Source organism: Sphingobium sp. 15-1 (assembly GCF_013375535.1).
GTDB classification, from domain to species: Bacteria; Pseudomonadota; Alphaproteobacteria; order Sphingomonadales; family Sphingomonadaceae; genus Sphingobium; species Sphingobium aromaticivastans.
On record NZ_JABXJG010000001.1, the window covers coordinates 1,147,765 to 1,594,690 of the forward strand.

The 446,926-nt window shown below is 64.2% G+C and carries 447 protein-coding genes, 8 tRNA genes and 4 pseudogenes (2 of these 459 running past the window's edge); 240 read left to right on the plus strand and 219 right to left on the minus strand.

Annotated features, from left to right (window positions below):
- On the plus strand, positions 1-187 hold the final stretch of the coding sequence (locus HUK72_RS05255) for an acetyl-CoA C-acetyltransferase (protein WP_176595841.1). Its footprint begins 1,010 nt before the window's first position; the window shows 187 of its 1,197 coding nt (coding positions 1,011-1,197); its start codon lies off the left edge, out of view; the stop codon is at positions 185-187.
- A gap of 196 nt (positions 188-383) precedes the next feature.
- Here HUK72_RS05255 and HUK72_RS05260 read toward each other — a convergent pair whose 3' ends face one another.
- Positions 384-1,277, minus strand: a complete 894-nt coding sequence (locus HUK72_RS05260; protein WP_176597754.1) for a DMT family transporter — start codon at positions 1,275-1,277, stop codon at positions 384-386.
- A gap of 102 nt (positions 1,278-1,379) precedes the next feature.
- Here HUK72_RS05260 and HUK72_RS05265 point away from each other — a divergent pair, with 102 nt between their 5' ends.
- The 5 genes from HUK72_RS05265 to HUK72_RS05285 all read left to right on the plus strand — a co-directional run bounded on the left by HUK72_RS05265 (position 1,380) and on the right by HUK72_RS05285 (position 6,476).
- Entirely contained in the window at positions 1,380-1,754 is a 375-nt protein-coding gene (locus HUK72_RS05265) for a cytochrome c family protein (RefSeq protein ID WP_176595842.1), read from the plus strand.
- 132 nt (positions 1,755-1,886) lie between these two features.
- Positions 1,887-3,140 carry a CaiB/BaiF CoA-transferase family protein gene (locus HUK72_RS05270; protein WP_176595843.1) on the plus strand — a complete coding sequence of 418 codons (1,254 nt, stop codon included), beginning with the start codon at positions 1,887-1,889 and terminating at the stop codon, positions 3,138-3,140.
- Positions 3,137-3,919, plus strand: a complete 783-nt coding sequence (locus HUK72_RS05275) for an SDR family NAD(P)-dependent oxidoreductase (protein WP_176595844.1) — start codon at positions 3,137-3,139, stop codon at positions 3,917-3,919. Before HUK72_RS05270 ends, HUK72_RS05275 begins: the two co-directional genes overlap by 4 nt.
- Before the next feature lie 11 nt (positions 3,920-3,930).
- Positions 3,931-4,797 (plus strand): enoyl-CoA hydratase, encoded by an 867-nt coding sequence (locus tag HUK72_RS05280; protein WP_176595845.1) that lies wholly within the window; start codon positions 3,931-3,933, stop codon positions 4,795-4,797.
- Positions 4,794-6,476, plus strand: a complete 1,683-nt coding sequence (locus tag HUK72_RS05285; protein WP_176595846.1) for an acyl-CoA dehydrogenase family protein — start codon at positions 4,794-4,796, stop codon at positions 6,474-6,476. Before HUK72_RS05280 ends, HUK72_RS05285 begins: the two co-directional genes overlap by 4 nt.
- A 194-nt stretch (positions 6,477-6,670) precedes the next feature.
- On the opposite strand, the gene HUK72_RS05290 is transcribed toward HUK72_RS05285, so the two are convergent.
- On the minus strand, positions 6,671-7,432 hold the full coding sequence (locus tag HUK72_RS05290; protein WP_176595847.1) for a molybdopterin-binding protein: 762 nt from the start codon (positions 7,430-7,432) through the stop codon (positions 6,671-6,673).
- A gap of 80 nt (positions 7,433-7,512) precedes the next feature.
- Here HUK72_RS05290 and map point away from each other — a divergent pair, with 80 nt between their 5' ends.
- The 5 genes from map to HUK72_RS05315 all read left to right on the plus strand — a co-directional run bounded on the left by map (position 7,513) and on the right by HUK72_RS05315 (position 12,685).
- Positions 7,513-8,343, plus strand: coding sequence for a type I methionyl aminopeptidase (map, locus tag HUK72_RS05295; RefSeq protein ID WP_176595848.1), 831 nt, complete (start codon positions 7,513-7,515; stop codon positions 8,341-8,343).
- A 254-nt stretch (positions 8,344-8,597) separates the two neighbouring features.
- A complete protein-coding gene (locus HUK72_RS05300) occupies positions 8,598-8,936 on the plus strand; it encodes a P-II family nitrogen regulator (protein ID WP_007685085.1) in 339 nt (112 codons plus the stop codon).
- 113 nt (positions 8,937-9,049) lie between these two features.
- The gene (gene glnA, locus HUK72_RS05305; RefSeq protein WP_066558090.1) at positions 9,050-10,462 is read left to right on the plus strand and encodes a type I glutamate--ammonia ligase; all 1,413 of its coding nucleotides are present in this window, start codon (positions 9,050-9,052) and stop codon (positions 10,460-10,462) included.
- A 142-nt stretch (positions 10,463-10,604) separates the two neighbouring features.
- Positions 10,605-11,582 (plus strand): acyltransferase, encoded by a 978-nt coding sequence (locus HUK72_RS05310; RefSeq protein WP_176595849.1) that lies wholly within the window; start codon positions 10,605-10,607, stop codon positions 11,580-11,582.
- A 50-nt stretch (positions 11,583-11,632) separates the two neighbouring features.
- Entirely contained in the window at positions 11,633-12,685 is a 1,053-nt protein-coding gene (locus tag HUK72_RS05315; protein ID WP_176597755.1) for a nitronate monooxygenase family protein, read from the plus strand.
- Here HUK72_RS05315 and HUK72_RS05320 read toward each other — a convergent pair.
- Positions 12,682-13,335 (minus strand): histidine phosphotransferase family protein, encoded by a 654-nt coding sequence (locus HUK72_RS05320; RefSeq protein WP_176595850.1) that lies wholly within the window; start codon positions 13,333-13,335, stop codon positions 12,682-12,684. The genes HUK72_RS05315 and HUK72_RS05320 overlap by 4 nt on opposite strands.
- Before the next feature lie 96 nt (positions 13,336-13,431).
- Complete coding sequence (locus HUK72_RS05325; protein WP_176595851.1) at positions 13,432-13,830, minus strand: M67 family metallopeptidase; 399 nt, start codon at positions 13,828-13,830, stop codon at positions 13,432-13,434.
- Positions 13,831-13,847: 17 nt separating this feature from the next.
- On the opposite strand from HUK72_RS05325, the gene HUK72_RS05330 reads away from it, so the two are divergent.
- From HUK72_RS05330 to mtgA, 4 genes are all read left to right on the plus strand, one after another.
- Complete coding sequence (locus HUK72_RS05330; RefSeq protein WP_176595852.1) at positions 13,848-14,798, plus strand: RluA family pseudouridine synthase; 951 nt, start codon at positions 13,848-13,850, stop codon at positions 14,796-14,798.
- 75 nt (positions 14,799-14,873) lie between these two features.
- Positions 14,874-15,788 carry an RNA polymerase sigma factor RpoH gene (rpoH, locus tag HUK72_RS05335; protein ID WP_176595853.1) on the plus strand — a complete coding sequence of 305 codons (915 nt, stop codon included), beginning with the start codon at positions 14,874-14,876 and terminating at the stop codon, positions 15,786-15,788.
- A gap of 141 nt (positions 15,789-15,929) precedes the next feature.
- Entirely contained in the window at positions 15,930-16,340 is a 411-nt protein-coding gene (locus tag HUK72_RS05340) for a GFA family protein (protein ID WP_176595854.1), read from the plus strand.
- Between the two features lie 193 nt (positions 16,341-16,533).
- Complete coding sequence (gene mtgA / locus HUK72_RS05345) at positions 16,534-17,232, plus strand: monofunctional biosynthetic peptidoglycan transglycosylase (protein WP_176595855.1); 699 nt, start codon at positions 16,534-16,536, stop codon at positions 17,230-17,232.
- Positions 17,233-17,285: 53 nt separating this feature from the next.
- Here the strand turns inward: mtgA and HUK72_RS05350 are convergent, their stop codons facing one another.
- The 6 genes from HUK72_RS05350 to HUK72_RS05375 all read right to left on the minus strand — a co-directional run bounded on the left by HUK72_RS05350 (position 17,286) and on the right by HUK72_RS05375 (position 25,394).
- Positions 17,286-19,862, minus strand: coding sequence for a TonB-dependent receptor (locus tag HUK72_RS05350; protein ID WP_176595856.1), 2,577 nt, complete (start codon positions 19,860-19,862; stop codon positions 17,286-17,288).
- 362 nt (positions 19,863-20,224) lie between these two features.
- Positions 20,225-21,493, minus strand: coding sequence for an ATP-dependent Clp protease ATP-binding subunit ClpX (clpX, locus tag HUK72_RS05355; RefSeq protein ID WP_013846967.1), 1,269 nt, complete (start codon positions 21,491-21,493; stop codon positions 20,225-20,227).
- A 133-nt stretch (positions 21,494-21,626) separates the two neighbouring features.
- A complete protein-coding gene (clpP, locus tag HUK72_RS05360; RefSeq protein ID WP_176595857.1) occupies positions 21,627-22,262 on the minus strand; it encodes an ATP-dependent Clp endopeptidase proteolytic subunit ClpP in 636 nt (211 codons plus the stop codon).
- A 149-nt stretch (positions 22,263-22,411) separates the two neighbouring features.
- Positions 22,412-23,389, minus strand: coding sequence for a glycosyltransferase family 2 protein (locus HUK72_RS05365; RefSeq protein ID WP_176595858.1), 978 nt, complete (start codon positions 23,387-23,389; stop codon positions 22,412-22,414).
- 246 nt (positions 23,390-23,635) lie between these two features.
- Complete coding sequence (gene tig, locus HUK72_RS05370; protein WP_176595859.1) at positions 23,636-25,240, minus strand: trigger factor; 1,605 nt, start codon at positions 25,238-25,240, stop codon at positions 23,636-23,638.
- 69 nt (positions 25,241-25,309) lie between these two features.
- A tRNA-Leu gene (locus HUK72_RS05375) sits at positions 25,310-25,394 on the minus strand.
- A 141-nt stretch (positions 25,395-25,535) separates the two neighbouring features.
- Between HUK72_RS05375 and HUK72_RS05380 the strand changes: the two genes are divergently transcribed.
- The 3 genes from HUK72_RS05380 (at position 25,536) to HUK72_RS05390 (ending at position 27,424) form a co-directional block, all read left to right on the plus strand.
- The gene (locus HUK72_RS05380) at positions 25,536-25,727 is read left to right on the plus strand and encodes a hypothetical protein (protein ID WP_176595860.1); all 192 of its coding nucleotides are present in this window, start codon (positions 25,536-25,538) and stop codon (positions 25,725-25,727) included.
- A 148-nt stretch (positions 25,728-25,875) separates the two neighbouring features.
- Complete coding sequence (locus HUK72_RS05385; protein WP_176595861.1) at positions 25,876-26,481, plus strand: sigma-70 family RNA polymerase sigma factor; 606 nt, start codon at positions 25,876-25,878, stop codon at positions 26,479-26,481.
- Entirely contained in the window at positions 26,399-27,424 is a 1,026-nt protein-coding gene (locus HUK72_RS05390; protein ID WP_176595862.1) for a FecR domain-containing protein, read from the plus strand. Before HUK72_RS05385 ends, HUK72_RS05390 begins: the two co-directional genes overlap by 83 nt.
- Before the next feature lie 99 nt (positions 27,425-27,523).
- On the opposite strand, the gene HUK72_RS05395 is transcribed toward HUK72_RS05390, so the two are convergent.
- Positions 27,524-28,222 carry an NAD-dependent deacylase gene (locus HUK72_RS05395; RefSeq protein WP_176595863.1) on the minus strand — a complete coding sequence of 233 codons (699 nt, stop codon included), beginning with the start codon at positions 28,220-28,222 and terminating at the stop codon, positions 27,524-27,526.
- Positions 28,223-28,378: 156 nt separating this feature from the next.
- On the opposite strand from HUK72_RS05395, the gene dapB reads away from it, so the two are divergent.
- The 4 genes from dapB to HUK72_RS05415 all read left to right on the plus strand — a co-directional run bounded on the left by dapB (position 28,379) and on the right by HUK72_RS05415 (position 30,425).
- On the plus strand, positions 28,379-29,143 hold the full coding sequence (dapB, locus tag HUK72_RS05400; RefSeq protein ID WP_176595864.1) for a 4-hydroxy-tetrahydrodipicolinate reductase: 765 nt from the start codon (positions 28,379-28,381) through the stop codon (positions 29,141-29,143).
- A gap of 2 nt (positions 29,144-29,145) precedes the next feature.
- Positions 29,146-29,796: an endonuclease III gene (gene nth / locus HUK72_RS05405; protein WP_176595865.1), complete on the plus strand. Its 651-nt coding sequence runs from the start codon at positions 29,146-29,148 to the stop codon at positions 29,794-29,796.
- 94 nt (positions 29,797-29,890) lie between these two features.
- Complete coding sequence (locus HUK72_RS05410; protein WP_176595866.1) at positions 29,891-30,274, plus strand: hypothetical protein; 384 nt, start codon at positions 29,891-29,893, stop codon at positions 30,272-30,274.
- 74 nt (positions 30,275-30,348) lie between these two features.
- Positions 30,349-30,425: transfer RNA gene (locus HUK72_RS05415), tRNA-Arg, on the plus strand.
- A gap of 4 nt (positions 30,426-30,429) precedes the next feature.
- Here the strand turns inward: HUK72_RS05415 and HUK72_RS05420 are convergent.
- The 4 genes from HUK72_RS05420 to HUK72_RS05435 form a co-directional block, all read right to left on the minus strand.
- Positions 30,430-30,924, minus strand: a complete 495-nt coding sequence (locus HUK72_RS05420) for a methylated-DNA--[protein]-cysteine S-methyltransferase (RefSeq protein WP_176595867.1) — start codon at positions 30,922-30,924, stop codon at positions 30,430-30,432.
- Between the two features lie 80 nt (positions 30,925-31,004).
- Positions 31,005-32,408, minus strand: coding sequence for an efflux transporter outer membrane subunit (locus HUK72_RS05425; protein ID WP_176595868.1), 1,404 nt, complete (start codon positions 32,406-32,408; stop codon positions 31,005-31,007).
- Positions 32,409-32,413: 5 nt separating this feature from the next.
- Complete coding sequence (locus HUK72_RS05430) at positions 32,414-35,590, minus strand: efflux RND transporter permease subunit (protein WP_176595869.1); 3,177 nt, start codon at positions 35,588-35,590, stop codon at positions 32,414-32,416.
- 3 nt (positions 35,591-35,593) lie between these two features.
- Positions 35,594-36,751, minus strand: coding sequence for an efflux RND transporter periplasmic adaptor subunit (locus tag HUK72_RS05435; RefSeq protein WP_176597756.1), 1,158 nt, complete (start codon positions 36,749-36,751; stop codon positions 35,594-35,596).
- 117 nt (positions 36,752-36,868) lie between these two features.
- Here HUK72_RS05435 and HUK72_RS05440 point away from each other — a divergent pair, with 117 nt between their 5' ends.
- The gene (locus HUK72_RS05440; protein WP_176595870.1) at positions 36,869-37,456 is read left to right on the plus strand and encodes a TetR/AcrR family transcriptional regulator; all 588 of its coding nucleotides are present in this window, start codon (positions 36,869-36,871) and stop codon (positions 37,454-37,456) included.
- Between the two features lie 118 nt (positions 37,457-37,574).
- Positions 37,575-37,751, plus strand: coding sequence for a hypothetical protein (locus HUK72_RS05445; protein WP_176595871.1), 177 nt, complete (start codon positions 37,575-37,577; stop codon positions 37,749-37,751).
- Positions 37,752-37,757: 6 nt separating this feature from the next.
- Here HUK72_RS05445 and HUK72_RS05450 read toward each other — a convergent pair whose 3' ends face one another.
- From HUK72_RS05450 to HUK72_RS05460, 3 genes are all read right to left on the minus strand, one after another.
- The gene (locus HUK72_RS05450) at positions 37,758-40,649 is read right to left on the minus strand and encodes a pitrilysin family protein (RefSeq protein WP_176595872.1); all 2,892 of its coding nucleotides are present in this window, start codon (positions 40,647-40,649) and stop codon (positions 37,758-37,760) included.
- 111 nt (positions 40,650-40,760) lie between these two features.
- On the minus strand, positions 40,761-42,146 hold the full coding sequence (locus HUK72_RS05455) for a DEAD/DEAH box helicase (protein WP_176595873.1): 1,386 nt from the start codon (positions 42,144-42,146) through the stop codon (positions 40,761-40,763).
- Between the two features lie 248 nt (positions 42,147-42,394).
- Positions 42,395-42,865, minus strand: coding sequence for a pyridoxamine 5'-phosphate oxidase family protein (locus HUK72_RS05460; RefSeq protein ID WP_176595874.1), 471 nt, complete (start codon positions 42,863-42,865; stop codon positions 42,395-42,397).
- Positions 42,866-42,979: 114 nt separating this feature from the next.
- On the opposite strand from HUK72_RS05460, the gene HUK72_RS05465 reads away from it, so the two are divergent.
- The 10 genes and pseudogenes from HUK72_RS05465 (at position 42,980) to HUK72_RS05510 (ending at position 50,696) form a co-directional block, all read left to right on the plus strand.
- Positions 42,980-43,552 (plus strand): NifU family protein, encoded by a 573-nt coding sequence (locus tag HUK72_RS05465; RefSeq protein ID WP_176595875.1) that lies wholly within the window; start codon positions 42,980-42,982, stop codon positions 43,550-43,552.
- 88 nt (positions 43,553-43,640) lie between these two features.
- A pseudogene (gene tsaB, locus HUK72_RS05470) lies at positions 43,641-44,266 on the plus strand (tRNA (adenosine(37)-N6)-threonylcarbamoyltransferase complex dimerization subunit type 1 TsaB).
- Positions 44,263-44,742, plus strand: coding sequence for a GNAT family N-acetyltransferase (locus HUK72_RS05475; protein ID WP_176595876.1), 480 nt, complete (start codon positions 44,263-44,265; stop codon positions 44,740-44,742). Before tsaB ends, HUK72_RS05475 begins: the two are co-directional and overlap by 4 nt.
- Before the next feature lie 112 nt (positions 44,743-44,854).
- Positions 44,855-45,280 carry a MucR family transcriptional regulator gene (locus HUK72_RS05480; protein ID WP_176595877.1) on the plus strand — a complete coding sequence of 142 codons (426 nt, stop codon included), beginning with the start codon at positions 44,855-44,857 and terminating at the stop codon, positions 45,278-45,280.
- A gap of 120 nt (positions 45,281-45,400) precedes the next feature.
- Complete coding sequence (locus tag HUK72_RS05485; RefSeq protein WP_013847009.1) at positions 45,401-45,823, plus strand: Fur family transcriptional regulator; 423 nt, start codon at positions 45,401-45,403, stop codon at positions 45,821-45,823.
- A 24-nt stretch (positions 45,824-45,847) separates the two neighbouring features.
- Positions 45,848-46,600 (plus strand): 1-acyl-sn-glycerol-3-phosphate acyltransferase, encoded by a 753-nt coding sequence (locus tag HUK72_RS05490; protein ID WP_176595878.1) that lies wholly within the window; start codon positions 45,848-45,850, stop codon positions 46,598-46,600.
- Positions 46,601-46,609: 9 nt separating this feature from the next.
- Positions 46,610-47,959 (plus strand): tRNA (N6-isopentenyl adenosine(37)-C2)-methylthiotransferase MiaB, encoded by a 1,350-nt coding sequence (gene miaB / locus HUK72_RS05495; RefSeq protein WP_176595879.1) that lies wholly within the window; start codon positions 46,610-46,612, stop codon positions 47,957-47,959.
- Between the two features lie 122 nt (positions 47,960-48,081).
- Positions 48,082-49,086 (plus strand): PhoH family protein, encoded by a 1,005-nt coding sequence (locus tag HUK72_RS05500; protein ID WP_176595880.1) that lies wholly within the window; start codon positions 48,082-48,084, stop codon positions 49,084-49,086.
- A gap of 140 nt (positions 49,087-49,226) precedes the next feature.
- Positions 49,227-49,727 carry an rRNA maturation RNase YbeY gene (gene ybeY / locus HUK72_RS05505; protein WP_176595881.1) on the plus strand — a complete coding sequence of 167 codons (501 nt, stop codon included), beginning with the start codon at positions 49,227-49,229 and terminating at the stop codon, positions 49,725-49,727.
- Between the two features lie 21 nt (positions 49,728-49,748).
- The gene (locus tag HUK72_RS05510; RefSeq protein WP_176595882.1) at positions 49,749-50,696 is read left to right on the plus strand and encodes a hemolysin family protein; all 948 of its coding nucleotides are present in this window, start codon (positions 49,749-49,751) and stop codon (positions 50,694-50,696) included.
- Between the two features lie 252 nt (positions 50,697-50,948).
- Here the strand turns inward: HUK72_RS05510 and HUK72_RS05515 are convergent, their stop codons facing one another.
- The gene (locus HUK72_RS05515; protein WP_176595883.1) at positions 50,949-51,320 is read right to left on the minus strand and encodes an STAS/SEC14 domain-containing protein; all 372 of its coding nucleotides are present in this window, start codon (positions 51,318-51,320) and stop codon (positions 50,949-50,951) included.
- A 161-nt stretch (positions 51,321-51,481) separates the two neighbouring features.
- Here HUK72_RS05515 and HUK72_RS05520 point away from each other — a divergent pair, with 161 nt between their 5' ends.
- A complete protein-coding gene (locus tag HUK72_RS05520) occupies positions 51,482-52,969 on the plus strand; it encodes a DUF2142 domain-containing protein (RefSeq protein WP_176595884.1) in 1,488 nt (495 codons plus the stop codon).
- On the opposite strand, the gene HUK72_RS05525 is transcribed toward HUK72_RS05520, so the two are convergent.
- Genes HUK72_RS05525 through HUK72_RS05540 form a run of 4 tightly spaced genes read right to left on the minus strand, consistent with a single transcriptional unit; the run spans position 52,850 to position 56,675 of the window.
- A complete protein-coding gene (locus HUK72_RS05525; protein WP_176595885.1) occupies positions 52,850-53,581 on the minus strand; it encodes a phosphatase PAP2 family protein in 732 nt (243 codons plus the stop codon). The genes HUK72_RS05520 and HUK72_RS05525 overlap by 120 nt on opposite strands.
- Positions 53,559-54,953: a dihydrolipoyl dehydrogenase gene (lpdA, locus tag HUK72_RS05530; RefSeq protein WP_176595886.1), complete on the minus strand. Its 1,395-nt coding sequence runs from the start codon at positions 54,951-54,953 to the stop codon at positions 53,559-53,561. Before lpdA ends, HUK72_RS05525 begins: the two co-directional genes overlap by 23 nt.
- Before the next feature lie 28 nt (positions 54,954-54,981).
- Entirely contained in the window at positions 54,982-55,389 is a 408-nt protein-coding gene (locus HUK72_RS05535; protein WP_176595887.1) for an acyl-CoA thioesterase, read from the minus strand.
- Entirely contained in the window at positions 55,389-56,675 is a 1,287-nt protein-coding gene (locus HUK72_RS05540; protein ID WP_176595888.1) for a pyruvate dehydrogenase complex dihydrolipoamide acetyltransferase, read from the minus strand. The genes HUK72_RS05535 and HUK72_RS05540 overlap by 1 nt, the downstream gene beginning before the upstream one ends.
- A 206-nt stretch (positions 56,676-56,881) precedes the next feature.
- On the opposite strand from HUK72_RS05540, the gene HUK72_RS05545 reads away from it, so the two are divergent.
- Entirely contained in the window at positions 56,882-57,337 is a 456-nt protein-coding gene (locus HUK72_RS05545) for a universal stress protein (RefSeq protein ID WP_176595889.1), read from the plus strand.
- 131 nt (positions 57,338-57,468) lie between these two features.
- On the opposite strand, the gene HUK72_RS05550 is transcribed toward HUK72_RS05545, so the two are convergent.
- From HUK72_RS05550 to HUK72_RS05565, 4 genes are all read right to left on the minus strand, one after another.
- Positions 57,469-58,263 (minus strand): ABC transporter permease, encoded by a 795-nt coding sequence (locus tag HUK72_RS05550; protein WP_176595890.1) that lies wholly within the window; start codon positions 58,261-58,263, stop codon positions 57,469-57,471.
- On the minus strand, positions 58,260-59,198 hold the full coding sequence (locus tag HUK72_RS05555) for an ABC transporter ATP-binding protein (RefSeq protein ID WP_176595891.1): 939 nt from the start codon (positions 59,196-59,198) through the stop codon (positions 58,260-58,262). Before HUK72_RS05555 ends, HUK72_RS05550 begins: the two co-directional genes overlap by 4 nt.
- Positions 59,199-59,264: 66 nt before the next feature.
- Positions 59,265-59,894: a class I SAM-dependent methyltransferase gene (locus HUK72_RS05560; RefSeq protein ID WP_176595892.1), complete on the minus strand. Its 630-nt coding sequence runs from the start codon at positions 59,892-59,894 to the stop codon at positions 59,265-59,267.
- Between the two features lie 105 nt (positions 59,895-59,999).
- Positions 60,000-60,878 carry a LysR family transcriptional regulator gene (locus tag HUK72_RS05565; RefSeq protein WP_176595893.1) on the minus strand — a complete coding sequence of 293 codons (879 nt, stop codon included), beginning with the start codon at positions 60,876-60,878 and terminating at the stop codon, positions 60,000-60,002.
- A 111-nt stretch (positions 60,879-60,989) separates the two neighbouring features.
- Here HUK72_RS05565 and HUK72_RS05570 point away from each other — a divergent pair, with 111 nt between their 5' ends.
- From HUK72_RS05570 to mmsB, 3 genes are all read left to right on the plus strand, one after another.
- Complete coding sequence (locus tag HUK72_RS05570; RefSeq protein WP_176595894.1) at positions 60,990-62,132, plus strand: acyl-CoA dehydrogenase family protein; 1,143 nt, start codon at positions 60,990-60,992, stop codon at positions 62,130-62,132.
- Between the two features lie 14 nt (positions 62,133-62,146).
- Positions 62,147-63,205, plus strand: coding sequence for an enoyl-CoA hydratase/isomerase family protein (locus HUK72_RS05575; RefSeq protein WP_176595895.1), 1,059 nt, complete (start codon positions 62,147-62,149; stop codon positions 63,203-63,205).
- A 77-nt stretch (positions 63,206-63,282) separates the two neighbouring features.
- Complete coding sequence (gene mmsB / locus HUK72_RS05580) at positions 63,283-64,167, plus strand: 3-hydroxyisobutyrate dehydrogenase (RefSeq protein WP_176595896.1); 885 nt, start codon at positions 63,283-63,285, stop codon at positions 64,165-64,167.
- A gap of 214 nt (positions 64,168-64,381) precedes the next feature.
- On the opposite strand, the gene HUK72_RS05585 is transcribed toward mmsB, so the two are convergent.
- From HUK72_RS05585 to folE, 3 genes are all read right to left on the minus strand, one after another.
- Positions 64,382-65,158 (minus strand): enoyl-CoA hydratase-related protein, encoded by a 777-nt coding sequence (locus HUK72_RS05585; protein ID WP_176595897.1) that lies wholly within the window; start codon positions 65,156-65,158, stop codon positions 64,382-64,384.
- Between the two features lie 89 nt (positions 65,159-65,247).
- Positions 65,248-66,090: an SDR family oxidoreductase gene (locus HUK72_RS05590; RefSeq protein ID WP_176595898.1), complete on the minus strand. Its 843-nt coding sequence runs from the start codon at positions 66,088-66,090 to the stop codon at positions 65,248-65,250.
- Positions 66,087-66,695, minus strand: coding sequence for a GTP cyclohydrolase I FolE (folE, locus tag HUK72_RS05595; RefSeq protein ID WP_176595899.1), 609 nt, complete (start codon positions 66,693-66,695; stop codon positions 66,087-66,089). The genes HUK72_RS05590 and folE overlap by 4 nt, the downstream gene beginning before the upstream one ends.
- Before the next feature lie 153 nt (positions 66,696-66,848).
- Here folE and HUK72_RS05600 point away from each other — a divergent pair, with 153 nt between their 5' ends.
- Positions 66,849-67,439 carry a nucleotidyltransferase family protein gene (locus tag HUK72_RS05600; RefSeq protein ID WP_176595900.1) on the plus strand — a complete coding sequence of 197 codons (591 nt, stop codon included), beginning with the start codon at positions 66,849-66,851 and terminating at the stop codon, positions 67,437-67,439.
- Between the two features lie 4 nt (positions 67,440-67,443).
- On the opposite strand, the gene HUK72_RS05605 is transcribed toward HUK72_RS05600, so the two are convergent.
- Complete coding sequence (locus tag HUK72_RS05605) at positions 67,444-69,114, minus strand: MFS transporter (RefSeq protein WP_176597757.1); 1,671 nt, start codon at positions 69,112-69,114, stop codon at positions 67,444-67,446.
- 195 nt (positions 69,115-69,309) lie between these two features.
- Here HUK72_RS05605 and HUK72_RS05610 point away from each other — a divergent pair, with 195 nt between their 5' ends.
- The 5 genes from HUK72_RS05610 (at position 69,310) to pgl (ending at position 75,120) form a co-directional block, all read left to right on the plus strand.
- The gene (locus HUK72_RS05610) at positions 69,310-70,518 is read left to right on the plus strand and encodes an acetyl-CoA C-acetyltransferase (protein ID WP_176595901.1); all 1,209 of its coding nucleotides are present in this window, start codon (positions 69,310-69,312) and stop codon (positions 70,516-70,518) included.
- 52 nt (positions 70,519-70,570) lie between these two features.
- Positions 70,571-72,748: a 3-hydroxyacyl-CoA dehydrogenase NAD-binding domain-containing protein gene (locus HUK72_RS05615; RefSeq protein WP_176595902.1), complete on the plus strand. Its 2,178-nt coding sequence runs from the start codon at positions 70,571-70,573 to the stop codon at positions 72,746-72,748.
- A gap of 202 nt (positions 72,749-72,950) precedes the next feature.
- Positions 72,951-73,955 (plus strand): UDP-glucose 4-epimerase GalE, encoded by a 1,005-nt coding sequence (gene galE, locus HUK72_RS05620; protein ID WP_176595903.1) that lies wholly within the window; start codon positions 72,951-72,953, stop codon positions 73,953-73,955.
- Entirely contained in the window at positions 73,952-74,425 is a 474-nt protein-coding gene (locus HUK72_RS05625; RefSeq protein WP_176595904.1) for a YbaK/EbsC family protein, read from the plus strand. Before galE ends, HUK72_RS05625 begins: the two co-directional genes overlap by 4 nt.
- A 5-nt stretch (positions 74,426-74,430) precedes the next feature.
- Entirely contained in the window at positions 74,431-75,120 is a 690-nt protein-coding gene (gene pgl / locus HUK72_RS05630; RefSeq protein ID WP_176595905.1) for a 6-phosphogluconolactonase, read from the plus strand.
- Between the two features lie 2 nt (positions 75,121-75,122).
- Here the strand turns inward: pgl and HUK72_RS05635 are convergent, their stop codons facing one another.
- On the minus strand, positions 75,123-75,386 hold the full coding sequence (locus tag HUK72_RS05635) for a hypothetical protein (protein WP_176595906.1): 264 nt from the start codon (positions 75,384-75,386) through the stop codon (positions 75,123-75,125).
- A 55-nt stretch (positions 75,387-75,441) separates the two neighbouring features.
- On the opposite strand from HUK72_RS05635, the gene HUK72_RS05640 reads away from it, so the two are divergent.
- Positions 75,442-76,587 (plus strand): aminotransferase class I/II-fold pyridoxal phosphate-dependent enzyme, encoded by a 1,146-nt coding sequence (locus HUK72_RS05640; protein WP_176595907.1) that lies wholly within the window; start codon positions 75,442-75,444, stop codon positions 76,585-76,587.
- Between the two features lie 309 nt (positions 76,588-76,896).
- Here HUK72_RS05640 and HUK72_RS05645 read toward each other — a convergent pair.
- Positions 76,897-76,981: transfer RNA gene (locus HUK72_RS05645), tRNA-Leu, on the minus strand.
- Between HUK72_RS05645 and HUK72_RS26970 the strand changes: the two genes are divergently transcribed.
- The 6 genes from HUK72_RS26970 to HUK72_RS05670 all read left to right on the plus strand — a co-directional run bounded on the left by HUK72_RS26970 (position 76,982) and on the right by HUK72_RS05670 (position 82,759).
- Positions 76,982-77,149 (plus strand): hypothetical protein, encoded by a 168-nt coding sequence (locus HUK72_RS26970; protein WP_218035913.1) that lies wholly within the window; start codon positions 76,982-76,984, stop codon positions 77,147-77,149.
- Positions 77,150-77,217: 68 nt separating this feature from the next.
- Positions 77,218-78,678 (plus strand): glucose-6-phosphate dehydrogenase, encoded by a 1,461-nt coding sequence (zwf, locus tag HUK72_RS05650; protein WP_176595908.1) that lies wholly within the window; start codon positions 77,218-77,220, stop codon positions 78,676-78,678.
- A complete protein-coding gene (edd, locus tag HUK72_RS05655; RefSeq protein WP_176595909.1) occupies positions 78,671-80,512 on the plus strand; it encodes a phosphogluconate dehydratase in 1,842 nt (613 codons plus the stop codon). The genes zwf and edd overlap by 8 nt, the downstream gene beginning before the upstream one ends.
- Positions 80,513-80,626: 114 nt before the next feature.
- Positions 80,627-81,592 carry a glucokinase gene (gene glk / locus HUK72_RS05660; protein WP_176595910.1) on the plus strand — a complete coding sequence of 322 codons (966 nt, stop codon included), beginning with the start codon at positions 80,627-80,629 and terminating at the stop codon, positions 81,590-81,592.
- Positions 81,592-82,209: a bifunctional 4-hydroxy-2-oxoglutarate aldolase/2-dehydro-3-deoxy-phosphogluconate aldolase gene (gene eda / locus HUK72_RS05665; RefSeq protein WP_176595911.1), complete on the plus strand. Its 618-nt coding sequence runs from the start codon at positions 81,592-81,594 to the stop codon at positions 82,207-82,209. The genes glk and eda overlap by 1 nt, the downstream gene beginning before the upstream one ends.
- A gap of 37 nt (positions 82,210-82,246) precedes the next feature.
- Positions 82,247-82,759, plus strand: coding sequence for a hypothetical protein (locus tag HUK72_RS05670; protein ID WP_176595912.1), 513 nt, complete (start codon positions 82,247-82,249; stop codon positions 82,757-82,759).
- A 94-nt stretch (positions 82,760-82,853) separates the two neighbouring features.
- Here HUK72_RS05670 and HUK72_RS05675 read toward each other — a convergent pair whose 3' ends face one another.
- Complete coding sequence (locus tag HUK72_RS05675; protein ID WP_176595913.1) at positions 82,854-83,438, minus strand: gamma carbonic anhydrase family protein; 585 nt, start codon at positions 83,436-83,438, stop codon at positions 82,854-82,856.
- 1 nt (position 83,439) lies between these two features.
- Positions 83,440-84,435, minus strand: coding sequence for a porphobilinogen synthase (gene hemB / locus HUK72_RS05680; RefSeq protein WP_176595914.1), 996 nt, complete (start codon positions 84,433-84,435; stop codon positions 83,440-83,442).
- Positions 84,436-84,507: 72 nt separating this feature from the next.
- Between hemB and HUK72_RS05685 the strand changes: the two genes are divergently transcribed.
- Positions 84,508-84,885: a VOC family protein gene (locus tag HUK72_RS05685; RefSeq protein WP_176595915.1), complete on the plus strand. Its 378-nt coding sequence runs from the start codon at positions 84,508-84,510 to the stop codon at positions 84,883-84,885.
- Between the two features lie 3 nt (positions 84,886-84,888).
- Here the strand turns inward: HUK72_RS05685 and HUK72_RS05690 are convergent, their stop codons facing one another.
- Positions 84,889-86,469, minus strand: coding sequence for a M28 family metallopeptidase (locus HUK72_RS05690; protein ID WP_176595916.1), 1,581 nt, complete (start codon positions 86,467-86,469; stop codon positions 84,889-84,891).
- A 119-nt stretch (positions 86,470-86,588) separates the two neighbouring features.
- On the opposite strand from HUK72_RS05690, the gene HUK72_RS05695 reads away from it, so the two are divergent.
- The 3 genes from HUK72_RS05695 (at position 86,589) to HUK72_RS05705 (ending at position 89,856) form a co-directional block, all read left to right on the plus strand.
- Positions 86,589-87,293 carry a GIN domain-containing protein gene (locus HUK72_RS05695; RefSeq protein WP_176595917.1) on the plus strand — a complete coding sequence of 235 codons (705 nt, stop codon included), beginning with the start codon at positions 86,589-86,591 and terminating at the stop codon, positions 87,291-87,293.
- A gap of 446 nt (positions 87,294-87,739) precedes the next feature.
- Positions 87,740-89,008 (plus strand): ammonium transporter, encoded by a 1,269-nt coding sequence (locus HUK72_RS05700; RefSeq protein ID WP_176595918.1) that lies wholly within the window; start codon positions 87,740-87,742, stop codon positions 89,006-89,008.
- A gap of 2 nt (positions 89,009-89,010) precedes the next feature.
- A complete protein-coding gene (locus HUK72_RS05705; protein ID WP_176595919.1) occupies positions 89,011-89,856 on the plus strand; it encodes a glycosyltransferase in 846 nt (281 codons plus the stop codon).
- Between the two features lie 19 nt (positions 89,857-89,875).
- Here the strand turns inward: HUK72_RS05705 and HUK72_RS05710 are convergent, their stop codons facing one another.
- Positions 89,876-91,207 carry an MFS transporter gene (locus HUK72_RS05710; protein WP_176595920.1) on the minus strand — a complete coding sequence of 444 codons (1,332 nt, stop codon included), beginning with the start codon at positions 91,205-91,207 and terminating at the stop codon, positions 89,876-89,878.
- Positions 91,208-91,395: 188 nt separating this feature from the next.
- Between HUK72_RS05710 and cyoA the strand changes: the two genes are divergently transcribed.
- Genes cyoA through HUK72_RS05745 form a run of 7 tightly spaced genes read left to right on the plus strand, consistent with a single transcriptional unit; the run spans position 91,396 to position 98,153 of the window.
- The gene (gene cyoA / locus HUK72_RS05715; RefSeq protein WP_176595921.1) at positions 91,396-92,511 is read left to right on the plus strand and encodes a ubiquinol oxidase subunit II; all 1,116 of its coding nucleotides are present in this window, start codon (positions 91,396-91,398) and stop codon (positions 92,509-92,511) included.
- 5 nt (positions 92,512-92,516) lie between these two features.
- Positions 92,517-94,523, plus strand: a complete 2,007-nt coding sequence (gene cyoB, locus HUK72_RS05720; protein ID WP_176595922.1) for a cytochrome o ubiquinol oxidase subunit I — start codon at positions 92,517-92,519, stop codon at positions 94,521-94,523.
- 23 nt (positions 94,524-94,546) lie between these two features.
- Positions 94,547-95,158 (plus strand): cytochrome o ubiquinol oxidase subunit III, encoded by a 612-nt coding sequence (gene cyoC, locus HUK72_RS05725; RefSeq protein ID WP_369805982.1) that lies wholly within the window; start codon positions 94,547-94,549, stop codon positions 95,156-95,158.
- Positions 95,155-95,586, plus strand: coding sequence for a cytochrome o ubiquinol oxidase subunit IV (cyoD, locus tag HUK72_RS05730; protein ID WP_176595924.1), 432 nt, complete (start codon positions 95,155-95,157; stop codon positions 95,584-95,586). The genes cyoC and cyoD overlap by 4 nt, the downstream gene beginning before the upstream one ends.
- Positions 95,583-96,308, plus strand: a complete 726-nt coding sequence (locus tag HUK72_RS05735) for an SURF1 family protein (RefSeq protein ID WP_176595925.1) — start codon at positions 95,583-95,585, stop codon at positions 96,306-96,308. The genes cyoD and HUK72_RS05735 overlap by 4 nt, the downstream gene beginning before the upstream one ends.
- Positions 96,305-97,630 (plus strand): ATP-binding protein, encoded by a 1,326-nt coding sequence (locus HUK72_RS05740; RefSeq protein ID WP_176595926.1) that lies wholly within the window; start codon positions 96,305-96,307, stop codon positions 97,628-97,630. The genes HUK72_RS05735 and HUK72_RS05740 overlap by 4 nt, the downstream gene beginning before the upstream one ends.
- Positions 97,623-98,153, plus strand: coding sequence for a response regulator transcription factor (locus HUK72_RS05745; RefSeq protein ID WP_176595927.1), 531 nt, complete (start codon positions 97,623-97,625; stop codon positions 98,151-98,153). The genes HUK72_RS05740 and HUK72_RS05745 overlap by 8 nt, the downstream gene beginning before the upstream one ends.
- A 255-nt stretch (positions 98,154-98,408) precedes the next feature.
- On the opposite strand, the gene HUK72_RS05750 is transcribed toward HUK72_RS05745, so the two are convergent.
- Positions 98,409-98,482, minus strand: a tRNA-Gly gene (locus HUK72_RS05750).
- Between the two features lie 62 nt (positions 98,483-98,544).
- Positions 98,545-99,462 (minus strand): sugar kinase, encoded by a 918-nt coding sequence (locus HUK72_RS05755; RefSeq protein WP_176595928.1) that lies wholly within the window; start codon positions 99,460-99,462, stop codon positions 98,545-98,547.
- A 164-nt stretch (positions 99,463-99,626) separates the two neighbouring features.
- Here HUK72_RS05755 and HUK72_RS05760 point away from each other — a divergent pair, with 164 nt between their 5' ends.
- Both HUK72_RS05760 and HUK72_RS05765 read left to right on the plus strand, forming a co-directional pair.
- A complete protein-coding gene (locus HUK72_RS05760) occupies positions 99,627-101,588 on the plus strand; it encodes a PAS domain-containing sensor histidine kinase (protein ID WP_176595929.1) in 1,962 nt (653 codons plus the stop codon).
- A 136-nt stretch (positions 101,589-101,724) separates the two neighbouring features.
- Positions 101,725-102,597: an alpha/beta fold hydrolase gene (locus tag HUK72_RS05765; RefSeq protein WP_176597758.1), complete on the plus strand. Its 873-nt coding sequence runs from the start codon at positions 101,725-101,727 to the stop codon at positions 102,595-102,597.
- A gap of 27 nt (positions 102,598-102,624) precedes the next feature.
- Here the strand turns inward: HUK72_RS05765 and HUK72_RS05770 are convergent, their stop codons facing one another.
- From HUK72_RS05770 to epsC, 3 genes are all read right to left on the minus strand, one after another.
- A complete protein-coding gene (locus HUK72_RS05770; protein WP_176595930.1) occupies positions 102,625-103,557 on the minus strand; it encodes a nitronate monooxygenase family protein in 933 nt (310 codons plus the stop codon).
- A 371-nt stretch (positions 103,558-103,928) separates the two neighbouring features.
- A complete protein-coding gene (locus tag HUK72_RS05775) occupies positions 103,929-104,288 on the minus strand; it encodes a DUF2794 domain-containing protein (RefSeq protein ID WP_176595931.1) in 360 nt (119 codons plus the stop codon).
- The gene (gene epsC, locus HUK72_RS05780; protein WP_176595932.1) at positions 104,288-104,998 is read right to left on the minus strand and encodes a serine O-acetyltransferase EpsC; all 711 of its coding nucleotides are present in this window, start codon (positions 104,996-104,998) and stop codon (positions 104,288-104,290) included. Before epsC ends, HUK72_RS05775 begins: the two co-directional genes overlap by 1 nt.
- Positions 104,999-105,158: 160 nt before the next feature.
- On the opposite strand from epsC, the gene HUK72_RS05785 reads away from it, so the two are divergent.
- Both HUK72_RS05785 and HUK72_RS05790 read left to right on the plus strand, forming a co-directional pair.
- Entirely contained in the window at positions 105,159-105,932 is a 774-nt protein-coding gene (locus tag HUK72_RS05785) for a sulfite exporter TauE/SafE family protein (protein WP_066558326.1), read from the plus strand.
- A gap of 39 nt (positions 105,933-105,971) precedes the next feature.
- A complete protein-coding gene (locus HUK72_RS05790; protein ID WP_066558331.1) occupies positions 105,972-106,898 on the plus strand; it encodes a hydrogen peroxide-inducible genes activator in 927 nt (308 codons plus the stop codon).
- 391 nt (positions 106,899-107,289) lie between these two features.
- On the opposite strand, the gene HUK72_RS05795 is transcribed toward HUK72_RS05790, so the two are convergent.
- Genes HUK72_RS05795 through pgsA form a run of 3 tightly spaced genes read right to left on the minus strand, consistent with a single transcriptional unit; the run spans position 107,290 to position 108,554 of the window.
- Entirely contained in the window at positions 107,290-107,730 is a 441-nt protein-coding gene (locus tag HUK72_RS05795; protein WP_176595933.1) for a molybdenum cofactor biosynthesis protein MoaE, read from the minus strand.
- Positions 107,727-107,987: a MoaD/ThiS family protein gene (locus HUK72_RS05800; RefSeq protein ID WP_176595934.1), complete on the minus strand. Its 261-nt coding sequence runs from the start codon at positions 107,985-107,987 to the stop codon at positions 107,727-107,729. Before HUK72_RS05800 ends, HUK72_RS05795 begins: the two co-directional genes overlap by 4 nt.
- A 3-nt stretch (positions 107,988-107,990) precedes the next feature.
- The gene (gene pgsA / locus HUK72_RS05805; RefSeq protein WP_066558340.1) at positions 107,991-108,554 is read right to left on the minus strand and encodes a CDP-diacylglycerol--glycerol-3-phosphate 3-phosphatidyltransferase; all 564 of its coding nucleotides are present in this window, start codon (positions 108,552-108,554) and stop codon (positions 107,991-107,993) included.
- A gap of 147 nt (positions 108,555-108,701) precedes the next feature.
- Between pgsA and HUK72_RS05810 the strand changes: the two genes are divergently transcribed.
- Positions 108,702-109,997 (plus strand): MFS transporter, encoded by a 1,296-nt coding sequence (locus HUK72_RS05810; RefSeq protein WP_176595935.1) that lies wholly within the window; start codon positions 108,702-108,704, stop codon positions 109,995-109,997.
- A gap of 162 nt (positions 109,998-110,159) precedes the next feature.
- Here HUK72_RS05810 and HUK72_RS05815 read toward each other — a convergent pair whose 3' ends face one another.
- Positions 110,160-110,357 carry a hypothetical protein gene (locus tag HUK72_RS05815; protein WP_176595936.1) on the minus strand — a complete coding sequence of 66 codons (198 nt, stop codon included), beginning with the start codon at positions 110,355-110,357 and terminating at the stop codon, positions 110,160-110,162.
- A 109-nt stretch (positions 110,358-110,466) separates the two neighbouring features.
- Here HUK72_RS05815 and HUK72_RS05820 point away from each other — a divergent pair, with 109 nt between their 5' ends.
- From HUK72_RS05820 to HUK72_RS05855, 8 genes are all read left to right on the plus strand, one after another.
- Entirely contained in the window at positions 110,467-112,545 is a 2,079-nt protein-coding gene (locus tag HUK72_RS05820) for a transglycosylase domain-containing protein (RefSeq protein WP_176595937.1), read from the plus strand.
- A 78-nt stretch (positions 112,546-112,623) separates the two neighbouring features.
- Complete coding sequence (locus tag HUK72_RS05825; protein WP_176595938.1) at positions 112,624-113,046, plus strand: iron-sulfur cluster assembly scaffold protein; 423 nt, start codon at positions 112,624-112,626, stop codon at positions 113,044-113,046.
- Positions 113,046-114,866 (plus strand): monovalent cation:proton antiporter-2 (CPA2) family protein, encoded by a 1,821-nt coding sequence (locus HUK72_RS05830; RefSeq protein ID WP_176595939.1) that lies wholly within the window; start codon positions 113,046-113,048, stop codon positions 114,864-114,866. The genes HUK72_RS05825 and HUK72_RS05830 overlap by 1 nt, the downstream gene beginning before the upstream one ends.
- Positions 114,863-115,189: a DUF423 domain-containing protein gene (locus tag HUK72_RS05835; protein WP_176595940.1), complete on the plus strand. Its 327-nt coding sequence runs from the start codon at positions 114,863-114,865 to the stop codon at positions 115,187-115,189. The genes HUK72_RS05830 and HUK72_RS05835 overlap by 4 nt, the downstream gene beginning before the upstream one ends.
- 45 nt (positions 115,190-115,234) lie before the next feature.
- Positions 115,235-115,705 carry a Fur family transcriptional regulator gene (locus HUK72_RS05840; RefSeq protein WP_176595941.1) on the plus strand — a complete coding sequence of 157 codons (471 nt, stop codon included), beginning with the start codon at positions 115,235-115,237 and terminating at the stop codon, positions 115,703-115,705.
- A gap of 49 nt (positions 115,706-115,754) precedes the next feature.
- Complete coding sequence (dxs, locus tag HUK72_RS05845; protein ID WP_218035914.1) at positions 115,755-117,689, plus strand: 1-deoxy-D-xylulose-5-phosphate synthase; 1,935 nt, start codon at positions 115,755-115,757, stop codon at positions 117,687-117,689.
- 64 nt (positions 117,690-117,753) lie between these two features.
- Positions 117,754-118,209 carry an SRPBCC family protein gene (locus HUK72_RS05850; RefSeq protein ID WP_176595943.1) on the plus strand — a complete coding sequence of 152 codons (456 nt, stop codon included), beginning with the start codon at positions 117,754-117,756 and terminating at the stop codon, positions 118,207-118,209.
- Complete coding sequence (locus HUK72_RS05855; RefSeq protein WP_176595944.1) at positions 118,196-118,537, plus strand: helix-turn-helix transcriptional regulator; 342 nt, start codon at positions 118,196-118,198, stop codon at positions 118,535-118,537. Before HUK72_RS05850 ends, HUK72_RS05855 begins: the two co-directional genes overlap by 14 nt.
- 9 nt (positions 118,538-118,546) lie before the next feature.
- Here the strand turns inward: HUK72_RS05855 and HUK72_RS05860 are convergent, their stop codons facing one another.
- From HUK72_RS05860 to gpmA, 8 genes are all read right to left on the minus strand, one after another.
- On the minus strand, positions 118,547-118,960 hold the full coding sequence (locus HUK72_RS05860; protein ID WP_176595945.1) for a DUF3035 domain-containing protein: 414 nt from the start codon (positions 118,958-118,960) through the stop codon (positions 118,547-118,549).
- Positions 118,960-119,475 carry a signal peptidase II gene (gene lspA / locus HUK72_RS05865; RefSeq protein WP_176595946.1) on the minus strand — a complete coding sequence of 172 codons (516 nt, stop codon included), beginning with the start codon at positions 119,473-119,475 and terminating at the stop codon, positions 118,960-118,962. Before lspA ends, HUK72_RS05860 begins: the two co-directional genes overlap by 1 nt.
- Before the next feature lie 124 nt (positions 119,476-119,599).
- Complete coding sequence (ileS, locus tag HUK72_RS05870; protein WP_176595947.1) at positions 119,600-122,473, minus strand: isoleucine--tRNA ligase; 2,874 nt, start codon at positions 122,471-122,473, stop codon at positions 119,600-119,602.
- 155 nt (positions 122,474-122,628) lie between these two features.
- On the minus strand, positions 122,629-123,567 hold the full coding sequence (locus HUK72_RS05875; protein WP_176595948.1) for a bifunctional riboflavin kinase/FAD synthetase: 939 nt from the start codon (positions 123,565-123,567) through the stop codon (positions 122,629-122,631).
- An 8-nt stretch (positions 123,568-123,575) separates the two neighbouring features.
- Positions 123,576-124,100 (minus strand): dihydrofolate reductase, encoded by a 525-nt coding sequence (locus HUK72_RS05880; RefSeq protein ID WP_176595949.1) that lies wholly within the window; start codon positions 124,098-124,100, stop codon positions 123,576-123,578.
- Entirely contained in the window at positions 124,097-125,167 is a 1,071-nt protein-coding gene (locus tag HUK72_RS05885; RefSeq protein ID WP_176595950.1) for a 5-(carboxyamino)imidazole ribonucleotide synthase, read from the minus strand. Before HUK72_RS05885 ends, HUK72_RS05880 begins: the two co-directional genes overlap by 4 nt.
- 1 nt (position 125,168) lies before the next feature.
- On the minus strand, positions 125,169-125,663 hold the full coding sequence (gene purE, locus HUK72_RS05890) for a 5-(carboxyamino)imidazole ribonucleotide mutase (protein ID WP_176595951.1): 495 nt from the start codon (positions 125,661-125,663) through the stop codon (positions 125,169-125,171).
- Positions 125,664-125,862: 199 nt separating this feature from the next.
- Positions 125,863-126,549 carry a 2,3-diphosphoglycerate-dependent phosphoglycerate mutase gene (gene gpmA, locus HUK72_RS05895; RefSeq protein ID WP_176595952.1) on the minus strand — a complete coding sequence of 229 codons (687 nt, stop codon included), beginning with the start codon at positions 126,547-126,549 and terminating at the stop codon, positions 125,863-125,865.
- Positions 126,550-126,704: 155 nt separating this feature from the next.
- Here gpmA and sppA point away from each other — a divergent pair, with 155 nt between their 5' ends.
- Both sppA and rnr read left to right on the plus strand, forming a co-directional pair.
- Positions 126,705-128,606, plus strand: a complete 1,902-nt coding sequence (gene sppA, locus HUK72_RS05900; RefSeq protein WP_176595953.1) for a signal peptide peptidase SppA — start codon at positions 126,705-126,707, stop codon at positions 128,604-128,606.
- Positions 128,607-128,890: 284 nt separating this feature from the next.
- On the plus strand, positions 128,891-131,200 hold the full coding sequence (rnr, locus tag HUK72_RS05905; RefSeq protein ID WP_176595954.1) for a ribonuclease R: 2,310 nt from the start codon (positions 128,891-128,893) through the stop codon (positions 131,198-131,200).
- A gap of 195 nt (positions 131,201-131,395) precedes the next feature.
- Here the strand turns inward: rnr and HUK72_RS05910 are convergent, their stop codons facing one another.
- From HUK72_RS05910 to HUK72_RS05930, 5 genes are all read right to left on the minus strand, one after another.
- On the minus strand, positions 131,396-131,716 hold the full coding sequence (locus HUK72_RS05910) for a hypothetical protein (protein WP_176595955.1): 321 nt from the start codon (positions 131,714-131,716) through the stop codon (positions 131,396-131,398).
- A gap of 101 nt (positions 131,717-131,817) precedes the next feature.
- Positions 131,818-133,194, minus strand: a complete 1,377-nt coding sequence (locus HUK72_RS05915) for an MATE family efflux transporter (protein WP_176595956.1) — start codon at positions 133,192-133,194, stop codon at positions 131,818-131,820.
- Positions 133,194-134,123 carry a DUF808 domain-containing protein gene (locus HUK72_RS05920; RefSeq protein ID WP_176595957.1) on the minus strand — a complete coding sequence of 310 codons (930 nt, stop codon included), beginning with the start codon at positions 134,121-134,123 and terminating at the stop codon, positions 133,194-133,196. The genes HUK72_RS05915 and HUK72_RS05920 overlap by 1 nt, the downstream gene beginning before the upstream one ends.
- Before the next feature lie 243 nt (positions 134,124-134,366).
- On the minus strand, positions 134,367-134,615 hold the full coding sequence (locus HUK72_RS05925) for a hypothetical protein (protein ID WP_176595958.1): 249 nt from the start codon (positions 134,613-134,615) through the stop codon (positions 134,367-134,369).
- Positions 134,612-134,944, minus strand: coding sequence for a hypothetical protein (locus HUK72_RS05930; protein ID WP_176595959.1), 333 nt, complete (start codon positions 134,942-134,944; stop codon positions 134,612-134,614). Before HUK72_RS05930 ends, HUK72_RS05925 begins: the two co-directional genes overlap by 4 nt.
- A gap of 103 nt (positions 134,945-135,047) precedes the next feature.
- Here HUK72_RS05930 and HUK72_RS05935 point away from each other — a divergent pair, with 103 nt between their 5' ends.
- Positions 135,048-135,353 (plus strand): plasmid stabilization protein, encoded by a 306-nt coding sequence (locus HUK72_RS05935; RefSeq protein WP_176595960.1) that lies wholly within the window; start codon positions 135,048-135,050, stop codon positions 135,351-135,353.
- Positions 135,354-135,384: 31 nt separating this feature from the next.
- Here the strand turns inward: HUK72_RS05935 and HUK72_RS05940 are convergent, their stop codons facing one another.
- From HUK72_RS05940 to HUK72_RS05955, 4 genes are read right to left on the minus strand one after another with little or no spacing between them, the layout of a single operon-like run.
- Positions 135,385-136,017, minus strand: coding sequence for a trimeric intracellular cation channel family protein (locus tag HUK72_RS05940; RefSeq protein WP_176595961.1), 633 nt, complete (start codon positions 136,015-136,017; stop codon positions 135,385-135,387).
- Positions 136,018-136,032: 15 nt separating this feature from the next.
- Positions 136,033-136,578, minus strand: coding sequence for a glutathione peroxidase (locus tag HUK72_RS05945; RefSeq protein WP_176595962.1), 546 nt, complete (start codon positions 136,576-136,578; stop codon positions 136,033-136,035).
- A 37-nt stretch (positions 136,579-136,615) separates the two neighbouring features.
- A complete protein-coding gene (locus tag HUK72_RS05950; RefSeq protein ID WP_176595963.1) occupies positions 136,616-137,341 on the minus strand; it encodes a VIT family protein in 726 nt (241 codons plus the stop codon).
- Between the two features lie 58 nt (positions 137,342-137,399).
- The gene (locus HUK72_RS05955) at positions 137,400-139,178 is read right to left on the minus strand and encodes an ABC-F family ATP-binding cassette domain-containing protein (protein WP_176595964.1); all 1,779 of its coding nucleotides are present in this window, start codon (positions 139,176-139,178) and stop codon (positions 137,400-137,402) included.
- Between the two features lie 153 nt (positions 139,179-139,331).
- Here HUK72_RS05955 and HUK72_RS05960 point away from each other — a divergent pair, with 153 nt between their 5' ends.
- From HUK72_RS05960 to HUK72_RS05980, 5 genes are all read left to right on the plus strand, one after another.
- On the plus strand, positions 139,332-140,060 hold the full coding sequence (locus HUK72_RS05960) for an SIMPL domain-containing protein (RefSeq protein WP_176595965.1): 729 nt from the start codon (positions 139,332-139,334) through the stop codon (positions 140,058-140,060).
- A 193-nt stretch (positions 140,061-140,253) separates the two neighbouring features.
- Positions 140,254-140,592 carry a hypothetical protein gene (locus tag HUK72_RS05965; protein WP_176597759.1) on the plus strand — a complete coding sequence of 113 codons (339 nt, stop codon included), beginning with the start codon at positions 140,254-140,256 and terminating at the stop codon, positions 140,590-140,592.
- Between the two features lie 36 nt (positions 140,593-140,628).
- A complete protein-coding gene (locus HUK72_RS05970) occupies positions 140,629-141,294 on the plus strand; it encodes a response regulator transcription factor (protein WP_007688191.1) in 666 nt (221 codons plus the stop codon).
- Between the two features lie 165 nt (positions 141,295-141,459).
- Positions 141,460-142,764, plus strand: coding sequence for a HAMP domain-containing sensor histidine kinase (locus tag HUK72_RS05975; RefSeq protein ID WP_176597760.1), 1,305 nt, complete (start codon positions 141,460-141,462; stop codon positions 142,762-142,764).
- Positions 142,764-143,117 carry a YbaN family protein gene (locus tag HUK72_RS05980; RefSeq protein WP_176595966.1) on the plus strand — a complete coding sequence of 118 codons (354 nt, stop codon included), beginning with the start codon at positions 142,764-142,766 and terminating at the stop codon, positions 143,115-143,117. The genes HUK72_RS05975 and HUK72_RS05980 overlap by 1 nt, the downstream gene beginning before the upstream one ends.
- 361 nt (positions 143,118-143,478) lie before the next feature.
- Here the strand turns inward: HUK72_RS05980 and HUK72_RS05985 are convergent, their stop codons facing one another.
- Complete coding sequence (locus HUK72_RS05985) at positions 143,479-144,702, minus strand: polyhydroxyalkanoate depolymerase (RefSeq protein ID WP_176595967.1); 1,224 nt, start codon at positions 144,700-144,702, stop codon at positions 143,479-143,481.
- A 125-nt stretch (positions 144,703-144,827) separates the two neighbouring features.
- Here HUK72_RS05985 and HUK72_RS05990 point away from each other — a divergent pair, with 125 nt between their 5' ends.
- The gene (locus HUK72_RS05990; RefSeq protein ID WP_176595968.1) at positions 144,828-145,484 is read left to right on the plus strand and encodes a glutathione S-transferase; all 657 of its coding nucleotides are present in this window, start codon (positions 144,828-144,830) and stop codon (positions 145,482-145,484) included.
- Here HUK72_RS05990 and HUK72_RS05995 read toward each other — a convergent pair.
- Together HUK72_RS05995 and HUK72_RS06000 are read right to left on the minus strand one after the other, a co-directional pair.
- Entirely contained in the window at positions 145,481-146,182 is a 702-nt protein-coding gene (locus HUK72_RS05995; protein ID WP_176595969.1) for a glutamine amidotransferase, read from the minus strand. The genes HUK72_RS05990 and HUK72_RS05995 overlap by 4 nt on opposite strands.
- A gap of 71 nt (positions 146,183-146,253) precedes the next feature.
- Positions 146,254-146,493, minus strand: a complete 240-nt coding sequence (locus HUK72_RS06000) for a hypothetical protein (RefSeq protein ID WP_176595970.1) — start codon at positions 146,491-146,493, stop codon at positions 146,254-146,256.
- A gap of 101 nt (positions 146,494-146,594) precedes the next feature.
- On the opposite strand from HUK72_RS06000, the gene HUK72_RS06005 reads away from it, so the two are divergent.
- On the plus strand, positions 146,595-147,677 hold the full coding sequence (locus tag HUK72_RS06005; protein ID WP_176595971.1) for an IS630 family transposase: 1,083 nt from the start codon (positions 146,595-146,597) through the stop codon (positions 147,675-147,677).
- A 262-nt stretch (positions 147,678-147,939) separates the two neighbouring features.
- On the opposite strand, the gene acnA is transcribed toward HUK72_RS06005, so the two are convergent.
- Positions 147,940-150,609 carry an aconitate hydratase AcnA gene (gene acnA / locus HUK72_RS06010; protein WP_176595972.1) on the minus strand — a complete coding sequence of 890 codons (2,670 nt, stop codon included), beginning with the start codon at positions 150,607-150,609 and terminating at the stop codon, positions 147,940-147,942.
- Between the two features lie 412 nt (positions 150,610-151,021).
- Here acnA and HUK72_RS06015 point away from each other — a divergent pair, with 412 nt between their 5' ends.
- A complete protein-coding gene (locus HUK72_RS06015) occupies positions 151,022-151,288 on the plus strand; it encodes a hypothetical protein (RefSeq protein ID WP_176595973.1) in 267 nt (88 codons plus the stop codon).
- Positions 151,289-151,309: 21 nt separating this feature from the next.
- On the opposite strand, the gene HUK72_RS06020 is transcribed toward HUK72_RS06015, so the two are convergent.
- Together HUK72_RS06020 and HUK72_RS06025 are read right to left on the minus strand one after the other, a co-directional pair.
- Positions 151,310-151,513, minus strand: coding sequence for a DUF5818 domain-containing protein (locus HUK72_RS06020; protein ID WP_176595974.1), 204 nt, complete (start codon positions 151,511-151,513; stop codon positions 151,310-151,312).
- A 6-nt stretch (positions 151,514-151,519) separates the two neighbouring features.
- Positions 151,520-151,705 carry a DUF1328 domain-containing protein gene (locus HUK72_RS06025; protein ID WP_176595975.1) on the minus strand — a complete coding sequence of 62 codons (186 nt, stop codon included), beginning with the start codon at positions 151,703-151,705 and terminating at the stop codon, positions 151,520-151,522.
- Between the two features lie 368 nt (positions 151,706-152,073).
- Between HUK72_RS06025 and HUK72_RS06030 the strand changes: the two genes are divergently transcribed.
- From HUK72_RS06030 to HUK72_RS06110, 17 genes are all read left to right on the plus strand, one after another.
- Complete coding sequence (locus tag HUK72_RS06030) at positions 152,074-152,817, plus strand: DUF4198 domain-containing protein (RefSeq protein WP_176595976.1); 744 nt, start codon at positions 152,074-152,076, stop codon at positions 152,815-152,817.
- 30 nt (positions 152,818-152,847) lie between these two features.
- Complete coding sequence (locus HUK72_RS06035) at positions 152,848-153,228, plus strand: hypothetical protein (RefSeq protein ID WP_176595977.1); 381 nt, start codon at positions 152,848-152,850, stop codon at positions 153,226-153,228.
- Between the two features lie 8 nt (positions 153,229-153,236).
- Positions 153,237-153,965: a HupE/UreJ family protein gene (locus HUK72_RS06040; RefSeq protein WP_176595978.1), complete on the plus strand. Its 729-nt coding sequence runs from the start codon at positions 153,237-153,239 to the stop codon at positions 153,963-153,965.
- 1 nt (position 153,966) lies between these two features.
- On the plus strand, positions 153,967-154,575 hold the full coding sequence (locus HUK72_RS06045; RefSeq protein WP_176595979.1) for a hypothetical protein: 609 nt from the start codon (positions 153,967-153,969) through the stop codon (positions 154,573-154,575).
- A 139-nt stretch (positions 154,576-154,714) separates the two neighbouring features.
- Entirely contained in the window at positions 154,715-155,869 is a 1,155-nt protein-coding gene (locus HUK72_RS06050; RefSeq protein ID WP_336951380.1) for a heparan-alpha-glucosaminide N-acetyltransferase domain-containing protein, read from the plus strand.
- A gap of 335 nt (positions 155,870-156,204) precedes the next feature.
- Positions 156,205-158,373: a TonB-dependent siderophore receptor gene (locus tag HUK72_RS06055; RefSeq protein WP_176595981.1), complete on the plus strand. Its 2,169-nt coding sequence runs from the start codon at positions 156,205-156,207 to the stop codon at positions 158,371-158,373.
- A gap of 155 nt (positions 158,374-158,528) precedes the next feature.
- Positions 158,529-159,575, plus strand: a complete 1,047-nt coding sequence (locus HUK72_RS06060; protein ID WP_176595982.1) for a PepSY domain-containing protein — start codon at positions 158,529-158,531, stop codon at positions 159,573-159,575.
- A complete protein-coding gene (locus tag HUK72_RS06065; protein WP_176595983.1) occupies positions 159,572-160,498 on the plus strand; it encodes a glyoxylate/hydroxypyruvate reductase A in 927 nt (308 codons plus the stop codon). The genes HUK72_RS06060 and HUK72_RS06065 overlap by 4 nt, the downstream gene beginning before the upstream one ends.
- 373 nt (positions 160,499-160,871) lie before the next feature.
- Entirely contained in the window at positions 160,872-161,540 is a 669-nt protein-coding gene (locus tag HUK72_RS06070; protein WP_176595984.1) for a haloacid dehalogenase type II, read from the plus strand.
- Positions 161,541-161,548: 8 nt separating this feature from the next.
- Positions 161,549-162,856 (plus strand): FAD-binding oxidoreductase, encoded by a 1,308-nt coding sequence (locus HUK72_RS06075; protein WP_176595985.1) that lies wholly within the window; start codon positions 161,549-161,551, stop codon positions 162,854-162,856.
- Positions 162,856-164,385, plus strand: a complete 1,530-nt coding sequence (locus HUK72_RS06080) for an ABC transporter substrate-binding protein (protein WP_176595986.1) — start codon at positions 162,856-162,858, stop codon at positions 164,383-164,385. The genes HUK72_RS06075 and HUK72_RS06080 overlap by 1 nt, the downstream gene beginning before the upstream one ends.
- Positions 164,385-165,365, plus strand: a complete 981-nt coding sequence (locus tag HUK72_RS06085) for an ABC transporter permease (RefSeq protein ID WP_176595987.1) — start codon at positions 164,385-164,387, stop codon at positions 165,363-165,365. The genes HUK72_RS06080 and HUK72_RS06085 overlap by 1 nt, the downstream gene beginning before the upstream one ends.
- Complete coding sequence (locus HUK72_RS06090; protein WP_176595988.1) at positions 165,362-166,183, plus strand: ABC transporter permease; 822 nt, start codon at positions 165,362-165,364, stop codon at positions 166,181-166,183. Before HUK72_RS06085 ends, HUK72_RS06090 begins: the two co-directional genes overlap by 4 nt.
- Positions 166,180-168,012 carry an ABC transporter ATP-binding protein gene (locus tag HUK72_RS06095; RefSeq protein WP_176595989.1) on the plus strand — a complete coding sequence of 611 codons (1,833 nt, stop codon included), beginning with the start codon at positions 166,180-166,182 and terminating at the stop codon, positions 168,010-168,012. The genes HUK72_RS06090 and HUK72_RS06095 overlap by 4 nt, the downstream gene beginning before the upstream one ends.
- Positions 168,009-168,317 carry a (2Fe-2S)-binding protein gene (locus tag HUK72_RS06100; RefSeq protein ID WP_176595990.1) on the plus strand — a complete coding sequence of 103 codons (309 nt, stop codon included), beginning with the start codon at positions 168,009-168,011 and terminating at the stop codon, positions 168,315-168,317. The genes HUK72_RS06095 and HUK72_RS06100 overlap by 4 nt, the downstream gene beginning before the upstream one ends.
- Positions 168,299-169,675, plus strand: a complete 1,377-nt coding sequence (locus tag HUK72_RS06105; protein ID WP_176595991.1) for an NAD(P)/FAD-dependent oxidoreductase — start codon at positions 168,299-168,301, stop codon at positions 169,673-169,675. Before HUK72_RS06100 ends, HUK72_RS06105 begins: the two co-directional genes overlap by 19 nt.
- Positions 169,672-170,802 carry an FAD-binding oxidoreductase gene (locus tag HUK72_RS06110; RefSeq protein ID WP_176595992.1) on the plus strand — a complete coding sequence of 377 codons (1,131 nt, stop codon included), beginning with the start codon at positions 169,672-169,674 and terminating at the stop codon, positions 170,800-170,802. The genes HUK72_RS06105 and HUK72_RS06110 overlap by 4 nt, the downstream gene beginning before the upstream one ends.
- A gap of 84 nt (positions 170,803-170,886) precedes the next feature.
- Here HUK72_RS06110 and HUK72_RS06115 read toward each other — a convergent pair whose 3' ends face one another.
- On the minus strand, positions 170,887-172,359 hold the full coding sequence (locus tag HUK72_RS06115) for an aldehyde dehydrogenase family protein (protein WP_176595993.1): 1,473 nt from the start codon (positions 172,357-172,359) through the stop codon (positions 170,887-170,889).
- A 198-nt stretch (positions 172,360-172,557) separates the two neighbouring features.
- Between HUK72_RS06115 and HUK72_RS06120 the strand changes: the two genes are divergently transcribed.
- From HUK72_RS06120 to HUK72_RS06145, 6 genes are all read left to right on the plus strand, one after another.
- The gene (locus HUK72_RS06120) at positions 172,558-173,430 is read left to right on the plus strand and encodes a GNAT family N-acetyltransferase (RefSeq protein ID WP_176595994.1); all 873 of its coding nucleotides are present in this window, start codon (positions 172,558-172,560) and stop codon (positions 173,428-173,430) included.
- The gene (locus HUK72_RS06125; protein WP_176595995.1) at positions 173,427-174,890 is read left to right on the plus strand and encodes an NAD-dependent succinate-semialdehyde dehydrogenase; all 1,464 of its coding nucleotides are present in this window, start codon (positions 173,427-173,429) and stop codon (positions 174,888-174,890) included. Before HUK72_RS06120 ends, HUK72_RS06125 begins: the two co-directional genes overlap by 4 nt.
- A 137-nt stretch (positions 174,891-175,027) precedes the next feature.
- Complete coding sequence (locus HUK72_RS06130; protein ID WP_176595996.1) at positions 175,028-176,098, plus strand: tartrate dehydrogenase; 1,071 nt, start codon at positions 175,028-175,030, stop codon at positions 176,096-176,098.
- Between the two features lie 285 nt (positions 176,099-176,383).
- Complete coding sequence (locus HUK72_RS06135) at positions 176,384-177,769, plus strand: aspartate aminotransferase family protein (protein ID WP_176595997.1); 1,386 nt, start codon at positions 176,384-176,386, stop codon at positions 177,767-177,769.
- Positions 177,770-177,790: 21 nt separating this feature from the next.
- Positions 177,791-178,285 (plus strand): Lrp/AsnC family transcriptional regulator, encoded by a 495-nt coding sequence (locus tag HUK72_RS06140; RefSeq protein ID WP_066524286.1) that lies wholly within the window; start codon positions 177,791-177,793, stop codon positions 178,283-178,285.
- On the plus strand, positions 178,282-179,424 hold the full coding sequence (locus tag HUK72_RS06145; protein ID WP_176595998.1) for a M20 aminoacylase family protein: 1,143 nt from the start codon (positions 178,282-178,284) through the stop codon (positions 179,422-179,424). Before HUK72_RS06140 ends, HUK72_RS06145 begins: the two co-directional genes overlap by 4 nt.
- Positions 179,425-179,580: 156 nt before the next feature.
- Here HUK72_RS06145 and HUK72_RS06150 read toward each other — a convergent pair whose 3' ends face one another.
- The 6 genes from HUK72_RS06150 to HUK72_RS06175 form a co-directional block, all read right to left on the minus strand.
- Positions 179,581-180,228: a copper resistance protein B gene (locus HUK72_RS06150; protein ID WP_176595999.1), complete on the minus strand. Its 648-nt coding sequence runs from the start codon at positions 180,226-180,228 to the stop codon at positions 179,581-179,583.
- Positions 180,229-180,532: 304 nt separating this feature from the next.
- Complete coding sequence (locus tag HUK72_RS06155) at positions 180,533-181,450, minus strand: copper resistance protein B (RefSeq protein ID WP_176596000.1); 918 nt, start codon at positions 181,448-181,450, stop codon at positions 180,533-180,535.
- On the minus strand, positions 181,447-183,192 hold the full coding sequence (locus HUK72_RS06160; RefSeq protein WP_176596001.1) for a copper resistance system multicopper oxidase: 1,746 nt from the start codon (positions 183,190-183,192) through the stop codon (positions 181,447-181,449). The genes HUK72_RS06155 and HUK72_RS06160 overlap by 4 nt, the downstream gene beginning before the upstream one ends.
- 36 nt (positions 183,193-183,228) lie before the next feature.
- On the minus strand, positions 183,229-183,810 hold the full coding sequence (locus HUK72_RS06165) for an RNA polymerase sigma factor (RefSeq protein WP_336951400.1): 582 nt from the start codon (positions 183,808-183,810) through the stop codon (positions 183,229-183,231).
- Between the two features lie 2 nt (positions 183,811-183,812).
- On the minus strand, positions 183,813-184,262 hold the full coding sequence (locus tag HUK72_RS06170; protein ID WP_176596002.1) for a periplasmic heavy metal sensor: 450 nt from the start codon (positions 184,260-184,262) through the stop codon (positions 183,813-183,815).
- 4 nt (positions 184,263-184,266) lie between these two features.
- Positions 184,267-184,545 (minus strand): hypothetical protein, encoded by a 279-nt coding sequence (locus HUK72_RS06175; protein WP_176596003.1) that lies wholly within the window; start codon positions 184,543-184,545, stop codon positions 184,267-184,269.
- Between the two features lie 139 nt (positions 184,546-184,684).
- Here HUK72_RS06175 and copC point away from each other — a divergent pair, with 139 nt between their 5' ends.
- Together copC and copD are read left to right on the plus strand one after the other, a co-directional pair.
- On the plus strand, positions 184,685-185,062 hold the full coding sequence (copC, locus tag HUK72_RS06180; protein ID WP_176596004.1) for a copper homeostasis periplasmic binding protein CopC: 378 nt from the start codon (positions 184,685-184,687) through the stop codon (positions 185,060-185,062).
- A 5-nt stretch (positions 185,063-185,067) separates the two neighbouring features.
- Positions 185,068-185,916 (plus strand): copper homeostasis membrane protein CopD, encoded by an 849-nt coding sequence (copD, locus tag HUK72_RS06185; RefSeq protein WP_176596005.1) that lies wholly within the window; start codon positions 185,068-185,070, stop codon positions 185,914-185,916.
- Between the two features lie 220 nt (positions 185,917-186,136).
- On the opposite strand, the gene HUK72_RS06190 is transcribed toward copD, so the two are convergent.
- Positions 186,137-187,135 carry a D-glycerate dehydrogenase gene (locus tag HUK72_RS06190; RefSeq protein ID WP_176596006.1) on the minus strand — a complete coding sequence of 333 codons (999 nt, stop codon included), beginning with the start codon at positions 187,133-187,135 and terminating at the stop codon, positions 186,137-186,139.
- A 118-nt stretch (positions 187,136-187,253) separates the two neighbouring features.
- On the opposite strand from HUK72_RS06190, the gene HUK72_RS06195 reads away from it, so the two are divergent.
- Positions 187,254-187,727, plus strand: a complete 474-nt coding sequence (locus tag HUK72_RS06195) for an SH3 domain-containing protein (RefSeq protein ID WP_176596007.1) — start codon at positions 187,254-187,256, stop codon at positions 187,725-187,727.
- Between the two features lie 7 nt (positions 187,728-187,734).
- Here HUK72_RS06195 and HUK72_RS06200 read toward each other — a convergent pair whose 3' ends face one another.
- A complete protein-coding gene (locus HUK72_RS06200; protein ID WP_176596008.1) occupies positions 187,735-189,249 on the minus strand; it encodes a peptide MFS transporter in 1,515 nt (504 codons plus the stop codon).
- 139 nt (positions 189,250-189,388) lie between these two features.
- Between HUK72_RS06200 and HUK72_RS06205 the strand changes: the two genes are divergently transcribed.
- Both HUK72_RS06205 and HUK72_RS06210 read left to right on the plus strand, forming a co-directional pair.
- Positions 189,389-189,967: a nitroreductase gene (locus HUK72_RS06205; RefSeq protein WP_176597762.1), complete on the plus strand. Its 579-nt coding sequence runs from the start codon at positions 189,389-189,391 to the stop codon at positions 189,965-189,967.
- A 72-nt stretch (positions 189,968-190,039) separates the two neighbouring features.
- On the plus strand, positions 190,040-190,384 hold the full coding sequence (locus HUK72_RS06210; RefSeq protein ID WP_176596009.1) for a GntR family transcriptional regulator: 345 nt from the start codon (positions 190,040-190,042) through the stop codon (positions 190,382-190,384).
- 127 nt (positions 190,385-190,511) lie between these two features.
- On the opposite strand, the gene prsR is transcribed toward HUK72_RS06210, so the two are convergent.
- From prsR to HUK72_RS06240, 7 genes are all read right to left on the minus strand, one after another.
- Complete coding sequence (gene prsR / locus HUK72_RS06215) at positions 190,512-191,876, minus strand: PEP-CTERM-box response regulator transcription factor (protein WP_176596010.1); 1,365 nt, start codon at positions 191,874-191,876, stop codon at positions 190,512-190,514.
- On the minus strand, positions 191,876-193,945 hold the full coding sequence (gene prsK, locus HUK72_RS06220; RefSeq protein WP_176596011.1) for an XrtA/PEP-CTERM system histidine kinase PrsK: 2,070 nt from the start codon (positions 193,943-193,945) through the stop codon (positions 191,876-191,878). The genes prsR and prsK overlap by 1 nt, the downstream gene beginning before the upstream one ends.
- Entirely contained in the window at positions 193,942-195,330 is a 1,389-nt protein-coding gene (locus tag HUK72_RS06225; protein WP_176596012.1) for a TIGR03013 family XrtA/PEP-CTERM system glycosyltransferase, read from the minus strand. The genes prsK and HUK72_RS06225 overlap by 4 nt, the downstream gene beginning before the upstream one ends.
- Positions 195,331-195,549: 219 nt before the next feature.
- Positions 195,550-195,801: a hypothetical protein gene (locus HUK72_RS06230; RefSeq protein WP_176596013.1), complete on the minus strand. Its 252-nt coding sequence runs from the start codon at positions 195,799-195,801 to the stop codon at positions 195,550-195,552.
- A 48-nt stretch (positions 195,802-195,849) separates the two neighbouring features.
- Positions 195,850-196,506 (minus strand): sigma-70 family RNA polymerase sigma factor, encoded by a 657-nt coding sequence (locus HUK72_RS06235; RefSeq protein ID WP_176596014.1) that lies wholly within the window; start codon positions 196,504-196,506, stop codon positions 195,850-195,852.
- 116 nt (positions 196,507-196,622) lie between these two features.
- Positions 196,623-196,757, minus strand: a complete 135-nt coding sequence (locus tag HUK72_RS27180) for a hypothetical protein (protein WP_255325627.1) — start codon at positions 196,755-196,757, stop codon at positions 196,623-196,625.
- Between the two features lie 91 nt (positions 196,758-196,848).
- Complete coding sequence (locus tag HUK72_RS06240; protein WP_176596015.1) at positions 196,849-197,643, minus strand: response regulator; 795 nt, start codon at positions 197,641-197,643, stop codon at positions 196,849-196,851.
- 94 nt (positions 197,644-197,737) lie between these two features.
- On the opposite strand from HUK72_RS06240, the gene HUK72_RS06245 reads away from it, so the two are divergent.
- The 3 genes from HUK72_RS06245 to HUK72_RS06255 all read left to right on the plus strand — a co-directional run bounded on the left by HUK72_RS06245 (position 197,738) and on the right by HUK72_RS06255 (position 199,980).
- Positions 197,738-197,926, plus strand: a complete 189-nt coding sequence (locus HUK72_RS06245) for a hypothetical protein (RefSeq protein WP_176596016.1) — start codon at positions 197,738-197,740, stop codon at positions 197,924-197,926.
- Between the two features lie 70 nt (positions 197,927-197,996).
- Complete coding sequence (locus HUK72_RS06250; RefSeq protein ID WP_255325628.1) at positions 197,997-198,242, plus strand: NepR family anti-sigma factor; 246 nt, start codon at positions 197,997-197,999, stop codon at positions 198,240-198,242.
- Positions 198,243-198,471: 229 nt separating this feature from the next.
- Positions 198,472-199,980, plus strand: a complete 1,509-nt coding sequence (locus tag HUK72_RS06255; protein WP_176597764.1) for a sensor histidine kinase — start codon at positions 198,472-198,474, stop codon at positions 199,978-199,980.
- A 238-nt stretch (positions 199,981-200,218) separates the two neighbouring features.
- Here the strand turns inward: HUK72_RS06255 and tgt are convergent, their stop codons facing one another.
- Together tgt and HUK72_RS06265 are read right to left on the minus strand one after the other, a co-directional pair.
- Positions 200,219-201,349 (minus strand): tRNA guanosine(34) transglycosylase Tgt, encoded by a 1,131-nt coding sequence (gene tgt, locus HUK72_RS06260; protein ID WP_176596017.1) that lies wholly within the window; start codon positions 201,347-201,349, stop codon positions 200,219-200,221.
- A gap of 53 nt (positions 201,350-201,402) precedes the next feature.
- Positions 201,403-201,582, minus strand: a complete 180-nt coding sequence (locus HUK72_RS06265) for a hypothetical protein (protein WP_176596018.1) — start codon at positions 201,580-201,582, stop codon at positions 201,403-201,405.
- Between the two features lie 277 nt (positions 201,583-201,859).
- On the opposite strand from HUK72_RS06265, the gene HUK72_RS06270 reads away from it, so the two are divergent.
- Positions 201,860-202,780, plus strand: coding sequence for a crotonase/enoyl-CoA hydratase family protein (locus tag HUK72_RS06270; RefSeq protein WP_255325629.1), 921 nt, complete (start codon positions 201,860-201,862; stop codon positions 202,778-202,780).
- A gap of 2 nt (positions 202,781-202,782) precedes the next feature.
- On the opposite strand, the gene HUK72_RS06275 is transcribed toward HUK72_RS06270, so the two are convergent.
- The gene (locus tag HUK72_RS06275) at positions 202,783-204,750 is read right to left on the minus strand and encodes an EAL domain-containing protein (protein ID WP_218035917.1); all 1,968 of its coding nucleotides are present in this window, start codon (positions 204,748-204,750) and stop codon (positions 202,783-202,785) included.
- 189 nt (positions 204,751-204,939) lie between these two features.
- Between HUK72_RS06275 and HUK72_RS06280 the strand changes: the two genes are divergently transcribed.
- Positions 204,940-205,620, plus strand: a complete 681-nt coding sequence (locus HUK72_RS06280; protein WP_176596021.1) for a GNAT family N-acetyltransferase — start codon at positions 204,940-204,942, stop codon at positions 205,618-205,620.
- A 479-nt stretch (positions 205,621-206,099) separates the two neighbouring features.
- On the opposite strand, the gene HUK72_RS06285 is transcribed toward HUK72_RS06280, so the two are convergent.
- The 23 genes and pseudogenes from HUK72_RS06285 to thiE form a co-directional block, all read right to left on the minus strand.
- Complete coding sequence (locus HUK72_RS06285) at positions 206,100-206,360, minus strand: DUF1467 family protein (RefSeq protein WP_176596022.1); 261 nt, start codon at positions 206,358-206,360, stop codon at positions 206,100-206,102.
- An 11-nt stretch (positions 206,361-206,371) separates the two neighbouring features.
- Positions 206,372-208,009, minus strand: a complete 1,638-nt coding sequence (locus HUK72_RS06290) for a ribonuclease J (RefSeq protein ID WP_176596023.1) — start codon at positions 208,007-208,009, stop codon at positions 206,372-206,374.
- Positions 208,009-208,788 (minus strand): type III pantothenate kinase, encoded by a 780-nt coding sequence (locus tag HUK72_RS06295; protein WP_176596024.1) that lies wholly within the window; start codon positions 208,786-208,788, stop codon positions 208,009-208,011. The genes HUK72_RS06290 and HUK72_RS06295 overlap by 1 nt, the downstream gene beginning before the upstream one ends.
- Before the next feature lie 16 nt (positions 208,789-208,804).
- A complete protein-coding gene (locus tag HUK72_RS06300) occupies positions 208,805-209,512 on the minus strand; it encodes a biotin--[acetyl-CoA-carboxylase] ligase (RefSeq protein ID WP_255325775.1) in 708 nt (235 codons plus the stop codon).
- A complete protein-coding gene (nuoN, locus tag HUK72_RS06305; protein WP_176596026.1) occupies positions 209,509-210,945 on the minus strand; it encodes an NADH-quinone oxidoreductase subunit NuoN in 1,437 nt (478 codons plus the stop codon). Before nuoN ends, HUK72_RS06300 begins: the two co-directional genes overlap by 4 nt.
- A complete protein-coding gene (locus tag HUK72_RS06310) occupies positions 210,945-212,516 on the minus strand; it encodes an NADH-quinone oxidoreductase subunit M (protein WP_176596027.1) in 1,572 nt (523 codons plus the stop codon). Before HUK72_RS06310 ends, nuoN begins: the two co-directional genes overlap by 1 nt.
- Complete coding sequence (gene nuoL, locus HUK72_RS06315) at positions 212,516-214,561, minus strand: NADH-quinone oxidoreductase subunit L (protein ID WP_176596028.1); 2,046 nt, start codon at positions 214,559-214,561, stop codon at positions 212,516-212,518. The genes HUK72_RS06310 and nuoL overlap by 1 nt, the downstream gene beginning before the upstream one ends.
- Before the next feature lie 6 nt (positions 214,562-214,567).
- The gene (gene nuoK, locus HUK72_RS06320) at positions 214,568-214,873 is read right to left on the minus strand and encodes an NADH-quinone oxidoreductase subunit NuoK (protein ID WP_004211745.1); all 306 of its coding nucleotides are present in this window, start codon (positions 214,871-214,873) and stop codon (positions 214,568-214,570) included.
- Entirely contained in the window at positions 214,870-215,481 is a 612-nt protein-coding gene (locus HUK72_RS06325; RefSeq protein ID WP_176596029.1) for an NADH-quinone oxidoreductase subunit J, read from the minus strand. Before HUK72_RS06325 ends, nuoK begins: the two co-directional genes overlap by 4 nt.
- Before the next feature lie 30 nt (positions 215,482-215,511).
- Positions 215,512-215,997: an NADH-quinone oxidoreductase subunit NuoI gene (gene nuoI / locus HUK72_RS06330; protein WP_056689625.1), complete on the minus strand. Its 486-nt coding sequence runs from the start codon at positions 215,995-215,997 to the stop codon at positions 215,512-215,514.
- Entirely contained in the window at positions 215,994-217,043 is a 1,050-nt protein-coding gene (nuoH, locus tag HUK72_RS06335) for an NADH-quinone oxidoreductase subunit NuoH (protein ID WP_176596030.1), read from the minus strand. Before nuoH ends, nuoI begins: the two co-directional genes overlap by 4 nt.
- Positions 217,040-219,070: an NADH-quinone oxidoreductase subunit NuoG gene (gene nuoG / locus HUK72_RS06340; RefSeq protein WP_176596031.1), complete on the minus strand. Its 2,031-nt coding sequence runs from the start codon at positions 219,068-219,070 to the stop codon at positions 217,040-217,042. Before nuoG ends, nuoH begins: the two co-directional genes overlap by 4 nt.
- A 2-nt stretch (positions 219,071-219,072) precedes the next feature.
- Positions 219,073-220,389, minus strand: coding sequence for an NADH-quinone oxidoreductase subunit NuoF (gene nuoF, locus HUK72_RS06345; RefSeq protein ID WP_176596032.1), 1,317 nt, complete (start codon positions 220,387-220,389; stop codon positions 219,073-219,075).
- Positions 220,386-221,054: an NADH-quinone oxidoreductase subunit NuoE gene (gene nuoE, locus HUK72_RS06350; RefSeq protein ID WP_176596033.1), complete on the minus strand. Its 669-nt coding sequence runs from the start codon at positions 221,052-221,054 to the stop codon at positions 220,386-220,388. The genes nuoF and nuoE overlap by 4 nt, the downstream gene beginning before the upstream one ends.
- Entirely contained in the window at positions 221,054-222,289 is a 1,236-nt protein-coding gene (locus tag HUK72_RS06355) for an NADH-quinone oxidoreductase subunit D (RefSeq protein ID WP_176596034.1), read from the minus strand. The genes nuoE and HUK72_RS06355 overlap by 1 nt, the downstream gene beginning before the upstream one ends.
- Positions 222,290-222,318: 29 nt before the next feature.
- Positions 222,319-222,924, minus strand: a pseudogene (locus HUK72_RS06360) (NADH-quinone oxidoreductase subunit C); the annotation flags it as partial.
- A gap of 1 nt (position 222,925) precedes the next feature.
- Positions 222,926-223,480 carry an NADH-quinone oxidoreductase subunit B family protein gene (locus HUK72_RS06365; protein WP_066555741.1) on the minus strand — a complete coding sequence of 185 codons (555 nt, stop codon included), beginning with the start codon at positions 223,478-223,480 and terminating at the stop codon, positions 222,926-222,928.
- Positions 223,471-223,845: an NADH-quinone oxidoreductase subunit A gene (locus HUK72_RS06370; RefSeq protein ID WP_176596035.1), complete on the minus strand. Its 375-nt coding sequence runs from the start codon at positions 223,843-223,845 to the stop codon at positions 223,471-223,473. The genes HUK72_RS06365 and HUK72_RS06370 overlap by 10 nt, the downstream gene beginning before the upstream one ends.
- A gap of 124 nt (positions 223,846-223,969) precedes the next feature.
- Positions 223,970-224,782, minus strand: a complete 813-nt coding sequence (locus tag HUK72_RS06375; RefSeq protein ID WP_176596036.1) for an inositol monophosphatase family protein — start codon at positions 224,780-224,782, stop codon at positions 223,970-223,972.
- Positions 224,783-224,932: 150 nt separating this feature from the next.
- A complete protein-coding gene (gene efp / locus HUK72_RS06380; RefSeq protein WP_176596037.1) occupies positions 224,933-225,496 on the minus strand; it encodes an elongation factor P in 564 nt (187 codons plus the stop codon).
- 100 nt (positions 225,497-225,596) lie between these two features.
- Positions 225,597-226,163, minus strand: a complete 567-nt coding sequence (locus HUK72_RS06385) for a M23 family metallopeptidase (RefSeq protein WP_176596038.1) — start codon at positions 226,161-226,163, stop codon at positions 225,597-225,599.
- Positions 226,160-227,260 (minus strand): L,D-transpeptidase family protein, encoded by a 1,101-nt coding sequence (locus tag HUK72_RS06390; protein WP_176596039.1) that lies wholly within the window; start codon positions 227,258-227,260, stop codon positions 226,160-226,162. The genes HUK72_RS06385 and HUK72_RS06390 overlap by 4 nt, the downstream gene beginning before the upstream one ends.
- Positions 227,261-227,489: 229 nt before the next feature.
- Positions 227,490-228,182: a thiamine phosphate synthase gene (gene thiE / locus HUK72_RS06395; RefSeq protein WP_176596040.1), complete on the minus strand. Its 693-nt coding sequence runs from the start codon at positions 228,180-228,182 to the stop codon at positions 227,490-227,492.
- 74 nt (positions 228,183-228,256) lie between these two features.
- Between thiE and HUK72_RS06400 the strand changes: the two genes are divergently transcribed.
- Positions 228,257-228,979, plus strand: a complete 723-nt coding sequence (locus HUK72_RS06400; protein WP_176596041.1) for a DUF72 domain-containing protein — start codon at positions 228,257-228,259, stop codon at positions 228,977-228,979.
- Between the two features lie 195 nt (positions 228,980-229,174).
- Here HUK72_RS06400 and HUK72_RS06405 read toward each other — a convergent pair whose 3' ends face one another.
- The 4 genes from HUK72_RS06405 to tkt form a co-directional block, all read right to left on the minus strand.
- A complete protein-coding gene (locus HUK72_RS06405) occupies positions 229,175-230,071 on the minus strand; it encodes a fructose bisphosphate aldolase (RefSeq protein WP_046764492.1) in 897 nt (298 codons plus the stop codon).
- 125 nt (positions 230,072-230,196) lie between these two features.
- Positions 230,197-231,399 (minus strand): phosphoglycerate kinase, encoded by a 1,203-nt coding sequence (gene pgk / locus HUK72_RS06410; RefSeq protein ID WP_176596042.1) that lies wholly within the window; start codon positions 231,397-231,399, stop codon positions 230,197-230,199.
- Positions 231,400-231,469: 70 nt separating this feature from the next.
- Positions 231,470-232,480 (minus strand): type I glyceraldehyde-3-phosphate dehydrogenase, encoded by a 1,011-nt coding sequence (gene gap, locus HUK72_RS06415; RefSeq protein WP_176596043.1) that lies wholly within the window; start codon positions 232,478-232,480, stop codon positions 231,470-231,472.
- A 28-nt stretch (positions 232,481-232,508) separates the two neighbouring features.
- On the minus strand, positions 232,509-234,476 hold the full coding sequence (gene tkt, locus HUK72_RS06420; protein ID WP_176596044.1) for a transketolase: 1,968 nt from the start codon (positions 234,474-234,476) through the stop codon (positions 232,509-232,511).
- A 190-nt stretch (positions 234,477-234,666) separates the two neighbouring features.
- On the opposite strand from tkt, the gene HUK72_RS06425 reads away from it, so the two are divergent.
- From HUK72_RS06425 to HUK72_RS06440, 4 genes are all read left to right on the plus strand, one after another.
- Positions 234,667-234,846, plus strand: coding sequence for a hypothetical protein (locus tag HUK72_RS06425; RefSeq protein ID WP_176597765.1), 180 nt, complete (start codon positions 234,667-234,669; stop codon positions 234,844-234,846).
- The gene (locus HUK72_RS06430; RefSeq protein WP_176596045.1) at positions 234,839-235,174 is read left to right on the plus strand and encodes a cell division protein ZapA; all 336 of its coding nucleotides are present in this window, start codon (positions 234,839-234,841) and stop codon (positions 235,172-235,174) included. The genes HUK72_RS06425 and HUK72_RS06430 overlap by 8 nt, the downstream gene beginning before the upstream one ends.
- Before the next feature lie 195 nt (positions 235,175-235,369).
- Positions 235,370-235,948, plus strand: coding sequence for a 5-formyltetrahydrofolate cyclo-ligase (locus HUK72_RS06435; protein ID WP_176596046.1), 579 nt, complete (start codon positions 235,370-235,372; stop codon positions 235,946-235,948).
- Positions 235,945-236,187, plus strand: coding sequence for a DUF2842 domain-containing protein (locus HUK72_RS06440; RefSeq protein WP_176596047.1), 243 nt, complete (start codon positions 235,945-235,947; stop codon positions 236,185-236,187). The genes HUK72_RS06435 and HUK72_RS06440 overlap by 4 nt, the downstream gene beginning before the upstream one ends.
- Positions 236,188-236,424: 237 nt before the next feature.
- Here the strand turns inward: HUK72_RS06440 and HUK72_RS06445 are convergent.
- The 3 genes from HUK72_RS06445 to HUK72_RS06455 all read right to left on the minus strand — a co-directional run bounded on the left by HUK72_RS06445 (position 236,425) and on the right by HUK72_RS06455 (position 237,856).
- Positions 236,425-236,501, minus strand: a tRNA-Asp gene (locus tag HUK72_RS06445).
- Positions 236,502-236,583: 82 nt separating this feature from the next.
- Positions 236,584-236,660 (minus strand) — tRNA-Asp (locus HUK72_RS06450).
- 41 nt (positions 236,661-236,701) lie between these two features.
- Positions 236,702-237,856, minus strand: a complete 1,155-nt coding sequence (locus HUK72_RS06455) for an AI-2E family transporter (RefSeq protein WP_176596048.1) — start codon at positions 237,854-237,856, stop codon at positions 236,702-236,704.
- 173 nt (positions 237,857-238,029) lie between these two features.
- On the opposite strand from HUK72_RS06455, the gene HUK72_RS06460 reads away from it, so the two are divergent.
- Positions 238,030-238,497, plus strand: coding sequence for a hypothetical protein (locus HUK72_RS06460; protein WP_176596049.1), 468 nt, complete (start codon positions 238,030-238,032; stop codon positions 238,495-238,497).
- A 212-nt stretch (positions 238,498-238,709) separates the two neighbouring features.
- On the opposite strand, the gene HUK72_RS06465 is transcribed toward HUK72_RS06460, so the two are convergent.
- The 4 genes from HUK72_RS06465 to thyA all read right to left on the minus strand — a co-directional run bounded on the left by HUK72_RS06465 (position 238,710) and on the right by thyA (position 243,444).
- On the minus strand, positions 238,710-239,987 hold the full coding sequence (locus HUK72_RS06465) for a dihydrolipoamide acetyltransferase family protein (RefSeq protein ID WP_176596050.1): 1,278 nt from the start codon (positions 239,985-239,987) through the stop codon (positions 238,710-238,712).
- A 9-nt stretch (positions 239,988-239,996) separates the two neighbouring features.
- Positions 239,997-241,001, minus strand: coding sequence for an alpha-ketoacid dehydrogenase subunit beta (locus HUK72_RS06470; RefSeq protein WP_176597766.1), 1,005 nt, complete (start codon positions 240,999-241,001; stop codon positions 239,997-239,999).
- Positions 241,002-241,062: 61 nt separating this feature from the next.
- On the minus strand, positions 241,063-242,370 hold the full coding sequence (locus HUK72_RS06475) for a 3-methyl-2-oxobutanoate dehydrogenase (2-methylpropanoyl-transferring) subunit alpha (protein ID WP_176596051.1): 1,308 nt from the start codon (positions 242,368-242,370) through the stop codon (positions 241,063-241,065).
- 111 nt (positions 242,371-242,481) lie between these two features.
- On the minus strand, positions 242,482-243,444 hold the full coding sequence (thyA, locus tag HUK72_RS06480; protein ID WP_176596052.1) for a thymidylate synthase: 963 nt from the start codon (positions 243,442-243,444) through the stop codon (positions 242,482-242,484).
- A gap of 139 nt (positions 243,445-243,583) precedes the next feature.
- Here thyA and HUK72_RS06485 point away from each other — a divergent pair, with 139 nt between their 5' ends.
- From HUK72_RS06485 to HUK72_RS06495, 3 genes are all read left to right on the plus strand, one after another.
- Positions 243,584-243,877, plus strand: a complete 294-nt coding sequence (locus HUK72_RS06485; protein ID WP_176596053.1) for a JAB domain-containing protein — start codon at positions 243,584-243,586, stop codon at positions 243,875-243,877.
- Between the two features lie 104 nt (positions 243,878-243,981).
- Positions 243,982-244,058: transfer RNA gene (locus HUK72_RS06490), tRNA-Pro, on the plus strand.
- Between the two features lie 60 nt (positions 244,059-244,118).
- A complete protein-coding gene (locus HUK72_RS06495; RefSeq protein ID WP_176596054.1) occupies positions 244,119-244,613 on the plus strand; it encodes an Lrp/AsnC family transcriptional regulator in 495 nt (164 codons plus the stop codon).
- A 200-nt stretch (positions 244,614-244,813) separates the two neighbouring features.
- On the opposite strand, the gene purB is transcribed toward HUK72_RS06495, so the two are convergent.
- A complete protein-coding gene (gene purB, locus HUK72_RS06500) occupies positions 244,814-246,127 on the minus strand; it encodes an adenylosuccinate lyase (protein ID WP_176596055.1) in 1,314 nt (437 codons plus the stop codon).
- Between the two features lie 278 nt (positions 246,128-246,405).
- Between purB and HUK72_RS06505 the strand changes: the two genes are divergently transcribed.
- Complete coding sequence (locus HUK72_RS06505) at positions 246,406-246,768, plus strand: EF-hand domain-containing protein (protein ID WP_255325630.1); 363 nt, start codon at positions 246,406-246,408, stop codon at positions 246,766-246,768.
- Between the two features lie 108 nt (positions 246,769-246,876).
- Here the strand turns inward: HUK72_RS06505 and HUK72_RS06510 are convergent, their stop codons facing one another.
- From HUK72_RS06510 to HUK72_RS06520, 3 genes are all read right to left on the minus strand, one after another.
- Positions 246,877-247,065 (minus strand): hypothetical protein, encoded by a 189-nt coding sequence (locus HUK72_RS06510; protein WP_176596057.1) that lies wholly within the window; start codon positions 247,063-247,065, stop codon positions 246,877-246,879.
- A gap of 309 nt (positions 247,066-247,374) precedes the next feature.
- Complete coding sequence (gene ligD, locus HUK72_RS06515; RefSeq protein ID WP_176596058.1) at positions 247,375-249,864, minus strand: DNA ligase D; 2,490 nt, start codon at positions 249,862-249,864, stop codon at positions 247,375-247,377.
- A gap of 3 nt (positions 249,865-249,867) precedes the next feature.
- Positions 249,868-250,746 carry a Ku protein gene (locus tag HUK72_RS06520; protein WP_176596059.1) on the minus strand — a complete coding sequence of 293 codons (879 nt, stop codon included), beginning with the start codon at positions 250,744-250,746 and terminating at the stop codon, positions 249,868-249,870.
- Between the two features lie 189 nt (positions 250,747-250,935).
- Between HUK72_RS06520 and HUK72_RS06525 the strand changes: the two genes are divergently transcribed.
- On the plus strand, positions 250,936-251,262 hold the full coding sequence (locus HUK72_RS06525) for a lipopolysaccharide assembly protein LapA domain-containing protein (protein WP_176596060.1): 327 nt from the start codon (positions 250,936-250,938) through the stop codon (positions 251,260-251,262).
- Positions 251,259-251,933 (plus strand): orotidine-5'-phosphate decarboxylase, encoded by a 675-nt coding sequence (gene pyrF / locus HUK72_RS06530; RefSeq protein ID WP_176596061.1) that lies wholly within the window; start codon positions 251,259-251,261, stop codon positions 251,931-251,933. Before HUK72_RS06525 ends, pyrF begins: the two co-directional genes overlap by 4 nt.
- A gap of 123 nt (positions 251,934-252,056) precedes the next feature.
- On the opposite strand, the pseudogene HUK72_RS06535 reads toward pyrF, so the two are convergent.
- The 7 genes and pseudogenes from HUK72_RS06535 to HUK72_RS06565 all read right to left on the minus strand — a co-directional run bounded on the left by HUK72_RS06535 (position 252,057) and on the right by HUK72_RS06565 (position 262,245).
- A pseudogene (locus HUK72_RS06535) lies at positions 252,057-252,476 on the minus strand (acyl-CoA thioesterase).
- 81 nt (positions 252,477-252,557) lie between these two features.
- Positions 252,558-253,211: an outer membrane protein gene (locus HUK72_RS06540; protein ID WP_176596062.1), complete on the minus strand. Its 654-nt coding sequence runs from the start codon at positions 253,209-253,211 to the stop codon at positions 252,558-252,560.
- 377 nt (positions 253,212-253,588) lie between these two features.
- Positions 253,589-254,983, minus strand: coding sequence for an L-serine ammonia-lyase (locus HUK72_RS06545; protein ID WP_176596063.1), 1,395 nt, complete (start codon positions 254,981-254,983; stop codon positions 253,589-253,591).
- 1 nt (position 254,984) lies between these two features.
- Positions 254,985-259,166, minus strand: coding sequence for a translocation/assembly module TamB domain-containing protein (locus HUK72_RS06550; RefSeq protein WP_176596064.1), 4,182 nt, complete (start codon positions 259,164-259,166; stop codon positions 254,985-254,987).
- Positions 259,166-261,220, minus strand: a complete 2,055-nt coding sequence (locus tag HUK72_RS06555; RefSeq protein ID WP_176596065.1) for an autotransporter assembly complex family protein — start codon at positions 261,218-261,220, stop codon at positions 259,166-259,168. The genes HUK72_RS06550 and HUK72_RS06555 overlap by 1 nt, the downstream gene beginning before the upstream one ends.
- A gap of 258 nt (positions 261,221-261,478) precedes the next feature.
- Positions 261,479-261,949 carry a DUF1465 family protein gene (locus tag HUK72_RS06560; protein WP_176596066.1) on the minus strand — a complete coding sequence of 157 codons (471 nt, stop codon included), beginning with the start codon at positions 261,947-261,949 and terminating at the stop codon, positions 261,479-261,481.
- A gap of 116 nt (positions 261,950-262,065) precedes the next feature.
- A complete protein-coding gene (locus HUK72_RS06565) occupies positions 262,066-262,245 on the minus strand; it encodes a YdcH family protein (RefSeq protein WP_176597767.1) in 180 nt (59 codons plus the stop codon).
- Between the two features lie 191 nt (positions 262,246-262,436).
- Here HUK72_RS06565 and HUK72_RS06570 point away from each other — a divergent pair, with 191 nt between their 5' ends.
- A complete protein-coding gene (locus HUK72_RS06570) occupies positions 262,437-262,595 on the plus strand; it encodes a YdcH family protein (protein WP_007684009.1) in 159 nt (52 codons plus the stop codon).
- A gap of 601 nt (positions 262,596-263,196) precedes the next feature.
- Here HUK72_RS06570 and HUK72_RS06575 read toward each other — a convergent pair.
- Positions 263,197-264,318 carry an IS110 family transposase gene (locus tag HUK72_RS06575; protein WP_176596067.1) on the minus strand — a complete coding sequence of 374 codons (1,122 nt, stop codon included), beginning with the start codon at positions 264,316-264,318 and terminating at the stop codon, positions 263,197-263,199.
- A 108-nt stretch (positions 264,319-264,426) separates the two neighbouring features.
- Here HUK72_RS06575 and HUK72_RS06580 point away from each other — a divergent pair, with 108 nt between their 5' ends.
- Positions 264,427-266,058 carry a transposase gene (locus HUK72_RS06580; RefSeq protein WP_176596369.1) on the plus strand — a complete coding sequence of 544 codons (1,632 nt, stop codon included), beginning with the start codon at positions 264,427-264,429 and terminating at the stop codon, positions 266,056-266,058.
- A 61-nt stretch (positions 266,059-266,119) separates the two neighbouring features.
- Here HUK72_RS06580 and HUK72_RS06585 read toward each other — a convergent pair whose 3' ends face one another.
- A complete protein-coding gene (locus HUK72_RS06585; protein WP_176596068.1) occupies positions 266,120-266,482 on the minus strand; it encodes a PilZ domain-containing protein in 363 nt (120 codons plus the stop codon).
- 65 nt (positions 266,483-266,547) lie between these two features.
- The gene (gene dksA / locus HUK72_RS06590) at positions 266,548-267,012 is read right to left on the minus strand and encodes an RNA polymerase-binding protein DksA (protein ID WP_025160963.1); all 465 of its coding nucleotides are present in this window, start codon (positions 267,010-267,012) and stop codon (positions 266,548-266,550) included.
- A 429-nt stretch (positions 267,013-267,441) separates the two neighbouring features.
- On the opposite strand from dksA, the gene HUK72_RS06595 reads away from it, so the two are divergent.
- On the plus strand, positions 267,442-268,350 hold the full coding sequence (locus HUK72_RS06595; protein WP_176594947.1) for a PEP-CTERM sorting domain-containing protein: 909 nt from the start codon (positions 267,442-267,444) through the stop codon (positions 268,348-268,350).
- Positions 268,351-268,405: 55 nt separating this feature from the next.
- Here the strand turns inward: HUK72_RS06595 and HUK72_RS06600 are convergent, their stop codons facing one another.
- Positions 268,406-268,846, minus strand: coding sequence for a host attachment family protein (locus HUK72_RS06600; protein WP_176596069.1), 441 nt, complete (start codon positions 268,844-268,846; stop codon positions 268,406-268,408).
- A 96-nt stretch (positions 268,847-268,942) separates the two neighbouring features.
- Here HUK72_RS06600 and serS point away from each other — a divergent pair, with 96 nt between their 5' ends.
- The 4 genes from serS to rimO all read left to right on the plus strand — a co-directional run bounded on the left by serS (position 268,943) and on the right by rimO (position 273,852).
- Positions 268,943-270,226 (plus strand): serine--tRNA ligase, encoded by a 1,284-nt coding sequence (gene serS / locus HUK72_RS06605; protein WP_176596070.1) that lies wholly within the window; start codon positions 268,943-268,945, stop codon positions 270,224-270,226.
- An 89-nt stretch (positions 270,227-270,315) separates the two neighbouring features.
- Entirely contained in the window at positions 270,316-271,080 is a 765-nt protein-coding gene (gene surE, locus HUK72_RS06610) for a 5'/3'-nucleotidase SurE (protein ID WP_176596071.1), read from the plus strand.
- Between the two features lie 270 nt (positions 271,081-271,350).
- Complete coding sequence (locus HUK72_RS06615) at positions 271,351-272,409, plus strand: TrkA family potassium uptake protein (protein ID WP_176596072.1); 1,059 nt, start codon at positions 271,351-271,353, stop codon at positions 272,407-272,409.
- Positions 272,410-272,457: 48 nt separating this feature from the next.
- A complete protein-coding gene (gene rimO, locus HUK72_RS06620; protein WP_176596073.1) occupies positions 272,458-273,852 on the plus strand; it encodes a 30S ribosomal protein S12 methylthiotransferase RimO in 1,395 nt (464 codons plus the stop codon).
- 90 nt (positions 273,853-273,942) lie between these two features.
- On the opposite strand, the gene HUK72_RS06625 is transcribed toward rimO, so the two are convergent.
- Together HUK72_RS06625 and HUK72_RS06630 are read right to left on the minus strand one after the other, a co-directional pair.
- Complete coding sequence (locus HUK72_RS06625) at positions 273,943-274,788, minus strand: DUF4163 domain-containing protein (RefSeq protein WP_176596074.1); 846 nt, start codon at positions 274,786-274,788, stop codon at positions 273,943-273,945.
- Positions 274,788-274,991: a hypothetical protein gene (locus HUK72_RS06630; RefSeq protein ID WP_176596075.1), complete on the minus strand. Its 204-nt coding sequence runs from the start codon at positions 274,989-274,991 to the stop codon at positions 274,788-274,790. The genes HUK72_RS06625 and HUK72_RS06630 overlap by 1 nt, the downstream gene beginning before the upstream one ends.
- A 140-nt stretch (positions 274,992-275,131) precedes the next feature.
- Between HUK72_RS06630 and HUK72_RS06635 the strand changes: the two genes are divergently transcribed.
- From HUK72_RS06635 to argC, 4 genes are all read left to right on the plus strand, one after another.
- On the plus strand, positions 275,132-276,529 hold the full coding sequence (locus tag HUK72_RS06635) for a M17 family metallopeptidase (RefSeq protein WP_176596076.1): 1,398 nt from the start codon (positions 275,132-275,134) through the stop codon (positions 276,527-276,529).
- Between the two features lie 62 nt (positions 276,530-276,591).
- Positions 276,592-276,999: a MarR family transcriptional regulator gene (locus HUK72_RS06640; RefSeq protein WP_176596077.1), complete on the plus strand. Its 408-nt coding sequence runs from the start codon at positions 276,592-276,594 to the stop codon at positions 276,997-276,999.
- A complete protein-coding gene (locus HUK72_RS06645) occupies positions 276,959-277,867 on the plus strand; it encodes a C40 family peptidase (protein ID WP_176596078.1) in 909 nt (302 codons plus the stop codon). Before HUK72_RS06640 ends, HUK72_RS06645 begins: the two co-directional genes overlap by 41 nt.
- Positions 277,864-278,805: an N-acetyl-gamma-glutamyl-phosphate reductase gene (gene argC, locus HUK72_RS06650; RefSeq protein WP_176596079.1), complete on the plus strand. Its 942-nt coding sequence runs from the start codon at positions 277,864-277,866 to the stop codon at positions 278,803-278,805. Before HUK72_RS06645 ends, argC begins: the two co-directional genes overlap by 4 nt.
- A gap of 80 nt (positions 278,806-278,885) precedes the next feature.
- Here the strand turns inward: argC and HUK72_RS06655 are convergent, their stop codons facing one another.
- Positions 278,886-279,095 carry a hypothetical protein gene (locus tag HUK72_RS06655; RefSeq protein WP_176596080.1) on the minus strand — a complete coding sequence of 70 codons (210 nt, stop codon included), beginning with the start codon at positions 279,093-279,095 and terminating at the stop codon, positions 278,886-278,888.
- Positions 279,096-279,317: 222 nt separating this feature from the next.
- On the opposite strand from HUK72_RS06655, the gene HUK72_RS06660 reads away from it, so the two are divergent.
- Positions 279,318-279,491, plus strand: coding sequence for a hypothetical protein (locus HUK72_RS06660; RefSeq protein WP_176596081.1), 174 nt, complete (start codon positions 279,318-279,320; stop codon positions 279,489-279,491).
- Between the two features lie 60 nt (positions 279,492-279,551).
- Complete coding sequence (locus HUK72_RS06665; protein ID WP_176596082.1) at positions 279,552-280,880, plus strand: sorbosone dehydrogenase family protein; 1,329 nt, start codon at positions 279,552-279,554, stop codon at positions 280,878-280,880.
- Between the two features lie 198 nt (positions 280,881-281,078).
- On the opposite strand, the gene HUK72_RS06670 is transcribed toward HUK72_RS06665, so the two are convergent.
- Positions 281,079-281,897 carry an ATP-binding protein gene (locus HUK72_RS06670; RefSeq protein ID WP_176596083.1) on the minus strand — a complete coding sequence of 273 codons (819 nt, stop codon included), beginning with the start codon at positions 281,895-281,897 and terminating at the stop codon, positions 281,079-281,081.
- 111 nt (positions 281,898-282,008) lie between these two features.
- On the opposite strand from HUK72_RS06670, the gene HUK72_RS06675 reads away from it, so the two are divergent.
- A complete protein-coding gene (locus HUK72_RS06675; RefSeq protein ID WP_176596084.1) occupies positions 282,009-282,965 on the plus strand; it encodes an L-threonylcarbamoyladenylate synthase in 957 nt (318 codons plus the stop codon).
- Between the two features lie 157 nt (positions 282,966-283,122).
- Here HUK72_RS06675 and HUK72_RS06680 read toward each other — a convergent pair whose 3' ends face one another.
- The 8 genes from HUK72_RS06680 to thrS form a co-directional block, all read right to left on the minus strand.
- Complete coding sequence (locus HUK72_RS06680) at positions 283,123-283,389, minus strand: hypothetical protein (protein WP_176596085.1); 267 nt, start codon at positions 283,387-283,389, stop codon at positions 283,123-283,125.
- Between the two features lie 74 nt (positions 283,390-283,463).
- Positions 283,464-284,000: a peptide-methionine (S)-S-oxide reductase MsrA gene (msrA, locus tag HUK72_RS06685; RefSeq protein WP_176596086.1), complete on the minus strand. Its 537-nt coding sequence runs from the start codon at positions 283,998-284,000 to the stop codon at positions 283,464-283,466.
- Positions 284,001-284,042: 42 nt separating this feature from the next.
- Positions 284,043-285,749, minus strand: a complete 1,707-nt coding sequence (locus tag HUK72_RS06690; protein WP_176596087.1) for a long-chain fatty acid--CoA ligase — start codon at positions 285,747-285,749, stop codon at positions 284,043-284,045.
- 137 nt (positions 285,750-285,886) lie between these two features.
- The gene (locus HUK72_RS06695; RefSeq protein ID WP_176597768.1) at positions 285,887-286,570 is read right to left on the minus strand and encodes a DUF1013 domain-containing protein; all 684 of its coding nucleotides are present in this window, start codon (positions 286,568-286,570) and stop codon (positions 285,887-285,889) included.
- Positions 286,571-286,684: 114 nt separating this feature from the next.
- Positions 286,685-287,713 carry a glycosyltransferase family 1 protein gene (locus HUK72_RS06700; RefSeq protein WP_176597769.1) on the minus strand — a complete coding sequence of 343 codons (1,029 nt, stop codon included), beginning with the start codon at positions 287,711-287,713 and terminating at the stop codon, positions 286,685-286,687.
- 29 nt (positions 287,714-287,742) lie between these two features.
- Positions 287,743-288,606, minus strand: coding sequence for a UDP-2,3-diacylglucosamine diphosphatase (locus tag HUK72_RS06705; protein ID WP_176596088.1), 864 nt, complete (start codon positions 288,604-288,606; stop codon positions 287,743-287,745).
- 187 nt (positions 288,607-288,793) lie between these two features.
- On the minus strand, positions 288,794-289,327 hold the full coding sequence (gene infC / locus HUK72_RS06710) for a translation initiation factor IF-3 (RefSeq protein ID WP_021238112.1): 534 nt from the start codon (positions 289,325-289,327) through the stop codon (positions 288,794-288,796).
- A gap of 127 nt (positions 289,328-289,454) precedes the next feature.
- Positions 289,455-291,437 (minus strand): threonine--tRNA ligase, encoded by a 1,983-nt coding sequence (gene thrS / locus HUK72_RS06715; protein WP_176597770.1) that lies wholly within the window; start codon positions 291,435-291,437, stop codon positions 289,455-289,457.
- A 232-nt stretch (positions 291,438-291,669) separates the two neighbouring features.
- Here thrS and HUK72_RS06720 point away from each other — a divergent pair, with 232 nt between their 5' ends.
- The 3 genes from HUK72_RS06720 (at position 291,670) to HUK72_RS06730 (ending at position 294,368) form a co-directional block, all read left to right on the plus strand.
- Entirely contained in the window at positions 291,670-292,107 is a 438-nt protein-coding gene (locus HUK72_RS06720) for a biopolymer transporter ExbD (RefSeq protein WP_176596089.1), read from the plus strand.
- Positions 292,108-292,200: 93 nt separating this feature from the next.
- Positions 292,201-293,286 (plus strand): YjgN family protein, encoded by a 1,086-nt coding sequence (locus HUK72_RS06725; RefSeq protein WP_176596090.1) that lies wholly within the window; start codon positions 292,201-292,203, stop codon positions 293,284-293,286.
- A gap of 5 nt (positions 293,287-293,291) precedes the next feature.
- Entirely contained in the window at positions 293,292-294,368 is a 1,077-nt protein-coding gene (locus HUK72_RS06730; protein WP_176596091.1) for a M48 family metallopeptidase, read from the plus strand.
- A 192-nt stretch (positions 294,369-294,560) separates the two neighbouring features.
- On the opposite strand, the gene HUK72_RS06735 is transcribed toward HUK72_RS06730, so the two are convergent.
- On the minus strand, positions 294,561-295,580 hold the full coding sequence (locus tag HUK72_RS06735) for an NAD(P)H-quinone oxidoreductase (protein WP_176596092.1): 1,020 nt from the start codon (positions 295,578-295,580) through the stop codon (positions 294,561-294,563).
- A 96-nt stretch (positions 295,581-295,676) separates the two neighbouring features.
- On the opposite strand from HUK72_RS06735, the gene HUK72_RS06740 reads away from it, so the two are divergent.
- The 3 genes from HUK72_RS06740 (at position 295,677) to HUK72_RS06750 (ending at position 299,157) form a co-directional block, all read left to right on the plus strand.
- Positions 295,677-295,874 carry a DUF1192 domain-containing protein gene (locus HUK72_RS06740; protein WP_176596093.1) on the plus strand — a complete coding sequence of 66 codons (198 nt, stop codon included), beginning with the start codon at positions 295,677-295,679 and terminating at the stop codon, positions 295,872-295,874.
- 172 nt (positions 295,875-296,046) lie between these two features.
- Positions 296,047-298,365, plus strand: a complete 2,319-nt coding sequence (clpA, locus tag HUK72_RS06745) for an ATP-dependent Clp protease ATP-binding subunit ClpA (protein ID WP_176596094.1) — start codon at positions 296,047-296,049, stop codon at positions 298,363-298,365.
- Positions 298,366-298,524: 159 nt separating this feature from the next.
- Complete coding sequence (locus tag HUK72_RS06750; RefSeq protein ID WP_176596095.1) at positions 298,525-299,157, plus strand: glutathione S-transferase family protein; 633 nt, start codon at positions 298,525-298,527, stop codon at positions 299,155-299,157.
- A gap of 281 nt (positions 299,158-299,438) precedes the next feature.
- Here HUK72_RS06750 and HUK72_RS06755 read toward each other — a convergent pair whose 3' ends face one another.
- Positions 299,439-300,173 (minus strand): Bax inhibitor-1/YccA family protein, encoded by a 735-nt coding sequence (locus HUK72_RS06755; RefSeq protein ID WP_176596096.1) that lies wholly within the window; start codon positions 300,171-300,173, stop codon positions 299,439-299,441.
- Positions 300,174-300,292: 119 nt separating this feature from the next.
- Between HUK72_RS06755 and thpR the strand changes: the two genes are divergently transcribed.
- Entirely contained in the window at positions 300,293-300,832 is a 540-nt protein-coding gene (thpR, locus tag HUK72_RS06760) for an RNA 2',3'-cyclic phosphodiesterase (RefSeq protein ID WP_176596097.1), read from the plus strand.
- Positions 300,833-300,989: 157 nt separating this feature from the next.
- Here the strand turns inward: thpR and HUK72_RS06765 are convergent, their stop codons facing one another.
- From HUK72_RS06765 to HUK72_RS06815, 11 genes are all read right to left on the minus strand, one after another.
- The gene (locus HUK72_RS06765; RefSeq protein ID WP_176596098.1) at positions 300,990-301,541 is read right to left on the minus strand and encodes a superoxide dismutase family protein; all 552 of its coding nucleotides are present in this window, start codon (positions 301,539-301,541) and stop codon (positions 300,990-300,992) included.
- Positions 301,542-301,872: 331 nt separating this feature from the next.
- Positions 301,873-302,949, minus strand: coding sequence for an OmpA family protein (locus HUK72_RS06770; RefSeq protein WP_176596099.1), 1,077 nt, complete (start codon positions 302,947-302,949; stop codon positions 301,873-301,875).
- A 190-nt stretch (positions 302,950-303,139) separates the two neighbouring features.
- Positions 303,140-303,643 (minus strand): DUF2793 domain-containing protein, encoded by a 504-nt coding sequence (locus tag HUK72_RS06775; protein WP_176596100.1) that lies wholly within the window; start codon positions 303,641-303,643, stop codon positions 303,140-303,142.
- A 38-nt stretch (positions 303,644-303,681) separates the two neighbouring features.
- Positions 303,682-305,883 (minus strand): phage tail protein, encoded by a 2,202-nt coding sequence (locus tag HUK72_RS06780; RefSeq protein ID WP_176596101.1) that lies wholly within the window; start codon positions 305,881-305,883, stop codon positions 303,682-303,684.
- 15 nt (positions 305,884-305,898) lie between these two features.
- Positions 305,899-306,255, minus strand: a complete 357-nt coding sequence (locus tag HUK72_RS06785) for a peptidoglycan endopeptidase (RefSeq protein WP_176597771.1) — start codon at positions 306,253-306,255, stop codon at positions 305,899-305,901.
- A gap of 8 nt (positions 306,256-306,263) precedes the next feature.
- A complete protein-coding gene (locus tag HUK72_RS06790; RefSeq protein ID WP_176596102.1) occupies positions 306,264-307,082 on the minus strand; it encodes a DUF2163 domain-containing protein in 819 nt (272 codons plus the stop codon).
- Positions 307,079-309,409 (minus strand): DUF2460 domain-containing protein, encoded by a 2,331-nt coding sequence (locus HUK72_RS06795; RefSeq protein ID WP_176596103.1) that lies wholly within the window; start codon positions 309,407-309,409, stop codon positions 307,079-307,081. The genes HUK72_RS06790 and HUK72_RS06795 overlap by 4 nt, the downstream gene beginning before the upstream one ends.
- The gene (locus HUK72_RS06800; RefSeq protein WP_176596104.1) at positions 309,406-309,948 is read right to left on the minus strand and encodes a tail tape measure protein; all 543 of its coding nucleotides are present in this window, start codon (positions 309,946-309,948) and stop codon (positions 309,406-309,408) included. Before HUK72_RS06800 ends, HUK72_RS06795 begins: the two co-directional genes overlap by 4 nt.
- Before the next feature lie 81 nt (positions 309,949-310,029).
- A complete protein-coding gene (locus HUK72_RS06805; RefSeq protein ID WP_176596105.1) occupies positions 310,030-310,224 on the minus strand; it encodes a phage tail assembly chaperone in 195 nt (64 codons plus the stop codon).
- Positions 310,221-310,532 (minus strand): gene transfer agent family protein, encoded by a 312-nt coding sequence (locus tag HUK72_RS06810; protein WP_176596106.1) that lies wholly within the window; start codon positions 310,530-310,532, stop codon positions 310,221-310,223. The genes HUK72_RS06805 and HUK72_RS06810 overlap by 4 nt, the downstream gene beginning before the upstream one ends.
- Positions 310,529-310,936, minus strand: a complete 408-nt coding sequence (locus HUK72_RS06815) for a phage tail tube protein (RefSeq protein ID WP_176596107.1) — start codon at positions 310,934-310,936, stop codon at positions 310,529-310,531. The genes HUK72_RS06810 and HUK72_RS06815 overlap by 4 nt, the downstream gene beginning before the upstream one ends.
- Positions 310,937-310,994: 58 nt before the next feature.
- Here HUK72_RS06815 and HUK72_RS06820 point away from each other — a divergent pair, with 58 nt between their 5' ends.
- A complete protein-coding gene (locus HUK72_RS06820) occupies positions 310,995-311,318 on the plus strand; it encodes a hypothetical protein (protein WP_176596108.1) in 324 nt (107 codons plus the stop codon).
- Positions 311,319-311,899: 581 nt separating this feature from the next.
- Here the strand turns inward: HUK72_RS06820 and HUK72_RS06825 are convergent.
- The 9 genes from HUK72_RS06825 to HUK72_RS06865 form a co-directional block, all read right to left on the minus strand.
- Positions 311,900-312,295, minus strand: a complete 396-nt coding sequence (locus HUK72_RS06825; protein ID WP_176596109.1) for a DUF3168 domain-containing protein — start codon at positions 312,293-312,295, stop codon at positions 311,900-311,902.
- On the minus strand, positions 312,292-312,498 hold the full coding sequence (locus tag HUK72_RS06830; protein ID WP_218035920.1) for a hypothetical protein: 207 nt from the start codon (positions 312,496-312,498) through the stop codon (positions 312,292-312,294). Before HUK72_RS06830 ends, HUK72_RS06825 begins: the two co-directional genes overlap by 4 nt.
- Positions 312,495-312,980: a phage head-tail connector protein gene (locus HUK72_RS06835; protein WP_176596111.1), complete on the minus strand. Its 486-nt coding sequence runs from the start codon at positions 312,978-312,980 to the stop codon at positions 312,495-312,497. Before HUK72_RS06835 ends, HUK72_RS06830 begins: the two co-directional genes overlap by 4 nt.
- 122 nt (positions 312,981-313,102) lie before the next feature.
- The gene (locus tag HUK72_RS06840; RefSeq protein ID WP_176596112.1) at positions 313,103-314,215 is read right to left on the minus strand and encodes a phage major capsid protein; all 1,113 of its coding nucleotides are present in this window, start codon (positions 314,213-314,215) and stop codon (positions 313,103-313,105) included.
- Positions 314,216-314,415: 200 nt separating this feature from the next.
- Positions 314,416-314,841, minus strand: a complete 426-nt coding sequence (locus HUK72_RS06845; RefSeq protein WP_176596113.1) for an HK97 family phage prohead protease — start codon at positions 314,839-314,841, stop codon at positions 314,416-314,418.
- Positions 314,834-315,154 carry a DUF6127 family protein gene (locus HUK72_RS06850; protein ID WP_176596114.1) on the minus strand — a complete coding sequence of 107 codons (321 nt, stop codon included), beginning with the start codon at positions 315,152-315,154 and terminating at the stop codon, positions 314,834-314,836. The genes HUK72_RS06845 and HUK72_RS06850 overlap by 8 nt, the downstream gene beginning before the upstream one ends.
- A 96-nt stretch (positions 315,155-315,250) precedes the next feature.
- On the minus strand, positions 315,251-316,381 hold the full coding sequence (locus tag HUK72_RS06855; RefSeq protein ID WP_176596115.1) for a phage portal protein: 1,131 nt from the start codon (positions 316,379-316,381) through the stop codon (positions 315,251-315,253).
- A 189-nt stretch (positions 316,382-316,570) separates the two neighbouring features.
- The gene (locus HUK72_RS06860; protein WP_176596116.1) at positions 316,571-316,909 is read right to left on the minus strand and encodes a hypothetical protein; all 339 of its coding nucleotides are present in this window, start codon (positions 316,907-316,909) and stop codon (positions 316,571-316,573) included.
- A 157-nt stretch (positions 316,910-317,066) separates the two neighbouring features.
- Positions 317,067-318,347: a DNA-packaging protein gene (locus tag HUK72_RS06865; protein ID WP_255325777.1), complete on the minus strand. Its 1,281-nt coding sequence runs from the start codon at positions 318,345-318,347 to the stop codon at positions 317,067-317,069.
- Between the two features lie 100 nt (positions 318,348-318,447).
- Between HUK72_RS06865 and HUK72_RS06870 the strand changes: the two genes are divergently transcribed.
- Positions 318,448-318,894, plus strand: a complete 447-nt coding sequence (locus HUK72_RS06870; RefSeq protein ID WP_218035921.1) for an acetyltransferase — start codon at positions 318,448-318,450, stop codon at positions 318,892-318,894.
- A gap of 445 nt (positions 318,895-319,339) precedes the next feature.
- On the opposite strand, the gene HUK72_RS06875 is transcribed toward HUK72_RS06870, so the two are convergent.
- From HUK72_RS06875 to HUK72_RS06890, 4 genes are all read right to left on the minus strand, one after another.
- Positions 319,340-319,915, minus strand: a complete 576-nt coding sequence (locus HUK72_RS06875) for a hypothetical protein (protein ID WP_176596118.1) — start codon at positions 319,913-319,915, stop codon at positions 319,340-319,342.
- 145 nt (positions 319,916-320,060) lie between these two features.
- Positions 320,061-320,708: a glutathione S-transferase family protein gene (locus HUK72_RS06880; RefSeq protein ID WP_176596119.1), complete on the minus strand. Its 648-nt coding sequence runs from the start codon at positions 320,706-320,708 to the stop codon at positions 320,061-320,063.
- Positions 320,709-320,794: 86 nt separating this feature from the next.
- Positions 320,795-321,505: a hypothetical protein gene (locus HUK72_RS06885; protein WP_218035922.1), complete on the minus strand. Its 711-nt coding sequence runs from the start codon at positions 321,503-321,505 to the stop codon at positions 320,795-320,797.
- A 120-nt stretch (positions 321,506-321,625) separates the two neighbouring features.
- The gene (locus HUK72_RS06890) at positions 321,626-321,868 is read right to left on the minus strand and encodes a hypothetical protein (protein WP_176596121.1); all 243 of its coding nucleotides are present in this window, start codon (positions 321,866-321,868) and stop codon (positions 321,626-321,628) included.
- Between the two features lie 89 nt (positions 321,869-321,957).
- Here HUK72_RS06890 and HUK72_RS06895 point away from each other — a divergent pair, with 89 nt between their 5' ends.
- The 8 genes from HUK72_RS06895 to HUK72_RS06930 all read left to right on the plus strand — a co-directional run bounded on the left by HUK72_RS06895 (position 321,958) and on the right by HUK72_RS06930 (position 329,709).
- Positions 321,958-322,464, plus strand: coding sequence for a GNAT family N-acetyltransferase (locus HUK72_RS06895; protein ID WP_176596122.1), 507 nt, complete (start codon positions 321,958-321,960; stop codon positions 322,462-322,464).
- A 190-nt stretch (positions 322,465-322,654) separates the two neighbouring features.
- Positions 322,655-323,290: a YqaA family protein gene (locus tag HUK72_RS06900; protein WP_176596123.1), complete on the plus strand. Its 636-nt coding sequence runs from the start codon at positions 322,655-322,657 to the stop codon at positions 323,288-323,290.
- A gap of 10 nt (positions 323,291-323,300) precedes the next feature.
- A complete protein-coding gene (lnt, locus tag HUK72_RS06905; RefSeq protein WP_176596124.1) occupies positions 323,301-324,917 on the plus strand; it encodes an apolipoprotein N-acyltransferase in 1,617 nt (538 codons plus the stop codon).
- A 58-nt stretch (positions 324,918-324,975) separates the two neighbouring features.
- On the plus strand, positions 324,976-326,184 hold the full coding sequence (gene metK, locus HUK72_RS06910) for a methionine adenosyltransferase (protein ID WP_176596125.1): 1,209 nt from the start codon (positions 324,976-324,978) through the stop codon (positions 326,182-326,184).
- Between the two features lie 18 nt (positions 326,185-326,202).
- Positions 326,203-326,703, plus strand: a complete 501-nt coding sequence (locus tag HUK72_RS06915) for a hypothetical protein (protein WP_255325633.1) — start codon at positions 326,203-326,205, stop codon at positions 326,701-326,703.
- Positions 326,704-326,832: 129 nt separating this feature from the next.
- Positions 326,833-327,021, plus strand: a complete 189-nt coding sequence (locus HUK72_RS06920; protein ID WP_176596126.1) for a hypothetical protein — start codon at positions 326,833-326,835, stop codon at positions 327,019-327,021.
- A 179-nt stretch (positions 327,022-327,200) separates the two neighbouring features.
- Complete coding sequence (locus HUK72_RS06925; RefSeq protein ID WP_176596127.1) at positions 327,201-327,920, plus strand: tRNA (guanosine(46)-N(7))-methyltransferase TrmB; 720 nt, start codon at positions 327,201-327,203, stop codon at positions 327,918-327,920.
- Between the two features lie 247 nt (positions 327,921-328,167).
- Positions 328,168-329,709, plus strand: coding sequence for a right-handed parallel beta-helix repeat-containing protein (locus tag HUK72_RS06930; RefSeq protein WP_336952297.1), 1,542 nt, complete (start codon positions 328,168-328,170; stop codon positions 329,707-329,709).
- A gap of 541 nt (positions 329,710-330,250) precedes the next feature.
- Here the strand turns inward: HUK72_RS06930 and HUK72_RS06935 are convergent.
- From HUK72_RS06935 to HUK72_RS06955, 5 genes are all read right to left on the minus strand, one after another.
- Positions 330,251-330,799, minus strand: a complete 549-nt coding sequence (locus tag HUK72_RS06935; protein WP_176596128.1) for a hypothetical protein — start codon at positions 330,797-330,799, stop codon at positions 330,251-330,253.
- A 159-nt stretch (positions 330,800-330,958) separates the two neighbouring features.
- Complete coding sequence (locus HUK72_RS06940) at positions 330,959-333,319, minus strand: TonB-dependent receptor (RefSeq protein ID WP_176596129.1); 2,361 nt, start codon at positions 333,317-333,319, stop codon at positions 330,959-330,961.
- 132 nt (positions 333,320-333,451) lie between these two features.
- A complete protein-coding gene (locus HUK72_RS06945) occupies positions 333,452-333,823 on the minus strand; it encodes a winged helix-turn-helix domain-containing protein (RefSeq protein WP_176596130.1) in 372 nt (123 codons plus the stop codon).
- A gap of 196 nt (positions 333,824-334,019) precedes the next feature.
- Positions 334,020-334,271 (minus strand): hypothetical protein, encoded by a 252-nt coding sequence (locus HUK72_RS06950; protein WP_176596131.1) that lies wholly within the window; start codon positions 334,269-334,271, stop codon positions 334,020-334,022.
- An 81-nt stretch (positions 334,272-334,352) separates the two neighbouring features.
- Complete coding sequence (locus HUK72_RS06955; protein ID WP_176596132.1) at positions 334,353-334,580, minus strand: hypothetical protein; 228 nt, start codon at positions 334,578-334,580, stop codon at positions 334,353-334,355.
- Between the two features lie 177 nt (positions 334,581-334,757).
- On the opposite strand from HUK72_RS06955, the gene HUK72_RS06960 reads away from it, so the two are divergent.
- Both HUK72_RS06960 and HUK72_RS06965 read left to right on the plus strand, forming a co-directional pair.
- Entirely contained in the window at positions 334,758-335,867 is a 1,110-nt protein-coding gene (locus tag HUK72_RS06960) for a sensor histidine kinase (protein WP_176596133.1), read from the plus strand.
- 518 nt (positions 335,868-336,385) lie between these two features.
- A complete protein-coding gene (locus HUK72_RS06965; protein WP_176596134.1) occupies positions 336,386-337,129 on the plus strand; it encodes a LytTR family DNA-binding domain-containing protein in 744 nt (247 codons plus the stop codon).
- A gap of 166 nt (positions 337,130-337,295) precedes the next feature.
- Here the strand turns inward: HUK72_RS06965 and HUK72_RS06970 are convergent, their stop codons facing one another.
- Positions 337,296-337,631, minus strand: a complete 336-nt coding sequence (locus tag HUK72_RS06970; RefSeq protein WP_176596135.1) for a UrcA family protein — start codon at positions 337,629-337,631, stop codon at positions 337,296-337,298.
- 533 nt (positions 337,632-338,164) lie between these two features.
- Positions 338,165-338,737, minus strand: coding sequence for a septal ring lytic transglycosylase RlpA family protein (locus tag HUK72_RS06975; RefSeq protein ID WP_176596136.1), 573 nt, complete (start codon positions 338,735-338,737; stop codon positions 338,165-338,167).
- A 126-nt stretch (positions 338,738-338,863) separates the two neighbouring features.
- Here HUK72_RS06975 and uvrA point away from each other — a divergent pair, with 126 nt between their 5' ends.
- From uvrA to HUK72_RS07015, 8 genes and pseudogenes are all read left to right on the plus strand, one after another.
- Complete coding sequence (gene uvrA / locus HUK72_RS06980; protein WP_176596137.1) at positions 338,864-341,812, plus strand: excinuclease ABC subunit UvrA; 2,949 nt, start codon at positions 338,864-338,866, stop codon at positions 341,810-341,812.
- A 30-nt stretch (positions 341,813-341,842) separates the two neighbouring features.
- Complete coding sequence (locus HUK72_RS06985; RefSeq protein ID WP_176596138.1) at positions 341,843-343,084, plus strand: HEPN domain-containing protein; 1,242 nt, start codon at positions 341,843-341,845, stop codon at positions 343,082-343,084.
- Positions 343,085-343,197: 113 nt separating this feature from the next.
- Positions 343,198-343,374 (plus strand): stability determinant, encoded by a 177-nt coding sequence (locus tag HUK72_RS06990; RefSeq protein WP_176596139.1) that lies wholly within the window; start codon positions 343,198-343,200, stop codon positions 343,372-343,374.
- Positions 343,374-343,646 carry a type II toxin-antitoxin system RelE/ParE family toxin gene (locus HUK72_RS06995; RefSeq protein ID WP_176596140.1) on the plus strand — a complete coding sequence of 91 codons (273 nt, stop codon included), beginning with the start codon at positions 343,374-343,376 and terminating at the stop codon, positions 343,644-343,646. Before HUK72_RS06990 ends, HUK72_RS06995 begins: the two co-directional genes overlap by 1 nt.
- Positions 343,647-343,662: 16 nt before the next feature.
- The gene (locus HUK72_RS07000) at positions 343,663-343,845 is read left to right on the plus strand and encodes a hypothetical protein (protein ID WP_176596141.1); all 183 of its coding nucleotides are present in this window, start codon (positions 343,663-343,665) and stop codon (positions 343,843-343,845) included.
- 95 nt (positions 343,846-343,940) lie between these two features.
- Positions 343,941-344,838 (plus strand): annotated as a pseudogene (locus HUK72_RS07005) (hypothetical protein).
- Between the two features lie 157 nt (positions 344,839-344,995).
- The gene (locus tag HUK72_RS07010; RefSeq protein WP_176597775.1) at positions 344,996-345,214 is read left to right on the plus strand and encodes a hypothetical protein; all 219 of its coding nucleotides are present in this window, start codon (positions 344,996-344,998) and stop codon (positions 345,212-345,214) included.
- A gap of 171 nt (positions 345,215-345,385) precedes the next feature.
- Positions 345,386-345,730 carry a glycine zipper 2TM domain-containing protein gene (locus HUK72_RS07015; protein ID WP_176596142.1) on the plus strand — a complete coding sequence of 115 codons (345 nt, stop codon included), beginning with the start codon at positions 345,386-345,388 and terminating at the stop codon, positions 345,728-345,730.
- Between the two features lie 60 nt (positions 345,731-345,790).
- On the opposite strand, the gene HUK72_RS07020 is transcribed toward HUK72_RS07015, so the two are convergent.
- From HUK72_RS07020 to HUK72_RS07035, 4 genes are all read right to left on the minus strand, one after another.
- Positions 345,791-346,723 carry an electron transfer flavoprotein subunit alpha/FixB family protein gene (locus HUK72_RS07020; RefSeq protein ID WP_176596143.1) on the minus strand — a complete coding sequence of 311 codons (933 nt, stop codon included), beginning with the start codon at positions 346,721-346,723 and terminating at the stop codon, positions 345,791-345,793.
- A complete protein-coding gene (locus tag HUK72_RS07025; RefSeq protein ID WP_176596144.1) occupies positions 346,720-347,469 on the minus strand; it encodes an electron transfer flavoprotein subunit beta/FixA family protein in 750 nt (249 codons plus the stop codon). Before HUK72_RS07025 ends, HUK72_RS07020 begins: the two co-directional genes overlap by 4 nt.
- A gap of 98 nt (positions 347,470-347,567) precedes the next feature.
- On the minus strand, positions 347,568-348,767 hold the full coding sequence (sucC, locus tag HUK72_RS07030; RefSeq protein ID WP_176596145.1) for an ADP-forming succinate--CoA ligase subunit beta: 1,200 nt from the start codon (positions 348,765-348,767) through the stop codon (positions 347,568-347,570).
- A gap of 139 nt (positions 348,768-348,906) precedes the next feature.
- Positions 348,907-349,239 (minus strand): hypothetical protein, encoded by a 333-nt coding sequence (locus HUK72_RS07035; protein WP_176596146.1) that lies wholly within the window; start codon positions 349,237-349,239, stop codon positions 348,907-348,909.
- 67 nt (positions 349,240-349,306) lie between these two features.
- Between HUK72_RS07035 and HUK72_RS07040 the strand changes: the two genes are divergently transcribed.
- On the plus strand, positions 349,307-349,705 hold the full coding sequence (locus tag HUK72_RS07040; protein WP_176596147.1) for a low affinity iron permease family protein: 399 nt from the start codon (positions 349,307-349,309) through the stop codon (positions 349,703-349,705).
- Between the two features lie 110 nt (positions 349,706-349,815).
- Here HUK72_RS07040 and HUK72_RS07045 read toward each other — a convergent pair whose 3' ends face one another.
- Together HUK72_RS07045 and nhaA are read right to left on the minus strand one after the other, a co-directional pair.
- Positions 349,816-349,995: a hypothetical protein gene (locus HUK72_RS07045; RefSeq protein ID WP_176596148.1), complete on the minus strand. Its 180-nt coding sequence runs from the start codon at positions 349,993-349,995 to the stop codon at positions 349,816-349,818.
- Between the two features lie 151 nt (positions 349,996-350,146).
- A complete protein-coding gene (gene nhaA / locus HUK72_RS07050; RefSeq protein WP_176596149.1) occupies positions 350,147-351,337 on the minus strand; it encodes a Na+/H+ antiporter NhaA in 1,191 nt (396 codons plus the stop codon).
- A 145-nt stretch (positions 351,338-351,482) separates the two neighbouring features.
- Between nhaA and HUK72_RS07055 the strand changes: the two genes are divergently transcribed.
- The 4 genes from HUK72_RS07055 to HUK72_RS07070 are packed head-to-tail and all read left to right on the plus strand — an operon-like array spanning position 351,483 to position 355,660.
- Entirely contained in the window at positions 351,483-352,880 is a 1,398-nt protein-coding gene (locus tag HUK72_RS07055) for a glycosyl transferase family protein (protein ID WP_176596150.1), read from the plus strand.
- Positions 352,877-353,938, plus strand: coding sequence for a hypothetical protein (locus HUK72_RS07060; protein ID WP_176596151.1), 1,062 nt, complete (start codon positions 352,877-352,879; stop codon positions 353,936-353,938). Before HUK72_RS07055 ends, HUK72_RS07060 begins: the two co-directional genes overlap by 4 nt.
- Positions 353,939-353,987: 49 nt before the next feature.
- Complete coding sequence (locus HUK72_RS07065; protein WP_176596152.1) at positions 353,988-354,902, plus strand: sulfite exporter TauE/SafE family protein; 915 nt, start codon at positions 353,988-353,990, stop codon at positions 354,900-354,902.
- The gene (locus HUK72_RS07070) at positions 354,899-355,660 is read left to right on the plus strand and encodes a TIGR02186 family protein (RefSeq protein WP_176596153.1); all 762 of its coding nucleotides are present in this window, start codon (positions 354,899-354,901) and stop codon (positions 355,658-355,660) included. Before HUK72_RS07065 ends, HUK72_RS07070 begins: the two co-directional genes overlap by 4 nt.
- A gap of 211 nt (positions 355,661-355,871) precedes the next feature.
- Here HUK72_RS07070 and HUK72_RS07075 read toward each other — a convergent pair whose 3' ends face one another.
- Complete coding sequence (locus tag HUK72_RS07075; protein ID WP_176596154.1) at positions 355,872-356,342, minus strand: Lrp/AsnC family transcriptional regulator; 471 nt, start codon at positions 356,340-356,342, stop codon at positions 355,872-355,874.
- A 116-nt stretch (positions 356,343-356,458) separates the two neighbouring features.
- Between HUK72_RS07075 and alr the strand changes: the two genes are divergently transcribed.
- The 4 genes from alr (at position 356,459) to HUK72_RS07095 (ending at position 360,467) form a co-directional block, all read left to right on the plus strand.
- Positions 356,459-357,586 (plus strand): alanine racemase, encoded by a 1,128-nt coding sequence (gene alr, locus HUK72_RS07080; RefSeq protein ID WP_176596155.1) that lies wholly within the window; start codon positions 356,459-356,461, stop codon positions 357,584-357,586.
- Positions 357,583-358,836, plus strand: a complete 1,254-nt coding sequence (locus HUK72_RS07085) for a D-amino acid dehydrogenase (RefSeq protein WP_176596156.1) — start codon at positions 357,583-357,585, stop codon at positions 358,834-358,836. The genes alr and HUK72_RS07085 overlap by 4 nt, the downstream gene beginning before the upstream one ends.
- Positions 358,837-358,853: 17 nt before the next feature.
- Entirely contained in the window at positions 358,854-359,204 is a 351-nt protein-coding gene (locus HUK72_RS07090; RefSeq protein ID WP_176596157.1) for a RidA family protein, read from the plus strand.
- Between the two features lie 258 nt (positions 359,205-359,462).
- Positions 359,463-360,467, plus strand: a complete 1,005-nt coding sequence (locus HUK72_RS07095; RefSeq protein WP_176596158.1) for a class 1 fructose-bisphosphatase — start codon at positions 359,463-359,465, stop codon at positions 360,465-360,467.
- Positions 360,468-360,676: 209 nt separating this feature from the next.
- Here HUK72_RS07095 and HUK72_RS07100 read toward each other — a convergent pair whose 3' ends face one another.
- The 4 genes from HUK72_RS07100 to HUK72_RS07115 form a co-directional block, all read right to left on the minus strand.
- Positions 360,677-361,717, minus strand: a complete 1,041-nt coding sequence (locus HUK72_RS07100; RefSeq protein WP_176596159.1) for a rod shape-determining protein — start codon at positions 361,715-361,717, stop codon at positions 360,677-360,679.
- 114 nt (positions 361,718-361,831) lie between these two features.
- Positions 361,832-362,212 (minus strand): TadE/TadG family type IV pilus assembly protein, encoded by a 381-nt coding sequence (locus tag HUK72_RS07105; protein ID WP_176596160.1) that lies wholly within the window; start codon positions 362,210-362,212, stop codon positions 361,832-361,834.
- Positions 362,209-362,667, minus strand: coding sequence for a TadE/TadG family type IV pilus assembly protein (locus tag HUK72_RS07110; protein ID WP_176596161.1), 459 nt, complete (start codon positions 362,665-362,667; stop codon positions 362,209-362,211). Before HUK72_RS07110 ends, HUK72_RS07105 begins: the two co-directional genes overlap by 4 nt.
- The gene (locus HUK72_RS07115) at positions 362,664-363,920 is read right to left on the minus strand and encodes a pilus assembly protein TadG-related protein (RefSeq protein WP_176596162.1); all 1,257 of its coding nucleotides are present in this window, start codon (positions 363,918-363,920) and stop codon (positions 362,664-362,666) included. Before HUK72_RS07115 ends, HUK72_RS07110 begins: the two co-directional genes overlap by 4 nt.
- A 578-nt stretch (positions 363,921-364,498) precedes the next feature.
- Here HUK72_RS07115 and HUK72_RS07120 point away from each other — a divergent pair.
- The 6 genes from HUK72_RS07120 to HUK72_RS07145 are packed head-to-tail and all read left to right on the plus strand — an operon-like array spanning position 364,499 to position 369,451.
- Positions 364,499-365,425, plus strand: a complete 927-nt coding sequence (locus HUK72_RS07120) for a cytochrome c oxidase subunit II (protein ID WP_176596163.1) — start codon at positions 364,499-364,501, stop codon at positions 365,423-365,425.
- Entirely contained in the window at positions 365,425-367,155 is a 1,731-nt protein-coding gene (locus HUK72_RS07125) for a cbb3-type cytochrome c oxidase subunit I (RefSeq protein ID WP_176596164.1), read from the plus strand. The genes HUK72_RS07120 and HUK72_RS07125 overlap by 1 nt, the downstream gene beginning before the upstream one ends.
- The gene (locus HUK72_RS07130) at positions 367,152-367,727 is read left to right on the plus strand and encodes a cytochrome c oxidase subunit 3 (RefSeq protein ID WP_176596165.1); all 576 of its coding nucleotides are present in this window, start codon (positions 367,152-367,154) and stop codon (positions 367,725-367,727) included. Before HUK72_RS07125 ends, HUK72_RS07130 begins: the two co-directional genes overlap by 4 nt.
- Positions 367,728-367,739: 12 nt before the next feature.
- Positions 367,740-368,426 carry a heme-copper oxidase subunit III family protein gene (locus HUK72_RS07135; RefSeq protein WP_025547800.1) on the plus strand — a complete coding sequence of 229 codons (687 nt, stop codon included), beginning with the start codon at positions 367,740-367,742 and terminating at the stop codon, positions 368,424-368,426.
- A gap of 8 nt (positions 368,427-368,434) precedes the next feature.
- Complete coding sequence (locus HUK72_RS07140; protein WP_176596166.1) at positions 368,435-368,773, plus strand: cytochrome C oxidase subunit IV family protein; 339 nt, start codon at positions 368,435-368,437, stop codon at positions 368,771-368,773.
- 3 nt (positions 368,774-368,776) lie between these two features.
- Positions 368,777-369,451 (plus strand): cytochrome c family protein, encoded by a 675-nt coding sequence (locus tag HUK72_RS07145; RefSeq protein ID WP_176596167.1) that lies wholly within the window; start codon positions 368,777-368,779, stop codon positions 369,449-369,451.
- A 301-nt stretch (positions 369,452-369,752) separates the two neighbouring features.
- Here the strand turns inward: HUK72_RS07145 and HUK72_RS07150 are convergent, their stop codons facing one another.
- The gene (locus tag HUK72_RS07150; protein WP_176596168.1) at positions 369,753-369,995 is read right to left on the minus strand and encodes a hypothetical protein; all 243 of its coding nucleotides are present in this window, start codon (positions 369,993-369,995) and stop codon (positions 369,753-369,755) included.
- Between the two features lie 155 nt (positions 369,996-370,150).
- Between HUK72_RS07150 and HUK72_RS07155 the strand changes: the two genes are divergently transcribed.
- Positions 370,151-372,475: an arylsulfatase gene (locus HUK72_RS07155; protein WP_176596169.1), complete on the plus strand. Its 2,325-nt coding sequence runs from the start codon at positions 370,151-370,153 to the stop codon at positions 372,473-372,475.
- A 144-nt stretch (positions 372,476-372,619) separates the two neighbouring features.
- Here the strand turns inward: HUK72_RS07155 and HUK72_RS07160 are convergent, their stop codons facing one another.
- Positions 372,620-373,318, minus strand: coding sequence for a TetR/AcrR family transcriptional regulator (locus HUK72_RS07160; protein WP_176596170.1), 699 nt, complete (start codon positions 373,316-373,318; stop codon positions 372,620-372,622).
- A gap of 105 nt (positions 373,319-373,423) precedes the next feature.
- On the opposite strand from HUK72_RS07160, the gene HUK72_RS07165 reads away from it, so the two are divergent.
- Positions 373,424-373,561: a hypothetical protein gene (locus HUK72_RS07165; protein ID WP_176596171.1), complete on the plus strand. Its 138-nt coding sequence runs from the start codon at positions 373,424-373,426 to the stop codon at positions 373,559-373,561.
- A 192-nt stretch (positions 373,562-373,753) separates the two neighbouring features.
- Here the strand turns inward: HUK72_RS07165 and HUK72_RS07175 are convergent, their stop codons facing one another.
- The gene (locus tag HUK72_RS07175) at positions 373,754-375,337 is read right to left on the minus strand and encodes a Na+/H+ antiporter (RefSeq protein WP_176596172.1); all 1,584 of its coding nucleotides are present in this window, start codon (positions 375,335-375,337) and stop codon (positions 373,754-373,756) included.
- Between the two features lie 305 nt (positions 375,338-375,642).
- Between HUK72_RS07175 and HUK72_RS07180 the strand changes: the two genes are divergently transcribed.
- Positions 375,643-378,423, plus strand: coding sequence for a TonB-dependent receptor (locus HUK72_RS07180; protein WP_176596173.1), 2,781 nt, complete (start codon positions 375,643-375,645; stop codon positions 378,421-378,423).
- A gap of 216 nt (positions 378,424-378,639) precedes the next feature.
- Here the strand turns inward: HUK72_RS07180 and HUK72_RS07185 are convergent, their stop codons facing one another.
- Positions 378,640-379,662, minus strand: a complete 1,023-nt coding sequence (locus HUK72_RS07185; protein ID WP_176596174.1) for a LacI family DNA-binding transcriptional regulator — start codon at positions 379,660-379,662, stop codon at positions 378,640-378,642.
- A gap of 146 nt (positions 379,663-379,808) precedes the next feature.
- On the opposite strand from HUK72_RS07185, the gene HUK72_RS07190 reads away from it, so the two are divergent.
- From HUK72_RS07190 to HUK72_RS07225, 8 genes are all read left to right on the plus strand, one after another.
- Positions 379,809-381,650 (plus strand): alpha-amylase family glycosyl hydrolase, encoded by a 1,842-nt coding sequence (locus tag HUK72_RS07190; protein WP_255325634.1) that lies wholly within the window; start codon positions 379,809-379,811, stop codon positions 381,648-381,650.
- Positions 381,647-383,242, plus strand: coding sequence for an alpha-glucosidase family protein (locus tag HUK72_RS07195; RefSeq protein WP_176596175.1), 1,596 nt, complete (start codon positions 381,647-381,649; stop codon positions 383,240-383,242). The genes HUK72_RS07190 and HUK72_RS07195 overlap by 4 nt, the downstream gene beginning before the upstream one ends.
- A gap of 143 nt (positions 383,243-383,385) precedes the next feature.
- On the plus strand, positions 383,386-385,440 hold the full coding sequence (locus HUK72_RS07200) for a glycoside hydrolase family 97 protein (RefSeq protein WP_176596176.1): 2,055 nt from the start codon (positions 383,386-383,388) through the stop codon (positions 385,438-385,440).
- Positions 385,441-385,505: 65 nt separating this feature from the next.
- A complete protein-coding gene (locus tag HUK72_RS07205; protein WP_176596177.1) occupies positions 385,506-387,011 on the plus strand; it encodes an MFS transporter in 1,506 nt (501 codons plus the stop codon).
- A gap of 66 nt (positions 387,012-387,077) precedes the next feature.
- Entirely contained in the window at positions 387,078-388,271 is a 1,194-nt protein-coding gene (locus HUK72_RS07210) for a hypothetical protein (protein ID WP_176596178.1), read from the plus strand.
- The gene (locus HUK72_RS07215) at positions 388,271-389,059 is read left to right on the plus strand and encodes a glycosyltransferase family 2 protein (protein ID WP_176596179.1); all 789 of its coding nucleotides are present in this window, start codon (positions 388,271-388,273) and stop codon (positions 389,057-389,059) included. Before HUK72_RS07210 ends, HUK72_RS07215 begins: the two co-directional genes overlap by 1 nt.
- Positions 389,056-390,357 carry a lipopolysaccharide biosynthesis protein gene (locus HUK72_RS07220; RefSeq protein WP_176596180.1) on the plus strand — a complete coding sequence of 434 codons (1,302 nt, stop codon included), beginning with the start codon at positions 389,056-389,058 and terminating at the stop codon, positions 390,355-390,357. The genes HUK72_RS07215 and HUK72_RS07220 overlap by 4 nt, the downstream gene beginning before the upstream one ends.
- Positions 390,354-391,421: a glycosyltransferase family 4 protein gene (locus HUK72_RS07225; RefSeq protein ID WP_255325635.1), complete on the plus strand. Its 1,068-nt coding sequence runs from the start codon at positions 390,354-390,356 to the stop codon at positions 391,419-391,421. The genes HUK72_RS07220 and HUK72_RS07225 overlap by 4 nt, the downstream gene beginning before the upstream one ends.
- Here HUK72_RS07225 and HUK72_RS07230 read toward each other — a convergent pair.
- The 4 genes from HUK72_RS07230 to HUK72_RS07245 all read right to left on the minus strand — a co-directional run bounded on the left by HUK72_RS07230 (position 391,393) and on the right by HUK72_RS07245 (position 393,949).
- A complete protein-coding gene (locus tag HUK72_RS07230; RefSeq protein ID WP_176596182.1) occupies positions 391,393-392,286 on the minus strand; it encodes a formyl transferase in 894 nt (297 codons plus the stop codon). The genes HUK72_RS07225 and HUK72_RS07230 overlap by 29 nt on opposite strands.
- A 95-nt stretch (positions 392,287-392,381) precedes the next feature.
- Positions 392,382-392,660, minus strand: coding sequence for a hypothetical protein (locus HUK72_RS07235; protein ID WP_176596183.1), 279 nt, complete (start codon positions 392,658-392,660; stop codon positions 392,382-392,384).
- 53 nt (positions 392,661-392,713) lie between these two features.
- Positions 392,714-393,325, minus strand: a complete 612-nt coding sequence (locus HUK72_RS07240; RefSeq protein ID WP_176596184.1) for a response regulator transcription factor — start codon at positions 393,323-393,325, stop codon at positions 392,714-392,716.
- A gap of 84 nt (positions 393,326-393,409) precedes the next feature.
- Positions 393,410-393,949, minus strand: a complete 540-nt coding sequence (locus HUK72_RS07245; protein ID WP_255325636.1) for a PilZ domain-containing protein — start codon at positions 393,947-393,949, stop codon at positions 393,410-393,412.
- 267 nt (positions 393,950-394,216) lie between these two features.
- On the opposite strand from HUK72_RS07245, the gene HUK72_RS07250 reads away from it, so the two are divergent.
- The gene (locus HUK72_RS07250) at positions 394,217-394,633 is read left to right on the plus strand and encodes a BLUF domain-containing protein (RefSeq protein ID WP_176596186.1); all 417 of its coding nucleotides are present in this window, start codon (positions 394,217-394,219) and stop codon (positions 394,631-394,633) included.
- Positions 394,634-394,731: 98 nt separating this feature from the next.
- Here the strand turns inward: HUK72_RS07250 and HUK72_RS07255 are convergent, their stop codons facing one another.
- From HUK72_RS07255 to HUK72_RS07270, 5 genes are all read right to left on the minus strand, one after another.
- On the minus strand, positions 394,732-395,118 hold the full coding sequence (locus HUK72_RS07255) for a response regulator (protein WP_176596187.1): 387 nt from the start codon (positions 395,116-395,118) through the stop codon (positions 394,732-394,734).
- A 148-nt stretch (positions 395,119-395,266) separates the two neighbouring features.
- Positions 395,267-395,434: a helix-turn-helix domain-containing protein gene (locus tag HUK72_RS27185; protein ID WP_255325637.1), complete on the minus strand. Its 168-nt coding sequence runs from the start codon at positions 395,432-395,434 to the stop codon at positions 395,267-395,269.
- A complete protein-coding gene (locus HUK72_RS27190; RefSeq protein WP_255325638.1) occupies positions 395,425-395,781 on the minus strand; it encodes a hypothetical protein in 357 nt (118 codons plus the stop codon). Before HUK72_RS27190 ends, HUK72_RS27185 begins: the two co-directional genes overlap by 10 nt.
- 172 nt (positions 395,782-395,953) lie before the next feature.
- Positions 395,954-396,103 (minus strand): lmo0937 family membrane protein, encoded by a 150-nt coding sequence (locus tag HUK72_RS07265; protein ID WP_176596188.1) that lies wholly within the window; start codon positions 396,101-396,103, stop codon positions 395,954-395,956.
- A 110-nt stretch (positions 396,104-396,213) separates the two neighbouring features.
- Complete coding sequence (locus HUK72_RS07270) at positions 396,214-396,825, minus strand: hypothetical protein (RefSeq protein ID WP_176596189.1); 612 nt, start codon at positions 396,823-396,825, stop codon at positions 396,214-396,216.
- A 156-nt stretch (positions 396,826-396,981) separates the two neighbouring features.
- On the opposite strand from HUK72_RS07270, the gene HUK72_RS07275 reads away from it, so the two are divergent.
- Positions 396,982-397,389, plus strand: a complete 408-nt coding sequence (locus HUK72_RS07275; protein WP_255325639.1) for a hypothetical protein — start codon at positions 396,982-396,984, stop codon at positions 397,387-397,389.
- A gap of 6 nt (positions 397,390-397,395) precedes the next feature.
- Here HUK72_RS07275 and HUK72_RS07280 read toward each other — a convergent pair whose 3' ends face one another.
- Both HUK72_RS07280 and HUK72_RS07285 read right to left on the minus strand, forming a co-directional pair.
- Complete coding sequence (locus HUK72_RS07280) at positions 397,396-397,806, minus strand: low affinity iron permease family protein (protein WP_176597777.1); 411 nt, start codon at positions 397,804-397,806, stop codon at positions 397,396-397,398.
- 108 nt (positions 397,807-397,914) lie between these two features.
- Positions 397,915-400,359, minus strand: a complete 2,445-nt coding sequence (locus HUK72_RS07285; RefSeq protein WP_176596190.1) for a hypothetical protein — start codon at positions 400,357-400,359, stop codon at positions 397,915-397,917.
- A 267-nt stretch (positions 400,360-400,626) separates the two neighbouring features.
- On the opposite strand from HUK72_RS07285, the gene HUK72_RS07290 reads away from it, so the two are divergent.
- From HUK72_RS07290 to HUK72_RS07345, 12 genes are all read left to right on the plus strand, one after another.
- Positions 400,627-401,061, plus strand: coding sequence for a MarR family winged helix-turn-helix transcriptional regulator (locus HUK72_RS07290; RefSeq protein WP_176596191.1), 435 nt, complete (start codon positions 400,627-400,629; stop codon positions 401,059-401,061).
- Between the two features lie 75 nt (positions 401,062-401,136).
- A complete protein-coding gene (locus HUK72_RS07295; protein WP_176596192.1) occupies positions 401,137-401,643 on the plus strand; it encodes a 2Fe-2S iron-sulfur cluster-binding protein in 507 nt (168 codons plus the stop codon).
- A complete protein-coding gene (locus tag HUK72_RS07300; protein WP_176596193.1) occupies positions 401,640-402,626 on the plus strand; it encodes a xanthine dehydrogenase family protein subunit M in 987 nt (328 codons plus the stop codon). The genes HUK72_RS07295 and HUK72_RS07300 overlap by 4 nt, the downstream gene beginning before the upstream one ends.
- On the plus strand, positions 402,623-404,938 hold the full coding sequence (locus HUK72_RS07305; protein ID WP_176596194.1) for a xanthine dehydrogenase family protein molybdopterin-binding subunit: 2,316 nt from the start codon (positions 402,623-402,625) through the stop codon (positions 404,936-404,938). The genes HUK72_RS07300 and HUK72_RS07305 overlap by 4 nt, the downstream gene beginning before the upstream one ends.
- A gap of 233 nt (positions 404,939-405,171) precedes the next feature.
- Positions 405,172-405,870, plus strand: coding sequence for a tetratricopeptide repeat protein (locus HUK72_RS07310; RefSeq protein ID WP_176596195.1), 699 nt, complete (start codon positions 405,172-405,174; stop codon positions 405,868-405,870).
- Positions 405,867-408,671 (plus strand): response regulator, encoded by a 2,805-nt coding sequence (locus HUK72_RS07315; RefSeq protein ID WP_176596196.1) that lies wholly within the window; start codon positions 405,867-405,869, stop codon positions 408,669-408,671. Before HUK72_RS07310 ends, HUK72_RS07315 begins: the two co-directional genes overlap by 4 nt.
- A complete protein-coding gene (locus HUK72_RS07320) occupies positions 408,668-409,045 on the plus strand; it encodes an Hpt domain-containing protein (protein ID WP_176596197.1) in 378 nt (125 codons plus the stop codon). Before HUK72_RS07315 ends, HUK72_RS07320 begins: the two co-directional genes overlap by 4 nt.
- Positions 409,046-409,061: 16 nt before the next feature.
- Entirely contained in the window at positions 409,062-410,711 is a 1,650-nt protein-coding gene (locus HUK72_RS07325) for a Glu/Leu/Phe/Val dehydrogenase dimerization domain-containing protein (protein ID WP_176596198.1), read from the plus strand.
- Positions 410,712-410,803: 92 nt separating this feature from the next.
- Positions 410,804-411,973, plus strand: a complete 1,170-nt coding sequence (locus HUK72_RS07330; RefSeq protein WP_336950541.1) for a DNA glycosylase AlkZ-like family protein — start codon at positions 410,804-410,806, stop codon at positions 411,971-411,973.
- A gap of 119 nt (positions 411,974-412,092) precedes the next feature.
- On the plus strand, positions 412,093-412,416 hold the full coding sequence (locus HUK72_RS07335; protein ID WP_176596199.1) for a hypothetical protein: 324 nt from the start codon (positions 412,093-412,095) through the stop codon (positions 412,414-412,416).
- Between the two features lie 119 nt (positions 412,417-412,535).
- Entirely contained in the window at positions 412,536-413,585 is a 1,050-nt protein-coding gene (locus HUK72_RS07340; protein ID WP_176596200.1) for an NADP(H)-dependent aldo-keto reductase, read from the plus strand.
- 155 nt (positions 413,586-413,740) lie between these two features.
- Complete coding sequence (locus HUK72_RS07345) at positions 413,741-415,888, plus strand: TonB-dependent receptor (protein ID WP_176596201.1); 2,148 nt, start codon at positions 413,741-413,743, stop codon at positions 415,886-415,888.
- A 52-nt stretch (positions 415,889-415,940) separates the two neighbouring features.
- Here the strand turns inward: HUK72_RS07345 and HUK72_RS07350 are convergent, their stop codons facing one another.
- Positions 415,941-416,342, minus strand: a complete 402-nt coding sequence (locus tag HUK72_RS07350; RefSeq protein WP_218035923.1) for a ketosteroid isomerase-related protein — start codon at positions 416,340-416,342, stop codon at positions 415,941-415,943.
- A gap of 115 nt (positions 416,343-416,457) precedes the next feature.
- The gene (locus HUK72_RS07355; protein ID WP_176596203.1) at positions 416,458-417,333 is read right to left on the minus strand and encodes a LysR family transcriptional regulator; all 876 of its coding nucleotides are present in this window, start codon (positions 417,331-417,333) and stop codon (positions 416,458-416,460) included.
- A gap of 76 nt (positions 417,334-417,409) precedes the next feature.
- Here HUK72_RS07355 and HUK72_RS07360 point away from each other — a divergent pair, with 76 nt between their 5' ends.
- From HUK72_RS07360 to HUK72_RS07370, 3 genes are all read left to right on the plus strand, one after another.
- Positions 417,410-418,381 carry a bile acid:sodium symporter family protein gene (locus HUK72_RS07360; protein ID WP_176596204.1) on the plus strand — a complete coding sequence of 324 codons (972 nt, stop codon included), beginning with the start codon at positions 417,410-417,412 and terminating at the stop codon, positions 418,379-418,381.
- Between the two features lie 35 nt (positions 418,382-418,416).
- Positions 418,417-418,737 (plus strand): hypothetical protein, encoded by a 321-nt coding sequence (locus HUK72_RS07365; RefSeq protein WP_176596205.1) that lies wholly within the window; start codon positions 418,417-418,419, stop codon positions 418,735-418,737.
- A 291-nt stretch (positions 418,738-419,028) separates the two neighbouring features.
- Positions 419,029-419,445: a hypothetical protein gene (locus tag HUK72_RS07370; protein WP_176596206.1), complete on the plus strand. Its 417-nt coding sequence runs from the start codon at positions 419,029-419,031 to the stop codon at positions 419,443-419,445.
- Positions 419,446-419,588: 143 nt separating this feature from the next.
- Here the strand turns inward: HUK72_RS07370 and HUK72_RS07375 are convergent, their stop codons facing one another.
- Positions 419,589-419,783, minus strand: a complete 195-nt coding sequence (locus HUK72_RS07375) for a hypothetical protein (protein WP_176596207.1) — start codon at positions 419,781-419,783, stop codon at positions 419,589-419,591.
- A 33-nt stretch (positions 419,784-419,816) separates the two neighbouring features.
- Here HUK72_RS07375 and HUK72_RS07380 point away from each other — a divergent pair, with 33 nt between their 5' ends.
- The 16 genes from HUK72_RS07380 (at position 419,817) to arsH (ending at position 435,318) form a co-directional block, all read left to right on the plus strand.
- Positions 419,817-420,233 (plus strand): hypothetical protein, encoded by a 417-nt coding sequence (locus HUK72_RS07380; RefSeq protein WP_176596208.1) that lies wholly within the window; start codon positions 419,817-419,819, stop codon positions 420,231-420,233.
- Positions 420,234-420,856: 623 nt separating this feature from the next.
- Complete coding sequence (locus HUK72_RS07385; RefSeq protein ID WP_176596209.1) at positions 420,857-421,783, plus strand: LysR family transcriptional regulator; 927 nt, start codon at positions 420,857-420,859, stop codon at positions 421,781-421,783.
- 123 nt (positions 421,784-421,906) lie between these two features.
- On the plus strand, positions 421,907-424,051 hold the full coding sequence (locus HUK72_RS07390; protein ID WP_176596210.1) for a TonB-dependent receptor: 2,145 nt from the start codon (positions 421,907-421,909) through the stop codon (positions 424,049-424,051).
- Between the two features lie 15 nt (positions 424,052-424,066).
- Complete coding sequence (locus HUK72_RS07395) at positions 424,067-425,056, plus strand: VOC family protein (RefSeq protein ID WP_176596211.1); 990 nt, start codon at positions 424,067-424,069, stop codon at positions 425,054-425,056.
- 2 nt (positions 425,057-425,058) lie between these two features.
- Positions 425,059-426,198: an FAD-dependent monooxygenase gene (locus HUK72_RS07400; RefSeq protein WP_176596212.1), complete on the plus strand. Its 1,140-nt coding sequence runs from the start codon at positions 425,059-425,061 to the stop codon at positions 426,196-426,198.
- 13 nt (positions 426,199-426,211) lie between these two features.
- Complete coding sequence (locus HUK72_RS07405; protein ID WP_176596213.1) at positions 426,212-427,240, plus strand: aromatic ring-hydroxylating dioxygenase subunit alpha; 1,029 nt, start codon at positions 426,212-426,214, stop codon at positions 427,238-427,240.
- Entirely contained in the window at positions 427,240-428,166 is a 927-nt protein-coding gene (locus tag HUK72_RS07410) for a 3-keto-5-aminohexanoate cleavage protein (protein WP_176596214.1), read from the plus strand. The genes HUK72_RS07405 and HUK72_RS07410 overlap by 1 nt, the downstream gene beginning before the upstream one ends.
- 2 nt (positions 428,167-428,168) lie before the next feature.
- Positions 428,169-428,945: a cyclase family protein gene (locus tag HUK72_RS07415; protein ID WP_176596215.1), complete on the plus strand. Its 777-nt coding sequence runs from the start codon at positions 428,169-428,171 to the stop codon at positions 428,943-428,945.
- Positions 428,946-430,004, plus strand: coding sequence for an SMP-30/gluconolactonase/LRE family protein (locus tag HUK72_RS07420; protein WP_176596216.1), 1,059 nt, complete (start codon positions 428,946-428,948; stop codon positions 430,002-430,004).
- Positions 430,001-431,038, plus strand: a complete 1,038-nt coding sequence (locus HUK72_RS07425; protein ID WP_176596217.1) for an aromatic ring-hydroxylating dioxygenase subunit alpha — start codon at positions 430,001-430,003, stop codon at positions 431,036-431,038. Before HUK72_RS07420 ends, HUK72_RS07425 begins: the two co-directional genes overlap by 4 nt.
- Before the next feature lie 10 nt (positions 431,039-431,048).
- On the plus strand, positions 431,049-432,239 hold the full coding sequence (locus HUK72_RS07430; RefSeq protein WP_176596218.1) for a S9 family peptidase: 1,191 nt from the start codon (positions 431,049-431,051) through the stop codon (positions 432,237-432,239).
- 48 nt (positions 432,240-432,287) lie between these two features.
- The gene (locus tag HUK72_RS07435; protein ID WP_176596219.1) at positions 432,288-432,617 is read left to right on the plus strand and encodes a helix-turn-helix transcriptional regulator; all 330 of its coding nucleotides are present in this window, start codon (positions 432,288-432,290) and stop codon (positions 432,615-432,617) included.
- A gap of 10 nt (positions 432,618-432,627) precedes the next feature.
- Positions 432,628-433,041 carry an arsenate reductase (glutaredoxin) gene (gene arsC / locus HUK72_RS07440; RefSeq protein WP_176596220.1) on the plus strand — a complete coding sequence of 138 codons (414 nt, stop codon included), beginning with the start codon at positions 432,628-432,630 and terminating at the stop codon, positions 433,039-433,041.
- Positions 433,038-433,574 (plus strand): N-acetyltransferase family protein, encoded by a 537-nt coding sequence (locus tag HUK72_RS07445; RefSeq protein WP_336950538.1) that lies wholly within the window; start codon positions 433,038-433,040, stop codon positions 433,572-433,574. Before arsC ends, HUK72_RS07445 begins: the two co-directional genes overlap by 4 nt.
- 5 nt (positions 433,575-433,579) lie before the next feature.
- On the plus strand, positions 433,580-434,608 hold the full coding sequence (arsB, locus tag HUK72_RS07450) for an ACR3 family arsenite efflux transporter (protein WP_176596221.1): 1,029 nt from the start codon (positions 433,580-433,582) through the stop codon (positions 434,606-434,608).
- A complete protein-coding gene (gene arsH, locus HUK72_RS07455) occupies positions 434,605-435,318 on the plus strand; it encodes an arsenical resistance protein ArsH (protein ID WP_176596222.1) in 714 nt (237 codons plus the stop codon). Before arsB ends, arsH begins: the two co-directional genes overlap by 4 nt.
- A gap of 128 nt (positions 435,319-435,446) precedes the next feature.
- On the opposite strand, the gene xth is transcribed toward arsH, so the two are convergent.
- Both xth and HUK72_RS07465 read right to left on the minus strand, forming a co-directional pair.
- Positions 435,447-436,250 (minus strand): exodeoxyribonuclease III, encoded by an 804-nt coding sequence (gene xth, locus HUK72_RS07460; RefSeq protein WP_176596223.1) that lies wholly within the window; start codon positions 436,248-436,250, stop codon positions 435,447-435,449.
- A gap of 22 nt (positions 436,251-436,272) precedes the next feature.
- Positions 436,273-436,491 carry a hypothetical protein gene (locus HUK72_RS07465; RefSeq protein ID WP_176596224.1) on the minus strand — a complete coding sequence of 73 codons (219 nt, stop codon included), beginning with the start codon at positions 436,489-436,491 and terminating at the stop codon, positions 436,273-436,275.
- A gap of 187 nt (positions 436,492-436,678) precedes the next feature.
- Between HUK72_RS07465 and HUK72_RS07470 the strand changes: the two genes are divergently transcribed.
- Positions 436,679-436,825: a hypothetical protein gene (locus HUK72_RS07470; protein ID WP_176596225.1), complete on the plus strand. Its 147-nt coding sequence runs from the start codon at positions 436,679-436,681 to the stop codon at positions 436,823-436,825.
- A 192-nt stretch (positions 436,826-437,017) separates the two neighbouring features.
- On the opposite strand, the gene HUK72_RS07475 is transcribed toward HUK72_RS07470, so the two are convergent.
- The 4 genes from HUK72_RS07475 to HUK72_RS07490 all read right to left on the minus strand — a co-directional run bounded on the left by HUK72_RS07475 (position 437,018) and on the right by HUK72_RS07490 (position 440,792).
- Entirely contained in the window at positions 437,018-438,061 is a 1,044-nt protein-coding gene (locus HUK72_RS07475; protein WP_176596226.1) for an MBL fold metallo-hydrolase, read from the minus strand.
- Between the two features lie 5 nt (positions 438,062-438,066).
- A complete protein-coding gene (locus tag HUK72_RS07480; RefSeq protein WP_176596227.1) occupies positions 438,067-438,729 on the minus strand; it encodes a peroxiredoxin in 663 nt (220 codons plus the stop codon).
- 412 nt (positions 438,730-439,141) lie between these two features.
- Entirely contained in the window at positions 439,142-439,783 is a 642-nt protein-coding gene (locus HUK72_RS07485) for a hydrolase (protein WP_176596228.1), read from the minus strand.
- A 142-nt stretch (positions 439,784-439,925) separates the two neighbouring features.
- Positions 439,926-440,792: a pirin family protein gene (locus HUK72_RS07490; RefSeq protein WP_176596229.1), complete on the minus strand. Its 867-nt coding sequence runs from the start codon at positions 440,790-440,792 to the stop codon at positions 439,926-439,928.
- A 111-nt stretch (positions 440,793-440,903) separates the two neighbouring features.
- Between HUK72_RS07490 and HUK72_RS07495 the strand changes: the two genes are divergently transcribed.
- Complete coding sequence (locus HUK72_RS07495; protein WP_255325641.1) at positions 440,904-441,827, plus strand: LysR substrate-binding domain-containing protein; 924 nt, start codon at positions 440,904-440,906, stop codon at positions 441,825-441,827.
- A 273-nt stretch (positions 441,828-442,100) separates the two neighbouring features.
- Positions 442,101-442,382, plus strand: coding sequence for a hypothetical protein (locus HUK72_RS07500; RefSeq protein ID WP_176596230.1), 282 nt, complete (start codon positions 442,101-442,103; stop codon positions 442,380-442,382).
- A 191-nt stretch (positions 442,383-442,573) separates the two neighbouring features.
- On the opposite strand, the gene HUK72_RS07505 is transcribed toward HUK72_RS07500, so the two are convergent.
- Positions 442,574-442,648, minus strand: a tRNA-Gln gene (locus HUK72_RS07505).
- Between the two features lie 128 nt (positions 442,649-442,776).
- Between HUK72_RS07505 and HUK72_RS07510 the strand changes: the two genes are divergently transcribed.
- From HUK72_RS07510 to HUK72_RS07520, 3 genes are all read left to right on the plus strand, one after another.
- A complete protein-coding gene (locus HUK72_RS07510; RefSeq protein WP_176596231.1) occupies positions 442,777-443,298 on the plus strand; it encodes a MarR family winged helix-turn-helix transcriptional regulator in 522 nt (173 codons plus the stop codon).
- 113 nt (positions 443,299-443,411) lie between these two features.
- Positions 443,412-443,726: a hypothetical protein gene (locus HUK72_RS07515; RefSeq protein ID WP_176596232.1), complete on the plus strand. Its 315-nt coding sequence runs from the start codon at positions 443,412-443,414 to the stop codon at positions 443,724-443,726.
- A 59-nt stretch (positions 443,727-443,785) separates the two neighbouring features.
- Positions 443,786-444,673: a DMT family transporter gene (locus HUK72_RS07520; protein WP_176596233.1), complete on the plus strand. Its 888-nt coding sequence runs from the start codon at positions 443,786-443,788 to the stop codon at positions 444,671-444,673.
- Here the strand turns inward: HUK72_RS07520 and HUK72_RS07525 are convergent.
- Entirely contained in the window at positions 444,670-445,425 is a 756-nt protein-coding gene (locus HUK72_RS07525; protein WP_176596234.1) for an enoyl-CoA hydratase-related protein, read from the minus strand. The two genes, HUK72_RS07520 and HUK72_RS07525, sit on opposite strands and share 4 nt — an antisense overlap.
- Positions 445,426-445,622: 197 nt before the next feature.
- Between HUK72_RS07525 and HUK72_RS07530 the strand changes: the two genes are divergently transcribed.
- Positions 445,623-446,780, plus strand: a complete 1,158-nt coding sequence (locus tag HUK72_RS07530; protein ID WP_176596235.1) for an aromatic ring-hydroxylating dioxygenase subunit alpha — start codon at positions 445,623-445,625, stop codon at positions 446,778-446,780.
- A protein-coding gene (locus tag HUK72_RS07535; RefSeq protein ID WP_176596236.1) for an NAD(P)/FAD-dependent oxidoreductase crosses the window boundary here: on the plus strand, positions 446,777-446,926 show its start. 1,461 nt of this gene lie beyond the right edge of the window; only the first 150 of its 1,611 coding nucleotides appear in the window; the start codon lies at positions 446,777-446,779; its stop codon lies beyond the right edge, outside the window. Before HUK72_RS07530 ends, HUK72_RS07535 begins: the two co-directional genes overlap by 4 nt.

Consider the following 446,926-nt stretch of genomic DNA (forward strand, 5'->3'; position numbering starts at 1 on the left):
GGATGACCGGGATAAGCTGAACGTCAATGGCTCGGGCATTTCGCTGGGCCATCCGATCGGGGCGACGGGCGGCCGAATCCTCGCCAACCTGCTGCGCGAATTGCAGCGCCGCGATGGGCGCTATGGGCTGGAAACCATGTGCATCGGCGGCGGGCAGGGCCTGGCGGCGGTGTTCGAGCGGGCCTGATAGCCGGTCTGTTTGGCCATTCTCTGCCATTGAGCGCACCGTGCTCCTGCGCAGGCAGGAGCCCAGTTCGGACAGTCCGATAGTCCACAAAGGGCGGGACTGGGCTCCTGCCTGCGCAGGAGCACGTGCACTTCAAGGACGGCGTATTTCAAGGAAAGCGGACTGTCGGCCACCCCCCCAAATCCATCACCAAGCCTCACCCCTCCTTCCGATCCGGCGATAACGCGATGATCGTCACCCCGATCAGCGCCAGCGTCCCGCCTCCGATCATCACCGCCGTGATCGGCGTCCCGAAATAGAGCGACGCAAACACCGTCGACATCACCGGCGCTGCCAGCATCAGCGGCATGATGGTCGAGATCGGATAGCGCTGAAGCAGCCAGGCAAGCGTCCCCTGCCCGATGATCGTCGCCCCCAGGCAGGTGAAGACGAACCAGGCCACCGGCACCCACCCCACATGCGCCAGCCCTGCGATCGCCGGCCGCTCGAACATCAGCGCGAAGGGCGCCAGCGTCACGACGCCCATCAGCCCGTTCCATGCCTGCCCGTTCATCACGCTCACGCCCACCAGCTTGCGCTGCACCAGCGTCGCGCCGCCCCAGGTCATCGCCGCGCTCGCCATCACCAGGACTGCGGGCACTTCGGTCAGGATATGCGGGTCGAACACCAGAGCCGCCACCCCCGCAAAGGCAAGGAGAACCCCCGCAATCTTCCGCCCATTCAGCTTCTCCCCCAGCAACAAGGCGCCCAGCAACAGGGAAAAGGGCACGCTCAACTGCCCCGCAATCGCCAGCGCGCCGACATTGGTCGCCATGAACAGCGCCAGATTGAGCAGCAACAGGAACAGCCCGCCATTCAGGAAACCATAAAGCGCCAGCCACCCCATCTTTCCCGGCAGCGGCCGGATCGCAGGCGCGCACAGCAGGAACACGACGCCCATGCGCAACGCCACCGACAGCAGCGGCGCGGTCGCATCCACCACCACCTTCATGGCGATCACGTTGAGCGCGAACATGAGATTCACTAAAAGGGCCAGAATCATGCCCATCGGCCCGAAACGCCGCGCCACCTCCGCTACCCCACCTTCCATCGCGCATCCTTCTTCAATCGCCATTCAGACTCAGGCTGCTATTGGTTTATTTATGCACACTGGTATAGAATCCAGTCGGTAATGAAGGGAAGAGGATAACAGATGATTTCGAAATTCGCCGCGTTCGCCACCGCCATGCTGATCGCGAGTCCCGCTCTCGCCCAGACAGGCGACGCCGCCAAGGGCAAGGCGGTCTTCGCCCGCTGCATGGCCTGCCATTCGGTCGATCCGGGCGCGAACCGGCTCGGGCCGTCGCTGGCCGGGGTGATGGGCCGCACATCGGGCACGGTGGCGGGTTTCACTTACTCCCCCGCGATGAAGAACGCCAAGATTCGCTGGGACGCCAAGTCGCTCGACGCGTTCCTGACCAAGCCGACCGCCAAGGTGCCGGGCACCAGGATGATCTTCGCGGGCCTGTCCAATCCGGCGGATCGCGCCAATCTGATCGCCTATCTGGCCAGCGCGACCAAGAAATGATCTGAAAACTATCCTATAGTGCAAAAATCATTGCACTAGCCGCCCAGTCCCGCTATCTGTTGAATCAAGCGATGCAGCAGAAAGATGGGAGCGGATGCGGTTTTCCGGAGAGATGACGATGGGAGCGTGGGCATGAACGCCCGCGCTCTCGAAGGGGTGAAGGTGCTGGACCTTTCGCGGGTTCTCGCCGGTCCCTGGTCGACGCAGATCCTGGCCGATTTCGGCGCGGACGTGATCAAGATCGAGCTGCCCGGCCATGGCGACGACACCCGCGCCTGGGGGCCGCCCTATCTGACCGGCGCGGATGGGGAGCCGGAGATCGGCACCAGCGCCTATTATCTCTCCTGCAACCGCAACAAGCGATCCGCCGCGATCAACCTCGCCACGCCGCAGGGCGCGGACCTCATCCGCAAGCTGGCGGCGGAAGCCGACATATTGGTGGAGAATTTCAAGGTCGGCGGCCTTAAAAAATATGGCCTCGATTATGAGAGCCTCCGCGCGATCAACCCGCGCCTTGTCTATTGCTCGATCACCGGCTTCGGCCAGACCGGCCCCTATGCCGACCGGGGCGGCTACGACTTCGTGGCGCAGGGCATGGGCGGCTTCATGAGCATCACCGGGGAGGAAAATGGCGGCCCGCTGCGCGCAGGCGTGGCGATGGCGGACCTGTCGACCGGCATGTTCGCCACCGTCTCGATCCTCATGGCGCTGCGCCATGCCGAATGCACTGGCGAAGGGCAGCAGATCGACGTGTCGCTGCTCGACACCCAGATCGCGATGCTCGCCAATCAGGGGATGAACTATCTGGTCGGCAATGTGGTGCCGGGGCGGCTGGGCAACCGCCATCCGACCGTCGTGCCCTACAAGACGTTCGAGGTCGCGGACGGCGTGATGATCATCGCCATCGGCAATGACCGGCAATTCCGCGCCTTCTGCACGGAAATGGGGCATCCGGAACTGGGCACCGATCCCCGCTTCGCCACCAGCGCCCAGCGGCTCATCAACCGCGACGAGATCGAGGCGAAGGTGCAGGACATCGTCCGCCCCTTCCCCCGCGACGAGCTGATGGCGCGCTTCGTGGCGAAGGGCGTGCCCGCCGGGCCGGTCAACACGATCAAGGACGTGTTCGAAGACCCCTTCATCGAGGCGCGGAGCACCGTCCACTGCTATCGCCGCGAGGAGGATGGCGTGGAAATCCCGACCGTCGCCTATCCGGGCAAGCTGTCCGCCACGCCCGCCGACTACCGATATTGCCCGCCCCGCGTGGGCGAACATAGCCGTGAGATTTTGGGCCAGTGGCTCGGCCTCGACGACGCCGCGCTCGACGCGCTGGCCGCCGAGGGAGCGATCGCCCAACGCCCTGCCCAGGAGAGGACAGAAGCATGAAACTCGACAACAGCGTATCCGCCATCGTGACCGGCGGCGCCTCCGGCCTGGGCGAAGCGACTGCCCGCGCCCTCGCCGCCAAGGGGGTGAAGGTCGCCCTGTTCGACTTCAACGAGGAGACGGGGAACAGGGTCGCGGCGGAAATCGGCGGCACCTTCTGCAAGGTCGACGTGACCGACGAAGCCTCCGTCGATGCCGGGTTCGCACAGGCCCGCGCCGCCCATGGGCAGGAACGGATCATCGTCAACTGCGCGGGCACCGGCAATGTCGTCAAGACCGCCGCCCGCGACCGCGAAACCGGCGCGATCAAGGCTTTCCCGACCGACCAGTTCGAGCGGATCGTCCAGATCAACCTGATCGGCACCTTCCGCTGCTGCGCCAAGTCGGCGGCGGGCATGCTGACGCTGGACACTTTGGAAGACGGGGCGCGGGGCGTCATCATCAACACCTCCAGCGCGGCGGCGGTGGACGGCCAGATCGGCCAGGCGGCCTATAGCGCGTCGAAGGGCGGCATCGTCAGCCTGACCCTCCCCATGGCCCGCGACCTGATGGGCGAAGGCATTCGCGTCAACGCAATCCTGCCCGGCATCTTCGACACGCCGCTGATGGCGCGGGCGAGCGACAAGGTGCGCGATGCGCTGTCGGCCACGGTCCCCTTCCCCAAGCGCTTCGGCAAGCCGGAAGAGTTCGCGGCCATGGCGCTGTCGATGATCGAGAATGACTATTGGAACGGCGAATATGTGCGGCTGGACGGCGGCCTGCGCATGCCGCCGCGCTGAGGAGAGACACTATGTCCGAGGAAGTGCAGCCTGAGTTCGTGACCTACAAGGTCGAGGATGGCGTGGCCTGGGTGATGCTCAACCGCCCGCAATATAGCAATGCGCAGAATTACCGGCTGCTGGGGCAGCTCGACGACGCCTTCAAGCGCGCGGTCGAGGATGATGAGGTCAAGGTCATCGTACTCGGCGGCGAGGGCAAGCATTTCTCCGCTGGCCATGACATCGGCACGCCGGAGAAAGACAGCCACATGCCGCGCTTCCGTACGACCATGTGGTGGGACCATCTCAACAAGGGCGGCGCCGAACGGCAATATGTGCTGGAGCAGGACGGCTATCTCGGCCTCTGCCGTCGCTGGCAGGAGATTCCCAAGCCGATGATCGCCATGGTGCAGGGCGCCTGCATCGCGGGCGGGCTGATGCTGGCCTGGGTATGCGACCTGATCGTCGCGTCGGAGGATGCCTTCTTCCAGGACCCGGTGCAGCGCATGGCGCAGCCGGGGGTCGAATATTTCGCCCATGCCTTCGAACTGCCGCCACGCGTGGCGCGGGAACTGCTGCTGCTCGGGCGGAGGATGCCCGCCCAGCGCGCCTATCAGTTCGGCATGGTGAACGAGATTTTCCCTCGCGAAACATTGCGCGAGGAAGTGGCGAAGATCGCCGCCGAGATCGCCCAGCATGACCGCTTCGGGCTGGCATTGACCAAGCAGGCGTTCAACTTCGTGGAGGATCTGCGCGGCAAGCGGCAGGCGATGGACGGCGTGTTCCATATGCATCACCTTGCCCATGCGCATAATCAGCTCATGACCGGCAATCTGGTCGGCGGCCTGGATGCCAAGGCGATGGCGGCCTCCAACAAGAAGCAGGCAGGCGAAGGATGACCGCAACCGTGGAACTGGAGAAAAAGGTGCTGGTCCTCCCCGACCTCCCGGCGCTGCTTTCGGGCGCGGCTGACGCGGCCCAGGCCTTCGTCTCCGCCGCCCAGCCGCAGGTGAAGGCGCGCATCACCAATGACAAGGGCCAGGTCGACCGCGTGCTGGCCGATGTGGAACAGCACATCGTCCACGGCTTCGGCTGGTTCGCCTCCTATGCGGAGATGATGCGGGAAGTCGCCAACTGGGCCGCCAATCTGGCGGCGGACGGCGCGTTCGGAGAAATCGAGGCGCTGCTCGCCCAATTGCTCTTCGCTGAATATGGCGCGCAGATGCTGGGCGGCATCCCGATGAACCAGGGCGAGGTGATCCGCGCCACGGACCTGACCGACGACCTGTCGGCGCTCGACGCCCTCGCTTTCCGGACCCTCGTCCGGCAGGGCGGCGGACAGGCGGTCAAATCCGGCATCGCCCGTCATCTCGTCGCCCAGCGCGGCCATGCGACGCTGGAAAATTGCGGGCTGGACGACATGTTCACCATGATCCGCGAGCAATTCTTCGCCCTCTCGAATGAGAAGGTCGCGCCTTTCGCGCATGAATGGCACCTCAAGGACGAACTGATCCCCCTACCGCTGGTCGAGGAACTGGGCGAGATGGGCGTGTTCGGCATGACCATTCCTGAAGAGTTTGGCGGCCTCGGCATGGGCAAGACCGCCATGTGCGTCGTGTCGGAGGAGCTTTCACGCGGCTGGATCGGCGTCGGCTCGCTCGCCACGCGGTCCGAAATCGCGGCGGAACTGATCCTGACCGGCGGCACGGAGGAGCAGAAGGCCCATTGGCTGCCCCAGATCGCGAATGCCTCGATCCTGCCGACCGCCGTCTTCACCGAGCCGGATACCGGCTCCGACCTCGGTTCGCTGCGCACCCGCGCCACGCTGGCCGATGGCGAATATCAGGTGAACGGCAACAAGACCTGGATCACTCACGCGGCGCGGGCTGACGTAATGACCCTGCTGGTCCGCACCAATCCCGAGACGAAAAATTACAGCGGCCTCTCCATGCTGATCGCGCCCAAGCAGCGCGGCACGGTGGCCGATCCCTTCCCTACCCCCGGCATGAGCGGCGGCGAGATCGAGGTGATCGGCTATCGCGGCATGAAGGAGTATGAGATCGGCTTCGACGATTTCCGCGTGCCCGCGCAGAACCTACTCGGCGGGATCGAAGGACAGGGCTTCAAGCAGCTCATGGCCACCTTCGAATCCGCCCGCATCCAGACGGCGGCCCGCGCCATCGGCGTGGCGCAGGCCTCGCTCGACATTGGGCTTTCCTACGCCCTCGATCGCAAGCAGTTCGGTCGCCCGATCTTCGACTTCCCCCGCGTCGCCAACAAGCTGGCGATGATGGCGGCAGAGATCATGGGCGCCCGCCAGCTCACCTATTTCGCGGCGCGACGGAAGGACGAAGGCAAGCGCTGCGACCTGGAGGCCGGCATGGCCAAGCTGATCGGCGCCCGCATCGCCTGGGCGGCTGCGGACAATGCGCTGCAGATTCACGGCGGCAACGGCTTCGCGACGGAATATCAGGTGAGCCGCCTGCTGGCCGACGCGCGGATTCTCAACATCTTCGAAGGCGCGGGGGAAATTCAGGCCCAGGTGATCGCCCGAAGGCTGCTGGACGGAGGAAATTGAGAGAGCGGCTGATGGCTAATTGCAGTCATTATTAGCCACTAAGCACACGGTGCTCCTGCGCAGGCAGGAGCCCAGTCCTGCCGCCAGTGGATCATCGCACCGTCTGAACTGGGCTCCTGCCTGCGCAGGAGCACGGTTCATCTTGGGGCGAACATCACAATGTCCGCTCTCCACCCAAACCAGCACTCAGCCCATCAAATCCCCCCGGCCACTACCGGCCAACCGCCTTGCTCCAAGGCCGCGCTCAAATCCGCCACGCACCGGTCGAGCACCGCAGGGTCAACCGAGCGGATCACGAAATTCGCCCCGGTCTTTCCCTCGCGGAAAAAGGGATAGCTGCCGATCTGGCACCCCTCATGCGCCCGCTCCGTCGCGCCCAGCAGGTCCGCGATCTCGCTTTCCGCCACCCAGCAGCCAATGGTGGCCGACAGCACGGGCAGGCCGCCCTCCAGCGTCCCGGTCAGGCTGTCCAACATCCCGGCGGTGATATGCGGCACGCCCGCCATGATGAAGATATTGCCATGCCGCAGGCCCGGAGCGCCCGACATGCGGTTCTCTATCAGGCTGGACCCGGCGGGGGCCCGCGCCATGCGCAGCCGCGCTTCGGTCAGCCCGCCCCGCGTCTCATAATAGCCCGACAGCATCGCCCGCGCTTCGGCATGAATCTCCACCTCCACGCCCAGCGCGGCGGCGATGGCATCGACAGTGATGTCGTCATGCGTCGGCCCGATGCCGCCGGTCGTGAACAGATAATCGTTCCGTGCCCGGAGCGCATTCACCGCCTCCACGATCGCGTCGCTTTCATCCGCGACCACCCGGACTTCGCGCAGGCGGATGCCCTGCACATTCAGCCAGGTCGCGATCTGGGACACGTTCTTGTCCTGCGTCCTGCCCGAGAGAATCTCGTCACCGATCACGATCAGCGCTGCGGTCCATATGCGGGTGGGGTCGGCCATGGGCTGGCCATAGCCTCTGCCGCGCGCCCTGCCTAGCCGCCCCCTCGCATTATGCCGCGTCCCTGCCTATAATCACGCCCATGACCGAATATATGACGATGACGGCGGACGCGCCGATTTCCCGCTCGACCGCGATCAAGCTCTATGACGCGGCCGGTTTCGAAGGCATGCGCAAGGCCGGGCGGCTGGCCGCGGAAATACTGGACGCGCTGGTGCCGCATGTCGTGCCGGGCGTCACCACCGGAGAGCTGGACGACATCGTCCGCCGCATGACGCTGGACGGCGGCGGCGTGCCGGCGACTCTGGGCTATCGCGGCTATACCCATAGCTGCTGCATCTCGCTCAACAACGTCATCTGCCACGGCATTCCGGGCGATCAGAAGCTGAAGGACGGCGATATATTGAATATCGACGTGACCCCGCTGGTCGACGGCTGGCATGGCGACACCAGCCGCATGTATATTTGCGGCGAAGCGCCCATCAAGGCGCGCCGTCTGGTCGAGGTCACCTATGAATGCCTGATGCTGGGCATTGAGCAGGCCAGGCCCGGCAACACGCTGGGCGACATCGGCTACGCCATTCAGCGCCACGCCGAAAAGCACCGCTATGGCGTGGTCCGCGATTTCTGCGGCCATGGCCTCGGCCGCGTGTTCCACGACAGTCCGGAGGTCGTCCATGTCGGCCGCCCCGGCACTGGCCCTGAGCTGAAACCCGGCATGTTCTTCACGATCGAGCCGATGATCAACATCGGCAAACCCGGCGTGAAGATGCTGGAGGATGGCTGGACGGCGGTGACTCGCGACCGGACCCTGTCGGCGCAGTTCGAACACAGCATCGGCATCACCGAAACCGGCTGCGAAATCTTCACCAAGAGCCCGGCGGGTCTCGACGCGCCGCCTTATAAGCTCTGATCATCGGAGGCAGGCCTTTTGGCCTGCCCAAAATTTGGGCAACACGTCATGATATTGCCCGGAATCCGGGCAATATGGACAAAAGTTGTTGCATCGCAGAAAGCAGTTTCCGGCGATTCGCTATTTGGCACGGTAATTGATTAGGAAGAGAGGCGGCGCGTGCCTTCGGGGGGCATGATGATCGTCACTCGATCAGGACGAAGGGCGGGACCATACCCGCCATTTGGCGCGCGTTTGAGTTGGGATAATTGAAGATGAAGAAGATCGAAGCGATCATCAAACCGTTCAAGCTCGACGAGGTGAAGGAAGCGCTTCACGAAGTCGGCGTTTCGGGCATCACCGTCACCGAGGCGAAGGGTTTCGGCCGTCAGAAGGGGCATACCGAACTCTATCGCGGCGCCGAATATGTGGTGGATTTCCTGCCCAAGGTGAAGCTGGAGGTCGTGGTCGACGACTCGCTCGCGGAGCGGGTGGTGGAGGCGATTTCAGCCGCCGCGCAGACCGGCCGCATCGGTGACGGCAAGATCTTCATTTCCAACATCGAAGGCGCGGTCCGCATCCGCACCGGCGAGCGCGACAGCGACGCCATCTGATTTTCCACCGACTTCTCGCCGGCTTGCAGGAGATGATTTCCAAGAGTCTTGGCGGCTGACCACATCAACCTACCCCTTCGGGGGGGTATTCATGAAAGAAGGGCACGGTTCACATGGCTAACACGCCTAAAGACATCCTGAAGATGATCGAAGAAAAGGAGATCGAGTGGGTCGATGTCCGTTTCACCGATCCCAAGGGCAAGTGGCAGCACCTGACCATGGTGTCTTCGGTGCTGGGCGAGGATGAACTGACCCAGGGCCTGATGTTCGACGGTTCGTCGATCGAAGGCTGGAAGGCGATCAACGAATCGGACATGATCCTGAAGCCCGACCTGGACGCCGTCTATGTCGATCCGTTCAGCGCTACCCCGATGCTGATCATCTTCTGCGACATCGTCGAGCCCGACACCGGCGAACTGTACAGCCGCGACCCGCGCAGCACCGCAAAGAGGGCCGAAGCCTTCGTCAAGTCGGCCGGTTTCGGTGATACCGTCTATGTCGGCCCGGAAGCCGAATTCTTCATGTTCGACGACGTGCGCTTCGAGAATGACTACTCGCAGAGCTACTTCAAGATCGACGATATCGAACTGCCGACCAACACCGGCAAGGAATATGAAGGCGGCAACCTGGGCCACCGTCCGCGCGCCAAGGGCGGCTATTTCCCCGTCGCGCCGGTCGATCCCTGCACCGACATCCGCGCCGAAATGGTTTCGACCATGCTCGAAATGGGCCTGCCCTGCGACAAGCACCACCATGAAGTGGCCGCTGCCCAGCACGAACTCGGCCTAACCTTCGGCACGCTGGTCCAGACCGCCGACCGCATGCAGATCTATAAATATGTCGTGCAGATGGTCGCCCAGGCCTATGGCAAGACCGCGACCTTCATGCCGAAGCCGATCGCGCAGGACAATGGTTCGGGCATGCACACCCACATGTCGATCTGGGACGCAGGCAAGCCGCTGTTCGCGGGCGAAGGCTATGCCGGCCTGTCCGACATGTGCCTCTACTTCATCGGCGGCGTCATCAAGCATGCCAAGGCTCTGAACGCCTTCACCAACCCGACCACCAACAGCTACAAGCGTCTGGTGCCGGGCTTCGAAGCGCCGGTTCTGCTGGCCTATTCGGCTCGCAACCGTTCGGCCTCCTGCCGTATTCCTTACGGCGCCGGTGCCAAGGCGAAGCGCGTCGAGTTCCGCTTCCCCGACGCGATGGCCAACCCCTATCTGTGCTACGCCGCACTGCTGATGGCCGGCCTCGACGGCATCGAGAACAAGATCCATCCGGGCGCCGCGATGGACAAGAATCTCTATGACCTGCCGCCGGAAGAACTGAGCCAGGTGCCGACCGTTTGCGCCTCGCTCCGCGAAGCGCTGAACAGCCTGGAAGCCGATTACGAGTTCCTGCTGAAGGGCGACGTGTTCACCAAGGACCAGATCGATGCCTATATCGAACTGAAGTGGCCCGAAGTGTACCGTTGGGAAATGGCTCCCTCGCCGGTCGAATTCGACATGTATTACAGCGCCTGATTTTCTCAGGACTGTTCGGAAAAGTGGCCCGGTTGCGCAAGCAACCGGGTCTTTTCTTTGCCGCCAATCGGGCCACCAAAGAAAATCGCCCATTGCTCCAAGAGTTTACCGCGGATTTACCGAGGGCTGCGATGAAAAGCCCATGTCGCCCGGTTCCCGCCGCATTCGATCCATCCATTATCTGCGCATGATCGCGGCGATGATGGTGGTCGCCTATCATGTCTTCTCCTATCATCTGATGACGGTGGACGACCCCTCCACAGCCCTGTGGTTGAGAGAAGGCGTAGGGCTGTTCTTCGGAATTTCCGGCTATGTGATGGTGGTATCTACATCGGCATCGCCACCCGATCCCGCATCCTTTTTCTGGCGGCGCATCAAAAGGATCGGACCGCTTTACTGGATCGCAACCGCCTGCATCGTCGTCGGCACGGGTGAGGATGACGGGTGGAAAATCCTGTCCTCCATCCTGTTCCTGCCATCCCTGGGCATAGCGGACGGCCCTGTTCTTCCCGTCGGCTGGACGCTCAATTTCGAAATGGCCTTCTACGCCCTGTTCGCGCTCTTCCTGCCCTTGCCCCGGCGGATCGCAATTCCTGCTTTGGCGTCGATGCTCATCCTGGCCTCGTCCCTCAGCCAGTTCCCGAATGTTCCACCCCTGGCTGCTTATTATGGCCAGCCCATCCTGCTCGATTTCGTCGCCGGCATGTTGATCGCCCATTTCGATTTCCGGCTTCCCGGATGGCTGACGCCGCTTGGTTTTCTTCTGCTTGCCCTGGCACCGCAGTGGACGGACATGCGTCCGCTCACCGTCACCATGCCGGTCGCCCTGATTCTGGCCTCGGCCCGGTCATTCGACCATCAGTTGAAGGACTGGCCCCTGCCCTCGCTCCTTGGGGAAACCTCCTACGCCATCTATCTGTCGCATCTCTTCGTTCTGCTCCCGACCTTGCTCTTTTTCGGAGAGGGCCATGCAGGCGGCGGCGTCATCGCAATCCTCGCCTCCATCGTCGCAGGCGTCCTTGCCCATAAATATATCGAAATCCCGCTGAAGGAGATGTTCAGCCGGGCGGGACGATGGAGGATCAGCCTGGCGCGCAAAGCCAGTGGGCAAACCCTATAGGGGCTATCCCCCCGGTTGCATGATGCGCCGCCATGTCCAAAAATCGCGGTATGTCGCTGATCGAGTCGCTGGGCTTGGCCCATCCCATCATTCAGGCGCCCATGGCTGGCGTCTCGACACCCGCCATGGCCGCTGCCGTTTCCAACGCCGGAGCGCTCGGCTCGATCGCCGTCGGCGCGACCGACGCGGCAGGCGCCCGCTCCATGATAGAGGCCGTCCGCGCCCAGACCGCCCGCCCGTTCAACGTCAACCTCTTCACCCATGCACCCGCCCGCAGCGATCCGGCCAGGGAAGCGGCATGGCTTACCGCCCTAACGCCGCTCTTCCGCAGCCACGGTGCCGAACCGCCGACCACGCTCCGCGAAATCTACCGCAGCTTCGTGGAGGATGAGGAGATGCTCGCCGTCCTGGTCGACCTCGCGCCGCCCGTGATCAGCTTCCACTTCGGCCTGCCCGACCCAATCCGCATCGCCGCGCTCAAGCAAGCCGGATGCCTCCTGCTCGCCACCGCGACCAATATGACGGAGGCACAGGCCGCAAAGGAAGCGGGCATCGACGCCATCGTCGCCCAAGGTTATGAAGCGGGCGGCCATCGCGGCGCCTTCGATCCCGAAGCGCCCGACGATCAGCTCGGCACCTTCGCGCTCACCCGCCTGCTCGCCATCCAATGCGGCCTGCCCGTCATCGCCGCCGGCGGCATCATGGACGGTCAGGGCATCCGCGCCGCGCTTGATCTGGGCGCCGTCGCCGCCCAGCTCGGCACGGCCTTCATCGCCTGTCCCGAAAGCAGTGCCGACCAGGCCTATCGCGCCGCGCTCGCCAGTCCGGCAGCCCATCACACCATCATGACCCGCGCCGTTTCGGGCCGCCCTGCCCGCTGCCTGGCGAACCGCTTCACCGCATGGGGTAGCGAGACAAGACCGGAAGCCCCCGCCTACCCCATCGCCTATGACGCTGGGAAAGCCCTCAATGCCGCCGCAAAAGCCAAGGGCGAAGGCGGCTTCGGCGCGCAATGGGCCGGGCAAGGCGCGCCCTTGGCCCGCGCCATGCCCGCCGCCGATCTCATCGCCCTGTTGGCAAAGGAATTGCAGGAACCCGCTTAACGCACGTCGGGAATGGACGCTCCGAACAGCAGCACTGGTTCCCCGGCGGGCGACAGGGCGATCTCGCCCCCGGCGCTCGTCACCAGCGCCCGCACCATCCAGGCCGCCGACGTCCGCGAAGCCAGCCCTTCCGGCGGCAAAGTCCCCGCCAGCGCGGCGCGCAGATCGGGATCGAGCACCAGCTTCGGCCCCTCCGCCCGCACCACGATTTCCGTGACGCCCGGCCGCTTCTCCGCGCCGATGTCGAGCTGACCGCCGCGCACCAGCGCATCGCCCGCGATCAACGCCAAATTCAGCAGCACCTTCACCGGCAGCTTGTCGAGTATGTCATCCTCGACCAGCCAGCCGATCTTCACCCGCCCCGTAGCGGCGAACATGCCCTCGATCGCGACCCGCGCCTCATGCGTCGGCACCGCGTCCCCGAAACCGCCCGCCGAACCGAAGGCCAGACGGAAGAATTTCAGCTTGTTGGCCGAAGTCTTGGCGCTGTCCGCCAGCAGATCCAGGCAGCGCTGCCGCATTTCCGGGTCCGTCTCATCCGCCATCAGCTCCAACCCGTTATTGAGCGCGCCCACGGGGCTGAGCAAATCATGGCACAGCCGTGAACAGAGCAGGCTGGCAAATTCGATGCTATCGGTCGGATGGGTCATGAAGTTTCGCTGCCGCCGGAAAGAAAATCAGGAAGGGAATGAATGGCTAATGCGCTGCCCCGCCGCATGATGCAAGCCCGGCCCGCCGCCTTTCGCTCACAAGATAACGAGCGAAGCCTCAACAAAGCGTGCATTTTCATCCTGGCCCGTTGCAAGCCAAAGCCGCGCTATGCCGCCCCCGACGATCAGCCACAGACTGCCGTCGGCCGCCGCGCAAGCCGCATCGGTAGCCGAAGGGACCGGCACGCCCCCCGGATGCGAATGATAATGCCCCACGATCCGCGCCCCGCCCCCCCGCGCCGCCCGATGCGCCGCGATCAGCACCGCCGGGTCCAGCTCGAAATGGCGTGCCGGATCGGGCGCGACATTGGCGGCGGGCAGGATCGCCCCGATCCGGTCTGCCTCGCCCAACAGCAGGCCGCAAACCTCATGCGGGTCCGCCGCCGCTTCGGACATGATTTGTTCCAACAGCCCTCTTGAAATCCCGACCTTCATTCCTACATCCCTACGCAATGGGTCCGGGGGTTTCCATCATAGAAGCGACGATCAGCGAGGCGCAGAACGGCATGCGGCTCGACAAGGCGCTTGCCGAACTGGTGCCCGACCTGTCGCGCGAACGGCTGAAGGCTCTGATCGTCGATGGGCAGGTGACGACGTCGGGCCTCTCATCGACCCCTTCCATGAAGGTCGCGGCCGGGCAGGCCTTCGCGATCACCCTCCCCCCTCCGGTAGAGGCCGGGGCAGTGGCGCAGGACATTCCCCTCACCATCATCCATGAAGATGCCGACCTGATCGTCATCGACAAGTCGGCAGGCCTTGTCGTCCATCCGGCGGCGGGCAATCTGGACGGCACGCTCGTCAACGCGCTGCTCCATCATTGTGAAGGCCAGTTGTCGGGCATTGGCGGCGTGGCGCGGCCCGGCATCGTTCATCGCATTGATAAGGATACTTCCGGCCTGTTGGTCGTTGCCAAGTCAGACCGCGCTCATGAAGGGCTGGCGCAGCAGTTCGCCGCGCATTCGATCGACCGGCTCTATGCTGCGATCGTCTATGGCGTGCCACAGCCAGGCGCGGGCACGATCGATACGTGGATCGGCCGTTCCGACGCCGATCGAAAGAAAATGGCGGTTCATCGGGAAGGACGCGGCAAACATGCCGTGACTCATTATCGAACGTTGCAGAAGCTGCGTGGCGCGGCCTTAGTCGAATGCAGGCTGGAAACCGGGCGCACGCATCAGGTGCGCGTGCATATGGCGCATCTGGGACACCCCTTGATCGGGGATCCGGTTTACGGTAGAGAGAGAAAAGGTTTCAAATCGATACTGGAAACGCTGGGTTTCAAAAGGCAGGCATTGCACGCAAAAAGGCTGGGGTTCATACATCCTGTAACGGGTGAGGCGCTCAGCTTCGACAGCCAGCTCCCTGCCGATATGCAGGAACTGTTAAGCGAGCTTCACGTATAGATTTGGACAAGTTTGCGACGGCGCTTCGAACGCCTCTTCTGGGTTCCGCCGCGCATGAAAGGGAAAGGTGACGACATGGCCGGAAAGACCAATGTCCCCGCGGTTCCTGCGCTGGGCGGTGAAGCCAGCCTCAACCGCTATCTGTCGGAAATCCGCAAATTTCCGATTCTGACGCCCGAGCAGGAATATATGCTCGCGAAGCGCTATGCCGAGCATGCGGACTCAGAGGCCGCGGCCCAGCTCGTGACGTCGCATCTTCGCCTGGTGGCTAAGATCGCCATGGGCTATCGCGGCTATGGTCTGCCGGTTAGCGAGCTGATTTCCGAAGGCAATATCGGTCTGATGCAGGGCGTGAAGAAGTTCGAGCCGGATCGCGGCTTCCGCCTGGCGACCTACGCCATGTGGTGGATTCGCGCGTCGATCCAGGAATTCATCCTGCGGTCCTGGAGCCTCGTGAAAATGGGCACCACCGCGGCGCAGAAGAAGCTGTTCTTCAACCTGCGCCGGATGAAGAACAATATCGAAGCCTTTGAGGATGGCGACCTGCATCCCGACGACGTGGCCAAGATCGCCAAGGATCTGGGCGTGACGGAGGATGATGTCGTCTCCATGAACCGCCGCATGGCGATGGGCGGCGACACGTCGCTCAACGTGCCGATGCGCGAGGATGGCGAGGGCCAGTGGCAGGATTGGCTGGCCGACACCGATCCGTTGCAGGACGAACGCGTCGCTGACCGGCAGGAAAGCGAACTGCGCCACGACATGCTGGTCGAGGCGATGGACGACCTGAATGACCGCGAGAAGCATATCCTGGCCGAACGCCGCCTGGCGGAGGAACCCAAGACGCTGGAGGAACTCTCCCAGGTCTATGGCGTGTCGCGGGAACGCGTCCGCCAGATCGAGGTCCGCGCCTTTGAAAAGCTGCAAAAGGCGATGATGCGGATCGCGGGCGACAAGCTGGGCAAGATCGCCCGGCTGGCCACCGCCTGATCCGATCCATATTGAGAAAAATGGCCCCGGAGCGATCCGGGGCTTTTTTATGACAGGCAGGCGCAAGAATGGAAAAGGGTCAGGGACGGGGTGCGAAAAGGCCGCTGTCGAACGAACGGCTTTGCTGATAGGCGCTTGGAAATGATCAAACTTTCCTGCCTCTGCGGCCAGATACGCGTCGAACTCGCCAAGCGACCGGATTACATCCATGAATGCAACTGCACTTTATGCAGCAAGACCGGCGCCCGCTGGAGCTATTTCCACCCCTCGGAGGTCAGCGTCGATGGCGCGGCAAAGGGATATTGCAGACAGGACAAGGCCGATCCGGCAGCGGAAATCCGCTTCTGCGAGGATTGCGGGTCGACGACCCATTTCAACCTGACCGCCAGCGCGGCGTCGAAGTTCGGAAATACGCTGATGGGGGTCAACATGCTGTTGGCGGACGAGCGCGACCTCGCCGGGCTGGAGCTGCGTTTTCCCGATGGACGCGCCTGGACGGGCGAAGGAGAATTTGCCTATGTCCGCGAGCCTCGCATCATCGGGCAAACATAACCGTTGATCCCCCGCTATTCCCCTCCCCGCAAGCCGGAGGGCCAGGGATGGGCGCGAGTGAAGGAGTAAATGCACTCACCCATTCCACTTCAGGAAGCCGGCGCTTTCACGTCGCTCCATCCCGCCGCCCGTCTCGCCCACATGCCCAAAAGCCAGGGCTTGAACCGCCCGGCGATCCCGTTACGACGACGCTATGACCGCCAAAAAGTCCGCCTCCCCTCACCGCCGTTCGCGCTGGCTGCGTATCGCCCTCAAGCTTCTCGGCGGTTTCGTCGCCCTGTCGCTGCTGATGGTGGTGATCTATCGTTTCGTCCCCCCGCCCGTGACATGGACGATGCTGTTCGACCCCCATGGCATCACCAAGGACTGGATGAGCCTGGACAAGATGGACCCGAACATGGCCCGCGCCGCCATCGCGGCCGAAGACAGCCGCTTTTGCAGCCATCACGGTTTCGACGCCGTCGCCATCGCCCAGGCCATGCGCCACAACGCCAGCGGCGGCCGCATCCGGGGCGGCTCCACCATCAGCCAGCAGACGGCGAAGAACGTCTTTCTGTTCCAGGGCGGCGGCTTTCTGCGCAAGGGGCTGGAAGCCTGGTTCACCCTCCTGATCGAAGCGATCTGGGGCAAGCGCCGGATCATGGAGGTCTATCTCAACGTCGCGGAAACCGGGATCGGCACCTATGGCGCGCAGGCCGGCGCGATCCGCTATTTCCACCACGGCGCCCAGCGCCTGACCCGCGCCGAAGCCGCCCGCCTCGCCGCCGTCCTGCCCCTCCCCAAGAAGCGCGAGGCCATCGATCCGCACGGCTTCACCCGCCGCTATGGCAACAGCATCACCTCCCGCATCGGCATCGTCCAGCGCGACGGCCTGGACAAATGCCTCCAATAAGAAAAGGGCGCGGATCGCTCCGCGCCCTTTCTTTCCGCTACCAGAAAGGCAGGTTAGAAGCCGAACACCACCGAGCCGATGAAGGTCCGTGGCGAACCGATCTGCACGAAGGGCAGGTTGCTGGCCGCGGCAAAGCCGGAATCAAGACGCCCGTCGAAGCCGCCATAATAGAGCTTGTCGAAGACATTGCTGACGTTGAGCTGCAAATAGGTCTTCTCGCCCATCCCCAGCGGCGCAAGGCTGAGGCGCGCATCCAGATCCACCAGCGTGTAGGCAGGCGCCTTGGCGTCCATGACCTGCGTGCCGCCGCTGACGGCCACGCCGCCGATGATCGTCCCGCCCAGGGTGAACGGACGGTTGAGGTCGTTGACGTAGCGCGGACCGGTCCGCTTCACCTGCACGCCCAGTTCGACCGGACCCAGGATCGCCTGCGCGCGACCGCCGATGGTGTAGACCGGCGCGCCCGATTCCCGCTTGCCGCTGGTCTGGGCATAGATCGGATCACCCGCCGCCGCACAACCCGCGACACCCGCCAAGACGTTGGCCGCAGTGCATTCGCCGTACAACACGTCATCCTTGATCTTCGACTTCAGATAGGAACCGAAGGCATAGAAGACCAGCTCCGGGATCGGACGATAGGACAGGCTGCCGTCGATGCCATATTTGTCGACGCGGCCCAGATTCCGGTACAGCGTGCGATCCGTTTCCGGGTCATAGGCCGACGCCAGACGGTTCTGGTAGATGGTGTACCAGAGCGATAGCTGCGCCTGAACCTTGCTGCTGCGGTAGCGCACGCCCAGGTCGAAATTGTCCGTGGTTTCGGGCGACGGCTTGGCCGATGCCGTGTCGGGCGCGAAGAAGAAGCTGTTGTACAGATTGTCCGTGCCCGGAACTTGCAAGCCCTTCGAATAATTGCCGAACACGCCTAGCGCATCGGTCACGTCATAGGTCAGGCCGATATTCGGCAGAACCTTGTTATATTTGAATATGCGGCGCTGCGGCCCCTGGATAGTCGGGTTGAGCGCCGCATATTGCGCCGCGCCCGCACTGTTCGTGCCGAAGCATTCGACAAAGCCGGTGGCGCTCGACGTTGCGCAGTAATTGTTCAGGTCGCGCTTGAAAAAGGGTGCGCGCACGCCCGCCGTGACCGTCAGCGCGTCGAACTTGCCGCGATATTCACCGGCGAGCTGATTGAGGATCGCCTTGGAGAAGCGGTCGCGCTTCTGCAGGATCGAACCCGTCGCATCCTTGAGCGGATTGCCTTCCTCCGGGAAAGCGTGCAGCGGCTGGCCGTCATTACGCAGGAACTCGGTCTCGCCGGTCTGGCGATGCCGCGCATAATCAAGGCTGTATGCGATACGGACCGACTGATCCTCAGAAAAATTATAGCGCAACGAAGCGATCAGGCCGTAGCGGCGGGTGTTGGTTTCGCTGGGCGCGAGCACGCGGATCGAGTCCAGCAGATCGCCGTCGCCATTGACGTCATAGCCGAAATAGGGACTGCCGCCGAGATACCCGACCGCATTGGTGACGCCGCTGCCCGGATTGATGTCGCGGAACCCTTCACGCGCCGTTGCCGTACCGCCGCCATTGGCACGCACATATTGGAAGCTCGGATCGACCGTCAGGATCAGATTGTCCGCCAGCGTGAAGCGGGAATTGATGCGGATGTTGCCGGTCTTCGACGGGTTGACGCGCTCATCGAAGGTCGAGCCGCAACTCGTCGCGGCATCCGCAACGCCCGCAATCGCCGGCATCTGCGTGGTGCAATAGGGGATCACATAGTCGCGCTCGTCGCGATTTTCCGGGAAACGGCTGGGCACGGCGCCCACGCCGTCGTTGCGGAACGTCACCGAACCGAAGCGATTATTATAGGCTTCGTTATAGTGCGCCGCGATGGCGATGAAATCGCCATTATCACCGATCGGCTGATAGATTTTGGCATTATATTGCTGTTTGCTGATCTCGCCGCGATTATTGAAGATAGTGTCGTTGGTCGCCTTGCTGGCCGCGAAGAAGGCCTTGGTTCCCCAGGGCGTGAACACGCCGGTATCGATCGACCCAAACATGCGGAAGAAGGAGAAATCGCCAGCCGATCCAACGACCTTCACGCTGAAATCGTCAGTCGGGTTGCGAGTGCGGTAATTGACCGTCGAACCCGTCGCCGCGGCGGTGGGGCTGTCGACATCGGTCGTGCCGAGATTGACGTTGACCTGCTCGATCAGTTCGGAATCGAGCTGCTGGCTGGAATAGATCGAATAGCCGCCGGAATCGTTCAGCGGAACGCCGTCAAACGTCTGCGAAATGCGGGTATTGTCGAAACCGCGAATATACATGGTGCCGCCAGCCGAGCCGAAGGGGTCGTTGTTCTGAAAGCTGACGCCGGGCAGCAGGTTGATGATGTCGTTGACCGATTGCCCCGGAATCTGGCGCTCGATCAGTTCCTGGTTCAGAACGCCGCGAGCCTTGCTCGTTTCGGGCAGTTCAACGCCGGCCAGTCCCTTCGGGGTGGTCGCGCCGGTCACGGTGATCTCATTTTCAAAGTCGATCGAACCCGTCGACTGCGCGAACGCGGCGATAGGCGCAGCCACGGCGACGAGCGCAGCGCTGCACATAAGAAGCTGTTTCATCTGATTTTTGTCCCTTTAGCAGTTTGGCGCGTCGCGCCGGCTTTATTTTGCTCTTTGGAGCTGGCGCCGCCTGTGGCGGCCGATGGCGACGGCCCTGTGATGCTCTGATTACAGTTTTACGACAATATAACAGCCGTCCATCACCAGCAGCGTCCGCCGGATCGCACCGTTCCTAAGGGACTCATGGAATTCAAAATAACATATTGATATTAATGAATTTAATTAGATTAAAATCTCCCTGTTTAACGGTGGTGCAATTTTGCAACGCAACAAGAATTTTTGTGCACCTGCGATGCAGGCAAGGAAAAAGGGGCCGGCGAAGCACCGCCGACCCCTTTTCAAATTGTTGTTAGAGGATCGATTCAGGCCGCGTCTTCGGCCCGCTTGTCCTTCTCGCTGAACACGCGAATCGGTTCCTTGTTGCCGGCAACGACATCCTTGTCGACCACCACTTCGCCAACACCCTCCATTGAAGGCAGGTCGAACATGGTATCGAGCAGGATCGCCTCCAGGATCGACCGAAGACCGCGAGCGCCGGTCTTCCGCTCGATCGCCTTCTTGGCGATGGCGGTCAGCGCATCGTCCGTGAAGCTCAGTTCCACATTCTCCATGTCGAACAGCTTGGCATATTGCTTCACCAACGCATTCTTCGGCTCGACCAGGATCTTGACCAGAGCGGTCACGTCCAGATCCTCCAGCGTCGCGATCACCGGCAAGCGACCGACGAACTCAGGGATCAGGCCGAATTTCAGCAGATCTTCCGGCTCGCTTTGACGCAGCAATTCGCCGGTCTTGCGCTCTTCGGGAGCCGCCACATGGGCGCCGAAGCCGATCGACTTGGCTTCCAGACGGTCCCCGATGATCTTTTCCAGCCCGGCGAACGCGCCGCCGCAGATGAACAGGATGTTGGTCGTGTCGACCTGGAGGAATTCCTGCTGCGGATGCTTGCGCCCGCCCTGCGGCGGAACCGACGCCGTAGTGCCTTCCATCAGCTTCAACAGCGCCTGCTGCACACCCTCGCCCGACACGTCGCGCGTGATCGACGGATTCTCCGCCTTGCGGCTGATCTTGTCGATCTCGTCGATATAGACGATCCCGCGCTGCGCCTTCTCGACATTATAGTCCGACGCCTGGAGCAGCTTCAGGATGATGTTCTCGACGTCCTCACCGACATAACCCGCTTCGGTGAGCGTGGTCGCGTCGGCCATGGTGAAGGGCACGTCGAACGTTTTGGCCAGCGTCTGGGCGAGCAGCGTCTTGCCGCAGCCAGTCGGCCCGACCAGCAGGATGTTCGATTTGGCCAGTTCCACCTCGCCCGGCTTGGTGCCGTGGTTGAGGCGCTTATAATGGTTGTGGACCGCGACGGAGAGGACGCGCTTCGCCCGGTTCTGGCCGATCACATAATCGTCCAGCACATCGCAGATTTCCTGCGGGGTCGGCACGCCGCCATCCTTCTTGCCGACGAGACCGCCCTTGGTCTCCTCGCGGATGATGTCGTTGCACAGTTCCACGCATTCGTCGCAGATGAACACGGTCGGCCCCGCGATCAGCTTACGCACCTCATGCTGCGACTTGCCGCAGAAGGAGCAGTAAAGCGTGCTTTTAGAATCGGAGCCCGTAAGCTTAGTCATTCGCCAATCTCTCTTCCCTCTTTCAGGCGAACAGCCGCCTGCGCCGAGGGATATGGTGGTCCTAGGATCATCCTAGACCGCGACACGCCCGTTTCACAAGGGGAGAAAAGGGCGCGTCACGGCAAATATCGGGTTAGCCCTCGCTGCTTTCCGCCACAACCGGGCGCCGATCGAACACCTCATCGACCAAGCCGAACGCCTTGGCTTCCTCGGCTTCCAGGAAAGTGTCGCGGTCCATCGCCCGTTCCACTTCCTCCAACGAACGGCCGGTATATTCCACATAGAGATTGTTCAGGCGACTGCGGATTCGCAGGATTTCCTTGGCCTGAATCTCAATGTCCGACGCCATGCCCTGCGCGCCGCCCGACGGCTGATGGACCATGATGCGGGCGTTTGTGAGCGCGATGCGCTTGCCCGGCTCACCGGCGGCGAGCAGGAAGCTGCCCATCGAGGCGGCCTGGCCGATGCAGACGGTGCCCACCTGCGGACGGATATATTTCATCGTGTCGTGGATCGCCATGCCGGACGTCACCACGCCGCCGGGCGAGTTGATGTACATCCAGATGTCCTTCTTCGGGTTTTCCGACTCAAGGAACAGCAACTGGGCCACGATCAGCGAGGCCATATGATCCTCGACCTGACCGGTCACGAAGATGATCCGTTCGCGCAGAAGGCGCGAAAAAATGTCGAAGCTGCGCTCGCCCCGGTTCGATTGTTCGATGACGATGGGGACCAGAGCGGCCATGGGATCAGACATGATATCGGTCATTTTGCTCTTTCAGGGTGATTGCTTTTGCCCGTCCACTACATCGGGACAAAATGCAGATCGTTCAAGGGGTCGCGTGCAACGCGGATGACATGAGTGGTTTCAAAGCGGGCCAACAGGCCCGCTGACTCGGAAATCACGGCAAGCATATCTCAGTCTCGCCGGGCGAAATCCGACGGAGCCTTGAAGGCGAGATAAGCGAGCCGCCGCACCTCCCGCCGCCCGCGCACCACCGTATCCAGGATCAGCCCACACATGCCCGAAAGCGTGGCGAGGATCATCAGGCCCGTCACCAATATGGCGGTGGGAAAGCGCGGCACAAGGCCGGTCTTCATATAGGTGAGGATCAGCGGCGCGGCCAGGATCAGCCCGCTCGCCGCCAGCAACGCGGCGATGATCCCGAAGAAGAGGACCGGCCGCTCGATGCGGTACAGCGTGATGATCGTGCGCAGGATGCGCCATCCGTCGCGATAGGTGGAAAGCTTGCTGGACGAGCCTTCGGGCCGCGCGCCATAGGCGGTGACGACCTCCGCCACCGGCATGGCAAGCTCCAGCGCATGAACGCTGATTTCCGTTTCGATCTCGAAACCGGCCGAAAGCACCGGGAAGCTCTTCACGAACCGCCGGGAAAACACCCGGTAGCCTGAAAGAATGTCGGTGAAGCTCCGCCCGAAAAGCTGCTTCAAAAGGCCCGTCAGCGCCCAGTTTCCGAAACGGTGCCCCTTGCGATAGGCTTCCTCGATCTCGCTTTTGCGCGAGCCGACGACCATGTCGAGATTATCCTCCAGCATCGCGGCGACCATGCGCGGCGCGGCGGCGGCCTCATAGGTCGCATCGCCATCGGCCATGATATAGATGTCCGCATCCACGTCCGCGAACATGCGGCGCACAACATGGCCCTTGCCCTGCTGCGACACGCGGCGGACGATCGCCCCGGCCCCGGCGGCCAGTTCGCGGCTGCCATCCGTGCTGTTATTGTCGAAGACGTAGATTTCGGCCGACGGCAGCGCGCTGCGGAAATCCTCCACCGTCTGCACGATGGCGCCCGCCTCATTATAGCAGGGCAGGATGACCGCGATCCGCGGCGTGGCAATCCCCGCCCCGCTTTCCACTGCTGGAAATTCCTTCATCGACCCACAAACCTTTTTAGCGGCGCCGCATCACCCGAAAAACACCGTGTTCCTGCAAAGGCAGGAACCCAGTTCAGACGGCGGGACTGGACTCCTGCCTTCGCAGGAGCACGACTCCCCCGATCCTGCCGCCTGCCGACATGAACGGACCTGATTAACATTTCGTCTGCCATGCCGGGGCCGAAATGAAAAGCGCCCGGGCTTCCTTGCGAAGCCGGGCGCTTGTCCAGTCAGACCAGAATGGCCTTATTCAGCCTTGGCGGCAGCCTTCTTGGCAGGCGCCTTTTTGGCCTTGGGCTTGTCCTCGGCAGCGGCTTCCTCGGCCACAGCCTCGTCCTGCTTGGCGGCGGCCTTCTTCGCCGGAGCCTTCTTGGCCGGAGCCTCTTCGGCAACCTCGGCAGCCGGAGCGTCTTCAGCCTCAGCAGCCTTCTTCTTCGGAGCAGCCTTCTTCGCCTTGGGCTTCTCGTCATGATCATGGTCATGACCACAGCCCGGACCGTGGACGTGCGGCTTCAGATCGCCATCCTCGGCTTCGATCGCGGCTTCCAGCTCTTCGCGGCTGACAGCGCGATCGCTGATCTCGGCCTTCTCGAACAGGAAGTCGACGACCTTGTCCTCATAAAGCGGCGCGCGGAGCTGCGCGGCGGCCATCGGATCCTGACGAACATACTGAACGAAACGCTCGCGGTCCTGCGGGCTGTACTGCTGCGCGGCCTGCATGATCAGACGGTTCATTTCCTGATCCGACACGACCACGCCATTGGCCTGACCGATTTCCGAAAGCAGCAGGCCCAGGCGGACGCGACGCACGGCGATGCCGCGATAGTCTTCCTTCTCCGCTTCCATTTCCTTGAGGGCCGCTTCGGGGTCTTCCTCATGGGTGGCTTCGTGCTGAAGCTGCGCCCAGATCTGGTTGAATTCGGCTTCCACCATGCTCGGCGGCACGTCGAAATCATGAGCGGCGGCAAGCTGGTCGAGCAGCTTGCGCTTCATATGGGTGCGGGTCAGGCCATTATGTTCCTGCTCGATCTGGCCCTTCAGCAGCTCCTTGAGCTTGTCCAGACCTTCCAGACCCAGCGACTTGGCAAAATCATCGTCCAGCTTGGGCTTGTCGGCGTCCAGGATCGCCTTGACGGTAATGTCGAAGGTCGCTTCCTTGCCGGCCAGATGCGCCGCGCCATAATCTTCCGGGAAAGTGACGGTGATGACTTTCTCGTCACCCTTCTTCACGCCGGTGAGCTGCTCCTCGAAGCCCGGGATGAACTGGCCCGAGCCGATCTTCAGCTTCACGTCTTCGGCCGAACCGCCCTCGAAAGCTTCGCCGTCGATCTTGCCGACGAAATCGATGGTCAGCGTGTCGCCGTCCTTCGCCTTGTGGCTGGCGGCATGCTCTTCCAGCGCGCCCTGCTGAGTCGCGATGCGGCCGGCGGCTTCGTCGACCTGCGCGTCAGCGACTTCGACGGTCAGACGCTCCAGCTTCAGGCCTTCCACGCTGGGCGCGGCGATTTCGGGTAGCACTTCCAGCGCGACCTTGATCTCGGCGTCCTTGCCGAATTCGAAGGCTTCATCCAGCTCGACCGAAGGCTGCATCGCGGGGCGCAGCTTCTGGTCAGCGATCAGCTTCTGGATGCTGTCCTGGATCGAGCTGTTCAGCGCATCGCGCTGCAGCGATTCGCCGTGCATCTTCTTGACGAGGTTGGCGGGCACCTTGCCGGGGCGGAAGCCGGGCATGCGCACTTGCGGCGCGATGGCGGCCACTTCCTTTTCCACGCGGGCGTCGATGTCCTTCGACGTGATGGTCACGGTGTAGGCGCGCTTCAGGCCCTCGTTCAACGTTTCGACAGTCTGCATCTCTTCTCTCAAACGCTTTCTAAAGCTGAATTTCGTTGGCGCCTGCGCATCCTATAGAGTCTGGCGCACTGGTGCGGGCGAAGGGACTCGAACCCCCACATCTTGCGATACCAGAACCTAAATCTGGCGCGTCTACCAATTTCGCCACGCCCGCATCGGTCGCCGGTCGGCGCGGCATAGAGAAAAGAGTCTCGCGAAGCAAGGCCCAGAGGTCGAGCCTGTGGATAACCGGTGGATAAGTCGGCGGGGAACCCATCCGCCCACCTGCGCGTAGCTCCATTGAAGGAGAAACGCCATGGCCACCCAGCCCGATCCCGCGCCCGACGGCATCCCCCCGCCCGACATCATCGAGCCGCAATCGCCACCTGAGACCCCCGCGCCCGACACGCCTGACGAAAGGCCCGCCGGCGAACCGCCGGAAATCGTGCCCCAGGGACCGGATTTCGATCAGCCTGATCGCGCCCCGCCGGAAATCCCGCCGGGCTGATCGACGCTTTTCGGCAACAGAGAGTCGGTTTTCCACAGAAACGGGAAATTATGCGCCTGCAATCGCTGGACAGGCCCCTGCATCCATGATTGAACTATGACAAACAGATGAAAACGGGAGAGGCGCGGCTGACATCAAGGGGGTCAACGTGCACACGGTTCGCGCTAAGCTGGAATGGTTCAAGACAGTGATCCTGCCACAGGAAGCTGCTCTACGCGGGCGGCTGAGGCGGATACTTCCTGCCAATCAGGAACTGGAGGATATGGTCGCGGAGGTTCTCGCCCGCGCCTATGCCACGGAAAATTGGGAAAATGTCACCACGGGCCGGGCCTATCTGTTCACGATCGCCCGCAACCTGGTGATCGACACCGCCCGCCGCAACAAGGTGGTGAGCTTCGAGACCATTGCCGATCTGGAGCTGCTGCAAGGCGAAAACAATGTGGAAGCGCAGCTCCACGCCCGCGAAGCGCTGCGCCAGGTCGAAGCGATCGTCGATTCGCTTCCGACACAATGCCGCCGGGTCTTCATTCTTCGCCGCATTCACGAAAAATCGATGCTGGAAATAGCGGAGGAGATGTCTCTATCCGTTTCTACAGTTGAAAAACATCTGGCCAAAGCGATCGCAATAGTTATGCGGGCCTGGGCGGAACGTGAGGAAACGGATTTCGAACGTGCAGGCGTCGGGACCAGATTCGGGCTACGAAAGCAGGGACAAGATCGAGGCGGAAGCCGCGCGCCTGCTGGCAAGGCTTAATTGCGACCCCAGCGCGCAGGACGAAACCGAATTCTGCCGCTGGATCGAATCGGACCCCCGCCATGCCGTGGCGTTCGCCCGGGCCGAAGCCGCCTGGGAAGCGGCCGAGCGCTTGAAGAGCGCCGCCGCCGAAGTCAACCTGCCCCCGCTGGAAGCCATCGCCAGCGAAGAACAGCAGCGCCGCCTGTCGCGCAACATCATGATCGCCGCCGCCGTCGCGGTGATGCTGTTCATCGTCGCTGCCATCGTCACTGTCCGCACCTTCAGCGGCGTCGACCATTATGAGACCCGGATCGGCCAGATCAGCGACATCGCGCTCAACGACGGGTCGATCCTGCACCTCAATAGCGACAGCGCCGCGGAGGTCCGCTTCACCGACCATGGCCGCAAGGTCCGCATCCTGAAAGGCGAAGCCTCGTTCGACGTCGCGCACGACCGGTCCCGCCCCTTCGATGTGGAGGCCCGGTCCGCCGTCATCCGCGCCGTCGGCACCGCCTTCAACGTGCGGCTGCGGCCCTCCATGGTCGAACTGACGGTCACGCAAGGCACCGTCACCGTCCATTCGGGCAACAAGCTGGCCCAGCAAATCAGCGCGGGCAGCGGCGCCGTCATCCAGCCGCGCAGCGTATCGCTCACCCATCTCGACTCGCGCCTGATCGGCCAGCGCATCGCCTGGCGCGAGCAGATGGTGGAGCTGGACGGCGAAACCATCGAGCAGGCCGCCAGCGAGTTCAACCGCTACCGCTCTGCACCGATCCTGATTGGGGATACCCGCGTTTCCTCGCTTCGTATCGGCGGCCGGTTCCGCATCACCGACAGCAAGGAATTCCTCTCCGCCCTTCAACTCAGCCTGCCGATCCGGGTGGTGGCCGGCCAGGACGGATCGGTCATGCTGCTCTATCAGGACGAACCGGAAGCGGCGGATAATGCAGCCGGCATATAGGACTGTCGAAAATCCTCCCCATCATGGATGGGGAGGGGGACCGTTCGCGAAGCGAATGGTGGAGGGGAAATGCGCAACGTCGTCTGACTCCAGACCGCTCTATCCCAGCAACTCCCGCACCAATTCCGGCACCAACACACTGGCCGCTCCCATGCGGCTCTCCTCGAAATAAAAGCTCCCCGCTGACGGCTCCAGATTTAGCTCCAGCGTCCGCGCGCCCACATGGCGCGCCGTCTGCACGAACCCCGCCGCCGGATAGACCGCCCCTGACGTCCCCACTGACACAAACAGATCGGCCCGCCGCAACGCCTCGTCGATGGCCTCCATGTCATAAGGCATCTCGCCAAAGAACACGATGTCGGGCCGCAAAAGCGCCTTTCCGCAGCCGTCGCAAAGCGACCCCGGCGGCAAGACCCCCATCCAGGGCTTGGCTTTCCCGCATCCAGCGCAAAGCGCCGACCGCAACTCGCCATGCATGTGAACCAGCCGCCTGGCCCCTGCCCGCTCGTGCAGATCGTCCACATTCTGCGTGACGATCAGCAATTCCCCCGGCCATTGCGCATCCAGCGCCGCCAGCGCCTCATGCGCGGCATTGGGCTTCACCTCCGCCAGCTTCGCCCGCCGCTCGTCGTAGAAGCGATGTACTAGCGCGGCGTTGCGCGCCAGGGCTTCGGGCGTGCAGACATCCTCAACGCGATGCCCTTCCCACAGCCCGTCCGGCCCGCGAAAGGTCGCCAGCCCGCTCTCGGCGGAAATCCCAGCCCCGGTCAGGATCACGATGTTGCGAACGTCGTCCATTTCTTTTTCCTGTTCTTTTTCCTGTCCTGGGGGGGACGCCAGCGGCCGATATGTCACCTATGCCAGCCATTTCCCATTGCAAAGGCCAATAGCAAAAGGATGACAAGACGCGCCCATTCTGGCATCCGCCACCCGACTTTTTAAGGAATGACAGTGATGACCAGCATCGGGATTTTCGGAGCCGCCGGCCGCATGGGACGCGCCATCGCGCAGATCGCCCAGGAAGCCGGCCTGAAAATCGCCGGAGGCACGGATCGCGGCGGCGAGGGCGAACTCGCCCCCGGCATCCCCATCACCACCGACCCCCTGGCGCTGGCAGAACAGAGCGACGTGCTGATCGACTTTTCCGTGCCCGGCGCACTATCGGCCCATCTCGACGCCTGCATCGCGGCCAGGAAGCCGATCCTGATCGGCACCACCGGGCTGGAACCCGTGCACCACGCGCTGATCGACGAAGCGGCAAAGCAAATTCCTTTGCTCCAGACCGGCAACACCTCTCTTGGCGTCAATCTGCTGGCGGCGCTGGTCGAACAGGCGGCCGCGCGCCTCAGCGACGATTGGGACATAGAGATCGTCGAAATGCACCATCGTCACAAGGTCGACGCGCCGTCCGGCACCGCCCTGTTGCTGGGCGAAGCCGCCGCGCAGGGACGCGGCATCGCCCTGGCTGACCATAGCGAGCGTGGCCGCGACGGCATTACAGGCGCGCGGGTCAAGGGCGCGATCGGTTTCGCGGCCCTGCGCGGCGGCTCCGTGGCGGGCGACCATCAGGTCATCTTCGCCACCGAGGGCGAGCGGATCGAAATCGGCCATCGCGCCGAAAGCCGCATCATCTTCGCGCGCGGCGCGGTGAAGGGCGCGCAATGGCTGATCGGCCAGCCCATAGGCCGCTACGACATGAAGGGCGTTCTGGGTCTCTGAACGTGAACAAAGCCCAGATCTTCGACTTTTTCAGCCGCCTCGCTGAAGCTAATCCGGCCCCCCGCACGGAGCTGGAATATGGCAACGAGTATCAGCTTCTGGTAGCGGTCGTGCTGTCGGCGCAAGCGACGGACGTCGGCGTCAACAAGGCGACCCGCGCCCTCTTCCGCGACGTCCAGACCCCCCAGCAGATGGTGGACCTGGGCGAAGAGGGCCTTAAAACACACATCAAGACCATCGGCCTGTTCAATGCCAAGGCGAAGAATGTCATCGCCCTGTCGGAAATACTGGTCCGCGATTTTGGCGGGCAGGTGCCGCAGGATCGCGATCTGCTGACCACCCTGCCCGGCGTCGGGCGCAAGACGGCCAATGTCGTCGTCAACACCGCCTTCGGGCAGGAGACGTTCGCGGTCGACACCCATATCTTCCGCGTCGGCAACCGCACCGGCCTGGCGCCCGGAAAGACTCCGCTGTCGGTCGAACTGAAGCTGGAAAAGGGCGTCCCCGGTCCTTTCCGCCGCGATGCGCATCATTGGCTGATCCTGCACGGCCGCTATGTCTGCAAGGCACGCAAGCCCGAATGCTGGCGTTGCATCGTGGCCGACCTCTGCCGTTTCAAGCCCAAGACGCCCGCGCCCGGCACCACGAACTGATTATCGCGCGGTTCAGCCGAAGGGTGCTAGAAGGAGCGGAATAACGGATGAAGCGTTAGCGCGCCGTCATTCCTCTAGTCAAAGGAGAGACATCATGTCCGCCCATCTCACCCGCCGGCTCGCGCTCGTCATGGCACTGGCCTGCACCGCTGCCCCTGCCCTGGCCAAGACCGCGCCCGACAATCTCGTCCCTGCCGGCAAACCGGTCGATTGCGTCCAGATCACGTCGATCCGCTCCACCAATGTCCGCGACGACCGCACCATCGACTTCATCATGAACGGCAACAAGGTCTATCGGAACACGCTGCCCTATAGCTGCCCCAGCCTGGGCTTCGAAAAGCGCTTCCTCTACAAGACCAGCCTATCCCAGCTCTGTTCCGTGGACATCATCACCGTGCTCTATCAGACGAGTGGATTGCAACCGGGCGCCAGTTGCGGCCTCGGCAAATTCCAGCCGATGCAGAAACTCGCGAAATAACTTTAGCCTGAGGCGATTTTGGTGCTGGCGCGAGCGATTGGGCTTTGCTAAGCGGCCCTTCGCAGCAGCGACACGCACCCATAGCTCAGCTGGATAGAGCGTTGCCCTCCGAAGGCAAAGGCCAGAGGTTCGAATCCTCTTGGGTGCGCCATTTTTCAAATGGCTGCGAACAATCTTCCTTCCAGTCCAAGCAGGTAGCGCTTGGCCTTCAGGCCGCCCGCGAAACCGGTGAGCGCGCCGTTCGCTCCCACGACGCGGTGGCAGGGTGCGATGATCGAAATCGGATTACGCCCGTTGGCTGCGCCCACGGCCCGGCAGGCGGAAGGCTTGCCGATCTGGCTTGCAATATCGGCATAGCTGCGCGTTTCGCCAAAGGGGATGGTCAGCAGGGCCGCCCAGACGCTCTTCTGGAAATCCGTGCCTTTGAAGTCTAGCGGCAGGTCGAACGCCTCCCGCTGCCCGGCGAAATATTCGCCAAGTTGCCGCCCCGCCTCTTCCAGCACCGAATGATCGTCGGCCGGGGCACGGGGGTCCAGCTTCACCCGGCCGGGCACGTCATTTTCCCACAGGACCGCAGCCAGCCCTTTTGCGCTCGCCACCAGCGTCAGTTCACCGACGGGGGAGGCCATCGTCCGATATGCGTAGTTCATGCCCATTCCTTTCCATCATTGGATGGCGGAAGCATAGGGCATGACATGCGGAACGCCTTCCCGCCCCTTGCGGTCAAAGATTATTGGAGGCCGCCGCCCATGGCGCGATACAGTTCGACCATGTTCGTCGCCCGCGTCAGCCGCGCCGCCAGCAGGCTCTGCTCCGCACTGTAGAGCGTCCGCTGCGAATCCAGCGTGGTCAGGAAACCGTCGATCCCTGCCCGGAAACGTGCTTCGGACAGCCGATAGCCGACACGCGCGGAATCCCGCAAAGAGGTCTGCGCCTCCATCTGCGCCGTCATCGTGCCGCGCCGGGCAAGGGCATCCGCCACTTCGCGAAAGCCGGTCTGCACGCTCTTTTCATAAGTCGCGACCATCGCATCATAGGTCGCCCGCGCATAACGCAGATTGCCCTGATTGCGCCCGAAATCGAAGATCGGCAGGCTGGCCGAAGGGGCGACCGACCAATAGTCGCTACCTGATTTGAACAGGTTGGAGAGGCCAAGGCTCATCGTCCCGAACGCCGCCGTCAGCGAGATTTTGGGGAAGAAGGCCGCCCGCGCCGCGCCGATATTGGCGTTGGCGCTGAGCAACTGATGCTCAGCCGCCATGATGTCCGGCCGGCGCAGCAATGCCGTAGAAGGCAGGTCGGCGGGCAGGTTGGCCAAAGTCACATCACCCTCCGGCATCGCCGTCGGCAGATCGTCGGCGGGCACGGTCCCGCCCGCCAGCAGGTTCAGCGCATTCTGGTCCTGCGCCACCAATGTCGTCGCCTGCGCGATGTCGGATCGCGCCTGGTCATAGCTGGTCTGCGCCTGACGCACCTCCAGTTCCGAAGCGATCCCCTTGGCGAAACGCGCTTTGGTAAGGTCGAGCGTTTGACCGAAGGCCTTTTCCAGATCGCGCGCGATCTTCAGCCGTTCCTGATCCGCCGCCATGCCGAGCCAGGCGTTGGCGACCTCCGCGATCAAGGCGGTCTGCGCGGCATTGCGGTTCTCGACCGAGGCGAAATATTGCTCCTGCGCCGCCTTGGTCAGATTGCGCACCCGTCCGAACAGGTCGACTTCCCACGCCGACACGCCGACCGAGGCGTTGTAGATGTCCGTCCGCCCCGATACGCCCTGCTGGGCGAAGGGCTGATCCTGATAAGTCGCGCTGCCATTGGCACCCAGGGTCGGGAATATGCCCGCCCGCTGCACCTTATATTGCGCCCGCGCCTGCTCGACATTGGCGAGCGCCACGCGCAGGTCGCGATTATTGGCAAGCGAGGTCTCGATCACCCGAGCCAGGCGCGGATCGACGAAAAACTCCTTCCAGGCGGTATCCGCCGGGACGATCGCCTGCCCCTCGGCTCCGGCATAGGCCGGCCCCTGCGGACTGGTTTCCGGCACCGGCAGCGCAGGCCGCACATATTTGGGCGCCATGTCGCAGGCAGCAAGCGTCAGCGCCAGGGCAGCGGCCGGGAAGAGCTTGATCTTATCCATTATCCTCATGCCTCTTGGGGCGCCAATGGGGCGCTGCCGCCATGCCCCCCTTCATCCTGGCCATGATGTTCGCGGAACAGCCGCTTCACGACCGTGAAGAAGACCGGCACGAAGAAGATGGCGAGGATAGTGGCGGACAGCATGCCGCCGACCACCGCCGTGCCGATGGCGTTCTGACCGCCCGCACCCGCCCCCTTCGCCACCGCCAGCGGCAACACGCCGAAGACGAAGGCGAAGCTGGTCATCAGGATCGGCCGCAGGCGCAGCTTGCCCGCCTCCAGCGCGGCGCGAGCGGGCGGCAACCCTTCGCGCATCTTTTCTTCGGCAAATTCGACGATCAGGATCGCGTTCTTGGCCGACACGCCGATGGTCGTGATCAGGCCGACCTGAAGGTAGATGTCGTTGTTGAGTCCCACCAGCATCGCCGCCAGCACCGCGCCGAACACGCCCAGCGGCACCACCAGCATGACCGCGATCGGCACCGACCAGCTTTCATAGAGCGCGGCCAAACACAGGAAGACGATCAGCATCGACAGCGCATAAAGCGCCGGTGCCTGTCCGCCCGAGGTCTGCTCCTCATAGGAAATGCCGTTCCATTCGTATCCGACGCCCGCCGGCAGCTTGGCGGCCATTTCCTCCATCGCCTTCATCGCCTCGCCAGTCGAAACGCCCGGCGCGGGCGCGCCCATGATCTGCATCGACGGCACGCCGTTGAAGCGTTCCAGCTTGGCCGGACCATGGGTCCATTCGGTCGTCGCGAAGGAAGAGATCGGCGCCATCACGCCCGAACTGCCCCGCACATGCAGCACGCCGATTGAATCCGGCGTGGTGCGGAAGGGCGCGTCGGCCTGCACATAGACGCGCTTCACCCGGTCGCGGTCGATGAAGTCGTTGACGTAGCTGCTGCCCATCGCGGTGCTGATCGTGTCGTTGACGTCCGACTGTGCGATGCCCAGCGCCCCGGCCGCCGCCTGATCGACGTTCAGCTTGAGCTGCGGCGTATCTTCCAGGCCGTTGGGCCGCACCTGCGCCAGCCGCTTGTCGGCCATAGCCATGCCCAGCAACTGGTTGCGCGCCTCCAGCATCTTCTCATGACCCAGATTGCCCCGGTCCACGAGCTGGAAGTCGAAGCCGGTCGCATTGCCCAGCTCCTGCACGGCGGGCGGCACGAAGGCGATCGCCATGCCGGCGGAAATCTTGCGGAAGGCGCCATTGGCGCGCAGCGCGATGGCCGAGACCTTGTTGTCGGCGCCCTTGCGTTCCGACCAGTCCTTCATCCGGGCGAAGACGATGCCGACATTCTGCCCCTGCCCCACGAAGCCGAAGCCGGAGATGGTGAAGACGGCGGCGACATTCTTCTTCTCGTCGATCATATAATGATCGCGCACCTTGGCCAACGTGCGCTCGGTTTCCTCCAGCGTCGATCCGGTCGGCAGCGACACCTGGTTGATGATGATCCCCTGATCCTCGTCCGGCAGAAAACCGCCGGGCAGGCGCAGGAATACCAGCCCCATGCCGACCACGATCAGCGCATAGACCAGCATGGTCCGGCCCCAGCGCCGCTCGACCTTCTCCACCGTCCGTCCATAGCGGACGACATTGCGGTCAAAGGTCCGGTTGAACCAATCGAAGAAGCGACCGAAGCGCGAACCGAAAAAGCCTGTCCAGATATGGCTGTGCCCCTTCGGCCGCAGGATCGTCGCGCAGAGCGCCGGGGTCAGGATCAGGGCCACCAGCACCGACAGCACCATCGCGGAGACGATGGTGATGGAGAATTGGCGGAAGATCACCCCGGTCGAGCCGCCGAAGAACGCCATAGGCAGGAACACCGCCGACAGTACCAGGCCGATGCCGATCAGCGCGCCGCTGATCTCGTCCATCGATTTTTTCGCGGCTTCTTTCGGACTGAGCCCCTCTTCCTGGATGATGCGTTCGACATTTTCGACCACGACGATGGCGTCGTCGACCAGCAGGCCGATCGCCAGAACCATGCCGAACAGCGTCAGCGTGTTGATGGTGAAACCCGCCGCATAGAGGATCGCCAGCGATCCCAGCAGCACCACCGGCACCGCGATGGTCGGGATCAATGTGGCGCGCCAATTCTGCAGGAACAGGAACATCACCACGAAGACGAGCAGGGTCGCCTCGATCAAGGTGTGGATCACCTGCTCCACCGACAGCCGCACGAAGGTCGAATTGTCGACCGGGAAGTCATATTTGACCCAGCTCGGGAAGGTCTTGGAGAGTTCGTTGATGCGGCTCTTGACGCCGTCGACGGTATCGAGCGCGTTGGCGCCGGGCGCAAGCTTGATGCCGAAACCGGCTGCGGGATGGCCGTTGAACTTCGCGCCGAAGCTGTAGCTTTCCGCCCCCAGCTCGACCCTGGCCACGTCCGACAGATGGACGACCGACCCATCGCCGTTGCTGCGCAGCCTGATCTGACGAAACTCTTCCGGTGTCTTCAGCCGGGATTGCGCCGTCACCGTGGCGTTCAGCGCCTGTCCCTTGGGCGAAGGCGTGCCACCGATCTGGCCCGCCGAAACCTGGGCGTTCTGGGCCTGGATGGCCGATTTCACATCCCCGGTGGTGATGCCGAGATTGGCCATCTTATAGGGGTCCAGCCAGACCCGCATCGCATATTGCGCGCCCAATAGCTGGGTGTCGCCCACGCCATTGACGCGGCTGACCGGGTCCTGCAACGCCGAAGCGATGAAATCGCCCGCATCCTGCTGGTCGTGAATGCCGTCATCGGCATAGACCGCCATGATCATCAGGAAGGTCGAAGTGGATTTGGTGACGCGCAGGCCCTGCTGCTGCACTTCTTGCGGCAGAAGCGGCGTCGCCTGGGCCAGCTTGTTCTGCACCTGCACCTGCGCGATGTCGGCGTCGGTGCCCTGCTCGAAGGTCAGGGTGATGGTCAGATTGCCGGCGGAATCGCTGCTTGAGGAGAAATAGCGGAGATTGTCGATCCCCTTGAGCTGCTGCTCGATGATCTGCGTCGTCGTGCTTTCCAGCGTTTGGGCATTGGCGCCGGGATAGGTGGTGGAGATCGTCACCGCGGGCGGCGCAATGGCCGGAAACTGCGCTACGGCCAGCGACCGCAGCGCCAGCGCGCCGGCCAGCATGATGACGATGGCGATGACCCATGCGAAGATGGGCCTGTCGATGAAATAGCGGGCCACGGCTTACTTCGCCCCGCTCGCTTGCTGCTGCGGAGCCGTCACCTGCTGCGGCGCGCCCGGCTTCACCACCGTTCCGGGGCGCAGATTGACCAGCCCCTCGACGATCAGCCTGTCGCCCGCCCTCAGCCCCTTGGTGACGATCCACTTGTCGCCCACCGGGCGGTCGGTTTCGACCTGACGCAATTCGACTTTATTGCCTGCTCCCACCACCATGGCGGTGGCCCGGCCGCGGGCGTCGCGGGTGATACCCTGTTGCGGCGCCAGGATCGCTTGGGCACGCTGCCCCTCGACCAGCTTGGCGCGGACATACATGCCCGGCAGCAGCAGGCCGTCCGGATTGGCGAAGGTGGCGCGCAGCGTCACCGCGCCCGAACTGGGATCAACCGTCACTTCGGAAAATTGCAGCCGCCCCTCGATCGGATAGACGCTGCCGTTGGGCAACAGCAACTGCACCCGCGCGCCGTCCGCTGCGCTGACGCCGCCTGCCTGCATCGCCTGCCTGAGATCGATGATCTGCGCGGCCGATTGGGTCACGTCGACATAAACGATGTCGGTCCGCTGGATCGTCGCCAGCGCATCCGCCTGCCCGGCCTGCACCAAGGCGCCCGGCGTGAAGAGGGAACGGCCGATGCGGCCGGAAATCGGCGCCCTGATGCGCGTGAAATCCTGGTTCACCTGGGCCGCCTGGACAGCCGCCCGCTGCGCCGCGACATCGGCCCGCGCCTGCTGGGCAGAGGCGGTGGCATTGTCGGCTTCCTGCCGGCTGACGGCGTTGATGCCGACCAGCTCCTTGTAACGCTGCGCCTGCAATCCCGTGGCGCGGATCGACGCCTGCGCCCGCGACAGAGCGCCCTGCGCCTGGCCCAAGGCGGCGCGATAAGGCGAATCCTCAATCTCGTAGAGCAATTGACCGGCGCGCACCAAGCCACCCTCGACAAACAGCCGGCGACGGATGACGCCGCTGATCTGCGGCCGGACTTCGGCGGTTTCCACGGCGGCGATCCGCCCCGGAAGCTCGGTCATCAGCGGCGCTGCCTCTACCGTCACATTGACCACGCCAACCGCCGGGGGCGGCGGCGCAGGCTGCTCCTGTTGACCGCAGCCGCCCAGCACCAGGGTCGACGCGCAGGCAAGCAGTCCGACAAATATCCCCTTCTGCATCGGCCGATGCTCCGTTTCCCTGATGCTGACCATTGGAATGAACGTTCATTCCGCTTGCGCCGCAGGTAGGAACATGCCACAATTTGTTCAAGAGCAAAAAGAACCGGGTGAAGATTTTTGATTGCATCGCAACATGAACAGACTGCCCGCGACCGCATATTGAATGCGGCCCGCGACCTGTTCGCCGCCAACGGTTTCCACCAGAGCGCGATGGCCGAACTGGCCGCCGCCGCCCAGGTGTCCGTGGGTCAGATCTACCGCCTGTTCAAGGGCAAGGAAGACATTATCGAAGCCATAGTGGAGAGCGATACGCGCGACCGCGAAGCGATGATCCTGAACCTGCAAACCCGCCTGGACGCCGGAGAGATCAGCATCGAGCGGACCTTCGAACTGTTGCTGCTGGAGGTCATGGACGACCCGCATGAAGCCTTGTCCTTCGACATATTGGCCGAAGCGTTCCGCAATGCCCGCGTCCACGGCACCATCACCGACATGTGCCGGGGCTTGCGAAAGTCGCTGGGCGATTTCGCCTGCATCGCCAATCCCAATCTTTCGGGCGAAGCCCTGAAAAGCGCCGAAGAAATCATCCTCGCCTGCCTGTTCGGCCTTGGCCATCGCAGCCTGTCCGCTCCGGACATCAGCGCCGAACGCACCGCCAGTCGCGCCGCCTTCATGATCGTCGCGGCCCTTCGCGCCATGGACTGATCGATCCGGCGCAGCCTTCGCTCATTCCGCCGCGTTGCAGCAAGATTTGCGGTGCGACGCGGCAACCATTCGCCGCCGTGGAGCATTTTCCGCCCCAGATCGTTCCGGGAGGCAGGCAGTGGGCATCAACATCTCTTTTGATCGCAGCTATTTCGAGGCGCGGTTGGACCGTAACCGCCGGCTCGCGGCCCGCTCCAGAAATCCCGAAATCCGGGCCATCCACATGGGATATGTGCGCCTGTATAGCCAGTTGCTGGAACAAACGGGTCGCGTGACGGTCTCAAGGCCGGCCTGAGCCAGCCTATCGGGCGGCAACGCCGTCCGGCAGCACCACCGCCGACCAGCTTTTGCCCGGCAGCAGATATTTGGCCGCGAGAGCCTGAATATCGGCTGGCGTGACCGTCAGCATATCCTGCGCCATGGTCTGCATCGCCTGCACATAGCGCGGATCATGGGTGGCGCCCTCCATCTGGTTCATCCAGAAGGCATTGCCCGTCCCGGCGCGCATCAGCAACTGCCGCATCGGCGCGACGGCCCGCTGCAATTCATCCTCGCTCACGGGATTTTTGGCGAGATCGGCCGCCGTATCCTTTACCACCCCATAGAAATAGTTGACGCGATCGGGCCGCACTTGGCTCGTCACCAAAATATAGCCGCCGCTTTCATAGGAGAAAGGCCAGTTATTCTGAACGCTGGGCGAATAGGCGGCCCCCTCGGTCGAACGAAGCTTGTCGAACAGCCGGTCGTTGAATATCTGGGTCAGGATTTCCAGTTGCCGCGCCTCCTTCGTCAGCGCAAAGCCGCCCGCCGTGGGCCAAGCCATCACCGCCGCCGCCTGTTCCTTGTCCCCCTTGTGCCGCAGGATCACCGGCGCCTCGACATGGGCGGGGAAGCGCATGGCCTTGTTCGCCGCCGGAACCGGCACATCGGGCCGCGAGGGCAAGGCGCCGAAGGTCGCGGCGACCGCCGCTATGGCGTCATCTGCCTTCACCTGGCCGAAAATCTGGACCTCGATCGGCCCCGACGCCAATAGCGGTTCCCATGCGGCGCGGAACGCCTGCGGCGTCAGCCCGTCGATTTCCGCCCGCGAAGGCGTCCGGAACCGCACATCCTTGTCATGCAGCAACCAGTTGAGATCGCGCGCCAGCACGGAATCCGGCGCCCGCTCCATCGCGTCATAGGCGACCCCGGCCCCTGTCTTCACCCGCGCGATCGGCGCCGGGTCCCAACCGGGCGCGAACAGCTTGGCCGCGAATAGCTGAAGCTGGTCCTTGTAATCCGCCGGCCGCGTCACCGCCTGCAATTCGAAGGCGTCGTCGTCGATGGAAAAATCCATTCCCATGCGCCGGCCATTGGTCAGATCGTCCAGTTCCCGCTGACCCAGCTTGCCGATGCCGCTCGCCACCAGCGCATAGTCCGCCGCCCAGCCCGGCGCTGGCCTGGTCGGGGAGAAAGCCTGCTGGCCATGGCCGAAACGGACATTGATCCGCACCTTCTCCGTCTCCGCATCATTGGCGAAGAGGGTGAGCTTCACGCCGTTGGAGAAGGTGATGCTCTCCATCCCCGGCAGGCCGATCGGGCTGCGCGACACGACCGTGCCGGGCGCGCCCAGCTTCGGCAGGTCCGCCATGGTCACGACCTTGTCGTTGAGCCGCGCATTGGTCGCCGCCTTGATGGGCGCGGCGACGGCGGCCGCCAGTTTCGCATCGACGCCCGGCTGCACCTTCCCGGTGATCAGATGCGCGCGGAACACGCCCGCCGAAAAGAGCCGCCGGGTCGAATCCAATATCTTTTGCGACGTCATCCCCGGCTTGCCGGAGCGGAAGATGTCCAGCGCCGCCTGCGGGCTGACCGTCGTTTCGCGGATGTCGACCGCGCTCACCAGATCGCTCGCCTGCTTGGCGCCCGCTTCCGTATCCGCATTCTCGACCTGGATGGCGAGCGCCGTGTCCATCTGCGCATATTCGCGGTCGATTTCCAACTGGCTCGGCGGCGCGGCCTTGGCATCTTCGATGATGGCGCGGACGTCGCCCAGCGCCTTCTCCCAATTTTCGCCGGTCGGCACGATGGTGACGAACGTGCCGTCGACGGAGCGGCTGACATCCTGCTGATCCACGCTCGCCTGCAGGAAGCTGCCGCCGCTACGCGCCGCCTGCTCCAGCCGGCGGCTGATGATCTGAAGGGCCAGCACGTCGGTCAGCTTGTCCTGATTATAGACGATGGTGTCGGCGCGCGGCTTCCAGGGCCGCAGCCAGGCCATGGTGAGACCGGTAGGCGCGCCGGGTTCCACCGTCACTCTGGTCGCGGGCGCCTTGGCGTCGGGCTCCCCAAAATCGGGCAACGGCGCGCCCTTGCCCGGCACGGTCCAGGATGCGAAATTATCCTTGATCAACTGCTCGGCCATGGCCGGGTCGATGTCGCCCGCGATTGAGATCACGGCATTTTCAGGGCGGTACCAGCGCTGGTGGAAAGCCTCCATCTTCGCCGCCGTCACGGCATTCAGCGTCGCCACGGTGCCGATCGGGCTATGATCGGCCAAGGGCTGGCCAGCGAAGAAATGCCTTCGCGTCGCATCGGAAATCCGCATTTGGGGGCCATCGCCCTCGCGCTTTTCCGCCAGGACGACCGCCCGCTCGGCATTGACCGCGCCATCCACGATATTGGGATCGGCCATCATGCCGGACAGTATCTTGAGGCTTTCCCCCAGACTTGCCTGCGTCGCCTGCGGCAGATCGAGAGCGTAGGTGGTGCCGGTCGGCGTCGTCTGCGCGTTGCTGTCGCTGCCGAAGGTGACGCCCAGCCGCTGCCAGATGCGCTTGGATTCCCCATCGGGCACATGGCGGGAGCCGCGGAAGGTGAGATGCTCCATGAAATGGGCGTAGCCCAGCTCATCGGGCTGCTCCATCAGCGATCCGGCATCGACCCGCAACCTGACCGAGACCTGCCCCGGCGGCACGCCGTTGCGCCGGATCGCATAGCGCAAACCGTTGGACAGTTCGCCAAAGCGCCATGCCGGATCGATCGGCACATCGCTGTTTTCATAAAGCCATGGCCGGACTTGCGCCTTGGTGGAACTGAGCGCCGCAGAATTGGCAACCGGGTCCGTTTTCGCGGCCAGAGGCGCGGAAACTCCCGAAAGCAGCAAGGCGAGAACGGACAGCGAAGCGGCAGAACGCCGGAAGGGAAAGCTCATGAGGCCATAGCCTAAAGAGATTTTCCTGAATGACCACTGACAAAGAAGGCCGGAGGATGAACAGCTTGTCCTATCCTCCGGCCATTCCAAGCCGTGGCTGATGGGAAAGGCTTACCGCCCGCCCGTCCTCTGCACCGCGCCCTTATGCGCGCCGACGCCGCTGCCGCCGCGCCGGCGACGGAAGTTCTTCTTCGCGGGCTGGCCGGCTTCACCATCGGGGCGGTGTGCCCGCTCGGCATTGCCGCGCGGCTGCTTCTGCTGGTCCTGATAGCGGCGCTGACCATCGGCGCGCTTGGCCTTCTGCTCCGGCGTCTGCTCGCGGCCTTTGCGCGGCGGGGCCGCCTTGGGCATGTTCCGCACCGCCTCGACGAAATTCTCCGGCAGAGGCACGATCTCCAGCTTCACCTTGGCCGTCCGCTCGATCGCTTTCAGATAGGGCCGCTCGTCGTCCGCCACGAAGCTGATCGCGATCCCTTCCGCCCCGGCGCGGGCCGTGCGGCCGATGCGATGGACATATTGCTCGGGCACATTGGGCAGCTCGAAATTGATGACATGGGACACACCCGAAACGTCGATCCCGCGCGCCGCGATGTCGGTTGCGACCAGAAGCTTCACTTGGCCATGGCGGAAAGCCTGCAAGGCGGTGGTCCGCTGCGCCTGGCTTTTGTTGCCATGGATGGCGACGGCCTGAATTCCCGCCCCTTCCAGAAAGCGCACGACGCGGTCCGCGCCATGTTTCGTACGCGTGAAGATCAGTGCGCGGTCGATTTCCTCGCTCCTGACCGTCAGGTTGAGCAGCGCCTGCTTCTCCATCTGATTAACGAAGGTCGCCTGCTGACGCACCCGCTCCGCCGTGGTCGACTGCGGCGCGACGCTGACCTTTACCGGATCGCGAAGGAACTGCGCGGCCAGCGCCTCGATCTCACCCGGCATGGTGGCGGAGAAGAACAGGTTCTGCCGTTCCTTGGGCAGCAGCTTGGCGATGCGCTTCAAGGGATGGATGAAGCCCATGTCCATCATCTGGTCGGCTTCATCCAGGACGAAAATCTCGGTATCCTTGATGGTAAAAGCCCGCTGGTCGATCAGGTCGAGCAGACGGCCCGGCGTCGCGACGACGATATCGACGCCCCGGCCCAGTGCGCGGATCTGCTTGTTGATCGGCACGCCGCCGAACACGACCTCCACTGACAGCTTCATGAAGCGGCCATAGTCGCGGAAGCTCTGCGCGATCTGCGCCGCCAGCTCACGCGTGGGCGAGAGCACCAGCATCCGGCAACCCTGAAGCGGTGTCGGTTTGGGGTTGCGGGCGAAATGGTCAAGGCTCGGCAGCGCGAAGGCCGCCGTCTTGCCGGTGCCGGTCTGGGCGATGCCGCACAGATCCTTGCCCTTCAGCAAAACGGGAATGGCCTGCGCCTGGATGGGGGTGGGCAAAGCATATTTCTTGGCGGCGAGCGCCTTCAGGATCGGCTCGGCAAGGCCAAGGTCGGTAAATTGCATGGATGATAACTCACAAGTCGGCCCCGGCGTCTTCCGGCAGGACCGGGACGCAAGGCGGGTTACGAAACGACCCGCGTGAAAAGGGAAGCCTCAAAGCTTGGCGCAGACTTTCATTGGCCGGCCCCGATACCTGTCCGGCCGGAGCGATCACGCTGCCAATCGCTGAAAGGGCAATGACGCCCAACTGCTGCGCTGCAGCGCATATGGCGGGAATGACAGGAAAAAGCAAGCGGCGGCTTCAAATCCTCCTAAAGCGTCACTTCCACATGCTTGCTGCGCATCTCGTCGCGCACGTCGCCGCCGAACATCTGCCGGAACATGCCGCCCAGCGACATGTCCGCGCGCCAGATTTCCGCCCGGCCCAGATTGAAGCGGAGCATCATCAGATGCGGGTCCTGCCGTCCGCCGGGATACCAGCTCGCCACATCATGGGTCCAATAACGGTCGATCACCGCCGGGTCCGTCTCCTCGACCAGCGTGCCATCGATGCAGGCGAACAGGAAATGCCCCTTGGCGACGAACTGCGCCATCGCCGGCCCGCCAACGGCCAACCGGTTTTCCCGCGTCGTGTAGAACCAGAAACAATGGCTCGCGCCGGGATCGAGCTGCGCCGTCATCGGCATGCTATGCTCGTGCGATCCCTGCAACCCGACCATCACGAACGGGCTTTGCGCAAGCTCCGTCCAGAAACGGTGGCGGATGTCGGCCTCATTGCTCATCTTTTCTCTCCTTCGATCTCACGCGGGACTCAATCGACGGGGCCAAGCGAAGCTCCGGCATTCAATTTAGCACGAAAGCTTGATCTTGCGCAGTCTTCTCTCCACATAACGCGCATGTTGATCGAGACTGAAGCGACGCCCAATCCGGCCACCGTCAAGTTCATCCCCGGCCGCGTGGTCATGGGCATGGGCACCCGCGATTTCGCCACGCCGGAGGAGGCGGAAGCTTCTCCCTTGGCGTCCGCGCTATTCGGCCTGGGCGACGTGACGGGCGTGTTCTTCGGCGGCGACTTCATTTCCGTCACCATCGCGCCGGGTTCGCAATGGAGCGACGTGAAGCCCGACATTCTCGCGACCCTGCTCGAACATTTCTCCGCCAATATGCCGCTGTTCGCACCGGGATCGGCCGGCGAAATCTTCGTGCCGGACGAGGAGGAATTTGCCGACGACCCGGAAGACGCGGAAATCGTCGCGCAAATCCGCGAGCTGATCGACACCCGCGTCCGCCCCGCCGTGGCCAATGACGGCGGCGACATCATTTATCGCGGCTTCGACAAGGGCACCGTTTACCTGCGCATGCAGGGCGCCTGTTCGGGCTGCCCCTCCTCCACGGCGACGCTGAAAAACGGGATCGAACAGTTGCTCAAACATTATGTTCCTGAAGTGACCGAGGTTCGCGCCGTCTGAGCGGGAACGGCCAATTGGCAAATCGGTCTCGATCGACTAACCGCTGATCTACGCATCGCATCGGGCGATCGCTCTACAGGGGTTTTCTTTGCGCATATTGGTCATCGACACCGCGACACAGGCGCTGTCCGTGGCGCTGCTCGATGACGGCGCGCCCATCGGCCATTTCCATGAAATCGTCGACGCGGCCATGCCGAAGCGCTGCTGCCCGCCATCGCCGCAATGCCCGACGGCGGCAAGGCCGACGCCATCGCCGTCGATGTCGGTCCCGGCAGTTTCACCGGCGTCCGCATCGGCATAGCCGCCGCCCGCGCGCTGGCGCTGGCCTGGGGCATCCCGCTTCACGGCTATGGCGCGCTGAGCCTGATCGCGGCCAAGGCGGCGGCCGGGCATAAGGGCGAGTCCCTGGCCGTCACCATCACCGGGGGTCATGGCGAGCTGTTCTGGCAGAGCTTCTCCGCTGACGGACTGACGCCGCTCACCACCCCCGCTTCCACGCCGATCGCGACATTGGCGGAACGGCTCGACCATCCCCTGCTCTACGGCACGGGCGCCGAGGCGCTGGTGACAGCGCGGGGCCATGGCACGGCGGTCAGCCTTTATCCCGACGCCGCCGACTATCCGCTGGTCGCCGGGCTCCCGCCGCTCCCTCCCTCGCCCATTTATTGCCGCGACGCCGATGCGCGGCCGATGAGCGAGCGGATGCCGTCATGACCCCCGGCCTGATCCTCGACACCTATGACGAGGGCGAACGCAATGCGGTGAGCGACGCCATGGACGTCATGGCCCGCGCCTTCGACCCCGCCTTCGGTGAAGCCTGGACGCTGCCCCAGCTTGCCGGCGTGATGACGATGCCCGGCACCTGGTTGACCATCGCCAGGATCGACGCCGCGCCGCTGGGATTTGCCCTGGTCCGCTCGGTGCTGGACGAATGCGAGCTGCTGCTGCTGGCGGTCAGCCCGCTCTGGCGCGGCCGGGGCATTGGCGAGGCGCTGTTGCTCGACAGCCTCAGGACGGCGCGCAGGCGGGGCATTACGTCGATGAATCTGGAAGTTAGGGCGTCCAATACGGCAATAAGGCTGTATGAAAAAGCCGGGTTCGAATATGTACACCGTCGTCCCGGTTACTATCGCGGCAATGACGGACAACTTCATGATGCGCTAAGCTTTCGTATCGACATGCTTAGATGATTTAAATCCACTCTTGCAAAACAGAAACCATCGGTATAGCTGACCCATGCCGCTCCTGAAATGATTTTCCCTGGGCGGGTCGCATAACCAATAGCCTTCGCAAGGAAAAGAAATGGAAATCGAATCAGCGCAGAGCGAATTGCTCATTACTTTGACGTCGGATATTGTCGCGGCCCATGTCTCGAACAACAGCGTCGCCGTCTCTGACGTATCTACCCTGATCCAGAATGTGCACGCCGCGCTTTCGGGTCTCACCACGCCGGCCGCCGCGCCGGAAGTGAAGCCCGAGCCCGCCGTGTCGGTCCGCTCCTCGATCAAGCCCGACTACATCATCTGCCTGGAAGACGGCAAGAAGCTCAAGATGCTGAAGCGTCACCTGATGACTCATTATCAGATGACGCCTGATGATTATCGCGCGAAGTGGAGCCTGCCGGCCGATTATCCGATGGTCGCGCCCAATTATGCGGAACAGCGCCGCAGCCTTGCAAAGAAAATCGGCCTCGGCACCAAGCGTCGGCGTACGCGCGCCGCCAAATAAGCCGCGACCGAAGGCAAAAGCCCATGCAAAGGGGTGCGCCCACAGCGCGCCCCTTTTATACTAGGACAAAAGCCGCTAGGCTCTTGCCGACTTACGTACATTTCAGCCAAGTGAGCCTGCATGAACCGCAAGATCGACGTCGAAGCCCTTTGCCACGAAAAGGGTCTGCGCATCACTGAACAGCGCCGCGTCATCGCCCAGGTGTTGAGCGACGCCACTGACCATCCGGATGTGGAGGAATTGCACAGGCGCTCCGCCGCGATCGATCCGGGCATTTCCATCGCCACCGTCTACCGCACCGTTCGCCTGTTCGAAGAAGCGGGCATATTGGATCGGCATGATTTCGGTGACGGCCGCGCCCGTTACGAGGCGGCGCCCGAATCCCATCACGACCATCTGATCGATGTCGAGACCGGCAATGTCATCGAATTCGTCGATCCCGAGCTGGAGCAGCTTCAAAAGCAGATCGCGGAAAAGCTGGGTTTCCGTCTGGTCGACCATCGGATGGAACTGTACGGCGTCGCGCTCGACCGCAAGAACTGAAGCCGCTTGACCCGGCTCCGCCGCATGGTTCGGCGCTGGACGCGCATCGGGGCGCTCGGCGCCAGCCTGCTGCTATGCCTTCCGCTGCATTTGCTATGGAGCGCCGCCGGGCGGCATTCGCCCTGGCCGCGCCGCTTCCTGGCCATGGCGGCGCGATCCGTCGGCGCGCGCATGCGGATCGAGGGGCACCCCTTCCACGGCGACAGCTTCATCATCGCCAACCACGTCAGTTGGGTCGATATATTGGCCCTTGGCGGCGCAACCGGATCGGCCTTCGTCGCGCATGACGGCATAGCCGGCTGGCCGATCATCGGCTGGCTCGCCGCGCAGAACAACACATTGTTCGTCGCCCGCAACCGGCGCGGCGCGCTTTCATCGCAGCTTGACGCCTTGCGCGCCGCCCTTGCCGGGCATCAGCCGATCGCGTTGTTTCCGGAAGGCACGACCAGCGACGGCAGCGGCCTGCTGCCCTTCAAGCCATCCCTGCTTGCGGTACTCCTGCCGCCTCCCCGCTCCGTTCGGATTCAGCCGGTCCATATCGACTATGGCGCGGCCACCGCCGAAATCAGTTGGCATAGCGACGAACCGGCGGGCGCAAACGTCAAAAGATTGCTCGAACGCCAGGGCCGGCTTGACGTCACCCTGCGCTTTCTGGAGCCTTTCGACCCGGCAATCTGCCCGGATCGCAAGCTTTTGGCGATGATGACGCAGGAAAGAATCGCCGCCAGCATTACAGAGCACCTGCCGCCTTTTACTTGCGGCGCACCCCTTGTATAGCTGGACCGCATGAATCGGTACGACGCCCCAAAGACTCCAGCGACATTCCACGTCAAATCCTTCGGCTGCCAGATGAACGTCTATGATGGCGAGCGCATGGCCGAGATGCTGGGCGAGCGCGGCATGACCGCCGCGGCCGACGGCGCCGAGGCCGATCTGGTCATCCTCAACACCTGCCACATTCGCGAAAAGGCGGTGGACAAGGTTTATTCCGACATCGGCCGCATGACCCGCGAGGATGGCAGCCGCCCGATGATCGCCGTCGCCGGCTGCGTCGCGCAGGCCGAGGGCGGGGAAATCCAGCGCCGCGCCCGCAATGTCGACATCGTCGTCGGCCCGCAGGCCTATCACCGGCTGCCGGACCTGATCGACAAGGCCGGTCGCGGCGAGGCGGCGGTCGACACCGACATGCCGCTGGCGTCGAAATTCGCCGCCCTGCCCGGCCGCACCAAACAGGCGCGGCCCACGGCTTTCCTGACGATCATGGAAGGCTGCGACAAATTCTGCACCTATTGCGTGGTGCCCTATACGCGCGGCGCGGAAATCAGCCGGAGCTGGTCCGCCATCCTCGATGAAGCCAAGGCGCTGGTCGACGGCGGCGTTCGGGAGATCACCCTGTTGGGCCAGAACGTCAATGCCTGGACCGGAGAGGACGGCAAGGGCCGGATGCAGGGCATGGACGGCCTGGTCCGCGAACTGGCGAAGATCGATGCCCTCAAGCGCATCCGCTACACCACCAGCCATCCCAACGACATGAGCGACGGCCTGATCGCCGCCCATGGCGACGAACCCAAGCTGATGCCCTTCCTCCATCTGCCGGTGCAGTCGGGCAACGACCGCATCCTGAAGGCGATGAACCGCAGCCACAGCGCCGACAGCTATCTGCGCATCATCGAGCGGGTTCGCGAGGCTCGTCCCGATATAGCGCTGTCGGGGGATTTCATCGTCGGCTTCCCCGGCGAGACCGACGCCGACTTCGAAGATACTCTGAAGATCGTCGAGCAAGTGCGTTATGCGCAATGCTATTCTTTCAAATATAGCTCGCGCCCCGGCACCCCGGCGGCCGACATGGACGGCCAGATCCCGGCGGAGGTGATGGACGAACGCCTCGCCCGCCTGCAGGCGCTGATCAACCGCCATCAGGCCGAATTCAACGGCGCCACCGTCGGCCGCCGCACCGACATCTTGCTGGAGCGCAAGGGCCGCCACTCCGGCCAGCTCATCGGCAAGACGCCATGGCTCCAATCCGTCCACGTCACCGCGCCGGAACTTTCGATCGGTGCCATGGTGGAAGTCGACATCATCAGCGCCGGTCCGAACAGTCTGGCCGGCGAACCCAGCAGGAGGAAGGCCGCTTGAACCAACTCAAAGTCGTTCCCGCGAAGGCGGGAACCCATCTCCCAACCTGTCCACCAGGCGCAAACGACAGGAGATGGATACCCGCCTACGCGGGTATGACTAAAGAGATGGGAGGCTGCTGAATGTCGAAGAAACCGAACCAGAACCATCGCACCGACGTCGCTGAACGCGCGCGCCTGGAAGTGATTTTCGACCGCCCGCACCTGCTGGGCGCGCTCTTCGGGCAATATGACCAGAATCTGGTCGCCATCGAAAACCGCCTGGGCGTCTATATCGCGGCGCGCGGCAACAAGCTCCAGATCGAGGGCGAGGCCGAAGCCGCTGCCCGCGCCCGCGACGTGATGACCGGGCTCTATAACCGCATCGTCGCCGGGCAGGAAATCGACGCGGGCGCGGTCGAGGCGGTCATCGCCATGTCCGCCGAACCGACACTGGACGGCATCATCCGCCATGACGTGGCCGAACCGCCCAAGGTGATGATCCGCACGCGCAAGAAGACGATCGTGCCGCGTTCCGCGACGCAGGTGACATACATGGAAGCGCTCACCCGCAACGACATCATCTTCGCGCTTGGCCCGGCAGGCACCGGCAAGACCTACCTCGCCGTCGCGCAGGCGGTGAGCCAGCTCATCACCGGCAGCGTCGACCGCCTGATCCTGTCCCGTCCCGCCGTCGAAGCGGGCGAGCGCCTGGGTTTCCTGCCCGGCGACATGAAGGAGAAGGTCGACCCCTATCTCCGCCCGATCTACGACGCGCTCTACGACACGCTCCCCGCAGAGCAGGTCGAACGCCGCATCGCGTCCGGCGAGATCGAGATCGCGCCCCTCGCCTTCATGCGCGGTCGCACCCTGTCCAACGCCTTCATCGTGCTGGACGAGGCGCAGAACACCACCATCGCGCAGATGAAGATGTTCCTGACCCGCTTCGGTGAAGGCAGCCGCATGGTCATCTGCGGCGACCCGCGTCAGGTCGATCTGCCGCAGCCGGGCATTTCCGGTCTGGCCGACGCGGTGACGCGCCTTGAAGGCGTGGATGGCATCTCCGTCGTGCCTTTCGGCATCAGCGACGTGGTCCGCCATCCGGTCGTGGGCCGCATCGTCCAGGCTTATGAAGGCCCGGATGCCTGAGATGCACGCCCAACCACCGTTCGTTTCGAGCCCTTCGACTTCCTGCCAAGGCAGGCGCTCAGGACAGGCCAAGGGCGAGAAACGATGTGTCAGCCCTCACCATGTCTCGACTGCGCTCGACACGAACGGAATTCTTGAAGATGATTGAAGTCGCCGTCCTCCACGAACAGGGGTGGCCCGATACCGATTGGGAATTGCTGGCCCAGCGGGCCGTCGTCGCCGCGATCACGCATAGCCCCTATGCCGCCTTCGCCGCCGACGAGGCGCTCTATGAAGTTGCGGTCAAGCTTACCACCGACGAGGAAGTCCACCAGCTCAACCGCGCCTATCGGGACAAGGACAAGCCGACCAACGTCCTGTCCTTCCCGATGGTGCAGTCGGACCTGCTCGAAGCCACCGCCAACACCGACGACGGCGAGGTCATATTGGGCGACATCGTGCTAGCGGAAGGGGTCTGCGCCGCCGAAGCCGCTGAAAAAGGCATCTCCATTGCCGATCACGCGACCCATCTCATCATTCATGGGACTTTCCATTTGCTGGGATATGATCATATGGAGGACGCCGAGGCCGAAGCGATGGAGGCGTTGGAGACGCAATCGCTGATCAGCCTTGGCATTTCCGATCCTTATGGGGATCGCTGAAACAGGGGAACAGGAAACACAATGGCTGAAGGCAGTCCGAAGGACGGCAACGGTTCCAAGGAATCGGACAGTAGCAGCAACGAAGGCGGTTTATGGAGCGGCCTGAAGTCGCTGCTTTTCGGTGAGGAAGAGAGCACCAGCCTCCGCCGCGAGCTGGAGGATGCGCTCGACGAATATGATGAGGAGGAGCAGGAGGAAGGCGCAGCCCCTCCCGCCAAGGGCGACCTGTCCGCGATCGAGCGGCAGATGGTCCGCAACCTCCTCCATTTTTCCGAACATACGGTCGACGATGTGGCCGTTCCCCGCGCGGACATCATCGCCATCGAGGAAAAGGCGAGCTTTGCCGACCTTGCGGCGCTGTTCGCGGAAGCCGGGCATAGCCGCATCCCGGTCTATCGCGAGAATCTGGATAGGATCGTCGGCATGATCCACATCCGCGACGCCTTCGCCATATTGGCGGGCAAGGCGCCGGTGCCCGATACGTTGGAGCCGCTGATCCGTCAGCCGCTCTATGTTCCCGAAAGCATGGGCGCGCTGGACCTGCTCGCTGAAATGCGCGCCAAGCGGACCCATCTCGCCATCGTGCTGGACGAATATTCGGGCACCGAGGGCCTGCTCACCTTCGAGGATCTGGTCGAGGAAATCGTCGGGGAAGTCGAGGACGAGCATGACGAAGAGCCCGAGGTAATGCTGGTTCCGCTGGAAGGCGGCCTCTGGGAAGCCGATGCCCGCGCCGAATTGGAGGATGTCGCCAAGGAGATTGACGAAAAGCTGGCCGATATTGAGGAAGATGTCGATACGCTGGGCGGCCTGGCCTTCGTGATCGCGGGCCGGGTTCCGGAGCCGGGCGAAATCATCGAGCATGAGGAAAGCGGCTGGAAACTGGAAATCCTCGCCAGCGACGGCCGCCGCGTCAGCCGCCTGCGCCTGCACCCTCCCGCGGAACGGGAGATCGAGGATGAGGCGTGATCTTTTCGATTGCGGGTTGGCGGGGCTTGAGGTTCGGCTGAACATGCGGGCGGCATTGGGTGGAGATTGGACGTTCTAATCCTCCCCATCGATAGATGGGAGGTGGCAGGCCGCAGGCCTGACGGAGGGAAAAACGCGCAGGTCGTGCCAGTTCCCCTCCACCACCGCCTTCGGCGGTGGTCCCCCTCCCCATCTACCGATGGGGAGGATCAAGAATGTCAGCAATTGACCAACTGCCGGCACAATCCAGATCTAATCGACCGCCACGGCCTCATCCGCCAGCAGCCAATCCAGCGCCGGGCGGGCCAGCGGAAATATCCGCAAATAGGGCTGGGTCATCACGCGGCGCACCTGCATGCGCGCGATGACGCTGGGCGTGACGATGGCGATGCGCCGGGCTTTGGGGAAATCCCCCAGATAACGGCCGAAGGATTCGACCCCATATCGGCTCTGGACGGCGCTTTCCGTCATGTCCATCCGCAGCAGATAGCCCGGCTTGAAACTCTGCTCGACGAACTGGCGCTTCAATATGCGGGCATATTCAGCGATGATCTCATCCGTGAACAGACCTGTCCATTTGATGTCGAGCAGGTTCAGATCATGCCGGAAATCAATAAGATACATGATTTTTCTCCACCGCCGACCATGGCGCGGAAATATTACCGAAGACTTACGGGGAAACCGCCGAACATCCTGATGCAGATCAGAAAGAAGCGCGAAATATTAAGAGCTTGACGCTAGATCGACTGACCCAGAGCAGGACAAGGCGGGATCAGGGTCGATCGATGCGACAGGAAAGACAGGCATTCATGCGGACGCGGCGGCCCGTCGCGGGCGACATGCCATGGACCGGGCTCGAAAAGGGGCTCTATGCCCTGATCTGCATCGCCACGCTGTTCTTCGCCTGCATTACCCCGCCCTTTCAGGCGCCCGACGAAAATCAGCATTATATCAAGGCCCTGCTGCTTTCGGAGGGCGGCATCCTGACCGAACAGCGTGGCGCCATGATCGGCGCGGAGCTTCCCCGTGCCGCCATCGATCTGCACGACGTCTATTTTCCCACGCGCGCATCATCCGCTCCCCGCCTGTTCGATCGCGATAGGCTGGACGAGGCCTGGCATGCCGATGACGCGGCGGGCAAAGAGCGCGGTTTTGCCGATTTCCCCAATGTGGCCAATTATGCGCCCACCCTTTACCTGCCCGGCGCGATCGGCCTGACGATCGGAAACAGGCTTGGCCTGCCTCGGCTCGGCGCCTTTTATGGCGGCCGGATGGTCAATGCTCTTTTCTCCCTCATCATGCTGGGCGCGGCGCTTGGCCTTCTTCCCTTCGGCCGCAACGCCATGCTCGCCACAGCGCTGTTGCCGACTTTCTGCTATCAAAATGGCTCGCTCTCGCCCGATGCGGTGATCAACGGCATGGGCTTTCTAGGCCTTGCCCTGGCGCTGCGGGTGGGTTTCATGGGATGGACCGGCAAGCGCGGGCTCGCGCTCTATCTGACGGCGCCGCTGCTGGCGCTGGCGAAGGGCGTCTATCTGCCGTTGATGGCCGCGGGATGGCAATGGCCCGGAAACCGCCGCGATCTTCGCGCCGTGTCGATCCTTGCCGCGATGGCGCTCGGCGCGCTGGCCTTCCTAATCTGGATGAAATTTTCCGGGGGTAGCCAGGCGCTCTATCATATCATGTCGCGCAAGACGGGCGAGACGGTCATGACCGCGCCGCTCGGCCAGCAACTGGCCGTGATCCTCCACGATCCCCTCGCCTATCTCCATGTCCTCGTGACCAGCGTGACCGAGCGGGCACCGGTCTATGCGCTCCAGATCGTAGGCCGTTTCGGCTGGAACGCCATATTGCTGCCCTTACTGGCCTATCCGCTGGCGCTGGCGATGCTGGGCGCGGCAGTCCTCTGCGGATCGGCCATGCGCTTTTCGCTCGGCCAAAGGCTCTGGTGGCTCGCCATCGTCGCGGGTGTGGCCCTGCTGATCGAAACCGCCATGTATCTGACCGGCACGCCGCTTGGCGCGGACTATATTCAGGGGACGCAGGGCCGCTATTTCCTGCCCCTCCTGCCGCTGGCGCTGATGGCCTTCATGCCCGAAGAACCGCTTCGCGGCGCACGCATCCTGTTCGCCGGATCGGCGCTGCTGTTGCTGTCAGTCGCCGCCGCGACCGCGTTCGACAGCTTCTGGGTCCATGGCTTCGTCACCGCCGACGGCATGCCTCCCTATCGCAGCCTGACCCGCGCCCTCACCCTGCCCTCGCCGCGCTGGTAGCCAGACGCCGCAGAGCGCCAGCCAGCCCAGTCCCTCGATCCATCCGGCCACTACATCACTCGGCCAATGCACCCCTAGCCAGACCCGGCTGATCCCGATCACCGCAATCGCCAGCGCGGCCCCGACATAGGCGGACCGCCGCCCCGCCAGCATCGCCAGCGCGCCGAAGAAGATCATGTTCCCCGCCGCATGCCCGCTCGGGAAGCTATAGCTGTGCACGATGTCGAGATGCGGCAGCAAGTCCGGTCGAGGTTCCGCAAAAACCTGCTTGAGCGCCAGATTGAGCAGCGTCCCGCCTACGACCACCCATAAAAGCCAGAAGGCACGCGCCCTCGCTTTGCTCCAGAGGCCAACAAAACAGGCGCCCAATAGCGCAAAGCGCACCGCCGTTCCGCCGATCATCGAAGCCAGTTGCATCATCCCAGTGACGAGAACGCCCGCGCCGCTTTGCCGCGCCCGTCCCGCCATTCCCATCAGGCGGACATTCAGCCCGTCCAGCAATCCGTGCCGCTGCGCCAGCGCAATCATCAGAACGCAAAAAAGCGCGAGAGCCAAAGCTCCCGCGCCTTTTGCCACGGCTCTGCGCCGATCAGATATGAAGCGCGCGCCCATATGCAGCCAGCACGCTTTCATGCATGGATTCGGAGATGGTCGGATGCGGGAAGACCGTGTGCATCAACTCCGCCTCGGTCGTCTCCAGCGTCTTGCCGATGGTGTAGCCCTGGATCATCTCGGTCACTTCCGCGCCGACCATATGCGCGCCCAGCAATTCGCCGGTCTTGGCGTCGAACACCGTCTTGGTGAAGCCTTCCGCCTCGCCCAAGGCGATCGCCTTGCCGTTGCCGATGAAGGGGAACATGCCGACCTTCACCTCATAACCGGCTTCCTTGGCCTTGGCTTCGGTCAGGCCGACGCTGGCGATCTGCGGATGGCAATAGGTGCAGCCCGGAATGTTGCGCGGGTCCATGGCATGCGGATGCTTGCCCGCAATGGCTTCCGCCGCGATCACGCCCTCATGGCTCGCCTTGTGCGCCAGCCATGGCGGCGCGGTGACGTCGCCAATCGCCCAGATGCCCTCGACATTGGTATTGCAGGCGGGATCAGTGACGATATGGCCGCGCTCCGTCTTCACGCCCAGCGTTTCCAGCCCGATATTCTCGGTATTGGGGACGATGCCGATGGCGACGATGACATGGCTGTATTCGCCGTTGACGATCTTGCCGTCCTTGCCCTTGATCGCGGCCTTGACGCCATTGGCGCCGACTTCCAGCTTCTCGACGCCCGCGCCAGTCATGATGGTCATGCCCTGCTTCTTCAGCGCCTTTTCGAGGAAGGCGGAGACGTCCGCATCCTCGACCGGCACCACGCGGTCCAACATCTCCACCACGGTCACGTCAGCGCCCATGTCATTGTAGAAGCTGGCGAACTCGATGCCGATCGCACCCGAGCCAATGACCAACAGCTTGCTGGGCATTTCCGGCGGGGTCATGGCGTGGCGATAGGTCCAGACGCGCTTGCCGTCCGCCGGGGCGAAGGGCAGGTCGCGGGCGCGAGCGCCGGTGGCGACGATGATGTTCCTCGCCGTCAGTTCCTCGGTCTTGCCGTCCTTGGTGACGGAAAGCTTGCCTTTCGCGACCAGCTTGCCGTCGCCCATATGGACGGTGATCTTGTTCTTCTTCATCAGGTGCGTGACGCCCTGATTGAGTTGCTTCGCGACGCCGCGCGAACGCTTCACCACTGCCTCTATGTCTGCGCTGATCTTTTCAGCCGCCAGACCATAATCCTTGGCATGCTGCATATAATGATAGATTTCCGCCGAACGCAGCAGCGCCTTCGTCGGGATGCAGCCCCAGTTGAGGCAGATGCCGCCCAGATTCTCGCGCTCGACGATGGCGGTCTTCAGGCCCAGTTGCGCCGCGCGGATCGCGGCCACATAGCCGCCGGGGCCGGAGCCCAGAACGATGACGTCGTAATTCTCAGCCATGATCAAACTCGCTTTTCTCTGAAATCTGTCACGCCGCCGGAGGGGTGAAGGGCGGCACGGAACGGGGCTGGCGATCTTCCCCGATCGCCACGAAGGTGAAGGTCGCCTTGGTCACGCGATAGGACCGGTCGTCATGGCGGGCGCGGCGCCAGGCCTCGACGGCGATGCTCATCGACGTCCGCCCGACGGAAACCAGCCTGGCGAAGACCGACACTTCATCGCCCACGACGACGGGGCGCAGGAAGGTCATGCCCTCTACGGCGATGGTGACGGCGCGCCCATGGCTGTGCCGGGCCGCGACGGAACCCGCCGCCGAATCCATCAGGCTCATCAGCCAGCCGCCGAAAATATCCCCATAGGGATTGGTGTCGGACGGCATGGCGATGACGCGCACCGCCGGGCTGTCCGCCGGCGGCTGCTCGTCCTGTCCAGCCATCAGGCCAGCATGCCGATCGGGTTTTCGACCAGCTCCTTGAAGACCTGCATCAGCCGTGCCCCGTCGGCGCCGTCGATGGCGCGGTGGTCGAAGCTGCCGGTGGCCGACATGACGGTCGCGATCTGAAGCGAGTCATCGATGACGAAGGGCCGCTTCTCGCCCGCGCCGATCGCCAGGATCATGCCCTGCGGCGGGTTGATGACGGCTTCGAACTGCTTGATGCCGAACATGCCCATGTTGGAAAGCGAGGCGGTGCCGCCCTGATATTCTTCCGGCTTGAGCTTGCCGTCCTTGGCGCGGCTGGCAAGATCCTTCATCGCGGTCGAGATGGCGGCGACGCCCTTGCTGTCGGCTTCGGTCACGATGGGCGTGATCAGGCCGCCGGGGATCGACACCGCCACGGAAATATCGGCGCGCTTGAATTGCAGCATCTGATCGCCCGCGAACTGCACATTGCACTCCGGCACCTGGATCAGCGCGACGCCCAGCGCCTTGATCAGCAGGTCGTTAACCGACAGCTTGACGCCCCGCGAAGCCAGACCGGCGTTCAGCTCGCCCCGCAGCTTCAGCAGCTTGTCGAGCTGGACATCCACGGTCAGGTAGATGTGCGGCACCTGCTGCTTGGATTCAGTCAGGCGGCGCGCAATGGTCTTGCGCATGCCGCTCAGCTTGACGACTTCGTGCGGGATGCCGAAGTCCTGCGCGGCGGCGGGAGCGGCCGCCGGAGCAGCGGCGGGCGCTGCGGCAGGCGCCGGAGCGGCGGCCTTCGCGGCGGGCGCCGTGCCCTCAATATCCGCCTTCACGATACGGCCATTGGGGCCTGAGCCGGTCACAGCGGCGAGATCGAGCCCCTTCGCCTCCGCCAGACGGCGAGCGAGCGGGCTGACGTTCACGCGGCTGTCGGCGGGCTTGGCCGACGCGGGATCAGCCTTGACCGCAGCGGCGGGTGCGGCCGCCTCCGCCTTGGCGGGAACGGGGTCGGCCTTGGGCGCGGCCGCCGGCTTGGGCGCGGCATCGCCCTTCGCGGCTTGCGACACGTCCTCGCCTTCCTCCGCGATGATGGCGATGACGGTGCCGACCTTCACGCCTTCGGACCCTTCGGCCACCAATATCTTCGCCACGGTGCCTTCATCGACGGCTTCGAATTCCATCGTCGCCTTGTCGGTTTCGATTTCCGCCAGCAGATCGCCGGACGAAACCGTATCGCCCTCCTTCACCAGCCATTTCGCCAGCGTCCCTTCTTCCATAGTCGGGGAAAGGGCAGGCATCTGGATCGTCTTGCTCATGGGTGGAAGGCCTCTCATTTTTATCGGGCGTGGGGGCAATGAGGTTCGTTTCGGCGCTTTGGCCGGAACGGTCAAGGCCAAGCCTTGCGTGCACGCCGATAATCAGCCACATTTCACCAGTCTGGTTCATGGCTAACCATATGGGTTCAGCACATGCTCCGTGGCGAAGAAGACCAAATGGTCGTTACCCTGTAAGGACGCAGCAGATGCGGACATATCTGGTTGTCGTGGACGAATCGCCCGAGGCGGAAACCGCGCTCCGCTTCGCTGCCCGGCGCGCCGCCAAGACGGCGGGCGCGGTTCGTATCCTGGCGCTCATTCCGCCCGCCGAATTCGTCCAATGGGGCGGCGTGCAGGCGACGATGGAGGATGAAGCCCTGCAACGCGCCGAAGCGCTGGTGACGAGCGCGGCGGGCACGCTGACCGACGAATCCGGCATCCGCCCCAGCATCACCGTGCGGCAGGGCGATCCAGTGACGGTCGTGCGCCACACGCTGGAGGAGATGGACGATGTCGCGGCATTGGTGCTGGGGGCCGCCGCCAGCGGGCATCCCGGCGTCCTCGTCTCGCACTTCGCGGGCGCCGACGCGGGCAAGCTGCCCTGCCCGATCATGGTCATCCCCGGCGGACTGGATGCTGAAGCGATCGACCGGTTGAGTTAGGGCGTTGATCCGTGTTCCTGCGCGGGCAGGAACCCAGTTCAAACGGCAGGACTGGGCTCTCACGAGCCACCTGTCTCGTTCGAGTGCCTGCGCAGGAGCACGGTTGGATGCAACCGGACGCCTTGCGCGCCTTATTTCTTCAGGCGATAGCCCGTCCGGAACATCCAGCCGATGATGCCCAGGCAAAGCGCCAGCATCCCGGCGACGAACAGCAGGCTGAACTCGATCCCCACGTCGCCGCGTCCGAAGAAGGTCCAGCGGAAGCCGGAGATGAGATAGACGATCGGATTGAACAGGGTGATCGTCCGCCACGGCTCCGCCAGCATGTGGATCGAATAAAAGGCCCCGCCCAGAAAGGTCATCGGCATGATGATCAGCAACGGGATCACCTGCAACTGCTCGAAACTTTGCGCCCAGATGCCCAGGATGAAGCCGAACAGGCAGAAACTGACCGCGATCAGCATCATGAAGGCGACCATCGCCAGTGGATGGGCGACATGGATGTCGACGAACAGATGCGCGGTCACGAAGATGATGGTGCCCACGATCAGCGACTTGGTCGCCGCTGCGCCGACATAGGCGATGATCGTTTCCGCCGCCGACACTGGCGCCGACAGCAGTTCATAGATGGTGCCGGTGAATTTCGGCATGTAGATGCCGAAGCTGGCGTTGAAGATGCTCTCCGTGAACATCGACATCATGATGAGGCCGGGCACAATGAAGGCGGCGTAGGGAATCCCGTCAATCTGCGTCATGCGCGAACCGATCGCGCCGCCGAACACCACGAAATAGAGCGAGGTGGTGATCACCGGCACCAGCAGCCCGGTCAGCAGCGTGCGGCGGAAACGGTGCAGCTCGAACTTGTAGATCGACCAGATCGCGCGGTGGTTGAAACGGCTTGCGCCCTGGGGATTGAAGCCGCTCATGCCGCCTTCTCCTGATCCTGATGGACCAGACTGACGAAAATATCCTCCAGGCTGCTCTGCTCGGTGTTGAGGTCCTTGTAGCCGATGCCGAGATCGCCCAGCTTGCGCAGCAGCGACGACACGCCGGTCCGCTCCGCCTGGGTGTCGAACACATATTCGATCTCATGGCCGTCCGCCTTCAGCGTGACCTGCCATTGGGCAAGCTCCGGCGGCACCTCGACACGCGGTTCAGCCAGCACGATGGTCAGCGTCTTCTTGCCGAGCTTCTTCATGAGCGCGGTCTTTTCCTCGACCAATATCAGCTCACCCTTGTTGATGACGCCGACCCGGTCGGCCATTTCCTCCGCTTCCTCAATATAATGGGTGGTGAGGATGATGGTGACGCCGGTCTGGCGCAGTTCCCCGATCAGCTTCCACATGTCGCGGCGCAGTTCGACGTCGACCCCTGCGGTCGGTTCGTCCAGGAACAGCACGCGCGGTTCGTGCGAGAGCGCCTTGGCGATCATCACGCGGCGCTTCATGCCGCCCGACAGCTCCAAAATCTTGCTGTTGCGCTTGTCCCAGAGCGACAGATCGCGCAGCACCTTCTCGATATAGGCGTCGTTGCGCGGCTTGCCGAACAGGCCGCGGGAGAAGGTGACGGTGTCGATCACCCGCTCGAACGCGTCGGTGTGGAGTTCCTGCGGCACCAGCCCGATGGCGGATCGCGATCCGCGATAGCCGCGGATGATGTCATGGCCCGCCACGGTGACGCTGCCGCCGGTCGGCCGGACATTACCGCAGATGATGGAGATCATGGTGGTCTTGCCGGCGCCGTTCGGCCCCAGCAGCGCGAAAATCTCGCCCTCCTCTATCTCCAGGTCGACGCCCTTGAGCGCCTGAAAACCCGAAGCATAGCTTTTGGTCAGGCCGGAAACGGTAATGATGGATGCCATGCGCGGCAGTGCCCCCTTCTGCTGAAGCGCAAAGATAGGGTGCCGCCCGCGCAGCGCAACCGGGCGCTATTCGCCCTTGCGGAAAAAGCGGAAGACGGTGGCGGGCGGGAAGTTGCGGACCGTCTGCCCGACGCGGACGACGTCCAGCCCCAGCGCGTCCTGAATCTCGCGGCTGACCGGCGGACGCAGGGAATAGGTGAACTGGATGAAGGCCCCGCCGGGCCGAAGCATGCGGAAGCTTTCGGACAGGATGTCGGCATGCATCTGGCGGTCCATGGCGAGCAGCGGCAGGCCGCTGATGACCGCCTGATATTCGCCCGCCTCGCCCGCCGTCGCGGTAGAAACGATCTGCGCGGGCGTTTCAAGGACCGATACATGCGGGAAATGGCGCCGCAACCCGCGCGCGAAGGCCGGATTGATCTCCACCACCTCCAGCTTTTCGGGCGGCAGGCCGGTGCGCAATATGGCGCGGGTGAAGACGCCGGTGCCGCCGCCCAGTTCGATCACCCGGCCATCCTCCGGGACGATATGCTCGACCATCAAACGCGCAAGATAACGGCTGCTTGGCACGACCGACGCGGTCTGGCGCGGTTTCTTCACCCAGGCGGCCAGGAAATCCAGATATTCGGTCGCCCGCGTGCGAAATTCGCTATGGGGCAGGGCAACCGCCCGACTGCATTTTGACTTATGCTGCATGTGCGAGATGCGACCATTTGCGTGTCATGGAGACTCCCTTAGCGGGCCTGATGGGCGGCGTCGATTGGTTTTAGGAACGCTTTCCCGCCATTTGGCAAAGGGCGCTCACGCTTTCAAGGTCTCGATACGCTCCTGCAACCAGTGCGCGACCGCCGCGATCCGGGGCAGTTTCTTGAGGTCGCCATGGGTGACGAGCCAGAAACTGCGCATGATCTCCACCTGATCGGCCATAACCGGCACCATCGCGGAATCGCGCCCGGCGATGAAATCGGGCAGCACGCCGATGCCCGCCCCTTCCGCGATCATGCGATGCTGCATGTTGATGCTGGTGGCGCGCAGGCTGGCCTCCAGCCCCGCCTCCACCTCGTCCAGATAGTCGAGTTCGGGCGAGAAGATGAATTCGGGCACATAACCGACCAGCACATGAGCGCGCAGGTCCGCCGCGCTGCGCGGCGATCCGGCCTCCGCCAGATAGGCGGGGGACGCGTAGAGGTGCAGGCGATAGTCGCCCATCCGCCGGACCGACAGCCGCCCCCGCTGCGGCCGCGCCAGCATGACGGCCATGTCCGCCTCCCGCTTGGAAGGGTTGAGGAAACCCGAGGCGGTGATGAGGTCGAGCCTTATGCCCGGATGGCGGCGGCTGAAATCGGCCAGCCCCGGCGCCAGCACCCATGTCCCGAAACCCTCCGCCACCGACAGCCGCACCTGGCCGCTCAGATGATGTTCCCGGCCGGTCGCCTCCTCCATCGCCGCGAGCGCCGCGCTTTCTATGCTCTCGGCATGGCTGAGCAGAGCCTGTCCATGGGCGGTCAGGGTCCGCTCCCCTGCCCCCACCTCGAACAGTTCAGGCCCCAATGTGCGCTCCAGCCGGGCGAGCCGCCGGGCGATCGTCGTCGCGTCGATCCCCAGTGCGCGCGCGGCCGGGGCGATCTTGCGCGTGCGCGCCACCGCCAGAAACACCCTGAGATCGTCCCAATCGAACATCCACCGCCCACCAGACTGCAAAATCGCTGCGACGCTATGCAGAACTGCGTTGTTGCGTGCAATTCCGCATTATATCTAGAGGAGAGTTTAAAGTGCACGTCAGGAGAGCTTGTGAGCCAGTTCGATCTCACCGAGGACCAGTTGGCCATTCAGGAGATGGCGCGCCGGTTCACCGCCGATGCGATCACGCCTTTCGCGGCGGAGTGGGACGAAAAGCATATCTTCCCCCGCGACACCATCCGCGCCGCGGCGGAGCTGGGCTTTGGCGGCATCTATGTGTCGGAGGAAGCGGGCGGAATCGGGCTGGGGCGGCTGGAGGCGGCGCTGATCATGGAAGCGATGGCCTATGGCTGTCCGTCGACCAGCGCGTTCATCTCGATCCACAATATGGCCGCCTGGATGATCGACCGGTTCGGATCGCAGGCCGTGAAGGACAAATATCTGCCCTCCATGGTGCCGATGGAGCGGATCGGCAGCTATTGCCTGACGGAAGCGGGATCGGGATCGGATGCCGCAGCGCTGAAGACGCGGGCGGTGCGGGATGGCGATCATTATGTCGTCACCGGGTCCAAGCAGTTCATCTCCGGCGGCGGCGAGAATGAAATCTATGTCGTCATGGTCCGTACCGGCGACGACGGACCAAAGGGCATATCCTGCCTTGTCATTGAGAAGGACATGGCGGGCGTCAGCTTCGGCGCGCAGGAACGCAAGCTTGGCTGGCATTCGCAGCCGACCGCGCAGGTCAATTTCGACGGCGTGCGGGTGCCAGTCGAGAATCTGGTCGGCGGCGAGGGCGAAGGCTTTCGCATCGCGATGATGGGCCTGGACGGCGGGCGGCTGAACATCGGCGCCTGCTCGCTGGGCGGGGCGCAGCGTTGCATCGATGAGGCGCTCTCCTACACCAAGGACCGCAAGCAGTTCGGCCAGAGCATCGCTGATTTCCAGAACACGCAGTTCATGCTGGCGGACATGGAGACGGAATTGCAGGCGGCGCGCACGCTGCTCTATGCGGCGGCGGTCAAGGTGACGGAGAATGCGCCCGACAAGACGCGCTTTGCCGCCATGGCCAAGCGGCTGGCGACCGACACCGGCTCCTCCGTGGTCGACCGGGCGCTGCAACTGCATGGCGGCTATGGTTATCTGATGGATTATCCGATCGAGCGTTTCTGGCGCGATTTGCGCGTGCATTCGATCCTGGAAGGCACCAATCAGGTGATGCGCATGATCATCGCCCGCGACATGCTGCGGCAATGAGCGCGGGAGGCGATATGACTGATCAGGTTCTGATTTCCATAGACAATGGCGTGGGGCGCATCCGGCTCAACCGGCCCAAGGCGATCCACGCGCTAACGACCGAAATGTGCAGCGCCATCATCGACGCGCTGCTGGCCTGGCGGGCGGATGAGAGCGTCGTTGCGGTGATGCTCGACCATGCTGAGGGTCGCGGATTTTGCGCGGGCGGCGACATCGCCATGATCGCCAACAGCGCCAAGGGCGATTGTTCCAAGGCGGAGCAGTTCTTCTTCACCGAATATCGTATGAACCATCTGCTGTTCGTCTATGAAAAGCCGGTCGTCGCCTTCATCGACGGCATCGTCATGGGCGGGGGCGTCGGCATTTCCGACCCGGCGCGCTACCGCGTCGCGACCGAGCGGACCACTTATGCCATGCCGGAAACCGGCATCGGCCTGTTTCCCGATGTCGGCGGCGGCTGGTTCTTGCCGCGCATGCCGGGACGGACCGGGGCGTGGCTGGCGACGACCGGCGCACGGATCAAGGGCGCGGATTGCGCCGCCATCGGCATAGCCACCCATTATATGGCCTCTGACAAGCTGGAAGCGGTGAAGGCGCGGATCATTGCCGATCCGGACGGTCTGGCCGAGATATTGGACGAAATGGCCGACGCGCCGCCGCCTTCGGCCATGGCAGCGCATCGGGACCAGATCGACCGCCTGTTCGCCTCGGATCGTTTCGAGGAGATATTGGCGGCGCTGGACGCGGACGGATCGGACTGGGCGCGGGAGCAGCTTGCCACCCTCGCCACCAAATCGCCGCAGACCATCAAGGTGGCGCTGCGCCAGATGGTGGAGGGCGCGGCCTTCACCGATTTTGCCGACAATATGCGCAACGAATATCGCATCGGCCATCATGTCATCCGTCGCCCCGATTTCATCGAGGGCGTGCGCGCTGTGATCTTCGACAAGGACAATGCGCCGCGATGGAACCCGGCGCGGCCGGAGGATGTGACAGACGAACTGGTGGAAAGCCTGTTCGCGCCCCTGCCCCCGGAAAAGGAATGGACGCCGCTGCCCGAATTGCGCGGCTGAAGATGGCTTGTTTTCCGCGATTTCGGAGCCGCCAGATGATCCATCCGGCTTGAAATCGCTCTAGAGGAGTGCCTGAAATGAGCCAGACCATCGCCTTTATCGGCCTGGGCAATATGGGTGGTGGCATGGCCGCCAATCTGCTGAAGAACGGCTTTGCGGTGCGGGCCTTCGACCTGTCGGAAGAGGCGCTGGCCAAGGCCGCCGAAGCGGGCGCGGTGCGCTGCGCCAGCGTGGCCGAGGCTGTCTCTGGCGCCGATGCGGTCGTGACCATGCTGCCCGCGGGCAAGCATGTGGAGGGGGTCTATACAGGCGAGGTTTTCGGCGCGGCCAAGGCCGATGCGCTGTTCCTCGACTGCTCGACCATCGATGTCGCGACGGCGCGGCGAGTCGAGGAAGCCGCTGCCGCCAAGGGTTTCGAGATGGTCGACGCGCCAGTCTCAGGCGGCATCGCGGCGGCCAATGGCGGCACGCTGACCTTCATGGTCGGCGGATCGGACCAGGCGTTCGGCCGGGCCAGGCCGATCCTGTCCGCCATGGGCAAGGCGGTGATCCATGCGGGCGGCGCGGGCAATGGGCAGGCGGCCAAGATCTGCAACAACATGCTGCTGGGCGCGACGATGGTCGCGACCTGCGAGACCTTCGCCATGGCGAAGAAGCTGGGGCTCGATCCGCAAACCTTCTACGATATTTCCAGCGTGTCGTCGGGGCAGAGCTGGTCGATGACCAGCTATTGCCCGGTGCCGGGGGTCGGGCCGCAAAGCCCTTCGGACAATGGCTATCAGGGCGGTTTCGCCGTGGGACTGATGCTGAAGGATTTGAAGCTGGCGAGCGAGGCCGCCGCTTCGGTCGGCGCGAGCGTGCCGATGGGGAATGCAGCGGAGTCGCTTTATCAACTGCTCGCCAACAAGGGCGAAGCAGGGCGGGACTTTTCGCTGATGATCGAGATGCTGGAGGGGAAGTAAGCGCTTATCGTCTCCAAGCGTGTCGCGGATGGGTGGAAAGCGGACAGTCCGCTTTCCTTGACCTTGAAGTACACCGTGCTCCTGCGCAGGCAGGAGCCCAGTTCAGGTGTTACGATGACACATTGAGGGCAGGACTGGGCTCCTGCCTGCGCAGGAGCACGTGCTGCTTAACGGGAGCTAATGGCCATCATCAGCCCCCATTCATTCACGCCAATCAACGCCCCTTCCAAACCCCCGGACGCTTGGCGACGAAGGCTTCCATGCCTTCCTTCTTATCCTCGGTCGCGGTCAGGATCTGGAACAGGCGGCGTTCGGTCAGGATGCCCTGAGCCAGTCCGGTCTCGAACGCCAGATTGACCATTTCCTTGTTCACCATCGCGGCCATGGGCGGCATCCCGGCGATAGTCGCGGCGGTCTTGAGCGCGTCCTCCAGCAGATCAGCCGCCGGAACGATCCGCGCAACCAGACCGGCACTTTCCGCTTCTTCGGCGCCCATCATGCGGCCGGTCAGGCACATTTCCATCGCCTTCGCCTTGCCGACGGCGCGGGTCAGACGCTGCGATCCGCCCATGCCCGGCGCCACGCCCAGCTTGATTTCGGGCTGGCCGAATTTCGCGGTGTCGGCGGCTAGGATGAAATCCGCCATCATCGCCAGTTCGCACCCGCCGCCCAGCGCGAAACCGGCGACCGCCGCGATCCACGGCTTGCGGATGGAGACGACCTTGCTCTGCCAGCCCGCAAAGAAATCCTCCAGGAAGAAGTCGGCCGCGTCCTTCTCCACCATTTCCTTGATGTCGGCCCCTGCGGCAAAGGCCTTTTCGCTGCCGGTCAGGACCAGGCAGCGCTGCGACGGATCGGCGTCATAGGCGGCGAAGGCCGCGCCCAGATCCTGCAGCACCTGGCTGTTCAGCGCGTTCAGCGCCTGAGGACGGTTGAGCGTGACCAGCGTCACCGCGTCGCGCTGTTCCACCAGGATCGTTTCATATGCCATTGCCGTCTCCCTTCAGTCACCCATTGCGATCCGCTCTATGCAGCGCGACGGGCCTTGACCAGTCCTCGCGGGCCGCATCTTCGCAGCCGCTATCGGCACAGATGCATGAAATCTCGGTCATAGCTGCGCAGATGCGCGCCGCCGTCGATATAGAGCGTCTGCCCGGTCACGGCGCTCGCCCCCGCCAGATAGAGGACGGCTTCGGCAATCTGCTCTGCCTGCGGCAGCCGCTCCAGCGGCATCATCGCGGACAGGCGTTCCATCTGGCCATCGTCATAATCGGGCGTCGCGATGGTGAGGCCCGGCGCAACGGCATTGACCCTGATCTGCGGCGCCAATGTCGAGGCGGACAGCCGGGTCAGCCCGGCCAGCGCCATTTTCGAGAGGGTATAGGCCAGTTGGTCGCCATGCGGATGGTCGATCCGCTGGTCGAGGATATTGACGATGCACCGGTCCCCCGTGCCTGCGGGGACAGTGGCGAAGGCCTTGGTCAGCAAGGCGGGCGCCGCGCAATTAACGGCATAATGCCGCATCAGATCATCGGCGCTGACATTGTCGATCCGGTCCTGCCCGAAAATGGCCGCGCTGTTGACGAGGACGTCGGGCGGGCGGCCGAAGCGCTCCGCGACCAAAGCCACCAGTTCCTCCGCCCCTTCCGGATCGCTGAAATCGACGGTGAAGCCATCCCATTCGGTCGCATTCTCCTCCAGCGTCAGCGCCAGATGGGAATCGAGCCGGGTATCGTGGCTGCCATGGATCGCCAGCGAATAGCCCGCCCGCGCAAAGGCGGCGGCGATGATGCCGCCCAGCCGCCGATGGCCGCCGGTCACCAACGCAAGGCGCTTTTGCGCCAAGGGCCGCGCACCGGACTGTTCCGGGCGCTTCTTCGTGCCCCCCAGGGGCCGGTAGGCGGGGACTTCCTCCTCGCTCACGCGCCGATCAGCTTCAACACTTCTTCGCGGCTCTTCACATCGTCGCGGAAGACGCCGAGCATGCGGCTGGTCTTCATGACGACATTCGGCGTGCGCACCCCGCGCCCGGTCATGCAGCCATGGGTCGCTTCGATCACCACGGCCACGCCTTCGGGCTTCAGATGTTCCCAGATGCAATTGGCGACTTCGGATGTCAGCCGCTCCTGCACCTGAAGGCGGTGGGCGAACGCGTGCAGGACGCGGGCCAGCTTCGATATGCCGACGACATATTGGCCGGGCAGATAGGCGATATGCGCGACGCCGACGATCGGCGCCATATGATGTTCGCAATGCGACTGGAAGGGAATGTCCTTCAGCAGCACGATGTCGTCATAGCCGCCAACCTCATGGAAGATGCGCGAGAGATGATAGGCCGGATCATCATCATAGCCGCGGCAATATTCTTTCCAGGCGCGGGCGACGCGTTCCGGCGTTTCCACCAGCCCTTCCCGCTCCGGATTGTCGCCCGACCAGCGGATCAGCGTACGGATCGCGGCGGCAACGTCTTTTGGAACCGGGACCTTGACCGACTCGCCCGCAGCTTCGGCATCGGGATCATATTCCATGGACGGCACCACTCCTTCATTGCTCTGCGGGCATATGGCGACTGATTCGCAGGAACGCCAGTCCCTTCGCCCTGCTGGACAGAAGATCGTCCCGGTGGCACAGCATGGTCAAACCGGATGAACCGGGTCGCTACCATTACTCGCTAGGGAACCATGCGGACCGAACATATCGCCGCCGTCCTCCTTGCAGCAGGCACTTCCTCCCGGTTCGGGGAGGAGGACAAGCTGATGGCCGATTGGCGCGGAAAGCCCCTCGCCGTCCATGCGATGGAGACCATCGCCTCCATGATATTCGCTGAGCTGGTGGCGGTCGTGCGGCCGATCGACCAGGCGCCGGTGCTGCATCGCCGGCTGGAGCGGCGCGGTTATGCGATTCTGGTCAACGACCGGCCCGAAGACGGCATATCGGGCAGCATCATCAAGGCGGTCGAGCATGTCATGCCGATCCGCAAATGCCGGGGCATATTGATCTGCCTGGCCGACATGCCCGACGTGCCGCAGACGCATTACAACCGCATCTGCCTGGCGGCCGAGGACGTCCGGTCGGTCGTCGCCAGCACCGACGGTTTTTCCTCCTCGCCCCCCGCCTTCATCGGGCGAAAGCATTTCCCCGAACTGCTGGCGCTGCGCGGGGACCAGGGCGCGCGCGCTCTGCTCAGCCATGGCGTGCAGATCGAGACCATGGGCGCTAGCCTGCGGGACATCGACACGCCGGAGGATCTGGCCGAGCGGCGGCCGAAATAGCGGATCAGCTCGAACGGGTGGGATCGGTCATGGGATCGCCCAATTCCCGGGGATCGGCCGAACGTCCCAGCGGCAGCGAACCGGTCTGCCGCTCCACCATGCGATGGACGACCGGCGGATGCGGGCCGCGATGCAGGGCGTGGATGGCTTCGCTGTTCGCCATGTCGGCCACCGTCCGGCGGCTGTTATGGCGGACATAGTCCAGCCAGGTCGACACATGATAGCGCTCCACCCACAGTTCCGGATCGCCCAGGTCGCGCAGCAGCGACCAGCCATGGGCGCCGTCGCGGCGGCGGATGCGGCGGCGTTCGCTCATTGCCGTCAGGAAGGGAACGACCGATCCGGCGGCGATGCGATATTCGATGGTGACGACCACCGGTCCGCTGCGGGGTTCGATCGGAACGGCCGTCTCAGGCTCCCGCCACATATTCTGGAGGTCGAGATTCTCCTCACCCGCTTGCGAAAGCGGGCGGACATAGCCGATGATTACGGAGACGAACTGGACGGCGGCGGCGATATAGAGGGCGGCGGCGACGCCATGATCTTCCGCCAATGTGCCGAACAGCCAGGCGCCCCCGGCCATGCCGCCGAAGGCGATCATCTGATACAGGGCGACGGCCCGCGCCACGACCCAGCGCGGCGCCGACATCTGGACGGACACGTTGAAGGTCGAAAGCGCGACCACCCAGCCCGCGCCCGCCAGCAGCAGTCCCGCCAACGCCACGATCAGCCAGTCGCTGACGGCCATCAACGCCGTGCCGACCGCAAGCGCGATGGCGGAAGCGCGCACCATGGTTTCGACAGAAAAGCGGCGGCGCAATTGCCCGGTCAACAAGGCGCCCGTCACCGCGCCGATGCCGAAAGCGCCGCTGAGCGCGCCGAAGGTCAGCGCGCCGCCCCCCAGCAAATCGCGCGCCACCAGCGGCATCATCGCTGAAACGGCGCTGGCGCCGATGCCGAAGGCCGCGCTGCGCAGCAGGACGACCTGGATCTTCGGGGACATGGCGACATAGCGGACTCCCGCCCGCATCGCGATGCCCATCCGTTCTCGGGGCAGAAGCTGGGGGACGCTTTCAGGCCGCCAGCGGGCCAGCACCACGACCAGGCCGATATAGCTGACCGCATTGACCAGGAATGCGGTCGCCGCGCCGGCCGCCGCCACGATGATGCCGCCCAGCGCCGGGCCGATGCTGCGCGCCATGTTGAAGCCCATGGAATTGAGCGAGACGGCATGGGGCAAGGCCGCGCGCGGCACCATGTCCCCGACCGACGCCTGCCAGGCCGGTCCATTGATCGCAGTGGCGCAGCCGACGAGGAAGGTGAAGCCCAGCAAGGCCCAGGGCGTCACCCATCCCATCCAGGCGAACAGCGCCAGCAGGGCGGAGACGATGAGCATGAAGAGCTGACAGAGCAGCATCACCACCCGCCGGTCGCTATTGTCCGCCACCGCCCCGGCCCAGAGCGACAACAGCATAATCGGCAGGGTCGTCGCCGCAGGCACGAGCGCGATCATCTGGGGCGAGGCCGAAAGCGAGGTCATCATCCACTGCGCGCCGACCGACTGGATCAGCCCGCCGAAGTTCGAGGCGAGGCTGGCCCACCAGATCGCACGGAAGATCGGAATCGACAGGGGCGACGGCGCTTGGGAGGGGTCCGACTCTGACACGCTTTCCATGAAGCGGAATAAGGCGGTCGGGTCAAATCCGCGAATCATTAAAAGAATTGAATTGTCCGGCGGAGGACGAGGCGGAAAGCCTTTGGCGGGATGACGTTACGGTCGGGCGGGCTGACGATTGAGACTTGCACTTTACGTAAACGTAAATACATTTGCAGCGATCATCCGACGCCCAGCGGAGAGGAATGGAAAGCCATGGAAGCCTATATCTACGATGCCGTCAGGACGCCCCGGGGCCGGGGCAAGGCCGACGGGTCGCTGCACGAAATCACCCCCATCCAACTGGCGACGCAGATGCTGGAAGCGGTGCGGGACCGGACGCAGATCGACACCGCCGACGTCGATGACGTCATCCTGGGCTGCGTCAGCCCGGTGGGCGAGCAGGGCGCGGACATTGCCCGCGTGGCGGTGCTGAACGCCGACTACGCTCAGACCGTGCCGGGGGTGCAGATCAACCGCTTCTGCGCTTCGGGGCTGGAGGCCGTGAATATGGCGGCCGCGAAGGTCTATTCGGGCGAAGCGGGCCTTGCCATCGGCGGCGGCGTCGAGTCGATGAGCCGCGTGCCCATGGCTTCGGACGGCGGCGCCTGGGCGATGGACCCGGCGGTCGCCTACAAGACCTATTTCGCACCGCAGGGCATCGGCGCCGACGTGATCGCCACCAAGTTCGGGATCAGCCGGGACGATGTCGACGCCTATGCCGTCGAAAGCCAGCGCCGCGCCAAGGTTGCCTGGGACGAAAAGCGCTTCGCCAAGTCCATCGTGCCGGTGAAGGACGTCATCGGATCGGTCGTGCTCGACCATGATGAGCATATGCGGCCCGACGCGACGATGCAGTCGCTCGCGGCGCTGAAACCCAGCTTCACGGCGCTGGGCGAGGAGATGCCGGGCTTCGACGCCATCGCCCTGCTCCGCTATCCCGAGTTGGAGAAGGTCAACCATGTCCACCACGCCGGCAACAGCAGCGGCATCGTCGACGGCGCCGCCGCGGTGCTGGTCGGCAACAGGGAGATGGGCGAGAAATATGGGCTGAAACCCCGCGCCCGGATCAAGGCCATGGCCTCCATCGGGTCGGAACCGCTGATCATGCTGACCGGGCCTGAGTTCGTGGCGGGCAAGCTGCTCAATCGGGCGGGCATGAGCAAGGCCGACATCGACCTGTGGGAACTGAACGAGGCCTTTGCCAGCGTCGTGCTACGCTACATGCAGGCGATGGACCTCGACCATGGGCAGATCAACGTCAATGGCGGCGCCATCGCAATGGGCCATCCGCTGGGCGCGACCGGGGCGATGGTGCTGGGCACGGCGCTGGACGAGCTGGAACGGACCGGCAAGGGCACCGCGCTCATCAACCTGTGCGTGGGCGCGGGCATGGGCACCGGGATCATCATCGAGCGAATCTGAATCTCTCCTCCGTTCGGGCTCAGGGCGAACGGAGAGTAAAAGGCGGCTTATCATGCAGACCATCAATTTCGACATCGACGCCGACGGCATCGCCACCCTCACCATTGATGTTCCCGATCAGTCGATGAACGTCATCGGCCCGGATTTCCTGGCCGATCTGGACGCCGCGATCACGCGCATTGCCTCTGAAGAGGCCATCAAGGGCGCGGTCATCGCGTCGGGCAAGGACAGCGGCTTCATGGCCGGCATGGACTTGAAATATTTCGGGTCGATGCTGGTCAGCGAGACCGGCAAGGCCCCTGCCCCGGCCGCGATCTTCGACAAGGTTTTCGTGCTGAACCAGTTGTTCCGGCGGCTGGAAACCTGCGGCAAGCCGGTCGCCTGCGCCATTGAGGGCACCTGCGTCGGCGGCGGGTTCGAGCTGGCGCTGGCCTGTCATCGCCGGATCGTGGGCGACAGCCCGAAGACGCAGTTGGGCCTGCCGGAAATCCTGATCGGCCTGTTCCCCGGCGGCGGCGGGTCGCAGCGCCTGCCGCGCATCATGGGGGTGCAGGCGTCGCTGATGTACATGTTGCAGGGCAAGCTGTTCCGCCCGGCCGACGCGGCGATGATGAAGGTCGTGGATCAGGTCGTGCCGCAGGGCACGGCAGTCGAAGCCGCGCGCGAATGGGTGAAGGCCAATCCCAACGCCTCCGTGCAACCCTGGGACGTCAAGGGCTTCAAATTCCCCGGCGGCGCGGGCGGCTTCAATCCGGCCTTCGTCCAGACCATGGCGGGCGCTCTGCCGATGACGCTCAAGCAGACCCAGCGCAACATGAACGCACCGATCGCGCTGCTTTCGGCGGTCTATGAGGGGGCCTTCCTGCCCATCGATCGGGCGATCCGGGTGGAGAGCAAATATTTCGCCAAGGTCGCGGCCGACCCGCAGGCGGCGAACATGATCCGCAGCCTGTTCGTCAACAAGCAGGCGGCTGAACGCGGCGCACGGCGGCCCAAGGACCAGCCCAAGGCGCCGACGAAAAAGCTGGCCATGCTGGGCGCAGGCATGATGGGCGCAGGGATAGCCACTGTGGCCGCGCAGGCGGGGATTGAGGTCGTGCTGTTCGACCGTGACCAGGCCTATGCCGAAAAGGGCAAGGCCCATGTCGAGGAGGTGCTGAAGAAGCGGCTCGGCCGGGGCATGACGCCGGAGAAGATGGCGGAGACGCTGGCCCGCGTGACGCCGACGACGGATTATGCCGCGCTGGCCGGGGCGGACTTCGTGATCGAGGCGGTGTTCGAGGATGTCGCCATCAAGGCCGAAGTGACCAAGAAGGTCGAGGAGGTGCTGGGCGCGGATACGATCTTCGGGTCGAACACCTCCACGCTGCCGATCACCCGGCTCGCCAAGGCGTGGAGCAAGCCGGAGAATTTCATTGGCATCCACTTCTTCTCACCGGTCGAGAAGATGCCGCTGGTGGAAATCATATTGGGCAAGGAGACCGGTCCGGCCGCCATCGCCAAGGCGCTGGATTTCGTCGCCCAGATCAAGAAGACGCCGATCGTCGTCAATGACTCGCGCGGCTTCTATACCTCGCGCTGCTTCGGCACCTATGTGCAGGAAGGCGTGGAGATGGTGGCGGAGGGGATCAATCCCGCGCTGATCGAAAATGCCGGGCGGCAACTGGGCATGCCGGTGGGGCCGCTCGCCGTGGGCGACGAGGTTTCCATCGAGCTTGGCCACAAGATCGTCGTCGCCGCGCAGAAGGAGCTAGGCGACGCCTATGTCGCGCAGCCGTCCGACGCGGTGATGGCGCGAATGGTCGAGCTGGGGCGGCTGGGGCGGAAAAGCGCCAAAGGCTGGTATGATTATCCCGAGGGCGGGAAGAAGCATCTCTGGGCCGGTCTGGAGGAGATGTTCCCTCGCGCCGCCGTGCAGCCCGATGTCGAGGCGGTGAAGGAGCGGCTGCTCTATCGCCAGTTGATCGAATGCGCGCGTTGCTTCGAGGAAGGCGTGCTGGAGACGCCGGAGGATGGCGACATCGGCGCGATCTTCGGCTGGGGTTTCGCGCCCTATACCGGCGGGCCGTTCAGTCATATGGGCACGGTCGGCATCGGTCATGTTGTGGCGGTGCTGGAGCGGCTGGCGGCGACGCATGGGGATCGCTTTGCGCCTACGGTCCAGTTGCAGGATATGGCGGCGAGCGGCACGACTTTCTATCGCCCCGTTTCGTCTCGCGCCGCAGCATGAATGGGGTGGGAATCGTCACGAAGCTGATCTAGTCCTGACAGGCAAAGGGCTGTAACCTTCTCATTCGTCATGCTGAACTTGTTTCAGCATCCATTTCGCCTTCGGCAAGACCTGAGTCCGTAGGCGCGATGGATGCTGAAACAAGTTCAGCATGACGGGGGAGAATGGCGGCGGCCCTGATCTATCGGGAGACCTTCATCTTATGAGCGAAAAGCCGACGGTTCTGGTCACGGGCGGGGCCGGCTATATTGGCAGCCATGCCGTATTGGCGCTGCGCGATGCAGGCTATGGCGTCGTGGTGATCGACAATCTGGTGACGGGGTTCCGTTGGGCGGTGCCCGATGATGTGGCGTTCGTTCAGGGCGATATTTCGGATCAGCCGCTGGTGCAGAAGACCTTGCGCGACCATGGCGTGAAGGCGGTGATGCACTTTGCCGGATCGGTCGTGGTGCCGGAATCGGTCGAAAACCCGCTCAAATATTATCATAACAACAGCGCCAAGACCCGCGACCTGATCGAGAGCGTCGTCACAATCGGCGTGCCGCATTTCATCTTCTCCTCGACGGCGGCGACCTACGGCATTCCGGAGGAAAGCCCGGTCAGGGAAACGACACCGCAGCGGCCGATCAATCCCTATGGCATGTCGAAGCTGATGACCGAATATATGCTGCGCGACGTCAGCGCGGCGCATGCGATGAACTTCTGCGCGCTGCGCTATTTCAACGTGGCGGGCGCCGATCCGGCCGGGCGGACGGGGCAGTCGACGGCGGGGGCGACGCATCTCATCAAGGTCGCGGTCGAGGCGGCTTTGGGCAAGCGGAGTAATGTTTCGGTGTTCGGGACCGATTTCGATACGCCCGATGGGACCGGGGTGCGCGACTATATCCATGTCACCGATCTAGCGGCGGCGCATGTGCTGGCGCTGGAAGCGCTGATGGCCAAGCCGGAGCAGAATTATCTGCTCAACTGCGGCTATGGGCGGGGCTTTTCCGTGCTGGAGGTGCTGGACGCGGTCGACCGGGTGACGAACCTGAAGATCGACCGGCGGATGGAGGGACGGCGCGCGGGCGATCCGGATGCGCTGATCTCCGACAATCGGGCGATCATGGGGGAATTTCCGTGGACGCCGCAACATGCCGATCTCGACCAGATCGTGACCCATGCCCTGGCGTGGGAGCGCAAGCTGACGGAGATTCGGGGCGAATGAGCGCGGAGTCGGTTCGGGCCTTCTTCTCCGCTCATGCGCCGGATGTCGCCATCATCGACCAGGGGGTGAGCACCGCCACGGTCAATGAAGCGGCGGAAGCCTTGGGCGTGGTTCCGGCGCGGATCGCCAAGACGCTGTCGCTGCGGGTCGGGGATGAAGTCGCGCTGGTGGTGGCGCGGGGCGATGCGCGGTTGCATAATGGCAAGGCCAAGGCGGCGCTGGGGGCCAAGCCGCGCATGCTGGGGCTGGAGGAGGTCGAGGGATTGACCGGCCATCCGGTCGGGGGCGTGTGCCCCTTTGGGTTGGCGGCGCCGCTGCCCGTCTATTGCGACGTGTCGTTGCGCGATTTCGACACTGTGTTTCCGGCGGCGGGATCGCGGACGACTTCGGTGGAACTGACGCCGGAACGGCTGGCCGAACTGACCCGCGCGCGGTGGATCGACATTTGCACCCTTCCCGAAGAGAATTGAACGACATGCCTACCGAACATCTTTTCGTCGATGGCGCGCTGGCGGCGGCGGACATGGCGCGGCGGATCGCTGTGGTCCTGGGGGATGCCATCGCGGCGCGGGGAGTCGCAACGATCGCGCTGTCGGGCGGGCGATCGCCCAGGCCAGTGCTGGAGGCTTTGGCGGGGGTGGCGCTCGATTGGGACAAAGTGATCGTGACGCTGGTCGATGAGCGCTGGGTGGCGCCGGACCATGTGGACAGCAATGAGCGGCTGGTGCGCGAGACTTTGTTGCAGGGGAAGGCTGCGGCGGCGCGGTTCGTGCCGATGAAGAATGATGCGGCGGACGCCTATGCCGGGCAGGCCGAATGCGAGGCGGCTTTTGCGGCCCTGCCCTGGCCGCTCGACATCGTGCTGCTGGGGATGGGCGAGGATGGGCATACCGCTTCGCTGTTCCCGGGGGCGAAGGAATTGGCCGAGGGGCTTTCGACCGGGGCTTTGACGCTGGCCGTAACGCCGCCCGCCGCGCCGCATCAGCGCATGTCGATGAGTGTCGGAGCGATATTGGCGAGCCGGCATATGTTCCTGCAAATCGGCGGGGCGGCGAAGAAGGCGGTTTATGACCGGGCTTTGACGGGGGGGCCGGTGGAGGAACTGCCGATCCGGGTAGCGCTGTGCCAACATGCGGTTTCGGTGGAGGTTTGGATTTCGGAGTAGGTTCAGTCGCGGGGCTTGTGCTTTGAGAAGAGGTAGCGCCAGACGCCTACCATGTTGATGCCGAGCAACGCGATATTCTGGAAGCCTATGCCTTCGCTGTCTTTCGCGAGGAACCCCCAGCCGATCAGCGCGATGGAGGATGTCACGAACAGCACGAACGCCCAGCCCGTGATGCGGCGGCCAAGGTTCAACGATACGATCAGGGCGGCGATGGTGGCGGCGGCGGCGCCATAATATTGCAGCGCGTCGAGGATGGTTTCGTTCACGTCTTTCCCAACGCGGCAATTGTGACAAGGTTGCGGGGCGGGTAAGAGGCGGCGCATGGTTGCCAAGATCGATCCTTTTCACGCCATCGCCATCAGCCGGGAAGCCCATAAGCTGGAGGCCGAGGGGCGATCCATCCTGCATATGGAGTTCGGCCAGCCTTCGACCGGGGCGCCGTCCGCTGCGATTATGGAAGCGCATGCCGTGCTGGACCGCGACCCCATGGGCTATTGGGAAAGCCCGGCGCTGAAGGAACGGATCGCGCTGCATTATCGGGAGCGGTACGGCGTGGCGGTGGAGGCGGAGCAGATATTGCTCACCTGCGGGGCTTCACCGGGGCTGGTGCTGGCGCTGACCAGCCTGTTCGCGCCCGGAGCGCGGGTGGCGACGGCGCGGCCGGGCTATGTGGCCTATCGCAACACGTTGAAGGCGCTGTATCTGAAGCCGCTGGAGGTCGATTGCGGCCCGGCGGAGCGTTACCAGATCAGCGCGGCGGCGCTGGAGGCGCTGAACCCGGCGCCCGACGGCGCGATCATCGCCAGTCCGGCCAATCCCACGGGAACCATCATTCCGGCGGAGGAACTGGCGCGAATCGCACAGGTTTGCCGGACGCGCGGCATCAGGATCGTGTCGGACGAGATTTATCACGGGCTGAGTTACGGCGAACCGGCGCGGTCGATGTTGGAATTCGCGCCGGACGCCATCGTCGTGAACAGCTTCTCCAAATATTTTTCCATGGCCGGGTGGCGGCTGGGCTGGGTGGTGTTTCCGCCCGACCTGATCGACACGGCGCGGGCGCGGATGGGCAATCTGTTCCTGACGCCGCCTTCCCTCGCCCAACATGCGGGGTTGAAGGCGTTCGACTGCATCGATGAGCTGGAGGGGCATGTCGCGACCTATCGCCGCAACCGAGAGTTGCTGCTGGCCGCCCTGCCCGCGCTGGGATTGAAGGAGATCGCGCCGCCGGACGGGGCCTTCTACATCTATGCGGATGTGGGGCACCTGACCAATGACAGCCTGTCCTTCTGTCAGAGGCTGCTCCGCGAAACGGGTGTGGCGACAGCGCCCGGCATCGATTTCGATCCGGTGGACGGGCATCGGCATATCCGCTTCAGCTTCGCCGTTTCCACCGATCGGGTGGAGGACGCCATTGCCCGGATGATCCCCTGGTTCAACGCGCAGGGTGGCGCGACAAGAGATTGATCCATTTCGGTTGGATCGGAAAATTCCTCTGGTATCTTAAATATTTGCGGTTAATCGCAGGGGTGCGACCCGAAGCTTTTACCCTGTGAAAGCTCGCCTGCCCGGCAGCCCTGCTGCCGGGCTTTTTGGCATAGACAGGACGACCGACGCGATGCGCGTCGATCCTTTACAAATGTTGGAAGAGATCGCGTCCCAAAGCGGAGGCACCTCGAACCCAACAGGGTTCGCAAGGCCGAACGGCCGCCCGAGCTTATGCGAGAATAGCCAAGGCCGCGGATGCGGCCGCCCGGCGCTTGAGGCAAAATAAGATGGTGCGGGCGGTCGGAATCGAACCGACACTCCTTTCGGAACCGGATTTTGAGTCCGGCGCGTCTACCAGTTTCACCACGCCCGCATGCCCTTTGCTGCCTTTTCCGAGCCGGAAGATGATTCCATCGTCCTTGGGAAAGGCCAGGGTGGAGCGCCAATGGCAAAATCGGCGGCCAGCGTCCAGCCAAAAATCAACGCCTTCATCTTCTCGCGGTTGCGAGATGGTCCCCGCGGCGATAGCCTGCTTGCGTAACGAGTGCCGCAGGGTATAAGGGCGGCATCGTGCAGACCTGAAAACACTAAACGGAAAAGGGGTATCCTTTGACCGAACCGTCTGCCACGTTCCTGCTGTTCGGCGCCACCGGCGATCTGGCGCACAGGATGATCTTTCCCTCGCTCTACAATCTGCTGGCCGACGGCCTGCTGCCGGAGGATTTCCTGATCATCGCGTCAGGACGGTCCGAATTCACCGACGAGCAGTTTCGCGGCGACATCGACAATGCGCTGAAGAAATTCCTCGCCGCCGACCGTTATGACGCGGAAATCGCGGAACGGCTGCGGGACATCATCGTCTACCAGCCGGTCGAGGCGGGCAATGCAGCGCAGTTCAAGGCACTGGCGAAGCGGCTGGACGGGCGACTCGACAAGGGCGTATCCGTCTATCTTTCGACGCCCCCTTCCCTTTTCGCGCCGACCGCGCAGGGGCTGGCGGACGCGGGCATCATCACGCCCAGGACGCGAATCGCGATGGAAAAGCCGATCGGCAAGGATCTGGCTTCGTCCAGGCAAGTCAATGATGGCATCGGCGCGCTGTTCGCAGAAGATCAGATTTTCCGCGTCGACCATTATCTGGGCAAGGAAACGGTCCAGAACCTGCTCGCCCTGCGCTTCGGCAATGTGATGTTCGAGCCGCTGTGGAACACCACCGCCATCGACCATGTGCAGATCACCGTGGCCGAGACGGTGGGGCTGGAAGGCCGGGTTTCCTATTATGACGGCGTCGGCGCGCTGCGCGACATGGTGCAGAACCATGTGCTGCAAATCCTGTCGATCATCGCCATGGAGCCGCCCGCCCGCATGGACCCGACTTCCGTGCGCGACGAGAAGGTGAAGGCGCTCCGTTCACTCCGCCCGATGACGGCGGAGACGGTGAAGACGCATAGCGTGCGCGGGCAATATACGCCGGGCGCGGTCGGCGGGCAGATCGTCACCGGCTATGCCGATGAGCTGGGCAAGCCGTCCGATACCGAGACGTTCGTGGCGCTAAAGGCCCATATCGACAATTGGCGCTGGCAGGGCGTGCCCTTCTATCTGCGTACGGGCAAGCGCATGCCGACACGCCAGTCGGAGATTTTGATCCAGTTCAAGCCGGTCCGCCATTCGATCTTCGGGCGGAATGGCGGGTCGGGGCTGGAGCCGAACACGCTCATCATCCGGTTGCAGCCGGAAGAATATATCCGCCTGCTCATCATGAGCAAAAGGCCGGGGCTGGAGCGCGACGTGCATCTGGAGGAGGTGACGCTGGACGTGTCGCTGACCGCCGCCTTTGCCGGGCAGCGCCGCCGGATCGCCTATGAGCGGCTGATCCTGGACCTGCTGGCCGGGGACGCCACCTTGTTCGTGCGCCGGGATGAGGTCGAGGCGCAATGGACCTGGATCGATTCGATCATCGACGGGTGGAAGGAGGCGGGCGTGAAACCCTCGTCCTATTCTTCAGGGAACTGGGGGCCATCCTCAGCCATTGCCCTTATCGAACGTGACGGAGCAAGCTGGAATGACTGATCTTCATCCGGTGATCGCCAAGGTCACTGAGCGCATCACGAAACGCAGCGCGGCTTCGCGCCTCAAATATCTGAGCCTGATCGAACGCGGGCGGGACGCAGGGACCAACCGCGCCCAGCTTAGCTGCGGGAACCTGGCCCATGGCTTTGCCGCGAGCGGCGAAGACAAGGCTGTCATCCGCAACGGCGCGGCGATGAATTTCGGCATCGTCACCGCTTATAACGACATGCTGTCGGCGCATCAGCCCTATGGCCGCTATCCGGAGCAGATCAAGCTGGCGGCGCGGGAGGTGGGCTGCACCGCGCAGGTGGCGGGCGGCGTTCCGGCGATGTGCGACGGCGTGACCCAGGGGCAGGCGGGGATGGACCTGTCGCTTTTCTCCCGCGACACGATTGCGCTGTCGACGGCGGTGTCGCTGAGCCATGCGATGTTCGAGGGCGCGCTGCTGCTGGGCATTTGCGACAAGATCGTGCCGGGGCTGCTGATCGGCGCGCTGCGTTTCGGGCATCTGCCGACGATCCTGATCCCCGCCGGGCCGATGCCTTCGGGCCTGGCGAACAAGGAGAAGGTACGCATCCGCCAGCTCTATGCCGAGGGCAAGGTGGGCAAGGAGGAATTGCTGGAGTCCGAAAGCGCCAGCTATCATGGCGCGGGGACTTGCACCTTCTATGGCACGGCCAATTCGAACCAGATGATGATGGAGATGATGGGGCTGCATATGCCCGCCGCCTCCTTCGTGCATCCGGGCACCAAGCTGCGGCAGGAACTGACGCGGGCGGCGGTGCATCAGCTTTCGCGCATCGGTTGGGCCAAAGACGGACAACCCAATGACGATTACCGGCCGCTGGGCCATTGCGTGAACGAGAAGGCGATCGTCAACGCGATCATCGGGCTGATGGCGACCGGCGGGTCGACCAACCATGCGATCCACGTGCCCGCCATTGCACGAGCGGCGGGGATCATCGTCGACTGGACTGATTTCGCGGAGATTTCCGATGTCGTGCCGTTGCTGGCGCGAGTCTATCCCAATGGATCGGGCGATGTGAACAATTTCCATGCGGCGGGGGGCATTAGCTATGTGATCCGCGAGCTGTTGGAAAATGGCCTGCTGCATGGGGATATTCCGACCGTGGCGCGCCAGGGTCTGGCCGATTATGGGCAGGAGCCGGTGCTGGAAAATGAGGCGCTCGCCTGGAAGGATGTGCCGGAATCGCGGGATCAGACGATCTTGCGGCCGGTGTCCGATCCGTTCAGCCCGGATGGGGGGATGAAACTGCTCTCCGGCAATCTGGGGCGCTGCGTCATGAAGGTGAGCGCCGTCGACAAGGAGCGCTGGACCATCGAGGCTCCTGCGGCGGTGTTCCACGATCAGGACGATGTGCTGCGCGCCTTCAAGGCGGGCGAGCTGGAGCGCGACGTCGTGGTCGTGGTGCGCTTCCAGGGACCAAGGGCGAACGGCATGCCGGAGCTGCACAAGCTGACCCCGGCGCTGGGCGTGTTGCAGGATCGGGGTTTCCGCGTGGCGCTGGTGACGGACGGGCGCATGTCGGGAGCTTCGGGCAAGGTGCCGGCGGCCATTCACCTCTCGCCCGAGGCTTTGGGCGGCGGTCCCATCGGCAAGCTGCGCGACGGCGATCCGGTGCGGGTCTGCGCCGAGACGGGCGAGATCATGGCGCTGGTCGACGCGGCGGAGTGGGAAGCGCGGGATATTCCGGCGGCGCCCCCTGCCCCCTATGATACGGGCCGCGAGCTGTTCGCGCTGTTCCGGCATCATAGCGATCTGGCGGAAAGCGGCGCCTCGCCCATCCTCGCGGCGATGGAAACCGAAATTTAAAAGCTACACCCGTTATCCCGGCGGAAGTTGGGATCTCATGAGGCCAGGCAGTGCGTTGTCGCCTGAGATCCCAGCTTACGCTGGGATGACGGAATGAATGGAGAGAGGTCGTTCATGACCGAGATCATCGCAGCCGACATCGGCGGCACCAACGCCCGCTTCGCCCGCGCCAAGCTGGATGCGCGCAATGTCCCGACCTTGGGCAAGGTGCGCAAATATAAGGTCGCGGATTATCCCAGCCTTCAGGCGTGCTGGGCCGCGTTCGTGGAGGATGAGGGGGGCAAGCTGCCGACGTCCGCCTCCATCGCCTTCGCCACCGCCATCGGGCGGGAGGTGATCAAGCTGACCAACAGCGCCTGGGTGATCCGGCCCGATACGCTGGACGAGGAACTGGGGCTCAAGCATTTGCGGCTGGTCAATGATTTCGAGGCGGTGGCCCATGCCGTGGCGCGGCTGCCGCAGGAAAATCTGCCACTGCTGTTCGGGGAGGACAGGCCCTTTCCGCGCGACGGCGGGGTGACGATATTGGGGCCGGGCACGGGCCTGGGCGTGGCGATGATCGCCTTTGACGATGGCGAACCGCATGTCATCGCGACCGAGGGCGGGCATCTGGACTTCGCGCCGCTCGATCCGCTGGAAGAGAAGATACTCGCCTATCTGCGCGACAAGTTCCTGCGCGTGTCGACGGAGCGGATCGTATCGGGGCCAGGGCTCAACAATATCTACAAGGCGATGGCGACCATCGGCCATGACCGGGTGGTGCTGATGGAGGATGCCGAATTGTGGCAGGCGGCCATCGACGGCACGGATGAATTTGCGCGGGCGGCGTTCGAGCGGTTCTGCATGTCCTACGGTTCGGTCGCGGGCGATCTGGCGCTGGCGCAGGGGCCGCATACGGTGGTGTTGGCCGGTGGGCTGACCCAGCGGATGCGGGAGCTGCTGCCGCAGAGCGGGTTCCATCAGCGCTTCACCGCCAAGGGGCGGTTCGAGAGCCTGATGAAGTCGGTGCCGATCCGGCTCGCCCTGCATGACGAAATCGGGCTGTACGGCGCGGCCGCGGCCTTTCGGGAGAAGAAATAATGGCGCTGAGCGTAGAACAGGTGATGGAACTGGCCCCGGTGATCCCGGTGCTGGTGGTCGAACGGGTCGAGGACGCGCTACCGATTGCGCGGGCGCTGGTGAAGGGCGGGCTGCCTGCGCTCGAGGTGACGCTGCGGACGCCTGCGGCGCTGGACGTGATCCGGGAGATGGCGAAGGTCGAGGGTGCCATGGTCGGCGCGGGAACGGTGCTCAATCCGGCGCAACTGGATGCCGCGATGGAGGCGGGTGCGCGCTTCATCGTCAGCCCTGGCTTGACCGAGCCTTTGGGGAAAGCGGCGATTGCGGCGGGGATTCCCTTCCTGCCGGGCACGGCGACGGCGGGCGACATCATGCGCGGGCTGGACATGGGGCTGTCGCATTTCAAATTCTTCCCGGCGGAGACTTCGGGCGGACTGCCTGCGTTGAAGGCTTTGGCGGCGCCGTTGCAGGATGCGCGATTCTGTCCGACCGGTGGAATCACCGCGGAGAGCGCACCCAAATGGCTGGCGGAACCCTTCATCAAATGTGTGGGCGGCAGTTGGGTCGTGCCCAAGGGGCCGGTCGATGCGGCGAAGATCGAGGCTCTGGCGCGGGATGCGGCGGCATTGCCGCGCTGATCTTGCGTCCGGGCGCGCTCCATCCTAGATGCGGGCCATGATCCCGCGTCGGTTGCTTCCCTCCCTGGTCCTGTTCCTGTCCGGTTGCGCCAGCACCTTTCAGGGCTATCCATCGCTTGCCAAGCGGGCGATCGAGGACGCGCCCATGGCTGAGGCGGCGCCTGCGCCCTCCCCGGTCGCGCCGGAGCCGGAGCTGGTCCAGAATGTGGACCGGCTGACGGCGCAGGCGCAGGCGGGCGGCGCGGCCTTTGACGAGGCCTGGCCCGCGGCGGACAAGGCGACGCGGGCGGCTTTGGGATCAGCGGTTTCCAGTGAGGCCTGGGTGGCGGCGCAGACGGCGCTGAGCGCGCTCGAATCGGCGCGGAACGACAGCGTGTCGGCGCTGGCGAGCCTGGACGTGCTTTATGTCGAGCGCAGTAATGCAGTGTCGGAGGGCAAGGTCAGCGGCGGGATCGATGCGATCGATGCGGCGCGGGGTTCGGCCTTGGCGATCGTCGATGGGCAGAATGACCGGCTGGATGTGCTGAAGGGGCGGTTGGCGCAGCCTTGAAAACCCTCCTCCGTTCGTTTCGAGCGTAGTCGAGAAACGTGTGCGCAAGTTTCTCGACTACGCTCGAAACGAACGGAGGTTGTTACGGGACCAGTTAGCCGGCCGAAAACGCCGCCTTTACCGCGCCCTTATGCGCTTTCCCGTTATGGACATAATGTTCGACGCCTTCGCGCATGTCGACCACCACCTCGTCGGACAGATCGCGCATATATTTGGCGGGACGGCCTGCCCATAGCTGGCGGTGGGGGACCGTCTTTCCCGGCGAGAGCAGCGCGCCCGCCGCCAGCATGGCGTCGCTTTCGACCGTGCAACCGCTCATGACGATGGCGCCGAGGCCCACGAAAGCGCGGTCCTTCAGCACGCAGCCATGGACCATCGCCAGATGGCCGATCAGTACATCCTCCCCGATGACCGTGGGCCAGCCTTCGGACGGGCGGCCATCGATATGGTCGCCGGGGCTGTCGCAATGGACCACCGTGCCGTCCTGGATATTGGTGCGCGCGCCGATATGGATGAAGTTCACATCCGCCCGGATCACGCAATTATACCAGATGCTGACGTCGGGACCGATCTCCACATCCCCGATGATCCGGCAACCCGGCGCGATGAAGGCGCTGGGGTGGATCTTCGGCGTCTTGCCGTTGAAGGAGATGATGGAGGCTTCGGGATGATCGGTCATTTCAGGCTCCCAGCAGGCGGGCGGCGTGGAGGGCGTGATAAGTGAGGACGCCCGAGCAGCCCGCGCGCTTGAACGCCATCAGCGTTTCCAGCACCAGCGCGTCGCGGTCCCCCGCCCCCACGGCGGCGGTGGCCTCCAGCATCGCATATTCGCCGGACACCTGATAAGCGAAGACGGGTACTTCGAACCGGTCCTTCACTCGGGCGATGATGTCGAGATAGGGCAGGCCCGGCTTCACCATCACGCTGTCGGCGCCCTCTGCGATGTCGAGGGCGACTTCGCGCAGCGCCTCCTCGCTGTTGGCGGGGTCCATCTGATAGGTTTTCTTGTTGCCCTTTAGCAGCCCGCTCGATCCGACCGCATCGCGGAACGGGCCGTAGAAGGCGCTCGCATATTTCGCGGCATAGGCCATGATCTGCACATTGGCGTGGCCTTCCTCCTCCAGCGCCTCGCGGATGGCGCCGACGCGGCCGTCCATCATGTCGCTGGGGGCGATGATGTCCGCGCCCGCCGCCGCCTGGTTGAGCGACTGGCCGATCAGCACGTCGATGGTGGCGTCGTTGACGACATAGCCCGCCTCGTCGAGCAGGCCGTCCTGGCCGTGGGCAGTGTAGGGATCAAGCGCTACGTCGGTCAGGATGCCGATGTCGGGCACTGCGTCCTTGATGGCCCGGATGGCATGGCACATGAGGTTGTCAGGATTGAGCGCTTCGGCGCCGTCGTCACTGCGGCGTTCAGGCTGGGTGTTGGGGAAGAGGGCGAGGCAGGGAATGCCCGCCGCCTGCGCTTCCTTCGCGCGCTCGACCATCAGGTCCACCGACCAGCGGGAGACGCCGGGAAGCGACTTGATGGGCTCCTCCACTTGCCTCCCTTCGGTTACGAAGAGCGGCCAGATGAAATCGCTGGGGGTCAGGCGGTTTTCGGCGTGCATCGCCCGGCTCCAGGCCGAGGCGCGGGTGCGGCGCAATCGAAGCGCCGGATAGGAGGCATGAGTCATGGCGGGTGTGTAGGCCGCCCAGCCGGGGGGATCAAGGTTCCCGCGACGCGATCGCGGTGATATGGCACGGACATGCGCGCCGTCCATCATATCGCGATCATCTGTTCCGATTATGCACGGTCCCGGGCCTTTTATGCCGAGTTGCTGGGCTTTGCCGTGATCCGCGAAGTGTGGCGCGACGAACGGCAATCGTGGAAATGCGATCTGGACGCGGGCAATGCCCAGATCGAACTCTTCTCCTTCCCCGTGCCGCCGCCCCGTCCGACCCGGCCGGAAGCCTGCGGCCTGCGCCACCTGGCCTTCACGGTCGATGATCTGGACGGGGAAGTGGCGCGGCTGGAGGCTGCGGGCGTCGCCTGCGAAGAGGTCCGGACCGATCCTTACACTGGGCAGCGCTTCACCTTCTTCGCTGATCCGGACGGGCTGCCGCTGGAATTGTACGAGGCCTGATCCTCATTTCGCGAAGCGACGGAAGAAGCTGTCCTCGTTCCACGCCGGGCGATCCGGGGCATTGGCGACGCGCAAGGTGACGGCGGCGACATAGTCGTTGAGCTTCACCGACTCCGCCGGCATCACCGGCTGCTTCGCATCGTCCTTGGGCGAATGGTAGATATTGGCGCGCCAGGCCTTTTCCACCGTCGCCTCCGGCGTGTTCGCCTTGAAGCCATATTTGAAGAACAGCGCGGGGATGCCCGTGCGGATGAAGCTGTACTGGTCCGAACGGATGAAGACGTTGCGGTCCGGGAAGGGATCGGGCGTGATCGGCAGGTTCATGGCCGCGCTCACCGCCGCCGCGTCCTTGCCCAGACTGCTCTGGTCGTAGCCGATGGGGGTCACACTGGTCAGCGGGAAGATGGGCAGCGCCATGTCGAAATTGAGGTCCGCCACCAAGTCCTTATGCGGCACGGTCGGCCGCCGGGCGAAATAGGTCGAGCCGAGCAGCCCCTTTTCCTCCGCCGTCACGATGGCGAACAGGATCGAGCGTTTGGGCTTCACCTTGCCGTCGCGCAGGGTGCGGGCGATCTCGATCAGGCTGGCCACGCCGGACGCATTGTCGATCGCGCCGTTGTAGATCGCGTCGCCGTCGATCGGCGTGCCGACGCCATAGCCGTCGAGATGGGCGGAAAGGACCACATATTGCTTTTTGAGGCGCGGGTCCGTCCCCGGCATGACGGCGATGATGTTGGGCGATGAGAGGTCGGCGCGCCGGGCGGCGACCTTCGCGTCCAGACGCTGGGCGAGCGCGAAGGACGGGACCGGCGCGGATTGATCGGCGGCGGCGGCGATCTGAGTGAAATCATGGCCGGACCCGGCGAAGAGCAGCGCGGATTTGGCCGGATCGAACTGAGCGTTCAGGAAGGGCGTGGCGGTTTCGCGCAGGGCCGCGTCCTGGAAGAACAGGGCCGGCTGGCTGGAGAGCGCCATGCGGCGGTCCCAGGGGATTTCAACCTGCTTGGGCGTGACGAGCTGGATCAGCCCCAATGCGCCTTGCCTGGCGAGCCAGGTCGATCGTTCGGAGCGGGCATGGGATTTAAGCGCGCCGGACAGGGTCGAGGGGCCGCCGGAAACGACGACCACGATCTTGCCTTTGAGGTCCAGCCCGGCGAAATCGTCATGCCCCGCTTCGGGCAGATGCAGGCCATATCCGGCGAAAACCAGCGGCGCGCTGACGGTTTGCGGCGCGGGGCCGCCGCCGCCCGAGAAGATGATGTCGGCGGGCACGGCGAGCGCGGTTTCGCCCTGCGCGCCGGTCAGGCTGGCGCCGCTGTCCCGCGACAGGATCACCTGCTCGGTGAAGGCGATGGGCTGCTTATAGCCATGCGTGCCCGCGGGCCGGAGGCCGAGCGCCTGAAGCTGGCCGATCACATAGTCGGCCGCCTTGTCATAGCCCGGCTTGCCCGTGCCGCGTCCTTCATAGGCATCGTCGGCCAGGGTGCGGACGTGGCTCCACCAGGCTTCTGCCCTGTTATCCGGAGCGGCGGGAGCCGCCGTGCTGATCAAACCCAGGAGAAGTCCGGAAAACAGTTTGCGCATCAGCAGCATGCTCCTTTTTAGAACCTGATGATCTTGCCCGATCCGGTGCGACGAACAAGGGGCTTGGAACCGCTACGGCCTGTTCGTATCAGGATCGCGATGCCGATTGGGAGATGATGATGCCGCTTCCCCATTTTCTTGTTCTTGTCGCCGTGACGATGGCGGGGTTGGCGGCGCCCGCCGGGGCCGCGACGCGGGGCTTCACCATCACCAGCTTCGACGCGATCCGGGTGGATGCTCCGGTCGAGGTCGTGATCACCACCGGCGCGGGGGCTTCGGCGCGGGCGGAGGGGGATCAGGCGGTGCTGGACCGGCTGAAGCTGGACGTGTCGGGCCGCCTGCTGGCGGTGACGATGGAGCGGGCGCAGCCGGGCGAAAAATCCGGCGGGCGGGCCGTGTTGCGGCTGTCGACCGGCGATCTGGGACGCGTGGTGCTGACCGGGGGCGGATCGGTTTCGGTGAGCCGGATGAAGGGGCTGCGCGGGGAAATCGTGCTGGGCGGCAACGGCGATGTCAGCGTGGCGGCGGTGGATGTGGAGCAGCTCAATCTGGGCGTCGCGGGGGCCGGGCGGGCGACTCTGGCGGGGCGGGCCGGGACGGCGACGGTGCGGGTCACGGGGCCGGGCGCGGTGGCGGCCGAAGGATTGCGGGCGCGGCAGGCGATGGTGACGAATGACGGGCCGGGGAATGTGGCGCTGACGGCAGAGGTCACGGCCAAGGTGACGGCATCCGGATCGGGCGACGTGACGGTGGTGGGGAAAGCGGCGTGCAGCGTCGACAATCGCGGGACGGGGCGGATCAGTTGCGGGGGTGAGGCTTATTAGGTCGAGAAGCACTCAATTCGCTTGAATGATTGACGATGGATTTGTTGCCGTTCGTCATGCTGAACTTGTTTCAGCATCCATTTCTCCCCACAAGCGGATGGTCCCGAAGGCGCAATGCATGTTGAGCCGAAGGCCAACGCAGTTAAACAAGTTCAGCATGACGGGTTTCCCTGGGCCAATCGCCCCAGATCAGCATGAATGTCGATTGGCTTGAGGAAGGGATTACAATGGAAATATATAAGCGGCGGTTTTAGCGGACATGGCAGGAGCGCGCTGCGCTCGCGCCCACCCCCTGCCCCCTGTCCCCTGCCCGCTGTCCCCTGCCCGCTCCCGCTCCCGCTCCCGCTCCCGCTCCCGCTTGCGGGAGGGGAATTGGACAGGGTTAGGCAAGTCTTTACTTCGCTTGGGTTAGGGCGGGTCGGAATATTGGATCGCTGGATTGCCTGATGCATCGCCTGTTTGCCCTTCTGCTTCTTTCTGCCCTGATGGCGCCGCAATCCGCCATGGCGCAGGTCGCCGTGGCGGATAGCGGCGATACGGCTTGGATGATCCTGTGCAGCGTGCTGGTGCTGCTGGCGGCTTTGCCGGGACTGACGTTGCGTCATGCGGGGCTGGTCCATGTGCGCGGCGCCCTGTCGGTGGGCATGCAGGGTTTGGTGGTGGCCGCCGGAGTCTCCCTGCTCTGGGGGATCGTCGGCTACAGCCTGGCCTATGCGCCGGGGAGCGGCTGGCTGGGCGGGCGGGCGCATATATTGCTCGCCAATCTGGGGGCGTTGCGGGATGGGCTGACCGTGCCGGAATCGGCCTTCGTGCTGTTCCAGATGGGGCTGGCGATCTTTGCCGCCTGCCTGTTGCCCGGTGCGGTGGCGGAGCGGGTGCGTCTGGGATGGATGACGGCCTTTGCCCTGCTCTGGCTGTTGCTGGTCTATGCGCCGGTGGTGCATTGGGTCTGGGGCGGCGGATGGTTGGCGGGCCTGGGCGTCATGGATTTTGCCGGGGCGCTGGTCGTGCATCTCTGCGCGGGTTTTTCGGCGCTGGCGCTGGTGCTGATCGTGGGCAAGCGGCGGGCGGTTTCCGGGGGGCATGCCCCGCTTCTGAGCCTTGCAGGCGGCTTGCTGCTGTGGATCGGCTGGGCGGGGATCGTCGGTGGCTGGGCCTTTGGCGCGACGGACAATGCCGCGACGGCCATTCTCAACGCCCATTTCGCGGCCTGCGCGGGCGCCTTCGGCTGGATGCTGGTGGAGCGGATCGATCTTGGCCGGGTGACGACGACGGGCGCGGTGTCGGGAGCATTGGCCGGACTGGTGGCGATTTCCGCTTCGGTGGCTCTGGTCGGACCGGGCGGGGCGATGATGATCGGGCTGATTGCCGCCCTGCTCTGCCGGGTGGCCAAGGCGCTGCTGGGCGCGCGGATCGACGATGCGGCGGATGTGTTCCTGATCCACGGGCTGGGTGGGCTGATAGGGGTGCTGTTGCTGGTTCCCTTCGTACTACCGGCATTGGGCGGAGTCGGCTTCGCGGCGGGGATCAGCCTTGGCGGCACCATCGTCGCGCAGGTCATCGGCATAGCGGTGGTGGCGCTGTGGGCGATGGCCGGATCAGCGATCATCGCCCTGATGCTGTCGGTGATCGTGCCAGCCCGGATCGGCGCGCGGGAGGAGGAAGAAGGCCTCGATCTGACGCAGCATAAGCAGCAGAGCTGGGATTTCCGCTGAAGGTGCGGATCGCCGTCGGCATATTCGCGCATCAGGAGGAGCGGCGGATCGGGCTGTGCCTGGCGTCCTTGCCGCTGGACCGGGCGGACATCGTCTTTCACGTGCTGGTGAACGGGTCGACGGACACCACTGCGGCGCGGGCGCGGGAGGCGAGCGGCGGACGAACGAATGTCATCGTCCATGACATGGCCGCCGGTGGCAAGGCGCGGACATGGAATCATTTCGTCCACGACCTGCTCAGCGGCGATGAGGATGCCGTCATCTTCATGGATGGCGATGCCGAAATCGTCGCCGGGTCGATCGACGCGCTGACGGCGGCGTTGGCGGCACGGCCTGAGGCCCATGCGGCTGCGGGGATGCCGGTCAATGGGCGGTCGGTCGAGGCCTATCGCCAGAGCCTGCGGGATGAGCGGGGGCTGTTCGGTGATCTTTATGCGCTGCCCGGACGGTTCGTCGCGGCAATCCGGGCGCGGGGCTTGCGCTTGCCAGAGGATCTGGTGGGAGACGATGGGCTGGTGGCCGCCTGGGCGCATACCGATCTGGGGCGCGATGCCGATTGGGATCGAGAGCGGGTGCTGGCGTGCGAGGATGCGGGCTTTCGCTGCGAGGCGGTGAGCCTGCTGCGGCCCTCCACGCTGCACATGCAATATCGGCGGATGATCAATTATTCGCTGCGCTATTTCCAGAACCGGATCATTTCCGACATCATGGCACGTGACGGAGTATCGGGGTTGCCGGTTCGCATGGATGCGCTTTACGGCGAATGGTTGCCGCGTTTTCGGCCCCGGCCCTTGCCGACAGGATGGTTCGATCGCAGGGCTTTGGCGCGAATGAAGGGGAAGCGATAAGGCCTCCCCCCTTTCCTTCTCAGCGGTCGCGGGCCGCCAGTTCCTTGTTGACGTAGAGCGCCACCATGGTCGCCACCGCGCCCGAGAGCAGGTAGATGCCCGAGGCGGCCAGACCGAACTTCACCGACAGCAGCAACGCCACCAGCGGAGCGAAGCCCGCGCCGACCAGCCATGCAAGGTCGGAGGTCAGCGCCGATCCGGTATAGCGCGCTTCGGTGGCGAAGTTGGACGCCACCACGCCTGACGACTGGCCGAAAGCCAGGCCCAGCAGCATGAAGCCCAGGATCATGAAGGCGACCTCACCCAGATCGCCGCCATTGAGCAGCAACGGCGCCATGACGCTGAAGATCGCGATGCCGAGAGCCGACCATGCCAGCAGCGAGCGGCGGCCGATCTGGTCCGCGATGAAGCCCGAGACGACGATGGCGAGCAGGCCAACCGACGCGCCGATCATCTCGATGATCAGGAAGCGTTCCAGCGGCTGTTTCGTGAACAGCGCGACCCAGCTCAGCGGGAAGACCGTCACCATGTGGAACAGCGCGAAGCTGGCCAGTGGAGCGAAGGCGCCGATGATGATGTTGCGCCCTTCCGCCTTGACGGTGGGCAGCACTTCGGACGGTTGCAGATCCTTCTGTTCGAACAGGCGCTCGAATTCATGCGTCACGACGATGCGCAGGCGGGCGAACAGCGCCACGACGTTGATCGCGAAGGCGACGAAGAAGGGATAGCGCCAGCCCCAGTCGAGGAAATCCGCGTCCGACAGCGTCATCAGGAAGAAGGCGAACAGGCCGCTCGCCACCAGCAGCGCCAGCGGCGCGCCAAGCTGCGGCACCATGGCGTACCAGCCGCGCTGATGCCGCGGCGCGTTGAGCGAGAGCAGCGAGGCGAGGCCGTCCCAGGTTCCGCCGAGCGCGATCCCCTGCGCGGCGCGCAAAATGACCAATACGACCGCTGCATAGTGGCCAATGGTCTCATATCCCGGCATGAAGGCGATCGACGCGGTCGATCCGCCCAGCAGGAACAAGGCCACGGTCAGTTTCGTGCCCCGACCGAAATGGCGGTCGATGGCCATGAAGATCAGCGAGCCGATGGGCCGCGTGATGAAGGCGACGGAAAAGATCGCGAAAGAATAAAGCGTGCCGGTCAGGGCATCCACATAAGGGAATACCAGGTGCGGGAAAACGATGACCGAAGCGATGGCATAGACGAAGAAATCGAAGAATTCGGAGGTGCGACCGATGATGACTCCGATGGAAATATCACCCGGCGCGATCTTGTGGTCCCGCGCATTGATCAGGCGCGCATCATCCTCCAGCGATCGGGAGGTGAAGGTCATGGCCTGTGAACTCATAGGCATCCGCTCCTTGGCTTAAGCCACCGGAACCTTTTTCTGTTCTGCCGGTGGCCACGAACAGGCAACATAACAGAAAACCGGCAGAGTCTAAGCAGTATCCCGCAATCCAAGCATTTTTTGCACCTGCGCACTATGGGACAAATTGCCCACTGTTCGACTCCCTGTGGACGGGTTAGCGCGCGCTCATGCCACACCCCCTCTTCCCCAACTGGACCCGAATTTTCCGCTGGTCCGCTCCGATTCTGGCGCTGCCGCTGACGGCATGCAACTGGGTCGTGATGAACCCGTCGGGCGATATTGCGGTGCAGCAGCGCGACCTGATCCTGATCTCGACCGCGCTGATGCTGCTGATCGTCATTCCCGTCATGGCGCTGGTCGTCTTTTTCGCCTGGCGTTACCGCTCTGCGAACCAGGCGGCGGAAAAGGAATATGATCCGGATTGGGATCATTCGACCAAGCTGGAACTGCTGATCTGGTCCGCCCCGCTGCTGATCATCATCTGCCTGGGCGCGTTGACCTGGGTGAGCACGCACAAGCTGGACCCCTATCGGCCGCTGGACCGGATCGACGCGCAGACGAAGATCGACCCCAAGGTGAAGCCGCTGACCGTCGAGGTCGTGGCGCTCGACTGGAAATGGCTGTTCATCTATCCGGAACTGGGCATCGCCACGGTCAATGAGCTGGCGATCCCGACCAATGTGCCGGTGCGCTTCGACATCACTGCCTCGACGGTCATGAACAGCTTCTACATTCCTGAACTGGCCGGGCAGATCTATGCGATGCCGGGCATGAAGACGCAGTTGCATGCGGTCGCCAACAAGGCTGTGGGTGGCGTGGGCTTTTCCGCCAACTATTCGGGCGCGGGCTTCAGCCATATGCGCTTTGCCTACAAGGCGCTCGACCGGGCCGGTTTCGACGGCTGGGTGGCGAAGGTGAAGGCTGGTGACGTCAATCTGGACCGCAATGTCTATCTGACGCTCGCCAAGCCCAGCGAGAAGGCCCCGGTCGCCTATTTCTCCGCCGTCGATCCCAAGCTGTTCGACGCGGTCGTGAACCTCTGTCCCAAGCCCGGCCAGCGCTGCATGGGCGAGCTGATGCACATCAACATGATGGGCGGCGCGGGCAAGGAATCGGCGCATGAGACCGAAGGCCTTCGCTACGACTTCCCCAACAGCCATGTGATCGATCAGACCGAGCGCAATGAAGGCGTGCAGACCGCGCCGGACGCACCGGGGGCCACCGAGGCTCCAGCCGATCACTCTTCCCACAGCGGCGCTGACGCGCACGCGCAGCATCGGTAAGGCCCATGACTGGCACAATGACAACAGCACAGATGATCTTTGGTCGTCTGACATGGGACAGCTTCCCATGGCATGAGCCCATCATCGTCGCGACCTTCGCGGCGGTGGTGCTGGGTGGCGCGGCGGTCGTCGCGGCGCTCACCTATTTCAAGCTCTGGGGCTATCTCTGGAAGGAGTGGTTCACCAGCGTCGACCATAAGAAGATCGGCATCATGTACATGGTGCTGGGCCTCATCATGTTTCTGCGCGGCTTTGCCGACGCGATCATGATGCGCTTACAGCAGGCGCTCGCCTTCAACGGGTCGGAGGGCTATCTCAACGCCCACCATTATGATCAGGTGTTCACGGCCCATGGCGTCATCATGATCTTCTTCGTGGCGATGCCGTTCATCACCGGCTTGATGAACTATATCGTCCCATTGCAGATCGGCGCCCGCGACGTCAGCTTCCCGTTCCTCAACAATTTCTCCTTCTGGATGACCACGGGCGGCGCGGTGCTGGTGATGATGTCGCTGTTCCTGGGTGAGTTCGCCCAGACCGGCTGGCTTGCCTATCCGCCGCTTTCGGGGCTGGCCTACAGTCCCGCGACGGGTGTCGACTATTATATCTGGGCGCTACAGGTGGCCGGTGTCGGCACGACATTGTCCGGCATCAACCTGATCGCGACCATCGTGAAAATGCGCGCGCCGGGCATGTCCCTCATGAAGATGCCGGTGTTCACCTGGACCTCGCTCTGCGCGAACATCCTGATCGTCGCGTCCTTCCCCATCCTGACCGCGACGCTCGTCCTGCTGTCGCTCGACCGCTATGCCGGCACCGCCTTCTTCACCAATGATTTCGGCGGCAATCCGATGATGTACGTCAACCTCATCTGGATCTGGGGCCACCCGGAAGTCTACATCCTCATCCTGCCGCTGTTCGGCGTCTTCTCAGAAGTCACCTCGACCTTCTCGGGCAAGCGCCTCTTCGGCTACACCTCCATGGTCTATGCGACCTGCTGCATCATGGTGCTGTCCTACCTCGTGTGGCTGCACCACTTCTTCACCATGGGGTCGGGCGCCAGCGTCAACAGCTTCTTCGGCATCACGACGATGATCATCTCGATCCCGACGGGGGCGAAGCTCTTCAACTGGCTGTTCACCATGTATCGCGGCAAGATCCGTTTCGAGCTGCCGATGATGTGGACCGTCGCCTTCATGCTGACCTTCACGATCGGCGGCATGACCGGCGTGTTGCTCGCCGTTCCGCCCGCGGACTTCGTGCTGCACAACTCGCTGTTCCTGATCGCGCACTTCCACAATGTGATCATCGGCGGCGTGCTGTTCGGCCTGTTCGCGGCGATCAATTACTGGTGGCCCAAGGCATTCGGCTTCAAGCTCAATGTCTTCTGGGGCAAGGTGAGCTTCTGGTGCTGGCAGATCGGTTTCTGGATGGCCTTCACCCCGCTCTACATCCTCGGCCTGATGGGCGTCACCCGCCGTATGCGCGTGTTCGACGATCCGTCGATCCACATCTGGTTCATCATTGCCGCCGTCGGCGCTGCGATCATCGCGGCGGGCATCGGCGCCATGCTGGTCCAGTTCGCGGTCTCCATCTGGAAGCGCGAGGAGCTGAAGGACGAAACCGGCGATCCCTGGGATGGCCGCACACTGGAATGGGCGACCAGTTCGCCGCCGCCGGAGTATAATTTCGCCTTCACGCCGGTCGTCTATGACACCGACACATGGGCGGACATGAAGCGGAACAATTATCAGCGTCCGCTCTCCGGCTACCAGCCGATCCATATGCCGGGCAGCACCGGCGCGGGCGTGATCCTCGCGGGTCTGGCGACGCTCTGCGGCTTTGCGCTGATCTGGTACATCTGGTGGCTCGCGGGCCTCAGCTTTGTGAGCCTCGTCGCGGTCGCGATCGGCCACACCTTCAACTACAAGCGCGACTTCCACATCCCGCAGGATGTCGTCACGCGCACCGAGGATGAGCGCACGCGTACCCTCGCGGCGGTAGGAGCCTGACACTCATGACTAGCGCAACTGCAATGGCGCATCGGGAAGAGCGGGCCTACCACCTGCCCGTAGAGCCGCACCTCCACGAAGGCCACAGCACCAATCTGGGCTTCTGGATGTATCTGATGAGCGACTGTCTCATCTTCGCCATCCTCTTCGCCACCTATGCGGTGCTGGGCGGCAGCTATGCCGGCGGGCCAGGACCGAAGGACCTGTTCGACCTGCCGCTCATCGCGCTCAACACCGCGATGCTGCTCTTCTCGTCGATCACCTACGGCTTCGCCATGCTGGCGATGGAGAAGAACAGGGTCAGCGCCACGCAGGGCTGGCTGGTCGTCACTTTGCTGTTCGGCGGGGCGTTCCTGTTCATCGAACTCTACGAATTCTCGCACCTCATCCATGAGGGTGCGGGGCCGCAGCGTTCGGCGTTCCTGTCCTCCTTCTTCACGCTGGTGGGCACCCACGGGCTGCACGTCACCTTCGGTTCGATCTGGCTGATCACGCTGATGGTGCAGGTCGCGAAGAAAGGCCTGATCCCGGCCAACAAGCGCCGGCTGATGTGTCTGTCGATGTTCTGGCACTTCCTCGACGTCATCTGGATCGGCGTCTTCACCTTTGTCTATCTGATGGGAGTCCTGCGGTGAGCGACGCTGTCCATCCTCATGGCCATCATGACAGCCACGACCATGGGCATCATGAAGAAGGCTCGCACGGCAGCTACGGCAGCTACATGATCGGCTTTGGTCTGTCGGTGATCCTGACGGCCATCCCCTTCTGGCTGGTGATGAGCGGCGTGCTGGACGATCCGCAGCTGACCGGCGTGGTCATCATGGGCTTTGCCGCGGTTCAGGTGGTGGTCCACATGATCTACTTCCTGCACATGAACACCCGCGTCGAAGGCGGCTGGTCGTTCATGGCGATGATGCTGACCATCGTTCTGGTCGTCATCGTCCTGTCGGGATCGCTGTGGGTCATGTACCACCTCAACGCCAACATGATGCCGCATGCGGACATGGACATGAGCGCCATGCACGACATGTCGACGATGCAGAATATGAGCGAAATGCCGTGAAAACGGCCCAAGACGGGGCGCGCGGCAAGCGCTCCCCGGCCTTTCTGATCGGCCTGACGCTGATCGCCCTTTTCTTTTTCGCAGGATTTTGTGCGCTCGGCGGCTGGCAGATCCAGCGCCTCGGCTGGAAGCGCGACCTGATCGCCCGCGTCGATGCGCGAATCCACGCCCTCCCCATCCCCGCTCCCCGTGCCGCCGCAAGGGCCGATGAATATCGCCGGGTGAGGATTTCGGGCCATTTCCTTCACGACAAGACTGCGCTCGTACAGGCGGTGACCGTGCGCGGCCCCGGTTTCTGGGTACTGACGCCGCTCGTCACCGACCAGGGCTTTACCCTGATCGTCAATCGCGGCTTCGTGCCGCCCGACAAGCGCCGGGATTATACACGGCCGCAGGGCGAGGTTCATGTGACGGGGCTGCTGCGCCTGAGCGAACCGGGCGGCGGTTTCCTGCGCTCCAACGATCCGGCGGCGGATCGCTGGTTTTCCCGCGACGTCGCCGCCATCGGCGCGGCGCGCGGGATCAAGGGACCACTGGCCGATTATTTCATCGACGCCGACGCCGCCCGCGATCCCGACAGCCTGCCGGTCGGCGGCCTCACCGTCATCAAATTCCCCAACAGCCACCTGCAATATGCGATCACATGGTTCGTGCTGGCGGCGATGGTCGCGGGCGCGTACATGTTCGTCATGCGTCAGGAGCGGAAAGACCGCCGGGGATGAACCGGAACCTGCCGATCAGCACCCTCTGGCAGCCCAGCCAGTGGCCGGCCGATGCTGCGGGCCGCAAGAATCTGGCGCTGCTGGTGCAATTGCGCTGGCTCGCGATTGCGGGCCAGCTCATCACCATATTGGCGGTGCATTTCGTCATGGGCATCCGACTGCCCATCGCCCCGATGCTGCTGGTCGCGGGCATGGCGATATTGATGAATGGCCTGAGCTTCGGCGTTCTGCGCAAGCGGACCGACGTGTCCCACGCGGAACTGTTCCTCTCGCTGCTGTTCGACGTGCTGCTGCTGACGGCGCAGCTTTATCTCTCCGGCGGGGCGACCAATCCCTTCATCTCGCTCTATCTGGTGCAGGTGGCGCTGGGCGCGGTGCTGCTCGACCGCTGGAGCGTCTGGGGGATCGTCTTCGTATCGGCGCTCTGCGCGGGACTGCTGGCGCTGCATTATCGGCCGCTGGACCTGAATGGCGTGCTGGAAGGCCATTTGTTCGATCTGCATATCATCGGCGCCTGGATCTGCCTGACCATGATCGCGGTGCTGCTGGTGCTGTTCGTGCTGCCGGTGACACGCAACCTCCAGGTGCGGGACGCCTATCTGGCGAAACTGCGGCAACAGGCTGCGGAGGAGGAACATATCATCCGAATGGGCCTGCTGGCGTCGGGCGCGGCGCATGAACTGGGCACGCCCCTGTCTCAGCTCGCCGTGGTGCTGGGCGATTGGAAGCATATGCCGGAAATCACCGGCCATCCCGACCTGGTGGAAGAAGTGGAGGAGATGCAAGCGGCGGTCCAGCGCTGCAAGGCGATCGTGACCGGCATCCTCCTGTCTTCCGGCGAGGCGCGGGGCGAGGCGCCCGAAGTCACCAATGTGCGCGATTTCATCGACGGCATCGCCATGGAGTGGCGCAGGGCCAATCCCGGCATGCCGCTGCGCTGCGATTTCGGGCCGCATGACTATCCGCGCATCATTGCCGATCCGGTGATCCGGCAGGCGATCGGTAATCTGCTCGACAATGCGCGGGAAGCGGGCGCGACCTATATCGACCTTCTGGTCGGGCGCGACAGCAGTTCGCTCAACATCGCGGTGCGCGACAATGGCAGCGGCTTTTCCGAGGCCATGCTGGAGGATTTCGGCAAGCCCTACCGATCGAGCAAGGGCAAGGAAGGTCACGGCCTGGGCCTCTTCCTGGTCGTCAATGTCGTGCGCAAGCTGGGCGGCAGCGTATCGGCAAGCAATGGCGCGGATGGCGGGGCGCTGATCCTGTTGCGCCTGCCGCTGGGCACCGTGGCGATGGAAGAGGGAAATGCCGATGTCTGAGCGCTTGCTGGTGATCGTCGAGGATGATGAGGCATTTGCCAAGACGCTCAAGCGCTCCTTCGAGCGGCGCGGCTATGTGGTGCTGACGGCGGACAGCCATGCCGCGCTCGAACTGGTGCTGGCGGGCAGCAAGCCGGGCTTTGCGGTGGTCGACCTGAAGCTGGGGGCGGAGTCCGGGCTGGTCTGCGTGCAGACGCTCCATGCCCATGATCCGGCGATGGTGATCGTCGTGCTGACCGGCTTCGCCAGCATCGCCACGGCGGTGGAGGCGATCAAGCTGGGCGCGTCCAACTATCTGGCGAAACCGTCCAACAGCGATGACATAGAGGCGGCCTTCGCCCGGTCGGCAGGCGACCCCTCCACGCCGCTGGGGCCGCGCCCGACGTCGATCAAGACGCTGGAATGGGAGCATATCCATGAAGTGCTGAAGGATAGCGACTTCAACATTTCCGAAGCGGCGCGGCGATTGGGCATGCATCGAAGGACGCTAGCGAGGAAGCTCGCGAAGCGGCAGGTGGGGTGATTTTTTGGGGATGGCAGACATTTTAAATCCTCCCCATCGATAGATGGGGAGGGGGACCGTCGGCGCAGCCGATGGTGGAGGGGAAGAGGGCACGACCTGCGCAGTTTCCCCTCCACCAGCCTTCGGCTGGTCCCCCTCCCCACGCTTTGCGCAGGGAGGATTTCATGTCTGCAAATGGCCGGTTGCGCGCAATCGGGCCGTCAAGAACGCGCTCACGGCGAGTTCAACGCAATATATTGAAATATCAGAAAAATCTGGAGCGGGTGAAGGGAATCGAACCCTCGTCGTAAGCTTGGGAAGCTTCTGCTCTGCCATTGAGCTACACCCGCCCGGATGAAAGGCGACTTAGCCGTTGATCCGGATGGCGTCAACGACGTCGCTGCGGAGAATTTCAAAGGTCGGCATAGGGCGCGTCGGCGTCGCGGGCCGGGATGGCGCCGCGACGGCCGATGTTCCAGCCCGCAAGGCGATGGCCCGCCAGCGCGGCTTCCCGCGGGGATCGGCCAGCAAGGCGGGCATGGAGATAGCCACCGTTGAACGCATCGCCCGCGCCACTCGAATCGACGACGCTGAGCTTGGCGGGCGGAGCGACGACCTCGCCATCCACCAGACAGCCTTCGGCACCCAATTTCACCACGACCTCCCGCCCCTCCCCGGCGCCCCAGCGGCGGGCGGCGTCGGCGGCATCGTCCGCCTCGCCCATCTCGACCTCATCGGCCAGGGTGGGCAGGCCGATGTCGCTCAAGGCGATGGCGCGGTCGCGCCAGCCGCAGGCAGTCGCGGCGTCGGGCCAAAGGCGGGCGCGGTAATTGCCGTCAAACGCCACCTTGCCGCCGTTCGCGCGCACCGCTTCGCACAGGGCCAGCAGCTTTTCCCGCGCCTCTTCGGGCAGGATGGCCAGGGTGATGAGAGAGAAATAAAGCAGTTCCGATTCCGCCGCCTGCTGCGCCATGGCGGCACTTCCGGGCAGGTCGAACATGCGCTTGGCGGCGGCCTCCCCCCGCCAATAATGGAAGCTGCGCTCGCCCTGCGCGTCGGTTTCGATGGCGTAGAGCCCCGGCAAGCGCCCTTCGGCGGAGAGGAGCAGCGAGGTGTCGATCCCCTCCCCCTCCCAGGCGGCGCGCAGATCCGCGCTCATCGGATCGGCGCCGACCGCGCTGGCGAAACGCACCTTGTCGCCGCAGCGGGCGAGATGGAGGGCGGTGTTGATGACGTCGCCGCCATAACGCAGGTTCCAGCCCTCCTTCGAAGCGCGGCTCAATTCCAGCATCGCTTCGCCTATGACGGTGATTCCTGCGGTCTTGCCCATATGCGTCCAATCTCCCTGGAGAGGCGCTTCCTTGGCGCGGAGGGCACGGGCAAGTCAATGGCGACGGCGGCCCGGCGTCAGCGAACAATCGCTTTCGCAAGCGGAACGTCCGCCACGCAGGAGCGTTGTCCCGCTGCACAAGATTATTCCATGGGAACCCCTCAATGAGCACGGCGGCACCGGAAGGATCTGGAAACCGCTTCGAGCTGCTGGTCCAGAACGTCACCGACTATGCGATCTACATGCTGTCGCCCAACGGCATCATCGTCAGTTGGAACGCCGGCGCGCGCCGGTTCAAGGGATATGAAGCCGAAGAGATCATCGGTGAGCATTTTTCCCGCTTCTACACGCCGGAGGATCAGGCGGTCGGGCTTCCCGCGCTGGCGTTGGAAACCGCCGAGCAGGAGGGCCGGTTCGAGGCGGAGGGATGGCGCGTGCGCAAGGACGGATCGCGCTTCTGGGCGCATGTCGTCATCGATCCCATCCGCGAGCCGGGCGGTCAACTGATCGGCTTCGCCAAGGTCACCCGCGACCTCACCGAACGCCGCGCCGCAGAAGAGGAATTGCGGCGCAGCGAGGAACGATTCCGCCTGCTGGTGCAGGGCGTGACGGACTATGCGATCTACATGCTCGACCCGGTGGGGACGATCACGAGCTGGAATCCGGGGGCGGAGCGGTTCAAGGGCTATAAGACCGAAGAGATATTGGGCCAGAATTTCGCCCGCTTCTATCCGGAGGAGGACCGCATGGCCGGCCTGCCCTCTCGCGCGCTGGAAACGGCTGCGCGGGAAGGCCGGTTCGAGGCGGAGGGATGGCGCATCCGCAAGGACGGATCGCGCTTCTGGGCGCATGTCATCATCGACGCGATCCGGGAGGCAGACGGCGAGCTGATCGGCTTCGCCAAGATCACCCGTGACCTCACCGAACGGCGCGAGACGCAGTTAGCGCTGGATGAGGCGCGGGAGGCGATCTTCCAGGCGCAGAAGATGGACGCCATCGGCAAGCTGACCGGCGGCGTCGCGCATGATTTCAACAATCTGCTGGCGGTGATCGTCGGCAGCCTGGACCTGGCGAGGCAGCGGCTGGCGACCGGGGCGGACGTGTCGCGCTATATCGACAACGCCATGACCGCCGCCGAGCGCGGAGCCACGCTGACGCAGCGGATGCTGGCCTTTGCGCGCAAGCAGGAGCTGAAGCTGCAAAGCGTGGATTGCGTCGGGCTGGTGCGGGACATGGCCGATCTGCTGAAGACGACGCTGGGCGCGGGCGTGACCATCGAAACGCGCTTCCCCCTGCATCTGAGCGCCGCCAAGGCCGATCCGGCGCAATTGGAACTGGCGCTGCTCAACCTGGCGGTGAATGCGCGGGATGCGATGCCCGGCGGCGGGCGGATCATCATCGAGGGCGCGGAAGAGACGCTGCCGCAGGCGCAACGGCCCGTTCCGGACGGCGGCCGCTATGTGCGCCTGTCGATCATCGACGAGGGCGAAGGGATGGACGCGGCGACGCTGGAACGGGCGCGCGAACCCTTTTTCACCACCAAGGGGATCGGTAAGGGCACGGGCCTGGGCCTGTCCATGGTGCATGGCTTTGCCGAGCAATGCGGCGGTTCGCTGACCATCCTCAGCGAACCAGGACAAGGGACCACCGTATCGCTGTGGCTGCCCGTCGCGCCGGCGGGCACGATGGCGGAACAGGCGGCGGCCATGCCCGACATGCCGGCACTGATGGTCACGGAGCCGCTCGTCATCCTGGCGGTGGACGATGACGATCTGGTGCTGACCAACACTGCCGGCATGCTGGAGGAGCTGGGACATACGGTGTTCCTGGCGACATCCGGCCTGGATGCGCTGCGCGTTCTGGAACAGGGCAGCGTCGACCTGGTCATCACCGACTTCGCCATGCCGGGCATGAGCGGCACGCAACTGGCGGATGAGATTGAGGAGAGGCTGCCCGGCCTGCCGGTCGTCATCATAACCGGCTTTGCCGAATTGCCGCTGACCATGACCAAGCGGCCCCGGCTCGACAAGCCGTTCAAGCAGGCCGAGCTGGCGCGCATCGTGACGGCCGTGACGCAAGGCGGGCAGAAGCTCGTCAGGCTGGCCGCCCATTCGGACGATCTGTAAGTCCGATCTTTACCAAAATTTGACCAAACATGCGCAAAACAGGGATTTCCCTGCCCTTACCCCTTGCAAGCATGGGAGAGTTCGCCAAAGAGGCATGACCATCGTCCGCTCCCTTTCCACCAGTTCGCAGGATCGCATGAACTCGCAAGCCGCGCCGACTTCGCATTTCTACACGTCGCTGCGTATGCGCCTCCACTATCTGGACTGGGGCAACAGCGCGGCCCCGACGCTGGTCCTGGTGCATGGCGGGTTCGACCATGCGCGGAGCTGGGACTGGACGGCGCGGGCGCTGGCGAAGGATTATCACATCATCGCGCCCGACCTGCGCGGCCATGGCGACAGCGCCTGGTCGGCCGAAGGCTCCTATATGATGGAGAATTATGTCTACGACCTGGCGCAGTTGATCGAGCAACTGGGCCGTGATCCGGTGATATTGGTCGGCCATTCGCTGGGCGGTTCGATCGTCCTGCGCTATGCCGGGCTGTTCCCGGAAAAGGTCGCCAAGATCGTCGCCATAGAGGGGTTGGGCCTGTCGCCGGGCCGGATCGAGGAGCAGACGAAGAAGCCCGTGCCCGACCAATGGCTGCAATGGATCGAAAAGCGGCGAACCCGCGCGCGACAGACCCGGCGCCATTACCCGACCATAGAGGCGGCGGTGGCGCGCATGCGGGAACGCAACGACCATCTGTCGGTCGAGCAGGCGATGCACCTCACCATTCATGGCGTCAATCGCAACGAGGATGGCAGTTACCGCTGGAAATTCGACCCTTATCTGCACGATCCGGCGCCGCAGGCCTGGAGCGACATGGACCTACCCGAATTCTGGACGCGGATCACATGCCCGACGCTCCTGTGCCTGGGGCTGGATAGCTGGGCGTCCAATCCGGTGAAGGACGGACGCGCAGCGCATTTCCAGGATGCCCGGCTGGTCGAATTCGCGGATGCGGGTCACTGGCTGCACCATGACCAGTTCGACCGCTTCATGGCCGAATTGCGCGGATTCCTCTGATCCGACCGGCGAGGCGAAGGTGGTCGGTCACGCGCCGAAAGCGGTGACCGCAGCCTGATATTCCGCCTTGAGCTGCGCGATGAAATCGGCCGCGGGCTGAATCTTGTCGATCACGCCAATCCCCTGCCCCGCGCCCCAGACGTCGCGCCAGGCCTTCTTGTCGCCGCCTGCGATGCTGGCGAAATCCATGTCCGCCGCCTTGGGCAGCTTGTCGGCGTCCAGCCCCGCGGCGGCGATGCTGGGGCGCAGATAATTGCCGAGCACGCCCGTAAAATAGTCCGAATAGACGATGTCGCCCGCGCCGCTGTCGACGATCATCTGCTTATAGGCCGGTTCGGCATTGGCTTCCTCCGTCGCGATGAAGGGGGAACCCATATAGCCGAAGTCGGCCCCCATCATCCGCGCCGCCGCGATCGAGCGTCCGGTGGCGATCGCGCCCGACAAGGCGAGCGGGCCGTCGAACCAGGCGCGGATCTCCTCCACCAGAGCGAAGGGTGACAGGGTGCCGGCATGGCCGCCCGCCCCCGCCGCGACCGCGATCAGGCCGTCGGCGCCCTTCTCGATCGCCTTGCGCGCGAAGACATTGTTGATGACGTCATGCAGGACGATGCCGCCATAGCTATGCACCGCCTCGTTCACATGCTCCCGCGCGCCGAGCGATGTGATCACGATCGGCACGCGATATTTGACGCAGAGGGCAAGATCCTCCTCCAGCCGGCTGTTGGTCTTGTGCACGATCAGGTTGACGGCGAAAGGCGCATCCTGCTCCGTCAAAGCTTCTCCCAATTGCTGGAGCCATTGTTCGAACACACCCGAGGGCCGGGCATTGAGCGAAGGAAAGGCCCCGACGATCCCGGCGCGGCACTGGGCGATCACGAGCGACGGCTGCGAGACGATGAACATCGGGGAGCCGATCAGCGGCAGGGACAAACGGCCTTTCAAAAATGCCGGCAAGCTCATGGGCCAAGCCTCTCCTTCATGATTTCCGGGAAGGCGCTATCATTTACGCAGGCGGCGAAAAAGGCCGAATCTTGGAGCTGTGGGTGGGAAGGAGGCATCTTCCACAATGCCGTAGGGTCAGGGATGATCGCTCTTCTGATGATTCCGGTCTTGCCGAACGGCAAATCGCCGCGTTTGGCGGGAGGGTGGCCAGTTGCTGACATTAGTTCTCCGTCACCCCGGACTTGATCCGGGGTCCCGCTGCCTTGGGCTAGGCGCGGACGAGAGAAGAAAGCGGGACCCCGGATCAAGTCCGGGGTGACGAGGGGGGAATAGCGGGAAACCACCCAATATACACTCTTCCGCCGATGCCTCTGCGGACCGCGTACGCCTCAATCCCCCACGATCTTGAGCAAGCGCCGTTCGACAGGCGCGAGAATCCCCTGGAGTTCGGCGCCGCGCTTCAGCACATGGCCCGCCTCCCCGATCAGCGCCCACATGCCCTGCCGGTTGCGCAGGGAGGGCCGTTTTTCGATGCGGAATTCCGGACGTTCGGCCGCCCGGCGAAAGGCGGAGAAAATCGCGGCTTCGCGGCCCATGTCGATCGCATAGTCGCGCCAATGGCCGGCGGCGACCATGCGGCCGTAAAGATCCATGATCCGTTGGAGTTCGAGACGATCGAAACCGGTCTGACCGGAGGAAGCCCTTACGCCCTGGGCCTCTTGCGACGGAAACGGCGTCACATTGCTCATCAGGCGCGGCCACGCTCCTTAAGGAGCGGAACCTTCTCGCCAGGCGCATCCCCCCGTTCCGCAAGCAGTTCAGCCAGACGCTTTTGCAATTGCTCGACCTCGCACTGAAGCAGTTCCAGTTTCTGCTTTTCCGGATCGAAACAGTCGGAGCAAGGCGTGCCATAGGGCAGGAATTCGCGCTGATAGGCGGTCACGTCGACCAGCATGGCGCGGGCGGGAATGCCGACCATGGTGGCGCCTTCCTTCACATCCTTGGTCACGACGGCATTGGCTCCCACGCGGGCTCGGGCGCCGACGCGCACCGGGCCCAGGACCTGCGCGCCGGACCCGACAATGACGCCGTCCTCCAGCGTGGGATGCCGCTTGCCGGCGATGCCGTTCGCGGGGTCGGTGCCGCCCAGCGTCACATTCTGGTAGAGGGTGACGTCATCACCGATCTCCGCCGTCTCGCCAACGACCGTGAAGCCATGGTCGATGAAGAAGCGCTTGCCGATTCGGGCGCCCGGATGAATGTCGTTGCCGGTCAGGAATCGGGAAAAATGATTCACCGCCCGGGCCAGGAAATAGAGCCGTGTGCGATAGAGGCGATGCGCCACGCGATGGAAGGCCAGCGACCAGACGCCCGGATAGAGCAGGATTTCGGCGCGCGAGCGCGGAGCAGGGTCGCGGGATTTGACCGAGTCCAGATAAGCAATAAGATTGCGCAGCATGCAGCGCCCCTGATGAAACCGACCAACTGGTACATAAGCGCAAAAGGATGAATTTTCCAGATGGCAGGCTATTTCGGCTTCGCCCGATAAAACAGAAAGTTTCTTGGCGGCCCGTGATATACCAATCAAGGCGGTAGACAATCATAACAGGGACCATTGAATGATCGACACCTTTATCGCCCATTTCGGCGAAATTCTGCCTTTCATTCTTATCGGTTTCGGCGCCCAGATGATCGACGGCGCCCTAGGCATGGCCTATGGCGTCATTTCCAGCACGCTGCTGCTGGCGCTCGGCGTGCCGCCCAGCAGGGCGTCGGCCAGCGTGCATGCGGCGGAAACCTTCACCACCGGCGTATCCGCGATCAGCCATATCGCCCATCGCAACGTCGATTGGCGCCTGTTCGCGCGGCTCATCATTCCAGGCGTGATCGGCGGCGTCACGGGCGCCTATCTGCTGTCCCATGTCGACGGCGCCGTCATCAAGCCGTTCGTACAATTCTACCTGACGGCGATCGGCGTCTATCTGGTCTGGCGCGGTTTCCATTACCCGCCCCAGGCGCGCGATCCCAAATGGGTGGGGCCGCTGGGCCTTGTCGGCGGCTTCATGGATGCGACCGGCGGCGGCGGCTGGGGGCCGGTGGTGACATCGAACCTGCTGATCCAGGGATCGAGCCCGCGGCACACCATCGGCACGGTCAACAGCGTCGAATTCATCCTGACCCTGTCGATCAGCATCACCTTCCTGCTGCATCTGGGATGGGAAACCTTCACCACCTACACGATCGGCCTGCTGATCGGCGGCGTGATCGCGGCGCCCTTCGGCGCGAAGTTGGCCCGGCACGTCTCGCCACGAACGCTGTTCATCGCCGTGGGATCGATCCTCACGCTGACATCGCTGTTCGGCGTGGCCAAATGGCTTGGATATATCGGCTAAATCACTTATATTGCGCTTTCCAATCGAGGAAGGCGATCAATGTCGAGCTACATGCCCACGCTCAAGCAGCTACAATATCTTGTGGCGCTGAAGGAGCATGGCCATTTCGGCAAGGCGGCGGACAGTTGCTTCGTGACCCAGTCGACGCTTTCGGCGGGCATTCGCGAGCTGGAATCGCTGGTCGGCATCACGCTGGTCGAGCGGACCCGCCGGGTGGTGCGCTTCACCGCGCTGGGCGACCGCATCGTCGAGAAGGCGCATCGCGTGCTGCGCGAGGCGGAGGAACTGGCCGCCATTGCGGAAGCTTCGGGCAAGCCGCTGACCGGCGAATTGCGCATGAGCGTCATTCCGACCATCGCGCCCTTCCTGCTGCCCCGCCTGCTGCCCAAACTGCGCAACGAGCGGCCGGAACTGAAGCTTTACCTGCGCGAGGAAACGACGCAGGCGGCGATCGAATCCCTGCGGCATGGCAATGTGGATTGCGTGCTGCTGGCCCTGCCCTTTCCGACCGGGGAACTGGACAGCGAAATATTGTTCCAGGACCGGCTCTATGTCGCCTTCCCGCGGGATGATCCGCGCGATCCGCCCGAATGGATCACGCCAGAGATGATCGACGAGACCAAGCTGCTGCTGCTGGAGGACGGGCATTGCCTGAAGGACCATGCGCTGGCTGCCTGCAACCGGCCGGAGATCCGGGCGAGCGCGATGATGATGGGCACATCCCTGCATACGCTGGTGCAGATGGTGGATAACGGCCTAGGCATGACGATCATGCCGGAAATGGCGATCGCCAGCGGACTGCTGGACCATACGCAGATCACCGCCCGGCCGCTGCGGTCGGAACGGGCGCATCGCGACATCGCGCTGGTGTGGCGCAAGAACAGCCCGCGGGACAAGGAATTCCGGTTGTTGGCGGAGCTGCTGCGCGATGCCGCGGATTTGCCGGAGGTCAGCCGGGCGGCTTAGGCCGTAAACTCATAAATGTCGCGTTCGAGGCGCCAAAATGGCGAACATATCGGGCCGAAATGCGCGCGGCGAAGGTTGGACACCTTTGCAAGCGCATTTCGGTTCGAGATGGAAGCCATTTTGGCGTCCTGCGGATTTGACCAAAAAGGCCCATCCCGGCGTCGAGAGGGCTTGAAATATCGACATATTCCTGCGCCCTCTCTCCTTGTGCTGGGCCTTTTTGCCTCAAACCTCGAACGCGACATTTATGAGTTTACGGCCTAGACAACGAGCGTTGCCTTGGACGAAGAATCACCGTGCTCCTGCGTAGGCAGGAGTCCAGTTCAGACGGCGGGACTGGGCTCCTGCCTACGCAGGAGCACGGAGGTTTGGCAGCGTAAGTCAGAGCGCATTACCGCTTCCAACTATCAGCCTTCACATCATCCTCAACGCGGGCTTCGACCCAGGCGGTGCGGTCATCGAAATGCTCCTTCTTCCAGAAGGGCGCCTGCGATTTCAGCCAGTCGATGAGGAACGCGCAAGCCTCCAGCGCGGCCGTGCGGTGGCGTGAGGCGGTGCCGACGAAGACGATCCGCTCGCCCGGCTCCAGCCGCCCGAAGCGATGGATCACCCGCACCCCGAGCAAGGGCCAGCGTTCGCTTGCCTCCGCAACGATGCGTTCGACCTGCGCCGTCGTCATCGCCGGATAATGTTCGAGTTCGAGCGCGATCAGCCCGCCATCCCCCCGCACGATGCCGGTGAAGCTGGCGACGCCGCCACCGCCGCTCGCCTCCAGCGCGGCGAGTTCGACCGCCGGGTCGAAATCCCCGGTCTGGATGGAAACGCTGCTCATCCGCCTGTGACCGGCGGAAAGATCGCCAGTTCCTTCGCTTCCCCGATCGGGCTGTCGAGTGGCACGAAGCGATGGTCGAGCGCCGCGCGCAGCTTGTCCGGTCGCGCAAAGGCCTCGGCATAGCCGCCGCCCCGCGCCGCCAGCGTAGCGATAAGCGCGCCGATGGTGACATCGGCGGCGGGCCGCTCGACCTGCTCCTCATCCCGGCCGATGGCTTCGCGGACCCAGGCGAAATAGACGAGGCTAAGCCGTGCCATCGCTCAATCCATATGCTTGATGCCGACGCGCAGATAATCCCAGCCCGTGACCAGGGTCAGGATTGCCGCCGCCCACAACGTGGCGATGCCGACCAGTTGCACGAAGGGGAATTGCGGGACGGCGCCTGCGAGAATCAGCGCACCCAGGGCGATGAGCTGAAAAGTGGTCTTCCATTTGGCGAGGCGGGACACCGGCACGGACACCTGGAGTCCGGCAAGAAATTCGCGCAGGCCCGACACGGCGATCTCCCGCAGAAGGATGATCATCGCGGCGGCGATATGGATGCCCGAAATGTCGCGGGTGGCCGACAGCATCAGGATCACCGCGCCGACCATGATCTTGTCGGCAATGGGATCGAGGAAAATGCCCAGTCTCGACACCGCGCCCTGCGCCCGGGCGAGATAGCCGTCGAAATAATCGGTGATCCCCATCAGGCAATAGAGCGCGAAGGCCAACATATAGCCTGTGGTCCAGCGCGCACCGATTTCGGCGGGCCAGAGCAGGGCGACCAGCAGGGGTACGGTCAATATACGCGAAAGCGTCAGCAAATTGGGCAGCGTCAGCATGGCGGCGGACTGCCACAGTCAGCGCCCGCGCACAAGCGGGCGCACGAGCAAGGCGACACGCCTTCGCGCACGGGAGGATTGGACAGACCAGTCATCTATGGCTAGACCCCGCCACGCTCATCCACAGCGAAGAAGACCCCCTCGCCCATGCAAGCCTCTCTCAGGCTCCTCAACAAGCGACGTTTTCTGCCGCTTTTCATCACCCAGCTCCTCGGCGCCTTCAACGACAATCTGTTCAAGAATGCGATGGTGCTGTTCGTCGTCTATACCGTCTATAACGACGAGAAATCGGAAACCTGGTTCAGCGCGCTGGCGACGGGCGTCTTCATCCTGCCCTTCTTCCTGCTATCCGCCCTGTCCGGGCAATTGGCGGATCAGCGGGACAAGGCGACCATCATCCGCATCGTCAAGGCGGCCGAAATCGTCATCATGACCGTGGGCGCAGCCGGGCTGGCGCTGATCTGGAGCGGGATCGCGGTCCATACGCTCGCCATTCCGCTGCTGCTGGTCGCGCTGTTCGCCATGGGGGTGCATTCGACCTTCTTCGGGCCGATCAAATATGCGATTCTGCCGCAGCATCTGCATGATGAGGAAGTGCTGGGCGGAACCGGACTGGTCGAGGCGGGGACCTATATCGCGATTCTGGCCGGGACCATATTGGCCGGGGTCATCCCGGTACAGGCGGCGGCGGTCGGCATCATCCTGACCGCCGTGATCGGCTGGCTCGCCGGCCGCAAGGTGCCGCCCGCCCCATCGCTGCTGGAGCGGCAGCCGATCGATTTTCATATCATCCGATCCTCGATCACGCTGGTGCGGGGAACGATGCATATCAGGCGGCTTTACCTTGCCATCATGGCGATCAGCTTCTTCTGGGCCGTGGGCACCGTGCTGTTCATCCAGTTCCCGCCGCTGGTCAAGAATGTGCTGAGCGCCGACAAGTCGGTCGCCAGCCTGTTCCTGGGCATTTTTTCGATCGGCATCGCCATCGGTTCGGTCGCGATCAACCGGCTGCTGGGGGGGCATGTGTCGGCCAAATATGCCCCGGCTTCCGTGATCGGCATGGGAATCAGCATCATCGCCTTCCATATCGTGTGCGATCTCTGGATGGCGGGGTCCGACGGGCGGATGCTCTCGCTGGCGGGATTTCTGTCCCATCCACTGGCGATTCCGCTGTCGATCTGCCTGCTATGCGTGACAACCTTCGGCGGCATGTTCGTGGTGCCGCTTTATGCCTTCCTCACCACCACGGTCGAGAAATGCGAGGCGGCGCGGACGGTCGCGGCGAACAATATCGTCAATTCGGGCGCGATGGTGATCGGATCGCTGATCACCATCAGCCTCAGCATCGCCGGGCTGTCGGTGGTGAACCAGTTGCTGCTGGTGGCGGCGCTGTGCCTGCCCTGCGCGTGGATCGCGTGGACGCTGCACAAGGCCTGCGATTGATGGGAAGAAAGCGGACATTCCCCCTCCCGCAGGCGGGAGGGGGCTAGGGGGTGGGCTAACGCGACATCAGCGGTGATCTTCAAAGGCTAAGCTAGAAGCTCGCTTCGCTCGCGCCCACCCCTAACCCCTCCCGCCTGCGGGAGGGGGACGTCTTGGATTGCTCTAGAAAATGAAGCTGTAGAAAGCCGTGAAGAAGGCGCCGAAGCTCAGCATGAACAGCTTCCAGTCATTATCGTCGGAAACCGGTGGGCGTTCGCGCGCCACGCTCGACTCTTCGACGCGCAGGACATGGCGCGGCAGCCGCTGGCGGAACGGATGGCGGGCCGACTCGCTCGTCAGGACTAGAGGTCTCGTTCTCATGGGCGACAGGTTAAGAGATTCTTTACCATTTGTAACATCGCGATTCAAAGTTAACCCGGGGCTGTCCCGCGACGGGACATGCTTGACTGTATCAGACAAATAACACAGCATGACCGAAGCGATGAAAGACCCCCTGCCGATTCCGGAGCCCGAAACCCTGCCGCCCCGCGCCTTCGGGGCTGGCCCGCCAAGCGCCTTCGCGCCGCCAAGGCCCTGGAAACGGCGGGTGCAGATCGGCGGATGGGTAGTCGCGGCGCTGCTGGCGCTGCTGATGATCGTCATCGCCTGGCTGGCGGTGACGGCACCGATGTCCCGTTCCCTGAAGCCCATCGCGCCGCCCAGCATCAGCTTGATGTCGGCGGACAGCCATCTGATCGCCCGGCGCGGCGCGATCATCGACCGGCCCGTCACCGTGGCCGCCCTGCCCAAACATGTGCCGCAGGCCTTCATGGCAATCGAGGACCGGCGTTTCTATAACCATTGGGGGATCGACCCACGCGGCATAGCGCGGGCGGCATGGCATAATCTCTGGTCCAGCGGCTCGTCCCAGGGTGGCAGCACGATTACCCAGCAGCTTGCCAAAGGCGTGTTCCTCTCCAGCGACCGGACTTTCGGCCGCAAGGCGCGGGAGGCGCTGATCGCCTTCTGGCTGGAAGCGTGGCTGACCAAGGACCAGATCATGGAGCGTTATCTCTCCAACGTCTATTTCGGGGATAATGTCTATGGGTTGCGGGCCGCGTCGCTGCATTATTTCAACCGCCAGCCCGAACGGCTGACCATCCCGCAGGCGGCGATGCTCGCCGGGTTGCTGAAGGCGCCCTCCCGGCTTGCGCCGACCGCCAATCTGAAAGGTGCGCGGGAGCGGGCGGCGCTGGTGACGCAGGCGATGGTGGAGGCGGGCTATATCAGCCAGGCCCAGCGCAACGCCCTGCCCCCGGCCCGGCTCAACGTGCATGAAGCGCCCGATCCGACCAGCGGCACTTATTTTGCCGACTGGGTGCTGCCTCAGGCCCGCGACCGGGCGGGCGCGGTCTATGGCGCGCAAAATGTGACGACCACGCTCGACTGGCGCATTCAAAGGCTGGCGGAAGCCGCGATCCGCCGCGCACCGCTGGGCAAGGCGGAAGCGGCGCTGGTGGCGATGAAGCCCGATGGCAGCGTCGTCGCCATGGTGGGCGGCAAGGATTATGGCAAAAGCGCCTTCAATCGCGCTGTGCAGGCGAAGCGCCAGCCGGGGTCGACGTTCAAGCTGTTCGTCTATCTCGCGGCATTCCGCGCAGGCATGACGCCCGACGATTTCATCGAGGACACGCCGATCACCACCGGCACCTATCGCCCGGCCAATCATGGCGGCAAATATCGCGGCCGGATCACGCTGCGTCAGGCCTTTGCCGCGTCGAGCAACGTCGCGGCGGTGCGGCTGACGCAGAAGATCGGCGTCGACAATGTCATCAAGGTGGCGCGCGATCTGGGCGTCACCGCGCCGCTGACCGAGGATTTGAGCCTGGCGCTCGGCACCTCGGAAATCCCGCTGGTGGAGCTGACCGAGGCCTATGCGGCGGTGGCGGCGGGCGCCTATCCAGTGCTGGCCCATGGCCTGCCGCCCGAGGAACAGGGCTGGTTCGACCGGCTGCTGAGCCGCCGAAAAGCTTTCAGCGACGACCAGTTGGAGATGATCCGCGACCTGCTGTCCTCCGCCGCCAATCGCGGCACCGGAAGCGCGGCGGCATTGCGGACCAGCACCTTCGGCAAGACCGGCACGACGCAGGACAGCCGGGATGCGATCTTCGTCGGCTATGCGGGCGGGCTGGTGACGGCGGTATGGATCGGCAATGACGACAATACCCCCCTGCCCGGCGGAGCGGCGGGTGGCGGCGTGCCTGCGCGGATCTGGCGCAATTTCATGGCGGGCGCGATCAACGAGCCGGTCGAGGATGCGCCGGAGGAGACTAAGGACAGCGACCTCGTCAACGCCATCGCCAATGTCGCGACGGAGGCGGGCCTGGGCAATATGAGCGTTGGCCTGGATACGCAGGGCGTGACGGTGAATATCGGCAACGGACAGCTTCGTTTGCCGATCGACCAGCCGCCCGAACCTCCGCCGGGCGCGCCCGGACCGCAGCCCGGCACGCCACCGCCGCGCATCGTCGTCCCGACCGATCCGGCCGCGAGCGATCAAAGGCCTTGAGATGAGAGCGGCGTGGCTGCAACAAAACATGGGGTTGCGCCCTTTCTCCCCGGCGCATCCTGCCCTACATGGGTGGGGATGAGTGCCCCCCTCTACAATAAGGACATTTTGCGGCTGGCCGCGAACATTCCCCATCACAAGCGGCTGCCCGATCCGCAGGCGAGCGTGGAGAAACGCTCGCCCACCTGCGGGTCGCGGGTGACGGCGGATGTCAGGATGGAAGCGGGAAGGCTTGCCGATTTGGGACTGGACGTGAAGGCCTGCGCCTTGGGGCAAGCTTCGGCAGCGCTGATGGCGGCGCAAGCGATTGGCCTCACCGCCGATGAGCTGGCCGATGCGCGGGACCGGCTGACCGCCTATCTGGCCGGGGAAAGCGACGATCTGGATTTCTGGCCGGGGCTGGCGGTTCTGGCGCCCGCCCGGGGCTATCCGGCGCGCCATGCCTCCATCCGGCTGGGCTTCGAAGCCATTGCCGAAGCCGCGCGCATGGCCAACGCCTGATGCAGGGACAGGTTGCGCCGGTCGCCGCTTCGCCGGTTTCCGCCACCGACATATTGCTCTCCGAAGGGGTGGTCCTGCTCGGCGCAGCGGTGCTGTTCGTCATGGTTTTCCGCCGTCTGGGGCTGGGCGCCGTGCTCGGCTATCTGGTTGCCGGCGCACTGGTCGGGCCGCAGGGGCTGAGGCTGGTCGGTGGGGCAGAATCGAAGCTTGCCATTGCAGAGATCGGCATCGTTCTGCTGCTCTTCCTGGTCGGGCTGGAACTGCATCCGGCGCGCTTGTGGCGGCTGAAACGGGATATTTTCGCTCTGGGCACGGTGCAGGTGGTGCTGTGCGGATGCGCGCTGACGGCGATCATCTTCTACACCACCGGCTTCACCTGGGGGGCAGCGATCGCGCTGGGGTTGCCGCTCGCGCTTTCCTCCACCGCGCAGGTTCTGCCCGGCCTCAAGAGCAGCGGCCGCATCAATTCGCCCTTTGGCGAGAAGGTGTTTTCGATCCTGCTGTTCCAGGACCTGTCGATCGTTCCGCTGATCACCATCGTCGCGGCCCTGTCGCGCAATCCCGAAGATGTCGGCGGGCCGCCGGGATGGATGATGGCCGGCTATACGGTCGCGGCGATTGCCGGGCTGGTGCTGGCGGGGCGCTTCATCCTGCGCCCCTTGCTACAACTGGTCGGGCGGCTGGGCGAGCGGGAGCTGTTCGTCACGGTCGGGCTGTTCACCGTGCTGGCGGCGGCGGCGCTGATGCACGCCCTGCACCTCTCGACCGCGCTGGGCGCCTTTATCGCAGGCGTGATGCTGGCCGATTCGCCCTATCGGCACGAGATAGAGGCGGATGTCGAACCCTTCCGCTCGATCCTGCTCGGCCTGTTCTTCCTGGCGGTCGGCATGGTGCTCGACCTGCATGTGGTGGCGGCCAATCCCTTCTTCGTCATCGGCATGGCGGCGATATTGGTGCTGACCAAGGCGGGGCTGATCACCGGCCTCGCCCGGTTGTTCGGCCTGGAGTGGAATCAGGCCATCGGCGCGGGGCTACTGCTGAGCCAGGGCGGCGAATTCGGCTTCGTTCTATTCGCGCAGGCGCAGAACGCCCTGCTGATCGCGCCCCAGGCGGCCAGCCTGTTCAGCGCCATCGTCACCTTCTCGATGGCGACGACGCCCTTCCTGATGCTGTTCGCCCGCAGGCTGGAATTCGCCAAGCCCAAGGCCAGGCCGGACCTGCCCAAGCCCGAGGATGCGCCGCGCGGCACCGCCATCATCGTCGGCTATGGCCGTTTCGGGCAAACCGTTGCGCAAATGCTGATGGGCCATGGCTTCGGCGTCGTGCTGATCGACAAGAAACCATCCCAGATCGAAGTGTCCAGCCGCTTCGACATGAAGGTCTCTTATGGCGACGGCACGCGGATCGACCTGCTGCGCCGGTCGGGCGCGGAGGAGGCGCGGCTGATCGCCTTCTGCATCGACGATCCTTCGCTCGACGCGCGGGTGCTGGAGCCGATTGCGGAGGCTTTCCCGCAGGCGGCGCTGGTGGTGCGCGCCTTCGACCGGCGGCAGTTGCTGGCCCTCAAGGACATGGATCTGGCAGGCATCGTGCGCGAAGTGTTCGAATCCGCGATTCTCATGGGCGTTCAGGCGATGCAGGCGCTGGGCGTGCCATCCGAAGAGGTCGAGGAGGTCGAGCGCCAATATCGCCGGAATGACGAGCAGCGCATGGCGCTCCAGATCGAGCATGGCAATTTGCTGGCGGCCAAGGATTTGATGTACCGGCCCGGACGGCGCATGCACCTGATGGCGCGGGGCGAAGGGAAGGAAGAGGCATGATCGCGGTTCTGGCGGCGCTATCGGCGGCTTTGGCGATTGCGGCGGGGGCCTTTGGCGCGCATGGCGCGGCCAGCCCGCAGGCGGCGGAATGGCTGCGCACTGGCGGCATCTATCAGCTCGTCCATGCCGTGGCCGCACTCGCCATCATGGGGGTGGCGCGGGGTCCGGCGGCGCTGCACCTGGGCGGAGCGGCGATTTTCGCTTTCACCCTCTATGCCATGGCGCTCGGAGCGCCCAAATGGCTGGGCGCGGTGACGCCGATCGGCGGAACCCTGATGATCGCGGGCTGGATCTGGGCGGCCTGGATCTATTGGCGCGGCTGATTGCCGCCACTTGCCCCCGCCTCCACCCACGCTTAGATTGCAATCATGGCCGATCACCACCACCACGACCATCATGAACCGGCAGGCGACAGTCTGGCGGATGCCGCGCGCGCCACGCTGGAGGCAAGCCAGGAACAATGGACGCCGATGCGCGCCGCCATTTTCGACGCGCTGGCGGCGGAGGAAACGCCCGCCTCCGCCTATGACATAGCCGATACCGTGTCGAAGGCGCGCGGCAAGCGGGTGGCGCCCAACAGCGTCTACCGTATCCTGGACCTGTTCGTGAGCAACAATATCGCGATGCGGGTGGAAAGCGCCAACGCCTATATCGCCAATGTGCATCCGGGCTGTCATCACGACTGCATCTTCCTGGTGTGCAAAAACTGCAAGCAGGCCACCCATGTCGACGACGACAAGGTGACGGACAAGGTCCGCGCCGTCGCCAGGGCGGAGGGTTTCCAGCCGGAACGCCCGGTCATCGAGATATTGGGCACCTGCGCCAAGTGCGCGGCATGATGGGGGCGTTGCGTTGCGCCCCGGAACCGCCTAGCGCGCATCGGAGTCTATGTCTTTCATGAACGATCGCCCCTCCACCCCGCTGCTCGACCAGGTCGTCTGGCCTGCGGACTTGCGCAAGCTGCAACCCGACCAGCTTCGGCAACTGGCCGACGAGCTGCGGCAGGAAGTGATTTCCGCCGTCGGCGTGACCGGCGGCCATCTGGGCTCCGGGCTGGGCGTCGTCGAACTGACCGCCGCCATCCATTATGTGTTCGACACGCCCAGCGACAAGCTGGTCTGGGACGTCGGCCATCAATGCTATCCGCACAAGATATTGACCGGGCGGCGCGACCGCATCCGTACCTTGCGTCAGGGCGGTGGGCTCAGCGGCTTCACCAAGCGGGCGGAGAGCGAGTTCGACCCGTTCGGCGCGGCGCATAGCTCGACCTCGATCAGCGCGGCCTTGGGCTTTGCCGTGGCGAACAAGATGAAGGGCCAGCCCGGCAAGGCCATCGCGGTGATCGGTGACGGCTCCATGTCGGCGGGCATGGCCTATGAGGCGATGAACAATGCGCGGGAAGCCGGCAATCGACTGATCGTGATCCTGAACGACAATGACATGTCGATCGCGCCGCCGGTCGGCGGGCTGTCGGCCTATCTGGCGCGGCTGGTGTCGAGCCGGGAGTTTCTGGGCCTGCGCGACCTTGCCAAGCGGCTGGCGCGGCGGCTGCCCCGCCCGCTCCACAATGCGGCGCGCAAGACCGACGAGTTCGCGCGCGGCATGGCGATGGGCGGGACATTGTTCGAGGAACTGGGCTTCTATTATGTCGGCCCGATCGACGGGCATAATCTGGACCAGTTGATCCCGGTGCTGGAAAATGTGCGCGACGCGGCGGAAGGGCCATGCCTCGTCCATGTCGTGACGCAGAAGGGCAAAGGCTATGCCCCGGCCGAGGCGGCGGCAGACAAATATCATGGCGTGCAGAAGTTCGACATCATCACCGGCGCGCAGGCCAAGGCGCCTCCGGGTCCGCCCAGCTATACCGGCGTCTTCGCCAAGGCGCTGATCGCGGAGGCTGAGCGCGATCCCGCCGTGTGCGCGATCACCGCCGCCATGCCTTCGGGCACGGGACTGGACAAATTCGCCGCCGCCTTTCCCGACCGGACTTTCGACGTCGGCATTGCGGAGCAACATGCCGTGACCTTCGCGGCGGGCCTTGCCGCGCAGGGCATGCGGCCTTTCTGCGCGATCTATTCGACCTTCCTGCAACGCGCTTACGATCAGGTCGTCCATGACGTGGCGATCCAGAATCTACCGGTGCGCTTCGCCATCGACCGGGCCGGACTGGTGGGCGCGGACGGTTCGACCCATGCGGGCAGCTTCGACATCACCTATCTCGCCAGCCTGCCCAATTTCGTCGTCATGGCCGCCGCCGACGAAGCGGAACTGGTCCATATGGTCCACACTTGCGCCCTGCACGATGACGGGCCGATCGCGGTGCGTTATCCCCGCGGCAACGGCACGGGTATCGCCTTGCCGGAGACTCCGGAGCGGCTGGAGATCGGCAAGGGGCGGATCGTGCGCGACGGGCGTCAGGTCGCGATCCTGTCGCTTGGCACCCGGCTGGAGGAAGCGCTGAAGGCGGCAGAGGCGCTGGAGGCCAAGGGCCTGTCGACCACCGTCGCGGATTTGCGCTTCGCCAAGCCGTTGGACGAGGCCTTGATCCGCAAGCTGCTGACCACCCATGAAGTCGCCGTGACCATAGAGGAAGGCTCTATCGGCGGTCTTGGCGCGCATGTGCTGACCTTGGCGAGCGATCAGGGGCTGATCGACAACGGTCTCAAGCTGCGAACCATGCGCCTGCCCGACATCTTCCAGGATCAGGACAAGCCCGAGAAGCAATATGCCGATGCGCGGCTCGATGCGGAGGCGATTGTGGATATGGTGCTGACGGCGCTGCGTCATAACAGCGCGGGCATCGGCACAGAGGCGCGGGCCTGATCAGCAACCAAAGGGTTGCATAAATTCTCTGAACATCCATATCAGCAACCAGGAGGTTGCCGATATGACCGATTCCATCATCAAGACCATCGAGATCGCCGCGCCCGTCGAAAGGATATGGGACGCACTGATCGATCATGAGAAGTTCGGGACCTGGTTCCGAGTGGCGCTGGACCAGCCCTTTACGGTGGGCCAGGCTTCGACCGGATATATGACCTATCCCGGCTATGAGCATTATCGCTGGGAAGCGCGGATCGTGGCGATCGAGCCGATGACGCGCTTTGCCTATGAGTGGCCCGCGACCGGGGGCGACAAGGAATTGATGGAGAGCGGCGTCCCAGTGCCGGAATGGACGCTGATCGAGTTCGTGCTGGAACCGGTGGGGAACGGCACGCGGCTGACCGTAACCGAGAGCGGGTTCGACAAGGTGCCGGAGCCTCGACGGAGCAATGTCATGCGGTCCAACGACGGCGGCTGGGCCGAACAGGTGAAGAATATCCGCGACTATGTTGAGGGTTGAGCACTCCCCTGCCCCTGGGCCTGCCCGGCTGTTCGCGGCGCTGGGGGATGCGACGCGGCTGGGGTTGATCGGGCGGCTCTCCGAGGGCGGGGAGCGATCCATCGTTCAACTGGGCGATGGATTGCCGATCAGCCGCCAGGCGGTGGCGAAGCATCTGGACGTGCTGCTTGGCGCCGGATTGGTGCGGCGAACCAGAAGCGGGCGGGAGGTGCTGTTCACCCTTCGCCCGGAGGTGTTTGCCGAGGCCAGGGACTGGCTCGACCAGGTCGGGAGCCAGTGGGATGGGACTTTGGGCCGGTTCAAGGATTTTGTCGAGAACCAGCCCTAAGCGGCTGTTTTACTGCTGCGGCGTGGAGGCGCGGGCGTCCTGCCCATCGCCTTCCGGAGCGGCGATGATGTCGCGGGTTGTGGCGCCCTTGTCCACGACTTCGGTGCCCGGATCGCCCGCTGACGAACGGATGCCCGCGGCGGCATTGCCGCGGCCTGCGGCGTTCAGCGTGCCGGTTTCGGCGGCGCTGCGGGCGGCGGGGCCGCCGAACATGGCCTCCATCGCCGCCTTGCTCGAATCCACTTGCGCAGCGGCCGGGGTGCCCGGAGCGGGCGGCACCAGCGCGAAGTCGGGCGGGATCACCAGAGGAGCCTGGCGCGACACGGCGAACTCATCGGGGCGGGCGCGGTTGAAGAGGCCGCCGCCACCGCCGCAAGCGGACAGCATCGAAATCAGGCCAGCGGCGAGGATCAGTTTACGCATTAGTTCAATGACTCCGTCTTTGCGCCCTTCTCGCGCAGCAGAAGCGCCCGCGCAAGCAGGATCAGCACGCCTAAAGTGATGGCCGCGTCGGCCAGGTTGAAAATCAGGAACGGCCGCCATTCCCCGAAATGCAGGTCGGCATAATCGACCACATAGCCCAGCCGCACGCGGTCGATGATGTTGCCGATCGCGCCGCCCAGGACGAGGCCGAGCGCCGCGACGTCCTGCCGCGCCTTTTCGCGCCACATCCACACGCCCACGAAGCCCGCGATCAGCATGGTCATGCCGACAAGTATCCAGCGCATCATGTTCGTGTCAGCGTGGAAGAAACCCATGGAAACGCCGCGATTTTCCAGCCAGCGCAGGCGGAAGATCGGCAGGATTTCAATGCCGTCGTCCATCCGGCTTTTCAGCGCCAGCGGATAGGTGACGGTATATTTGACGAGCTGGTCGAGTCCGAGCGTGACGGTCGCGACGATCAAGCCCAGAGGGCGATGGTTGGCGGGATTTGGCATCAATTAGTGCTCAACCTGCATAACTTGTTCCCCCGTGCTCCTGCGAAGGCAGGAGCCCAGTTCGAGCGCCGGGACTGGGCTCCTGCCTTCGCAGGAGCACGGTGCACTGGCAAGCGCTTCATGCTCACGCCGACAACACCTCGTCGCAGCGATTGCAGAGCGCGCCGTCTTCCTCGACTTCCGGCAGCAGGCGCCAGCAGCGGCCGCATTTGTGCCAGTCGCTGGGCTTCACGACGATGCCGTCGCCCTTGCCCGTTTCGATGCGGGCGACGATGGCGATTTCCGCGAAGTTCACACCGTCACTGGGGACCAACTCGCCCATGGTGACGTCGGCCTCCAGGCTGGAGCGGACGATCTTCTCGCGGCGGAGCGGTTCGATGGCTTCGTTGACCTGATCGCGCTGGTTGCGGATCTCGGTCCATTTGTCGTCCAGGCTCTGGTTCCGCCAGCCCCCATCGACTTCCGGCCATTCCAGGAAATGCACGCTTTCTTCGGGGTTTGCGAAGCGGCTTTGCCAGACTTCCTCAGCGGTGAAGGGGATGATCGGCGCGGCGTAGCGGACCAGCGCGTGGAACAGCGTGTCAAGGACCGTGCGATAGGCGCGGCGCTTGGGGTCCGACTTCGCATCGCAATAGAGGCAGTCCTTCCGGATGTCGAAGAAGAAGGCCGACAGGTCGCTATTGGCGAAGTCCATCAGCGCGCGGGTGTAGCGGCTGAATTCCAGCCAATTCTCGCTGCCTGCGGCCTTGTCGACCACGCCCTTGAGGTCCGCGTCGAGCCTGGCGAGCAGATGCAGCATGTAGCGTTCCAGCTCCGGCATTTCTGAAACGGGCATCTTTTCCTCTTCCGAAAAATCGGAAAGAGCGCCCAGCAAGTATCGGAAACTGTTGCGAAGTTTGCGATAGGCGTCGGACGAGCCGGCGAGCACTTCCTTGCCGATGCGGACATCGTCGAAATAGTCGGTGCTGGCGACCCAGACGCGCAATATGTCGGAGCCGCTTTCCGCGATGACCTTCAGCGGATCGACCACATTGCCGAGGCTCTTCGACATTTTCCGGCCTTGCCCGTCCAGCGCGAAGCCGTGGGTGAGAACAGCATCATAGGGTGCGCGGCCGCGGGTGCCGCTGCTTTCGAGCAGCGAGGACTGGAACCAGCCGCGATGCTGGTCGGAGCCTTCCAGATAGAGGTCGGCGCGGGCATCGGGGCCATAGCGGCCCTCGACCACGAAGCTGTGGGTCGAGCCGCTGTCGAACCATACGTCGAGAATGTCGTTCACCACCTCATAGTCGGTGAGGTCGTAATCGGGGCCAAGCAGCGCCTGATGATCGGCGCCGAACCAGGCGTCAGCGCCTGCGCCCTTGAAGGCTTCGATGATGCGGGCATTGACTGCCTTATCAACCAGATAGTCGCCGGTCTTGCGATGGACATAAAGCGCGATGGGCACGCCCCAGGCTCGCTGGCGGCTGATCACCCAATCGGGGCGACCCTCCACCATCGAGCGGATGCGGTTGATCGAGCGTTCGGGCACCCAGCGGGTGTTCTCGATCGCGTCGAGCGCAGTGCCGCGCAGGGTCGCGCCGTTGCTTTGGGCAGCGAGGATGGCTTCTTCCTCGGCGCAGCGCGGGATGATGCCGTCCCCCACGGGGCGGTCCATGGGGATGAACCATTGCGGGGTGCAGCGGAAGATGATCTTCGCCTTGGAGCGCCAGCTATGGGGATAGCTGTGCTTGAAGTCGTCAGATGCAGCCAGAAGCCCGCCCGCTTCGCGCAGGTCGGTGCAGATCGGGCCGTCCTTGCTGACGAATTTCGGGTTGATGACGCTGCCCTGGCCGCCGAGCCAGAGCCAGTCCTCGCGATATTTGCCGTCATTTTCGACGGCGAAGACCGGGTTGATGCCGTTCGCCTTGCAGAGCGCGAAATCGTCCTCACCATGGTCGGGCGCCATGTGGACAAGGCCGGTGCCCGCGTCGGTGGTGACGAAATCGCCCGCGAGGAACGGGCGCGGTTTCGCGAAGAAGCCGCCGAGGGCGTGCATGGGGTGGCGGGCGATGGCTCCGGCGAGTTGGGAGCCTACCACCTGAGGCATATTCTTAAATGCCTCAAGATCGGAGAGTCCGCTCGATTCCAAACCACCAAGCAACTCGGGAGCACGTCGCAGCAAATCTGCTACGAGATTTTGAGCGACAAGATAGCGCACCCCGTTAGCCGTAAAGACGGTGTAGGTAATCTCTGGCCCATAGGCCAGAGCCTGGTTGACCGGGATCGTCCAGGGCGTCGTCGTCCAGATCACCGCATGGGCGCCGACCAGTTCCGGCGCGTTCGGCGCTTCGACAATCTCGAACGCCACGTCGATCTGGGTCGAGACGATGTCCTCATATTCCACTTCCGCCTCGGCCAGCGCGGTCTTTTCGACAGGCGACCACATGACGGGCTTGGCGCCGCGATAGAGCTGGCCGCTTTCCGCGAATTTCAGCAGTTCCCCGACGATGGTGGCTTCGGCGTCGAACTTCATGGTGAGATAGGGATCGTCCCAGTCGCCCATCACGCCCAGGCGCTTGAACTGCTCCTTCTGTACGCCGACCCATTTGTCGGCATAGGCGCGGCATTCGGCGCGGAATTCCTGGGGCGGAACCTCGTCCTTATTCTGCTTCTTCTTGCGATATTCTTCTTCGATCTTCCATTCGATCGGAAGGCCGTGGCAGTCCCAGCCGGGGACATAGGGCGCGTCTTTACCCAGCAATGACTGGCTGCGGACGATGATGTCCTTCAGCACCTTGTTCATCGCATGGCCCATATGGATGTCGCCATTGGCGTAGGGCGGGCCATCGTGGAGGATGAAGCGTTCGCGGCCCTTCCGCCGCTCGCGCAGCTTGCCGTAGAGGTCCATTTCCTCCCAGCGCGCAAGGATCGCCGGTTCCTTCTGCGCGAGGCCCGCCTTCATCGGAAAGTCGGTGACGGGGAGGAAGACGGTGCTCTTATAATCTGGCTGGTCGGTCATAATGGGTCCGGCGGTAAAAAATCTCCGTTCGCCCTGAGCTTGCCGAAGGGCTGCCCTTTTCTTCAAAGAAAGAAAGGGGCTTCGACAGGCTCAGCCCGAACGGGTGAGAAAAACGTGCCCAGTGCATTAGGCCCCGGTGCATTAGGCCCCGTGCATTAGGCGAGGTGTGGCGTTCCCGCAAGGATTTGCCGCGCATCGTCGCAATCCCTGGCGATGGCGGCCATCAGCGCGTCGAGGCCGTCGAATTTCGCTTCGGGACGGAGGAAGTGGATGAGCTGGACCTCGATCCTCTGGTCGTAGAGGCTTTCGGCAAAATCGAAGAAGTGCGGCTCCAGCAATTCCTTGGGCGGGTCGAAGCTGGGGCGGATGCCGAGATTGGCGGCGCCGTCCAGGACGCGGCCGTCGGGGAGAAGCCCGCGCACGGCATAGATGCCATAGGCCGGACGCAGATAATGGCCCATGTCGACATTGGCGGTGGGGAAGCCGATGGTGCGGCCGAGCTTGTCGCCGTGCTGGACCATGCCCTCGATGGTGTAGGGGCGGGTCAGCAGGCGGGTTGCGGTGGCGCAGTCGCCGGATTTGAGCGCCTGACGGATGCGGGTGGAGGAGATGATCTCTCCATTCGCGCCCGAGACCGGGGCTACCGCCTGCGCGGTCAGGCCGATGGGAGCGCCCAGTTCCGCCAGGGTTGCGGTGGTGCCTGCGCGATCCTTGCCGAAGGTGAAATCCTCGCCCGTCACGACCCCCGCGACGCCCCAGTCGGCCAGCAGGCGGACAAAGGCCTGCGGGTCGAGCGCGGCCAGTTCGCGGGTGAAGTCGAACACCAGCATCGCGTCGGCGCCCGCCCTGGCGAACAGGCGTTCGCGCTGGTCGAGCGTGGTCAGGCGGAACCAGGGCGTATCCGGGCGGAACAACCGCATCGGATGCGGATCGAAGGTGGCGATGATCGCCGGGCGCCCCTGCGCGTGGGCAAGCTCTATGGCGCGGCGGGCCACGGCCTGGTGTCCCGCGTGAAATCCATCGAAATTCCCCAGCGCCATGATGCTGCCGCGCAGATGGGCGGGCATCGGGGCGCTGCTGTGCAGCCGCTCCATGAGGCGCGCTATAGGGGCGCGTCCGGCCGCTGGCAATGCGCGGCCGTGCGGCGGAGGGTGACGAAGCTGTAGGCGGGACGGCCGTTATGCGCGGGGTGGTCTTCGCGGGCGACCTCCTGCCAGTCGGCGGGGTCGGGATAGGGGATGTGGGCGTCCCCTTCCGCGTCGATATGGACTTCGGTGAGTTCGATGCGGTGGGCGAGCGGCAGGAAGAGCCTGGTGATCTCCGCGCCGCCGATGATGGCGATGGTGGGGGCGGCGGAAATGGCGATGGCGGCTTCCACCGTGGGGACGGGTTCGGCGCCCTCCCCTGCCCATGCGCTGTCGCGGGTGAGGACGATGTGGCGGCGGCCGGGGAGCAGGCCGGGCAGGCTGTCGAAGGTCTTGCGACCCATGACCATCGGATGGCCCAGGGTCAGCGCCTTGAAATGCTTCAAATCAGCGGGCAGGCGCCAGGGCAGGTCGCCATCCTTGCCGATCACGCCATTGTCGGCGCGGGCGAGGATGAGGACGATTTCCGGCGTTTCGTTCACAGCGTCAGGCGCGTGACGTGGCCCATCTTGCGGCCGGACCGGGCTTCGTGCTTGCCGTAGAGGTGGAGATGGTTGGCCGGGTCGGACAATAGCTGCTGCCAGTCATTGGCCTGCTCCCCGATCAGATTGTGCATCTCGACCTTCGCGGCGGCAAGGCCAGTGTCGCCCAGCGGCAGGCCGCAGATCGCGCGGACGTGGTTTTCGAACTGGCTGGTGAGCGCGCCTTCGATGGTCCAGTGGCCGCTATTGTGGACGCGGGGCGCCATTTCGTTGAAGACCGGGCCGTCGGCGCTGGCGAAGAACTCCAGCGTCAGGACGCCGACATAATCGAGGGCGTTGGCGACTTTCGACGCCAGGGCGCGGGCTTCGGGGAGCTGGCTTTCGATCAGGGCGCCCGCGGGGACCGTGGACGTGTCGAGAATGCCGTCCTTGTGGACATTGGCGGCGCTGTCCCAGAAGCGGATGTCGCCATTGGCGCCGCGCACGAGGATGACGGAAAACTCCTCCGCGAAGGTGACGAAGCCTTCGAGGATGGCGCTCTGGCGGCCGATGGCGTTCCAGGCGCCGATTGCGTCGCCGGGCTCCTGCAAGCGCGCCTGCCCCTTGCCGTCATAGCCCATGCGGTTGGTCTTCAGGATCGCCTTGCTGCCGATCTGGTCGATGGCTTCTTCGAGATCGTCGAGGCTTTCGACCGGAGCGAAGGGCGCGGTCAGGCCGCCCAGGTCGCAGACGAAGCGCTTTTCCGCGAGGCGGTCCTGGGCTACGCGGAGCGCCTGCGCGCCGGGGCGGACGAGGCCGTGGGTGGCGAGGACTTCGACCGCCGAGGGATCGATATTCTCAAATTCGTAGGTGACGACGTCCACGCTGTCCGCGAAGGCCGCCAGCGCGTCGGCATCCTCATAGGCGCCCTGCGTCCAGCGGGGGGAGACGTCGGCGGCGGGGCCGCTCATTTCCGGGGCGTAGATGTGGGTGCGATAGCCAAGCTGCGCGGCGGCAATGGCGATCATGCGGCCCAGTTGGCCGCCGCCTAATATGCCGATGGTGGAGCCGGGCGGGATGATGGTCATCTTATTCGGGGGTGTCCGCTACGTCGTTGGTCTGCTTTTCGCGCCAGGCGTCGAGGCGCTGGGCTAGCGCTGCGTCGGTGGTGGCGAGGATGGAGGCGGCGAACAGCGCGGCATTGATCGCGCCGGGCTTGCCGATGGCGAGCGTGCCGACCGGGATGCCGCCGGGCATCTGGACGATGGAGAGCAGGCTGTCCATGCCCTTGAGGGACTTGGATTCGACGGGTACGCCGAGAACCGGCAGGCGGGTCATCGAAGCCGTCATCCCGGGCAGGTGCGCGGCGCCTCCGGCTCCGGCGATGATGACTTTCAGGCCCCGGCCGACCGCGCCGGTGGCGTAATCATAGAGACGCTGCGGGGTGCGGTGGGCGGAGACGACCTTGCATTCATGCGCGACGCCAAGGGCTTCCAGCGTTTCCGACGCGTGGCGCATCGTTTCCCAGTCGGATCGGCTGCCCATGATGATGCCGACTATTGCGGCTTCGGTTGCCCCGGTCATTATGCTTGGCACTTTCCCTGATAGTGCGGAAAGCAAAGCCCCTTAGCCGGAGGACTGGCGGGGGGCAATGCTGTTTCTCCCCTCCCAAGCGACACCCTGCAACGGTGGGGCTGGACACTCGCTGCGCTCGCCCCTCCCCTAACCCTCGAAGAAAATCACGTGCCTCTCTTCGACGCAAGCGGGAGGGGGATTTGAACGATTAGCGTTCGGACAGATAATAGCGGTCCTTTGCCGTCAGGTCGTCGTTGAGGTCATAGACGATCGGCTGGCCGGTCGGGATTTCCAGTTCGGTGATCTCGTCATCCGAGATGTTGGAGAGGTGCTTCACCAGCGCGCGGAGGGAATTGCCGTGGGCGGAGATGACGACGCGCTTGCCTGCCTTCAGGTCGGGAGCGATGAACTCTTCCCAATAGGGCAGCACGCGGGCGATGGTGTCCTTGAGCGATTCCGTCGAAGGGATGGCGATGCCGGCATAGCGGCGGTCCTTCGACAGATCGAACTCGCTGCCTGCCTCCAGCGGCGGCGGGGGCGTGTCGAAGCTGCGGCGCCAGATCTTTACCTGATCGTCGCCATGCTTGGCCGCCGTCTCCGCCTTGTTGAGACCGGTGAGGCCGCCATAATGACGCTCATTGAGCCGCCAGTCCTTCTCGACCGGCAGCCACAGGCGGCCCATTTCCTCCAGCACCAGGTTCAGCGTCTTGATCGCGCGGGTCTGGACCGAGGTGTAGCACTGGTCGAAATCCAGCCCCTTTTCCTTGAGCAGACGCCCGGCGGCGCGGGCTTCCTCGGCGCCCTTTTCGGTCACGTCGACATCCCACCAGCCGGTGAAGCGGTTTTCGAGATTCCAGGCCGACTGGCCGTGACGGATAAGGACGAGCGTGGGCATGAAGCGTGTCTCCTGCACGAAAAGCCATGAGTTGCGGCCTCCCATAGCGCGGGAATCATCCGACGCAAGCTTGCGCGGGCTCCGCCTCCCCCCACATTGCAGTCGGTCCGTCGATGGTTTAGCCCGGACGGCAGTCTAAGGAAGGAACCGGTAACTTGGCATTTGTGAAGGGCATGTGGCGGATATTGGTCGCCATCAAGGACGGGCTGGTGCTGCTTTTCCTGCTGATGTTCTTCGGGCTTCTCTATGCCGCCCTGTCCTGGTCGCCCAAGCCCGGCCAGAGCATGAGCAGCGGCGCGCTGTTGCTGAAACTGGACGGCAGCATCGTCGAACAGCCCGCCGAGGTCGATCCGATGGCCCTGCTGACCGGCGGGAACAACCGGACGAGGGAATATGGGCTGGCCGACATCGTCGCCGCGCTGGATGCCGCCAGGAACGACCGGAAGGTCAAGGCCGTGGTGCTGAACCTGGACGGCTTTGCCGGCGGCGGCCAGGTGGCGCTGGCGCGGGTCGGCAAGGCGCTGGACGCGGTGCGCGCCGCGAAAAAGCCGGTCTTCGCCTATGCGACCATCTATAGCGACGACAGCTATCAACTCGCCGCCCATGCCAGCGAGAGCTGGGTCAATCCGCTGGGCGGCGTGGCGATCACCGGGCGCGGCGGGTCGGGGCTTTATTATAAGGGGCTGATCGACAAGCTGGGGGTCAACACCCATGTCTATCGCGTCGGCACCTATAAGAGCTTTGTCGAGCCTTTCACGCGGACCGGCCAGTCCCCGGAAGCGAAACAGGCCAATCAGGCGCTCGCCAATGCGCTGTGGGAGGATTGGCAGCAGGAGATAGTCAAGGCGCGGCCCAAGGCGCGGCTGGCGGCCTATGTCAGCAATCCGGCGGCTCTGGCGGAGGCCGCTGGCGGCAATTTGGCGAAGGCGGCTTTGGGCGCAGGCCTGGTCGACAAGCTGGGAGATGAAGCGGCTTTCGGTGCGCGGGTGGCCGAAGTGGCGGGCGACGCGCCGGACGACAAGGCCGGGGACTTCGCCGCCATCGACCTTCGCGCCTATATGAAGGCGCACAAGCCCGCCAATGGCGGCGACATCGGCGTGCTGACCATTGCCGGGGATATTGTCGATGGCGAGGCCGGTCCGGGCACGGCGGCCGCCGACACGATTTCGGCGCTGCTTCGCAAGGCGCTGGCGGAGAAGGATCTGAAGGCGCTGGTGGTGCGGGTCGATTCGCCGGGCGGATCGGTGATGGCGTCGGAGAAGATCCGCAGCGCGATCATGGAGGCGAAGGCCGAAGGTCTGCCCGTCGTGGTCTCCATGGGCAATGTCGCGGCGAGCGGCGGCTATTGGGTGTCGACGCCCGCCAATCTGATCTTTGCCGAGCCGGATACGATCACCGGCTCCATCGGCGTGTTCGGCATCATCCCGAGCTTCGAGGGCACGCTGGCGAAGATCGGCGTGACCACCGATGGGGTGAAAACGACGCCGCTTTCCGGGCAACCCGACGTGGTCGGCGGCACGACGCCGGAGTTCGACCGGATCATGCAGATGGGGGTCGAGGATATTTACGGCCGCTTCGTCGGGCTGGTGGCGCAATCCCGGCGCAAGACGCCGCAGCAGATCGACGCCATCGCGCAGGGGCGCGTCTGGGACGGCGGCACGGCGCGGCAGATCGGGCTGGTGGACCGCTTCGGCGGGCTGGAGGATGCGATTGCCGAGGCGGCGAAGCTGGCGAAGATCGATCCGGCCAAGGCCAAGCCTTATCGCATCGCCAAGGAGCCGGACAAGTTCGCGGAGTTCGTCCAGTCCATCGTGGATCGGGAGGATGAGGACGATGCCGGGGCTCCGGATGGGGCGATGGGGCGCGATCTATTGGGACGGCAGGCGATGGTGCAGCGTAACTGGGCCTTGCAGGCCGTTTCCGACGTGCGGGCTTTGGTGAACGGCGCCGGGGTGCGGGCGGATTGCCTGGAGTGCCGGGGCTATGGCGCGCCGCGGGTGGCGACGGCGGCGGATGAGCGGGGGTTTATGGCGCTGTTGCTTGGGTTGTGGCGGTGATGCGCGGTGTTGCTTGATGTCGCATGGCGATTTGATGGCCAGTGGCTGACATTCAGCGATACGTGCTCCTGCGAAGGCAGGAGCCCAGTCCTGCCCTCAGTGTGTCCTCGAACCGTCTGAACTGGGCTCCTGCCTTCGCAGGAGCACGGTGTGCTTCAAGGAAGCGGACGGTCTGCTTACCACCCAACCCGGACACTTCGCCAAAGGCCGCTTCCCTATCCTGCCGCCACGATTTGAAGCGGTCCACACTGGCGCGGCGGAAACGCTCTCCCTATAGCTGGTCCATGGCATCGACCGAAAAGAAGAAGAAAACCGTCTCCGCCCGTACCAAGGTGCGGCCCGCAGGCTTCCCGACGCGCGAACAGGTGATGGATTTCATCGCCTCGTCCGAGCAGCCGGCCGGAAAGCGGGAGATCGCGAAGGCTTTCGGCCTCAAGGGGCAGGAGAAGATCGCGCTCAAGGCGCTGCTCAAGGATATGGCGGATGAGGGGCTGATCGACATCGGTCCGGCGCGGGCTTTTCACAAGATGGGCGGCGTGCCCAAGGTCACGGTGCTGCGGATCGTCGATGTCGACGACACGACCCTGATCGCCACGCCGGAGCGCTGGGAGGCTGAGGGGCAGCCCGCGCCCCGGTTGCGCGTCGTGGAGCGGGGCAAGCGGGGTGCGCTGACCATAGGCGACCGCATATTGGCGCGCACCGAGGAGGCCGGGCGCGGCTGGGTCGCGCATCCGATGAAGAAGCTTGCCAAGGCCAGCGAGGAATTGCTGGGCGTGGTCGAGGAAGGGGACGGCGGCAAGCTGTGGCTGCGCCCGGTCGACAAGCGCATTCGCCGGGATACGCCGATTTCCGATGCGGGAAGCGCGAAGAAAGGCGATCTGGTGCTGGCCGAGCCGGTGGGGCGCCCTCCCCGGATCACGGCGCGGGTGACGGACATATTGGGCGATCCCTTCGCGCCGCGCAGCTTCAGCCTGATCGCCATTCACAAGCACGGCATTCCCCACGTCTTTTCCGAGCGGGTGGAGGAAGAAGCTGTTTCTGCCTCCAAGCTCGCTCTGCATGAGGAAAAGCGGGAGGATTTGCGGCATTTGCCCATCGTCGCCATCGATCCCGTCGATGCGCGGGACCATGACGATGCGGTCTGGGCCGCGCCGGACGACGATCCCGCCAATGCGGGGGGCTACAAGGCGATCGTCGCGATCGCGGACGTCAGCTATTATGTGCGACCGGGGAGCGCGCTGGACCGCGAAGCGAGGAAGCGCGGCAACAGCGTCTATTTCCCCGATCTGGTCGTGCCGATGCTGCCGCATCAGCTTTCCTCGGACATGTGTTCGCTGCGGGCGGGCGAGGATCGGGCGGCGATGGCCTGTCATCTTGTGCTGGATGCTGCGGGCAAGGTGAAGAGTTGGCGCTTTTCCCGCGCCGTCATCCGGGTGGCGGCGGTGCTGGCCTATGAGGACGCGCAGGCGGCAATCGATGGGACGCGGGAGCAGCCGCTGCTGGAAACGGCGCTGAAACCGCTCTGGGCCTGCTGGGCGCTGCTGCGCAAGGCCCGGGACAAGCGGGAGCCGCTGGCGCTCGACCTGCCGGAGCGGCGGGTGGTGCTGGACGAATATGGCAAGATCGTCAGCGTGGCGGTGCGCGAGCGGCTCGACGCGCATATGCTGATCGAGGATTATATGATCGCCGCCAATGTCGCGGCGGCCAAGGCGCTGGAGGCAAAGAAGGCGCCGGTCATGTACCGCGTCCATGAACCGCCGAGCCGCGACAAGCTGGTGGCGTTGAAGGACTATCTGGCGACCTTCGACATCGAATTCGCGCTGGGGCAGGTGGTGAAGCCATCGACCTTCAACCGCCTCATCGAGCGCGTCGGAGAGGCCGAGGAGAAGCCGCAGATCATGGAGCAGATCCTGCGCAGCCAGACCCAGGCCTATTATGCGCCGTCGAATATGGGGCATTTCGGGCTGGCTCTGGGGTCTTACGCGCATTTCACCTCGCCTATCCGGCGCTATGCGGACCTGCTGGTGCATCGGGCGCTGGTGGGCGCCTATGGGCTGGAGCTGCCCACGCCCAAGGGGGATATTCCCGACCGATCCTCACTGAGCGGCGAGGATATGGAGAATATGGGCCGCGTGGGCGAGATGATCAGCCAGCATGAACGCCGCGCCATGGAGGCGGAGCGCGAGACCATCGATCGTTATGTCGCGGCCTTTCTGGCGGCGCATGTGGGCGATCTGGTGGAGGCGCGGATCACTGGGGTGCAGAGCTTCGGCTTCTTCGCCACGGTCGAGGGGCTGGGCGGCGACGGGCTGGTGCCGGTCTCGACCCTGGGCGACGAGCGATTCTTCTACGACGAGGCCGGGCGGGCGCTGGAGGGCGTCGAGAGCGGCGACCGCTACACGGTCGGACAGCGGCTGCAATTGCGGCTGGTGGAGGCGGACCCGATCAACGGCGCGCTGCGCTACGAACTGCCCGATGCCCTGCCCCAGCGGCCGAGCTTCAAAAAGGATCGCGTGCGGCCGGGCAGCGCCCGGCGCGGGCGGCCCGCCAATGTCCGGCATATCGGGGCGAAGCGGGGCAAGCATCGGCGGTGATGGGTCCGTGTGCCTCCAAATACCGTGCTCCTGCGCAGGCAGGAGCCCAGTTCTGCCGCCGGTGGATTATCGCACCGGTTGGACTGGGCTCCTGCATTCGCAGGAGCACGTAGTGTCGGAAGCTTAAACCGGATAAATTCAACGGGAAAGGGAGGCCTCACAGGACCGCCCTTTTTCGTTGTCGTGCTCGAGACCTCAGGCCGCCGCGCTCTCCGGCTCCACGGCGAACAGGGTCACGCCCTTATATTTGCTGTCGCTCTGATCGTAGAGGCCGTGCATCGCCTCGAACTTTTCCTCGATCAGACTGACGTCGTTCAAGCCAGCCAGCTTGAAAGTGCCCAGCTTCAGTTCCCGCGGCGGGCGGCCGTCGCGCTCGATCGTCACCGCGTCGATGAACATCTCGTCATGGCGCGTGTAAAGGATGTGCGGAGCCAGCTTCACGGCCATCTTATTATAGGTCGCGGTCAGACATTTCTGAAGCGCGATGGCTTCGAAGAACATGGTGGGAGCGGTCATAATGCGCTTTTCATGGCCGATTTGGCGCTCAGGTTCAATTGCTTTGTGCGTCGCACCATCGATGAGCGGCGCAACCAGGCGTATTTGCGGGATGAATGGCGTCAGATGCTTCGCGCATGCGGCAACAGGTTCAGCCGCTCGCGCAACGCCCAGCGCGTGACGAGCGACAAGGCCACGACTCCAAGCCCGCTCGCCAGCCCGAGCCAAATGCCCAGCCCCTGCAACCCGAGCGGAAAGGCCAGAATGACGCCGACGCCGATGCCAATCACCCAATAGCCGATCAGCGCGAAGATCATCGGCACCCGCGTATCCTGTATGCCCCTGAGCACGCCCGCGCCGACCGCCTGCGCGGCGTCCACCAACTGGAACAAAGCCGCCACGCCCAGAAAGCCGACCGCCAGCGCCGCCGTCCTCCCATTGGCCGGATCGCGCAGATCGAGGAAGGCCGAGATCAGCATCCGGGGGAAGGCGATCAGCATCGCCGCCGCCATCAGCGCGAATCCGGTCCCGATCGCCAGCGCCAGCCACCCCGCCCGGCCGACGCCTGCCCGGTCCCGCTTCCCATAGGCCAGCCCGACGCGCACTGTCGCCGCCTGGCCGATGCCCATCGGCACCATGAAGACCAGCGCGGCGATCTGGATCGCCACCGCATGCGCCGCCAGCGAGTCGCGGTCGATCAACCCCATCAGGAAGGCGGAGGCGTTGAATACGGTCGTCTCCAGCCCCAGGGTGATCGCGATCGGCAGGCCCAGTGCCCAGACCGCCCGGTGCCGTTCCCGATCCCGCGTCCAGAACCGCCCCAGCAGACGATAGCGGCGGAACCGCCGGTCGATCAGGATCACCGCCAGCAAACCGAAGAACAGGAAGGAGGATGACAGGCTGCTCGCGATCCCCGCGCCGAAAATCCCCAAGGCGGGGAAACCCAGATGCCCGAAGATCAGCGCCCAGCCCGCCAGCACGTTGAACGGGATGGCGCAGACCATGATGACCAGACCCCAGACCGGCCGTTCCAGCGCGGAGATGAAGTTGCGCAGCGTCGTGAAGCCCAGAAAGGGCAGCAACGCCCATTGCAGCCCGCGCATCAATTCCCCGGCTTGCCGCGCAAGGTCGGCTTCCTGCCCCATCAGCAGCAGGATCGCCTCGCTTTCCCACAGCAGCGCCCAGGCGGGCAGCACGAACAGCGCCGCCGCGCGCAGCGTCTGGTGCACGGTGCGCCGGACGTCGCGCACCGAATGCCGCCGCCGTCCCCGCTCCGTGGCGATCAGCGGCGCGGCGGCGGTCACCAGCCCCATGCCGAAGATCAGCAGCGCGTTGAACAGGTTGATCGCCAGCGCGCCCGAAGCGACCGCCCCAGCCCCAAGCCGCCCCAGCAGCAGCAGGTCGGTCGCGGCAATGCCCGCCCAGGCGATATTGCCCGCGATCATCGGCAACGCGAGCGCCGTCAGCGCCCCGGCCTCCAGGCGCCAGGGTGACGCCATCAATGCTTCTTGAAGAGGTGCAGAACCGCCACGACGATGCCGCCGACGATCAGGCCGACGATGCCCGCGCCCACGGCGTTCACGACCCAGTCGACCAGCGACGCGATGGCGGGCAGGCCGTGGGCGGCGCTTTCCGCGACATGATGGATGGCGCCGGGGATCATATCCCAGTGAAATTCGTGCAGGCCATGGACGATCAGCCCGCCGCCCACCCAGAGCATGGCCGCCGTGCCCACCACGGCCAAAATCTTCATCAGCACCGGCATCGCCTTCACCATCGCCCGGCCCAGCGCACGCGCGCCCGCCGACCGCCGTTCGGCCAGGTGCAGGCCAATATCGTCCATCTTCACGATAAAGCCGACCACGCCATAGACGCCCGCCGTGATCAGGAAGGCGACGACCACCAGGATGATCGCCTGTTCCCAGATCGGTTCCGCCGCCACGGTGCCGAGCGCGATCGCCATGATCTCGCCCGAGAGGATGAAGTCGGTGCGGATCGCGCCGGATACCTTCTGGTCCTCCAATTCCTTCGAACTGTGCGTTTCCAGCGCCTCTTCGGCCAGGTCATGGCCGCCCTGCACGGCTTCGAGCAGCTTCTCTGCCGCCTCGAAACAGAGGAACGCGCCGCCCAGCATCAGCAGGGGGGGCAGCAGCCACGGCGCGAAGGCGCTCAGCAGCAGCGCGGCGGGCAGCAGGAACAGCAGCTTGTTGCGCAGCGATCCCTTGGCGATCTTCCAGATGATGGGCAGTTCGCGGTCGGGCGTCAGCCCCATGACGTAGCGCGGCGTGACGGCGGTGTCGTCGATCACCACCCCCGCCGCCTTGGACCCCGCCTTGCCCGCCGCGGCGGCGACATCGTCCAGCGAACTGGCGGTAAGCTTGGCAATCCCCGCCACGTCATCGAGCAGCGCGATCAGACCCGAAGGCATTGATTAAATTCCCCTGTTGGTCCCGCTATGGAACCGGCAGCCGTCTCATAGAGGCGGGGCAAAGGCGGGGCAATGGATTGGATGGGCCAATTGCGTCATGCTGAACCCGGTTCGGCATCCATCACGCTCCCGGAGACCAGTGTGGCGGAATCGAAGTTCGTTTCATTGCCGTCATCCCAGGCTTGACCCGGGATGACGAAATCAATGTGGTGAACTTCGAATTCAGGGGACCAGCGCCGGCTCTTAGTGCAGGCCGCGATAATTGCCGGGCGGGTCGCTGGCGGGGAAGCTTTCGTCGATCTGCTCATCCACCAGGTCCCAGTCGCGCGCATCGATATGCTGCTCGTCCGGCCCGGCGTCGCGCACCCGGCCCGCAGTGAAGGCGGGGGTCCAATGGTCCTCGCTCTCGCGCCTGCCTTGCCATTCCTTCCACCCTTTCCAGGCCGCCGCGCCCAGCCCGGTAAGGAATGCCAGCTTCAACAACCCCTTCATCTCCGTTTCTCCTGTGCTTCGTGCAGATGAACCCACTCCGCGTGATTGCCGCCGACGCTGTCGGGCGGCAGCGGGATTTCGCCTTCCTCGTCGGTACCGGCCGGCGGATCGGCGGTGGAGGAGCCTGATGCGACCGTCCACCGTTCCCGCAGCGCGGCGTCGATCATGGCTTGCCAGACGCGCCCGTCGCCCGCCTCGCGCATCGCCTCGTCGGGATCTTTAATGATGGCGAGCAGGCTGGCGGCGTCCTCCACCTGATCCTGCCAGCGATCAGGATTGGCGGCGGCCAGATGGCGGGCCAGCCGTTCCAGAAGGGTGCGCTGCTCCATGGCCTGTTGAACGCTGGTGCCGCCGCTCTGTTCCCATTGCGCAACAATCTGAACGGTAGCGTCCGTCAGTCGTTACAGCGCGGAGGATCGAAAGGAGAAGATCATGCCACAGGGCGACAAGAGCAGCTACACCGACAAGCAGAAGCGCAAAGCCGAACATATCGAGCAAGGCTATGAGGATCGCGGCGTTCCCGGCGAGGAAGCGGAACGACGCGCCTGGGCCACCGTGAACAAGGAATCGGGCGGCGGCCACAAATCCGGGTCCGGCCGGGGCAAGCCGGACAGCCATGCCTCGTCGCGCAAGGGCGGCAGGAAGGGCGGCGGCGCATCGGCGCGGCGGCCAGCGGCGGATCGCTCCGCCGCGGCGAAGAAGGGTTGGGAAACCCGCCGCAAAAGGGCGCAGGGCTGAAGGCAGCGGGCGACGGCTTCAGTCCTCCGCCCTAATCCTCCGCCCTGTAATGCGGCAGGCCCAGGCCGCGCCAGATGGCGATGGCGCGCAGCAGGAAACCGAGCAGCGCGGCGATCAGCCCTGCGACGGGAATGTCGAGTCCGGCCCAGCGCAGCGCCACGAACAGGCCCGACGCCAGCGCGGCTGCGGTCACATAGAGTTCGGGGCGCAGCAATATGGACGGCTCCCCCGCCAGCAGGTCGCGCATGATGCCGCCGACGCAGCCGGTGACGACGCCCATCATCGCCGCCACGAAGGGCGGGATGCCATAGCTCATCGCCTTGGCCGCGCCATAGACGGCGAAGGCGGCGAGTCCCACCGCGTCCAGCCAGTCGAGGGCGCGGTCGCTCCACAGGCGGCGCGGGGTGAACCAGACGAGCAGCGCCGCGATCATGCAGGCGATGGCGGGCACGGCGTCGCGGACCCAGAAGACCGGCGCGCCAATCAGCAGGTCGCGCACCGTGCCGCCCCCTACCCCCGTCACCAGCGCGAAGAAAGCGAAGGTGACGAGCGTCTGGCGCAGGCGCGCGGCCGCCAGCGCGCCGGACGCCGCAAAGACGAAGGTGCCGACGATGCTCAGCGTTTCAAGGACCGGGCCGATCTGCGGCAGCAGCGTCTGGTGCATGGGCGGCGCGGGGCGTTATTTCGCCAGTTCGGCCTCGATGGCCGCGATCAGACCGGCGTCGTCAGGCGCGGTCGTGGGCGCGAAGCGGGCCGCGACCGTGCCGTCCTTGGCGATCACGAACTTCTCGAAATTCCAGAGCACCTCCGGTTCCGGATTGGGCGCGATGCCATAGCCCGCCAGTTTTTCGCGGAAGGCTGCGCCTTCGCCCTGGGCAACCGGCAGGGCGCTGGTGAGCGCGGCGTAGAGCGGGTGCTTTTCCGGGCCGGTGACGACGATCTTCTCGAACATCGGGAAATCGACGCCGAAATTGGTGGTGCAGAAGGTCGCGATCTCCTCATTGCTGCCTGGCTCCTGCGCGCCAAAGTCATTGGCGGGGAAGCCCGCGACGACCAGGCCCTTGTCCTTATAGTCGCCGTAGAGCTTCTCCAGCCCCTCATATTGCGGGGTCAGGCCGCATTTGGAGGCGACGTTGACCGCCAGCACCACCTGGCCCGCATAATCGGCCAGGCTGGCGTCGGCACCCTTGATGGTCTTGAGCGGGATTTGCTGAATATCGGTCATTTTTTCGTCTCCTTGGGAATGGGGTTGAACCGGTCCGTCATATGGCCGCGCCGAAAAGCTTGCCCACGCCCGACGTCGCGAGCATCGCGAACACGCCCCAGAAGACGACGCGGGCGACAGCGCGCAAAATTCCGCCGCCGCCGAGCCGCGCCCCGATATAGCCCAGCACCGCCAGGCAAAGCAGGGACGTCAGGGCAACGGCGACGATGGCATGAGACGGGCTGGCGACCGCGGCCAATACGGGCGCGACGGCGCCGACCGAAAAGGTCGCGGCGGATGTCAACGCGGCCTGGATTGGGCGCGCCGTGCTGATGTCGGAAATGCCCAGCTCGTCGCGGGCATGGGCGGCCAGCGCGTCGACATTCATCAACTGCGTCGCCACCTGACCGGCAAGGTCCGTCGTCAGGCCGCGATCGACATAGATGTCGCGCAGTTCCTCCCATTCGACATGCGGCTGTTGGGCCAGCGCCTTCTTTTCCTTGGCCAGATCGGCGCGTTCCGTATCGGATTGCGCGCTGACGGAGACATATTCGCCCGCAGCCATCGACATGGCGCCCGCGACCAGCGCGGCTACGCCGGACAGAAGGATGGTCGAGGATGCGGCGCCGGATGCCGCGATGCCGGTGAGCAGGCTGGCGGTCGAGACGATGCCGTCATTGGCGCCCAACACGGCGGCGCGCAGCCAGCCGACGCGATTGACATAATGGACGGCGTGATGGCCATCGATCACGTCATTGTCCTGCATCGTGGCGGATTGTTCCATGCGCTTTCCCCTGACTGGCTACCTTGGCTAACAGATGAGGGGATCGGCGCAAGGCCTTCTATCCGCTCAACCCCTCGGCCTTTTCCGCCAGTTCCAGCCAGCGTTCCTCCGCCGCGTCCTTTTCGGCGCGGGCCTGCTCGATCGCCTTGGTGAGCGCATCGAATTTCCGGGGATCGCGGCTGTAGAGGCTGGGATCGGCCAGCGCTTCCTCATCGCGGGCGATGGCGGCCTCTATCTCCTCGATGCGCTGGGGGATCAGGTCGAAATCGCGCTGATCCTTGTAGCTGAGCTTGGTCGCGGCGGTTTTCTGCGGGGGGGACGCGGCGACCTTCTTCTCCTGCCTCGGCGCATTTTTCGGCTGGCGCTTGGCCACCCAGTCGGCATAGCCGCCGACGATCACGTCGATGGTGCCAGAGCCGTCCAGGCCCAGCGTCACGGTGACGGTGCGGTCGAGAAAGTCGCGGTCGTGGCTGACGATCAGGACCGTGCCGTCATAATCCGCGATCACTTCCTGAAGCAGATCGAGCGTTTCGAGATCGAGATCGTTGGTCGGTTCGTCAAGCACCAGCAGGTTCGATTCGCGGGCGAATTCGCGCGCGAACAGCAGGCGGGAGCGTTCGCCGCCCGAGAGCGTGCCGACTTTGGCTTCGGCCAGCGAGGGATCGAAGAGAAATTCCTTGAGATAGCCATGGACATGCTTGCGCACGCCACGCACGTCGATCCAGTCGCCGCCCTCCGCCAGCACGTCCCGGACGCGCTTGTCGGGCTGCATCAGGCTGCGCTGCTGGTCGATGAAGATCATGTCGAGCGACTTGGCCTGTTTGACTTGGCCGGAGTCGGGCGCGAGTTCGCCGGTCAGCAGCTTCAAGAGCGTGGTCTTGCCTGCGCCATTGCCGCCGACGATGCCGATGCGGTCGCCGCGCTGGATGCGCAGGGAGAAATCCTTGATGACCGTGCGATCCCCGAAATTTTTCGTGACATGTTCGGCGGTGATGACGCTCTTGGTCTTGTTGTCGTCGCTGGCGACGGCGATCTTCGCGACGCCCTGAGGCCCGACCATGGCGGCGCGTTGGGCGCGCATTTCCCACAGTTTCGCGAGGCGGCCCTGGTTGCGCTTGCGCCGGGCGGTGACGCCGCGTTCCAGCCAGTGGGCCTCGATCTTGAGCTTGGCGTCGAGTTTCTCGGCGGCGCGGGCTTCCTCGGCATAGACGGCTTCCATCCAATCCTCGAAACCGCCGAAGCCAATCTCGTTGCGGCGGATGCCGCCCCGGTCGAGCCAGAGCGTCTGGCGCGTCAGGCGGGTGAGGAAAGCGCGGTCGTGGCTGATGACGATGAAGGCGCCGTTATAGCGGCTGAGCCAGCCCTCCAGCCAGTCGATCGCGTCGATGTCGAGATGGTTGGTCGGCTCGTCCAGCAGCAGCAGGTCGGGTTCGCTGGCCAGGGCGCGGGCGATGGCGGCGCGGCGGCGTTCGCCTCCCGAAGCGGTGGCGGCTTCGCGGTTGAGATCGGTGCCGAGCTGGCTGGCGATGGCGTCCACCTCATGGGCGGGCGGGGCGAACTGGCCCGCCAGCGCGAAGTCGCGCAGCGTGGCGAAGCCGGCGACGTCCGGGTCCTGCTCCAGCATGATGACGCGGGCGCCGGGACGGACCGAGCGGGTGCCCTCGTCCGGTTCGATCTGGCCGGCGATCAGCTTGAGCAGCGTGGTCTTGCCCACGCCGTTGCGGCCGATCAGCGCCAGCCGGTCCCGTTCCCCGACGAAAATGTCGAGATTGCGGAAAAGCCAATGGGTGCCTTGCGAGAGGCCGAGATTTTCGAAGGAGAGAATAGGTGCCGCCATCCGCGTGCAGCTAGGCGTTCCGGGGCTTGGGGGCAAGAGGGGGAACCGGAAGCTGTCTGACGGCTTTCAACGCATGTCAGCGTCCGTTCATCGCAACCGTCACAATAGATGTGCATTGCTTTTTGAGGAGAAAGCCCTGTGGAATCAAAGGCTATGAAATCAATGTTTGCCCTGGCCGCCCTTGGCGCCGCCCTGCCCGTTGCGGCGGTCGCGCAGACCAGCGTCACCATCGCGGAAACCGCGCCGATCGTAACGTTGAACGTTACGGAAACCGTGGAAGCCGCGCCGGATGTGGCGACGGTCGGCACCGGCGTCCAGACCCGCGCCCAGACCGCCGCGCAGGCCATGCGCGACAATGCGGCGCAGATGGACAAGCTGATCGCCGCGCTGGTGAAGGCGGGAATCCCAAAGAAGGACATCCAGACCAGCGGCATCAATCTGAGCGCGCAATATGATTATAGCAATCGGGACGGGCAGCCCTCTGGGCCGCGCTTCATCGGCTATGAGGCGTCGAACCAGCTTTCGGTGAAGCTGCGCGAGATCAAGAAGGTCGGGACGCTGCTCGACACGATGGTGGAGGCTGGCGCGACCAATGTGAACGGGCCGAGCTTCTCGATCAGCGATCCTACGCCGATGCTGGCGCAGGCGCGGGCGGCGGCGTTGAAGACGGCCAGGGCGCAGGCGGATTTCTACGCGCAGGCGGCGGGTTATCGCTCGGCGCGGCTGGTGTCGCTGGCGGAGAGCAACAGCGGCGGCCAGCCGCCCATGCCGATGATGGTGAGAGCGCAGTTCAAGGCCGACGCCGCACCCGCCACGCCGGTCGAGCCGGGGCAGGTCGGGTCTTCGGTGACGCTGACGGTGCAGTACGCGCTGGAGAAATAGGCGGCGAAGCGGCGGTTTTTGGTTATCGGGTGCCGTTAAAGCCGCCGTGCTCCTGCGCGGGCAGGAGCCCAGTCCTGCCCTTAGTGGATCATCGCATCGTCCGAACTGGGCTCCTGCCTGCGCAGGAGCACGGTTCACCTGAAGGCGCACATCGATGTCAGCCATCCCCCTACCCCCATTCACCACCTGTTCAATGCTGCGCGGCTATGCCAAGGTCATGACGATGAAGCGGTTCAGACTGATTGCAGGCCTGGGAGCCATGGCGGCGCTTTTCGTCGTGAATCCCGCCGCTTATGCCAGCAGCCAGCGCGACGAGCAGGATGCTGCGCGCCGCGCCATGCTGGACGGCCAGGTCATGCCCTTTTCCGTCATCAAGCGCCGGGTCGACGCCGCCATGGGCGGGGCGACCTATCTGGGCAGCGAATTCAACCCCTCCTCCAACCGCTATCGCCTGAAATATGTGAAAGACGGCAAGGTGGTATGGGTTGATGCGGACGGTCGCACGGGCGATATAATCGGCTGGGCGCGCTGAGCGCGCCTATGGGCATAACAAGAGAAACGAGGCCATATGCGTCTGCTGATCGTCGAAGATGAACCTAGCCTCGGGCAACAGCTCCGCAACACGCTGGAGGGCGCGGGCTATGCCGTGGATCTGGCCGACGATGGCGAGGACGGGCATTTTCTGGGCGCGACCGAAAGCTATGATGCGGTGGTACTGGACCTGGGCCTGCCGACCATCGACGGGCTGACCGTGCTCGACCGCTGGCGCAAGGAAGGGCGCGGCTTTCCGGTGCTGGTGCTGACGGCGCGGGATAGCTGGTCGGACAAGGTGGCCGGGCTGGACGCGGGCGCGGACGACTATCTCGCCAAGCCGTTTCAGAGCGAGGAGCTGATCGCCCGGCTGCGCGCCCTGATCCGCCGCGCTTCGGGCAATGCGTCGAGCGAGCTGACGGCGGGCGATGTGCGGCTGGACACCCGGTCGGGCAAGGTGACGCTGAAGGGCGAGCCGGTGAAGCTGACCGCGCAGGAATATAAGCTGCTGTCCTACCTGCTCCACCACAAGGGCAAGGTGGTGAGCCGCACCGAATTGATCGAGCATATCTACGATCAGGATTTCGACCGCGATTCCAACACGATAGAGGTGTTCGTGACGCGCATCCGCAAGAAGCTGGGCGCGGACGTCATCACGACGATTCGCGGCCTGGGCTACAGCCTCGACGAACCGGGCCGCTAACACCAACCTCCGTTCGGGCTGAGCATGTCGAAGCCCTGTTCTTCCTTTCAAAGAAAGTACAGCCCTTCGACAAGCTCAGGGCGAACGGAGGTGGGTGTTCAAACCCCGATGACCGACCCCCATTCCCCCATCACGGTCCATTCCACCGGATCGCTGAGCCGCCGCATGATCGGCATCGCGGCGCTGTGGATCAGCCTGCTGCTGCTGGGCGGCGGTCTGGCGCTGGACCGGGTGCTGTCCGACGCGATCACGCGCAATTTCGACGACGGGATGAACTATGTCCTGACCGCCATGATCGCATCGGCGGAGATCGGGCCGGACGGCGAAGTGCTGTTCAACCGCGAACCCGCCGACCAGCGTTTTCTGGAACCCAATAGCGGCATTTATTACCAGATCAGCGGCAAGGGGCATGAGGATTGGCGATCCCGTTCGCTTTGGGACCGGGCACTCAAGGTGAAGCCGGAGCATCAGGACGATGCCCCGCATATTTACGACAGCAACCAGTTCCCCGGCGAGGATCTGCGCATCCTGGAACGCAGCATCATCCTGCCGGGATCGAACACGCGCTGGATGTTCATGGTGGCGCAGGCGCGCGCGGGACTGGACGCGCAGATCAGGACGCTGCGATCGACCCTGTTCCAAAGTTTCGCGCTGCTGGCGCTGGGGCTGATCGTGCTGGCGACGTTGCAGACCATTTACGGGCTGCGCCCCTTGCGCAAGGTGCGGCATGAGATCGTGCGGATGCGAGCGGGCGAGAAGAATCGGGTGACCGAGCCAATGCCCGCCGAAGTGCTGCCGATGGTTGAGGAGCTGAACGCCCTGCTCGCCCATAATGAAAGGCAGGCGGAGGAGGCGCGGACTCATGCGGGCAATCTTGCCCACGCGCTCAAGACGCCGCTGACGGTCATCATGAACGCCGCCACCGCGCAATCGCCCGACCTGGGCGATACGGTGATCCGCGAGGCGACGACGATGCGACGGCAGGTCGATCATCATCTGGCGCGGGCGCGGGCAGTCGGCCGGCGCGGCGCGGCGCACAGCCGGGCAGAGGTCTGGACCAGCCTGGAGGCGGTGGAACGGGCGGTCCAGCGGCTCTATCCTGAGGTCCGGATCGACATGGATGGCGTGAAGGACGCCGCCGTCCGGGTCGAGCGGCAGGATCTGGACGAGATGCTGGGCAATCTGATCGAGAATGCCGCCAAATATGGCGGCGGCAGCGTGTTCGCGACGGTCGGGCGCAAGGGAACGATGGTCGAGATACTGGTCGAGGATGACGGCGCGGGCATTCCGCAAGCGGACCGCATGCGCATTTTCGACCGGGGCGTGAGGCTCGATTCGGGGAAGCCGGGGACGGGCCTGGGCCTCGCCATCGTGCGGGACGTCGCGGAAATCTATGGCGGGTCGGTCGCGCTGGAGGAAAGCGAGGATCTGGGCGGCGTGCTGGTGCGGCTGCGGCTGCCCGCGGCCTGATGCTGCGGCATTTCTATCTGATTTGCGGGTTTTCATCGCTCGGGCTGGGGGCAATCGGGGCTTTTCTGCCGCTGTTGCCCACTGTGCCGTTCATGATCCTGGCGGCCTTCTGCTTTGCGCGATCGAGCCCGGCATTGGAGGCGCGGCTGCTGGAGCATCGCCATTTCGGGCCGCATATCCGGCGCTGGCGGGAAAAGGGCGCGATCAGCCGGCGGGGGAAGAAGGCGGCGTTGGCGGCTTTTGCGTTCAGCGTGGTGCTGGCGCTACTGTTTTCGCCTTTTCCCTGGTGGCTGATCCCGGTTGCGGCTGCTTTGACGGGCGGAACATGGATCTGGACGCGGCCGGAAGCCTGAAATGCGACATGCGCATGTGCAGGCGGGAAGCTGGCGGGGTGGGTAAATTCAGGGCTTGCCGGATTGATTGATTTGGGTGGTTGGCGGACCGTCTGCTCCTTGAAGCAAAACGTGCTCCTGCGAAGGCAGGAGCCCAGTTCAGACGGTGCGATGATTTACTGAGGACAGGCCTGGGCTCCTGCCTTCGCAGGAGCACGGCGCGCTTAACGGCAGCTATTGGCCATTTCCTGTCATTCCAAATTTCTCCACGCCACCAGTTGAGAAGGCAGGACTGCACTCTCCCACGCCATTTGTCTCGTTCGAGCGCCCTCGCAGGAGTGCGGCGCATCTCCTCTTCGATCCGAACCGAACTTAACGTCGCTCAGTTCATCGCCAGGATCATGTTCCGCACCTGCGGATAGACCTGCTTTTCCCATTTGCTGCCGGAGAACACGCCATAATGACCGACGCCCGGCTGGAGATGATGGCGCTTCAGATGCGGGCGCAGGCCGGTGCAAAGCGCGTGCGCCGCCGCCGTCTGGCCCACGGCGCAGACATCGTCCTTCTCGCCCTCCACCGTCAGCAGGGCGGTGTTGCGGATGGCGCCCGGATTGACCTTGCGCCCGCGATAGGTGAGTTCGCCCTTCGCCAGCAAGGTCCGCTGGAACACCTTGTCCACGGTTTCCAGGTAGAATTCCGCTGTCATGTCGAGCACGGCGAAATATTCCTTGTAGAAGGTCTTGATCCTGTCGGCCTCGATCTCCTTGCCATCGGCCAGCAGTTGATACAATTCGCGATGCGCCGCGCCGTGCCGGTCCATGTTCATCGACATGAAGGCGGAAAGCTGGAGAAAACCGGGATAGACGCGCCGGCCGCGCCCGGCATAGCGCATCGGCACCATGCTGATCAGATTTTCCTCGAACCATTCGATCGACTGATCATTGGCGAGTTCGTTGACCACCGTGGGCGCGGCGCGCGTGTCGATCGGCCCGCCCATCAGCGTCATGGAGCGCGGGGTCGCGGGGTCCTTGTCCTCCGCCATGATCGACACCGCCGCCATCGCCGGAACGCAGGGCTGGCACACCGACACCAGATGCGATCCCGGACCCAGTTCCTGCATGAAGGTCATGATATAGTCGACATAATCGTCGAAACCGAAGCGCCCGGCGCTCAGCGGCACGTCGCGGGCGTTCTTCCAGTCGGTGATGTAGACGTCATGGTCGCGGAGCAGGGTCTGGCAGGTGTTGCGCAGCAAGGTCGCGAAATGGCCGGACATGGGCGCTACCACCAGCACCTTGGGCTGGGCGGTCTCCACATCGTCCTTGGCGAAGTGCAGCAGATCACCGAAGGGCAGCTCCAGCGCCACTTCCTCCCGCACCGCGACCACCGCATTGCCGCTACGCACTTCCGTAATGCCATAGGCCGGGCGGCGATGCGTCAGCTTCGCGCCCTGGAACACGTCCATCAGGGCGAACATGCGGCGCGGCATGGCCCAATCCGCCGCCGGACCCATCCTGTCCTTGAACGAAAGAGCGATCTGAGCGCCAAAACGCGCCGGGGCCATCATGTCGTTCCAGGCCTGATAGCCGCTATATAGCATCATCATCTTGCTCAAACGCGTCCTAAGCTCTTCCGGTACCGATTCGGTCCGCTGTATAATCGTTATACAGGTTTTCCATATTGCACCGCATCATGATTAATGAAACATAGGAAGCAAGCGGGAGGATTGCCATGGCCGACGCAGAATTGACCATTTCCAGCAAGACTTATTCGTCCTGGTCCCTTCGCGGATGGCTGTTGTGCCGCCTGGCGGGTCTGAAAGTCGTCGAAAAGACGATCGCCCTCAACGATCCTGAAAACAGGGCGGAATTGCTGCTCCTGTCGCCTTCGGTGCTGGTGCCGCGGCTGACCCATGAGGGGGCGAGTGTATGGGATACGCTCGCAATCGCGGAATATCTGCATGAGCTTTATCCGCATGCCGGCCTGTATCCGGCGGACCGGATCGCCCGCGCGCATTGCCGGTCGGTTTCGGGTGAAATTCATTCGGGCTTCATCAATCTGCGGTCCGCCCTGCCCATGAACCTGAAGGTGCGGCATGAGAAATTCCCTGTCTTTTCAGGCGCCAAGCAGGATATAGAGCGGATCGAGGAGATTTGGACCGAATGTCTGAGCGCCTATGGCGGGCCCTGGCTGTTCGGAGAGCAGCCGACCGTGGCCGATGCGATGTTTGCCCCGGTGGCGCAGCGTTTCCTGACCTATGCCGTGGCGCTGTCGGCCAAATCCGCCGCCTATTGCAACTGGAGCAACGACTGGGACCTGATGCGCGAATGGATCGACGCCGCGCGCAAGGAGAAGGATGAAGTCGAAGAGCTGGAAGTCGAGTTTTAGCGCTCGATTCCGTTCAACCATTCGGCAATCATCGCGCGCCCGGCGGCGACGGCGCCGGGGCCATGATCGGCATGATCCTGCCGCAGCGCAATGCCGCATTGCTTCGCTATGTCGAGATCGGCCCAGAAATGAGTCAGCCAGTCCTCGAAACGCGGGTCTTCGCCCATTTCCGCGTGGAATTGCAGCGCGAGCAGGTTGCGTCCCCGGCGGAACGCCTGATGCGCGTAATTTTCGGTCGAGGCGAGCAGGTCGACACCGGCGGGCAGGTCGAATGTGTCGCTGTGCCAGTGGAGCACGGGCACGTCCCGCAAGTGCCGAAGCGGCGAATCGGCCCCTGCCCGGTTCAGCGTGACCGGCGCGAAGCCCAGTTCCATGTGGCCGCCGGGATAGACGTGCGCGCCCAGCGCGGCGGCGATCATCTGGCTGCCCAGGCAGACGCCCAGCGTCGGCAGATCCTGTTCCAGCCGGGCGGCGAGCTTTTCGATCTGGAGCGGAATCCAGGGGTGGAGGTCCTGTTCATAGACGCCCATCGGGCCGCCCATCATGATCAGCAGGTCCGGAGTGCAGAGGTCGACATCGGCAAAGTCCGCGCTGGCGACGTCGACCCGCTCGATCGCATAGTCAGCGGCCTCTATCGGCTGGAGATAGCCAGCCGCTCCTTCGCGCGGCACATGACGGACGATCAGCGCTTTTTTCATCTCTACCGGCTTGGTAGCCAAATGAAACGCAGGCCGCCACCCCAGCCTTTCTTGGCTTTGCGAAATAATGGCTATGGGCGGGCGATGCGGATCAGCGTGACCATGCCGATCGCGAGCCAGACGATGTTGAGCACCATCGACGGAATGGCGCCGTGCCATCCTGTGTTGAGGATGAACAGCGCGGAGCCGAGCGCGTTCATCCATTGAAACAGGGCCGACTTGCCCGAGACGCGACCGCTCGACACGAGCAGATAGGCGCCCAGCACCAATAGCGCGCCCAGCCATCCGGCGATTTCGATGAGGATCGGCAATCTATGCCTCCAAAGAAGGAACGATGATCTAGTGGATTGACCGGAACAAAAGAGTCCGATGGGGGATTCCCATCGGCTTGCTGGCGTGCGAGTCTGAGAGGATGCGCGATGGCATCACTTTCACCCTGTCCGCCGCCGACCGTCAGCGATTGTGCGACATTACAGCGGCCCCGCAGAGCCCGCAGAAGCACGTTTGGCGGGCCCGTATTGTGCTGCTGAGCGGCGATGGTCTGGGTACCTCGGCGATCATGGCCGCGACGGGCAAGTCCAAGACCTGCGTCTGGCGATGGCAGGAACGCTTCATGAACGAAGGCGTCGAGGGTCTGCTTCGCGATAAATCCCGTCCGCCCGGCAAGGCGCCGATCCCGCCCACGCATGTCGCCGAGATCGTCCGCCTGACGCATGAGCCGCCCCCGCACGAGGCGACCCACTGGACGTTGCGCGCCATGGCGAAGGTGGCTGGCGTTGCCGCCTCGACGGTGCAGGCGATCTGGAAGGCGCACGGTCTCAGCCCGCACCGCTGGCGCAGCTTCAAACTGTCGAACGACCCGGCGTTTGCCGAGAAGCTCACCGAAATCGTCGGCCTCTATGTCGATCCGCCGGCTCATGCGGTGGTGCTGTCCGTCGATGAGAAGTCGCAAATCCAGGCGCTCGACCGCACCCAGCCCGGCCTGCCGATGAAGAAGGGCCGCGCAGGCACCATGACCCATGATTACAAGCGGCACGGCACGACCACGCTGTTTGCCGCTCTCAATGTGCTGGACGGAACGGTCATCGGGCAGAACATGCAGCGCCATCGTCATCAGGAGTTCATCCGTTTCCTCAACCGTATCGAGCGCGAAGTGCCGGCGGACAAAGCGATCCACGTGATCCTCGACAACTATGCGACACACAAAAAGGACAAGGTCCAGCAATGGCTCGCCCGCCATCCGCGCTGGACCTTCCATTTCACGCCAACCTCCAGCTCATGGCTCAATGCCGTCGAGGGCTTCTTCGCCAAGCTGACCCGACGCCGGCTCAAACACGGGGTCTTCCATTCCCTCGTCGATCTCCAGGCCGCCATCAATCGCTTCATCCGCGAATACAACGCCGCAAACCCCAAACCCTTCATCTGGAAAGCCAATCCCGACGACATCATCGCAGCCCGAAACCGAGGGTTCCAAACGTTGGAATCAATCCACTAGGTTGTGAAATTTGGGGTTGTTTGGGTGGGAAGTGGACATTGAGTTGAAGCGTGTTCCTGCGAAGGCAGGAACCCAGTCCCGCCCGTAGTGGATCATCGCACCGTTTGAACTGGGCTCCTGCCTTCGCAGGAGCACGGAGCGCCCAATGGCTGAGAATGTCTAAAACCGACCTCCATACGGCTTTTGCAATCTCCCCCTTCCCAAAGAAAAAGGGCTCCTGCCGCAGCAGAAGCCCTTTCCCCTAACTCAGTGCGTCAGCCGATCAGGCGGCCAGCTTGCGCAGCACGTACTGGAGGATGCCGCCGTTCAGGAAATAATCCAGTTCGTTGACGGTATCGATGCGGCACAGCGCGGTGAAGGTGAAGGTCGAGCCGTCGGCGCGCTTCACGATCACGTCCACATCCTGGCGGGGCTTCAGGCCCGCGACATTCTGGATGGTGAAGGTCTCGTCGCCCGTCAGGCCCAGCGTGTCCTTGTTCTGGCCGTCCTTGAACTGGAGCGGCAGCACGCCCATGCCGACCAGGTTCGAGCGGTGGATACGCTCGAAGCTCTCGACGATGACCGAGCGGACGCCCAGCAGGTTGGTGCCCTTCGCCGCCCAGTCGCGCGACGATCCGGTGCCATATTCCTTGCCGCCGATGACGACCAGCGGCGTGCCGTCGGCCTTGTGCTTCATCGCCGCGTCGTAGATCGGCAGCACTTCGCCGTCATACTTCGTCATGCCGCCTTCGACGCCGTCCAGCATCAGGTTCTTGATGCGGATATTGGCGAAGGTGCCGCGCATCATGACTTCGTGATGGCCACGGCGCGCGCCGTAGCTATTGAAGTCGGCCTGCGCGACCTGACGCTCCTGCAACCACTTGCCGGCCGGCGAAGTCGCCTTGATCGAGCCTGCGGGCGAGATGTGGTCGGTGGTGATCGAGTCACCGAAGATCGCCAGCGGCTTGGCTTCGATGATGTCGGTGACCGGCGCCGGGGTCATGCTGAGACCCTCGAAATAAGGCGGGTTGGCGACATAGGTCGAACCGGCGCGCCAGCTATAGGTGTCCGAACCCGTGACATCGATCGCCTGCCAGTGCGCGTCGCCCTTGTAGACATTGGCGTAGCGTGCCTGGAACATCGCACGGTCCATGCAGCCCGCCATGGTCGTGGCGACCTCGTCATTGGTCGGCCAGATGTCCTTCAGGTAAACGTCATTACCCGCCGCGCTGACGCCGATCGGGGTGGTGATGAAGTCCTCGATCACCGTGCCCTTAAGCGCATAGGCGACGACCAGCGGCGGGCTGGCGAGGAAGTTGGCGCGCACGTCAGGCGACACGCGGCCTTCGAAGTTGCGGTTGCCGGAGATCACGGCAGCGGCGACGAGGCCGTTTTCGTTGATCGCCTTGCTGATCGGCTCGGCCAGCGGGCCGGAGTTGCCGATGCAGGTGGTGCAGCCATAGCCGACCAGGTTGAAGCCGACCGCGTCGAGGTGCGACTGAAGGCCGGCCCTCTCCAGATAGTCGGTGACGACCTGCGAACCGGGGGCGAGCGAGGTCTTGACCCAGGGCTTTGGCTTCAGGCCCAGTTCGTTCGCCTTCTTGGCGACGAGGCCGGCGGCGACCAGAACGCCGGGGTTCGACGTGTTGGTGCAGCTCGTGATTGCGGCGATGGTGACGTCGCCGTCGCCAATGTCGAAATCCTTGCCCTCGACCGGAACGCGCTGCTGCGCCTTCTTGTAGACGTTCGCCATGTCGGCGTTGAACACGTCATCGACTTCGGGCAGCGCGACGCGGTCCTGCGGGCGCTTGGGACCGGCGAGGCTGGGGACGACGGTGGCAAGGTCCAGTTCCAGCGTGTCAGTGAAGACGAGATCGGCGTTCGGGTCGATCCAGAAGCCCTGCTCCTTGGCATAGGCTTCGACCAGCGCGATATTCTCTTCGGTGCGGCCGGTCAGACGCATATAGTCCAGCGTCTTGTCGTCGATGCCGAAGAAGCCGCAGGTCGCACCATATTCCGGCGCCATGTTGGCGAGCGTCGCGCGGTCGGCCAGCGACAGCGAGGCGAGGCCGGGGCCGAAATATTCGACGAAGCGGCCGACCACGCCCTTGGCGCGCAGCATCTGCGTAGCGGTCAGCACCAGGTCGGTGGCGGTCACGCCTTCCTTCAGTTCGCCGGTCAGCTTGAAGCCGACGACTTCGGGGATGAGCATCGAGACGGGCTGGCCCAGCATCGCGGCTTCGGCCTCGATGCCGCCCACGCCCCAGCCCAGAACGCCCAGGCCGTTGATCATCGTGGTGTGGCTGTCGGTGCCGACGCAGGTGTCGGGATAGGCGACGGTGACGCCGTCAGGACCTTCGCTCGACCATACCGCCTGCGCGATATTTTCCAGGTTCACCTGATGGCAGATGCCGGTGCCCGGCGGCACGGCGTAGAAATTGGTGAGGCTCTTGCTGCCCCATTTCAGGAAGTCGTAGCGCTCCATATTGCGCTGATATTCGATTTCCACATTCTGTTCGAACGCCTTGGGCGTGCCGAATTCGTCGACCATGACCGAGTGGTCGATGACGAGGTGGACGGGCACCTGCGGGTTGATCTTGCTGGCGTCGGCGCCCAGCGCGGTCATCGCGTCGCGCATCGCGGCGAGGTCGACGACGCAGGGAACGCCGGTGAAGTCCTGCATCAGCACGCGGGCGGGGCGATACTGGATCTCGCGCTCGGCCTTGCCCTTGTCATTCTGCCAGGCGACGATCGCCTTGATGTCGTCGGTGGTGACGGTGACGCCATCCTCGAAACGGAGCAGGTTTTCCAGCAGCACCTTCATCGAGAAAGGCAGGCGCGAAACGTCGCCCAGCTTGGCGGCGGCCTTCTTCAGCGAATAATAGGCAATGTCCTTGCCGCCGACCTTCAAAGTGTCGCGCGTGCCGAGTGTGTCCTGTCCGATGGCGGTCATGAGTCGTGCGTCTCCTCGCATAGCCCCGACCATGCGGAGGCAGGATGACGCAGTTCCACCAGAGGCTCGCCGGACGGCGAAAAAATACCGGACGGCAAGGTGGCGGGATGCGCCCCAACTCATGGCCGAAGCAGGTATGTCCCGATGCGCGCCGCCATAGCGCCTGCGCGCCTCAAGTCAAATGCGAAGGCGCGAAAATGGGACAGTTGCGCGAATCTTTCTTGTAGACGCGGTCCTTCGGCGCGGGATACATTGGGATGCAGCCGCGTTCTGATGCAAGGAGCGGGCTCTGCGGAGATGATAAGGGTCGCTCGCTCTGACGTTCGTCGTTGCATCCATGCTGATGCAAAGCTCGGGGGTATTTCCGATTTTTGCGTCGATGCCGTGATATATGTGTGAGGAGGAAGAGACGATGCGCCCAGTGTCCAGCCTCGCGACCGGCAAGTCTTTTGACCCGGCCATAAGGGGTTACATCATTCATTATCACCCGGGGGAAGCCAATCATTGCCCCAGTTGCGGCCGCAGCCAGTGGATGGTCGGCCGGTTGATGGCGGAATGCGCCTATTGCGAAACCGCGCTTCCGCTGGAGAATAACCGGGGTTTCGGCGCCTGCGCGCGTTTTGTGAGCACGCATGACGTCATGACGTCTTACGACCCGCGCGACTCGATCAATCCCTGAAAGGAGGGGGGCCGCCGGTCGTCAGGCCGCGGCCACGCCTTCCACTTCCACGACGCCGTCTCCGGCATAATAACCCTGCACACGCACCCGTTTTTCGACATGATCGACGGGCACGCGCAGCAGCACCAGCCGGAAACTGCCGCCCAGATCGCGCTGGAGCAGGAATCCGGCCTCATCGCGTATCAACCGACCGGTTTCATCCACTCCAGCGCCAATATCCGTCATAGCGCATCAATCTATCGCGTTCTTGATGCCCTTGCCAGCCAATAGGCCAAGGACGAGGAAGATCGCGAACAGCGCGATCGCCAGCACGAACAGGATCTTGGCGATGCCAACGAATGTGCCCGCCGCGCCGCCAAAGCCCAATATGGCCAGCACGGCGGCGATCACGAGCGAAATGATGGCCAGACGGATCATGCGACACTCCTTTCGTTGAAAGACCTCGCTTTTCCAACGGATGGTGGCGCGGCGAGTTCCGGCGGGCGGCGCTTTTGCGAAGTTGCGACGTCTTAATCCTCGTCATCGCAATATGGGAGGGGGACCAGCCACAGGCTGGTGGAGGGGAAAGTGGCACGACCTGCGCGTTTTCCCCTCCACCGCCCTTGGCGGTCCCCCTCCCCACGCTTCGCGCAGGGAGGATTTGGGCCAGCACGCGCTATCATCTATTTGCGTCACTCATTTGAAATATTCTGCTTCCTCATAACCCATATTCGGCATCAAACGGCTGGTCGCTATCATAGCCTGCGCCTTCAAGAGGACATTTTGACCCATTGGAGGCCTGCCCCATGAAATTCACCCGCCTGATGAGCGCGACCCTGATCGCCGGCGTCGCCGTTGCCGCCGCCGCGCCGCTGAGCGCGCACGGCATCTGGTTTGCGCAGCGCGCCAAGCAACTGGCGCTGGTCTATGGCGTGGGCGCGGACGATCTGGATGCGGTCAAGCGCCTGCCGCTGGTCAAGACGGTGACCGGCTATGACAGCGACTGGGCGCCGGTGAACACCTCGCTTCGGGCGGCGGGCGCGATCCCGGTGGTGGACAGCGACGAACCGATCGCCGCTGTCGCCGCGATCATGGACTATGGCTATTGGAGCAAGACGCCCGATGGCGAATGGCACAATAAGGGCCGCGACGAAGTGCCCAACGCCACGCTGGCCGAGCATAATTTCAAATATGCCGTCCATCTGACCCAGCTTCCCACCAAGCCGGTGCCGCTGTTCGAGGGGCACACGCTTCAACTGGTGCCCGCCGACCTCGCCATTCCCCAGAAGATGGGCGAGCCGATGAAGGTCCGCGTCTATTACAAGGGCAAGCCCGTCGCCGGGGCGACCGTCATGCAGGATTATGTCAACGATCCCGACGAGGCCAATCCGGTCAAGACCGGCGCCGACGGCACCGCCACGATCAAGCTGCGCAACCAGGGCATCAACGTGCTGATGGCGATCTATGTCGGCCAGACCACCGACAAGAAGGTCGATCATGAGGAATATCGCGCCTCGCTCTCCTTCGTGCTGCCGCATCTGCCGGAATAAGCCCCCTTCCCCCTTTCACGGAGACTTCCCATGAAGATCGATCTTTTCCGCAGCGGCATCGCCGCCCTCGCCCTGATCGCCGCCCCGGCGGTCGTCCACGCCCATGGCAGCATGAAGCCGCAGCATGGCGGGATGGTCCAGATGACGGGCGAAACCATGTTCGAGCTGGTGACCGGCCTCAAGGGCGTCGACGTGTACCTCAGCGAAGAGGATGAGCCGATCCCGGCCGCCGGCTACACCGCCAAGCTGACCCAGACCGCCGCGGGCAAGAAGACCGAAGCGGCGCTGAAGGCCGCGGGCGGCAACAAGCTCAGCGCGCCGGGCTTCAAGGCGGCCAAGGGCGCGAAGATCGTCGTCGCGCTGGTCGACAAGAGCGGCGCCAAGACCTTCGCCACCTTCCAGACCAAGTAAGGACGGCCATGCACAGCGCGACCCTCACCCCACTTCTCAGTCCCACGATGCGGCGGGTCGCGCTGCTGGCTCTGGGGCTGGTGTTGGCGCTCATGAGTTCCACGCTCTGGGCGCATGGCGTCAACGAAAACGACAAGGCCTTCATCGAAGGCGCGTCGGGCGTCAACATCATCCCCTATATGTATCTGGGCGCCAAGCATATGGTCACCGGCTACGACCATCTGCTGTTCCTGGCTGGGGTCATCTTCTTCCTGTATCGGCTGAAGGATGTCGGCGCCTATGTGACTTTGTTCGCCATCGGGCACAGCACGACGCTGCTGCTGGGCGTGATCTTCGACATTCGCGCCAATCCCTTCATCATCGACGCCATTATCGGCCTGTCAGTGGTGTACAAGGCGATAGACAATCTGGATGGCTTCCGCACCTGGCTGGGCTTTTCGCCCAATCCCAAGGCGGCGGTGCTGATCTTCGGCTTCTTCCACGGCTTCGGCTTGGCCACCAAGTTGCAGGAACTGACGCTGGCGAAGGACGGGATGATCCCCAACCTCATCAGCTTCAACATCGGCGTGGAGATGGGCCAGTTCATGGCGCTGACCATCATCCTGCTGCTGATGAACCTCTGGCGCATGAGCGACAGTTTCCGCCGCAGCGCTATCCTCGCCAATGCCGCGCTGATGACCGCCGGCTTCGTCCTCATCGGCTATCAGTTGGCCGGCTATTTCACCCAAGGGGCCTGACATGAACACGCAAGCCATTTCCGCGCTGCCTGCCCAGATTTCTCCCTCTCCCTCGGCGCTGGCCAAGGCGACCGGCGGTGCGGTGATCGCCGCCGCCGCGATCCTGACGCTGTTCGTGCTGCCCGCCGAATATGGCGTAGACCCGACCGGCGTCGGCACGGCGCTGGGCCTCACCGGCATGGTGGCGGGCAAGGCCGAAGCCGCACCGGCCGCGCAGGCTCCCGCAACCGCGGCCGCTGTCGCCACGCCGACCAAGGAGAGCATCTCCAAAGCCACCCCATGGCGTCAGGATGAAATGACCATCACCCTGCCGCCCCACAGCGGCCAGGAAGTGAAGGCCCATATGGAAAAGGGCGACAGCTTCATCTTCACCTGGCAATCGAGCGGCCCGATCAAGGCGGAGATGCACGGCGAGGAGCTGAACGCCGCCGACGACGCCTTCACCGATTATTGGAAGGAGCTGGAGATCAGCGGCGGCCAGGGCGACTTCACCGCGCCCTTTGGCGGCATCCATGGCTGGTATTTCCGCAACAAGGGCGAAACGCCCGTGACTGTGACGGTCAAGACGGTTGGGTTTTACAAGGATCTCTATCAGCCCAAGGCTGAGTGAAGGCCGACATTGAGATTAAAGAAAACCGTCATGCTGGGATGGGGCGGCCCTCCCGTGAATAAGGCATAAAAGGACAGGTGCCATGAGCAGTATCGCGGGCCAAGCGCCCCCCATCGGCCTCCGGGCCACAGCAACCCCCATGGACGCAGCGAAAGCGCGCACGCGGCTGATCGCCATCGATGCGCTGCGGGGCCTTGTCATGCTGTTCATGCTGGTCGACCATGTGCGCGAGACATGGTTCCTGCATTTGCAGGTGACCGATCCGGTTAACGCCAACACCACCGATCCGGGGCTGTTCTTCACTCGCCTGCTCTCCACCTTCTGTGCGCCCACCTTCGTGGCGCTGACGGGGCTGTCGGCGTGGCTCTACGGCCAGTCGCACACCAAAGCGCAAGTGTCGGAATTCCTGTTCAAGCGCGGCCTGTTCCTGCTGTTCCTGGAATTCACGGTCGTCTGCTACGCATGGCCGACGCAGGCGAACACATTTCCGCCGCCGGTGCTGTGGATGCAGGTGATCTGGACCATCGGCCTCAGCATGATCTGCTTGGCTGGCCTCATCCATTTGCCCCGTCCGGCGCAGTTCGCGCTCGGCCTCGCCATCGTCTGTCTGCACAATCTGCTCGACCCGATCCGGCTGACGGCGGAATCGCCCTTCTTCATCCCTTGGGCGATCCTGCATCAGCGCGACAAGTTCGAGATCGCCGGCATGGCCTTCAAGACCACCTATCCCGTGCTGCCGTGGATCGGCGTGATCCTGCTCGGCTATGCCTGCGGGCCGTGGTTCGCGAAAGGCAGCGACCCGGAAAAGCGGATCAGGCGCCTCACCATGCTGGGCCTTGGCCTCGTCATTGGCTTCGTCGTGATCCGCTACCTCAATTTCTACGGCGACAAGCCCTGGTTCATCGCGGAAACGCCGCTGCGCACGGTGATGAGCTTCCTGGCGCTCACCAAATATCCGCCGTCGCTGCTGTTCCTGATGCCGACCATCGGCACGGGCTGCCTGCTGCTTGCCGCTTTCGAGAGCTGGCAGGACAGCAAGGCGATGCCGCACCTCGCCCTGCTGGGTGGCGCGCCGATGTTCTATTATGTGCTGCACCTCTACACGCTGAAGGTGATCTACAATATCGCGATGGTCCTTTACGGCCCGACCAAGGGAACGGTGTTCGGCGTCGATCATCTGCGTTGGGTGTGGATCTGGGTCTTCATCCTGATCCCGATCCTGTATTTCCCCACCCGCTGGTTCGCGCAGCTCAAGCAGCGGCGGAAGGATATATGGTGGCTTAAATATCTGTGATCCCGAGTGCCTGCGGGTTCCCTGGCCGCCTTCCACCCGGAAGGCGGCCTTTTTCTTGGGATTTTACGCCTCCGAAACGCTTGAAACCGCCCCAGTGAATCGTGCCGTCCAGAACCCCTTTTCACAATTTTTCACCGTCCGGAGCGGCAAGTTTGACGTAATATTTCTGCAACGAAGACATAGCCTGACTTCAACAAGAGGCGACAAAACGCCCCGTGGACCGGCCCCGGATAAAAGGACCTAGAAGATGTCCGACTGGAGAGAAGATAATGATAGGCCGGCTCACCCCGTTTCGCAGGACAAATGGGAACAGCGATTTTACAAGGGGTAAGCACATGCGTAATTTTTCGGCTTTTCGTCTGGCCTTGACTGCCAGCGTCGCTGCCACGGCATTGGCTCCGGCCGCGCAAGCCCAGACGGCAGGAGATGCCGACGGCACGATCGTCGTCACCGCCATGAAGCGGCAATATTTCGGGGACACGCCGGTCAAGGAAATCCCGCAGGCGGTGCAGTTCCTGGAAGGCAAGCTGCTCGACGATCTCAACATCACCCGCCTGGACACCGCGCTGGAACTGGCGAGCGGCGTGTCGAAGCAGAATAATTTCGGTGGCTTGTGGGACAGCTTCGCCATCCGCGGCTTTGCCGGGGACGAGAATTTCCCCAGCGGCTTCCTGGTCAACGGCTTCAACGGCGGACGCGGCTATGGCGGCCCGCGCGATGCCTCCAACGTCGAACGGATCGAAGTGCTGAAGGGCCCGAACTCCGCCCTTTTCGGTCGCGGCGAACCGGGTGGCACTATCAACATCGTCACCAAGAAGCCGGTGTTGGAAAAGACCTTCGGCAGCTTCGGCATCGCCGGCGGAAGCTGGAACACCTACCGGGTCGAGGGCGACTTCAACCTGCCCTTGAACGACATGTTCGCGGTGCGCCTGAATGGCGCGGTGGAAGATGCCGACAGCTTCCGCGACACGGTCCACACCCGCAAATATATGCTGACGCCGTCCTTCCTGGCCAAGTTCTCCGACCGCGACCTGCTCACCTATGAAATGGAATATGTGAACCAGGAAGTGCCGTTCGAGCGCGGCGTCGTGGCGATCCCGACCATCAACGCCAACGGCACGATCAGCTACAATCTGGGCGCCATCCCCAATTCGCGTTTCCTGGACGACCCCCGGAATGGCCCGACCAAGGTCGAGGTGTTCGGTCATCAGTTGCAATATCAGCATGACTTCAGCGACGACTGGACGCTGATGCTGGGCGCCGGTTACAAGGACACGACCTTTGTCGGCTATTCGAGCGATCCGGAACTGGCGTTCAGCAAGACCGCTCCGCTGACCGGGCGCCAGCGCATCTATGCCGACGGCCAGACCCTCTCCCGTCAGCGCCGCTTCCGCGACTACAGCACCAATCATATGGTGGTGCGCGGCGAAATCAGCGGCAAGATCGAGACCGGATCGATCGTCCACAATATCCGCATCGGCGCGGACTGGGACCGCTTCAAGATCGACACCTTCCAGACCCGCATTCGCCCGAGCGCCGCGGATCAGTCCTATTCGATCAACATCTTCAATCCCGTCTACACCCAACCGCTGCCAACCCCGACGCAGGTGATCCAGAACGCCACCGAAATCCAGAAGGCCTGGGGCATCTACGCGCAGGACCAGATCGAGATCACCGAGCAGTTCAAGGTTCGCTTCGGCGGCCGCTATGACGACTTCTCGCAGGATATTGATCTGCGGTTGAACAACACCAATCCGAAAAAGGCCTATACCAAGTTCAGCCCCATGGCCGGCCTAGTGTTCGAGCCGACCCGGTCAATTTCGATCTACGCCAGCTACGGCAAGGGCTTCCGCCCGAACAGCGGCGTGGGCGCCGATGGTCAGCCCTTCGCGCCGGAACTCAGCAAATCCTATGAGGTCGGTGCCAAGTTCGTGACGCCGGACGGCCGCATCACCAGCACGGTCTCGCTCTACAGCATGAAGAAGACCAACGTGTTGAGCACCGATCCGGGCAATGCGAACTTCTCCAAGCCGGTGGGGTCCGCCAAGAGCAAGGGCGTCGAGTTCGATCTGAACGCCAAGCTGCCGGCCGGGTTCGAAGCCTTCCTGACCTATGCCTATACCGATGCGGGCTGGGACAGCGCGGTGGGCGATCCCAATTTCAACCAGCCGATCCTGCCCGGCGATCCGCTGATCAACATTCCCAAGCATCAGGGCAATTTCCTGCTGTTCAACAATTTCGAGATTGGCGGGCATGACGCGATGCTGGGGGCTGGCGTGAACTATGTCGGCCGCCGCCTGGGCGAGACGGCGACGACCTTCTTCCTCCCCAGCTACACGCTGGTGAGGGTGATGGGTTCGTTCAACGTCACGGAGCAGATCAAGATCTCGGCGGACGTCAACAATCTGTTCGACAAGAAATATTATGCCAGCTCCTATGCGGCGCTGTGGGTCGCGCCGGGCGCGCCGCGTTCCTTCACGGTCCGCGCGACGTTCGACTTCTGATGCTCTGATGTCGGGCCTTTAGAGCGATTTCGAAGCGATCGGAAACGATCGCTGGTTAAGAAATCGCGGCAACTATAAGGCCCCGACCGGCCGCCGGCGACCACCCCTCCAAGCCTGATGGGTCGCCGGCGGTTTTTCTGTGTTAGGAAAAGATCATGAACCGGGCGCGATGGCTTCGCCTTCACAAGATAATCGGCCTTGCCATGGCGGCGCTGCTGCTGGTGCAGGCCGTGACGGGCATGCTGCTGCTTTATCGCGGACCGGTGGCGCGCTGGATCGATCCGGCGGGCATGACGAGCCATGGCGCGGCGCCCGCCATTTCGGCGGGAACCGCGGTGGCCGGGGCGGAGCGGGCATTGCCGGGCTTTGCTGTTGCGCGCCTCTTCGCGCCCGATGGGGATGGCGCGACCTATGTCGCGGAAATGACAGGGGCGCAGGGCACGCGTTATGCGTCGGTCGATCCGGCGGGCGGCAAGCTGCTTCGTTCCGGGCCGGTCTGGGCTTTTCCGGTCGAGGCGGCGCTCCAGCTCCATTACCGGCTGATGGCGGGCAAGGCCGGGATGGCGGTCGTGCTGCTCAATGCGCTGGCCCTGCTGGCGATGGCGGGGACAGGCCTTGCCTATTGGTGGCCCAAAAAGGGGCCTGTCTCGAAGCAGCTTTCGATCCGCTGGAATATGGCCTTCCGGCTGGTGCTGCGGCAGTTGCATCGGACGGCCGGCGTGCTGATGTCGGTCCTGCTGGGTTTCATGGCGGTGACGGGGCTTTTGCTGGTGGTGCCGGAACTGATCGGCGCCGATGCCACGCCCCTTCAGCGCCCGGCGGCGAATGCCATGGCGATCGACCGGAGCCTGGGGCTGGCCCAAAGCGCCTTTCCGGACAGCGTCCTGCGCGATTTCCGCCTGACCGACGAACGTCTGATCGCCAATTTCCACGCGCCCGAACGCAATCCCCGCGCCGTGCACCGCGCCATCGTGACGCTGGCGGCCCCGCATATCGTCAGCGCGACGCGGGCGGAGAATAACGGCGCGCTCTGGATGAGCGTCCTGCCGCTCCACGCGGGCAACAGTTTCGGCCTGATCGGGCCGGTCGCGGTCATGCTGGTCGCGCTGGGGCTGATCGCCCTTTCCCTTACCGGACCGCTGATGTGGTGGCAGGCCCGCGCCGTCCGTCGCCGGTCTACCGCAAGAAAGCAGATGGCATGACCTTGCTCTACACGTCCGACCCGGAACGCGGGCGCATCTGGCGGGAAATCTTCGCCGCCGAAGCGCCCGGCATCCCCTTTCTGACGCCGGAGGAGATGACTGATCCGGCCGCCATCCGCTATCTCGTCGCCTGGGACCCCTCGCGCGAATTGCTGGAGCGGCTGACCGGCCTGGAGGCGCTGTTTTCGGTGGGCGCCGGGATCGACCAGTTCGACATGAGCAAGCTGCCGCCGCATGTCCGGCTGGTCCGCATGATCGAGCCGGGGATCGTCCAGGGCATGGTCGAATATGCCTGCGGGGCCGTGTTGACGCTGCATCGCAATTTCATCGACTATGGCATGGCGCAGCGGGAGCATCGCTGGGCGCCGGTGAAGCTGGTCCCCGCCGCCGCCCGCCGGATCGGCGTGATGGGCCTGGGGCAATTGGGGCAGGCGGTGTTGAACGCCCTGCGCCCGTTCGGCTTTGCCCTGTCGGGCTGGAGCCGGTCGCGCCATGCGATGGAGGGCGTCACCTGCCATGCGGGCGAAGCGGAATTGAGCGGGTTTCTGGCGAGCTGCGACATCCTCATCTGCCTGGTGCCGTTGACGGCAGAGACCCGCGGCATTTTGTGCCGGGAAACGCTGGTCCAACTGCCGCGCGGCGCCGCGCTGATCAATGTTGGGCGGGGCGGGCACCTGGTGGAGCATGATCTGCTGTCCCTGCTCGACGAGCGGCATCTTTCCGCCGCGATCCTGGACGTGACCGAACCGGAGCCGCTGCCGGAACAGCATCCCTTCTGGGATCATCCGCGCATCCTGCTGACGCCGCACATCGCCAGCATGACGCGGGCGGACAGCGCGGCGCGGGCGTTGATCGCGAATATAAGGCGGCTTGAGGCAGGCGAGGCGATGGAAGGCGAAGTCAGCAGGGACCGGGGCTATTAACCCTCCCTTATCGTCATTCCCGCGAAGGCGGGAATCCATCTCCCATAAGAAGCACCAAGAACAACGGTCAGGAGATGGATTGGCTTTGCCGAACTGCGTTTCCCGCCTTCGCGGGAATGACGAAGAAGGAAACAGGATGGCGCTATTATCTGCTGCCCCTTGTTCTTTCATCCCTCCCGAAACGCCCCTCCACCCGCCCGTTTGCAGTCTCGATTGGCCCACGGCAAACTATGCCGAAACCATGGTATAAAAGGTCCAAATCTGCCCCTCGCCCCGAACCAATCGGAGACATGTTCCGGACAGCCCATGCCGTAATGGCTTCATCAAGAGACGGCCCACCGGCCACAGACGCCAACCAAGGGGAGTTCCACCCATGCCCAATTTCCGGCCCAAATATATCAGCTTCGACTGCTATGGCACGCTGACCCGTTTCCGCATGACGGAGATGGCGACCGCCTTCATGGCCGATCGCGTCGCGGCGGAAGATCTGCCCGCCTTCTGCAAGGATTGGGGCGCCTATCGGCTAGACCAGGTGCTAGGCCCCTGGGAACCCTATCAGGAGATCATCCGCAACTCGCTTCGCCGCACCTGCAAGCGCTGGGGCGTGGAATATCGCGAAGCCGATGCGGATGCGGTCTATAACGCCGTGCCGACCTGGGGTCCGCATGAGGATGTGCCGGGCGGCTTGTCCAAGATCGGGGACAAGATTCCGCTCGTCATCCTGTCCAACGCAATGAACGACCAGATCCATCACAATGTCGGCATGCTCGGCGCGCCTTTCCACGCCGTCTACACCGCCCAGATGGCGCAGGCCTACAAGCCGCGCATGCAGGCGTTCGAATATATGTTCGACCAGCTCGGCGCGAAGCCGGAAGAGATGATGCACGTCTCCTCCAGCTTCCGGTACGACCAGAACACCGCGAGCGACCTGCATTTCGGCTGCCGCGTGTTCGTGGGTCGCGGACATGAGCCGTCCAACGCCTTCTATCGCGACGTCGAAATCCCGCATATCGGCGCGCTGCCGGCGGTCGTGGGTCTCTGATCCCAGCGATGAACGCCTCCCCCCTCTCCTATTGGCTGGCGAGCGCTCCGTCCTTCACGGGCGGAGCATCCGGCGCGCCCGAAGAAGCTTTTGGAGGTAGGGCTGACGTCGCCATCATCGGCGGCGGCTTTACCGGGCTTTCGGCGGCATTGGCGCTGGCCAAGCGCGGCGCGAACGTCGTGCTGCTGGAGGCGGGGCGCGTGGTGGGCGAGGCTTCGGGGCGCAATGGCGGCCAGTGCAACAACGGCACCGCCCATGATTATGGCGCCCTCTCCGCCCGCTTCGGCAAGGATGTGGCGAAGGCCTATTATCGCGCCCATGTCGACGCGGTCGATCTGGTCGAGCGGATCGTGGCGGAGGAAGGCATCGATTGCGCCTTCAACCGCTGCGGCCGGGTGAAGCTGGCCGCCAAGCCGAAACATTATGACAAGCTGGTACGGGCGCATGACCTGCTGGCGGCCGAGGTGGATCAGAATGTCCGCCTCGTGCCCCCGGAGCGCATCCGCGAGGAAGTGGGATCGGACGCCTTTCACGGCGCGCTGATCCAGACGACCAGCGCGCAGCTCAACCCGGCGCGCTTTGGTGTCGGCCTCGCGGAAGCGGCAGCGCGGACGGGTGCGAAAATCTATGAAAATGCCGAAGTCACGGGACTGGATCGGCTGAGCAGCAACGGGGTTGGGGGCTGGCGGGTAACGACGCCCAAGGGACAGGTCACGGCCTCCCAGGTGCTGGTAGCGACCGGGGGTGCGCCTGCCGCCGCGCCCTTCGGCTTCTTCCGGCGGCGGATCGTGTCGGTGGGCAGCTTCATCATTGCGACGGAGCCGCTCGACAATGGGCTGATCGACAGGTTGCTGCCCGGACGGCGCAACTATGTGACCAGCAAGAATATCGGCAATTATTTCCGCCTGACCGCCGACGACCGGCTGATCTTCGGCGGGCGCGCGCGCTTCGCGAACAGCGATCCGCGTTCCGACCTGAAAAGCGGGCATATCCTCGAACAGACGATGGGCGAGATTTTCCCGGCGCTGAAGGGCGTGGGCGTCGATCATGTCTGGGGCGGGATGGTCGACCTGACCGCCGACCGCCTGCCCCGCGCCGGCGAGCAGGACGGGCTTTTCTATTCCATGGGCTATAGCGGCCATGGCGTGCAGATGGCGACCTATATGGGCCAGCAAATGGCGCGGGTGATGGCGGGGGACGATGCCGCCAATCCCTGGCGCGATCTCGACTGGCCCAGCGTGCCCGGCCATTTCGGCAAGCCCTGGTTCCTGCCGCTCGTCGGCCTGTGGTATAAATGGCAGGACGTGATCCATTGATGGACGATTTCTCCTTTTCCCGGCGGGACATGCTGGGCGCGCTGGGGGCGGGATTGCTGCTGCCCGAAACCGCGCTCGCCGCGCCCAAGCCGCGCGTGGGCGGACGCATTCGAGTGGCGAGCTTGTCCAGCTCGACCGCCGACACGCTCGATCCCGCAAAGGGCGCGCTGTCGACCGACTATGTGCGCCATTACATGTTCTACAATGGGCTGACCCAGCTCGACCGCAACCTCGTCCCTCGCCCCGCTCTGGCCGAGCGGATCGAGAGCAGTGACCAGCAGAACTGGCATATCCGCCTGCGCCGGGGCGTGACCTTTCATGACGGAGCGACACTGACGGCGAAGGACGTGGTCTGGTCGCTGCTGCGGCATAAAGACCCCGCGACCGGCTCCAAAATGGCGACCATCGCGGAGCAATTTGCCGAGGTGAAGGCAAACGGCCCGCTGGACCTGACGATCCGTTTGACTGGTCCCAATGCCGACCTGCCGACCATCCTCGCCCAGTCGCATTTCCTGATCCTGCGCGCCGGGACGAAGGATTTTCATAGCGCCAACGGCACCGGTCCCTATCGCTGCGCCCAGTTCCGCCCCGGCGTGCGGACGCTCGCCCGGCGCAACCCCAATTACTGGCGCAACGGCAAGCCCTATCTGGAAGAGATCGAACTGATCGGCATTCCCGACGAGGTCAGCCGCGTCAACGCGCTGCTGTCGGGCGACGTGCATCTGATCATCGCGGTCAATCCGCGCTCGACCAAGCGTGTCCGCGCTTCCAGCCATCATGCGCTGCTGGAGAGCAAGTCCGGTCTCTACACCAACCTCATCATGCGGCAGGACGGCGCGCCGACCAACAATCCCCATTTCGTCGCGGCGATGAAATATCTGGTCGACCGGCCGCTGATCAAGCGGGCGCTCTATCGCGACTATGCGACGATCGCCAACGATCATCCGATCCCGCCCTTCCACCCCTATTACCGCGCCGATCTGGCGCAAACCTCGCTCGATCTGGACAAGGCGAAATGGCATTTGCAGCGCGCCGGGCTGAATGGCGTGCGCTTGCCCGTCTATGCCTCCCCAGCGGCGGACGGTTCCGTCGACATGGCGTCGATCATGCAGGAATATGGCTCCCGCGTCGGGCTTAACCTGGCCGTGAACCGGGTGCCGGGCGACGGTTACTGGTCGACGCACTGGATGAAGCACCCGCTGACCTTCGGCAACACCAACCCCCGCCCGACCGCCGACCTGGTCTTCAGCCTCTTCTACAAGTCCGACGCCGACTGGAACGAGTCCGGCTGGAAGAATCCGCGTTTCGACCGGCTGCTGATCGAAGCGCGCGGCGAAGCGGATCAGGCGCGACGCAAGCAGCTTTACGGCGAGATGCAGGGGTTGGTGCATGACCGCTGCGGGGTCGCCATTCCGGTCTTCATCAGCCTGATCGACGGCTATGACCGGCGCCTCAAAGGGCTGCAATCCATGTCCACCGGGGGCCTGATGGGTTATCAATTTGCCGAACATGTTTGGTGGGAAGGCTGATGGCTGGCGCATCCTCCTCTTCCGGCGCGAAGGCGGCGCTCTCGCTGATCGGCAAGCGCTTCGCCTCCTCGCTGCTGACGCTGGTCCTGGTGTCGCTGGTGGTCTTCACCATCGCGCAACTGCTGCCCGGCGACGCCGCGCAGGAAGCGCTCGGCCAAAGCGCCACCGCCGAACAGGTCGCCGCGCTGCGCCATGAGATGGGCCTCGACCGGCCCGCGCATGAACGTTACGTCTCCTGGCTCAGCGGCATGGTGAGCGGCGATCCCGGCCAGTCGCTGGTCGCCAATCTCCCCGTTTCCGAAGTCATCTCCAGCCGCCTGCCCAACAGCCTGTTGCTGGCGGCGCTCAGCGCGCTGGTGGCGGTGCCTGTGGCGCTCGCCATCGGCATCGGGTCCGCGATGAACCGGGGCGGAAGGCTGGACCGGGCGCTCAATATCTCCACACTCTCCATGGTGGCAGTGCCGGAATTTCTGGTGGCGACGCTGGCGGTGCTGATCTTCTCGGTGAAGCTGCGCTGGCTGCCCTCCATTGCGCTGGTCGCGGACGATATGAGCTGGGGCGATTATCTGCGCGGGGCGGCGATGCCGATACTGTGCCTCAGCATCGTCGTCATCGCCCAGATGGCGCGCATGACCCGCGCCGCCGTGATCGACCAGATGGACCGGCCCTATGTCGAAATGGCGGTGCTGAAGGGTGTGGCGCCGGTGCGGGTCGTGCTGCGACACATCATGCCCAACGCGGTCGCGCCCATCGTCAACGCCATGGCGCTCAGCCTTTCCTACCTGCTGGGCGGCGCGATCATCGTCGAGACGATCTTCAACTATCCCGGCCTCGCAAGCCTGATGGTGAACGCCGTCACCAGCCGCGACATGCCGCTGCTGCAAGCCTGCGCGATGATCTTCTGCGCGGCCTATCTCATCCTCATGCTGATCGCGGACGTCACCGCCATCCTCGCCAACCCCAGGCTGCGAGCCCAATGACCGCTTCCTCCCTCCGCTGGGCCAAAGCCCTTCCGCTGTCCGCCAAGATCGGGCTGATCTTCGTCCTCTTCTGGCTGGCCGTCGCGGTCTTCGGGCCGATGCTGGCGCCCTATCCGGTCGGCGCTTTCGTCGCCTATGACGTGTTCGACGGCATGTCGGCGCAGCATTGGCTGGGCAGCGACTATCTGGGGCGCGATGTGCTGAGCCGGTTGCTGTCGGGCGCGCGCTATACGGTGGGCCTGGCCGCCGCCGCCGCGATGCTGGCGAGCGGGACCGGCACGGCGCTGGCGCTGACCGCAGCGGTGGGCGGGCCGAAGGTGGACGAGCCGCTGTCGCGCTTCATGGATACGCTGATCTCGATTCCGTCCAAGATATTGTCGCTGGTGCTGGTGGCGGCCTTCGGTTCTTCGTTGCCGCTGCTGCTGCTGATCGCCGCTGTGACCTATGTGCCGGGCAATTACCGCATCGCCCGCGCGCTGGCGGTGAACCTTGCGCAGATGGACTATGTGCAGGTCGCCCGCGCCAGAGGCGAAGGCCGCTTCCATCTAGCGCTTCGGGAAATTCTGCCGAACATGATCCATCCGCTGCTGGCCGATTTCGGTCTGCGCTTCGTGTTCATCGTGTTGCTGCTGTCGGGGCTGAGCTTCCTCGGCCTTGGCGTGCAGCCGCCGGACGCCGACCTTGGCTCGCTGGTGCGCGAGAATATCTCCGGCCTTGGCGAAGGCGCACCCGCGATCCTGATGCCTGCCATCGCCATCGCGACGCTGACCGTGGGCGTCAACCTGCTGATCGACGGCCTCAAGGGGAAACGTCCATGACCGCTCATGTCAAAGAGGCTCATGTCGAAGTCAAAGGGCTATGCGTCACGGCGCGCAACGCGGCGGGCGAGACCTTCCCCATCGTCAGCGACATCGACTTCGCGCTGAAGCGGGGCGAAGTGCTGGCGCTGATCGGGGAATCGGGATCGGGCAAGACGACCATCGCCCTCACCCTGCTCGGCCACGCCCGCCCCGGCGCGAAGATCGCGGGCGGCTCGATCCGCGTGGGCAAGTCCCAAATCCTCTCGCTCGACGCCAAGGGCCTCGCAGCCCTACGCGGCAACCGCATCGCCTATATCGCGCAGTCGGCGGCGTCGGCCTTCAACCCGTCCCGCACGATCATGGATCAGGTGATCGAACCGGCGCTGATCCACCATCTCATGTCCCGGGCAGAGGCGGAGAAGAAGGCGGTGGAGCTGTTCCGCGCACTGGCCCTGCCCTTTCCCGACATGATCGGATCGCGCTATCCGCACCAGCTTTCGGGCGGCCAGTTGCAGCGGCTGATGGCAGCGATGGCGCTCGTCACCGATCCTGAACTGGTGATCCTGGACGAGCCGACCACCGCGCTCGACGTCACCACCCAGATCGAGGTGCTGCGCGCCTTCAAGGCGGTCGTGCTGGAACGCGGCGCGACGGCAATCTACGTCTCGCACGACCTGGCCGTCGTGGCGCAGATGGCGGACCAAATCGTCGTGCTCAACCAGGGCCGCATCCGGGAGAAAGGCAGCGCGGATCAGGTGCTGCACCGCCCCGCCGACGATTATACCAAGACTTTGATGGCCGCTGCCCGCCCCGCCATCCGCCCCGCGCCCGGACAGGCCGACGCGCCCGCCGCCCCCTTGCTCGAAATCCGCGGCATGACGGCGGGCTATGGCAGGATCGGCAAGGATGGCCGCCCGCGCATCCCCGTGCTGCGCGACATCAACCTGACCATAGAGCGCGGCGCGACCCTGGGCGTGATCGGGGAGTCCGGTTCGGGCAAATCCACCATGGCCCGCGTGATCGCCGGCCTGCTGCCCCCCGCTCAGGGCGAGGTGCTGCTGAACGGCGAGCCTCTGCCGCCGGGTCTCAAGGGCCGTACCCGCGACCAGTTCCGGCGCATCCAATTGGTGTTCCAGAATGCCGACACCGCGCTCAATCCCGCGCATAGCGTCGGCCAGATCCTCTCCCGCCCGCTCGCCTTCTACCATGGGCTCAAGGGCAATGCCGCGCGCCTGCGGGTGCTGGAGCTGCTCGACCTTATCCGCCTGCCAGCGTCGGTGATCGACCGCCGCTGCGGCGAGCTGTCCGGCGGGCAGAAGCAGCGCATCAACCTCGCCCGCGCCCTTGCCGCCGACCCGGAACTGATCCTCTGCGACGAAGTGACCTCCGCCCTCGACACTGTGGTCGGCGCGGCGATCCTCGACCTGATGGCGGAGCTGCGCAGGGAATTGGGCGTCGCCTATATGTTCATCAGCCACGACATCTCGACCGTGCGCGCGATCTGCGACGACATACTCGTCCTCTATTCCGGCACGATGGTGGACATGGGCAGGCGGGATGCGTTCCGCGCCGCGCCCTTCCACCCCTATACGGACCTGCTGATCGGTTCAGTGCCGGAAATGCGCGCCGGCTGGCTGGAGGAAAGCGGCGCGGGCCGCCCCCTCCCCCTGATCGGCGCGCCTGCCGAGGAACCCGACCTCTGCCGCTTCCTGCCCCGCTGCCCGGCGCGGATCGACGGGCTGTGCAACCTCGCCCCGCCGCCGCGCCACAGGCTGGCCAAGGGCAACAGCATCCTGTGTCATCATGGAGAAGAAACTTTGACGCAAGTTCAAGGCGTCGCGGCATGAACGGACGCTTCGTTCGTCTGGGCGAGACGGAACGCCCCCCGGTCACGCTGCATGTCGACGGCCAGCCGGTGACGGCGCTGGAGGGCGATACGCTGATGGTCGCGCTGCTCAGCGCGGGCGGCGCGCTGCGCCAGTCGGAATTCGGTGACGGCCGCCGGGCGGGCTTCTGCCTGATGGCCGCTTGCCAGGATTGCTGGGTCTGGACGGAGGGCGGCGACCGCTTGCGCGCCTGTTCCACGCTCGCGGCTTCGGGCCAGCGCATCCTCACCAGCCAGCCGGAGGCGACATGGCCGAACCACGCATAATCATCGTCGGCGCCGGGCCGTCGGGCGTGCGCGCGGCGGAAGCGGTGGTGAAGGCGGGCCTGCGCCCCATCGTCATCGACGAAGCGCGGCGCGCTGGCGGACAGATTTACCGCCGCCAGCCGGACAATTTCACCCGCCCCTATGAGAAGCTCTACGGCACCGAAGCCGGGCGGGCGAAGGCGCTGCACGACAGTTTCGACGGGCTGGCGGACCGGATCGACTATCGCCCCGAGACTTTGGCGTGGAACGTCGCGGACGGGCAGGTCTGGACGGCTTGCGGCAACCGGCAGGAAACGCTGCCCTATGACGCGCTGATCCTCTGTACCGGCGCGACCGATCGGCTGATGCCGGTCAAGGGCTGGAATCTGGCGGGCACCTACAGCCTGGGCGGGTCGCAGGTGGCGCTCAAGTCGCAGGCGGTGTCCATCGGCCATGAAGTCGTGTTCATGGGTTCCGGGCCGCTGCTCTATCTGGTCGCCTCGCAATATGTGGAGGCCGGGGCGAAGGTTGCCGCGGTGCTGGACACCTCCCCAGCGGGCGCGCGGATCAAGGCGCTGCCCGACCTGCTCGCCATGCCGTCCGTGCTGTGGAACGGCGTCCAGCTCACCCGCAAGCTCGGCAAAGCGGGCATTCCGGTCCTTCACCGGATCACGCCGGTCGAGATAGTGGGCGATGCCGACAGCGGCGTGGATGGCGTGCACTTCCGCACCGCTTCGGGCGAGGAAAGGACGATAGCCTGCGATGCGGTGGCGATCGGCTATCACCTTCGTCCCGAAACCCAATTGGCCGATCTGGCGCGCTGCGAATTCGCCTTCGACGCGGACACGCATCACTGGTTGCCGAAGCGCGATGCGGATGGGCGGGCCAGCGCGGCCGGCGTCTATCTGGCCGGCGACGGCGCCAAAATCCTGGGCGCGAGGGCGGCGGAGGCGAGCGGCAGACTGGCGGCGCTGGCCGCGCTCTCCGACCTCGGCCTGCCGGTGGACAGCGGCGAAATGACCGCGCTGCGCCGCGATGTCGCCCATTATGCGAAATTCGCGCGCGGGCTGGCCACGGCCTTTCCCTGGCCCGCCCATCAGGCCGCGTCCCTCCCCGACGAAGCCATCATCTGCCGCTGCGAAGCCGTCAGCGCAGGCGACCTGCGCGCCGTCATGCGCGAAACCGGCGCGGTCGAAGCCAACCGCGCCAAGGCCTTCAGCCGCGTCGGCATGGGCCGCTGTCAGGGTCGCTATTGCGGCCTTGCGGCGGCGGAACTGATCGCCGCCGAAGCCCATATCCCGGTCGAGCAAGTCGGCCGCCTGCGGGGGCAAGCGCCGGTCAAACCGCTGCCCATCGCCATCGGAGAAGAAGAAGCATGAGCGCGGCCAGCGACGTCATCATCGTGGGCGGCGGGCTGATGGGCAGCTCCGCCGCTTTGTTCCTGCGCGGCCATGGCCTGTCGGTCACGCTGCTGGAGACCGACCTGATCGGGCGGCAGGCGAGCGGCACCAATTTCGGCAATGTCCGGCGGCAGGGGCGCGCGCTGCACCAGCTTCCCCTTGCCAATCGCGCCATCGCCATCTGGCGCAGGTCGCGGGAATTGCTGGGCGCGGATGTGGAATATCTCCAGTCGGGGCATATCCGCGTCTGCTATCGCGAGCGGCCCGAACTGGTCGGCGCGATGGAGGATTATGCCGACAAGGCGCGGCATGAGGGCCTGGACCTTGAACTGCTGAGCGGCAATGCGCTGCGGGCGAAATTTCCCTTTTTCGGCAATGATGTGCTGGCGGGGTCCTATTCCGCGATGGACGGGCATGCCAATCCCCGCCTCGCCGCTCCCGCCTTTGCGCGGGCGGCGCAGCGCATGGGGGCGGCTATCCATGAGAATAGCAAGATCGTGGACGCGCAGAAGCTGGGCGAGGATTTCCTTGTCACCGCCGAGGATGGCCGGACTTTCCGGGCGCCGATCCTGCTGATCACGGCGGGCGCCTGGGGCAACGCCCTTTCCTCGCAGTTCGGGGAGCCGGTGCCCATCGTCCCGCGTGGCCCGAATATGAGCGTCACCGAGCCAGTGCCCTATGCCATCCATCCCGCCGTCGGCGTCATGACGCCGCTGGAGGAGGAGACCGTCTATTTCCGGCAAGTGGCGCGGGGGAATATCGTGCTGGGCGGCTCGACGCGTGGACCTTCCTATCCGGATCAATATCGCAGCTATGTGTTGCCGCAGAATACGCTGAGCCAATTGAAGCAAATCCGCCGCCTCGCGCCTGCACTTGGCAAGCTCAACATCATCCGCGTCTGGTCGGGGATCGAGGGCTATATGCCCGACAGCCAGCCCGTCATGGGACCGAGCGCAACCACCAGCGGGCTATATTATGCCTTCGGTTTTTCGGGGGCGGGCTTCCAGATCGGGCCGGGCGTGGGCGAGACGATGGCGGAGATCATCGCCAAGGGTGCGACGGATATTCCGATGGAGCCGTATCAGATCGGGCGGTTTGCGGCTTGATGAAACGTGCTCCTGCGAAGGCAGGAGCCCAGTTCAGACGGCGGGACTGGGCTCCTGCCTTCGCAGGAGCACCGAGCACCCAGATCAAAACTCAATCAGCGCCGTCTTGGTCTTGAGGTTCGCCATATAGGCCTCCCGCCCCAGATCCTTCCCGATGCCCGACTGTTTGTAGCCGCCGGTCGGCAGGATGAAGTCATTGCTCCGCCCATAGCGGTTCACCCACACCGTTCCCGCCTCCAGCGACCGCGTGGCCCGCAACGCCCGCGCGACATCGCCGGTATGCACGCCCGCCGCCAGGCCATAATCGCTGTCATTGGCGAGCGCATAAGCCTCTTCCTCGTCGGCAAAGGTCTGCACCGTCAGCACCGGTCCGAAAATTTCGCCCTGCACGGCTTCGCTCTTCTGATCGACATTGCCAAGCAGCGTCGGCGCGAAATAGCTGCCTTCCTGTGGCGAAGTGGCCCGACCGCCACCGGCCAGCACCTCAGCGCCTTCGGAGATGGCCCGCTTCACGATCCCATCCATCCGGTCGAGCTGACCTTCGGAAATGATTGGCCCCAAGGTCGTATCCGTCCGCCAGGTCGGCCCCGCCTTATGCGCGTTGAAGGCGGCCATGATCCGATCGATCACCTGATCCGCGACCTTCTCCTGCACCAGCAGGCGCGATCCGGCGACGCACACCTGCCCGGCGTTCAGCGTGATCGCCCGCGCCACGATAGCCGCAGCCTTGTCCAGCCCGGCATCGGCAAAGACGATCTGCGGACTCTTGCCACCCAACTCCAAAGTCACCGGCTTAGGCCCGGTTTCCGCGCAGGCCGCCATGATCGCGGCCCCCGTCCGGGTGGAGCCGGTGAACGTCACCTTCGCCACCTCCGGCCGCCGCACCAGCGGATCGCCCACGGACCGCCCGTCGCCCTGCACGATGTTGAACACGCCTGCGGGCAGACCCGCCTCGACAGCCAGTTCCGCCAGCCGCACGATGCTGAACGGAGTCATTTCCGAAGGCTTCAGCACGACGCTGTTTCCGGCCGCGATGGCAGGCGCGATCTTCCACCCCGCCATCACCAGCGGCAGGTTCCACGGCGCGATCGCCGCCACCACGCCATAGGGTTCCGCGATGGTGAGACCCAGCTTGTCCGGCGTCGTCGCCGCCACCTCGCCGCCCACCTTGTCCGCCCATTCCGCGTAGAAGCGGATCGTCTCTGCGGTATAACTCAAATCCCAAGCGTTGATCTCATTGATCGTGCGCGTCGACCCAAGCGCCTCCAGCGGTGCCAGATGCGCGGCATCTGCCTCGATCAGATCGGCCCAGCGCCGCAGCACCTTCATCCGCCCCCGTGGGTCGGTCTGCGCCCAGCCGCTTTTCTTGTAGGCCGCCTGCGCATTCTCCACCGCCTCGGCCAACTGCCCGGCATCGACGCAATCCAGTTCCGCCTGCACGCGCCCATCGGACGGACGGCGCACGGTGATCGCCTGCCCCCGCCCTTCGACCCGGCGGCCGCCGATGAAGTTATTGGCCTTTGCCAGACTGATGAGATCGGGGTTGAAACCGTCCACGGCATAATCTCCTGCTACGCGCCTGCGCAGTAAAATAGGGTAGCGCCGCGGCATTTGTTGCAGTTGCGCCGGAAAGACTGCGCGATATTCTTCCAAAAAAAATGCTAACGCAGCAGCCAATGCTTGTGGGCCGCCCCTAATGTCCGGATCACTGATTCATGACCAAAGGCGGCCCCTAACCGCCAAGGAGCAAGACGCATGGCGACAGGCATAGAGGCGATGGTGGACCTGCGGCGCATGACCGCAGAGGATTTGGCCGCCGCCCACGACCTATCCCACGAACAGAAATGGCCCCACCGGATCGAGGATTGGGAGATGCTGTTCCAGCTTGGCTTCGGCTATGTGGCGGAGCGCGACGGGCCGGACAATCGGCGCGAAGTCATCGGCACCGCCATGGCCTGGCTCTATGGCGATGACGCCGCGACGCTGGGCATGGTGATTGTCTCTCCCCGCGCACAGGGCATGGGCATCGGCCGGCGCCTGATGGATGCGGTGCTGCACGATCTGGGTGACCGCACGGTAATGCTGAACGCCACTGACGAGGGGATGCCGCTTTATCGCAAGCTGGGTTTCGCGCCCGTCGGCCCCGTGTTCCAGCATCAGGGCGCGGCCTTCGCCGTCCCCATGGCGGAACTTATCCCCGACGAGCGCGTCCGCCCGTTGGGAAGCAAGGATATGGATGTGCTGCGCGACCTCGCTGCCCAAGCGACCGGGATGAACCGCGACGCGCTGCTCGACGCGCTGGTGCCGGGCGCGCAGGGCGTGGTGCTGACCCGCAGCAATGAGCCGGTCGGCTTCGCCCTCTTCCGCCGCTTCGGGCGCGGCTATGTCGTCGGGCCGACCATCGCGCCCGACACCGGCGGCGCGAAGGCGCTGATCTCGCACTGGCTGGGGTCCAACAGCGGCATCTTCTGCCGGCTCGACGTGCCGGAGGAAAGCGGCCTGTCGGGCTGGCTGGACGAACTTGGCCTGCCCTGCGTCGGCCGCGTCATGCGCATGGTGCGCGGCGAGCCGGTCGCGGCCCCTTCCACCTTCCAAACCTTCTCTCTCACGACGCAGGCCCTCGGATGACACTCTCCCTCGACAACCCATCGCTGCTGATCGAACGCGCTTATATCGGCGGCGAATGGGTCGGCGCTCAGGCCGGCGCGACCCTGCCGGTCGACAATCCCGCGACTGGAGCGATCATCGGCACCGTACCCGACTGCCGGGAGGCGGATACCGAGGCCGCCGTCGCCGCCGCCGAAGCCGCCTGGCCCGCATGGCGCGCAAAGACCGCCGCCGAACGCGCCGCGCTGCTGGAGCGCTGGAACGCGCTGGTGCTGGACAATATCACCGACCTCGCCCGGATCATGACCGCCGAACAGGGCAAGCCGATCGCGGAATCCGAAGGCGAAATCCGCTACGCCGCCAGCTTCATCAAATGGTTCGCGGAGGAAGCCCGCCGGATCGAGGGCGGCATCGTCCCCGCGCCGGAAGCCAATCGCCGTATCCTCGTGATGAAGGAGCCGGTCGGCGTTTCCGCTGCGATCACGCCCTGGAATTTCCCGGCGGCGATGATCACCCGCAAATGCGCCCCTGCCTTGGCGGCGGGCTGCCCGGTGGTGATCAAGCCTTCGGAACTCACCCCCTATACCGCGTTGGCGCTGGTGAAGCTGGCGGAGGAAGCGGGCTTCCCGGCGGGCGTCATCAACATGCTGACCGGCGACGCGGCCGCGATCGGCGGGGTGATGACCGGCAGCCCCATCGTGCGCAAATTGTCCTTCACCGGCTCCACCCGCGTCGGGTCGCTGCTGATGCGCCAATCCGCCGACACCATCAAGCGGCTGAGCCTGGAACTGGGCGGCAATGCGCCGCTGGTCGTGTTCGACGATGCCGATCTCGACCTTGCCGTCGCCAGCACCATGGCGAGCAAGTTCCGCAATGCCGGGCAGACCTGCGTGTGCGCGAACAGGATATTGGTGCAGGACGGCGTTTATGAGGCCTTTGCGGAAAAGCTGGCCAAGGCCGTCTCCGCTTTGAAGGTCGCGCCGGGCGATCAGCCGGGCAGCACCATCGGCCCGCTGATCAACGCCGCCGCCGTCGACAAGGTGAAGGCCCATGTCGAGGACGCCCTGTCCCACGGCGCGAAAATCTTCGCCCAGGCGCCCGAAGGCGCGACCGGCGAGCGCTTTGCCACGCCCGTCGTGCTGACCGGCGCGACCCGCGACATGCGGCTAGCGGAAGAAGAGACTTTTGGCCCCGTCGCGCCGCTGTTCCGCTTCACCCATGAGGAGGAAGGGATCGAACTCGCCAACGCCACCAGCTATGGCCTTGCCAGCTATTTCTACACCGAAAATCTCCACCGCGCCTTCCGCGTGGCGGAGCGGTTGGAAGCGGGCATGGTCGCGCTCAACACCGGCGGGATTTCGATGGAAATGGCGCCCTTCGGCGGGGTCAAGATGTCCGGCCTCGGCCGCGAAGGCGCGCATCTGGGGATCGAGGAATATCTGGAGGCCAAGGCTTTCCATGTCGGTGGGTTGAAGCTCTAGCCCCTCGCCCTTTTGTGTTCCTGCGAAGGCATTCGAACGAGACGAGTGGCGCATGAGAACACAGGCCCACCGTCAGAACTGGGCTCCTGCCTACGCAGGAGCACGCTGCTTATTTCTCAGGCGAAGGAAAAACCGCCATGGCACGCAACTACAGCATCTCCGTCATCCCCGGCGACGGCATCGGCAAGGAAGTCATGCCCGAGGGCATCCGCGTGCTGGAGCGCGCCGCCAGCCTCTACGGCTTCACCATCGAGCAGAAATGGCACGACTTCGCCTGCTGCGACTATTACGCCAGGCACGGCCAGATGATGCCCGACGACTGGAAGGAACGGATCGGCAACCCGGACGCCATCTTCTTCGGCGCGGTGGGCTGGCCCGATACGGTGCCGGATCATGTTTCGCTCTGGGGGTCGCTGCTCCAGTTCCGGCGGGAATATGATCAATATGTCAACTTGCGACCGGTGCGCCTGATGCCGGGCGTCCCCTGCCCGCTGGCGGGGCGCGAGCCGGGCGACATCGACTTCTGGGTCGTGCGCGAGAATACGGAGGGCGAATATAGCTCGGTCGGCGGCAAGATGTTTCCCGGCACGCCCCGCGAGGTCGTGATCCAGGAAACGGTGATGACCCGCCATGGCACGGATCGGGTTCTCCGCTACGCCTTCGAGCTGGCGGCGACGCGGGAGCGCAAGCATGTCACCTCCGCCACCAAGTCCAACGGCATCGCCATCACCATGCCCTGGTGGGACGAACGGGTGGAGGAGATGGCGAAAAACTATCCCACCGTCACCCATGACAAATATCATATCGACATATTGACCGCGCAGTTCGTGCTGAACCCGGATCGCTTCGATGTGGTGGTAGCATCCAACCTGTTCGGGGACATTCTCTCCGATCTCGGCCCGGCCTGCACCGGGACGATTGGCGTGGCGCCCTCAGGCAATATCAACCCGGATCGCACCGCGCCCTCGCTGTTCGAGCCGGTTCATGGCTCGGCGCCGGATATTGCGGGTAAGGGGATCGCCAATCCGGTCGGCCAGATCTGGTCGGCGGCGATGATGCTGGAACATCTGGGCGAAGCCGAAGCCGCCGCCGGGATCATGCGGGCTGTGGAAACTGTGCTGGCGGAGCCGAGCCTGCGGACGGGCGATCTCAAGGGTAAGGCGAATACGGTGGAGTGCGGCAAGGCAATTGCCGAGGCGCTGGCCTAAAAATCCTCCCTACGCGAAGCGTGGGGAGGGGGACCACCCGTAGGGTGGTGGAGGGGAATTGGGCTGACGTTGCTCATTTCCCCTCCGTCAGCGCTACGCGCTGCCACCTCCCCATCTTACGATGGGGAGGATTTTTGTGTCCGTTCTCCCTCCCTACCCCACAGCACAAAATGCTGCCCTGCTTCCTCAAAAAACCGCGTCCCTTTCATCACCTCCCTCAAATTGGCGCATCCGACCGCGGACGGGGGATAGTCTCTCCCTATAAACAACACCGCGAGTTTCCTGATGACGCTGACTCCCAACCGGTCCCTGATCGACATCGACCGCGATCACCTGATCCACCCCGTCACTTCCTTCCGCGGCCATGAAGCGCGCGGGGCGACCCTGCTGCAAAGCGGCAAGGGCATGTGGCTGACGGACATGGACGGCAATGAACTGCTGGACGCCTTCGCCGGCCTGTGGTGCGTCAATGTCGGTTACGGGCAGGAAAGCATCGTCGAAGCCGCCGCGCAGCAGATGCGTCAGCTTCCCTACGCCACCGGCTATTTCCATTTCGGCAGCGAACCGGCGGTCAGGCTTGCCCAGAAGCTGGTCGACCTCAGCCCCGGGGGGCTGGAGCATGTCTATTTCACGCTCGGCGGCTCCGACGCGGTGGACAGCGCCATCCGTTACATCGTCCATTATTTCAACGCCATAGGCCGCCCGGACAAGAAGCAGTTCATCGCCCTGGAACGCGGCTATCACGGCTCCAGCACGACCGGTTCCGGCCTCACCGCGCTGGCCAATTTCCACCGCAATTTCGACCTGCCGCGCCCCTGGCAGCATCATCTGCCGTCGCCCTACCCCTATCGAAGCGACCTGACCGATGACGCCGCGATCATCGCCCGCTCCGTCCAGCAGTTGAAGGACAAGGTGGCGGAACTGGGCGCGGACAATGTCGCCGCCTTCTTCTGCGAACCGATCCAGGGTTCCGGCGGCGTCATCGTGCCCCCCCGAGGCTGGCTGAAGGCCATGCGGGAAGCCTGCACGCAGCTCGACATCCTGTTCGTGGTGGATGAGGTCATCACCGGCTTTGGCCGCACCGGGCCGCTTTTCGCCTGCGATGCGGAAGATGTGTCGCCCGACCTCATGACGCTCGCCAAGGGCCTCACCGCCGGTTATGTGCCGATGGGCGCGGTTCTCATGTCGGACAAAATATATCAGGGCATTGCCGACGGCGCCGCGCCCGAGCTCGCCATCGGCCATGGCATGACCTATTCGGGCCATCCGGTGAGTGCGGCCGTGGGACTGGAAGTGCTGCGCCTCTACACCGAGGGTGGCATCCTCGCCAACGGCCAGAGCGTGGCGACGCGATTCGACGCGGGGTTGGCGGGTCTGCTCGACCATCCGCTGGTGGGCGACACGCGCGGGCGCGGCCTGCTCGGCGCGATCGAGCTGGTGGCGGACAAGGCGACCAAGGAACGCTTCGATCCCGCCCTCAAAATCCCCGACCGGCTGTTCGCCCAGGGCTACAGGAACGGCGTCATCTTCCGCTCCTTCCCGGACAATATCATTGGCCTCGCCCCGGCGCTCTGCGCGTCGGACGCGGAGATGGACGAGATTTTCGCACGCATTCGCAGGACACTGGACGATCTGCTTGAAGAAGCGGATATTCGTGCGGCGGTGGGATAAGAAAACGGGGGAGCAAGGCATATGTTGGGTGGCCCAAGACTGGACCGGATCGACCTCAAGATCCTGACGCAGCTTCAGCAATCCGGCCGCATCACCAATGTCGAGCTGGCCGATGCGGTGGGCCTGTCGCCCAGCCCCTGCCTGACGCGCGTGAAACGGCTGGAGAAGGCGGGCTACATCACCGGCTATGGCGCGCATATCAACCTGCACAAGCTGGGCGAGTTTCTAACCGTCTTCACCGAAGTCACCCTGACCGAGCATCGGGCGGGTGACTTTTCCCGTTTCGAAACCCGCATCCGCAAGCTGGACGAGATCGTCGAATGCCATCTGGTCAGCGGCGGATATGATTATCTGCTGAAATTCGTGACGCGCGGCGTGGCGCATTATCAGTCGATCATCGAAGGGATGCTGGAAAGCGACTATGGGATCGAGAAATATTTCAGCTATGTCGTGATCAAATCGCCCTTCATCAAACATCATTATCCGATTCAGCATCTGTTCGGTGAGCAAAAATGATCGACGACCTGCTCGAACCCCTGATTGCCTTTCGCCGCGATATTCACGCGCACCCTGAACTGGGTTTTTGCGAGCATCGGACGGCCAGGCGGATCGCGGAGCAGCTTCGGGCGCTGGGGCTGGAGGTGCATGAGGGGATCGGCGGCACCGGCGTCGTCGCGGTGCTGAAAAACGGTTCGTCCGGGCGCAGCATCGGCCTGCGCGCCGACATGGACGCCCTGCCGATCCATGAGCAGACCAACCTGCCCTATGCCAGCAAGACGCAAGGCTCTTTCCACGGCTGCGGGCATGACGGGCATGTCGCGATGCTGCTGGGCGCGGCGCAGCATCTGGCGCGCAGCCGAAATTTCGACGGCACGGTGAATTTCTTCTTCCAGCCCGCCGAAGAGGGGCTGGGCGGCGCCCGCGAAATGGTGAAGGAGGGGCTGTTCGACCGCTTCCCCTGCGACCGGGTGTTCGGGCTGCACAATTGGCCGGATCTGCCCGCTGGCACCATCGCCACCCGCCCCGGCCCGATCATGGGCGCGGCCGACAAGTTCGAGATCGCGCTGGAAGGGCGCGGCGGCCATGCGGCGATCCCGCAGGACACGCCCGACGCGATCCTCGCTTCCGCCAGCCTGGTTTCTCAGTTGAACACCATCGTGGCGCGCCGCATTCCGGCGAGCTCCTCGGCAGTGCTTTCGGTCACGCAGATCAACGGCGGCCATGCGCATAATGTGATCCCGGCGGTGGTGAAGGTCGTCGGCACGGTGCGCACCTTCGACCCGGCGGTGCAGGACGTGATCGAGGACGCCATCCGCAAGATTACGGCGGGCGTGGCGCTGGCCCATGACGTCACCGCAACCGTCGATTATGACCGCTATTACCCCGCCACCATCAACGACGCCGAGGCCGCGCAGGAAGCGCTGACCGCCGCCGCGACCGTGGGTCATACAGAGCTTGCGCCGGAACCCGCCTTCACCTCGGAGGATTTCGCCTTCATGCTCCGGGCCTGCAAGGGCGCCTATATCTGGCTCGGACAGGCTAGGCCGGAAGGATCGGTGCCGCTGCACAATCCCCATTATGATTTCAACGACGATGTTCTGGGCCTGGGTATCCGGCTGCACGTCGCGCTGGTCGAGCAGCATCTCGCCCGATAACGGCTTCAGCCGATCCAGCCATCTTCGTCACCCCGGGCTTGACCCGGGGTCCCGCTATTTGTCGCTCGGCGCAAGTGAAGAAAGGCGAGCGGGACCCCGGGTCAAGCCCGGGGTGACGATGGGTAGGGCTTGGTCGTCCATCCATTCCTTCCGAATTCACAAACTGAACCCGAACCCCATCACCGCCACGGTCGACTTCACCGCCTCCCCCTGCGACCGCGCCAGCGTCCGCGTCTCGCCCAGCAACCGCTCATGCACCACGCCCGCATAGGCGTTGATCTTGTCCGTCAGCCGATAGCGCAAGCGCACCGTCGCCTCGCCTTCGGTGAAGCCCGGCCGTATCGCTTCCGCATCGATGCTTTGCGCCGACCAGCCGACCGCCACGCGCGGCTCCAGATAAAGCCGCCCGGTGATCGGCAGGGCATAGATGACCTGCGCTTCCCCGGTCAGATTCCCCTTGTCCGACAGAAAGGCATAGCTTTCCCAGCTCATCCGCGAACCGACCTGCCCCTGGATTCCGACGACGGCATGGGCGTCACGCGGATGGGGCTTGAAATCCTTCCGCACCCCCGCCAGCAGCACGGTATTTTCCCCGATGGTGCGGCCATAGAAGAGCCGCGCCTGAACCTCGTCGATCTGCCCGTTGAGCGCGCCGCCCCCTTGGAACACCAGCATCGCCTGATTGGTGGAATCGCCATAGGAGAATGTCCCATCCCACAGGAAAGCGTCGCCCTGATCACCCGTACGCATCTCGATCAGGTCGAAGCCGCCGCTGAGCGACGCCGCATCCTCATCCTGCGCCATGGCAGGAACCGCCCACAGCGCGCAGGCGCAGAAAAAAAGGCCCGGTAAGGCAAAGCGCACAAGTCTACCCTAAATGCTTTGTCGTTCAGCGGAGACTAGGAGACGCGGAGCGGCGTATACGTGCGAAGGACGGGCGCCGCGCCATCAATCATGACAAGTTGTCGCCGGATGGCAGCAGATCGTGCCGCGCTTCAACTATAGAGCTTTCATGCTCCTGCGAAGGCACTCGAACGAGACAAGCGGCTCGTGAGAGCCAAGCCCCGCCGTTTGAACTGGGCTCCTGCCTTCGCAGGAGCATGCTTGCCTAAAACCAGAAACGCACGCCCATCACGAAACTGAGCGCGGACGTCCGCTCCCCCTCTGCCCTTGCAAAGCGGGCCGTATCCCCCAGCTTCCGTTCCCAGTTCACGCCGACATAGGGCGCGAACTCGCGCGCGAATTCATAGCGCAACCGCAGGCCCAGCTCGACATCCGACAGGCCCGATCCGATCCCCAGTTCCGGCACGTCCTGCGCGGCGATGTTCAACTCCGCCGCCGGTTGCAGGATCAGCCGCTGGGTGATGCGCTGGTCGTAGCTGCCCTCCAGCCGCAGATGCGCGTCACCCTTGTTTGAGAGGAAAGCCTGCGCACCCAGCTCGAACCAATAGGGCGCGAGTCCCTCTATCCCGACCACTGCATAGGTCCGTTGCGGATCGGGGCGGATGTCGTGGCGGACCCCCGCTTCCAGGTTGAACCAGGGATCGATCGCCCGGCTGTAGAGCGCCTGAACCTCGGCACGCTCCAAAGGCCCGCCAATCTCGCCCTCCCCCTCGGTCTTGAAGGCCAGGCGGTCGATGTCGCCGCCGATCCAGCCCTCACCCTCCCAATGATAGCCGTCCGCCCCCTTGCCCATCCGATATTCCAGCCGGTCGAGCATGAGCTGGGAGAAGGTCATGCCGCCGCTTTCCTTCAGCATGGCGGCGCGGGCGCGCGCCATTTCGGCGGGGCTGTAAAAGGCTTCGGCGGCATGGTCGGACGGTACCGGCGGCGCCTCGCCCTTGGGAATGCCATCGTCGGCGGCGGGCTGACCATGGCCGGCATGGGGATCGGCGGCGGAAGGCGCCTCCTCCCGCGGCATGGACATGGCCCCATGATCCATCTGGCTATGATCCATTTCCTGGGCCAAGGCCGGGCCGGAAACGGAGGCCAACAGCAGGGCAGCGGCGGAAACCAGCATCTTCATGCCGCCTCTCCCTCATGCCGCACGGTCACGACGCGCATCATCCCCGTGTGCATGTGCATCAGCATATGGCAGTGAAAGGCCCAGTCGCCCAGCGCATCGGCGGTGAGGTCGAAACTCACCTTCCCCCCCGGCAACACATTCACCGTATGCTTGCGCGGGTTATATTCGCCCGCGCCTGTCACCAGCTCGAAGAAATGGCCGTGCAGATGGATGGGATGCGGCATCATCGTGTCGTTGATCAGGTTCACCCGCACCCGCTCCATATGGCGGAAGGGGATCGGCTCGGCCCCGTCGGACAGCTTCACCCCGTCGAAGGACCACATATAGCGCTCCATGTTCGCGGTCAGGTGGATGTCCAGCGTCCGCGTCGGCGCTCGGCTGTCCCTGTTTGGCTCCAGCGACTTCAGGTCCGCATAGGTCAGCACCCGATGCCCGACAGTCTCCAGCCCCGTCGGCCGATCCCCCGTCCGGTCGGCCGGCATGGGCGACAGAGTGGCCACCCCCGGCCCCATCTTCACCTGCGGGGCGACGGATGGATCGCGCATCTTCATCGAATGGCCTGACATGCTCTCATTGGCTGGCTGGCTGAGGTCGATGACGCCGCCATTGCCCATGTCCATCCCGGACATGTCCATGCCCATATCCTTCATGCCCAGCAGCGGGCGTTCGCGCAGGGCAGGCACCTCCGCCGCCATGCCAATGCGCGGCGCCAAAGTCGCCCGCACCAGCCCCGACCGGTCGATAGCCTCCGCGATCAGGCCATAGGGTTTCGCCTCGGTCGGCTGCACCACGACATCATAGGTTTCGGCAATGCCGATCTGGAACTCGTCCGTCTCGACCGGCTGCACATGCTGCCCATCGCATTGCACCACCGTCATCGGCAGCCCTGGCAGCCGCACATTGAAATTGGTCATGGCCGAGGCGTTTATGATCCGCAGCCGCACCCGCTCGCCCGGCGTGAAGAGGCCGGTCCAATTCTCCGCCGTGCCATGCCCGTTGACGAGGAAGCTGTAGGTCGATCCGGTGACGTCGGAAATATCGGTCGGGTCCATCCGCATCGCTCCCCATTCGAGGCGATCCTTCCCGCTCTGATCCTTCCCCGCCAATTGCCCGGCCAGCGTCTGCTTCTGCATGTTGAAATAGCCGCCCATCTGCTTGAGCCGCTTCAGCAGCACATGGGGGTGCACCGGGCTCCAGTCGGACAGCACGATCACATGCTCGCGGTCGCTCCGTACCGGATCGGCCCCTGCGGGATCGATCACGATCGGGCCGTAATGGCCGACCGCCTCCTGCATGCCGGAATGGCTGTGATACCAGTAAGTCCCCGACTGCCGGACCGGAAATTCATAGGTGAAGGTCTCGCCCGGCCTGATGCCCGGAAAGCTCACCCCCGGCACCCCGTCCATCTGAAAGGGCACGATCAGCCCATGCCAGTGGATCGACGTGTCTTCCTTCAGCCTGTTGGTGACGGCAAGCCGGACATTCTGCCCTTCCTTGAGCCGGATGAGCGGCGCGGGCAGCGTGCCGTTTATCGTCACCGCATGGGCCGAACGCCCGCCGGTGGAGAAATGACTCTCCCCCACGGTCAGCGCGATCGTCTCGCCGCTCAGTACGGCGGGAAGGCCCGCAGACCCGCTTTGCGCCCAGGCGGGAAAGGCGCGGCTGAGCGCCAGCGCGCCGCCAAGTCCGCCCAGGCCCCGGATCAGGCCGCGGCGGTCGACATCAGGAAAGGAAAAAGCCATGAGGATACAAGTCTCTGCGTGAAGGACCGTTTCCCTCTATACGCGCCCTGGCCCGTCATCCCTCAACTGTTCCGCCAATTTGTTGCGCGCCCGGTAAAGCCGCGTCTCCACCGCCTTCTCGCTCACGCCCAGAATCTGCGCGGCTTCCGCCTGGCTCATGCCCTCCAGCGTCCGCAACACCAGCACATCCCTGAGATTGCCGGGCAAGGCCGCAATCGCCGCATGGATTCGCGCCAGTTCTGCCTGGGACTGGATCGCCTCCTCCGGCGTCGGGGCAGCGTCCGCCACTGCCCCTGCCTCCTCGATGGGCCGGGCGAAGGTGAAGAAGCGCCGCACCGCCCGCCGCCGCGCCCAGTCATGGCATTTGTTGATCGCGATCCGCGCGATCCACAGCCGGAAAGGCCGCGCCCCGTCATAGCGGGCCAGCGCGGCGAAGGCGGAAATGAACGTCTCCTGCGTGATGTCCAGCGCCTCGGTCGCGTCCCCCACATGCCCCCGCGCCAGCCGGAACACGCCGTCGCGATGCCGCCGCATAAGCTCGCCATAGGCGCTTTGCTGCCCGGCAAGCGCCAGCCCGGCCAGTTCCGGATCGCCACGTTCGGTGAGCGGAGAGCCCACTGCTACCGGGCAGTCTGGCCGGGGTCGGTCAGAGCCTTGACGACGGCGGCGTCGAACTGCGCCGCCTGATCGGGCCGCAGCACGGCGCGCATCGCGAAGATATGCTTCAACGTCTCCTTCTGCAGCATGCCCATGACATGATGCGACCGGTCGACGGCTTCCGCGACCTTCGGCCCATAGCCATGCTCCGCCGCGATCGCCTCCGCCAGCCGGGCATTGTCGGCGCGCATCTCCGCCTCCATCGCCTCGCGCCGCTTCGCGAAATCGGCTTCCAGGGCGTGAATGCGCTGCTCCTGCGCGTCGTCCAGCTTCAGCTTCTTGTGGACGAGGGCATGCACCTCGCTCTCGACCCGCGGTTCCGGCGCGATCCAGACCCGCGCCACCAGCACCGCCGCCAGCGCCGCCGCGAAGGCGACCAGAGCGACCAGCCCATAGCGTCCCGCCCCCTTCACGACCCTATTGTCCCAACAGCCGCGAGGGCGCGTAATCGGACATGCCGATCACCACCGGCCGCGACGCCGCCTGCGCCGGGCTGCCGGGCACCACGCTGCCGATCCAGCCAATGCCGATGGCGACGATCCCCGCCAGCGCCAGGCTGCGCCGCGCCACCGCCCGTTCCCGGCGCGAGGCGACGCCCGCCATCACCGCCGCTTCCATCGTCTCCAGGCGCGGATCGCTCGGGCAATCCCGTATTTGGGCGCGGACATGGCCCAAAAGCTGATCGAGGTCGCTCATCACTCACACTCCCATTACACGCCTGAGAATACGCAGCGCGCCGTCCAACCCCTCATGCAAAAATTTATGCACGCTAGTCGAGGGGTGAGCCGCGTCGATGCGTAATATCCCGTAACCGCAACCGATCGGAGATATTCCCATGCGTCGCATCCTGTTCACCGCCGCCCTCGCCCTTGTCGCCCTGCCCTCCATGGCGATGGCGCATCCCAAGCTGCTTTCCTCCACCCCGGCGGCGGGCGCGACGGTGGCCAAGCCGACCAGGCTCAGCCTGACCTTCTCCGAAAAGATGCTGGCGCCCCTGAGCGGCGTCGACCTTACCATGACCGGCATGCCGGGCATGGCCAACCATGCGCCGATGCCGATCAAGGGCTTCAAGACCGCGGTCGAAGGCGACGGCAAGACCATGACCGTCACCCTGCCCCGCGCCCTTCCGGCGGGCCATTACGACCTCGACTGGCATCTTGTCGGCGCCGACCAGCACAAGATCGCGGGCAAGGTCAGCTTCTCGGTCAAATAAGAGCGATGGACGGGGTTCTCATCGCCGCCCGCTTCGCGCTCTATGCCGATCTCGCCGCGCTGGCGGGTCTGCCCCTCTTCTGGTGGAGCATGGGCGGAAGCGCGCGGCGCGGGGTGATCGGCACGCTGGCGGTGGGGGGGCTTGCCTTCTCCGCCCTGTGGCTGCTCGCCAGCGCGGCGGGCATGGCGGGAACCCCATTTCTGTCCCCCGACTGGAGCATCGTCAGCATATTGCTCAAGGAAACGCCGGCCGGAATGGTATTGGCGGTGCGGACGGCGGCGCTGCTGTCGATCCTGCCGCTGCTGCTCCGGCAAGGCGCGGGTTGGAACGTCGCCATCGCCCTGCCCGCCGCCATCGCCGCCGCGACCCTCGCCTGGTCGGGCCATGCCGCCGCCAGCGAAGGCCTTGCTGGGAGCGCCCATCGCATCGCGGATGCGCTGCACGTGCTGGCCGCCGCCGGATGGTTCGGCGCGCTGCTGGCCTTGCTCCATGCGGTGCTTTCGGGAAGGGAGACTGGAAGGACCGCCCGGATGCTGGAGCGCTTCTCCCTATTCGGCACGATATTCGTCGCGACGCTGATCGCGACCGGCGCATTCAACGCGGCGATGATCGTGGGGGTGGCCCAATTGCCCGTGCTTCTGCACAGCCTCTATGGCTGGCTGCTCCTCGCCAAGCTGGCGCTGTTTGGCGTCATGCTGCTGCTCGCGGCCGCCAATCGCTGGTGGCTGACGCCGAAGCTGGAGAGGAACGGGGGCCTTGCCCATCTGCGTCTGTCGCTGCTGGCGGAGACCAGTCTGGCGATCCTCATCCTGGGATTGGTCGCGGCGCTTGGGACGCTCGATCCTCTGGGTTGAAATGCGCGGGGTGAAGGGATGGCTGGGATTGGCCAATGCTACCGCTAAGCGCGCCGTGCTCCTGCGCAGGCAGGAGCCCAGTTCGGACGCTACGATGATCTACTAAGGGCGGGACTGGGCTCCTGCCTGCGCAGGAGCACGGCGCGCTTCAAGGAGGGTAGACTTCAAGGAAAGCGGACCCTCCGCTTCCCACCCATTTCACACCACGCCAACGACAGGATCAAACCCAGCCTTCCAGCACCTGATTGGGCGGCCGGTGCCCATCCACCCAGCTCCGGATATTGGCGATCACCCGCGCCCCGGTGGCGTCGCGCCCCTCGAATGTCGCGGACCCCATATGCGGCAACAGCACGACATTGGACAGGTCCAGCAACCGGGTATCGATCGCCGGTTCATGGGTATAGACGTCGAGCCCCGCCCCGGCGATCCGCCCTTCGGCCAGCGCGGTGATCAGCGCAGCCTCATCCGTGATCTCCGCCCGCGAGGTGTTGATCAGATAGGCGTCGGCCCGCATCAGCGCGATCCGCCGCGCCCCGATCATGTCGCGGCTGTCGGCGTTGAGCGGGCAGTGGATCGACACGATGTCGCTTTCCGCCAGCAGCATGTCCAGGTCGCCATGCCAATGCGCCTGCAATTCCTGCTCCACCTCGAAGGGCAGGCGGTGGCGGTTATGATAGGCGATGGAAAGGCCGAAGGCCGCCGCCCGGCGGGCAACCGCGCGGCCGATGCGGCCCATGCCGATGATGCCCAGCTTCTTGCCGCCGATGCGATGCCCCAGCATGCCCGACGGGCTCCAGCCGGTCCAGGCGCCGGATCGCACCAGCTTTTCCCCTTCGGCCAGGCGACGCGGCACCGACAGGATCAGCGCCATGGTCATGTCCGCCGTATCCTCGGTCAGCACGCCGGGCGTATTGGTGACGATGATCCCCTTCTTCCGCGCGGCGTTGAGGTCGATATGGTCGACCCCGCTGCCGAAGCTGGCGATCAGTTGCAGCCGTTCCGGCGCGGCCTCGATCAGCGCGGCGTCCAACTGGTCGCTCACCGACGGCACCAGCACGTCGCACTGCGCCATGGCGCGGGTCAGCGCGGCGCGATCCATCGGCACGTCACCAATATTGAAGACGGTGTCGAACAGGTCGGCCATGCGCGCCTCGACATTGGGAGGCAGGCGGCGCGTGACGATGACGCGCGGCTTGGCGGGGCGCGGTTTCTTGGCCATGTCTGGCCGCTATTCTTCGTAAGCGCGATGGTCAAGCGCTTATCCATATGCGCAAGAGAGCGGTTGTCGGTCATGGCGCCAAGCGGCTATGGTCGCGGGGTCACATGATGGGGAATATATGGGCATGAAGGGCTATCTGGGCGCAGGCATCGTGGCCGCCGCGCTGTGCTGGGCGGGCGGAGCTTGGGCCGCGCCCGCGAAGCCGGTGCCCTATTGGGCTTCGCTGACCCAGGCCGAAGCCCGCATGCGCGTCGGCCCCAGCCTGGATTACCCGTCCAACTGGGTCTATCGCCGCCGCGACCTGCCGGTGAAGGTGGTGCAGGTGCTGGGCCTGTGGCGCAAGGTCGAGGATTCGACCGGCACGCAAGGGTGGATGCATGTCCGGTTGCTGAGCGACACGCCCACCGCCATCGTCACCGCCGACATCGCTCCCATGCGCAATTCCCCGAGCGAGGACGCCCGCGCCCTCTTCCGCGCGCAGAGGGGCGTGGTGGGGCGGCTTTCCTCCTGCGGCAAGGGCTGGTGCGCCTTCGACGTGGGCGGGCAGAAGGGCTTTATCCGCGTGGGCGACATCTGGGGCGCGACGGAGTAGCCCCGCCTCAATCCCCTTCCTCCTCGAACCGGTCGGCGTGCATCAGCCGCTTCACCAGCGGCGCCAGCGCCATGACGACCAGCCCGGTGCCGACCGACCACCAGCCGATCTGGCTGTAGACCGCCAGCACGTCTCCGCGGGAGGCCGCTCCGCCCTCCCCGCCCGTCGCCGCCGCGATCAGCCCGGCGGCATATTCGCCCAGTGCCATGGCCAGGAACCAGATGCCCATCATCAGGCCGATCATGCGCGAGGGCGCCAGCTTCGACATGGCGGAAAGGCCGACCGGCGACAGGCAGAGTTCGCCCAGCGTGTGGCAGAGATAGAGCAGGAAGATGAACAGCACCGGCGTCAGCGTGCCGGGCGCGCCGGTCCCCGCCACCAGGATCAGGAATCCGGCGCCGACCAGCGCCAGCGCGATGCCGAACTTGGCCGGGGTGGAGGGTTCCCATCCCCGCTTCGCCAGCCAGATCCAGAGCGCTGCCAGGACAGGCCCGAACATCAATATGTATGCGGCGTTCACCGACTGGAACATGGAGGCGGGCACGTCGAAGCCCCATATATTCCGGTCGGTATAGCGATCCGTGAACAGGCTGAGCGACGATCCGGTCTGCTCATACAGGCCCCAGAAGATCGGGTTGATGACCAGCAGGAACAGCGCCGCCAGCATCCGGTCACGGCCAATCCGCTCCATCCGGCCGAAGGCTTCCCAGAGGATATACAGCACGACCGCGACGCTCGCCGCCGCCAGCATCCAGCCGACGACCACATGGTTCTGGATCAGGAACCAGCACAGCCCGATCGAGGCCAGGCTGGAGAGATAGACCAGCCATTCACGGCTGATGATGCCGCCGACACGCTGCTTCAGGCGCTCGGGGTCGCGCGGCTCGCCCTTGCCGCGCAGCAGCGGCTTGCACAGCATGAAGCCGATGACACCCGCGACCATGCCCACCGACGCCGCGCCGAAGCCCCAGTGCCAGCCCCATGTCTGGCCCAGATAGCCGCAGATGACCGGGCCGATGGTCGCGCCCAGATTGATGCCCATGTAGAAGATCGTATAGGCCGGGTCGCGCCGCACATCGTCGCGGGGATAGAGCTGCCCCACCAGGGCAGACGCGCTGGATTTGAGGAAGCCCGTGCCGGTGATCACCGTCGCCAGCCCGAGCCAGAACAGGCCGAGGCCCATCGCCCCCGCATCGTCGCTTTCCATGCCCAGGATGAGGTGGCCGATGGCGATCACGATGCCGCCGAACAGCACCGCCTTGCGCTGGCCGAGATAACGGTCCGCCAGATAGCCGCCCATCAGCGGCGAGATGTAGATCAGCGACATATAGGCGCCATAGGCGTAGCTGGCGTCGCGGTCGGAAAAGAGGAAATGCTGCGTCAGGTAGAAGATAAGCAGGGCGCGCATGCCGTAGAAGGAGAAACGTTCCCACATCTCCACGAAGAACAGCAGGAACAGCCCCCGGGGATGGCCGAGCCAGGTCTTGCCTGGGGGGATGGTCGTCGAAACTGAGGTCGCCATTCAGGCCTTTACCCTATCTTGTTGAGGGAACGCACGGAACGCGCTCCATTATCCCGCCAGCCTAGAGCCGAAATTATTCATCTGTCAAAGAAGGCCGATGCCCTTGCGTCACGCCGGCGGGCGATCCATCTGGAGCGCCATGTTCAATGACCGCAGCTCTCCGCTCTCGCTCCTCCAGACCCGCCGATCCGGCAAGCCCCGCGACCTGATCGCGCCGGGACCGGATGCGGGCCAGCTCCGCACGATATTGGAAGTGGCGCAGCGCACGCCCGATCATGGCAAGCTGGCGCCCTGGCGCTTCGTGATCGTGCCGCTGGAGAAGCGCGAGGCGCTCGCGGCGCTGCTGGAGACCGCCTATCGCGCCGAAAAGCCGGATGCCGGACGTCTGGAAATAGAGGCAATGCACCAGTTCGCGCATCAGGCCCCGGCGTTGGTCGTCGCCCTTTCTGCGCCGGTGGAAGGCAGCAAGATCCCGCTCTGGGAACAGGAGCTGTCAGCGGGTGCAGCGGTCATGAACCTGCTCCACGCGACCCATGCGCTGGGCTTTGCGGGCGGCTGGCTGACGGGCTGGCCCTGCTATAATGAGGATGTGCGGGCCGCCTTCGCGCCGGGGAAGGAGCGGATCGCCGGCTTCGTCTTCATCGGCACGCCGGGCAAGGAACAGGAAGAACGGCCCCGGCCAGAATATGACAATATAGTTTCCGTCTGGGATAGATAGTTACGCATCCGGCCCAGTGGCGCGCAAGAACATCGCTTGACCTGCAACGCTGTATTATGGCACTGATGCACCATGGCCGACGACTCCAAACCCGTCTATCTCCGCCTGCGGGAGATCATCGCCGCTTCCATTCTGGACGGCGAATTTCGCGACGGCGACTTGCTCCCTTCGGTGCGCGCCCTGGCCGCGCAGCAAGGCGCCAATCCGCTGACGGTGGCCAAGGCCTATCAATGTTTCCAGGACGACGAGCTGGTGGTCGTGAAGCGCGGCGTCGGCATGTTCGTCGCTGACGGCGCCACGCGGCGGCTGCGGGACATGGAGCGGGCGCGCTTCCTGGATATTGTATGGCCGCCGGTGGCGGAGCAGATCAAGCGGCTGGGGATCAGCGCAGCGGATTTGGGGGTTGAGAGGGTTTAGGACCAGCGCAACGTGCTCCTGCGCAGGCAGGAGCCTAGTTCAAACGGCGCGGTAATCCACAAAGGACGGGACTGGGCTCCTGCCTCCGCAGGAGCACGTTGCATTTTTGGGCCAATCGGAGGAGCCCTCAATTCTGCATCCGATATTGCTTCAGCAGATCATAAAGTGTCGGCCGGCTAATCCCCAGCATCTTCGCCGCGCCTGAGATATTCCCGTCCGTCCGCGCAATCGCCCGGCGGATGGCGCGGCGGTCGGCCATCTCCCGCGCCGCCTTGAGATTCACCACATCGCCCCCTTCGGCGCGATCCCCGTCCAGATCGAGGTCGGCGGCGGTGACATGCTTGCCATCCGCCATGATGACGGCGCGCTTCATCCGGTTCTCCAGCTCGCGCACATTGCCCGGCCAGCCCCAGGCATCGAGCGCCGCCAGCGCGTCGGGCGCCAGGCCCTTGACCTGCGGATTCATGTTCTTGGCGAAGCGGTTGAGGAAATGCCGTGCCAGCAGCGCCGGATCGCCAGGCCGTTCCCTGAGCGCCGGGATGCGCACAACGATCTCCGCCAGCCGGTAGTAGAGATCTTCGCGGAACGTCCCCGCCGCGATCATCTCCTCCAGATTCTGGTGGGTGGCGCACACGATCCGCGTGTCGACCGGGATCGGCTGCCGCCCACCGATCCGCTCGATCACTCGCTCCTGCAGGAAACGCAGCAGCTTCACCTGCAAGGCCAGCGGAATATCGCCCACTTCGTCGAGGAACAAAGTGCCGCCCTGCGCGAGTTCGATCTTGCCCGGCGTCGTCTTGAGCGCCCCGGTGAAGGCGCCCTTCTCATGCCCGAACAGTTCGGCTTCCAGCAGCGTTTCGGGGATCGCCGCGCAGTTGATCGCGACGAAGGCCCCTTCCCGCCTCGGGCTGGCGTCGTGAAGGCCCTGCGCCAGCAATTCCTTGCCGGTGCCGCTGGCGCCCAGCAACAGCACGGAGACGTCCGCCCCGGCAACCCGCTCAATGGTGCGGGCGACCTTCATCATCTCCGGCGCGGCGGTGATCAGCCGCCCCAGCACCCGCCCGCCTTCCGGCGCGGTCTCGGCCAGCCGCGCATTTTCCTTCTCCAGCGCATGGACGTGAAAGGCGCGGCGGACGATCAGCCCCAGCTCATCGATGTCGACCGGCTTCTGGTAGAAATCATAGGCGCCGCCGGAAATGGCGTGCAGCGCGCTTTCTCGCGCGCCATGGCCGGAGGCGACGATGACCTTCGTGTCCGGCTTGATCCGCAAAATCTCCGCCAACGTGGCGAAACCCTCGCTGGTGCCGTCGGGATCGGGCGGCAGGCCCAGGTCCAGCGTCACCACATCGGGCGCCTGCTCCCGCAGCATCTCGATCGCCTCCTCGCGGTCGCCCGCGATGAAGAGCTGATATTCCTCATAGGCCCAGCGCAATTGCCGCTGAAGCCCCGGATCGTCCTCGACGATCAGCAATTTCGGTCGCGTGTCGCTCATCAGGCGGCTTTCCCCCTAAAATCCTCCTGCGCCAAAGGCAGGCGCAACGTGAACCGGCTCCCCACGCCGGGCTTGCTTTCCACATCGATCCGGCCGTCCATCGCCTGGGCCAGCGCCCGCGCCTCGAACGCACCGATGCCGAAACCCCCCGCCTTGCTGGACGAGAAGGGCTTGAACAATTCGCGGCGGACGAATTCGGCGGTCATCCCCCGACCCCGATCAATGACGTCCAGCAACGCGCCGCCTTCATCGGCGGACAATCGCAATTCCACGGGGCTGTCCGGCCCGCTGGCATCGATGGCGTTCTGAAGCAGATGGATCACGATCTGCTCGACCCGCGCCGGATCGGCCAGCACGGGCGGCGCATCGCCGGAGACGAGTATCGCGTGCTGGCGGGATCGGGTGCGCGCCACCTGCTCCGCCACCTCCCGCAGCGCCATGGGACGCGGTTCTTCCGCCCGGCCTTTATTATGTTGCGACAGGCGGGCGAGCATGTCGTTCATCTTGCCCACCGACTCTTGCAGCGTCAGCACCATGTCGGCGCGGAAGTCCGGATTGTCGGCATGCCGCTCCGCATTGCGGGCGAGCAGCGAAAGCTGGCTCACCAGATTTTTCACGTCATGGATGATGAAGGCGAAGCGGCGGTTGAACTCCTCGAAACGCTGGGCGTCGTCCAGCGCCTGCTGGCCCTGCGCCTCACGCAGATAGCTGGCCGCCTGCCGCCCGGCGGCGCGCAGCATGTCGAAATCCTCCCAGTCCAGCCGACGGTCGATCGGCGGCCGGGCGAGCAGGATGGCGCCGATCAGCCGTCCGAAATGAATGAGCGGCACCAGCGCCCAGGCGCGGCGGTCAACCGTCATCCAGCCCGGCGCACTGACCTCTCCCGCGCCGCCGGGCGGCCGGTCGATGTCGATGATCCAGCCGCTCTGTTCGATCAGCGCGGCAAGCGGCGCCGGCACAACCGCGCCGTCGGGCATCTCGCCCGGCCAGTTCCATTGGGTCTCGAACGCCAGCGCGCCGTCGTCGGCCCGCAACATCAGCACCGCGGCGGGCGAGTCGGTGATGTCCGCCACCGCCTTCGCCACCCGCTCTCCCAAAGGCAGGGCGTTGTCGCCGGGGCGGCCTATCGTGTCGCCAAAGCGCATCCATTCCGTGCGATAATCATAACGGTGCTGGAAGAAATGCTTGGCCACCTGGACCTTCCAGAGAGCGCGCACCCGTTGGGAGGGCAGCAGCACCAACGCGCTCACCGCCATGAAGAAGACGCCGCCAATCTCGACCACCCGCGCATAGGGGCCGGCCACCAGTTCCACCACCACCGCCGCCGCCGCCAGCACCACGACATAAAGCGCGATCGCCGCCAGCGAGAGCGACTGCAAGGTCAACGCCCGCGACAATTGCAGCCGCCCGGCCATGTCGTTGCGCATCCCCACCGCGATCACCGGGGCGAGCAGCGCCATCATCGGCCCGCGCAGCGCGTAAAGCTCGTTGGCGCGATGCATGGCGAAGGTGGCGATGGCGTAGAGATTGAGGTCGTAGGTCCACATCGCCGCCAGCGCCCCCAGCAGCAGCGCCACCCGCCCCCGCTCCCGCGTCGGCCAACTGATGTAGAGATGATGGACCAGCATCAGGCTGCCGATCGCCGTCATCATGTGCAGCACCAGCGAGACGTGGACCAGCGCGCGATGCAGATCGCTGGACGAAGGCAATTGCCGCCAGATGAGGTCGGTGAAGGTCTGGAGCAGGATGATCCCCGCCACGGCGGCATAGACCGATCCGATCGCTACCATCGATCCGCCGCGCACCGCCCCGTTCCGCCGCAGCATGACGAACAGCAGCAGCAGCCAGGCGGCGTTGCGGATATTCTCGCCAACGCCAGTCAGCGGCTTTTCCACCCCGCCGAAGGAGACATAGAGCGACCAGCAGGAGGTGAGCAGCAGCGCGGCAGCCAGCAAGCGCTGTTCGGCGGCATCTTCCCGGCGGCGCAGGATGAAGATGCCCAGCGCCGCGAACAGCACCGCAGCCAGAGCATGGCCCCAATCCCCGACGAATTGCAGCAGCATGCTCATCGCACCCCCTCCGGCCAGAGGATGACGCGCAGCGTCTGGATCAGGATCAGCAGATCAAGGAAGGGCGTGTAATTTTTGGCGTAATAAAGGTCATATTCCAGCTTGTGCCGGGCATCCTCTATCGACGCGCCATAGGGATAGTTGATCTGCGCCCAGCCGGTGATGCCGGGCTTCACCATATGGCGCTCCGCATAATAGCGCAGATGCTGCTCCAGATCCTCGACGAACTGGCGGCGTTCGGGGCGCGGGCCGACGAAGCTCATCTCGCCTTTCAACACCGTCCAGGTCTGGGGCAATTCGTCGATGCGGAGCTTGCGCAGCCAGTAACCGAGGCGCGTGATGCGCGGATCGTCCTTTTCCGCCCATACCGCCTGGCCGGACGATTCCGCATCCTGCCGCATGGTGCGCAGCTTCACGATCCAGAATTCCTCTCCAAACAGGCCGACGCGCTGCTGGCGGTAGAAAGCGGGGCCCTTGCTGTCGAGTTTCACCAGGATCGCCGCGAGCAGGATGACGGGGCCGGTCAGCAGCAGCAGGATGGAACTGGCGATGATGTCGAACAGCCGCTTGGCGATGCTGGAAATCCGGCGGCCGGCGGAAAAGCCGTCGGAGAAGATCAGCCAGCTAGGATTAACGCTGTCCAGATCGACGCGGCCGGTTTCGCGTTCCAGAAAGGTGGATATTTCGTTCACATGGACGCCGGTGGTCTTGATGCGCAGCAGGTCGCCCAGCGGCAGCGCGTTGCGCCGTTCCTCCAGCGCCAGCACCACCTCGCTCGCGGCCAGGCGGACCACGAAATCCGCCAGATTGTAGATGGCGCCGCGGTTGATCGCTTCGGGGATCACCTGCGTGCCGTCGTTCATCGCGATATAGCCGACGACGAGGAAGCCAGAGCCCTTGCGCTGCTCGATCTCCCGGATGCGGTCGGCGCGATTGCCCGCGCCCAGCACGACCAGCCGCCGCTTGAACGCCTCGCCGCCCAGCATCGACCCCAGAAGAAGACGGATCGCCAGCAACAGCGCGATGGCCAAACCCATGGCGTAAAGCGAATTGGACCGCCAGAGCGTGATGTTGGGCAGCAGGAAATGCATGACCGAGAGGAACAGCACGCCCAGCGAGATCGCGACCAGCAACCGGGCCAGCGCGTAGCGGATCGACTGCAACGCCTCCGGCCCGTAGACGCCGACGGCGATCATCGCGGTCTGGATCGCGATGCCGAAGCTCAGCAGCGGACCGATGCGGGTGGCGATATGGTCGACATTCATGCCGATCTGATGCGCGCGCAAAATCCAGCCACCCTCGGCCGCGCCGATCAGCAGGATGAAGTCCAGCAGGCCAAGCAGCAACACTGCATGCGGCACATAATGTTTGAACAATCTTATCATTCGTCGCGCGTTTCCCGCTGCGCCCGGCGGGCAGGTCATCGCCGGATCGCCTTACAGGGGCTGTAAGGAAATCCGACATTGCCAGGCACGATGCACGACAATCGCAAAGATTTTCTGAACGGGGAGGCTGCCCCCTAGCCCCTTTCGTCATGCTGAACTTGTTTCAGCATGACGGCACTTCAGTAGGCGACCGCTGCGCGCTAAATCGCCGCATCCTCATCAATCATGGTTGCGAAGCGTATCCGCCGCGTTCTTCGCCGCGTCGCCCACCACATGGGCCGCGCTGTCGACGGAGCCGGCGGCTTCGGTCAGGGCATCGGCCCTGCTGTCGTTCCGTTCCTTGGTCATGTAGAAGAAGCCGATCGCCAGGACCAAGGCGATGGCCACCAAAGCGAAGATGATCAAGCTGCCGCGCGACCGGCCCGGTACGGAAGCCGGTTCGTAGGAATCATCCTTACGACCCTCGTCCATTCTCCTTCTCCCGATCCTCACATCCAGAGGTGGAGAGTGTAACACAGATCATTCCAGGTCCGAGTCGGTATCTTCGCTCACTTCCCTGGCTTCGCGACCGCGGCTGAGCCGGTCGACATCGTCCATGATCTCGTCCAGCACCGGCGTGTCCCTTGTCTCCTGGCTGCGGCGGGACGGCAGATCGCCATTTTCCAATATCTGCTCCAGCGCGGCGCGGCCGCGCGCGACGCGGCTCTTGATGGTGCCGACGGCGACGCCGCAAATCTCGGCCGCCTCCTCATAGGCGAAGCCGCCCGCGCCCACCAGGATCAGCGCCTCGCGCTGGGGCTGGGGCAGTTGCAGCAGGGCGCGCTGCATGTCCGACAGTTCGACATGCTTGTCCTGCCCGGCAGGCGCCGCAAGCAGACGATCTGCGGCGAGATCGTCCCAGTCGCCACGGAAGCGCGACCGGCGCATTTGCGAAAGATAGTGATTGCGCAGGATGATGAAGGTCCAGGCCCGCATGTTGGTGCCCGCCTGGAAACGGCTGCGCGCCGCCCAGGCCTTCAGCAACGTTTCCTGCACCAGATCGTCCGCCACGTCGCGATTGCCCGACAGGGACCGGCCAAAGGCGCGCAGATGCGGGATCACCGCTGCCAGCTCGCGTTTGAAATCCGCGTCCGACAGGGTTTCGCGCTCCACATCCTGGCTCACGCTCTCGCTCATGGAAACAACCCCCTCATCGGCTGTCGCCCTCGCTGCATGAACGGAAGTCGTCAAAGCCATATGTGCGTCCGCATCCTAATATTCTTCTTCTCAAGGACCAATTGCCGCAGCAGCATTCAATAGCCCCACAATATCACAATCATCACGATGATAGCGAGCGTCAGGGAAACGCCGAGCACATAGCGCACGATATGCGGCGTCGATCCTCCCCGGGCATCGTCGGTCGCAATATGCTGCTCCTGTTCGGCCATGGGTCTCTCCCGATCGTTACGCATCAATAACGCGAGTCGCGGATCGGGGTTCCCCTTTTTCCGGTCTATTTTAGAAAGCTGACCGCAATGATCAGGCCGGAGCCGTGGCTTCGTCGAAAAACAGCGCCTGGGAAATCGCCGCCTTGACGGTGGACCGTTGGAACGGCTTGGTGATAAGGAAGGTCGGTTCCGGCCGCTCGCCCGTCAGCAGACGCTCCGGGAAGGCGGTGATGAAGATCACCGGCACGGAGAATTCGGCCAGAATGTCCTTCACCGCGTCGATCCCGCTGGAATCGTCGGCAAGCTGGATGTCCGCCAGCACCAGGCCTGGCCGGTCCGCCATCGCCTCGCGCACCGCATCCTCGCGGGTGACGGCGATCGCGGTCACTTCATGGCCCAGGTCGCGGACGATGGTCTCGATGTCCATCGCGATGATCGGCTCATCCTCGATGATCAGCACCTTGGCGCGGGTCTGCGCCTCGATCTCGCTCAGCGCTTCCTTGACCAGCGCTTCCACGTCATCGCCGTCGAGGCCGATGAGATAGCCGACATCGTCCACCGTGAACCCTTCCAGCGCCGTGAGCAGCAGCGCCTGGCGCGGCAACGGCGTCAGCCGCGCGAGCCGCGCCTGGGCGATCGCTTCCTGCCCGTCGGCCCCGGTCAACACCGGCACGTCCTCCAGATGGGAGGAGGACCAGATCGCGTGGAAGGTCTTGTAGAGGCCAAGGCGCGGATCGACATTGGCGGGAAATTCGTCCGGCGCCGCCACGATCGCCTCCAGCGTGGCGCGGACATAGGCGTCGCCATGCGCCTGACTGCCCGTCAGCGCCCGTGCATAGCGGCGCAAGAAAGGAAGGTGGGGGTGCAGTTGCTGACCAAGCGACATGTGTACAAATTCTCCCAGCCCATCGGGCGCCTTATATGCCTTAACGAAGCCATGCCCGACCCATGCCGAAACATTCGCCGGATGGAGAGGATGGATGGACGATGCCGATGTGGCAAGCCCCCTTCCCCCTTTCGGAATGGAAAGCCGCCGGCGGGCAACCGGCATGCATTCCATTCTCGCCACCGGCTGCCGGCGGGCAAAAAATGCTTCGCCAAGGGAACCAACGACCGGGGGATTTGTTTCACTGCCGTTCGGTTTTTTCGAAATCTTTGGATTTTTGTGATTTGATTTCCCAGGCGCTGAATTGACGTCATAGGGGAAAGCCGCAAAAAGAGCAGGCTGGCATGACATTGATGGCTGCAGAGGGGCGTGTTTTGGTTGCTTCAACGACGGAACGGGATGTGACGGGAGGGGACAAGAAAGATGTCGGCACCAGCACTCCGGATTCTGGCGTGAAGGGCGCGGCCGCCCGCAAGAAACGCGTGTCCGCGACGAAGGACGACGGCCAGGTCGCCAACGCCTTGCGGTCCGTCTACCAGCGCGCGGTGGATGAGGATATTCCCGCGGAAATGCTGGATCTTCTCAGCAAGCTGGACTGAACTCCACCCTGTTCGAGCGGGCCGGAAGGAACCGGGAGCAAGCGGAGGGGATATGGCGCTTCTGGAAAAATCCGGCTTGTTGCCTTACCGGAAAAATCGGTGTTTGATGTTCAGCATCAGCTAAATGGACACAGACCCCGCAACAGCGCCGATCGAAGGCATGCCGCCCCCGGCCATCCCCTCTTTCATCCAGAGATTGAACAGGGTTTCCCAGTCGACCGGGGTCAAGATGTTCCTCATCCTGACGCTGGCGCTGCTGCCGCTTGGACTCATCGCGCTGGTCGCGTCGCTCCAGGCGATCCGCACGACCGACCTCGAAAAGGAAGCCCTGCTGCGCGTCGCGGTCACCCAAAGCGCGCGCAAATTGTCTGCGGATCTGGCGTCCGACCGCACGGCACTGATGCTGACTGCCAACAGCTTCGCCACTTCCGGGCCGGATGGGGCCATGTGTTCGCGCCTGTCGGTGTTCCTGACATCGCATGACCGTGGCGGGGGCCGCTATTATATCTACGACCGCGCCGGCCGGCGGCTCTGCGCTTCCAGCCTGCCGGAACCCGCCGGCCTGACGCCTCTGACCCGCTTCAGCGACGCGCCGGCGCAATTGCTTCCCGACTCGCCCTATCTCGTCAGCCGGGCGCAAAGCGGCAATGGCGCGGTCGTGGCCATCGCTTATTATTCCCGCGACTATCTGGAGGCCATGACCAACCCGGCGGGCACGTTGCAGAACCGGCAGATCACGCTGCATGACGGCCCCCGCAGCCTGCTCATCACCCGTCCGGCCAGCCTGTCCGGCGGCCGCAGCACGACGCTTTCGGCGCGGCTCGACTCACCGAACATGATCCTCACCATGACCTTGCGCGATCCGCCGGTCACGATCGCCCGCATGCTGTCGCTCTTCCTGCCGCTGGTGATGTGGTTCGCGGCGGCGGCCATCGGCTGGTTCGTGGTCAACCGCCTGCTGATCCGTCCGCTGGTGCTGCTGCGCCGGTCGGTGGCGGCCTATCAGCCCGGCGAGGTGCTGGAACCGATGCGCCGCATCCGCACCCCCGCGCAGGAGATCGTGGCGCTGGGCGACACGTTCCGCGAAATCAGCGAAGATGTCGCCACCCATGAGGCGGAAATGGCGGAGGGGCTGGAAACCCAGCGCAAGCTGACGCGGGAGGTGCACCACCGGGTCAAGAACAACCTCCAGATCATCGCCAGCCTGATCAACCTGCATGCGCGCTCCGCCCATGACGCCGAAGCGGTCGAGGCCTATGCGACGATCCAGCGCCGGGTCGATGCGCTGTCCGTCGTCCACCGCAACCATTATGCGGAGCTGGAGGAGCATCGCGGCGTCGGCGTGCGCTCGCTGATCAGCGAATTGTCGGCCAGCCTGCGCAGTACCGCTCCCGCCGAGGCGCGCCGTTTCGGCATTCAGATCGACAGCGACAATCTGCATATCAGCCAGGACGTCGCCGTGCCGATCGCCTTCCTGCTGACGGAATTGGTCGAACTCGCCATGTTGTCCAACCCGCGCACGGCGATGCATATTTCCGTGCAGATGGAGCCCGGCCGCACCGACCGGGCGATCCTCCACATCCTCTCGCCGGCGCTGCGCGGATCGCCAGACATGACCGCCCGGCTGGAGGAGCGCTACGGCAGGGTGCTGACGGGCCTGTCCCGCCAGTTGCGCGCGCCGCTGGAACATGATCCCGAGACAGGCGATTATGCGATAGCGATCACGGTGCTGGAATAGCTGCGCGGGGATTTGGCCATGGGTGCGGTTGGTCGGTTGCTGCTACTAAACGCACCGTGCTCCTGCGAAGGCAGGAGCCCAGTTCAGACGGGGCGATCATCCATTGAGGGCGGGACTGGGCTCCTGCCTTCGCAGGAGCACGGTGTAACCAGACCGCACTAAATGTCCGCTTTCCACTCATTATTTCACCCAGCCAGAAGCGGGGTCGATCTCCCCATCCTCGCCCAGACCCATCCGCTTACGCCCGCCGATAATCCCGCCGGAAATCCGCCGCGAACCCCGCGAACCGCCCTTCTGCGATGCTGTCGCGAATCCCATGCATCAGCGCCTGATAGAAATGGATGTTGTGCTGCGTCATCAGCATCGCGCCCAGCATCTCCCCCGCCTTCACCAGATGGTGCAGATAGGCCCGGCTCCAGGTCGCGCAGACCGGACAGCCGCAGCGCGGGTCCAGCGGCCCCAAATCCTCGGCAAAGCGCGCATTGCGGATGTTGAGCGGCCCGGCCCAGGTAAAGGCCTGCCCGTTGCGCCCGCTGCGCGTCGGCAGCACGCAATCGAACATGTCGATGCCGCGCTCCACCGCGCCGACGATGTCGTCGGGCTTGCCCACGCCCATCAGATAGCGCGGCTTGTCCACCGGCAGCATGTCCGGCGCGAAATCAAGCGTGGCGAACATCGCCTCCTGACCCTCGCCCACGGCCAGCCCGCCAACGGCATAGCCGTCGAAGCCGATCTCGATCAGCTTTTCCGCCGAAATCCGCCGCAATCCCTCGTCCAGCGACCCCTGCTGAATGCCGAACAAGGCGGCGCGCTCCGCATGCTCCCCGCCCGCGTCGAAGCCGTCGCGCGAGCGCTTCGCCCAGCGCATGGAGCGCTCCATCGACTTCGCCGCCTCGTCATGGGTGCAGCCATTTTTCGTGCACTCGTCGAAGGCCATGACGATGTCGCTGTCCAGCAGCCGCTGGATTTCCATCGAGCGTTCGGGAGTCAGCATATGCTTCGACCCGTCGATATGGCTGGAAAAGGCCACGCCTTCCTCGCTCATCTTGGTAAGCGCGCTGAGGCTCATCACCTGATAGCCGCCACTGTCGGTCAGGATCGGCCGGTCCCAGCCCATGAAGCCGTGCAGGCCGCCCAGCCGCGCCATGCGTTCCGCGCCCGGACGCAGCATCAGATGATAGGTGTTGCCCAGGATGATGTCGGCGCCTGTCGCGCGCACCTCGGCCGGGCGCATCGCCTTGACCGTGGCGGCGGTGCCCACCGGCATGAAAGCAGGCGTGCGGATGTCGCCGCGCCGCATCTTTATGGTGCCGGTACGGGCCTTGCCGTCGGTCGCGGCGATCGAAAAGGAGAAACGGGGATTGGTCACAGCGCGCGCTGTAAGGTCGAAAGACGCGCCATACAAGGCCGCAAAGGCGCGCTTCAGCCCTGCTTGCGCAACCCGTCCAGGGCCACGATCGCGTCGACGTTGAAGCCCTCCACCCGGCGATAATTGCCGATGAAGCAAAGGCAATCCGCAGACAGGCTGAGCCGCCATGACTCACCTTGCAGATCATGCAGCAGCAGGGTCACAAGCTGCGTATCGGTTCGGGGCGTGTTCATGCCGCCCGTCCTAATTAATAAAGGTTAACAAAGGCCTGCGCCCTATTTGCGACCCGTTTTCAAAAGAGCGATTTGTTGCATTTACGCAACATTTACCCTTCGATAACCCTCTTTTGGGCGACATGTGAGCAACAGTAGCTAATAAAAATGGTTAATTTTGGAACCATCTCCGAAGCGGCGGTTGCATAAGCGCCGCAACGCTGTTCTGCTCATTACCTGTCGCAGTTTGGGGGCTCAGATGGTTGATTCCGGGCGATTTAATTCCGCGCGCGAACATATGGACGACCTCATTCCCGCCCACCTTCCGGCGGAGGAAGGGGCGACCCTGGTTGCCGTTACGGAAAGCTTGGCTTCGGCGCCGGACATCGGCACGTCGACCATGTTCGATCTGGGCGAGATCGACGTCCGCTGGGACGCTGCGGAGGCCACTCTCTGGGCGTTCATGACGCCTGCGAATCGGCCCAATTTCAGTCCGGCGATGCTGCGTGACGTCCGTTACTGGTATGTGGAGACCAAGCGGCTGTTCGACACGGGCAAGCTGCCGGTCAAATATATGGTGGCGGGATCGCGCTTTCCGGGCGTCTTCAACCTGGGCGGCGATCTGGAACTGTTTGCTGGCTGCATCGAGCGGGGCGACCTGCCGGGGCTGGTCGATTATGGCCACGCCTGTATCGACGTGGTGCACCGCACCTGGCGCAATGGCGACCTGCCGGTGATTTCGATCGCGCTGGCACAGGGCGACGCGCTGGGCGGCGGGTTCGAAGCCTTGCTCTGCTTCGACGTGGTGATCGCTGAACGCAGCGCCCGTTTCGGCCTGCCCGAAATGCTGTTCGGCCTGTTCCCCGGCATGGGCGCCTATTCCATCCTGGCGCGCAAGCTGGGCCGGCTGATGGCGGAGCGCATGATCCTGTCCGGCAAGGTCTATAGCGCGCAGGAAATGTACGACATGGGCATCGTCCACACGCTGGTGGAGGATGGCGAGGGCGAGCAAGCGGTGCGCGACTATATAGCGGGCAGCCTGCCCCATCATGCCGGCCATGTCGGCGTGTTCCAGGCGGGCCGGCGGGTCGACCCGCTGGAATATGAGGAATTGAAGGACATCGTCGAAAATTGGGCCGAAACCGCGCTCAAGCTCGATGTGAAGAGCGTGCGGATGATGCGCCGCCTGGCGTCCGCCCAAACCCGCCTGCACCGATAGGATCAGGCGCGCCGCCGGTCCTGTGGCATGGCCACGGTGCCGCTGTCGGCGTTCATGCGCTGCATCATCTCCAGCACCTGGGCCGCGGGCACCGGACGGCTCAGCACGAAGCCCTGGACATTGGTGAAGCCCATCTCATGGGCGCAGCGGAGCTGATCCTCCGTCTCTATGCCTTCGGCCACCGTCTCCACATCCAGCGCGTGGGCCAGATAAGCGACCGACTGGGCGATCGCCCGATGGCGTGAATTGCCCTCCACCCCGCGCATGAAGCTCTGGTCGACCTTGATCGTGTCGAAGGCATAGTCGCGCAGATAGCCGAGCGAGGAATAGCCGGTCCCGAAATCGTCCAGCGCCAGCCGCAAACCGATGCGCTGCAGGTCGGACAGGATCAGGTTGGTCCGCCCGCTATCCTCCAGGAAGATCGATTCGGTCACTTCCAGTTCCAGCCGGCGGGCCTTCAGCCCCGACTGCATCAAGGCCGAGATCACCGCGCGGGGCAGCCCATCGCTCTTGATCAGCACCGGGGAGATGTTGACCGCGACGCGGACATTCTCATCCCATTCCATCGCATCCTCACAGGCCCGCTCCAGCGCCCAGGCGGTGATCGGCTCAATCATCGAGCTGCTTTCCGCGATCGGGATGAACTCCGCCGGGGAAATGCGGCCAAGCGTCGGATGATCCCAGCGCATCAGCGCTTCGCAGATCGCGATCTTCCCCGTCTCCGTATCGAAGATCGGTTGATAGTGCAGCATCAGCTCATCGTTGGCCATGGCGCTGCGCAGGCCCATTTCCAGCTCGTAGGTGCGATTCTGCCGCTCCTTCATCGACCAGGTGAACTGCGCGTGCCGGTTCCGCCCGGCATGTTTCGCCTGATAGAGCGCCATGTCGGCATGCTGGAGCAGCTCCTCGCTGTCCTGCCCATCCTCCGGCGCGACGGCGATGCCCATGGAGGCGGTCACGCCCAGACGATAGCCGCCGACGTCGAAATCATGCGCGAATTCGGCCATCACGTCGCCGGCGATCTGCTCCGCCGCCTGCCGGTCAGCGCCGGGACAGATCAGGACGAACTCGTCGCCCCCGAAACGCGCCACATGACCCCGCCCGTCCAGCGCATGGGACAGCCGTTCAGCGACCCGGCACAGGAGCTGATCCCCGATCATATGCCCCAGGGAGTCGTTGATTTCCTTGAACCGGTCCAGGTCCATCCAGAACACCGCCATCGGGTCTTGATCGGATCGTCGCCCGTCGAACAGCTCGCGCAGCCGCATCTGCATCGCCATGCGGTTCTCGACGCCGGTCAGGCTGTCGAACCGGGCCAGACGTTCGAACTTGGTGGCGAGCTGGGACTTCTCATATTTGCCCTGCAGCGCCTCCAGAACGATGCGGTGCGTCGTCTTAGTGATGTCCGCCATGGCGAAGATCATCAGGAAGCACAAAATGCCCAGCACCGAATAGCCCAGCCCTCCCGAAAGGATCAGGCCCAGCGAGGTCGGCAGCAGCGAAAAGCAGGTCTGCCCCACCGCGACATGGATGCGCCCCGCATTGCGGCCGGAAATGCCGCCGGAATAGGATGCCACCAGGCACACGGCCAGCACGTGCAGCTTCGCGTCATGGGACAGCAGGAGAGTCGCGAACGACAGGATTCCCAGCAGCGCCGCGTAGCACCAGGCCCCCAGTTCATAGGCCAGGCCCCAGATCGGCTGGGTCGGCCCATCCTGATGCGCCAACTGGCGCTGGAAATAGACGGAGGAGATCGACCGACTGAGCCCGACCAGGCAGATCAGCACGGTAATGACGGTGATGGCGGTCATCCGCGCATGCCAGGCGATGACCAGCCCCAACGCGCCGCCGGCCACCGCGCCGATCATCAGCGACGCCGGGGACGCGTAAAGGGATTTGACGAGATTCGCCTGCACTTCAGCGCTTTGCTGAGTGTCCGGCGCCAGGCGCCCGCGCAAGGTTGCGATCAAGTTTCGTTCAGGGCGTGGCACGTCATCGCCACCTTTGCCGAAACATGATTTCCATTTGGTAAATCACGCCCCGCAAAGACACTGGGAACAAGCGGATTGTTACGGAATCGACCATTTCGACAGACCGTCCGCCGGACCAGGTCGGGAAGGGCTTGCTTTCCTCGCTCCCGGCCGGAAAATAGAGCGGCCATGACGTCCCATCCTCTGCATCGCCCGGTCTGGAATGCCCTCAACAGCGGCTGGATGCCGCTGGCCCAGGGGGATGCGCATGCCCTGCGGATCGATCCGCGCTACGGCCCCTTTGCCGCCGCCGCGGACGGCGGGCCTGCGGCGCGGGCCGCGCTGGCGGCGCTGGTGCCGGAAGAGGGCGAGGCGTGGATCGTCGAACCGGAAGCGCAAACCCCGCCCCCCGGCACGCGCCTGGTGCGGGAAGCGATGCTGGTGCAGATGGTGGCGGACGAGATATTCGGGAGCACGGCGCACTTCGACGCCGTCGTCCTGACCGAAGAGGACGCTGCGGAGATGCGCGCCCTTGCCCTCATGACGAAGCCGGGGCCATTCCTGCCGCTCACCCACCGGCTTGGCCGCTTCATCGGCATCAAGGAACAGGGCCGGTTGATCGCCATGGCGGGCGAGCGGATGCGCATGCCCGGCTTTGCCGAAGTCAGCGGGGTTTGCACCCATCCCGATCATCGCGGACAGGGCCATGCGAAAAGGCTGATGCAGACCGTCGCCAGGGCCATGCTGGAGCGGGGCGAGACGCCTTTCCTCCATGCCTATGCCGCGCATGAGGCGACGGTCGCGCTTTATGAAACGCTCGGCTTCCGCGTGCGGGCGCGGATGCATATGATGGTGATCGCCGCGATCTAAGCCAGATCCCGCTTGCGGAGCCTGTTGAAGAAGGACTCACCCCTACTCAGGGCGAACGGTTCTGATTGATGGCTCCATGCTCCAGCTTGTGTGGGGATTTGGCGTGCAATGGCCCATTCGCCGCTGTTGAATGCGCCGTGCTCCTGCGCAGGCAGGAGCCCAGTTCAGACGGGAGTGATGATCCACTAAGGGCGGGACTGGGCTCCTGCCTGCGCAGGAGCACGATTCACCCTGGGGCGAACATAACGTCCGTGCGAACACAACGTCCCTTCTCCACCCCAATTTCCGTCCTGAAGCCAAATCCCCGCACGGCCTAAATCAACGCCATAGCCTTAACCGTCATGCTGAACTCGTTTCAGCATCCATTTCTCCGTATGCGCGGCGCTTTCCGTAGGCGCACTCCCCACTGGAGCATAAGTCCAACCCGACACAGGCGGTCCCGTAAGGGCTTTCAGGCGGCAATCAGCCGCGTCAGACACTCAGCCGACATGCGTCCATCGGTCCAGCGTGATCCAGCCTTCGACATAATTGGCATAATAGAGGCCGAACAGGGCCGCAGACAGGATCGTCGCGCGAACCGCGACGATGCCGGGCCGGAAATTGCTGGGCGCGCTGTCCGCCTGCCCCTTCAGCAACGTCTCGCCCGTTTCATCGGGCGTGCGAATGCCGAAGGGCAGCACGATGAAAGCGCTGATCACCCAGAACAGCACATAAATGGCAAGGATCGCATACCAGTTCATGGCCGTCAGGCTTAGGCGCGAATGAGCAGAACGTCCACCACCGGCTTCTTGCCGGTCCAGCGCGTGGCCGTGCGCCGCACCGCCAGCCGCACCCGCTCCCGCAAGGCTTCCTCATCCTGCGAACCCTTGGCGACGACGCCAGCCGCTTCCTCGGCCGCTTCGACGAGAAACGCCGCCTTGTCCTCCTCGACCGGCACGCCCTGGGTGCGAAGCGCGGGCGTTCCGATCACCCGCCCCTTGCCGTCGAGCGCCACGGCAACGCTGATCTGCCCGTGCAGCGCGACCTTGCGCCGCTCGTTCATGGTCGATCCGTCGGCCGGCAGGATGACGTCACCGTCCAGCACCAGTCGTCCGGTCGCTTCATGGCCGATGATCTCCGGCCCGTTCGGCGCCAATCGCAGCATGTCGCCATTGGACTGCACGACGGCGCTCGGCACGCCGCTCGCCAGACCCAGCCGCGCCTGTTCCGCCATATGCCGCCGCTCGCCATGGACCGGCAGCAAAATCTGCGGCCGCACCCAGCGATACATGGACTCCAGCTCCGGCCGCCCCGGATGGCCCGACACATGGACCTCCGCCTGACGATCCGTCACCATCAGCACGCCCTTGGTCGCCAGCGCATTCTGGATGCGGCCGATGGCGATCTCATTGCCCGGAATCTGCTTGGAGGAGAAGACGACAAGATCACCCTCGTCCAGCTTGATCGGATGGCTGTCGAAGGCGATCCGCGACAAGGCCGCCCGCGCCTCGCCCTGCCCGCCCGTGGCGATGATCATCACCTCATTATGCGGCAGCGCCATGACGTCATCCCAATCGACGGTCGGCGGGAAGTCCTTGAGATAACCCGCCGTCCGCGCGGTCGAAATGATCCGGTCGAGCGACCGCCCCGCCACGCAGAGCTTGCGCCCCACGGCATTGGCGACCTCGCCCAGCGTCTGCAAGCGCGCCGCGTTGGAGGCAAAGGTGGTGACTAGCACCCGCCCCTTCGCACCCTTGATCGTCTCCATCAGCCCTTCGCGTACATCGCCCTCGGAGCCGCTCGCCTCGGCATTGAAGACATTGGTGCTGTCGCACACCAGCGCCAATATGCCCTCATCCCCGATCGCCGTCAGTTCCTCGGGCGTCGAGGGCTGGCCCAGCAGCGGCGTCTCGTCCAGCTTCCAGTCGCCGGTATGGAACACTTTCCCATAGGGCGTGTCGATCAGCACCGCATTGCCCTCTGGAATCGAATGGGCGAGCGGCACATAACGGAAGCCGAACGGCCCCAGCGCGAAGCTGCCCTCATTGTCGATGACGTTGAGTTCGACCTCCTGGGTCAGCCCTTCTTCCTCCAGCTTCAGCCGGATCAGCCCCGCGGTGAAAGGCGTCGCATAGAGCGGCACGCCCAGATCGGCCGCCAGATAGGGAATGGCGCCGATATGATCCTCATGCCCATGGGTCAGGACGATACCGAGCAGATCGTCCTTACGCTCCTCGATAAAGGCGAGGTCCGGCAAAACCAGTTCCACGCCGGGATAGGCGGGGTCGGCAAAGGTCAGGCCCAGATCGACCATCACCCATTTGCCCTGGCAACCGTAGAGATTGACATTCATGCCGATCTCCCCCGACCCGCCAAGGGCCAGGAAGATCAGCTCATTTCCAGGTGTCATTATGTTTTCAAACTCCGTTCATACAGCAATGCGAGGCCCTGGATCGTGAGATCGGGCGCGATCGCATCGAAAATATCGCTATTGTCGTCAAAGAGGACCGCGAGGCCCCCCGTTGCAATTACCTTGGCGGGACGGCCGATCTCCGCACGAATGCGGGCAACCAGCCCTTCCATCATCGCCACATAACCCCAGAAGACGCCGATATGCATCTGCGCTTCGGTGGTGCGACCGATAACCGACCGGTTCTCCGGCGGGGAGATCGCGATCTTGGGCAGCTTGGCGGCGGCCGCCACCAACGCATCAAGCGACAGGTTGATGCCCGGCGCGATGATGCCGCCCTTGTAAGCGCCATGATAGTCGATCACGTCGAAGGTGGTCGCCGTGCCGAAATCGATGACAATCAGGTCTTCCTGATAGAGATGGTGCGCGGCAATGGCGTTTACAACCCGGTCCGCGCCGACGGAGGCGGGCTCGGCCACGTCCAGCTCGATCCCCCACTCGATGGGCGCCTGACCGGCGATCAGCGCGGTCGTCTTGAAATATTTCTCCGCCAGCACCTGAAGATTGTGCAGCGCGCGCGGCACGACCGTCGCGATGATCACCGCCTCCACATCCGCGATCTTATAGCCTTCCAGCATCAGAAGCTGGTTCAGCCACACCGCATATTCGTCGGCCGTGCGCCGGGGATCGGTCGCGATCCGCCATCGCGCGCGGATGTCCCGCCCTTCGAGCAGCGCAAAAACCACATTGGTGTTACCCGCGTCGATCGCGAGAAGCATGGCCCGTCCCCGGATGTCAGATGAGAAGGATGTCGCCGGCATGAATGGCACGGCTCTCGCCATTCGCCAAGCGCAGGATCAGCATGCCATGGCGGTCGAGCGTGTCGAATGTGCCTTCCACCGTCTCGCCATCGGGTTGCACCACGCGCATCGGCGTGCCGGTGGGATGGGCGTTGAGCAGCCAATGCGTCCGCACCGGCTCCAGCCCCTGCGCCCGCCACACCGCCAGCCAATGGGCGAACAATTCCGCCAACCGTGCCTGCAAGGACGCTGCATCGGCATCTGGCGCGCCCTGCGCGAACAGGCTCGTTACCGGCCGGTCGAGTCCGGTCGGATGCCCCGTCACGTTGATGCCGATCCCCGCAACGATCGCATCGCCCGCCCGCTCCAACAATATGCCGGCAATCTTCGCGCCGTCGACCAGCACGTCATTGGGCCATTTGATCCGCGCCTGGCCCTGGCAAAGCGGCGCCACCAGCGCATGCACGGCATTGGCGGCGACCAGGGCGAGCGTATGCGGCAACGGATCGCCATCGCGCAGCCGGATCAGCGTCGAACAATGAAGATTGCCGTCGGGGCTTTCCCAATTCCGCCCCATGCGCCCCCGCCCGTCGGTCTGGCGTCCCGCGCGCAGCCAGCAGCCCTCAGGCACGCCCTGCTCCACCAGGGCCAGCATATCGGCATTGGTGGAGCCAGTCTCCTCGACGAAGCGAAGCTCGGTCAGAACAGCGACGCCGCTGCCGCCGCGCTCGCCTTGTCGAGGACGGGGTTCAGGAAATAACCGAAGACGATCACCACGGCGCAGGCCGTCATGATGATATTCTCGACAGCGCCGCCGCGCGCTTCATAGGGCGCCGCCGGCTCGTCGAAATACATCGTCTTGATGATCTTCAGATAATAGAAGGCGCCAATGACCGACATGGCGATGCCGAAGGCCGCGAGCGCCGTCAGGCCCGCCGCGACCGCTGCGTCGAACACCAGGAACTTCGCCCAGAAGCCAAAGAGCGGCGGGATGCCGGCCATGGAGAACATGAAGATCGCCAGCGCCGCCGCCAGCCCCTTGCGCGAGCGCGACAGGCCCGCCAGGCTGGCGATGGTCTCGACCGGTCGCCCTTCCGCATCGCGCATCTGCAGGATGCAGGCGAAACCGCCGATGGTCATGACGACATAGATGGCCATATAGCTCATCGTCGCCGCCGCGCCGGCCGGCGTGCCGGTGGCAAGGCCGATCAGCGCGAAGCCGACATTGTTGATCGAGGAATAGGCCATCAGGCGCTTGATGTTGGTCTGGCCGATGGCCGCGACCGCGCCGAAGAGGATCGAGGCCAGGGCCACGAAGATCACGACCTGCTGCCAGTCCAGCCCCGCCGGACCCAGCGCCTCGATCGCCACGCGGACGGTCAGGCCCATGGCCGCGACCTTGGGCGCGCTGGCGAAGAAGGTCGTGACCGGGGTCGGCGCGCCTTCATAGACGTCGGGCGTCCACATGTGGAACGGCACGGCGCTGATCTTGAACGCGAGGCCCGCCAGCACGAACACCAGCCCGAACAGTTCGCCCTTCGACACGCCGTCGCCCAGCGCCACCGCAATGCCGTCAAAGCCGGTGCTGCCGGTAAAGCCGTAGAGCAGCGAAATGCCGTAGAGCAGGATGCCGCTCGCCAGTGACCCCAGGACGAAATATTTGAGGCCCGCTTCGGACGAACGCTCGTCCTGCCGCATGAAGCTCGCCAGCACATAGGAGGCGAGGCTGTTCATTTCGAGGCCGACATAGAGCGTCAGCATGTCGCCCGCCGACACCATCATCCCCATGCCGATGGCGGCGAAGAGGATCAGGATCGGATATTCAGGCCGCAGCGCGCCTCCGGTGATGAAATAGCGTGGAGCCAACAGGATCGCCGCCGCCGCCGCGCCATAGATCAGCGCCTTGGCAAAGACCGAGAAGGCGTCAGCCCGGACCAGCCCGTCAAAGGCCTCCGGCCCATGAGCGAGCGAGGTCGAGAGCGTCAGCCCGGCAATCGCCAGCGTGGCGACCGACAGCCAGTTGATCAACCGGGTCGTGCCATCGCCGCCATAGGCCGCGATCAGCAGCAGGATCAGGCCACCGGCCGTCAGCACCAGCTCCGGCAGGACCGCCAGAAGGGAAGCGGAATCAATCATCAGTGCGCCTCCCCCGACGCTTTTTCATGGGATATTGCAGCGGCAGGTTCATGATGAGCCTCAGCACCCGGAAGCACCGGACCCATCTTGATCTTGGAATCACCCGCCGGAGCGGCGGAGGCGATGCGCGCTTCGAGCGCGCGGATGTCGGAACGCATAGGGCTGAGGAAGCTCTCGGGATAGATGCCCATCCACAGCACCGCCGCAGCGATCGGGGCCAGCAGCCACATTTCCCGCATCGACAGGTCAGGCATGGCCGCCGCGTCGGCATTCTTCTGCTCGCCATAGCAGATGCGGCGATAGAGATAGAGCATATAGGCCGCGCCCAGAATGATACCCGTGGTGCAGACCAGCGCCACCCAGCTCGACGCCTGGTAAATGCCCATCAGCGACAGGAATTCCCCGACGAAGTTGCTGGTGCCCGGCAGACCGACCGACGCCATGGTGAACAGCATGAACAGCACCGCATATTTCGGCATGTTGATGCTGAGGCCGCCATAACGGGCGATCTCACGGGTGTGCAGGCGGTCATAGATGACGCCGACGCAGAGGAAGAGCGCGCCCGACACCAGACCATGGCCCAGCATCACCATCATCGCGCCTTCGATGCCCGCCTGGTTGAAGGCGAACAGGCCGACGGTGACGATCGCCATATGCGCGACCGACGAGTAAGCGATCAGCTTCTTCATGTCCGACTGAACGAGGGCGACGAGGCTGGTATAGACCACCGCGACCATCGACAGACCCCAGACCAGCGGCGCGAGCTGCGCCGAGGCTTCCGGGAACATCGGCAGCGAGAAGCGGATGAAGCCATAGCCACCCATCTTCAGCAGCACGCCCGCCAGAATGACCGAACCGGCAGTCGGCGCCTGAACGTGCGCGTCGGGCAGCCAGGTGTGGACCGGCCACATCGGCATCTTCACCGCGAAGCTGGCGAAGAAGGCGAGCCACAGCCAGATCTGGATCTTGGGATCGAAATTATACGCCATCAGCGTCGGGATGTCGGTCGTGCCCGCGTCATGCACCATCCACATCATCGCGATCAGCATCAGCACCGAGCCGAGCAGCGTGTAGAGGAAGAATTTGTACGAGGCGTAGATACGATCCGCGCCACCCCAGATGCCGATGATGAGATACATCGGAATCAGGCCGGCTTCGAACATGATGTAGAAGAGATAGAGATCCTGCGCCGTGAAGACGCCGATCATCAGCACCTCCATGAACAGGAACGCCGCCATATATTCACCGACGCGCTTTTCGATCGCCAGCCAGCTCGCCCCGATGCAGATCGGCATCAGGAAGACGGTCAGCATGATCAGCAGCAGCGCGATGCCGTCAATGCCCAGCGCCCAGGCGAAGCGCCCGAAGATCGGCGCATATTCCTGGAACTGCCACTGCGCGGCGGTGCCCGACTGGTCGAAATGCGCCCACAGCACGACGCCCAGCACCAAATCGGCCAGTGTCGCCACCAGCGCGATCAGGCGCGCCTGACTGGCGCCCGAGTAGAGACAGGCGATGGCCCCCGCCATCGGCACTGCCATCATCAGGGAAAGGATGGGGAAGCCGTCCATTATCGTGTCATCGCCCAGGTTGCGGCCGCGGCGAGGCCAATCAGCATCACCAGCGCGTAAGTGTAAAGGTAGCCGGACTGAAGCCGACGGGTGACTTTATTGCCCTGCACGACCAGCGCAGCCAGACCATTGGGCCCGAAGCGGTCGATGAAGCCGACGTCACCGAACTTCCAGAAGAAGCGGCCGATGGCGAAGGCAGGCTTGACGAACAGGAAATGATACAGCTCGTCGAAATACCATTTGTTGAGCAGGAACTGGTAGAGCGCACCGAAGGTAGCGACGAAGCGGCGCGGCCAGTCGGTGAACTTGAGATAGGCCAGCATGGCGATCACGAGGCCGGTCAGCATCACCGTGAACGGACCGAACTTGACCCAGGTCGGCACTTCATGGCTCGCGTGCATCAGGTGGCTGTCGAACGCGAGCGCGCCCTTCCAGAACTCGATGCCCCCTTCGGGACCAATGAACTGATCGTGGAACAGGAAGCCCGCGAACACCGCACCCAGGCTCAGCACCACCAGCGGCACCAGCATGACCCAGGGACTTTCATGCGGATGATAGCCCGCCGTGCCGGTCAGCTCATGGCCTTGCTCGTCATGATGGCCATGGCCGTCATGCTCGGTTTCTTCTTCCGGCGTCTCATGATGGCCGTGGACCGCATGCTGGATATGCTCCGAAGCGGCCCAGCGGGGCTTGCCGAAGAAGGTCAGGAACACCAGACGCCAACTGTAGAAGCTGGTGAGCAGCGCCGCGAACACGCCGACCAGATAGGCGCCGACGCCCGCACCGCCCGAAGCATAGGCCGCTTCGAGAATGCCGTCCTTCGAATAGAAGCCCGCAAAGCCGACGCCAACGAGCGGCAGGCCGACGCCGGTGATGGCCAGCGTGCCCAGCGTCATCGTCCAGAAGGTGATCGGGATCTCCTTCCGCAGCGCGCCATAGTAACGCATGTCCTGCTCATGGTGCATCGCATGGATGACCGAGCCGGCACCCAGGAACAGCAGCGCCTTGAAGAAGGCGTGGGTGAAGAGGTGGAACATCGCCGCGCCATAGGCGCCGACGCCCGCCGCGAAGAACATATAGCCGAGCTGCGAACAGGTCGAATAGGCGATGACGCGCTTGATGTCGTTCTGCACCGTGCCCACGGTCGCCGCGAACAGACAGGTGGCGGCACCGATGAAGGTCACGAAACCGAGCGCGGTTGGCGAGGTTTCGAACATGGGCGACAGACGGCACACCATGAACACGCCCGCCGTCACCATGGTCGCCGCGTGGATCAGCGCCGACACCGGGGTCGGGCCTTCCATCGCGTCCGGCAGCCAGGTGTGGAGGCCGAGCTGCGCCGACTTGCCCATCGCGCCGATGAACAGCAGCAGGCAAAGCACGGTCATCGTATCGAAACGATGGCCAAGGAAACCGATGGTCGAACCGGCCATGGAAGGCGCGGCGGCCAGGATTTCCGGGATCGAGATGGTGTTGAACACCAGATAGGTACCGAAAATGCCCATCATGAAGCCAAGGTCACCAACGCGGTTGACGACGAACGCCTTGATCGCGGCGGCATTGGCCGAGGGCTTACGGAACCAGAAGCCGATCAGCAGATAGGATGCCAAACCGACGCCTTCCCAGCCGAAGAACATCTGCAACAGATTGTTCGCGGTCACGAGCATCAGCATCGCGAAGGTGAAGAGCGACAGATAGGCGAAGAAGCGCGGCTGATCCGGCTCCTCCTCCATATAGCCCCACGAATACAGGTGGACGAGGCTCGACACGCTGGTGATCACCACCAGCATGACCGCGGTCATGGTGTCGACCCGCAACGCCCACTGAGCATCGAAGCTGCCCGACTGAATCCAGGTGAAGGCCGGGGCGACATAAGGCTCGGCATGGCCGGTCACGAAGCTCAGGAAAATCGGCCAGCTCATTGCGCAGGAGGCAAAAAGCGCGCCGGTGGTGACGATCTTCGCCGGCAGCTTGCCAAGAGTCTTGTTGCCAAGACCGGCGATGGCAGCAGCCAGCAACGGGAGAAGGACGATAAGCTGGATCATCGAGCTTTAGCCCTTCATCCGGTTGACATCGTCGACGGCGATGGTGCCGCGACCACGGAAGTAAATGACGAGGATGGCAAGGCCGATGGCCGCCTCACCCGCCGCGACGGTCAGCACGAACATGCTGAACACCTGGCCCACCAGATCGCCCAGGAAGGCGCTGAAGGCGACAAGGTTGATGTTCACGCTGAGCAGGATCAGCTCGATTGCCATCAGGATGATGATGACATTCTTGCGGTTGATGAAGATGCCCAGCACGCCCATCACGAAGAGGATCGCGCTGACCACCATATAATGCTGAAGGCCGATCACAGCTCCACCCCCTGCCCGACTGGCTGATTGATGTTACGCACCGCATCCTGCGGACGGCGGCGGTTCTGCTTAGCGACATTCTGGCCCTTCACGCCGCCGCGCGCGCGATGGGTCAGCACGATGGCACCGATCATCGCGACCAGCAGGACGATGCCCGCCGCTTCGAACAGGAAGATATAGCGGGTGTAGAGCAGCCCGCCGATCGCCTGGATGTTGGAAAGCTCCGGGTTCACCGGCGCGGCGCGCTGCGCCAACTCAATGGGACCGGCGCTCCACAAGCCAATGCCCAGCACGATCTCGGCCAGCAGCACCAGCGCGATCAGCAGTCCGAACGGCAGATAATCGACGAAACCGGCGCGCAGTTCAGCGAAGTCGATGTCGAGCATCATGACGACGAACAGGAACAGCACGGCGACCGCGCCGACATAGACGATGACCAGAAGCATCGCGATGAATTCGGCGCCCAGCAGGACCATCAGCCCCGCCGCGTTGAAGAAGGCGAGGATCAGCCACAGCACCGAATGGACCGGATTGCGCGACAGGATCGTCAGCGCGCCGCTGCACACCACGATCGCGGCGAACAGATAAAAGGCAAGCACGTGAATCACAGGACCATGTTCCCCTTGGGCGGCTGCGGCTTAACGGTAGGGTGCATCGGCGGCAAGGTTCGCGGCAATCGCCCGCTCCCACTTGTCCCCATTTTCAAGGAGCTTGGCCTTGTCGTAGATCAGCTCCTCACGCGTTTCGGTGGCGAATTCGAAATTGGGTCCCTCGACGACCGCGTCTACCGGGCAGGCTTCCTGACAGAAGCCGCAATAGATGCACTTGGTCATGTCGATGTCGTAGCGCGTCGTCCGGCGGCTGCCATCGTCGCGCGGCTGCGCTTCGATGGTGATCGCCTGGGCGGGACAGATCGCCTCACACAGCTTGCACGCGATGCAGCGCTCTTCCCCATTGGGATAGCGGCGCAGCGCATGTTCACCCCGGAACCGCGGCGAAATCGGGTTCTTCTCATAGGGGTAGTTGATGGTCGCCTTGGGCTTGAAAAAATATTTCAAGGTCAGCCAATGCGCCTTCACAAACTCCCAGAGGGTGAAGGACTTGACATAATAGCCGAGGCTCATTGAGCGCCTCCGTAACGCGTGAACATGAGGAAGCCCGAAACCAGGAAGACGAACAGCAGCGAGGTCGGCAGGAAAATCTTCCAGCCCAGCCGCATAAGCTGGTCGTAGCGATAGCGGGGCACCGTCGCCTTCACCCAGGAGAAGACGAAGAAGAAGAACAGGATCTTGGCGAACAGCCAGATAATGCCCGGCACATAATAGAGCGGCGCCCAATCGAGCGGCGGCAGATAACCGCCCCAGAACAGGATGGCGTTCAGCGCACACATCAGGATCACGTTCGCATATTCGCCCAGCCAGAACAGGGCGAAGGCCATGGACGAATATTCGGTCTGATAACCGGCGACGAGTTCCGATTCCGCTTCGGTCAGGTCGAAGGGCGCCCGCGCCGTTTCCGCCATGGCCGAGATCAGGAACATGATCGCCATCGGGAAGAGCAGCGGGTTGAAGCCGTTGCCGTTCAGGAAACCATAATAGCCCTTCTGGCTCTCGACGATCGCGGTCAGGTTGAAGCTGCCCGCCCAGAGCACGACGCAGACCAGGATAAAGCCGATCGAGACTTCATAGCTGATCATCTGCGCACTGGCGCGGATCGCGGAATAGAAGGGATATTTGGAGTTGGAGGCCCAGCCGGACAGCACGATCCCGTAAACGCCCAGCGAACTGACCGCGAGAATATAGAGCAGGCCGACATTGATGTTGGCAACAACGACGCCGACCTGGAACGGGATCACCGCCCAGGCCATCAGCGCGACCGTGAAGGTGATGATCGGCGCGATCAGGAAGAGCGTGCGATTAGCCGCCGACGGGATGATGGTTTCCTGCAGGAAAACCTTGGCGCCGTCCGCGAAGGACTGGAGCAGACCGAAAGGACCGACGACATTCGGTCCCCTGCGCAGCGCCATGGCCGCCCAGATCTTGCGGTCGGCATAGATGATCATCGCCACGGCCAGCATGAGCGGCAGGGCGATCAGCAAAATGCCGATGATTGTGGACAACGCCCACGCGCCTTCGAATGGCAGGCCCAGATTTTGGAAGAAAGCGGTCACTCTGCGGCCTCCGCGAAGCTCTCGCCATGGATCAGCTCGGCCGAGCATTGCTGCATCGTCGGGCTGGCGCGGCAGATGGCGTTGGTCAGGTAGAAATCCTTGATCGGTGAGCCAAACTCACCGGTCGCGCCGGTCGGGAGCGGCGGAATGGACCAGCCATAATCGGCCAGTCCCTCTTGCCCGAGCGCCGGAACCGCCTTGGCCATTTCAGCGCGGAGCTGCTCGAAGCTGTCGAAGTTCAGGGTCGCGCCCAGCACTTCCGACAGCGCGCGGAGGATCGACCAATCCTCGCGGGCGTCGCCCGGCGCGAACACGGCCTTTTCGCCGCGCTGCACCCGACCTTCCAGATTGACATAGGTGCCCGCCTTTTCGGCATAGCTCGCGCCCGGCAGGATCACGTCCGCCGCATGGGCGCCCTTGTCGCCATGGTGGCCGACATAGACCTTGAAGCTGTCCTCGAACGCCGAATAATCGACTTCGTCCGCGCCGAGCGAGAAGAGCAGCTTGGGCTTAGCGGCCGCTATAGCCTTGACGCCGCCTTCGACCGCATAGCCAAGCATCAGCCCGCCCATGCGCGCCGCCGCGAAGTGCAGGACATTATAGCCGTTCCAGCCCCGTCCTGAACCTGTCGAAGCGGCGTCCTTGATCAGGCCCAGCGTCTCGACCAGCGCCAGCGTGTCGCCATGCGCGCCGTCCTTGGCCAGCACGCCGCCGCCGACGATCATTGCCGGACGGGCCGCCTTACCGAAGGCCTCGACCACCGCTTCCGGCAGCTTGGCGAGCAGCGAGGCGTCGTTACCCAGCCATTCGACCTTATAGGTGAGGTCGACCTGCGGGCCGAGGGCGAAGACCTTCGCGCCCTTCTTGATCGCCTTGCGGATGCGGGTGTTCACCAGCGGCGCTTCCCAGCGCAGATTGGTGCCAACCAGCAGGATCACGTCAGCGGTCTCCAGACCGGCCAGCGTCGTGTTGAAGTTCACCGCCGACAGGCTCGACACATCATAGGCAAGGCCGGTTTGACGACCTTCGAGCAGGTTACCGCCCAGCTTCTCGACCAGCGCCTTACCCGCGAACATCGTCTCGCAGTCGAGCAGATCACCGGCCAGAGCCGCGACCGAACCGCCATGTTTGACGGTGGCAATCGCCGCGAAAGCCTCGTTCCAGGTCGCCGGAACCAGCTTGCCGTCCTTGCGGATAAAGGGCTTGTCGAGGCGCTTGCGGACCAGACCGTCGACATTGTGCCGGGTCTTATCCGACGCCCATTCCTCGTTCACATCGTCATTGATGCGCGGCACCGCGCGCAGCACCTGACGGCCACGGCTGTCGAGGCGGATATTGGTGCCGACCGCGTCCATCACGTCGATCGCATGGGTCTTCGTCAGTTCCCACGGACGCGCCTCGAACGCATAGGGCTTGGACGTCAGCGCACCCACCGGGCAGAGGTCGACCACATTGCCCGACAGCTCGCTCTTCGCGGCATGTTCGAGATAGGTGGTGATCTGCATATTCTCGCCGCGATAGATGGCGCCGATTTCCGGCACGCCCGCGACTTCCTCGGCAAAGCGCACGCAGCGGGTGCACTGGATGCAGCGGGTCATGACCGTCTTGACGATCGGCCCCATATATTTCTCGGTGACGGCGCGCTTATTCTCTTCGAAGCGGCTGGTGCCCTTGCCATAGGCCACCGACTGGTCCTGAAGGTCGCATTCGCCGCCCTGATCGCAGATCGGGCAGTCGAGCGGGTGGTTGATGAGTAGGAACTCCATCACCCCTTCGCGCGCCTTCTTGACCATCTCGCTGTCGGTGCGGATTTCCTGGCCTTCACTGGCCGGGAGCGCGCAGCTTGCCTGCGGCTTGGGCGGTCCGGGCTTCACCTCGACCAGACACATGCGGCAGTTGCCCGCGATGCTCAGCCGCTCATGATAGCAGAAGCGCGGAATTTCCTTCCCCGCCAGCTCGCACGCCTGGAGGACAGTGGCGCCCGCCGGGACTTCGAGTTCTACGCCGTCTACTTTGACCTTCGGCATGGTTACTCCGCTGCCTCCATGACGGGGGCGCTACCCTTATTTTCGTTGATCCGGCGCTCGATTTCCGGACGGAAGTGCCGGATCAGCCCCTGGATCGGCCAGGCCGCCGCGTCGCCTAGCGCGCAGATGGTGTGGCCTTCGACCTGCTTGGTCACCTGCTGGAGCATGTCGATTTCGCTGATGTCCGCATCGCCCGAGCGCAGCCGCTCCATCACCCGCCACATCCAACCGGTGCCTTCGCGGCAGGGCGTGCATTGGCCGCAGCTCTCATGCTTGTAGAAATAGGAGAGGCGCGAAATGGCGCGGACAATGTCGGTCGACTTGTCCATGACGATGACGGCGGCCGTGCCAAGGCCGGAGCCGACGCCACGCAGCCCGTCAAAATCCATCGGCGCGTCCATGATCTCGCGCGCGGGGACCAGCGGAACCGACGACCCGCCGGGGATGACCGCGAGCAGATTGTCCCAACCGCCGCGAATGCCGCCGCAATGCCGGTCGATCAGTTCCTTGAAGCTGATGCCCATCGATTCTTCGACGACGCAGGGCTTGTTCACATGGCCGCTGATCTGGAAGAGCTTTGTGCCCTTGTTGTTCTCGCGGCCGAAGCTGGCGAACCATTCCGGCGAACGGCGCAGGATCGTCGGCGCGACGGCGATCGATTCCACATTGTTCACCGTGGTCGGGCAGCCATAGAGGCCCGCGCCGGCCGGGAAAGGCGGCTTCAGACGCGGCTGGCCCTTCTTGCCTTCGATGCTTTCGATCTGCGCGGTTTCCTCGCCGCAGATATAGGCGCCCGCGCCGCGATGGACGAAGACGTCGAAATCATAGCCAGAACCGCAGGCGTTCTTGCCGAGGAAGCCCTTTTCATAGGCCTGTTCGACAGCGGCGAAGAGGACCTTCGCCTCATAGATGAACTCCCCGCGGATGTAGATATAGGCGGCCCGCGCCCGCATCGCGAAACCGGCGACCAGCGCGCCTTCGATCAGCTTGTGCGGATCGTGGCGGATGATTTCCCGGTCTTTGCACGAACCCGGCTCGGATTCGTCGGCGTTGATGACCAGGAAACTCGGACGGCCATCCTTGCTTTCCTTGGGCATGAAGCTCCACTTCATGCCGGTCGGGAAGCCCGCGCCGCCACGACCGCGCAAGCCAGACGCCTTGATGCGCTCGATGATTTCGTCCTGGCCGATTTCCAGCAGCTTCTTGGTATTATCCCAATCGCCACGCTTGATCGCCGCGTCGATGCCCCAATCTTGGAAGCCATAGACGTTGGTGAAGATGCGATCCTTGTCGCTGAGAGGCGCAATCACGTCGCTCATGCCCACTCCCCCCGATAGTCGTGATTTTCGCCAACCATCTCTTTCAGCGTGGTCGGACCACCTTCGGGGCAGCTCGTCTGGCGATCGATCTGCGGCCCGATCTTGGGCTGCTTGCCAGCGGCGAGATCGTCGAGGATCGCGCTCATGCTGTCATAGGTCAGGTCTTCGAAATTATCGTCGTTGATCTGGACCATCGGCGCGTTGGCGCAGGCGCCCAGACACTCGACCTCGCTCAGCGTGAACAGGCCGTCGGGGGTCGTGCCGCCCTTGACCAGACCCTTGTTCTTGCAGGCCGAAAACACATCGTCCGAGCCGCGCAGCATGCACGGCGTCGTGCCGCAGACCTGCACATGATAGCGGCCGACCGGCGCGAGGTTGTACATGGTGTAGAAGGTCGCGACCTCGTAAACGCGCATGTACGGCATTTCGAGTTGGTCAGCGATATATTCCATCACCGGCACCGGCAGCCAGCCGTTCGTCTGCGTTTCCGCACCCACCTGACGCTGGGCGAGATCAAGCAGCGGCATCACCGCCGACTGCTGACGGCCGGCGGGATAGCGGGCGATGACCTTCTTCGCCTGTTCGGCGTTCTCGGCCGTCCACGCAAAGGCGCCCCAGCGCGCGCGGGTCTCGGCCTCGTCCGGGATATGAACTGCGTCAGCCATTAGCGGTCACATTCTCCAAACACGATGTCCATGGCGCCCAGGACAGCGGTGGTATCGGCCAGCATGTGGCCCTTCATCATGAAATCCATCGCCTGAAGGTGCGAGAAGGCGGTCGGGCGGATCTTGCAGCGGTAAGGCTTGTTGGAGCCGTCCGCGACCAGATAGACGCCGAACTCGCCCTTGGGGCTTTCGGTCGCCACATAGACTTCGCCAGCGGGTACGTGGAAGCCTTCGGTATAGAGCTTGAAATGGTGGATCAGCGCTTCCATCGAGCGCTTCATCTCGCCACGCTTGGGCGGCGAAACCTTGCGGTCGAAGCTGGCGATCGGCCCTTCCGGCATTTCATTGAGGCACTGCTTCATGATCCGCGCGGACTGGCGGACTTCCTCGACGCGCACCATGAAGCGGTCGTAGCAGTCGAAGTTGGTGCCGACCGGAATATCGAATTCCATGCGGTCATAGACGTCGTAAGGCTGCGCCTTGCGGATATCCCAGGGGATACCCGACCCACGGATCATCGGCCCGGAGAAGCCCCATTTGAGAGCGTCTTCCTTGGAAACGACGGCGATGTCGACATTGCGCTGCTTGAAGATGCGGTTGTCGACTACCAGGCTCATCGCGTCCTCGAACAGGCGCGGCAGACGAGTGTCGAGCCAGTCGGCAATGTCGGTCAGCAGCTTGAGCGGTACATCCTGATGCACGCCGCCCGGCCGGAAATAGGCCGAATGCATACGGGCACCCGAAGCACGCTCGAAGAAGTTAAGGCAATCCTCGCGGATTTCGAACAGCCACAGGTTCGGCGTCATCGCGCCGACGTCCATGACGTGCGAGCCGAGGTTCAGCATGTGGTTGCAGATGCGGGTCAGTTCCGCGAAGAACACGCGCAGATATTGCGCGCGCAGCGGCACTTCGAGATTCAGCAGCTTCTCGATGGCCAGAACGTAGCTATGCTCCATGCCGAGCGGCGAACAATAGTCCAGCCGGTCGAAATAGGGCAGCGCCTGCATATAGGTCTTATATTCGATCAGCTTCTCGGTGCCGCGATGCAGCAGGCCGACATGCGGGTCGCAGCGCTCGACGATTTCGCCGTCCAGCTCCATGACCAGGCGCAAAACGCCGTGAGCGGCCGGGTGCTGCGGACCGAAGTTGATCGTATAGTTCTGGATTTCGGTGTCGCCGTAGGTCGGGTCAGCGGCATCGACCTTATGGTCCAGCTTTTCGAGATAATCGGACATCAGGCTTTGCTCCCCTGGTCCTTGGCCTCAGCCTTTTCATCGCCCGGCAGCACATATTGCGCGCCTTCCCACGGGCTCATGAAGTCGAAGCTGCGGAAGTCCTGCGCCAGCTTCACCGGCTCATAGACGACGCGCTTATCCTCTTCGGAATAGCGCAGCTCGACATAGCCGGTCAGCGGAAAGTCCTTGCGCTGCGGATGGCCCTTGAAGCCATAGTCGGTCAGGATGCGGCGCAGGTCGGCATTGCCTTCGAAAATGACGCCATACATGTCGAACACCTCCCGCTCCAGCCAGCCGGCGACCGGCCAGAGGTGAGTGACGGTCGGAACGGGCGTGTCCTCATCGGTGGAGACCTTCACGCGGACACGATGGTTCCGCGTGACGCTGAGCAGATGGTAGCAGACCTCGAACCGGTCGGGACGATCGGGATAATCGACTCCAGCGATTTCCATGAGCTGCTGATATTGCCCGCGATCCCGCAACAGCATCATCGCCTCGGCCAGCTTTTCGCGCACGACGGTGAAGCTCAGCTCATCGGCATGGTCGACGGTCTCGACCAGCATCGATCCCAGCAGCCCGGCGATTTCCTGCGCGATCCCTTCCGGGTTCGCGATCTTAGGAGCAGAATGACCCATATTAACGCTCAACCGTCCCGATCCGGCGGATCTTCCGCTGCAACTGCATGATGCCGTATAGCAAGGCCTCTGCGGTCGGCGGGCAACCCGGCACATAGATATCGACCGGCACGATGCGGTCGCAGCCGCGCACTACCGAATAGCTGTAGTGATAATAGCCCCCGCCGTTCGCGCAGCTTCCCATCGAAATCACATATTTCGGATTGGACATCTGGTCGTAAACCTTGCGCAAGGCCGGAGCCATCTTGTTGCACAGGGTTCCCGCGACGATCATCACGTCCGACTGGCGCGGAGAGGCGCGTGGCGCAGCGCCGAAGCGCTCCATGTCATAGCGCGGCATGTTGACGTGGATCATTTCCACCGCGCAGCAGGCCAGGCCGAAGGTCATCCACCATAGCGAGCCGGTGCGCGCCCACTGGAACAGTTCCTCGGTCGAAGTGACGAGGAAACCCTTGTCGCTGACTTCGCTGCTCAGCGCGTTGAAGAAATCCTGGTCGGGCTGCGTGCCGGCCGGCAACAGCGTGCCAGGAACCGGACGGTCAAGTTCTACTCCCAATCGAGTGCTCCCTTCTTCCACGCATAGACGAGGCCGAGCACCAGCTCCGCTATGAAGATCATCATCGTCGCCCAGCCGGCCCAGCCGATCTGGTCGAGGCTGACCGCCCAGGGATAAAGGAACGCCGCTTCCAGATCGAAGATGATGAACAGGATGGCGACGAGGTAGAAACGCACGTCGAACTGGCTGCGCGGTTCTTCAAAGGCGGGGAAACCGCATTCATATTCGCTGAGCTTGGCCGGGTCGGGCTGATGAGAGCCGGTCAGGCGCCCCACGAGCATCGGCAGGAACACAAATGCGCTCGAAAGCAGCAAGGCGATCCCGAGAAAGATCAGGATCGGCAGATATTGGGCTAGATCGACCAACGGAGTCCCCTGGGCGAAAATGATTTACGGGCGCGCTTTAGGCCCGCTGCATATGCGAAGCAAGGCCCGCAGGCATGAGAATGATTCGCAACACGCAGATGTGTTAGACGAAAGGCCAACAAGCTTAGCGAAGCGCGCCCGCAACCAGCTTATGCAGCTTGCTGTGAACGGCGTCGTTGCCCGCAATGACTTCCTTGCGCTCGATCGCTTGGTCACCGCCGCGGAAGTCCGAGACGAAGCCGCCCGCTTCCCGCACCATCAGCAGGCCCGCCGCGACATCCCAGGGCTGCAATCCGCTTTCCCAAAAGCCGTCATAGCGCCCGGAAGCGACATGGGCGAGGTCGAGCGATGCCGCGCCGAAGCGACGAATGCCCGCGACCGAAGGCGCCACCGCGCCGAAGATGCGCGTCCACTGGGCAAAATCGCCATGGCCCATGAATGGGATGCCGGTCGCGATCAGGCACTCGCCCAGATCGCGCCGCGCCGACACACGCAACCGCTGATCGTGGCGCCACGCGCCCCGGCTCTTTTCCGCCCAATAGCTTTCGTCGGTGACGGGCTGGTAGATAAGGCCGGTCGTCACCTCCCGCTTGCCGCCGTAGAGCGGTTCCTCGACCGCGATCGAGATGGCGAAATGCGGGATGCCGTGGAGAAAATTGCTGGTGCCGTCGAGCGGATCGATGATCCAGCGCGGCTTGCCCGGATCGCCGGCAATCTCCCCGCCCTCTTCCAGCAGGAAACCCCAATCGGGACGCGCCTTCTGCAACTCCTCGACCAGGGTCTTTTCCGCCTGCTGGTCAGCCTTGGACACGAAATCCGCCGGCCCCTTGCGGGAGACCTGCAGATGCTCGACCTCGCCAAAGTCGCGGCGCAGCTTGGAGCCGGCCTTGCGCGCGGCGCGTTCCATGACGGTCAAAAGGCCCGAGTGCGATACCATTTTTCTTGTCTCCCCCCTCCCGTAAACGGGAGGGGCCGGGGGTGGGCATGCCGCAATAGCGGCACTCTAAAAAGGGAAAGGGCAGGAAGCTAGCTTACGCTCGCCGCCCACCCCCAGCCCCTCCCGCTTGCGGGAGGGGAGCATTTAATATCAGTCCGCGCGCTTCACATATTCGCGCTCATAGACATCAACGACGATGCGCGTGCCAGTGACGATATGCGGTGGCACCATGACGCGCACGCCATTGTCGAGGATGGCGGGCTTGTAGCTGGCCGAAGCGGTCTGCCCCTTCACCACGGCGTCGGCCTCAACAACCGTCGCTTCGATGGTTTCGGGGAGTTGCACGCTGATCGGGCGCTCTTCATACATTTCGAGGATGACCATCATGCCGTCCTGCAGGAAGGCGGCCGCATCACCGATCAGGTCCTGCGGCAGATTGATCTGCTCATAGGTCTCCGTGTCCATGAAGACGAGCATGTCGCCCTCTGCATAGAGATACTGGAAATCCTTGGTGTCGAGGCGGATGCGCTCGACCGTCTCGGCCGAGCGGAAGCGGACATTGTTCTTGCGTCCGTCGATCAGGTTCTTCAGTTCCACCTGCATATAGGCGCCGCCCTTGCCGGGCTGCGTGTGCTGGATCTTCACGGCGCGCCACAGGCTACCGTCATATTCGATGTTGTTGCCGGGACGAATCTCGACGCCGCTGATCTTCATGGGAAGAGCCTGCCTATATGTCTGAAGGTGAAAAGAGCCGGCCTCTGGAGGCTGGCCGCGCCCTTACATGGCTGAGGCCGAAAGGGCAAGGGGGAGCGGCCTATCGCGGTTTCGCCAGCAAGGGGTAGGGATTGACCGGCCGCCCGCCATACCAGGCTTCGCCCGGCCCCATCGCATGCACCGCGAAGTGCAGATGCGGCGCCGCCGGATCGGCATTGCCCGTGCTGCCGACGCTGGCGATCCGCTGCCCGCGCCGCACCGCCTGCCCCTCCGCCAGACCCGGCGCATAGCCGTCCAGATGCGCGTAATAATAGATGCTCCGCCCGTCCCGGGAGCGCTGATAGACGGTCCGCCCGCCCTCCTCGCTCCAGAACAGCTTTTCAATCCGCCCATCCGCCGCCGCCAGCACGGCCCGTCCCCGCGCCGCCATGATGTCGATCGCGTCATGCGGCCTCGCCCCGCTTGCCCGCGCCTGGGTGAAAGTGTCGCTGAGCGCGGTCGGCGGCACGCCCTCCACCGGGATCAACAAGGCCCCCGCCTCCGCCGCGGCGGGTCGTGCAGGCGGCGGAACCGGCCCATCGTCGGGCACGATCCGCACGCAAAACTTCAGAAAAACAGCGCCGAACAGGACGGCCAGCCCTAACCCGGCCCAGCCGCGCGCACTCATAACTCGAACACCGCCTTGACGCCGGACTGCACCATCTGCGCCAGCCGCGCCGCGTCCCAATTGGTGAGGCGGATGCAGCCATGGCTTTCCGTCCGGCCGATGGTCTGCGGCTCCGGCGTGCCGTGAATGCCGTAATGCGGCTTGGAAAGGTCGATCCACACCACGCCTACCGGGCCATTGGGACCGGGTTTCAGCACCGCCTTCTGATCGGTGGAGGATGCATCCCAGAACAGATCGGGATTATAATGAAAGTCAGGATTACGGCTCAACCCCTTGATTTCCCATGTTCCGATCGGCAGGGGATCATGCTGCGACCCCATGGTGGCGGGAAATTGCGCGATCAGCCGGTTCTGCGCATCATAGGCGCGGAGCACCCCGTCCGACTTGTCGACGACGATATGGTCCGCCTGCGGCTGGTCCTTGGCGACGCCCAGACTGGCGAGCGTCTCGCCCCAGCCGCGCTCGTCCCCCTCGATCCGCGCCACCGGCTGGTTGGCGATGGCGGGGACGCGGACGGTGGCCCCTGCCCCAACCTTCGTGTTCGGCGGATTGAGCGCCACCAGCGCCTCCGGCCGGGTGTGGAACCGCTCAGCCAGCTTCTCCAGCAGATTGCGATAGCCCAGCGCAGGCAGCTTCGCCTGATCGTTCAAATCCTTGGGAACCGCGAAGAATGGCCCCTTGGCGAATCCCGCCGGAATCTTCACCAGCCAGGTCGCGGGCTGCGGCCGCTCGCCCAGCAGCGCCTTGGCCGTCGCCGCGTCATATTGCCCGGTCGGCGGCAGTCCCCTCGCCTCCTGTAAGCCCTTGAGCGCGGTCGTAAAGGACATGCCCTCCTTCCCGTCCAGCACGCCCGGCGAAAAGCCCGCCCGATCCAGCGCCACCTGCGCCTGGAGCACTGCCTCTACTCGTGCGGGCGCTCCCGCCGGTTCCGGGACGATGACGAAGGCGTAGGGATCAGCGGCCGGGGCGGCGGGCCGAGGCGCGGCCTCCTTCGCCTGAGGGGAAGCGGCATTCGACCCGCCGCTCTCATTCGCTTCCGTCACGGTCATGTCGCAGGCTGCGCATAGCAGCGCGAGGATCAGGGCATGGTTTTTCAAGACGATACTCTCCCGATTGTGGAAGAGAAAACGCTCAAAGTGCGGGAAAGCTGCCTGCTCCGTTTTCCTGCGGTGGCCCAGCTTCCGGCCGTGCTCCTGCGAAGGCACTCGAACGAGACAAATGGCTCGTGAAAGCCCAGTTCCGTCCTCGATTTGCCATCGCTACGTCTGGACTAGGCTCCTGCGTTGGCTGCGCAGCCCTTCGGGTCGCAGGAGCACGGCGGTTTGCTTACTCGCCCTTCAACACCGCGCCAAACGCCGCCACGCCCGCCCGCGGCCCTTGCGGATGGCCCCACACCGCCCCGCTCACCGCCAGAAAATCCGCCCCCGCCTTCACCAGCGACGCGGCATTCTCCGCCGTGATCCCGCCAATGGCGACGCAGGGCAGTTCGAACAGCGCCGTCCACCAGCCCAGTATCGACGGATCGGGCCGATGATGGGTTTCCTTGGTCGTGGTCGGATAAAAGGCTCCGAAGGCGACATAATCCGCCCCCGCCTCGCCCGCTTCCATCGCCAGATGGCGGCTGTCGTGACAGGTGACGCCGATCTGCACCGACGGCCCCAGCAACCTGCGCGCCTCCTTCGGATCGCCGTCGCCCTGCCCCAGATGCACCCCGTCCGCGCCCAGCCGCTTGGCCAGCGTCATGCTGTCGTTGACGATGAAGGCGACATCCCGATCCGCGCAGAGTTTCTGGAGCGGCTCGGCGGCGCGGGCGATAGCGTCCTCATCCAAACCCTTCAGCCGCAACTGGAAGGCCGCGACGCCGCCCCCGTCGAACGCAGCCGCCAGATTGTCGACAAAGCCCGCCTCGATCACCGGCGGCGAGATCAGGTAAAGCTGACAGGCCGGGCGAAAGCCCTGCTCGAAACGGTCCGCGAAATTCGGGTCGAGGGCGAGTTCCTCGTCGGTGAAATCGGTCATGCACCCGCCTTAGCCGGATTCATCCGCCTTGGGAAAGAGCGGAGCCTATCTCGCCGCGCCGGCGTTCCTTCCCCATGATCAGGATCGGTTGCTCAGGATGGAATTACCGGGATTGGCGCGGGCGCTTCTATCCGGAGAAGCTGGCGGCGAAAAACTGGTTCGCCTTCTATGCCGAACAGTTCGACACGGTGGAGATCAACAACAGCTTCTATCGCCTGCCCGCGCCGGAAACGGTCGATAAATGGCGCGAACAGGCGCCAAAGGGCTTTTGCTATGCGGCCAAGGCGAACCGCTATCTGACGCAGATGAAGAAGCTCAAGGATTGCGAGGAGCCGCTGGAAAGGATGATGGCGTCGTTCGCGCATTTCGGCGCCAGTCTCGGCCCTATTCTCTATCAATTACCGCCGCATTTCACGTTCGACCTGGCGAGGCTGGAGGATTTCCTCCGCATCGTGCCGCGCCATCCGGTTCCCGTCTTCGAGTTCCGCCATTCAAGCTGGTATGTGGACGAGGTCTACGCAGTGCTGAAGCGCCACGGCGGCGCCTTTTGCGTGCACGACATGCCGGGGTCGGTCAGCCCCCGGCTGGGCATTGGCTCCATCGCCTATGTCCGCTTCCACGGCACGACGGGGAAATATCGCGGCGGCTATTCGCGCGAGCGGCTGGCGGACTGGGCCGAATGGATGAAGGCGCAGAGCCGGGAGGGGCGGACTGTCTGGGCCTATTTCAACAATGATTATGATGCGCAGGCCATTGCTGATGCGCGCATCTTGAGGGAGTTGACGGAGGGCGGTTAGTTTTGGCCGAACCGTGCTCCTGCGAAGGCGCTCGAACGAGACAGGCGGCTCGTGAGAACCTAGGCCACACGCTGCGGCAATTATCTGGTGTCGGAACTGGGCTCCTGCCTTCGCAGGAGCACGTCGAGCGCCGACCAACCGCATGACGGCGGCCGCGGACGCTTTACCAGCGCCCGCAGCCGCCGTCATCGCAGATCAGGCCGCCTTCTGGGTCGAAGCGCCGTGGATCTCGTCAATCGCTTCGCCCAGCGAGGCATTGAACTCATCATCATTCATCTGGTGACGCAGGTCGTTCAGCAAAGCGCGGCTGAAGCTGGCGATGATGCCGCGATTCTTGGCCAGTTCGACGCAGGCTTCCGAGCGCGAGAAGCCGCCCGATAGCGCCACGACGCGCAGCACGCGGGGATGGTCGACCAGCGGATCGAACAGCCCGGCCTTCACCGGCAGCGACAGTTTCAGCATCACCTTGTCGTCACCGGGCAGAGCGTCGAGATTCTTGAGGATTTCCTCCAGCAGAATCTGGTCGGCTTCGGCGCGCTCGGGGCTCTTGATGTTGACTTCCGGCTCGATGATCGGAACCAGCCCGGCGGCCAGTACCTGCTGGCCGACCTCGAACTGCTGCTTGACGACGGCGGCGATGCCCTCGCGATTGGCGAGGTTGATGACCGAACGCTCCTTGGTGCCGAACACGCCCAAAGCCTTGGCGCGGTGAAGCAGCGTGTCGAGGGTCGGATTGGGCTTCATCAACTGAACGCCGTTCGCCTCGTCCTCCAGACCCTTGTCGATCTTGATGAAGGGCACCACGCCGCGCTCGATCAGCGCTTGCGGCACGGACTGACCGCCCGCTTCACCGTCCATGGTGCGCTCGAACAGGATCGCGCCCAGCACCTTTTCGCCCGAAAAGACCGGCGAGGTAATGATCCGCGACCGCATGGCGTGAATCAGGCCGAACATTTCCTCTTCGTTGGTCCAGGCGTCTTCCTCGATGCCATAGCCCTTCAGCGCCTTGGGCGTCGAACCGCCGCTCTGGTCGAGCGCCGCGATGAAGCCGTTGCCGCCCTCGATCTTCGCCTTCATGTCCTCGAACTGCATCTGCACATACCTCTTGGTTGGATGCGCCGCCCTCCCGGCAGCGCGTCTATGGGGAAGGACGCCCTTGCACAGCGCCCATGTTCGAGCGAGGCGCGCCGCTCTCCAAGGCGCGCTCCGCAATCTGGTTAGGCCATCAGCGCCTTGACGCCCGGCAATTCCTTGCCTTCCATCCATTCGAGGAAAGCGCCGCCAGCGGTCGAAACGAAGCTGAAATCGCCCGCTACGCCCGCATGGTTGAGCGCCGCAACCGTGTCGCCGCCGCCCGCGACGGACGTCAGCCCGCCTTCCTTGGTGAGCGCGGCGGCCGTCTTGGCCAACGCCACGGTCGCCTTGTCGAAGGGCGCGATCTCGAACGCGCCCAGCGGGCCGTTCCATACCAAAGTCCGGCAGTTCTTGAGCGCATCGCCCAACGCCTCGACCGCCGCCGGGCCGACGTCGAGAATCATCTCGTCCTCGGCCACTTCATGGACGTTGCAGGTGCGCAGCGACGGCGGATTGGCGGCGAACTCCTTCGACACCACCACATCATAGGGCAGGTGGATGGTGCAGCCAGCCGCCTCGGCCTTGTCGAAAATCGCCTCGGCCGTCTCGCTCAGATCCTTCTCGCACAGCGACTTGCCGATGTCGACGCCGCGCGCATAGAGGAAGGTGTTGGCCATGCCGCCGCCGATGATCAGATGATCGACCTTGGCGACGAGGTTGTTCAGCACGTCGAGCTTTGTCGACACCTTGGCGCCGCCGACGACCGCCGCGACCGGCTTCACCGGTTCGCCCAGCGCCGCTTGCAGCGCGTCCAGTTCCTTCTCCATCGAGCGCCCGGCAAAGGCAGGCAGCTTGTGCGCCAGCCCCTCGGTCGAGGCATGGGCGCGGTGCGCGGCGGAGAAGGCGTCATTGACGTACAGATCACCGATCGCCGCCATCGCTTCAGCCAGCGCGGGATCATTCTTTTCCTCGCCGGCATGGAAGCGGGTGTTTTCCAGTATGGCGATGTCGCCGTTGCGCATCACCGCGATGCCGTCGACCGCCGCCTCACCCTGACAGTCGGGGATGAACTGCACGTCGCGCCCCAGCACCTGAGTCAGCGGCCGGGTGATCTTGGACAGCGAAAATTCCGGGTTCTTCTGCCCCTTGGGACGACCGAAATGAGCGAGGATCAGCACCTTCGCGCCGCGATCCGCCAATTCCAGCACGGTCGGCATGGCGGCGCGCAGGCGGGTGTCGTCCGACACGGAGCCATCCTGCATCGGCACGTTCAGATCCTCGCGCACCAGCACCACCTTGCCCGTGATGTCCCCCATGTCGTCGAGTGTCTTGAACGGCTTTGCCATGATCGCTCCCTGTAGCGCGTGGAATTGGATGAAAAACCCCGCCGGAGCGGTCCGGCGGGGTTCGTGTCGTTTAGAGGAACTTCGCCACGACGCCGGTCGTGTCGATCATGCGGTTCGAGAAGCCCCATTCATTGTCGTACCAGCTCAGCACGCGCACCAGCGTGCCGTCGATCACCGCCGTTTCCAGGCTGTCGACGGTCGAACTGCGGGCATCGCCATTATAGTCGATCGACACCAGCGGCTCGTCCGAATAGCCAAGCACGCCCTTGAGCGGGCCGGATTCCGAAGCGGCCTTCAGCAGCTCGTTCACTTCCTGCACGGTGGTGGTGCGCTTGGCGTCGAACTTCAGGTCGACGACCGAGACGTTCGGGGTCGGCACGCGCACCGACGAGCCGTCCAGCTTGCCCTTCAGCTCCGGCAGCACCTCACCCACGGCGCGGGCGGCGCCGGTGGTGGTCGGGATCATCGACAGGGCAGCGGCGCGGGCGCGGCGCATGTCCTTGTGGAGCTGGTCCAGCGTGTTCTGATCGTTGGTGTAGCTGTGGATCGTGGTCATGAAGCCGCGCTCGATGCCGATTGCGTCGTGCAGGACTTTCGCGAGAGGAGCCAGGCAATTGGTGGTGCAGCTCGCGTTCGAGATCACGATGTCGTCGGCGGTCAGCGTCTCATGATTGACGCCGAACACCACCGTCTTGTCGACGCCGGTCGCCGGAGCGGAGATCACGACGCGCTTGGCGCCCGCGGTCAAATGCGCGCTGGCCTTTTCCTTGTCCGCGAAGATGCCGGTGCATTCCAGGGCGATGTCCACGCCCTGCGCGGCGTGGGGCAGCTTGGCGGGGTCGCGCTCAGCGGTCACGGCGATGCGCTTGCCGTCGACGACCAGGAAATTGCCGTCGACGCTGACTTCGCCGGCCCAGTTGCCGTGCACGGAATCGCGCTTGAACAGAAGGGCATTGGACTTGGCATCGCCCAGGTCGTTGATGCTCACCAGTTCCAGATCATGGTCGGTCCGCGACAGGATCGCACGGGCGACCAGACGGCCGATGCGGCCGAAACCGTTGATTGCTACCTTCGTTGCCACTGCTCTTGTCTCCCGGTTGGTTTGAATTTCAGTCGAGTGCCGCAGCGATCTGCGGCGCGATCTTGGCGGCGGTCAGGCCGAAATGATCGTAAAGCACTTCCGCAGGGGCCGATGCACCGAACGTGTCGATGCCGAAGCGCAGCCCGGCGATGCCGACATAACGCTCCCAGCCGAAGGTCGTCCCTGCCTCGATCGAGGCGCGCAGGACATGGTGCGGAAGGAGATCATCCTTATACGCCTGCGGCTGCGCGTCGAAATGCGCCCAGCTCGGCATGGAAACGACGTCCGCGCCGATGCCTTGCTCTTCCAGCAGCGCGGCGGTGGCGACGGCGATCTCCACCTCCGATCCGGTGGCGATCAGCACCACCTTGCGCTCGGCGGTCGCGGCCTTCAGGCGATAGGCGCCCTTGGCCGACAGATTCTCGCCCGCCTTCTCGGTGCGAAGCTGCGGCAGGTTCTGGCGGGTCAGCGCCAGAACCGACGGGCCGGTCGCATCCTTCAAGGCCAGTTCCCAGCACTCCGCCGTCTCGACGATGTCCGCCGGACGATAGACGTCGAGATTGGGAATCATGCGCAGCGACATGACATGCTCGATCGGCTGGTGGGTCGGACCGTCCTCGCCCAGACCGATGGAGTCATGGGTCAACACATGGATGGCGCGGATCTGCTGGAGCGCGGCCAAGCGGATGCCGCCACGCATATAGTCAGAGAAGACCAGGAAAGTGCCGCCATAGGGAATGACGCCACCATGCAGCGCCATGCCGTTCATCGCGCAGGCCATGCCGAATTCGCGAATGCCGTAATAGACATAGCGGCCCGAATAATCGTCCCTGGTCAGCGGTCCGGTCGACTTGGTCTTGGTGTTGTTGGAGCCGGTGAGGTCCGCCGAGCCGCCCAGCGTTTCGGGCAGCAGGTCGTTGATCGCGCCCAGCGCCAGTTCGCTCGCCCTGCGGGTCGCGACCTTCTGCGGATTGGCGATCAGCGTGTCGATATAGGCGTCGAGCGAGAAATCGGCGGGCAGGTCGCCAGCCATGCGCCGCTCGAACTCCGCCTTCTGCGCGTTGGAGCCAAGGCGATCCGCCCAGGCCGCATGGGCGTCGCCGCCCTTGGCGCCAATGGCCTGCCAGGCGGCGGCGATATCCTCGGGAATGACGAAAGGCTCAGCCGTCCAGCCAAGGAACTCGCGGGCCGCAGCGACTTCCGCCTCGCCCAGGGCCGAACCATGAACGCCCGAAGTGCCCGCCTTGTTGGGCGCGCCATAGCCGATCTTGGTGGCGCAGGCGACCAGCGACGGACGCGGATCGGCCAGCGCTTCATCGATGGCGCGGCGCACATCGGCCACGTCATGCCCGTCGCAGGACACGACATGCCAGCCGGTCGCGGCGTAACGAGCCCGTACATCCTCACTGCTCGACAGGTCGATCGAGCCGTCGATGGTGATCTTGTTATCGTCCCACAGCACGATCAGGCGGCCCAGGTTCAGATGCCCCGCCAGACCGATCGCTTCATGGTTGATGCCTTCCATCAGGCAGCCGTCGCCGGCCAACACCCAGGTCCGGTGGTCGACAATGTCGTCCCCGAACTGCGCATTCAGATGCCGTTCGGCAATCGCCATGCCGACCGCAGTGGCAAGGCCGGACCCCAGCGGCCCGGTGGTCGCTTCCACGCCCGCTAGCTCGAAATTCTCAGGATGCCCGGCGCAGGGGCTGCTGAGCTGACGGAAGTTGGCGATGTCTTCCATCGTCGGCTTGGCATAGCCGGTCAGATGCAGCAGCGAATAGATCAGCATCGACCCATGCCCCGCCGACAGCACAAAGCGGTCGCGATCGGCCCATTTCGGCGCCTTCGGATCGAACTTCAGATAATCCTTGAACAGCACTGTGGCGACGTCGGCCATGCCCATCGGCATGCCCGGATGGCCGCTGTTGGCGGCCTGCACCGCGTCCATGGAAAGCGCCCGAATGGCGTTGGCGAGGGACTTTTCGGAAACAGTCATCGAAGCGGCTTCTTTCCTGGCTTTTCAAGCGGCCCCCTGTTCAGGCCGTCGAGTCGAGTTTGCGCTCCCTTTGTCGACTCAGGGACAAGGCGTCAACCACGGGCGGCCCCCTGGGTACGCCAAGCCGCCGAATGACTGCTTTTGCGCGGCGAAAACTTTGTCTATGCGTGGGACCATGGCAAGCGACCGCATGATGCAGGCGATCCGCACGCTGGAGCGCGCGATCGACCGGCTCGAACAGGATGTGGACGGCTTTTCGTCGGCCGCCTCCTTTGAAACCTCCTCCGGCGTTGACGCTGCGGCTGCCCGAGCGGCGCTGCAGTCGCTGGACAGTCTCATCACCGAATTGAAGGGCCAGACTGGTGGCTGAAACCGCATTGCATATCGCCGGGCGCGTCTATGACATACGCTGCCGCGACGGCGAGGAAGCGCATCTTGCGCATCTCGCCAACCTGATCGAGCGCAAGGCGCGGTTGGCGCAGCAGAACACGCCGGGGCTGACCGAAGTGCGCACGCTGTTGTTCGCCGCGCTCTTCCTGGCCGACGAACTCAACGACCTGAAGCGCGAGGCGATCGGCCGCCAGCAGAGCCTGGCGCTGGAGCCGGAGGACGAACCTGCCATCCGCGCGCTGGAATCGCTCACCACCCGCATAGAAAAGCTGCGCGAAAGACTTGTCGCCGCAGCGCCCGAAGCCTAGATAGGTAGGCGACGGGCACTGCGCGGTACGAGCTTTAGCGAACATCCCTGAGGCGATAATCACATCCACGGGGACTGTCCCTGGGCGGGTTCCGGCCCGATCTACATGGTTCCCACCTGACGTTGAGGCGTCAGAGGATTTTCCAGCACACGGCCGAGGCGGTCCCGTCACCCTCCTCACAGTCCAAGGGTCAAGATGAGCGACGACACCGAAAAGGCGACCCTGCGCGCGATCGCCCGGGAAAGGCGGCGCGCTTTCGTGGCCTCGCTCGATCCGCTGGCGCACCGGCTGGCGTTCAAGGTGATCCCCTCCCCCCTCGCCCGGCGGCTGGCCGATGCGCAAGTCGTGGCTCTCTATATGGGGCTGGACGACGAAGCCCCGGCGCAGCGGCTGGCGCCCCCCCTGCAAGCCATGGGCAAGACGCTGGTGCTGCCCCGCGTGATCGACCGGCTGGGCAGCATGGATTTCCTGAGCTGGCGGCCGGAGGACCAGCTTTTCCCCGGCCTGTTCGGCACCAGCCATCCCGAGCCGGCCGGCGATCCCGTAAGCCCCGACGTCATCATCGCCCCGCTGATCGGCTTCGACCGGGCGATGAACCGGCTGGGGCAAGGCGGCGGCTATTATGACCGCGTGTTCGCGCGCTATCCCGACGCCCTGCGCATAGGCCTGGCCTGGTCGGTGCAGGAGCATGACGCCTTGCCCGCCGACCCCTGGGATCTGCCGCTGAATCTGATTCTGACCGAAATCGAACTGATCGAAGGCGAAGAGGCATGAGCATAGACCCCCGCCACAGCTACAAGCCAAGCTGGCGCAAACCGGCGGGCATGTTCATGATATTGGGGCTGATCGCGATCTGGGCGGTGCTGGTGGGCAGCCTGTCGGGGTTGATCGGCGGGCTCTCGATGATCGCGCAGGTGGTGGTCTATGTGTTTCTCGGCCTGATCTGGATTTGGATATTGCCGCTGAAACGCCTGCTCGCCTGGATGGAGACCGGGCGCTGGCGGAGATTTTGAAGGCGGTGATGGGTGGAGCGTGGATATTGATGTTCGCCCCCCCCGGGTGAATCGTGCTCCGGCGCAGGCAGGAGCCCATTTCCTACGATGCGATGATCCACAAACGGCGGGACTGGGCTCCTGCCTTCGCAGGAGCACGTATCGCTTAATGGCAGCCACTACCCAAAAACCAGGCACACGCCACCAATGTCAGGAAAGGCCAGCTTCCCGCCGGCAGGATCACTCGATCTTAAGCAATGGCGCGAGTGACGGGGCTCGAACCCGCGACCTCCGGCGTGACAGGCCGGCGCTCTAACCAACTGAGCTACACCCGCGCAGGGCGGCATCTTGGCGCGATCAGGAAAGACCGCCAGACGATGCTGATCTGAAAAACCATCCACTTGCCGCTAAGGAAAGTGGCGCGAGTGACGGGGCTCGAACCCGCGACCTCCGGCGTGACAGGCCGGCGCTCTAACCAACTGAGCTACACCCGCGTTCGGTGTGGGCGGGCATCTATGCGGCCCCGTTCCCCCTGTCAACTGTCTGCAACATCAGTTTCACGGCTTTCGTCATTTTCTTTGCGCGGGGCGACGGTCAACGTTCCCCGTTCGAACAGAAAACCAGCAATGTCGGGCGTGCCGGCGGCCGACACCACGGTCTGGATGATGATCAGCAGCGGCACGCCCAGCAAGGCACCCGGCGTTCCCCACACCCAGCCCCAGAAGGCCAGCGACACCAGAATCAACAGCGGATTCATCGTCAGCCGCCGCCCGAGAATCGTCGGCGTCACGAAATTCGCCTCCACCAGATGAAAGCCGATCTGGAGCGCGGCGGGCAACAGCGCCTTCCACACATCGTCGAACACCATCAATCCGCCCAGCGCCAGCAGCACCGCCACCAGCATCGGCCCGAAATAGGGCACGAAGTTCAGCAGCGCGACGATGCCGCCCCACATCAGCGGCGAAGGCATGCCGATCAACCACAGCGCGAAGGCGACCGCCAGACCCAGGCACAGATTGATGGTGGCGATGGTCAGCACATAGGCGGAGGTCGCATCCACGACATTCTGGATCACCCGCGCCACCGCCATGGCGCCATCGAAGCTTTCCCGGCTGTTGATCGTCCGCCGCCGCAGCTTCGTCCAACCGGCGAGGAAGAAATAGATGATGAGCAGCGCGAACACCATCTGGATGATGGCCGAAGGCGCGGAGGTCGCCGCGAATTGCAGCAACGACCGCGGCGCGTCCACCGCCGCCGTCTGGGCGGCCGCCACCGGTCCGGTCGCCAGCATCTGCACCGTCTCATCCACGAAACGCTGAAGCTGCGAATAGAAATCGATCAGAGGCGCCAGATTATTCTGAATCTTGGGCAGCCGCTCGGGCAAGAGCCGGAACCAGTCCGCCGCCGGAACGACGATCAGCACCAGCGCCGTGTTCGCCACCAGCAGGAAGGCGATCACCGCCGTCAGCGCGGCCAGCGGCGAAGGCACGCCCCGCCGCTCCATCCACTCCAGAAAGGGCACCAGCGCGATCGCGACGACCAGCGCGGCTGTCAGCGGCAGGAAGAATTCCGCCCCCTCGCGCAGAGCGAAGGGCATGGCCAGGACCAGCCCGATTCCGGTCGTCAGCGCGATCGACGCCAACAGCCGGTCCCGCCGCCTGTTGATCTCCTGCTGTTCCTGAGGTGTCACGCCTGAAATATCCCTGCCCGCCGCCCTTTTTGTGCACTGACGACCGCCACCCGTCAATTTGGGCCGTCAATTTACATCAGCGAAACAGATGGATAGCAAGGGAAACAAGGCCTTAACCAAATCTTCGGCACTAGCCGCCACATTCGGCCAGAACAGGGAGTCGGGGGACTGGAATGAAATCGGGGGTTTGGCTGATCGCTCTGGCCTGTTTGGCCGCGCCGCAAATGGCTTTGGCACGACAGCCCATCAAGCTGGACACGCAGATGTTCGTCGAGCGGACCAGCACCGACATCAACGGCCGCGCGCGCCGCATCCTGCAAAGCGCCGACCGCGCCGGATCGGGCGATCAGCTCATCCTGGTGGTCAACTGGCGCAACGAAGGCAGCCGCCCCGTCCGCAACCTTGCGGTCACCAACGCCGTTCCGCGCGGCGCGCAGCTCGACCTCTCCGATCCCGCGATGCAGGTTTCGGTCGACGGCGGCGCCCATTGGGGCCGCCTCACCGATCTATGGCTGCCGACGGCGCTCGGCGGCACCCGCCGCGCGATCCCCGCCGACATCACCCATGTCCGCTGGACCGTTCCCGATGAGATTTCACCCGGCGAAAGCGGCAGGCTCAGTTATCGGGCCACGGTGCGTTAGGGTATGGGGGATGGCCGGATTTGGCCAATCCAAGACATTCCCCTCCCGCAGGCGGGAGGGGTTAGGGGTGGGTGCGAGCGCAGCGAGCTTCCAGCTTAGCCGTTGAAAATTCACGCTGATGTCGCGCCAGCCCACCCCCTAGCCCCCTCCCGCCTGCGGGAGGGGGAATGTCCTGAATCCACCCAACTCCCCACCTAAACCAATCCCAAAACCTAGTCCGCAAACAGCAGAACCGGCGTCTCCAGCAGCTTCCGCACCGCCTGAACGAAGCTCGCCGCGTCCCAGCCGTCGACCACGCGATGGTCGCAACTGATCGACAGGTTCATGAGCTTCGCCGGCACCACTTCCCTGCCCCGGAACACCGGCCGCTCGATGATGCGATTCGGGCCGATGATCGCGACTTCCGGCCGGTTGATCACCGGCGTCGTCGCGACCCCGCCCAACGGACCCAGCGACGTCAGCGTCAGCGTGGAGCCGGACAATTCCTCCGACTTCGCCTTGCCCGTCCGCGCAGCCTCGGCCAGCCGCCTGATCTCCGCCGCGAGCTGCCAGACATTGCGGTCCTGCGCATCGCGGACCACCGGCACCATCAGCCCCGCATCGGTCTGCGTCGCAATGCCCATATGCACCGCGCCATAACGCGTCACCACGCCCGCCTCATCGTCATAGCGCGCGTTCAGCATCGGAAATTCCGGCAGAGCGCGACAGATCGCCACGATCAGCAACGGCAACATGGTCAACTTGGGCCGCTCTCCGCGATGGGCGTTCAACTGCTCGCGCGTCTCCTCCAGGGCGGTGACGTCGATCTCCTCGACATAGGAGAAATGCGGGATGGCGCGCTTGGAGGCAGCCATATTCTCGGCAATGCGGCGCCGCAGACCGATGACCTTGACCTCCTCGTCCGCCCGCCTGGCGGAGCGTCCGGCGGGGCGATAGCCTTGCCCGGAACCATATAGCAGAAAGGCGTCGAGATCGGAGTGCCGGATATGATCGCCGCTGGGTTTCACCTGGGCGAGATCGATGCCCAGTTCCTTCGCCCGAGCCCGGACAGCGGGGGAGGCCAGCACTTCTCCCTTCCCGGAACGGGAGGGGTCGGGCGTGGGTGCCGGCACAGCCGGCTTTTCTTCAACGACGGGAACAGGCTCGCTTTGCTCGCGGCCCTCCCCCGACCCCTCCCGTTCCGGGAGGGGAGCTATAGGGGCGGGCTCGGGAGCCGCTTCCTCGACCTTGGAAGAAGAAGTCTCCTCACCCTCAGTCTCGATCTCCACCAGCATGGACCCGATGGCGATCTGCTGCCCCGGCTCTCCCGCCAGACGCATCACCACGCCCGCGACCGGGCTTTCCATCTCCACCGTCGCCTTGTCAGTCATCATGTCCGCGATCGGCTGGTCTTCCTCGACCCGATCCCCGACCTTCACATGCCAGCCGACAATCTCCGCTTCCGCGATGCCTTCACCGATGTCCGGCAATCTGAATGTAAAAAGCGCCATGACAGCCCCTCAATCCTTCAAAATCTTGTTGATGGCTTCGCGAATGCGCACCGGCCCCGGAAAATAAGCCCATTCCAGACTATGCGGATAAGGCGTGTCGAAGCCGGTCACGCGCTCGATCGGCGCTTCCAGATGATAGAAGCAACGCTCCTGCACCTGCGCCATCAACTCCGCGCCGAAACCGCTGGTCCGCGTCGCCTCATGCACGATCAGGCAGCGCCCGGTCTTCTGCACCGACCGCTCTATGGCTTCGATGTCCAGCGGCACCAGCGTCCGCAGGTCCAGTATCTCCGCATCCACGCCCATCTCGGCCACGGTATTTTCGACCACATGAACCATCGTGCCATAGCAAAGCACCGTCAGCGCCTCGCCCGCCCGCGCCACCCGCGCTTCGCCCAGCGCAATCCGATAATAGCCCGTCGGCACCTGCGCCGCTTCATGCCCGGCCCAGCTCTTCGCCGGCGTGTCGTAATGCCCGTCGAACGGCCCGTTATAGATGCGCTTGGGTTCGAAGAAGATCGTCGGATCATTATCCTCGATCGCCGCGATCAGCAGCCCCTTGGCATCATAAGGCGTCGAGGGGATCACCGTCTTCACCCCCGAAACATGGGTGAAGATGCCCTCGGGCGACTGGCTGTGCGTCTGCCCCCCGAAAATCCCGCCGCCAAAGGGCGAGCGCACCGTCATCGGAGAGATGAACTCCCCCGCCGACCGGTAACGCAGCCGCGCCGCCTCGGAAACGAGCTGGTCAAGCGCCGGATAGATATAATCGGCGAACTGGATCTCCGGCACCGGCCGCAGCCCATAGGCGCCCATGCCCACCGCCACGCCGATGATCCCGCATTCGGTGATCGGCGTGTCGAACACCCGGTTCTTGCCATATTTCTGCTGCAACCCCGCCGTGGCGCGGAAGACGCCGCCGAAATAGCCGACATCCTCGCCCATCACGACCACGTCCGGGTCGCGGCCCATCATCACGTCCAGCGCGCTGTTGATCGCCTGGATCATGTTCATCTGCTGAATGTCGCTCATTTCCCTCTCCCCAAGGGGCGAGGAGTTTGCACGGTCATCACCATCACAGCCCAGCCGCCTTCCATTCATCCAGCATCGCCTGCTGCTGTTCGCGCAAATGCCAGGGCATCTCCTCGAACACATCTTCGAACATCGATTCCATCGGATGATGCAGGCCGTGGCCCAGAATGCCGTTCTTCTCTGCCTCCCGCGCCGCATCGCGAACCATCTCGGCCAGCTCCTTGTCCATCGCCGCGTGGCGTTCCTCGTCCCAGATGCCAAGGCCGATGCAATGCTTCTTCAACCGCGCGATCGGATCGCCCAGCGGCCAATGGCTTGCCTCGTCCGCCGACCGATAGGCGCTCGGATCGTCCGAGGTGCTGTGCCCCTCCACCCGATAGGTGAAATGCTCGATCAGCGTCGGCCCGGCATTGGCCCGCGCCCGGTCCGCCGCCCAGCGCGTCGCCGCATAGACCGCCAGCGCGTCATTGCCGTCCACGCGCAGCCCGGCAATGCCATAGCCAATGGCCCGCGCCGCGAAGGTCGTCGCCTCCGCTCCGGCAAAGCCCGAAAAGCTGCTGATGGCCCATTGATTGTTCACGACGTTCATGATCACCGGCGCTCGGTAGACGCTGGCGAAGGTGCAGGCCGAATGGAAGTCGCCCTCCGCCGTCGATCCCTCGCCGCACCATGTCGCCGCGATCCGCGTGTCCCCCCGCGCCGCGCTGGCCATCGCCCAGCCCACGGCCTGCGGATATTGCGTCGTGAGGTTGCCGGAGATGGAGAAGAACCCCGCCTCCCGCGCGGAATACATGATGGGAAGCTGACGCCCCTTCAGCCGGTCGCCCTTGTTCGAGTAGATCTGGTTCATCATGTCGATGATCGGCCAGCCGCGCGCGATCAAAATCCCCTGCTGGCGATAGCTGGGGAAACACATGTCGTCGCTCGCCAAGGCCAGCGCCGCGCCGATCGAGACGGCCTCCTCGCCCGTGGACTTCATGTAGAAGCTGGTCTTGCCCTGCCGCTGCGCCCGGAACATGCGCCCGTCGAAAGCCCGCGTCAGCGCCATCGCCCGCAACATCTTCAGCAGCGTGTCGGCGGGCAGCTTCGGATCCCAGGGGCCGACCGCAGCCCCATCCTCATCCAGCACGCGCACCAGCCCATAGGCCAGGTCGCGCATCACGCCCGGCTGCGCCGCCTCGTCCGGGCGCGCCTGCGCGCCTGCGGGCGGAATGTCGAAATCGCTGAAATCGGCGGTGTCGCCCGGCCGGAATTTCGGCTCGGGCACGTGCAGCCGGAGCGGAGGCAGATTGCGCCTCGATCCAGGCGCCGCCTCATCCCTTCCAGCGTCCGAATCGATCCGGTCGCTCATCCTGCCTCCTTTTGTGCATTGCAATAATATTGCGTAGTGCAATTATTATGTTACAACGCTCACAAAGGCAAGTCTTGCTGACCCATTTCGTCGCAAACCTGTCCCGTGCCGTCAGACCGCCACGGGCGCCGCGATGTGCCTTTGTGGTGCGTAATCAACCACTTCGAAATCCTCGATCCGATAATCGAAAATGGATGAAGGCCGCCGATTGATCCGCAATTTGGGGGCGCCATCCGGTTTTCGGCCGATCTGCTCCTCCACCAGATCGGCATGGTTCAGGTAGAGATGCACGTCCCCGCCCTGCCAGACGACCTCGCCCGGCTCCAGATCGCATTGCTGCGCCAGCATCCGCGTGATCATCGACAGGCCGAAGATATTGAAGGCGAAACCCAGCCCCAGATCGCAGCTCCGCTGGAACAGCAGCCCATTGAGCCGCCCGTCCGCCACCTGAAACTGATAGGTCATATGGCAGGGCGGCAGCGCCATGCGCGGCACCTCCGCCACGTTCCAGCCGGTGAACAGCAGCCGCCGCGACCCCGGACTGGTCCGGATCGCCTCGACCAGATCGGCAATCTGGTTATGCCCTTGCGCTGCCTTCCGGTAGAGCCCGTCCCCCACCGCCTCATAGCGCGGCCAGTTCACCCATTGCGCGCCATAGACCGGCCCAAGATCGCCCCAGCGCGCCGCGAAAGCGTCATCCTCGACGATCCGCGCCTCGAACGCATCGCGATCGATCTCCTCTCCCGTCGCGCGCCGGTACGAATCAAGCGGCCAGTCGGTCCAGATGTGCACGCCCTGCCGCACCAGCTCGCGGATATTGGTGTCGCCGGTCAGGAACCACAGCATCTCCCGCGCCGCGACCTTCCAATAGACCCGCTTGGTGGTCAGCAGCGGCACGGCGTCGTCGGCCAGCGAAAATCGCATCGTCGCGCCCAATATCGACCGCGTCCCCACGCCCGTCCGGTCGATCCGCTCGTCGCCATGCCGCCAGATATGCCGCATCAGGTCCAGATATTGCTGCTCATAATGCGGTTCGGACGAGGAAGGCAGGCTGGTCAAGGCGAAGGCTTTCATGATTCTGGAACGACATCCATGTAGCCCAGCCATCCGCCCGCGCCAAATGCTGCGAAATGGATCAAGTTGCACCCGATCCACTCGGAAAGGGATCATCCTTCCTCTATCGCGAGCGCGACGCAGGGGCATGCTCGGCGGCATGCGCGACCCCGCTTCCCTGCAACTGCTCGTCCTCGACGATGAATGGCATCCGCTCCACCGGTTCCATGCCACACATGACTGGCGCTGCGCCGTGGACGCGCTGCTTCGATGGGACAGCCATTGGCTCGCGATCGAACAGCGACGGCCCAACGGCTCCGTTCCTTATTGGGCGGACATCCGCCTGACCCGGGCCCTCTCGAAGCGCCTGCGTCCGATGGAAATCGGCCTGGCGGACCATGTGATTCACAGCGGCCAGGCCCGTTTCAGCTTCCGCGAGGCGGGGCTTTTATAAACCGCCCAAAAAAATCCTCCTCCCCCGCTTGCCAGCCGGAAAAGCCGCCTCTATAGGCTGCGGCCTGCCCAGCGGGACCGCCTCGAAACGGACCTGCTATCGGTCGGGGAGTAGCTCAGCCTGGTAGAGCACTGTCTTCGGGAGGCAGGGGCCGGAGGTTCGAATCCTCTCTCCCCGACCATTTATTTTCATCGGAAATTCGCCGGTTTTTCCGCGGCGTCCCGCTTTCAGGGCAAAATCCATGAAAAATCCGCCCGCCATGACCGAACTGGACGAATTCGATCGCAAGATCATCGCCGCCTTGGTGGAGGACGGCCGCATGACCGTCACCGATCTCGCCCAGGCGGTGGGCCTTTCCAAGACGCCCTGCCAGGTCCGCCTGCGCCGACTGATCGATACGGGCGTAATTCGGGGGTTCCGCGCCATCGTAGACCCGGCGAAGTTCGGCATGGATCATGTCGCCTTTGCCGAAGTGAAGCTGTCCGACACCCGCGAAAAGGCGCTCGACGAATTCAATGCCGCCGTCCGCCGCATTCCCGAGGTCGAGGAATGCCATATGATCGCCAGCAGCTTCGACTATCTGTTGAAGGTCAGGACGGCCGACATCCGCCGTTATCGCGCAGTGCTGGGGGAGAAGATCTCCAGCCTGCCGCATGTCGCCAGCACCTCCACCTATGTCGCGATGGAAACCGTACTGGACGCCAGCGGCCATCCGCGAGGCAAAGGGCGCGCCTGACTCTGGGGTCCGGACATGTGGCGTGCTCCTGCGGAGGCAGGAGTCCGGTTCAAATGGCGGGACTGGGCTGAATGCGAGCCGCTTGTCTCGCTTCAGTGCCTTCGCAGGAGCACGATAACCGCCGGGTTCTTTGAAACCAACACACGCTAACGGGGCGTGTTGCCGCGCCCTTTCAGCGTGTCGCCTATTTCACTCCGACCCTATTCCCCGAACACCCGGCGGAAGATGGTGTCGACCTGGCGGAAGTGATAATCGAGGTTGAACTTCTCCTCGATCTGTTCGGCGGTCAGCGCCGCCGCGACGTCCGGATCGGCCTTCAGCAATTCCATCAGCGAAAGCTGGCCGTCCGATTCCCAGACCTTCATCGCGTTGCGTTGGACATAGCGGTAGCTGTCCTCCCGCGACACGCCCGCTTGGGTCAGCGCCAGCAGCACCCGCTGCGAGTGGACAAGCCCACCCATCTTGTCGAGATTCTTCATCATCCGCTCAGGGTAGACGAGCAGCTTGTCGATCACGCCGGTCAGACGGCCCAGCGCGAAGTCCAGCGTGATGGTGGCGTCGGGACCGATATAGCGTTCGACTGAAGAGTGCGAAATGTCGCGCTCATGCCACAGCGCCACATTCTCCATCGCGGGCAGAGCATAGCTGCGCACCATGCGGGCGAGGCCCGTGAGATTCTCGGTCAGCACCGGATTGCGCTTGTGCGGCATGGCGGAGCTGCCCTTCTGGCCGGGCGAGAAATATTCCTCCGCCTCCAGCACTTCGGTGCGCTGGAGGTGACGCACCTCAACCGCCAGCCGCTCAATGGACGAGGCGATGACGCCCAGCGTCGCGAAGAACATCGCATGGCGGTCGCGCGGAATGACCTGCGTCGATACCGGCTCGATGGCGAGGCCCAGCTTTTCCGCGACATGCTCCTCGACGCGGGGGTCGATATTGGCGAAGGTGCCGACAGCGCCGGAAATGGCGCAGGTGGCGACTTCGGCGCGGGCGGCGATCAGGCGCGCCTTGCAGCGGCTGAACTCCGCATAAGCCTCGGCCATTTTCAGGCCGAAAGTCACAGGCTCGGCATGGATGCCATGGCTGCGGCCGATGGTCGGGGTCAGCTTATGCTCATAGGCGCGGCGCTTGATCACCTCCAGCAGCTTGTCGAGATCGTCGATCAGCAGGTCGGCGGCGCGGCTCAATTGCACGGCGAGGCAGGTGTCGAGCACGTCGCTCGACGTCATGCCTTGATGCATGAAGCGGGCTTCATCACCCACCTGCTCGGCCACCCAGGTCAGGAAGGCGATCACATCATGCTTGGTGACGGCTTCGATCGCGTCGATGGCGGGCACGTCGATGGCGGGCTGGGTCGCCCACCAGTCCCACAGCGCCTTGGCGGCGGATTCGGGCACCACGCCCAACTCGCCCAGCTTTTCGGTCGCGTGCGCCTCAATCTCGAACCAGATTTTGAAGCGGGCTTCCGGCTCCCAGAGGGCGGTCATTTGCGGGCGGGCGTAACGGGGGACCATCGGGCGAATCCTGCGTGCATGAGTTGAACGTCGCTGCGCCGCCTAGCAGCACCGCCTTTCCGGGGCAAATCAGGCGATGAAGAAGCATGGGGAGCGCCGCTTTTCCGTGCTTCGTCCCATTAATCGCAGCATCAGGCGACGAAACGAGCCAAATCGGAAGATGAACGGAGCAAGATGAACAAAAATTCAGGAACCGCATGTTTTATTTGGCTATTATCCCACGTGAAAATCGCACCGGCGGTCGTTGGGCCGTCCGCCGGTCCGTTCTGGAGAATGCAATGATCCGCGCATGTCTTTTGACGACGGCACTCCTGCTCGCGACGCCTGCTTTTGCGCAGGCGGGCGCCGCGCCGCAGACCGATCAATCCCAGCCCGCCACGTCAGGAGATGCGGTCGCGTCGATCGTGGATACGGAATTCCCGGCCTATGACCAGAATCACGACGGCCAGCTCGACAAGGCGGAATTCTCGCGCTGGATGGTGACGCTCAAGGATCAGGAGATGAAGGCCACCGGCAAGTCGCTGGCGCCCGCCGAAGTCACCGCCTGGGCCGACGGCGCCTTCGTCACGGCCGATGCGGACAAGAGCACGACCGTCAGCAAGCCGGAACTGATCGCCTATCTCAGCGGCGGCGCGGGATAAGATAAGGAGTTCCCCGTCCCGAGGCGGGGATAGAGCCCAAAACGGGTCGCATCATGAGGCGGCATGGAGCGAAGGCCATGCCGCCTCTTTTTTGCGGGGTGCGGAGAGTCAGCCGCGCTTCTTGTTCGCGTAGAGCAGCGCCGCGACGATCGCGGCGGAGCCGATGCCGACCGCGGTGCCCATCCAGACCGCCTTTCCCGCCGATTTGCGCGCGGCGGTGGCCATGTCGGTCTTTTCGGTGGTGGAGGAAGGGGCGGCGGCGCCGCTTTCGGGCGCTTCTTCTGTCGGCTTCGTCATGGTGATTCCCGATATGCAACAAAGCACAAGCGCAGAAAAGGCGGATGCGGCGAAAATCTTGCGTCCAGCAATCCTGCCCAGGCGGCGTGGACAAATTCAAGACTCGCCGGACTGAGTGATTTGTGTGAGAAACGGAGGATCTGCTTGTGCCGTTTTCTTGCAACGTGCTCCTGCGCAGGCAGGAGCCCAGATCAGACGGTACGATGATCCGCCAAGGGCGGGACTGGGCTTCTGCCTGCGCAGGAGCACGTCGCGCTCAATGGCTAAGAAAATAGCCATTTCCCGACATGCCGAATTTGTCCACGCGGCTTAATGGGCAGGCAGCGGCTGATGCGCCTCTCCCCAGCCGCGAAGATCGCGTGAAGAGGCGCGTTCCAGCAACAGGGCGGCATCCTTCACCGTGAAATGGGCGGCGCTGTCGAAGGAGTCCAACTCCTCCCAACTGACCGGCGCGGCGACGGACGCTTTTTCCCTGGCGCGCACTACATAGGGCAGCACGGCCGTCGCGCCGCGCTGGTTGCGCAGCCAGTCGATGAAGATGCGGCCCTTGCGCTTCGCCTTGCTCATGGTGGCCGTGAAGCGATCCGGTTCGGAAGCGGCCAGCGCGCGGGCGAAGCGGTCGGCAAAATCCTTGACCTGCGGCCATTCCGCCTCCGGCGTCAGCGGCACGACGACATGAATGCCCTTCCCGCCCGACAGCATGGCGAAGCTGGTCAGTCCCAAATCCTCCAGCGCCCGCCGAATGTCCCGGGCGGCCTTTTTGACAGCCTCGAAATCCAGCCCTTCATCCGGATCGAGATCGAAGATCATGCGGTCGGGCCGCTCGACATCCGCGACGCTGGAACCCCAGCCGTGAAATTCGATCGCCCCCATCTGAACGCAGGCAAGAAGTCCGTCGCTATCTTCTACATAGAGATAATCTTCCTCATTCCCCGCTTTCTCGCGGATCGCGACATGCTTCACATGATCACCGAAACTGCCGCTGTCATGTTTCTGGAAGAAGCATTTCTTCGCCCGCCCCTGCGGACAGCGGACCAAGCTGATCGGACGATGGGCAATCCAGGGCAGCATTGCCGCACCCATGGCGGCATAATAGTCGGCAAGCTCGCCCTTGGTGATCTTCGCCTCCGGAAAGATCAGGCGGTCGGGATGGCTGATCGTGACGTCACTGCGGGTTTCGGGCGTTGGCATAGCTTTCTCGCGTTGAACATCGCTGGCCGTCTTGTCCTCGCGCAAGCCGAGGAAGCTGGCATGGCGGACGATATTCTCCGCCGTGAACTTGGCAAAGGCGATTTCAGCGACCAGATCGGGGCGAACCCATTGCGCGCCACGGCTTTCGCTGCGGGGCACAGCCAGCGCGGCGGTCTTGCGTCCCCGCTTGCGCAGGGCAGCGATCAGCCCTTCGCTATTGGCGGCGTTGAAACCCGTGCCGACCTTGCCCGCATAGACCAGCCCTTCCCCTTCCCGCTGCCCGAGCAGCAGGTTGCGGATGGCGCGCCCGCTGGCGCTGCTGGGCGTCCAGCCGATGATGACGAATTCCTGGCGGCGGGTGCATTTGACCTTGAGCCAGTTTTTCGTGCGGGCGCCGCGATAGGAAGCGTCGGCGCGCTTGGAGACTATCCCCTCCTGCCCTGCCCCGCACATGGCCTGGAACAGCCTTTCCCCTGCGCCGACGACATGATCCCCGACATGGACATGCGCCGAGCCGTCCCCCAGCAAAGCGGCCAGCTTTTCCTTGCGCGCGATATTGGGCAACGAGGTCAGATCCTGTCCGTCGAGCTGGAGCAGGTCGAAGGCGAAAAGGTGGAACGCCGCCTTGGCTTCTCCCTTCAACATCTGCTGAAGGGTCGAGAAGTCCGGGTTTCCGTCGCTGTCGAGTGCGACGATCTCCCCATCGATCAACGCGGAGGGAAGGTCCATGGCGGCGACTTCGCTCGCAAGAGCCGCGAAACGCTCCGTCCAGTCGAGACCTGTGCGGGTGAAAATCTTGACCTTCTTCCCCGCCACGGAGAGGAGGCAGCGATAGCCATCATATTTGATCTCATGCATCCAGCCATTGCCGGTGGGAACGGCATCGACCAACGTCGCGAGTTGCGGCGGCTGGAAAGCGGGCGCGGGGCGCGTCCCGACCTTGGCTGACGGCTTGACCGGGGTTGCGCGAACGGCTTGTTTCATCGCCGCGTCGAAGGCTTTTCCCTTCTTGCCCTTCAGGGATATGGCCGGCGCGTCGGTCGCGATTTCGCCCATGGTCCGGCCGCTCCTGATGCTCGTCAGTTCGCGGGCGGTCAGGTCTTCCGCGCTGCCGGCATAGCCATCCCCGATCTTGCGCAGCAGCCAATTCTCCGCTTTCTCCCTGCCGCGGGGTTTCAGCCGGATCAGCAGCCATTCGCCGCGCATCCTCTGCCCATGCAGGATGAAGTGGAGATGGCCCTTCTCCAGATCGCGCGCGTTCTTGCCGGGGACCGGCTCCCACGTCCCCTCATCCCAGAGCATGACGGTGCCTCCGCCATATTCGCCCTTGGGAATCGTGCCTTCGAATGTCGCATAGGACAGCGGATGATCCTCCGTGCGGACGGCCAGGCGCTTGTCCTCGGGGTCGAGGCTGGGACCGCGGGTCACCGCCCAGCTTTTCAGCACGCCGTCCATTTCCAGGCGGAAGTCGTAATGCAGGCGGGTCGCGTCATGCTTCTGGACGATGAAGCTGTTGCCGCGGTCGCGGCCGCGCTTGCCCGCCGGCTCCTTCGTGCGGGTGAAGTCGCGCTTGCGGTTATAGGTGCTGAGCGGGTCGACCTCAGCCATGAGTCAGGCCCGTTTGCGGGTGGTGGGCTTGGCGGGCGCCTTCCGGGTCGATGTCTTGGCGGCGGGCGTTTTCCTTGCGCCTGATGCGGCGGCGCCCGTGCCGACCGACTTTTTGAGCGCGGCCATGAGGTCGATCACATTGCTGCCGCGCCGGGCCGGAGTTTCGGCTTCCTCCTCGATGATGCGGCGGCTCTTCGATTTTTTCTTCTTCTCGATCAGCCGTTCCAGTGCATCGACATAGCGGTCGTGAAAGCTGTCGGGCTTGAAGGGCGCCGTCTTCTTCTCGATCAGCGTTTCGGCAAGGTCGAGCAATTCGGCGTCCGGCTTCGCATCCTCTATGTCGCGGAAATAGCTTTGGGCGCGGTTGACCTCATCGGCATAGCGCAGCGTTTCCAGCACCATGCCCCGGCCGCAGGGCTTTAGCGACACGATATATTCGCGGCCCCGCATGGCGAGCTGGCCAAGGCCCACCTTCCTCGTCCGCCGCAGCGCTTCCCGCAGGACGATGAAGGCTTCCTCCGCCAGATCGTCGGCGGGGACGACATAATAGGGCCGCTCATAATAGAGGACGTCGATCTCGGCCGCATCGACGAACTGGGTGAGTTCGAGCGTCTTTTTGCTCTCCAGCTTCACCGCCTCGATCTCGTCGGGTTGCAGCAGGACATAGTCGCCCTTCGACACCTCATAGCCCTTGACGATGTCCTCGGGTTTGACCGGCCCCAGGCCGGGGACTGTCTTTTCGTAGCGGACCCGCTTGCCGCTGGGCTGATGGATCTGGTGAAAGGCGATCTGCGCGCCGGATTTGGTGGCGGCGTAGATCTCCACGGGGATGGACACCAGCGCCAGACGGATCTGGCCCTGCCAATATGCGCGCGCGGCCATGGCGTGCTGCCTCCTTTGCCAGGACGAAATGCGCGGGGTGCGGCGCGGGTTCCGAAGAGCGGCGGCGGAGACGGCGCGGGCAGGAAAAAGGCGCCTTTCCGCGCATCGCGGCCGGCATATCCGACGAAGCGCTTCCGAAGCGCGATAAAATCGCCTAAGCTGCATCGTTCAGCAGCTATAGGAGCGTTGATGCAATTTCTGCGGACTGCCTTCTGGGTCGTCATCGCCGTCGCCCTGGCGTTATTCTGCGTGGCGAACTATACTCGCGTGGAAGTCAATCTGTGGGGCGACCTGGTCATGGAAACCAAGCTCCCAGTCCTGTTGATCGGCGCCTATCTGTTGGGGGCGCTGCCTTTCTGGATCATGGCGCGGGCCACGCGCTGGCGGATGAAGCGCAAGCTGGAAAGCACCGAAAGAGCGCTGGTCGCCGCCACCGCAGCCCCTTCCCTCGCCGTCCCCGCCGCCGACAATCCGGCGGCTTCGGCCCCTTCCCTTTCCGTCACAGGACCAGCATGACCAGCCCGATCTACGTCGCCATCGATACGCCCGACCTGCGCAGGGCCCAGGAACTGGCGCAGCAGGTGCGCCATCATGTGGGCGGGCTGAAGCTGGGGTTGGAATTTTTCTGCGCCCATGGCCATCACGGCGTGCATGAGATGATGAAGTTCGGCCTGCCGATTTTCCTGGACCTGAAGCTGCACGACATCCCCAACACCGTGGCCAAGGCGGTGCAGGCGCTGCATATGCTGGAACCGGCTATCCTGACCGTCCATGCGGCGGGCGGGCGCGCCATGCTGGAGGATGCGAAGGCCGCGGCGGGCGTCAAGACCAAGGTGGTGGCCGTGACGGTCCTCACCAGCCTGGACAATGGCGACCTGCTCGACATCGGCGTCGGCGGCCGGGCCGAGGATCAGGTGGCGCGTCTGGCCGATCTGGCGCGCAGCGCGGGGCTGGACGGGATCGTCTGTTCCGGCGAGGAGGTCGGGCTGGCGAAAAAGGCCTGGCCCGACGGGTTCTTTGTGGTGCCGGGGGTCCGCCCCGCCGGTGGCGCGATGGGCGATCAGAAGCGGGCGGTGACGCCACGCGAGGCGCTGGATCGCGGGGCTTCGATCCTGGTGGTCGGGCGGCCGATCAGCCTGGCGGAGAAGCCGGACATCGCGGCTCGGGAGATTGAGGCGACGCTTTAGGCGCGTGGGTAAATTGGCCAATTGCCGCCCTTAAGCGATACGTGCTCCTGCGAAGGCAGGAGCACGTCCATTTGCTGGCCTGCCCTATCCATCTCCACCCATCTCCATCGTCCCCGCAAAGTCTCAATCCCCCTCAGGCGCGAAAAACCGCTGCACGACCTCCCGCGCCAGGCGCGCCGGGCGCAGGGTGGTGGCGTCGAGGCAGCACCAGCTTGACTTAACCTCCGCCAGCACTTCCTCGCCCCGGCGGATCACCGTTTCGTAAAAGACCCTCGTGCCCTGGACCTTTTCCAGCAGGACGGTCGCGATCACGTCATCCTCCAGAAAGGTGGGCTTGCGATAGATGATCTCATGCTTGAGCGCGACCCAGAGATGCCGGGCGACCGCCTCCGCCGGGGCGAGGGCGCGCTAATGGTCCTGCACGGCCGCCTGCACCCATTTCAGATAGCTGGCATTGTTGACATGACCCATGAAGTCGATGTCATCCAGCTCTATGCCGATGGAATAACGATGGGGAATGGCATCGTGCACAAGGGCGGTCATAGCCGTTTCGCAAGGACGCCGACAGGCCTGCGCGACATGGCGTGAGGTTAAGGGGCCGGAGCGAACCGGCCCCCGCCTCCGTCAGAAGCGCCAGCCCAGGCTGGCCACGACCTGATGACGGTCCGTATCGATGCCGAATTCTTCGCTCGTCGCGCCATTGGCGAAGTCGATATGCGCATCTTCATATTTGGAATAGCGATATTCCAGCTTGGCGAAGGTGTTGGCGTTGATCGCCCGCTCCACGCCCGCGCCGACGCGCCATCCATCCAGCTTGAAGTTGGTGTCGGTTTCCTGATTGGTGTCGCCCGCCAGCACGTCCAGCTTCGTGTTGGTATAGCCGCCCTTCACATAGACCAGCGTGTTCGGGCTGGCGAGGATGCCGGCGCGCGCGCCGATATAGAGGTCGCGGCCTTGCTTGACGCGGCCGAAGCCGAACTGGTCGGTAAAGTCCGTCCGGCTGCTCTTGGCGGTGGAGTCGGTATATTCGCCTTCCACGCCGACGACCGCGCTGCCAAGGTTCACGTCATAGCCAGCGCCGACGCCGTAGAGCAGACCGTCGATCGACTGATCGTTGCGATTATTGTCATTGTCGACGCTGCTGCCCGCGCCGCTATGGTCATAGCCCAATATCGCCTCGACGCGCGGGCCGGTGAAGGTGGGATTGGGTTCCTGCGCCAGAGCGGGGCTTGCGACCGCTGCGCCGGTCAGGAGGGTTGCGGCCAGGATCTTACGCATGTTCGGGTACTCCATTCTTCTTCTCTTCCCCCTGTCAGGAGGGAAGACGGTGAAGTCATGGAGATGCCGTCAGGTTTCATGAACCTCAGATAAACGATTGATTATGTGCCATTAATGTCACGAAACGGGTTCCATTCGTCCCGAAGGCGAGAGAGCGGAGCGACGAGCTGATTGGAATGTCGTGCGTTAAATCCGGATCACCACCCCGTTTTAACGCGCGATGCTCTAGTCACCTGAATCCGAAGTTCGCCACATTAATTTCGTCACCCCGGGCTTGACCCGGGGTCCCGCTTCCTTTCTCGCACTGACTGAAGAAAAGCGGGATCCCGGGTCAAGCCCGGGATGACTGTAATGAAACGAACTTCGATCCCGCCATACTAGCATTCCACCACGTTGACGGCCAAGCCGCCAAGGCTGGTTTCCTTATAGCGGCTGGCCATGTCCTCGCCGGTCTGGCGCATGGTTTCGATCACCGCGTCCAGGCTGACGATGTGGCGGCCGTCCCCTTGCAAGGCGAGATAGGCGGCGTTGATCGCCTTCACCGCGCCCATGGTGTTGCGCTCGATGCAGGGAATCTGGACAAGGCCGCCAATCGGATCGCAGGTCAGGCCGAGATTATGTTCCATGCCGATTTCGGCGGCGTTCTCGATCTGGCCATTGGTTCCGCCCAGGACGGCGGCGAGCCCGGCGGCGGCCATGGAGCAGGCGACGCCCACCTCCCCCTGACAGCCCATTTCCGCGGCGGAGATGGAAGCGCGCTTCTTGTAGAGGAAGCCGATGGCGGCGGCGGTGAGCAGGAAACGGCGCTCGCCCTCCCGATCGGCGCCGGGAACGAAGCGGCGATAATAATGCAGCACCGCCGGGATGACGCCCGCCGCGCCATTGGTGGGCGCGGTGACGACGCGGCCGCCCGCCGCATTTTCCTCATTCACGGCGAGGGCGAACAGGCTGACCCATTCGAAGATCTGCGCCGGGCCGATGGCATTTTGCTGGAGCACCAGCCGGTTGTGGATGCTGTGCGCGCGGCGGCGGACCTTAAGGCCGCCGGGCAGCAGACCCTCTTCCTTCAGGCCGCGATCGATCGAGGCGCTCATCGCGTCGATCACGCTGTCGAGAAAGGCTTCGGTCTCGCCCTGGGCGCGCCAGGCGCCTTCATTGCGCAGGACGAGGGTGGCGATGCTGAGGCCGGTAGCCTCGCCCAGCGCGAGCATTTCCGCGCCGGAGGAGAAAGGATGCGGCTGGACGACATTATGGCCGAGCGGCGTATCGGCAGCGATCTCCGCCGTGCCGGGGAGGACGGCGCCGCCGCCGACGGAATAATAATCACGGACAAACGGTTCTTCCTGCCCGTCGAACCAGGCGGAAAAGCGCATGCCGTTGCTGTGCGCTTCCAGAAATTCGCCCATGCGGAAGAGGAGGTCCGCCGCTTCGTCGAAGGGGATGAACTGGCCCGCCGCGCTGCCCGACTGGATGCGGCCATCGCCGCGGATGGCGGCCAGGATCGTGGGGATGGCGTCGGGGTCGACGCTTTCCGGGCGGTGGCCGGACAGGCCGAGCAGGATCGCCGTGTCGGTGGCGTGGCCCTTGCCGGTGAGGGCCAGCGAGCCGTACAGTTCGCATTGCACGCGGATCGGGGTCGCGGGCAGCGAGTCCATGAACATCAGGGCCGCGCGCATCGGGCCGACCGTGTGCGAGCTGGATGGGCCGATGCCGATGGTGAACAGGTCCGTGACGCTGATCGCGGCAGCGGCATCGATACGGGATTTGGTCACCTCAATAATCCTTCGAAATGCGGACGTTGGCGCTTTCGCGGCCAAGTGTCGAGATGGCGCCGAGCAGCGAAAGCCAGCGCGTGACCTGATATTCGATGCGGGTGGCGGAATAGCCCTGCCCGTCAGTGATCAGCTCCACATAGGTCTTGCGCGTCAGATATTTGCCCGCCGCGATCGATGTGCCCTGCCCCTGCGTTGGGTCGGCGGCGATGATGCGCAGACGGTCGAGGCCCGCCGCCTTGCGCACGGCGTTGATCGGATCGAGTCCGCCCTCACCCTGCAGCGATCCGACCGCCGAGGCCAGTTGCAGCGCTTCGGGCGCGGACAGGTTGGTGATCGACGTGCCGAAAAGGATGCGGGAGAGCAGCTCGTCCTGCGGCAAAGCGGGAATGCTGGTGAAGCTGATGACGGGTTTCAGGCCAGTGCCGCCGACATGGATGGTGGCGGTAAGGTCGCTGACATTCGCCTCCGCATCGATGTCCAGCATCGGGTTGACGGGGGTGCGGCCGTCGAACTGGATCTTGCCTTCCTTGAGGTCGAAGCGGCGACCGGCGAAATCATAAGTGCCGCGAACGAGGTCGGCGGTGCCCGCAATGGCGGGACTGGTGACCGTCCCGCCAAGATCAAGATCGGCGCGCCATTCGCTGTCGAGGCCAAGGCCGGTGACGATCAGCCGGTTGCGCGCGCGCGCCTTGATCGCCAGCGCCCAGGGGACGGAGGTGCGCGGGCGCTCTATCTCATCTCCCCGGCGGTTGATCTCGATCACCCGCAGTTCGGGAATCTGCGCTACGGCGGCGGCGCGGCCCATGGTGAAGCGGCTGCGGTTGAGGATGAGATCGCCGCCGATGGTGCCGCCCTTGCCGGTGGAGCTGAGCGTGATCGGGCCGGTGACGGTGGCGGCGATGTCGTCGCGCTCCAGCAGGGCGGCGTTTTCGGCTTGCAGGCGCAGGTCCATGCCGACGCCCGCTATGCCGTTGAAGGTGAAGCTGCCGGTGCCGGTCACGCTGCCGCCATTTTGCGCGGTGGCCGCAAAATTGGTCATGACCAGTTGCGCGCCGGAGAAGCGGCCCCGCGCCTTGACGCCGTGCAGGCGCATGCCGGTGACGGGGCTGTTGATCGCGGCATTGTCCGTCGCGAGCGAGCCGGTGATGGCGGGATCGCCCAGCGTCCCGCGCGCGTCGGCGGTCACGCTGACCGGACCGGAAATATCGACGATCTCCACGCCGGTCAGGCGCCAGAGCGTGTCGGCGGTGCCGTTATAGCGCAATTGCGCGAACAGCGGTGCGCGGTTCAGGCGCTCGACCAGATTGCCCTCGGTACCCAGAGGGGTGAGCAAAGCCTGGGCGCGGCCGATGGTCTGCCCGTCCGCGACGAAGATCATGCGGGTGGCGAGCCGGTCATGGGTGAGGACCACGTTGACGCCCGCATCGACCGGGCGGGAGCTGAGGGACAGGCCGGAACGGGACAGGCCGCGCACGCGCAACTCCGCCTTGCCGGTGGGCATGCCGCCCCGCGTGTGGACATAGCTGAGCGATCCGGTCGCCGTGCCGCCAAGTCCGAGATTGTCATAGGCGATGTCCAGCAATGAGAGCGGCAGCTTTTGCAGGCGCGCCTCGACGCTGGTGGTCTGGCCGCTCAGTTCCCCGCCAAGCTGGAGCGACCCGCCCGCGAAGCTGATCGAGGCGGGATCGAGCCGCCAGCCATCCTGGGTGCGGGTGAAGATGGCGGCGCGGGTCAGCCGGATCGGGCGCTTGTCGATGGTGCCGCTGGCCTGAAGCTGGATGCGGCCGGGTTCCACCTGCGCTTCGCCAGTAAGGTCGAACAGGCGGCCGCGCTGGCCGGAGATGCTGGCGCGGACCTTGCCGCTGCCGTCGACCAGTTCGGCATTGGCGGCAAGGCGGCCGATCTGAATCGCGCCGACGCGCAGGCCCCGCGCTTGGGCGGTGGCGTTGATCGAGGTGCCCGATGGGTCGAGCAGGATCGTCGCGTCCAGCTTGCCCCGGCGCACGGCGATGCTGGTGGGCCCGTCGAAGCTGGCATCGGTGGCGTCGAGCTTGAGGATGAGTTGCTGGATGCCGGTGACGGGCGCGAAGGCGATGGTGCCGGTAACGGGGCCGTTGACGTTGAGCGTGCCGTCAAGCCCACCCGTGACCGGGCGCAGGTCGCCGCTGGCGGTGACGCCGGACGCCGCGACGCGGGCGATGCGGACGATGGCCTGGCCGCCGGGCGGCAGCAGGATCGCGCCATTACCGGTGAAGGGGCCCAGGGTCGATCCGCCCTCCGCCGTGAAGCCGTAGCCCGCCGCGTCGGGGACCAGATGGGCGTGCATGTCGGTGACGCCGAGCGCCTTCAACGGGCTTTGCAGGACGAGGTCGACGGTCGGACGCTCGATCTTGCCGTCCAGCGTCAGGCGCAGCGGGCCGTAGCTCTTGTGCTGGCCGCTCCCTTCGAAATGGAAGGTGCCGTCGCGGCGGCGATAGCCCTTGGCCGCGAGGGTCAGCAGCGGCGCTTCCAGATGGAGATTGGTGAATTGAAGCTGCCCGTCGGGCCCCAGCGTCAGGCCGCTGCGCAGGACGGGCAGGCCGCCGCCCAGCGAGCGCAGGAAGCTGTTGTCCAGCCGCCGCACCCGCGCCATCGCGTTGCCGCTGAGGGTGAAGGCGCCCTTGGGACCGGGGACCGCGCGCAGCTTCGAGGTCAGGTCGACGATGCCGAGACCGCGAATGGCGAGGCCGTTTATCTGGCCGTCCAGACCGAAATCATAGCGGCCCGTCTTCAGGTCCGCGACCATGATGAGCTTGCCGCGCAGCTTGTCGGAGCGGACCGTCATTGGGTTGCTGACGATCTGCTGGTTCTTGAGCTGCAGCACGCCGTCGAGCACGAAATTGCGGATGATGCCCTCGACCAGAGGGCCTTGCCCATCCAGGCGTCGGGCGCGCAGATGAACCGGGATCAGCGCGGGGCCGCCCCTGGCCTTGCGGCCCTTGCCGTCGGCGCGGACGTCGTGGATCACGGTCTTGCCGAAGGCGAGCTGCTTCGCCGTCAGCAGATATTCGTAACCGAACGCCCCCAGCGGGCCGTCCAGCCGGATGCGCGCCGCGATGTCGCGGCCGGCCATCGACTTGAGCAAGGCCTGCGGGCGGGCGAGCTTCACGTCGACCAGCAGATTGTCGAGCGCATTGTTGCGCAGGTCGATGCCGCCGTCGGCGCTGAGATCGATGGCGGCGGAGCGGAGCGAGAGTTTCCCGTCGATCACCCGGTCGGCCATCGATCCGCTGGCCTGGATGGCGAGGCGTGGCGCGGAGAGGCGCTGGAACAGGCCCTGGCCCGCTATGGCGGACCCTTCGATGGTGCCGGTGGCGGCATAGGCTCCGCTGCGGGCGACGAGCTTCAGGTCGATCGCGGGTTCGCTGTCGAGCGTGCCCGCCAGACGGCCGTCCCAGCGGCTCCAACTTCCCTTGCCGCGGATGCGCAGATTGGCGTCTTGTTTCAGGCCCGCCATGACGGCCAGCACGCCGCCCCTGGGCGCGTTGACGGTGACGTCCAGGTCGAACTTGTCGTCATCCGGGCGGCTGTCGAGCGCAATGTTGAGCGCATCCTCCCCGTTCAGCACGCGGGCCGACAGGTCGATGATGGCGCGGCCGCCGCGAATGTCGGCGTCGCCCGACAATGTGGCCTCCTGCACCCTCCCGGTGACGCCCCGGTCGATGGTCAGGCGATCGACCGTAAATTGCATCAGGCGGATGTCGAAGCCGGGCAGGATCGGGCCCTGCCGCTCGCTGGGGTTGAGCTTCGGCAGCTTGTGCAGGGTCGCCTGCGGGATGACGAGGCGGTCGATGTCGAGCCGGTTGTAAGCCCAGGCGAAGGGCCACCAGTCCAGTTCCACCCTGGGCGCATCGAGGAAGGCGCCCTTGGGATCGGACAAGGTAAGGCCGTACAGGACGGCCTTGCGGTAGATGCTGCCCTCGATCCGGTCGACATGGATGCGCAGGCCCGAGGGCGGGCTGATCCGCGCGATGCGGGACACGAGGAAGCGATGGCCGGGCGCGGTGTCGAGCCAGGCCAAAGTGCCCACGGCGATCAGCAGCAGCGTGACGAGGACGCCCGCGACCCAGCGTTGCCAGCGGCCGTCCCAGGCGCGGCGGCGGCGCGGCCTGGTTTCGACCTGGGGCTCGCCGTCCGCCATCAGAAGGCCTGCCCCAGCGAGACGTAGACGGCGACTTTCGGATCGCCCGACTGCGGGTTGATCGGCGTGCCGACGTCGATGCGGATCGGACCGAAGCTGCTATAATAGCGCACGCCCATTCCCGCGCCGATGCGCAGGTCGCGGAAACGCGGCAGGAAGCTGGTTGAAATATTGCCCGCGTCGACAAAGGGCACGACGCCGAAATTGCCGAAGCGGATGCGCGATTCCAGCGAGAATTCAGCCAGGCTCTTGCCGCCGACCGGATCGTCGTCCGAGCCGTAGCGCGGGCCGATCGCCTGATAGCCATAGCCACGCACCGACGCGCCGCCCCCCGCATAGAAGCGCCGCGACGGGGCGATGCGGTCGACCGTCGACCCCAGGATCGTGCCGAAACGGGCGCGGGCGGCCAGCACGATGCGATCGCTCATCGGCTGATAGACGCTGCCGTCCAATTGCACGCGGGCATAGCCGAACGTGCTGTTCTGGAAAGAGAGTTCGGGACTGAGCCGCCCGCCCAGGCGGAAGCCCCGCGTCGGGTTCAGCAGGTCGTCGCTGCCGTCATAGGTGAGGCTCAAAGGAATGGCGCCGATGAAGAAGGTACGGCGGTTGCCGTTGCTGAACGCGTCGGCTTCGTCAGAGGCGATCAGTTCGCCGCCGATGCGCCAGACCCATTTTTTCTGGAAGAGGATGTTGGTCTGACGCTCCAGCGATCCCGACAGGGTGATGGTGCGCGCATCATAGGCGTCGCGCTTGATGTTGCTGACCGACAGCAGGCCGGTCAGCACATTGTCGCGGCGGCGGAAATTGTTGCGGCGATAGATGAAGGACGCCGTCTGCTCCTGCGTGCCGATCACGCCGCGCAGGGTCACGGCGCCTTCGGGCGGGAAGAAGTTGCGGTGGGTCCAGCTCACTTCCGCGCGATAGCCTTCGCCCGTGCCGTAACCCAGTTCGCCCGCGATGGTGCGCAGCGGCGCGGGCTTGGCGTCGATGGCAAGGTCGACATGCTCGCCGTCACCCGCATCCCTGGGCGTCATGCTGAGCGAGGAAACGAGGCCAGTGGCGACCAGCGCCTGCCGCAAATCCTCGACGTCCGAAGCCATATAGGTGTCGCCGGGGTGGAAGCGGGCGATGCGCTGGACATGGCGGGCGCTGAACAATGTCTCGTCGGCCATGACGATCTTGCCGAAGGTGCGATAGGCGCCGGGATTGACGACGATGTCGAGATCGCCCTTGCGCTCCTCATGGTCGATGCGGACTTCCGGTTCATCGACCTTGCCGAAGGGAAAGCCGTTTTCCAGGAGGGCGACCGTCAGCGATTGCTGACCCGCGAGGATGGCGTCGGCGTCGACCGGATCGCCGGGCCGGGGCGGGAAGGCGGCGCGCAATTTGGCTTCGCGCTCTCCGGTGGTTTCCAGGCCCTGCACATCGACCGAGGCGAGCAGATAGCAGGCGCCGGGCACGATCCGGAAGGTGACGGCCAGCCTGTCGCTGCCCGGCGGCGGCGCGGCGACCGCGCCCCGGACGCGGGCGGCATAATAGCCCTTGGCGCGCAGCAGGCGGTCCAGCAGGTCGCTGTCTTCCTTGATGCGGCGATTGATCTGGGCGAGGTTGGCGGGCTTCCCCTCCCCCAGATGCAGGACCGACAATTCGTTGAAACGAGAGGTGAACTGGGCGTCGGCCACCTCCTCCACGCCGGTCAGCGTGACGGTGTAGCGGCGCTCCTCACCCGTGTCAGCGAAGCTGCTCTCCTCCTCCGCCGGTTCGTCGGCGGTTTCGGGCAGGACAGCCTGCTGCTGCGCGTCGGGGGTTTCGGGCGGCAGCTCGACCATCGGGGTGACGGCGTCGGGCTGGCCCATGTCGGGCCAGTCGACGCCGATGTCCGGCATGGGCGCAAGGCCGGGATCGAGCGGCTGATCCTGATCGGGCTGGGCATTATCTTGGGGCGCCGTCTGCGCATAAGCGACGGGCGCGAGCAGAAGCAGCGGCGCGAGAAGGCATCGGGCAGCTTGCGGAAGGCCTGAAATGCGGCGGCAGGTCCGCAAACCGGTGTTCATATGCCTGATCTAAACCAGTTATCGGGCAAATGGCCAGCCCCCAAGATCATGCCGGGACAGGGTGTGCGGGGATTGGGGCTGGAATGTGGAGTGGGGCAGATTCCGGACCTTCCCCCTATGCGTCACCCCGGGCTTGACCCGGGGTCCCGCTTTTCTTCTTGATCACGCTCCGGAAAAGGCAGCGGGACCCCGGGTCAAGCCCGGGGTGACGGAGGGCTAATGGCTGGCAGGGCCAATTGCAATTCCGCGGACCTCCCGTCAAAAAGCGGCGTTGAGGCGATCCATCAAAGCCCGGGCGGGATTGGGTTCCGGCTGGGCGCGCGGGCGGACGATGCGGTCCTGCAGCCGGGCGACGCGTTCGTACAGATCCTGGCTCGCCTCGATCAGCGCGCGGGCGGCGAAGGGGAAGTTCGCGGAAACCGCCGGATCGGTGGTGGCGGCATGGCCAAGGCGATATTTCTCGTCCAGCATCTCCGCATCGTTGAGTTCGCCGCGCTGCCAGGCGCGCTGGCTGAGCAGCCAGGCGATGATGTGCATGAGGCGGGTCGTCACCTTCAGCGATTCGCAGGCGAAGGCGACCCGGCGCAGCGGATCGTCGGTTTCCGGATCGGATGTCTCGCGAACGTCGAAATAGGCGCGGGCCTCATCCGCCATGACCATGGCTTCGACATAAAGGCCATCGACCAGACGGCGGTGCAGGCCCCGGTCAAGAGAAGCGGCGAGTTTCATGGACGATAACTGCCATAAGCGCCGGCATTTGTCAGGCCCGATGCGGCCCGTTAACTCCGAATTGTCTCATTCGGGGGCGGTTGACGCCGCGTTAACCACAATCGGGCAAAAACCGGTCAGGCGATGATGTCGGGGACGAGCTGATCCTCCAGCAACGCCATTTCGTCGCGCAGGCGCAATTTGCGTTTTTTAAGGCGCGCGACCTGCATCTGGTCGCCCGATCCGGACTCGACCAGCGCGGCGATGGCGCCGTCCAGGTCGCGATGCTCGATTCGCAGCAATTCCAGCCGACGCATGATGTCTTCGCGGCTCACCATACACCTACTTTCGCACCCATTGCCGTCCCATCCCCCCTTGATAGCTTGGCGGGGCGGCACGAACCATCGCAAATTTTCATGCGGCCCATCGCAAAGCGCGAATCACCCGAAGACAAGCCCCGCGAATCGTGATCTACTCGTTCATCCATCACCCTCGTAAGGAGAATGTCATGGAAAATAGCCACATTTCAGCTCTTTCGGCCAAGCATGCAGGGCTTGAGGCACGAATCAAGGCGGAGACAAGTCGTCCCATGCCCGATGCGATCCTGGTAGCCTCGCTCAAGAAGCAGAAGCTTCGGCTGAAGGAGGAAATGGAGGCGCAACACTGACAGCGGTGACGCCTGAGTGAAAGGCATGGATCAGCGGTCCCTTGCCGCTGATCCGGCCCTTCCTCAAGATGATGAGGAAGCTCCGGGGCTGATGGGCCTGCGGGGCTTTTTTACGGGAATTGGAAGCCGGACATAGCTAAGGCCGTGTATATCCGTCATCCCGGCGAAAGCTGGGATATCGTGAGGCCAAGCTGTGCCCTATCGCCCGAGATCCCAGCTTTCGCTGGGATGACGATGACGGTTAAAATTGCTGGTAAGCGGGGCAAATTTCCGTGCAGGGGTCTTTTCAAGCTTCACGGTTTGTGATTCTCATGTCCGAATTCAAGAGTGAGGTCGCGGGCTTCCAACCGCCTCTTTTGGCGTGAGAGGATATTGGCTGTGCAGGGTCGGACGCGGCGGCAGTAAGACGACGGTTGCTCAGACTCTGATACGCGGGTTGGATACCGCAGGACCGTGGTTCGTCTCGGGCCTTCCTCTGTCTCACGTCGCGCGAACTGAAGATCGCCGAATCACATCGAGGGTTGCCCTGACCGGCCACCGCGCCCGACGCTGCACAGCATGATGAGAAATTTGCTGCTCCTTTTTGCCTGGTTGCGGGGGTTCAAGCGGTTTGCGCCGGAGCGGGAGTCTGGATGGCTATCGCCCAGACGAAGGCGGCGAGTTCGCGTGCGATGGCGACTGTCACGACATTCTTGGGCCGTCCTGACCGCAGCAATCGACGGTAGCGCGCGCAGAGGCGAACCTGCGCCTTCCACGCGATGTCCCGCGCTTCCTGGGAGAGATTGGCACTGCGACGGAGGAGGTCTCCGGCGATCCGCGCCGGGAGCCGATACGTCCAGGCGCTCTCCACCAACATGCGGCGGGCCCGGCTATTGCCTGCCTTGGTGATTTTGCCCTGTGAGCGGGTTGACCCCGACGACCGTTCGCGTGGCACAAGTCCGAGCCATCCCATAAGCTGACGCGGATTGGCGAAGCGCCGGAAATCACCCACTTCCGCGATGATGGTTACCGCCGCGATGAGCGATACGCCACGCAATGCCTGGATAGCCGCCACCACTGGATGGAGAGACCAGCTGGGAAGCAGTGCTTCGACTTGCTTCTCAAGTCGCGAACGGCGATCCTCAGCCTGCTCGATGGCCCGGTTATACTCCTCGAACGCTATCTGCTGAGCCGGATGATCGAAACGCTGGTCGCCGAGCCAGCGGCGGTGTTTTTTGCTCCAATGCTTGATGCCATCCTTATAGATCCGGCCGTGGCGCAGGAGGAATGACAGCAGTTGTTGTCGTGCCCGGCGCACCGTTTCCACCGCGGAAATCCGCGCTCGAACGAGATCACGCATGGCTTCGTGCTCCGTGTCGGGCACCCAGATCGATGTGAGTTCACCGGCGCGAAACAGGCTGGCCAGAACGACGGCATCGCGGCGGTCGGTTTTGACCTGGCTGCCGGGCCGGGCCGGCGTCATCGAAGGCGCCACTACATGACACGTATAGCCCAGTTCGATCAGTTGCCGATACAGACCATACCCGGTTGGTCCTGCTTCGTAAGCGAAGGCCAGCGACCCGTGCTTTGCCGTCAGCGTCTTGACCAGCTTGGCTACCGCCTCCGGTTTGCTCGAAATGGTTCCGTAAAACCGCACCTCGCCACGGCGACCACCGTCGGCGATCGCGACCGCGATCGTTTCCTTACTTACATCCAGCCCGATAAATGTTGTATTCCGTTCCATGGCTCGTCTCCCATGTCTGAGGCTCTGGTCGCAATACTAACCCTCGATACCGACATGTTCGAGGCGAGCCACCTGAAACCACCTCGGACATGGCGTCTCACACTTTGGATGACTCCCGGTGGATCTGGCCCTGACGACGATGGCGGTTTTGCCGATTTACGCCGTGTGGTTGGTGCGCTGGCGGCGCAGGTGAAGTCGCTTCAGGATTCTCAGGACGAGCATGCTGCGGTAGTAGCACTGAAAGATGCCGAGATTGCGGCCCTGAAGGACGAGATCGCGCGGCTGAAAGGGCTGCCGCCGCGACCGAAGTTCAAGACGAAGCCATCGGGGATGGAGCAGGCAACATCGAAGCCGAAGAGCAAGAAAGGCCGTAAACGCGGCCGGGGATCGGTGCGTGACAAGCTGGCTGTAACGTCAGAAGTGAAGCTGAAGGCGGATGCGCCTGCCGGATCGAGGTTTCGCGGCTACGAAGACGTGCTGGTGCAGGATCTGAAGATCAGCGTCGAGGTGGTCCGCTATCGCCGGGAACGCTGGGAGGCGGCGACGGGCGAGCGGATATTGGCGCCTCTGCCGCCGGGCATCCTGGGTGGCTTTGGCTCCGAGCTTCGCCGCTTCATTGCCGCAGGTCACTTCCAGGGGCAGATGACGAGTGAACGGCTGACAGCCATCTTGAACGGAATGGGCCTGCAAATCTCCAAGCGGCAAGTTGTCCGTCTTCTGAGCAGGGGACTTGAAGCCCTGGTGGCTGAAGATCAGGCCGTTTTGCGCACAGGACTGGAGACCGCCCGGTGGATCAGCGTCGATGACACCAGCGCTCCCCATGCCCGGCGCAATGGCTATGTCACGCAACTGGGTGACCAGCGCTTTGCGGTGTTCCGGAGTGGCGTGTCCAAGTCCCGTGCCGCCTTTCTGGGTCTGCTCCAGGCCGGGCGCAGCGAGCATGTCGTCAATGACGTGGCAGTGGCCCGGATGCGCGAGATGAACATGGCGGCGGCCCAGATCGATGCCCTTGCAAGCCATGGTGACAAGCGCTTCGCTTGTGCCGAGGCCTGGGCTGCCCACCTTGCGGCGCTGGACTTCGACAAGCTCAACGTCCAGCCCGATCCGGTCAAGGTCGCTACCGAAAGTGCCCTGTGGGGTGCCATCAGCGAACAAGGCTTGCTGGGCGACACGGCGATCGTCTCCGATGGTGCCGGCCAGTTCCGGGTCGGAGACAATCATGCTCTGTGCTGGGTCCATTGCGAGCGGCTGGTGCACAAGCTCCAGCCCAGCTCGAAGAAAGATCGTGACGCCGTCGAGCTCAAACGCACCCTGATCTGGTGGCTTTATGCCGACCTCAAGGCATGGCAGCGCTATCCCGATCCCAAACGGGCCAGAGCCCTGCGGGTCCGCTTCGACCGTATCTTCACCAGGCGCACCGGTTACGTGATGCTCGACCGGCTGCTCACGCGCCTCCATCGCCAGAAGGCACAGTTGCTTCGCGTCCTCGAGCGCCCGGAAATCCCCCTGCACACCAATGGTTCGGAAAACGATATCCGCGCCTTCGTCACCAAGCGCAAAATCTCCGGCGGCACCGTCAGCCAGGCCGGAAGGATCGCCCGCGACACCATGATTGGCCTGCTCAAGACATGCGCCAAGCTGCGCATCTCTTTCTACCAATTCCTCGGCGACCGCTTCGCTGTCCCCGGCGCACCACACGTCCAATGGCTACCAGACCTCGTCCGGCACGCCCCAGCCTGAACGCCCGGGAATCTGCCCCGGTTACAAATTGCTGCCGGTAACTGGTTGGAATCAAAAAAGCTCAGCGAATAAGGCGACGCTGGCGCAGATAATCGGGAACGGACACCTGCACGCCCTGCCCGGAGACCGGACGGCGGGCCAATTGGGGATCGATCTTCTCGTCAAAGACGATGCCGATCCGGTCGTCGCGCGACCAAACCACCGAGCCATCGACCCGTCCGATGCCGCGCAGGTCGAAGCGGATGCGAAGACCGGCAGGCACGGCGCGTTCGCAATCGGCCATCAGGCCCGTCGCGGAAAGGTTGCGGACGCGCGCGCGGCCGAGCGGGGTGCCGTCCACCGAACTCAGATCGGTGAGCAGGAACAGACTGTCCCGCGGCCCCGACCGTGCGGGACCCCGATCCGCATTTTCATTGCTATCCATCAACAAGGCCCTGCAATATCACCAGATTATCGCAGAGACATTGCCATGGCCGCGTGGACAAAAGGTTAATCGTCGCGAGAGACTTTTTCCTGCCGCTCGTGCCGTTCCTGAGCTTCGACCGTCATGGTGGCGATCGGGCGGGCTTCCAGGCGACCAAGCGAAATGGGTTCGCCGGTCACTTCGCAATAGCCATATTCGCCCTCGTCGATGCGGCGCAGCGCGGCGTCGATCTTGGAGATGAGCTTGCGCTGGCGGTCGCGGGTGCGCAGTTCGATCGACCAGTCCGTCTCGCTCGATGCGCGATCGTTGAGGTCGGGTTCGCGCAGCGGTTCGTTCTGCAAGACCGCCAATGTCCCCTCGGCCTCCGCCAATATCTGCTTCTTCCAGTCCCACAGGCGCTGCCGGAAATATTCCAACTGGAGCGGGTTCATGAACTCTTCGTCTGCGGAAGGACGATAGTCGGGTGGGAGTGTTACAGCCGATTTGGGCGGGTTTTGGCCGTCTTTATCGGAATTCAGGACCGATGCCATCTGGCTCTCCGACTCGCGGGACCCGCCGGTGCTGAAAGTGCCGGGGTGTCCGTGACTTGTGATTGACGGCGCCTAATAGCCAGCGGCAAGGCCCGAGACAAGCAGGCAATCGGTGGGCCAGCGCGCCGATCGTCCATTGTGCCGTGCATCCCCACGGAAAACCGCCGATTCCCCATGATGCGACACCATCCAAAGAAAATAGACAAGCCGTATTATCAAAGCGTCCAGCCGCCGTGTCACTATGGGACGTTAACCATCTTAATTCATGATTTGTTAGAATTTTCCTCGACTTGCCCCCGATATTCAGAGTTAACAGCATTGAATTTAACGCTTTGTTTTGCGTTGTTAGCAATAGGAAACGGCCCGGCGACCGTTACTGGATAATTCAGTGACGGAACCTTCAGGCGCGAAGACAAAAGAGTGGAACCTATGTCGGTACGGATGGCATTGGCTAAATTATGCGCTTGCGCCGCGGGCGGCGCGATCATCGGCGGCGGCGCGGTCCATGTCGCTGAAAGCGCGCGTCCGGCCGGGGTCCACAGCACCAAGAGCGTTAAGGCCGCCCCACGCAAACATTATGCCGTGCGCAAGGTGCAGCGGGTGGTGAAGACGGTGTCCTGCGCGCCGCAGACCGTGACGGTGACGACCCAGGCCGCGCCTATCCCCCTCCCCGCCCCGGTTGCCGCGGCGGAAATGCCGGTCATGTCCGGAGGCGGCGGTGCGCCCATCGTGATGGCGGGCGGCCCCGGCTTTGGCGGCGGCGGCTTCATCGGCGGCTTTTTCGGCGGCAGCGGCGGCAGTTCGGGCGGTTCGGTGGTGATCTCCTCCACCAGCAGCTCGACCGGCGGGATCACCAGCTCGACCAGTTCGACGACTGGCGGGGTGTCCACCTCCACCGGGGGCGTTTCGACGTCCACTGGCGGGGTTTCGACCTCTTCGGGCAATGTCTCCACCTCGTCCGGGAATGTCTCGACCTCCTCGGGCAACGTCTCGACGTCGAGCGGCAACGTGACCAGCAGCTCCTCCTCGTCCAGTTCGAGTTCGAGTTCGTCTTCCTCCAGTTCCTCCTCCAGCTCGAGCGGCGGGCATCACGCCTCTTCGGGGTCGAGCGGCTCCAGCTCGTCTTCCTCCTCTGGCAGCTCCGGTTCCTCAGGCAGCAGCTCTACCAGCAGCTCGACATCCTCCTCTTCATCTTCATCCAGCTCTTCGGGCGGCGATCATCATCCGCCACCGCCCACCGACGTGCCGGCGCCGCCGATGGTGCTGCTGTTCGGAGCGGGCGCGGCGGCGCTGATCGCGCGCCGCCACTTCGCCCGCGCAAAAGGGACCCAGGCTTAACCGTGGGGCGATCCGGCCGGCGCATCCGGGGGGAAGCGCCGGCCGGATAACGGGTTCAGCTCGTCGCGATGATCCGCTCGATTTCCGGTACGGGGTGATTGGACAGATCCTTGGCGATCTCTCCCACCAGCCGGTTCTGCACTTCCTTGTGATAATGTTTGCGCATCTCCCCCAGGGCGGCGGGCGGCGCGACGACGATCAGCTTGTCATAATCATGCGCCAGCGCCCGGCGCTTGAGCAATTCGGCGGCTTCAGCGGCGAAGCGGGCTTCCTCCAGATCGTGGAAATTGGTCTGCTCTACGGAACCCCGGTGGCTGCCGACCGAATTGGGGCCGCGCCCCGTCCCGTCGGAGGCCTGCTCGCGGTCGGGGGGATTGTCCTGCTGCTTCACCTCCTCCGTTTCCAGATTGGGAAAGGCCGGGCTGCCCTTGTTGCGAAAGAACAGCATTTTGCGCCCATCGGCCACCAGCACCATCGCGTCATGGTCTATCTGCATCGTCCTGTTCCTCTCTTCCAGCGGTCGCTTTTACCACGAACGGACGGCGGCGTGCAGGGTTGCGCGGCTCGTCGCGGAACGGCATAGGGCTGACCCATGCACGACATTCGTTTCCTTCGCGAAAATCCCGCCGCTTTCGACGCCGGTCTCGCCCGGCGCGGGCTTGAACCCCTGAGCGCGGAACTGCTGGCGCTCGACAAGAAATGGCGAGAAAGCACTTCTCGAATTGAAGCTCTGCAAGCCAGTCGCAAATCGAGCTCGGCCTTCTACGGCCAGCTAAAAGGACAGGGCCAGGGCTTTACGCCGGAAGCTTTGGCCTATCAGCAGCAGGCGATTGAGGCGTCCAACGAAATCAAAGAACTCGAACCCGTCGTCATAGAAGCGCGCGCTCAGCTAGATGCCCGGCTGGCGGCGATCCCGAACCTGCCTGCCGACGATGTGCCGCTGGGCGAGGATGAAGCCCAGAATGTCGAGGTGGCGCGCTGGGGCGAGCCGAGGAACTTCCCCTTCGCGCCCCAGGATCATGCAGATTTCGGACCCGCGCTGGGGCTGGATTTCGAGGGCGGCGCTGCGCTGTCCGGCGCGCGCTTCACGGCGCTGCGCGGGCAGATGGCGCGGCTGCACCGGGCGCTGGCGCAGTTCATGCTGGATCGCCAGTCGGGCGAGAATGGCTATGAGGAGGTCAATCCGCCGCTGCTGGTGAAGGACGAGGCGCTGTTCGGCACCGGGCAGTTGCCGAAATTCGCGGAGGACCTGTTCAGGACCACCGACGGGCGCTGGCTGATCCCGACGGCGGAGGTTTCCCTCACCAACCTGGTGCGCGAGCAGATCGTGCCGGTAGAGAGCCTGCCGCTGCGGTTGACCGCGCTGACGCCTTGCTTCCGGTCGGAAGCCGGATCGGCGGGACGCGACACGCGGGGCTTCATCCGCCAGCATCAGTTCGAGAAGGTCGAGCTGGTCGCGATCTGCCAGCCGGAGGAGTCCGAGGCCGAGCATGAGCGCATGTGCGCGGCGGCCGAGGGCGTGTTGCAGGCGCTGGGCCTGCCCTATCGCAAGATGCTGCTCTGCACCGGCGACATGGGTTTCGGCGCGCGCAAGACCTGGGACCTGGAAGTCTGGCTACCGAGCCAGCAGACCTATCGCGAGATCAGTTCGGTCTCCAACTGCGGCGATTTCCAGGCGCGGCGGATGAATGCGCGCTACAAGCCAGAGGGCGAGAAGCAGACGCGCTTCCTGCATACGCTGAACGGGTCAGGACTGGCAGTGGGGCGGACTTTGGTGGCGGTGCTGGAAAATTACCAACAGGAGGACGGCAGTGTCATCGTGCCGGAGGTGCTGGCGCCCTATATGGGTGGCCTGACCCGGTTGCGGCCCCAGTAACACCCCTCCCCATTCGTTTCGAGCGAAGTCGAGAAACGGGGGGTGGGCAGGCTTCTCGACTTCGCTCCAAGCAAACGGAATCCAGGCATATGCGCATCCTGCTCACCAATGACGACGGAGTTCATGCTCCGGGCCTCACGGTGCTGGAGGAGATTGCGCGGACACTATCCGACGACATCTGGATCGTCGCGCCCAGCGAGGAGCAGTCGGGCGCGGGGCATAGCCTGACGCTGACGCGGCCGTTGCGCATCCGCCAGCATGGCGAGAAACATTATAGCGTGACCGGTACGCCCACCGACGCGGTGATGATGGCGGTCGGGCATCTGATGAAGGATGCCAAGCCCGATCTGGTGCTGTCCGGGGTCAACCAAGGCGCCAATCTGGCGGAGGACGTGACCTATTCGGGCACCGTCTCCGCCGCGATGGAGGGCGCGATCTCCGGGATCAAGTCGATCGCGCTCAGCCAGGTCTATGCGCGGGAGGGCATGGGCGACGCCGTGCCCTTCGCGGCGGCGCTGGCCTGGGGTGAGAAGGTGTTGCGCCCGCTGATCGCCATGCCGGCCAGTCCGCGATTGCTGTTCAACGTCAATTTCCCTGCGCTCGATCCAGCGGCGGTGAAGGGCGTGCGCGTGGTGCGGCAGGGGTTCCACGATGTCGACCGGACGAAGATCATCCAGGGCACCGATCCGCGCGGCTACGACTATTATTGGTTCGGACTCGGGAAAAGCAATTCCGTGCCGGAGGGGAGCGATCTGGCCGCCATTGCCGAGGGTTATGTGACGGTGACGCCGCTGCACTACGATCTGACGCAGGACAGCGCCATGGCGGCGACGGCGGCCGCGTTCGGAGGATAGGTGCCTGACGACGTGTTCCTGCGCAGGCAGGAACCCAGTTCCGCCGTTGATCCGTTAAGGCAAATGTCTGAATTAGGCTCTCATAGGCCGCTCGTCTCGTTCGAGTGCCTGCGCAGGAGCACCTCTATCTGTTGTGGAACTGAACAGAATCTAGCCATGGCAAAATCAGGGGATTAAAGACGTGGCAATGTCGCGCACATTCCTTCTTCCTGTTCCTGCCCTTGCCATTCCCGCAATGCTTCCCCTCCACATGATTGGAACAAAGGCCCGATGAGGATCGTGCCCGTCCGGCCGCCGTCCAGCGCGGCGGGTTTTCTGCGGCGGCGGTCTTCGCTACCGGTCTGGGCCGATCTCGCCTGGCGGGTGGCGCTGGTGTTCGGATTGATCGGGCTGGTGCTGCTGATCCACTGGATCGGGCGGGATGGCCTCAAGGACAATCTCGACAACCGGATCAGCTTTGTCGACGTGCTCTATTTCACGACGGTGACGGTCACGACGGTCGGCTATGGCGACATCGTGCCGGTCAGTCCGGAAGCGCGGCTGTTCGAAGCGCTGCTGGTGACGCCGATCCGGCTGTTCGTCTGGCTGATCTTCCTGGGGACGGCCTATAATCTCTTCTTCCGCAACATCCTCTACAGGTGGCGCATGGCTCGCATTCAGGCCGATCTGCATAATCATATCGTCGTGACCGGCTTTGGCACCAGCGGGGCCGAGGCGGTGCGCGAGCTGCTGGCGCGGGGCGTCGATCCGCGCGAGATCGTGGTGGTCGACCCGGTCGAGAAAGCGCTGGCCGAGGCGGAGGCGCTGGGCTGCAATGTGCTGTGCGGCGATTCGACGCGGGACCGGACGCTGAACGACGTGGCGATCCATCGGGCGCGGACGCTGATCGTGTCGGCGGGACGGGACGATACCTCCATCCTCATCACGCTGACGGCGCGGCATCTGGCCCCTCGCCTGCCTATCAGCATCGTCGTGCGCAATGAGGATAATGAACTGCCCGCAAGGCAGGCCGGCGCGACCACCGTGATCAATCCGGTGAGCTTCGCAGGGCTGCTGCTGGCGGGCAGCACCAGCGGCCAGCATATCGCGGACTATATGTCGGACCTCGCCGCTTCGGGCGGCCAAGTGAAGCTGCATGAGCGTTTCGTGCTGCCGGAGGAGATCGGCAAGCCCCTGTCGGCCATCGCGACCGGGCTTGGCGTGCGCATCCATCGCCAGGAACGGGCCATAGGTTTCTGGGAGGAGGATGCGGCGAAGCTCCAGACCGGCGACCTCATCATCGAGATCGTGCAAGGCGATGCGGCCGGGAAAGCCCGCAATCCGGCCTGATTTCGAGAGCTTTTGCGTGGCCCCGTGACATTCGGCGCAAAAATCCCTATGTGCGCGCCGATCATGGCAACCAAAATTCCCGAAGCGCCGAAGGTCGGCATGGTGTCGCTGGGCTGTCCCAAGGCGCTGGTCGACAGCGAGCGCATCCTGACCAAGCTGCGTTCCGACGGCTATCAGATGTCCGCCGACTATGCCGGCGCCGACGTCGTGCTGGTCAACACCTGCGGCTTCCTCGATTCGGCCAAGGAGGAATCGCTCGAAGCGATTGGCGAGGCGATCGCGGAAAATGGCCGGGTCATCGTCACAGGCTGCATGGGCAATGAGGCGGAACTGATCCGCCAGAAATTCCCGCAGGTGCTGGCCGTTACCGGCGCGCATCAATATGAGGCGGTGGTGAATGCGGTGCATGAAGCCTCGCCGCCGGTGCCCAACGCCTTCGTCGATCTGGTGCCGGAGGGCGGGCTGAAGCTGACGCCGCGCCATTACAGCTATTTGAAGATCAGCGAAGGCTGCAACCATCGCTGCTCCTTCTGCATCATCCCTTCGCTGCGCGGCGACCTGGTGTCGCGGCGCGTCGACGCCGTGCTGCGGGAGGCGGAGAAGCTGGTGCATGCGGGCACCAGGGAACTGCTGATCATCAGCCAGGATACGTCGGCTTACGGCGTCGACACAAGGCATGAGACGCGCCAGTGGAAGGGCCGCGACGTCCGCGCCCATATGACCGATCTGGCCCGCGAGTTGGGGCAGTTGCGCACGGCGGAGGGCACGCCGCCCTGGGTGCGGCTGCACTATGTCTATCCCTATCCGCATGTGGATCAGGTGATCCCGCTGATGGCCGAGGGGCTGCTGACGCCCTATCTCGACATTCCGTTCCAGCATGCCGCGCCTTCGGTGCTGAAGGCGATGAAGCGGCCCGCCAACGAAGCCAAGGTGCTGGACCGCATCCGCAAATGGCGGGACATCTGCCCGGACATCGCGATCCGGTCGTCCTTCGTCGTCGGTTTCCCCGGCGAGACGGAGGCGGACTTCGACTATCTGCTGCAATGGCTGGATGAGGCGCAGCTCGATCGCGTCGGCGCTTTCCGCTTCGAACCGGTCGAGGGCGCGGCCGCCAACGACCTGCCCGACGCGGTGCCGGAAGAGGTCAAGGAAGAGCGCTATCAGCGGATCATGGAAAAAACCGCAGCAATCTCCGCCGCCAAGCTCGCCGCCAAGGTCGGGCGCGTGCTGCCCGTCATCATCGATGAGGTGGGCGAGGCTGACGAGGACGGTTCGGTCGGCGCCACGGCCCGCAGCCAGGCCGACGCGCCGGAGATCGACGGCAATGTCTTCCTGCGCGATGTGGGCGAAGGGCTGGTACCGGGCAGCATCCTGAACGTGCTGATCGAGGATGCGGACGAGCATGACCTTTATGGGGTGCCGCAGAACGCCGGATCGTATTGAACCACGTGTTCCTGCGAAGGCAGGAACCCAGTTCCGACGTCAGAGCTGGGCTCCTGCCTTCGCAGGAGCACGGCGCATTGCAGGGCGACGTCATTCTGCTGCGACGAACGCGTCCTGATATTCCGTCTTGATCGCGTTGCGCATGGCCGCATCGACGGGCAGCGCAATGTCGTAATTGCCCTCCGCATAGGGACCGGCGCTATAGGGGCCGATGACCACGGTGACGCCGTCGATCAGCTTGCCGTCCTTCGACGTGGGCACCAGCACCTCCTTCATCGGATCGATGCATGTGGTGAAGTCGTCATCGTCGCTGCGCTTCACCGGCGCCCCCCGCTTTTCCGCCCGCGCCTTGTCGAGCGCGTCGCAGAAGCGGTCGCGAATGGCGGCAGCGAAAGTAGCCGGCGAGGTCATGAGCGCCTCCACCGCCGTTTCGCGCTTGCGATCCTTGTCCCACAGCAGGGCGTCATAGCCGGTCATGCCGTGCGCGCCGCCCGTATAGACATAGCTTTCCGATTCCAGCGCCAGGAAGCGCGGCGTGTCGGCGGTCACGGTCCAGCGGGTCTGAAGGGCATGGGCGTGGAAGGGGAAACCGGAAGCCTTCGCCGCCTTCTGATCTTCCCGCGCCATTTTGAGCGCGTCGGCCTTGGTGACTTTCAACGCATTGCCGAATTTATCGGCCAGCGCGGGAATCTGCGCCGCCTGGGCGGGATAGCTGTAGCCGAATTCCAGCAGATCGGTCTTTTCCTTCTGCTCGAACGGCTTGGCGGGCGGCGGCGGCTCGGGCTGGCCGGACATGCGGTTGGCGAAATTGCTGGCGGCAACGTCATTGCCGGGCGCAGCCATATCGTCCGCATCCCTGGACGCCGAACATGCGCCAAGCCACAGGACCGCCGCAAGCAGCGGTCCCGTCCGTCCCCTCCCCTTGATGGCGCGCATCAGTGCGCCTTGGCAGCCGCCATGCACCGTTCGCTGATCGCCTTGCGCGTATAGCTGCTCTGGAGCGCGGCGCCGGCATTGGGCCAGCCTTCCGCGATCAGCGCCTGTTCCACCGCATGCGCCCCGTCGAAGCGTCCGCTTTCCGCCAGCGCATAGGCGCGGGCGCGAAGGGCCTGGAGCCGGCCGTCATCGGTGTGCATCATCACATCTCTCCTTATTGTAGCTGCGTTCAATCTAAGCCTGCGAGCCGTCCGACGCAAATGATAGCGCGGCCGGAGGAGGCCCGCTGGCGACGAAAATTGCGCTTTCCATCCCGGCCGCCTTTCTTCAAAACAGATGCGTCATGACTGAATTTTTCGACCTGCTCAAAGCCGACAACAACCAGGCCGCCCGTTCGATCCAGATCGTGGATGCGCCAGCCATGGAAGCCTGGCTCGCCAGCCAGCCGGAGCGGGTGCGGGCCTTGGCCGCCGCGCAGAAATTCAAGGGCAAGGCCAATGAACTTGCCATATTGCCCGGCGACGATCCGGCGGACTGGTCCGTGGTGGCGGGCGTCGCTTCGCGCGAGAAGCTGGGGCCATGGTGCCTGGCGAAGCTGGCCGAAACCTTGCCCGAAGGGACGTATCGGCTGGCGGAGGGAACCGCTGGCGCGGCGATGCTGGGATGGCTGACCGCGCAATATCGGTTCGACCGCTATCGCAAGGAGGAGAATGGCGCCGGCGCCCGTGTGCTGCTGACCGGGGAGGTGGCGCAGATCGAGGGCACCGTGCGATTGGCGGAGGCGGTGGCGCTGGTGCGCGATCTGGTCAACACGCCCGCCGCCGACATGGGGCCGGGCGATCTGGAGGCTGCAGCACGCAAGGTCGCTGAACGTTTCGACGCCGAATGCAAGGTGACGAAGGGCGACGCACTGGAACATGGCTTTCCGATGATCCACGCTGTCGGCAAGGCGGCGGACAAGAGCTTCGCGCCGCGCCTGATCGAATTGCGCTGGGGCGACCCCAAGCATCCGAAGGTCGCCATCGTCGGCAAGGGCATCTGCTTCGACAGCGGCGGCCTCGACATCAAGCCTTCCTCCGCGATGCGGCTGATGAAGAAGGATATGGGCGGCGCGGCCCATGCGCTGGCGCTAGCGCAGCTCGTCATGGGCGCACGATTGCCGGTGCGGCTGCATCTGCTGATCCCGGCGGCAGAGAATGCGGTGTCGGGCAACGCCTTCCGGCCCGGCGACATATTGCGGTCGCGCAAGGGGTTGACGGTGGAGATCGGCAATACCGACGCCGAAGGACGGCTGGTGCTGGGCGACGCGCTGACGCTGGCGGGCGAGGACAAGCCGGAACTGATCATCGACTATGCCACGCTGACCGGCGCGGCGCGGGTGGCGGTTGGGCCGGACCTGCCCGCCCTCTTTGCCAATGACGACGCGCTGGCCGGAGAGATGGACGCGGCCGGAAGCGCGGTCGACGATCCGACATGGCGCCTACCGCTGTGGGATGGTTATGCGGAGATGCTGAAGTCGGACGTGGCGGACATCAACAATGCGGGCGAAGGCGGCTTTGCCGGCGCGATCACGGCGGCGCTGTTCCTGAAGCGCTTCGTGCCGGAAAACACCCCCTGGGTGCATCTCGACACCTTCGCCTGGCGACCTTCCTCGCGGCCGGGGCGGCCCAAGGGCGGCGAAGCGCTGGGGCTGCGCGCCGCCTTCCACATGCTGCAGGCGCGCTATAGCCATAAAAAGTAAAAAGAAAGCTGTTTTGGCGGGCCGTTACGCAACCGGATTGGCTATTGTGCGTTTGGGGGTGCATGGATGCCCAATCTGCCCCGAATGAAGCCGCAGAGTTGAACCGGCCCGGCCTGAAACCGCTCAGCCAATGGATGCGCACGCTGGTCGATTATGTGCGGTCGGGAAAGCCCGACCTCACCAACCGGCAGATGGCGCTGATGCTGACCGTCTATATCGGCGCGGGGCCGCATACGGTGAGGGGACTCGCGGAGGCGCTGAACGTCTCCAAACCGGTGATCACCCGCGCTCTCAACAAATTATCGGCGCTCGGGTATCTGCGGCGGGAGCGGGACTCCACGGACCGGCGCAATATTTTCATCACCCGGACCCCAAAAGGGGCGGAATTTCTTGACGCCTTTCACCATTTCATCGCAGGAACCGGCCGCGATGAACGCCACAATTTCTCCTCCGCGGGCCACTCCGCCTGAACGCATCCGATTCAAGCTGAACGGCCGGTCGGTCAAGCTCGACACGCGGGTCCATGCCGCGCGCGGCGACCTGGCCGATCTGGCGCTGGCCGGGGTGCTGTTTTCCGCCCATTATGCCCGCGCCGTCGAACTGACCTGCGTGGCGGCGGGCGCGCCGGTGCTGGCGTCCGATACGCCCAAGGCGCAGGCGGTCAGCGAATTGCTGCGCGGCGAAAGCTTCCACGCGCTGGACGTGACGGCGGACTGGGCCTGGGGCTTTTGCGGGCATGACGGCTATGTCGGCTATGTCCGGCGGGAGGCGCTGGACGTCCGGGAGGTGGTGAACAGCCGCGTGATCACCGGCACGGCTCCCCTGTTCAGCGCCGCCGACATCAAATCGCCCATTGCCGATTACTGGCCGCGCGGCGCGCAGTTCACCGCTGAGGCGGAGGGCGATTTCTTCGCCTGCGCCGAAGGTTTCGTGCATCGGCGCCATGTCGCGGCGATCGACGCGCTGGAAAGCGATTGGGTCGCGGTGGCGGAGCGCTATCTGGGTCAGCCCTATGTCTGGGGCGGGCGCGGGCATCGCGGCGTCGACTGTTCGGGGCTCGTGCAGGTCGCGCTCAGCCAGTGCGGGATCAAGGTACCGCGCGACACCGATCTGCAGCGCGAGGGGATCGGTTCCCCGATCGCGCCCGACGCGCCGCTCCGACGAGGGGACTTCATCTTCTTTCCGGGCCATGTCGGCATCATGACCGACGGCGACACTATATTGCATGCCAACGCCCATTGGATGAGCGTGGTAATCGAGCCCCTGGCCGACGTCGTCGGCCGGTTGGCGGCGGACCATGCGGAACCCATATCGGCGCGGCGGAGAATCGGCACATGACACAGATTTTTATCGACGGCGGCGTCGGGACTACGGGACTTGAGATCAACGAGCGGCTGGCGGGCCGCCCGGAATTGTCGTTCATCACGCTGGACGAGGACAGGCGGAAGGATGCGGCGGCGCGCCGGGACGCGCTGAACGCGGCGGACATCGTCATCCTCTGCCTGCCGGACGACGCGGCGCGGGAGGCCGTGGCGCTGATCGACAACGGCCGGACGCGGGTGATCGACGCGTCGACCGCGCATCGCGTGGCCGATGGCTGGACCTATGGCTTTGCCGAACTGGAGCCGGGGCATCGGGAGAAGCTCGCCAATGCGCGCTTCGTCGCCAATCCGGGTTGCTGGCCGACCGGCTTCCTGGCGCTGGTGCGGCCGCTGGTGCTGGCCGGGCTGTTGCCTGCCGACTGGCCGGTGACGGTGTCGGGCGCCTCGGGCTATTCGGGCGGCGGCAAGTCGATGATCGCGGAATATGAAGGCGCGGAGGGCGCTCCCAGCGCTTTCCGCCCTTATGGGCTGGGGCTGGCGCACAAGCACGGACCGGAAATGCTGCGCTATTCGGGCTTGCGGCACCCGCCTTTGTTCGCTCCTGCCGTCGCCAACGCCTATCGCGGCATGATCGTGGAAGTGCCGTTGCAGTTGCGCGCCATGCCGGGCGCGCCTTCGGTGGCGGATGTGCATGGGGCGCTGGCGGCGGCCTATGCGGGGTCACCGATCGTCAGCGTGGAGGCGCTGAAGGACAGCGCGGCCATGACCCAGGTCCGCCTGGAGCATGTCGGGGCGACCGACCGGCTGGCGCTGTTCGTCTTCGGCAATGAAGCGACGGGTCAGGCGCGGCTGGTGGCGGCGCTCGACAATCTGGGCAAGGGCGCGGCTGGGGCCGCGGTGCAGAACCTCAACATATTGGCCGGCTTGCCGGAGACATCGGGCCTGCGGCTTTAGATCCGCGTTCGACCATTCCTTCATTCGTCATGCTGAACTTGTTTCAGCATGACGAATAGAGAATCGGGCGAAGTTTCAGATCAATGGATAGTGCCGAGCGGCCCTTCATGCGTGAGCAGCACGATCAGCCGCTCGATCTGCCGCCAATGGCAAAAGCGGATATGGTTGCCCACATCGCGGCTGCGGTCGGCGCGCGCCGCCGCCTCATAGCCTGCATTGTCGCCAAACAGAGCCATTAATTCGGCCGCGTCCTCATAGCTCCTGCGATTCGCAAGATACGGTATGTTCATGACCAAGGCCCCCAAAGTCCCCACCCTGACGGTAGGGACACCGCTTCAATGCCCATGCCAGTTTCGCCTATCGACGGATCGGCGCGGCTTTCAAGGGTGAACGGTCCGTTATCCAAGTCCCGCCTTGGCACAGCCATCCCAAGGCGGGACAGGCCTGTCCCGAAACGGCGCAGGCGGGAAAGCCTCTGGCCATGCATCGCGGCGCGTGGCAAGGAACGGCCGATGACAAAGGCCAGAAAAGAACCGATCGGCGCGGGCGCCATTTTGGCGATCACCATTTTAGGCGGCACGATCGTCGGCGGCCTGATGGGCCAGCCCAGCGCGGGCCTGTTGGCCGGCACGGCGCTGGGGATCGTGATCGCTGTTCTGTTGTGGCTGCGCGATCGGGGAAAATAGCTTCGCTCCCGACGGTTGCGCGCCTTGCCAGCCTGTGGGGGCCAGCATAAACGAGGGATCATGAAGAAGCATCTGATCGCCCTCGCCCTCATCCTATTGGTCGTTCTTGGCGGCCTGTTCTTCTACTTTGCGCGAGGGGATACGGCGCAGCTTCCCGCCGGTGCGGATGTCGGCAAGGAGCCAGTCTTCACCAGCCCGCGCAGCGAGATGATCCCGACGATGAATGTCGCGGAAGCGGCGCCGTGGAAGAAGGGCGAGAAGCCGGTTCCCGCCAAGGGGCTGGGCGTCGACCGTTTTGCCGATGGGCTGGACCATCCCCGCTCGCTGCTGCGCCTGCCCAATGGCGACGTGCTGGTGGCGGAAACCAACAGCCCCACGCGACCGACCGGCGGCATCGTCAACCGGGTGATGAACTATCTGATGAACAAGGCGGGGGCTGGCGTGCCCTCCGCCAACCGCATCACCCTGCTGCGCGACGCCGATGGCGACGGACGGGCGGAGACGAAGACGGCTTTCCTGACGGGGCTCAATTCACCCTACGGCATGGCGCTGGTCGGGAACACGCTCTACGTCGCCAATACCGATGCGCTGATGGCCTTTCCCTATAAGGTGGGCGAAACGAAGATCGCCGCCAAGGGACGCAAGATATTGAGCCTGCCCGCGCAGGCACCCAATATGCACTGGACGCGCAGCCTGGCCGCCAGCCCGCAGGGGCTGCTCTATGTGGGGGTCGGCTCCAACAGCAATATCGGGGAAAATGACCTGGCGACGGAGGATAATCGCGCCGCCGTGCTGGAGGTCAATCCCAAGACCGGCGCCTATCGCATCTATGCCTCGGGCCTGCGCAATCCGGTGGGGCTGGCTTTCGAGCCCAAGAGCGGCGCGCTGTGGGGCGTCGTGAACGAGCGCGACATGCTGGGCAGCGATCTGGTTCCTGATTATCTGACGCGGGTGGAATTCGGCGCTTTCTATGGCTGGCCGTGGAATTATTGGGGCGGTTACGAGGATCGCCGGGTCCAGCCGCAGCGGCCGGAAATCCGCGAATATACCAAGCGGCCCGATTATGCGCTGGGCAATCATGTGGCGGCGCTGGGGCTGACCTTCGCAGACAAGGTGACGCTGGGTGGGCCTTACGGCAACGGCGCCTTTGTCGGGCTGCACGGCAGTTGGAACCGCAAGCCCCTGTCGGGATATAAGGTCGTGTTCGTGCCCTTTGGCGACAATGGCGAGGCGGGCAAGGCCAAGCCGATGGACGTGCTGACGGGCTTTCTGGGAGCCAAGGGCGAAGCGCGCGGGCGGCCGGTGGATGTCACGGCGGACGCCAAGGGCGCGTTGCTGGTGAGCGACGATGTCGGCGGGGTCATCTGGCGGGTAACGGCTGCCAAATGAGGTGACGGGTTCTTGGTCTGGTGTGGCCATGAGCGGACATTAGTCTTCGTCACCCCGGACTTGATCCGGGGTCCCGCTGCCTTTTCCAGCACGCGGCCAAGAAGAAAAGCGGGACCCCGGGTCAAGCCCGGGGTGACGAAAGAGGTAATGGTAGGAAGCCACCCATTGGCCTGACCGACCTCCGGCTGGCTTCACACCCTAGATAGTGAGGCCGTTACGCCCGGCCAGTTCCACCACATATTGCCAGGCCACGCGTCCGGAACGGCTGCCGCGCTGGGTCGCCCACTGGATCGCGTCCAGCGGCTCGAAGCTGAGGCCGAGACTGGCCGCATAGCCGCCGACGATGGCGACATAGGCATCCTGGTCGATCGCATGGAAACCCAGGCTCAGGCCGAAGCGATCGGACAGCGCCATCTTGTCGTCCACCACGTCGCGCGGATTGACCGGGTCGTCCTGCTCCGACAGGTGACGGGGGACGATATGGCGGCGGTTCGACGTCACATAGAGACGGACATTGGCCGGACGCGCCGCAGTGCCGCCTTGCAGCAGCGAACGGAGCGAACGGGCGTCTCCCACGCCATTTTCCTCAAAGCCCAGATCGTCGAGGAACAGGATGAAGGGCCGCTGCGTGTCGCGCAAAATGGTGAAGAGCTGCGGCAGGCTGGCCAATTCGTCGATCGCGCATTGCAGCAGGGCGATGTCCTGCCCTTCCGCCTGCAGCTTGCCGACGACCGCGGCGACCGCGGCCGACTTGCCGGTACCGCGCGCGCCCCAAAGCAGCACGTCATGCGCCGCATGGCCGGCGGCATGGCGGCGGCTGTTTTCAAGCAGCGCCTGCTTTTGCGCGTCGATGCCGGTCAGCAGGGCATAATCCACCGGCGCGAAGGTCTCTACCGGACGGATCGAGGCGCCGTTCCACACATAGGCAGGTGCGGCGGCCAGATCGGCGGAGGAAGCGGGCGGCGGAGCGATCCGTTCCAGCGCTTCGGCAATGCGGGTCAGCAGGGCATCGTTCATGGCGCCCTCGCTTAACCCTCCCCCGCTTCTGGGGCAAGCGCGGCGCATATGTCATTCTTCTGTAGCAATGGCCTTTTACTCCCCGAAATCGGGGCTTATATCGCTGGGGTCGTGACCATCCCAAATCCTGTCTTTTCCACCCGAATCTGCCGCTACGGCAGCGAAGCGCTGCGCGAGGCGGCGCTGCTGATCCGCGCTGGCGAGCCGGTCGCCGTGCCGACCGAGACGGTCTATGGCCTGGCGGCTGACGCCACGGACTCCAATGCGGTAGCAGCGATCTACACCGCCAAGGGACGGCCCAGCTTCAATCCGCTGATCGTGCATGTCGCGGACAGGGAGATGGCCGGGCGTCTGGCCGACTTTTCACCCGTAGCCGACAAGCTCGCGGAACGGTTCTGGCCCGGCGCGCTGACCATGGTTCTGCCGGTGCGAGCGGACAGCGGGCTGTCGCCGCTGGTGATGGCGGGGCTACCGACAGTAGCGCTGCGACTGCCCGCGCATCCGGCGATGCGGGCGTTGATTCGGGAAAGTGGCCGGCCGCTCGCCGCGCCGTCGGCCAATCGCAGCGGCGCGATCAGCCCGACGCGGGCCGAACATGTGATGGCGAGCCTCAACGGCAAGATCCGCATGATCCTGGACGAAGGGCCGACCAGCGAAGGGCTGGAATCGACCATCGTCGCGCCGGAAAGCGGCCGCATCCGGTTGCTGCGGCCAGGCCCGGTCACGGCGGCGATGCTGGAGGAAGCGACCCGGCTGCCGGTAGTGACGGGCGTGGAGAATGCGAAGATCGAGGCGCCGGGGCAGTTGGAAAGCCATTATGCGCCATCCAAGCCGGTGCGGCTGAACGCTCTGAAGGCCGAGAAGGACGAATATCTGATCGGCTTCGGGTTGATGCCCTGTCATGTGAATTTGAGTCCCGACGCCGATATGCGCGAGGCGGCGGCGCATCTGTTCGCGGCCTTGCACATCGCGGATGCGAGCGCGGCGGAGCGGATCGCGGTGGCGCCGATCCCGAATGAAGGAATTGGGGTGGCGATCAACGACCGATTACGGCGGGCGGCGGCTTAACATTCGCATTCATGCGGACCGCCTATGGGTACCGTCATGCTGAACTTGTTTCAGCATCCATTCTCTCCATGAGCGGCGGTTTCGAAGGCGCAATGGATGCTGAAACAAGTTCAGCATGACGCGTGGGAATGGGCCGGATAAAAGGGCGAGAAATCACTCACCCGCAATTATCATAACCCGCTTCACGGCATTCGCTGCGGCGGTGTTCTTCCTCTTTCTTCCGTTCGCGGGCTTCGCGCGCTTCCTGCTTGCGCATCTTGCGGCCGTAATTGCGGTCGGCTTCCTCCTGGCTGGTGGTGCTCCAGTCGACCACCTGGCTGCCAGCGCGCACCGGCGCCGTCACGATATTCGCCGCCGTCCGCGCAATGCAGCCCGGCAGGAACAGCAACAAAGCCGGCGCGGCCATCCATGCGATCTTGTTCATATCTCTTCCCCGGCTTGTCATTTCCGTCAGCTTAAAGACGCTGGCGGCCAGGGCAAGCCGTGGGCGACGAACCGTTAGGGCGCTTCGATCCGCTCGGCAAAGCCCTTGCGCAGCTTGGCGAGCTTGGGCGGGATCACCGCCATGCAATAGGGGTTCCGGTCCCCTACCCGCTCCCAATATTTCTGATGATAATCCTCCGCCGGATACCAGGGCGCGTCGGGTTCGATGGCGGTGACGATCGGGTTCGCCTGATCCGCCTGGGCGCGCTCGATACCCGCCCTCGCCTCCGCCGCCTGTTCGGACGAATGGGGGAAGATGGCCGACCGATATTGGGTGCCGATGTCATTGCCCTGCCGGTTGAGCGTCGTCGGATCGTGCGTGGCGAAGAAAATGTCCAGCAGGTCGCCATAGCCGATCACCGCCGGATCATAGGTGATGCGGATCGCCTCGGCATGACCGGTCGCGCCGGAGCAGACCTGCTCATAGGTCGGATCGGGCAGCGCGCCGCCGATATAACCGCTTTCCACGGCCTTCACGCCCCTCAAATTCTGATACACCGCCTCGGTGCACCAGAAGCAGCCGCCAGCCAGGGTTGCGATCTCTTCGGCCATATTTGCGTCCTTATCCTATATTGGCCGCTGAGATAGGAAGAGTCAGCCCGCGGTTCCAGTCTGCTGCGTCGCCGCCTCCGCCTTGGCGCGTTCCTCGGCCACCAGTTCCTTGCGGGACAGCTTGCCGACCAGCGTCTTGGGCAGGTTGAGGCGCACCTCCACCTCGCACACCTTCTCATGCTTGCCCAGTTGCGGGTTCAGCCAGTCCTTGAGCGCGGCGCCGTCTATGCCGGACCCCTCCTGCAAGGTGACGAAGGCCTTGGGGCACTCGCCGCGATAATGGTCGGGAATGCCGATCACCAGTGCTTCCTTGACCGCCGGATGGTGGTAGAGAATCTTCTCGACCTCGCTCGGGAAAACCTTGAACCCGCCCACGGCGATCATGTCCTTCAGCCGGTCGACGATCTTCACATAGCCGTCCGCGTCGATCAGCCCGACATCGCCGGTGCGCAGCCAGCCGTCGACGAACACCTCCTTGTCGGCGTCGGGCCGCTGCCAATAGCCCTTCATGATCTGCGGCCCGGCAAAGACCAGCTCGCCCGGTTCGCCTGCGGGCGCTGGGCGGGTCGGGTCTTCGCGGTCGACCAGCTTGACGCGGGTGCCGGGAACCGGCTGACCCACGGTGCCGGACTTGTTCAGCCCCTCATAGGGATTGGAGCAGACGACCGGACTGCTTTCGGTGAGGCCATAGCCCTCCACCAGCTTGCTATGGGTCATCGCCTCGAACCGCTGCTTGACCTCCAGCGGCAGGGGCGCGCCGCCGGAAATGCACAGGCGCAGGGAGGAAAAGTCGATATTCGGCGTCGCGGGATGATCCAGCAACGCCTGGTACATGGTGGGCACGCCGGGCAGCGAGGTCGCCTTGGTCCGCTGGATCGCGGCCAGCACCTGCGTGCCCTCGAAACGCGGCAGCATCACCATCTCGCCGCCGTTCAGCACCGTGCGGTTGAGCACGCAGGTGTTGGCGAAGACATGGAAGAAGGGCAACACCGCCAATATGCGGTCCGGCGCTTCGGGATGCGGATCGATCAGGCGAACCTGCCGCGCATTGGCGGTCAGATTCTGATGGGTCAGCATCGCGCCCTTGGGCCGGCCGGTGGTGCCGCCGGTATATTGCAGCAGGGCAATGTCCTGCTCCGGGTCGATCGCGACGGGCGCGGGGTCATCGCCATGACGCAGCAGATCGGCATAATGGGTGATGCGCGGATCATGCGGGACCGTGGCGGTCTCCTTGCGCTTGAACAGGCGGAACAGCACCGACTTGGCGGGCGGCAGCACCTCCGCCACGCAACCCACGACCAGCCGTTCCAGACTGCTATTGTCCAGCACTTCCAGCGCCGTGGGCAACAACGCCTTGGCCGACAGGGTGAAGAGGATCTTGGTGCCGCTATCCTCGACCTGATGCTCCAGTTCGGCGGCGGTGTAGAGCGGGGAGTAATTGACGACGGTGGCCCCGGCCATCATCGCGCCATAATAGGCCGCGACATAATGGGGCACGTTGGGAAGATAGAGGCCGACCCGATCGCCCTTCCGGACGCCCAGATCCTGCAATCCCCGAGCGACCTGGCTGATGACATGGAACATTTCGCCATAGGTCGTCTTGCGGCCCATGAAATCGATCATCACCGCTTGCGGATTGGCTGCGGCGCTGTTCGCCACCATGTCCACCATCGACAAGGGCGGGAATGTCTGCTCCCAGGCGGAGGGATGATTATAGCGGGTTTTCCAGATCTTTTCGCTGCTCTCCATTTGTACAGGTGTAAGTTACGCCTTCCCTTTACGCAAGCGTAAAGCACGACAAAAAGGGCCGCGCCTTGCAGCCAGGCACGACCCCTCTCAGCTTTCCGCCACCGTCATTCCGCGCGCGGCGGAATGACGTTACGGCATCAAACCTGACCCTTATTGTCGCTGAACGGATCGAGGATTTTCGCGGCGCCCGAAATCAGGTCGGACTCGCTTTTCAGCGCCTGTTCGGCGCGGCGGGTGGCGTCGTCGCGTTCGCGGCGCAGTTCGTTGATCAGCGCCTCGCGGTCGCCGTCCAGGCGCGAATCGGTGGGGGCTTCAATGCCCGCCTTCTTCGCCGCCTTCGTCACCAGCGCGTCCAGTTCGCGCTGCGAGCAGAGGCCGAGCGTCACCGGGTCCTTGGGCACGATGTTGGAGATGTTCCAGTGCGTGCGGTCGCGGATCGCGGCGATAGTGGTGCGGGTGGTGCCGATCAGCTTGCCGATGGCGCCGTCCGAAATCTCCGGATGGTTGCGCAATATCCAGGCGATGCCGTCCGGCTTGTCCTGACGCTTGGACACCGGGGTGTAGCGCGGCCCCTTGGTGCGGCGGACCGGCTCCGGGCCTTTCAGCATCTTCAGACGGTAATCCGGATTGCTTTCGCCCTTGTGGATTTCCTCCATCGTGATTTCATGGGCGCGCACCGGATCGCGGCCGGTATATTTGGTGCCTGCGGTATCGTCGGCAATCGCCTGCACTTCCAGGATGTGCAGCCCGCAAAACTCCGCGATCTGGTCGAAGCTCAGCGCAGTGTTGTCGACCAGCCAACTGGCTGTCGCATGGGGCATGAGAGGCTGGGACACGGGAATTCTCCGGCACTAAAAACAACAAGGGCCGCCCAAGCAGGGCGGCCACGCCCGACCTGAGATAGTGCATCCCGCCAGCAACGGCAAGGAAAAGCGTCAAGCCGCGCTGTCGAGCGCCTGGGGACCGATATTGTGCAGGCCGGCCAGGAATTCCTGCGCGCTGCGTTCCCAACTGAAGCTCTGGCCATAGGCGGCGCAGGTCTTGCGGTCGCAGAGGAGCGCAGCGGCGATGGCATCCTCCAGCCGGTCCGACAATGCGCCGGTTTCCGGGGTAACGATGTCGACCGGACCCGTGACCGGATAGGCAGCGACCGGCGTGCCGCAGGCCAGCGCCTCTATCATCACCAGCCCGAACGTGTCGGTGCGGCTGGGAAAGACGAAGACATCGGCGCCGGCATAGGCCCCGGCTAACTCCGCTCCGAACATCGGCCCCAGGAAATGCGCCTGCGGATAGGCCTTTTCCAGCATGGCGCGGGCCGGGCCGTCGCCCACCACCACCTTGGTGCCCGGATGGTCGCTGGCGAGGAAAGCCTCCAGATTCTTCTCGATCGCGACGCGGCCGACATAAAGCTGGATCGGGCGCGGCAGGTCGGCAAAGGTGGCGGGCGGCGTCGCCCGCGGCGTGAAGGCGGCCAGGTCCACCCCCCTGCCCCATGCGCGCACCTGCGCCAGCCCATGGGCGCGCAATTGCTGCCTGACCGACCCGGTCGACACCAGCACGGCTTCGGCCGGCCCATGGAACCAGCGTATATAGCGCCAGAACCAGGCTGCGGGCAGGCCGGTGCGCTGCGCCACATAGTCCGGAAAATGGGTGTGATAGGCGGTGGTGAAGCGGATGCCGCTGCGCAGGCACCAGCGCCGCGCCGCAAGGCAGAGCGGTCCTTCGGTCGCCAGATGGATCGCATCGGGACGGAAAGCGGCGATCATCTGCCCCACCACCGTCGACCGGGCGAAGGCCAGGCGGATTTCCGGATAGGTCGGGCAAGGGATGGAACCGAAGAGGTCGGGGGAGATCACCTTCACCTCATGCCCCATCTTCTCCAGTTCCGTCTGCATGGTCTGGAGCGTGCGGACGACGCCGTTCACCTGCGGGCTCCAGGCGTCGGTCACGATGATTATGCGCATGGGGGGCGGGCGCATCGGCTCCCCTCCCGTCAGGCCGCGATCCGCGACGGTTCGTCGGCCGTGCGCTTCGCGATCTCATCGGCCCAGTGCAATACTTCCATCCGGCCGTCAAAATGCTCTACCAGCGCGGTGCAGCCCTCCACCCAGTCGCCGTCATTATAATAGTGGACGCCCGCGATCTCGCGGATTTCGGCATTGTGGATATGGCCGCAGACCACGCCATCGACGCCGCGCGATCCGGCCTCATGCGCCACCACTTCCTCGAAGCGGGAGATGAATTCGACGGCGTTCTTGACCTTGTGCTTGGCCATTTTGCTCAGCGACCAATAGGGCAGGCCCATGCGTTGGCGCACCGCGTTCACGACGACATTCACGCGCATCAGCATGGTATAGGCCGCATCCCCGATGAAGGCGAGCCAGCGGTGCGCGAGCATGATCGTGTCGAACTCGTCGCCATGGAGCACCAGCAGCTTGCGCCCATCGGCGGTTTCATGGATCGCCTTGCGCCGGATTTCGACGCCGCCGAAGCTGAGGCCGGTGAACTGGCGGAACATCTCATCGTGATTGCCGGGGATGTAGACGACGCGGGTGCCACGCTTGGCGCGCTTCATCACGCGCCATACCACGTCATTATGCGCGGCGGGCCAGTAGAAGCGCCTCTTCAGTCGCCAGCCGTCGATGATGTCGCCCACCAGATAGATGGTGTCGCTGTCGACGCTGTCGAGGAAGTCGATCAGCATCTTCGCGTTGCAGCCGCGCGTGCCCAGATGAATGTCCGAAATCCAGATCGTGCGATAGCGGCGACGCTTCCCTTCCCGTTCGGGAATGGCGAATTTGTCGTCGGCACCATCGTCCAGATCCGCCAGAAAAGGCAGGCGCGTGATGGCGTTCATGATGCGGCCCCTGAGCTGTTTCCCTCAGAAGCGAATCCTTAGCGGGCCTATGTTACAACTCCGCAGCGAATATGACGGAAATGCTACGCTTTTGGCCAAAAGCAGCGGACTTCCGAACCTGGAAAACGCATCGGGCGGAGCCTGCATCCAGACCCCGCCCGACAAGCACACCCCAAAAGCCGAAGCGTTATTTCGGCGCCAACACCATCAGCATCTGGCGGCCTTCCATGCGCGGATAGGCTTCGACCTTGGCGATCTCGCCCACATTTTCCGCCACGCGCTGGAGCAACTGCATGCCGAGCTGCTGGTGCGACAATTCGCGGCCACGGAAGCGCAGGGTGATCTTCACCTTGTCGCCGTCACCGATGAAATCATGAACCTTCTTCATCTTCGTATCATAGTCATGATCGTCGATGTTCGGACGCATCTTGATCTCTTTGAGTTCCTGCGTCTTCTGGGTCTTGCGGGCGATATTCGCCTTTTTCTGGGCTTCGTACTTATATTTGCCGATGTCCAGAAACTTGCAGACCGGCGGATCGGCGGTGGGCGACACTTCGACCAGGTCCAGCCCGATCTCATAGGCGCGCTCGATCGCCTCCTGCGTATACATCACGCCCAGATTTTCGCCTTCGTCGTCGATCACGCGCACCTTGGGCACGGTGATGAACTCGTTGTAACGGGGACCAGACTTAGGCGGCGGCGCCATCGGGCGGCGCATCATTGGGGGACGTATAGCGGCTTCTCCTATGGAAGTTGTAACAACGACTCTGGCGGCCCTTTAGCGCAAAGCCGAAAGGGGCGGCAAGCCCGCAGTTGCGGATTCACCAGCCCCATGTGGCATTGCTGCCTCACCGCATATCAGGTGCGCGGGCCCCTTTTGCAAGACGGGCGATGACATCTTCGACCGAAAGGATGCTTTGTCCCTCCTTGCCGAGTTCGCGCAGCGCGACCGTGCCCTCATCCGCCTCGCGGCGGCCGACGACCAGCAAATTCGGCACTTTCGCCAAGCTCTGCTCGCGCACCTTATAGTTGATCTTCTCGTTCCGCACGTCGGTTTCCGCCCGGATTCCTGCCGCCCGCAGCTTCTCGACGACCGTCTGCGCATAGCCGTCGGCGTCGGACACGATGGTCGCCACAACCGCCTGCACCGGCGCCAGCCAGAGCGGGAATTTGCCCGCATAATGTTCGATCAAGATGCCGACGAAGCGCTCATAGGAACCGAAAATCGCGCGGTGGAGCATCACCGGCCGATGCCGTTCGCCATCCTCGCCCACATAGGAGGCGTCGAGTCGCTCCGGCAGCACGCGGTCCGACTGGATCGTGCCGACCTGCCAGGTGCGTCCGATCGCGTCGGTCAAATGCCATTCCAGCTTGGGCGCATAGAAGGCGCCCTCGCCCGGCAGCTCTTCCCAGCCATATTCGGGCGTATTGAGCCCCGCCGCGGCGACCGCATTGCGCAGCTCTTCCTCGGCCTGATCCCACATCTCCTCAGTGCCGAAGCGCTTGTCCGGGCGCAGCGCCAGCTTGATCGAATAGGTGAAACCGAAATCCTTGTAGATGCGGTCGGCCAGCGCGCAGAAAGCCCGCACTTCCTCGACGATCTGATCCTCGCGGCAGAAGATATGCGCGTCGTCCTGCGTGAACTGGCGCACGCGCATCAGGCCGTGCAACGCGCCATGCGGCTCGTTGCGATGGCAGCAGCCATTTTCGTAGAAGCGCAGCGGCAGGTCGCGATAGCTTTTGATCCCCTGCTTGAAGATCAGGATGTGCGCCGGACAGTTCATGGGTTTGAGCGCCATCCAGTCGGCGTCGTCCGATACCAGCGGGCCTTCATCCTCGACATTGGGCACTTCGTCGGGAATGACGAACATATTCTCGCGATATTTGCCCCAGTGGCCGGACTGTTCCCACTGGCGCGCGTCCATCACCTGCGGCGTCTTGACCTCGCGATAGCCCGCACCGTCGATGGCGCGGCGCATATAGGCTTCGAGTTCGCGCCAGATCAGATAGCCCTTGGGGTGCCAGAACACCGACCCATGCGCCTCCTGTTGAAGGTGGAACAGGTCCATCTCCGCGCCCAGCTTGCGATGGTCGCGCTTCGCCGCCTCCTCCAGACGCGTCAGATGCGCATCGAGCTGCTTCCTGTTGAGCCAGCCGGTGCCGTAGATGCGGCTCAGCATCGCATTCTTCTGGTCGCCGCGCCAATAGGCGCCCGACACGCGGGTCAGCTTGAACGCCGCCGGATCGAGCTTGCCGGTGGAGGCGAGGTGGGGACCACGGCACATGTCGAGCCAATCGGCGCCGGACCAATAGACCGTCAATTCCTCGCCCTCGGGCAGTTCGACGGCCCACTCCGCCTTGAACGTCTCGCCCTCGGCCTTCCAGCGGGCGATCAGATCCTCGCGCTTCCACACCTCCCGGCGCAGCGGCTTGTCGGCGGCGATGATCTCCCGCATCTTCGCCTCGATGGCGGGCAGGTCCTCCTCGGTGAACGGCCGATCCTTCGGCGCGAAATCATAATAAAAGCCATCGTCGGTCGAAGGCCCGAACGTGATCTGCGTCCCCGGAAACAAAGCCTGCACCGCCTCCGCCAGCACATGGGCGAAGTCGTGCCGCGCCAGTTCCAGCGCATCCGCCTCATCTCTGGACGTCACCAGCGCCAGTTGCGAATCCTGCTCCAGCGGCCGCATGATGTCGCGCAGCTCGCCATCGACTCGCGCGGCGATGGCGGCCTTGGCCAGACCCGGCCCGATCGCCGCCGCAATGTCCGCCGGGGTAGTGCCGGGCGCGACTTCACGCACGGAACCATCGGGCAGGGTGATCTTGAGCATGGCGGACACGGAGGGTCTTTCTGTGAAAATGGCATATTGCGCGGCCGAAAAAACCGCGCCTTCCCCATAAATGGGCCGCCCGTCCTGTCAATAGAGCGTTCCGAAGTCGACCGGAACAGCCAACGACCTGCATGATACGCCAAACAAACGCCGGTAGCCCTCTTGCCAGGAACGGTCGATCGAGGCATGTTTCATGTGTTGATATATCATTATCTCAACGAAAGGGACGCAAATGGCTTTGAGCTTCGCAAGACCCAACAGCGCCGGACAGGACACCCCCATGTCGGACATGAACACCACGCCGTTGATCGACGTGATGCTGGTGTTGCTGATCATGTTCATCATCACCATCCCGATCCAGACGCACAGCATCGCGGTCGATCTGCCGCAAACGCCGAAGGAACTGCTCCCGACGCCCATCAACACCGTCAAGAACAGGGTCGCTATCGATGCGTCCGGCGTCATCCGCTGGAATGGCGCGGCGATCGACCGGTTCACGCTCCGCCAATATCTCGCCGCCTCGCTGCGCCTTCCCGTCGAGCCCGAACTCCAGTTCCAGCCGGACGCCGCCGCCCGCTACGTCACGGTCGACGAAGTGCTGGCCGACATCCGCCGCGCCGGGGTCGAGAAGCTCGGCTTCATCGGCAATGAACGCTACGCCGAATTCTGATTTTTCAGCATAATAGCCGCCGAAACGGTTCCGATCCCCCTTGACCCGCTGCCGTTGCCATAGTCTTCTGCCGCAGGGCTACAGGGGGTTATCATGGATCAGGAACGCATTGGCGGCGACGGCTTCGCCTTTGAGGGCAATTGGCGCGATTATGCGCCGATCGCCTTCACCAACCTGCTGCTGACGATCGTCACGCTGGGCATTTATCGTTTCTGGGCGACGACGCGGACGCGGCGCTATCTCTGGGCGAACACGCGCTTCATCGACGACCGGCTGGAATGGACCGGCACGGGCAAGGAGTTGTTCCTTGGCTTCCTGATGGTGCTGGCGCTGATCGGCCTTCCCTTCCTCTTCCTGCAATTCGGCGCGCAGGCGCTCATCCTCCAGGGGCATGAGGGCATTGCCGCGATCCTGACGCTCGCGGCCTTCGTGACGATCTTCTACATGGTCGGCCTCGCCCGCTTCCGCGCGCTGCGTTACCGGTTGAGCCGGACCTGGTGGCACGGCATCCGCGGCGGCAGCGACGATCAAGGCTTCGGCTACGGCATTTCCTATATGTGGAAAAGCGCCGTCGGCAGCCTGGCGGCGGGGCTGATGATCCCCTGGTCGATGATGTCGCTGTGGAACGAGCGCTGGAACAAGATGAGCTTCGGCCCGCACAGTTTCGAGGCGGCGGGCGATCATGGGCCGACCTTCCGGCGGTTTCTGCTTTTCTATCTGTTTCCCATAGCGGCCGTCATCATCGGCGCGATCCTGGCCTTTGTGGCAGTTCCCTTTGGCGGCATGCAGCCCGGCGGCGATGCCGGGAAGGTCGCCGGCATGTTCCTTGGCATATTGGTCTTCGTGGTGGCGATCTATGCCGGTCTCGGCCTGATCGCGCTCGCCTTCTACGCCAGTTTCTTCCGGGAAGCGGTGGAGGGGCTGTCGCTCACCGGCCTCAACTTCCATTTCTATGCCCGGACCAAGGACTGGTTCCTGCTGTTCCTGGGCGACATCGCTCTGGTGCTCTGCACGCTCGGCATCGGCGCGATCTTCCTGCAATATCGCCACTGGAAGTTCTTCGTGACCCATATGGGCGCGACCGGCACCATCTACACCGACGAACTCACCCAGTCGCAGACGAAGACCAGCCGCCATGGCGAAGGCCTGCTCGATGCGCTCGACGTGGGGGCTTTCTGACCGGCATGTCGGATTTCCGGCTCTGGCATTATGACGGCGTGACGGCGGTCCGGCGAAACGTCCTGCTTCGCCCTGCCGGCGCCGGCTTCGTGCTGGAGGAACCGGAAAGCGGCTGGGTCGGCGCGCCCACCGACTGGAGCGACCTTACCGTCATCGGCGCCCAGGGCGGGCGTTCGGCCTATGGCCACGGCGCGATCCCCGGCTGGCGCATGGGCTTTTCCGGCGAGGCACCATCCAGCATCGCCGCGCATCTGCCCAAGGGGGAACGCTATGGCCGCTGGATCGACCGCTTCGGTTTCTGGCCGGCGGCGGGAGCCTTCACGGCGGTCGCCGCCCTGATCGTCTGGGGCGCGCTCGAAGCGCCCGGCGTCATCGCCCCGCTCGTCCCGCAAAGCTGGGAAAACCGAATGGGCGACGCGATGGTGGGCGATTTCGGCGGCCGCTTCTGCCACACCCCCTCGGGCGACGCCGCGCTCCAGGCGCTGGCGGCGCGGATCGACCCTCAGCACGAAGCCCGCGAAATTGCGCTCGCCAATATCCCGATGGTGAACGCGGTGACCTTGCCCGGCGGGCGCATCATCCTGTTCGATGGCCTTGTCCAGCAGGCCCAATCCGCCGATGAAGTGGCCGGCGTCCTTGGCCATGAACTCGGCCATGTCCGCCACCGCGACACGATGACGGGGCTGATCCGTCAGCTTGGGCTGAGCGTGGTGCTGGGCGGGGCCGGGGGCAATGCGGGCGGCTATCTGAACGGCGTGCTATCGCTCAGCTATGGCCGGGGGGCGGAAAGCGCGGCGGACGGCGTCGCCATCGACCAGATGCGCGAGGCCCGGATTTCCCCTGCCGCCACCGCCGCCTTCTTCCAGCGCCTGGGCGGTCAGGAAGGCGATGGGAAGGAGGCGCAAGCGATGAGCTGGCTCTCCTCCCATCCGCTCTCCGCCGACCGCCAGCGCCGCTTCGCTGCGGCCGTCAAACCGTACGCATCCCATCGTCCCGCTCTGGACCAGGCGCAATGGCGGGCGCTGCGGGATTCCTGCGCGAAAGACCCGAAGGTCGCCAAATTCTGGGGCAAGCCTTTCTAAGACGAAGGGGTGGCCGAGGTTGGCCAATAGGAGACATAAGCTGCCTTTGCCACACACGTCATGCTGAACTTGTTTCAGCATCCATTTCTCCTCACATTCCGCCGCCTGTGGGGCACGATGGATGCTGAAACAAGTTCAGCATGACGGCTACGGTGAAGGCAGCTTCCCACCCAAAGCAGACACCCCACTCCATCAAACCGTCAGCACGATCTTCCCGAAATGATCGCCCGCATCCATGCGCGCATGGGCCTTTGCGGCCTCCGCCAGCGGGAAGCGGCTGTCCACGGCCGGCCGCAGCTTGCCCTGCTCGATAAAGGTCCACACCACCCGCATCAGCTCATCGGCCACCAGGCTCTTGAACGCCACGGAGCGGGGGCGCAGCGTCGATCCGGTCAGGGTCAGCCGCTTGCTCATGATCGCTGGAATGAAGACCTCCGCCTTGGGTCCGCTCATCACCGCGATGGAGACATGGCGGCCATCTTCCGCCAGGCACTGGATGTTGCGCGGAACATAGTCCCCGCCGACCATGTCGAGCACGGCCTGCACCCCCTGCCCGCCGGTGATCCGCTTCACCTCCTCCACATAGTCCTGGGTGCGGTAGTTGATCGCATGATCTGCCCCCCAAGCCTTCGCGGCCAGGCATTTCTCGTCGCTGCCGCAGGTCACGATGATGGCAATGTCGAACAGCTTGCAGAGCGCAATCGCCATGGTGCCGATGCCGCTGGTGCCGCCATGGACCAATACCGTGTCGCCTTCCACCACATAGGCGCGCTCGAACAGGTTGCTCCAGACGGTGAACAACGTCTCCGGCAGGGCCGCCGCCTCCACCAGATCATAATCGTCGGGTACCGGCAGGCACTGGCCAGCCGGCGCGACCGCATATTCGGCATAGCCTCCGCCTGGCAACAACGCGCAAACCCGGCGGCCAACCAGCAGTTCGGCGCTCCCGCCCGCGGCGACGATCACGCCCGAAACCTCCAGCCCCGGAATGTCCGAGGCGCCCGGCGGCGGCGGATATTTGCCCTGGCGCTGCATCACGTCAGGCCGGTTGATGCCAGCAGCCGCGACCTTGATCAGCACTTCGTCGGGACCGGGCACGGGAACCGGCCGCCGCTCGGGCACCAGCGCCTCCGGCCCGCCCGGAACCTTTATGCCGACCGCCGTCATTTCACCCGGCACCGTTTCGCTTGGCCTTGGGCTTTCTATCGCCATGCTGCCCCCGCGGCAAATGTTGCACCGCACCTAAAATCGATGGGCGGAATGAAGGCCTTATTGACAGACTGGCCTACAGGGTCAACATTGCGATTCATGGACATGGATGACGATCGCCCCAGAAAGGCCGATGATCCGCTGACCCTACTGCTTCGACAGGATCTGGGTCCCCTGTCCGTGGCCGATCTCAATGCGCGCATCACCGCGCTGGAGGGCGAAATCGCCCGCACCCGATCGAAGATTGAAAGCGCCGTTAACCACAAGGCAAGTGCCGAGGCGTTATTCAAGCGATGAACCCGCGTCTTGCCCTTCGCGACTCCACGGGAGTTCAACTTCTTCGGGTTTCAAGGGGCATGGGCAGTCTGGCAATTCCGGTGGTCTCGGGTCGCACCTTGATCCATCGTCGAGCAATGCCGACATATGGTTCAAGTACAGCCCCTCCTTTGGGGTCAGGAGTATAAAAGACATGCCATCTTTCGCATCCGCCCTTGAAACCACCTTGCATAATGCGCTGACCCACGCTTCGGAGCGTCGTCACGAATATGCGACGCTGGAGCATCTGCTGCTCGCGCTCATCGACGATGAACATGCGTCGAAGGTGATGCAGGCCTGCGGCGTGGAGCTTGGCGAATTGTCCGACGCGGTGACGCAATATCTGGACTCCGAACTGGACAGCCTGAAGGTGGAGGGCGCAAGCGACCCCTCGCCCACCAGCGGCTTCCAGCGGGTGGTCCAACGCGCGATCCTGCACGTCCAGTCCTCTGGAAAAGATGAAGTGACGGGAGCCAATGTGCTCGTCGCGCTTTTCTCCGAGCGGGAGAGTTACGCCGTCTATTTCCTCCAGCAGCAGGATATGAGCCGCCTGGATGCCGTCAGCTATATCAGCCACGGCGTCGGCAAGGGCACGGCCGCCCCTGAGCAGCGCGAGACCAAGGGCGCTCAGGAGGAGGAAAAGAAGGCGCAGGACAGCAAGGGCAAGAAGGACAGTGCCTTGGAGCAGTTCACCGTCAACCTCAATGAGAAGGCGGCGCGGGGCAAGGTTGACCCGCTGATCGGCCGCGCTTCCGAAGTCGATCGGACGATCCAGATCCTCTGCCGCCGGTCGAAAAACAACCCGCTCTATGTGGGCGATCCGGGCGTGGGCAAGACCGCCATCGCGGAAGGCTTGGCGCGCAAGATCGTGGAGGGCGAGGTTCCCGATGTCCTCAAGGAAGCGGTGATCTACTCGCTCGACATGGGCGCGCTGCTGGCCGGCACCCGCTATCGCGGCGATTTCGAGGAACGGCTAAAGGCGGTCGTCACCGAGTTGGAGAAGATGCCCCACGCGGTCCTCTTCATCGACGAGATTCACACGGTAATCGGCGCGGGCGCAACGTCAGGCGGCGCGATGGATGCATCCAACCTGCTGAAGCCCGCTCTATCGGGCGGCACGATCCGCTGCATCGGCTCCACCACCTACAAGGAGTTCCGCAACCATTTCGAGAAGGACCGCGCCCTGCTGCGCCGTTTCCAGAAAATCGACGTCAACGAACCCACGGTCGAGGACACGATCAAGATTCTCGCTGGGCTGCGCAGCGCCTTTGAGGAGCATCACAACGTCAAATACACTCCCGACGCGATCAAGGCGGCGGTGGAACTGTCGGCGCGCTACATCAACGACCGCAAGCTGCCGGACAAGGCGATCGACGTGATCGATGAGGTCGGCGCGATGCAGATGCTGGTGGTGCCGAGCAAGCGCAAGAAGACGATCACGCCCAGGGAGATTGAGCAGGTCATAGCGACCATGGCTCGCATTCCTCCCAAGACCGTCTCGGCGGACGACAAGTCGGTCCTCGAAACGCTCGACACGGATTTGAAGCGCGTCGTCTTCGGCCAGAACCGGGCGATCGAGGTGCTGTCCTCCGCGATCAAGCTGTCGCGGGCGGGCCTGCGCGATCCCGACAAGCCGATCGGCAACTATCTCTTCTCCGGCCCCACCGGCGTCGGCAAGACGGAGGTTGCGCGGCAGCTCGCCCATCTGCTCGGCATCCCGCTCCAGCGCTTCGACATGTCGGAATATATGGAACGCCATTCGGTCAGCCGCCTGATCGGCGCGCCTCCGGGCTATGTCGGCTATGACCAGGGCGGCCTGCTGACCGATGCGGTCGACCAGAATCCGCACTGCGTGCTGCTGCTCGACGAGGTCGAAAAGGCTCACCCGGACCTGTTCAACATATTGTTGCAGGTGATGGACAATGGCCGCCTGACCGATCACCATGGCAAGTCGGTGGATTTCCGCAACACCATCCTCATCATGACCACCAATGCCGGCGCGTCGGACATGGCGAAGGAAAGCATTGGCTTTGGTGAGTTCACCCGCGAAGATGTGCAGGAGGACGCGGTGAAGAAGCTCTTCACCCCGGAATTCCGCAACCGCCTGGATGCGGTGGTGCCCTTCGGCTATCTGCCGCCGGAAATCGTGGCGCGGGTCATCGACAAGTTCGTGCTGCAACTCGAACTGCAACTGGCCGACCGCGACGTCCACATCACCCTGGACGACGAGGCGAAGGCCTGGCTCACCAAGCGCGGCTATGACAAGCTCTATGGCGCCCGCCCGATGGGCCGTCTGATGCAGGAGAAGATCAAGCAGCCGCTGGCCGAGGAACTGCTGTTCGGCAAGCTGGTCCATGGCGGAGAGGTCCATGTCCGGCTGAAGGACGACGCCCTCGCCTTCGAAATCACCCCCGCCGCCCCCAAAAAAGGCAAGAAGGGCGGCAAGGCGAAGCCGGCGGAATCAGCCAAGTAAAAGCCGGCGGGAATCAATGAAAAGGGCGGCCCAACGGGTCGCCCTTTTTCTTGAGCAATGCTAAACCCGCCGGATGGGACTGCCGGACCGCTTCCACGATCCGGGGCGCAATCCCCGCGCGATCCAGAAAGACGCCCGCTGACCGCAGGAGAGCATGCCATGGCTGAAACCATCACCTTCTACACCAACCCCATGTCGCGGGGACAGATCGCCCGCTGGATGCTGGAGGAAGTCGGCCAGCCCTATGAGATGATCGTGCTGGATTATGGCGCGGGCGGCATGAAGTCCGCCGATTACCTCGCGGTCAACCCCATGGGCAAGGTTCCGGCCATCGTCCACGCCGGCAAGACGATAACGGAATGCGCCGCCATCTGCGCCTATCTGGCCGACGCCTTTCCCGCCGCGGGCCTTGCGCCCTCGACCGGCAACCGAGCCGACTATTATCGCTGGCTGTTCTTCGCCGCCGGCCCTGTCGAGGCCGCCATCACCAACAAGGCGCTTGGCTTTGTCGTTCCCGAAGACCGCGAACGCATGGCGGGCTATGGCACATTCGACCATGCGATCGACGCACTGGAGCATGCCGTCTCCGGCCCCGGCTGGATTTGCGGTGACCAGTTCACCGCCGCTGACGTCTATGTCGGTTCCCAGATCGACTGGGGCCTGAGCTTCGGCACCATCCCCAGCCGCCCCAGTTTCGAAGCCTATGCCGCCCGCCTGCGCGAACGCCCAGCCTATCGGCGGCAGAAGGAGCTGGACAACGCCCTCATCGCCCAGATGCAGAAACCCGCCTAGAGCGCGTGGAGCACGGCCGGAAATGGCCAATTCCTGCCGTTCAGCGATACGTGCTCCTGCGCAGGCAGGAGCCCAGTTCAGACGTTGCGATGATCCACTAAGGGCAGGACTGGGCTCTCATGAACCACTCGTCTCATTCGAGTGCCTGCGCAGGAGCAAGGTGCGCTTCTAGGAAACCGCGCAAATAGATCATCCGCTCCCCATCCCCCACTAAGCCCAAAAAACAAAAGGCCCGGCGAACCACTCCGCCGGGCCTTCCTTATCTCAGCCAGGAACCGCTTTCAGTTCCGCTGATTGCCCATGAAGCGCAGCAGGAACAGGAACATATTGATGAAGTCGAGATAGAGGTTCAGCGCCCCCATCACCACCGACTTGCCCATCATGTCCGTACCCGCGACATAGGCGTAGATGCTCTTGATCTTCTGCGTGTCATAAGCCGTCAGTCCCGCGAACAGCAGCACGCCGATGAAGCTGATCACCAGATTCATCGCGCTCGACCGGAAGAACAGGTTGATGAGGCTGGCGACCAGCAGGCCGACGACACCCATGATCAGAAACGTGCCGAAGCCTGAAAGGTCACGCTTCGTCGTATAACCCCAGAGGCTGAGCCCCGCAAAAGCAGCCGCCGTCGCAAAGAAGGTCTGCGCCACCGACGTACCCGTGTAGACCAGCAGGATCGACGAAAGCGACAGGCCCATCACCGCGGCATAGGCCCAGAACATCGCCTGCATCGCAAAGGTCGACAGGCGATTGACGCCAAAGCTCATGACCATCACGAACAGCAATGGCGCGAACATGATGACATATTTCAATATCCCGGGTCCCGCCAGGATCTGATAGGCAAGGCCGCTCGACGCGAACAGCATGGCGACCACGCCAGTCAGCAGCACGCCACTCGCCATATAATTGTAGACCGACAGCATATAGCTGCGCAGGCCAGCGTCGAACGCCTCCCCGCGCGCAACCGTCGTGCCGCCAAAACCCGCAACGGAACGCGGATCGGACCAATTGGCCATGAGATAATCTCCTTCACCGGCATGACACAGCCGATACCCCTATTATCGGCTTATCCCACGCTCAATTCAAGCGGGGAGCGCGACCTGACTTATTGCGATGGAAAGGTTATAGGGAAATCATGCATCGTCTGTTCGTCGCCATCCGTCCGCCTGCCGACATCCGCGCCGGACTGCTCGGCCTGATGAACGGGATCGCGGGCGCGCGCTGGCAGGATGACGACCAACTTCACCTCACCTTGCGCTTCGTGGGCGAGGTCGACCGCCATCAAGCCAATGACCTGGCCGACGCGCTGGCCGCAATAAGATTTGCGCCTTTCGAGCTGACCCTGTCCAGCGTCGGCTGTTTCGACCGCAAGGGTCATGTCCACACGCTATGGGCGGGCGCCCAGCCGCACGATCCGCTCATCCAGCTTCACCAAAAGGTCGACCGAGCCTGCATCCGCGCCGGCCTCCCGCCGGATGACCGCAGCTATTTCCCGCATGTCACGCTGGCCCGCTTCGGGCGGACATCCGGTTCCATGGAGACGTTCATGGCCCGCCACACCGACCTCAAGAGCGCACCTTTCACCGTCGAAGACTTCGCCCTGTTCGAAAGCCATCTGGGCCAGGCCGGTCCGGCCTATCATATGGTCGAACGCTACCGGGCCGAAACAAGCTGAAGCACATCGCCCCCAATTCGATGCGGGCCGCCCGCCCCGACAGTCTTTCCCGATAAGCGGAAACGCGTCCTCACTTCGTTACCGCCTTCCCGAACCGCCGTCCTGAAAATGCCCTACCAGACAGCAGACGCGACGATCGGCCGCGCCTCTCCCGAGCCTATCCCGCCGACAGCACGCCGCAAGCAATTCGCCCGCCTGCATTGCCCGCCGGATCGGTTTTGTTGTCATCGGCCTGCGCATGGATGACGACCGCCGCGCCGTCAGCATCCAGAAGGGGTGTCGCCCCGCCATTGATCGTGCCGCCGGGAATAACATATTCCATCTCGCCCCCGCCATCCGCGCCAGCGATCATGTTGGGCATATCACCCATATGCATGCCGTCCGGATTATCCTTGCCATGCTTGTGCCCGGTCGGGTTCCAATGCCCACCGGCACTTGTGAAGTCGGGCGGCGTGCAGCTCCCGGTCATATGGATATGCACGGCATGCATGCCCGGCGTCAGCCCCTGCGCATGCACGACGACATGCAGGCCATCGCCCGCTTGCGTCACCATCGCCTCTCCCCGCGCGGAACCATCCCCGGCCAGCAGCTTCGCATGCACCATCGGCGCGGCAGCATCGGCAGCGGGCGCACCGCCCGACGAACTTGTCGCGCAGGCCGACGCCAGGACAGCCAGAGGCAGTGCCATAAGGATTGCGGCAATTTTCATGATGAACACACTCCCGAGAAGGACGCTGCCAGGGCGAACGCGGCAAGGCGCATTTTTGTTGCCTAGAGTGCGCTGCGTTAAATCTGGAGCAGGTCGCGCGCTCTAGTTTTTGTTATCGCATCGTTTTTTTGCAGAAAACCGGTTCCTGCTTTTCCGCACGATGCTCTAAGCGATCCAAATTGTCACCCGATTTCCATCTTTTGCCAGCCCGTCACAATCGGCCGACCGGATCACCCGCCCCGCACAGCCCGGCCCTAAACCCTGCATAGAAAAAGGGGCCAGTCTTTCGACCAGCCCCTCAATCCATTCCCATCCCGAAGGATGGAAGATCTTACTGACCCGAACCCGGACCGTAGGTGATTTCCACGCGACGGTTCTGCAGTTCGCGAACGCCGTCGGCGGTTTCGACGCGGGGGTTCGCTTCACCGAACGCCTGGGTCGTGATCACGCCGTCGGGGATGCCCTTCGAAGCGACATAGGCCTTAACGGCGTCAGCGCGACGCTGCGACAGACCGACGTTGTACGAGGCCGTACCGGAACGGTCCGCATAGCCCGCCAGCATGACCTGGGCGCTACCGCAGTTGCTGTAGGCCGAAACCGCGTTGTCCAGAATGGTGGCGGCGTCAGGCGTGATGTCCGACTTGTCCCATTCGAAGAAGACGATGTACGGCCCAGGGCTGCACTCGGCCACCGGCGGCGGAGGCGGAGGCGGCGGGGGCGGGGGGGGAGGCGGCGGCGGGGGAGGCGGCGGCGGAGCAGCCGGTTCACCACCGAAGTTGTAGGTCAGACCCAGCAGCAGGCTGTGGGTGCGCAGCTTGGTGTCAACCGACGAACCGGCGGGGCCACCGATGGTGGTGTAAGCCGGGATCAGCTTAATATCGTCCTGGTTGAAGAAGCGATACTTCAGCGAAACGTCGACATGGCTGGTCAGCGGATAGCGAACGCCAGCGATCGCCTGCCAGGCGAAACCGGTGTCGGAATCGTTGACGAGATCGTTGGCCAGCTTGCCGCGCGACACGCCGACGCCGCCGCCGACGAAGCCCTGCAGGCCATCATCGGGACCGAAGTCCAGCAAGCCGTTCAGCATGAACGACAGGGCCGAAGCCGCGCCACCGAAACCGCTCTTGTCGAGGTCGACCTTGGCGCGCTTGTAGGCTGCCTCTGCTTCCAGACGGAAACCGCCGAAGTCATAGCCGATATTGGCGTCACCATCGAAGCCCTTGTGGTAGTCCACACCGGCAACCGTGTTGCTGGCTGCACCGGCATTACCGGGGGTGAAAGTGATGTCCTGATCTTCGACGAGAACAACGCCGGAGTCGATGCCGACATACCAGCTATTGTCACGCGCCAGGGCCGGGGTGGCCAAGGCGCTGGTCGCAAGCACAGCCGCGAGGGCAAGCTTCCGCATCTGAATTCCCCTTTCAAAAGTGTCACGAAGGACTGCTGAAACCCTGTATCGGCTAGAAAGTTTCATGGCAAGTCCACAATTGGCAAAACTGTTGCAAAAATAACGCAGTTAACCCTGTTCGCCCTCTCCGGTCAGCTAATTCGCGGACGCCTTCTGGTAAAAGGCCGTTACACCAAAAGTCATGGTTCAATCAGGCCTCGATCAGCCCATGTGCGCGCAGTACAGCCAATATGGCCGAAAGGGCGGAACGCGCCTCCGCATCGACCGTCGCGCCCCCCGATGGCGCGGCGATTGCCGCCATCCGCGCACCAACGACGCGCGCGCCATCGACATACAATCCGTCATCCCGCGCGGAACAATCCTGCCAATCCACGCCATCATGTCGCATCGCATGCCCCCGGTCCACGACCCACAAGGAAAGCCCGGCACGCGGAGCGGCAAACCGCCATCCCCCTTCGGTCCAGCAGGCCATCGCCCCCTCCTGCCCTTCCCACGCCCCCGAAGCATCCGCCGCCACGATCCAGCAGGCGCCGATCGTAGGCGAAGCCGGCGGCGTTCCTTCGTCAGCGCTTTCCACCGCGCCGTGCAGCAGCATGTCGATCCGCGTCAGCGCCTCGTTATGAAAAAGCTCCTTCTGCGCCTGCCCGGCAAAAAGCTGGGGCAAGGCCCAACGGATAGTGGCATCCATCGTCATGATTCGATTGTCCTTTTTCGTTTGAAAGCAAAGCCCGATCAGCCAGCCAGCACGATGCGCGCCGCCCGTCCCATGGCGTAGGACCCGATCTGCCGCACCTCCACGGCCAGCTCGCCGCCCTCCCCCATATCCTCGGCCACCGCCGCCGCTTCATAGGTCCAGCCGGGTTGATCGGTGACGATCCGACGCAGCTCGTTCATCCCCGCCCAAAGGCGCAACTCGTAACTCTCCCGGTCCTCGCCCAGCGGCACATCGGTCCCGCTGGTCCAGCGCCATCCGTTCCGGCTCCGCCTCGTCCAGCCGATGATCCAGCCACCCGCGCCGTCAGGCCGCGCCGTCACATGGACCGGAGAGGGCGGCGCCACAGCCTCCCCCGTCACCGTCAACAGCGCATCACTCGGCTCACCGTCCCCCACGCCGATCGCCGCGACCCGGACAGACCCGCCAATCTCCGGCACGCCGCCATAAGCGGCAAGCGGCTCCACCAGCCGATCCTCTTCCAGCAACAGGAAATCCTCGCCCGCCTCATGGGACGCCATCGCCCATTCGGTTCCGAACAGACCCCGCCGCAACCCCTCCAGCCGGAAGCTCACCTCCCCGGTCTGCACCGCATGGCTGAACTGGATGAGTTCCCGCCCGACCAGACAGAGATTGCGCCCCAACGCCAGCGCCGCCTCATCCGCCCCGTTCAATTCCATATCCGCCGCCAGCAGCGTGACCTGAACGGCATGGACGCCATCGATCAACGTCGCGCTTCCCGCAGGCAGCGCAGCGTCCAGCCACCCCATCACCGCCCGCCCCGCCGTCCGCCCGACAGGCGAAGCCTCCCCCGTCGCGCCGATCGCGAAAAGCGCCGCCCCACGCCATCCTTCGCCGCCGCTCGCCGCCGCCACGATGACCGGCGCCGTCGCCAGCCCATCCCGGATCAGCGGCAAGTCCGCCAGCATCAGCGTCGTCGGCCCATGCGGCCTGTCCGCCTGCCGCACGACCGCGCCCGAAGACGCCCCCGCCGGTATCGCCGCGCCCGCCCCCGGCACGCGCCGAAGCGCCAACCGCACGGCCATGGCCTCCCATTCCCGCTCCTCGATCCGCCAAAGCCCCGGCACGCCCGCAACCGTCACCACATCGCCCGGCGCATGGCACAAGGCGTCCCACCCGCACCGCAGCGTCATCGTCGCGCGCCCGGTCCAGGCCATCCCCATCTTCCGCGCCGCCAGCGCCCGCGCCTCCTCGCCCGTCAGCACGGCCGGCAAGTCCATTCCCTGCTCCAGCCGCCCCGGCCCCGGCCTGCCGATCCGCTGCACGCCCGCCTGATAATCCCGCTCCGGATCATAATAGCGCACCGAAAGCGCCACCGGCACGCCATCGGCCGCGCCGCCCGACCGCTCGAACCCCTCCAGCGCCCGCCCATTCACCGACCGGCACAGCCCAGCGCCACCGACAACCGCCCCACCTTCCGTCCCGGAAGCGCGCAAATGCAACCCGCCATCATCAGCCACAAAGGCAAGATCGAACGCCTCCACCAACGGCGCCAGCGCATCGCCCACATCAGCACCGCTCGCCGCCATGCCGCCCAACGAACCCAGGCCGTCGCCCGTCAGCATCCCCCCGCTCAACTCGGCAGCCATCCCGGCAACCGAAACCGCGCCCTCATCCGCCTCGACCTCGAAGGTCAGGGAAGGAATCCGATTGCCATAATCCGCCAGCGCCAGATCCTCGAACACCGCATAGGCGATCCCCCGATGCCCCGGCGTCAAGCCCAAGCCCTCCGCCGCCGCGATCAGCGGATCGACCGCCTGATCCTCTCCCCCGCCATGCAGCCGGAAAGCCCCCAACTCCGTCTTGAAATCCCCCGCCACCCCGCGCAGCAAATTCCCGTCCGCCCAGATGCGCCGCACCGACCGCACCGACCGCGCCGACAAGGCCACGGCAAAACTCGCGGAATAGCTGTAGCTGGTGACGCTCGGCCGCCCCTTGCCCCCGCCGCTCTTATGCTTGGTCTCCTTGAGGTCCGTCGCCCAGATCACCGTCCCCGCCACCCGCAGCGTCCCGAACAGCTTCGGAATCTGCGACCCATAGGTGGAAGTCTGCACCTGCACCTCGGTCAGCCGCCGCCCCTCGACCCCCTTGGGCTTGAACAGCACCGCATGATCGAAGGCATTGCCGATCAGTCCGCCAATGGCGCCACCCAGCGGCCCGCCAATGGCCGTGCCAAGGGCGGTCAACACAATCGTCGCCATAAAAATATCCTCCTATCAGGCTCGCCAGTAGCCCAACACCGGCCAGGGCGACTCCCCCGGCATCTCCACCACGCGCCCCACACCCGCATGGGCATGGACATGCCCACCCGGCACGACGATCATCAAATGCAGTTGCAAAGGCCCCGGCCGCACCAACACCAGATCGCCAGCCCGCCCCGCCTCGACCCGCCGCAACCCCGCCGCCCGCAACCAGTCCGCAGCCAGCCGCTCATCCCCCGACCGCAGCCCATAACCCTCCGGCGCCGCCCGCCCCAGCACCAGCGCCGCCAGTCCCACGCAATCCAGCCCCCGCTCCGACACGCGCCCATGCAGCCGAAAGCGCACGCCCACCAACGCCCGCGCCGCCGCCACGACCGCGCTCAAGCCGCCCCCGGATAGCGCGTCAGCAAATCCGTCCCCGGCAGATAAGGCTCCCCGCGAAAGTTCACGACATTCCCGAACCGCCCGGCACAGGTCGCCAACTGCCGATCACACCCCTCGGTCAGCAAGGCCAAAGCCCCAGCCTCCACCGCAAAAGGCGGCGGATCGGCCAGGGTCAGCGCCCCGCCATCATTATCCACCACCCCCTGCAGGACCCCGCCATTGGCCCCGGTCAACCACCGCAAAGTCCCAAAGGCATAGGCCCCCGCCGCCAGCCCCGACACAACCACGACGGCATCCTCCACAGCCCCGACAGCCACCACCCGCCGCCGCCCGGCCAAATCGACCCGGCACTGCCGATCCCCCAGCGCCGCCCGGCAATCCGGCGAAGTCGAAGGCGCGACCGGCGCTTTCAAGGCCGCCATCGCCCCCACCAGCTCCGCCGTGAAAGCCCCCGCCCTGCGCGCCACCGCCCCGATCTCCCCGCGAGCCAGCAACAACCACAAATCGCCAGGAGCCTCCCACTCCGTCAGCCGCAATTCCAGCGCAGCCCCATCCCAGCGCCCCGCCGCCAGATCGGCCTCGCTGATCGCATCGGACACCAGAGCGCCCTCCACATCGGCATCGCTCCCCTCGACCCCGATCCCGCTCCGCACGGCGGAGGGCGTCATCCCCGGCGCCGCCCGATACAGCACATGCCCGACAGCCAAGTCCCGATCATGACTGGTCAGCCCAATCGTCACCCCATCCCGCCGCTCGATCCGCCAACAAAAGGCCAAAGTCGCCAACGGCCGATCCAAAGCCTCCAGCCCACTCATTCCCTGATCTCCACCAAAGGCACCGAAGGCGCTTCCCCCGCCGCAAAGGTCGCCCGGTTGATGTCCAGCCGATCCTCTGCAAAACGCACCGGCACATCGAACCGATAGCCAGCCGTCAACACCGCCCCCTCGGCAGGCGCGACATCGAAGGCGATCACCCCCAACCCCGCATGACTCCAGCCGCCAACCATCTCGACCCCATCCACGGCCACGCGGATGGTCCCCGCCACCGGCCGCGTAATCCGCCGCGCCTGCGCATCCTCGCCCAGCCCATAAAAGCGCTGCAACGGAAACTCAGCCCGCACCCCGTCACCCAGCCCCAGACGCTGGTCCAAAGGCCCCGGCCCCCCGCCCACGCCGCAACTCCGGTCATCATAAGGGTCCGCGAACCGAAACCCCCGCGCCGCCCCGCGCCGCGCCCGAAAGAAAGCGATCAGCGCCGCCATGTCCGCCTCCGACCGCACCCCCGGCCCAGCATCGAAGGACAGCCGCGCATCCGCCCAATCGCTGCTCCGCCGCTCATGCCCGGAAACGCTCTCGACAATCTGCGTCGAGAAAGCAGGCGCCACACTCGCCTCCCGCCCGATCGCCAGCGGAAAAGCCACATCATCAAAGGCCTGCACCGCATCCTCCCCATCCAGTCTGAAGCAGGTAAAGCCATCCCGCGCCACCTGCGGCAGCGCCCACACAAAGGTCGCCGCCGTTCCCCGCCGCACCGCCGCATCCGCGGCCGCCGCAATCTCCCGCCACTGCCCGGCATCCTCGCCGCGCAGCACGAAACCCGAAAAATAATGCTGCTCATGCACCGGATAACCCAGCCGCTCGACCGCCAGCGCGACCCCGCGCGCCGTCAGCCGCTCCCGCCCCTCCGTCACCCAGTCATAATCCTCCAACTGCAACACGTCGAAGGCCGGCGAAGCCCAGCCAATCGGCATATTCGCCCGCTTCGCTTCGGGCGCCAGCGGATCGAGCACGGTCGGCAGATAGGCCAGCAAATGCGTCACCGCCCCCGGCGCCACCCCCTTCACCCACCCACATAATGAAGCCGTCGAAGCCGCCAGCACCTCCCCCGCCCGATCCAGCAAGGCCTTCTGAGGCGCACTCAAACTCCCCCGCACATCCGGAATGGAAACCAGCAATCCGCCAAAGGCCGCCCGCGCCGCATCGTCATACAGGCAGATGCGCCCGTCTCCCGGCATCACCCACCACCACGGCTCCCCCACCTGAAACTTGATGGGAATCCCAGCCGCCAACCCAATGGCGACAAAGGCCCCCGCCACCAGCCGCAAATAGCTCATCGCCCCGTCATGCGCGGGGGAGAGCAAGGTCGAAGGCGGCGACCACCCCGTCAGCGCCGGCGCGCCATCCTCCGCCCGCTGCTTCCAGTCGTTCCAGCAATGCGCATCGAACAGTTCATAGGAAAGCGACCAGATCACCCCCAGCCCCAGCGCCTTCGCCCTCTGCGCGAAATCCGCGTGCCAGGCCGCGCAGGGCGCGTTCAGCACCCCGCCCGCCAGACTGATGTAAAAACCGCCCCCCAGCGGTTCGAGCCGGAAATAATGGCTCATCCCCACATAATGGTTGATGTCCCCGCGATAGCCGAGCGCATGGATCGCCCCGACAATCCGCTCCGGCGTCTGGTTGAAGCAATCGTCATAGCCCGTCGCCATCGACAGCCCATGCTCGGGCAACACCACATCACCGACGGCCAGCACCGAACCCGCCCCATCGCACCGCAGATCGGACAATTCACACCATCCCTCCACTCCGCCGGAAAAGGGCGTGCCGCCAGCATCATAACCCGGCGCGGCGAGCGAGATGAACATCCGGTCCACATCCCCCGCCCACACCGGATCGGCTTCGCCCGGCAACAGAAAGCCGCCAGCCAGATCGGAAAAATCGAGCGTGACGACAGCATCTTCCGGCCCACCGCTCGCATAATTCCACAAGCGCACATACCAGGAGCGCGGCTCACCCTCCGCATCCCGCCCCTCAATGGTCAGCGTCGGCCCATGCGTCTCATCCAACCGCCGCAGCCCCCCGCTCCGCCAGCGAAAGCGCAGCACGCAATCGCGAAAATCCCGATCCGTCTCATAGGCCAGCAGAGCATGGCTCCACTTGTCCTCCGCCTCCCAGATCAGCCCCGCCAGATCCCCCGACCCGTAAAAGACGGCATCCACCCGAAGCGCGTCCGGCGCGGTGGTGACGACACTCGCCATCATCGGCCGAGGAAAATTGACGGTCCAATGCGTCGGCGCGAACCGCTTCATGAACCGCGCCTCCTGCCCCCGCCGCGCATCGGCCAGCCAGTAAGCCAGTCTACTCATCCGCTTATCGCCCCCCTGACCGCCCGAGCCACCTGCCGCGCACTGCGCGCCAGCAATCGAGCGCTATCCGCCCCCTGCCCCTGCACCGCGATGCTCACCCGCACATCCCGCGCGCCGCCGCCGCCGTTCGGAACGACCTGCCCGCTCGCGGTGGGCACAAAGACCTCCGGCCCCCGCTCCCCCACGACATAGGCCCGCCCCGGCGCCACTGGCCCGCCGGTAGCCCGCCCCGGCAAGCCCAGCGCAGACGCCGCCAGCCCGATCAGCCCGCCATCGCCCCCGATGCTGTTCATCCCGGCCCGCAAGGCGCTGGCCGCGATGTCGTCCAGCACCCGCAACGCAATGGCCTTGAGCTCCTCAAAGCCGAACTGCCCGGTCCGCACCGCCCGCAACAACCCCTGCTCGATCCGCCGCCCGGCCCGCTCCGCACCCGTCGCAAGAGGCCCTTCCAGCTCCCCCCGCATGGCCTCGACATCCCGCGCAAAACCCTGCGTATCCGCCCGCACCCGCACGACCAGATTGTCGATCTCCTCGTCCATCCCTCTCACCTCGCAACCGAAAAGAAAAAGCCCCTCCCTTCAGGGAGGGGTTTGGGGAGGGGAAAGCCCCACATTCCAACCTCAATCCGGCATCACCGCCTTCAACCTCTCCAACTCCCCGAGATCCATCCCGACCTCCGGCGCCTCTTCCCCCCGGGCCGCCCGCAAAACGCCCTCCAGCTCTACCGGCGTCGACCGCCAGAACTCCTCCGGCCGCCACCCCAGCAACCACCCCGCGACCCCTGCCAGCCGCGCCGCCGCTTTGAAAAAGCTCATCGTCCCCCCAAAATCTGCCCGAGTATCCCGCGCAAAACCGGCGTCAGCTTCGCCAGCCCCGCCGCCACGATCGCCTCGCCCAAAGCCTCCCGCGTCAACCCGGCCGGCGGCTCCGCCAAACAATGCCAGAACAGCCCCGCCATCTCGCCCAGCGACAGCTTCCCGTCCGCCGCCCGCTCCACCAGCGCGAACAACGGCCCCAACTCCTCCTCAGCCGCCACCAAAGCCGCAAAACTGGGCCGCAGCACAAAGCGCTCCCCGCCCAATTCCAGCGCAGCCTCGCCCCGGGCGCCATTCGCCCCGCTCACAGCGACACCACCGGCCCGGAGCTTTCCAGGCTCAGCGCATAGTTGCGCTCGCCATTATAATCCCCGGCATAGTCCAGCCGCGTCACCAGAAAGCGCCCGCGCATCTTCTCGCCGCTTTCGAAGCTCAGCTCATAATCCTCGATGGTCCCGGCCAACGCATGGTTGCGCAGCCGCACCTCCGCCGTCGATCCTGTGAAGATGCCCGCCGCCGACACGCTGACCGACCGCACCCCCGCGCCCGACAGCAGCTCGCGCCAACCCCCGCTATCCTTGCTGGTGACGTTCACCGCCTCGCCGTTGACGGACAGTTGCGTGGTCCGCATGCCCGCGACCGTGGCGTAGGCGACCGGCGCCCCGCCATCCCCTATTTTCAATAGAAACGCGCTTCCTTTTTCCACACCCATGGAGCATTCTCCTCTAAGATAAACCGTGCAAGATTCGGGATTTGGAGAGAGGCCCAAAATGTTCGTGACCGCCCCCCTGATGCTTTTGCTGGCCGCCGCTCCGCAGAGCGCCGACGCTGTCGGCAACGGCCGCAAGGCCTATTCGGAATGCCTGTCGAAACAGATCCAGCCCGCCATCGACAAGAAGCTGACGCTTGGCGATTTCCAGGCCTCGCTAAAGGCCCAGTGCGGCGACAAGGAAGCCGCCTTCCGCGCCGCCGTCGTCGCGGACGACAAGTCCAGCGGCATGTCGGAAAAGGATGCCCAATCCGACGCCGACGACCAGATCAGCGAATATAGGGACAAGATCGTCGGAGAATTCGAAGACTATTCGAAGTCCTGATCCACACGCCAAATCCTCCCCATCAACGATGGGGAGGGGGACCACGCAAAGCGTGGTGGAGGGGAACGCCCGCAGGGCGCCGCAGGTCGGGCCATCTTCCTGAGGGCTCTCCCGTCCAGGTCAAACCATGTCCCTGCACAGCCGGGAACCAGTCCAGCCGTCGAAACAGCGCTCCGCCCCACGCATAAGCAGGGCGCGCTTCAACCTGGACGGCCGGTAGATTTGCCCAAAAATGGCTAATTCCGGACGTTTCCTTATTCGTCACCCTGAACTCGTTTCAGGGTCCATTTCTCCGGATTGAGCCTTAGAGTCCGTTTGAGAAATCGCGGAAGAGCGATTTCCGAGGCGGCACCAGCCCTCTCCCCCACCCGGCCACCCAACGGCAGTATTTTATGGGTGGCCGGGTGGGGGAGAGGGCTGGTGCCGCAATGCGCCAATAGGCGCATTCTCAAACACGCTCTTAGCTGATGGGGAGAAATGGATGCTGAAACAAGTTCAGCATGACGAGTATAGTAAGGACCAGAAACCAACCAAACTACACCCCCAACCAAAACCCTCACACGCCTTAACCAAGACGCACCCTAAACCCTCACCACCCGCAACCGATAATCCGCCAACGCCTGCCACCCGTCCCGCGCGCCCGTCCGCGCCACCCGCGATCGCACCAGCCGGGCTCCAATGACCCGCCAGCCCCCAACAAGCCCAACCGCCCGCAAGACAGCATCGACCCGCGCCAACAACCCGGCCAACCGCGCAGGCGCCTCCCCCACATCGAACAGGCTGACGGTCACCACCAGCTCGCGCCCTTCCACATCCTTCGCGCCCCAATCGAGCGCGAGACAATCCCCCACCACGCCATAAGGCGCACTGGCCCGCCCCGGCGCGCCGTCGAACAGCCCGTTCAACCCCGCCATCAATTCCGCATCGCCGCGCAGGGCCGCAACGATCGCCCCACGCACCGCCACTTCCGCGCTCATCGCCGCCCCCTTCCTGAATTTCGGCTCACTTCCCGCAGCGCCAAATCGCCCATCCACCGCCGCCTGAGCCCGGCCCCGGACAAGCGCACAATCTCGCCCTCGACCCCGGCCTCCCCGACCCCGCCCGCCAGAGCCGCCGCGACGATCCCCCGCCGCCGCGCCTCAAGCCGCTCCTCCACCAGCGCCAGCAGCCGCGCCATCATGCCAGCCGCATCCGCCGCCAAGGCCGCCACAGCGCGCTCACCACGGCGGGCGGCGTCGCCACCTCGCCGTCCCGCGCCACGAAATGCTCCGCCGCCAGCCGCACGATCCCCTGCCGGATCGCCTCGGGCAATGCCTCGACATCCGCCGCCAGTCCCGCCTGGTACCGCACCGTGACGCGCCCCGGTCCATCCGCCAGCCGCGCCCGCACCCAGCCATCCCCCGAAGCATCGATGTCGACCGCATAGGCCTCCGGCGCCAAAGCAACGCCCTCCACCTCCACCCCCAGGATCGCCACCACCGGCCGCGCCATCAGCCGCTGCCAGCTCCCGTCCGCCAGCACGGTTTCGGAAGCCTCCCGCACCACCAGCCACTGCCCGATAAACTGCTCGCAAAGCCCCGAAGCGCTCCCCAACAGCCGCTCCAGCACGCCATCCTCATCATCCGACCCGATCCGCAACCAGGCCTTGAGATCCGCCAACATGGCCCCTCCCCAAGAAAAAGGGGACGCCCGGCAGGACGCCCCCCGTCATTCCTTCTCCCCTTGTGGGAGAAGGATACGCAGCCTTGGCGGCAAAGCCGCCTAGGCGAAGTTGGATGAGGGGTTTAGGACGCCGCGAACTTCATCAGCTTGATCGCCTCCGAATTCGCCACGGCCCCGCCGATCCGCTTTACGGCATAGAAATGCACGAACGGCTTGTTGCTGAACGGATCGCGCAGGATGCTCGTCTCGCTCCGCTCCGAAATCACATAGCCGGCCTGGAAATTGCCAAAGGCGATCGACAGCGATCCGGCGGCAATATCCGGCATATCCTCCGCCTCGACCACCGGATAGCCCAGCAAGGTCGCCGGCTGCCCCGCCGCCAGGGAAGGCTGCCAGATGAACGCCCCATCGCTGGTCTTCATCTTGCGGATGACCGCCAGCGTAGCCGAATTCATCACGAAGCAGGCCCCCTGACGATAGGGTGCGCGCAGGCTCTGCACCAGATCGATCAGCTTGTCCTGCCCCGACGCCGCAAAAGCGCCCGAAGCCCCCGACGCCACATATTGCAGCGATCCGAAGGCACGCGCGCTATCCGCCTCATTGGTGGCGGTATAGGTCAGGAACCCCTTGGGCTTGTTCGTCCCATTGCCATTGACGAAGGCCGCGCCCTCCGCCGCCGCGAACTCCCTGGCGATCTCGCCCGCCAGCCAGCCCTCGACATCGAACTGCGCATCATCCAGCATCGCCTGAGACGCCGCCGGATTGGCGTAAAGCTCGCCCGAAGGCGGCACGATCTCGTTGAAACTGGGCGTAGCCGTCTCCGTCCGGGCCCCCGTCTCGCTCGCCCACCCGGACACGATACCGCCCGAAGTCACCAGCTTGCGATAACCCGCCGTCCCCGTCCGCACGACATTGGCGATGGATCGAATAGGCGAAATGCCCTTCAGCGTCGCCCCGATGATCTGATCGATCTCCCGCGGCACCGCATAGCCGCCCGCCGCGCCCGAAGCGCCGGAAAAGCTCTTCAACTCGACCCCGGCCTCCAGCCCCTGCCGCACATAACGCTCGACAAAGGCCGCCCGACGCGGATCGATCGCCCCGCCCTTCACGCCATCCAAAGCCGGCCGCTGTTGGACAAGCAACGCCCCCTTCAGCGCCGCGATCTCATTTTCCAGCCCGGCGATACGCTCACCCTGCACCACCGCATCAAAGCTCGCTTCCAACTGATCCGTCATCCACCACTCCCACGAAAAAGGGGCGCCCAAAGGAGCACCCCTGCAAAACCTTCCCCCCTCGGGGGAGAAGGATACGAAGCCTTGCCAGCTCTGCTGGCTAGAGCGTTTTCCAAGCAGATAGAATCATCTGCTGACTCGGAAAACGCGGCAAAACAAAGGTCTAGAGCAGCCGATCCGATGCAATCGGGTCGGATTCTGCTCTAGGCGAAGTTGGAAGAGGGGGATTGCTCCACCCCCTCCACCGCAATCACCCGCGCCAGATCCTGCATCGGATGCGTCACGACGCTCACCTCCACGACCTCCAACTCCAACAACTCACGCGGCGCAGCCCCCCGGGCCTCCCGCACCCGATAGCCAAAGGAAAGCCCATCCACCGCCTTCTCGCGCAAGGCCCGCCCGGCATCCCGCCCGGCCGCCGTCCGCCCGGAAATCCGCCCGATCACGCGCAGCCCCCGCGCATCCTCCTCGACCTTCTCGACGGTCCCGATCACCTCCCCCGGCCGATGCTGCCACAGCAGCGGCACCCCCGCCGCCACCCCGGCGAAGGCCCCTGCCCGCACCACGTCCCCGCCCCGGTCCACCCGGTCGAACACCGCCGCATAGCCCGCGAACCGCACGTCACTCATGCGCCAGCCCCAGCAAGCCCAGCTTCACCGCCATCCCCAGCAGCACCAAAGCCATCACGATCCGAACGACCCAGGCGACCACAGCCCCCCGCGCCGCCTTCTTCGCATCGCGCCAGGCGCCCAGCAGCTCGCGCAATTCCCGCACATCATCCTCAGCGCCGCCATCCGCCAGCCCCAGCCGTTCCAGCGCCCGGCCGACGCCCAGCTCGCTCGCCTCCTCGATCAGCGCCCGGATCATCAGCATGTCCGTCCCCACCGGCTGCGCCTCGGCCTGCGCCACCAGCCGCGCCAGCATCTCCCCATCATATTTCATCACATCCTCCTTCCCCTCTCCCTTCAGGGGGAGAGGGCAGCGAGACTTGGCGGCGAAGCCGCCTAGTCGCAGCGGGAGAGGGGGCAATCCGCCCTCTCAACCGATCCCCAACATCGCCCTCTTCTCCTCCGCCGACAGGAAGTCCGCCGCCGCCACCCGCTCCCAAAGCGCGCTCCGCTCCTCCGACAGCGCGGGCACCGCATCCAGATTCGCCCGCAGGCACAGCTCCGGCCACCAGCCTTGCAGTCCCTGGCTCAACCCGCTGCAAATCTTCGTCACCAGGGGCAGGATCGTCTGCCGCCACAGCGCCCGGTTCGCCTCCCGGTAATTGGCGTAGCTATTATCCCCCGGCAGCCCCATCAGCATCGGCGGCACCCCAAAGGCGAGCGCGATCTCCCGCGCCGCCGCCGCCTTCAGCCCGACAAAATCCATCTCGGCGGGGGTCAGGCTCATCGCCTTCCAGTCCAACCCGCCCTCCAGCAGCATCGGCCGCCCGGCATTGGCGGCGCCGGAAAAGGCGACCTCCATCTCCCGCTTCACCCGCTCGAACTGCTCGGGGCTCATGACCGACCCGTCCCCCGGATCATAGACCATCGCGCCCGACGGCCGCGCCGCATTGTCCAGTAACGCCTTGTTCCACACCGTCGCCGCATTATGGATCGCCACCGCTCCAGCCGCCGCCCCGACGCAGCCCAGCCCATAATGGTCGTCCAGCGGATGCAGCGCCTTCAGATGCACGATGCCGGTCCGCCCGGCTCCGTCTTCCGGCGCCAGCCGCGTCACGCTTTCCCCCACGCGATAGAGATAGGCCGCCGGCCATCCCCGCGCATCCGCCTCGACGCTGACCCGCTCCGGCCGCAGCGCATACAGCTCCGCCGGCGCCCCGTCCGCCCCCGCGATCACTTGGACATAGGCATTGCCGTGCAGCAGCACATGGCTCGCCAGCGTCTCCACCAGCGACTGCCCCGCCGAACAGCGCGTCACCAGGGCCAGCACCCACTTCTGCGCCTCCGCCGTCACGCCTTCGACGGTCAGGGCGGTCCCGCCCGCCCCTTCCGCGATCAGCCGCATCGCGCGCTGCGCCACCGGATTGCCGACGACCCCGGCGCGCAATTGCGCCTCATAGCTTGCCGGCCATTCTCCCAGCGCCACGCCGCCCGAACCCCAGGCACGCGCCAGCACCGGCCGCGTGCCTGCCCGCGCCGCCTTCACCCCAAAAAATTTCATGAACCCCACCCCAAACAAAAAATCCTCCCCCAAGGGGGAGGATGGTGAAGCTTGGCAGCTCGCTGCCTAGCGAAAGCTGGAGAGGGGGACCCCCCTCACCTGCAAAAATCCTCCCTCCGGAACGGGGGGAGGATAGTGAAGCTTGGCGGCGCTCAGCCGCCTACCGAAACTTGGAGGGGGGCTGTCCCCTCAGGGATTCCGAGCCAAAACCCGATCGCAAGCCGAGTTCGTCCCCTCACTCTTCCCGATCACGCGCCCGGCCACGGCCCCCGCCGCGCCCGCCAGCAGGGACTCGCCCAAATTCCCCCCAGCCAGCGCCCCGACGCCCGCGCCACCGGCCGCGCCGATCACCGTGCCCCGGTCGCGGCCCTTCTTCGCCTGGAGCAGACAATAGCGCACATCGTCCCGATCCCGCGGCGCCGCCCGCGCCACCCGCGCCCGCTCCTTGCTGCTGAGCGAAGCCGCCATCACCGGCCCGCTCACCACAGCCAGCCCCGCCGCGGCCATCATCCATCCCGCCCATTTCATGACCCATTCTCCTTGCAAATCAGACCGAAGGATTACGCAGAACCCCGCGCCATTGTTCCCCCATTACGAATCCGTAATGTCCGTGGATAAAAACACACCGTGTTCCTGCGAAGGCAGGAACCCAGTTCCGCCTCAGCCCCGGCAAAACCAAACTCCCCTAAATCCCTCGCACCCGGGCATCCCCCCGCCGCCCAAGCATCAACTCCGTCAACCCCCAGACCAGCGCGTCGGCCCGATCCGGCGACCGCCCCGGCCCGGCATAGCCGCCCCCCAGCATCATCCCGCACAACTGGTCCTCCAGCTCCGCAAAGCCGCCCCGATGCGCCACCCGCCCAGCCTCGTACAAGGCCGCCACCGGCTCCGCCCGCGCCACCTTGCCCCGGCTCGCATGCACCAGCCGCACCGGCAGCCCGGCCTCCGCCGCGCGCAGCACGCTCTCGACCATGGCCCCGCCATTATTGGCCTCCGCCACCACCCGGTCCGCGCCATGCACCAGCGCCGCGCCGCTTGCCGCCCGCGCCCAGCCTTCCGGCGTCGCGCCCTCCACGGTCGCATCGGCAATCACATAAGCCCGCCCATCGTTCCCCAATCCAACCACAACGATCCCGCAGGCATCCCCATGCGCGGAGGCAGGCGGATCGACCGCCACCACCACCCGCGCCAGCGCGCCATGCACATGCGCCACCCGGCACCGCTCCAGCAAATCCCGGCTCCACAGCGCGCCCTCAACCTCCTCGATCAGCTCGCCGTCCAGCTCCTGCCGCCCCAGCCGCGTGCCGCCATAATTCCGCTCCATCGCCGCCAGGAACCCGTCGGCCAGATGCACGACATTGTCCGCCGTCCGCCCCCGCGTCACCACCACGTCGCCACCGGCCCGCTCCACCAACCCGCGCACCAAAGCCACAGGCCGCGGCGTCGTCGTCGCCAGCACGCGCGGCGCCGCGCCCAACCGCATCCCCATCATCAGATTGTCCCAGGCCGCCTGCCCGCCCGCCCATTTGGCGATCTCATCGGCCCAGCCATGGCTGAACTGCGGCCCGCGCAGGCTCTCCGCCTCCGCCGCCCCGAACAGGGTCGCCACCGCGCCGTTGCGCCACACCAGCTTGCGCAAGGCGGGCAGGAAGGCAGGCCGGTTCCACCAGGGCGCGACGGCCAGAACGCCCGAAGCGCCCTCCACCATCACCGCCCGCGCCTCGCCCAGCGTCGCCCCGACCAGCGCGATCCGCGCCGCCGGATCGCTCTCCGCGACCGACCGCACCCATTCCGCCCCGGCCCGCGTCTTGCCGAAACCGCGCCCCGCCATCATCAGCCAGATGCGCCAGTCCCCCTCCGGCGCCAGTTGCTCGGGCCGCGCCAGCCATCGCCAGTCATGCGCCAGCGCATCCGCCGCCGCCCCGCTCAGCCCCGCCAACACCCGCTCCCGTTCCGCCTCCGGCATCAGCGCCAACCGCTCGAAATCCGACAGTTGTCCCACGCGCCCGCCTCCATTCATCGATTTCCCCGGCCACGAATTTGGCCAGCCCGCATCGCGTCCCTATATGCCGGCGATGAGTTCGATCCGCCCCGCCCGCGCCGCCGACGGCGCCCGCCTGCTCGACATCTGGCGCAAGGCCGTCGACGCGACCCATGACTTCCTGACCCCGGCAGACCGCACCGCCATAGAGGGGGAAGTCGCCGCCTTCCTCCCCCAGTCCCCGGCCTGGCTCGCCACCGACACGGACGATCACGCCATCGGCTTCATGCTGATCGACGGCACGCATATGGAGGCGCTGTTCATCGACCCCGCCTGGCACGGCCAGGGCATAGGCCGCCGCCTGGTCGACCACGCCCTGTCGCTCCACCCCACGCTCACCACCGACGTCAACGAACAGAATGACAGGGCCATAGCCTTCTACGAAGCCCTGCGCTTCGCCCGCACCGGCCGCTCGGAACAAGACGGCCAGGGCCGTCCCTACCCCCTTATCCACCTCCGCTACGCCCCCTGACCGATGATCTTGGACAACGGCTGAAGCGAACCACACCGCGCTCCTCCGCAAGCACTCGAACGAGACGAGTAACTCGTGAGAGCCCAGTTCAAGCGGCGCGATAATACGCCAACGGCAGAACCAAGCCGCGTGGACGAATTGGAATGTCGGGAAATGGCCAATAGGGGACGTAAGCTGGCCTATCCCTCATTCGTCATGCTGAACTTGTTTCAGCATCCATTTCTCCCCACGAACCAAGGCTCAATCCGGAGGAATGGACCCTGAGCCGCAGGCCAGCGCAGCTAAACAAGTTCAGGGTGACGATTATGGAAACGGCAGGAAACCACCCAAATCACTCAGTCCAACGAGTCTTGAATTTGTCCACATCGCCTAGACTCCTGCCTTCACAGGAGCACGAAGCATCCCAAGGAAAGCAGCAAACAGTTCGCCTCCTCCCCCCAAAAAGTCACCCACCCCCACTCCTCTCCCGCACCAACGCCAAAGCCTTCCGCAACCGCGCCACGGCATCCTCGCCATCCGGCCGCTCGACACTCTCCTGCTCCCGCATCTCCGCCACTTCCTTATCATGCGCCTTGAGCACGATCGCCTGCACCATATGCGGATGCCCCCGCTTGATCTTCCGGCTCTTCACCGCGCCCTCGCCGTCCAGCACGATCTCCTCCTCCTCCGTACCGAACAGCGCCTGACGCAGCATCAGCGTCTTCAACTCCTCATGCCCGATGCTCAGCGCCTGCTTCCACGCCCGCGCAAAACCCGGATCGCGCCGCTTCAGATGATAGGCGCCCGACAAATTCCGCCCCACGACCCGCGCCGCCTCGCTAACGTTGCAGGTCACGGCCAGCGTCTCCAGAAACCTCTGCCGCAATTCCGCCGTCCAGCTATCCTTGCGCTGCGCCCGCATCTGCGCGCCGTTTCCCGCCTCGCCCTGCTGGCCGTTCGCCAGGACCAGCACCCGATCCGGAGCCTTCGCTCGCCCGCCAAAGCGCTGCGTCCTGCCCGCCTCCTTCACCTCATCCGCCATGCCCATCCTCCGCGCCCCAAGCAAAAGGGCCGGCCCCTTCGGACCAGCCCCCGCACGCCTCCTTGGCGACTCACCTTTTCCCAATATCGCCACAACTGCCAGAACAGCGTGACGATGTCAAGAAAAATGTTCCATATAGGTTAAATCATGCCGCAGCCATCTGCTTGATCGCCCGCGCCTCCGCCGCCAGTGCCGCCGCGAAGCTCGGCCGCTCCCGCATCTCCCGCAACCAGCCGCGAAGGTGCGACCAGCGCCCCTCCGCCAGCACGGAACTACAATAGCAGATGTTGATGATCGGGCAGGCGACGGCAATATCCGCCAGCGTGAAGCGATCCTCCACCAGAAATCCGCTCTCCAGCAGAATATCCTCCAGATAGTCGTACAGTTCCGGCAGCTTCTCCGCCTCCGCCCTTTCGGCGGCGTCCAGATCCTGCGCCACGCCCATGAACGGCGCGACCATCCGGTTGAAGAAGATCCGCGCACCCGTCGCCTGCATGATGGTGTCGCCAAATTCCTCGTACCAGATCGTCCGTGCCCGCGCCTTTGCCTCAACCGGGATCAGATTGGGCTCAGGACACAGCGTATCCAGATAGGTTATGATTGCCGTACTGTCGCTGATCAGGAAATCCCCATCCTGAAAGCCCGGTATCTTGCCGAAGGGCGACGCCTGGACAAAGGCGTCGCAACCCTGCCCGAAACCGCCCGGCTTCACCTCCAGATCGATGCCCTTCTCGGCGGCGAAGACGATGACCTTGCGCACGAATGGCGACGGCCGCGCTCCATAAAGGATCATGACAAAGGCTCCTGGAAAGAGAAGCGCCCATCATCGCCCTCCCGTCCCGACACGCAACCCCGTTCGCACGTCCGACGGAAAACCGCTCACCGCCCGGCCTCATCCGCCCCGGCGACGGTCCGCGAATAATCGATCCTGATCCGCACCCAGCTACCGACCATCACCTTGCCGTTGACGCGCGGCGGCAACACCAGGAACTGCCAGGCCGCCAGCCGCACCGCCTTCGCAAAGCCCGACCCCACGGGCGATTCGCCCAGCGCCTGGCAATTTTCGACATGATAATGGTCGACCGTCTTGCAGGCGACCAGGCCCCAGCCATTGCCCGGCGCATTGGCGGGCAGATAGCCGCCCAGTTCCGCCGGACTAGGCCGCCGATACCATTCCGCCTCGAACAACTGCACCCCGCCCGGCCCCTCGCCCGGCCCGGCCGCCGCCGCGCTGTTCCCCTGCCCCGAAGCGCCGTCGGCGGCTCCCTGCTTCGCCATCTTGCCGATGTCCGCCGACGCCATCTGCTGCCTGTCCATCACCAGGAAGGGCAGAGGCGATGGCTGCTGCTCGGTCGGCCTCACCACCGGCCGGTCGGGCTTCACCACTGGCCGCACCTGCCGCTGCGCCGATTTCTCCTGCCGCTTCTTCTCGCTCTTCTCAGCCTTGCTCTGCGCCTTTTCCGCCTTGGGCGCGGGCGCCATCTCGAAGGTCACGGGATTGCGAAAGTCGGGCAAGCGCACGACCGGCTTGGGCGCCAGCGCCAGCAGCGCCAGCAGCAGCAAGCCGTTGAACAGCAGCGCAAACAGCAATCCACTGCCGCGCTCGCGCCATTTCAAAGGGGATGAAGAGGTCAAATTCACATGGATGCGCCGGGCGGGGTCTCACAGGGGGTCATGCCCAGACGCCGCCGTCCCGTCAACGCCGTCGCGTCAACAGACATCCTCCTCCCGCACCACAGGACGGCTTTCCCGCGTCGCCCGCATCCGGCTAGCCTTGTCATCGGGATCGGACGTCAGCACGACATGATCCTCATGCACCTCTAGCAGCACACCGGCAAAGGGCATGCCCTCCAGACTGCCCGTCACCCGGTAGCTGACCGAATCCCCGACCTTGAACGTCGCCGGATCGGTGTTGAATTCAAAGGGGCAACCGCCCTCTCCCATACCAAGCATATATGTCTCCTGTGCCGGAACCCTAACGCGATGGCCCCCTGCCGATCAAGCATCTGTCGCTTCCATCACAGGCGCGCTACAGCCCCGCCATGGACATCCGCCCCGCCCTCCCATCGGACCTCCCAGGCCTCCACCCGATCATAGAGCGCGCCTATCGTGGCGACACCGCCCGCCAAAGCTGGGCCATCGAATCAGCCCCACCCAGCAGCCCCCGCACCAGCATCGCCGCGCTCGAAGCGATCCTCGCCAACCCCGCCGAACGCCTGCTGGTTGCCCTGAAAGCAGACGGCACCCCCTCCGGCTGCGTCCAGATCTCCGACAAAGGCGACGGCCGGGCCTATCTCGGCCTATTGTGCGTCGACCCCGGCCTCCAGTCGAGCGGCCTCGGCCATCACCTCATCGCCGCCGCCGAACAACTCGCCGCATCGGCCTTCGGCGCCCGGCAGATGGAAATGACCGTCATCTCCACCCATGACAAGCTTATCCAATATTATCAAAGACGTGGCTACCAACCTACCGGAGAGCAACGCCCCTACCCCGTCCCGCTCGATCCACCCCAGCAGATGCTCGTCCTGGCAAAAGCACTGGCGGCCTGAAAGCAGTTCGGCTACGGCCCGGTCAGTTCGATTTTCCGTTCAGGGCGAGGCGAAAATGGTGGATTTCGAGAATCTCGGAGCGAGTCACGTGCCTCGCTTCGACGCGGCGCGCTCAAGGCACGTGAGCACCGGAAGCGCAGAAATGCGCCATTTGCAGCCCGTCATGGACGGAAAGGCGAACTGACCGCCGATGCTCACCAAGCTCTACCAATGGACGCTGGCGAAAGCCGCCCACGCCCACGCCGAACGCTGGCTCTTCGTCATCTCCTTTATGGAAAGCAGCTTTTTCCCGATCCCGCCGCACCCGCTGCTCGGCCTGATGTGCCTCGCCCGCCCGGAACGCGCGATCCGCTTCGGGCTGATCTGCACCATCGCCTCGGTCCTGGGCGGCCTGTTCGGCTATGCCATCGGCCATTTCCTCTATGAGACCGTCGGCCAGCAGATATTGAACGCCCTCGGCCTCGCCGCCAAATTCCCCGTCGCCGCCTGCTATCTGCGCGATTACGGGGCAGAGATCATCTTGATCAAGGGCGCGACGCCGATCCCCTTCAAGCTGATCACCATCACGGCGGGCTTTATCGGCCTGTCGCTCTTCACCTTCCTCTGGGCGAGCGTTCTCAGCCGCGCCTTCCAGTTCATGCTGGTGGGCTTCCTGTTCTGGAAATTCGGCCGCCCGATCAAGGCGTTCATCGAGAAATATCTGGGCCTGCTCTCCGCCGGATTCCTGGTCCTGCTGGTCGGCGGCTTCATCGCGGCATCGGCCCTGTCGGGCGGCGGTGACAAGAGCGACAAGTGCAGCCACGCCACCATGGCCACCCTGCACTGATCCGCACCCCATGAAGGACATTCCGGCCCGCTTCCCGAAGCTCACTGCCCTGCTCGCGGGATTCGTGGCGGCGACCGGCTTCGAACCGCTGAAACTCTGGCCAGTCACCCTGGCCTGCTTCGCCCTGCTCATCGTCCTGATCGAACAGGCCCCCAACCGCCGCGCCGCTTTCTCACGCGGCTGGCTGTTCGGCGTCGGCCATTTCACCCTGGGCCTCAACTGGATCGCCCACGCCTTCACCTTCCAGGACGCGATGCCCCACTGGTTCGGCTACGGTGCGGTGGTCCTCCTGTCCCTCTACCTCGCCGCCTATCCCGGCTTGGCCACTCTCGCCGCCTGGTGGTTAAGAAACCACATGTTCCTGCGAAGGCACTGGAACGAGACAAGCGGCTCGCGACAGCCCAGTCCCGCCGTCAGAACTGGACTCCTGCCTCCGCAGGAACACGCCACATTTCCTTTCACCCTCCTCTTCGCCGCCACCTGGCTGGCCTCGGAATATCTCCGCGCCACCGCCTTCACCGGCTTCGCGTGGAACCCGCTGGGCGTCACCCTCCTCCCCACCGGCATAGCGATCGCCTCCACCCTGATCGGCACCTACGGCCTCGGCGCCCTCTCCATCCTCGCATCCGGCGCACTCCTCCTCGCCCTCCGCCGCCAGTTCCGCCCAGCCGCCGCCCTCGCCACGCCCCTCATTGCCCTGGCTCTCTGGGGCAATCTCTCCCCCGCCCCACCGACCCCCGCAGGCGCCCCAAAAATCCGCGTGGTCCAACCCAATATCGGCCAGGACGAGAAATATTCCCCCGAACTCGAACAGGCCCATTTCCAGACCCTCGCCGCCCTCTCCGGCACGCCGCGCCCGGCCCCGCGCCTGATCTTCTGGCCCGAAGCCGCCATCCCCGCCTATCTCGACATGGAGCCCGACTGGCGCGCGCGCCTCGCCGCCTTGCTCGGCCCCGGCGACCTCCTCATGACCGGCGCGACCAAAGTCTATTTCAAAGAAGGCGTCCCGGAAAACGCCCTCGCCGGCGCGAACAACAGCCTGTTCATCGTGAACGCCCAGGCCCAACTGCTGGGCCGCTACGACAAGTCCCACCTCGTCCCCTATGGCGAATATCTGCCGATGCGCCAGATTCTCCAGCCGCTCGGCCTGTCCCGCCTCGTCCCCGGCGCCGTCGATTTCTGGCCCGGCCCCGGCCCGCAAAGCCTGACCCTGCCCGCCACGCTGGGCCGCCCGCCGCTCAAGATGGGCGTGCAAATCTGCTACGAGATCATCTTCTCCGGCCAGGTGGTGGACGAAGCCAACCGCCCCGACTTCCTGTTCAACCCCTCGAACGACGCCTGGTTCGGCAGTTGGGGCCCGGTCCAGCACCTGGCCCAAGCCCGCCTCCGCGCGCTGGAGGAGGGCATCCCCATCATCCGCTCCACCCCCACCGGAGTCTCGGCGGTGGTCGACGCCCGCGGCCATATCCGCAGCAGCATCGGCCATCACCGCGCCGGTTTCCTCGACACCGCGCTGCCCCCCGCCCTGCCGCCGACGCTCTTCTCCCACCTCGGCAACTGGGCGGCATTCGGCTTCATGATCGCGCTCATCGCACTGGCCATTGCCACCCGCAGAACGACCCGCTAATAGCCACATAAACTTTTCTTTATGTCGCTTGCTCGAACAGCGTGCTAACGGGAGTCCCATGCGCAACAACTATCTCTTCACCTCGGAATCGGTTTCCGAAGGCCATCCCGACAAGGTCGCGGACCAGATTTCCGACGCCATCGTCGACCTGTTCCTGTCGAAGGACCCTGAAGCCCGCATCGCCTGCGAAACGCTGACCACGACCCAGCTCGTCGTGCTGGCGGGCGAAATCCGCTGCAAGGGCGTCTATGAAAATGACGCCTGGGCGCCCGGCGCGCAGGAAGAGATCGAACGCGCGGTCCGCGAAACGGTGAAGCGCATCGGCTACGAACAGGACGGCTTCCACTGGGAGACGTTCCGCTTCGAAAACAACCTCCATGGCCAGTCCGCGCACATCGCGCAGGGCGTCGACGCCGCGGGCAACAAGGATGAAGGCGCCGGCGACCAGGGCATCATGTTCGGCTTCGCCTGCGACGAAACCCCCGACCTCATGCCCGCCACGCTGGACTACAGCCACAAGATCCTGGCGAAGATGGCCGCCGACCGCCACAGCGGCCGCGCCCCCTTCCTGGAACCCGACGCCAAGAGCCAAGTGACGCTCCGCTTCGAAAATGGCAAGCCTGCAGCCGCCACCGCCATCGTCGTCTCGACCCAGCACGCGCCGGGCTATGACGAGGGCGCGAAGGAAGCCGAACTCAAAAATTATGTGAAGGGCGTTATCGCGGAAGTGCTCCCCGGCGAGCTGCTCTCTGACGAGACCGTCTATCACATCAACCCAACCGGCAGCTTCGAAATCGGCGGGCCGGACGGCGACGCAGGCCTCACCGGCCGCAAGATCATCGTCGACACCTATGGCGGCGCCAGCCCCCATGGCGGCGGCGCGTTCAGCGGCAAGGATCCGACCAAGGTGGACCGCTCGGCGGCCTACATCACCCGTTATCTGGCAAAGAACATCGTCGCCGCCGGCCTCGCCAAGCGTTGCACGATCCAGCTCGCCTACGCCATCGGCGTGTCGGAGCCGCTTTCGCTCTATGTCGACACCCACGGCACCGGCACGGTGGACGACGACAAGATCGAGGACGCGATCAAGGGCATCAAGGAACTGGGCGGCCTCACCCCGCGCGGCATCCGCACCCATCTCGGCCTCAACAAGCCGATCTACCAGCCCTCGGCCGCCTATGGCCATTTCGGGCGGAAGGCTGAAGGCGACTTCTTCCCCTGGGAACGCACGGACCTGGTGGAAAAGCTGAAGGCCGCCATCGCCTGACATAGAATGGAGGAAATCATGGGACGGAAGCACCGCACGACCATCGCCACTCTGGCCATGTCAGCGGCGCTCGCCGCTTCCGTCCCATTCCCAACCCTGGCCGCCCCTGCCAGAACGACCGCCGATGCAGTGATCTTCCGCTCCGCAGGCCTCAAGAACAACGGTCGCGGCTGGACCAGCGGCTGCGATGAATCCGGCCAGCCGCCTTCGCCCGCCACAATAGACGAACGCCGCGATCTGAACGGCGACGGCCGCCCGGAAGTTGTCGTCTCCGAATCCAGCGGCTATTGCTACGGCAATACCGGCCAGGCCTTCTGGCTGCCCAGCCAGCAGGCCGACGGCAGTTGGAAACTGATGGCCCATGAAACCGGCATCCCCGAATTTCTGGCCAGCAAGGGCGCGGGCGGCTGGCCCGATCTTTCGGTCGGCGGCCCCGGTTTCTGCTTCCCCGTCCTGCGCTGGAACGGCCGCAGCTACGCCTTCCATCGCCACGCCTATGAAGGAAAGCCCTGCCGCTGACAGACCCAGCATGGCGGCAAAATGACGAAAAGTTCATTAGCCCCGCACAGGAAAAACGCCCATAAGCAGGTCGTCGGGTCCGCACCCCTGTCGGGCCCGGCAACTCCCTCTTCCCAAAGGGGAATTGCGATGACTTCGGTATCCCGGAAACTGACTTCAGCCCTCCTCGGTCTCGCCCTCCTGGCCGGCAGCGCCGCTCCCGCGCTCGCCGCACCCTGCAAGGACGCCAAGGGCAAATTCGTCAAATGCCCGCCCAAGCCCGTCGCCAAAAAAGGCCCGTGCAAGGATGCCAAGGGCCGCTTCATCAAATGCAAATAAGCTGAAGGCAGCAACTCCCCAACCTCGCTCCCTTCCTCCAGGACAAGCCCGGCGCCGCTAGCCCCGACGCCGCGGCTCCCAGCCTCCTGCCCCCGGTCCATCTCCTCAACATCCGGGGGCAGGAGGCGCCCCCTCATCGCCGCTTGCCCCCATCGCCGCCGCCCGCTATCGGCGCGCCCATGAAGACGCATGAATCTGGGCATAAATCCGGACATCAATCCGGCGATCCCACCACGCTCAACCGCCTCTACGGCCGCCAGTCCGGGCACAAGCTGCGCGCGGCCCAGCAGCAACTGGTCGACACGCTGCTCCCCGCCCTCTCCGTCCCCGAAGAGGGCGAGATCACCGCCGCGAACCTCTTCGGCTACGACCGCCCGCTGCATTTCGAGATCGGCTTCGGCGGCGGCGAACATCTCGCCTATCGCGCCGACCTGCTGCCCGACCATGGCTTCATCGGCTGCGAACCTTTCCTGAACGGCGTCGTCACCGCGCTCGGCCATGTCCGCGACCAGGCACTGGGCAATGTCCGCCTCCACATGGGCGACGCGCTGTCGGTCCTCAGCCGCATCCCCGACGGCGCGCTCAGCTTCGTCTACCTCCTCCATCCCGACCCCTGGCCCAAGGCGCGCCACGCCAAGCGCCGCATGATGAACCCCGGCCCGGTCGCCATGATCGCGCGAAAGCTGAAGCCCGGCGGCGAATTCCGCTTCGGCACGGACCACCCCATCTATCTGCGCTGGGCGCTGATGGTGATGAACGGCCATCCCGACTTCGAATGGCTGGCCAGCGCCCCCGCGGATTTCCAGAACCGCCCCGGCGGCTGGCCCGAAACCCGCTACGAAGCCAAGGCCCGCCGCCTCGGCCATGAAGTCTGGTATTTCCGCTACCGCCGCATCTGAAAAGAAACCCCGCCGGAGCAAGCTCAACGACGGGGCCAAGGTTCAGGGAGGTGTCACTCCAAGGGGAAGAGTGACCCAACCTATCTAGGAACCTATCATGACAATTCAAGGACATGTCATCCTTTTGTCCTTCCGACGCGTCGCCCCGCCTCATCTCCCCAAGGCCGTCGGACGCGACCTTTACGAACCGTTCAGCCACCCCATATCAGGCTGACGCCAGAACCATATCGCTGCGAAAGGCCTTCATGTGCCGAAGTCCCGTTGGGCAATTCTCCTTCCGGCACTGCTCTCGTGGCCAGGCATCCTCGCCGCCGCCCATGCCGAAACCTATTATGTCGATTCCCGTCTAGGCGACGACAGCGCCAGCGGAACCACGGCCGACCGGCCCTGGCAGTCCCTTGCCCGCGTCAACGGCTGGTCGCTCCAGCCCGGCGACCAAATCCTGCTGGCGGCCGGATCGGTATGGAAGGAACCGCTGACCATCACCCGGTCGGGCAAAGCCGGATCGCCCATCACGATCGCCGCGACCGGCACCGGCCCCCGGCCGCGCATCGATGCGGGCGGCGTTTCCGAATATGCGGTGGGCGTGATCAATGCCGAATATGTCACGGTCGGCGGGCTGGAAGTCACCAATAACGCCCCCTCCCCGGCACCGCGCATCGGCATAGCAGTACGCGCCGAAAACCGGGGCGTGACGCGGGGCATCCGCATCAGCGACAATTATGTCCACGACGTCCGGGGCACCAACGACCGCAAGGATAATGGCGGCATCCTGTTCAGCGCCACCGGCCGCACAGTCGCCACCCGCTTCCACGATCTGGCGATCGAGCGCAACATCGTCTGGCGCGTCGACCGCTCGGGCATCGCCGGGATCAGCGACCGGGTGTCGTTTCTCGACTGGTTCCCCAGCGAAAAGGTCGTCATCCGCGACAATTATCTGGAGGACATCGGCGGCGACGGCATCGTGCCCCGCGGCACCGACGGCGCGCTGATCGAACATAATATCGTCCGCTACGCCGGCAGTCGCGCACCCGGCTATAATGCGGGCATCTGGCAATGGAGCACGGACAACAGCCTGATCCAGCTCAACGAAGCGGCCTATACCCGCACCCGTTACGACGGCCAGGGCTTCGATTCCGATTTTAACTCGCGCCGCACCACCTTCCTCTACAATTACAGCCACGACAATGCGGGCGGCTTCCTGCTGATCTGCTCGCCCCGGCGCAACGACAAGGACAATCTGGGCAATCGCGGCACGGTGGCCCGCTTCAACGTCAGCCGCAATGACGGCACCCGCATCTTCCAGCTTTCCGGCAATGTGTCGGACGCGCTGATCGAAAGGAACGTCATCCATGTGGGCAAGGCGATGGACGTCCAGATGGTCGTCGCCACCGAATGGCAGGGCTGGGCCCGCGACGTCCGTTTCCAGCATAATATCTTCAAGGTGGCGGGCACCGCCCGCTATGGCAGCGAAAATGGCCGCAGCGGCCCCGACTATCTGATCAAGGCGGGCTTCTCCCCCGTCGAAGCCATAAGGTTCAAGCGCAACAGCTATTTCGGCAGCCATATCGACTTGCCGGAGGACGGGCTCGGCCAATCCGTAGTGCCCTATCAGGAAGTCGCCTCGGACTGGCAGGTGCCGACATTCGATCCCGCCCAGCCGGACGGATTCACGGAATATCTCGCCCGCCACCGCGCCTGGATGCTGGCGATGCTGACGCGGGAACTGGGTGAAACGGTCACGCCCAAACAACCGCGCCGCAGCTCGATCTTCCAAGCGCGGCGCTGACTCGTCCTGCGAAGGAAGGCGGGGCTCAAGGTGGGTCGCGTGCAGGCTGACGCCTGCCGCGGCACTAGGACATAGAAGCCGGTCGAAGTCGATTGCGATAATTTAGACGTGGATCAAGCGAACTTCGCTTATTTTCAGGGCAAAGCAACCGGGCATGCGCGGAAGAAAGAACAACGGCCCAAAGAGTCCCGCCCGACGCATGGCAATGACGGTCTCCACCCGGCCGGAGCCCTCCCAACCCCGTCATGCTGAACTTGTTTCCGCATGACGACTAGGCGGCGTGGACGAATTCAAGACCCGCCGAACTGAGTGATTTGTTTGAGAAACGGACGATCTGCTTGTGCCGTTTTCTCGCAACGTGCTCCTGCGCAGGCAGGAGCCCAGCCCCGCGCTTGGCGGATCACCGTACCGTCTGATCTGGGCTCCTGCCTGCGCAGGAGCATGTTGCGCTCAATGGCTAAGAATAGCCATTTCCCGACATGCCGAATTTGTCCACGCGGCCTAGCAATCACCCCATCGGCAAAAACAATAACCGACCGGCCTAATTCGCCTTGCTCAAATCCACCTTCTCGACCCATTCGGGATAGAAGGTCGGCTCCCGGTTCGACCATCCGACCGCCGTCGCCGCCGCTTCGCTGATCGACTGGAGCAACGCCCGGCGCTTTTCCGGATGGAGATGCGGCAAACTCGCCGCCGCGCAGAACGCCCCTGGCAGCCACGGCCGGGCCCCCGCCCCCAGCAGCCGCTCATAGAGAAAGCGATAGGCCGAAAAACTGCACAGCCGGTCCTGCCCCAGATCGAAGGCGGAAATCGTCACCAGCGGCGCCATGAACGGCTCCATCTGGTCCAGCCCGCTATCGTCGGGGACGCGCGCCTTGATCTCCTCAAGCCGCCCATAAATCCGCGCCTGCGCCCGGATGCTCGCTTCCTCCACCATGTCCCGCGACCACAGCTTCATGGCGTCGCGCCGGTGGAGGCCGATGTCCAGCGATCTTCGGATATAGCGCTGCGTAGCGGCCGGGAAACTGGCGAATTCACGCAATTCCGCCAGGGTGATGGCCCCGTCCGCTGGTCTTGCACTCGTGCCCATGCTTTTGCCCTCCGACTTCAAGTCGTAAGCAGAACATGCGCCCGATATGGTTACTGCAAGCTTAAGCGCCGGTTCTGCCGACAAGCACAAGGAATCATTTTTCTTTGTGCAGCGCAACATGTAATTTTTATGAATGCGCCCAATCGAGTAACGAAGCGGTCACCCACCCCACTTGGTCCGCAGCGTCACGCCAATGGTGCGCGGCTCGCTGGGCGTTCCGACGATCAGCCCGCTATTCCCGGCCTGCACCGTCAGATTCTGCATATAGTCCTTATCGAACAGATTGCGTGCGAACACCGCCAATTCCCAATGCGGCGACCGATAACCGACGCTGCCATTGACCAGCGTATAGCCCTTGATGATGGTATAGGCCGACCCGGTGGCTTCCCCCAAGACGCGGGTCCGCGTCACCGCATCGCCCCGCAGGAACAACTCGCCCTCACGCGTTCCAAGCGCCAGCGGCACATGATATTCGCCACCCGCCGATCCGACCCATTTCGGCAGGCCCGGCAGCCCCTGCCCCGTCAGGTCGCACTGCGCCGTGCCCGTGCCGGTCCGCTCGATCGGGCAAGGCCCCTTGGGGTAATTTGCATATTTACCGTCCGAATAAGCGCCCGATGCCCGCAAGGTCAGCCGCGACCCGATCTGCGCCGCCGCGTCGAACTCGATGCCCTTCACCCTCACCTTGGGAATGTTGGCGAGATAGCTGCGCAGCGCCACCGTGGCCGAACTATCGACCACATTCGCCTGAAAATCCGTCACGTCGATATGATAGGCGTCGATATTGAAGGTCAGCGCATCATGGAACAGCCGCGTCTTGAACCCCGCTTCCCAGGTGGTGTTCGTCTCCGGCCGGACGACGGCGGTGGTCAGCACTGCCTGGTTGGAGGCATTGACCGGCAGACCCGACATGTTGATCCCGCCCGACTTCTGCCCCTTGGCGAAGCTGACATAGCCCATGATCCCCTCCATCACATCATAGGCGACATTCACTCGTCCCGAGGCGCTGCCATCGCCATCATGCGCGCTATAGCTCTGCGCCCGCAGGATCGACTGCTGGTCCGCCTGCAACGCCACCGTCGGCGCCACCCCGCCAAAGGTCCGCACGTCATAGACGCCGTCCTTCTCCTCATAGGTATAGCGAATCCCGCCCGTGATCGCGAGGCGCTCCACCGGCCGCCAGGTCACTTCCCCGAAAATGCCGTAGCTTTCGCTGCGGAAATCGGTCCGCCCGTCGGTCTGATAACCATCGAGCAGCGCCGCCGTCCGCGTCGCACTCGCTGGCAGCAACCAATAAGTCGCCAGCGGCCCATAAATGCTGATCGGCCGCCCGGTGATCTTCTGATGGAAATAATAGAGCCCCGCCACATATTCGACCGGCCCCGGCACATTGGACCCGATCCGGAACTCCTGGCTGAACTGGTCCTGCCGCGAGGGAATATGCTGCGTCGTCTGGATGTGCAGCCCGGTATAGTCGCGATCGTTCGCCGCATCCCAGTTCCAGAAGCGCCATGCGCTGATCGAGGTCAGCGTCGTCCCACCCAGCTTCCAGTCGGCGGTCGCGGACACTCCGCCCTCATCGGTATCCACGCCCAAGGGCGCGTCATTACTCGTCACCCGGTCATAGGGATTGAAGCTCGGCGGCGCATAAGGCCCACCCGGCGCATTGGCCGCCAGCGAAGCATAGCGCTGCGCGGCAGGCTTCAAGGTCGGCGCCACCCGCACGAAAAGCTGCGCGCAGCAATCATTCCTGAAATTCGCCCAATCCCCGATCAGCCGAAGCGAAAAGTCCGGCGAAGGCTGGAACAGCAACTGCCCGCGAATGGCGTCATTGCGGATATTATTCTGATGCTCGCCCCGCACCACATTCCAGATATAGCCATCCTGCCGCGTTACCGACCCCGACAGCCGGAAGGCCAGCACATCGCCCGCAACCGGCCCCGTCACCGCCGCCTTGGCCTGCACGAAATCGCGGCTTCCATAGGAAAGCTCCGCCTCCGCCCCGAAATCGAAGCCCGGCTTCTTCGTGACGATGCTGATCGCGCCCGCCACGCTGTTCTTCCCGAACAAGGTGCCCTGCGGCCCGCGCAGCACCTCCACCCGCTCGACATCGGCAAAGTCGAACGCCGCCGTCGCCGGCCGCGCATGATAGACCCCATCGACATAGAAGCCCACGCCCGGCTCCAGCCCGTCATTGGCCTGGCTCACCGCCACCACGCTCGACCCCAGCCCGCGGATGGTGAAGGCGGTGTTGCGCGGATTGGCCGAACTATAATTGAGCGCGGGCACCAACTGGCTCAACTGGTTGGTGTTGACCGTATAGGTCCGCGTCAACTCCTCACCACCGACCAGGCTCAGCGAAGCGGGCACATCCTGCGGGTCCTCCTCCCGCAACCGCGCCGTGACGAAGATCACACCCTCCGCCGCATCTTCGGCTTCCGGAATCTGCGCCCACGCAACCGCCGGAACCGCCACCGAAGCCAGAACCGCCGCCAAAACGCTCCGCGAACCGAATGTCATGATGCCCCCTCTTTTAGTCGGGGAGGCCCCTACACGGCCCGCAAATGATTCGCTATATATAATCGTATATAGCATCCAACACGCCATGTTCCTGCGAAGGCAGGAACACAAAACATCATCCCATCAAAGACACTATTCCCCGCCGTCCCCCTGCGCCGGCAGCGGCTCCAGCCGCACTTCCGCCGCCAGATCGGGCCAGTGCGCCGCATCAGCCACACCCGTCACCGCCGCCTGCATCGCCCGAAAGCGCGCCAAAATCCCCACGCCATAGTCGGTCAGCCGCGCCCCCTCGCTCGACGTCGCGACCAGCGGCATGGCCCAGCAGCGGTTCATCACATCCACCAGCATCCAGCACCGCCGGTAGCTCATCCGCAGCTTCCGCCCGGCCGCAGAGATCGACCCCTCACTGGCGATCGCGTCCAGCAGGTCGGCCTTGCCCGGCCCCATGGCGATCTCCGCACCACAATAAATCTGTATCTTGATCTTCAACGCCGGCCCACTCATGCGCCGCTTATGCCACGCCAGGCCAAGAAGGCCAATGCATGGGCGTGAACATCCCACCTCCGTCACCCCGGGCTTGACCCGGGGTCCCGCTGCCTTCGGCTAGGCCCGGACGGGAGAAGAAAAGCGGAACCCCGGATCAAGTCCGGGGTGACGAGCGCCGACGGCAGCTAATGACCATCCCCAACCGACCGACAACCTACCCCAACCGACGCTCCAGCACCGCGCCGATCATGCTGCGCCACACGGCCACATCGCCCGCCTGCGCCATTTGCGCATCGGGTTCGCGCAACGTGTGCAGGATCGCATAGGCGTCGTCGACATGATCCTTCCAACTGGCGTCGACTGCGCTCGCCGCGTGCGGATCGCTGCCCTCGCCGTTCAGGCTGAGCTGGCGCCCGGCCAATACGCGGGCGATACGCTCGATCGCGGGAGTGGCGGAAGTCGGCATATGAAGTGGCTCCTCTCACCTGCGGGAAGGCCGCGTCGCCGCCGCCTTCCCCACCGATCATATCATGATTTACCGCCTCGTCTATCGCTCGTCCTTCTTATGCTCCCCGTCCGGAAAGCCGGAAGACGGCACCGGATCGCCATGGTCTCCCGGCGCGGTCGCGGCGGGCGGATCGGACGCATCCATGCTATCCTTCAATCCTTCGTCCAGCTTCTCCTCCTGGGTCACGGCATGGTCCTGCGCATCCGTCGGGCGCTTGTCGTCCGCTTCCTCGCGGCTGTTGGGACGAATATCCGTCTTCTCGCTCATCCTATACTCCTCTCCGGCGCGGCAGAAGCGCCTCAACGGATCAACGGACGGCGGCGGAAGCCGGTTCCCCAGATCGCCCCTCGCCTATCGCCCCCTATCGACCAACGCATGGAACCCTTCGACCAGCTTCACCGCCAAGGGGCGACAGACCGCCCGCCCTGTCCTAGACTTCCGCCCATGAGCATAAAAAATGAAGACGGCGAGCCGGGCGTGCCGCCGACGGTCGCACTTTATTCGATACTGGGTTTCTGGTTCTTCTATGCGGTGCTGGTGACGCTGCGCGCCTCCGTCATGGGGTTCGAGGCGCAGGGGGCCATGGCCACCCGCCGCGCCGTGGTGACGGTGATCGGCATCGTCGTCACCTGGGTCCTCTATCTCTGCCTGCGCCGCTTCGACCGCAAGCCGCTCGCGACGCGCATCGTCGCCGCCTTCACCCTCGCCGCCCCCTTCGCGCTGGCGACGGCGGCAGCCAATTTCTACGTCTTCAACATCTACGACCCGGCCTCACTCTTCCCCGACGCCGATTATCAGAAATATGCCAGCGAACAGGGTTTCGCCCTGATGCAGATCGTGGAGGACGCGATCAGCCGCTATTTCTTCCTCGCCGCCTGGGCCGGTCTGTATCTCGCCCTTTCCTACGCCAGCGAAGCCCACCGCACCGAACGCCGCGCCGTCCGGCTGGAACAGGCCGCGCAACAGGCTGAACTGCGCTCCCTGCGCTATCAGGTGAACCCGCATTTCCTGTTCAACACGCTGAACTCGCTCTCCTCGCTGGTCATGAAGAACCGGCGCGACGAGGCGGAACAGATGATCCTCTCCCTCTCCAATTTCTACCGCACCAGCCTGACCGGCGACCCGCTGGAGGATGTGTCCTTGGAGGAGGAGGTCCATCTCCAGAAACTCTATCTGGACATCGAAGCGGTCCGCTTCCCCGATCGCCTGTCGACGAGCATCCGCATTCCGGACGGACTGCTCAATGCCTGCGTCCCCGGCCTGATCCTGCAACCGCTGGTCGAAAATGCGATCAAATATGGCGTGTCACGCACCTCCAGCCCCGTCACCATCGCCATCGCCGCGCGGGAGGAGGACGGCATGCTCCACATCAGCGTCACCGACAATGGCGACAAGCCGCCCAGCGAAGCCGACGCAGGCAGCGGCATCGGCCTCGCCAATGTGCGCGACCGCCTGACCGCACGCTTCGGCGCGCAGGGCCGGATCGACTACGGCCCGCGCCCCGGCGGCGGCTTCGCCGTCGACCTGACCCTCCCCATCATCCGCCGAAGCTAGGCTGTATCGACATTCAGCTATTTCGTACGATTGGAGCAAACTTCATTCCCAATCGTCATGCTGAACTTGTTTAGCATGACGTCGCTTATATTTGTAAGCTGAATGCCGATACAGCCTAGAGCGATTTCCAAGTGATCGGCATCGATCGCTGGTTAAGAAATCGCGGCAAACAAAGGATTTAGAGCGACGTGGACAAATTCAAGACTCGCCGGATTGAATGATTTGGGTGGAGAGCAGACGTTGAGGTTCGGTCTGGATACACCGTGCTCCTGCGCAGGCAGGAGCCCAGTTCAGACGGTGCGATGATCCACTAAGGGCGGGACTGGGCTCTCACGAGCCACGCGTCTCGTTCGAGTGCCTTCGCAGGAGCACGGTGCGCTCAATGGCTAAAAATGACCGCAACTGGCCATTTCCCGACATTCCTAATTTGTCCACGCGGCCTTAGGGTGGGCGGATATTCCGTCCGGGATGGAACAGAATCTCCACACCCTTGGCGCAATCTGTGAAAGGTTGAACCGATGCCCATCCGAACGCTGATCGTCGACGACGAACCCCTGGCGGTCGAACGCCTCCAGATGCTCTGCGCCCGCGAGCCGCGCATCGCCCTGGTCGGCACGGCCAGCGACGGCGAGGCGGCGCTTCGCCTGATCGAAGGGCTGGAGCCTGACCTGGTGATGCTCGACATCGCCATGCCGCTGCTCGACGGCATCGGCGTGGCGCGGGCGACCTCACGCATGGGCATCTGCCCCGCCGTGATCTTCGTCACCGCGTTCGAGGGCTTCGCGGTGGAGGCGTTCGACCTCGCCGCCGTGGACTATCTGCTGAAACCAGTCGCCCATGAACGCCTCGCCCGCGCCATCGACCGCGTCGAACAGGCGCTGGGCAACCGCCCCACGCCCTCCCCCGCCACCAGCACGGAGGATGAACCCGAATGGGCCGAGGAATTCTGGGTGCCGCACCGCTCCGAACTGATCCGCATCGGCGCCGCCCAGATCGACCGGATCGAGGCGGAACGCGACTATATGCGCCTGCATGTGGGGGCCAACAGCTACCTCCTGCACCAGACGATCAGCTCACTGGAAAACCGGCTGGACCCGCAGCAATTCGTCCGCCTGCACCGGTCCCATATCGTGCGCCGCGACCATATCGCCCGCCTGCGCCACGACGGCAGCGGCGTCTGGTCGGCCTGCCTGGCCGACGACACGGAAATCCGCATCGGCCGCACCTATCTGGCCAACGCCCGCGCCATGACCGGCCGCTAACCCCTTTCATTCCTCCCCATCAAAGATGGGGAGGGGGACCGCCGCCAAAGGCGGTGGTGGAGGGGAACTGGCACGACCTCACCCCACCCTTCTCCATCCCGACATGGGAGAAAACAAAAAAGGCCCGGCATCCACCGGGCCTTTCTTCAAAACTCAAAGGAAAAACTCAGTTCCCCGCGCCGACCGGCTTTTCCTTGCTCATATCGGCAAAACGCTCACCATCGCCTGCCTTGGCGATCGCCAGCTCCACCGAGCTACGCACATGGGCGGCGGCAACCGACTGACATTTCTTGATCTCGGCCGAGGTCGCGCCATGCTCGCAGACTTTCCACGCGGCCCGCCAGATGCGTCCCTTCAGGACATTCTGCCCCTTCGCGCTCGACAGATCCAGATCGTGGTAGCGAACATCGGCAGTCTTGCCGTTGGACTGGAATTCAACGGCCGAAGCCGTGGTGGCGACGCCCAGCAGAGCGGCGGCGGCGATCATTTTCGCGGCGATCATGGCAATGTCTCCTCAACTATATCCTGTCCGCTCGCAGCGGACCTCAGGCGAAGAGAAGAGCGGCCTCAACGAACAGATCATCATCCCTGTCTTCGCTCATTCTGTCTTAGGCCGATCGCCCATGCACCGCTTTCCGCTTTCGACCGGCGCCCCTCCCCGTCGGCCAACGACCGTCCTGTCGACCAAATGCAGTCTGGCTTGGACGAACGACAATTTTACGTTAAAAAAACAAGCTTTCCCTAGCGTAAAATTACAAATGTCCAACAAGCAGGGCACATAAAAAAGCACCCCCGGCGCAAGGGAAGGCCGGGGGTGCATCCAGGAAGCTGTCGGGCTCTCCGGGATCTCTTTTTCAAATTGTTATCAGCGAGACGGCCTCGCATCGGACGAACCGTATCGGGCCATCGCTGTATCGGCTCGCATCATAACACCAGCGCCGGAAGACCGTTTTTTCCCATTCGATGATCCGCCGACCCGCCCCGCCCGGCAGCATTCGCCGGGGACGAACCGACAACAGGCTTCCACGAACGACATCAGCGCCCCTGCGCGGAAAGCTGGGCACGCAAATTGGCCAGCGTCCGCCCGTCGACCGTCGGCCGCGCGGGCGCCTCCTTCCCCTCGCGCAGCGTCCTGCGGTCCTTCTCCGGCGGCTCCACCACCCGCACCCTCACCGGCGCATGGCCCGTCGCCCCGATCCCCAACTGCTCCGCCGCCCCCCGCGACAGGTCGATGATCCGCCCCCGCCCGGCAAAGGGCCCGCGATCATTCACCCGCACCAGGATCGTCCGCCCCGTCTCCAGCGACGTCACCTCGACATAGCTCGGCAAGGGCAGGGTCGTATGCGCCGCCGTCACAGCCTTGGGCTGAAAGCGCTCCCCATTGGCGGTCTGGCTCCCGCTCTCATGCCCATACCAGCTCGCATAACCCAGATAGTCATAAGCCGGATCGACGGCAGGCACATAAGTCACCCCCCGCACCGCATAGGGCTTCCCCACCCGCACCGGCACATCGCTCACCGGCCGGTACTTCACGCCCCCGCCGCAACCCGCCAACGCCACCGCGGCGGCCAGCGCCCCACACCGCATCCGAACCGAAATCCCGCTCATCCTCAAGCCCCTAGCCCAGCGGCCCGCCGGAGAAAAGCCGCCGCCTTTTCCTTTCACCGCACAGACCCTATCTTGCGCCCGCCCGAGCCTTGCTCTCAAAGAACAAATCTGGAACAACACGCCCCCATGAGTCTCACCACCATTTCCGTCCGCGGCGCCCGCGAGCACAACCTCAAGGGCGTCGACGTCGACCTCCCCCGCGACAGCCTGATCGTCATCACGGGCCTGTCCGGCTCGGGCAAGTCCAGCCTCGCCTTCGACACCATCTATGCCGAGGGTCAGCGCCGCTATGTGGAGTCCCTCTCCGCCTATGCCCGCCAGTTCCTGGAGATGATGCAGAAGCCCGACGTCGAACATATAGAGGGCCTCTCCCCCGCCATCTCCATCGAACAGAAGACGACGTCCAGAAACCCCCGCTCCACGGTCGCCACGGTCACGGAAATCTACGACTATATGCGCCTCCTCTGGGCGCGGGTCGGCATCCCCTACAGCCCCGCCACCGGCCTCCCGATCAGCGCCCAGACCGTCAGCCAGATGGTCGACCGCGTGATGCAGCTCCCGGAGGGCACCCGCTTCTACCTGCTCGCCCCCGTCGTGCGCGGCCGCAAGGGCGAGTATCGGAAAGAACTGGCCGAATGGCAGAAGGCCGGCTTCACCCGCGTCCGCATCGACGGCGAACTCTACGCCATCGAAGACGCCCCCGCCCTCGACAAGAAATACAAGCACGACATCGAAGTGGTGGTCGACCGCCTGGCCGTCACCGAAGACATGTCCACCCGCTTGGCCGACAGCTTCGAACAAGCCCTGAAACTGGCCGACGGCCTCGCCTATATAGACCTGGCCGACGGCACAGTCGCTGACCTCACCTCTCCCCCCCCGCAGGCGGGAGGGGCCGGGGGTGGGCAAACCGCAACCGCCGGCAAAATGAAAAACGCCGAAATCCCCGCCAACCGCATAGTCTTCAGCGAAAAATTCGCCTGCCCCGTCAGCGGCTTCACGATTCCCGAAATCGAACCCCGCCTCTTCTCCTTCAACGCCCCGCAAGGCGCCTGCCCCGCCTGCGACGGCCTGGGCGAGCGGCAGTTATTCGACCCCGAACTGGTCGTCCCCAACGAAGCCCTCAGCCTCAAAAAAGGCGCCATAGTCCCCTGGGCGAAATCCAACCCGCCCAGCCCCTATTACATGCAAGTCCTGGGCAGCCTGGCAAAAGAATTCGGCTTCTCCCTGGAAACCCCGTGGCAAAACCTCTCGCCCGAGGTAAAGATCATCATCCTCCACGGCACCGCCGGCAAGCCCGTCACCCTCCGCTTCGTCGACGGCAAGAAGTCCTACGAAGTCAAGAAACCCTTCGAAGGCGTGATCGGCAACCTCAACCGCCGCCTGCTCCAGACCGAATCCGCCTGGATGCGCGAGGAACTGAGCAAGTACCAGACCGCCATGCCCTGCGAGACCTGCGACGGCGCCCGCCTCAAGCCCGAAGCCCGCGCCGTCAAGATCGCCGGGGAGGACATCTCCCTCTCCACCCGCCGCTCCGTGGTCGACGCGCTCCGCTTCTTCCAGACCCTCCCCACCCACCTGGGCGACCAGCAGAACCAGATCGCCAAGGCCATCCTCAAGGAAATCGTGGAGCGCCTCGGCTTCCTCAACAATGTCGGCCTGGACTATCTGAACCTCGACCGCACCAGCGGCACCCTGTCCGGGGGCGAGTCCCAACGCATCCGTCTCGCCAGCCAAATCGGCAGCGGCCTCTCCGGCGTCCTCTACGTCCTCGACGAACCGTCGATCGGCCTGCACCAGCGCGACAATGACCGCTTGCTCATCACCCTGAAACGCCTGCGCGACCTCGGCAACACCGTCATCGTCGTGGAGCATGACGAGGACGCGATCCGCACCGCCGACTATATCGTCGACATGGGCCCCGGCGCAGGCGTCCACGGCGGCACCATCGTCGCCCAGGGCAGCCTCAACGAACTGCTCGCCCACCGCGACAGCCTGACCGCGGACTACCTCAACGGCACCCGCCGCATCGAAGTCCCGTCAAAACGCCGCAAAGGCTCAGGCAAGAAACTCACCGTCCACAACGCCCGCGCCAACAATCTGCAAGGCGTCACAGCCAGCATCCCGCTCGGCACCTTCACCTGCATCACCGGCGTCTCCGGCTCGGGCAAGTCCAGCTTCACCATCGACACGCTCTACGCCGCCTCCGCCCGCGCCCTCAACGGCGCCCGCATCGTCGCAGGCCCGCACGACAAGGTGACGGGCCTCGAACATTGCGACAAGGTGATCGACATCGACCAGTCGCCCATCGGCCGCACCCCCCGCTCCAACCCCGCGACCTACACGGGCGCCTTCACCAACATCCGCGACTGGTTCGCCGGCCTCCCCGAAGCCCAGGCGCGCGGCTACAAGCCCGGCCGCTTCTCCTTCAACGTCAAGGGCGGCCGCTGCGAAGCCTGCCAGGGCGACGGCGTCCTCAAGATCGAGATGCACTTCCTCCCCGACGTCTACGTCACCTGCGACGTCTGCCACGGCGCCCGCTACAATCGCGAGACGCTGGAGGTGAAGTTCAAAGGCCACAGCATCGCGGACGTGCTGGACATGACCGTCGAGGATGCGGTGGAATTCTTCAAGGCCGTCCCCCCCATCCGCGACAAGATGGCGATGCTGGCCGAAGTGGGCCTCGGCTATATCAAGGTCGGCCAGCAAGCCACCACCCTCTCCGGCGGCGAAGCCCAACGCGTCAAACTCGCCAAGGAATTGTCGCGTAGAGCCACCGGCAACACCCTCTACATATTGGACGAACCCACCACCGGCCTCCACTTCGAAGACGTCCGCAAACTGCTCGAAGTCCTCCACGCGCTGGTCGAACAAGGCAACAGCGTGGTCGTGATCGAGCATAATCTGGATGTCATCAAGACCGCCGACTGGATCATCGACATGGGCCCGGAAGGCGGCGTCAAGGGCGGCGAAGTGGTAGCCGAAGGCACCCCGGAAAAGGTCGCGAAAAACGCCCGAAGCTTTACCGGGCGCTATCTCGCGCCGCTGTTGGGATTGGAGGCCGTGGCGGCGGAGTAGAAGACGATCGGCAAGGGGGGAAGACTTAGAATGCCATTAGAGAAAACTGACGAAAGTTCGTTGATAATTGCAATAACTGAAGCCATTCAAAACGGAACTGCTTCAAAGCGTGGCCTCGTTCTTCCTGAAGAGTGGGGGAAAAACACTTATAAACTACTTAGCGAATCTGCGCAGAAGCATTTCAAGAAGGTTTTGGACGATGGCGGTTTAGAAGCGTTCATATTACGCGAGTTGAATTACAACTACCGGCTGTCGGGCGACGAATTACCCGCTAATAAGATAAGAATTGCTGAAATGCCGTCGTTTTTGGACGCTTTAGCAACAGCCAAAAAAATAACCGCATTGCTCTCCAGTTTACCTAGGCAATATCGAATGATAGTTCGAGGGCCGGCAGAGCTTGGCGACAGACTAAATCGAAGTGACGTAAATATTAAAATTTCCGATAGATTAACATTAATTTCTGGCGCCTTAATATCGGATAATTTTAAAGTTTCCCATGAAAATGATAGCATAAATAAATTTATTAAGACATCAAACTCGGATGAAAAGGTACCAAACTCATTTGACGACAACAGCCTCTATTTCGAGTATAGAACATCAGGTTGCATATCCGATAGAACAGACACTAAAATCGTAAGAGATTTTTTTGAAGCCATCCGCTCTTTTTATGGCGCCGCTATGGCATTAGAAATCATAGACAATTTTGACCATAAGCAGCAAAACTTAATACCTTGGGTGGTTGCGAATGAATTAAGGGATGATGATTCTGAATTATGCTACATCGCAAGGTCGGACGATGACATTATAAAAGCAACAAATATCGCCACAACAATAGATTATGACAAGATAATCGATGAAAAATCCGAGGAATTGGAAAAATCTATTTCTCCGATTGTTAAAATGTTTTCATCAAAAGATGGACATAAACTTACAACCGCAGCAATATGGATATTCAGAGCTAACCTAAGTTCTAGACCTATGGACACAATTTTGGAATCAACTATTGCGATTGAAGTTCTTCTCGGAGACAGAGAAACTAGTGATCGTATTGGGTTATCAAAACTGATGGCTAATAGATGCGCCTATGCACTCGGTAAAAGTTTTAGCGAAAGAAAAGATATAATAGATTTCTTTGTAGAATTTTATAAGGTTAGATCTGATATTGTTCATAATGGGAAGTTTAGACTTGAAGACGGCGAAAAGAACGTAGTTGATAAGGGGCTGACGTTGTCCCAGCGGATTTTGCGGCACGAGATAAATCTTCTTAATTGATTTACGGGGAGACGCGGTTTCCATAGATGCCTCACTGAATAATAAGGCTTGTAACTGCTCCATCTCCCTGCTTTCCAATTGGCATCTCTCTACGCCTTTGATAGTCTGTAACAATGACCAAACTCACCCCCATCGAGTCCGAGTTCGCGACGACCGAGGAAGCCGAAGCCTATGACGCTTGGTTCCGGGCAAAAGTCGAAGCAAGGATGGCGAAGAAAACGCCCGGTATCCCGCATGACGAGGTCATGGCCCGGATGCAAAGGATCATCGACCGGCGCAAGCAGACCTGATGCTCCCACTGATCTGGCACGACGATGCCGTCGATGATCTCGAAAGCATCATCGACTATATAGAGGAACACAACCCTGCCGCCGCGCAGCGGCTCGGCAGCGTCATTCGCGACACCGCCGAACGCCTCCCTAATCACCCCTATATGTATCGCTCCGGTCGGATTGCAGGCACACGCGAAGCCTTGATCACCCCCAATTATGTCCTCGTCTATCGCGTCACGGAAATCATAGAGGTGCTGGCCGTCATCCACACCCGCCAGCAATATCCCTGATCAAAGGAGCGCAGCAATGATCTCCGAAAAGCCCAAGCGCCCCGCCATTGATCTTGAAGAGTTCGGTCGCCAACTCGCACGCCGCCGCGCCGAACTCGGCATAACCGACGCCGACATGCCCCGCAACAGCGGCACCCGCCGCACCGCCAGCAAGAAAGCCCTGCTCAAAGCCATCAAGGATGCAGGCGGCAACTGGTAAACCACCCTCCCCGCATGTTCCCATTTTGTTCTGTCCTACAACCCCTCCCTTATAATACCCTCCCGGCAAAGCCATTTCACAAAAGGGGCCTTGCCATGACCTGCCAATTCCCTTCCCTCCCCACCCCCGCGCAGCAAATCCGCGCCGACGGCTGGAGCCCCGCGCGCCAGCGGCACTTCCTCGAAACCCTCGCCGCCACCGGCATCATCCGCACGGCCTGCGAAGCCGCGCACATCAGCCCGCGCCCGCCTGGCCGACGATCTGCTCGCCCGCGCCCTCACCGGCAATGAGGACGTGATCCGCAAGGACGCCGACGCCCACGAAATCACCCGCCACCGCCACGACAACCGGCTCGCCATGTCGATGCTCGCCCGGCTGGACCGCATGGCGGACAGCCCGCCGCAGGGCAGCGACGCCGCGCTCGCCCGCGTCGTGGCGCAGGACTTCGCCGCCTATCTCGACATGCTCTGCCCGGAGGATCAGGCAGCGGCGGAGGCGGACCGCCTCGGCCTGCCACCCTGCCCGCCCGACCCCGCCGCCCTCGAAGCGCCGCCCGCCGTCGGAGAGGCCGCCGCCGCCCTGTCGCCGGGCGCCTCCGCCGCGCTGTTCGTCGCGGCACGCCTGGCGCTGAGCGAGGGCGGCAAGACCCAGCCCGACCCCCTCGATGAACGGTGTGAACTTCGGCCCATTCCGGCCGATCCGCTGGTCGAACGGGCAAGCCTTCCGCCGGAGGAAGCCGCCGCCCGGCTGCGCGGCATATGGTGGGACGAGGACAGGGAAGGCTGGCGCACCGACTATCCCGCCCCGCCCGATTTCGACGGCGATGAAAGCGACGACATATACGACATCGACGCCTATGAGCGCGACCTGACGGCGGAGGAAGAGGAAGCCCTGACTGCGCTCGCCGCCGCGCAGCGCCGCCCCTATGAGCATGCCGCCGCCCGCGCCCGCGACGCCTTTTTCGGCTTCGCCGCGCTGGAGGGGACCGGATGATGCGGCGGCGATGAACATCCAGCCCGGCCCGGTTCGCGCGGCGCCCGCGCGGCTCCTTGCATCGACCGCGCCGCTCGCTCTGCCGCACGGCTCCGGAACCGATCCCGGCGGGCAATGTTATCCCTGCAACCCCACCCGGAACAAGGAGTCCCACCCCATGATCCGCACCCTGATCTTCGGCGCGATCGCCGGCTATGTCGGCAAGAAACTCTATGACGAAGGCAAGCTGACCGAGTTCAAGGACGATCTCGTCGCCCGCTACAACCAGGCCAAGATCGACCTCGACAAACGCCGCGACAGCGAAACCCCGGACACCAGCCCAAGCCTCGCCACCCCGGCGACGCCGACGGTGCGCAGCGCGCCACTGGTGTCCTGACGCCCGTCAGAACCCTTTTCCAGCGGACGAACACCCTCTCACCGCTGGCTCCACTGCCCGCCCGGTTGCCTTTCCCCCTTTTGGGCGGCCGCGGCGGGCAGACTATTTCGCGCAACTTCTGCTTCTCGAACGGGTTATCCTTAAAGCAGGGATGAATGAGGAGAGAAGAACATGCGCACCCCCCTATTGGCAGCGGCGCTGCTGGCATTGCCGCTGACGGCCTGCGTTTCCGATGGCGACGGCAGCCGTTACGGCTATGACCGCCCCACCTACGGCCACGGCCCTGGCGGTCGCCCGATCGGTGAGAATGACTATATCTACCGCGACAATGACGGCCGTTATTATTGCAAGCGCGACGATGGCACCACCGGCACCATCGTCGGCGCCATAGCGGGCGGCGTGCTGGGCAATATCATCGCCCCCGGCGGCTCCAAGACGCTGGGCACGATCCTGGGCGGCGCTGGCGGCGCGCTGGCGGGCCGGGCGATCGACAAGAACGACGTCCGCTGCGAATAGGGCAGCCATGAAAAAGGGCGCGGACCCAAAGCCCGCGCCCTCCCATTCCGGATTAACCGCTCAGAGCTTTTCGACCAGCTCCGGCACGACCTTGAAGAGATCCCCGACAAGACCGATGTCCGCGACCTGGAAGATCGGCGCGTCCTCGTCCTTGTTGATGGCGATGATGGTCTTGGAGTCCTTCATCCCCGCCAGATGCTGGATCGCGCCGGAGATACCGACCGCGATATAGACTTCCGGCGCCACGATCTTGCCGGTCTGCCCGACCTGATAGTCGTTGGGCACATAGCCCGCGTCGACCGCCGCCCGGCTCGCGCCGACCGCCGCGCCCAGCTTGTCCGCCAGCGGGAAGATCGTCGCCTCGAACGTCTCCCCGTCCTTGAGCGCACGGCCACCCGACACGATCACCTTGGCCGAGGTCAGTTCCGGACGCTCCAGCTTGGCGATCTCCGCGCCGACAAAGCTGCTGAGGCCCTTGTCGCCGGTCGAAGCCACTGCTTCCACCGCGCCGCTGCCGCCTTCCCTGGCCGCCTTCTCGAAGGCCGTGCCGCGCACGGTGATGACCTTCTTGGCGTCCTTCGACTTGACGGTCGCGATCGCGTTGCCGGCATAGATCGGGCGAGTGAACGTATCTTCGCTCTCGACCGAGAGAATGTCGCTGATCTGCATGACATCCAGCAGAGCCGCAACACGCGGCGCGATATTCTTGCCGTTGCTGGTGGCCGGGGCGACAAAAGCGTCATGGTGGCCCATCAGTTCGACGATCAGCGGCGCCACATTCTCCGGCAGCGCATGGCCGAAAGCGGCGTCGTCCGCGACATGGACCTTGCCCACGCCCGCGATCTTCGCGGCTTCCTCGGCCACGCCGCCGACGCCTGCGCCCGCGACCAGCAGATGCACTTCACCCAGCTTGCCAGCGGCGGTGACGGCGGAGAGGGTCGCGTCCTTGACGACGCCGCCCTCATGTTCAACCCAAACGAGCGTCTTCGTCATGCTGCAACTCCCAGCGCTTTCAGCTTCGCGACCAGTTCATCGACATCGGCCACCTTCACGCCGGCCGAACGCTTGGGCGGTTCGGCAACCTTGAGCGTCTCCAGACGCGGCGCAATGTCCACGCCATAATCGGCGGGGGTCTTGTTCGCGAGCGGCTTGGACTTCGCCTTCATGATGTTGGGCAGCGAGGCATAGCGCGGCTCGTTCAAACGCAGGTCGGTGGTGACGATCGCCGGGACGTTGAGCTTAACGGTCTCCAGGCCGCCATCGACTTCGCGGGTGACGTTGACCTTGTCGCCCTCGACCTCGATCTTGCTGGCGAAAGTGCCCTGCGGCAGACCAAGCAGCGCCGCCAGCATCTGGCCGGTCTGGTTGCTGTCATCGTCGATCGCCTGCTTGCCCAGGATGATCAGGCCAGCGCCTTCCTCTTCCTGAACCTTGGCGAGCAGCTTGGCCACGCCCAGCGGTTCGACCTCATCGTCCGTCTGGATCAGGATCGCGCGATCCGCGCCCATCGCCAGCGCCGTGCGCAGCGTTTCCTGCGCCTTGGCGACGCCGATCGACACCGCCACGATCTCGGTCGCGACGCCCTTCTCCTTCAGGCGGATCGCTTCCTCCACCGCAATCTCGTCGAACGGGTTCATCGACATCTTCACGTTCGCCAGATCAACGCCCGTCCCATCCGCCTTCACCCGAGGCTTCACATTGTAATCAATCACCCGCTTCACGGGCACAAGGATCTTCATTTCAACATCCTTCCTTCATTCACGCCAAACACGGGCGCGGGCAGCCCGTTTCCGGACCACCCGCACCCTTTGGTGTCTTGTTCAGGCGAAAAGCTGCGTCAGGCTGCCTTCCTCACTTCCGCCACGATCTTCTTCGCCGCGTCGCCCAGATCGTCCGCCGGGACGATGGCCAGGCCCGAAGCCGCGAGAATGTCCTTGCCCTGCTGGACGTTCGTGCCTTCCAGGCGGACGACCAGCGGAACCGACAGGTTCACTTCCTTGGCGGCGGCGACAATGCCCTCGGCAATGATGTCGCACTTCATGATGCCGCCGAAGATGTTGACGAGAATGCCCTTCACCGCCGGGTCCTTCAGAATGATCTTGAAGGCCGCGGTCACCTTTTCCTTGTTGGCGCCGCCACCGACGTCCAGGAAGTTGGCGGGGAATTCGCCGTTCAGCTTGATGATGTCCATGGTCGCCATGGCCAGACCCGCGCCGTTCACCATGCAGCCGATATTGCCGTCGAGCTTGATGTAGGCGAGGTCATATTCCGAAGCTTCGACTTCCGCCGGATCTTCTTCGGTCAGGTCGCGCAGTTCAGCGATGTCCTTGTGACGGAACATGGCGTTGCCGTCGAAACCAACCTTGGCGTCCAGCACCAGCAGATTGCCCTGCTCGGTCAGCGCCAGCGGATTGACTTCGATCTGCTCGGCGTCGGTGTCGAGGAACGCAGCGTAGAGCGAGGCGGCGACCTTGGCGGCCTGCTTCGCCTGATCGCCGGACAGGCCCAGCGCGGCGGCAACGGCGCGGCCGTGGTGCGGCTGGAAGCCCGAAGCCGGATCGACCGAGAAGCTATGGATCTTTTCCGGGGTCGAGTGAGCGACCTCTTCAATGTCCATGCCGCCTTCGGTCGACACGACGAAGGCAACACGGCTGCTGGCGCGGTCGACCAGCAGAGCGAGGTAGAATTCCTTCGCGATGTCGGCGCCATCGGTGATGTAGAGGCGGTTAACCTGCTTGCCCGCTTCGCCGGTCTGGATGGTGACCAGCGTGTTGCCGAGCATGTCGGTAGCGTGGGCCTTCACTTCGTCCAGGTTGAAAGCCAGGCGGACACCGCCCTTCGCTTCAGGAGCCAGTTCCTTGAACTTGCCTTTGCCACGGCCACCGGCGTGGATCTGCGACTTCACGACATAGAGCGGCCCAGGCAGCTTCTTGGCGGCTTCGACGGCTTCCTCGACGGAGAAGGCGGCGTAACCGGCGGCGATCGGCGCGCCATACTTGGCCAGCAGTTCCTTCGCCTGATATTCGTGGATGTTCATGGGGCTCGCCCGTCCTTTCCGCTGAAACTTGATGTCCAGCGGCTAAGCACAGGCAAAGGGGCAACGCCAGCAGATTTCGCAAAATGACTTTGCAAAATTGCAAAACCTTTGCGAAGCGAGGCCCCGCTTTATTGCAAAATCAGCGGTCGATGGCGCAGATGATCGCGGCCTTGCTGGTCACCGCGAAGATCTCCGGGTCCTCCAGCGCACGGACCTTGTAGAGGAAGCGATCGACCGTCATATCACCCATGTGAGACTTGCGAAGCGAGGCCAGCGACTGAAGCCTGCGAAGCTGCGTCAGGCTCAGACGGTCCACCATTCTTTCAGCCATGCAGCCCGCCATGCGAGGCGATATTCCGGCATCGATCAACCCGACGCGCAGGCGCGATTCGGGCGACACCGTCGCACAGGATGCAAGAAGGAGCGAAGCGCCGAGCCCGCAGGCCAGCGAACGGAGAGGGATGGTTGTCATGACGCCTTCATGGCAAGCATGGGCTGAACAGAGGCTAAATATGGGCATGCCCAGGGAGAAAATAGCGATGGACAGGATTTTCACGGCCTTTGCGCACAAGATCGCCAGTTGGTCGGGCCAGCCAGCCGCCTTCATCCTGGCGGTCCTGGTGATTTTGGGCTGGATCGTGACCGGGCCGATCTTCCATTATTCCGACACCTGGCAGCTCATCATCAACACCGGCACGACGATCGTCACCTTCCTGATGGTCTTCCTGATCCAGAATGCGCAAAATCGCGACGGTTCCGCAATCCAGGCGAAGATGGACGAACTGATCCGCGCCGTCGAAACGGCGCGGAACGAGTTCATCGGCATCGAACATCTGACCGAAGCGGATTTGGAGAAGATCAAATCCGTGCTTGAGAAGGAATGCGGCGATGACGAAACGCACCGCCTGTCGATCGAGCACCTGATCCAAAGGCGGTGATGCCCATGCGCGCCAAAGCAGGCCGCGTCGAATGAGACGCACGCCACATATGGTCATTCCTGCTTTCGCAGCATTTCAGGCGCGAAACCGGTTACGGCTTTTCGCGCGCGCTAATGCGCCAGATCGACCAGCTTCTCATTCTCACGCCTATAGGCGTCGATCTGATCCGTATAGCCGCGCGCAAGGCCCTCATAGGCTTCCCGGCCCTTTGCGGACCGGCTCATTTGCGCGCGGATCAATGCAACTTGCTGTCTGTGCAGCAGATAGTTGACATCCATCTCCCCATTCATATTCGCCCTCCTACCTGATCGCTGAAAGAGATTGGTGGGGTTCGCATCCAGTGCGAGTCGCTCTACGGCCGGGGCAAGATAGCATCGGGCCGGGAGCCATGCGATTCCATCCAACGCATGGGCGGAGCAGTCTAGCGGATAATCCCGGCTTTCAAAAGCGTCTGGCGCTTCGCAAAACGCAATAACCCATAACGGCGGAGAGCAGCGAACCAGCGAGAATGCCGATCTTCGCCTGTTCGACCAATGCCGGAGAGCCGGGAAAGGCCAAGGTCCCGATGAAGAGGCTCATGGTGAAGCCGATGCCGCAAAGCAGCGCCATGCCGTAAATCTGCGCCCAGCTCGCCCCGGCAGGCCGTTCCGCGATCCGCCAGCGATCCGCCAGCCAGATCGCGCCGAAAATGCCGATCTGCTTCCCCAGGAACAAACCCGCGGCCACGCCCAGCGGCAAGGGCGTGAGCAGCGCGCCAAGCGCCGCGCCGTCAAGCGAGACGCCCGCATTCACGAAACCGAAGAACGGCACGATCAGATAGGCGCTCCACGGATGCACGGCATGTTCCAGGCGATGCAGCGGACTATCGGCGGCATCGGGCGCGCCGGGGGTGGGTTTGATCGGAATGAACATTGCCGTCAGCACGCCCGACACCGTCGCATGGACGCCCGAAAGCAAGGTGCAATACCACAGGGCCGCAAAAGCCAGCAGATAGGGCGCAAGCTTCTGAACGCCAAGGCGATTGAGCCCCCACATCAGAAGAAGTGCCGCCGCCGCGCCGGCCAGAGCGGGAAGATCGATGCCCTGCGTATAGGCGAGCGCGATGATCGCGACCGCGCCCATATCATCGACGATCGCGATCGCCGTCAGCATCAATTTGAGAGAGGCCGGCACCCCCCGCCCGAGCAGCCCCACAACCCCTATGGCGAAGGCGATGTCCGTTGCCGCCGGAATCGCCCAGCCGCCGGAAAGCCCAGCCCGCCCCGCAACGAAGAGGAGATAGAGGCAGGCAGGCACGACCATTCCCGCCGCCGCCGCGACGAACGGCAATCGCCTGCGTTCCCAGGTCGAAAGCCCCCCATCGATCATCTCCCGCTTGATCTCCAGTCCGACCAGCAGAAAGAAAACCGCCATCAGTCCGTCATTCACCCACAAATGGAGCGTCATGCTGCCCAGCCTGGGCGTCAATTCCGGACCGATCCGGGCGTGGACGAAAGCGTGATAGAGGTGCCCTGCCGCCCCTGGCAGGTTGGCGAACAGCATGGCCATGGCTGCGGCGGCCATCAGCAAGACGCCGCCACCGGCTTCACCGGTCAGGAAATCCCGCAGCGCGGAAGGCGGACGGTTCGACATGGCTGCTTACTCCCAGGCGCCATGCTTTAAGAAATATTATAGGCAGATCAAATCGATAAATATTACGACATGGCAACGAATATCTATTTGAGAATCAAATCTTTGCTGCCATAGGCCCCGCCCGGGGATAGAGGGAGCTCAATCCGTGGGGGAAAGCGTCTTCGCCTTTCTGGCGGGGGTTCATCATGAGATTCTGCTTTTCGCGGTGGTTGCACTGACGATAGGCGGCATTGATGATTTCATCATAGACCTTGTCTTTCTGTGCCGGCGCTTATGGCGCAAGCTGATCGTCTATTCCCGTCATCAGCGCATGACCACGGCCACCTTGCCGACTTCATCACAGCCCGGGCGCATCGCCATCTTCATACCGGCCTGGCAGGAAGCCGAGGTGATCGGGCCGATGCTGCGCAACGCGTTGGCCCATTGGGGGCAGCAGGACTATCGCATCTTCGTCGGCGTCTATCCCAACGATCATGCGACGTTGGAAGTCATAGCGCCTTTGGCCGCCGGGGAAGAACGGCTGATCATGTGCGTGAACCAACGGGACGGGCCGACCACCAAGGCGGATTGCCTGAACATCGCCTGGCGCGCCATGCTGCAGGAGGAGGAACGCGCGGGCATCCGCTTCAAGGCGATCGCGCTGCACGATGCGGAAGACGTGGTCCATCGCGACGAGATCCGCCTGTTCGACGTGATGACGGACCGGTTTCAGCTCGTTCAGCTTCCGGTTCTGCCCCTGCCGGGCCATGGCGGCTGGTGGGCAAGAGCCATCGCCAATCATTATTGCGATGAATTCGCGGAAAGCCATGGCAAGGCCCTAACGGTGCGCGAGGCCATGGGCGCCTCCATGCCGTCGGCCGGGGTCGCCTGCGCATTCGAACGGGACACGCTGGAACGGCTGGTAAACCCTGCCAATGGCGGGCCGTTCGATCCGGGATCGCTGACCGAGGATTATGAGGTCGGCCTGCGCATCAGCAATATGGGCGGGCGCGGCGTGTTCGTCCGCATGCGCGACAGCGACGGCCAACTGGTCGCGACCAAGGAATATTTCCCCGACAATCTGACGGACGCCGTAAAGCAGAAGGCGCGTTGGATGGTCGGGATTTCGCTCGCCGGATGGGATCGCATGGGCTGGCAGGGCGGTCCCGCCGAATGGTGGATGCGCATGCGGGATCGCGGCGCGGCGCTTTCCGCCTTCGTCCTGTTCACCGCCTATCTGGCGCTGCTGTTCTGGGGCGTGCTGCGGGTTGGCAGCCTGTTCACCACCTTCCCCGTTCCCAAGCTGTCACCGGCCATCAAGGCGCTGCTGCTGATCAATTTCGGCTTCATGAGCTGGCGCATGGCGATGCGCGCCATCTTCTCCGGCATGGCCTATGGCTGGGCCTTTGGGCTGGCCGCGATACCGCGCACTTTCATGGCCAATATCGTCGCGATGATGGCCGCCCGGCGGGCGGTGATCCTTTATCTCCAGTCGCTGATCGGCAAGCCGCTGACATGGGACAAGACGCAGCACCGCTTTCCCGATCTGAGCCCTCCGGCATGAACGAGGCGGCAAGCGGCAGGCCTGTCCGGTTCTTCGGCCTCGTCATGATTGGCTGGGTCGCGATCCGCCTGGCGAGTCCGGCGGGCGATCTCTTCAACGAAACGATGGAAAGCAACGGCAGAGGCGCTTTCCATCCGGCCAGCTATTTGAAGAAGGGCAGCTTTCCGGCGAAAAGAGATGAGCCGTTACCCTGGCGGAAAGTCGCGGAGCCGATGCCGGAGCAACGACACGCGGCGCACCCCATGTCTGCTCCGGCGCTGCCAACGCCCGGCGGAACCGTGGGGAGGAAGTACGCCATGCCTCCCATTGCTGCCGAAGCGCCCCCCATCGCGCAGGCGGCGAGCGAAACCGGAGAAGCCGCTCCGGCGATCAATCCGGCGCCCGCCTTGCCCCTGGCGCTCGCCCGTCCCGCAAGCGTCGACCGCTGGCGCGGCAGCGCCTGGCTGCTGTGGCGGGACGGGAGCGCGCCCCGCGCCGATGCCGTGACGGGAGGCCGGCTTGGCGGATCGCAGGCCGGGGTTCGCCTCGATTTCGACCTGAACCCGCACGCGTCCAGCAGAGCCACTGCCTATGCGCGAGCCAGCGCCGCGTTGAACAGCCCGGCTTCTGCCGAAGGTGCGCTGGGCATGGCCTGGCAGCCAGCTCGCGCCGTCCCGATCAGCTTCGCGGCCGAACGACGCATTACGCTCGGCAAGGGCGGACGCAACGCCAATGCCGTGATGGCGGTGGGCGGCTTCGGACCCGCGCAAGTCGCGCCCTCCCTGGAAGTGGAGGCCTATGCCCAGGGCGGCATGGTCGGTTTCCGCTCGAATGACTTTTTCATCGACGGCAAGATGTCGCTGCTCGCGCCGATCCATCATTCGCCGCTGCGGATCGGCGCCAGCCTCTCCGGCGGCGCGCAGCCGCAGGTCGAGCGGCTGGATATAGGGCCGGAGCTTCAGGTCCGCCTGCCCCTCAAGCCCGTGGCGGCAAGGCTGGGCATCGAATGGCGGGAACGGATCGCGGGCCGGGCGGCGCCAGCCTCTGGCCTTGCCGTGACCCTGGGGGCGGATTTTTAAGCGGGAGCGCCTTTATCTCTTTCGATATTGGGCTTAACCCCATAGCTCCATGGATCTCTATCTGCCCATCGCCAACCTGTCGGTGAATGCGCTGGTCATCATTGCCCTAGGCGGCGTGGTGGGCCTGTTGTCGGGCATGTTCGGGGTCGGCGGCGGTTTTCTGACCACGCCGCTGCTCATCTTCTACGGCATTCCGCCGACGGTCGCGGCCGCCTCCGCCGCGAGCCAGGTGACGGGCGCCAGCGTGTCGGGCGTCGTCACCCATATGTCACGGGGCACGGTGGATTTCCGCATGGGCGGCGTGCTGATCGCGGGCGGCGTGGTGGGGGCGGGCCTTGGCGTGCTGATCTTCCGGCTGCTGCAGGCCATCGGGCAGATCGATACGGTGATCGGCATTCTCTACGTGCTGATGCTAGGCGGCATCGGTTCGCTGATGGCGAAGGAATCGATCCAGGCGCTGATCGCGCTCAAGACCGGCAGGAAGGTCCAGGCCCGCAAGCGGCGGCACCACCCGCTGGTCGCGGCCATGCCGATGCGGTGGCGCTTCTACCGATCGGGGCTGTACATCTCGCCGCTGGCGCCATTGCTGCTGGGCATGGCGACAGGCATCCTCACCATGTTGCTGGGCGTGGGCGGCGGCTTCATCCTGGTTCCGGCAATGCTCTATCTGCTGGGCATGACGACGCAATCAGTGGTCGGCACATCGTTGTTCCAGATCTTGTTCGTGACCATGGCGACGACGATGATGCACGCGATGACGACCCATGCGGTCGATCTGGTCCTGGCCTTGCTGCTGCTGATCGGCAGCGTGACCGGCGCTCAGGTGGGCACGCGCATCTCCATGACGATCCGGCCTGAATATCTGCGCATATTGCTGGCCGCCATCGTGCTGCTGGTCGCGGCGCGCATGGCGCTGGGCCTGGGGTTCCGGCCGGACGAAATCTATACGGTCGAAGTGCGGTGAAGCGGAGAGCATTCCTCGCTTTGCCCCCTGCCCTGCTGCTGCTTTGCGCGGCGGATGAACCCATGCTGGTGCCGGACGTGTCGCAGCGCGATGTCGAAATCCAATACAGCTTCACCGGCGCGGACCTGCTGCTGTTCGGCGCGATCGTCTATCCCGACGGGCGGCGGCCGACAAAGCCCGCCGACATCATGGTGGTGCTGAAAGGCCCCGACCAATCGATCACCATGCGCGAGAAGCAGAAGGTCGCGGGCATCTGGGTCAATGCCGACAGCGCCCGCTTCCGGTCGGCGCCGAGTTTCTACGCCATCGCCTCGTCCCGGCCGATCGGCAAGGTGGTCGATGAGCGGACGGCGGCGATTTATGAGATGGGCGTGGACAAGCTCCAACTCTCTCCCTCCTCGCTCAACGACAGCGAGGAACTGGACCGGTTCCAGAAAGGGCTGATCGATCTGCGGGAACGCGCCGGGCTTTATGTCGAGCAGCAGGGGACGGTGGAGATCACCGACGGCGTGCTCTACCGGGCGCGATTGCCGCTGTCGGCGCGGGTGATTGTGGGGGATTATACGGCGGAGACCTTTCTGGTGCAGGACGGTCGCGTGGTGGCCGCCGCGGTGCGCGACATCACCATCCGCAAGTCGGGGTTCGAGCGCTTCATGGCGGTCGCGGCGGAGCAATGGCCGTTTTTCTATGGGCTGGTCGCGATGATCCTGGCGGTCGGCATGGGCTGGGCGGCAGGCGCGATCGCCAAGCGGATTTGAAGCGGCACTGCGCCATCGGATTTGGCTTAGTTTGACGAAATGGTGCACCTTGCGATGTTCGTCACCCCGGGCTTGACCCGGGGTCCCGCTTTTCTCTTTAGGTCACGCCTGGTTTCAGGCAGCGGGACCCCGGATCAAGTCCGGGGTGACGAGATAGGAAGATGGCAGGAAACCAGCCGACTTGCGTCTGTGAGTGAAAGCTCCACACATTCTAACGCCGCGCCGATTTCCTCGGCCGCAGGGCGTCGCGCATAGCGATGCTGCTGTTGATGCGGGTGACGCCGGGCATGCGGGACAATATCTCGCTGTGGATCGCCTCATAGGCGGCGACGCTTTCGGTCTGGACGCGCAGCCAATAGTCGACGCCGCCCGTCATAAGGAAGCATTCGCGGATTTCCGGGCACTGCCGCACGGCATGTTCGAAGCGGGCGAGATAATCCTCGGTCTGGCGGTCCAGCGTCACCTGCACCAGCACGTCGACGGCGCGGCCTTCCTGTTCGATGGGGGCGGTGACGATGGTATATCCACGAATGACTCCCCCAGCTTCCAGCATGCGGATGCGGCGGTGGCAGGCGGAGGGGGAGAGGCCGACTTCGGCGGCGATTTCGGAGTTGGGGCGGCGGGCGTTGAGGCGCAGCAGGCGGATGATGGAGCGGTCGGCCGCGTCGAGCGATTCTGTCATTTGTTGCATTTCCTGCGAAGGATCATCCGATAATTCGTCAACTCTAGACAATTCTGCGAATATATGGGAGCCTATTCGCAAGGCAGCGCGCTAGCCTTTTGTCGAAGGGGAGCGCGATGCAGTCCATTGACACCGCCGGAGCCGTGCTGCGCATCGATCTGGCAGCGCTGGCCGACAATTACCGGATCATCCAGCGTCAGGTCGCGCCCGCGACGGTCGCCGGAGTGGTCAAGGCCAATGGCTATGGCCTGGGCGCGGAGCAGGTCGCCGCGACGTTGATGGATGCAGGGTGCCGTCATTTCTTCGTCGCGCTGCTGGGCGAGGCGGTGGCGCTGAAGCCAGCCTTGCGCGATGGCGTTTCGCTGTTCGTCCTCAACGGACTGCAACCGGGCGCGGAAGCCGATTGCGCGGCGGTCGGGGCGATCCCGGTGCTGAACTCGCTCGACCAGATCGGGCGCTGGGCGGAGCAGGCGCGGACGCTCGGGCGGCGCTTGCCTGCCGCGCTTCAGGTGGACAGCGGCATGTCGCGGCTGGGCCTGCCGCCAGAGGAAGTCGCCATTCTCGCGGACGAGCGCGAACGGCTGGACGGCATCGACCTCAAACTCCTCATGAGCCATCTGGCCTGCGCGGACGATCCGGATGCAGCGTTCAATGAGAAACAGCGGGACAATTTCGAAACGCTTGCCCGGCATTTTCCCGATGTGCCGCGCGCGCTGGACAATAGCGGCGGCGCTTTCCTGAAGCGCGGGCATTTCGACTTGGTGCGGGCGGGGATCGCGCTTTACGGCGGCGCGCCGCAAGGGGAACCCAATCCGATGCGGCCCGTGGCGGCGCTGGAGGCGCGGATCACGCAATTGCGCACTATCCCGGCGGGCGCGGGCGTCGGCTATGGGCTTACCCATCGCTGCGACCGGTCGACCCAGATCGCAACCATCCCCATCGGCTATGCCGATGGCTGGCCGCGGCATCTGGGCAATGCCGGGTCCGTCTTCATCGCGGGCATCAGGGCGCCGATCGTCGGGCGGGTGTCGATGGACAGCATCACGCTGGACGTGACGGACGTGCCCGACATCTTCCTATATCCCGGAGCGCCGGTGGAACTGTTGGGACCACATCAGACGGTCGATCAGGTCGCCGCCGACGCCGGGACCATTTCCTACGAAATCCTGACTCAATTGGGGCAGCGTTATTGTCGCGTGGTGGACGCGGCGCCTGCAACCCGCAAGCGGAGCATCATGGCATGAAGGTCGCTATTCTCGGCAGCGGCGTGATCGGCGTCACGTCCGCCTGGTATCTGGCGCAGGCCGGGCATGAGGTGACGGTGATCGACCGGCAGGACGGCCCCGCGCTGGAAACCAGCTTCGCCAATGCGGGCGAGATTTCACCGGGCTATGCCTCCCCCTGGGCGGCGCCGGGAATACCGATGAAGGCGCTGCGCTGGCTGTTCATGAAACATGCCCCGCTGATCCTGCGACCGCAGATGGATTTGGCCATGCTGCGCTGGATGGTGGCGATGCTGGGCAATTGCAATGCGCGATCCTATGCGATCAACAAGAGCCGGATGGTGCGGCTGGCGGAGTATAGCCGCGACCGGCTGATCGACCTGCGGCGGGAAACCGGCATTTCCTATGATGAACGCAGCCAGGGCACGTTGCAATTGTTCCGCGAGCAGAAACAGTTGGACGGCATCGCCAAGGACATTGCGGTGCTGGAGGCGGACGGCGTGCCCTTCGAAGTGCTGGACGCGGCGGGCTGCATCGCGGCCGAGCCGGGGCTGGCGTCGAGCGGCGTGCCGCTGGCCGGCGGATTGCGGCTTCCCAATGACGAAACCGGGGACTGCTTCAAATTCACCAATGCGCTGGCCGACATGGCGAAGGCCAAGGGCGTGACCTTCCTCAACGGCCGGACCATCGGGCGGATCGCCGTGAAGGACGGGAAGGTCGCCCATATCGAGACGGACAAGGGCCATGTCTTTGCCGACGCCTTCCTGGTGGCGATGGGCAGCTATTCGCCGCTGTTGCTGGCGCCGTTGGGGATCAGGCTGCCGATCTATCCGGTGAAGGGCTATTCGATCACCGTGCCGATCATAGAGGAAGGGCGCGCGCCGGTGTCGACGCTGCTCGACGAAAGCTACAAGGTGGCGATCACGCGGCTGGGCGACCGGATCAGAGTGGGCGGCATGGCGGAGCTTTCCGGTTATTCCAAGGGATTGCCGAAGGCGCGGCGGGATACGCTGGAATATTCGGTCGGGTCGCTGTTTCCCGGCGCGGGCGACCTGTCGCGGGCAAGCTTCTGGTCGGGACTGCGGCCGATGACGCCGGACAGCACGCCGGTGATCGGGGCAACCAAAATCCCCAACCTGTTCCTCAACAGCGGCCATGGCACATTGGGATGGACCATGGCCTGCGGGTCGGGGCATGTGATCGCGGACATCATCGGCGGTCGGAAACCCGAGATCGAGACCGCCGACCTGGCCATCAGCCGCTATTCTTGAACTGAAAGGAATCTTCCATGACCATCACCCGCATCGACCGTGGCCCGCGCATGAGCGAGGCCGTCATCCATGGCGACACCATCTATCTGGCGGGACAGATCGGCGCGCCGGGCGAGAGCGTCACCGCCCAGACCCAGGCGGTGCTGGCCGAGATCGACGCCCTGCTGGAGCGGACCGGCAGCAGCAGGAACCATATGTTGATGGCGCAGATCTGGCTGGCGGACATGGCCGACTTTGCCGAGATGAACGCGGTCTGGGACGCCTGGATCGCGGATGCGGAGGCCCCTGCCCGCGCGACCGGCGAAGCGAAGCTGGCAAGCCCGGATTATAAGGTCGAGATCATCGTCACGGCGGCCAAGGCGGGGTGATGCGCGATCCGGCCTGAGACCCCAGCGTCGGCTTGCGCCGCCCTACGGGTCGCTGGGGTGACGGATTTGGATGGGGTGGTGGCGCCAGGTATCGCGGCCAGTCTTGATGCGGGAACGGGTCATCCCCCAAAAGCCTGTTTCATCACATCCGCGTCATGAATTGGCGCTTTTCCAATGCCTGTCCGACCGCTACGGCATAGCTCGATTCCCTGCATGGCGCGCATCCGCCGCCATTTCATTCGAGCGAGTAAGCCGCCTATGTCCATCACCCTCACCCGCTTCCTGATCGAGCAGCAGCGGGAGGCCAATGCCCTGCCCCCCGAGCTGCGCCTGCTGATCGAAACCGTCGCGCGCGCGTGCAAGACGATCTGCCATAGCGTGTCCAAGGGCGCGCTGGGCGAGGTGCTGGGCAGCCTGGACAGCGAAAATGTGCAGGGCGAGGTCCAGAAGAAGCTGGACGTGATCGCCAATGAGCTGCTGCTGGACGCCAATGAATGGGGCGGGCATCTGGCCGCCATGGCTTCGGAGGAGATGGAAACGATCCATCGCATTCCCAATCGCTATCCCAAGGGCGAATATCTGCTGCTGTTCGATCCGATCGACGGGTCGAGCAATATCGACGTGGACCTGAGCGTGGGCACCATCTTCTCCGTGCTGAAGGCGCCGGAGGAATGTTCGGGCCGCGAAGTGACGGAGCAGGATTTCCTTCAACCCGGCACGCAGCAGGTGGCGGCGGGCTATGCGGTTTACGGGCCGCAGACGCTGCTGGTGCTGACCATCGGCGCGGGGGTTTACGAATTCACGCTGGACCGGGAAATCGGATCGTGGCGGATGACCGACGGGCCGATGCAGATGCCGCAGGGCAATGCCGAATTCGCCATCAACATGGCGCGGCGGCGGCAATGGTCGCCGGGCATCGCCCGCTATGTCGAGGAGCGCATCCAGGGGACCGAGGGGCCGCTGGGCAAGGATTACAACATGCGCTGGACCGCTTCGATGGTGGCCGACGTGCATCGCATCCTGAAGCGGGGCGGGATTTTCCTCTATCCGGCGGATCATCGCTATGCCGACAAGGCGCGGCTGCGGCTGATGTATGAGGCGAACCCCATGTCCTTCCTGGTCGAGCAGGCCGGGGGCGCGGCCAGCAACGGCTATGCGCGGATCATGGAGGTGAAGCCGACCGGGCTGCACCAGCGGGTCGGCGTCGTGCTGGGCGACAAGGCCGAGGTGGAGACCGTGATCGCCTATGGGCGGGAAGGGTAAGCGGCGGAAACGAGCCGAAGCGATATAGCGCTTTGTAGGGGATAGAAGCGGGCCGTGCTCCTGCGAAGGCAGGAGCCCAGTTCAGACGGTGCGATAATCCACTGAGGGCAGGACTGGACTCCTGCCTTCGCAGGAGCACGGTGTACTTCAGGGAAAGGGCGGCCCGCTTTCCATCCACGCCCTGCCGTTCGCCCGCTGGCAGGCGGCTGTCAGGAAATGGTCAGCACGCCGTCATAGGCGCGGTCTTCCAGCGCCCGGCCTGCACCCATCGCCACGCAGATCAGCGGCTTTTCCGCGACCGTGACCGGCAGACCCGTCGCATCGGACAGGGCCTCATCCAACCGCTGGAGCAGCGCGCCGCCGCCGGTGAGCGTGATCCCCTCCTCTATGATGTCCGCGGACAGTTCCGGCGCGGTCTGTTCCAGCGCGGTCATCACCGCCATCTTGATCTGGCCGACCGGTTCCGACAGAGCATCGACGATCTCCGCCTCGCTGATCGTCATTTCCGCCGGGCGGCCATTCACCAGATCCCGGCCCTTCACGATCATGCGGCGGCCCTCGCCTTCCGGCGGGGTGGCGGCGCCGAGTTCGCATTTCACCCGCTCTGACGTGGCTTCACCGATCATCAGATTGTGCGTGCGGCGGATGTGGGAGGCGATGGCTTCGTCCAGCCGGTCGCCGCCGACGCGGGCGGAACTGCTGTAGGCTATGCCGCGCAGGGACAGCACCGCCACCTCCGTCGTGCCGCCGCCGATGTCGACCACCATCGCGCCGCGCGGTTCGGTGACGGGCAGGCCGGCGCCGATCGCGGCGGCCATGGGTTCCTCGATAAGCTGGACCCTGTAGGCCCCCGCGTTGGAGGCGGCGTCGCGCAAAGCGCGGCGTTCGACCATGGTGGAGCCGGTGGGCACGCAGATCACCACCTCATGGCGGCGGCCGAAGCGGCTGTGGCCGTTCAGCGCCTTGTCGATGAAATGCTTGATCATCTGTTCGGCCACGTCGATGTCCGCGATCACGCCGTCGCGCAGAGGGCGGATCGCCTGGATGCCGTTGGGGGTCTTGCCCATCATCAGCTTGGCTTCGTTGCCGACCACCTTCACCTTGCGGATGCCGTCGCGAGTCTCGATCGCGATGACGGAGGGCTCGTTGAGCACGATGCCCCTGTCGCGCACATAGATGACCGTGTTGACGGTGCCAAGGTCGATGGCCATGTCGCAGGCGGACGAGGAGAAGAAGCGCGGCAATTTCATGTGGCGGGCGAGCAATCTGTGCAGGGGAAGCGGGATGGCTCCCCCTGCACAGCCCCCTCGTCAAGCAGAAGCAGGGTGCGACAGCCCGTCCGGTATCCGGGTCCAGTTGAGGCGCTAATAGGACCGGCGGGTATAGCTGATCGACAGCGAAGGCGTTTGATAGACGATGAAATTCAGCGGCCGCGAATAGGTCATGGTGATTTCGGTATAGGGCACGCCATATTGGGTGCCGTGGGTGACGGTCGGATTGTTGGTATAGGCCGGGTCCAGGCCGAATTGGCGCGAAGTGACCTTGGCGATGATGTCGGTGTCGGACGGCGTGGGATAGATGCTGGCATAGCGCGCGCCTTCATCCACCGCATGTTGCAGGCCGGTGCGCGCACAGGCGATGATGCCGAGTTGCAGCGCGCCCATCAGCAGCATGATGAAGGGCGGCACGGCAAGGACGAATTCGACCGCCGCCGCACCGCGTTCGTCTCGCGCCAGCCGGATCATTGCAGCCGCACCGAGGCTGAACCGGTGAGCGCGATCCCCTGGGCCGACCAGTTACTGCTGGGCGCGAGTTTGGCGAACATCGGCGTATAAGTCCCTGAAATATTGATCGCGACATAGCGCTTCATCTGCTGGGTCGCGGTGCAGTAATCGGGCGTGGTTTGCGCCGTGCTGTCGCAAATCAGCGCGGGCGTGATGGTGACGTTGTTCGTCGAAACGCCGGCGGCTGCAGCGGCATCCGCCTTCAAATTGCTGTAATTGTTGGAGGATGTAGTGCTGTAACCGCCCGCAGCCGCCAATTGCGCCGCGCGTTCGGCAGCGCGCTGAAGACCGATCTTCGCCTTGAACGCCATGGCGACGTCCCCCGCCATGCAGATCAGCAGCACCAGGACCGGCATGATGATCGCCAGTTCGACCGTGCTGTTGCCGGATCGGTCCGAAAGGAGACGTTTCATCATCCCACCAGCCTCACCAGCGTCGCGACGATTTTATCGACGCCCTTATTGTCGCATTGATTGACGATATTGCTGTTGCCGATGAAGGTGACGCGCTTGCTGACCATCTTCACGCAGGTGGTGGTCATACCCGACGTGCCGCTGAACGCCATCGCCTGGCCCGGGAAATAGAAGGCGCCTTGCAGGACGGAACTCGCATTGCCGTTGATCGTGTTGGTTCCCGAATCCAGCGCCCGCCGGTCCTGGTAGAAGAGGACGCCGTGATAGGGGTTGGTCGTGTCCGTCGGCGCCGTCAGATTGAGCGTTGCGCCGCCATTGATGTTGACGGTGGAGATGGAACCGGGGTTGTTGGTCGCGTTGCCGCTGGTCAGGATGATGGTGACGTCGGTGCCGTTGACCACCGCCTGCGACCCGATGTCGAAGGTTGTGCTGTCGATGAAATAAGTGCCGGGCGCCATGTTGAGCGTGCCCTTGACGTCGAAATTCTTGAAGCAGCCTGGCGTGATGGACTTGCTGTTGTTGGGCTGAACATTGGCATTGCCATTGCAGCCTGACAAATCCGACGCGGTGGGCGTGGGCAGCGACGCATAGGGGTCCTGCACCGGGATGCTGTAGGGCATCAGCGTGGTTGGTGAGACATAGTTGGAACTGGACGTGAGCCCGCCCACAGCCGCGACCGGGGTCGCGGTTATCGTGCTGCTGCCGCCTGCCGTGACGGCGTTCGACGCGCGCGAATTGGTGGCCATGCCGCAGCCCAGATTGACCGTGGCGTTACCCTGGAGCGTAATGCCGACCGCGGTCGTCTTTTCGAGCGTGACGACGCAATAGTCGCCGCTGCCCACCACGGCCGCGGTCGCTTCGCCATAGATGACCGGCGTCCTCACCCCCAATATCTTCGAAAAGGGCAGTTCGGCCGAGGTTTGCAGCAGCACCCGCACCGCCTTGCTGTTGCCAGCATAAGAGCCGGCCGTGGGCGCGTTTTCGATCGTCGGCGTCTGCGTCAAGGTGACCAGCGACAAGCGGCTGATGTCCGATGTCGCGCTGTCCGACGCGCTGAAGCCCTGCGCCACCGCATAGGCGCCGGCGAGCGCCGCGCTGTCCGCCTGGCGCTGAACCTGCCGTTTCCAGAGGGTCCATTGCACCGTATCGGTCGCCAGGCCCGCCGCGCCGATCAATATAGGCATGGAGGCAGCCGCCATCATCAGGACATTGCCCGTCCTGTCCCGCAGCAACCGACCGACCGATCTGCCGAACATTCCCATTCCCTTCCTGCGCGCGGGGCGGCGCCCCGGATCACAGGCGGGATTTTAAATATTGTGAGTTAATGAAATATTATTTTCTAACATAATTTAGTTATACTAAATAGTATATATCTTTGGATATAGGTTTAATAGTTGACCTATACTTGGATGTTGCGCGAGATATTTGAATATATTTGGATTATTTTCAAGTGTCGTTGAAATATAGGTAGGAATGATATTGTGGTAGAGAAATTCGGGCTGCTGCTTGGATGGAGTGAGGTGGCGGAAAGAGGTGGAGAGCGAACGTCGATGCTCGCCCCTGGGTGAATCGTGCTCCTGCGAAGGCAGGAGCCCAGTTCAGACGTTGCGAAGATATACAAAGGGCGAGAGCCTTCGCGGGAGCACCGCGCACTTAATATCAGCAATTGCCCCATTGCTGCCCCGACTTTCCCTGATGGCGGCCCGTCACCTCTTCCCTTCTCGCAAGCGCTTCCCCCAGCGGCATTTTTTCTATAGGCTCCGTCGGCGGTCATTACCGAGGCGACTCGAAATTGCCGGAACGGCGGCGAGCGTCCTATGTAGGGAGAGGGCTTGTGCCGGTTGCGGTAGCCATCGCCATGCTTGTGGCCGGTTCGGTCGCCTTTCACTTGTTCAGTCCATGGTGGCGCACGCCCATCGCCTCCAATTGGGGATCGATCGATTCCGCCCTCGACGTGACGCTGTGGATCTGCGCGGCGGCTTTTGTCGGGTTGAACCTGTTCATGGCTTGGGCGCTGGTCAAATATCGCCATCGCGAAGGGCATCGCGCCCATTATGAGCCGGAGAATAGTTCGCTCGAAAAGCGGCTGACACTGTGGACCGCCATCGGCATTGCCGGAATGCTGGCGCCGGGGCTGGCGGCCTGGGGCAAATATGTGTCAGTGCCGAAAGAGGCCACCGTGATCGAGGCGGTCGGTCAGCAATGGCAATGGTCGTTCCGCTATCCGGGGCCGGACGGGGTGTTGGGCGCGGCGGGGGTCAAATATGTCACGCCGGACAATGGGCTGGGCCTGGACCCGCTCGATCCATTCGGGCGGGACGATATTTTGGTGGAGAGCGGCGACCTGCACCTGCCGGTCGGCAAGCCGGTGAAGATCGTGCTGCGGTCCAAGGATGTGCTGCACGATTTCTATGTGCCGGAATTCCGCGCGAAGATGGACCTGGTGCCGGGGATCGTCACTTATTTCTGGCTGACGCCGACCAAGACGGGGACGTTCGACATCCTTTGCGCCGAACTTTGCGGGACCGGGCATCATGAGATGCGCGGCAAGGTGGTGGTGGAAACGCCCAGGGCTTTTGCGGCCTGGCAGGCGCAGCAGAGCAGTTTCGGGCAGATATTGGCCGAAACGCCGCCAGCCGCCATGTCGATCCTGCTGATCAAGGCCAATGCCTGCATCGTGCCCCAAGCGATTTCAGGTCAGACAGCATCATCCGCCGCCTCTGAAATCGCGATCGACAAAACCGCCTGGAGCATTCGCTGATGGCTACCACACTGGCTGACGACCTGCGCCCGCTGCATCATCCGCATAGCTGGGTCACCAAATATGTCTGGAGCCAGGATCACAAGGTCATCGCCATCCAATATAGCTGCACCGCCATCGGGATCGGGCTGGTGGCGCTGGTGCTGTCGGCGCTGATGCGGTTGCAGCTTGGGTTTCCGGGGGCTTTTCCGGCGATCCAGCCCGACAATTATCTTCAATTCGTGTCGATGCACGGCATGATCATGGTGGTCTATCTGCTGACGGCGCTACTGCTCGGGGGCTTTGGCAATTATCTGATCCCGCTGATGGTTGGGGCGCGGGACATGGTGTTCCCCTTCGTCAACATGCTGAGCTTCTGGTTCTATCTGCTGTCGGTGATCGTGCTGGTGGCGGGATTCTTCGTGCCGGGCGGGCCGACCGGGGCGGGATGGACGCTCTATCCGCCGCAAGCGATCAGCGAGGGGACGCCGGGACATCAATGGGGCATCGTGACCATGCTGGTCAGCCTCGCCATCTTCGTCGCAGCCTTCACCATGGGCGGGTTGAATTACGTGACCACGGTATTGCAGGCGCGGACCAAGGGCATGACGCTGATGCGGATGCCGCTGTCGGTGTGGGGCATCTTCACCGCTTCGGTGATGGGCCTGCTGGCCTTTCCGGCTTTGTTCGTCGCGGCGATCATGATGCTGTTCGATCATCTGGCGGGCACCAGCTTCTTCATGCCGACTATGCAGGCGATGGGGCAGCCCATGGGCACGATCACCCCGACGCAGGGCGGCAGCCCCCTCCTCTTCCAGCATCTCTTCTGGTTCTTCGGCCATCCCGAAGTCTATATCGTCGCCCTGCCCGCCTTCGGCATCGTGTCGGACCTGATCAGCGTCCATGCGCGGCGGAATATCTTCGGTTATCGCATGATGGTGTGGGCGATCGTGATCATCGGGGCGCTAAGCTTCTTGGTGTGGGCGCATCATATGTATGTGAGCGGCATGAATCCCTATTTCGGATTCTTCTTCGCCACGTCGACTTTGATCATCGCCATTCCGACCGCGATCAAGGTCTATAACTGGCTGCTGACCCTGTGGCGCGGCGACATCCATCTGCGCGTGCCGATGCTGTTCGCCATCGCCTTCATCTTCACCTTCATTCATGGCGGGCTGTCGGGGCTGTTTCTGGGCAATGTCAGTGTCGACGTGCCGTTGTCCGACACTTTCTTCGTCGTCGCGCATTTTCATATGGTGATGGGCGTGTCTCCGGTTCTGGTGATATTCGGCGCCATCTATCACTGGTATCCCAAGATAATCGGGCGGATGTGGAACGAGACTTTGGGGAAGCTCCATTTCTGGATCACTTTCCTGGGCGTCTATGCGATCTTCCTGCCGATGCATTATCTGGGGATTTTGGGGGTTCCGCGCCGTTATTACGCTCTGGGCGAGACGGCCTTCATCCCGCAATCGGTGCATCTCGCCAATGCGTGGATCAGCATTGCGGCGCTGGTCGTGTTCGCCGCGCAGGGGCTGTTCTTCTTCAACATGATCTGGAGCCTGTTCCGGGGGCCTCGCGCCGACCCCAATCCCTGGGGCGCGGCCAGCCTGGAATGGCTGACGCCGGACACGCCGCCGGCGCATGGCAATTGGGGGCCGCATCTGCCGGTCGTCTATCGCTGGGCCTATGATTATAGCGTGCCGGGCGCGGCGCGGGACTTCATTCCCCAGACGGAACCGCGGGCATGACCATCCTCGCGCGCCTCACCGAAAAGAGCTGGGAGCCGGGCCCGCAGCCGGTCGAGCGGGATCGGCCGTCGGCGGGGGCGGTGGGGATGGTCGCCTATTTCGGCGTGGCCATGGTGATGTTCTCGCTGCTGCTGGCGGCCTATCTGATGCGCATGGGGCTGCATGCGGGCGCGGAGCATGTCCATGACTGGAAGCCGATGCCCGATCCGCCACTGCTGTGGATCAATACGCTGGTGCTGGCGGCGAGCAGCGCCGCCTGGGAAGTGGCGCGGAGAGAACGGGCCGCGCGCGCGGCAATTGCCGGATCGGCGCTGGGGGTGCTGTTCCTTGTTGGGCAATTGTTGCTCTGGCGGCATTATCAGGGGGCGGGCTATACGCTGTCGAGCAATCCGGCCAATGCCTTTTTCTATCTGCTAACGGCGCTGCATGGGCTGCACATCATCGGCGGGCTGTTTGCCGCCGGACGGGCGCTGGCGGCGGCCAATATGCGCAATGTCGCCCTTTGCGCGCTCTACTGGCATTTTCTGTTGATCGTCTGGCTGGTTCTGGCCGCTTTGCTGCTGTCGACTTGAGGATGTATCGCCATGGCTCAGGCTGTCCCAGATAGAGAAGTCATCGCTCCCACGTTGAGGGAGATTGCGTCCGACTGGTCCGCCGATCAGGAAGTCTTCCGCCATACCCATTGGGGCAAGGCGATGATGTGGATATTCCTGCTGAGCGACACCTTCATCTTTTCCTGCTTCCTGACCGGTTACATGACGATGCGGGCGTCGGCTGTATTGCCCTGGCCCAATACGGCGGAAGTGTTCGCCCTGAATATCGGCGGGCAGGATATACCGCTCGTACTGATCGCGATCATGACCTTTGCGCTGATCAGTTCCAGCGGCACCATGGCGATGGCCGTCAACTTCGGCTATCAGCGCGACCGGCGGAAAACGACGGCGCTGATGCTGCTCACCGCTTTGTTCGGGCTTGTCTTCCTTAGCATGCAGGCGTTCGAATGGAGCAAGCTGATCTTCGAAGAGGGCGTGCGGCCGTGGTATAATCCCATGGGCGCGCCGCAATTTGGCGCGACCTTCTTCATGATCACCGGCTTTCACGGGCTGCATGTGACCTGCGGGGTCATATTGCTGCTGATCATCGCGTCCAAGGTGGCGCGGGGACATTATGACAAGGCGGGCGATTATTCGGCGGTCGAGATCGCAGGGCTGTACTGGCACTTCGTCGATCTCGTCTGGGTGTTCATCTTCGCCTTTTTCTATCTCTGGTGAGGGGCTTCATGCAGCATAATCCTTCAGCGGCCCATGAGGGCCAGCAACATCCGATCAGCCTGTATCTGAAGGTCTGGGGCCTGCTGTTCCTGCTCAGCGCCATGTCCTATCTGGTCGATTACATGCATGTGCAGGGGATCGTGCGCTGGGTGCTGATCGTGACCTTCATGTTGCTGAAGGCGGGGCTGATCCTGTCCATCTTCATGCATCTAGCGTGGGAGCGGCTGTCGCTGATCTATGCGATATTGGTGCCGCCGCTGGTGCTGCTGGTGCTGGTGCGGATCATGACGATCGAGGCGAATTACGCCTTCTGGACCCGCGCCATCTTCATGGGCGGAGGGGGTTGAGCCATGGGCCGGATGCATGGGATGGCGGTGGGGCTATGCGTCGCGGGGGCGGCAGTGACGGCGCTGGGGCTGGGATGGTTCAGCGACAAGCTCTATACGCGGGTGCGGCCGGGGGAGCTGGCCTATAAGCCGATGGACGAGATGCCGCCCCGCGTCGACATGGCGTCGATCCAGCGCGACTGGCCCGCCAGTTTCAGCGAGGCGGGGGAAGGCAGCCGGGTGATCGCCTATCATCGGGATATGCGGGGGAAGGCGCCGATGCCCGGGACGGGCGCCGGCGGGGCGGCGGCTGCTCCTCAGGTTGATCTGGGCACCCTGCTCGCCAGCGCGGATGCGGGCGTGGGGAAGCAGAAGGTGCAGCTTTGCATGAGTTGCCATGACTTCACCCAGGGCGGACCTAACCGCATTGGGCCTAATCTGTGGGGCGTGGTCGGGCGGCCGGTGGCGAGCCATGCGGGCTTTGCCTATTCGCCCGCGATGCAGGGGCATAAGGGCAGTTGGAGCTATGAGGCTTTGTTCGCCTTCCTCGCCTCTCCGGGGCGCGATGTGCCGGGGACGAAGATGAGCTTTGCCGGATTGCGCAAGCCGGAGGACCGGGCGGCGGTGATCAAATATCTGGCGACCTTGGGGACCGAGGCGCCGCCTTTGCCGCAGCCGAAGGTGGTTGCGGTGCGGTAAGATATTGGGGACGATGTTGGTGGGTCACATCCCACCTCCGTTCGGGCTGAGCTTATCGAAGATCTGCTCTTTTCTTGAAGAGAAGTAAGGCCCTTCGACAAGCTCAGGGCGAACGGAGGTGGAGTGGTGCCAATTCACATAATTGCTAAGAGTCCGTTTGAGAAATCGCGGAATAGCGATTTCCGAGGCGGCACCAGCCCTCTCCCCCACCCGGCCACCCAACGGCAGTATTTTATGGGTGGCCGGGTGGGGGAGAGGGCTGGTGCCGCAATGCGCCAATAGGCGCATTCTCAAACAGGCTCTATGGACTAGGGCGCCGCCAGTCTTCCTCGACCAGATAGCGGCTGAGGAAGGTCGACCCCTGCCGCGCCGCTGTTCTGGCGATGTGGCGGCGGATGTCATTGTCGCTGGACGATCCCAATACGGCGCGGAAGGCCTCCATGGCCCTGGCCGTGGGTTCGCGTTTCAGGTCGACATAGGGTTGGAAAATATCGCCAAGCGCCTGTTCCCAGGCCTTTTCGATCTGGAGTAGCCGTTTTTCCATGGCTCGCCTCGCTGCGCAACATGCTGCGCCAGTGAATATGGTGTGGCGGACGGCCCGCGACAAGTGCGGCGTCCCTTGCAGGACGCTTGACTTCAATCAATTGCGTTAATATAAAAACTGCACCATAGGATAAAATATTGCAGCAGGAGTGTTCGATGTCCTCCCTTCGCTCAGCGTTCGCCCGGAAATGGCTGGCCGCCCTGCCCCTGCTCGCGATCACCGCCCTGCCCGCCGCCGCGCAGAACGCGCCCGCGCAGAAGGTCTATGGCCGCACGCCCGCCGAATCCTCCCCGCCCGTCTGGCCGCAGCCGGTGCGCGCCGCCAAGGGCGCGCCCAATATCCTGCTGATCATGACCGACGATGTGGGCTTCGGGTCCAGCAGCACCTTTGGCGGGCCAGTACCGACGCCGACCTTCGACGCGCTGGCGAAGGCCGGGTTGCGCTACAACCAGTTCAACACCACCGCCATCTGCTCGCCCACGCGGGCCTCGCTGCTGACGGGGCGCAATCCGCAGGCGGTGGGCATGGGCTATGTCGCCAATTGGGCGACGGGCTATGACGGCTATAACAGCGTCATTCCCAAGAGCGCCGGGACGATGGCGCAGATATTGAAGGAAAATGGCTATAACACCGCCATGATCGGCAAGGGGCATGTGACCCCTGAATGGGAGATGAGCCGCGCCGGGCCGTTCGACCGCTGGCCGACGGGATTGGGCTTCGAATATTTTTACGGCTTTCTGGGCGCCGACAGCAGCATGGCGGAACCCAATCTGGTCGAGAATATCAATCCCGTCTCCCCGCCCGCCGGGCCTGGCTATCATCTGGAGCAGGATTTGGCCGATCATGCCATGGCGTGGATCGACAGCCAGCATGCCGCCGCGCCCGACAAGCCTTTCCTGCTCTATTACGCCACCGGCACCGCCCATGCGCCCAACATGCCGCCGGCTGATTGGCTGGCGAAATTCCGGGGGAAGTTCGATGCGGGTTGGGACGTGCTGCGCGCCGAAACCGTGGCGCGGATGAAGAAGCTGGGCGTCATTCCGGCGGGGACGGACGATGCGCCGCATCCTGGCACTCTACCCCACTGGGACAGTCTGACGCCCGATCAGAAGCGGCTCTATGCGCGTTATATGGAGGCTTATGCGGCCTCGCTGGCCTATGCCGACGCGCAGATCGGCCGGGTGATCCAGAAGCTGCGCGACAATGGCGAGCTGGACAATACGCTCATCATCTACATTCAGGGCGACAATGGCGCGAGCGCGGAGGGCAGTTTCGACGGCAAGCTGTTCGAGCAGTCGGCTTTGAGCGGGGTGAAGGAAGACCCCGCCTATGCGCTGGCCCATATTGACGAGATCGGCACGAAGGACGCCTATAATCTGATGCCGGGCGGCTGGGGCTGGGCGATGAACGCGCCCTTCCCCTGGGCGAAGCGCTATGGGTCGCATTTCGGGGGCACGCGCAACGGCATGGTGGTGGCGTGGCCGGGGCATATCAAGGATGCGGGCGGGCTGCGCAGCCAGTTCCATCATGTCAGCGACATCATGCCGACCGTGCTGGAGGCGGCGGGGGTGAAGGCGCCGGAAATATTGGACGGCGTGCCGCAGCAGCCGATCACCGGGATCAGCATGGCCTATAGTTTCCAGGCGAAGGATGCGCCCTCGCGCCGCACCATGCAGGTGTCCGCGATGGCGCAGAATTTGAGCATCTACAAGGATGGCTGGGTCGCCGCGACCGCGCCGATGGTGACGCCTTGGGAGCGGACGCCGCCCAAGCCTGAGCCGCTGGATGAGCGGACCTGGCAGCTTTACGATGTTCGCAGCGACTTCAGCGAGGCGCATGATGTCGCGGCGGCCAATCCGCAGAAGCTGGAGGCGCTAAAGGCGCTGTTCTGGGCGGAGGCGGCACTGTCCAACATGCTGCCGATCCATGGCAGCGAGGGCGGGCAGAAGGGGCGGCCCGATCCCAATGAGGGGCGGACTATGTTCAGTTACAGCGCGCCGGTCAGCCATGTTCCGGAGAGCGCAGCGCCGGCTTTGGTGGGGCGGTCCTTTGCGGTGACGGCGAGGATCGGGGTTCCGGCTGAGGGCGGTAAAGGCGTTCTGGTGGCGCAGGGCGGGCGGTTTGGGGGGTATAGCCTGTTCTTCGATAATGGGCGGATCGCGTTCACCTATAATCTGACGCCGGCGCATATGACGCGGATCGTGGCGCCCTCTGCGGTGGCGGCGGGCGCGCATGTGGTCGGGCTGGACTTTGCGATGGACAAGGACGTGCCGACCAGTGGGGCCGATGTGACGCTGACGGTGGACGGCAAGGCGGTGGCGCGGGGGCGGGTCGAGCGCACCTTCGCGCAGGTGGTGTCGCATACCGAGGATTTCGATGTGGGGATGGATCTGGTGAGTCCAGTCGATCCGGTTGCCTATGAGAGCGCGGGGAGCTGGTTCAATGGGGTGCTGGAAAGGGTTGAGGTGGGGGTGAAGTAGGCTTGGTTCTGGCCCCTCCACACACGTCATGCTGAACTTGTTTCAGCCTCCATTTCTCCGGATCGAGCCTTGGCCTGTGGTGCACAATGGATGCTGAAACAAGTTCAGCATGACGGTATTTTCAAGGATGGCCGTCGCATAAAATTAGCTCAACCCCGCAAACCAATCCTCCACCGAAGCCGGGACTCCCCTCTCCTCCCCCGACGGCGCCAGCAGATTCGCCCGCGCCGTCATCATCACGTCGCGCACATGCTGGTCGAGTGCCACGGCGCGGTCCTCCGGCGCAGCATGGTCCCAGCGGACCAGCACGCATTGCAGCATCATGTTGCACAGGAGGATGCGGTTGCGGGCGATGTCGGGATGCACATGTCCGGCCAGCGCCGTCAGATGGCCCATCAGCCGCAGCAGGTTCGGTGCCCTGTCGCGGGTGCGGGCGAACAGGCTGGAGGTCAGGGACCAATATTGCGTCGCGAAGTGCAGCATGAAGGCGGCGTAGGGATGCTTCCCTCGCTCATCGGTCAAGCGCAGTTGCGGCAGGAACAATATGCCCAGCAGCGCCAGCGGATCGCCAAGCCTGCCCTGTTCCTCCAGCCGGCCCAGCATATCGCCGCGGATGCCGTCCATCTGTTCGGCGCGGGCGGCGAAGATGGCGGCGAGCAGCCCGTCCTTCGATCCGAAATAATAAGTGACCGCATTGGTGTCGCCGCATTGGGCGGCGGTCGCGATCTCGCGCATCGAGACGGCGTCGATGCCGCGTTCCGCGAACAGCGCTTCGGCGGCCTGGATCAGTCGGGACGCGGCGGGGACGGCGTGGCGTTTGCGGGGCGTGGGTCGGTTCGTCATGGGCGGCGGGAAGTATAGAGCGAAGTAGAGGCAAAAACAGCGCTCGACATAAATATTGCACTATTGTATAGTTTTAATACACTCCCCGCAAAAGAGGAGAGGAAAATGGCGCTTGCCCTGATGTTCGAGCCAATCCGCATCGGCGGAATGACCGTCCGCAACCGGATCGCCGCGCCGCTCGACCTCGCTGGCGCGGAGCGGCACGGGCTATCAGATCGCGCTCACCGGCTTTGCGGAGAATAGCTGCTCACCCGGCTTCGATCCGCAGGGCGTGGGATCGCGCAGGTGCGGCGTGTTCCGCCACCCGCTGGCCGAATGCGGTGGAGCTGCACGCCAATCATGACGATCTAATCAAATGGTTCCTCTCTCCGCTCACCAACCGGCGCGGCGACGATTATCGCGGCAGTTTCCAGAAGCGCATGAGAGGAGAGTTCGTCACGCCTTGGCGGACAAAGCGCTCAGTTCCTCCAGGTCGAGGTCGCGTTCCAGTTCCTGCAACGTATGTTCGTCGATCTCACCGGTGCGGTGGAGGCGGAGCAGTTCCTTGCGGCCGGCGGCTATGGCCTTCAGCACCAGGTCGAAATGGGCGTGGAGCGTGTCGGAAAATTCCTCCTCCTGCCCGGCATAATTGGCCGAAAGTTTGGCGTGGCGTTGGTAGCGCTCCAGCAGGCGGGGGTGGAGCAGCGTGCCTTCCGCATCATAGGCGTGGACCTCCACGATGCGGACCTGCGCCTGGGCCATGGCGGCTTCGGCCTCGCTCATGGTCATGCGCGGGCGGTCGCTTTCCGGTTCGACCAGCTTCACCAGACGGATCACCGCGCCCAATGTCGTGCCTTGCAGCAGGACGGTGCCGATGATGACGGCGAAAGCCGTGGTCAGGATGAAGTCGCGGCCGGGAAAAGCCTCCGGCACGCTGAGCGCCACCGCCAGCGTCACCACGCCGCGCATCCCGGCCCAGCCCAGCACGGTCGCTGAGCGGGGACCGAGCGGTTTGTAGCCGCAAATGCCCATCGCCCTCAGCCCAGCGATCACGGCGTCCGACCCGAACACCCAGAGGAAGCGCGCAACGATGAGCGCGGCCAGGATCGCCAGGATGGGCAGCGTCATTTCGTCCAGCACGACGCCCAGGCCGCCCACGCGCTCGATCACGCCGCGCAGCGACGATCCGATGAGGAGGAAGACGAACGCTTCCATGAGGAAGATCATCACCGCCCAGAAAGCCGTGCCATTCATCCGCACCATCGCGGGGAAGACGACATGCTGGTACCAGCCGCAGATGAGACCGGTCGTGACCGTCGCGATCACGCCGGAGGCATGGATGGATTCCGCCAGCAGATAGGATGCCCATGGCGCCAGCAGGGAGGAGGCGATCATCAGATATTTGTCGTCCAGCCGCCGGACCGTCAGCACCCAGAGCGCGCCGATGGCGGCCCCGACCAGCGCGCCGCCCGCCGCCAGCATGACGAAGCTCTGCAAGGCGTCGACCATGCTGAAGGCGCCGGTCACGCCCGCCGCTATGGCGAAGCGGAAGAGGACGAGGCCGCTGGCGTCGTTGAACAGGCTTTCCCCTTCGAGCAGGATCGAGAGGCGGCGCGGCAGATGGACGCGTTGCAGCACCGCGCGGGCGGATACGGCGTCGGGTGGCGAGACGATGGCGCCCAGCGCGGCGCAGGCGGCCCAGGGCAGGCCCGGCACCAGCCAGTGCGCGACCGCCGCGACGACCGCCGTGGTGAAGATCACCGCGCCGACCGCCAGCGCGACGATGCCGAACATATGCCGCCGCAGATGCCGCAGCGCGATGAACCAGGCGCCGTCCATCAACAGCGGCGGCAGGAAGATCACCAGCACCAGTTGCGGATCGAGCGAGATCACCGGCAGGCCCGGCAGGAAGGCGAACAGCGCGCCCCCGGCCAGCAACGCCACCGCCGGGGGCAGGCCCAGCTTGTTCGCGGTATAATGCAGGACGATGATCGCCAGCAGCATGACGATCACCAATTCGAACAACTGCATTGGGTGCATAGGCCCCTCCCCCGCCCGTTCCGCGCCACCACCCTATGGCATAAAATCGGTGGGGCCGGGGATGAAAATGCCAATGACGGCAACGGGTTCGGGAGGCGGAGTCTTTCGGCGGAAATATTCCCGGCGCGGCGCGGCTGGCGGCCGCCGGGCCTTGGCCGGACGCCCGTATTTTCAGATTATCATTCATTATCAATATGATGATCCTTACCACTGAATACGTATGTGGGATTCTGTGCAGACCATGGGCCGGGCGGCTATCGATGCGGCAAGAAACACAAGCAATGCGCTTTGGGGAGGGTCCACAAATGCACAAATTCCATCATTCCATCTTGCGAGCGGCCCTTCTGGCTGGCGCTTCGCTGTCGGTCGCGGCGGTCGCCTCCGCGCAGACCACGGCGGAAACCGCTGCACCGGCCGAACCGCAGGGGGATGCGATCGTCGTCACCGGCATCCGCGCCTCGCTGGCCTCCGCCGCGAAGATGAAGCGGGATTCGGTGCTGATCGTGGATTCGATCTCCGCCGAAGACGTCGGCAAGCTGCCGGACGTATCGATAGCGGACTCGCTGGCGCGCCTGCCCGGCGTGACGGCGCAGCGGCTTGAGGGTCGCGACCAACGGCTCTCGATCCGTGGCCTTGGCCCGGACTTCTCGACCACGCTGCTCAACGGGCGCGAGCAGGTGACGGTGGGCGACAATCGCGGCGTGGAATATGACCAATATCCATCGGAATTCTTCCAGAACGTCAATGTCTACAAGAGCGCCGACGCGGCGCTGATCGCGGCGGGCATTTCCGGTACGGTCGACCTGCGCATGCTGCGCCCGCTGGACAAAAAGGACCGGGTCGTGGCTCTGTCGCTGCGCGGTCAGATGAACGGGATGGATAAGCTCAATCCCGACGGCAAGCGCTACGGCTATCGTGCTTCGGCCACCTATATCGACCAGTTCGCGAACGACACGCTGGGCCTGTCGCTGGGCTTTTCCGCCTCGCAGACGCCTTCGCAGGATGAACGGTTCAATGCCTGGGGCTATCCGACCGATGCCAGCGGCAACCTCATCATCGGCGGCGCCAAACCCTATGTGCAGTCGAACCTGTTGAAGCGCTATGGCGCGGTCGGCACGCTGGAATGGCAGCCGAGCGACAATTTCCATTCGACCTTCGACGTGCTGGCGTCGCATTTCGAGGAGGAGCAGCGGCTGCGCGGCATCGAGTTCCCGCTGGTCTGGGGCAGCAATGTCGGCGTCAGCGACGTGACGGTCGACAATGGCTTCGTCACCGGGGCGACCTTCAGCAATGTCTATGGCGTGCAGCGCAACGACTATAACAAGCGCAAGGCGGATACGATCTCGCTGGGCTGGAACAATGATGTCCGCCTCAACGACACGCTGAAGCTCAATGTCGATGCGAGCTGGTCGCGGGCCAAGCGTACCGACTTCCTGCTGGAGACTTATTCGGGGACTGGCTATCTGCGTTCGGGCGTGCCGGATACTGTTCGGGTCGAGCGACAGTCGAACGGTCTGTTCCGGATTATGCCGACGCTGGACTATACCGATACTGACATCATCAGCCTGACCGATCCCAATGGGTGGGGCTATAACGGCACGACGGCGGTGGTGCAGGCGGGTTTCCTCAACCGGCCCAAATTCATCGACGACATGAAGTCGTTCCGCGCGAACCTGGTCGGGGATATTTCGGGCAGTCTCTTCTCCCAGTGGGAAGTCGGCGGCAACTATAGCCGCCGCAAGAAGACCAGTGCCTATACTTCCTATTTCCTCTGCCCGCCGGGCGGCACGAACTGCACGGTCTCCGGCGGGACGCCGGGGTCGGTGACGGTGCCGAGCGAGGCGCTGCTGGGATCGAACGTCTCGCTCGACTATCTGGGCGTGCCGGCGATGCTGACGCTCAACCCGCTCTACCTCTACGACAATGTGCTGGATGCGGTGTATGACAACCGCCCCGGCTCGCTGGTCCGCGACAATGTGGTGAAGGAAGACGTGTTCACCGGCTATGCCAAGCTGAGCATGGACGGGGAACTGGGCGGCAAGCCGCTGAAGGGCGCGATTGGCGTGCAGGTGATCCATTCGCGGCAGGCATCGACCGGGACCATTTCCAACTTCGCCAACGGCGTCGTGACAGTGCTGCCGGTATCAGGCAAGGACAGCTATACCAACGTCCTGCCGAGCGCGCAGATTTCCGTCGAGCTGGAGCCGAGCTTCTTCGTGAAGCTGGGCGCGGCGCAGACCATGGTGCGCCCGCGTCTGGACCAGGAACGCGTCAATCAGGAATTCAGCGTCGACCTGTCGAAGGTCGGCCTGGGATCGGACCCGCAATATAGCCCGTTCAGCTCGAACGGCGGCAACATCATGCTGCGGCCCTATCAGTCGACCAATATCGATCTGTCGCTGGAGAAATATTTCCGGGGCGGCGGCTATGTGTCGGTTTCGGGTTACTTCAAGAACCTGACCGACTTCGTCGATCCGAACAACAATATCGCCTATGACTTTTCCGGCGCGCTTTCGACGCTGCCGCCTGCGGCTCAGGCCATTGTGCAGCAGCAGGGCAGCACTATCGGCTTGCTCAAGGCGCCCGCCAACACCGGCAAGGGCACGATCATGGGCGTCGAGGCGACCGCGTCGCTGCCGTTCAAGCTGTTCAGCCCGGCGCTCGACGGCTTCGGCATCTTCGCCAGCGGTTCCTATACGCATAGCGAGGTCGAATATGGCAGCAATCCGACCGAAAGCGTTACCTTGCCCGGCCTGTCCAAATGGGTCGCCAGCGGCACCGCCTATTTCGAGAAGGCCGGTTTCCAGGCGCGGGTGAGCTATCGTTACCGCTCCTCCTTCCTGGGCGAAGTGGCGGGGCTTTCGGCGGCGCCGACCTTCCGCACGGCGAAGGCCGAAGGCATTCTCGATGCGCAGATCGGCTATGAGTTCCAGTCCGGGCCGCTTCAGGGGCTTTCGATCCTGCTGCAAGGCAAGAACCTGACCGATCAGCCCTTCGTCACCTATCAGAATGACGATCCGCGGCAGGTGATCGACTATCAGCGCTATGGCCGGGATTATTATCTGGGTCTGACTTACAAGTTTTAACGTCCCCACGACTGCCTGACTGCACGCAGGCAGTTCTCCCCCGGACCGCCGCCCCTTTCAGGGGTGGCGGTCCTCCCTTTTTATGTTCCCCTCCCGTAGACGGGAGGGGTTAGGGGTGGGTGCGAGCGGAGCGAGCTTCTTCACTATCGGTTAGGGAGGAACGCCGCTGCGCGGCTTGCCCACCCCCGGCCCCTCCCGCTTGCGGGAGGGGAGAAGTTAGGCAGTCATCCTCGTCACCAGCCTTGGCACCAGCAGCGTAGGCTCCAGCGGCTTGCGGTCGATCTGGCCGATAAGCGCGTCCACCAGCACCTCGCCCGCGCGCAGATAGTCCTGGGCGACGGTGGTCAGCGGCGGGCGCGTCAGGCTGGCGGCGGGGATGTCGTCGAAGCCGATCAGCGCCACATCCTGCGGCACGCGCATGCCCGCTTCGTCCAGCGCCCGCATCGCGCCGATGGCGATCAGGTCCGATCCGGCGAAGATCGCGTCGAAGGGCAAGCCGCGCGCGATCAGGCGGCTCGCCGCCTCATGCCCCGACTGTTCGGTCGAGAGGGCGTCGACATGCAGGCCGATGTCGACCGGCAATCCAGCCTCCCGCATCGCCTCGGTCAGTCCGGCATAGCGGTCGCGGAATTCGGGATAGCGGCTCGACGCATCGCCCAGGAAGGCGATGGTCCGGCGCCCCCGCTCGATCAGATGCTGTCCCGCTTCGCGCCCGCCCCGCCGGTTGTCGCAGCCGATGGTCATGCCCAGCGCATTGGGGTCGACCGACCCCCAGCGCACGAAATGGGTGCCCTGCGCCACCAGTTGCTCCAGCCGGGCGCGATAGCTTTCATAATCGCCATAGCCGAGCAGGATAATGCCGTCGGCCTTGCGGCTGTCCTCATAATCGACATGCCAGTCGGTCGAAAGTTGCTGGAAGGAGGTCAGCAGGTCATAGCCACGCTTGGCGCAGGTTTGCAGGATCGGTCCCAGCATCGAGAGGAAGAAGGGGTTGATATAGCTTTCGTCGGGCAACAGATCCTCGAAGAACAGCAGCGCCAGCGTGTTGCTCTTGCCCCGGCGTAGCGAGGAAGCATTCTTGTCGACCGTATAGTTGAGCTGGCGGGCGATGGCCTCTATCCGTTTGCGGGTGGCTTCGCTGACGGTGCGGTCGCCGCGCAGGGCGCGGGACACGGTCGGTTGGGAAACCCCCGCGAGTGTCGCGATGTCGAAGGACGTCGGTTTTTCGTTCACGGCCATCGCCTTATCCTACGCCTCGCCCCGACCGTTGGGAAGATAAGCTTTTGAATACGTATGTCGGCTGCTTGGCCCGGCGGGTCCGAACCGATTAAGACCCCCTATGAAAGCCGCTGCAATCAAGCCAGAAGGCGAAGGGAGGAAACGCCATGCGTGGAAGGAAAGCGATGCTGTTTGCCGCGCTGGCTGCATTTGCCCTCCCTGCCCTGTCGAGCGCCCAGCCCTCCGATTTCCGGGCAAGGTTGCCGGAGGATGAGGTCATCTATTTCCTGCTTCCCGACCGGTTCGACAATGGCGACCCGGCCAACAACAAGGGCGGGTTTCAGGGCGACCGGCTCGTCACCGGCTATGATCCCGCTTCCAAGGGTTTCTATCATGGCGGCGACCTGAAAGGGCTGATCCGGCGGCTCGACTATATTCAGGGGCTGGGCGCGACCGCCATCTGGGTCGGACCGATCTTCCGCAACAAGCCGGTGCAGGGGCCGAAGGGGCAGGAAAGCGCGGGCTATCACGGTTACTGGATCACCGACTTCACCCATGTCGATCCGCATTTCGGCACCGACGCCGATTTCGCGGCGCTGGTGGAGGCCGCGCATCGCCGGGGGATGAAGGTCTATATGGACATCATCGCCAATCATACGGCGGATGTGATCCGCTATCGCGAGTGCCCAAGCACAAATGCGGACACAACATGCCCCTATCGTTCGCGGGCCGACTATCCCTATCAGCGGCAGGACGGCGTCGGCGGCAAGGCGATCAACGCGGGCTTCACGGGCGATCAGGACCATGGCGAGGCGAATTTCGCCAGGCTGACCGATCCCTCCTATGCCTATACCCCTTATGTGCCCAAGGGCGAGGATCGGGTCAAAAACCCGGCTTGGCTCAACGATCCGATTTATTATCATAATCGCGGGGAAACGACCTATTTGGGCGAGAGCGCAACCATGGGGGACTTTGCGGGGCTGGACGACCTGATGACCGAGAATCCGCGGGTGATCGCGGGCATGATCGAGATTTTCGGCGGCTGGATCGACCGTTTCGGCGTGGATGGCTTCCGGGTGGATACGGCAAAGCATGTCGATCCGCATTTCTGGCAGATGTTCGTTCTCGCGATGCAGGCCCGCGCCAGGGCGAAGGGCATCCCGAATTTCCATATTTTCGGGGAAGTCTATGTCGAGACGGTCGATGCCGGGCCGCTCGCCTGGCATACGAAGGAGGGCGGCTTTCCCGCGGTGCTGGACTTCGCCTTCCGGCAAGCGGCGCTGGAGACGGTCGCGGGCCAAGGCGCGACGGCGATCTGGGAGCGGATGCTGGCCGGGGACGCGCTCTATCGCGATGGCGAGGCGACGGCGCGGCAATTGCCGACCTTCGTAAGCAATCATGATGCCGGGCGGTTCGCCACCTTCGTGCGCAAGGCTTTCCCGCAGGCGAACGACGAGGAGGTGTTGCGCCGGGTGATGCTGGCCAACGCCATGCTGCTGACGATGCGCGGCGTGCCGACCATCTATTATGGCGATGAACAGGGCTTTGTCGGGGACGGCGGCGATCAGGATGCGCGAGAGGATATGTTCGGCAGCCGGGTCGCGAGCTATAACGACAATCGCCTGCTGGGGACCGGCGCCACCACGGCGACGCCGCGCTTCGATACCGGCCATCCGCTTTATCGGGAGATCGCCGCCCTGGCCCGTCTGCGCACCGCCCATCCGGCGTTGCGGCGCGGCCGGGAGGTCATCCGGGCGCGGGGCGACCAGCCGGGCCTGTTCGCCCTCTCCCGTTTCGATCCCGACAGCGGGGCGGAAACATTGATCGCCTTCAACACGTCCATCGCGCCGGTCAAGGCGCAGGTCGAGGTCGATACGCGGTCCGACCGTTTCACCACATTGGCCGGAGCCGAATGCGCCGCAAGCGCCTCCGCCCCCGGCAGCATCGCCGTCTCCCTCCCCCCTCTCAGCTACAGCGTCTGCGCTGTCCGGAGTGCCGTACCCCAATGACCGACACGACCCTCCCCTGGTGGCGCGGCGCCGCCATCTACCAGATTTATCCCCGCAGCTTTGCCGACTCCAATGGCGACGGCATTGGCGACCTGAAGGGCATCACCGCCCATCTGCCCTATGTGGCGTCGCTCGGCGTGGACGCGATCTGGCTGTCCCCCTTCTTCAAGAGCCCGATGCGCGATTTCGGCTATGACGTGTCGGATTATTGCGACGTCGATCCGATCTTCGGTACGCTGGAGGATTTCGACGCGCTGGCGGCGCGGGCGCATGAGCTGGGCCTGCGCATCATCGTCGATCAGGTCTGGGCGCATACGTCGGAGGAGCATCACTGGTTCATCGAAAGCCGCTCCAGCCGCGACAATCCCAAGGCGGACTGGTATGTCTGGGCCGATCCCAAGCCGGATGGTTCCCCGCCCAACAATTGGCAATCGGTGTTCGGCGGCCCGGCCTGGACCTGGGATGCGCGGCGCGGGCAATATTATATGCACCAGTTCCTGGCGCAGCAGCCGCAACTGCATCTGCATCATCCGCAAGTGCAGGACAGCGTGTTCGACATCATCCGCTTCTGGCTGGACCGGGGCGTGGACGGTTTCCGCATCGATGCCATCAACCATTCGATGCACGACCCCAGGCTGCGCGACAATCCGCCCGCGCCGGAGGATGGCAAGGTAAGGACACGGCCGTTCGACTTCCAGATCAAGAAGTACAGCCAGAGCCATCCAGACATTCCGCTGTTCCTGGAAAAAGTGCGACAAGTGTTCGATGAATATCAGGATCGCTTCACCGTGGCCGAAGTCGGTGGGGCGGACAGCGATACGGAGATGAAGGCCTTCACGCAGGGTGATGGCAGGCTGAATACGGCTTATGGATTCGACTTTCTCTATGCGCCGGAACTGACCGCCGAGTTTCTGAGGACAGCGCTCGTCAAATGGCCTGCCGAAACCGATGAGGGCTGGCCGAGCTGGGCGTTCGAAAATCATGACGCGCCGCGTGCGGTGTCGCGCTGGGCCAAGGGGGTGGACCCGGACGCCTATTGCCGGATGAAGATGCTGCTGCTCGCCTGCCTGCGCGGCAATATCTTCCTCTATTATGGCGAGGAACTGGGGCTGCCGCAGGTCGACATCGCGTTCGAGGATTTGCAGGACCCCGAGGCCATCGCCAACTGGCCGCTGACGCTTTCCCGCGACGGGGCGCGAACGCCGATGCCGTGGCGGGCGGATGCCCCCTATCTGGGCTTTTCGGAGGCGAAGCCGTGGTTGCCGATCGGGGAAACGCATCGCGCACTCGCCGTGGATGTGCAGGAGGCGGATGCGGATTCGCTGCTGCACTGGACGCGGCGGGTGCTGGCGTTGCGCAACGGGTCGCCCGCGCTGCGCGTGGGAGCGATCGATTTTCTGGAGACGCCGGGGGAATTGCTGGCGTTCGAGCGGGAGCATGAGGGCGAGCGGTTGCTGTGCGTGTTCAACCTTGGGAACGAGCCTGTGGTTTGGACGCCGAGTGAGGCTGAACGCTGGAAGCCGTTACTGTCGACCGGCGGAGTCGAAGGATGGCATTTCCCCGCAGCTTCCGGCCTTGTCGTGCAGGTCTAAAAACAGCGCATAACGTGCTCCTGCGAAGGCACTCGAGTGAGACGAGTGGCTCGCGAGAGCCCAGTCCCGCCGTCAGAACTGGGTTCCTGCCTTCGCAGGAACACGGCTCAGATAAAGTGGCACGAGTCTTAAAGGAACACCCCATGAAGAAACTGACCGCGCTCGCCTTGCCGCTTCTTGCGCTTTCGCTGGTCCCGGTGGCTGCCCGCGCCGATGTGGTCGCGAAGGCCGCCTCGCCCGATGGCCGCATTACGCTGACCGTCAGCCTCGATAATGAAGGCCGCCCCAGCTACGCCGTGCAGCGCGACGGCAAGGCGCTGATCGCGGACAGCCGTCTCGGCTTCCTGTTCACCGACGCGCCGAAGATCGAGCGCAACCTGACGCTGGCCGACAGCAAGACGGGCAAGAACGACACGACATGGACCCAACCCTGGGGCGAATGGTCCAGCATCCGCGACAATCACAATGAAATCCGCCTCGCCTTCCGCGAGAAGAGCGATCTTCAGCGCGAGATGGATGTGACCTTCCGCCTGTTCGACGATGGCGTGGCCTTCCGCTACACGCTGCCCGATCAGGCCCATCTGCATCACGCCAATATCGCGGAGGAACTGACCCAGTTTGCCTTTGCCGAAAACGGCACCGCCTGGTGGAAACCCGCCTTCGAATGGAACCGTGAGGAATATCTCTATAACAGGACGCCACTCGATGCGGTCGGCACCGCGCAGACGGTGATGACGGTGAAGCTCGCCAGCGGCACCCATGTCGCGCTGCATGAGGCGGCTTTGGTGGACTATGCGGGGATGAACCTGGCGCGGGCGCAGGGCAATATTTTCCGCGCTGCGCTGACGCCGGGTTCCGGTGCGCCCAAAGTGTCACGCGACGCCGGTTTCTCGACGCCATGGCGCACCATCGCCATCGCGGACGATGCGGCTGGGCTGTACATGAACCATATGATCCTGAACCTGAATGAGCCGAACAGGCTGGGCGACGTGTCGGGCTGGATCAAGCCCGGCAAGTTCGTCGGCGTGTGGTGGAACATGATCAAGGGCGACTGGAGCTGGGCACGCGGACCGAAACATGGCGCGACCACGGCCAATGTCCGTCGCTATATCGACTTCGCCGCCGCCAACGGCATCCCCGCCGTGCTGGTCGAGGGATGGAATGTCGGCTGGGACGGCCACTGGTTCGGCAATGGCAAGGATATGAATTTCTCGCAGCCGACTGAAGATTTCGATGCCGATGCTTTGGCGGCCTATGCCAAGTCGAAGGGCGTGACGCTGATCGGCCATCATGAAACGGGCGGATCGGCCAGCCATTATGACGGGCAGATCGACAGCGCGTTCAAATGGGCCGCCGACCATGGCGAGCGGGTGGTGAAGACCGGCTATGTCACCGACGCCGGGCAGATCGAGCGGGTCGATCCCGACGGCTCCCAGCATCGCGAATGGCATGAAGGGCAGTGGATGGTGAACCACTATCTCCGCGTCGTGCAGACTGCCGCCAAGTACAAGGTCAGCATCGACAGCCATGAGCCGGTGAAGGATACGGGCCTGCGCCGCACCTACCCCAATTGGGTGGCGCGCGAGGGCGGGCGCGGCATGGAATATAATGCCTGGATCGGTGGCAAGAACCCGCCGGAGCATGAGGCGAACCTCGTCTTCACCCAGTTGCTGGGCGGGCCGATGGACTTCACGCCGGGCGTTCTCAGCCTTTCCGGGTCGGAGGGGAGCGCGATCCAGTCGACCGTCGCCAAGCAGTTGGCGCTTTATGTCGTGCTGTACTCGCCCTTCGTGATGGCGGCGGATACGCCGGAGAACTACGCCAAATATCCGGGGCCGTTCCAGTTCATCAAAGATGTGCCGACCGACTGGTCCGATACCCGCGTGCTGAACGGCGAGGTGGGCGATTATGTCACCATCGCGCGCAAGGCCAAGGGCAGCAATGACTGGTATCTGGGCGCGATCGGGGATGAGGAAGCGCGGTCGAGCCAGGCGAAGCTCGACTTTCTGGATGCCGGGCGATCTTATGTGGCGGAGATTTATCGGGATGGGCCGGGCGCGGACTATCGCACCGAGGCGCGCCATGCCATCGTGATCGAGAAGAAGGCTGTGAAGAAGGGCGATGTGCTGCGCATCGATCTGGCGCCGGGTGGGGGTGAAGCGATCCGCTTTGTGGCAAGGGGTGGGAAGACCCGATAGTGAATCGTGTTCCTGCGAAGGCAGGAACACGGGATGGACCATATGTGCGAATAGGCTGAGGATGCATGGATCAACCGCACGATAATCTGGCTTCTAATTCCCGCCCCCGCCAAGGCTTCTGGGGCCTGTGGAACATCAGCTTCGGCTTTTTCGGCATTCAGATCGGCTTTGCCCTGCAAAACGCCAATATGAGCCGCATCTTCCAGTCGCTGGGCGAAAGCCTGGACGATCTGGCGCTGCTGTGGATCGCGGCGCCGCTGACCGGGCTGCTGGTCCAGCCGATCATCGGCCATTATAGCGACAGGACATGGTGCCGCTTCGGGCGGCGGCGGCCTTATTTCTTCGCGGGAGCGCTGTTCGCGGCGCTGGCGCTGTTCGGCATGCCCAATGCGCCCAGCCTGCTGGCCGCCGCGATGATGCTGTGGGTGCTGGACGCCTCGCTCAACGTTTCGATGGAGCCGTTCCGCGCCTTTGTCGGGGACATGCTGGCGAAGGAGCAGCATATGGCAGGCTATGCGCTCCAGACCGCCTTCATCGGTGCGGGGGCGGTCATCGGCTCGTCCACGCCATGGCTGCTGGACCGGCTGGGCGTCGCCAATGTCGCGGTCGGTTCGGGCATTCCCGATACGGTCAGGATCAGCTTTTATATCGGCGGCGCGGCACTGTTTCTCGCCGTGCTGTGGACCGTTCTAACAACCCGCGAATATTCGCCCGAACAGATGGCCCGCTTCGAGCCAATAGAAGAAAAATCCGGAGCGGTCACTGCGCCGCCCGTCCCTTCCGGCGGCCCGCTCTGGATCGTAGCCGGACTGGCGGTCGTCGCGTTCGTCCGTCTCTGGGCGCTGGAGAAGGAACTCTATCTGCTTGGCGGCCTGCTCGCCACCTATGGCGCGGCGCGGATGGCGGCGCGCTGGCTGCAAAGGCAAGGCCGCAGCGATAATCTGCTCACCCATGTCGTCGGCAATTTCGCGGCCATGCCCGACATGATGAAGCGCCTGGCGCTCGTCCAGTTCTTCACCTGGTCGGCGCTGTTCATCATGTGGATATACACCACGCCGGTCGTCGCCCAATATGTCTTCGGCTCCGCAGATCCGGCGAACGCAGCCTATAATGAAGGCGGAAACTGGGTCGGCATCCTCTTCGCCACCTATAATGGCGTCGCCGCCTTCGCCGCGCCCTTCCTGCTCCAACCGCTCGCCCGCCGCATCGGCCAGGCGCAGACCCATGCGATCGCTCTGATGCTCGGCGCGCTGGGCTTCCTCTCCTTCCTGTTCCTGCGTGATGCGCAAGCCCTGCTGCTGTCGGAAGTCGCCATCGGCATCGCCTGGGCCTCCACCCTCGCCATGCCCTATGCCATGCTCGCCTCCAGCGTGCCGCAGGCGAAGCTCGGCATCTATATGGGCCTGTTCAACGCCTTCGTGGTGATCCCGCAACTGCTGGTCGCGACCGTGATGGGCACGATCATGCGGCATTTCTTCCCGACCGAGCCGATCTGGACCATGGCTTTCGCTGCAGGCGTGATGATGCTCGCCTCCATCGCGACATTGCGATGTCGGGACACAGCCGCCTGACCGAAAAAATTTCACGCGGGACGAATTGCAACTGCGGCGACGGCCGGGGCGTGGCGTCGTCGTCCCATGCGCATTGGATTTCTGTTCAACCACGACCAGATTCATCAGGTCGCCCATAGCTTGCCGATCGCCATGGCTCTGGCCAGCGGCGGCTTTCCCGGCGAGATCATCGTCGCCACCACCAACGACCGGCTGGCGGCCGAGGTGCAGCGGCTGGCCGGGCCGATGCTGGGTTCGTCGATCCAGCATGTCCGGCTTTCCCTGACGCCCCGTTCGGAACGCATTGCGGGGCTGCTGGGCAAGCTGCTCCCTGCGGCCAAGCTGCTCTTCTATCGCGACAATCTGGATTTTTTCCGCAGTCTCGACATGCTGATCGTTGCGGAAAAGACCTCGCTGCTGCTCAAGACGCGCTATGGCCTCGACAATCTCTTCATGGTGCACACCCGCCACGGCGCCGGGGACCGGGCCATCGGCTTCGACAAGGCCAGCGCCGGTTTCGACCATGTCCTCTGTTCCGGCGAGAAGATCCGCCGCCGATTAATTGCCGAAGCGGGGGTGGAACCCAACGCGATCAGCATCGTCGGCTATCCCAAGTTCGACATGGTCCGTCAGGCCGGACGCAGCCAAAGCTTCTTCCGCGAACGGCCGATCACCCTCTACAACCCGCATTGCTCGCCGCATCTGTCCTCATGGTACTGCCATGGCCGGCAGGTGCTGGACCATTTCCTGCGGCATGACGAGCGGGAGCTGATCTTCGCGCCGCATGTCATGCTGTTCGAACGGCCCTTCGTCGTCACCATCGACAGGCTGACCGTTAACCGGGCGGGTTCGATCGACCAGCGCTATCTGCACGGCGACAACATCCATATCGACCTGGGCAGCCGCGCCTCGACCGACATGAGCTACACCTTGCTGGCCGACCTCTATCTGGGTGACGCCAGCAGCCAGGTCTATGAATTTCTGCTGCGGCCCCAGCCCTGCATCTTCCTCAACAGCCATGGCATCGACTGGCAGGGCGACCCCAATTTCGCGCACTGGCAGGCGGGCGAGGTGATTTCCAGTCCCCGCGAACTCGGCCCGGCGCTGGAGCGGGCGAAGGATCTGCACGAAAGCCATTACCGCCCGATCCAGGAAAGATTGTTCGCGGAGAGCTTCGACCTGGACGGCCGCCCTTCGTCAGAGCGCGCAGCCGCCGTGATCGCTGAACTCACCGACAGGCGGGCCAAGGTCGTCCATCTGCCACCGGTCCGAGCCGCCTGATGCCGCTGCTCACCATCATCCTGCCCTTCTTCAATGAGCAAGGGTGGATCGGCGCCACCATCGACAGCCTGGCCGCGCAAAGCGACCAGCGTTTTCGCCTGCTGCTGGTCGACAATGGATCGACCGACAGCGGGACGGCGGAGGCCGCCATCCACGCCGCGCCGTTGGGCCAGCGCGCCACCATCCTCCCCTGCCCGACGCCGGGCAAGATTCACGCCATGGCCATGGGGCTAAGCTGGGTCGACACGCCGCTGGTCGCCATTTGCGATGCCGACACCCACTATCCCCCCGATTATGTGAAGCGCATCATCGCCCTGTTCGACAGCGACCCAAGGGCCGCCGCCGTCATGGCTATCGATCTCTACGCCCCCCAGGACACGGTGGAATCGCAGCAACGCATCGCCTTCATCCTGCGCAAGAGCCGCCGCTTCGCCGCCAAATGCCATGCGGGCGGCTATGCCCAGGCCTTCCGCGCCAGCGCCCTGCGCGCAGCGGGCGGGTTCGATGCGACACGCTGGCCCTATGTGCTGGAGGATCATGAGATCGTCCATCGCGTGATGGCGCATGGCCGGACCCTCTATCATCCCGGCCATGTCTGCTTTCCCTCCGACCGGCGCGCCTCGCGCAAGGCCGTCAGTTGGACGCGGGGCGAGCGGCTGCTCTACCGCTATGCCCCACGCGCCGCGATGAACTGGTATTTCTACCGCTTTCTGGGCCGGCGCCTCGCCGCCCGCAACAGCATGGGCATTGCCTTGCGACGGAAAGACTGGTCTTCCACTATCGCATGACGGAACGGGCCGGAATCACAGGGCGAATCTTCAAGGGGCTGGGACTGGTGCTGGGCGGAAAGGCCGGCGCCGGGCTGATCAGCCTTGTCTACCTCATCATCGCGGCGCGGGCATTGGGGCCGCGCGATTATGGCATATTGGTGCTGGTCCATGGCTATGTGACGGCGGTGGTCGGCATCGTTGAATTTCCCGCCTGGCAGGCCATCGTCCGCTATGGCGCCGAAGCGAGCACGGAGGATGCGCCGCATCGCCTCGCCCGGCTGCTGCGCTTCGGCACGACGGTCGAACTGCTGGGCGGGGCGGCGGCGATCATCGCGGCCATGGCGCTGGCGCCGCTGGTCGGGCCGCATCTGGGCTGGCCGCCGGAAACGGTCGCGTTCGCGATTCCCTACAGCTTCGCGGTGCTGGGGTCGGTGCGCTCGGCTCCGGCGGGCTATCTGCAACTGATCGACCGCTTCGATTTGATCGGCCTGCACAATATGGTGCAGCCGCTGGTGCGCTTGACCGGCGCGACGCTGGCGTGGCAATTGGGCTGGGGGTTGAAGGGTTTCCTCTGCGCCTGGCTGGCGGCCGCGCTGGCCGAGTTCGCGGTGCTATGGGGCATGGGCCTGATCTGCGCCCTCAACAGGCTGGGCGCGACCCTGCGCCACCCCGAGCGCGGCAGCGCGGTGCAGGACAATCCGGGCATCTGGCGCTTCCTGGTGGCGAGCAACGCCGACGTCACCTTGAGCGAACTGGCGGGGCGGATCGCGCCGCTGATCGTCGGCTGGGTGTTGGGACCAGCCATGGCGGGCCTGTTCGCCGTCGCCCAGCGCGCCACCGTCATCATCGCCCAGCCCGCGCAGATATTGGGCAACACCGCCTATGCCGAACTCGCCCGCATGGTCGCCGCCGGGCAAGGCGGCGCGCCGCTGCGCCGGACATTGCGCCGGGTGATCGGCATCGCGCTGGCCGCCGCCGCGCCGGTGGTGGTCATCGCCGCGATCTTTCCCATACCCATCGTCACGCTGCTGGCGGGCCCCGCGTTCAAGGCCGCGGGCAGCGTCATGGTCGTGCTGATCGCGGCGCGGATGATCGCGGTGATCGGCCCGCCTTGCAGTTCCGCGCTCTCCGCCATGGGCTTCCCCGCGCTATCGATGAGCGCCAATCTCTTCGCCAGCCTGATCTTCCTGCCGGTTCTCCCGCTGCTGCTTCATCAATGGGGCCTGATGGGCGCAGGGGTGCAGACGGTGGGGCAAGCGCTGCTGGCAAGCGCGCTGCTGGCGGGTCTCGTCTGGCGCAGGAGCCTTACCCATTGAGGATCGCCTACGTCATCAATTCGGTCGAGGGCGGCGGCGCGGCGCAGCCAGTGCCCGCCATCACCCGCGTGCTGCGCGATGCGGGGGCGGAGGTGCGCGTCTTCGCCCTCACCCCCCGCGACCGGCGCGGCCTGCCCGCCATGGTCGAAGCCGGCCTCGACCCGGCGGTGCGCGAGGGCGGCCTGACCGATCATCTGGCCGCTGCCCTGTGGTTGCGGCGGCAGTTGCTGGACTGGCGCGCCACCCATATCTGGACCTCGCTCAGCCGGGCGACGATATTGGGCCTGATCCTGGGTCCGACGATGGGCCTGCCGGTGGTGAGCTGGCAGCATGCCGCCTTTCTGAAGCCCTGGAACCGGCGGTTGATGCGGCTGCTTGCATCCCGCGCCCTGCTCTGGATCGGGGATTCGCAATCGGTGACGGCGCTGACGGCGGAACGGCTGGGCGTGCCCCAGGATCGGCTGACATGCTGGCCGATCTTCGCCGCTGATCCCGCCATGCCGCAGGCCCGCCCCTGGCAACCCGGCGAGACGGTCCGCATCGGCGCGCTGGGCCGCCTCCATCCGGTCAAGGGCTATGACGTGCTGATCGCCGCGTTGGCGCAGTTGAAGGGGGCAAGCTTCACCCTCTCCATCGCAGGCGACGGCGCGGAACGGGAGCGGCTCGAAAGCCTGGCGCGGGCGGCTGGCGTGGCGGTCCATTTCACCGGCTATACCGACGATCCCCGCGCCTTCCTGTCGGGCCTGCACCTCTATGTCCAACCCTCGCGCTCCGAAGGCTTCTGCATCGCCGCGCATGAAGCGCTGACCGCAGGCCTGCCGGTCGTCGCTTCAGCGGTAGGGGAACTGCCCTTCTCCATCCGTCAGGGCGAAACCGGCCTCACCGTGCCGCCCGGCGATCCCGAGGCTCTGGCTGACGCGCTAAGGACGATGCTGGCCGATCCTGCCCGCCTGCGCATCATGGGCGAGGCGGCCCGCCGGGACATGCTCGACCGCTTCTCGCAGGCGCGCTTCGCCGCCACGGGGGCCGCGATCCTCAACCAAATCCGCCAAGCGCGCGCCTGACGTCCAGCACCAGCCCGCGCAGCGACCGGTCGACCCGCTTCACGTCGAACAAGGTCATGTCGCCGCAGGCGGTCAGCGTGTGCATCCCGTCCCGATAGCCCCCTGCCGAGTCCGGCAACCCCAGGGCCTCCCCCGCCTCGGCCGCGAAGGCCCTTTCATCCAACCGGTTGATCCACAGCGGCCGGATCGCCCCGCCATAGGTCACCGCGCAATCCTGCACCGGCAGCATGATCCGCCCGTCGATCACCACCGGCGTGCCGCCCGGCCGGGCCGAACGCCGGTCGATCCGCACCGGATTGCCGGGATGCGCCGTCCACGGCCCGCACAGACGATCCGCCCAGGCGACATGCAGATGCGCGATCTTCGTCAGCTTGTCGGTCGCGGGCGAATAGAATAGCCACCAGCGCCCCTCATGCCGCAGGATACTGGCATCGACCGGCACGCAATCCAGCGCGATCCGGCATTCCGCCCGCCAGTCCACCAGCCCGCCATGATCGCGGTAAAGGGTCAACCCGCCCGAGCGGTGCGCCTCCGGCAGCATCCAGGTCGCCCCTTCCCCGGCAAAGACCTGCGGATAGGAAAGATGCCACGGCTCGACCAGACAGGGGCGGCGATCGAGCAGGCGCATCGCCTCATCGAACAACAGCCGCTCGATCGTCCCGTGCCGGGTGCGATAGTCATAATGTTCGGCAAAGAGATGCAGCCGCCCATCCTCGCCCCGCCAGCCGAACGGGTCCGCGAGGAATTGAAAGTCCGGCTGCTCCGCGATCCAGTTCACCGGCCCGCTGATGCCGCCCGCCGCGACGACCGCCGCGATCGGCTGCTTGACGAGGCCGCACCTCCATATGTCTTTCCGTCTTGGCATCGGTGCAGCCACTCGCACGCTCCACCGGCAGAAAACAAGCGATTCCTGTCGCAGATGGTGCGCCGATCAGCCCTGACTGGCCAAGGCTCCGCGCATCAGCATAAGCGATCCACCTTCCCCTCATTTTCGGCGGACATGAAGGCCTGCTGTATTTTCCTGTAGCGATCTATGATCTTTTCGCATTCCTCTTTCGATTTGAAAAATTCGTCATAATCCTTATGATTCAAGTTACGATCTTTTTCTGGTTTTTCCGATGTTAACCATGGCCTGAACATAGGCGATGTCTGATTGTCAGATGAATCTCTGAGATCGGTCCATTTTTTCCTGACAATCCCGCGCCCGAATGACGGGGCGGAAACATCAAATTTCGTCATTACCAATCCAATTACATTGAATGATGGCAGACCGGGCATTCACTCATTGACGTTCAAGGCAAAGCGGACTCCGGCAGAGCGAGGATGATTTCCGAAAATCGTTTGACGCCGAATTTCTTGATGATGCTGGCGCGGTGCATCTCGACCGTTCTGACGCTGATGTGCAGCGCGTTCGCCACATCCCGATTGCTCCTGCTGGACCCGAGCGCCCGAACGATGTCCAATTCCCTTTTCGTCAGGCTCTCCAGATGCGCCGCCGCAATCTCCCGCCGCCGCTGGATCTCCACGCGCCGCTCCAAGACCGGACGGACATGGGCGAGCATCTTCAGAAGCAGGCTTTCTGCAAAGGGTTTTTCCAGAAAATCCGCCGCCCCCCGCTTGATGACGTCCACCGCCGTCGGAATGTCGGGCGACGCCGTCATCACGATCAGCGGCATGTCCAGCCGCCGGGACAAAAGCGCCTCCTGAACGGCCACGCCGTCCATGTCGGCCAGGCGCAATTCCACCAGGGCGATGCCGGGGGCCAGGAAATCAAGCGATTCGATGAAATCGGCGCCGCAGGAAAAGGGCCTGGGCTCAAACCGCTCCCGCCGCAGGACGCGCACCAGATATTGGCGCATCTTGCTGTCGTGGTCGACAATATAGACTGGACATCCAGGGTTCATAGCCAATTGCCCAAACCGCCCTCTTCCCGCTAACGCGCGAAGCGCTCAATAGTTTCGGCGCCGATCCTTTTCTTGCGTTCAGCGTCAGCTCGCCGTCATCCGCCGCGGTTCGAAGAAGATGCCGATCATGCCGCCGCTCGACCATTGCACCCGCCCCATCCGCACATCCAGGCCGCGGGTCTTCACCAGCAACCGCGTTCCCTCGCTCACCCCGGCTATTTCGATCATCATGCCTTCCGCGGAAAGATTGCGGATGGTGCCGATCAGAACGGGGGTCGAGGTGACCAGCGTGGCCGAAAAATTCACGGTCAGCCGCTGGCCGCGCGGTTCATATGTCTGCGACGCCGGATTCGCATCCGGTTCCGTGCCGGGCACCCATGGCAACGCCTCTTCCAGAAGAAGGCCGCATCTGGACCCGTTGATCCAGCGGACCTCAGCCGTCCGGAAGCTGGTTTCGTCGAAGCTCACATGAACCTGCTGGTGCAGCCCCAGCGACAGGGCGCATCGCCCGCTCAGCCCGGCATGCGACACATTCTCCACGGAAAGGTTCGCCTCCTCGACGATCGGGTATAGCAACGCTGTCTTGAAGACCGTCTGCCGCGGATGACGGCGTTTCTCCCTCATCGCCTTCTCTGACAGTTGTTCTATTTCTTTAGCCATATAGTTTTCCCGCAGATTCAGGAATCCCTTAAAATAATGCGCTTACCCGCCCGTGTGGACGGAGTACGTAATTCTACGGTAATCCCTGGAAGCTTCGCATTAACCTTCATCCGCCTATATTGTCCAAGGTCGTTCCTCCGCAGGGAAAGGCCGCCAAACCGGCGAGGCGCAATTCCAGTCCCACCATGCGCCTCGCCTTTACTTTTCCGCGACGGATGGCATCATTGCCCCATGCTTGCACGATGGTCCTACATTAGCAAAAGCCGACTGGACACGACCGATGCCGAGGAAAGCATCCAGGAAATCGTCCACATCTCGATCCCCCGCAACCGTTCGCTGGACGTGACCGGCGCCCTGATGTTCACCGGGCGCCGCTTCGCGCAATATCTGGAGGGCGCGCCGGCCGCGATCGAGGAACTCAGAGCCAGCATCCTGCGGGACAGGCGGCACGAAGAGGTGAGGACAGTCGCGTCGGGCATCGCGCCCCATCGCCACTTCGTCACCTGGTCGCTCGCCTATGCGGGGCCATCCCATTTCGTGGCGGACATTGTGGAGCGCTCCCTGAACGACGCCCTGGAAATGGGGGATGAAGGAAGCGCGGCGCTGGTGCAGATGCTGTCGGAATTTTCGATCCGCGGCCATGGCTGACCGGCCCCGTCGCGGCGCGTCGATGGCGGCGGATTGCAGGAAAAGCGGCGGAACGGCCAAGCGCATGACCCGTTGACGGGGGAAAGGAGAGTCCGATGTCAGGACGGAGCGCCTGTTCCGACCAGCGCCTTGCCGATCGCGCCCAATATGTCGGCGCGGGCATAGGGCTTGGCCACGCGCGTGCAGCCTTCATACCGCTCAGGCAAGGCTTGGCCGTCATAGCCGGACACGATTACGATGGGCACGGAGCGGGCCATCAGCTCGTCCATCAGGGGAAAGCTCATCTCGCCTTGCAGGTTGAGGTCAAGCAGCGCGATGTCCGGCCGCTGCTCCGTGATCGCCTTGACCGCGCCGAACAAGCTGCCATGCGGCCCGATGACGGAAAACCCCTCCTCCGCCAGCAGGGCGCTGAGGTCGCTCGCCAAAAAATATTCATCCTCCACCACCAGCACGCAAGCCGTGCGGGGCGCCGCCATATCCGCCATTTGTCTCTCCTCTTCCGTCAGCCGTCGCATGCCGGTGGGCGGCAGAAAATAACATAAGTAAAAACCCGCCATGTCATCGCTCGATATGCCCCCATTGCGATGAAAGACAGCATCATTGCATTGAAACTGGCTGCCCATTGGCCGCTTCCTAAGCGGGCAAGGCGGCGACTTCGCGCAAGGCGCACAGTTCGGGAATCCGGAGCCAATTGGATTGCAATTCCACCAGGCCGCGCGCCCGCATGGATTGCAGCGTGCGGTTCACATGCACGGGGGTCAGCCCAGTCATGTCCGCAATCTCCATCTGCGTCAGCGGCATGGCGCATTGCTGGCCATAGGCAAGGCCCGCATGCCGCATGCGTTCGAACAATCCAGCAGCAGATGCGCGACCCGTTCAAGCGCGGTCTTCCGCCCCAGCGTGACCAGCCAGTCGGTCTGCCGCTCGAACGCGCTGGACAGCGCCTGCCAAAAGCCATGCTGCCTGTCGAAACCGGCATGTGGGGGAATCCGGCATGGCAACCGCAAGGCCCTGACATTGGTGATCGCGACCACCGACTGGGAGGGCACGCCTCCCAGCGCCCATTGCGGATCGCAATACTCCCCTGGCAGATAGAGGGCGGTGATCTGGCGGCGGCCATCGGACAGCAGCCGGACCGGTACGCCCACCCTTCCTGAAGACAAAGCATGGCGTCGGGCTTCTCATTCTCCCGCGCCAGAAATTGATGCATGCGGAAATGGACCTGGCTTTCGCCTTCGGCAACGTTGGTGAAACGGGGAAAAGAGCGGCAGCGCTCCTTTCGGGCTTATCCCTTCATTTCGGCACCAAGGGAACGTCGGATCAGGGAACGCGGCGCCCGGCCACGAGCTGATAGACGAGGACGATCAGCGCCAATACCAGCAAGAGGTGGATAAGTCCTCCGCCGACCGGCACGATGAATGCGCCCAGTGCCCAAAGAACAAGGATGATGATCAGGATTGTCCACAACATGATCGGATTCGCCTCTGAACAGTCGTATCAGCTCAATTGCTTCACGACAGGATGATTTCAGCTCGGGCGGACAGGACGGTAACGATGCACGAAACCGTCCTGTCCCGCTTTCATCGCTGCGTAACGGTCGTCGTCGTCTTTTCGACGACGGAAGCGCGGGCCGGCGCGGTCGACTTGCGGACGACCTTGCGCTTGACCGGCGCGGCCTTGCGCACGGTGACGGGCGCGGTCTTGACGGTTTCGGTCGTCACCGTGGTGGTCGCGGGCGCCGGGATGGCGGCGGCGCGGGCAGCCCGCGCATCGGCCGCGGCGGACGCAGCGGCGCGTTCGGCGGCGTCAGCCCGCGCATTGGCGGCGGCGGCATCCTGCTGCGCGGCCGTTGCGGTCGCCGCGTGCATATGCGCGTCGGCATCGGCACGCTCGCGGCTTTCCCCGATCGCCGTGTCCGCGAATTGCTGCGCATCGACGGCGGAACGGATGGCGGCCTGCTCCTTGCCGCTCTTGAGCTGTTCCTGCGCCAGCCGCAGCGACGCCTGCGCCTTCGCCAGCACGGCTGGATCGAAGTCGCCTGCCTTCAGCTTGGCGGCGGCGTCGATTTTCCCCTGAGCTTGCGCGATGGCGGCAAGCGCACGCTCCTCATCTCCGGCAAGCGCGGGCGCGGTCGCCAGGAACAGAGCGGAGGCAGCAGCGAAAGCACGCATGGAAAGGCTGATCTCACGCATATACTCTCCTGTGGTTATTTTAACCTATATTGGTTTTGGGACTGCGAAAACGAACCAGCCTGCGACTCTGTTCCACATGGATGTGGGAACAAGCGCTGGTTATTGTCCGATGACTCTTCATACTGGGCGGATAATTGCCGCTATTCCACCAACGGAATGGTGGCGTCCTCCACCACCCTGTTTTCGCTGCTGGAGGCGATCCTTGCTCCCCAAGAGCTGACCGAGGAACGGAGGCGGATATTCGTCGGCGGCCAGGACCTGCCGGTTGGCGGCGGCGCCTTCACATCGGTTGCGCTGCTGCTGCACGAGCTGGCCAAATATGGCGCCGTGTCGACGCCTGACGGGCGGCTGGACGTCACCGTCGGCGTTCAGGACGAGGATGTCCTGATCCGGTGGATCGAACGCGGCGGGCCGCGCCTGGACACTATGCCGGAGCGCGAGGGCTTTGGAACGGCGCTGGAGCAGGCCTCCCTCCGCGGAACGGGCGGAACGATCGACCGGGAATGGAAAGATGCCGGCCTGACGATCGAAATCCGGTTCGCGCGCAGCCGCCTCGTCGCCTGACCGCGCTCAATATCGCCGCAGCAATCGCTCGACGCTGGGCGCGGTCAACCCTTCGCGGCCGGACTTGTCCTGGATGTCGCGTTCCAGCGCGTCGCGGATTTCAGCGATCTGCGCGTCGGTCAGATGCTCGATGCCGACAAATTCCACCCGCGCCTTTTCCAGCGCCCGGATGATCTCGTCGAGCTTGGCCTGCATGGCCGCCCCGTCCCGGTTCTGGCTATTCTGTATCAGGAAGACCGCCAGGAAGGTCAGCACCGTCGTGGCAGTGTTCACGATCAACTGCCAAGTATCCGAAAAATGGAGAAACGGTCCCGATATGCCCCATAGGATGATCAGCAAAGTGGATATGATGAAGGCCTGGGGCTGGCCCATGAGCCGCGCGCTATTGGTGGCGATATTCGTGAAAATCCGGTCCATCATCTCTTCGCCTGCAAAAATATAGCCCCGCCGGGACAATAGAAGCGGCAGGCAGGCGGGTCATTAACCTATGATAGCGATGGGAAAAGGGGCGCGGCCGGATGCGGATCATGGCTCCTTGGCCGGCACCAGCCGCCCATAGATCGGCCGGGTGAGCTTCGCCGCGATGGAGCTGGCCCCCTCATCCTTGTCGTCGACGACGCCGACGCTCACGCTTTGTCCCGGCACCAGATTGTCGAGCGTGAGCACATATTCGCCCGCGCCGCTCAACGGCCAGCCGCTGGTCGTCGCGGCAAGATTGGCGCCGGACTTGGCCACTCCCACCACTTCCGCCCCTTCGACGGTCAGCGTCGGCTTGGCCGGCGCCGTGTCCACCTTCTCCGCCTTGACCATGATCGCCAGGCGTCCCTTGCCGGTCGCGTCGACCACGATGGCCGGCGCGGGCGCGGAGAGAGCAAAGGCCGGTTTCGCAGCGGCGGGCTTGATCTCGATGAAACGCAGGCTCGCATATTCCTGCTCCTGCGGCAGCGGACGGCCGTCATCCATCGCGCCCACCCGCAGCGTCAGCTTGTCGACGGTGGGTTCTTTAACGTCCGCGGCGCGCTTGATCGCCGGAAACAGCGGAAAGCTGAGCGCGACCGATGTGCCGTCCGCCGACACTTTGGCCGCATTCGACGGGACGATGACCTTGTCGCTCAGCTCCAGGGTGGCGCGCAGGTCGCGGGCGAGGCTGAGGTCCCGGCCCTGGAACAGCGTCGCCGTGACCGCGCTTTCCCCCTTGCTCAGCAACACCGTCTGCCCCTTGTCGGGCAGACTGGGCTGGACCTTGCGCAGCACGATCGGAATATTGGTGTAGGAAAATTCCGAGATCGGTCGGATGCTCTCCAATTCGGTCCAAAGTCCTGCCGACGCGACCTCGAACGCCAATTGTTCCGACATGCAGCCCGCGCCGAGATCCTTGTATTTGTCGCCGTATAGCGTCTTTACGGAATCGAGATCTTTCTGCGTCATCTTCCCGGAAATGCCCTTGGGCGCGAACAGCGCCAGCAATCCGAGGCTGGGCGACAGCCCCTCGCAGCCGCGCGGTCCGGCATCCTTGTAACGCGTAATCTTGTCCGCGAAGAATTGCTGATAGTCAGACCGGCGCTGCTGGCTGACCAACTGATAGAGACCGGCATATTCGAGATAGGTGAAGCGGTTGTTATATTTGTGGTTCAGCTCTTTCGAAAGGGCGAGCAGCCGCCGGCCCGCATTGCGATAGGGCAAGGTGCGGCCGGTAAAAATGTCGGTGAAGCTGGCCTTCGTCACCGCGGAGAGGATGCGCTCCTCCCCGCTCGGGTCGATCACTTCGGGCGCGCAGGGCTGGTAGATCACCAGAAGCGAGATATTGTGCGTGCGCGGCAGCATGGTGTTGCCGTAACGCGGGCTCTGCGCCGCGCCCAGCCGCACGCGGACGGTATCGTCGGTCAGCCTCGCCACGGTGAGCAGGCTGTTCGTGTCGCGGCCTTCCTCCCGCCGCAGCGCTTGCTGGGTGCGCGCAAATTGCCCCGAAGCGCCGACATTGCCCGCAGTCGCGAGCAGCGCCAGGCCAAGCTGCCGAACCGTGTCGGACGCTCTTGCCGCCGCCAGGCTCTCCAGATTGTCGGTGACGACGAGCGGCACGACATTGACCTTGTTCCACGTCCCGGTGCAGCGATGGACCGCTTGCGGGGCGCCAGGGGCGGGAACCAGGTTCAGCGCATAAAGCGCGACCTTCTCGTCACGTTGCGCAGCATAAGCGGAAACGCGGGCATTGAGACGCCTCTGTTCCTCCGGCGTGGCGCCCAGCCAGGCGGCCTTTTCGGCCTCCGCTTCGTCGAACCGGGGCGCGGCAAGCCCCGCCTCCGCCTGCATGTCGTCGGCATGGATGGTGATGTCGGTGGTCACATCATAAGGCAGCGCGCGGCGGCTGGGCAGGACCGACAGTTGCAACCGCACAAGATAGGCCTGCGCGCCGCGATAGCGCACCGCATCGCTGACATAGCGATTGAGGAGGTTGACCTCCTGATAGAGCGCGGTCGCGGCGAGATGGCGGAGCATAGGGTCCTGGCTGATCCCAACGCCCTGACCCAGCCCGGCCAGCGCCGCCGCGGTGCCGCCGGGAAGCGTCGCCGGCGAAACCTTCGACGCGTCGCCCGATTCACGCGTGGTCACGCTCTCGGTCGAGGTTGTGGTGGCGCCCGGCGCGCCGCTTTCGGTGGTCGTGACCGTCTTGGCGGAGGTCGGCAAAGCCACTTGCAAATTGGCGGTGATGATGTCCGCCAATCGCTCATCCAGCGTCTGGGTGGTCGGCAGCGCCGCCGCGAGCGCGGCCTCGCTGCTCATCGGGAATTTGGGTTGCAGAAGCGACGCTGCCTCCTCCCAGCGCAGCGACGCGATATGCGCGACGTTGACGGAACCCGCATCATCCGCCCAGTCGACTTGCGCGCTCTTCTCATACCGCCCCGCCGGCAAACTGGCGCATCCGGTGATCGCCAACGACGTGACCAAAGCTGTCCAAGCCCTACCGCGCATGCTGAATCCCCCTGTTCAACAAACCATATACGCCATGTAATGCGGACGTAAAGCCAGCAATAGACTTGATTTTTTCCAAGTTTCCATAAGAAACCATGAAGCTTGGATCAAAAACTATTATGGCCATGCCGCTTCGACCATGATGTGCTTCAGCAACAGGCGCCAGTTATTATACAATGGAAAAACTTCTCGCCCCTTCCTTCTATGCCGTGGAGATATGGGCTTTGCTATGATAGGCACAGTCCTTCCCACTGCGAACGCGTGCTCATGACCGAACCTACCCAGACCCAAGTCGAACAGCTAACCCAGGCATTCGGCAAATTCACGCGGCGCTTCAAGGTCGCTGAGGAGGCGACAGCGGCGGAAAATGCGCTCAATCCGCTCGATGCGCAGACGCTGATCTATGTCCGGGACCATCCCGGCTGCGGCTTGAGCGACGTCGCCCGCTATCTCAACGTCGCGATCACCACCATGTCGTCGGCCATCGACCGGCTGGTGCGAAGGGCGCTGATCGAACGCCGCCGTCCGGAGGATGACCGCCGCTCGGTCGCCCTGAGCGCGACGGACAAGGGCGAAACCGTGGTGAACGATCATATCGCGGCCTATCGGGAAACCTCCCGCTGGATGCTCCGGGCGCTGGACAGGGAGGAGCAGGAGCAATTGATCCGCCTGACGGAAAAGATGGCGTCGAGCGAAGCTTGAATAATACGAAATTCGTAGTATCTCTGCCCAGGCTGCTTTTCCTGCGTGGGCGCCGAAACCGATCGGAGATGCGCGATGGCGATTATGATCAACGGTTCCGATTACCCCTTGCCCGTCGATGCGCGGGTTTCCCTGCTCGATTTGCTGCGCGACCGGCTTGGGCTCACCGGCACGAAGCTGGGGTGCAATCAGGGCGCTTGCGGTGCTTGCACGGTGCTGGTCGACGGCCAGCGCATCCTGTCCTGCCTCACCCTGGCCGTGCAGGTCGACGGCCGGGAGGTCCGCACCATCGAGGGACTGGCGCAGCCGGACGGCGGACTCCATCCCTTGCAGCAAGCCTTCATCCGCCACGACGGATTGCAGTGCGGCTATTGCACGCCGGGCCAGATCTGTTCGGCCCTGGCCATGCTGGAGGAAGCCGGACGGGGCGACCCCAGTCATGTGACGGCCGATCTTTCGACGGCCCCTCGCCTCACGCGTGAGGAAATCCGGGAGCGCATGAGCGGCAATCTCTGCCGGTGCGGCGCGCATAACGGGATCATCGAGGCGATCGAGGATTATAGGACGGGGGCGAACGCATGACCCCCTTTTCCTATGGGCGCGCCGTGGATGTCGCGGATGCGATGCGGCGGGGCGCGGACGGCGCGGGGCGCTTCCTGGGCGGCGGCACCAATCTGGTCGACCTGATGCGGCAGAATGTGGAGAAGCCCGGCGCGCTGGTCGATCTTACCGGCTTGCCCGCCGCCATCGAGGAAATGCCGGACCGCGGGCTGCTGATCGGCGCGTCGGTGCGCAACGGCGCGCTGGCCGCGCATCCGGCCGTGCGAACGCGCTATCCGCTGCTGTCGCGGGCGCTGCTGTCAGGCGCCTCGGCCCAGATCCGGAACATGGCGACGGTCGGCGGCAATATCCTGCAACGCACGCGCTGCGCCTATTTCTACGATCCGGAAGGCGCCCGCTGCAACAAGCGACAGCCCGGCAGCGGATGCGACGCCATCGGCGGCTTCACCCGCTACCATGCGATACTGGGCGGTTCCGACCAGTGCGTGGCGACCCATCCGTCCGACATGTGCGTGGCGCTGGCGGCGATCGGCGCGGAGGTGCAGGTCATGGGCGCGGGTGGCGAAAGGACGATCCCCATCGTCGATTTTCACCGCTTGCCGAGCGACCGGCCCGATCTGGAAACCGTGCTGGAGCCGGGCGACCTCATCACCGCCATCCGCCTGCCGCCGCTGCCGGCCGCCGTCCATTCGGCCTATCGCAAGGTGCGGGACCGTTCGAGCTATGCTTTCGCCCTGGTCTCGGTCGCCGCCATTCTCGACGTGCAAGACGGCGCGATCGAGACCGTCCGTCTGGCATTGGGCGGCGTGGCGCCCAAGCCCTGGCGCGCGGCCAGGGCCGAAGCGGTGCTGCGCGGGCGCGCTCCGTCCGACGCGGCGTTCCGCGAGGCGGCCGACGCCGAACTGGCCGAGGCGCGGACATTGCCGGGCAACGCGTTCAAGCCCGACCTGCTCAGGCGCACGGTGATCGCGGTCCTTGGCGAATTGGCGGAGAAACGGGCATGAGCAAGCTGCAAAACGCCATCGTCGGCGGGGTTCGCGCGGTGCTGGGCCAGGTTCCCGCCGGATGGCTGCCCGGCGGCAAGCCCGACCCCCTGATCGAAAGGCGCGTGACGCTGGGCACGCAGCAGCCGCGCCTGGACGGGCCTGAAAAGGTCAGGGGCGCCGCCCGCTTTGCCGCCGAAATACCTTTGGACGGCCTGCTGTTCGCGGCGTTCGTCCATTCGACGATCGCCCGCGGCACGATCACGCGCCTCGACGTCGCCGCTGCTGAGGCCGCGCCCGGCGTGCGGCTTGTGATGACGCACCATAATGCGCCCGAAATGGCGGTGCCGCCGCCAATCGGCCTCACCAATCTGAAAGCGGCCGGCAACAATATCCTGCCCGTGATGCAGGACGCCGCGATCCGCTGGAACGGGCAAGTCGTCGCGGTCGTGCTGGCCGACACGCAGGAAGAGGCCGATCATGCCGCCACCCTTGTGACGGTCGCCTATCAGCCCTCCCCCGCCCGCACGCGCTTCGACGACGGCAAGGCCAAAGCGAAAACCCCGGCTTCCATTCTGATCGAGAAGAATCCGGTCGCCGTCGGGGATGCCGAAGCGGCGCTTGCCCAGGCGACGTACAAGGTCGATTCCGTCTATCGCACGCCCTGGCAGAATCACAATCCGATCGAGCCGAACGCAGCCACGGTCCTGTGGGACGGCGACCCGCTTCTGGTCCATGACGCGACGCAGATGATCCACGCGACGGCCATATCCCTCGCCAGGATTTTCGGCATCAAGGAGGATCAGATCCGCGTCCTGTCCCCCTTCGTGGGCGGCGGTTTCGGCAGCAAGGGACTGTGGGACCATCAGATATTGGCGATAGCGGCGGCCCGGCTGGCAAAACGTCCGGTCAGGATCATGCTGTCGCGCAAGTCCATCCACCGGCTGATCGGCGGACGCTCCGCCACCGAACAGCGTTTCGCGCTGGGCGCGGACGCCGACGGCAAGCTGAAAGCGATCATCCATAGCGGCTATTCCGTAAAGCCCGGGCACAGCGTCTGCGACGAGCAGTTCAGCTTGACGGGCCGCACGCTCTATGCCGCCGAAACCTTCAAGATCGAGCAGCGCCATATCGATCTGGATCTGCTCGCCAACAGCTTCATGCGCGCGCCGGGGGAAGCGGTTGGCACCTTCGCCCTCGAAAGCGCGATGGACGAGCTGGCGCATGCGATGAACATCGACCCCATCGAACTGCGGCGGCGCAATGTCGCGCATCGCGCGCCCTTGTCCGGCGCCCCGCATTCGCAGAGCGACATGATGCAGGCCTATGCCATGGGAGCCGAGCGTTTCGGCTGGGACCGGCGATCGGCGGAGCCTGGGACACAGCGGGACGGCGAATGGCTGATCGGCATGGGCTGCGCCAGCGGCACCTTTCCCTATGCCCGCATGCCCGGCATGGCGGCGCGGATCACCATCAACGCCAGCGGCCAGGCGACGGTCGCCAGCGCCGCTCATGAAATGGGCATGGGCACGACGACGGTGCAGCGTCAGCATGCCGCGGACCGGCTGGGCCTGCCGCTGGAAAGCGTCATGGTGGAGATCGGGGATTCCAGCCTGCCCTTCGGCAGCATGGCCGGCGGTTCGTCCCAGACGGCATCGCTTGGTGCGGCGATCAGCGCCGCAAGCGCGAAACTCATCCCGGACCTGATCCGGCTGGCGGGCAATGACACGCCGCTTGCGGGCCTGAGAGCGGCCGAGGTCGAGGCGGCCGATGGCGGCCTGCGCAAGATCGGTGACCCGTCGCGTCACGAAAGCTATGCCTCGATCCTGCGCCGGGCGGGGCGGAAAAGCGTGAGCGCAACCGGCCAGAGCGGGCCGCCGCTGGAAATGCTGAAATTCGCGATGCACAGCACTTCCGCGATTTTCTGCGAGGTCAGGGTCAGCCGGGTGACGGGCGAGGTGCGGGTGTCGCGGATCGTCGGCGCCTTCGATTGCGGCCGCATCCTCAACCCGCAGACGGCCGCCAGTCAGTTTCGCGGCGGGATCATCATGGGCCTGGGCCTTGCGTTGAGCGAGGAAACGCTGCTCGACGAACGCAGCGGGCGGATCATGAGCGGTTCGCTGGCCGACTATCATATCCCGGTTCATCTCGACGTACCGGAGATCGACGTGCTGTGGACCGACATCCCCGATCCGCGCGCGCCGATGGGTGCGCGCGGCATCGGGGAAATCGGCGTGGCGGGCGTCGCGGCGGCCGTTGCCAACGCCGTCTTCAACGCGACCGGCAAGCGCGTCCGCGACCTGCCGATCACGTTGGACAAGGTTCTGCCCTGACGCCTGACCGGCGGCTCCGCGACGGCGGACGCCCCCGGCCGGAGCGCTCTGAAAGGTCGAGCCTTTCCGGCCCATCTAGGCTAATATGGCCCCTGCTCGTCCATTTCTGGACTCGATCCGGCACGATATGCCGGAGAGGTGTCGTCATGCGGGGCCGGAGCGGAAAATCGGCACCCCAGGAAAGGGGGTCAGGCGCGTTGGCCGCCTTGGCCCCTTTTTGTCTCCGCAGAGCGGTGCTTTTCGGCCTGCTGTTTTGCGCCCTTCCATGCCTGGCGGGGCCTTTCGAGGATGCCGCCGCCGCTTACCGGCGCGGCGACTATGCCAACGCCCTGCGCCTGTTCCAGTCGCTGGCGGATGACGGCGATCCGCGCGCGCAGAACAGCCTGGGCCGCATGTATCTTCGCGGCCAGGGCGCGGGGCAGGATTATAAGGAAGCGATGAAATGGTTCCGCCGCGCCGCCGCGCTGGGCGTGGCCGACGCCCAGTTCAATCTGGGCGAGATCTACCTGCGCGAATTCGGCGTCGAGCAGGATCTGGTGGAAGCGGCGCGATGGTATACCAGGGCCGCCGAACAGGGGCATATCGGCGCGCAATTCACGCTGGCGGTCCTTTACATGATCGGCCGGGGCGTCACCAGGAACCAGCTAAAGGCCGTCTATTGGTTCGAGCGCGCCGCGTCCCAGGGCAATGCCGATGCGCAAGTGCAGCTCGGCTCGATCTACGGCGCCGGTCAGGGCGTGCCCCGCGATCCGGTGGCGGCCTATAAATGGTTCTCTTTGGGCCAGGCCAATGCCCGCACGCCCGCGCTCCGCGCCAAGGCCAACCAGAATATGGACCGCCTGTCCCGCGGCATGACCCAGGCGCAGATTGCGGAGGCGCAGCGTCAGGTTCGCGAATGGCAGCCGGTTCCCGCCAGGGGGGGCCAGTCATGAGCGAACCGGGGCCCCTTCCCTCCACCGTCTCGACCGGCTCCGGACGCTGGCTGAAGGGCGGCGTCAAATATTGGTTCGCCGTGATGGTCGGGATCGTCAGCCTGCTGCTGACGCTGGGCGTCTGGCAATGGCTCGCGATCGAGCAGGGCCGGTCGGCCGAGACCGAATTCACCTTGGAAGCCGAACAGCGCGCCGAAGGCATCAAGCGGCAATTCTTCTCCGAAACCAGCGTGATCCGGGCTCTGCTGGGCTATTATCAGGCATCCGAGGATGTCGCCCCGGATGAGTTCAAGGCCTTCGCCAAAGTCTATCTGACCGGCCTGTCCAGCCTCGATTCCGTCCAGTGGGTACCCTATGTCCCCCGCGGTAAGCGCCAGGATTGGGAAGCGAAGGGCGCGCACGCCAATGGCGGAACCTTCCGCTTCACCCAGATCAACGCCCGGGGCGGAACGATAGAGGCGGACCGGCGCGACGCCTATTTCCCAGCGCTCTACGCGGAATCCGCGATGGGCGGCGCGCCGGAGATGCCGGGCTTCGACTGGGGATCGGACCCGTTCGCGCGCGCGGCGATGCTGGCTGCCCGCGATAGCGGCGAAATCAGCGCCGCCGCCCATATCCGCCTGCCGCAAATGGGCGATGACGCCCCCCGCATCGCCGTGTTCGCCCCGATCTACGATGGCGGGGAGCAAATCGCCGTCGATCAGCGGCGCGCCCATCTCAAGGGCTTCGTGGTGGCCGTGCTGCGCATCGGGGACGTGATCCAGAGCGCGATCGACCTGATGCCCAGGAAGGGCGTGGACCTCTATCTGCTCGATTCCTCCGCCCCGGCGTCGCAGCGGGTGCTGCTGTCGGTCATGGCGCCCGGCAGCAAGACGAAGCGGCCGCCCGGCGCCGGTCCCGCCATGGATTCGGACCTGTTCCATTCCAGTTCCCTGGTCATCGGCAACAGCGTCTTCACCATCTACAGCGCGGCGACCGACGCCTATGGCGACAAGCGGGGCGCGACCACGCCCATCATCGCGCTCGTCGGGGGCATGGCCGTCACGCTGATCCTGTTCATCTACCTCGTCTCGCTCGCAAACCAGCGGGCGCGCACCGAACAGGTGGTGGCGCAGCGCACGGCGGAGCTGCGCGGCGTCAACATGCGGCTGGAGGAGCGTACGATCCAGTTGGAGGAATCCGAGACGGAATTGCGCACGGCCAAGAACCGGGCGGAGGAAGCCACCCGCGCCAAGAGCCAGTTCCTTGCCAATATGAGCCATGAGATCCGCACCCCCATGAACGGCGTGATCGGCGCGGCGGAATTGCTGAGCGATACAAGGCTGACCGCGTCGCAGCGCGAATATCTCTCCATGATCACGCAATCGGCGGACGCGCTGCTCCACCTGATCAACGACATTCTCGACTTTTCGAAGATCGAGGCGGGGCGGCTGGAACTGGAGCATGTCGCCTTCAGCCTGCGCGACGAGCTGGCCGACACTTTGCAGGCCTTTGCCGGGCGGGCGACCGAAAAGGGGATCGAACTCGCCTGCCATGTCGGGTTCGGCGTCCCGGACGCGCTGGAGGGTGACCCGCACCGGCTGCGGCAGGTGGTGATCAACCTTGTCGGCAACGCGCTGCGCTTCACCGAGCGGGGGGAGGTCGTCATGGACGTGGCGGTCGAAGAGACGGCGGATGAGCAGATTCGGCTGCACTTCGCGGTCAGCGACACCGGCCCCGGCATCGCGCCGGACAAGCGGAAACTGATCTTCGAGGCCTTTTCCCAGGCCGACACCTCCTTCACCCGCCGCTTCGGCGGCACTGGCCTTGGCCTCACCATCGCCTCGCAACTGGTGCAGCTCATGGGTGGGCGGCTGGAACTGGACAGCAGCGTCGGCCGGGGCAGCGTCTTCCATTTCACCATCCCCTTCGCGCTGGCGCAGGGCGAACCGGCGAGCGAGCCCGCCGAACCGCCCTCGCTGCACGGCCTGCCTGTCCTGATCGTCGACGACAACGCCACCAACCGCCGCATATTGGACGAGATGATCCGTGGCTGGGGCATGAAGCCGCTGGTGGTGGAGAGCGGCCCCAAGGCGCTGACCGCGCTGCGCAACGCGGCGGGGATCGGCCGACCGCTGCGGCTGGTGCTGCTCGACATGATGATGCCGGACATGGACGGCTTTGCCGTCGCGAAGGAAATCGCCCGGGGCAAGGAAGCCGACCGGCCGGCGGTGATCATGCTCTCCTCCGCGCAGAAGGACGAGATGACCCGCCGCACCGGGGCGATCGGCATCGGCGCCTTCCTGCTGAAGCCCGTGCGCCAGTCCGAACTGCTGGAAACCATATTCGCCGTGCTGAAGGTGACGGTCAGCGAAGAACCGGTCCTGCCGGAGCCTGCGCGGGACGACCGCCCGTCGCTGCATGTGCTGGTGGCGGAGGATAATGCCGTCAACCAGCGCCTCGCGCTCCGCCTGCTGGAAAAGCGGGGACATAGGGTGAAGATCGTCGGTGACGGCGCCCAGGCGGTGGAGGCTCTGGCGCAGGAGAGTTTCGACGTGGTGCTGATGGACGTGCAGATGCCGGAAATGGACGGATTCCAGGCCACCGCCGCCATTCGTGAACGGGAACGCGGCACCGGGGAACATATGCCCATCGTGGCGATGACGGCGCATGCGATGCGCGGCGACCGCGAACGCTGCCTGGAGGCGGGGATGGACGACTATATTTCCAAGCCGCTACGGGCGGAGGATTTTTACGAGGTTGTGGAGGGGCGGTTCGCCAGCGCGGCGAAGCCCCATAGCGAGGAAGGGTCCGGGCCATGAGCACGCTTCTTGATTGGACCAAGGCGCTGCAAAATGCCGATGGGGATGAGGCTTTGCTGATCGAACTGGCGGGCGTCTTCATCGACGAATGTCCGGAGATGATGCGGCAGGTCCGCGCCGCGATCGACGGCAGGGACGCGCAGGAACTTCGGCGCACCGCGCACAGCCTGAAAGGGTCGGCGCATCTCTTCGCCGCGTCGGAGGCGGGGGCCGCCGCCTTCCGCCTGGAGGAAATGGGCGCGGACAGCAATTTCCGGGACGTGGAAGACGGCTGGAACCTGTTGCGCTTCGAAGTGGAAGGCTTGCTGACCGAGCTGATCGCGCACGTCGGCAACCGCAATTCGGATGAGACCCAAGATAGGCAAAACTCGTGAAATGGGGTGAAAGGTCATGACGCACAAACGCATCACCGTCCTGCTGGTCGAGGATAATCCGGTCTATTCGCGGCTGATCGAGAAACTGCTTGGCCGATCCGACAATCCGGTGTTCGAAACCGTGATCGCTGGCACGCTGGAACAGGGGCTGGAACGGCTGGCCGTGGGCGGGATCGATGTCGTCCTGCTCGACCTGATGCTGCCGGACAGCACGGCGCTCGACACTTTCTACCGCGTCCGGGCGCACGACATGCAGACCCCGATCATCGTCCAGAGCGCGATGGACGATGTGGGCCTGGCCAGCAAGGCGGTGGAAGGCGGGGCGGAGGATTATCTGCTGAAGGACGGCATCAACAGCGCGACGCTGGTTCGGTCGATCCATTATGCCATGGAACGGACCCATGCGCGCGGGGCGGAATGGTCGTCGGCCATGCTGCACCTCGCCCAGCAGCAATTTCTGAAGGCCGCCCACATCGCCGGGCTGGACCCCAATATCCGGCAGCGCCTGCTGTTCCCCGAACGGACGCAGATCGCCGCCCTGCCCTTCAAGCGCGACGGCATCGACCAGGTCGAAACCGTCTTCGCCTATCGGGTGCAGCATGTGCTGACCATGGGGCCGACCAAGGGCGGCCTGCGCTATCATCCCGACGTCAGCCTGGGCGAAGTCGCCGCGCTTTCCATGTGGATGACCTGGAAATGCGCGCTCGCCAAATTGCCTTTCGGTGGGGCCAAGGGCGGGGTCCGGGTCGATCCCGGCGCGCTCAGCAAGGACGAGCTGGAACGGCTGACCCGCCGCTACACCTCCGAATTCATTGGCATGATCGGGCCGGACAAGGATATTCCCGCGCCCGACATGGGCACCGACGCGCAGGTCATGGCCTGGATCATGGACACTTATAGCGAGCATGTCGGCTATTCCGTCCCATCCGTCGTGACGGGCAAGCCGGTGGTGCTGGGCGGATCGCTGGGCCGTCATGAGGCGACGGGACGGGGCCTCGCCTATCTGGTGAGCGAGACCTGCCGCCAGATCGGCCTGGACCTCAACGGCGCGACCGCCGTGGTGCAGGGGTTCGGCAATGTCGGCATGCACGCCGCCACCTTCCTGGCCGAAGCCGGGGTGAAGATCATCGGCATCAGCGACGTCAGCGCGGCGCTGCACAATCCCAAGGGGCTGCCGATCGATCTCCTCAAAAACCATGTCCGCCAGCACAAGCAGCTTTTCGGCTGTCCTTATGGTGAGATCATCCCCAGCCGCGACCTGCTGGAACTGCATTGCGACATATTGGCGCCCTGCGCCTTGCAGAACCAGATCACCGCCGAAAACAGCTCGCGCATCAATTGCCGCATCGTGGCGGAGGGCGCCAACGGCCCCACGACGCTGGAGGCGGACGACATGCTCCAGGCGCGGGGCATCATCGTGCTGCCCGACATATTGGCCAATGCGGGCGGCGTCATCGTGTCCTATTTCGAATGGGTGCAGGGCCTTCAGAACCTGACCTGGCCGCTGGAGGAGATCAACATGCGCATGCGCGACATATTGACCGACGCGCTGGCCCGCACGCAGCGGCGGGCGCAGGCGGAGAAGGTCGACCTGCGCACCGCCGCCATGATCGAGGCGCTGAGCCGCGTGGGCGCGGCCAATCATCTGCGCGGCCTGTTCCCCTGAGCGACGGCGCCAGCTTGCCGGATCTGGGATTGGGACGATGGCCGCAAGGCAAGATGCTTGCCACCGCCAGCAGCGCTCTTTAGCCTGCGCCAGTGACGAAGATCGAGCGTATCGGAATGCCGCTGGCGAGGCGCATCGCCCTGTCGGCCCAGGGCTTTGGCGCCAGGCGCGGCGAAGCCGCCCGGCCCATCCATCTCCAGCGAATATTGGACCGGCTGCACCTGCATCAGATCGACAGCGTCAATGTCCTGGCCCGCGCCCATTATCTGCCGGCATTTTCGCGGCTGGGCGCCTATGACCGCGCCGATCTCGACAGGCTGGCCTGGGGTACGGGCCAGCGGCGGAAGCTGTTCGAATATTGGGCGCATGAGGCATCCCTTCTGCCCTTCGCCATGCACCCCTTGCTGCGCTGGCGCATGGCGCAGGCCGATCGCGGCGAGGCGGGATGGGGCCGGATGCGCCTCTATGCGACGGAGCGGCGGGCGGAGGCGATGGCGCTGCTCGACCGCATCAGGGTGGACGGCCCTTTAGCGACATCGGACTTCGAAGCGCATAAGGGGCAGTCGGGCTGGTGGGAATGGAGCGACACCAAGCGGACGCTCGAATGGCTTTTCTGGGCAGGGCACATCACGACAGCCACCCGCCGCCGCAGTTTCGAGCGGGTCTATGACCTGACCGAGCGGGTCATTCCGGACAATATCCTCTCTCTGCCCACCCCGACCGAGGCCGAGGCCCACCGCGCCCTGATCGAGCGCGCGGCGGCGGCGCACGGCATCGCGACCGAACGCGAGCTGCGCGACTATTTCCGCCAATCGCCCGAGGAAGCGCGCCCCGCCATCCATGCGCTTGCCGAGGAGGGCGTGCTGATCCCGGTGGAGGTGCCCGGCTGGCGACATGCCTGGCTGCACCGCGATGCCCGCCGCCCACGGCGGATCGAGGCGCAGGCCCTGCTCGCGCCGTTCGACCCGCTGATCTGGGAGCGCGACCGGGCCGAGCGGCTTTTCGGCTTCCGCTATCGGATAGAAATCTATGTTCCGGCGGAAAAGCGGCTGCATGGCTATTATGTGCTGCCCTTCCTGCTGGGCGACCAGTTGGTGGCGCGGGTCGACCTGAAGGCGGATCGCCAGGCGTCGCGGCTGATCGTGCAATCTCTCCACCTCGAACCCGATGCCCCCGGTCATAGCCGTGACGCCCTGCGGTCCGAACTGGCGAGCATGGCGGATTGGCTGGGGTTGGATGCCGTCCATTCGCCGTCGACATGATCTGCCGGTCGCCGCGCCGTGACTTGGCGCGCACGCCGCTTCCCAACTCGTCGCAAATCGGTTGCCTTGCATCGGCCGACTGGGGAATAGCGGTTGGGAGAAAATAGGGGACGCTGTTCATGAAGCTTGGTTCGTTCATTTGCGCCGTGATGATGGGCGCGTCGTTCTTGCCGGGTGTAGCGCTGGCCGACGATCCGAACGATCCCACGATGCGCAGCGCCGCGGCGCGGGCGCGCGACAGCGCGATCATCAAGCGCATGAACCAGCAGCAGCTCGCCTATGTGCGCCAGCGCGACGCCAGGAACAGGCAGAGCTATCGCGTGCGGCAAAGCGATCGCGACGCCTATGCCGAAGCCCGCGCCGATTATGCCCGCGAGATGGCGGCCTGGCGCCGCGCAGTGGCCGCCTGCAATGCGGGCCGCTGGGAATATTGCGACAACTGAACCGGCCGCGCCGTCGGCGCACTTCAAAGCAGCCGCGCTCAACGCTCTATGAAATTATCTTGAGTGACCCGCCTTCGTCAGCCGTTATGGAGGGGCCGAAATCTGGATAGGGATCGGCCATGGAATATCGCATATTGGGACGCACCGGGATCAGGGTCAGCCTGATCTGCCTGGGCACCATGACCTGGGGTTCGCAGAATAGCGAGGCGGAGGCGCATACGCAGCTCGACCATGCCTTTGGCGAGGGCGTCAATTTCATCGACACCGCCGAAGCCTATCCGGTTACTCCGGTATCCCGCGAAACGCAGTTCCTGACCGAAACCTATATCGGCAACTGGATCGCTGGCCGTGGACGCCGCGAAGACATCGTTCTGGCCACCAAGGTCGCCGGTCCCACCCGCGATCCGGTGCGGGAATTTCGCGGCGGCGACAACCGGCTCGACCGCCGCAATATCATGCAGGCGGTGGAGGACAGTCTGCGCCGGCTGCGCACCGACTATATCGATCTGTACCAGGTGCATTGGCCCGACCGGCCCGTGCCTGCCTTCGGGGTGCGCGGGCTGACCCGGCTGGCCGACACGGCGGAGACGGTTCCGATCGAGGAAACGCTGGGCGCGCTGGCCGATCTGGTGCGCGCCGGCAAGATCCGCCATTTCGGCGTCTCCAACGAAACGCCGTGGGGCGTGTCGGAATATCTGCGCCTGTCGCGGGAGAGGGAGCTGCCGCGCCTCGCATCGATCCAGAACGCCTATAATCTGCTCAACCGCACCTTCGAATATGGCTTGTCGGAATTCGCGCTGCGCGAACAGGTGTCGCTGCTCGCTTATTCCCCTCTGGCGGGCGGCAATCTCACCGGCAAATATCTGGGCGGGCAAATCCCCAGGGGATCGCGCCGCGACGTCAGCCGCCAGTTCGTGCGCTACGACCTGCCCAGCCAGGCGACGGCGTCGGCCCGCTATGTCGCCATCGCGCAGGCCCATGGGCTGGACCCGGCGCAACTGGCGCTGGCCTTCGTCAACAGCCGGCCCTTCGTCACCTCCACGATCATCGGCGCGACGTCGCTGGACCAGCTCAAGATCGACATCGGCAGCGTCCGCGTCCAACTGGAAGAGGATGCGCTGGCCGCGATCGAAGCGATCCATCGCGACCTTCCCGACCCCTGTCCCTGAGCCCCATCAAGCAGGCCATTATTTGAGCGGCGCGTCGATCGTGAAGCGCCGCTCAACAGTTTGACAAAAGCCATAGGTGGCCGTCCAATACGCGTTGGTCCTTGGCGCATATCCCTTCCAAAGCCCCTTCCACAAAATAATCCGAAGGGGGCAATATGCACATCAACCGTCTGCTGTTCTGCAATGTCGCGCTGTTCGCGATCGCCGCCGCCACTCCCGTGCTGGCCGAAGAGGCGCCGGCCGCCGAGGATAGCGCGGCGAGCGGAGAGATCATCGTCACCGCCGAACGCCGCGCAACCGATCTTCAAAAGACCGCCATCGCCATTTCCGCCTTCACGCCGGACCGGCTGGAGGAACGCAACATCAGCAACGTCCGCGATCTGGCCGGACAGGTGCCCAATCTGTTCGTCTCCCGCGCCTCGATCAGCCACACGACCCAGACCTTCTCGCTGCGCGGCGTGGGGGAGAGCGATCCGATCCAGGAACCAGTGCTGGCCGTCTATGTCGACGATGTCTATGTGCCCCGCCAGATCGGATCGATGAGCGAATTTGTCGATCTGGAGCGGGTCGAGCTGCTGCGCGGGCCGCAGGGCACGCTGTACGGCCGCAACAGCAGCGCCGGCGCGCTGCGCATCATCACCCGCGATCCCGACGACACCACCCATGTCACCGCCGAACTGGGCTATGGCAGCTTCAACGATGTGCAGGCGCGGGCGCTGGTCAGCGGGCCGATCGTCAGCAACGCGCTGTCGGGCAGCATCAGCTATATCCACCGCTCGCGCGATGGCGTGACCTATGACCCGACGCTGGGCCATGACGTGAACCGCATCGATCTGGACGGCTGGCGTGGCAAGCTGCGCTTCACCGGGATAGAGGGGCTGGACGCGCTGCTCACGGTCAACGTCACCCGCGACCGCAGCGACAGCCGATCCTATGTGCCGGTCAACCAGCCCACCCCCTTCAGCCGCCGCCGCTCCTATTCGGAGGTCGAGCCGCTCCAGCATCTCAACGCGCAAAGCGGTTCGCTGCGGCTGGTCTACACCCTCTCCCCCGCCCTTTCGATCAAATCGATCACGGCGGTCGGGGGCTTCAACCTCAATCCCGTCTATTATGATAATGACGGCGAGGCGGCGCTGATCCAGAAGAACCTCATCCATTATAATGACAAGTTCTTGAGCCAGGAGGTGCAACTGAACGGCGAGTTCGGTGATGTGAGCTTCACCAGCGGCCTCTTCTACCTCCACGAACGCTTTTTCGTCGAACGCGACGGCTTCAGCCGCACCGGCGCCGTGGCCACTGCCCCCGTCAGCAGGCTGCGGGCGCACAATATCACCTATACCGACGCCTATGCCGTCTTCGGCGAAGGCACCTGGAAGGCGACCGACATATTCAGCCTGACCGCGGGCGTGCGCGGCACGATCGAGAAGAAGCGCTTCGTCTTCGACAATAAGGTGATCGACAATAACCGCAATGTGGTGTCCCAGTCGATCGCCGGGGAGGCGGACAAGACATGGCATGCGATCACGCCAAAATTGTCGTTGCAGGCGCAATGGACGCCCAATCTGCTGCAATATCTGACCTTGTCGCGCGGGTTCAAATCGGGTGGCTTCGACAATCGCGCAACCCGGCTCGACCTCGCCACCCTGCCTTATGATCCCGAGAAGGTGACGACTTATGAAGGCGGCCTGAAAGCGACGCTGTTCGGCAGCGCGCTGCGCAGCAATCTTGCCGTCTTCTACAATGACTATAAGGATCTTCAGGTCTCCTTCTACGATCCCGCCTATGTCGGCTCGCGGCGCGGCAATGCGGGCAAGGCCCATAGCTGGGGCGTCGAGCTGGAAAATGAGCTGCGCCTGTCGGATCGTTTCAGCGTCCAGGCGTCGGGCGGCTATCTGAAGGCGATCTACGACGACTATAAGGGCGCGGGCGGCGCAGGCGTGAATGCGGACGACAACCCGCTGATCAATGCGCCCAAATATTCGCTGTCGGGCGGCGCGACCTATGACCTGCCGCTGGGCGCGAGCGGCAGCCATCTGCGCCTGTCCGCCAATGCCCAATATCAAAGCGGCTTCTATTCGAACGCGCTGGCCCGTCCGCAGGACCATGTGCCGGGCCAGAGCTTCGTCAACGGATCGGTCAACTGGGTCCTGCCCGACGAGCGGTTCCAGATCGGCGTGCAGGCCAGGAACATATTGGGCGCCGACAAGCCGGTCGGTTCCACCTACATTCCCTCGACCGGCGTCTATTATAAAAATTACGCCGATCCGGCGACCGTGCTGTTCAACGTCCAGTTCGCCTATTGACGCCCGGCGGGCCTGGGATGAGGATCAGGACCGCTGATCCTCATCGCCTGCATCAGCCCGCCTTCACCTGGTCCAGCCAATCGACCAGGTTGTAATGGTTGCTGACCCGCGCGATCAGGCCGTCGCGCAACACGAAAAAGGCGCCCACGCGCAAGCGGTAATGCTGGCCGGAAGCAGCAGGCAGATCGGAATCGGTCTCCAGATATTGCCCCTTCAGCATGAATTCGGCCGCCGCCCGCTGTCCGTCGGCGGAGACCATGAAGACCGGATCGATGACCTCTTCCTTGTAGCAGCGGTTCATATGATCCAGGAAATCGGCAAAGGCCGCCTTCCCTTCCCGCACCGCGCCCTGCGACGGTTCGTGGACGACATCCTGCGTCAGCAGGGCAAGCATGGCCGCGCTATCGCCTTCGTTGAAAGCCGCATAATAGCGGCGGAGTAGATCTGCACTCATATCGCTCATCTTCCGGTACCAGGTTCATCCGCAAGCCATCCCGTCCGGCCATGCGACATTTGGCGGGCGGGAACAGCCGCCCTCCCTCGCCCGAAGGGCCACGCCGCGTCAACGGCTATCGTGACGCGACCGGGCTCCGCTTGTGCCGCAGCAGCGATCCGTTCGTCTTGATCATCTCGACCAGCGTGCGCGCCGGGTCGCGCTTGGCCATTTGGCCTATCAGGATCACGAACTCGACATCGTCGAGCGGCGGCAGTCGGTCGTCGCGCAATTCGACAAGTCCGTCGGGCAACAGCGAACGGGCATGCGGCGCAACGCCCAACCCGGCCGCCACGGCAGCATGGATGCCGCTCTGGCTTTCGCTGGTGCAGATCAGGCGCCAGGGCCTGCCCGCTTCTCCCAGAGCTTCCAGCGCGCTCGTGCGCGTGATCGCCGGCGGCGCCAGGACGACCAGCGGTACCGGCAAGTCGTGGTCCAGGCGGAAATCGGCCGCCGCCATCCAGATCAACGGCTCCTGCCAGATCAGTTCGCCGGCCCCGCCGCCCCTGCGCCGCTTGATGAACGCGAAATCCAGCTCGCCCAGGGCGAACCGGTCGCGCAGCACTTCGCTGAGACCGACGGTCAGTTCGAGGACCACCTTGGGATGCTCCGCCGTGAACTGCCTCAGCAAATGCGGCAACCCCGCGAGCACGATGTCCTCCGAAACGCCAAGCCGGATTCGGCCCTGGAGATCGCCCCGGGCAAAATGACGCAGCGCCCGGTCCTGGGTTTCGAGTATCGCGGTGGCAAAGCCGATCATCGCTTCGCCGTCGCTGCTCAGGGCAACCGAATGGGTATCCCGGACGAACAGGCGGACGCCGCTCGCCGCTTCCAGCTTTCGCACATGCTCGCTGACGGTCGACTGGCGCGTGCCCAGAAGCGCGGCGGCCTGTGTAAAGCTCAATGTCCGCGCCACGAGGACGAAGCTGCGCAGCCAAAGAGGATCGAACATGGAAATTCCAATTTCCGATAACTGTTACCATGGAAAGCGGGATTTACAATAACAAGCATCGCCGTATCTATGCCTGATGCAAAAGATTCTGCGCTTCCTCGATCCCTATATCGGCCTCATGATCGCCACCGTGGCGCTGGCGGCGCTGCTGCCCGCGCGCGGCATGGGCGCGCAGATCGCCGGGGCCGTGGCCGACGGGGGCATCGTCCTCCTCTTCTTCCTCTACGGCGTGCGCATCTCTCCGCAGGCCGCGCTCGATGGCATGACGAACTGGCGGCTTCAGCTTGCGGTGCTGGGCTGCACCTTCCTGCTGTTTCCGGCTCTGGGCCTGATTGTCTACAAGCTGGCGCCGCCGGGGCTGTCCGGCGCCCTGCGCACCGGCATCCTGTTCCTGTGCCTGCTGCCCTCGACGGTGCAGTCGTCGATCGCCTTCACCTCGATCGCGCGGGGCAATGTGCCGGCGGCGCTGTGCGCGGCATCGGCATCGAACATCCTTGGCGTGTTCATCAGCCCGCTGCTCGCGGGCTGGCTGCTCCAGCATGGCGGGGTCGCACTGTCCTTCGACAATATCCTGGACATCGTCCTGCAACTGCTGGCGCCGTTCGCCGCCGGACAGGCGCTCCGCCCCTGGATCGGCAAATGGGTCCAGGATCACAAGGCCATCCTTGGCTATGTCGACCGCGGTTCGATATTGCTGATCATCTATGTCGCCTTTTCCAAGGGCATGGTCGACAATATCTGGACCGACATCGGCCTGACGGACATGGCCCTGCTGAGCAGCATTCTGGCCGGGCTGCTGGCGGCGGCGCTTGGCCTGACCTATGCCTTCGGGCGGAAGCTGATGCGGCTGGGCGTCGAGGATGAGATCGTGCTGCAATTTTGCGGGTCGAAAAAGTCCCTGGCCAGCGGCCTGCCGATGGCCACGGTCCTGTTCTCCGGACCGCAGCTTGGCCTGATCGTCCTGCCGCTCATGCTCTTCCACCAGTTGCAGCTCATCGTCTGCGCCGTTCTGGCGCGGCATTATGGCGCGCGCGCCACCAGCCGTTAGGCGGCGCCATCCCTCCTTCGGAACCGAAGACCTGAATGGATCGTCTATCCGCCATGGACGAAGCGGAAATGATTGAACGGCTGGCCCGCACGATCTGCAAGCAGCATGCTATACCGCCGGACGACCATCACGCCGATTTCGAAACCCAATGGCAGGCGGTGGCGCGCGATGCCAAGGGCCTGTTGATCACCATGCTCGACCCGACAGACGCCATGGCCCGCGCCGGAGCCGAAGCGGGCGACCTTGAACCCGGTCAGGCCCGTTCGATCTACCGGGCGATGATAGACGCGGCAGTGCGCGGCCGATCCAAGGAGAAGGGGAATGGCGAAGGGCAACCGGCTGAGCCATCGGCATGATCGGTCTTCATCCCAAAGGACGCAAATTGTCGGTGCAATAACCCGCACCTGAATGCCAATCTGGTAAGCTTCCACAGAGCTGTGCTGAAGAGCTGACGCGCGGCAGATGCAGTCCTGCGCTGACCGGCGCAAATCTGAACCAGGCAATACATGTCCGTTCATCCCCCGTTTATACGCGCCGGACCGACCCGAATGATGCGGCAGGGCGTTGAACTTGCTGCGTCTCCCTGCGCTTTCCTGTGATCCTCGTGCGCGGCGCGGGGGACAGCGAAATATCTTGAGGAGAGCATCATGCGATATGGAGTGATCATGGCATCCCTGGCCGCCGCCGGCCTGCTGGGAACAAGCGCCCTTGCCCAAACGACGGCTGGCGGCGGCGTAACCGCCTCCACGCCCGATGGTTCGGTGGCGGGCGGCGCCACCGCCGGCACCAATGATCGCGCACGCGACAAGCAGGACCGCAAGCGGCACGGCCGGGAAGACCGCCGCTCTCCCACGGCCAATTCCGCATCCACCTATGGATCGGGCACGATCTACACCGATCGTAACCGGGCGACCGGCGGCGTTTCGGCGGGCGGCTCCGCCAGCGGCACCGGCTCGCAAAGCACGTCGACATCGATCGACGCCTATGGATCGACCGACCGCAACGGCTCTACCGGAGAGGTCTATGGCGATTCGACGGCGGATTCCACCAATCCGGGCCGTTAATCCCCTTCCCACCTTTTGGGGACGGCATGCGGCGTCCCCAACAAAGGCATCATCATGGCCTATATCATCATGATAGCCGCGGTTGCGGCGGCGGTTCAGCCGACAGGCGAAACCTGCCGCCGCGTCCATATTTTTGCCGACGGTCATGTGGAGACGTCCGTGATTGCCGATGAAGGCCAGGGCGCCAGCGCCACCAGCGCCTCATCGGGCAAAAGCGCATCGTCCCACGTCTCGGCATCCTCCTCGTCGAGTGGAACTTCCTCGTCGAGCGCGATCAGCACGAGCGATGGAGAGCAGCGCTCCGTGACGATCACGCGCGGAGCGGAAGGGTGCCGCATCACGATCGACGAGCGACCCCACAGGAGAGAATGATGAAGCGACCTCTTTCACTCATGATCACGGCAGCGTTTCTGGCCAGCGCCAGCGCGGCCCCCGCGCAGACGAAGAGCGCCGGATCGCAATCTTCGACCCCGACGACCGGCGACGTATCAGCCGGAACCTATGGATCGGGCAGCACGGACGCGAACAGCGTCGGCGTATCCGGCGGCGGCACGGCCACGGCGGCCGATGGCGGAACCGCGACCACCGACTCGCGCGCGAAGTTCAACGACAATATGGCGCGCCAACGCTCCGTCGCCACGGCGCGCGATGACGATGAACGGGCGCGATCCATGACCAACACCCATGTCCGCAAGGATGGCGAGGTTCGATCGCGATCGATGTCGATCTACAAGGAACGTGGAGAAAAGCCGGTCATCGACCGCCAGACTTCGACGTCGGGTAATTGAGGAGAAGTATCTTCCCTACGAATTTCTTGGGCAGAGATTGAACCAATTATCCGTTGGCGAATTATTTCATCGACACCGTAGCAAAAACACTCCCCGCCTGCCCCGCAGGCGGGGCATTTTTGCTTATCAAGTCATTGGAAAATATGTAAATAATTTCACAATCTATATCCAACGATATATTTTCACGTAAAAATGCTGATGATTAAATAAAATGACAGGCTTTGCCTGTTTTGCGACCAACTGGCCTCACCCTTATAAAATAGGGTGAGGCTTTTTTTAACATGGATCAGCAATATTGCTTGGTCCCATGCAGATTAACATAAGTTCTAATATTTACCATTTTTCGAGTTATTCCAATAAAGCCACCATAAGCTGCCGACCGACTGTACGGGGAATCCACGAGCCGCACGCCGCATTCCTATCGCGACTTCGCATCCCCGATAGTCTCATCCGGGACGTCTGGCGGAAGCTTTGCAGATCATTGGCAGCGGCGAGAAGCGGCCCTCCGGTTCCCACGCAATGCCGCCTTGATCGCGCTGCAAACTTGAGGAACGCGCGAAGTCATGTACATGCTTGGCGGGACCGGGGGAGAGGCCAGCGGGAGAGGCCAGCGGGAGAGGAAAGTGCAACTCAGCCATTTTGATCTCAACCTGCTTCGCGCACTCGACATCCTGCTGACGGAACGCAATGTCACCCGCGCCGCCGAGCGGCTTTTCATCACGCAGCAGGCGGCCAGCAGCGCCTTGCAGCGGCTGCGGCGGCATTTTGACGATGAATTGCTCACGCGTGTCGGCCGGCATCTGGAACTGACGCCGCTGGCGCATTCCCTGGTCGTGCCCGTGCGCGAAGCTTTGCTCATGGTGCAGACGGCGCTCGACACGCGCCCGTATTTCGACCCCGCCACCGCCCGTTACGAATGCCGCATCGCCATGAGCGACTATTGCCTGCATGTCGTGCTGCCCCATCTGCTTCGCTATCTCACCGTCAATGCGCCGGGCGTCCAGTGCGCGGTGGAGCCGCTTACCCATGCCAGTTTCGAGCGGCTGGAAATGGGCGAGCTCGACTTCTGCCTGACGGCGCACGACCTTCGCCTCTACGGCTCGCACAGTCCCAGCAAGCACATTAGGCAAATGCCGGTGTTCCGCGACGACTTCGTCTGCGTGGCTGACCCGGAGCATGTCGACATTCTGAACGGCATGTCGCTTTCGGCCTATCGCAAGGCCCGGCACAACAAGGTCGAATTCGGCGCGGGCGTCCAGACCATCGTCGAACAGGCGTGGGCCGCGACCAAGACCCGCTTCGATATAGCGGCCAAGGTTCCCAATTTCGCCGCCCAACTGTTCATGCTGCCCGGCACGCCGCTTGTCGCGACCGCGCAGCGGCGGCTTGCGAACACGCTCGCGCCGCGCCTGGGCCTTGCGGTCGCTGAATGTCCGCTCAAGATCGAGCAGCTTCAGGAATTGCTGTTCTGGCACGAACGGACGGAGCAGGACCCTGGCCGCATCTTCATTCGGCAAGCGGTTGCCCAGATCACCAAGGAACTGGGCTGAAGGCCGTTTCAGAGGCACAAATATGATTTGTGCCAGACATCGGCCGATATAGTTTCTCAACGACCCCGGTGAGGCTCATGCTTTCCCTCACAAGACGCAAACAGCGTTCGTGAGGAGGGGAAGATGAAGCCATCCACTTATGTCCATTTTCTTGCCGGGGCGGCCATGCTCGCCTGGACCGGCACGGCTTGCGCCCAGTCGCGGGAAAGTGGCGAAGCCGCCGCCCCGGCGGACGCCGCCGACATCATCGTCACCGCGCAGAAGCGCTCTGAAAGCGTGCAGGATGTTCCCATCGCGGTCTCCGCGATCGGCGGCGCGGCGCTGGACCGCATGGGCATCAGCAATCCCTTGCAGCTTGGCGCGACGGTGCCGAACTTCAACCTTCAGACCAACAGCGGCGTCACCTATATCTATTTGCGCGGGGTCGGGAACAACTTCCTGGGCCTCGGCATCGACAGCAACGTCGCCTACCACGCCAACGGCGTCTACATCGCCCGCCCCCGTGCGCAGGTCGCCAGCTATTTCGACGTCGACCGGGTCGAGGTGGTGCGCGGACCGCAGGGCGACCTTTACGGCCGCAACGCCACGGGCGGGTCGATCAACATCATCAGCCGCAAGCCGACGCAGGATGTGAGCGCCAATCTGAGCGTCGATGTCGGCAATTACGGACTGGTGCAGGGCGAATTCGGCGTCGGCGGCGCGGTCGTTCCCGGCAAGATCGCCGTGCGCGCGGCGGCCTTCTTCATCGACCGCGGCGGCTATGGCAAGAATGAGGCGACCGGCAGGGACATCGACACCCGCAAGGAACAGGCCGCCCGCGTCACGCTGGAACTGACCCCCACGGAAAGATTGAGCGTCGAAGTCATCGCGGACTATTTCCACGCCAACGACAGCTTCGGCGTCGTGCATCAGGCGGGCGGCGCCCTGCCGGGCGTTCCCACCTATGCGGAGTCGCTGGGAAACCGGCCCGGCGACATCCGCAATGTCGTGGCGGGCCTCGCCCCCCGTCGCCGCGTGCGGGCCTGGGGGGTGCAGGGCACGGCCAATCTCGACCTGTCCGACACCGTCTCGCTCCGCTCCATCACCGCCTATCGCAAGTCGCGCTTCACCGCGCTTGACGAATTGATCGGCACCAATCCTTCGCAGGCCGCGATCAGCCAGCTCGAAGCGCAGCATCAATTCAGCGAAGAAGTCCAATTGCTCGCATCGGGCAACCGATGGGACTTCATCCTGGGCGGCTATTACTTCACGGAGAGCGTCGACGGCTTCATCAGCATCCCGCTCTATTTCGCGCCGGGCGCGCTGTTCGATCAGCGCGGGACAGGCGACACCAAGGCCTATGCCGCCTTCGCCCATGGATCGTGGGAATTTATCGATCGGCTGAAGCTCATCCTGGGCGCGCGCTACAGCCATGAAAAGCGCGGGTCCGAAGGCTCCTTCATCGCCGGTTTCGGCGCCATCCCGACCGGCGGCGACAAGAGCTTCAACGCCTTCACGCCCAAGGCGACGCTGCAATTCGAGCCGACCCGCGACCTCAGCATCTATGCGGGCATATCGAAGGGCTTCAAGAGCGGCGGCTTCACGATCGGTGTGCCCGGCCCCGGCACCGATCCGGAAACGCTGCTAAGCTATGAGGTAGGCATCAAGGCGCAATTGTTCGACCGCCGCCTGACCGCCAACATCGCGGCCTTCTGGTACGATTATAAGGATCTGGTCGTGACCAAGATCGTCGGCGCGTCGACGATCGACGAAAATGCCGCCAAGGCGACGATCAAGGGCATAGAGGCGGAGATCACGGCGCGGCCGACCGATCGACTGCGCATCGACCTGTCGGTGGGCCTGCTCGACGCGACCTATGACAGCTATCTCACGCCCGATCCGCTGAACCCCGGCGCGGGGCCGCAATCGCTGGCGGGCAATCGCCTGCCGGGATCGTCCAAATATACGGCGCGGGCGGGCGCGCAGTACGACATTCCCGTCGGCAATCGGGCGAAGGTGACGCTCAGCGGCGACGCCATGTTCTCCGGGAACATGTTCTTCGATCCCTATGAGCATCGGGCGGCGTACCAACCATCCTACGAGATCTACAATGCGTCGATCAGCTTCGACAGCGGCGCGGGCTGGAGCGTCACCGCCTGGGGCCGCAACCTGGCGAACAAGACGGTGATCTCCAACCAACTGATCTCCGCCGATTTCTGGGGCTACCCCCGGCTCACCTATCTGCGCGACCCGCGAACCTATGGCGTGTCGCTCAAGACCACCTTCTGACGACGGAGTGAAATAATGGCGATCACGGGCATCGAATCCCTGATCTATGGTGTGGAGAACATGGCCGAATCCATGCGTTTCTTCACGGATTTCGGCTTGCCGCTGGCGGAACAGGGGCAGGATTTCGCCCGGTTCGAGCTGGCCGAAGGGTCAAGCGTGGTGCTGCGCCACCGCGACGACCCGGCCCTCCCCAAAGGCGCGATAGAGGGCGACGGGGTGCGGCAGATCATCTGGGGCGTGGACGGCGCGCGGTCGCTGGAAGCGCTGGCCACGGGCCTTGCCCTGGACAGGGAGGTACGCCGCGACGAGACCGGCGCCCTGTTCTTCGACACGCCGTTCGGCATCCCGATGGGATTGCGCGTCTTCAACCGCCAGCCGGTGGTCTATGCGCCCGATCCGGTCAATGCGCCGGGCCGCGTCAACCGCCTGAACCAGCATCGCAAATGGCGCGAGCGGGCACGCCCGAAGGTGATCAACCACTCCGTCTGGGCGGTGCCGGATTATGAAGCGGGCTATGCATTTCTGCGCGACCGGCTGAACTTCCGGCTGTCCGACCATCAATGCCATTTCGGCATGTATCTGCGCGCCGACGGGTCGAACAATCATCACAGCATCCTGCTGCTGAACGCCAGCGCCCCCTTTCCGGGCATGGACGGCAAGGTGCGCTTCCATCACGCCAATTTCGGGGTCGAGGATATTGACGAGATCATGATCGGCGCCAACCATATGGCGCGCAAGGGCTGGGAACCTTCCCATCTGGGGCTGGGCCGCCATCGCATCGACAGCGCGCTCTTCTACTACCTCCCCTGCCCCGCCGGCGGAGAGGCGGAATATGGCGCGGACTCCGACTATGTCGACGACAATTGGGTGCCGCGCGAATGGGTGACGCCGCTCTTCGCCTTCTCTCATTTCGTGCATAATCTGCCGCCCTTCCTGAAGGACGAGCCAAGCTGGAACATCCGGTATCTGACCGAAGAAGCGCCGCGCATCGCGGGGGGAGAATAAGGATGGGCGCGATCGCCAAAGCACTTGTCATCGGCGGCGGCATCGGCGGCCTGGTCGCCGCCCGCGCCTTGCGGCAACAGGGCATCGCCGTCGATCTGATCGAACGGGAAGCGGCCTGGACCGTCTATGGCGTGGGCATCATACAGCCCAACAACGCCTTGCGCGCGCTCGACCGGATCGGCCTGGCGCAACGCTGTCTCGAACAGGGCGGCGCCTTCGACAACTGGCGCATCCACGACGCCGCCGGCCATGTGCTGGCGGACCCGCCGGGACATAATGAGGCCGCACCGCATCTGCCGCCCAACAATGGCATCACGCGTCCGAAACTGCACGACATTCTGATCGCCGGAGCGCGGGAGGCGGGCGCCGGCATCCGGATGGGGACGGTCGCGACGGCGCTGCATGACGATGGCGAAGGCGTGGACGTGACCTTCAGCGACGGCGAGACGCGCCGCTACGATCTCGTCATCGGCTATGACGGCGTATTCTCCGAAACGCGTCGCCTGCTCTTTGGGGAGACATGGCAACCGCGCTTCAACGGCCAGGGCGTGTGGCGCTATAATTTCGAGCGGACCGCCGATGTCGACACCGGCATGGTGTTTTTCGGGCCGGATACCAAGGTCGGGCTGGTACCGATGTCACCGACGCGGATGTACATGTTCATCGTGACGGCAGAAGCCGACAACCGCTGGTATGACGGCCCCTCCGCGGCGGAGGAGATGCGCTCGCGCCTGCGCGGCTATAGCGGCCCGGTCGAGCGGCTGTCGCATCTGATCACCGATCCTGCCGGCGTCGTCTACCGGCCGATGATGAATGTCCTGGTGAAGCAAGCCTGGCACAAGGGACGCATTCTGATCGCGGGCGACGCGGCCCATTCCACCACGCCGCATCTGGCCCAGGGGGCCGCCATGGCGATCGAGGACGCGGTCCTGCTGGCGGAATTGCTGGGCGGGTCCGCGCCGCTCGACGAAGCGCTCGACGGCTTCATGCGGCGCCGCTTCGACCGGGTGAAATATGTCGTCGACACTTGCGACCAGCTCGCGGCCTGGGAGCTGGAGGAATGGAGCGGCGTCCACAATCCCGGCGCCGATCAGGGCGGATTGCTGCACAATGCGACCGTCGCCCTGATGGCCGACTATTGAGGGGAGCCGAGCCATGTCCTTTCTGCGCAATTGCTGGTATGTCGCGGCATGGGACGATGAAGTCGCCGCCGAAGGCAGCATCCATCGCCGCATCCTGAACGAAGACATATTGCTGGCGCGCGACGCGCAAGGCGTGGTCCGCGCGATGCGCAACCGCTGCCCGCATCGTTTCGCGCCGCTCAGCATGGGGGAGCGAACCGGCGACGTCATCGAATGCCCCTATCACGGGCTGCGCTTCGATCTGGAAGGACGGTGCGTCCACAACCCGCATGGCGACGGCAGGATACCGCCCAACGCGAAGGTGCAGACCTATCCGATCGCGATGCGGCACATGCTGCTGTGGATATGGATGGGCGATCCGGCGAAGGCCGACGACGACGCCATTCCGGAACTGAAGGGGCTCGATCCCGACCGCTTCGCCATCAACAAGGGGTATATGCACACGCCCGTCAATTACGAATATATGACGGACAATATCATGGACCTCGGCCATATCGAATTCCTGCATCGCGGCCTGCTGGGCAGCGAAGCGGTGCTCTCCGCGGAGATCGACGTGCGGCAGGAGGGCAATGTCGTCCATTCCAACCGCCTTACCCGCAACGAGATGCTGCCCGGCGCGCTGGAGGCGCTGTACCAAACAGGCGGCAAGCCGGTCGACCGCTGGCTGGACGTGGTCTGGCATGCCCCCGCGAACATGCAGCTCGTCGTCGGGGTGACGGATGCGGGCGGGGCCGAGCGGGTCGGCAAGGAAACGCCCGGCGTCCACCTCATGACGCCGGAGACGGAAAGCTCGACCCATTATTTCTGGTCGAACGCCCGCGATTTCCGGCGCGACGACGCGGAACTCCACCAGGCCCTGGAGCGCGGCTTCGAACTTGCCTTCGAACATCAGGACAAGCCGATGATCGTCGCCCAGCACGCCGCCATCGACGGCGAAGATTTCTGGGACCTCCAGCCCGTCATTCTGGAGGGCGACGCCGGCGCGATCCGCGCCCGGCGCATCCTGCGCAAACTCATACGCGAAGAAGAGGCTGCCCGATAATGGCCAAAGTCATCATTTCCTGCGCCGTCACCGGCAGCGCCCATGTGCCCAGCATGTCCGAGGCCCTGCCGATCACGCCCGAAGACATCGCCGCGGAATCGATCGCGGCGGCGCAGGCGGGCGCCGCCATCCTGCACCTGCACGCCCGCATGGCGGAGGATGGCCGGCCGACCGGCGATCCGGAAGTCTACAACCGCTTCCTTCCCGTCATCAAGCAGGCGACCGACGCGGTGGTCAACATCACAACGGGCGGCGCGATCACCATGACAGTTGCGGAGCGGCTGGCGGCGGCAGCGAAGTTCAAGCCGGAACTGTGTTCGCTCAACATGGGATCGATCAACTTCGCCTTCTTCCCCGCCGCGAACCGGATTCAGACCTGGAAACATGATTGGGAGGAAGCCTATGTCCGGGGCTCGGAAGACTATATCTTCCGCAACACTTTCCGCGACATCGCCTATATATTGGAAACATTGTCGGACGCGGGCACCCGGTTCGAACATGAATGCTATGATGTGGGGCATCTCTACAATCTCGCCCATTTCCTGGATCGCGGCCTGGTGAAGCCCGGTTTCTTCGTGCAGATGGTGTTCGGCATATTGGGCGGGATCGGCCCCGATCTCGACAATCTCATGTTCATGAAGCAGACCTGCGACCGGCTGTTCGGCAAGGACAGCTATCAATGGTCGGTGCTGGCGGCGGGCCGGCACCAGATGCCCTTCTTGACGCAAGCGGCGCTGCTGGGCGGGCATGTGCGCGTCGGCCTGGAGGACAGCCTGTTCATCGAACGCGGCGTGCTGGCCGTTTCCAACGCCCAGCAGGTCGAGAAGGTGAAGCGCATCCTGGCCGAAATGGGTCATGAAGCCGCCACCCCCGCTGAAGCCCGCACCATGCTGGGCCTCAAGGGCGGCGACAGGGTGGAGTTCTGACCATGGCGCGCCAGATCGTCGATCTTTCCATCTATCTGGAAAATGATGTGATTTCGGACCCGGCGCCGTTCCGGCCAAAAATCGAATATATCGACCACAAAATGTCGGTGCCCGAACTGGCGAGCTTCTTCCCCGGTCTTCAGCCCCAGGACCTGCCCGACGGAGAAGCCTGGGCGATCGAGCGGATCGAGCTGATCACCCATAACGGCACCCATCTCGACGCGCCCTATCATTATGCGTCGACCATGGATAAGGGCGAGCGCGCCATCACCATCGACGAAGTGCCGCTCGACTGGTGCTTCCAGCCGGGCGTGAAGCTGGACTTCCGCCATTTCGACGACGGCTATGTCGTGACCGCCGCCGATGTCGAGGCCGAACTGGATCGGATCGGGCACAGCCTCTCGCCGCTGGAAATCGTCGTCGTCAACACGTCGGCCGGCAAGCGATACGGGCGGGACGATTATGTGACCGCAGGCTGCGGCATGGGATATGCCGCGACCATGTACCTGCTGGAGCGCGGCGTGCGCCTGACCGGCACCGACGGATGGAGCTGGGACGCGCCCTTCGTCCACACAAGGGAGAAATATCTGGAGACCGGCAATGCCGGGCTGATCTGGGAAGGGCATAAGGCCGGGCGCGACATTGGTTACTGCCATCTGGAAAAGCTGCACAATCTCGAAGCGCTGCCCTCCACCGGATTCACCATCGCCTGCTTCCCCATGAAGATCCGCGCGGCGTCGGCCGGCTGGACCCGCGCCGTCGCCATTTTGGAGGATTGAATGGCACAACCCTATAATCCCCTGCGCGACTGGCGGGTCGATCCCGCGCTGATCCGCCATATCGGGCATGACCTGCAACGGCCCGAATGCATATTGGCGGAGGCGGACGGCACGTTATGGAGCGCGGATGCGCGTGGCGGCGTCATGCGCATCGCGCCCGACGGCAGCCAGCGCCTGATCGTTCAGCAGGCCGACCCCCATTTCAACGTCGCCGCCGATGCCGCGGGCAGCCTGCTGCGCGGCACGCTGCCCAACGGACTCGCCTTCACGCGCAACGGCGACATCGCGATCGCCAATTTCGGCACAGACCGGCTGGAGATCATGACCCGCGATGGGCAGACCCGCGTGCTCGCGGACAGGATCGACGGCAGTCCAATGGGCAAGGTCAACTTCGTGCTGCGGGACAGCCGCGATCGCCTGTGGGTCACTGTCTCCACCCGCGTCAATCCGTGGAGCGACGCGGTCACGCCGGCGCTGGCCGACGGCTATATCTGCCTGATCGACGAGCGCGGCGCGCGGATCGTCGCGGACGGGTTCCACTTCACCAACGAAATCCGCCTCGATGCGGAGGAGGAGTGGCTCTACGTCGCGGAAACGACGGGCAAGCGGGTGTCCCGCCTGCGCGTTCAGCCCGACGGATCGCTCACTGACCGCGAAGTCTACGGCCCCTCCAGCCTGGGCGACGGCGCAATCGACGGCATCGCCTTCGACGCTTTCGGCAATCTCTGGGCGACGATGATCTTCGCTGACCGGCTGGTGGCGATCACGCCGGAAGGCGATGCGATCGAGCTGCTCAACGATGGCGATCCGGTCGCCACGGCGCGCTTCGAGGCGGCTTTCGCTTCCGGCAATCCCGTCGATTTCGACACGCTGATGGCGTGCGGCGGCACGATCTGTCCCTGGCTGGCGAGCATCACCTTTGGAGGACCGGATTTGCGCACCGTTCACCTCGGCGGCCTGCGCGCCACCAGCATCGCCGCCTTCGACAGCCCGGTCGCGGGTCTGCCGATGGTGCATTGGCATGAGCGCGCGACCGGCAACCGGGGAGGGAATGGATGAGCTTCATCAGGAATTGCTGGTATTTCGCCGCCTGGGCGGACGAACTGGGCGAAGGGGAACGGCTCGCCCGCAGGATCATTGGCGACCCCCTGCTCTTCTGGCGGCAGGGCGGCCGGCTCTATGCCGTGACCGACAGTTGCCCGCATCGCCTGGCCCCGCTGCATATGGGCAGGACGGAGGGCGAGACGGTGCATTGCGGCTATCACGGCCTGGCCTTCGACGGCGCTACCGGAAAATGCGTCCACAATCCCCATGGCCCCATCACCGGCGCCCTCTCGATCCGCGCCTATCCCCTGGTTGAGCGGCACGGCGTCATCTGGATATGGATGGGGGATGCCGATCGCGCCGACCCGGCGGCGATCCCGGACATGGGCTTCATCGACGAAGCGCCCGAACATGCATTCAGCAAAGGCTATATGTACAGCGCCGCCGGGCACAAGCTGCTGGAGGACAATATCCTCGACCTCAGCCATGCGGACTATCTGCATCCCGCGACGCTGGGCGGCGGATCGATCACGCGCACCAAGGCCCATGTCGAGGAGCGCGGCGACACGCTTTTCGTGCGATGGCTCGCGAAGGACGAACGCGCCATCCCGATCTTCCGTCCCGAACTTCCCGATCCCGACATGGCCGCCGACATGTGGACCGAGGTGCTGTGGCATCCGGATGGCGTGATGCTGCTGCGCGTCGGCGCCAGCCCGGCGGGCGAACCGCGGGAGGCCGGGATCGACACCATGAACGCGCATGTCATGACGCCCGAAACCGAGACGACCACGCATTATTTCTACTGCAACTCCCGCAATTACCGGGTGGACGACGCCGACTATAATGCGGGCATGGCGAAGGGCCTGCGCATCGCGTTCGAAACCGAGGACAAGCCGATGATCGAGGCGCAGCAGCGCGCCCTGGGCGACGTCGACCTGTTCGAACGCAAACCCGCTTTGCTCGGCATCGACAACGGCTCCACCCGCGCCCGCCGCATCTATCGCCGGCTGGTCGACGCGGAAGCCGCCCCAATCTCCGAACCCGTTTGAAGGACATCCAATGTACGAACCTTTTCCCGGAAATTATGTCTGGAACCTTGGCGTCAACATCTGCCTGTGCATGGGCGCCGCCATGGGAGAAATCGACAAGGCGAATGACGAGGTGCGTGAAATAGCGCGGCAGGGCGCGGACCAGGGTACCGCCGCCTTCTTCGACAGTTGGGGCCGGATGGCCGACCGGCTGGTCGAGCTGGGCCGGTCATGCGAGGCTGCGGGCCACAAGCTGAGCGCCGGGGAAAAATATAAGCGGGCGACCGCCTATTATATGACGGCGGAACGCATGCAGGCCCGCGACTATGAACCGCGCAAGCGGATGTACCGCACCATGCTGGACACCATGGCCCGCGCCATCGAAGCGGGCGATCTGGGCTGGGAACGGGTGGAAATCCCCTACGAAGGGTCGCATTTTCCCGGCCTCTTCATCCCCGGCGAGGGCGAAGGGCCGCGCCCGACGATGATCTTCTGCAATGGGCTGGACAGCGTGAAGGAGATGATCGCCCTGTCCATCGGTGACACCTTTGCCCGGCGCGGCATCTCCGTGCTTGCCGTCGATCAGCCGGGCGTCGGGGAGGCGCTGCGGCTGAACGGACTTCCCGCGATCCACGACACGGAACGCTGGGCGGGCGCGGCCATCGACGCGATCGAAGGAAGAGCCGATGTCGATGGCGACAGGATCGGCATGATGGGCTGGTCGCTCGGCGGCTATTATGCCCCCCGCGCGGCGATCTATGAAAAGCGCTTCAAGCTCTGCGTCGCCTGGGGCGGCAATCATAATTGGGGCGAACTCCAGTCGCGCCGGCTGAAGAATGAAGGCGAAAATCCCGTGCCCCATTATTGGGATCATGTGATGTGGGTGTGGGGACAGCGCGACCTCGACAGCTTCATGGCGCTCATGCCGCAGGTGACGCTGGACGGCCATATGGACAAGATGACGGTGCCGTTCCTCATCACCCACGGCGCCAACGACCGGCAGATTCCGCGCGAATATGCCCTTCAGAGCCGCGACCAGGCGGTGAACAGCCCCCGCGTCGATTTCAAGCTCTTCACCGATGCGGAGGGCGGCGTCGAACATTGCAGCGCCGACAATATGGGGCCGGTCAAGAGCTTCATCGCGGACTGGGTGCGCGAACGCTTCGACGATATGGCGCATGGGCGACAAGGCCCGCTCCCGGCGGCCATATCCATCGGATAATTTCGATGGGTTATTGACCTCGCGATATGCATCGGATAATCACGATGCATGGACATGGACGCCGCGCTTTCGATTCTTTCGGCCCTTGGGCATCCGACGCGGCTCGACGCCTTTCGCCTGCTGATCCGGCATGAGCCCGACGGACTGTCGACCGGCGCCCTGGTCGAAGCGTCGGGGCTCACCCAAAGCACCTTCTCGACGCATCTGGCCGTGATGGCGAAGGCGGGGCTGGTGCTTTCCGAAAAGCGCGGCCGCCAGCAAATCCAGCGCGCCAATCTCGACGCCCTGCGGGAGCTGATGGTCTATCTGGCCAAGGATTGCTGCCAGGGGCGCGCCGAACTGTGCGAGCCGCTTCTGGCCGAACTCACCTGCTGCTGACGAGGCGATGATGACCGATATTGTGATCTACCATAATCCGCAGTGCGGCACTTCCCGCAATGCCCTGGCCATGATCCGCAACGCGGGCATGGAGCCGCATGTCGTCGAATATCTGAAGACCCCACCCAGCCGCGCACTGCTGGTCCAGCTCATCGAGCGGGCTGGCATGACGCCGCGCGCGCTGCTGCGCGAAAAGGGCACGCCTTATGCGGAGCTGGGCCTTGGGGACGAGACGCTGACGGACGAAGCCCTGGTCGATGCGATGATGGCGCATCCCATCCTCATCAACCGTCCCCTGGTGGTGTCGCCGCTGGGCGTGAAGCTCTGCCGCCCTTCCGAGGAGGTGCTGGACCTGCTACCCGCCGAACAGCGCGGCACCTTCGTCAAGGAAGACGGCGAAGTCGTCGAGGCGACCCGCCGGTGACCATTTCCGTCCGCCGGGCAACGGCCGACGATGCGGAAGCCATCGCGGCCATTTACGCGCATCACGTCCTGCACGGCACGGCGACCTACGAAATCGTGCCGCCGACCGCCGCCGAGACCGGGGAGAAGATAGCGGCGATCACCGGCCGCGGCTGGCCGTTCCTCGTCGCCTGCGACGGTCCTGACATTGTCGGCTATGCCTATGCCACGCAGTTCCGCGATCGCCCTGCCTATGCCTTCGCCTGCGAGAACAGCATCTATGTGGCGAATGACCGGCGCGGCGCGGGCATCGGCCGGCTGCTGCTCACGGCGTTGCTGGAGGCGGCCGAAGCCCATGGCTTCCGGCAGATGGTCGCGGTTGTCGGCGGCGGCGAGCCTGCCTCGGTCGCGCTACACGGCTCCTGCGGGTTCAGGCAGGTCGGCCGCCTGACCGGCATGGGCTGGAAGGCCGGGCGCTGGCTCGACACGGTGTATATGCAGATCGCCTTGGGCGACGGCGCCGCGAGCGCTCCTGACACATCCATCACGGACTAAAGATCATGCCCCTGTTCGAACGCTATCTTTCCCTTTGGGTGGCGCTGTGCATCGTTGCCGGGATCGGCCTTGGCCACTTGCTCCCCGGCGTCTTCGCGGCGGTCGCGGCGCTGGAGATCGCCAAGGTCAATCTCGTGGTGGCCGCGCTTATCTGGCTGATGATCGTCCCGATGCTGCTGCGGGTGGATTTCGGCGCGCTCCATGGCCTGCGCCAGCATTGGCGGGGCATCGGGATCACCCTGTTGGTGAACTGGGCGATCAAGCCCTTCTCGATGGCGCTGCTCGGCACGCTCTTCCTGGGCCATCTCTTCGCCCCGCTCCTGCCCAGCGGCGCGCCGTCCTCCTACATTGCGGGGCTGATCCTGCTCGCCGCGGCCCCCTGCACGGCGATGGTGTTCATATGGTCGAACCTCGTCGACGGGGAACCGAACTATACGTTGAGCCAAGTCGCCCTCAACGACATCATCATGCTGTTCGCCTTCGCGCCGCTGGTGGGGCTGCTGCTCGGCGTCGCTTCGATCACCGTCCCGTGGAACACGCTCGCGCTCTCGGTCGGGCTCTACATCGTCGTGCCGGTGGTGGTTGCGCAAATGCTCCGCCACCTGCTCCTGCGCGGCGGCGAGGCCCGGCTCCAGCGCACGCTGTCGGCATTGGGACCGGTCAGCCTGTCCAGCCTGCTGCTGACCCTTGTCCTGCTTTTCGGCTTCCAGGGCGAGCAAATCATCCGGCAACCGCTGGGGATCGCGCTGATCGCCGTGCCGATCCTGTTTCAAGTCTATCTCAATGCCGGCATCGCCTATTGGCTGAGCCGCCGGCTGGGCGTGGCATGGCGCGTCGCCGGTCCTTCGGCGCTGATCGGCGCTTCCAACTTTTTCGAACTGGCCGTGGCCGCCGCCATCAGCCTGTTCGGCCTTAGTTCCGGCACCGCGCTGGCGACCGTCGTGGGCGTTCTGGTCGAAGTGCCGGTGATGCTCTCGATCGTCGCCTTGGTGAAGCGGACCCGCCCCTGGTATGAGAAAGCCGTTACCGCATGAGACTGCGCGAACTCGCCGCCCCCGATCATCTTCCCGCGCTGGACAAGGCGTTTGCGCTGCCGCGTCCCGCCGCCGGCCTGGGCGCGGACGAGCCGCCTCCCCGCATTCTGCTGCTCTACGGTTCGCTGCGCCAGCGCTCCTTTTCGCGGCTGGCGGTGGAAGAGGCCGCCCGCCTGCTGCAATTCTTCGGCGCGAAGACCCGGATCTTCGATCCCGGCGACCTGCCATTGCCCGATCAGGTGGCGGGAGACGATCACCCCGCCGTGCACGAACTGCGCCAACATGCGCTCTGGTCGGAAGGCATGGTGTGGTGCAGCCCGGAACGGCATGGCCAGATTACCGGCATCATGAAAGCCCAGATCGACCATCTGCCGCTGGAAATGAAGGGCATGCGCCCGACGCAGGGCCGCACGCTCGCCGTCATGCAGGTGTCCGGCGGCTCCCAGTCGTTCAACGCGGTGAACACGCTCCGCCTGCTCGGCCGCTGGATGCGGATGTTCACCATCCCCAACCAGTCGTCGGTGGCCATGGCCTACAAGGAGTTCGACGAGGCGGGCCGCATGAGACCATCCAGCTATTATGACCGGATCGTCGACGTGATGGAGGAGCTGATACGGATCACCGTGCTGATGCGCCCTCATGCGGAGCAACTGGTCGATCGCTACTCCGAGCGCAAGGATCGCGGAGAGGGTGCGGAGCATCTCCGCTAGAGCGCGCTGCGTTAAATCGGACGCAGGCCGCGCGCTCTAAGCTTTTGTTGTCGCATCGTTTTAAGCGCAAAACCGTTTCCCACTTTTGCGCACGATGCTCTAGGGTGTGTGGGGAAAGGTTTCGGCAGTCATTCCGGCCCTCTTCCGGACCGCACTTCCCTGGGCACCAGACGAATCCACAGCGGGGCGTGATCGCTGGTCCGCTCCCAGCCGCGCGGCGCGGTGTCGACCTCCGCCTCGGCCAGCCGGGAAAGGGCGAAGGGGTTGAGCAGCACATGGTCGATCCGCAGGCCCGCATTGCGCTCGAACGCGCCGCGCCAATATTTCCAGAAGCTGTAGACCGTGTCGTGCGGATGAAGCTGACGGACCGCATCGGCCCAGCCCTGTTCGATCAGTCGGCGCCAGCCTGCGCGGACTTCCGGCGCGAACAGCGCGTCGTCGCGCCAGCGGTCTGGGGCATAGACGTCCAGATCGGCTGGAATGATGTTGAAATCGCCCGCGATCACGACCGGCGCATCGAGCGTGACGAGGCTTTGCAGATGCGCGTGGAGCCGATCCAGCCATCGGAGCTTGAAATCATATTTCGGACCGGGCCGGGGATTGCCGTTGGGAAGATAGAGGCCCGCGATCAGCACGCCGCCTATGGCCGCTTCGATGTAGCGGCTTTGCGCATCCTCCGGATCGCCGGGCAGCCCCCGGCGGGTTTCGTGAATCTCGCCCATGCCGCTCAAAATGGCGACGCCGTTCCAGCGGCTTTGGCCATGCCAGACGACATCATATCCCGCGTCGCGGATCGCGGCTTCGGGAAAGCGGTCCTGCGGCGCCTTCAGTTCCTGCAGACAGACGATGTCGGGCTCCGCCATCTCCAGCCAGCGCAGCAGGACGGGCAGGCGGCCGTTGATCCCGTTCACATTGTAGGTGGCGATCTTCATGATTCCGCCGGGCCTGTCATGGCTACCCGTTCGCCTCGGTTGCATTGGCCATATGCGACTGATCGGCGCCCGTTTGCGCCGTGTTGAAAAAGCCCGCCGCCAGCAGGGCCGCAAAGATGATGACGACAAGGCCAAGACTGATGGCCAGCACATAGCGGGTGACGTGCGTAGAGGCGCCGCTGCGAACCTCCTCACGCGAGATATGCGTGACGACCTTGCCGTCCTCCTCTTCCTTGTGCATCGCAATTCTCCTTCCTCGGGGAGAACATGCGGGGAAGCGGGCTGGTTCCTCCCTGCGCCCTGCGGCGTCTGTAGGAAGCGCGCCGGGGCGGGACCGCCGCAGCTCTGCGCGGCGTTGACGCAGAAGTCCTGGAACCATGTCCAAGCGTGGAGGCAACGGTCGATCTGCGAGACTCGCAGACGCCCAAGTGGTTGTCGAGCTGAACCGTCGCGGTGGCAGACCGCAATGCGACATCGCGCACGAACTTCAGAGCCAAGCCATCCCGTTTATCCTGATGACCGGCTACGATCCCGATGCGCTCCCCAAGGCACTGGAGGAGGTGGTGAGGCTTTGAAAACCGGTGGCGTTCCGCGCGATCGAGGAGGCTGTAAGCCGGCTATGAGGTTGCGATCAGCGCCGGGCCTGTTCGGCATCGTCCGAATCGCCGGTTTGACGGTATGTAGAGAAAACTGGCTGGGGGCGCAGTCCAGAGCAGCTCCCGAATTTCCGGTCCCTCGGCTTCGCCACCGTTAATGGTCACCCGCGGTCAGTCCGATGCCACTTTTTCAAGCGGATGGTCCTTCTCCCGCCATGCCGCCATGCCACCGTCAAGCGCGGTAGCGCGGTTGAAGCCCAGCTCGCGCAGCGTTGCCGCCGCCAGCGTGGAAATCTTGCCCAGTTCGCACACGGTCAGTACCTCGACGCTGGGATCAGGGAGGACTTCGTTGACGCGCAGTTCGAGCTGGCCGCGAGGCAGGTGAATGGCGCCCGGCACATGGCCGGTGGCGAAGGCATCCTTTTCGCGCACATCGAGAATGACGAAATCATTGGCGCGGATTTCCAAGCGGCTGAGCAGTTCATCCATCGCCATGAAGGGCACTTTGGCGCCCGCTTCGGCCAGCAACTGGCGCACGGTCTTGCCGCCCGACATGTTGGTGCGCAGCGCTTCGGTAAGGTGGGCGGGAGCCGACAGGTTGAGACTGTTCATCAACGTGACGAACTCGCCCTGGTCGGTATTGGCGAGGCGGGGATTGCTGGTGCGCTCTGCCCCGATGGTGGAGCCTTCGCGGCCCTTATAATCATGCGCCGGGAAAACCAGCGTGTCGTCGGGCAGTTCGAGCAGCTTGCGGAACAGGCTGTCATATAGTTGCACCGGATCGCCCGACGGCAGGTCGCTGCGCCCCGCACCGCCGATCAGCAGCGTATCGCCGGTGAATAGGCGATCCTCGACATGGATGCACATGGAATCGCGGGTGTGTCCGGGGGTGTGGAGGATACGCATGCGCATGTCGCCCAGGGGCAGTAAATGGCCGTCCTCCACATGCATGTCGATATAGGGCGCGGGGGAAAAGCGGTGCATCACGATCGGCGCGTGAAGCACATCCCGCAGCGCCCGCGCGCCGGAGAAATGATCGGCATGAGTATGCGTGTCGATGATGTAGCGGACGCGTAAGCCTTGCCGGTTCACTTCGCCCAGATAGCGGTCGACCAGATCCAGCGCCGGGTCGATGATGGCCGCGGCGCAGCACGCCTCATTGGCGATGATATAGGATTTGCACCCCTCGCCATCTTTAAAGACCGCAAAGAACATCTTCGCTAGTCCTGGGGTTGCGGGACGACGCGCATATAAGGCGTGACGGCGGTCCAGCCTTCGGGAAATCGTTCCTTGGCTTCCTCGTCCGAAACGGCGGGGACGATGATGACATCCTCGCCCCATTTCCAGTTCACCGGGGTCGCGACCTTGTGCTTTGCCGTCAGTTGGCAACTGTCGAGCAAGCGCATCACCTCGTCGAAATTGCGGCCGCTGCTCATGGGGTAGCTCAGCATCGCCTTGATGAGCTTGTCGGGACCGATCAGGTAGACGGTGCGGACCGTCTGGTTGTCGGCGGCGGTGCGGCCTTCGGATGTGTCTCCGGCACTGACGGGGAGCATTTCATAAGCCTGCGCCACTTTCAGGTCGCTGTCACCGATGATGGGATAGGTGACCTCGCCGCCGGTCGCAGCCTTGATGTCATTGAGCCAGCGCTCATGATTGCCGACCGGATCGACTGACAGGCCGATCACCTTGCAGTTGCGGCTGGCGAATTCGGGGGTCAGCCGGGCGAGATAGCCCAGTTCCGTCGTGCAGACGGGGGTGAAGTCCTTGGGGTGCGAAAAGAGGATGCCCCAGCTAGCGCCCAGCCAGTCGTGAAAGCGGATTTCGCCCTTGGTGGTCTGCGCGGTGAAGTCGGGGGCCTTGCTGCCGATCGAGAGTGTCATGGTGCCTCCCTGCAAAGACTCGCACCCGCCTGGATCGGCGGGCAGGGGAACCTATCATGACGGGGCAGATTAGGCGATTATTTCTTGGGCTCCGTGCTCCTGCGGAGCGGCACTGAGCGGTTGCTGCTGGGCAAAGGAAACGCATATTGGCCGCTTCTGCCGCAGATCCTTTTGCGTCATTCATCTACGAATTTCTTGTCCCCAGCTGCGGACAGTCAGCCCCTCTGGTTCACAGCACGGAGTAGTTATGTCGCTTTTACAACCGACCCAGGGTGGACACATTTCAAACGGATGCACGGCCAGCGGTCGGCTATCGAGTCGAACCGTTGCCATCGTCTATCATGCTGGATGAGGCCTGCCGGAGCTGAGAGCCGCCGCTGGTATGAGATGACCAGCGGCGGCCGCTTCCGGCTTATTCAGTCTTGTCGTAGGAGAATTGGATGCCTGCCGTTCCCCCGGTCTCGATGAACAGGCTCATGAAGGCGGGGACGGTTTCGGCGCGGCTCCAATCGCGCTGAAGTTCGCAGAAAAGCTGGACAGTGGAGATCAGCTTGCCGCCCGCCTGCTCGATCCGGCGGAGCGCCGCCTCATGCGCCGCCACCGAAGTGCCGCCCACCGCATCAACCGGCATATAGACCTCATAGCCTTCGGCCAGCGCGTCCAGCGCCGGGAAAGTCAGGCAGGCCTCGGTCCAGAGCGCGGTCATCACCAGCTTCCTGCGCCCGGTCTCCTCCACCGCCTTGCGGAATTCCACATCCTCCCAGCTATTGATGCTGGTCCGGTCATAGGTGGGATAGTCGCCCAGCACTTTGCGGACATGCGGCACGGGCGGCTTGTTAAGGCCCGTCTTCACATTGACCGTCGAATGGATGACCGGCAGGCCATAGGCGACCGCGGCCTTCGAGCAGCCGACGATATTGTTCAGCAGCAACTGCCGGTCCATCGAGGCGATCGAATTCACCTGCACCGGCTGATAGTCGATGATGATGAAGGCCGCGTTGTGCGGCGTGAGCAGATGGTCGGATTTCGGATCACGAATGGGTTCGCTCGACATGGTTTCGTCCTTCCCGTTTGCAGGCACCCGTCCTCATCTCCGCGCGGACGGCGATGTCCGGCGGCCGGGCGACGCGCGGATGCATCCGCCGTCCTGATCTTCGAACCGGAACGCCCGGCCCCCAAAGGAACCGGGCGCCCGATCAGGCCGCCTGCGCGAACCTGCCGTTGTTGAAGTCGTCGACCGCCTGGCGGATCTCATCCTCCGTGTTCATCACGAAGGGACCATGGCCCGCGATCGGCTCGTCGATCGGCTCGCCCGTCAGTACCAGCAGCGTCGCATCGCCATTGGCCCGGATGCCGACATCGCCGCCCTCGCGGCTGAGCAGCGCCATCTCCGCCTCCCCCGCTTCATGGCTGCCATTGACCGTGACATGCCCGGTCAGCACCACCAGCATGGCGGTATAGCCTTCGGGCAGGTCCAGCTTCAGCTCCGCGTCGCGGACCAGGCGCAGATCCCAGACATTGACCGGCGTAAAGGTCTTCGCCGGCCCCTTCGCGCCAAGCAGCTCGCCCGCGATCACCCGGCCCTTGCCCGCGCCATCGGGCAGGTCGACGACGGGAATGTCCGCCGAAACGATGCCCTGATAGCCGCCGGGCGCCATCTTGTCCTTCGCGGGCAGGTTGACCCAGAGCTGCACCATGCGAAACGGACCGCCTGTCTTCGCGAAGGCGGGCGCATGATATTCTTCATGCAGGATACCGCCCGCCGCCGTCATCCACTGGACGTCGCCGGGGCCGATGATACCGCCATGGCCGGCGCTGTCCCGATGCTCCACCTGCCCGTCATAGACGATGGTGACGGTTTCGAACCCGCGATGGGGATGCTGGCCGACGCCGCGCCGTTCCGTGGTGGGCTCGAAATAATGCGGCCCCGCATAGTCGAGCAGCAGGAACGGGCTGATATGCTGGCCCAGGCTGTTGTAGGAAAAGAGCGAGCGAACCGGGAAACCGTCGCCCACCCAGTGGCCGCGATTATTGCCGTAGCGGCCGAGAACCGTCTTGCTCATTATCTGTCTCCGTGGCGGCGAACGCCTGTTCGCGCCCTGTTGATCGGTAAATATCATCGCGACGACCCATGCGAAAGATTGCGCCATCCGACGCAGCGTCCTAAAAACAGGATGATGCAGGACCTCAACGATCTCTATTTTTTCGTGCAGGTGGTCGATCATGGCGGCTTCGTCGCCGCGGAGCGGGCCATCGGCGTGCAGAAGTCGAAGCTCAGCCGCCGCATCCTGCAATTGGAGGATCGCCTGGGCGTGCGGTTGCTCAACCGCTCCTCACGCCGCTTCTCCGTGACCGAGATCGGCCGGGAATATTATGACCGCTGCGTCGCCATGCTGGTGGAGGCGGAGGCCGCCGATCAGGTGATCGCCCAGGTGCAGGCGGAACCGCGCGGCGTCATGCGCGTCGCTTGCCCGGTCGCGCTCATCAATTTCCAGTTCGGCGCCCTGTTCGCCCGCTTCCTCAGCGCCTATCCGTCCGTCCAGCTCCATCTGGAAAGCACCAACCGGCGCGTCGACGTGATCGCGGAGGGCTTCGACATCGCCATCCGCGTGCGCTTCCCCCCGCTGGAGCCGACCGACCTCATCATGCGCAGGCTGGACGCCAGCACCCAATGCCTTGTCGCCAGCCCGGCGCTCATGGCCGGCGGGGCGCTCTCCTCTCCGGCGGACCTCAACCGCTTGCCCAGCGTCGCGCTGGGGCCGGTGCAGCGCGATTATCATTGGCATCTCGAACATGCCGGGGGCGAGACGGCAAGCGTCACGCATGTCCCCCGGCTTGTGACCGACGACATGGCGGCGCTGCGCGATGCGGCTCTGGCGGGCGTGGGCGTGGTGCAACTTCCGACCATGATGGTGTGGCGCCAGGTCGAGGCAGGCGATCTGGTCCATGTCCTGCCCGACTGGCGGCCGCGCGCGGGGATCGTCCATGCGGTCTTTCCCTCCCGCCGGGGACTGCTGCCCTCCGTCAGAACGCTGCTCGACTTTCTGGCGGCAGAATGCGCGGCGGCAAGAATAAGCGCGAGCGCGCACTTGGGATGATCGAATAGTCTCAGCTATCCGCCCCACACACCGCACCATTGTTCCCAGCCGCTCGGCACAGCCACAGCAGGCGCAGCACTCGACGCGAGGCATCAGTATCGATCCCTGGGCCTCGCCATCGTCGTTACCCCGGAACGGATCGAGGCATCGATCAGGCAGCGGCTGCTCTTGCATTGCTGGATGGCGTGGCGCCTACGCGGAGGATGATGGGTTGCGCATCCCGATTCCAGCCTCATTCAGCCCCATCGGCGTGGGCATAATCTCAAGCTTGTCTTGCGATCGGAGAAAGAGCGTCCTGCGAAGATCGATCCCGATCTGATCGCGCTTCTTCAAAAGGCCGAGGCCACGCGGCAGCAATTGTTCACCACCCTCGATCCCGAAAAGCCAGCGGATCGCGAGGCTGGGCGCATAGCGCGCATCGCCTTCCTCGCCCCCGACATCGTAACGGCCATTCTCGATGGGCGGCAGCCCTCATCGCTCACGCCGCGCCGTCTTGTGAAATATGCCCGCGTCCCCCTCGACTGGAAAAGCCAGCGCAAAGCGCTTGGCTTCTAACCCTCCCCGAAATCGTGGGACACAAAACAGGGCCTCGTTAGACGCCGGGCCTTTTTTATGATGCTTGCGCGGAAATCAGCGTCTCTGTGTCCCACGTTTTTTTAGGGCCAGACCCGAAAGCGCGCGGTTCCGCGCCACTCTGACGACACACCCAAGGAGGCGCTCAAAATAGCTTGCGGTGTCGGAACGCTTGGCTGGGGCGGCAGGATTCGAACCTGCGCATGGCGGTACCAAAAACCGCTGCCTTACCGCTTGGCTACGCCCCAGCATCGGCCGGACGTCGCCGGCGCGGACCGCCATATAGCGTGTGCTGCGTGAAAGGAAAGCCTAGTCATTATTTTCCGGAACGGCCAATATGCGCCGCGTCCTTCCCTTCAGCCTGGAATTGCCTGGCATGTCCGTTTCGAACTCTCCATCCGCCGTCTCGACATCGCAGATCGCGCCCGCTTCGCCGCTGTTCCTGCGCGAAGACGAGATTCGCCGCGGCATAGAGATGCTCTATTTCGGCTATTCCGCGCTGACCCGTTCGATCGACGAAGGCCTCGCCGCGCAGGGGCTGGGCCGGGCGCATCACCGCGCCCTCTATTTCATCTCGCGCCAGCCGGACCTGACCGTCAAGGATCTGCTGCGCCTGCTGGCGATCACCAAGCAATCGCTGGGGCGCGTGCTCAACGACCTGATCGAGCAGGGCTATATCGAAACACGCCAGGGCGCCAACGACCGGCGGCAGAAATTGCTGCGGCTCAGCCCCGCCGGGATCGCGCTGGAGGCGGAGCTGTTCCGGGCGCTGCGGGAAAAGATGGCGGCCGCCTACGCCCAGGCGGGACAGGGCTCCGTCACCGGATTCTGGCGCGTGCTGGAAGGATTGATACCCGATCAGGACCGGTCGATGGTGTTCGGCCTGCGCGGCCGCTGAAGCGATCCCGCGCCGGACAGCCATGGCGGCGCGGATCTTCGCGGACGCCGTTTCGCAACCTTATCGCCGCAAGGGCGCTTAGGCCTTTGGTTGAAGGCAAATAAGGGTGAATCATGCGCACATCATTTCTGGCCGCCCTGTCGGCGCTGACCGTCCTGAGCGCGTCCGCCTGTTCGGAAAAGGCATCGGACAATCTGGAAAATGCCGGTTCCGCCATCGGCAACGACCTGGGCAACGCGGTCGACCAGGCGGGCGACAAGATTGATCGGGGCCTCGACAGAGCGGGCAATGCGATAGACGAAAGTTCCGGCCGGATGGGCGCGGCGATGGACAACGCCTCCCGCGACGCCGAACGGGAAGCGCGCGAAGCCAAGCGGGATGTCGGTTCCGCCATGGAGCGCGCGGGCAACGACATCAGCAAGGACTGATCCTGCGGATCGGGAAGCGGCGCTTGACCTGAGCGGCCATCGGCAGCACCAATTCCGGCATGCATGGCGCCGCCTCCGAACCCTCCCCATCCCGGCTGATGATCGGACGCCCGGAACTGGCGCTGATCGGCATTACCTTGCTGTGGGGCGGCACGTTCCTGATCGTCCATCATGCGATGCGGCACAGCGGGCCGCTATTCTTCGTCGGCCTGCGCTTCGGCACCGCCGCGCTGATGGCGCTGCCGCTCGCCCTGCCCGCGCTGCGCGGCGTCACCCGGCGCGAATGGCTGGCCGGGGCGATGATCGGGCTGGGCATCTTCATTGGCTATTCGCTGCAGACATGGGGGCTGCGGACGATCTCCAGCAGCACGTCGGCCTTCATCACCGCCGCCTATGTGCCGCTGGTTCCGATCCTGCAATGGATCATCCTGCGCCGGCGGCCCCGGCTGGCGAGCTGGGCGGGCGTGGCATTGGCTTTCCTCGGCCTGCTGCTGATCGCCGCGCCGAAGGACGGGCTATCGCTGGGCCGGGGCGAGGCGCTGACGCTGGTCAGCACGCTCGCCATCGCGCTGGAGATCATCTTCATCAGCCTGTGGGCGGGCCGCGTCGACGTGGCGCGGGTGACGTTCATCCAGCTCGCGGTGACCTCCCTGCTGGCCTTCGCCTGCATGGTTCCGGCGGGAGAGGCGATCCCGCCCTTCTCCTGGACGGTGGTGCTGTCGGCCTGCGGCCTGGGGCTGATGACGGCGCTGATCCAGCTCGTCATGAACTGGGCGCAGCAGAGCGTATCCGCGACCAGGGCGACGCTGATCTATGCGGGCGAGCCGGTCTGGGCGGGGCTGATCGGCTGGATCGCGGGCGACCGCCTGCCCGCCACCGCCCTGCTGGGCGGCGCGCTGGTGGTCGCCGCCGTCATCGTCAGCGAAATCCGGTTCGGAAGGCGTTAGCGCCGGAAGACCGGCGGCCGCTTCTCGAAAAAGGCGGCGAAGGCCTCCTGCGCCTCGGCGGAGCGAAGCGTTTCCTGGAACAGCAGCCCTTCCTCCTCGATTCGCGCAGTCAGCGCAGCCTGATCGCCCTTCAGCAACCGGCGGGTCGCGGCGAGCGCCTGGGGCGGCTTGGTCGTCAGCAGCGCCGCCTTCTGCCGCGCATGCTCCAGCAGGCCATCGGCCGGGACGATCGCCGTGACGAAGCCCGCATGATCCGCCGTCTGCGCGTCCATCGGCTCACCCAGAAGCAGCATCGCGGCCGCCTTGGCATAGCCGAATGTGGCCGGCGCCAGCAGGCTGGAGCCCGCTTCCGGCACGATGCCCAGATTGACGAAGGGAGTGATGAAGCGCGCATCCGGCGCCGCATAGACCAGGTCGCAGTGGAACAGCATGGTCGTGCCCACGCCGACGGCAAGCCCCTGAACGGCGGCGACGATCGGCTTTTCGAAGGCGGCGATGGCGCGGATGAAGGCGAAGGCGGCTTCCCCGCCCTGCGGCCCCGCCATGAAATCCTTCAGGTCATTGCCCGCGCAAAAGGCGTCGCCCTTTCCGGCGAAGAGCACGACGCCGATCTCCTCGCGCGCGGAGGCGTCGGCCAGCGCGGCGGTCATGGCGCGATACATGGCGGCGGTCAGCGCATTCTTCTTGTCGGGTCGGTCGATATGGATTTCGATGACGCCCTGATTTTCGACGATGGCGATCCCTTCGCTCACGGCCAGACTCTCCTTTTGCTGTAACGGTTGTTTGGGCGACTGTTGGCCGATCGGCGCGGGCGCGTCTATCCTTTTCCGATGTGCCGAAAAGGACACAATGGCCTTCCCAAAGCACAGAGCTTCCGGCCGCCCTTGTTGCCGGGCAATCGCCACTGTTATACATACGTACAAATTAGGCGACGTGGGGGCGCGCGATAATGGACGGCAATGGGCAAGAGGATGATCCGGACGCGGCGTGGAGCCTGCCCGGCTGGACCTATCGCGATCCCGAATTTTTCGATGTCGAACTGCGCCGGATATTCCGGCCGTCCTGGCAGATCGTGGCCCATGAAAGCGACATCTCCTCCCCCGGCGACTTCCATCGGCTGGACTATATCGGGGAAAGCGTGATCGTCATGCGGGGCGAGGATGGACGGGTCCGCGCCTTCGCCAATGTCTGCCGCCATCGCGGGGCGCGGATCGTCGACGCCCTGTCGGGCTGCGCAAGGACGCTCACCTGCCCCTATCATGGCTGGACCTATGACAGCGCCGGGCGGCTGACCGGCGTGCCGATGAGGGCGAGCTACGCGTTCGACATGGCCGACCATGGGCTGGCGGCCGTGGAGGTGGAGAATGTCCACGGCTTCCTCTTCGTGCGGCTGGAGGATGATGGCGGGCCTTCCGTCGTGGAGATGCTGGCGCCCTATCTGGACGAGATCGCGGCCTATCGCTTCGAGGATATGCGGGCGCTGGGGCGCGTGACGCTGCGCCCGCGCGGGGTCAACTGGAAGCTCGTCGGGGACAATTATTCCGACGGGCTGCATATCGCGGTGGCGCATCCGGGGCTGAAGCGGCTGATGGGCGACGGCTATGGCGTGGAGGCCAGCGCCCATGCCGACAGGATGAGCGGCCCGATCCTCGACCGGCCCTCCGCCCAGCTATCGGAGCGAGCCTATCAGCATTTCCTGCCGCGCATACCGCATCTGGGGGATGAGCGGCAGCGGCTTTGGGCCTATTTCAAGCTGTGGCCCAATATCGCTTTCGACATATATCCCGACCAGATCGATTTCATGCAGTGGTTGCCGCTGTCCCCGACGCAGACGCTAATCCGGGAGATTCCCTATGCGATTCCTGATAAGCGCCGGGAAATGAGGGCGGCGCGCTATCTTAACTGGCGGATCAACCGGCAGGTCAATGCCGAGGACAAGACGCTGATCGACCGGGTACAGGCGGGGCTGGCTTCGGAAAGCTTCACCGTGGGGCCACTGTCCGATCGGGAGGTGGCACTCCGGCATTTTTGCGGGCGGATGCGGCAGATCATTCCGCAGGCGCGGCTGCATCGGGCGCCAGCGGCGGGATGGAGTCGGGCCGCATGACCAAAGGCTATGACGCGGTCATCATCGGGGGCGGGCATAATGGCCTGGTCTGCGCCTTCTACCTGGCGCGGGCGGGCTATAAGGTGCGCATCCTCGAACGCCGCGCCATCGTCGGTGGCGCCGCGGTCACGGAGGAGTTCCACCCC

What these genes read in the sequence shown, in the direction of transcription:
- nhaA (WP_176596149.1), bottom strand. Translation starts at nt 351,337, where the DNA reads ATGTCGAACCGTCCGCCTTCCGCGCTGCGGGATTTCCTGACCGGTGAA.
- sucC (WP_176596145.1), bottom strand. Translation starts at nt 348,767, where the DNA reads ATGAACATCCACGAATATCAGGCGAAGGAACTGCTGGCCAAGTATGGC.
- HUK72_RS05840 (WP_176595941.1), top strand. Translation starts at nt 115,235, where the DNA reads ATGGCCGATCACCACCACCACGACCATCATGAACCGGCAGGCGACAGT.
- HUK72_RS05860 (WP_176595945.1), bottom strand. Translation starts at nt 118,960, where the DNA reads ATGCGTAAACTGATCCTCGCCGCTGGCCTGATTTCGATGCTGTCCGCT.
- HUK72_RS06210 (WP_176596009.1), top strand. Translation starts at nt 190,040, where the DNA reads ATGGCCGACGACTCCAAACCCGTCTATCTCCGCCTGCGGGAGATCATC.
- HUK72_RS05625 (WP_176595904.1), top strand. Translation starts at nt 73,952, where the DNA reads ATGAGCGCGGAGTCGGTTCGGGCCTTCTTCTCCGCTCATGCGCCGGAT.
- glk (WP_176595910.1), top strand. Translation starts at nt 80,627, where the DNA reads ATGACCGAGATCATCGCAGCCGACATCGGCGGCACCAACGCCCGCTTC.
- HUK72_RS07300 (WP_176596193.1), top strand. Translation starts at nt 401,640, where the DNA reads ATGACCCCCTTTTCCTATGGGCGCGCCGTGGATGTCGCGGATGCGATG.
- HUK72_RS06995 (WP_176596140.1), top strand. Translation starts at nt 343,374, where the DNA reads ATGCTCCCACTGATCTGGCACGACGATGCCGTCGATGATCTCGAAAGC.
- HUK72_RS06040 (WP_176595978.1), top strand. Translation starts at nt 153,237, where the DNA reads ATGCACAGCGCGACCCTCACCCCACTTCTCAGTCCCACGATGCGGCGG.
- HUK72_RS06765 (WP_176596098.1), bottom strand. Translation starts at nt 301,541, where the DNA reads ATGAAAATTGCCGCAATCCTTATGGCACTGCCTCTGGCTGTCCTGGCG.
- HUK72_RS06250 (WP_255325628.1), top strand. Translation starts at nt 197,997, where the DNA reads ATGGCTGCAGAGGGGCGTGTTTTGGTTGCTTCAACGACGGAACGGGAT.
- HUK72_RS07420 (WP_176596216.1), top strand. Translation starts at nt 428,946, where the DNA reads ATGGCACAACCCTATAATCCCCTGCGCGACTGGCGGGTCGATCCCGCG.
- HUK72_RS06970 (WP_176596135.1), bottom strand. Translation starts at nt 337,631, where the DNA reads ATGATCGCCGCGAAAATGATCGCCGCCGCCGCTCTGCTGGGCGTCGCC.
- HUK72_RS07235 (WP_176596183.1), bottom strand. Translation starts at nt 392,660, where the DNA reads ATGACGAAATTTGATGTTTCCGCCCCGTCATTCGGGCGCGGGATTGTC.
- HUK72_RS07495 (WP_255325641.1), top strand. Translation starts at nt 440,904, where the DNA reads ATGATGCAGGACCTCAACGATCTCTATTTTTTCGTGCAGGTGGTCGAT.
- HUK72_RS06895 (WP_176596122.1), top strand. Translation starts at nt 321,958, where the DNA reads ATGGACATCCGCCCCGCCCTCCCATCGGACCTCCCAGGCCTCCACCCG.
- HUK72_RS06440 (WP_176596047.1), top strand. Translation starts at nt 235,945, where the DNA reads ATGAGCATAGACCCCCGCCACAGCTACAAGCCAAGCTGGCGCAAACCG.
- HUK72_RS06465 (WP_176596050.1), bottom strand. Translation starts at nt 239,987, where the DNA reads ATGGCGCTTTTTACATTCAGATTGCCGGACATCGGTGAAGGCATCGCG.
- serS (WP_176596070.1), top strand. Translation starts at nt 268,943, where the DNA reads ATGCACGACATTCGTTTCCTTCGCGAAAATCCCGCCGCTTTCGACGCC.
- HUK72_RS07215 (WP_176596179.1), top strand. Translation starts at nt 388,271, where the DNA reads ATGCCGCTGCTCACCATCATCCTGCCCTTCTTCAATGAGCAAGGGTGG.
- HUK72_RS05995 (WP_176595969.1), bottom strand. Translation starts at nt 146,182, where the DNA reads ATGAAAAAAGCGCTGATCGTCCGTCATGTGCCGCGCGAAGGAGCGGCT.
- HUK72_RS06845 (WP_176596113.1), bottom strand. Translation starts at nt 314,841, where the DNA reads ATGAGTGACGTGCGGTTCGCGGGCTATGCGGCGGTGTTCGACCGGGTG.
- HUK72_RS06245 (WP_176596016.1), top strand. Translation starts at nt 197,738, where the DNA reads ATGGACGATGCCGATGTGGCAAGCCCCCTTCCCCCTTTCGGAATGGAA.
- HUK72_RS06460 (WP_176596049.1), top strand. Translation starts at nt 238,030, where the DNA reads ATGAAATCGGGGGTTTGGCTGATCGCTCTGGCCTGTTTGGCCGCGCCG.
- HUK72_RS06385 (WP_176596038.1), bottom strand. Translation starts at nt 226,163, where the DNA reads ATGAGTGCGCGCGGCTGGGCCGGGTTAGGGCTGGCCGTCCTGTTCGGC.
- HUK72_RS06435 (WP_176596046.1), top strand. Translation starts at nt 235,370, where the DNA reads ATGAGCGACGACACCGAAAAGGCGACCCTGCGCGCGATCGCCCGGGAA.
- HUK72_RS05770 (WP_176595930.1), bottom strand. Translation starts at nt 103,557, where the DNA reads ATGAGCTTGCCGGCATTTTTGAAAGGCCGTTTGTCCCTGCCGCTGATC.
- HUK72_RS06075 (WP_176595985.1), top strand. Translation starts at nt 161,549, where the DNA reads ATGAACGCCTCCCCCCTCTCCTATTGGCTGGCGAGCGCTCCGTCCTTC.
- msrA (WP_176596086.1), bottom strand. Translation starts at nt 284,000, where the DNA reads ATGGCCGAAGAGATCGCAACCCTGGCTGGCGGCTGCTTCTGGTGCACC.
- HUK72_RS05525 (WP_176595885.1), bottom strand. Translation starts at nt 53,581, where the DNA reads ATGGGCGCGCGCTTCATATCTGATCGGCGCAGAGCCGTGGCAAAAGGC.
- HUK72_RS07230 (WP_176596182.1), bottom strand. Translation starts at nt 392,286, where the DNA reads ATGCCAAGACGGAAAGACATATGGAGGTGCGGCCTCGTCAAGCAGCCG.
- HUK72_RS06975 (WP_176596136.1), bottom strand. Translation starts at nt 338,737, where the DNA reads ATGAGCGGGATTTCGGTTCGGATGCGGTGTGGGGCGCTGGCCGCCGCG.
- HUK72_RS05815 (WP_176595936.1), bottom strand. Translation starts at nt 110,357, where the DNA reads ATGAGAACGAGACCTCTAGTCCTGACGAGCGAGTCGGCCCGCCATCCG.
- HUK72_RS06230 (WP_176596013.1), bottom strand. Translation starts at nt 195,801, where the DNA reads ATGGACGAGGGTCGTAAGGATGATTCCTACGAACCGGCTTCCGTACCG.
- HUK72_RS06155 (WP_176596000.1), bottom strand. Translation starts at nt 181,450, where the DNA reads ATGAAGATGCTGGTTTCCGCCGCTGCCCTGCTGTTGGCCTCCGTTTCC.
- HUK72_RS07085 (WP_176596156.1), top strand. Translation starts at nt 357,583, where the DNA reads ATGAAGGTCGCTATTCTCGGCAGCGGCGTGATCGGCGTCACGTCCGCC.
- HUK72_RS05480 (WP_176595877.1), top strand. Translation starts at nt 44,855, where the DNA reads ATGGAAATCGAATCAGCGCAGAGCGAATTGCTCATTACTTTGACGTCG.
- HUK72_RS06960 (WP_176596133.1), top strand. Translation starts at nt 334,758, where the DNA reads ATGAGCATAAAAAATGAAGACGGCGAGCCGGGCGTGCCGCCGACGGTC.
- HUK72_RS05275 (WP_176595844.1), top strand. Translation starts at nt 3,137, where the DNA reads ATGAAACTCGACAACAGCGTATCCGCCATCGTGACCGGCGGCGCCTCC.
- HUK72_RS06800 (WP_176596104.1), bottom strand. Translation starts at nt 309,948, where the DNA reads ATGGACGAGGAGATCGACAATCTGGTCGTGCGGGTGCGGGCGGATACG.
- HUK72_RS07410 (WP_176596214.1), top strand. Translation starts at nt 427,240, where the DNA reads ATGGCCAAAGTCATCATTTCCTGCGCCGTCACCGGCAGCGCCCATGTG.
- HUK72_RS06355 (WP_176596034.1), bottom strand. Translation starts at nt 222,289, where the DNA reads ATGTCCGATTATCTCGAAAAGCTGGACCATAAGGTCGATGCCGCTGAC.
- HUK72_RS06565 (WP_176597767.1), bottom strand. Translation starts at nt 262,245, where the DNA reads ATGCGTCGGCTGGAATTGCTGCGAATCGAGCATCGCGACCTGGACGGC.
- HUK72_RS06495 (WP_176596054.1), top strand. Translation starts at nt 244,119, where the DNA reads ATGAAAAATCCGCCCGCCATGACCGAACTGGACGAATTCGATCGCAAG.
- HUK72_RS07480 (WP_176596227.1), bottom strand. Translation starts at nt 438,729, where the DNA reads ATGACACTCTCGATCGGCAGCAAGGCCCCCGACTTCACCGCGCAGACC.
- HUK72_RS05420 (WP_176595867.1), bottom strand. Translation starts at nt 30,924, where the DNA reads ATGAACTACGCATATCGGACGATGGCCTCCCCCGTCGGTGAACTGACG.
- HUK72_RS06940 (WP_176596129.1), bottom strand. Translation starts at nt 333,319, where the DNA reads ATGACATTCGGTTCGCGGAGCGTTTTGGCGGCGGTTCTGGCTTCGGTG.
- HUK72_RS07090 (WP_176596157.1), top strand. Translation starts at nt 358,854, where the DNA reads ATGACCATCACCCGCATCGACCGTGGCCCGCGCATGAGCGAGGCCGTC.
- HUK72_RS05795 (WP_176595933.1), bottom strand. Translation starts at nt 107,730, where the DNA reads ATGAGCAGCGTTTCCATCCAGACCGGGGATTTCGACCCGGCGGTCGAA.
- HUK72_RS06615 (WP_176596072.1), top strand. Translation starts at nt 271,351, where the DNA reads ATGAGGATCGTGCCCGTCCGGCCGCCGTCCAGCGCGGCGGGTTTTCTG.
- HUK72_RS06125 (WP_176595995.1), top strand. Translation starts at nt 173,427, where the DNA reads ATGACACTCTCCCTCGACAACCCATCGCTGCTGATCGAACGCGCTTAT.
- HUK72_RS05930 (WP_176595959.1), bottom strand. Translation starts at nt 134,944, where the DNA reads ATGGAGCAGCGCACCCTTCTGGAACGGCTGGCCCGCCATCTGGCCGCC.
- copD (WP_176596005.1), top strand. Translation starts at nt 185,068, where the DNA reads ATGGACGGGGTTCTCATCGCCGCCCGCTTCGCGCTCTATGCCGATCTC.
- HUK72_RS07245 (WP_255325636.1), bottom strand. Translation starts at nt 393,949, where the DNA reads ATGAGGGAGAAACGCCGTCATCCGCGGCAGACGGTCTTCAAGACAGCG.
- HUK72_RS05330 (WP_176595852.1), top strand. Translation starts at nt 13,848, where the DNA reads ATGGGTCCGGGGGTTTCCATCATAGAAGCGACGATCAGCGAGGCGCAG.
- HUK72_RS05825 (WP_176595938.1), top strand. Translation starts at nt 112,624, where the DNA reads ATGAGTGCCCCCCTCTACAATAAGGACATTTTGCGGCTGGCCGCGAAC.
- HUK72_RS06175 (WP_176596003.1), bottom strand. Translation starts at nt 184,545, where the DNA reads ATGAGCGACCTCGATCAGCTTTTGGGCCATGTCCGCGCCCAAATACGG.
- HUK72_RS06025 (WP_176595975.1), bottom strand. Translation starts at nt 151,705, where the DNA reads ATGATCCGTCTGGCCATCATTTCGCTCGTGATCGCCGCCGTGCTGGCC.
- HUK72_RS06665 (WP_176596082.1), top strand. Translation starts at nt 279,552, where the DNA reads ATGAAGAAGCATCTGATCGCCCTCGCCCTCATCCTATTGGTCGTTCTT.
- HUK72_RS05740 (WP_176595926.1), top strand. Translation starts at nt 96,305, where the DNA reads ATGAACCGGAACCTGCCGATCAGCACCCTCTGGCAGCCCAGCCAGTGG.
- HUK72_RS06575 (WP_176596067.1), bottom strand. Translation starts at nt 264,318, where the DNA reads ATGGAACGGAATACAACATTTATCGGGCTGGATGTAAGTAAGGAAACG.
- HUK72_RS07015 (WP_176596142.1), top strand. Translation starts at nt 345,386, where the DNA reads ATGCGCACCCCCCTATTGGCAGCGGCGCTGCTGGCATTGCCGCTGACG.
- HUK72_RS27180 (WP_255325627.1), bottom strand. Translation starts at nt 196,757, where the DNA reads ATGGCCGAACAGGAGCAGCATATTGCGACCGACGATGCCCGGGGAGGA.
- HUK72_RS26970 (WP_218035913.1), top strand. Translation starts at nt 76,982, where the DNA reads ATGCCCTTTGCTGCCTTTTCCGAGCCGGAAGATGATTCCATCGTCCTT.
- purE (WP_176595951.1), bottom strand. Translation starts at nt 125,663, where the DNA reads ATGACCGGGGCAACCGAAGCCGCAATAGTCGGCATCATCATGGGCAGC.
- HUK72_RS05510 (WP_176595882.1), top strand. Translation starts at nt 49,749, where the DNA reads ATGGCTGAAGGCAGTCCGAAGGACGGCAACGGTTCCAAGGAATCGGAC.
- HUK72_RS07395 (WP_176596211.1), top strand. Translation starts at nt 424,067, where the DNA reads ATGGCGATCACGGGCATCGAATCCCTGATCTATGGTGTGGAGAACATG.
- nuoG (WP_176596031.1), bottom strand. Translation starts at nt 219,070, where the DNA reads ATGCCGAAGGTCAAAGTAGACGGCGTAGAACTCGAAGTCCCGGCGGGC.
- nuoE (WP_176596033.1), bottom strand. Translation starts at nt 221,054, where the DNA reads ATGGCTGACGCAGTTCATATCCCGGACGAGGCCGAGACCCGCGCGCGC.
- rimO (WP_176596073.1), top strand. Translation starts at nt 272,458, where the DNA reads ATGTGCGCGCCGATCATGGCAACCAAAATTCCCGAAGCGCCGAAGGTC.
- HUK72_RS07220 (WP_176596180.1), top strand. Translation starts at nt 389,056, where the DNA reads ATGACGGAACGGGCCGGAATCACAGGGCGAATCTTCAAGGGGCTGGGA.
- HUK72_RS06945 (WP_176596130.1), bottom strand. Translation starts at nt 333,823, where the DNA reads ATGAGTGGGCCGGCGTTGAAGATCAAGATACAGATTTATTGTGGTGCG.
- HUK72_RS06955 (WP_176596132.1), bottom strand. Translation starts at nt 334,580, where the DNA reads ATGAGCGAGAAGACGGATATTCGTCCCAACAGCCGCGAGGAAGCGGAC.
- HUK72_RS07180 (WP_176596173.1), top strand. Translation starts at nt 375,643, where the DNA reads ATGCACAAATTCCATCATTCCATCTTGCGAGCGGCCCTTCTGGCTGGC.
- HUK72_RS05310 (WP_176595849.1), top strand. Translation starts at nt 10,605, where the DNA reads ATGTCGCCCGGTTCCCGCCGCATTCGATCCATCCATTATCTGCGCATG.
- HUK72_RS05425 (WP_176595868.1), bottom strand. Translation starts at nt 32,408, where the DNA reads ATGGATAAGATCAAGCTCTTCCCGGCCGCTGCCCTGGCGCTGACGCTT.
- epsC (WP_176595932.1), bottom strand. Translation starts at nt 104,998, where the DNA reads ATGCTGCGCAATCTTATTGCTTATCTGGACTCGGTCAAATCCCGCGAC.
- HUK72_RS06875 (WP_176596118.1), bottom strand. Translation starts at nt 319,915, where the DNA reads ATGGCGGATGAGGTGAAGGAGGCGGGCAGGACGCAGCGCTTTGGCGGG.
- HUK72_RS05490 (WP_176595878.1), top strand. Translation starts at nt 45,848, where the DNA reads ATGGTTCGGCGCTGGACGCGCATCGGGGCGCTCGGCGCCAGCCTGCTG.
- miaB (WP_176595879.1), top strand. Translation starts at nt 46,610, where the DNA reads ATGAATCGGTACGACGCCCCAAAGACTCCAGCGACATTCCACGTCAAA.
- HUK72_RS06690 (WP_176596087.1), bottom strand. Translation starts at nt 285,749, where the DNA reads ATGGAGAGCAGCGAAAAGATCTGGAAAACCCGCTATAATCATCCCTCC.
- HUK72_RS06835 (WP_176596111.1), bottom strand. Translation starts at nt 312,980, where the DNA reads ATGTTGGCGGATCTCAAGGCCTGGTTGCGGATCGGGTCGGATGATGAG.
- HUK72_RS05775 (WP_176595931.1), bottom strand. Translation starts at nt 104,288, where the DNA reads ATGAGCAATGTGACGCCGTTTCCGTCGCAAGAGGCCCAGGGCGTAAGG.
- HUK72_RS06145 (WP_176595998.1), top strand. Translation starts at nt 178,282, where the DNA reads ATGATCGACGACCTGCTCGAACCCCTGATTGCCTTTCGCCGCGATATT.
- HUK72_RS05540 (WP_176595888.1), bottom strand. Translation starts at nt 56,675, where the DNA reads ATGAGCAAGACGATCCAGATGCCTGCCCTTTCCCCGACTATGGAAGAA.
- mtgA (WP_176595855.1), top strand. Translation starts at nt 16,534, where the DNA reads ATGACCGCCAAAAAGTCCGCCTCCCCTCACCGCCGTTCGCGCTGGCTG.
- HUK72_RS06235 (WP_176596014.1), bottom strand. Translation starts at nt 196,506, where the DNA reads ATGAGCGAGAGCGTGAGCCAGGATGTGGAGCGCGAAACCCTGTCGGAC.
- HUK72_RS06205 (WP_176597762.1), top strand. Translation starts at nt 189,389, where the DNA reads ATGTTCAATGACCGCAGCTCTCCGCTCTCGCTCCTCCAGACCCGCCGA.
- HUK72_RS06060 (WP_176595982.1), top strand. Translation starts at nt 158,529, where the DNA reads ATGAACCGGGCGCGATGGCTTCGCCTTCACAAGATAATCGGCCTTGCC.
- HUK72_RS07380 (WP_176596208.1), top strand. Translation starts at nt 419,817, where the DNA reads ATGAAGCGACCTCTTTCACTCATGATCACGGCAGCGTTTCTGGCCAGC.
- HUK72_RS06700 (WP_176597769.1), bottom strand. Translation starts at nt 287,713, where the DNA reads ATGCGCATAATCATCGTGACCGACGCCTGGAGCCCGCAGGTGAACGGC.
- HUK72_RS06860 (WP_176596116.1), bottom strand. Translation starts at nt 316,909, where the DNA reads ATGAAATGGGCGGGATGGATGATGGCCGCGGCGGGGCTGGCTGTGGTG.
- HUK72_RS06655 (WP_176596080.1), bottom strand. Translation starts at nt 279,095, where the DNA reads ATGAACATACCGTATCTTGCGAATCGCAGGAGCTATGAGGACGCGGCC.
- HUK72_RS07285 (WP_176596190.1), bottom strand. Translation starts at nt 400,359, where the DNA reads ATGCGCGGTAGGGCTTGGACAGCTTTGGTCACGTCGTTGGCGATCACC.
- HUK72_RS05640 (WP_176595907.1), top strand. Translation starts at nt 75,442, where the DNA reads ATGGTTGCCAAGATCGATCCTTTTCACGCCATCGCCATCAGCCGGGAA.
- HUK72_RS05925 (WP_176595958.1), bottom strand. Translation starts at nt 134,615, where the DNA reads ATGAAGGGGTTGTTGAAGCTGGCATTCCTTACCGGGCTGGGCGCGGCG.
- HUK72_RS06555 (WP_176596065.1), bottom strand. Translation starts at nt 261,220, where the DNA reads ATGAACACCGGTTTGCGGACCTGCCGCCGCATTTCAGGCCTTCCGCAA.
- HUK72_RS05700 (WP_176595918.1), top strand. Translation starts at nt 87,740, where the DNA reads ATGCATCGCCTGTTTGCCCTTCTGCTTCTTTCTGCCCTGATGGCGCCG.
- dapB (WP_176595864.1), top strand. Translation starts at nt 28,379, where the DNA reads ATGACCAGCATCGGGATTTTCGGAGCCGCCGGCCGCATGGGACGCGCC.
- HUK72_RS07110 (WP_176596161.1), bottom strand. Translation starts at nt 362,667, where the DNA reads ATGATGAAACGTCTCCTTTCGGACCGATCCGGCAACAGCACGGTCGAA.
- HUK72_RS07265 (WP_176596188.1), bottom strand. Translation starts at nt 396,103, where the DNA reads ATGTTGTGGACAATCCTGATCATCATCCTTGTTCTTTGGGCACTGGGC.
- uvrA (WP_176596137.1), top strand. Translation starts at nt 338,864, where the DNA reads ATGAGTCTCACCACCATTTCCGTCCGCGGCGCCCGCGAGCACAACCTC.
- HUK72_RS07160 (WP_176596170.1), bottom strand. Translation starts at nt 373,318, where the DNA reads ATGACGAACCGACCCACGCCCCGCAAACGCCACGCCGTCCCCGCCGCG.
- pgk (WP_176596042.1), bottom strand. Translation starts at nt 231,399, where the DNA reads ATGGCAAAGCCGTTCAAGACACTCGACGACATGGGGGACATCACGGGC.
- HUK72_RS07020 (WP_176596143.1), bottom strand. Translation starts at nt 346,723, where the DNA reads ATGACGAAGACGCTCGTTTGGGTTGAACATGAGGGCGGCGTCGTCAAG.
- clpX (WP_013846967.1), bottom strand. Translation starts at nt 21,493, where the DNA reads ATGACTAAGCTTACGGGCTCCGATTCTAAAAGCACGCTTTACTGCTCC.
- copC (WP_176596004.1), top strand. Translation starts at nt 184,685, where the DNA reads ATGCGTCGCATCCTGTTCACCGCCGCCCTCGCCCTTGTCGCCCTGCCC.
- HUK72_RS06225 (WP_176596012.1), bottom strand. Translation starts at nt 195,330, where the DNA reads ATGATAAGATTGTTCAAACATTATGTGCCGCATGCAGTGTTGCTGCTT.
- HUK72_RS07135 (WP_025547800.1), top strand. Translation starts at nt 367,740, where the DNA reads ATGGCTCAGGCTGTCCCAGATAGAGAAGTCATCGCTCCCACGTTGAGG.
- HUK72_RS05455 (WP_176595873.1), bottom strand. Translation starts at nt 42,146, where the DNA reads ATGCAATTTACCGACCTTGGCCTTGCCGAGCCGATCCTGAAGGCGCTC.
- HUK72_RS06680 (WP_176596085.1), bottom strand. Translation starts at nt 283,389, where the DNA reads ATGAACAAGATCGCATGGATGGCCGCGCCGGCTTTGTTGCTGTTCCTG.
- efp (WP_176596037.1), bottom strand. Translation starts at nt 225,496, where the DNA reads ATGAAGATCAGCGGCGTCGAGATTCGTCCCGGCAACAACATCGAATAT.
- HUK72_RS06030 (WP_176595976.1), top strand. Translation starts at nt 152,074, where the DNA reads ATGAAATTCACCCGCCTGATGAGCGCGACCCTGATCGCCGGCGTCGCC.
- lspA (WP_176595946.1), bottom strand. Translation starts at nt 119,475, where the DNA reads ATGCCAAATCCCGCCAACCATCGCCCTCTGGGCTTGATCGTCGCGACC.
- HUK72_RS05690 (WP_176595916.1), bottom strand. Translation starts at nt 86,469, where the DNA reads ATGCGCAAACTGTTTTCCGGACTTCTCCTGGGTTTGATCAGCACGGCG.
- HUK72_RS05315 (WP_176597755.1), top strand. Translation starts at nt 11,633, where the DNA reads ATGTCGCTGATCGAGTCGCTGGGCTTGGCCCATCCCATCATTCAGGCG.
- HUK72_RS06705 (WP_176596088.1), bottom strand. Translation starts at nt 288,606, where the DNA reads ATGAACGCCATCACGCGCCTGCCTTTTCTGGCGGATCTGGACGATGGT.
- metK (WP_176596125.1), top strand. Translation starts at nt 324,976, where the DNA reads ATGCGCAACAACTATCTCTTCACCTCGGAATCGGTTTCCGAAGGCCAT.
- HUK72_RS07315 (WP_176596196.1), top strand. Translation starts at nt 405,867, where the DNA reads ATGAGCGAACCGGGGCCCCTTCCCTCCACCGTCTCGACCGGCTCCGGA.
- HUK72_RS05830 (WP_176595939.1), top strand. Translation starts at nt 113,046, where the DNA reads ATGCAGGGACAGGTTGCGCCGGTCGCCGCTTCGCCGGTTTCCGCCACC.
- HUK72_RS07295 (WP_176596192.1), top strand. Translation starts at nt 401,137, where the DNA reads ATGGCGATTATGATCAACGGTTCCGATTACCCCTTGCCCGTCGATGCG.
- HUK72_RS07345 (WP_176596201.1), top strand. Translation starts at nt 413,741, where the DNA reads ATGCACATCAACCGTCTGCTGTTCTGCAATGTCGCGCTGTTCGCGATC.
- HUK72_RS05500 (WP_176595880.1), top strand. Translation starts at nt 48,082, where the DNA reads ATGTCGAAGAAACCGAACCAGAACCATCGCACCGACGTCGCTGAACGC.
- glnA (WP_066558090.1), top strand. Translation starts at nt 9,050, where the DNA reads ATGGCTAACACGCCTAAAGACATCCTGAAGATGATCGAAGAAAAGGAG.
- HUK72_RS07060 (WP_176596151.1), top strand. Translation starts at nt 352,877, where the DNA reads ATGAACGAGGCGGCAAGCGGCAGGCCTGTCCGGTTCTTCGGCCTCGTC.
- HUK72_RS05560 (WP_176595892.1), bottom strand. Translation starts at nt 59,894, where the DNA reads ATGCAGCATAAGTCAAAATGCAGTCGGGCGGTTGCCCTGCCCCATAGC.
- HUK72_RS07115 (WP_176596162.1), bottom strand. Translation starts at nt 363,920, where the DNA reads ATGTTCGGCAGATCGGTCGGTCGGTTGCTGCGGGACAGGACGGGCAAT.
- HUK72_RS06110 (WP_176595992.1), top strand. Translation starts at nt 169,672, where the DNA reads ATGAGCGCGGCCAGCGACGTCATCATCGTGGGCGGCGGGCTGATGGGC.
- HUK72_RS05990 (WP_176595968.1), top strand. Translation starts at nt 144,828, where the DNA reads ATGGCCGACGCAGAATTGACCATTTCCAGCAAGACTTATTCGTCCTGG.
- HUK72_RS06085 (WP_176595987.1), top strand. Translation starts at nt 164,385, where the DNA reads ATGGCTGGCGCATCCTCCTCTTCCGGCGCGAAGGCGGCGCTCTCGCTG.
- HUK72_RS06265 (WP_176596018.1), bottom strand. Translation starts at nt 201,582, where the DNA reads ATGAACACGCCCCGAACCGATACGCAGCTTGTGACCCTGCTGCTGCAT.
- HUK72_RS05285 (WP_176595846.1), top strand. Translation starts at nt 4,794, where the DNA reads ATGACCGCAACCGTGGAACTGGAGAAAAAGGTGCTGGTCCTCCCCGAC.
- HUK72_RS05460 (WP_176595874.1), bottom strand. Translation starts at nt 42,865, where the DNA reads ATGAGCAATGAGGCCGACATCCGCCACCGTTTCTGGACGGAGCTTGCG.
- HUK72_RS06770 (WP_176596099.1), bottom strand. Translation starts at nt 302,949, where the DNA reads ATGCGGAAGCTTGCCCTCGCGGCTGTGCTTGCGACCAGCGCCTTGGCC.
- HUK72_RS06625 (WP_176596074.1), bottom strand. Translation starts at nt 274,788, where the DNA reads ATGCGCGCCATCAAGGGGAGGGGACGGACGGGACCGCTGCTTGCGGCG.
- HUK72_RS05465 (WP_176595875.1), top strand. Translation starts at nt 42,980, where the DNA reads ATGTTGATCGAGACTGAAGCGACGCCCAATCCGGCCACCGTCAAGTTC.
- HUK72_RS05585 (WP_176595897.1), bottom strand. Translation starts at nt 65,158, where the DNA reads ATGGCATATGAAACGATCCTGGTGGAACAGCGCGACGCGGTGACGCTG.
- HUK72_RS06135 (WP_176595997.1), top strand. Translation starts at nt 176,384, where the DNA reads ATGACGCTGACTCCCAACCGGTCCCTGATCGACATCGACCGCGATCAC.
- HUK72_RS06815 (WP_176596107.1), bottom strand. Translation starts at nt 310,936, where the DNA reads ATGGGTGTGGAAAAAGGAAGCGCGTTTCTATTGAAAATAGGGGATGGC.
- HUK72_RS05670 (WP_176595912.1), top strand. Translation starts at nt 82,247, where the DNA reads ATGATCCCGCGTCGGTTGCTTCCCTCCCTGGTCCTGTTCCTGTCCGGT.
- HUK72_RS07340 (WP_176596200.1), top strand. Translation starts at nt 412,536, where the DNA reads ATGGAATATCGCATATTGGGACGCACCGGGATCAGGGTCAGCCTGATC.
- HUK72_RS05555 (WP_176595891.1), bottom strand. Translation starts at nt 59,198, where the DNA reads ATGGCATCCATCATTACCGTTTCCGGCCTGACCAAAAGCTATGCTTCG.
- HUK72_RS06090 (WP_176595988.1), top strand. Translation starts at nt 165,362, where the DNA reads ATGACCGCTTCCTCCCTCCGCTGGGCCAAAGCCCTTCCGCTGTCCGCC.
- HUK72_RS07045 (WP_176596148.1), bottom strand. Translation starts at nt 349,995, where the DNA reads ATGAATGGGGAGATGGATGTCAACTATCTGCTGCACAGACAGCAAGTT.
- HUK72_RS07400 (WP_176596212.1), top strand. Translation starts at nt 425,059, where the DNA reads ATGGGCGCGATCGCCAAAGCACTTGTCATCGGCGGCGGCATCGGCGGC.
- HUK72_RS06070 (WP_176595984.1), top strand. Translation starts at nt 160,872, where the DNA reads ATGCCCAATTTCCGGCCCAAATATATCAGCTTCGACTGCTATGGCACG.
- HUK72_RS06840 (WP_176596112.1), bottom strand. Translation starts at nt 314,215, where the DNA reads ATGACGGATCAGTTGGAAGCGAGCTTTGATGCGGTGGTGCAGGGTGAG.
- HUK72_RS06160 (WP_176596001.1), bottom strand. Translation starts at nt 183,192, where the DNA reads ATGGCTTTTTCCTTTCCTGATGTCGACCGCCGCGGCCTGATCCGGGGC.
- HUK72_RS05980 (WP_176595966.1), top strand. Translation starts at nt 142,764, where the DNA reads ATGCTGCGGCATTTCTATCTGATTTGCGGGTTTTCATCGCTCGGGCTG.
- HUK72_RS05545 (WP_176595889.1), top strand. Translation starts at nt 56,882, where the DNA reads ATGCGGACATATCTGGTTGTCGTGGACGAATCGCCCGAGGCGGAAACC.
- HUK72_RS07485 (WP_176596228.1), bottom strand. Translation starts at nt 439,783, where the DNA reads ATGTCGAGCGAACCCATTCGTGATCCGAAATCCGACCATCTGCTCACG.
- HUK72_RS05450 (WP_176595872.1), bottom strand. Translation starts at nt 40,649, where the DNA reads ATGAGCTTTCCCTTCCGGCGTTCTGCCGCTTCGCTGTCCGTTCTCGCC.
- HUK72_RS06775 (WP_176596100.1), bottom strand. Translation starts at nt 303,643, where the DNA reads ATGACGATGGATGCCACTATCCGTTGGGCCTTGCCCCAGCTTTTTGCC.
- HUK72_RS05340 (WP_176595854.1), top strand. Translation starts at nt 15,930, where the DNA reads ATGATCAAACTTTCCTGCCTCTGCGGCCAGATACGCGTCGAACTCGCC.
- HUK72_RS06120 (WP_176595994.1), top strand. Translation starts at nt 172,558, where the DNA reads ATGGCGACAGGCATAGAGGCGATGGTGGACCTGCGGCGCATGACCGCA.
- HUK72_RS06375 (WP_176596036.1), bottom strand. Translation starts at nt 224,782, where the DNA reads ATGGTATCGCACTCGGGCCTTTTGACCGTCATGGAACGCGCCGCGCGC.
- HUK72_RS05985 (WP_176595967.1), bottom strand. Translation starts at nt 144,702, where the DNA reads ATGATGATGCTATATAGCGGCTATCAGGCCTGGAACGACATGATGGCC.
- pgsA (WP_066558340.1), bottom strand. Translation starts at nt 108,554, where the DNA reads ATGCTGACGCTGCCCAATTTGCTGACGCTTTCGCGTATATTGACCGTA.
- HUK72_RS06890 (WP_176596121.1), bottom strand. Translation starts at nt 321,868, where the DNA reads ATGCTTGGTATGGGAGAGGGCGGTTGCCCCTTTGAATTCAACACCGAT.
- eda (WP_176595911.1), top strand. Translation starts at nt 81,592, where the DNA reads ATGGCGCTGAGCGTAGAACAGGTGATGGAACTGGCCCCGGTGATCCCG.
- HUK72_RS07520 (WP_176596233.1), top strand. Translation starts at nt 443,786, where the DNA reads ATGCATGGCGCCGCCTCCGAACCCTCCCCATCCCGGCTGATGATCGGA.
- HUK72_RS06925 (WP_176596127.1), top strand. Translation starts at nt 327,201, where the DNA reads ATGAAGACGCATGAATCTGGGCATAAATCCGGACATCAATCCGGCGAT.
- HUK72_RS06985 (WP_176596138.1), top strand. Translation starts at nt 341,843, where the DNA reads ATGCCATTAGAGAAAACTGACGAAAGTTCGTTGATAATTGCAATAACT.
- HUK72_RS06190 (WP_176596006.1), bottom strand. Translation starts at nt 187,135, where the DNA reads ATGGCCAAGAAACCGCGCCCCGCCAAGCCGCGCGTCATCGTCACGCGC.
- clpP (WP_176595857.1), bottom strand. Translation starts at nt 22,262, where the DNA reads ATGACCGATATCATGTCTGATCCCATGGCCGCTCTGGTCCCCATCGTC.
- HUK72_RS05520 (WP_176595884.1), top strand. Translation starts at nt 51,482, where the DNA reads ATGCGACAGGAAAGACAGGCATTCATGCGGACGCGGCGGCCCGTCGCG.
- HUK72_RS07040 (WP_176596147.1), top strand. Translation starts at nt 349,307, where the DNA reads ATGGACAGGATTTTCACGGCCTTTGCGCACAAGATCGCCAGTTGGTCG.
- HUK72_RS07250 (WP_176596186.1), top strand. Translation starts at nt 394,217, where the DNA reads ATGCTTGCACGATGGTCCTACATTAGCAAAAGCCGACTGGACACGACC.
- HUK72_RS07530 (WP_176596235.1), top strand. Translation starts at nt 445,623, where the DNA reads ATGGACGGCAATGGGCAAGAGGATGATCCGGACGCGGCGTGGAGCCTG.
- HUK72_RS06045 (WP_176595979.1), top strand. Translation starts at nt 153,967, where the DNA reads ATGAACACGCAAGCCATTTCCGCGCTGCCTGCCCAGATTTCTCCCTCT.
- HUK72_RS06660 (WP_176596081.1), top strand. Translation starts at nt 279,318, where the DNA reads ATGACAAAGGCCAGAAAAGAACCGATCGGCGCGGGCGCCATTTTGGCG.
- HUK72_RS06915 (WP_255325633.1), top strand. Translation starts at nt 326,203, where the DNA reads ATGGGACGGAAGCACCGCACGACCATCGCCACTCTGGCCATGTCAGCG.
- gpmA (WP_176595952.1), bottom strand. Translation starts at nt 126,549, where the DNA reads ATGCCCACGCTCGTCCTTATCCGTCACGGCCAGTCGGCCTGGAATCTC.
- HUK72_RS06750 (WP_176596095.1), top strand. Translation starts at nt 298,525, where the DNA reads ATGGCTGAAACCATCACCTTCTACACCAACCCCATGTCGCGGGGACAG.
- HUK72_RS07270 (WP_176596189.1), bottom strand. Translation starts at nt 396,825, where the DNA reads ATGCGTGAGATCAGCCTTTCCATGCGTGCTTTCGCTGCTGCCTCCGCT.
- HUK72_RS07175 (WP_176596172.1), bottom strand. Translation starts at nt 375,337, where the DNA reads ATGCACCCAATGCAGTTGTTCGAATTGGTGATCGTCATGCTGCTGGCG.
- HUK72_RS05325 (WP_176595851.1), bottom strand. Translation starts at nt 13,830, where the DNA reads ATGAAGGTCGGGATTTCAAGAGGGCTGTTGGAACAAATCATGTCCGAA.
- HUK72_RS07350 (WP_218035923.1), bottom strand. Translation starts at nt 416,342, where the DNA reads ATGAGTGCAGATCTACTCCGCCGCTATTATGCGGCTTTCAACGAAGGC.
- HUK72_RS07475 (WP_176596226.1), bottom strand. Translation starts at nt 438,061, where the DNA reads ATGTTCTTTGCGGTCTTTAAAGATGGCGAGGGGTGCAAATCCTATATC.
- HUK72_RS06600 (WP_176596069.1), bottom strand. Translation starts at nt 268,846, where the DNA reads ATGCAGATAGACCATGACGCGATGGTGCTGGTGGCCGATGGGCGCAAA.
- mmsB (WP_176595896.1), top strand. Translation starts at nt 63,283, where the DNA reads ATGAGCCAGACCATCGCCTTTATCGGCCTGGGCAATATGGGTGGTGGC.
- HUK72_RS05850 (WP_176595943.1), top strand. Translation starts at nt 117,754, where the DNA reads ATGACCGATTCCATCATCAAGACCATCGAGATCGCCGCGCCCGTCGAA.
- HUK72_RS05755 (WP_176595928.1), bottom strand. Translation starts at nt 99,462, where the DNA reads ATGGGCAAGACCGCAGGAATCACCGTCATAGGCGAAGCGATGCTGGAA.
- arsH (WP_176596222.1), top strand. Translation starts at nt 434,605, where the DNA reads ATGAGACTGCGCGAACTCGCCGCCCCCGATCATCTTCCCGCGCTGGAC.
- HUK72_RS06400 (WP_176596041.1), top strand. Translation starts at nt 228,257, where the DNA reads ATGATCAGGATCGGTTGCTCAGGATGGAATTACCGGGATTGGCGCGGG.
- HUK72_RS07140 (WP_176596166.1), top strand. Translation starts at nt 368,435, where the DNA reads ATGCAGCATAATCCTTCAGCGGCCCATGAGGGCCAGCAACATCCGATC.
- purB (WP_176596055.1), bottom strand. Translation starts at nt 246,127, where the DNA reads ATGGTCCCCCGTTACGCCCGCCCGCAAATGACCGCCCTCTGGGAGCCG.
- ligD (WP_176596058.1), bottom strand. Translation starts at nt 249,864, where the DNA reads ATGGCTGAGGTCGACCCGCTCAGCACCTATAACCGCAAGCGCGACTTC.
- HUK72_RS06725 (WP_176596090.1), top strand. Translation starts at nt 292,201, where the DNA reads ATGGATCAGGAACGCATTGGCGGCGACGGCTTCGCCTTTGAGGGCAAT.
- HUK72_RS06825 (WP_176596109.1), bottom strand. Translation starts at nt 312,295, where the DNA reads ATGAGCGCGGAAGTGGCGGTGCGTGGGGCGATCGTTGCGGCCCTGCGC.
- cyoA (WP_176595921.1), top strand. Translation starts at nt 91,396, where the DNA reads ATGCCACACCCCCTCTTCCCCAACTGGACCCGAATTTTCCGCTGGTCC.
- folE (WP_176595899.1), bottom strand. Translation starts at nt 66,695, where the DNA reads ATGGAATATGATCCCGATGCCGAAGCTGCGGGCGAGTCGGTCAAGGTC.
- HUK72_RS06790 (WP_176596102.1), bottom strand. Translation starts at nt 307,082, where the DNA reads ATGAGTGGGCTGGAGGCTTTGGATCGGCCGTTGGCGACTTTGGCCTTT.
- HUK72_RS06285 (WP_176596022.1), bottom strand. Translation starts at nt 206,360, where the DNA reads ATGAACTGGTATGCGATCCTTGCCATTTATGTGCTGTTCTGGGTGATC.
- galE (WP_176595903.1), top strand. Translation starts at nt 72,951, where the DNA reads ATGAGCGAAAAGCCGACGGTTCTGGTCACGGGCGGGGCCGGCTATATT.
- HUK72_RS06510 (WP_176596057.1), bottom strand. Translation starts at nt 247,065, where the DNA reads ATGACGAAGCCGACAGAAGAAGCGCCCGAAAGCGGCGCCGCCGCCCCT.
- HUK72_RS06635 (WP_176596076.1), top strand. Translation starts at nt 275,132, where the DNA reads ATGACTGAATTTTTCGACCTGCTCAAAGCCGACAACAACCAGGCCGCC.
- HUK72_RS05810 (WP_176595935.1), top strand. Translation starts at nt 108,702, where the DNA reads ATGCAAGCCTCTCTCAGGCTCCTCAACAAGCGACGTTTTCTGCCGCTT.
- HUK72_RS05320 (WP_176595850.1), bottom strand. Translation starts at nt 13,335, where the DNA reads ATGACCCATCCGACCGATAGCATCGAATTTGCCAGCCTGCTCTGTTCA.
- HUK72_RS06965 (WP_176596134.1), top strand. Translation starts at nt 336,386, where the DNA reads ATGCCCATCCGAACGCTGATCGTCGACGACGAACCCCTGGCGGTCGAA.
- HUK72_RS06670 (WP_176596083.1), bottom strand. Translation starts at nt 281,897, where the DNA reads ATGAACGATGCCCTGCTGACCCGCATTGCCGAAGCGCTGGAACGGATC.
- HUK72_RS06540 (WP_176596062.1), bottom strand. Translation starts at nt 253,211, where the DNA reads ATGCGTAAGATCCTGGCCGCAACCCTCCTGACCGGCGCAGCGGTCGCA.
- HUK72_RS06105 (WP_176595991.1), top strand. Translation starts at nt 168,299, where the DNA reads ATGGCCGAACCACGCATAATCATCGTCGGCGCCGGGCCGTCGGGCGTG.
- HUK72_RS06485 (WP_176596053.1), top strand. Translation starts at nt 243,584, where the DNA reads ATGCGCGACCCCGCTTCCCTGCAACTGCTCGTCCTCGACGATGAATGG.
- infC (WP_021238112.1), bottom strand. Translation starts at nt 289,327, where the DNA reads ATGATGCGCCGCCCGATGGCGCCGCCGCCTAAGTCTGGTCCCCGTTAC.
- HUK72_RS05970 (WP_007688191.1), top strand. Translation starts at nt 140,629, where the DNA reads ATGCGTCTGCTGATCGTCGAAGATGAACCTAGCCTCGGGCAACAGCTC.
- HUK72_RS06850 (WP_176596114.1), bottom strand. Translation starts at nt 315,154, where the DNA reads ATGAAATATGATGGGGAGATGCTGGCGCGGCTGGTGGCGCAGGCCGAG.
- HUK72_RS06570 (WP_007684009.1), top strand. Translation starts at nt 262,437, where the DNA reads ATGGAAAATAGCCACATTTCAGCTCTTTCGGCCAAGCATGCAGGGCTT.
- HUK72_RS07130 (WP_176596165.1), top strand. Translation starts at nt 367,152, where the DNA reads ATGACCATCCTCGCGCGCCTCACCGAAAAGAGCTGGGAGCCGGGCCCG.
- HUK72_RS05600 (WP_176595900.1), top strand. Translation starts at nt 66,849, where the DNA reads ATGCGGACCGAACATATCGCCGCCGTCCTCCTTGCAGCAGGCACTTCC.
- HUK72_RS07365 (WP_176596205.1), top strand. Translation starts at nt 418,417, where the DNA reads ATGGATCGTCTATCCGCCATGGACGAAGCGGAAATGATTGAACGGCTG.
- HUK72_RS07205 (WP_176596177.1), top strand. Translation starts at nt 385,506, where the DNA reads ATGGATCAACCGCACGATAATCTGGCTTCTAATTCCCGCCCCCGCCAA.
- rnr (WP_176595954.1), top strand. Translation starts at nt 128,891, where the DNA reads ATGGCATCGACCGAAAAGAAGAAGAAAACCGTCTCCGCCCGTACCAAG.
- HUK72_RS06055 (WP_176595981.1), top strand. Translation starts at nt 156,205, where the DNA reads ATGCGTAATTTTTCGGCTTTTCGTCTGGCCTTGACTGCCAGCGTCGCT.
- xth (WP_176596223.1), bottom strand. Translation starts at nt 436,250, where the DNA reads ATGAAGATCGCCACCTACAATGTGAACGGGATCAACGGCCGCCTGCCC.
- HUK72_RS07195 (WP_176596175.1), top strand. Translation starts at nt 381,647, where the DNA reads ATGACCGACACGACCCTCCCCTGGTGGCGCGGCGCCGCCATCTACCAG.
- pgl (WP_176595905.1), top strand. Translation starts at nt 74,431, where the DNA reads ATGCCTACCGAACATCTTTTCGTCGATGGCGCGCTGGCGGCGGCGGAC.
- HUK72_RS06560 (WP_176596066.1), bottom strand. Translation starts at nt 261,949, where the DNA reads ATGAAACTCGCCGCTTCTCTTGACCGGGGCCTGCACCGCCGTCTGGTC.
- HUK72_RS06195 (WP_176596007.1), top strand. Translation starts at nt 187,254, where the DNA reads ATGGGCATGAAGGGCTATCTGGGCGCAGGCATCGTGGCCGCCGCGCTG.
- thrS (WP_176597770.1), bottom strand. Translation starts at nt 291,437, where the DNA reads ATGCTCAAGATCACCCTGCCCGATGGTTCCGTGCGTGAAGTCGCGCCC.
- HUK72_RS06720 (WP_176596089.1), top strand. Translation starts at nt 291,670, where the DNA reads ATGGCTTTGAGCTTCGCAAGACCCAACAGCGCCGGACAGGACACCCCC.
- prsK (WP_176596011.1), bottom strand. Translation starts at nt 193,945, where the DNA reads ATGAGCATGCTGCTGCAATTCGTCGGGGATTGGGGCCATGCTCTGGCT.
- HUK72_RS06735 (WP_176596092.1), bottom strand. Translation starts at nt 295,580, where the DNA reads ATGGCGATAGAAAGCCCAAGGCCAAGCGAAACGGTGCCGGGTGAAATG.
- HUK72_RS05535 (WP_176595887.1), bottom strand. Translation starts at nt 55,389, where the DNA reads ATGGCTGGACAGGACGAGCAGCCGCCGGCGGACAGCCCGGCGGTGCGC.
- nuoN (WP_176596026.1), bottom strand. Translation starts at nt 210,945, where the DNA reads ATGATTGATTCCGCTTCCCTTCTGGCGGTCCTGCCGGAGCTGGTGCTG.
- HUK72_RS07375 (WP_176596207.1), bottom strand. Translation starts at nt 419,783, where the DNA reads ATGCGGCACCCTTCCGCTCCGCGCGTGATCGTCACGGAGCGCTGCTCT.
- HUK72_RS06100 (WP_176595990.1), top strand. Translation starts at nt 168,009, where the DNA reads ATGAACGGACGCTTCGTTCGTCTGGGCGAGACGGAACGCCCCCCGGTC.
- HUK72_RS07305 (WP_176596194.1), top strand. Translation starts at nt 402,623, where the DNA reads ATGAGCAAGCTGCAAAACGCCATCGTCGGCGGGGTTCGCGCGGTGCTG.
- HUK72_RS07000 (WP_176596141.1), top strand. Translation starts at nt 343,663, where the DNA reads ATGATCTCCGAAAAGCCCAAGCGCCCCGCCATTGATCTTGAAGAGTTC.
- HUK72_RS05280 (WP_176595845.1), top strand. Translation starts at nt 3,931, where the DNA reads ATGTCCGAGGAAGTGCAGCCTGAGTTCGTGACCTACAAGGTCGAGGAT.
- HUK72_RS05515 (WP_176595883.1), bottom strand. Translation starts at nt 51,320, where the DNA reads ATGTATCTTATTGATTTCCGGCATGATCTGAACCTGCTCGACATCAAA.
- HUK72_RS06065 (WP_176595983.1), top strand. Translation starts at nt 159,572, where the DNA reads ATGACCTTGCTCTACACGTCCGACCCGGAACGCGGGCGCATCTGGCGG.
- HUK72_RS05485 (WP_013847009.1), top strand. Translation starts at nt 45,401, where the DNA reads ATGAACCGCAAGATCGACGTCGAAGCCCTTTGCCACGAAAAGGGTCTG.
- HUK72_RS05270 (WP_176595843.1), top strand. Translation starts at nt 1,887, where the DNA reads ATGAACGCCCGCGCTCTCGAAGGGGTGAAGGTGCTGGACCTTTCGCGG.
- thyA (WP_176596052.1), bottom strand. Translation starts at nt 243,444, where the DNA reads ATGAAAGCCTTCGCCTTGACCAGCCTGCCTTCCTCGTCCGAACCGCAT.
- arsB (WP_176596221.1), top strand. Translation starts at nt 433,580, where the DNA reads ATGCCCCTGTTCGAACGCTATCTTTCCCTTTGGGTGGCGCTGTGCATC.
- HUK72_RS06280 (WP_176596021.1), top strand. Translation starts at nt 204,940, where the DNA reads ATGACGTCCCATCCTCTGCATCGCCCGGTCTGGAATGCCCTCAACAGC.
- edd (WP_176595909.1), top strand. Translation starts at nt 78,671, where the DNA reads ATGACTGATCTTCATCCGGTGATCGCCAAGGTCACTGAGCGCATCACG.
- HUK72_RS06580 (WP_176596369.1), top strand. Translation starts at nt 264,427, where the DNA reads ATGACTCCCGGTGGATCTGGCCCTGACGACGATGGCGGTTTTGCCGAT.
- HUK72_RS06475 (WP_176596051.1), bottom strand. Translation starts at nt 242,370, where the DNA reads ATGAGCGACCGGATCGATTCGGACGCTGGAAGGGATGAGGCGGCGCCT.
- HUK72_RS05950 (WP_176595963.1), bottom strand. Translation starts at nt 137,341, where the DNA reads ATGGAACAATCCGCCACGATGCAGGACAATGACGTGATCGATGGCCAT.
- HUK72_RS07200 (WP_176596176.1), top strand. Translation starts at nt 383,386, where the DNA reads ATGAAGAAACTGACCGCGCTCGCCTTGCCGCTTCTTGCGCTTTCGCTG.
- HUK72_RS07430 (WP_176596218.1), top strand. Translation starts at nt 431,049, where the DNA reads ATGTACGAACCTTTTCCCGGAAATTATGTCTGGAACCTTGGCGTCAAC.
- HUK72_RS06595 (WP_176594947.1), top strand. Translation starts at nt 267,442, where the DNA reads ATGTCGGTACGGATGGCATTGGCTAAATTATGCGCTTGCGCCGCGGGC.
- HUK72_RS05685 (WP_176595915.1), top strand. Translation starts at nt 84,508, where the DNA reads ATGCGCGCCGTCCATCATATCGCGATCATCTGTTCCGATTATGCACGG.
- HUK72_RS07415 (WP_176596215.1), top strand. Translation starts at nt 428,169, where the DNA reads ATGGCGCGCCAGATCGTCGATCTTTCCATCTATCTGGAAAATGATGTG.
- HUK72_RS05575 (WP_176595895.1), top strand. Translation starts at nt 62,147, where the DNA reads ATGACTGATCAGGTTCTGATTTCCATAGACAATGGCGTGGGGCGCATC.
- HUK72_RS07490 (WP_176596229.1), bottom strand. Translation starts at nt 440,792, where the DNA reads ATGAGCAAGACGGTTCTCGGCCGCTACGGCAATAATCGCGGCCACTGG.
- HUK72_RS05610 (WP_176595901.1), top strand. Translation starts at nt 69,310, where the DNA reads ATGGAAGCCTATATCTACGATGCCGTCAGGACGCCCCGGGGCCGGGGC.
- rpoH (WP_176595853.1), top strand. Translation starts at nt 14,874, where the DNA reads ATGGCCGGAAAGACCAATGTCCCCGCGGTTCCTGCGCTGGGCGGTGAA.
- HUK72_RS05300 (WP_007685085.1), top strand. Translation starts at nt 8,598, where the DNA reads ATGAAGAAGATCGAAGCGATCATCAAACCGTTCAAGCTCGACGAGGTG.
- HUK72_RS05350 (WP_176595856.1), bottom strand. Translation starts at nt 19,862, where the DNA reads ATGAAACAGCTTCTTATGTGCAGCGCTGCGCTCGTCGCCGTGGCTGCG.
- HUK72_RS05710 (WP_176595920.1), bottom strand. Translation starts at nt 91,207, where the DNA reads ATGAGTTCACAGGCCATGACCTTCACCTCCCGATCGCTGGAGGATGAT.
- HUK72_RS06050 (WP_336951380.1), top strand. Translation starts at nt 154,715, where the DNA reads ATGGACGCAGCGAAAGCGCGCACGCGGCTGATCGCCATCGATGCGCTG.
- nuoF (WP_176596032.1), bottom strand. Translation starts at nt 220,389, where the DNA reads ATGAGCGACGTGATTGCGCCTCTCAGCGACAAGGATCGCATCTTCACC.
- HUK72_RS05875 (WP_176595948.1), bottom strand. Translation starts at nt 123,567, where the DNA reads ATGGAGCGGCTGCACAGCAGCGCCCCGATGCCCGCCCATCTGCGCGGC.
- HUK72_RS05945 (WP_176595962.1), bottom strand. Translation starts at nt 136,578, where the DNA reads ATGACCGATATTCAGCAAATCCCGCTCAAGACCATCAAGGGTGCCGAC.
- nuoL (WP_176596028.1), bottom strand. Translation starts at nt 214,561, where the DNA reads ATGATCCAGCTTATCGTCCTTCTCCCGTTGCTGGCTGCTGCCATCGCC.
- HUK72_RS27185 (WP_255325637.1), bottom strand. Translation starts at nt 395,434, where the DNA reads ATGCCGCTGACGCAGATGGAGATTGCGGACATGACTGGGCTGACCCCC.
- HUK72_RS05955 (WP_176595964.1), bottom strand. Translation starts at nt 139,178, where the DNA reads ATGGCGGCACCTATTCTCTCCTTCGAAAATCTCGGCCTCTCGCAAGGC.
- HUK72_RS06295 (WP_176596024.1), bottom strand. Translation starts at nt 208,788, where the DNA reads ATGCTTCTCGCGATCGACGCGGGTAACACCAATGTGGTTTTTGCGCTG.
- HUK72_RS07515 (WP_176596232.1), top strand. Translation starts at nt 443,412, where the DNA reads ATGCGCACATCATTTCTGGCCGCCCTGTCGGCGCTGACCGTCCTGAGC.
- HUK72_RS07155 (WP_176596169.1), top strand. Translation starts at nt 370,151, where the DNA reads ATGTCCTCCCTTCGCTCAGCGTTCGCCCGGAAATGGCTGGCCGCCCTG.
- HUK72_RS05410 (WP_176595866.1), top strand. Translation starts at nt 29,891, where the DNA reads ATGTCCGCCCATCTCACCCGCCGGCTCGCGCTCGTCATGGCACTGGCC.
- HUK72_RS06200 (WP_176596008.1), bottom strand. Translation starts at nt 189,249, where the DNA reads ATGGCGACCTCAGTTTCGACGACCATCCCCCCAGGCAAGACCTGGCTC.
- HUK72_RS05260 (WP_176597754.1), bottom strand. Translation starts at nt 1,277, where the DNA reads ATGGAAGGTGGGGTAGCGGAGGTGGCGCGGCGTTTCGGGCCGATGGGC.
- HUK72_RS07105 (WP_176596160.1), bottom strand. Translation starts at nt 362,212, where the DNA reads ATGATCCGGCTGGCGCGAGACGAACGCGGTGCGGCGGCGGTCGAATTC.
- HUK72_RS07390 (WP_176596210.1), top strand. Translation starts at nt 421,907, where the DNA reads ATGAAGCCATCCACTTATGTCCATTTTCTTGCCGGGGCGGCCATGCTC.
- HUK72_RS06290 (WP_176596023.1), bottom strand. Translation starts at nt 208,009, where the DNA reads ATGACACCTGGAAATGAGCTGATCTTCCTGGCCCTTGGCGGGTCGGGG.
- HUK72_RS05940 (WP_176595961.1), bottom strand. Translation starts at nt 136,017, where the DNA reads ATGCACCAGACGCTGCTGCCGCAGATCGGCCCGGTCCTTGAAACGCTG.
- HUK72_RS07100 (WP_176596159.1), bottom strand. Translation starts at nt 361,717, where the DNA reads ATGAAATTGCCGCGCTTCTTCTCCTCGTCCGCCTGCGACATGGCCATC.
- HUK72_RS07320 (WP_176596197.1), top strand. Translation starts at nt 408,668, where the DNA reads ATGAGCACGCTTCTTGATTGGACCAAGGCGCTGCAAAATGCCGATGGG.
- HUK72_RS05550 (WP_176595890.1), bottom strand. Translation starts at nt 58,263, where the DNA reads ATGAGCGGCTTCAATCCCCAGGGCGCAAGCCGTTTCAACCACCGCGCG.
- HUK72_RS06425 (WP_176597765.1), top strand. Translation starts at nt 234,667, where the DNA reads ATGATGCAGGCGATCCGCACGCTGGAGCGCGCGATCGACCGGCTCGAA.
- alr (WP_176596155.1), top strand. Translation starts at nt 356,459, where the DNA reads ATGCAGTCCATTGACACCGCCGGAGCCGTGCTGCGCATCGATCTGGCA.
- acnA (WP_176595972.1), bottom strand. Translation starts at nt 150,609, where the DNA reads ATGACCGCCATCGGACAGGACACACTCGGCACGCGCGACACTTTGAAG.
- HUK72_RS07360 (WP_176596204.1), top strand. Translation starts at nt 417,410, where the DNA reads ATGCAAAAGATTCTGCGCTTCCTCGATCCCTATATCGGCCTCATGATC.
- HUK72_RS05265 (WP_176595842.1), top strand. Translation starts at nt 1,380, where the DNA reads ATGATTTCGAAATTCGCCGCGTTCGCCACCGCCATGCTGATCGCGAGT.
- HUK72_RS06855 (WP_176596115.1), bottom strand. Translation starts at nt 316,381, where the DNA reads ATGAAATTTTTTGGGGTGAAGGCGGCGCGGGCAGGCACGCGGCCGGTG.
- HUK72_RS06780 (WP_176596101.1), bottom strand. Translation starts at nt 305,883, where the DNA reads ATGGCGACGATTGTGTTGACCGCCCTTGGCACGGCCATTGGCGGGCCG.
- HUK72_RS05800 (WP_176595934.1), bottom strand. Translation starts at nt 107,987, where the DNA reads ATGGCACGGCTTAGCCTCGTCTATTTCGCCTGGGTCCGCGAAGCCATC.
- HUK72_RS07465 (WP_176596224.1), bottom strand. Translation starts at nt 436,491, where the DNA reads ATGCACAAGGAAGAGGAGGACGGCAAGGTCGTCACGCATATCTCGCGT.
- HUK72_RS07025 (WP_176596144.1), bottom strand. Translation starts at nt 347,469, where the DNA reads ATGAAGATCCTTGTGCCCGTGAAGCGGGTGATTGATTACAATGTGAAG.
- HUK72_RS06795 (WP_176596103.1), bottom strand. Translation starts at nt 309,409, where the DNA reads ATGAGTAGACTGGCTTACTGGCTGGCCGATGCGCGGCGGGGGCAGGAG.
- HUK72_RS06630 (WP_176596075.1), bottom strand. Translation starts at nt 274,991, where the DNA reads ATGATGCACACCGATGACGGCCGGCTCCAGGCCCTTCGCGCCCGCGCC.
- HUK72_RS05920 (WP_176595957.1), bottom strand. Translation starts at nt 134,123, where the DNA reads ATGCCTTCGGGTCTGATCGCGCTGCTCGATGACGTGGCGGGGATTGCC.
- HUK72_RS05695 (WP_176595917.1), top strand. Translation starts at nt 86,589, where the DNA reads ATGCCGCTTCCCCATTTTCTTGTTCTTGTCGCCGTGACGATGGCGGGG.
- HUK72_RS07125 (WP_176596164.1), top strand. Translation starts at nt 365,425, where the DNA reads ATGGCTACCACACTGGCTGACGACCTGCGCCCGCTGCATCATCCGCAT.
- HUK72_RS06505 (WP_255325630.1), top strand. Translation starts at nt 246,406, where the DNA reads ATGATCCGCGCATGTCTTTTGACGACGGCACTCCTGCTCGCGACGCCT.
- HUK72_RS06550 (WP_176596064.1), bottom strand. Translation starts at nt 259,166, where the DNA reads ATGGCGGACGGCGAGCCCCAGGTCGAAACCAGGCCGCGCCGCCGCCGC.
- HUK72_RS05475 (WP_176595876.1), top strand. Translation starts at nt 44,263, where the DNA reads ATGACCCCCGGCCTGATCCTCGACACCTATGACGAGGGCGAACGCAAT.
- HUK72_RS07290 (WP_176596191.1), top strand. Translation starts at nt 400,627, where the DNA reads ATGACCGAACCTACCCAGACCCAAGTCGAACAGCTAACCCAGGCATTC.
- HUK72_RS07240 (WP_176596184.1), bottom strand. Translation starts at nt 393,325, where the DNA reads ATGAACCCTGGATGTCCAGTCTATATTGTCGACCACGACAGCAAGATG.
- HUK72_RS06865 (WP_255325777.1), bottom strand. Translation starts at nt 318,347, where the DNA reads ATGCCGGAGGCGGAACGGGAGCGGGTGTTGGCGGGGCTGAGCGGGGCG.
- HUK72_RS06035 (WP_176595977.1), top strand. Translation starts at nt 152,848, where the DNA reads ATGAAGATCGATCTTTTCCGCAGCGGCATCGCCGCCCTCGCCCTGATC.
- clpA (WP_176596094.1), top strand. Translation starts at nt 296,047, where the DNA reads ATGCCATCTTTCGCATCCGCCCTTGAAACCACCTTGCATAATGCGCTG.
- nuoI (WP_056689625.1), bottom strand. Translation starts at nt 215,997, where the DNA reads ATGAGCCTCGGCTATTATGTCAAGTCCTTCACCCTCTGGGAGTTTGTG.
- HUK72_RS05835 (WP_176595940.1), top strand. Translation starts at nt 114,863, where the DNA reads ATGATCGCGGTTCTGGCGGCGCTATCGGCGGCTTTGGCGATTGCGGCG.
- HUK72_RS05885 (WP_176595950.1), bottom strand. Translation starts at nt 125,167, where the DNA reads ATGACCATCATCCCGCCCGGCTCCACCATCGGCATATTAGGCGGCGGC.
- HUK72_RS05565 (WP_176595893.1), bottom strand. Translation starts at nt 60,878, where the DNA reads ATGTTCGATTGGGACGATCTCAGGGTGTTTCTGGCGGTGGCGCGCACG.
- HUK72_RS06645 (WP_176596078.1), top strand. Translation starts at nt 276,959, where the DNA reads ATGAACGCCACAATTTCTCCTCCGCGGGCCACTCCGCCTGAACGCATC.
- HUK72_RS05380 (WP_176595860.1), top strand. Translation starts at nt 25,536, where the DNA reads ATGGCCACCCAGCCCGATCCCGCGCCCGACGGCATCCCCCCGCCCGAC.
- HUK72_RS07075 (WP_176596154.1), bottom strand. Translation starts at nt 356,342, where the DNA reads ATGACAGAATCGCTCGACGCGGCCGACCGCTCCATCATCCGCCTGCTG.
- HUK72_RS06830 (WP_218035920.1), bottom strand. Translation starts at nt 312,498, where the DNA reads ATGATGGCGCGGCTGCTGGCGCTGGTGGAGGAGCGGCTTGAGGCGCGG.
- argC (WP_176596079.1), top strand. Translation starts at nt 277,864, where the DNA reads ATGACACAGATTTTTATCGACGGCGGCGTCGGGACTACGGGACTTGAG.
- HUK72_RS05615 (WP_176595902.1), top strand. Translation starts at nt 70,571, where the DNA reads ATGCAGACCATCAATTTCGACATCGACGCCGACGGCATCGCCACCCTC.
- HUK72_RS06950 (WP_176596131.1), bottom strand. Translation starts at nt 334,271, where the DNA reads ATGCCGACTTCCGCCACTCCCGCGATCGAGCGTATCGCCCGCGTATTG.
- ybeY (WP_176595881.1), top strand. Translation starts at nt 49,227, where the DNA reads ATGATTGAAGTCGCCGTCCTCCACGAACAGGGGTGGCCCGATACCGAT.
- HUK72_RS07510 (WP_176596231.1), top strand. Translation starts at nt 442,777, where the DNA reads ATGTCCGTTTCGAACTCTCCATCCGCCGTCTCGACATCGCAGATCGCG.
- HUK72_RS05820 (WP_176595937.1), top strand. Translation starts at nt 110,467, where the DNA reads ATGACCGAAGCGATGAAAGACCCCCTGCCGATTCCGGAGCCCGAAACC.
- HUK72_RS07325 (WP_176596198.1), top strand. Translation starts at nt 409,062, where the DNA reads ATGACGCACAAACGCATCACCGTCCTGCTGGTCGAGGATAATCCGGTC.
- HUK72_RS07405 (WP_176596213.1), top strand. Translation starts at nt 426,212, where the DNA reads ATGTCCTTTCTGCGCAATTGCTGGTATGTCGCGGCATGGGACGATGAA.
- tig (WP_176595859.1), bottom strand. Translation starts at nt 25,240, where the DNA reads ATGCAGACTGTCGAAACGTTGAACGAGGGCCTGAAGCGCGCCTACACC.
- HUK72_RS05395 (WP_176595863.1), bottom strand. Translation starts at nt 28,222, where the DNA reads ATGGACGACGTTCGCAACATCGTGATCCTGACCGGGGCTGGGATTTCC.
- HUK72_RS05675 (WP_176595913.1), bottom strand. Translation starts at nt 83,438, where the DNA reads ATGACCGATCATCCCGAAGCCTCCATCATCTCCTTCAACGGCAAGACG.
- HUK72_RS06805 (WP_176596105.1), bottom strand. Translation starts at nt 310,224, where the DNA reads ATGAGCTTTTTCAAAGCGGCGGCGCGGCTGGCAGGGGTCGCGGGGTGG.
- dxs (WP_218035914.1), top strand. Translation starts at nt 115,755, where the DNA reads ATGTCTTTCATGAACGATCGCCCCTCCACCCCGCTGCTCGACCAGGTC.
- HUK72_RS06820 (WP_176596108.1), top strand. Translation starts at nt 310,995, where the DNA reads ATGTTCGTGACCGCCCCCCTGATGCTTTTGCTGGCCGCCGCTCCGCAG.
- HUK72_RS05765 (WP_176597758.1), top strand. Translation starts at nt 101,725, where the DNA reads ATGAACTCGCAAGCCGCGCCGACTTCGCATTTCTACACGTCGCTGCGT.
- thpR (WP_176596097.1), top strand. Translation starts at nt 300,293, where the DNA reads ATGCATCGTCTGTTCGTCGCCATCCGTCCGCCTGCCGACATCCGCGCC.
- surE (WP_176596071.1), top strand. Translation starts at nt 270,316, where the DNA reads ATGCGCATCCTGCTCACCAATGACGACGGAGTTCATGCTCCGGGCCTC.
- HUK72_RS07275 (WP_255325639.1), top strand. Translation starts at nt 396,982, where the DNA reads ATGGTGGCGTCCTCCACCACCCTGTTTTCGCTGCTGGAGGCGATCCTT.
- HUK72_RS06095 (WP_176595989.1), top strand. Translation starts at nt 166,180, where the DNA reads ATGACCGCTCATGTCAAAGAGGCTCATGTCGAAGTCAAAGGGCTATGC.
- HUK72_RS07255 (WP_176596187.1), bottom strand. Translation starts at nt 395,118, where the DNA reads ATGGCGGATATGGCGGCGCCCCGCACGGCTTGCGTGCTGGTGGTGGAG.
- HUK72_RS05435 (WP_176597756.1), bottom strand. Translation starts at nt 36,751, where the DNA reads ATGCAGAAGGGGATATTTGTCGGACTGCTTGCCTGCGCGTCGACCCTG.
- map (WP_176595848.1), top strand. Translation starts at nt 7,513, where the DNA reads ATGACCGAATATATGACGATGACGGCGGACGCGCCGATTTCCCGCTCG.
- HUK72_RS06525 (WP_176596060.1), top strand. Translation starts at nt 250,936, where the DNA reads ATGCAATTTCTGCGGACTGCCTTCTGGGTCGTCATCGCCGTCGCCCTG.
- HUK72_RS07065 (WP_176596152.1), top strand. Translation starts at nt 353,988, where the DNA reads ATGGATCTCTATCTGCCCATCGCCAACCTGTCGGTGAATGCGCTGGTC.
- HUK72_RS05605 (WP_176597757.1), bottom strand. Translation starts at nt 69,114, where the DNA reads ATGGAAAGCGTGTCAGAGTCGGACCCCTCCCAAGCGCCGTCGCCCCTG.
- HUK72_RS07145 (WP_176596167.1), top strand. Translation starts at nt 368,777, where the DNA reads ATGGGCCGGATGCATGGGATGGCGGTGGGGCTATGCGTCGCGGGGGCG.
- HUK72_RS06020 (WP_176595974.1), bottom strand. Translation starts at nt 151,513, where the DNA reads ATGACGGATATTGGCGCTGGAGTGGATGAAACCGGTCGGTTGATACGC.
- HUK72_RS07280 (WP_176597777.1), bottom strand. Translation starts at nt 397,806, where the DNA reads ATGGACCGGATTTTCACGAATATCGCCACCAATAGCGCGCGGCTCATG.
- HUK72_RS05745 (WP_176595927.1), top strand. Translation starts at nt 97,623, where the DNA reads ATGTCTGAGCGCTTGCTGGTGATCGTCGAGGATGATGAGGCATTTGCC.
- HUK72_RS07095 (WP_176596158.1), top strand. Translation starts at nt 359,463, where the DNA reads ATGTCCATCACCCTCACCCGCTTCCTGATCGAGCAGCAGCGGGAGGCC.
- HUK72_RS06755 (WP_176596096.1), bottom strand. Translation starts at nt 300,173, where the DNA reads ATGGCCAATTGGTCCGATCCGCGTTCCGTTGCGGGTTTTGGCGGCACG.
- HUK72_RS07010 (WP_176597775.1), top strand. Translation starts at nt 344,996, where the DNA reads ATGATCCGCACCCTGATCTTCGGCGCGATCGCCGGCTATGTCGGCAAG.
- HUK72_RS06005 (WP_176595971.1), top strand. Translation starts at nt 146,595, where the DNA reads ATGCGCGATGGCATCACTTTCACCCTGTCCGCCGCCGACCGTCAGCGA.
- HUK72_RS06130 (WP_176595996.1), top strand. Translation starts at nt 175,028, where the DNA reads ATGGCACGCAACTACAGCATCTCCGTCATCCCCGGCGACGGCATCGGC.
- HUK72_RS06520 (WP_176596059.1), bottom strand. Translation starts at nt 250,746, where the DNA reads ATGGCCGCGCGCGCATATTGGCAGGGCCAGATCCGTCTGGCGCTGGTG.
- HUK72_RS07370 (WP_176596206.1), top strand. Translation starts at nt 419,029, where the DNA reads ATGCGATATGGAGTGATCATGGCATCCCTGGCCGCCGCCGGCCTGCTG.
- HUK72_RS06140 (WP_066524286.1), top strand. Translation starts at nt 177,791, where the DNA reads ATGTTGGGTGGCCCAAGACTGGACCGGATCGACCTCAAGATCCTGACG.
- cyoB (WP_176595922.1), top strand. Translation starts at nt 92,517, where the DNA reads ATGACTGGCACAATGACAACAGCACAGATGATCTTTGGTCGTCTGACA.
- pyrF (WP_176596061.1), top strand. Translation starts at nt 251,259, where the DNA reads ATGACCAGCCCGATCTACGTCGCCATCGATACGCCCGACCTGCGCAGG.
- HUK72_RS06870 (WP_218035921.1), top strand. Translation starts at nt 318,448, where the DNA reads ATGCCGGCGATGAGTTCGATCCGCCCCGCCCGCGCCGCCGACGGCGCC.
- HUK72_RS06920 (WP_176596126.1), top strand. Translation starts at nt 326,833, where the DNA reads ATGACTTCGGTATCCCGGAAACTGACTTCAGCCCTCCTCGGTCTCGCC.
- HUK72_RS07435 (WP_176596219.1), top strand. Translation starts at nt 432,288, where the DNA reads ATGGACATGGACGCCGCGCTTTCGATTCTTTCGGCCCTTGGGCATCCG.
- HUK72_RS06470 (WP_176597766.1), bottom strand. Translation starts at nt 241,001, where the DNA reads ATGAACATGATCCAGGCGATCAACAGCGCGCTGGACGTGATGATGGGC.
- HUK72_RS05790 (WP_066558331.1), top strand. Translation starts at nt 105,972, where the DNA reads ATGTCGAGCTACATGCCCACGCTCAAGCAGCTACAATATCTTGTGGCG.
- HUK72_RS07165 (WP_176596171.1), top strand. Translation starts at nt 373,424, where the DNA reads ATGGCGCTTGCCCTGATGTTCGAGCCAATCCGCATCGGCGGAATGACC.
- HUK72_RS05760 (WP_176595929.1), top strand. Translation starts at nt 99,627, where the DNA reads ATGAGCACGGCGGCACCGGAAGGATCTGGAAACCGCTTCGAGCTGCTG.
- HUK72_RS06585 (WP_176596068.1), bottom strand. Translation starts at nt 266,482, where the DNA reads ATGGATAGCAATGAAAATGCGGATCGGGGTCCCGCACGGTCGGGGCCG.
- HUK72_RS05290 (WP_176595847.1), bottom strand. Translation starts at nt 7,432, where the DNA reads ATGGCCGACCCCACCCGCATATGGACCGCAGCGCTGATCGTGATCGGT.
- prsR (WP_176596010.1), bottom strand. Translation starts at nt 191,876, where the DNA reads ATGAGCGACACGCGACCGAAATTGCTGATCGTCGAGGACGATCCGGGG.
- HUK72_RS06080 (WP_176595986.1), top strand. Translation starts at nt 162,856, where the DNA reads ATGGACGATTTCTCCTTTTCCCGGCGGGACATGCTGGGCGCGCTGGGG.
- HUK72_RS05910 (WP_176595955.1), bottom strand. Translation starts at nt 131,716, where the DNA reads ATGACCGCTCCCACCATGTTCTTCGAAGCCATCGCGCTTCAGAAATGT.
- HUK72_RS05965 (WP_176597759.1), top strand. Translation starts at nt 140,254, where the DNA reads ATGCTGCGCGGCTATGCCAAGGTCATGACGATGAAGCGGTTCAGACTG.
- HUK72_RS06015 (WP_176595973.1), top strand. Translation starts at nt 151,022, where the DNA reads ATGCGCCCAGTGTCCAGCCTCGCGACCGGCAAGTCTTTTGACCCGGCC.
- HUK72_RS06240 (WP_176596015.1), bottom strand. Translation starts at nt 197,643, where the DNA reads ATGTCGCTTGGTCAGCAACTGCACCCCCACCTTCCTTTCTTGCGCCGC.
- cyoC (WP_369805982.1), top strand. Translation starts at nt 94,547, where the DNA reads ATGGCGCATCGGGAAGAGCGGGCCTACCACCTGCCCGTAGAGCCGCAC.
- HUK72_RS07150 (WP_176596168.1), bottom strand. Translation starts at nt 369,995, where the DNA reads ATGGAAAAACGGCTACTCCAGATCGAAAAGGCCTGGGAACAGGCGCTT.
- HUK72_RS05935 (WP_176595960.1), top strand. Translation starts at nt 135,048, where the DNA reads ATGCCACAGGGCGACAAGAGCAGCTACACCGACAAGCAGAAGCGCAAA.
- hemB (WP_176595914.1), bottom strand. Translation starts at nt 84,435, where the DNA reads ATGACTCATGCCTCCTATCCGGCGCTTCGATTGCGCCGCACCCGCGCC.
- HUK72_RS07190 (WP_255325634.1), top strand. Translation starts at nt 379,809, where the DNA reads ATGCGTGGAAGGAAAGCGATGCTGTTTGCCGCGCTGGCTGCATTTGCC.
- HUK72_RS06150 (WP_176595999.1), bottom strand. Translation starts at nt 180,228, where the DNA reads ATGGCGCAGGATGAGGATGCGGCGTCGCTCAGCGGCGGCTTCGACCTG.
- HUK72_RS06695 (WP_176597768.1), bottom strand. Translation starts at nt 286,570, where the DNA reads ATGCCCCATGCGACAGCCAGTTGGCTGGTCGACAACACTGCGCTGAGC.
- HUK72_RS05855 (WP_176595944.1), top strand. Translation starts at nt 118,196, where the DNA reads ATGTTGAGGGTTGAGCACTCCCCTGCCCCTGGGCCTGCCCGGCTGTTC.
- HUK72_RS06740 (WP_176596093.1), top strand. Translation starts at nt 295,677, where the DNA reads ATGGACATGGATGACGATCGCCCCAGAAAGGCCGATGATCCGCTGACC.
- HUK72_RS06255 (WP_176597764.1), top strand. Translation starts at nt 198,472, where the DNA reads ATGTTCCTCATCCTGACGCTGGCGCTGCTGCCGCTTGGACTCATCGCG.
- HUK72_RS07035 (WP_176596146.1), bottom strand. Translation starts at nt 349,239, where the DNA reads ATGACAACCATCCCTCTCCGTTCGCTGGCCTGCGGGCTCGGCGCTTCG.
- lnt (WP_176596124.1), top strand. Translation starts at nt 323,301, where the DNA reads ATGAAGGACATTCCGGCCCGCTTCCCGAAGCTCACTGCCCTGCTCGCG.
- HUK72_RS05365 (WP_176595858.1), bottom strand. Translation starts at nt 23,389, where the DNA reads ATGAAGGAATTTCCAGCAGTGGAAAGCGGGGCGGGGATTGCCACGCCG.
- HUK72_RS05960 (WP_176595965.1), top strand. Translation starts at nt 139,332, where the DNA reads ATGAAATCAATGTTTGCCCTGGCCGCCCTTGGCGCCGCCCTGCCCGTT.
- HUK72_RS06730 (WP_176596091.1), top strand. Translation starts at nt 293,292, where the DNA reads ATGTCGGATTTCCGGCTCTGGCATTATGACGGCGTGACGGCGGTCCGG.
- HUK72_RS05975 (WP_176597760.1), top strand. Translation starts at nt 141,460, where the DNA reads ATGATCGGCATCGCGGCGCTGTGGATCAGCCTGCTGCTGCTGGGCGGC.
- lpdA (WP_176595886.1), bottom strand. Translation starts at nt 54,953, where the DNA reads ATGGCTGAGAATTACGACGTCATCGTTCTGGGCTCCGGCCCCGGCGGC.
- HUK72_RS07185 (WP_176596174.1), bottom strand. Translation starts at nt 379,662, where the DNA reads ATGGCCGTGAACGAAAAACCGACGTCCTTCGACATCGCGACACTCGCG.
- HUK72_RS05915 (WP_176595956.1), bottom strand. Translation starts at nt 133,194, where the DNA reads ATGGCGTCACCCTGGCGCCTGGAGGCCGGGGCGCTGACGGCGCTCGCG.
- dksA (WP_025160963.1), bottom strand. Translation starts at nt 267,012, where the DNA reads ATGGCATCGGTCCTGAATTCCGATAAAGACGGCCAAAACCCGCCCAAA.
- HUK72_RS05785 (WP_066558326.1), top strand. Translation starts at nt 105,159, where the DNA reads ATGATCGACACCTTTATCGCCCATTTCGGCGAAATTCTGCCTTTCATT.
- HUK72_RS06990 (WP_176596139.1), top strand. Translation starts at nt 343,198, where the DNA reads ATGACCAAACTCACCCCCATCGAGTCCGAGTTCGCGACGACCGAGGAA.
- HUK72_RS07425 (WP_176596217.1), top strand. Translation starts at nt 430,001, where the DNA reads ATGAGCTTCATCAGGAATTGCTGGTATTTCGCCGCCTGGGCGGACGAA.
- HUK72_RS06880 (WP_176596119.1), bottom strand. Translation starts at nt 320,708, where the DNA reads ATGATCCTTTATGGAGCGCGGCCGTCGCCATTCGTGCGCAAGGTCATC.
- HUK72_RS06405 (WP_046764492.1), bottom strand. Translation starts at nt 230,071, where the DNA reads ATGCAGTTCGAGGACATGAAGGCGAAGATCGAGGGCGGCAACGGCTTC.
- HUK72_RS07335 (WP_176596199.1), top strand. Translation starts at nt 412,093, where the DNA reads ATGAAGCTTGGTTCGTTCATTTGCGCCGTGATGATGGGCGCGTCGTTC.
- HUK72_RS06935 (WP_176596128.1), bottom strand. Translation starts at nt 330,799, where the DNA reads ATGGGCACGAGTGCAAGACCAGCGGACGGGGCCATCACCCTGGCGGAA.
- HUK72_RS07355 (WP_176596203.1), bottom strand. Translation starts at nt 417,333, where the DNA reads ATGTTCGATCCTCTTTGGCTGCGCAGCTTCGTCCTCGTGGCGCGGACA.
- HUK72_RS06270 (WP_255325629.1), top strand. Translation starts at nt 201,860, where the DNA reads ATGGACGACCTCATTCCCGCCCACCTTCCGGCGGAGGAAGGGGCGACC.
- ileS (WP_176595947.1), bottom strand. Translation starts at nt 122,473, where the DNA reads ATGACCGACCAGCCAGATTATAAGAGCACCGTCTTCCTCCCCGTCACC.
- HUK72_RS07210 (WP_176596178.1), top strand. Translation starts at nt 387,078, where the DNA reads ATGCGCATTGGATTTCTGTTCAACCACGACCAGATTCATCAGGTCGCC.
- HUK72_RS06310 (WP_176596027.1), bottom strand. Translation starts at nt 212,516, where the DNA reads ATGGACGGCTTCCCCATCCTTTCCCTGATGATGGCAGTGCCGATGGCG.
- HUK72_RS06900 (WP_176596123.1), top strand. Translation starts at nt 322,655, where the DNA reads ATGCTCACCAAGCTCTACCAATGGACGCTGGCGAAAGCCGCCCACGCC.
- HUK72_RS06640 (WP_176596077.1), top strand. Translation starts at nt 276,592, where the DNA reads ATGGATGCCCAATCTGCCCCGAATGAAGCCGCAGAGTTGAACCGGCCC.
- arsC (WP_176596220.1), top strand. Translation starts at nt 432,628, where the DNA reads ATGACCGATATTGTGATCTACCATAATCCGCAGTGCGGCACTTCCCGC.
- tkt (WP_176596044.1), bottom strand. Translation starts at nt 234,476, where the DNA reads ATGACTGTTTCCGAAAAGTCCCTCGCCAACGCCATTCGGGCGCTTTCC.
- thiE (WP_176596040.1), bottom strand. Translation starts at nt 228,182, where the DNA reads ATGACCGATTTCACCGACGAGGAACTCGCCCTCGACCCGAATTTCGCG.